The organism is Bacillus sp. LM 4-2, assembly GCF_000978495.1.
Classification (GTDB): domain Bacteria; phylum Bacillota; class Bacilli; order Bacillales; family Bacillaceae; genus Bacillus; species Bacillus subtilis.
This window is the reverse complement of the sequence record NZ_CP011101.1, coordinates 2,077,792-2,534,157: the sequence shown is the minus strand read 5'-3', so window position 1 is coordinate 2,534,157 and position 456,366 is coordinate 2,077,792. Positions and strand designations below refer to the sequence as shown.

Below are 456,366 nucleotides of genomic sequence, written 5' to 3'. Positions count from 1 at the left end.
AGCTCAGGAATTTAATTAAACAGTTTGATGAATTAGCCCATTCGGAAGACGAACGACGCCTTAAATTGGAGCATATGCGCTTAAATATCAACAAGAAAAAAATAGAGATCGAAGAACTTACAGAAGAAGATAAACCTTTTGAGATCACCATTGTAAACAAAGGTGATGACAGTGATTAAACAGGTAAATCCACATTTTAAAGAATTTCTCTTTGACTGGAATCAAAAGTTTCAGTTTCTTGTGGGTGGTTATGGATCATCCAAAAGCTATCATGTGGCGCTCAAGATTGTTCTGAAATTGCTCAGAGAAAAGCGTACTGCACTTGTTATCAGAGAAGTGTACGACACACATAGGGACTCAACATTTTCACTTTTTGATGAACTTGTAAGTGATCTAAAATTAGATCATATCGTTAGATGTGTATCTTCTCCGATGCAGATTCGATTTTCAAATGGCAGCAGAATCATCTTTAAAGGGATGGATAAGCCAGCCAAACTGAAATCAATCAATAATATTTCCCTCATTTGGATTGAGGAATGCTCTGAAGTAAAATATGAGGGGTTCAAGGAGCTTCTTGGACGTCTTCGTCACCCGACATTGCCGCTTCACATGATACTTTCAACAAATCCAGTTGGAGAGGACAATTGGACTTTTAAGCATTTCTTCAAGGATGATAGGGAGAAGCGCTTTGTACTGGATGATAAGGAACTTTATGAAAAGCGGATAATCGTTAGCAACGACACCTATTATCATCACTCAACGGCAGATGATAATCTTTTCCTGCCAGAAAGCTATGTCCAGCAACTTGAAGAATTGAAGGAATACGATCCAGACCTTTACCGAATTGCGCGGAAAGGTCATTTTGGCGTGAATGGAATTCGGGTTCTGCCGCAGTTTGAAGAGCGACCGCATGAAGAGGTTATGACTGCAATCTCTAATATTAACCGCCCGCTTAAACGGGTTGGCATGGACTTTGGTTTTGTGGAATCGTATAACGCCGTCGTTAGGGTTGCTGTGGATCATGAAAAGAAATATCTCTATATCTACTGGGAGTATTACAAAAATGGATTAACGGATGATAAGACAGCCGAAGAACTTAAGGAATTTGCAGAGACTAAGGAATTAATCAAGGCGGATTCAGCAGAGCCAAAGACAATCCGTTATTTTCAGCAACACGGTTTCAATATGGTGGGTGCCCGTAAATATCAAGGATCACGCCTTCAGTATACAAAGAAAATCAAGCGGTTCAGGAAGATCATTTGCTCTGATCGTTGCGAGAACACGATTTATGAGCTTAAGCCGCTTGCTTATGCTACCGATAAGCTGGGGAACATCATAGAAGACGAGTTCACCATAGACCCGCATACACTGTCAGCTATCTGGTACGCTCTCGATGATTATGAGGTAACCGATTTGAAAGAAGAATCAAAAGGAAGACCGCAAAGATCAAGACCAGGAAGGAGGTAAAGCATGTCAAAAAAATCTGTTAAAGCACGAGTGATCAAAGCCTCTCCACCTACTGAATCAACGAAACAAATTTATGAAGATGAATTTGCTGACAGCTATGACAGCAATATTTTGCCTCCTCCGTATAACCTAAAGGAATTAAAAATGATTGCTGAGTATTCAACAATCTTACAGCAATGTGTTGATGCCTACAGGACAAATATTGTGGGCTTTGGATTTGATTTCGAGTATTCTTTTGATGTGAATTCGCCAGATGTGACAAATGAAGAAAAAACAGAAGCTGAAAGTGAATGGACAAAGCTTGAAGAGTTCGTTAAATATCTTCACTTTGATGAGTCAGCTGAGACTTTACTCGGATTTGTTATTGAAGATAGAGAAAAGACGGGCAATGGCTTTATTGAGGTCATTCGAAACGGTGAAAATAAGCCAGCCGGCATTGAATACATGGACGTTCAAAATGTACGAGTTTGCAAACTGTCTGAACCAATCGAAGTTGATTTTACGTACTTCGAACAAGGACAAATGAAATCAATCAAAAGAGAGAAACGATTCCGAAAGTATGTTCAGATGATTGACGGCCGTATGGTTTATTTTAAAGAATATGGTGATCCTCGCACTTTAAATTTAGAGACAGGTCAATATGATGAACAGACCCCATTGGAGAAACGAGCAAATGAAGTGGTCCATTTCAAAATAGGAAGCGGTATTTATGGGAAACCGCGATGGATTGGCCATATTGTTAATTTGTATGGTGCTCGTAAAGCTGAAGAGCTGAACTTTATGTACTTCAAACAAGGAAGACATATTCCCGCTGCCATCACAATAGAAAATGGAATGTTGTCTGAGGACTCATACACACAATTGCAGGATTACATGAATGGGCTTGAAGGAGTGGAGAACGCTCATAAGTTTCTATTACTTGAAGCAGAAGGGATAGCGAAGGGGAAAAACATTCATGGTGATGAAGAGATTGCACCAGTGAAAGTTGATATTAAGTCACTTGCTGAAATCCTTCAAGAAGATGCTTTGTTTCTTGAATATGACCAAAAGAACCGAGATAAAATTAGATCGGCTTTTCGTTTGCCCCCACTTTATACAGGTGAAGCTCAAGATTACAACAGAGCGACAGCTGACACAGCAAGAAAGATTACTGAGGAACAAGTATTTCAGCCTGAACGAAAATTAATCACAGGTAAACTGAATGCTTTATTTCTAAATGATCTTGAAATTCATAAAGTCCGACTCCAACTAAAAGGGCCAGACTTTAGAGATCCTTTAGAAATTGCTAAGGTTCTAACACCGTTTATAACAGCAGGTGCAGTTTCTCCGAATGATTTACGCGATTTGGCTGGACGGGTACTTGGTAAGACGCTTGAAGAATGGCCAGAAGAAGAATACAACAGGCCGCTTGGTAAAACTAACGAGTCGTCCGTTTCCGATCCTTTGGCTGCACTGTTTAAATCTAAGAACGGTACTCCTAATATGATCGGGTTATTAAAAGATATGCGGGATGTTCTGGAGGATTTGAAGAGATGAACAAAACGGATAAGCTATTGGAGAGTTTAAATGTCTTTATTCAAAAAGCCGAGGAAAATCAGTATAAGCAATTGGGGGAGATGGTACCTGACTTTCCTGGCAAATCTAATATCCCCAAATATGTGGAGGAATATGAAAAAGGCATTGCCAGATTGCTCAGACGCCAGCATAAGAAGTTTTTAGATGGTCTCAAAGGTTTTGTAAGCAAAGACTCAGAAGAGACGTTAAAAGCCCTTCTAGTGTTTTTTACTCAGAACCTATTCGCGGAGGATGACTTCGAGGAAGAATTTCAGGAACTGACTGAGGGATTCCTGCAACAGACTATTGAAGAAATGGCTGAAGTAATCATGGATTCAATAGATCCAGAGGTGCCTTTTAAAGTCTTATCCAATCGTACGATTAATTGGATTAAGGATTGGTCAAAGAAGCTGGCTGAGATCATGAAGTTAAACACACATGAAGTGGTGGAGGACGTGCTAACTAATGCTATCGAGAACGGTTCATCAATCCAGGACATTGAGTTGACTCTCAAAGACATGCCACAATTTGATAGGGAGCGGGCGCGTACCACAGCCATCACAGAAGTGCTTGCCGCTTCCTCTGCCGCGCAGCATGAATCATATGCACAATCGCCGGCAGTAAAGAAAAAGAAATGGCGGCACAGCGGAGGGAAGAAGAACAATCCTCGTGAAAATCACATTGATCTTGACGGTACAGTCATTGGAGTAGATGAAGAATTTCAGATACCGGGCAGTAGCGAAACCTGCATGTTTCCGAGGGATCCTAAACTATCAACAAGGGAGCGGGTTAACTGCCATTGTGTTCTATCGCCTGTGGTAGATAGTAAGATTTTAGGCTTATCACCCGAAGAAAAAGAAGAGATTCAAAGAGAAGTCTTAGCAAACATGGAATAAAATAGTATAATGTCCTCATTACATATTAGGTGGGGAAAATATGAATTGGATGGAGTTTATCTCTTCAATAGTCAAATCAATCATTTGGCCGGTAGCAATAATTATCTTGGTTTTTAAATTAAAACAACCGGTTTCAAATTTGATCAGTACCTTGGCGAAAATTAAATATAAGGATTGGGAATTTGAATTCACTATTGACCAAAAATTAGATAAGATTAGTTTCCAATTGAATAAAGAGAATCAATATGGAACTGATGATCAAAATCTAAAAGATTCATTAAATTTAGAAAGTAATTCTGAAATCACTGAGGAAACACATTCCCATTATAATGAGAAGACAAGCATTAAAGGGGATAATGACTTACTACTAAAAATGGAAATGATTCGTTTATATGGAGCAGTGAAAAATCTTTATGAAAAAGTATCAGAAAAAGATGATGCGGCAGATAAATCTCAAGGTATAGGCATGTTATACATGGTTGATTATTTGAAACGCCATAAAATTCTTAATGATTCATTTGCGGAAAGCTTACTTGATATAATGAATATAGTTCATGACTTAGAGAAAAGTCATATTTCACAAAGCTACATTATGAATAAATTTTTCTGGAATGTAGATAAGAGTGTAAAAAGGTTAATGGAGATAACAAGCAATTATGTTGCTGAGAATACAGCTGGTGAGACTTCTAATTAGAAGTCTTTTCTTATTTTAAGGAGGTGAATAACATGCCAAGAGAATTGGTGAACGCAAAAATCACACATGTTTCTTATGTGGATAAGGCTGCTAATCAAAAGCAGTTCTTTATTGTGAAATCAGAAAAACAACCTGATTTTCAAAAGGAAGTCAGAATCCTTGCGAAAGAGGCAGACGAGCAAAAACTTGTTTACGGTATCGTGTATGAACCTGATACAGTGGACGCCCACGGAGATTTCATGACAGCTGCAGAAATCGAAAAGGCCGCTCATGGATTCCTGAAAGATGCTCGTCAAATCGACAAGCAACATGACTTTCAGGGTGGTGTTGGTGAGGTGGTTGAGTCCTATGTCGCACCGGCAGACTTTGAAATGAATGGGGAAACCATTAAAAAGGGATCATGGGTCCTTGTCACAAAGGCTTCTGAGGAAGTATGGGAGCAAATCAAAAAAGGCGAAATTACCGGTTATTCAATGGCAGGAACTGCTGAGACGATTGAAAAACAAGAAAAGCCCGTTTCTCAAGAGAAAACAGATGAGAAAGGGCTATTTAATTTGCTCAAAAACTTTTTTGTTGGAAAACAACAGCAATCATATGAAGAGCCAGTTGCAAAGGCGGGCAGAAAATTTTCCGCTTCAAACCTGCAAGAAATTAAGAATGCTCATGCTGCCCTTGGTAATTTACTGAGTCAGGTAGAAACAAAAGAGGGGGAAGAAGAAATGACTTCGGAGGAAGTAACTAAATCCATTCAAGAAGCATTAGAGCCAATTAAGAAGCGGCTCGAGACATTAGAAAAAGAGGAAGAGCTTAATAAGAAAGATAAAGAAAAAGAAGAAGAGACTGAAAAAGAGGGCGAGAAGTTGAAAAAGGCAATTTCAGAAGCTGTTCAACCGCTCGCTGATCGTATTGAAGCAATCGAAAAAAGTCGCGGAACATCTAAGCAAACTGAAGAATCGGGTTCCGAACAAGTTCAAAAATCAATCTGGTCAGGGTTGTTTTAATGGATAAGGAGGATACGAATGAGAAATCAAGAGGTTATTAATAAAGCAGAAATGACGCTTTCTACTTTAGAGAGCGGCGGGATTATGAATCCTACTCAGGCTTCAACTTTTATTCGAATGGTACAAGATACGCCAACCATTTTAAGAGATGCGCGAGTTATTCAAATGGACCATGACACACAGAAAATCGAGAAGATCGGTTTTGGTCAGCGTATTTTAAGGGCAGCCCAAGAGGGAGTTGCGCTAACTAAAGATCAAAAGTCAGTTCCATCAACTAGCACAGTTAACTTAAGCACAAAAGAAGTAATTGCTGAAGTTAACATTACCTATGACACACTTGAAAACAACATCGAAAAAGATGGCCTTCAGAATACAATCATGCAAATGATAGCTGAGCGTGCTGCGGTTGATATTGAAGAGTTGCTTGTAAATGGGGATACATCTTCCTCCGACTCATATCTTGCACAATTAGATGGCATCAGAAAACAAGCTACATCTCATATTGTCGATGCTGCAGGTGAGGAACTGACACGTCAAACATTTAAACGAGGATACAAAGCTGTACCTCCTAAATATTTGCGAATTCCGCAGGAGTTCCGTTTCTATACATCGCCTGGTATTGAGGTCGAATGGAAAGATCGTGTAGCTGATCGTCAAACAAATTTAGGGGATGCAGCTGTTCAAGGTGGCCTTTCATCTGCTTTTGGTGTTCCAATCAAAGGTATTGCAAATTTACAGCCTTATACGATTGGAGAGGGAGATACTGCAGCCGATGTTTCTGATATCATCCTAACTCATCCGAAGAATATTATTCTCGGATTCTCTCGTAACATTCGGATTGAAGTAGATAAGGACATCCGTCGCCGTATGTTTATCATTGTTTTGACAGCGAAATTGGATAGTGTTTTTGAAGAAGAGGACGCCGTAGCCAAGATCGTGAAAGTGAAGGAGTAGGTGGTCTGGTGTGTTTACTGCAAAGCTTATTAAAGGCAAAACATACAATGTGATGGGAATAACCTTTCGAGCAGGTGTCAGTCAAACAGTACCGAAAAAGCTCTATGAGTATTTAAATGAAAATCCATATTTTATACTAACCCAAGAGCTTAATAATCAAAAGGATGATCCGATAAATTATACTGAATCGGAATTGAAAGGTATGAATAAAGCAGAGCATGAATCCATTATTTCTAATCTTGGTCGCAATCCGTCTGACTTCAAAAACGCAGATGAAAGAATTGCCTACATCCTTAAGCAAATAGATAACAAAGGGGAGTGACCTATGCTGTTAATCACTCCCGATGAATTAAAGAGTTATTCAGTTTTTGAGTCTGTAAAGACCAGACCTGACGAGTTGTTAAAACAGGATATCCTTGAGGCAACTGCCGATATCATTCTTAAAGTTGGACATGATTTTTCAGATGCAGAGTATATCCCTTTGCCTGAAACGGTTCGACTGGCTCTATTAAAGTTGTCTCAGTTTTATGCTCTTATAAATGGCGACGAGTCAATTATTAAAGGATATACAACTGAAAAAATTGGTGACTATTCTTATACTCTAGGGGATGGCAGTTCTCTTCAAAAACCTGATGTGTATGCATTAATAAAAGATTATGTGAAACCGGCTGACCCTGATTTAGAAGGGATTGAAGCGAAAGTGCGGATGAGATCAATATGAGTTATCAATCCTTATTGACTCACAGATGTGACATTTACCATCTGCAGGAGAAAAAAGAAAATAGAAAGCAAAAATTCGGGGTGCCGGTTGAAGATGTTCAACCGGTTTTTTCGTACCCTGATGAGCCGGACATAGAAAATCAGCCGTGTTATTTTACAGAGAAGAGTCAGTCCATTATCCAACAGGAGTCAAATGTATCTATTTATCAATCTTTCCTTGTGCATTTCCCTGCTACTGCTGATATTCGAGTAAATGACAGGGCGGTTTGGGATGGTACTGCTTATAAATTACAGAAGCCCCGCAAAATCAGGAATCATCATTGGGAAGTGACGGCAGTACGGGAGGTTGAATACTTATGAAAATTCGGGGTCTCGATCAGTTCATACAATCATTAGACCGGGCTTCTCGTGGGGGACTGAAGAGGAAATATGAGCAGTGGCTTGAATCAATGGGTTTTGAGTTCTTAGATATCATCCAAGATGAGATCATTAGGACGAAGACCGTGGACACTCGCCGCTTGCTCAATTCCTTTCAGAAAGGTGACCAGGATAATATCTTTTCAATGACAGAAGGCAGCTTAAAGTTGGATGTTGGAACAAATCTGGATTACGCCTCATACGTCAATGACGGGCACTTTACTATCGATCCGTCTAAAAATCAGGATAGACGATGGGTTCCAGGTCGGTGGAAAGGCGACCGTTTCGAATATGACCCTGCTGAAAAAAATTCCGGCATGCTGCTGAAGTTCCGATGGGTAGACGGTTCGGGGTTTTGGGATAACGCCATGGCCATTTTTCAGTTGATGTTTGAGAGAAGCCTTGAGCGGAAGCTGCAGCAATGGATTTATGAAGAATTTTAAGGCGGTGCTGCCATGAATCAAGAAGTAGGTTCAATTATGGGCTATCTATACAAACTGTATCCTGTTCAAGTGTATGAAGAAGAAATACCGCAGGACTTTGCTGTTCCGTCTCTTTACTTTCCACCGGCTTCCACGGTCGATGGGGTGGACACAGTATCCACGTTTCAGAAAGCATATGTTTTAAACGTAAAACTCTTTCACGAAAACGTACAGAAGGCTCATAACGAAGCGGAACGAATTGCGGATACACTTAGAAGCAGAAGAGGCATAATTCCGCTTATACAAGAATCTGGCGAGGATACTGGGGATTTTATTCGCCTATCTCGAATAGAAACGCGGGTATCAGACGATTATGCGACCATTGTCTTAAACTGGACGAGCCGCTATTGGTATGAGCGGGAAGATCAGCGTTCAATAGATGGTTTTAAATTTAAAAGTGGGGTGAAATGATGGCCACTAAAAAAGAGAAAGCAGAAAATGCTTTTTATATTAAGGATTTGCGAGAGCACAGTCGAGAGCTCTTTGGGGTAAAACCCGAGGTGTTTGACGGTGCTCTTTTTCATGTTCATAAAATGAGTATTACAAAATCGGAAGCGAAGAAGTTGATTTCTCAGTTTCTTCAAAAGGAGGTCAAATAGATGAACGGCGGAACTTTCACACCTGGCAAGGAAAAAGAGCGTGCCGGTATTTACTTTAACTTCAAAACGACCGCGGAGAACCGTGTTTCTGCCGGAGAACGTGGAACAGTGGCGCTGCCGATAGCGTCCAGCTGGGGTGAGGTTAAGAAATTCATTTCTATCTCTTCAATCGAGGACTTGAATAAAAAAGTGGGGTTGAACATTGATGATCCTTCGCTGTTGCTTTTACGTGAGGCGATGAAGAAGGCGAATACAGTCTTGCTTTATCGCCTAACGGAAGGTCTTCGTGCTTCAGCAGACATTAGCGAAGGTGTAAAGGCTACTGCTCTTTATGGCGGCACTAAAGGTAATGACATCATTATTAGTATTACGGAGAACGTTATTGACTCTTCGAAAGTTGATGTCACTACCTACCTTGATCAATCTGAAGTGGATAAACAAACAGTGTCTAAAGCTGAAGAACTTAAACCGAATAAATATGTCACGTTTACGGGGAAAGGAGATTTAACAGTTACTATTCCGTTAACCGGTACGGCCCCTGAAGATGTTAGCGGTGCTCTCCCTGCAACTTCCGGAATCCGCTTGTCAGGCGGAACAGACAAAACACCGACAAATGCCGATTATACAGCTTTCTTGGAAGCGGCTGAAACGGAATACTTTGACACAATCGCTTTACCTGTAGAGGATAACGAGCAATTAAAAGCAACGTTTGTTGCGTTTATCAAACGGCTGAGAGACAACCAAGGGCAAAAGGTTCAAGGTGTTCTTTCAAATTACAAGGGAGACCATGAGGGTATTATCAATGTAACAGGTGGTGTCCTACTTGAGGATGGAACGGAGATCACTCCTGAAAAAGCTACAGCTTGGGTTGCCGGTGCAAGTGCGGGGGCTACATTTAATCAATCACTTACATTTGTAGAATACGAGGGAGCTGTAGATGTCCTTAACCGAATTGACAACGACGAAATCGTTGAACGATTGTCAAATGGGGAATTCTTGTTTACTTATGATTCTCGTGATAAATCAGTATCGGTTGAAAAGGACATTAATTCACTCACAAGCCTAACAGCAGAGAAAAATAAGATGTTCCAGAAAAACAAAATTGTCCGTGTACTTGATGCAATCAATAATGACCTGACATCACAATTGAAAGCATTGATCAAGTCTCGAAAAGCGAGCGGCAGTGATGTTCCCGCTACAAATGACGGACTGCAGTTTGTAAAAACGCTAATTACTCAATACTTGAGTGTTCTTCAAGATAACGAGGGCATTACTGATTTTGATTCAGAGAATGACATTACAATTGCTCTGAATAATGATCGTGACGGCTTCCTGATTGATCTTGCAGTTCAACCGGTGGATGCAGCTGAAAAATTCTACTTTAATGTTGAGGTGAAATAGGAATGGCATTAAAAGCGCAAAACACCATTTCAGGTAAAGAGGGCAGGTTGTTTCTTGATGGAGAAGAAATGGCCCATATCAAAACGTTTGAAGCCAATGTAGAGAAAAACAAATCCGAGGTCAATATCATGGGTCGTCGGATGACGGGGCACAAAACGACCGGAGCAAATGGAACGGGAACAGCCACTTTTTATAAAGTGACTTCTCAATTTGTTCTTATTATGATGGACTATGTGAAAAAGGGAAGTGATCCTTATTTCACCTTACAAGCTGTTCTAGATGACGCCTCTTCAGGTCGTGGGACTGAACGAGTCACCTTGTACGATGTGAACTTTGATTCTGCGAAAATCGCTGGGCTTGATGTTGATTCTGAAGCATTGGAAGAAGAAGTGCCGTTTACCTTTGAGGATTTTGATGTGCCTGAACAGTTAAAATCCACATTCTAATCACTTTCACGAAAAATCGCCGACTTTAACGAAGATATTTACGAAAAAATGTGGTAAGATTACTTTAGAAGTAATTCAACCGTACCAAATGGAAACATGTATTTCTTTCAAAAGAAATGCATAAAATAAAAGAGACCCGGTTGCCGCCGGGTCAGTATAAATGTTGGCCCATCAAGAGGGCTGGCTTAACAACTTCATGAAAGTATTTAGGATAGACTTTACCCTTTTACTTTGCCGAGCTCAAGGGGTGGGTCTATTTCTTCTTTATATAAGTCAACAGGGCAATTATAAATGACCCGAAAGCAAGCATAAGCATTAATGCTTGAAATGTTGACACGTGCATCACCCCCTTTCATGAGGGAGTGAGCCAGACCGCCCTTGAGATGTTGAAAGCCAATATTCATTTATACTAAACCATATTGTACCATAACACTTTCATAATCCGAGGGTTTTTAATAAAAGAAAAAGGGTTAAGGCTTCTATGATCAGGTCATTTTGAACTCATAGATAAAAAAAGTAACAAATAAAAGATACAAATAATTATATAATCAATATATATTCATGTTATAATGGTGCCAAGCAAAAGTATTGCAACTACTGGCGTAAGCTTATAGTTGGTACCACATTACCACATTACCACTTGTTAATGTGTGTTACTTTCATGAGAAATGCTAAAATATAAAAGCCAGAGTGTGGCAGCACTCTAGCTTTTAAAAAAGAAACTACCCTTTAATAGGAGGGTCCTCGTGTAGACACTTTTCCTTTACAGTAATGTAAATAGGATGAGTGTCTTTTTTTCTAAGCATGAATAATAATGTTAAAAGAGATATTACCCATGTCATAATCCCGCCTATTAAATTGGCAAAGCCGATCATGACCATTAGAGATTCATAGGTCGACATAATTTCACCTCCTTTCATATTCGGAGGATAAGCTAAGGTAGCTTCAAGAATCTATTATACATGAATTATATGGAAAGCACATTCAAAAAGTATGAATGTGCTTTTTTTCTTGTCCAAAACTAAAAAGTAAAAGGAGCTAATAAACATGAGTGAAAAACAAAATGAAAAAGTTTACGATCTTTCATTCTTTATGCCAGGACAAACAATTGAAGCGGAAGAAGTAAAAGTACCGATTTCTAAACGATTTGTAGACAAAGAGGGCAATGTTGTTCCATTCATTTTCAAAGCGATCACGACTGAACGAATTGACGAACTTGAGAAAGAGAATACGACTTACAAGAATGTAAAAGGCCGCGGCCGTGTGAAGGAATTGGACAGCCAACGCTTTTATGCTCGTATTGCGGTTGAAACGACTGTTTACCCGAACTTTAAAGCTAAGGAACTACGTGAGGCTTACAAAACAGAAGATCCAGTGGAAGTCGCCAAACGTGTTCTTTCAGTCGGCGGTGAGTATGCGAACTGGCTAAACAAAGCAATTGAAATCAATGGATTTGATGATGATCTCGAAGACCTTGAAGAAGCGGCAAAAAACTAGTAAAGGACGGGGACAAAGAGGCTGTATATCTTTATTACGCGATGCATGAACTCAAATACGCCCCGTCAGAATTAAGAGAACTATATGAGGCTCCGAAAGAATTCAAGGCGCTCTTATATGGGTTAATCGGTTATAAGCTTGAGCTGTTAGAAAAAGAAGCGAAGAAGGGAGGTAATTAACTATGGCTAAACTAACAGCCACGTTTGAATTACATGATAAGATTTCCCGCAAGCTTCGAATGATACAAGGCAATGCTGAAAGACTTAAGAGGGCCGCTAATGGCCCTCTTATTTTTGATGCTGAAGATCGGACTGAGAAAGTTATGCGGAGAATTGACCGATCAGCCAACCGTTTGACCGGTCGGGCTCGATCGCTTGAAGTGGATTTAGATGATCGAGCTTCGAATGGCTTACATTCTATACGTCAGCAAGCTGAGGATCTTACCGAGGGCAGCCATGAGGTGACAGTTTCCGTAAATGATCAAGCTACACCACGTTTTCGTTTGATCCGTGGAGGTCTCTCTGATTTGAATCGCTCGCACGCTGAGCCAACTGTTTCAGTTCGTGATCATGCTTCAAACCAATTAGATGAGATCCGTCGTCATGTGTCCGATGTAGACGGCGAACATGCTGAGCCAACTGTTTCTATTAAGGATAGAGCTTCAGCGGCTCTGGATGCAATTGAAGCGAAAATAGACAGCTTGAAGGATGCTACCATTACTCTGGCAGTTGCAGGCGGTTTTTCTGCAGGTTCAATTATGGGTTCTGGTAAGAGTACAATGTCTCAGGATGCTTACGTGTCAGCAACTTCAAACGTTAATAAGAAAGATGTTGCAAGAATGACGGATCAGATCTATTTCAACAATAAAGCGGGCAGTTCTCGGGAAGAAGTCAGTTTATCTCTAAGAAACTTATCGCAACAGACAGGGGCGTCTAAAAAAGCTCTTGCTGAATTGACTGAGTCGTCAAGTAAGATTGCCCAGCTTATGAATGCTGATCAAGCTGAGGTAGATCGTGCTTTCAGTTCAATGTATAACAACTTGAAATTGTCTGGAAAACAAAGCGGAGACTTAATTGCTTATGTATATCGGAATGCCGGTGACCAAGCTGACGATTTATTGGATACGATGAATGAATACAGTTCCACCTTTAAAGACTTGAAGCTCACAGGCGGCCAGATTGCAAACGCCATGATAAAAGGAACAAAGGGTGGCGCCAGAAACTTCGATAACCTAGCCGATAGTATGCGTGAGTTTAACATCCGCCGAACCGAAATGTCTGATAGCCAAGTGGACGCATTTAAAACGCTGTTCGGAGCCAAGGAAACTAAGAAAATGTTCAAGGGCTTCAAAGATGGTTCAATAAGCGGAGAGGAAAGTTTATTTAGGGTGGCAAAAGCACTTTCTAAAGTGAAAGACAAAACAAAGCGGGCTGCTATTGCGACTGAGCTTATTGGAACACAATATGAAGACCTCAAGCAACCGATTTTAGATATGGCTGAGGGTATTGGTACAAGTGCCAAAACAAGCGGTGAATTAGAACGAAGCTTTACGAAACTTCGGGATAATAATCCGATGACACCGGTTAATGATGCCATGAGAGATTTTGAAAGCATATCTAAGGATATGGGAACTTCTCTGCTAACTGGATTAGGGCCAGCCTTTGATAAAATCAGCTCGTTCATTAACAGTAAAGAAGGTCAGGAAAAGCTTAAAGAGATCAAAAAAGATATTGCTGATCTTGGTAAGGAGATAGGTGATAAGTTAAACGTAGCCATTGAGTGGAGCGTCAACCATTGGGAAGATTTAAAAACAGCGATTAAAGTTGTGATCCCTTCTTTAATTGGGTTGATTGGTTATTTGAAAATACTACGTCCGCTGTTAAAAGGCATAGGTACTGTCGGAAGTGATGCAGCAGGCGTAATCCGAAAGCTAATTCCCAAACGTACTCCTGAAGCTGGCGCTAATACGCGAAGTGAAAGGAGGAACAGAAACAGTAATCGTAATGCCAGCACAAGGAGCAGAGAATCCAAAACTGCCACAAGTCCAACGAGTTTACCTCGAAGCGGCAGCTTAACATGTTGCTGTTGTAGCGATGGAGGTAAAAATGATCGCATTCGTAGAAGACGAGGGAAAAGAGTTTTAGGACGACGGGGTAATCTAAACCGAATGAACCCTTCTGACAGTTCAATTGTTGTGTCATCTGAACGGTTGGAGAGAAGGCGTTCCGGTAGAACTGTAGGTACTAATCCAACCGGAGGATCAAGACCAGCAATAACCACTACGAGATCGGAGCTATACTCAGCTGGTAGAGCTGCAGGCGGTACATCGAAGTTCGGGAAAGTCTTAAGTCCTCTGAAAAGTGTTGGCAAGTTTGCAAAAGGAGTCCCTCTATTAGGAACAGCGTTAGCGGCAACCGATTTAATTGGGATGAATAAAGATAATGTTGGTGAAAAGATTGGATCAGCTGGCGGTGGTCTTGCTGGAGCGGCTACAGGAGCAGCTATTGGCAGTGTTATTCCAGGAGTGGGAACAGCCATTGGTGGAATAGTTGGTGGTATAGCAGGCACCATGGGTGGTTCAAGTTTAGGTAAAGCGTTTGATGGTTCAGAAGTAAAGAAGAAACTAAACAGTACATTATTTGATCAAAAATGGTGGTCTGAAAAATGGTCCGGCATTAAGAGTAATGCGAAGACTTCTCTCAATGGGTTAAGTGATACATGGTCTCATGTAAAAGAAAAGGTGAAGTCTACTTTATTTAATAGTGAATGGTGGTCTGAGAAGTGGTCTGGTGTTAAAAGCTGGGCACAAGACAAATGGAATAGTGCATCATCTGTTTGGGAGTCCGTAAAGCGAAAAATAAAATCCACTTTATTTAGTGAGAAGTGGTGGTCAGGAAAGTGGGAAGGCGTAAAAGGTTGGGCTCAAAGTAAATGGGACAGCGCGTCTTCTGTTTGGCAATCTGTTAAAGGAAAACTGAAATCCACTTTATTTAGCGAGAAGTGGTGGTCAGGAAAATGGGAAAGTGTAAAAAGCTGGTCCAAAAATAAATGGGACAATGCTAAATCAATATGGAAAAGTGTTAAGAGTTCCATCTCAGAAACCCTTTTTAGTAAGAAGTGGTGGTCTGAAAAGTGGCAAAGTGTAAAGGAATTGGGAAGCAGTATTTTGGGCGGAGTAAAAGAAGTCGGTGGGAAAGTAGCTTCAAGTGCGAAAAAAACTGCTGGTAAAGCGTGGGGATATGTGAAGAGTGGCGTAAATTATTTATTTGGTACGGGAAAAGAAAAGCCAAAGAAACATGCTACTGGTGGTTACATTACGAAGCCAACAATATCTTGGATTGGTGAAGCAGGTAAAGAGTTTGTTATTCCCGTTGAGAATAATAAAGGTCGCGGCAAAATGCTCCTTTCTCAAGCTGCTTCGAAATTAGGGATGAGTGTAGTTGATGATATAGCGTCTGCTTCATCTGCAGGAGGTGAACCAGCAACTTCCCCGCTAATCCGTAGAGCGGCGGTGACTGCTTCTGTATCTCCTATAATTGACACATCCAGTCTTGATGAACAAGCGACTTCATTTGGTCAACAGTTCACTAAAGGCTTTGATCAAGGAATTGGAGATAATGTTGTTTCTATGGAATCTTGGAAACAGAAAAACGTTGGACAGCCAATGAACAATTTAATCTCTTATTCTCCGAATTACGGAAAGCAAGTGGTCAATGGATATGCTAAAGGTCAGAACAGCACTTCGACCGGTACAGATGGCTTCTTGCAGACGAAGGTTAAAACGCCATTTCAGAACACTGTTAATAAATCTTCATCATGGGGAAGCGGAACGGTCAAAGGTTTTGCTTCTGGACAAAATAGTTCACAAACTGGTACTGATCAATACGTCAGCACTCATATTAACAAGCCGTTTATCCGATCTAAAGAATCATCAAACGGATGGGGAAGCAGTATGATCAGTAATTTTGTTTCAGGCATGACTTCTAAGGCAAGTGAAGTCCATGAGGCTGCCAAGGAACTGGCGAAAAAAGTTGAGAAGGCATTTCGTGAAGAGCTTGATATTCACTCACCTTCCCGTGTCATGATGAGTCTCGGTCGCTTTGCCTCTATAGGTATTGTAAAAGGTCTGGATTCTGTCGATGTGAAAAAGTTTGCTGAAAAACAAGCAGGCTCACTAGCTGCTGCTTATTCCGGAATGGGAGCAGTAAGCGGAAATGTGAAGCAATGGCTTATGGCTGCTATCATGGCTACAAAGACGCCGGTGAGCTGGCTCCCAGGGCTGATGACAATTGCTCAGCATGAGTCAGGCGGTAATCCGAAGGCAATCAACTTATGGGATAGTAATGCGAAAGCAGGACATCCATCTCAGGGGCTCATGCAGACAATCCCAAGTACCTTCAACGCACACAAATTGCCAGGCATGAATAACATTCTTAACCCGATTCACAACGCTGCTGCTGCGATTGGCTATATCAAAAGCAGATATGGATCAATTAATAATGTACCAGGCATTAGAAGCATGAGGCACGGAGGTCCATATGTTGGCTACGCTAACGGCGGACTTATTACCAAAGAGCAGATTGCACGTGTCGGTGAAGGAAACAAACGGGAATGGATCATTCCGGAGGAGCGAGGCATCCGTGGACGTTATTTATTAGCCCAAGCAGCTAAGGCACTCGGAATGGAAGTCACAGACCCATCTCAAAAAGGCCAAACTGAACTATCTTCCGGTCAAGTAACAGCAGCCACAACAGGCAGTCATCAAACAACTGTTACAGCATCAGGAGGTAAAGAGGTTATTATTCAATTTAATGGCGATCAGCATTTTCACAATGACCAAGATATGAACAGCCTTGTAGCTAAGATTAAGCAGGCTCTTGTCGATGAGCTTGAACAGGATATCAACATTGGAACGAAGGGAGTCGTTGCTTTTGACTAAATCCATATATGAATTCTGGATTTCACAAGGGAAGGATAAGCTACGGCTTCCTGTCCTTCCTGAACAAATTGATATTTCAAACACAATTCAAAATGAATCAGTAAAAGTGGCTAGTTTTGGGGAGATCACTTTTATTGATAAACCGGGAGCGAAAGAAATTTCGTTCTCTTCTTTTTTTCCAAAGAAACATAGCCCGCTTGCTGAGTATAAGGGATTTCCTTCTCCTGAAAATGCTATTGCAAAGATCGAGAAATGGGTGAAAGCTAAAAAGCCGGTTCAATTCTTAATTACTGGAACGAAAATTAATTTAACTTGCAGTATCGAGGTTTTTTCATATAGCGAGGGCCAAAAAGATATAGGTGATCGTGATTATGAAATAAAGCTGAAGGAATACAAAACTGCTTCGCCGCGGAAGATCAAGCAGAAGAAAAAGACGAAGAAGAAACGACCATCTAAATCAGCTCCTAAAACATACACCGTTAAGAAAGGCGATACACTGTGGGACCTTGCCGGTAAATTTTATGGAGACAGCACAAAGTGGCGCAAAATCTGGAACGTCAATAAAAAGGCTATGATCAAACGAAGTAAACGTAATATCAGGCAGCCAGGACACTGGATCTTTCCTGGGCAAAAATTAAAGATACCGCAGTAAGCAGGTGATGACATGATAGAACTTTTCGTCATTAAAGAAACGGAATGGCTTGAGCTGGTAACAGAAAGTGTTTCTCTTGAGGGACAACGGTATCAGGCTCCGCGATCAATCACAGCAAAGATCATAACGAAACAAGGAACCCATTCATATTACAGCGTATCAGAAGGAGATACGGTTCTGTTTAAGTGGAAAGGGAAAGAGCTGTTTCGAGGTATTGTGTTTTCTCGCAATCCGGAAGAACATGGGCTGACCTTTACGGCTTATGACATGCTGCAATATCTGGTTAAGAACAAAGATGTTTATGTGTTCTCCAATAAGCGTGCAGACGAGATTATTAAGCGCCTGGCAAGAGATTTTCAAATTCCAACGACATCCATTGCAAATACGGGTTACACCATTAAATCATTAGTGTTTAAAGATGATACGAGCCTTTATGACATGATTCTGAAAGCTTTGAAACAAACGAAAAGCCAAACCGGAAGGAATTATCAATTATATTCTGCGAAGGGGAAGCTTGGCCTTCGCGCTTGGCCTGATCCGTCAGAAGTATGGGTACTGGAAACGGGTGTGAACATTACTGGTTATCAATACAGCACTTCCATTAATGACACAGTCACAAGAGTAAAGCTGCGGCGTCAGAAAGACAATAAAACATACACGGCCACCGCAAGCGACAGCGCAGGCATAAACAAATACGGCGTCCTTCAGTATGTTGAAACAGTATCAGATAACATTAACCAAGCACAGTTGCAGCAGCGTGCGAAAGTTAAACAGGCACAGAAGAAAGGCGTCAAAAAAGAACTCAAAAGTATTCAAGCAATTGGGATTCCAGATCTTCAGAGTGGTTTGCCCGTCTATATTTCAATTCCGGAAGTCGGGGTTAAGAAAACATACTGGATTGAAACAGATAAACACGAATTTAAAGGATCGACACACACGATGACCATTGATGTGGTTGAGAAAAATTCTATCCCTGATGGTGTTTCCTCATGAGATTAAGTGAAGCAATCAAACATTTGGCTGTCGGTGCAGTTGATTCTGAGTCACCAGTGGATATTATGCCGGCTGAAGTGGTTTCCGTTTCTCCTGTTGAAATAAGGCTTAATGAAAATGACAAATTAATAATACCTGCTGATTTGATTATTGTTCCAAAGCGGCTGCGGCCCGGTGAAGAAGAAGCGTTGAATACTGGTGAGCGTGTGATGATTGTCTCCTTAAAAGGCGGGCAATCATTTTTTATTCTCGACAAAATATAGGAGGTGTTTGGAATGGCTTTGTCTCCGGAAATCGAGTTTGAGGATATAGAAGATGACAGCGAAGTCATAGAAACCTCGCAAACCTACAAAATAGATTTTGAAAATGGCCGTATCACAAATGAAATGATTACTGGCCTTGAAGCAATCAGGCAGTTTGTATATTTATCTCTTCATACTGAGCGATACGCCTATTCTGTTTTCAGCCATGACATTGGAAATGAGCTTCAAGACATCTTGGCGGATAATGAAACAACAGACGCATATAAGAAAATGGAGATTCCGCGGCTAATAGAGGAAGCGCTGATCTATGACGATCGTGTTTCCTCTGTATCAGATTTTGAAATAGAAAAACAAGGTGATTCGTTCCATGTTTCCTTTACAGTCGAAACGGACGAGGGAAAATTGGAGATCGAGGAGGTGCTTGGTGAAGATGTTTGAAGATCAAACTTTTGAAGAAATTATGGACCGGATGCTGAACAGAATTTCAGCGGACATTGATACAAGGGAAGGAAGCGTGATTTATAACGCGTTAGCTCCTGCAGCTGCAGAATTGGCCAAGTCTTATATTTGGCTCGATACGGTGCTGGAACTTGTCTTCTCGGACACAGCACAAGGAGAATTTTTAGATCGTCGGGCTACTGAAGCCGGCATCGAGCGAACGGCTGCCACGAAAGCAGTCCGGGCAGCGGAGTTTACTGAAGGAGTAACCATTCCAGTGGGTTCCCGCTTTTTTGTAGATAACCTGTATTTCCAATACACAGCTGACGGGACGTTGGAATGTGAAACAGCGGGGGAAGCGGGGAACGCAAATATTTCCGGCCAGAATCTATTGTCATTAGACACCATACCAGGACTCCAAAAAGCGATCGTGAAAGAGATTCTAATCCCTGGTCGAGAAGAGGAGGATGATGACAGTTTAAGAGCTAGATATTTTACCCGCGTGCGTCGGGAAGCTGTCAGTGCCAATAAAGCTCACTATAAACAATGGGCTGAAGAAGTAGACGGAGTAGGGAAGGTAAAGGTCTTTCCGCTTTGGAACGGGGACGGTACAGTCAAAATTGTCGTGACCAATGCTAACTTGGAACCTGCTTCCGATATTTTAATATCAAAGGTGAAAAACTATATTGATCCTGAACCCGGACAAGGTGAGGGACAAGCGCCAATAGGTGCCTTTGTCACAGTGGAGAGTGCGATATGGAAAGAGGTTGAGATTTCAGCCGAGGTATTTCCCGAGGTCAATAGCTCTATCGATCAGGTAAAGCAAGAAATTGAATCAGGTGTTTTAAATCTTTTTAAAAAGATTGCCTTTGAAGATAACGTCATCCGTTTATCGCAGATTAATAATATCGTCTACAATTCACCTTCAGTAAGTGATTACGCAGATATTAAAATCAACGGCGTGACCGAAAATTTGGTTCTGAGTGACGTGGAAATCCCTAAATTGGGGCAGGTGAACATCATTGAGCAAACTCGATGAAATGACTGCTTACCTGCCGCCGTTCCTTACCAAATTGAAAGAAATGGCGGAACTTCTTCAGGCAGAAGCTCCGGAATTTGAAAAGCAAAATAATAGCATCTTTGATCTGACAGATCAGTTGTTTGTTACTACGGCAACCTGGGGGCTTGAACGATGGGAAAAGATTTTGAACGTACCGCGGGAATCAGGTGACCCCGATGAGATCCGCCGATTGCGTCTAATCTCTAAAATGTCCAATATACCGCCGGCAACATATAAGGCCATTGAACAGGCATTGAACCGGTTCCTGAAAAATCCGTCTGCTCAGGTCAGGCTGCTTCAAGGACAGTACCGTTTTAATGTTGATATTGATATAGATGATATGCAGCATATGAGCGAGCTCATAGAAACATTGGAGAATATGAAGCCAGCTCATTTGGCATATACCTTGCGAGCTGCTGTGAATGAGCCACTCAAGATAAAAGATACTGTCATTTTGAATAACAGAAGGTATCGAAAAGCAAGTGAGCTAAAGGTAGGTTATTCCGTCACGCTCAATAATAACGAGGTGGTCCTTGCATGATTACGCAGGTTTATAGAGAGCGTACAGCTGCAGATTTGAAAAATAGGATATCGAAAGTGCTACTGAATGGGAGTGAAACAGAAATTGTGGAACTCACCATTCACGGTGCGGTTGTCACGGTACTTACTCAACGAGAGGAAGATATCAAACATATTAAGAGTGTGCAGATCCTTGATGAACAAAACAACGTAATTACGGAAAGAACAACAGATTTAGACGTCAGTAATAATAGAACGCTAGATTTTAGGATTACTTTCGAGGTGGTGTAGCAAATGGCTTATGATGCAAAAACAGATTGGCTCCCGGACGATCCGATTAATGAAGATGATGTGAACCGTTGGGAGAAAGGCATTCAAGATGCGCATAAAGATTTAGCTGTACATAAAAATGACATGAACAACCCTCACAATACAACAAAGGCGCAAATCGGGCTAGGGAACGTTGATAATGTACAGCAAGCTTCGAAAAAAGAATTTGAAGAGCATCGTAATGATTTACAACGGCACATTACACCAGTGGAACGGGAGAATTGGAATGCAAAAGAAACAATTGTCGGAGCTCAGGAAAAAGCGGATAAGGCTTTATCGGATGCAAAATATTACGTGGATACCAACTATAAAAATAACAATCTGACGTTAATTACTGGAGACAATGCTATTCAAGATGCAAGAACAGGAGGGGAAGAATATCCTTTAGGACTGACCTTAATGGACATTGGGCAGGGAAATACTACAGGCTACCCCTTGGGTTATGGCATTGTCAAAAATGAAAAATATAATAATTACCGTTTCACTCAATACTTTTACGGAACAGGGAATGAGTCTGGGACTTACTATGACAGTACAGGAGTTTGGATTAGACACTGGTGGAGTGGTTCAGGCTGGACAAAATGGGAGAAAATATCGGGTTTTGCTCATGCAAATGTGGGAACTACAGGCATTCAATACTTAAAAAAAGTTGACCATACTAAAATAGCTTTCAATAGAATAATCAAGGACAGTCACAATGCTTTTGACATTAAAAATAACAGGTTTATTGCACCGAATGATGGAATGTATTTGGTTGGTTCAGGAATTTATGTGATAAACTCTCCTTCTTATATTAACCTTCATTTAAAAGTTTATTTAAATGGAAAAAAATACAAAACGCTACATCATATTCGAGGGTATTATGAAAATAGAGATAATGAAATGTACCTTGGTTTAAATGGTAATGCAACTGTCCCAATGAACAAAGGTGATTACTTAGAAATCTGGTGTTATTGTAATTACGTAGGAAATGGTCAAAGGGGCGTGGACGATAAGGATGGATCGTTTAACTTTATTGACATACAGGAATTAGGCGGGAGAAATTATCCAAGATTTTAGGAGGTAACGATGAATATAGGTGAAGCTATTCTTTTTAAATACCCAACAGCTGATCCCACAAAGGATTTTATTGTCCAGAATAATGGTGACGGAACTCCCTCATATATAGCAGAGTGGAATATTAGGGCACCTATACCCACGGAAGCAGAGTTAAAAACTTGGTGGGAAGAGCTTCAGAGTACATCTGCATATGAACCACCAGTTCAAGTGGATCTACTTGCAAGAGAGTTGTCACAGGAAAAACTGGCTCGTAAACAGCTTGAAGAATTAAACCAAACTTTGGGAAGCGAGCTTTCAAAAATAAAGTTGCAACTGCTTACTCTACAAGGAGGGCAAGGTTCATGAATTATTGGGTGCTGGCTTTGCATTATAACTGGGCTTCTTCTGAAATGGTGAAAAAGGCAATCCATTATAAAGATTGCTCGACTGAGGATTTACAAAAAGGGGTAGAGAAAAAACTCATTACAGCTGAACAGTATAAAGAGATCACAGGAGAAGCCATTTAGGGCTTTTTTATTTTGCCTAAAAGGGGGTGGTGCCGTTGTAAAACCCATGCTCATCACTAAAGATCAACAATAGCAAGGAGGATTTTCTATGGCATCATATAGTTTTCAATTCCCAACAGATGCAACGGGTAAGCCAGGAGCGGCTAAACCGTACAGAGAAGGGAACCATGATTTTATAGTACCTGTGGCTACTATTTCAGGTAATGCGGAGCTGCTGACAAACGCAGTCTTAAAAGCGACCGAAGTGTACACGCAATATGGCCAAGATCGATTAGGTCAGATTTTAATTTCAAAAGTAAAAGGTCATGCTTATTCTGATCGTGAAGGTACCTTATTCATTGAAGAAAGTAACGATATGAATTCATGGACCACAGTCTCTTCGTTGGTTGTTAAAGCAAATACACTTGGCGAGACTGAATGGATTCATTTAACTAAACGCTATTTCCGTTTCAGATATGTAAATGGTAACCTACAACAATCTGAATTCTTACTTTACCAGTCATTGGGCGCAGGTGAAGAGGATATAACCATTAACCACACTGTTCCAATTACAGCAGTTGCTCCGTTCTCAGTCCAGTTAGATAAAAGCAGCTTAACTGATGATGGTCGTTTAAAAGTTCAGACTGAAGGCCTGAACCTTAGATCTTTGGACACTCAATCAAAAACGATGGATATTGTCTTTCACGATAAAACAGAAAACATAGGTGAGGGTAACCCATTCACCGTTGGATCATTCAAAACGTTGCTCATTGAGGTTTATGGGACGGCTGAGACAAGTGAATTGAAGTTCTGGGGTAAATCCTTATCGGGGACAAAAAGAGCCCTTAGAGGGCAGAAAGTGGATGACGGAACATTTGCCACTAGCACAAAAGGGAAATCAGAAGCTTGGTCTTTTAACATTACTGGTTTTAAAGAAATTGTTATGGAGCTTACAGCTTTAACAAATGGAAACTTTTCAGTTAGAGGGACGGCCGTCTCATAAGATCCGGCTGTCCTTTTTTATTTGCCTCGGAGGAGGTGATTAGAAATGGAGGAGACAAGTTTGTTTATCAATTTTGAAACATTAGATTTAGCAAGAGTATATTTATTTGGAGGGGTGAAGTACCTTGATTTACTTCTAGTACTTAGCATAATTGACGTTTTAACAGGAGTAATCAAGGCATGGAAATTCAAAAAACTGCGAAGCCGAAGCGCATGGTTTGGCTATGTCCGCAAGCTACTCAATTTCTTTGCGGTCATTTTAGCAAACGTGATTGATACAGTACTCAATTTGAACGGTGTCTTAACCTTTGGTACCGTTCTTTTTTATATCGCTAATGAAGGTTTGTCAATAACTGAAAACTTAGCACAGATCGGTGTTAAAATACCATCATCAATAACAGATCGATTACAAACAATTGAGAACGAAAAAGAACAGAGTAAGAATAACGCAGACAAAGCTGCTGGCTAAGCCAGTGGCTTTTTTTATTACACAGACAGAAGGAGAGAGGATATATGGCCATTAAAGTTGTAAAGAATTTAGTCTCTAAATCAAAGTATGGATTGAAATGTCCTAATCCAATGAAAGCTGAATATATCACTATTCATAACACTGCAAATGATGCTTCAGCAGCCAATGAGATTTCTTACATGAAGAATAACTCTAGCTCAACGAGTTTTCACTTTGCAGTAGACGATAAACAAGTCATTCAAGGGATTCCAACGAATCGTAACGCTTGGCACACAGGAGATGGAACAAACGGTACAGGGAATCGTAAGTCGATTGGTGTCGAAATTTGTTATAGCAAGTCAGGAGGGGCACGATATAAGGCAGCGGAAAAACTCGCTATTAAGTTTGTGGCGCAGCTACTGAAAGAACGCGGATGGGGTGTTGATCGTGTCCGTAAGCACCAAGACTGGAACGGCAAGTATTGCCCGCACCGCATTTTGTCAGAGGGTAGATGGAATCAAGTTGAGGCTGCCATTGAAAAAGAATTAAAGACGCTAGGAGGGAAAACAAGCACAAGTAAAACAAGTGCAGCTAAGAAGAATCCAACAAACTCAAGCAGCAAAAAAACGTCATATACGCTGCCTTCCGGTATTTTTAAAGTGATGAGCCCAATGATGAAAGGAGAAAAGGTAACACAAATTCAAAAAGCACTGGCTGCACTATACTTCTACCCGGATAAAGAAGCGAAAAACAACGGCATTGACGGCTATTATGGTCCGAAAACAGCAGATGCAATTAGACGATTCCAGTCTATGTACGGGCTTACTCAAGACGGTATTTACGGACCAAAAACGAAAGCGAAACTTGAAAAGTTGCTAAAGGTCTTCTAATCAGAAGACCTTTAATACTATAAACTTTTTATACTGTTTCAATTAAATCGTTGTAATACGTTTGCCACCTAACTAATGAAAGGGGGAGCCTCCTCTACACTCAATATTTTCATATTTTTTCTTACAAAATTTAAAATAAAAGTGATAAAATTTATGAGAGGAGGGAAATAAATGGAATTGCATCTAAGGAAAGAAGAAGTTATAGAAGGACAGGCTGAGTTTGTTAGATTTATTTCAGATGAATTTAACAAGCAATTACTTATAAAAACAATTGAAAACTGTATAAATGATAGGGATTGGCCAATGAGTTATTACAATTTGCGTAGTGATCAATTACCAAATCTTATTGGAGACAAAGCTGCTAAATACTTTTTTTGGGCAGTTTTTGGTGGATTCTATTCAAATCAATTTGATTTTGAATTTGAGGAAACTGAAGTTGTCTTAATGAATTATATAATTTTAAATTATTCAGCAAAATTTATAAGAGCAAAACAATATAATATTAATCCTTTAGGGTTTGATTCAATCCATTTTACATATGGCCCAGAAAACGATCGGGTTAATACATATATCAAGAGAAATGATGAAGAGCAATTTACCTTACGATTAAATCCTTGGGAATTCACATTTATGTTAAAGGACTCTATTGAGTACTTTTCCAACATGATTAATGACGATGTGCTTGATTATAAACCTTTTAAAGATTCTATACTTGAAAACGTGGAATTGATACAGGATTCGCTTACACAGTTAAAGAATAAAATAAAAAAAGAGGAATTATCTTAATGGTTAGTGCAAGAGTAGTTGATTTTCCAGATGGAATGACGGGAAAGGTAAGAGGAAGGAGTCCTCTTGTACGATCTAGCAACAAAACTACATTTGATGTCCATGAATCCACTAATATAAGAGAAGATGTCCAAGATATTAGAAGCGAGATAGCTCAAATTAAAGAAGCTATAGAAGCAAGTTTACAAACAGCAAGTAGTCAAAATGGAGGTGGAGATATAATGGAAAAAATACTTGAAAAGGTAAATGAAATTGACAAAAAGGTAGCTGTCATAGAGGAACGAACAAAAAAACTTGATAATCTGGCTACAAAAGATGAGATAAAAACTCTAATTTCAGAAGCAATTACCAATTCAGGAATGGCCACCAAGGAACATGTTGAACTAAAAATAGTTAGTTCGCGTAATGCAATTATTTTATGGACTATAGGGACAGTTATTGCTGCAACAGGCATATTAATAAAATTTTTATAAAGAAGAATACAGGGTATATTGCAATCCCCTCAAAAATGAGGGGATTTTGTTTACTTAAAAGATGTAATTATTTAGCCAAATATAAGTCATGAATAAATGTAAATGTTATTTAAGCAACGGATTCTCTTTTTATATCAAAAATATCAATCTGCTTTGATTCCAAGAGATCTTGTAAATGGTCTGGACCGTGTTGTTCAGCTACTTGTAACTCTCCTTCTGAAATAGGTAAAGCCATTAGCCAAGTAACATTTTTGTTGCTAAATTCAAGTAGCTCTAAATCTTCCTCCCACAGAAATGGGGGAACGAACATAACATGTTTCATGTCGGTTTCCTGATCATACATACTAATCACATCTTTAAAAATAACACCTGGTGCACAAGAGAAATTTGAGTTGATTATATTAAAGGCACAAGTTGATAAAACATTAGCATATATGTCTGAAGCTGACTCCATTGCAGCTACGATTTCTACCCGCAACGGAGTACCATTCACCTCATAATTAATAGAATGATCCGACAAACCTAGAGTTGAATATGACGTGATACCTTCCTGAGGCTGGTCACTAACCGATAAAATATCTATGCTGCTATTCTTGTTATCATCCCAATATTTCGTAACCTTCGGTTTCCCCCCAAAAGCTCCTAAAACTGTTCTAGCAATTACTTTATTTTCTTGTGTTACGCCCATTAGACAATCTCTCCTTAATCTCCAAAGTAATCATCCGTCATATCTTCCCCTTTATGACTCCTATTGGAGGAAGGTAATTCGGGTTGATAGTGGTCTGGATTATTATGTTCATCTAAAAATTGCTTTCGACTAATATTTCTTTCCATCGCACTTTGTTGATGTTTTCTAAATTCATAACCTGGTTTATGACCCATATCCCATGGTTCATCTTTTTTCATTACTTGTTTTGTTAACGGGTCTTTAACAGATCCGGTTGAATCCTTAGCATTTTCCCAAACCTTATCTCTAACGCCTTTACGGAAATAAGTTGGTCTTTTGTACGTTTTAGGAACTTTAGGTTTTTTGCTGGTGTTAGTCGATGCTTCGCTAACTCGAGAACTTGATTTTGCATTAAGCTTTTTGTTAATTCCGCGAGCTCCGAAAGGAACCAACATTGCCATTGCACCACTAAGGCTCTGTTCTTGCCTCTCTTTGGAGACTTTATTCCCGAACATATCGCGTCCTGTTATAGCTTCACTAAAACCATTTGCAGAAGCAAGTCCATAAAGTCCTTTGCTGGAGTTTTGAAGGGCATGGAATGTCTTAGGTGTTTTATATACATCGAGAGCTTTGTCTGCTCTATACAATGCTTTACTTGTTGAATAAACAGCTTTTCCACCTTTAGCTAATTTACCTGCCCATCCTACGATAGGGATGTATCCTGCCGCAGCCATTGCACCGGCAGCGACCCGTTGTCCAGCAGTTAGCTTTTCGCCGGTAACAGGATCAACCCCATCAGCGGCTCTTTTATAATCATAATATCCAGAGACCTCTCCTGTAAAATTACAAACAGCATCCCAAGACTTTTCATACCATGGTCTGTTCGCCAGTTCTTCTTGTTCTTTTGCAATTCTTCTTTGTTCCGCCTGTTGGTCCTTAAAAGAGATGTAGTCTGTTGATTGTTTCTTTACATCCTCAGTCATCTTGTGAATCTCACTGTCTCTATAAGCCTTCGCATTATAGTGAATAGGAGAGGCGCTTTTGCCTTTTGCTGTCGCATTCATTAAAGCTTGATAATCAGCTTGAATCATTTGTTCATTTGCTTCTGATAGTCCGTATTCTGATGTTAAGTTTTGGTCAACTTCATCCATTTTCTCAATGGCTTCTTTTCGTTTCTTTTCGGCAGACGAAAGTTCATTTTTAAAAGTTTCTGTCGAGAACAGATCCAAAGGCAGTATATCGTTGATATCATTTAATATATCTTTCATGGCTTTTTTCTGTTCAGACATAATGGATTTTGATTTGGTGTAGGCGTTAGCAAGCTCATGCGCTAAAAAGGTTTCTTCTATGTAGGCATCTGATAAGTTGGCATCTTCTAAAAAACCAGGAATACTCGTTAAGAAAGAAATTTTCATCTCAATTAAATCAATCCATTGGTCAGCAATGCCAGCTTGATCTTCATAAAATGATTTAATGTTATTAGCGCCTTTGCCTGAAAACTCGCTATCATCTAAATCTGCAACAGCTTTGAACGCTTTCTTTAATTTGACCATTTTACTTTTTAAATCTTTGTATTCCTGTGCTCGCTTTTCAGCCTCGGTGAGCAAGGTTTTGGCTTCAAATACTTTCATGATCATATCCTTTCATTTAATCGTCATAACAAAATATTACCATGGAAGAATGATGAAACTAACTGTTATGTGGATCAAATGGTGGAAATGAATCATTCGATCTGTGTCATTTTACCTATTTGTTAATCCTTTCAATGAAAGGGGACTTTCCAATTGTAACATCGCCATCATGAAAAAATTCGATAACGTAGCCAGATTCACTAAACATAAAAGTATCCGATCCAACGGCAGTTACATCATCAATTACGTTTAATGCATGCTCAAGACTGGTTTTTAATGCTGGCTGTTCTCCGTAACCCCAAAGAATAATAATGTTCCTATCTTTAAAATGGTGTTTAGCTAGCCAATCGTAAATCTCTTCCTCGTAATCTATAGATTGATGACAACAAACTTCTTCCCACTTGATTCGTCCCCAAGATGTAAGGGAAAACTGTTTGAAAGCAGTTCATAATATTTTGCCGTTAATTCTTCTGATAAGATTTCTTTGTTTTTCCCTAGAGCTTCTAAGCATTCATCAAATAAGTCCAAAATGTTCACCTCAAAAGCTTTAAGTATGATAGATTTTTTCAGTATTAGAAATAAGAAAAAGCCGTTATGAAACGGCTAAAGGGAATCAGAACTAATGTTGTTTATCGAATTAAACAAGGAATTCATGAGTAGGTGCGAGAGTTACATTCCGGGATGCTTCCTTCATTTCGCCATTATACATAGATCCGAAAAAGGCAAGTCCAATTAAAACGGCGGATAAACTGATAAACAATTTAGATTTCATACATGCATTCCCCTTTCGATATTTGCTTTTGAGCATATACCATCTTCTTGAAACAGATGATACTATCCTCTATTTTTCCATTATAATCGAAAAGGTTGCCTCCTAACAATGCCAGCTCTTCCAGATAAGGGTATCCTTTGCCGTTCTCTAAACGAGAAAAAATGTTGAGAAGTTTAGGTGTATCGCCATTTCTTATATAAAGAACGTCTAATGCTTCAAATAAGTTCATAAATAGTTCGTCTTTAAAATCTACAGCACTTCTGATTCCTTTGCGGAAGCAATCCATTGCTTGTTCTTTTTTGCCTTGTTTAAAATAAATCAACGCTAGGTCATGATAAGCTTGCGGAAGTACGTCAGAGTTAATTTTTCTGTATTGAACCAAGGCTTGTTCGATGTAACGAGCAGCCTTATTTAAGTTGTCCATTTTGTGATAGCAATTGCCGAGATTGAAAAACGCAGTGGCATAGATATGAGTATTTTTACTTTTAAGCAGCTCGGCACCTTTTAAAGCTTCTTGAAGGTGGGGGAGAGCTTTTTCATGATTTTCAAGGTCATCGTAGTTACCGGCAATGACAAAATGGCACTGAATACGACGAACAGAGTAAAGCTCGTGTTTCTTATAAATGTTGTATGAAAGCTCAGCGTAATGCATCGAAATGTGTGTCATTTTCATATGATAATAGACTTCAGACAGTTTAAAATAAAACTCAGCTTTTTCAATCTTGTCGGAGATTGTAGGAATTTTGCGTTCAGCTTTTTTGTAATATGTAATGGCTCTTGTGTATTCACCGTTTCTAAACTCATACATCCCGCGGAAGAAGTTATAATAATATGCCCGCATATTGTCTAATTTTTTCTTATGGCCCTCAATTTTATTTAAATATTCTGAAAGTTCCATTCGGTTTTCATCAGATGGCAGCGTGTATTCCAACATAATTTTATGGCGAAAGGCCATTAGTTGATAATAAATAAGCAAGTCTTGATCTTCTTCCATAACCTCTATATCACGTTCTATTTCAGCTTTTAACATTTCAGCATCAGTTACGTTGAATTTTTGAATATGCCTATGCCATTCATTAATCTTCATTCCCACTTCAGCTGATGTGATTGATATCAAGATATTCACCCTTCCCTTAACTCTACTAGTACTGTAAATATTAACAAGTTTTCGTTCGCAGAAAAAGGAAATAGGGCACCGCAATTTAAATTTTCGGTGAGACCGCAATAACTTTTTGCTTTAGAGAGTTATGAAATTCCCTCCTGGGAGTACCATGACTTGGCATCAAAAAACAGGGAATTTCGGTCATTCTTGTGATAGTTTAAAATTGAAAACATCCAGAAAGTCCAGCGTTAGTCGTTTTGAGGGCTGAGTGTGCATGTACAGCTAAACGCAGAACTGATTCTGGATTTTTCTTGATAAGAAAATTACTTACCTACCCACTAAAACTTAACCAATTAATTAATTAATATTCATTTGGATATATGAAAAAGTAATTAGACATTCACCGCCTTCTTGCTCCCGCAATACATTATGATAAATGCCTTTGGAGGTGGATTTTTTGACTGAGTTATATGCCAAAAGTGATCTTGAAAAAATTAAAGAAACGTTACCTGATTGGCAAATGAAGTCGTTTAACTACTTAACGGAAAAAATAGGCGATAAAGAAAATAAATTTCCTTGTATACCGGGAAGGGTAGCATTTTTAAGCGACCAGCTGCGGATTGCTTTTGTCGGTGATCCTAGGAATCCTAGAACTGCGAAGGAATTAGCGCCGTTGCTTACTCGGTATGGAACTATTTCACGAGAGACAGGAAAGTATGCATCATTAACTATAATATTTCATACACCAGAAGACTTGCTTAGTGATTACAAAATTGAGGATTACGAATCGTTGTTTTGGCAGTTTCTAAATTCATTGAGCATGGAAGATCCAGCTGATTGGCCAGATTATATACCAGAAAATCCAGAGCACTTTCAATGGGAATACTGTTTTAATGGAGAACCATATTTTGTTCTGTGTGCTACACCAGCTCACAGCAAAAGAAAAAGCAGAAGTTTTCCTTATTTTATGTTGACGTTTCAGCCTAGATGGGTTTTTGAGGATCTAAATGATACTACTGCATTTGGACGAAATATGAGTAAGCAAATTCGAAAAAGGCTTGAGGCATATGATGAAGTACCTATCCATCCGCATTTAGGATGGTATGGAAAAAAAGACAATCTGGAGTGGAAACAGTACTTCTTGCGAGATGATGAAAATCAAGTGTCACAATGCCCTTTTATGAAAATGAAGAACTTATTCAAAAAGAAAAGGTCTGATTAAATTGTTTAAAACCTTATGTGGAAGGATGGATTGAATGGCTTATATCTTCACATAAGGTTTTAATTGATGATAAATCTGTGTGCTCTGACTAAATACGTATTATCTCGAATTATTATCGATTCTACATATTCACAAAAATTATTTAATGTTTTTTTCTTGAAATTAGAAATTAGCGTTTATGATCTCCGTTGCTGTAGTAGCAAAGTAGCGATGGAGGAAATAATAAAAATGGAAAACCTCTATCTGGTTACACAAGCTTTTAGCGGGTTTTACAATTAATCAAAATAAATTGATTTATTTGCTTGCATTAATTTAAAAATCATGAGTATAATAAATACATCAAAAAAAATTGATTAAAGAAGGCGATATGAATGGATGAGACGAAATCAGAACTGCTACGGAAATATGAACAAAAATTTAAGGCTCTTGCTGATCAGAAACGATTAGAGATCATGTATGAACTTTGTCAAAGGGGAAAAACCTGTGTTTGTGATCTGACTGAGATTTTTGAGGTGACGCAATCTAAACTTTCTTATCATCTAAAAATTTTATTGGATGCCAACTTAATAACGAAAGAGACAAAGGGAACATGGAGTTATTATGATCTAAATGATGAGGAAGTAAATGGTTTATTATCAGAAGAGCTTTGTTGTGTATTTAGAAAAAAAGGTGAAGGAGATTGTTGCTAAAAAAAATTTAGGCATTAAATCAATTTTTTTTGATTAATAGATAAGAGGGGGAATTAAAATGAAATATGTTCATGTAGGGATTAACGTTGTCAACTTAGAGAATTCGATCAGTTTTTATGAAAAAGTTTTTGGAGTAAAGGCTGTAAAAGTAAAAACAGACTATGCAAAGTTTTTATTAGAGACTCCTGGACTGAACTTCACTTTAAATGTCGCAGATGAGGTGAAGGGAAATCAAGTGAATCATTTTGGATTCCAAGTAGATAGTTTGGAAGAAGTTTTGAAACACAAGGAAAGGCTTGAAAAAGAAGGGTTTTTTGCACGTGAGGAAATGGATACGACTTGTTGTTATGCAGTCCAAGATAAATTTTGGATTACTGATCCAGATGGAAACGAGTGGGAATTTTTCTATACCAAATCGAATAGCGAGATTCAAAAACAAGATTCTTCCTCTTGTTGTGTAGCACCACCAAGTGATAGTACAACGAACTCTTGCTGTTAGTAAAAAAGGTGAGGATAAAGTAATGAAACGTTTATCTTTTTTAGACCGTTATTTAACCATCTGGATTTTTCTTGCGATGGCATTGGGGATAGGATTAGGTTTTATATTTCCGAGTTTTGTTGGTAGATTAAACAAATTCCAAGTAGGAACTACATCTATCCCTTTAGCTATTGGATTAGTATTAATGATGTATCCACCACTAGCAAAGGTTCGATATGAAGAAATTGGACGGGTATTTAAAGATATTAAAGTGTTAATTTTATCTTTAGTGCAAAACTGGATCATCGGACCGACTCTCATGTTTATTTTGGCTATCATCTTTTTGCCAGATAAACCGGAGTATATGATTGGGCTTATTATGATTGGATTAGCTCGCTGTATTGCGATGGTTATTGTTTGGAATGACTTATCAAAAGGTGATACGGAATACGCGGCAGGATTAGTTGCCTTCAACTCAATTTTCCAAATGCTTTTTTTCTCAGTTTATGCTTACATTTTTGTAACAGTTATTCCGCAATGGTTAGGGATGGAAGGAGCAGTAGTGAATATTACGATGGCAGAAGTCGCAAAATCAGTATTCATTTACCTTGGAGTTCCTTTTATTGCAGGAATGGTGACACGTTATATTTTTGTAAAAGTGAAGGGCAAAGAATGGTATGAAAAAGTGTTCATTCCTAAGATTAGTCCAATTACGTTAATTGCTTTGCTATTTACAATTATCGTCATGTTTTCCTTAAAAGGTGATGTAATTGTTAGCTTGCCGTTAGATGTTGTCCGAGTTGCGATTCCATTATTGATTTACTTTGTTTTAATGTTCTTTGTTTCCTTCTTTTTAGGGAAGAAAATCGGGGCAAACTATGCTGTAACTACTACTTTAGCTTTTACAGCAGGAAGCAATAACTTTGAATTAGCGATTGCTGTAGCTGTTGGTGTATTTGGAATTCATTCGGGTGCAGCATTTGCCGCCGTAATTGGTCCGCTTGTAGAAGTGCCAGTCATGATAGCACTTGTTAAGGTTGCTTTATGGTTTCAACGAAAATACTTTGGAAGTCACTCGATGTAGAGGTGGAATATATGGAGAATAAAATCATTTACTTTTTATGTACAGGGAACTCTTGCCGGAGCCAAATGGCTGAAGGATGGGCTAAACAATATTTAGGTGATGAGTGGAAAGTGTATAGCGCGGGGATAGAAGCACATGGATTAAATCCGAATGCTGTTAAAGCGATGAAGGAAGTTGGTATAGATATCTCTAATCAAACGTCAGATATAATCGATTCTGATATTCTGAACAATGCTGATTTAGTTGTTACGCTTTGTGGAGATGCTGCTGATAAATGCCCGATGACGCCTCCACATGTAAAACGTGAGCATTGGGGTTTTGATGATCCGGCAAGAGCACAAGGGACAGAAGAAGAAAAATGGGCGTTTTTCCAAAGAGTTCGTGATGAAATAGGGAATAGGTTGAAGGAATTTGCTGAAACAGGGAAATAAATAAACTCTTTTGTTAAAGGATGCATATTTATATGTGTCCTTTTTTTATTAATGTCTAGCTATACGAACTTGACACCAGTGAAATGTCATTAACTATCTAACAATGAAAAACACTACTCCATTGTACTCTCAAATAATAATAAATCATTGAAAACTATAATAAGCGAATGTTGAGGCATAGAAAATAAAATCTTTTCTATTGAGGACCTAAAGGAGTGTAGAAAAGTCACAACAACTTTTTTTAAATTTTTTGCATATTCATTGAAACGTTTAATAACACTATAGTTTAATTTAAAATCTCCTCATTTGGACAAACAGCTGTTACATAGCATTACCCAAGGGGTGATGCATTTTATGAAAGTGATAATCATCGAGGGACCGCAAGCTGACAAATGCATTAACGATTGCTATCATTATTTAATAAAACTTTATAGGAAGGAGATTCAGGGTGATAGCAATATATGTAAGGGTATCGACCGAGGAACAAGCGATCAAGGGATCGAGCATCGACAGCCAAATCGAGGCCTGTATAAAGAAAGCAGGGACTAAAGATGTGCTGAAGTATGCAGATGAAGGATTTTCAGGAGAGCTTTTAGAACGTCCGGCTTTGAATCGCTTGAGGGAGGATGCAAGCAAGGGACTTATAAGTCAAGTCATTTGTTACGATCCTGACCGTCTTTCTCGGAAATTAATGAATCAGCTAATCATTGATGACGAATTGCGAAAGCGAAACATACCTTTGATTTTTGTAAATGGTGAATACGCCAATTCTCCAGAAGGTCAATTGTTTTTCGCAATGCGCGGGGCAATCTCAGAATTTGAAAAAGCCAAAATCAAAGAACGGACATCAAGCGGCCGACTTCAAAAAATGAAAAAAGGCATGATCATTAAAGATTCTAAACTATATGGCTATAAATTTGTTAAAGAGAAAAGAACTCTTGAGATATTAGAAGAGGAAGCAAAAATCATTCGGATGATTTTTAACTATTTCACCGATCATAAAAGCCCTTTTTTCGGCAGAGTAAATGGTATTGCTCTACATTTAACTCAGATGGGGGTTAAAACAAAAAAAGGCGCCAAAGTATGGCACAGGCAGGTTGTTCGGCAAATATTAATGAACTCTTCCTATAAGGGTGAACATAGACAGTATAAATATGATACAGAGGGTTCCTATGTTTCAAAGCAGGCAGGGAACAAATCTATAATTAAAATAAGGCCTGAAGAAGAACAAATCACTGTGACAATTCCAGCAATTGTTCCAGCTGAACAATGGGATTATGCTCAAGAACTCTTAGGTCAAAGTAAAAGAAAACACTTGAGTATCAGCCCTCACAATTACTTGTTATCGGGTTTGGTTAGATGCGGAAAATGCGGAAATACCATGACAGGGAAGAAAAGAAAATCACATGGTAAAGACTACTATGTATATACTTGCCGGAAAAATTATTCTGGCGCAAAGGACCGCGGCTGCGGAAAAGAAATGTCTGAGAATAAATTGAACCGGCATGTATGGGGTGAAATTTTTAAATTCATCACAAATCCTCAAAAGTATGTTTCTTTTAAAGAGGCTGAACAATCAAATCACCTGTCTGATGAATTAGAACTTATTGAAAAAGAGATAGAGAAAACAAAAAAAGGCCGCAAGCGTCTTTTAACGCTAATCAGCCTAAGCGATGACGATGATTTAGACATAGATGAAATCAAAGCACAAATTATTGAACTGCAAAAAAAGCAAAATCAGCTTACTGAAAAGTGTAACGAAATCCAGTCAAAAATGAAAGTCCTAGATGATACGAGCTCAAGTGAAAATGCTCTAAAAAGAGCCATCGACTATTTTCAATCAATCGGTGCAGATAACTTAACTCTTGAAGATAAAAAAACAATTGTTAACTTTATCGTGAAAGAAGTTACCATTGTGGATTCTGACACCATATATATTGAAACGTATTAAAGAGGGGTGTATGCACCCCCCTTTTGTAATTACAATCTCATTTTCAATACACCTCGCAGCATACGTCGCCAGCTTTGTCCCTTTACCAGCGGAATAGCTTTCAATTCCTTTTATCAGCCCGATCGTTCCGATGGAGATTAAGTCCTCTGCATCCTCACCTGTATTTTCAAATTTTTTCACAATATGGGCGACCAAGCGAAGATTATGCTCAATCAGCATGTTTCTGGCATGTTCATCCCCTTTAGCCATGAGCTCTAAGTATTTTTTTTCTTCGCTGCTTGAGAGCGGTTGTGGAAAGGCATTGTTTTTCACGTAAGATACTAAAAAGACAAGCTCTTTAACAACAAAGCCGAGCGCTGCGAAAACACCTGTCACCATCGTCACCTCCACAAAAGTATGTAGGCAAAAGCCTATATGTAAATGTATGTGACCGGGAGGCTGTCTGTGTCTGTACCGGGAAATTTCTCGCGGGGGAGTCCGGCTTTGGTAAGCAGCATACTAACTTCAAATGTTAAAAATATTCTTCATCAAGCGCCCATACATTGAAATGAACAAAGGTATGGGGGGATGGGAATGAAAAAATGGATGGCAGGCCTGTTTCTTGCTGCAGCAGTTCTTCTTTGTTTAATGGTTCCGCAACAGATCCAAGGCGCATCTTCGTATGACAAAGTGTTATATTTTCCGCTGTCTCGTTATCCGGAAACCGGCAGTCATATTAGGGATGCGATTGCAGAGGGACATCCAGATATTTGTACCATTGACAGAGATGGAGCAGACAAAAGGCGGGAGGAATCTTTAAAGGGAATCCCGACCAAGCCGGGCTATGACCGGGATGAGTGGCCGATGGCGGTCTGCGAGGAAGGCGGCGCAGGGGCTGATGTCCGATATGTGACGCCTTCTGATAATCGCGGCGCCGGCTCGTGGGTAGGGAATCAAATGAGCAGCTATCCTGACGGTACCAGAGTGCTGTTTATTGTGCAGTAGTAAAGAAGAGGCTCTTTCTTGAGCCTCTGTTGTTACAATCCTTCGCCGTGCTGAATTTTCGGGGGATAGGTTTCTGCTTTTCGCCAATATTGGCGTGTGCCTTCGTCCCGTACAACGATGCCCAGCTGTGCCAGTTCGAGACGGAATTCTTCAATATCGTCTTTTTCTTCGTCCTGCAGCGCTTTGTGACGAGCTTTTAATAAGGCATGGGCGCCTTGCGATAGGTCTGGTGCATCAGGAATCCATCGGCGAAATTGATCTTTAAACGGATCACCATCTGTTGCCCATTCGTAATGATGCTGTCTAAAGGCCTTCTCAACGTTTACTGGTTTTTCATCAATTTCTTCCCGTACCAATTCATATCCGGCTGTTCCCAGGAGGACAAGCCGTTTGTGATCCATAAATACAAGAGCGATGTCATCGGAATGAATTGTTTGCACTTTTTTTCCTTTGATGAATTCCACTGTGTGATCTGTAATTTTGACAGACAGCAGCATTGCAATAACAGAATGAGCGAACCAAATCCCCGCACACATACCGAGAAGAGCAGTGATAAATGAAGCTGTAGATCCCTGAAAAGAGGTAATGAGCCGAAGTGGTCCTTCAAGAGGGATCCAGGGGAGGGATAATGCCCATTTCGCAATCTGCGGAATAAAATACCCGATTGCAAAACCGATGATTGCAAGTGCAGCGTATAAAAAGAATACAGCGGTTTTCGTAACTCCGATAAGAGTATGAGATTGATTCTGCAACATGTCACCTTCTTTTTACTAAAAAAATCGAATACCTTCCCATATTTTAACTTAAACTGATGGTAAATCAAGGATAAAGTGATAATTATGGATATAAAGAGATTCAGTAATAGAACTGGCAGGCACAGTCAGTCATGAAAAATAAAATTTACATGCGCAGACGATGTAAGCCCCATTTGTTTTCTGCGTATCACAATACAATCCAAAGGGAACATAAAGAGTAAAGGCTTTTTAGACAATCAGGAGGAACAGATATGAAAATCGGATTAATCGGCTTAGGGAAAATGGGCATAAACTTAGGAAAGCAATTCATTGACCGCAATCATCAAGCGGTTGGATATGATGTAAATCAAGCGGCTGTTGATGAACTGAAAGCATACGGGGCTGAGGGGACAACGAATCTTAAAGAGTTCATTTCTTTATTAGACCCGCCGCGTATCCTATGGGTTATGGTACCGCATGGCATTGTCGATGCTGTTTTGCGTGATGTATCACCTTTATTAAGTAAAGGCGATATGATTATCGAAGCTGGAAACTCTCATTATAAAGAATCAATTCGCCGCTACAATCAAATGAAAGAAGCGGGTATCCATTATCTCGATGCCGGAACGTCGGGCGGAATGGAAGGCGCACGGCATGGAGCCTGTTTTATGGTGGGGGGCGATCATGAAGCATGGGAGATTGTGGAACCGCTTTTTCGTGATACTGCCGTCGAAAATGGTTATCTATACACTGGTGAAGCGGGAAGCGGACATTTTTTAAAAATGATCCATAATGGAATTGAGTATGGAATGATGGCCGCGATTGGTGAAGGATTCGAAGTGCTTGAAAACAGCCAATTTGATTTTGACTACGAGAAGGTTGCCAGAGTGTGGAATCATGGTTCTGTCATTCGTTCTTGGCTTATGGGACTGACTGAGCGAGCTTTCGCTAAGGATGCGAAACTGGATCAGATCAAGGGCATTATGCATTCCTCAGGTGAAGGAAAATGGACGGTGGAAACCGCGCTTGATCTGCAGACGGCAACGCCGGTCATCGCCATGTCACTAATGATGAGATACCGTTCTTTAACAGACGATACGTTTACAGGAAAGGTGGTCGCTGCGCTTCGAAATGAATTTGGAGGCCATGCGACAGAAAAAAAGTAAGGGGGCCAACAAGCCTCCTTATTTTTTTGGCACCTTCAGAAGATGAGGGAACTTTTTATAAATGACCAGCATGATGATCAGAATATATGCACCGTAAATGCTGATAGACAATAATTTATTGCTGGTGAAATTGGCACCTGCAATAGTGACAACAACAATATTGGGGATTTTCCCTATTAAAGACGCAAAGAAAAAAACATGCCAGCGAACCTGGCTCAGCCCGCAGATCACGTTCATTACAAGTGAAGGTATGACAGGTATCAGCCTTCCTAATAAAACAGCGGTAAAAGCGTTTTTGTTGAAGGAAGCCTCGTAGCTTTGTATGGCAGGATAGGCCTGAACTTTTTTTCTGGCCCAATCTCTAAAACTGTACCTGGCGAGAAAAAACAGCAATATTGTACCAAGCATTGAGCCGGTCAGTGTAATCCAAATTCCATTTGCAGTCCCGAACACTGCGCCATTTAAAGCAGCAACCAAAGCAAACGGCACTATTGGGAAAAAAACATCGGCAGCAATCAGCAGCATACTAAATAAAACGGAAAACATCCCTCCTGCTTTGATTGCATCAAGCCAAGCTTCTTTCTGAAAAAAACCAACTGAAATGATAGCAATAATCACAAGTATACCTATTACTTTTTTTAACATGTCTATGGTCACTCCCAACTTAGGTGATGTCAGGAGCTAAAACCTCCGTCATCTAAATTAGTATAACTGGTGCCATTTCAGCGGTTCAACTGAAAACCAGGTTGAGAACACAATTCTTTTTTACCTCATAAAAAAGGCTGTCCATCTCTCTGTTTTCTGCATTCTTATTAATAGGGAGGGATAGAAATGGTAACCATAAAAAAGGATTTTATACCGCTATCAAATGATAATCGTCCTGGCTATTCGATGACGCCTGCTTATATTACGGTGCATAATACAGCGAATACAGCAAAAGGCGCTGATGCGAAAATGCACGCCAATTTTGTGAAAAACCCGAGCACATCCGAAAGCTGGCATTTTACAGTTGACGATTCAGTCATTTATCAGCGTCTCCCGATAGATGAAAACGGCTGGCATGCGGGAGACGATACAAACGGGACAGGAAACCGCAAATCGATCGGGATTGAAATCTGCGAAAATGCTGACGGCGATTTTGAAAAAGCAACATCAAATGCCCAGTGGCTGATCAGAAAGCTGATGAAGGAAAACAATATTCCGTTACATCGTGTTGTTCCCCACAAAAAATGGTCCGGGAAAGAATGTCCGCGGAAACTCTTGGACCACTGGAACTCTTTTATAAACGGAATTTCTTCCTCGGATACACCTCCAAAAGAATCTTCACCATCATATCCTCTGCCGTCTGGGGTTATAAAGCTCACTTCGCCTTATCGAAAGGGCACAAACATTCTCCAGCTGCAAAAGGCTTTAGCTGCACTTCACTTTTACCCTGATAAGGGAGCCAAAAACAATGGCATAGATGGAGTTTACGGACCGAAAACAGCGAATGCCGTCAAGCGTTTTCAGCTCATGAACGGATTAACTGCAGACGGGATTTATGGGCCAAAAACAAAGGCCAAGCTTAAATCGAAGTTAAAGTAAATGCAGGATTTAACGGATAACCTGTTTCCGGTGCGGATTCAGGTTATTTTCTTTTCTTTGGTTTGTGTGTTTTTCAGATTGGAAAGAAGGGAATTTTAAAAAATCATCAGCTGCGCCGCAATGAAAGCAGAATGATATTCACTGAGGGGGACACGTTAACTATAGGAAAAAACAGTGATAGCGAAAAACTCTTCATTGAACGAAGAGAAACAGAGGTATAACATTAAGGTGAGGCTTTTGGGGGTGTAAAGATGAAACATTTTATCATCCTTTTCCTTCTGCTGTTCGTTACAGCAGGATGCGAGGGAAGGGGATACGAAGACGTTGTAGCATTTGGTGACAGCAATACGCGTGGCTCTAATTGGGATTATCGCGATTATCCAAAAGCACAGCAGTGGGTCAATATATTAAAAACAGCTGAGCGCGGTAACCTTGATATACTCAATGCCGGAATCGGCGGACAGACGACAGAGGATGCCCGTCTCCGATTTCAGACAGATGTGCTGGATCAAAAACCGAAGTATTTGTTTATTATGTTCGGCACCAATGACGCTGCCATACTGACTGAGGGGAAACCGAGAGTGTCGAAGCAGCGTTTTAGAGAAAATCTGGTTTATTTTATTGAAGAAAGCAGAAAACACGGGATCAAGCCAATCTTAATGACGTGTATCCCAATTATAGAAGGTAATGGGAAGCATCATTTGTTTTACTATTCCAGATATCAAGCAGCTGCTTTTGAACCAAAAGGCGGAGCAAGGAAATGGCACAACTCATATAACGATATTACAAGAGATGTGTCGAAGCGCCTGGATGTCCCTCTTGTAGATAACTGGAAGCATTTTATAGAAGCAGACGGCGGAAAAGCAACTGATGAAGCGCTTATCCAATCTGGTCTTATAGATCCTTCTGGAAATCATATGACACCTAAAGGGGCAAGGATCGTATATGAAGGAATACAAGATGGGCAGATCCTGCAGCGTTGAGCCGGACAACCGCCTAGTCCGATTTATTTCTCCTACATAGGCTGTTATAAAACCTTATTAAGGAGGCGCTTCACATGTATGGCGCAGGCAGAGCATATGGATACGCTTTTATTGTTGTTTTAGTTGTTGTTCTCCTGGTTGTGGGCGGCATATACTGGTTAGCATAATAACCGGCCCTTTAAAACACCTCTTTTTAGGGGTGTTTTTTGCTGAAAATAGTAGTAAAGCGCGCAGCCAAAGTGATATAATATCAGTCATCTGAGTAAAAAAAGGAAATACGCCCGGAAAAAATAGACAAATTCCTATTAAGAAGATACGGAAATAATATGTCCGAGCGATCTTCTTTTTATTTCGTTTTCAATTAACTCGATAAAGTCACGGTTTAAATTCATTTCGGTGGCTTTGAAATAAGATTCTATTAGTAATTCATCAGACAGTTTTCTCATGCTAGGAACCCAATTAATGGGAGAGGCACCTCCTTAAAAGTTGGAATCATTCATGATTTTAACGCATACAATGATAAGTTGCGTTCATCTGAGGTTGAAGTTATCTTTAATCTACCATGAAATGCATATAAGAACAATCGTTCTGTTATCCACACCAAAAAGTGGATAACTTGTGAGTATCGTGTTTATAATTTGTCTAAAGAGTGATGTAATAAGAGTGGATAGTGTGTGTAAATTTATCCACACCTGGTGAAGAAACCCAATTTTTGTCGAAATTTTTTTGCTCAGTTTTTCTTTAGGCGCAAGTTCGATTTTTTTCGACAATCATTTTGAAAGAAAGAAAAAGGGAAGGGTGCGGGTTTTGTTAAAAAAGTTTTTTTTACCTGACGAGTTTGTAAAAAATATTTTTCATATTACACCTGAGAAATTAAAGGAACGAAATGTAAAAGGGATTATTACTGACCTGGATAATACGCTTGTTGAATGGGACAGGCCGAACGCGACGCCGCGATTGATCGAGTGGTTTGAAGAAATGAAGGAACACGGCATTAAAGTGACAATTGTCTCTAATAATAACGAAAGAAGAGTGAAACTTTTCTCAGAACCGCTTGGAATCCCATTCATCTATAAAGCAAGAAAACCGATGGGTAAAGCCTTTAATAGAGCGGTGCGCAATATGGAGCTAAAAAAAGAGGACTGCGTTGTCATTGGAGACCAGCTGCTGACCGATGTACTCGGGGGAAACCGAAACGGCTACCATACGATTTTGGTCGTGCCAGTCGCTTCCTCTGACGGATTCATTACGCGCTTTAACCGCCAGGTCGAACGCAGAATACTGAGTGCTCTCAAACGAAAAGGGCACATTCAGTGGGAGGAGTAAGAAATGGAAAAGGTTGTTTGTATCGGGTGCGGAGTTACGATCCAAACCGAGGACAAAACAGGTTTGGGGTACGCGCCGCCTGCATCGCTTACGAAAGAAAATGTGATTTGCCAGCGTTGCTTCAGACTGAAAAACTATAATGAAATACAAGATGTCTCCTTAACTGATGATGATTTTTTGAACATTCTTCACGGTATTGGAGAAACGGACTCTCTTGTCGTAAAAATTGTTGATATTTTTGATTTTAACGGCAGCTGGATTAATGGGCTGCAGCGCTTGGTGGGGGGAAACCCTATCTTATTAGTTGGCAATAAAGCGGATATTTTGCCTAAGTCACTGAAAAGAGAGCGTCTGATCCAATGGATGAAGCGTGAAGCGAAAGAGCTTGGCTTAAAACCGGTTGACGTATTTTTGGTCAGTGCGGGACGCGGCCAGGGAATAAGAGAAGTAATTGACGCGATTGAGCATTACCGCAACGGAAAAGACGTCTATGTTGTTGGATGTACAAATGTAGGAAAGTCAACCTTTATTAACCGGATTATTAAAGAAGTGTCAGGTGAAGAAGATATTATTACAACATCCCAATTTCCTGGCACAACCCTTGATGCGATTGAAATCCCGCTGGATGACGGTTCATCGCTTTATGATACACCGGGAATTATCAACAACCATCAAATGGCGCATTATGTCAATAAAAAGGATCTGAAAATATTATCTCCTAAAAAGGAGCTGAAGCCTCGCACATTCCAGCTTAATGATCAGCAAACACTGTATTTTGGCGGACTTGCAAGGTTTGATTATGTGTCTGGGGAAAGATCTCCTTTTATTTGCTATATGCCGAATGAGCTGATGATTCATAGAACAAAACTTGAAAATGCAGACGCGCTTTATGAAAAGCATGCAGGGGAATTGCTCACACCTCCGGGTAAAGATGAAATGGATGAGTTTCCTGAATTGGTTGCCCATACGTTTACGATAAAAGACAAAAAGACAGATATCGTTTTCTCTGGGTTAGGCTGGGTTACTGTCCATGATGCCGATAAAAAGGTAACTGCATATGCGCCAAAAGGCGTTCATGTATTTGTTCGGCGTTCATTAATTTAAGAAAAGGGGAGAGGAGTATGAAAAAGCTGTACGGGGTTATCGGAAATCCTATTGGCCATTCTATGTCACCTGATATTCATAACGCATCATTGAAAGACCTCGGGCTTGACGGACATTATCATGCCTTCAAGGTAGAAGAGAATGATCTGGAGGATGCGGTAAAAGGAATAAGAGCTCTAGGCGTACAAGGAATCAATGTGACTGTTCCGCACAAGGTTTCCATTATGGATTATTTGGATCATATTGATGAGAGTGCAAAAGTGCTCGGTGCCGTAAACACGGTCAGAAGAGAGGGAGATAAGCTTGTCGGATACAATACCGATGGGGAAGGCTTCGTGAAGTCATTAATGAAGGTATTAGACAAGCCCATCTCTGAACTGTCATTCTTAATGATCGGCGCTGGCGGAGCGGCGAGAGCCATTTTTACAACAATTGTCCGAAATACCCCGAAAAAATTTGACATTTGCAACCGGACGTTAGAAAAAGCAAAGCGGCTTACAGAAGCTACTCCCTCGTTTCACAATAAAGAAGTATTAAGCATAAAAGAAGCAGAAGAACGTCTTGAGCAGTATGATGTTATCATCCATACAACGTCTGTGGGCATGTATCCGAACGTGGACGATGTGCCGCTTTCATTACAGCGTGCCGCGAGCAGTGCCGTCGTATGTGATATCGTGTATAATCCAATACAGACGGCCCTTTTAAAGGAAGCAAGCCAAAAAGGCTTGAAAACACTCGACGGTGTGGGCATGTTTGTTGAACAGGCAGCATTGTCTTTCCAATTGTGGACTGGACAAGAGCCTGATATTGAAAAAATGAGATCCATTGTAATAGGAAAATTAGGAGGAAAAGAATGTTAACAGGTAAACAAAAACGTTTTTTGCGTTCTAAAGCGCATCATTTAACGCCGATTTTTCAAGTAGGTAAAGGCGGAGTAAACGACAACATGATTAAACAAATTGCTGAGGCGCTTGAAGCGAGAGAGCTGATTAAAGTCAGCGTGCTTCAGAATTGCGAAGAGGATAAAAACGATGTAGCGGAAGCTCTTGTAAAAGGAAGCCGCTCTCAATTGGTGCAGACAATCGGCAATACGATTGTGTTATATAAGGAATCAAAGGAAAATAAACAAATCGAGCTTCCTTAAAGGTGGTTGAAATGAAGAAAATCGGAATTTTCGGAGGCACGTTTGACCCTCCGCATAATGGTCACCTCTTAATGGCGAATGAGGTGCTGTACCAGGCGGGGCTTGATGAAATTTGGTTTATGCCTAATCAAATTCCGCCGCATAAACAGAACGAAGACTATACCGACAGCTTTCATCGCGTGGAAATGCTAAAGCTTGCAATTCAATCTAATCCGTCCTTTAAGCTAGAGCTTGTTGAAATGGAAAGAGAAGGACCGTCATATACCTTTGATACCGTTTCTTTACTGAAGCAGCGTTATCCAAATGATCAGCTGTTCTTTATTATCGGCGCTGATATGATTGAATATTTGCCGAAATGGTATAAGCTGGACGAGCTGCTGAACCTCATTCAATTTATTGGAGTAAAGCGCCCCGGTTTTCATGTTGAAACCCCTTATCCGCTTCTCTTTGCAGACGTTCCGGAATTTGAGGTATCATCAACTATGATAAGGGAACGGTTTAAAAGCAAGAAGCCCACTGACTACTTAATCCCTGATAAAGTGAAGAAGTATGTAGAGGAGAATGGTTTATATGAATCGTGAGGAGGCACTTGCATGCGTGAAGCAGCAATTGACCGAACACCGATATATCCATACGGTTGGCGTGATGAACACGGCGATCGAACTTGCGGAGCGTTTTGGAGCCGATTCTAAAAAAGCGGAAACAGCGGCAATCTTTCATGATTACGCCAAATTCCGCCCGAAAGAAGAAATGAAACAAATTATTGCGCGAGAAAAAATGCCTGCGCATTTATTGGATCATAATCCGGAGCTCTGGCACGCTCCGGTCGGCGCTTATTTGGTCCAAAGAGAGGCAGGGGTTCAAGATGAAGACATTCTTGACGCCATTAGGTATCATACCTCAGGGCGCCCCGGCATGACACTTTTAGAAAAAGTCATTTACGTTGCCGATTACATTGAGCCAAATCGGGCATTTCCCGGTGTCGATGAGGTGCGTAAGCTTGCTGAGACAGATTTGAATCAAGCGCTGATTCAGTCCATTAAAAATACAATGGTTTTTCTTATGAAAAAAAATCAACCGGTTTTTCCAGACACATTTTTAACATATAACTGGCTTGTGTCTGGCAGCTGAACAGGAGGAATTTGTGAATGAACCAAAAGTCCATTTTAAAGATCGCAGCTGCGGCTTGCGACGATAAACGGGCAGAGGATATTTTAGCACTGGATATGGAAGGTATTTCTCTGGTTGCTGATTATTTTCTGATCTGCCACGGAAATTCAGATAAACAGGTACAGGCGATTGCCCGTGAAATCAAGGATCAGGCTGATGAAAACGGCATTCAAGTCAAAAAGATGGAAGGCTTTGATGAAGCAAGATGGGTTCTCGTTGATCTAGGCGATGTAATTGTCCATGTCTTCCACAAGGATGAAAGAAGCTACTACAACCTTGAAAAGCTGTGGGGAGACGCTCCACTCGCAGATCTTGATCTTGGAATGAATCAATGATTTATCAAGGCTTTGCAAGCGTGTATGACGAGTTAATGTCACACGCGCCTTACGATCAATGGACAAAATGGATTGAAGCATCTCTCCCGGAAAAAGGCCGTATTCTCGATCTGGCATGCGGCACGGGGGAAATCTCCATCCGGCTTGCCGAAAAAGGCTTCGAGGTTACAGGCATCGATCTCAGCGAAGAGATGCTTTCTTTCGCCCAGCAAAAGGTATCGAGTAGCCAGCCTATTTTATTTCTTCAGCAGGATATGAGAGAGATTACCGGCTTTGACGGTCAATTTGACGCTGTTGTGATATGCTGTGACTCATTAAATTATTTAAAAACAAAAAATGATGTGATCGAAACCTTTAAAAGTGTTTTTCGGGTATTAAAGCCTGAAGGCATTCTGCTGTTTGATGTTCATTCATCTTTTAAAATTGCGGAAGTCTTTCCGGATAGCACATTTGCTGACCAGGACGAAGATATCAGCTATATTTGGCAGAGCTTTGCCGGAAGTGACGAGCTTTCTGTCATTCATGATATGTCGTTTTTTGTGTGGAACGGAGAAGCGTATGATCGTTTTGATGAGACACACGAGCAAAGAACGTTCCCGGTGGAAGAATACGAAGAAATGCTTAAGAACTGCGGCTTTCAGCTCCATCGCGTGACAGCTGATTTTACGGATACCGAGCCATCAGCACAATCAGAACGCCTCTTTTTCAAGGCGCAGAAATCAAAAACCATCGTTTCCTAAAACGATGGTTTTTTAAAATGCTTTTTTATGCTTTTGCAGTACAGACGAACGTTTGACATACTCGTCTACACATGAAACTGCTTTTTCACTGCGGAAATATCCTCCTCGTACTTCATATGAGTATTTTGAAATACCCGGTGAAACATATCCTGCACACCGCTTTCCAGCGCTTTAATGCCTTCTCCTGTTACACCGCCTTTAACGCAAACCTTTTCCTGTAATGCAGGCAGGGTATACAATTCGGTTTCTAACAGTTTTCCCATTCCGACAAGCATTTCCTTACACATCAAAATCGCGTCCTGTTTAGACACTGATGTTTCCGAAACAGCTGCATCTATAAACCGCTGAATCAGATAGCTCATAAAAGCGGGGCCGCAGCTTACGATGTCTGATGCAACCCTGGTGATGTCACTTTCAATTTGCAGCGGATGAGAGATATGCTGCATCAGCTCATTGATTTTCGTTTTTGCAGATTCGCCGCAGCTTGTGCCGAAAGTGACGAGAGAAACACCTGCCAGCGCTCTGTTCGTAATACTTGGGATCACTCGAGCTACTTGACACGGCACATATTGTTCGAGCTGTTCGGTTTGAACGGGGCTTGTAATTGAGATGAGAATATGATCTTTTCTTAAATAAGGTAACGCTCTTGCCAGTAAAGGATATATATCAAGCGGCTTAACACAAATAAAAATCATCTCGTTTTCAGAAACGAGCTTTTCGAGACTTTCGGTAACGTTTATGCTGTTGTAGCGGTTTTTTATGTGCAACGCTTTTTCAATTGTGCGGTTTGTGATTGTCATGTTTGAGGGATCGGCTGCTTTTGATTCAATAAATGATTCGATAAGGATCGTACCCATATTTCCTGTGCCGATAAAGCCTATCTTCAATGGTTTCCCCTCCTTTGAGCTATTATCCTCTAAACCATATGTGTTATGAAAATAAAATATGACGAAAGCGGGGAACATGCACGATGAATTGGTTGAATCAGCATAAGAAAGCAATTATTTTAGCGGCTTCTGCGGCTGTTTTCACAGCGATTATGATCTTTCTGGCCACAGGGAAAAATAAAGAGCCGGTGAAGCAAGCTGTACCAACAGAGACAGAAAATACAGTGGTAAAGCAGGAAGCAAACAACGACGAGTCAAACGAAACAATTGTGATAGACATCAAAGGTGCTGTTCAGCATCCTGGCGTTTATGAAATGCGAACAGGGGACAGAGTATCTCAGGCAATTGAGAAAGCGGGCGGGACCAGTGAACAAGCAGACGAAGCGCAAGTAAATTTGGCGGAGATTCTGCAGGACGGGACAGTGGTGTACATCCCGAAAAAGGGAGAGGAAACAGCAGTGCAGCAAGGTGGCGGAGGGTCTGTCCAAAGCGATGGAGGGAAGGGAGCGCTGGTGAATATCAATACAGCAACCTTAGAGGAGTTACAAGGCATCTCAGGGGTGGGGCCATCCAAAGCTGAAGCTATTATTGCATACCGGGAAGAAAACGGGCGTTTCCAAACAATTGAAGATATCACTAAGGTTTCAGGAATAGGTGAAAAGTCATTTGAGAAAATAAAGTCTTCCATTACAGTAAAGTGATTTGACGGTCATGCATTATGATAGGTAAACTAAAGGTCAGGCAACACAACATTTGGAGGGAACAACGTGGAACGAATTTCATGGAATCAATACTTTATGGCTCAAAGCCATTTATTGGCGCTGCGCAGCACATGTCCGAGATTATCTGTCGGCGCTACTATAGTCAGAGACAAACGCATGATAGCAGGAGGCTACAATGGGTCAATCGCGGGCGGCGTACATTGTGCAGATGAAGGATGCTTAATGATAGATGATCATTGCGTAAGAACCATTCACGCTGAAATGAATGCGATTCTTCAATGCTCTAAGTTTGGGGTGCCGACTGATGGAGCCGAGATTTATGTGACGCATTATCCGTGCATTCAATGCTGCAAATCTATTATTCAAGCGGGTATCAAAACGGTTTATTATGCTGAGGATTACAAAACACATCCGTATGCGCAGGAATTATTTGAACAGGCGGGTGTAACAGTTGAACAGGTTGAACTCGATGAAATGATCGTTGATCTGAAAAACAGGGAAAAGCTTTCATTTGTAGCGGGTCTTATAGGGAAATTGGCTGATGCCGGTTTAGCGGAGGAAGAATTGAAAAAGATACATGAACAGGCGAATACACTTTTCACGAGCTACGTGTGATGAATGCGTAATTCGCGCTTATTATTGCCTATGGCGGCAGCTTCGGCAACGGCTGGAATTACTGCCGCCGCTTATTTCCCCGCTATTTTTCTTTTCATCCTCTTTCTCCTCATCATTTTAATCAAAACGAGGCACGCTTTTCTCATTATTGTTTGTTTCTTCTCTTTTATATTGTTTTTTGTACTGTATGCAGTCACAGATTCTCAGAATGTCTCTTCCTATCGGCAGGGAACCTATCAATTCAAGGCAGTGATTGACACTATTCCCAAAATTGACGGCGACCGTATGTCTATGATGGTTGAGACACCTGATAAGGAAAAATGGGCTGCTGCGTATCGCATTCAGTCTGCTGGTGAAAAAGAACAGCTGTTATACATAGAACCAGGAATGTCATGTGAGTTGACTGGTACATTGGAAGAACCGAATCACGCAACTGTGCCGGGTGCATTTGATTATAACGAGTATCTTTATCGGCAGCATATTCATTGGAACTACTCTGTCACGTCTATTCAAAACTGCAGCGAACCTGAAAATTTTAAGTACAAGGTGCTCAGCTTGAGAAAACATATCATATCATTCACAAACAGCCTTTTGCCTCCTGATTCGGCAGGGATTGTACAGGCACTTACAGTTGGTGACAGATTTTATGTGGAGGATGAAGTGCTTACCGCGTATCAAAAGCTTGGTGTTGTCCATCTCTTGGCAATATCAGGACTCCACGTGGGGATTTTGACAGCAGGTTTGTTTTATATCATGATTCGCCTTGGTATAACTAGAGAAAAGGCGTCAATTCTGTTGCTGTTATTTCTGCCGCTCTATGTGATGTTGACCGGCGCTGCTCCTTCAGTGCTACGCGCCGCTCTCATGTCGGGTGTTTACTTAGCTGGAAGCCTTGTCAAATGGCGTGTCCACTCTGCAACTGCAATTTGTCTTTCATACATCGTCCTTCTGCTCTTCAATCCTTATCATCTCTTTGAAGCCGGTTTTCAGCTATCGTTCGCCGTCAGTTTTTCTTTAATTCTATCCTCTTCTATTTTTCATCAGGTTAAAACCTCCTTGGGGCAGCTGACAATTGTATCACTCATCGCTCAGCTGGGCTCGCTTCCGATTCTCCTATATCATTTTCATCAGTTTTCTATCATCAGCGTACCGATGAATATGTTGATGGTACCATTTTATACCTTCTGTATTTTGCCGGGAGCTGTAGCAGGTGTTCTTCTATTAAGTCTTTCCGTTTCGTTTGGGAGATTGTTTTTCAGCTGGTTTGATTTATTGATAAGCTGGACCAATAGGCTAATCACAAACATTGCAGATGTTGAAGTGTTCACGATTATGATCGCACATCCTGCACCTGTTTTGCTTTTTTTATTCACGGTTGCGATCATCCTATTGCTTATGGCGATTGAAAAACGCTCCTTGTCGCAGTTGATGGTAACCGGAGGCATTTGCTGCACGGTGCTGTTTCTGCTCTTTATATATCCGTGTCTTAGTTCCGAAGGAGAAGTGGATATGATAGATATTGGACAGGGTGACAGCATGTTTGTAGGTGCTCCGCATCAGCGGGGTCGTGTCTTAATTGATACCGGCGGCACTTTGTCTTACTCGTCAGAGCCTTGGCGCGAAAAACAGCATTCGTTTTCACTGGGGGAAAAGGTGCTGATTCCGTTTTTAACTGCTAAGGGAATCAAACAGCTTGACGCTTTAATTCTGACGCACGCTGACCAAGATCATATCGGAGAGGCGGAGACTCTGCTGAAGCATCATAAAGTAAAGCGCCTCGTGATTCCGAAAGGGTTCGTTTCTGAACCTAAAGATGAGAAAGTGCTGCAGACAGCCAGAAAAGAGGGAGTGACAATTGAAGAGGTGAAGCGAGGCGATGTATTGCAAATAAAGGATTTGCAGTTCCATGTACTGTCACCTGAAACACCTGATCCGGCAAGCAAAAATAATTCCTCTCTCGTTCTGTGGATGGAGACGGGCGTTCTGAGCTGGATTTTGACGGGTGATCTGGAGAAAGAAGGGGAACAGGAGGTGATGGACGTGTTTCCAAATATTAAAGCAGATGTCTTAAAGGTGGGGCACCATGGGAGCAAAGGCTCTACCGGTGAAGAATTCATCCAACAGCTTCAGCCGAAAACGGCCATTATCTCAGCCGGGAAAAACAATCGGTACCATCATCCTCATCAAAAAGTTCTGCAACTATTACAGAGACATTCTATCCGCGTGCTGCGAACAGATCAAAACGGAACGATCCAATATAGATACAAAAACAGAGTTGGAACCTTTTCTGTCTATCCTCCATATGATACATCAGATATAACAGAGACGAACTAAAAAAGACTGCCGAGAAATCAGCAGCCCGGGCAGTCGCTGTTATGAACCAACTAGGTGAATAACCGTTGCCATGACAAACAAGAAGGCGAAAAATCCGAAGGACACAACAAAACCAACAGCTGAATCTACAGCATCATTTCGTTTGCTTTGAACGTTTTTTTCAAAATCATTCAACTTTATCCCTCCTGACTGACTTAAGTATAATGGAATTGTTTTGAAAAATCTAGAAGCTAAGGTAACGTTTTCTGTTCTGGTGATTATCGCCTTTTTACAAGCTGTCCCGGGGGCTTGCGAACAGGCGTTTAATATAAATGGGGAAGCAGCAGTCAGGCTTCCTCTTTACTATTTTGCAAACTCAATTTAGGATAGAGGGGGATGATGAAAGAGAGGAAGTCGTACAACAATGGTATTTGATGTGTGGAAAAGCCTAAAAAAAGGAGATGTCCATCCGGTTTATTGCTTATACGGAAAAGAGACATATCTGCTGCAAGAAACCGTCAGCAGGATCAGACAGACGGTCGTTGATCAGGAGACAAAGGATTTCAATCTATCCGTTTTTGATCTGGAAGAGGACCCGCTGGATCAAGCGATTGCAGATGCTGAAACGTTTCCGTTTATGGGAGAGCGGCGTCTTGTCATTGTGAAAAATCCATATTTTTTAACAGGTGAAAAGAAAAAAGAAAAAATTGAGCACAACGTCAGTGCGCTTGAATCATATATACAATCACCTGCGCCTTACACAGTCTTTGTCCTGCTTGCTCCGTATGAAAAGCTTGATGAGCGAAAAAAGCTGACGAAAGCGTTAAAGAAGCACGCGTTTATGATGGAGGCGAAGGAATTAAATGCAAAGGAAACGACAGACTTTACTGTCAACCTTGCAAAAACAGAGCAGAAAACAATCGGCACGGAAGCGGCGGAGCATTTGGTTCTGCTTGTGAACGGTCATCTGTCATCGATTTTTCAGGAGATTCAAAAGCTCTGCACGTTTATTGGAGATCGTGAAGAAATTACGCTGGATGATGTAAAAATGCTTGTTGCTAGAAGCCTTGAACAAAATATTTTTGAGCTGATCAATAAAATCGTCAACCGAAAACGAACAGAGAGTCTGCAAATTTTTTATGATTTGCTAAAACAAAATGAAGAACCGATCAAAATTATGGCGCTTATTTCGAATCAGTTCCGGCTGATTCTGCAGACGAAGTACTTCGCGGAACAGGGATACGGACAAAAACAAATCGCTTCTAATCTAAAAGTTCACCCATTTCGGGTAAAGCTGGCGATGGATCAAGCAAGGCTTTTTTCAGAGGAGGAGCTCCGTTTAATTATTGAACAGCTTGCCGTCATGGACTATGAGATGAAAACCGGGAAAAAGGACAAGCAGCTCCTGCTCGAACTGTTCCTTTTACAGCTGTTAAAAAGAAATGAAAAAAACGATCCCCATTATTGAGGATCGTTTTTATATTATGCAGAAAGTCCGTTCACTTTTTTCGCTAGTCTTGATTTGTATCGAGCTGCGGTATTTTTGTGTACAAGACCTGTTTTCACTGCTTTATCAATACGTTTAGCTGCTTCAGTAAGAGCAGTTTTCGCTTTGTCAGCTTCGTTGTTGGCAACAGAAGCTTCAACTTGTTTGATTGCAGTACGCATAGCAGATTTGATTGTCGCGTTATGAACGCGGCGTTCGTTGTTTGTTTTTGTACGTTTAATCGCTGATTTAATGTTTGGCATGTGTTTCACCTCCTAAGATACAACCTGTAGCACAGTGTCTTAAGGTTAAATCTTCTTCACAATAGAACAAATTGTATTCTATCAAACACACCTTTAGATTGCAATATAAATGTAAAGTATTTTTCATTGAAGGTTCTCTTTTTAGCATGATTCATTCAGCAAATGGCAACAATATAGGTACTTAATGTGAAGGAGGCCCCTGTATGAAAAAGAGTGAGCTGGATGTGAATCAGTATTTGATACGGACCGATTTGGCAGTGGAAACGAAGGAAGCAATGGCCAATCAGCAGGCTGTGCCGACAAAAGAAATTAAAGGCTTTATTGAAAAAGAGCGTGATCACGGCGGCATTAAAATCCGCACAGTTGATGTTACAAAGGAAGGCGCGGAGCTTTCGGGAAAAAAAGAAGGGCGCTATTTAACGCTTGAAGCACAGGGAATCAGGGAGAATGATTCGGAAATGCAGGAGAAGGTCTCTGCTGTCTTTGCGGAGGAATTCTCAGCTTTTCTTGAAAACCTTAATATCTCAAAAGATGCGAGCTGTTTGATCGTTGGGCTCGGCAACTGGAACGTGACACCTGATGCGCTTGGACCGATGGCAGTAGAAAATCTGTTGGTAACAAGGCACTTGTTTAAGCTTCAGCCGGAAAACGTACAGGAGGGTTACAGGCCTGTCAGTGCATTTGCACCGGGTGTAATGGGGATAACAGGAATCGAAACAAGTGACATTATTAAAGGTGTGATTGAGCAATCGAAGCCTGATTTTGTCATCGCCATTGATGCGTTGGCGGCGCGGGCGGTGGAAAGGGTCAACACAACCATTCAAATATCGGATACAGGCATTCACCCGGGATCTGGAGTGGGGAATAAACGAAAAGATTTAAGCAAAGACACGCTTGGTGTTCCGGTGATTGCTATCGGTGTTCCGACAGTAGTTGATGCCGTGACAATTGCCAGCGACACGGTGGACTACATATTAAAACATTTTGGCAGAGAAATGAAGGATAACAGGCCATCAAGATCGCTTGTTCCGGCAGGCATGACGTTTGGGAAAAAGAAAGTGCTCACTGAAGAAGATCTTCCCGATCAAAAGCAGCGCCAATCGTTCCTAGGGATTGTCGGAACCCTTCAAGAAGATGAAAAACGGCAGCTCATTCACGAGGTGCTTTCGCCTTTAGGACACAACTTAATGGTTACGCCGAAGGAAGTCGATTCATTTATCGACGATATGGCAAATGTTTTAGCGAACGGACTAAACACAGCGCTTCATGAAAAAGTGTCACAAGAAAACAAAGGCTCCTACAATCACTAAACAGTTCTACTTCCTCTAGCTTGTTCATAGAGTAATTACTAGACAAGCGCTGGAGGGATTCAATGAGAAATAAACGCAGAAACAGACAGATTGTTGTTGCGGTAAATGGAGGGAAAGCGATAAAAGCCATCTTTCTATTTATCGTAAGCCTTATCGTGATTTTTGTTCTATCCGGTGTGCTGACGTCTCTCCGGCCGGAACTTAGGCCGTCGTCTGACTCTTTTTATGGGATTGCTGAAGAATTGCCGGGTGACGTATTTGCACATTTGCTGCGGATGGAAAACCATTATTTCGCTTCTGACCTCTCTCAAACCGACAGCTCATTTCATCTTTCTCGTCTTTCTTTAAAGCTGGCGACGAGCATTAACCTCGAAGATCCGCGGAGCTTTCTCGGTCGGGAGCTGCCAGGGTTTGCACAATTTGATACCGAGATTTTGTTAGCTGGACAAGGAACCGATTATACGAATATGCCTGCGGAATCGCCGCCGCCGTCTAAGGTGATGGAGGAAGAAAGGGAAGCGAATTTGGCAGAGATTGAAAAACAGCAAACGCAATCAGATAATGCGCAAAAAGATCCGCCCAAACAAACAACAGGTGATAAAAAGGTCGTGTTTATCTATCACACGCACAATACGGAATCATATCTCCCTCTATTAAAAGGCGAGACCGATCCTGACATGGCGCGCCATTCTAAAGCCAACGTCACGCTTGTAGGAGATATGTTCGGACAAGCGCTTGAATCCCAGGGAATCGGAGCCACAGTGAATAAAACCGATATACAGTCAAAATTGAATAAAAAAGGCTTAAACTATGCCAGGTCCTATGATGAATCAAGGCCGGTCGTGCAAGACGCCCTTGCTTCAAACAAAAATCTGCAATATATCATTGACATCCACAGAGACTCACGGCGCAAAAAAGACACAACCGCAACGATTAAAGGGAAAAGCTATGCCAGGGTAGCCTTTGTCGTCGGGAAAAAAAGCAAAAACTTCGAAGAAAACTATAAAATTGCGAGTGAGCTTCATAAACTGATGGAGAAAAAATACCCCGGACTTAGCACAGGTGTCTTTTCCAAAGGCTCGCCAGGCGATAATGGTGTTTACAATCAGGATTTAACCGATAGAGCGCTTTTGCTCGAGTTTGGCGGAGTAGATAATAATCTCGAAGAGCTGCAGCGTGCGGCTAACGCGGCCGCGGACGTATTCAGCGAAATGTACTGGGATGCTGAAAAGGTCAACGCAGCGAGCGGGGAGACGAAAAAACAATAAGAAATAGGTGGTTGATTTGATTGCATACTTTGGAAAATGCTTACTGCTTGTCACGATCATGTTTTTAGGCGTTCTGTTCGGCATGCAGCAGGCAAACAACGGGATGCTGAGTATGAAAGGCTATCATGACCCTTCACTGAAGGGGGCGTTTACGCTCACCGACGGAAAAGATAATGAAAAAGAAGCCTCAATCCTAGGAGAAACAGTCACGGCAAAAGATTTAGAAGAAAAACAAAAAGAGCTGGAAAAGGTGGAGACATTCAATATGTTTTCAAAAGCCGGAAAAGCGCTTTCGGACACCGTAACCAATACTGCCCAGTCAATGTATGAATGGATACGGGATATGAATCAATAAGTACGTGAAAGAGAAAAGCAGCCCAGATATGATAGGGAACTTTTCTCTTTCTTGTTTTACATTGAATCTTTACAATCCTATTGATATAATCTAAGCTAGTGTATTTTGCGTTTAATAGTAGGAGTGATAGATTGTGACAGATAAAGAAAAGCGTTTAGAGAGGCAATCGAGAATACGGAATTTCTCTATCATTGCCCATATTGACCACGGAAAATCGACCTTAGCGGATCGTATTTTAGAAAAAACGTCGGCAATCACTCAACGAGAAATGAAAGAACAATTGCTCGATTCTATGGATCTTGAACGTGAGCGGGGCATAACCATTAAATTAAACTCTGTTCAGCTTAAATATAAAGCAAAAGACGGAGAAGAATATATCTTTCATCTAATCGATACGCCGGGACACGTCGACTTCACGTATGAAGTATCCCGAAGCCTTGCTGCCTGCGAGGGAGCGATTCTTGTCGTGGATGCAGCCCAGGGGATTGAAGCGCAGACGCTCGCCAATGTCTACTTAGCGCTTGACAACGATCTTGAAATCCTTCCGGTCATCAATAAAATCGACCTTCCGAGCGCCGAGCCCGAACGTGTGCGCCAAGAGGTAGAAGACGTTATCGGCCTTGACGCATCAGAAGCCGTGCTTGCTTCAGCAAAAGCCGGTATCGGGATTGAGGAGATTTTAGAACAAATCGTAGAAAAGGTGCCAGCTCCGACCGGAGATCCGGAGGCGCCGCTCAAAGCGCTGATCTTCGACTCGCTTTATGACGCCTACCGCGGTGTCGTGGCTTATATCAGAGTCGTTGAAGGAACGGTAAAGCCGGGACAAAAAATCAAAATGATGGCAACCGGCAAAGAATTCGAAGTAACAGAGGTGGGCGTGTTCACGCCGAAAGCAACTCCGACAAATGAACTGACGGTCGGTGATGTAGGCTTCCTGACTGCCTCAATCAAAAATGTCGGTGACACACGTGTCGGTGATACAATAACGAGCGCTGCCAATCCTGCAGAAGAAGCGCTGCCGGGATACCGCAAGCTAAACCCGATGGTGTACTGTGGTTTGTATCCGATTGATACAGCGAAGTATAATGATTTAAGGGAAGCTCTTGAAAAGCTTGAGCTGAATGATTCCTCCCTTCAATATGAAGCGGAAACTTCGCAAGCGCTTGGATTCGGGTTCCGCTGCGGATTTTTAGGCATGCTTCACATGGAGATCATTCAGGAGCGAATTGAGCGTGAGTTCAACATCGACCTGATTACGACAGCGCCAAGCGTTATCTATGACGTGTATATGACAGACGGCGAAAAGGTCGTTGTCGACAACCCGTCCAACATGCCGGATCCTCAAAAGATCGAAAGGGTTGAGGAGCCATACGTAAAAGCGACGATGATGGTGCCGAATGACTATGTCGGCGCTGTAATGGAGCTTTGCCAAGGAAAACGCGGCAATTTCATTGACATGCAGTATTTAGACGCAAACCGTGTCAGCATCATTTATGATATGCCACTAGCGGAAATCGTATATGAGTTTTTTGATCAGCTGAAATCAAGCACTAAAGGCTATGCGTCCTTTGATTATGAACTGATCGGCTACAAACCGTCCAAGCTTGTGAAAATGGACATTATGCTGAATGGTGAAAAAATCGATGCCCTTTCCTTTATCGTGCATCGTGATTACGCATATGAACGCGGAAAAGTGATCGTTGAAAAACTGAAAGAACTCATTCCGCGCCAGCAGTTTGAAGTTCCGGTACAAGCCGCAATCGGCCAGAAAATCGTGGCCCGCTCCACCATAAAAGCAATGCGTAAAAACGTATTGGCTAAATGTTACGGAGGGGACATCTCGCGTAAACGGAAACTTCTTGAAAAACAAAAAGAAGGAAAACGCCGTATGAAGCAGGTCGGCTCAGTTGAAGTGCCGCAAGAAGCATTTATGGCAGTTCTGAAAATGGACGACAGTCCGAAAAAACAATAGAAGCCGCCGCAGTCTTGTACTGCGGCTTCTTTCTGTAAAGAAGGTGAATCCGTTGAAATCAGCTTATATCCATATCCCATTTTGTGAGCATATTTGCCACTACTGCGATTTCAATAAATATTTTATTCAAAGTCAGCCAGTCGACGAGTATTTAAACGCACTCGAACAGGAAATGATAAATACAATAGCAAAAACTGGGCAGCCTGATCTCAAAACAATCTTTATCGGAGGAGGCACGCCGACCTCCCTGTCTGAGGAACAGCTCAAAAAGCTGATGGACATGATCAACCGCGTACTGAAGCCCTCAAGCGACTTATCGGAATTTGCGGTTGAAGCGAATCCGGACGACTTGTCCGCAGAGAAATTAAAAATATTAAAAGAAGCAGGCGTAAATCGCCTCAGCTTTGGTGTGCAAACGTTCGAAGACGATCTGTTAGAAAAAATCGGCCGAGTGCACAAGCAAAAAGATGTATTCACCTCTTTTGAAAGAGCGCGGGAAATCGGTTTTGAGAATATCAGTCTTGATCTCATGTTCGGGCTTCCGGGGCAAACCCTCAAGCATCTGGAACATTCTATAAACACTGCTTTATCATTGGATGCCGAGCATTATTCCGTTTACTCCCTTATTGTAGAACCGAAAACGGTATTTTATAATTTGATGCAAAAAGGGCGGCTTCATCTTCCGCCGCAGGAGCAGGAAGCTGAAATGTATGAAATGGTGATGAGCCAGATGGAAGCTCACGGCATCCATCAATATGAAATCAGCAACTTTGCTAAGGCAGGCATGGAATCTAAGCACAATCTAACGTATTGGAGCAACGAACAATATTTCGGTTTCGGAGCTGGCGCTCACGGATATATCGGCGGCACACGAACAGTGAACGTCGGACCTGTTAAGCATTACATTGACCTGATAGCTGAAAAGGGTTTTCCGTACAGAGATACACATGAAGTGACAACAGAAGAACAGATTGAGGAAGAAATGTTTTTAGGTTTGAGAAAAACAGCCGGTGTCAGCAAAAAACGATTCGCAGAAAAATACGGCCGTTCCCTGGATGGACTTTTCCCAAGCGTGTTAAAAGACCTCGCTGAAAAAGGGCTGATTCACAATTCGGAGTCTGCCGTTTATTTGACTCATCAAGGGAAATTATTAGGCAATGAAGTTTTTGGCGCTTTTTTGGGTGAGTTATAATTGACATTTTTCTTGTGGTTTGATACTTTTGTTATAGAATTAGCACTCGCTTATTGAGAGTGCTAACAGAGGTGATGATGATGTTAACAAATCGTCAGCTGCTGATCCTTCAGGTTATAATCAACGATTTTATTAAATCGGCACAGCCGGTGGGATCAAGAACTCTTTCGAAAAAAGATGAAATCACATTTAGCTCTGCAACAATAAGAAACGAGATGGCTGACTTGGAGGAATTGGGCTTTATTGAAAAAACCCATTCATCCTCAGGACGTGTTCCGTCAGAAAAAGGGTATCGGTACTATGTTGACCATTTGCTGTCACCCGTCAAACTGACGAAAAGCGACCTGGACCAAATCCACTCGATCTTCAAAGAGAAAATTTTCGAGCTGGAGAAGACAGTTCAAAAATCAGCGCAAATTTTGTCCGATCTGACGAATTACACATCCATCGTACTCGGGCCGAAGCTGAGTGAGAATTACCTTAAACAGATTCAAATCATTCCGATTCAGCCTGATATGGCGGTAGCGATTCTCGTTACCAATACGGGGCATGTGGAAAACAAAACGATTAACTTTCCGACCAAAATGGATCTGTCTGATATTGAAAAACTGGTAAATATACTGAACGACCGTTTAAGCGGCGTTCCAATGGATGAACTGAATGAGCGCATATTTAAAGAAGTTGTCATGTACCTAAGACAGCACATTAAAAACTATGACAATATACTCGACGCGCTTCGTTCAACCTTTCATTCCACAAATCACGTTGAAAAGTTGTTTTTTGGCGGGAAAATCAATATGCTGAACCAGCCTGAGTTCCATGATATCACCCGAGTTCGGTCGCTGCTTTCATTAATTGAGAAAGAACAGGATGTTTTAAAGCTGGTTCAATCCCCGCACACGGGAATTTCGATTAAAATCGGAAAAGAAAACGACTATGAAGAGATGGAAAATTGCAGTCTGATTACGGCTTCTTATTCCGTAGACCAGAAGCAGATCGGCTCAATTGCGATCATCGGCCCGACCCGCATGAATTATTCCAGGGTTGTCAGCCTGCTTCAGCATGTGACTTCGGACTTGTCAAAAGCATTAACAAGTCTGTATGATGAATAAGGGAATTTTGGCAAATTTTATCGAAGGGCAGCACCTGTCCTTCTCCTTACACTTTGAGGGAGGTGAACACAATGTCAGAAGAAAAACAAACCGTTGAACAAAACGAAACAGAAGAGCAAGAAATCATTGAAGAACAAGCTGCCGCTGATGAACAGCAGGAAGAAACAAATGAAAGCGAACTTCTTCAAAACCAAATTAACGAATTGCAAGGTTTGCTTGAGGAAAAAGAAAACAAACTTTTGCGTGTTCAAGCAGACTTTGAAAACTATAAACGACGCAGCCGTTTAGAGATGGAAGCGTCCCAAAAATACCGTTCTCAAAATATCGTGACTGATTTACTGCCGGCTCTTGACAGCTTTGAACGAGCGCTTCAGGTTGAAGCCGACAATGAACAGACGAAAAGTTTGCTCCAGGGAATGGAAATGGTCCACCGTCAGCTCGTAGAAGCCTTGAAAAAAGAAGGCGTCGAAGCCATCGAAGCTGTAGGGCAGGAATTTGATCCTAATCTGCACCAAGCTGTTATGCAGGCTGAAGACGAAAACTACGGCTCCAACATTGTTGTTGAGGAAATGCAAAAAGGCTATAAGCTGAAGGATCGCGTCATTCGCCCTTCCATGGTCAAAGTGAATCAATAATTACATAGCAGGAGGTTATTCAAGTGAGTAAAGTTATCGGAATCGACTTAGGAACAACAAACTCATGTGTGGCAGTGCTTGAAGGCGGCGAGCCTAAAGTTATCGCTAACGCTGAAGGAAACCGCACAACGCCATCAGTTGTTGCATTTAAAAACGGCGAACGTCAAGTAGGGGAAGTGGCTAAACGCCAATCTATTACAAACCCTAACACAATTATGTCTATCAAACGTCATATGGGTACTGATTATAAAGTTGAAATTGAAGGAAAGGATTACACTCCACAAGAAGTGTCTGCTATCATCCTTCAACACCTTAAATCATACGCTGAAAGCTATCTTGGCGAAACAGTATCAAAAGCAGTTATCACAGTTCCAGCATACTTTAACGATGCTGAGCGTCAAGCTACAAAAGACGCTGGTAAAATTGCCGGTCTTGAAGTAGAACGTATCATCAACGAGCCGACTGCAGCAGCGCTTGCATACGGACTTGATAAAACAGATGAAGATCAAACGATCCTAGTATACGACCTTGGCGGCGGTACATTCGACGTTTCCATCCTTGAGCTTGGCGACGGTGTATTCGAAGTTCGTTCAACTGCCGGCGACAACCGTCTGGGCGGGGACGATTTTGACCAAGTTATCATCGATCATCTTGTGTCTGAATTCAAAAAAGAAAACGGCATTGATTTGTCAAAAGACAAAATGGCGCTTCAGCGTTTGAAAGACGCAGCTGAAAAAGCGAAAAAAGATCTTTCCGGCGTATCTTCTACGCAAATTTCTTTACCGTTTATCACAGCTGGAGAAGCAGGACCGCTTCACCTTGAACTTACATTAACTCGCGCTAAATTCGAAGAGCTTTCTTCTCATTTAGTAGAGCGCACAATGGGTCCTGTCCGTCAAGCGCTTCAAGATGCAGGACTTTCTGCAAGCGAAATCGACAAAGTCATCCTTGTCGGCGGATCAACTCGTATCCCTGCCGTACAAGAAGCAATCAAAAAAGAAACTGGAAAAGAAGCGCATAAAGGCGTAAACCCGGATGAAGTTGTAGCGCTTGGTGCTGCGATTCAGGGCGGCGTTATCACAGGTGACGTAAAAGATGTTGTTCTTCTTGACGTTACACCGCTTTCTCTCGGTATCGAAACAATGGGCGGCGTGTTTACAAAACTGATCGACCGCAACACGACGATCCCAACAAGCAAATCTCAAGTGTTCTCAACTGCTGCTGATAACCAAACAGCTGTTGATATCCATGTTCTTCAAGGTGAGCGCCCAATGTCTGCCGACAACAAAACACTCGGCCGCTTCCAGCTTACTGATATCCCGCCAGCACCGCGCGGCGTGCCTCAAATCGAAGTTTCTTTCGATATTGACAAAAACGGTATCGTAAACGTAAGAGCAAAAGACTTAGGCACAGGAAAAGAACAAAACATTACAATTAAATCTTCTTCAGGTCTTTCTGATGAAGAGATCGAACGCATGGTAAAAGAAGCGGAAGAAAATGCTGACGCTGATGCGAAGAAAAAAGAAGAAATCGAAGTCCGCAACGAAGCAGATCAGCTTGTTTTCCAAACTGAGAAAACATTAAAAGATCTTGAAGGCAAAGTAGACGAAGAACAAGTGAAAAAAGCCAACGATGCCAAAGATGCTTTAAAAGCAGCGATTGAGAAAAACGAATTTGAAGAGATCAAAGCGAAAAAAGATGAGCTTCAAACAATCGTTCAAGAGCTTTCTATGAAGCTTTATGAAGAAGCTGCTAAAGCACAGCAAGCTCAAGGCGGAGCAAACGCTGAAGGCAAAGCGGATGACAACGTTGTCGACGCTGAATACGAAGAAGTAAACGACGACCAAAACAAAAAATAAGTTCTTTTTAGTATCAGCCCCGCTTCCGGAGCTGACCGAAAAGAACACATTTCATAATCTGATTCAATGATTAGAAAGTCAAAGTCAGGCATCTCTTGGCTTTGACTTTTTTTCTTGCCCGGGATAAAAGGAATTGAAAAATCATAATTCAAAATGATACAATCTAATTTATGTGAGAAATTCGGGAGAGTGAAGCGAGATGAGTAAGCGTGATTACTATGAAGTGCTGGGAGTAAGTAAGAGCGCTTCAAAGGATGAAATTAAAAAAGCTTATCGGAAGCTGTCAAAAAAATATCATCCTGATATTAACAAAGAAGCCGGATCAGATGAAAAATTTAAAGAGGTAAAAGAAGCATACGAAACGCTGTCAGATGACCAAAAACGTGCGCATTACGATCAATTTGGTCACACTGATCCTAACCAAGGCTTCGGCGGCGGAGGTTTTGGCGGCGGCGATTTCGGCGGTTTTGGTTTCGATGATATTTTCTCAAGTATATTCGGCGGAGGCACAAGACGAAGAGATCCCAACGCTCCGCGCCAGGGTGCTGATTTACAGTATACGATGACCCTGTCGTTTGAGGATGCGGCTTTCGGTAAAGAAACAACCATCGAAATTCCCCGCGAGGAAACGTGCGAAACATGTAAAGGCTCAGGTGCGAAACCTGGAACAAATCCAGAAACATGCTCCCACTGCGGAGGCTCCGGCCAGTTAAACGTGGAGCAAAATACACCGTTTGGAAAAGTCGTTAACAGACGGGTCTGCCACCACTGTGAAGGTACAGGCAAAATAATTAAAAACAAATGTGCGGACTGCGGCGGCAAAGGAAAAATCAAAAAACGCAAGAAAATCAATGTGACAATTCCAGCCGGTGTAGATGACGGGCAGCAGCTTCGTCTCTCGGGACAGGGTGAACCAGGAATAAACGGCGGCCCTGCTGGGGATTTATTTGTCGTGTTCCATGTACGCGCACACGAGTTCTTCGAGCGTGACGGCGATGATATTTACTGTGAAATGCCGTTAACGTTTGCTCAGGCTGCTCTTGGAGATGAGGTAGAAGTGCCGACGCTGCATGGAAAAGTGAAATTGAAAATTCCGGCCGGTACACAAACAGGAACGAAATTTAGATTAAGAGGCAAAGGCGTTCAAAATGTCAGAGGCTATGGACAGGGTGACCAGCATATCGTCGTCCGCGTCGTTACGCCGACAAATCTGACAGATAAACAAAAAGACATTATCCGCGAATTTGCCGAAGTCAGCGGAAACCTGCCTGACGAACAGGAAATGAGTTTCTTTGACAAGGTAAAACGCGCGTTTAAAGGCGATTAATTATTGGATGAGGAGTTGGTAGTTTTGAAATGGTCCGAATTAAGCATTCACACAACACATGAAGCGGTCGAACCTATCTCAAATATATTGCATGAAGCTGGTGCAAGTGGGGTTGTGATAGAGGACCCGCTTGATTTAATTAAAGAACGTGAGAATGTGTACGGGGAAATCTACCAGCTCGACCCCAATGATTACCCAGATGAGGGTGTCATTGTCAAAGCATATCTGTCGGTTAATAGTTTTCTGGGCGAAACTGTAGACGGCATCAAAGAAACGATTAATAATCTCCTTCTTTACAATATTGATTTGGGCAGAAACCACATCACTATTTCTGAAGTAAATGAAGAAGAGTGGGCGACTGCCTGGAAAAAGTATTATCATCCTGTGAAAATTTCTGAAAAGTTTACAATTGTGCCGACGTGGGAGGAATATACGCCGGTCCATACTGATGAACTGATTATTGAAATGGACCCGGGAATGGCTTTCGGCACAGGGACACATCCGACAACCGTACTCTGCATTCAGGCGCTTGAACGCTTTGTGCAAAAGGGTGATAAGGTGATTGATGTGGGCACTGGTTCGGGAATTTTAAGTATTGCGGCTGCAATGCTTGAGGCTGAATCGGTTCATGCCTACGATCTTGATCCCGTGGCTGTAGAAAGTGCACGCCTCAATCTCAAGCTGAACAAAGTCAGCGATATTGCTCAAGTGAAGCAAAACAATTTGTTAGACGGGATTGAAGGGGAACATGATGTGATTGTGGCCAATATTTTGGCTGAAGTCATTCTTCGCTTTACTTCACAAGCGTACAGCCTGTTAAAAGAAGGCGGCCACTTTATTACGTCAGGAATCATCGGTCATAAAAAACAAGAAGTAAAAGAAGCACTGGAACAAGCTGGCTTTACCATTGTAGAAATCCTTTCAATGGAAGATTGGGTCAGTATTATTGCGAAAAAATAACAGTTAGTAGGTGTCACAGCGTATGCAACGATATTTTATCGAGCTCACGAAGCAGCAAATAGAGGAAGCGCCGGCTTTTTCGATTACCGGCGAAGATGTTCATCATATTGTGAACGTGATGAGAATGAATGAGGGAGATCAGATTATCTGCTGCTCTCAAGACGGCTTCGAGGCAAAATGTGAACTTCAATCTGTTTCCAAAGATAAAGTGTCCTGCCTTGTGATAGAATGGACGAATGAAAACAGAGAGCTTCCGATAAAGGTCTATATTGCGAGCGGCCTTCCGAAAGGAGATAAGCTTGAATGGATTATCCAAAAGGGGACTGAGCTCGGAGCTCATGCCTTTATTCCTTTCCAAGCCGCGCGTTCTGTTGTCAAGCTGGATGACAAAAAGGCAAAGAAAAAGCGGGAAAGATGGACGAAAATTGCGAAGGAAGCGGCTGAACAATCGTACCGTAACGAAGTGCCGCGAGTGATGGATGTCCATTCTTTTCAGCAGCTTCTTCAAAGGATGCAGGATTTCGATAAATGTGTCGTTGCATACGAGGAGTCATCGAAGCAAGGGGAAATAAGCGCATTCAGCGCGATTGTAAGCAGCCTTCCGAAAGGATCATCTCTATTGATCGTATTTGGTCCCGAAGGCGGTTTAACAGAAGCGGAGGTTGAACGGCTCACAGAGCAAGACGGTGTGACGTGCGGCCTTGGACCGAGAATTTTAAGGACAGAAACCGCTCCGCTATACGCGTTGAGCGCGATTTCTTATCAAACAGAGTTATTAAGAGGTGATCAGTAATGGCAACTGTTGCTTTCCATACGCTTGGCTGTAAAGTCAACCATTATGAAACAGAAGCAATCTGGCAGCTTTTCAAAGAAGCGGGCTATGAAAGAAGAGACTTTGAACAAACAGCTGATGTATATGTCATTAATACATGTACGGTTACAAATACGGGAGATAAAAAAAGCCGCCAAGTGATCAGACGCGCCATTCGTCAAAATCCTGACGGTGTCATCTGTGTCACAGGCTGCTACGCGCAAACCTCACCTGCTGAGATTATGGCGATCCCCGGTGTCGACATTGTAGTCGGAACACAGGACCGTGAAAAAATGCTTGGCTACATTGACCAATACCGAGAAGAACGCCAGCCGATTAATGGCGTCAGCAACATCATGAAAGCAAGAGTCTATGAAGAGCTAGATGTGCCTGCTTTCACGGACCGCACAAGAGCGTCATTGAAAATACAGGAGGGCTGCAATAATTTCTGCACATTCTGTATCATTCCGTGGGCGCGCGGCCTGCTCCGCTCCCGCGACCCTGAAGAAGTCATTAAACAAGCGCAGCAGCTTGTCGATGCCGGATATAAGGAAATTGTTCTTACGGGTATTCATACAGGCGGCTACGGCGAAGATATGAAAGATTACAACTTCGCGAAGCTTTTGAGCGAATTAGACACCCGTGTGGAAGGCGTGAAACGGATCAGAATTTCTTCAATCGAAGCCAGCCAAATCACTGACGAAGTGATCGAGGTCTTAGACCGCTCAGATAAGATAGTGAATCATCTGCATATTCCTATCCAATCCGGATCAAACACAGTGCTTAAACGGATGAGACGCAAATATACAATGGAATTCTTTGCAGACCGTTTAAATAAATTGAAAAAAGCACTGCCAGGCTTAGCTGTTACTTCTGATGTCATCGTCGGGTTCCCTGGAGAAACAGAAGAAGAATTTATGGAAACCTATAACTTTATTAAAGAACATAAATTCTCTGAGCTGCATGTTTTCCCTTACAGTAAACGTACAGGAACACCAGCTGCACGAATGGAAGACCAAGTGGATGAAAACGTGAAAAACGAACGTGTGCACCGCCTGATTGCTCTTTCTGACCAGCTTGCAAAAGAATACGCTTCTCAGTATGAAAATGAAGTGCTTGAGATTATCCCTGAGGAAGCGTTTAAGGAAACAGAAGAAGAAAATATGTTTGTTGGTTACACAGACAATTATATGAAGGTTGTTTTCAAAGGTACGGAAGATATGATCGGCAAAATCGTAAAAGTCAAAATCCTAAAAGCAGGTTATCCTTACAACGAAGGACAGTTTGTCCGTGTGGTTGAGGATGAAATAACTGAACACATGCGTTTGTCTTCTTAACCTAAAAAATCGGTGCATTAAAATGTACCGGTTTTTTATTTAGCCGGGATAAGAAGGTGAATCAATCGGTAAAACAAGTTTGTTAGCGGAAGAAATAAAAGAGCTGTTACTACATTAAATAAAAGACTGAAATGAGCAATCCTTTGGGCGGGATCGGGTGATAACTGCTCTACAAAGCCGGTCGCTGCGGTCAGAAAAGGCAATACTAGAGCCACCCCTAGCACGTTAAATACCACATGCGCATACGCTGTCTGTTTCGCCGCATATCCCCCGGATACAGCAGCCATGACAGCTGTAATGCATGTCCCGATATTGGATCCGAGTACGACGCTCATCGCCTGTGTCAGTCCGATAATCCCTTCATTCATAAAACTCATCAAAATGCCGATACAGACAGAACTGGAGTGAATGATGGCAGTTAACACCATCCCGATGAGCAAAGCGGACCAGTTTGAATCGTTAACATGGTATAGAACGTCGGCTCCCGTTTTCAGCTTTGTCAGCGGCCCGGCAAGATGGCTGAATCCGCTGATGCAAAAGAAGATGATTCCCAGTCCAAGGAAGCTTGTTCCCAGCTGTTTCAAAGGATACCTGCCAGTCAGAAAAAACAATAAACCTCCTATTAAAAGAACCCAAATCAAAATATCCATTTTGATAGCAATAAATTCAGTTGTAAAAGTAGAGCCAACATTCGTCCCCAGAATCATCGGTATCGTCCGCTTAAAAGAAAGAACGCCCGCACTTACAAAGCCGATGACAATGACCATAAAAGCTGAACTGCTCTGAAGTATTCCCGTAAATACAATGCTGATAAGAAACGCTTTTAACGGATGGTCCGTAAATAAAAGCAAACGTTCTTCAATTTTTGAGTACGCCATAGAAATTAAGCCTTTTCGAAGCATGTTCATGCCTGCGAGAAAGAATAATATAAGAGCAGTAAAGCTAATCAGAATTAACATCCTATTCACCAACCCCTTTCTATCATTATATAGACAGGCAGTCGCACTCATGACGGAAAAGTGAACTCACTTAGTTGACCTGACTGATGGCTTATATTATAATGTCAAAGTACATGTTTATATGTGTAACTTAAAGGTAGTCGATTGGTGTATTCGGAGGGAGGGAAAGAGAATGTCAAAAACGGTCGTTAGAAAAAACGAATCGCTTGAAGATGCTCTTCGTCGCTTCAAACGCAGTGTATCAAAGACAGGTACTTTGCAAGAAGCAAGAAAGCGTGAATTTTATGAAAAACCTAGCGTAAAGCGCAAGAAAAAGTCTGAAGCTGCTAGAAAACGCAAATTCTAAAAGAGGGTGGATTTATGAGTCTTCTTGAGCGTCTCAACCAGGATATGAAGCTGTATATGAAAAACCGTGAGAAAGACAAACTGACTGTCGTTCGAATGGTTAAGGCTTCACTTCAAAATGAAGCAATTAAGCTTAAGAAAGACAGTTTGACCGAGGATGAGGAACTCACTGTCCTTTCTCGTGAACTTAAGCAACGTAAAGACTCCCTCCAGGAATTTTCAAACGCTAATCGTTTAGATTTAGTAGATAAAGTTCAAAAAGAGCTGGACATTTTAGAAGTTTATTTACCTGAGCAGCTGTCAGAAGAAGAGCTGCGTACAATCGTAAATGAAACCATCGCGGAGGTCGGTGCGAGCTCAAAAGCGGACATGGGCAAAGTGATGGGGGCAATTATGCCTAAAGTAAAAGGTAAAGCTGACGGAAGTTTAATTAATAAGCTTGTGAGCAGTCAACTGTCTTAAATGGCAAAGAAAAGGACATCTTTCTAAGAGAGATGTCTTTTTTTATACATAAAAAAATGAAACCTTTGATACATTTGTTACGTATGAAGAGAAGGCACTTATTATAAAAGGAAGGAGGGATACACCGCCCTTGCTTCAAATCAAAGGATTTCGTGCTGCTCTTTTGGGTATATTTTTACTTTCTTTATTAGGCGTACAGCTGAACGCAAAAGCAGAAAAACAAACTGTTTATGTGATCCCGGTTGAAAAAAATGTCGAACAGGGTCTCGCCTCGTTTTTGTCCCGTTCGTTACAAGACGCAAAGGATGCACATGCAGACCATATTGTTCTTGATATCAATACCCCAGGGGGATTGGTCAAATCTGCTATTGATATGGCCGATTTGATAACCGAAAGCGAGATCCCCGTAACTGCATATGTCAACAAACGCGCGTTGTCTGCTGGTGCATATATTGCACTTCAAGCAGATCACATTTATATGGCGCCTGGCGGAAAAATGGGAGCCGCCGCGATTGTTGATGGCCAAGGCAATGCCGCTGACCAAAAAGCTCAATCACTTTGGCTGGCAGAGATGGAAGATGCCGCAGTGAAAAATAACCGCGATCCAAAATATGCGCTCGCAATGGCTGACCCAGATATAGATGCCAAGGAAGTCGACGCGCCTAAGGGAGATCTGCTGACACTTAACGCAGACAAGGCGATTGAGGTAGGCTATTCAGAAGGCACTGCTGACAATTTGTCCACGCTCGTAAAGAAGCTTGGGTTCGAAAAGGCGCAGATTAGCTACGCAAAGGAGAGCTTTGCGGAAAAGACAGCAAGATGGCTGACGAATCCGGTCATTGTCCCTATTCTGCTGACAATCGCTTTTTTAGGTCTGACGGTGGAGCTTTTTTCCCCGGGTGTCGGCCTCCCTGGAACGGCTGGACTCATTGCGTTATTGCTGTTCTTTTACGGGCATCTTGCAGCCGGCCTTGCCGGGTATGAGACGGTTCTCCTCTTTATAGCAGGGGTGATTCTCATTCTGCTTGAGATTTTTCTTCCCGGAGGAATCATTGGATTACTGGGCTTGGGAGCGATTATTGCGAGCCTGTTTTTAGCCGCGGGGAGCTTCACTGTCATGGCGGTTTCTCTCTTGATCGCCTCAGCTGTTTCGATTACAGCGTTTATTTTACTGACAAGGGTGTTGGGAAAGCGTATGAAATTCTTTAAGAAATTGATATTAAATGATTCTACAAACACGGAGAGCGGCTACGTTTCAAATCAAACGCGCACGGACTTAATGGGAAAAGTGGGTATAACCTTTACACCGCTGCGCCCTTCCGGTACCGTCATTATTGATGATGAACGCCTTGACGTTGTATCGGAGGGATCGTTTACAGAAAAAGATAAAAAAGTAAAAGTGATAAAAGTAGAAGGCTCACGCATTGTCGTGAGAGAAATTTAAATAGAAACGAGGAGAAGTTATATGGATCCGTCAACACTTATGATTCTGGCAATTGTCGCAGTAGCGATCATTGTTTTGGCAGTATTTTTTACATTTGTGCCTGTAATGCTTTGGATTTCAGCTTTGGCAGCCGGAGTGAAAATCAGCATTTTCACTCTAGTTGGGATGAGGCTTCGCCGCGTCATTCCGAATCGGGTTGTTAACCCGCTGATTAAAGCGCATAAAGCGGGACTTAATGTTGGAACAAACCAGCTTGAAAGCCACTATCTGGCTGGAGGTAATGTTGACAGAGTCGTCAACGCGCTTATCGCCGCTCAGCGAGCTAACATTGAACTCACATTCGAGCGCTGTGCTGCCATTGATCTTGCAGGCCGGGACGTGTTGGAAGCTGTTCAAATGAGCGTTAATCCTAAGGTGATTGAAACACCGTTCATTGCAGGTGTCGCAATGGACGGGATTGAAGTGAAAGCGAAAGCGAGAATCACAGTAAGAGCGAATATCGAGCGCCTCGTTGGGGGAGCAGGGGAAGAAACCATTGTAGCTCGTGTAGGTGAGGGGATCGTTTCTACAATCGGTTCATCTGATAATCATAAAAAAGTGCTTGAAAACCCTGACATGATTTCTCAGACAGTCCTTGGAAAAGGATTGGACTCAGGAACTGCGTTTGAAATTCTCTCAATTGATATTGCAGATGTAGATATCGGCAAAAACATCGGGGCAATTTTACAAACCGATCAGGCCGAGGCTGATAAAAACATCGCGCAGGCAAAAGCGGAAGAACGACGTGCGATGGCTGTCGCTCAAGAACAGGAAATGCGTGCCCGCGTAGAAGAAATGCGCGCGAAAGTGGTAGAAGCCGAGGCGGAAGTGCCGCTTGCGATGGCAGAAGCTTTGCGTGAAGGGAATATTGGCGTCATGGATTACATGAATATCAAGAACATCGATGCTGACACAGAAATGCGTGATTCATTCGGCAAGCTGACGAAAGACCCTTCGGATGAAGACCGCAAATCATAATCTCTCTAAGAAGGGAGAATGCTGATGGAAGATTTACTGACCAATCCGCTTATTATTGCAGCGATCATCGGAATCATTTCTGCGATTTTCGGCAAAAAGAGCAAAGAAGAAAAGCAAAACAGCCAAAAAAGTAAAAAACCTCAACACGTGCAATCTGCTTCTCCTCAAAAGAAGCAGTCAAAAGAAGATGCCCCTGCACCTATCCCTAACCGTATGGAACAGGCAAGACGGGAAGCGGAAGAAAGACGCAGGGAAACAGCAAGAAACCTGAAAGGGCTGGAACGAGATCTTGCTGCTGCGAAACAAAAAACAGTATACACAAAACAAAAAATGCTTCAGGTGAATAAAGACACCGTCGTACAGGGGATCGTTCTAGGAGAGGTGTTCGGACCTCCACGGGCGAAAAAACCACACCGTACGATGCGCCCGGCCCGTAAAAATTAAAGTGTTAGAACCTCCTTTCAAATCATACATATGAGATGAAAGGGGGTTCTTTTTGTATGGGGCAAAGAAAGAATCGTATGAAAGCTTGGCTGACAAGAGCATTGGAAATTCCCCCGGACGTTATGATGGATCTGCCGAGGATTACAATGGTTGGCAGACTTCATATCTACATAGAAAACCACAGAGGCCTTTTGCTTTTCAGTGAGAATGAAGTGCGGCTGATGCTGAAGCAGGGCCAGTGCATCATATCTGGTAAAAATTTTGTCATCAAGGCGATTCTTCCGGAAGAGATACTTTTGGAGGGTACGATTGATGTCGTTCGATATGTTGAGTCATAAAGCCGAGGGGGAAATGTTGTGAAAAATAAATGGCTGTCTTTTTTTTCGGGTAAGGTCCAGCTTGAATTGACGGGAAGAGGGATTGAGCGGCTCCTTAATGAATGCACAAGACAGGGGATTCCGGTCTTTCATGTCAAAAAAAAGAAAGAAGCCGTATCGTTATATATACAGCTTCAGGATGTACATGCCTTTCGGCGGGTGAGAAGTAAATTTAAATGTAAAGCCCGATTTATCAATCGGAAGGGTTTTCCCTTCCTGTTGCTTAAATCAAAGCTGAATATAGGGTTTACGATCGGTTTTGCGATTTTTTTCATCCTTTTGTTTTTGCTGTCCAATATGGTGTGGAAAATTGATGTGACAGGCGCTAAGCCTGAAACAGAACATCAAATGAGGCAGCATCTTAATGAAATCGGCGTCAAAAAGGGCCGTCTGCAGTTTTTAATGATGTCGCCCGAAAAAATACAGAAATCATTAACCAATGGAATAGACAATATCACTTGGGTCGGAGTTGATCTGAAGGGGACGACCATTCACATGAAAGTTGTGGAGAAAAATGAGCCCGAAAAAGAAAAGTATGTTAGCCCGCGCAATATTGTCGCCAAAAAGAAAGCAACCATTACGAGAATGTTTGTGCAAAAAGGACAGCCCATGGCTGCCATACACGATCATGTTGAAAAGGGGCAGCTGCTTGTTTCGGGACTGATCGGCAGCGAAGACCATCAGCAGGAAGTCGCCTCAAAAGCAGAAATTTACGGAGAAACCTGGTATAGATCAGAAGTGACTGTCCCGCTTGAAACATTATTTAACGTCTATACGGGCAAAGTAAGGACAAAGCACAAGCTTTCTTTTGGCTCGTTGGCAATCCCGATCTGGGGGATGACGTTTAAAAAAGAGGAATTGAAGCATCCAAAAACAGAACAAGAAAAGCATTCGCTTCATTTTCTCGGGTTTAAGCTCCCTGTATCCTATGTCAAAGAGCAAACGAGAGAAAGTGAAGAGGCTTTGCGAAAATATACAAAAGAAGAAGCAGTTCAAGAAGGCATTAAATTGGGTAAACAGGATGTAGAGGATAAAATAGGCGAAAACGGCGAGGTGAAAAGTGAAAAAGTTTTGCACCAGACTGTTGAGAATGGTAAAGTAAAGTTGATTATTCTCTACCAAGTTATAGAAGATATCGTTCAAACCACACCTATTGTCAGGGAGACTGAAGAATGACAGAACATTTACTTGCGATGAATCAAAAACTGAAAAACCCGGACGAGGCGCTTTCACTCTTCGGGAACCAAGATTCTTTTTTGAAATTGATGGAGAAAGATCTGAATGTAAATATCATTACGCGCGGCGAGACGATTTATGTTTCAGGCGATGATGAATCGTTTCAGATTGCAGACAGGCTGCTGGGATCGCTCCTCGCTTTAATTCGCAAGGGGATAGAGATCTCTGAACGTGATGTGATTTACGCCATCAAAATGGCAAAGAAGAATGAACTTGAATACTTTGAAAGCATGTATGAAGAAGAAATTACAAAAAACGCAAAAGGCAAATCAATCCGTGTAAAAACAATGGGACAGCGGGAATACGTGGCCGCTATGAAGCGGAATGACCTTGTATTCGGCATTGGTCCGGCGGGAACCGGGAAAACGTACCTGGCTGTCGTAAAAGCAGTCCATGCTTTAAAAAACGGACATATCAAAAAAATCATTTTAACAAGACCTGCCGTGGAAGCCGGTGAAAGCCTCGGTTTTCTCCCAGGTGACCTAAAAGAAAAAGTAGATCCTTATTTGCGCCCGCTGTATGACGCTCTCCATGATGTGCTTGGGGCAGATCATACAGAACGTCTGATGGAAAGAGGCATCATTGAAATTGCTCCGCTCGCATATATGAGGGGACGGACGCTCGATGATGCTTATGTTATACTTGATGAAGCACAGAATACCACGCCTGCTCAAATGAAAATGTTTTTGACGAGACTGGGTTTTGGCTCTAAAATGATCATTACAGGTGACGTCAGCCAAATTGATCTGCCGAAAGGCGTCAAATCGGGACTTGCAGTAGCGAAGGAGATGCTGAAAGGAATAGACGGCATTTCTATGATTGAGCTAGACCAGACAGACGTGGTCAGACATCCGCTTGTTGCGAAAATTATTGAAGCATACGATAAGCAAAATTAATGCTGAATGACCCGATCGCGCGTTATCGGGTCATTTTTATGATTGCTTATGGGCTTGATGTTTCAAGAGGAGGTTCTTGTGTTGAAAAAGAAGGCTAAGACCAAAAGCAGCTCGAAAAAATGGAGCAGTTTTAAAAATGCCCGCTCCATGCATGTACTGCTGTATCTTCTGCTGGCTGCCATTATGTTTGCTTTGCTTTTTGTACATGTTAAGCCGGAAACACTTGATTTAGACCTGTTTTCAGTCAGCGACAAGACCATTTACGCTCCGGCAACCGTAGAAGATCAAAAAGCCACAGAGGAAAAAAAGCAAGCCGCTGAGGATGCGGTTGAAGATCAATATACATTAAAAAAAGAATATACAGACAATCGGATTGACCTTGTGTCATCAATATTCGACAGTATTAGTGAAGTGAAAAAATCATCAGAAGAAGGCAGTAAATCACCATCGGAAAAATCAATGGTCAAATCTGTAAAGGACAAATTGACATCAGATGTGAATGATTCTATATCGGAGGATTCCATCAAGACATTGCTGAAAGCAGACAGTGAAGACTTTTCTTTTGTCAGAGATACGGTCATTACCGCAGTAAATACGGTCATGAGCAGTGAAATCCCTTCGGATAAACTATCTGATGCAAAGGATAAGGTAGAAAAAGAGCTAAAGAGCAATTCTATTCCGTCTAAATACTTGGGAGCCGCGACAGAAATCGGGCGTTTTGCTATTATTCCGAATTACGTCTTCGATCCGAAAGCAACAGAGGCAAAACGGCAGGAAGCCTCAGATAATGTCCAGCAGGTTCAAATCAAACAGGGGCAAGTGCTCGTGGAAGAAAATGACCTCATTGATCGGGAAGTGTACAGGAAACTTGAGCTGACCGGGTTATTAAATAACTCAAATCTCTTTAAACCGATCAGCGGGCTATTGATTATGATCGGACTTTTCATTGCAACACTTGTATATTATTTTGAAAAACAGAAACAAAATCTGAAGTTTAAAAACCAATCCATTCTGTTATTCTCCATAATCACAACACTTTTGCTTGTGATCATGGAGGTTGTCAGTTTGTTTCAGAAGATGGAGTATAATAATATCGGCTATCTGGTCCCCATTGCGGCCGGCGCCATCTTAATCAAACTGCTGATGAATGAACGCATTGCCATTTTGGGAAGTATCATTCTTGCGATTTGCGGAAGTATGATGTTTAATCAGGGTGTGACAGGAACATTCAATTATGTCATAGGGATTTATTATTTGATCAGCGGCATTTCAGGTGTATTATTTTTAGGAAAACACAATGCAAGATCAAAGATTTTGCAGACCGGGCTTTTCGTGGCGTTTATTAATATGGTTGTCGTTCTATCCTTATTATTGATCCAGAACACTGCGCTGTCGGGTCTTGAAATCGGCACGTTAATGCTCATGGGGGTTGTGTCGGGGTTTGCTTCATCTGTATTGATCATCGGCCTGATGCCGTTTTTTGAGACGGGCTTTGGCATTTTATCCACCATGAGGCTGCTCGAGCTGTCTAATCCTAACCATCCGCTATTGCGCAAAATACTGACGGAAACACCAGGTACATATCATCACAGTGTAATGGTTGCCAATTTATCAGAGGCAGCCTGTGAAGCGGTTGGGGCTAATGGTTTGCTTGCAAGAGTCGGCGCATATTATCACGATCTCGGAAAAACAAAGCGCCCGCAATATTTTATTGAAAACCAAATGAATATTGACAATCCGCATGACAAGCTGTCACCTCAGTTGAGCAAAAATATTATTATCTCGCATACGACAGACGGTGCGAATATGCTGAGAAGCTATAAATTTCCGAAAGAGCTTGTCGACATTGCTGAGCAGCATCATGGAACTTCGCTTTTAAAGTTTTTTTACTATAAAGCGAAGGAAAAAGGCGACCAGATTACAGAGGAAGAGTTCCGTTATCCGGGACCGAAGCCGCAGTCAAAGGAAGCCGCAATTATATCAGTGGCCGACAGTGTTGAAGCGGCCGTCAGATCCATGCATAATCCAAATCCTGAACGAATTGAAAAGCTTGTCCGGGGTATTATATCCGATAAGCTTCAGGACGGACAGTTCAGTGAATGCGATTTGACATTTAAAGAGCTGGATACAATCGCAAAAACGCTCTGTGCAACATTAAAAGGAATTTTCCACTCCCGGATTGAATATCCGGAGGCTACTAAGAAGGTGAAATAGATGAGTTTACTGATTGATATCGTTGATGAAACAGGAAGCGTCTCAGAAGAGATGCTCAAAGAAGTAGAAAATCTGCTTCAATTTGCCGCTGAGCGTGAAGGCGTTCAGGATCAGGCTGAAGTTTCTGTCACGATTGTTTCCAATGATGACATACATCAGATTAACAAAGAATACCGGGGAAAGGATGCTCCGACAGATGTCATCTCATTTGCTCTTGAAGAAGAGGGGGAAGGCGAGATCGAAATCGTGGGCGCCGAAATGCCTCCGGTTTTAGGTGATATTATCATCAGTGCCGATCGCACAAGAGAGCAGGCAGAGGAGTATAATCATTCTTTTAAAAGAGAGCTCGGATTTCTAGCTGTACACGGATTTCTGCACCTTTTAGGATATGACCATATGACGAAAGAGGAAGAAGAGGAGATGTTTACTAAGCAAAAGGAATTGCTGGACGCTTATGGACTCAAAAGATCATAGAAATGAGCTGAAGCGATTCTTCAAAAGCTTCGTGCATGCAGGCCGGGGCATATGGGAAACAGCGCGGACGGAGCGGAATTTCCAATTTCATGCCGCAGCCGCCTGCGCTGTTCTCATTTGCGGCTTCCTTGTAGAGCTCAGCATGATTGAGTGGATGATTATATTCCTTTTGATAGGCGGTATGTTTTCGCTTGAGCTTTTAAATACAGCCATTGAACATACGGTTGATTTAATAACTGACAAACATCACCCTCTTGCTAAAGCGGCCAAGGACGCTGCCGCCGGGGCTGTTTGCGTTTTTGCCGTGATTTCGTGTATCATTGGTTTACTTATTTTTTTGCCAAAGCTGTAATGGCTGAAAATTCTTACATTTATTTTACATTTTTAGAAATGGGCGTGAAAAAAAGCGCGCGATTATGTAAAATATAAAGTGATAGCGGTACCATTATAGGTAAGAGAGGAATGTACACATGAACAGACAAGAATTAATAACAGAAGCTTTAAAAGCGCGTGATATGGCATATGCGCCGTATTCCAAATTCCAAGTAGGAGCCGCTCTTCTTACCAAGGATGGAAAAGTGTACAGAGGCTGCAACATTGAGAACGCGGCATACAGCATGTGCAATTGCGCCGAGCGTACCGCTTTATTTAAAGCTGTTTCTGAAGGGGAAACAGAGTTTCAGATGCTGGCCGTTGCGGCTGACACCCCTGGACCGGTATCTCCGTGCGGAGCCTGCCGCCAGGTGATTTCTGAGCTTTGCACAAAAGACGTTATTGTCGTACTAACTAATTTACAAGGACAAATAAAAGAAATGACTGTGGAAGAATTATTGCCAGGCGCATTTTCATCGGAGGATTTACATGACGAACGAAAGCTTTAAATCAGGATTTGTATCCATTATTGGAAGACCAAACGTAGGAAAATCTACATTTTTGAACAGAGTCATTGGACAAAAAATCGCGATCATGAGCGATAAGCCCCAAACGACGAGAAACAAGGTGCAAGGAGTACTGACGACAGGCACATCACAAACCATTTTTATTGACACACCAGGGATTCATAAACCTAAGCATAAGCTTGGGGACTTTATGATGAAAGTGGCGCAAAATACATTAAAAGAAGTCGATTTGATCTTGTTTATGATCAATGCTGAGGAAGGCTACGGGAAGGGCGACGAATTCATCATTGAGAAATTGCAGACGATGTCTACGCCTGTATTCTTAATCGTAAACAAAATTGATAAAATTCATCCCGACCAATTGCTTCTGCTAATTGACGAATACCGCAAACGTTATCCTTTTAAGGAAATTGTTCCGATTTCTGCTTTAGAAGGAAATAACATCGAAACCTTGCTCGCTCAGATTGAAGCGTATTTGCCGGAAGGGCCGCAATTCTATCCGAGTGACCAGGTAACTGACCACCCTGAGCGATTTATCATTTCTGAATTAATCAGGGAAAAGGTGCTGCATTTGACGAGAGAAGAAATCCCGCACAGCATTGCGGTGGCCATCGAATCCATCAAAGGGCAGGACAACGGTTCTGTGCACGTAGCGGCAACGATTGTGGTCGAGCGGGATTCTCAGAAAGGCATCGTGATCGGTAAAAAAGGAAGCCTTCTAAAAGAGGTTGGAAAAAGAGCGAGAGCGGATATTGAAGCACTATTGGGCTCCCGTGTCTACCTTGAATTGTGGGTGAAAGTGCAGAAGGACTGGCGTAATAAAATGTCCCAGCTTCGCGATTTTGGCTTTAAAGAGGACGAATATTAATCTCTTCCCGTGTGTGTCATTATCTCACAGGAACAGGGATACATTAGCAAATTTTGTTTAACATGAAATGGAGGACATCTGGTCAAGATAAAGGTAAGAATTTGGAGTTTAGGTAAGCTAGTTTAACTACAGAAAGGTGGGTTTCTTGTGTTGAATTTTACCTGGAACGTATTTTCTCAAACAGGAAATGTTGATACGTATCTTCTTTTTAAAGAACTGGAAAAAGAGAACATGGAAAGACCCGAAGAACTAGAAGATGAGCTAGCCCGATTTGATTATCCAATTTTATAAACCTCTTGGCCGCTCCTGCTTGAGGAAGGTGCGGAAATGCTGACAAAATGTGAAGGGATCGTTCTTCGCACAAATGATTACGGAGAGACGAATAAAATCGTAACATTACTGACAAGAGAACACGGAAAAATAGGTGTTATGGCACGAGGCGCCAAAAAACCGAACAGCCGTTTATCAGCAGTCAGCCAGCCCTTTTTGTATGGTTCTTTCTTAATGCAAAAAACATCGGGCCTCGGAACGCTTCAGCAGGGGGAAATGATCCTCAGCATGAGAGGCATCAGGGAAGACTTGTTTTTAACAGCATATGCTGCCTATGTTGCTGAGTTAGTCGACAGAGGCACAGAAGAAAAAAAGCCAAATCCTTATTTATTTGAATTCATATTAGAATCATTAAAACAGTTGAATGAAGGAACAGATCCGGATGTTATCACCTTCATTGTTCAAATGAAGATGCTCGGTGTCATGGGCCTGTATCCTGAGCTGAATCATTGTGTACATTGTAAAAGCCAAGACGGAACCTTTCATTTCTCTGTTCGTGATAATGGTTTTATATGCCACCGCTGTTTTGAAAAAGATCCTTACAGGATACCGATTAAACCGCAAACGGCAAGGCTGTTAAGGCTCTTTTACTATTTTGATCTGTCGAGACTCGGCAATGTGTCCTTAAAAGAGGAAACAAAAGCTGAATTAAAGCAAGTGATTGATTTATATTACGAAGAATATTCGGGATTGTATTTAAAATCAAAGCGCTTTTTAGATCAAATGGAAAGCATGAAACATCTTATGGGTGAAAACAAAAGTTGACATTTGGTCCATCTTTTTATATGATCATTTATTATAAAATATGTTGCAGTGAGAGAAAGAAGTACTTGCGTTTACCTCATGAAAGCGACCTTAGGGCGGTGTAAGCTAAGGATGAGCACGCAACGAAAGGCATTCTTGAGCAATTTTAAAAAAGAGGCTGGGATTTTGTTCTCAGCAACTAGGGTGGAACCGCGGGAGAACTCTCGTCCCTATGTTTGCGGCTGGCAAGCATAGAGACGGGAGTTTTTTGGTTGCTGCCGCAGTCAACTTATGAAAGAAAAGTGGAGGTGCTTGAAATGAATATTCAAGACATGATTCTAACCTTGCAAAAGCATTGGTCCAGTCAGGGCTGTGTGCTTATGCAGGCTTACGATGTAGAAAAAGGAGCCGGCACGATGAGCCCGTATACATTTTTGCGCAGTATCGGTCCTGAGCCGTGGAAAGTGGCTTATGTAGAGCCTTCCAGACGTCCGGCAGACGGCCGCTACGGGGAGAACCCGAACAGACTGTATCAGCATCATCAGTTCCAGGTCATTATTAAACCGTCACCTGATAACATTCAAGAGCTGTATTTGGATTCCTTGCGTGCTCTTGGAATTGATCCGCTTGAGCACGATATTCGCTTTGTTGAAGACAACTGGGAGAATCCGTCTTTAGGCTGCGCGGGTCTAGGCTGGGAAGTTTGGCTTGACGGAATGGAAATAACACAATTTACGTATTTCCAGCAGGTCGGGGGATTAGAGTGTAAACCCGTTTCTGTAGAGATTACGTATGGAATTGAGCGTCTCGCGTCTTATATCCAGGATAAAGAAAACGTGTTTGACTTGGAATGGACGTCAGGGTTTACAGTAAAAGATTTATTCATGATGGCTGAATATGAGCATTCTGTTTATACGTTTGAAACATCAGACGTCGATATGCTGTTCCAATTGTTCAGCACATATGAAAAAGAAGCGATCAAGCAAATGGACAACGGACTTGTTCATCCAGCATATGACTATGTGCTGAAATGCTCGCACACTTTCAACCTGCTTGATGCCAAAGGTGCGATCTCTGTTACCGAGCGGACGGGCTATATCGCAAGAGTGCGGAATTTAGCTAGAAAAGTAGCAAAAACCTACTATGAGGAACGAGAAAAACTAGGGTTCCCAATGCTTAAAGGGGAGGGTTCTTCTCATGAGTAAACAGGATTTACTTTTAGAGATCGGATTAGAGGAAATGCCGGCGCGCTTTTTGAATGAAAGCATGGTTCAGCTTGGCGACAAGCTGACAGGCTGGCTTAAAGAAAAAAATATTACTCACGGTGAAGTGAAACTCTTCAATACACCGAGACGTCTTGCTGTGTTCGTTAAGGATGTCGCAGAAAAGCAGGATGATATAAAAGAAGAAGCAAAAGGGCCTGCGAAAAAAATTGCCCTTGATGCGGACGGGAACTGGACAAAAGCGGCAATCGGCTTTTCAAAAGGCCAAGGCGCAAATGTGGAAGACCTGTACATCAAAGAAGTAAAAGGCATAGAGTATGTATTCGTGCAAAAATTCCAAGCCGGCCAAGAAACGAAGTCGCTTCTGCCAGAATTGAGCGGTTTAATTACAAGCTTGCATTTCCCGAAAAACATGCGCTGGGGAAATGAAGATTTGCGTTATATCCGACCGATCAAATGGATTGTCGCATTATTTGGACAGGATGTCATTCCATTTTCGATCACAAACGTTGAGTCTGGACGGACAACACAGGGACACCGTTTCCTCGGACATGAAGTGTCAATTGAATCACCTTCAGCTTATGAAGAGCAGCTCAAAGGACAGCATGTTATTGCTGATCCTAGCGTCCGAAAGCAAATGATTCAATCTCAGCTGGAAACAATGGCTGCTGAAAACAATTGGAGCATTCCAGTTGACGAAGACCTTCTTGATGAAGTGAATCATTTAGTAGAATACCCGACAGCTCTTTACGGTTCATTTGAATCCGAGTTTCTGTCAATTCCTGAAGAAGTGCTTGTCACGACAATGAAAGAGCATCAGCGCTACTTCCCTGTCAAAGACAAAAACGGTGACCTGCTGCCTCACTTTATCACAGTCCGAAACGGCAACAGCCACGCGATTGAAAATGTGGCCCGAGGCAATGAAAAAGTGCTGCGCGCACGTTTATCTGATGCTTCATTCTTCTACAAAGAAGATCAGAAACTAAACATTGATGCAAATGTGAAGAAGCTTGAAAATATCGTTTTCCATGAAGAGCTTGGTTCTCTTGCTGATAAGGTTAGGAGAGTCACATCAATCGCAGAGAAACTTGCCGTTCGTCTTCAGGCTGATGAAGATACATTAAAACATGTGAAGCGGGCTGCTGAAATTTCTAAATTCGACCTTGTGACGCATATGATATATGAATTCCCTGAACTTCAAGGAATTATGGGCGAAAAGTATGCGAGAATGCTTGGCGAAGATGAAGCTGTGGCTGCGGCAGTTAATGAACATTATATGCCTAGATCAGCGGGCGGAGAAACGCCTTCTACTTTCACCGGAGCTGTTGTAGCAATGGCGGATAAGCTTGACACAATCGCTTCATTCTTCTCTATCGGCGTAATTCCGACCGGTTCCCAGGACCCTTACGGACTGCGCCGCCAAGCAAGCGGTATTGTTGCGATTCTTCTTGACCGCAACTGGGGAATTTCATTTGAAGAGCTGCTTACTTTCGTTCAAACCGATAAAGAAAATGAACTGCTGGATTTCTTCACTCAGCGCTTGAAATATGTCTTGAATGCTGAACAAATCAGACATGATGTCATTGACGCCGTGCTGGAAAGCTCTGAGCTTGAGCCGTACTCTGCGCTGCATAAAGCACAAGTACTGGAGCAAAAGCTTGGTGCACCTGGCTTTAAGGAAACAGCCGAAGCGTTAGGCCGAGTGATCTCTATCAGCAAAAAAGGAGTCCGCGGAGACATTCAGCCTGATCTGTTTGAAAATGAATACGAAGCAAAACTGTTTGATGCCTACCAAACAGCGAAGCAAAATCTGCAGGAAAACTTCAGCAAAAAAGATTATGAGGCGGCGCTTGCTTCACTTGCAGCCTTAAAAGAACCGATCGATGCTTACTTCGATCATACAATGGTTATAGCGGATAATGAGTCATTAAAGGCAAATCGTTTAGCGCAAATGGTAAGCTTGGCGGATGAGATCAAGTCCTTTGCGAATATGAATGCCCTTATTGTAAAATAAAGAGAGAAAAGGCGGTTGCTGTGTGATCGGTAATCGTCTTTTCCCCATTTATAAGTTTTTTGTTTGATTACAAGATATTTACGTTATAATATGGATTGTTATTTCTTTACATAGCTATGAAGTGAAAAGGTGGTGAGTACGATCGAACTAAATAAACGGCAAGAACATATTTTGCAGATTGTAAAAGAAAACGGGCCGATTACAGGGGAGCATATTGCAGAAAAGCTGAACCTAACCAGGGCGACATTGCGCCCGGATTTAGCCATACTCACCATGTCAGGATTCCTCGAGGCGCGCCCGAGAGTCGGTTATTTCTATACGGGAAAAACCGGCACACAGCTTTTGGCGGATAAACTCAAAAAGCTTCAGGTGAAAGACTTTCAATCTATCCCCGTAGTGATTCACGAAAACGTTTCTGTGTACGATGCGATTTGCACCATGTTTTTAGAAGATGTAGGTACTCTGTTTGTGGTGGACCGCGATGCTGTTTTAGTCGGGGTGCTTTCACGAAAAGACTTGCTCAGAGCGAGCATTGGCCAGCAGGAGCTTACATCGGTCCCTGTTCACATCATCATGACAAGGATGCCGAACATTACGGTGTGCAGACGCGAGGATTATGTGATGGACATTGCAAAGCACTTAATAGAAAAACAAATTGATGCACTGCCTGTCATCAAAGACACCGATAAAGGCTTTGAAGTGATCGGCAGAGTGACAAAAACAAATATGACCAAAATACTTGTCAGTTTATCTGAAAATGAAATCCTATAAGATTGCAAACTAACGGGGGGATAATATGAATAACCGCATCATCTATGTTGTATCGGATTCCGTCGGTGAAACGGCTGAATTGGTAGTAAAAGCAGCACTCAGCCAATTTAACGGATCGGCGGATGATACTCATGTAAGAAGAATTCCTTATGTTGAAGATATAGGCACTATCAATGAAGTGATTTCACTTGCAAAGGCAGACGGCGGCATTATCTGTTTTACACTCGTGGTGCCGGAAATCAGAGAATATTTGATAGCCGAAGCGGAAAAAGCAAATGTTTTATATTATGATATTATCGGCCCGTTGATTGATAAAATGGAAACAGCCTACGGTTTAACAGCGAAATACGAACCGGGGCGGGTGCGCCAGCTTGATGAAGATTATTTCAAAAAAGTGGAGGCCATCGAGTTTGCAGTTAAATACGATGATGGACGTGATCCAAGAGGGATTTTAAAAGCTGATATCGTTTTGATCGGCGTGTCAAGAACGTCTAAAACACCGCTGTCTCAATATCTCGCACACAAGCGCCTGAAGGTTGCCAATGTACCGATTGTACCTGAGGTTGATCCACCGGAAGAACTTTTTAACGTTGATCCGAAAAAATGCATCGGTTTAAAGATTAGCCCTGATAAACTGAATCATATCAGAAAAGAACGTTTAAAATCACTCGGGCTTAATGATAAAGCGATTTATGCAAATATCAACAGAATCAAAGAGGAACTCGAGTATTTCGAAAAGATTGTGGATCGGATCGGCTGCCAGGTTGTTGATGTTTCAAATAAAGCGGTTGAGGAAACAGCAAATATTATCCATCATCTCAAAACAAAAAACATATAACTCAGGACGCTCTATCCTGGGTTTTTGGCTGTGCCAAAAGGGAATAATGAAAAACAATAGCATCTTTGTGAAGTTTGTATTATAATAAAAAATTGTGATAAAATGATTAATTTTAGGTTTAAGGATCGTGTGATACGAATAAACTATTATGGGTAAGATGTCAAGAATTTCTCCCGGAAATTTTTCGACAAATTCATATACATCCACAATAATAAAGGATGTGCGATTTTGCTTGCTTTTATGCAGGAGTTTAATGGAGGGATGGAGAATTACTCTTCTTAATGAACAAGAAAAGACGATTTTTGTCGATGCTGATGCTTGTCCGGTAAAAGATGAAATTTTACAAACAGCATCCGAGTATGAAGTTCAAGTTCTTTTTGTCGCTTCATTTGAACATTATCAGCTTTCCAGAAGCAATGAAGAAAAATGGAAGTATGTTGATCCTCATAAAGAAGCTGCTGATTTATATATCGCAAATCACGTGAAACCGGGAGATATTGTTGTGACGCAGGACATCGGATTAGCATCTCTGCTGTTGAACAGAAATGTCTCTGTTATGTCGGAAAGAGGTCGTCTTTACAAGGAAGACACGATTGATTTTGCCCTAGAGGGCCGTCATTTTTCCGGCAAACAAAGAAGAAAAGGCGTATATGCCAAAGGGCCTAAAAAATTGAATAAAGAAGATCGAGAACGATTTATTACACTGCTGCAAAAAATCCTGTCGAACGATGAAGGGATTTTGCACTAAAGCATCGAATAATGTACGACGGAGTGTTATAAGATGGGAAATCGGATACCAGATGAAATTGTGGATCAGGTGCAAAAGTCGGCAGATATCGTTGAAGTCATAGGTGATTATGTTCAATTAAAGAAGCAAGGCCGAAACTACTTTGGACTCTGTCCTTTTCATGGAGAAAGCACACCTTCGTTTTCCGTATCGCCCGACAAACAGATTTTTCATTGCTTTGGCTGCGGAGCGGGCGGCAATGTTTTCTCTTTTTTAAGGCAGATGGAAGGCTATTCTTTTGCCGAGTCGGTTTCTCACCTTGCTGACAAATACCAAATTGATTTTCCAGATGATATAACAGTCCATTCCGGAGCCCGGCCAGAGTCTTCTGGAGAACAAAAAATGGCTGAGGCACATGAGCTCCTGAAGAAATTTTACCATCATTTGTTAATGAATACAAAAGAAGGTCAAGAGGCACTGGATTATCTGCTTTCTAGGGGCTTTACGAAAGAGCTGATTGATGAATTTCAGATTGGCTATGCTCTTGATTCTTGGGACTTTATTACGAAATTCCTTGTAAAGAGGGGATTTAGTGAGGCACAAATGGAAAAAGCGGGTCTCCTGATCAGACGCGAAGACGGAAGCGGATATTTCGACCGCTTCAGAAACCGTGTCATGTTTCCGATCCATGATCATCACGGGGCTGTTGTTGCTTTCTCAGGCAGGGCTCTTGGCAGCCAGCAGCCTAAGTATATGAACAGTCCTGAAACCCCGCTCTTTCATAAAAGTAAACTGCTTTACAATTTTTATAAGGCCCGCCTTCATATCAGAAAGCAGGAAAGAGCAGTCTTATTTGAAGGGTTTGCTGATGTCATATCGGCCGTAAGCTCGGGTGTAAAAGAAAGCATAGCCACGATGGGAACGTCTCTTACAGATGATCATGTCAAGATCCTGAGAAGAAACGTCGAAGAAATCATTCTTTGCTATGACTCTGATAAAGCCGGTTATGAAGCCACCTTAAAAGCTTCGGAGCTTCTGCAAAAAAAAGGCTGCAAAGTCAGAGTTGCAATGATTCCTGACGGATTGGACCCTGATGATTACATCAAAAAATTCGGCGGGGAAAAATTTAAAAACGACATTATTGATGCCAGTGTCACCGTAATGGCGTTCAAAATGCAATATTTCCGAAAAGGAAAGAACCTGTCCGATGAAGGCGACCGACTAGCTTACATTAAAGACGTACTGAAAGAAATCAGCACGCTTTCAGGGTCTCTAGAGCAGGAAGTCTATGTAAAGCAGCTTGCTTCAGAGTTTTCGCTTTCACAGGAGTCTTTAACTGAGCAGCTGTCTGTTTTCAGCAAGCAAAACAAACCTGCTGACAATAGTGGTGAAACAAAAACGCGGCGAGCGCATCTGACGACAAAAGCAAGGCAAAAACGTTTGCGTCCGGCGTATGAAAATGCAGAAAGGCTGTTACTCGCTCACATGCTTCGAGATCGGAGCGTCATCAAAAAAGTGATTGACCGGGTAGGGTTTCAATTTAATATTGATGAGCACCGGGCATTAGCCGCCTATCTTTATGCTTTTTATGAAGAGGGAGCCGAGCTGACGCCTCAGCATCTGATGGCCAGGGTGACGGATGATCATATAAGTCAGCTCTTGTCTGATATATTAATGCTTCAGGTTAATCAAGAGCTTAGCGAAGCCGAGTTATCAGATTATGTAAAAAAAGTGTTGAATCAAAGAAATTGGTCAATGATAAAAGAAAAAGAGGCGGAAAGAGCCGAAGCCGAAAGGCAAAAAGATTTTTTAAGAGCTGCTTCTCTGGCTCAAGAAATCGTTACATTGAACCGATCTTTAAAATAACTGGAGAACTGATGAGGAGCATTTATTGGCAATGATTCCTTGCGGAGGAGCAAATAGATCGCTTAACCTCATCATGAATTGTCATTTCATTATTCGCACATTGTTAAAGGCAGTTCACATAGAAAACGCCTGAATGGACCGAATAAGAATTATACCGCTTATAGAATTCGTTGCAAGCTTTGGAAGGAGGGATCCATAATGGCTGATAAACAAACCCACGAGACAGAATTAACATTCGACCAAGTAAAAGAGCAATTAACAGAGTCTGGTAAAAAACGTGGCGTTTTGACATATGAAGAAATTGCTGAGCGTATGTCCAGCTTTGAAATTGAATCAGACCAAATGGATGAGTATTATGAATTTTTAGGTGAACAAGGTGTTGAATTAATTAGTGAGAATGAAGAAACAGAAGATCCTAATATTCAGCAGCTTGCCAAAGCCGAAGAAGAATTTGACCTTAATGACCTAAGTGTACCGCCTGGCGTTAAAATCAATGACCCAGTTCGTATGTATTTAAAGGAAATCGGTCGGGTTAACCTTCTTTCTGCAAAAGAAGAAATCGCCTACGCTCAAAAGATTGAAGAAGGTGACGAAGAATCTAAACGCAGATTGGCTGAAGCGAACCTGCGGCTTGTTGTCAGTATCGCAAAACGGTATGTCGGACGCGGTATGCTGTTCCTTGATCTGATCCAGGAAGGAAACATGGGCCTGATGAAAGCCGTTGAAAAATTTGATTATCGCAAAGGTTATAAATTCAGTACGTATGCTACGTGGTGGATCAGACAGGCGATTACACGCGCCATTGCCGATCAGGCGAGAACGATCCGGATTCCCGTTCATATGGTTGAAACCATTAATAAATTAATCCGTGTGCAGCGTCAATTACTGCAAGACTTAGGCAGAGAACCAACACCTGAAGAAATTGCGGAAGATATGGATTTAACGCCTGAAAAAGTACGCGAAATCTTAAAGATTGCTCAAGAGCCGGTATCTCTGGAAACACCGATCGGTGAAGAGGATGACTCGCACCTTGGTGATTTCATTGAAGACCAAGAAGCAACTTCACCTTCTGACCACGCCGCATACGAGCTATTGAAAGAGCAGCTGGAAGATGTGCTTGATACGTTAACTGATCGTGAAGAAAATGTATTGCGTCTTCGATTCGGTCTTGATGACGGCCGTACAAGAACATTAGAAGAGGTCGGCAAAGTATTTGGAGTAACGAGAGAGCGTATTCGACAAATCGAAGCCAAAGCGTTGCGGAAACTAAGACATCCTAGCAGAAGTAAACGTTTGAAAGATTTCCTTGAATAAGATGGAACGGGTCTTGAAGATCCGTTCTTCTTTTTTTTAAAAAGATATATGGATAATATGCCTTTATTTTACTGAAAAATGATGTCATTTGCAAATGAACATTGTGGTGAAAAATTTCAAAATCTAATTCCATATTTTCTATTGTAAGCGTATACAATACATTATACAATAGAATAAAAAGGATATTAGAGATTTAGGCATGTTTCAATTCAATTTTGTATAAAGTGTGAATAAAAAACTTTTGTATAGCAATCCATTTACTTTTTGTAAAAATAAGTTAGAATTAGAAGTGTTTACATAGGGGGAAGGATCAAAAAGGGGGAAGGGAAATGAAATGGAACCCGCTTATTCCATTTTTGCTGATCGCTGTTTTAGGAATTGGTCTAACTTTCTTTTTATCAGTAAAAGGACTTGATGACTCTCGGGAGATTGCAAGCGGAGGAGAAAGCAAATCTGCTGAAAAGAAAGATGCAAACGCTTCACCAGAAGAAATTTACAAGGCAAACTGCATCGCATGCCACGGTGAAAATTATGAAGGTGTTTCGGGTCCGAGCTTAAAAGGTGTAGGGGATAAGAAAGATGTCGCTGAAATTAAAACAAAGATCGAAAAAGGCGGTAATGGAATGCCTTCCGGTCTTGTTCCGGCCGATAAGCTGGATGATATGGCAGAGTGGGTGTCAAAAATTAAATAAAAGAACTATTTTTCTCTTTATACATTCACAGGCCGCCGAGATGTTCTCGACAGCCTTTTATTTTTGACTGCCGCGTGCAGACCCGCATCAAAAGAAATAATTTCAAAATCATTTGCTTCAGCTTGGATTCCGGGCTGATTTTTTATATGATAGTAAAGGAAAAAATGATTGAGAAAAGTTGTGATGACAAGTGAACGAATTAAAATTATCTAAACGATTGCAAACAGTAGCGGAGTACATACCGAATGGAGCGGTGATGGCCGATATCGGCTCTGACCACGCCTACCTTCCTTGTTTTGCGGTGCTGAATCATAAAGCCAGCGGGGCGATTGCCGGAGAAATAACAGACGGCCCATTTTTGTCTGCAAAGCGGCAGGTTGAAAAATCAGGCTTAAACTCGCACATTTCTGTAAGGCAGGGAGACGGACTGGAAGTGATTAAAAAAGGTGAAGCTGATGCCTTTACGATTGCCGGAATGGGCGGGGCTTTGATCGCTCACATTTTAGAAGCGGGCAAAGACAAATTAACGGGGAAGGAACGGCTCATTTTACAGCCGAATATTCATGCTGTTCATATCAGGGAGTGGCTTTATAAAGAAGGATATGCGCTGATAGATGAGGTAATCCTTGAAGAGGACGGAAAGTGCTATGAGGTGCTGGTGGCAGAAGCGGGAGACAGGGATGCGGCTTATGACGGTATTTCTTTATCAGCCGGGATGCTCGTCGGCCCTTTCTTGGCAAAAGAAAAAAATGCTGTCTTTTTGAAAAAGTGGACACAAGAGCTTCAGCACACTCAAAGCATTTATGAACAGATCAGCCAAGCGGCGGATACAGAGCAAAACAAACAAAAATTAAAGGAGCTCGCCGATCGAATGGAGCTGTTAAAGGAGGTAATCGATCATGGCTAAAAGTGTAAATGGGCAGCAGATCATCCAGCTGTTTGAACAATTTTCCCCGAAAGCCTATGCGGTTGAAGGAGATAAAATCGGCCTGCAAATCGGCACTTTAAACAAACCAATTAAAAATGTGATGGTTACACTTGATGTGTTAGAGAGCGTTATCGATGAAGCGATTGAAAAAGAGGTTGACTTGATTATTGCACACCATCCTCCTATTTTCCGGCCGCTAAAGCATATTTCAACAGATCAGCCTGCCGGAAGGTTAATTGAAAAGTGTTTGAAGCATGATATTGCTGTTTATGCAGCTCATACAAATTTAGACGTTGCGGTCGGCGGTGTGAATGATTTGCTTGCTGAAGCATTAGAGCTGAGTGAGACGGAAGTGCTGGTACCTACTTATACGGATCCTCTGAAAAAGCTGGCAGTATACGTGCCGAAGGAATATGAAGAGCAGGTCAGAGCCGCGCTCGGAAATGCGGGGGCTGGCCATATCGGTGAATACAGCCATTGCGCGTTTTCATCTGAAGGAATCGGCAGCTTTAAGCCATTGGACGGAGCTAAGCCTTTTATCGGTGAAGTGGGAGAGCTTGAGCTTGTTCATGAAGTAAGGCTTGAGACTGTATTTCCTAAAAGCGTCGAAAAGGCTGTTATCAATGCAATGATAAAAAGCCATCCATATGAAGAAGTTGCTTACGATATCTATCCTGTTGAACAGACTCCTGCCGAAAAAGGACTCGGCCGTGTCGGAACCCTTAAAAATGAGATGACGCTCAAGGAATTCGCTTTATTTGTGAAAGACAAGCTTGACGTCAATGGTGTCAGAATGGTGGGGGATGCTGACAGCATGGTGAAAAAGGTAGCTGTTCTTGGGGGAGATGGAAACAAGTATATTCATCATGCAAAACGAAAGGGAGCCGATGTTTACGTCACAGGGGATTTATACTTCCATGTGGCCCATGATGCGATGATGCTTGGCCTAAATGTGGTTGATCCGGGCCATTACGCGGAAAAAATCATGAAAGAAGGCGTCACGAGAAAACTGACATCAATGTGTAACGATAAAAAGTTTGACGTGAATATCTTTGTTTCTGAAACAGATACAAATCCATTTACATTTCTATAAAAAAACTGAGGCTTTTACAGCCTCAGTTTTTTGCTTTTACTTTTGGAAGTATTTTTTTGAGCGGTATATTATGTTCAGTTGTCCAAGTTGATGGATCTTCGTGATCAAACTGCTCTAAAAAGCGAATGACTTCTTTTGTGATCGGCGTCGGTGTTGAAGCTCCCGCTGTAACTGCAACGGTATTAACGCCTTTCAGCCATTCGAGCTTCAATTCGCTTAAGTCGCCGATCCGGTATGCTTTTGTCCCGGCTATTTCCTCTGACACTTGAGCAAGCCTATTTGAATTGTTGCTTTTCGGGTCTCCGACAACAATTGTTAAGTCCGCTTTTTTTGCCTGCTCTGATACAGCTTCCTGCCGTACTTGAGTAGCGAGGCAAATCTCTTGGTGATATTCGACATGAGGATATTTTTCTTTGACAAGCTCCATAATGTCGTGAACATCCCATTGAGACATTGTTGTTTGATTCGTCACGATTAACTTCTCGGCTTGGATATCAAGGTTCTTTACATCTTCTTCTGTTTCAACTAAGTGAACGATCTCCGGCGCTACGCCAACGGCTCCCTCAGGCTCTGGATGCCCTTTTTTGCCGATATAGATCACGTGATATCCTTTTTCTTTCATCTCTAAGATTAGATTATGAGTTTTCGTCACATCCGGACATGTAGCATCAATTGCGACTAACCCTTTTTCTTCTGCGATTCTTCTGACTTCGGGAGAAACACCGTGCGCAGTGAAAATGACAGTTCCTTTGTCAACCTGCTTTAAGATGTCCAGACGGTTAGAGCCGTCCAATGTAAAAATCCCTTCCTCTTCAAACGCATCAGTGACGTGTTTATTATGAACAATCATCCCGAGTATATAGATGGGTCTTGGCAAGCTTTTATCTAGTGACGCATTTTTGGCAATGACCATAGCATCAACAACACCATAGCAATAGCCGCGCGGTGAAATTTTAATTACGTCCATTTTCGGTTGTCCTCCAATACTGAAGTGAGTAAAGGCAATATAAAAAGCCGTAATCAAACGGCTCTATTCTTGCATTCTTCTGATCTCATTATAGCCAATCTCACTTCAGATATCAAAGAATGTTAAATATATAATCTCGGTTTTGAACTGCCTGATGTTCTTTTCGGAGCAGGAGAGGCAGCTTCCTTTTTCTTCGGGGCAGATGTTTTTGATTCTTGTTCTTTATTGTCAGTTGTTTTAGATTTCTTTGGGAGAGAAGAACTTTTTGGTTTTGATTTTTTGTTCCCATCTGAGGTTTTTGTTTCAGTCTCTTTTTCTTTTTCTGATGATTCTTCTGAAACGGATTGTTTTTCACTTTCCTCATTGGTCTCTGTCTCAGTATCATCACTTTTACTTAATTGGCTGTACAGCTTCATCATTGCTGGCAGATTGCGGACTAATGGGCCGTACTGCTGGATCATAGGGGTGACTTGCTGCGCCATGCCGAGTACTTTTTGCACATTTCCAAGCATACTGGATAATGATGCAGGATTGGCGATATTTTGAATGCCTTGCAGGCCAGCACCTCCGCTCGCTGCGGCACCTGCTCCTGGAACTCCGGCGCTGCCAGCGCCTCCTCCGCCGGGTAGGAATCTTGACAGCATTCCTTTTAAGCCTCCGCCTGCACCTGCACCATTTCTCGCTCCGGCATTTGCCTGAGGAAGAAATTGTCCGGCTTGCTGAAAACCTTGCTGCTGTGCTCCAAATGAAGGTCCTCGCATATTAGGCGGTCTTCTGCCCATCATTCGCTGATTTGGCATGGGGCGGGGCGGTCCGGGCTGTGGGTAATTTCTCATTGGCTGCTGCGGTGAAAACATACTTGTACCTCCTTTCAGCTCTCTCTGCTATTAGAATATGCATGGGCTGCGGTATTTGCTTTACATAACTGAATAAAACAAACGCCTTGCAAACGTGGTGTTTTTAAGCAAAATCGGGTATAATGTGATGATGGACACATAATGTGCCGCTTTAAGGAGCTGGGAAAAATGAAAGAAACGAAATTTGAACTTTATGAATTGAAACCATTTATTATAGATGCAGTACATCGCCTTGGTTTTTACGAACCGACTGATATCCAGAAAAGGCTGATTCCTGCAGTGTTAAAAAAAGAAAGCGTCATCGGCCAGTCTCAGACGGGTACTGGAAAGACTCACGCTTATTTACTGCCTTTATTAAACAAAATCGATCCTGCTAAGGATGTCGTTCAGGTAGTCATTACGGCTCCGACAAGAGAGCTAGCCAACCAGATATATCAGGAAGCGCTTAAAATCACGCAGGGTGAGGAAGGCAGTCAGATTCGCTCGAAATGTTTTATCGGAGGCACTGATAAACAAAAATCAATTGATAAATTGAAAATACAGCCGCATCTTGTTGTCGGTACACCCGGACGGATTGCTGACTTAATCAAAGAACAGGCGTTAAGTGTTCATAAAGCGGAATCTCTTGTTATTGATGAAGCGGATTTAATGCTGGACATGGGATTCCTTGCAGATGTAGATTACATCGGTTCCCGCATGCCTGAAAATCTGCAAATGCTTGTGTTCTCAGCGACCATACCGGAAAAGCTGAAACCATTTTTGAAGAAATACATGGAAAATCCGAAATACGCCCATGTGGAGCCAAAACAGGTGACTGCTGCGAAAATCGAGCATATCCTCATTCCTTCGAAACATCGTGACAAGGACAAGCTCCTTTTTGACATCATGTCGCATCTGAATCCATACCTGGGGATTGTGTTTGCCAACACGAAAAATACGGCTGACCATATTGCCCAGTATCTGACTGGCAAAGGCATGAAAATTGGCTTGCTGCACGGCGGATTAACACCACGTGAGCGGAAAAAAGTCATGAAGCAGATCAATGATTTGGAATTCACATATGTCATTGCAACTGACCTTGCCGCAAGAGGTATTGATATTAAAGGTGTCAGCCATGTTATCAACTATGAGCTGCCGGATGATCTCGATTTCTATGTTCACCGTGTGGGCAGAACGGCTCGTGCCGGCTCATCAGGACAAGCGATGACCATTTATGAGCTTACTGATGAGGATGCATTAGTAAGACTTGAAAAAATGGGCATCGAATTTGATTACTTAGAGCTTGACAAGGGCGAATGGAAAAAAGGCGATGACCGTCAGCGCCGCAAAAAGCGTAAAAAAACGCCGAATGAAGCGGATGAAATTGCTCATCGTCTCGTGAAAAAGCCGAAGAAGGTTAAGCCTGGGTATAAAAAGAAAATGAGCTATGAGATGGAGAAAATCAAGAAAAAACAGAGAAGAAACCAATCTAAGAAAAGAAAGTAGGGGAACCTGTTGTTGAGAATAGGCTCACACGTCTCTATGAGCGGAAAACATATGCTTCTGGCTGCAAGCCAGGAAGCAGTCTCTTATGGGGCGAATACGTTTATGATCTATACAGGCGCACCGCAAAATACGCGCCGAAAGAAAATTGAAGACTTAAATATAGAAGCAGGCCGGGCACATATGCAAGAAAATGGCATTGACGAGATTGTCGTACACGCGCCTTATATTATTAATATTGGCAACACGACAAATCCGTCCACTTTTGAGCTGGGTGTTGATTTTCTTCGTTCAGAAATTGAACGGACAGCGGCCATCGGAGCGAGGCAAATTGTCCTTCATCCTGGCGCTCACGTAGGGGCAGGAGCTGAAGCCGGCATCAAAAAAATTATTGAAGGCTTAAATGAAGTGATTGATCCGAATCAAAATGTCCAGATTGCATTAGAAACAATGGCTGGAAAAGGATCAGAATGCGGCAGAAGCTTTGAGGAGCTTGCGCAGATTATCGAAGGCGTTACACACAATGAGCAGCTGTCAGTGTGCTTTGACACGTGCCATACACATGATGCCGGGTATAACATTGTCGAAGACTTTGACGGAGTGCTAAATGAGTTCGATAAAATCATTGGCATTGACCGTATTAAAGTGCTTCATATCAATGACAGCAAAAATGTCAAAGGTGCGAGAAAAGACCGCCATGAAAATATTGGCTTTGGTGAAATAGGTTTTGACGCACTGCAATATGTTGTTCACCATGAGCAGTTAAAAGACATTCCAAAAATTCTTGAAACACCATACGTCGGTGAAGATAAAAAGAACAAAAAACCGCCATACCGTTTTGAGATTGAAATGCTGAAAGAAAAACAATTTGATGATACATTGCTCGAAAAGATTTTACAGCAATAAAAAATGGGGGATAACACCCCCATTTTTTAGCTTGTAAATTGTTTGAATAGTTCATTAACTGTTTGAGCTGTTTCTTTCGATGTAATCATCTCTACTTGTTTCAGCAGCCGCATTCGTTCACTCTCATTAAAGATGTTTACATTTTTCCCGTACAACAGGTTCGCAACTTCAACGGCCTGCGATCTTGTTAAGCTGATTCCGTATTGTTTTGAGTACTTCAGCAAATCATCAGCAGTAGCCTGATTAAGCCGCTGCAAAATAATTCTTTGAAATAAAATCATCGGTCATTCCACCTCCAGACTTAATGTATGGGCAAATCAGTAAAATGTGTCAGTGATTAATGGTAAAATAGATTTATAATGTATTTAAAATAGTTATTGCAGGAAAGGAGATTTTATGACCCCAACAAAACAACATAAGAAAGAAACATTTACCCATTTTATTTTCAGGGTCTTTATGATTCTGGTAGGAGCTGCATCTGCGGCTGTAAGTATTGAATTATTTTTAATCCCCAATGATTTTATTGATGGCGGGATTATTGGTGTATCACTTATTTTAGACCACCTCTTTATGTCAAACCCCTTTCTGAATTTCGCTTTTTTCGTTGTCATATTAAATATTCCTTTTATGATCTTCGGATATAAATATATCGGTAAGACCTTTCTAGTCTCTACGTTTATAGGGATTGTCGGGCTTGCCGTTATTGAATCCTCACTTCACCATGTAGAAGCCATTACAACCCAGCCTATTTTGGCTACTGTGTTCGGAGGTCTTTTACTCGGCTTTGGCGTCGGGCTTGTTATTCGAAACGGAGGTTCAATGGATGGTACAGAAATTCTCGGTATTTTGCTGACCAAAAAACTCCCGTTTTCAGTAGGTGAGTTCGTTATGTTCATCAATGTGTTCATTTTCATTTGGGCAGTTTTTGTGTTCGGTCCTGAGCAAGCGATGTACTCATTCATGACTTATTATATTGCGATGAAAACGATTGATGCCGTGATCCAAGGGCTTGATGAAACAAAAGCTGTCATTATTGTGTCTGAGCAGTATGATGAGATTTCCGACGCGATTTTGCACCGTCTTGGTCGGGGCACAACGAAGCTGAAGGGGAAAGGCGGGTATACGGACGAAGAAAAAGACGTAATTTACGCGGTTGTCACAAGGCTGGAAGTGACAAAGCTCAAATCGATCGTGTTTGAAGTTGATCAAAATGCATTCATAACAATTATGAATACTCATGAAACGAGAGGCGGAAAATTCAAAAACGCAATCCACTAGGCTTTCATTTACTTTTATTCATTTTATGGGTATAATTTTATCTGCAGTAAAGAAAATGGCTTGCTGGACAGACAGCTGCCATTTTCTTTTTCATACATGTAATACGTTCTTAAGCAAAGCGAAAAGGGGGACCCTTCATGAACGTACAAGAAGCGCTGAACCTACTAAAAGAAAACGGATATAAATATACAAACAAACGGGAGGATATGCTGCAGCTTTTTGCTGATTCAGACAGATATCTTACCGCTAAAAACGTACTGTCTGCACTGAATGATGATTATCCAGGCTTAAGCTTTGATACAATCTACAGAAATCTTTCTTTATATGAAGAACTTGGGATTTTGGAAACAACTGAGCTGTCCGGTGAAAAGCTCTTCCGATTTAAGTGTTCATTCACCCATCACCACCATCATTTTATTTGTCTTGCCTGCGGCAAAACAAAGGAAATTGAATCATGTCCGATGGACAAGCTTTGTGATGATTTGGATGGCTATCAGGTCAGCGGGCATAAATTTGAGATTTATGGCACATGCCCTGATTGTACAGCGGAAAACCAAGAAAACACTACTGCGTAAAATGCGTATATATGAAAAAGGGGCCCGGTTTGGGCTCCTTTTTCAGTTATTGACACGTATTAAGTGATGCTTATTGTTGTTCATCCATTGAACGGCTTCTAGCCAGTTGTTTACTCTGATGATGTTTGAATCAATCGGAAGCTGATTATAAGGGGAATTGAACAAAATCACCGGTATCCCGGCTTCTTTCGCAATCATCATGGCGTTACCGTGATGATCCTCAAAAAACAGGTCGATGTTATGATTCTTGACCGCTTCAACTTTGTGATGACCGCCAACGAGTTCGATGTGGTCATAATGAATGTTTTGTCTGTCAAACCATTCATAGGTAATATCAGTTAAATGAGTCCGTCTCGCTGTAATATAAATAAGCTTGTGCTCCTCTTTGAGAAGATCAAGTGACTGTTTCGCATGCTGTGCAAGCAATGCTTCCTTATATATGATCGCTTCATTTTGATTCATCCAATCCCAAAATTCTTCCTGGGTAATGTTTAACAGCTTTGTTAAATCATAATCCGTCATATCGTTTAATGAAATGGAAAGATTAAACGAACGGTTCAAATAAGGGACGAATGTATCCTGAGCCGTGATTGTGCCGTCAATATCTATTCCTAAGCGTAACATGCCCACACTCCTTCAGTTTCATCCCTACAAGTGTAACATAAACAATTGACATTAACAGAAAAGTTTAGCAAACATGAATCAGGCAAAATGGATCAAACTATAAAAGCTCCTTTAATAAAACAGAAGGGGGAATTGAAGGTGGCAAACGATTACGAAAAGCGTGATAACAACAGTTACTATGTTGATCATGGATCTGAAGGGACAAATATTACCCGCGACAATGACGGTTTTTTTGAGGAAACAGCTGCTGAAATCGCAGAGCCTTATCGTGCTGCTGACCGCAGCAATGACCAAGACAATGATCGCAGCGGCGGCAATGTCAATGAAGGACGGGGAATAGGATATATCGCTTTAGCCTTGTCCATCATTTCATTGTTTGTACTGCCTGTTTTATTGGGAGCTGCTGGTATTATTGTCGGCTATATCGCAAGAAGAAGAGGTGCACAAGGCCTTGGAGCCTGGGCAATGGGTATCGGTGTCGTTTCATTAGTGCTTGGAATATTTATTATTCCATTTTTCTAACACAAAAAAGCTTGACGGGTTCCCGTCAAGCTTTTTGTGTTTCTTCTTTTAATTTTGCTTTTTCAGCTTCAAGTTTTGCGTAGTGTTCCTCAGCAAGAATGTCAATTTCTTTTTTGAGTTCTTCTACCATCGTTTCCTCTGGAACCTTACGGACAATTTTCCCTTTCCGGAACAGCAGCCCTTCACCGCGTGCGCCGGCGATTCCGATATCAGCTTCTCTCGCTTCACCAGGTCCGTTTACAGCGCAGCCGAGAACAGCAACTTTAATCGGCGCTTTTATCTTAGAAATATACTCTTCCACTTCATTGGCAATGCTGATTAGATCAATCTCAATACGGCCGCAAGTCGGACATGAGATGAGCGTGGCAGCATTGGAGGCTAAGCCGAAAGATTTCAGAAGCTCCCTTGCTACTTTTACCTCTTCTACAGGGTCTGCGCTTAGTGAAATGCGCATGGTGTTCCCGATGCCTTTGCTTAAAATGGCGCCGAGTCCTGCTGCGCTCTTTACTGTGCCGGCAAACAGCGTTCCTGACTCGGTGATCCCGAGGTGAAGCGGGTAGTCAAACGCTTTCGCCGCTTTTTCATAAGCCTCGATTGCAAGGTTCACGTCAGAGGCCTTCATGCTGACAATAATATCGTGAAAATCAAGATCCTCAAGAATTTTAATGTGATGAAGTGCGCTTTCTACCATTCCATCGGCAGTCGGATAACCGTATTTTTCTAAAATGCGTTTTTCCAATGAACCGGCGTTTACTCCGATTCTGATCGGAATGCCTTTGTCTTTGGCTGCTTTAACAACCGCTTCAACTTTTTCGCGCCGGCCGATGTTGCCGGGGTTGATTCGGATTTTATCTGCGCCGCCTTCAATGGCTTTCAACGCAAGTTTATAATCGAAATGTATGTCAACAACGAGAGGAATGGAAATGCGCTTTTTAATATCCGCAATGGCGTTTGCTGCCCGTTCATCAGGACATGCTACCCGAACGATTTGGCATCCGGCTTCAGCCAAACGGTTAATTTCCGCAACCGTTGCTTCTACATCATGTGTTTTTGTTGTTGTCATGCTTTGGATGACAACTTCATTGTTGCCGCCTATTGTTAAAGGTCCCACTTTGACGGGACGCGTTTTTGTACGATGTGTGATTTCACTCACTTGCAATCGCTCCTTAATTGTAGTTGCCGCTTCTAGATATAACAATTCTAGTATGGTTTATGTGAATTTATTTTACAAATTACATTGTAACAGTGTCTTCGCCGAACTGACAAGAAATTAACGTTAAATTAAGGGTAGACCGGGAATTTATACGCTGTTCCCGCTTGAATGGCATTGGCTTTCACATTTGGATTCAGTGCTTCAAAATCCTTTACAATGTCATCCGGAGAACCTGCTGATCCGACTATCGACATAACCGTATCACCCGGCTTTACCTTCACCGTTTTATAAGCCGGTTCTTGTACAGCCGTTTTTGCTGATGCTTCATAGACAGGGAGGTCCTGAATGGGTATGGTTCCAATTTTAAGGTCATAAAAAAGAATAAAAAGTATAAAAACAATGCTGCATACTAAGGTGAGACGCTTCATCGCTTTTCCTCCCGCATACGAAATTTTATACCATAGTATGCTTGTCCATTTCGATTCATGACAAAAGAAAAGAGACTGCGAATGCAGCCTCGGTTTATACAGCAGCTTTTTTGGACGGAATCTCTTTTAAAACGAGAAACAGGATGACAAAATTGACAAACCAGTTCAGCAAAAATTCACTTGGTACGGTTGCTTCTAATGCCCGCATGATTGTAAAGAATACAGTTGAAAGGGTGATGGAATAAGCAGAAAGCTTCCAGAGCTGATGATAGGATAAATGTTTTTTCTGCGAATTCTTAATGATTAACCCGATAAGCGCTAAAAACGATACTTCAATAAATTTTCCCGCTGCTGTTACGAGAAAAATAAGAGCTGAGAGAACAGTTACAATCATCGCTTTATTTTGGTTTAACCCTGCAATGACATCTTTTTTCTGTAACTCTGATGGCATCATTGAGTAAGACATTTCTTGGGCTTGTCCGTCAATGGCCAAAACAAATTTGTTCTGAAGGATGCCGATCGCGTTTTGCTTTGCTTCAATTTGTTCAGTGCCATAGGAGTCTGTCGGATCGAACACGATAACGAAACCATTTGCTTGAGATTCCGTGGCTTTTTTCTCATCCGTTTGAAGTTTGCCGTTTGAAATTGTGAAATCAGGGAAATCTTTGTTTAAAACAGTTTTAAAGCCGTTCATTGATTTTACGGTCCCTGTACTTACATAATAAGCGGTAGGGATTGCAAATAGGACAGAGAGCAAAAATACATAAAGAATCGCTTTTCCGATTCCTTGAAATCTTGTTTTTGCAATATCACGGGGAGAGTATGTACTTTTAATGAAAAGCTGAAACACATTCACTATCTTCACTTCCTAGCTAAACTAATATATGTTGCTTATTGTATCGTTGCATGCGTGTGAATACAAGGAAGACATGAAGAAGACAGAGTAAAATGGGAGGATGGAAGCTATGGATATGTTGTATTGGCTGTTGATTGCAGCGGTTTTTATCATTGCCTTTATCGGGCTGGTGTATCCTGTTATTCCGAGCGTAGTATTTATTGTTGCCGGATTTGTATTGTACGGATTTTTATTTTCATTCAGTCCGTATTCTTATATGTTCTGGCTTGTTGAGGCAGTTTTTGCCGCAGTATTATTCGCAGCAGATTACGTGTCGAATCTGCTTGGAGTAAAAAGGTTCGGAGGAAGCAAAGCTGCCATATGGGGAAGCACGATCGGTTTATTAATCGGGCCTTTTGTCATTCCGGTTGCAGGGATCATATTGGGGCCGTTTATCGGGGCTGTTTGCGCAGAACTTATCGTTCATCAGAAGGACTTAAAGTCAGCGTTTAAAATTGGCCTCGGCTCACTCATTGGTTTTTTAACAGGGGTTATTGCAAAGGGGATCATACAGCTTTTGATGATCGGATACTTTTTATGGACGGTCCTATAAGAAATGCTGGCGGCAGGTTTAATGGGGCAGATTATCGGTTAAAGTGAAATATGTCCGCTGAGATGAGCCAAATCGTGAGCTTTTTCATTGATTACAAAGCATTCTTTTGTTACATTGAATGAAGAAAGGCTCGCTGTGAAGCGGCATTTCAGTACATATATACTAAGGAGGAATTATCATGGCTTACGAACTTCCAGAATTACCTTATGCGTACGATGCTTTAGAACCGCATATCGACAAGGAAACTATGACTATTCACCATACGAAACACCACAACACATACGTGACAAATTTAAACAAAGCGGTTGAAGGAAACACTGCTCTTGCCAACAAATCAGTTGAAGAGCTTGTTGCAGATCTTGATTCTGTTCCTGAAAACATCCGCACTGCAGTCCGCAACAACGGCGGCGGACACGCGAACCACAAATTATTCTGGACACTTTTATCTCCAAACGGCGGAGGCGAACCGACTGGCGCGCTTGCTGAAGAGATCAACAGTGTATTTGGAAGCTTTGACAAATTCAAAGAGCAATTCGCAGCAGCAGCAGCTGGACGCTTCGGTTCTGGCTGGGCATGGCTTGTTGTGAACAACGGGAAACTTGAAATCACAAGCACGCCAAATCAAGATTCTCCGCTTTCAGAAGGCAAAACGCCTATCTTAGGTCTTGACGTTTGGGAGCATGCTTACTACCTTAACTATCAAAACCGCCGTCCTGATTACATTTCAGCTTTCTGGAATGTTGTAAACTGGGACGAAGTGGCTCGTCTATACAGCGAAGCAAAATAATGGCACAAACAAGGTCCTCATTATGGGACCTTGTTTTTTTATGTCTTCTTTTTACATATCTCGGTTTGAGTGAGACAGACTAAGGGATAGTAAAGGGGAGTCAGTAATGAGCAAACTAAAAAAAGTGATAGGCGATGTAGACGTAAACAAAGGGTTACTCTTTCTGCTGACCATTGGCGGGCTTTACTCGCTGGGAATTGCACTGTCCAATACATTTGTTAATGTGTATCTTTGGAAGCAGTCAGGGAAATTTATTGATTTGGCGATATATAATTTATCCATTGTGACAATGCAGCCGATAACCTTTTATTTGGCTGGACGGTTAGCCAAAAAAATAGACAGGGTATTCATTTTAAGGTTCGGCGTCATTTTTTTAGCTGCCTTTTATTTAAGTGTGCTTTTAGCCGGAGAAACGGCGGCCAGCCGTCTCGTGCTAATCGGCGCGGTGCTCGGAGTTGGCTATGGCTTTTATTGGCTAGCGTTTAACGTGCTGACCTTTGAAATAACAGAGCCGGATACACGAGACTTTTTCAACGGGTTTATGGGCATTCTGTCTTCCTCTGCAGGAATGATCGGTCCGATTGTAGCCGGATTCGTGATCTCAAGGCTTGAAAATAATACGGGTTATACAGTGATTTTCAGTCTCTCCCTCAGTTTATTTGCCCTGGCTGTCGTGATGAGCTTTTTCTTAAAACGGAGAGAATCAAAGGGCCGTTTTATGCTGAGCAAAGTATTTGGAGAGCGCCATAGCAATATGAATTGGCGGAGAATCACGAATGCGCATTTTTTTCAGGGTTTGAGAGAAGGGATTTTTGTCTTTTTAATCAGTGTGTTTGTATTTATTGAGACAAACAGCGAACTTGCTCTCGGTACATTCGGTCTTGTCAATTCAGCTGTTTCCTTCTTTGCCTACTACTTTGCATCCAGGCTGATTAAGAAAAAGGCGAGAAAAAAATCGATTTTGCTGGGCGGACTTATTTTGTATGGCGCGCTGTTTTTGATTCTGTTCCATATGAGCTTTTCGACATTATTAACGTATGGCGTTTTTATTGCCATCGGCTATCCTCTGTTGCTTGTGCCATATGTATCACTTACATATGATGTGATAGGGCGCGCGAGGCATGCCAGAAAAGCAAGAATTGAATATATCGTGCTTAGAGAAATGTTCTTGAACGCTGGCAGAATTGTTTCCATTTTGTGCTTTCTCCTGATTGTGGCCCTTCTGAAAGAGGATGTGGGAATTCCTTTGTCACTTGCGATATTGGGTATAGGACATCCTTTGATTTATTACTTTGTCAAGGATATCCGTTTTAAGGAGAAAGAAGGGGAAAATGAAACCATGGAAGAAGACGGCCAAAAACGGGTAACAGAACCGACCCTGTTAAAAGGCGAGAGATAATTTTTTTGCCAAAAAGGGGTTATCTGTAGAAAAAAGTCGAAAAAACCTTTAAAATGAAAACTGGCACTCTTACTTGAGTGTCTTTTCTTTCTGTAAATAGAAAAGGTGATGTTATGAGGAGAAATAAACCAAAAAAGCAAAATCATAAAGAGAAAAAGAAGTCGCTTCCGATCCGGCTGAATATTTTATTTTTAGCTGCCTTTGTTATATTTACCTGGATTATTGTGGAACTGGGCATCAAGCAGATCGTGCAAGGCGATGATTACAAAAACCAAGCGAATAAGCAGGAACAAAGTGAAGTCAGCTCAGCGGTACCACGCGGGAAAATTTATGATCGAAACTTTAATGCCATTGTGACAAATAAGGCTTTAAATGCAATCACATACACGAGATCTAAATCGACCACGCAAGAACAGCGCTTAAAGATCGCAAAAAAGCTGTCTGACATGATCAAAGTCGATACAAAAAAAGTAACAGAACGGGATAAAAAAGATTATTGGATTTTGACTAGACCGAAAGAAGCGAAAAAGCTCATTAGCTCTAAAGAAAGACAGCAGGTTGAAGACAAAAAAATATCCGATGACGATTTATACCAGCTTCAGCTAAAACAGATTACTGATAAGCAGTTGAATGAATTGACGGATAAAGATATGCAGATCCTCGCTATCAAAAGACAGATGGATTCGGGCTATGCATTGACCCCTCAATATATCAAAAACGAAGATGTATCAGCGAAGGAAATGGCAGTGGTAAGTGAACATTTAGACGAACTGCCAGGTGTTGATGTCACGTCCGATTGGGAACGTGAATATCCGTATAAAAACCTTCTTCGCTCAGTGCTCGGAAGTGTTTCCAGCTCTGATGAAGGATTGCCGTCCAACTTGCTTGAGCATTATCTGTCGCTTGGCTACAGCCGAAATGACAGGGTCGGAAAAAGTTATCTGGAATACCAATATGAAAGCCTTCTGCAGGGCCAAAAAGCCAAAGTCGAAAATATCACAGATTCAAACGGCAATGTCACGGGAACAAAAACGGTATCTGAAGGCAAAGCCGGTAAGGATCTCGTGCTTACGATTGACATTGATTTGCAAAAAGAAGTGGAAAAAATCATTGAGAAGAACCTCAAATCTGCTAAAGCAAGACCAAGCACGCAATTGTTAGACCGGGCATTCGTTGTTATGATGGACCCAAGAAACGGTGAAGTGCTTACAATGGCGGGCAAGCAGATTAAACAAGAAAATGGGAAATATAAAATTGATGATTACGCTTTAGGTACAATGACGTCATCTTACGCCATGGGTTCAGCAGTCAAAGGCGCAACAGTCTTGACAGGCCTTCAAACCGGAGCTATCAATCTGAATACTGTTTTTCAAGATGAACCTTTATATATTGGTCAGGATAAACGCGGTAAAAAGTCATGGACTAACTTAGGACCGGTCAATATTCAAAGAGCCTTAGAGCAGTCTTCTAACGTATTTATGTTTAAAACAGCGATCGCGCTCGGAAAAGGTGAATATAAACCGCACCAAGCTTTACCGATTGATACGACGGCCTTTGATACGTTCCGTAATTATTTCAGCCAATTTGGATTAGGTGTCAAAACTGGAATTGATCTTCCGAATGAAATGACAGGCTATAAAGGAACAGACAGATTGACGGGATTCTTGCTTGACTATGCAATCGGCCAATACGACACATATACACCGCTGGAACTGGCGCAATACGTATCAACGATTGCAAACGGCGGGTATCGCTTAAAACCTCAGCTTGTGAAAGAAGTCAGGGATCCTAATCCTGAAAAAGGAATCGGTGCTGTCGTACAATCCGTTCAGCCGGAAGTGCTGAATAAAATCGACATGAAGAGTGAATATATTAAAGAGGTTCAGGCCGGATTCAGACGGGTGATGACAAAAGGGACAGCTGCCAGCCAATTTGCTTCAGCGTCATATCAGCCTGCCGGTAAAACAGGAACAGCACAATCGTTCTATGATGGACCTGATAAATCAAAAACAGGAACATCGACTTATAATACGACACTTGTTGCCTATGCACCGGCTGATAATCCTGAGATTGCGATCTCTGTAGTAGTCCCTTGGGCTTATATTGATTACAGCGCTAAATATACCATTACAAACGAAATCGGCAGGGAAGTAATGGATAAATATTTTGAGCTGAAATCGAAGCAGGACAAAGAAGATACTCAGCAAAAGAATAAAGACAAAATTGAAGAAAATGCAGAAAACACAACGTCTTCTGATAACTAAAAAGAAACGCTCACATGATGTGGGCGTTTTTTTTATACAAAAAAACGCACTGATTTACAAAACCTTAACATTCGGTTCAAACCCTTTTTACATAGAACCTTTACTCTATACGTGTAGGACAAATTACACATTATACGCAGGGGGAATTCAGGAAATGAAAAAAAACAAATTGGTGCTTATGCTTCTGATGGCTGCTTTTATGATGATTGCAGCTGCATGCGGAAATGCAGGAGAAAGTAAAAAATCGAATAGCGATTCTGCAAAAGGAGAAGAAAAGGCATCAGGTTCTTTAACCATTTCTGGTTCATCGGCAATGCAGCCACTAGTACTTGCAGCCGCGGAAAAATTTATGGAAGAAAACCCTGATGCTGATATACAGGTACAAGCTGGCGGTTCTGGAACAGGGCTTTCTCAAGTCTCTGAAGGAGCTGTTCAGATCGGGAATTCAGACGTTTTTGCTGAAGAAAAAGAAGGCATCGATGCAAAAGCGCTTGTCGATCATCAAGTCGCTGTAGTTGGTATGGCAGCAGCTGTAAACCCTGATGCTGGTGTAAAGGATATTTCAAAAGATGAATTGAAAAAAATCTTCACTGGCAAAATCAAAAACTGGAAAGAGCTCGGCGGCAAAGACCAAAAGATTACACTTGTAAACCGCCCTGATTCTTCCGGCACACGTGCTACATTTGTGAAATATGCGCTTGACGGAGCGGAGCCTGCAGAAGGCATTACTGAAGATTCCTCCAACACGGTGAAAAAGATCATTGCTGATACTCCGGGAGCGATTGGATATCTTGCATTCTCATATTTAACAGATGACAAAGTAACTGCTCTATCTATTGACGGTGTTAAACCTGAAGCGAAAAATGTAGCAACTGGCGAGTATCCGATCTGGGCTTATCAGCATTCTTATACAAAAGGTGAAGCGACAGGTTTAGCTAAAGAATTTCTTGATTATCTAAAGAGTGAAGACATTCAAAAAAGCATTGTTACTGACCAAGGCTACATTCCGGTTACTGATATGAAAGTGACACGCGATGCCAAAGGGAAGCAAAGCTGATCTTAATAAAAAGAGGAGTGCGGGGACAACCGTTTCTCCTCTTAACACATTCATAGGAGTGTAAAACAATGATAAACAATAGAGAAAATATGTCTGTGAGCGAGCGTTTAATCAGCTCAAGGCAAAATCGGCAATTGGATGAAGTTCGGGGAAGAATGATTGTGACAGCATGTGCGCTGATTATGATTGCGGCATCTGTTGCAATCACCATTTTCCTCGGCGTGAAGGGGCTGCAATCTTTTCTTGTAAATGGTGTAAGCCCAATTGAATTCTTAACGAGCTTAAATTGGAATCCTACAGATAGTGATCCGAAATACGGAGTGCTGCCATTTATTTTTGGCTCATTTGCAGTAACGATTCTTTCTGCTCTAATCGCTGCGCCGCTTGGCATTGCAGGTGCGATTTTTATGACAGAGATTGCCCCGAATTGGGGAAAGAAAGTGCTGCAGCCGGTGATTGAGCTTTTAGTCGGTATTCCATCTGTTGTTTATGGATTCATAGGTCTTACAGTATTGGTGCCGTTTATCGCCCAGTTCAAATCGAGCGGAACAGGGCACAGTTTATTGGCGGGAACGATTGTCCTTTCCGTTATGATTCTGCCGACGATCACATCGATTTCTGCTGATGCAATGGCTTCTCTTCCGAAGAGTTTACGAGAGGGTTCTTACGCGCTTGGTGCGACAAGATGGCAGACGATCAGAAAAGTACTTGTGCCTGCAGCTTTTCCAACATTGATGACAGCTGTTGTGTTAGGCATGGCACGGGCGTTCGGTGAAGCTTTGGCTGTTCAGATGGTCATTGGAAATACAAGAGTATTGCCGGAAAGCCTGTTTGACACTGCGGGAACGCTGACAACGATCATCACGCTGAATATGGGCCACACCACATACGGAAGTGTTGAAAACAATACGCTGTGGTCAATGGGGCTTGTGCTTCTGGTGATGTCATTCTTGTTCATCCTGCTTATTCGCTACTTGTCATCTAGGAGGAAAGTGTAATGAACCGCAAAATAACAGATAAACTGGCGACCGGAATGTTTGGTTTGTGTGCAGCCATTATCGCTGCCATTTTAGTAGGTTTGTTTTCCTATATTATTATAAACGGTGTTTCTCAGCTCAGTTTTCAATTTATTACAACAAAATCGAGCGCCATTGCAGCTGGAGGAGGCATACGAGATCAGCTGTTTAACTCCTTTTATATTTTGTTTATTACAATGCTGATTACAATCCCGCTCGGTGTGGGCGGCGGAGTCTTCATGGCTGAATACGCGCCTAATAACAAAGTAACTGACTTCATCAGAACATGTATAGAGGTGCTTTCATCTCTTCCGTCTATTGTCATTGGGATGTTTGGATTATTGATGTTTGTCAACTTAACAGGCTGGGGATATACGATCATAGGCGGGGCGCTTGCGTTAACTGTTTTTAACCTTCCTGTCATGGTGCGTGTGACAGAAGACGCGATCCGTTCAGTCCCTAAAGATCTGAAGGAAGCCTCTCTCGCTTTAGGTGTATCACGCTGGCATACCGTAAAAACAGTTTTAATTCCAAGTGCGATTCCTTCTATCATCACAGGAGCAATTTTAGCGTCAGGAAGGGTGTTCGGGGAAGCGGCCGCATTATTATTTACGGCAGGCCTGACAACACCGCGTCTTAATTTTACGGAGTGGAACCCGTTTTCGGAAACATCACCGCTTAATATTTTCAGGCCCGCTGAAACACTTGCGGTCCACATTTGGAACGTCAATACACAAGGAATGATTCCGGATGCTGAAGCGATTGCCAACGGTGGTTCTGCCGTGCTGGTGATTTCTGTTCTTGTGTTTAATCTCGCGGCGAGATGGCTTGGCACGATGATCTACAAAAAGCTTACGGCAAATTAGAACGGAAAGAGGCGAAAAACATGTCTGAACAAATGGTAAAAGAAAAACCTGAGCGAGCTGTTATTGTTCCGAAGCAGAATCACGTGCTTGAGGTCAAAGATCTGTCTATTTTTTACGGAAATAAACAAGCCGTTCATCATGTAAACATGGATATTGAAAAAAATGCGGTGACTGCTTTAATTGGGCCGTCGGGATGCGGAAAATCTACTTTTTTGAGAAATATTAACCGAATGAACGATTTAATTCCATCTGCAAGAGCGGAAGGTGAAATCCTTTATGAAGGATTAAATATATTGGGCGGCAATATTAACGTTGTCAGCTTGAGAAGAGAAATCGGAATGGTTTTTCAAAAACCAAATCCATTTCCGAAATCGATCTATGCGAATATCACACATGCATTGAAATATGCCGGAGAGCGGAATAAAGCTGTTTTAGATGAAATTGTGGAAGAAAGTTTAACAAAAGCGGCCCTCTGGGATGAGGTGAAGGATCGTTTACATTCATCCGCACTCTCGTTATCCGGCGGCCAGCAGCAGCGTTTATGCATCGCGAGAACACTTGCGATGAAGCCGGCTGTTCTTCTGCTTGATGAACCAGCTTCAGCGCTTGATCCGATTTCAAATGCGAAAATAGAGGAATTAATTACAGGATTGAAAAGAGAATACTCAATTATTATTGTCACGCACAATATGCAGCAGGCTCTGCGGGTTTCTGACCGGACGGCATTCTTTTTAAACGGCGAGCTTGTAGAATACGGACAGACCGAACAGATTTTCACGAGTCCGAAAAAGCAAAAGACAGAGGATTATATTAACGGGAAATTCGGATAGGAGGGCGGCAATGAGTATTGCTACCGAAGCTGTAATGAAACAGGAAGTCTATCAAGTCAATGGAATGAACTTATGGTATGGACAGCATCATGCTTTAAAAAATATCAATTTGAGCATTTATGAAAATGAGGTTACGGCGATTATCGGTCCATCCGGATGCGGGAAATCGACCTTTATCAAGACATTGAATTTAATGATTCAAATGACGCCAAATGTAAAGCTTGCAGGTGAGCTGAACTATAATGGCAGCAATATTTTAAAGGATAAAGTGGACATCGTGGATTTACGGAAAAATATCGGCATGGTATTCCAAAAAGGGAATCCGTTTCCGCAATCTATTTTTGATAATGTGGCTTACGGACCGAGAGTCCACGGCACCAAAAATAAGAAGAAGCTTCAGGAAATTGTGGAAAAGTCATTAAAAGACGTGGCGTTATGGGATGAGGTGAAGGATCGATTGCATACGTCCGCTCTTTCGCTGTCAGGGGGCCAGCAGCAGCGTCTTTGCATCGCCAGAGCACTTGCGACCAATCCTGATATTTTGCTGATGGATGAACCGACATCTGCACTAGATCCAATCTCAACGAGAAAAATTGAAGAACTCATTCTAGAGCTGAAAAATAAATATACAATTGTCATTGTCACGCATAACATGCAGCAGGCAGCAAGGGTTTCTGATCAAACCGCCTTTTTCTACATGGGCGAGCTTGTTGAATGCGACAATACGAATAAAATGTTCTCTAACCCGAAGGACCAAAGAACGCTCGATTACATTTCAGGAAAGTTTGGATGAAAAAAACAGGCTGAGTCAGCCTGTTTTTTTATCGTGTTAACGTTTTTACGATCTTTTTGAAACTCATGTCTGATTTTACTTTAAACTCGCCGGCACGAATTTCTTTGTGATAGCCGGCATCAATGACATAGTCATTAAAGTCTTGAGCCGAAGAGATAATGCCCTCTTTTTCAAGAATAGCAGATACATCCGCAGTGCTCATGCCATCTTTAATTTTGAGCTTGTACGTTTTGACTTTGTCTGTTTTCGTGTCTGAGCTGCTGTCATCGGTCAACGATTTCTCTTTTGAATCAAGAAGTTTTTGATATTCATCACGGTTCACAGAAACCATTTTTTTAGAATCAAGGTAATTGTTCACGTCTTGTTCAGTTACTGTTTTATTATCTTTTACAGCAGCGGCCTGATCTTCGTCAGTCAGATAAAAAACAGCTGCAAGAACGGCTGTCGCTAAAATGATGCCGCCAGCAAATGCCTGAATGCCCCGTTTTGTCATACGAGCACCTTCTCATTATCTTTGATAATCGTATTCACGTCTTCCACTGATACATGCTCAGCTTTAGCAATCGCTTCAGCTGACATACCGTTATTATATTTAGAAAGTATTTGTTTAGCGATTTTTTGATTGATGTCGCTCTGCTTTGATTTGCGAATGACAAGGTTTGTTTCCAGTAATTCTTCCTCAAGCACTGTCATTTTCTTTTTGAGCTTGTAAATTTCCTGCATCGCAGAAAGCTGCAGTGTTTCGAGCTCCTGTTCTACATCTTTCATCGGGTCTCTTTGAGAATATGAGAATGCAATTAGCGCTATACTGACGATAAACAACGCAATAATAGCAATTTCCACGTTTCATCACCTTCTATTCTTTTTTTATCCTTCTTTTTTATACCATAAAACCAATAGTTTCTAAAGGAATTCGCGAAAAAAACGAGATTTTGTCGAGAAATCTTTCTTTGCTTCTTCTTTATGTAATGGTTTAATAGGAACACGAAGTGAACGATTGGAAAGGAGAATGTTAGGAGTCCATGGATAAACACCCATTTCCCTATAATATACGACATAAGCTTTCCTTTTTTAGGGACACATTCGACATAATCATTCAAAACGCTCACACCTTGACCGTAAGCTGGGAAATCTCGGAAGAAACAATGCGGCTGGCTGAAGCGGTCCTTTTCGAAAAAACGCAGGATATGATAAAAGAATTGCGCATTGTCATCAAAAGAAAAGACATTGAAGCTGTCAGGACAAAACGCACAACGTATGATAAAGGAGAATGGACGATTAGACAGGCGGCTGGTGATGCTGTATATCGGGCTGAATACAGAATTGTGAATTCAATGAATGTCTCTCTCAAGCTTGCCGGTACAGACGACATCTATCTTGATGAAAATGGGATTCGTCATATAAACAGTTTTCAGATTGAAGAAGCGCACACCAGGTGGGAGGCGCAATTTTCTGCATACACCTGTTATGGGAGAGGGGAAAAAGAACGGTGAACATTCTCATGCTTTCACCCGAACATCCCGATGAGCCGAAAAGCGGGCTCGGTGTCCATTTAAACCGCCTCATTTCCTATTTAAACCCTCATATCAACATTACGGTTTGTACTCCGAGCGGGCAGCTGTTTTCGTATGCGAAGTTTGAAGATTACATAGCTGATGCTAACTTTACAATGGTTCGCCATGTGTTATCACACAATAAACGCTTTGATCTGATTCATGCCCATGATGACACAACTGCCCCTGCCGCCCAGTATTTGAAACAACGGCTTGGCCTTCCGCTTGCTGCGACAATCCACGGTCTTGAAAGCGAAAGGAAGAAGGTGTGCCGAGAAGCCCCACACCCATACAGGCTCATGACCGAACGGCTCCTTATAGAATCCGCTGATGCATTGATCGTATTAAGCACATTTATGAAGCGGTCTCTTGATAAGGCGGCACATAAGAAAATAACCGCTATCCCGAGTCCTGCATCTATGGAGAAAGAGAAGGGGAAAATCCCGAGAAGCATGAATAGAAGATTCCTCTTTTCATATGGAAGGTTTGTTCCGGAAAAAGGATTATCGCAGCTGTTAAAGGTGTTTGCCATCTTGAAGCAGCGTCAGCCTGACCTCTATCTAGTGCTGGCTGGGGAGGGGCCGTCTCTGTCCTGCTATGAGAAATTGGCTGCGGCATATAACCTGAAGGATCGCGTCATGTTTCTGCCGTTTCTAAATAGGAAAGATATCAGAACGTTACTGTCTCACTGTGAAATGGCTGTTTTCCCTAGTTCTTATGAACCGTTTGGGCTTGCCGCGCAAGAAAGCATGGAACAAGGTGTGCTGACTGTCGTTTCTCGGTCAGGTGGTTTTTGTGATTATGCGGTTCATGACAAAACGGCAATCATCGCTGATTTTACGCTCGTACAGGAAGCGGCTGATCTGCTGGACAGTTTTTTAAAAGACCGGGAAAAAGCCCGCCGGATAAAAGAAGCTGGCAGACAACAAGTGTTCAAGCTCCACCACCCCCGACTCATTATGTCATCATATTTGCAGCTTTATGAGCGTATCTTCAATAATTCAGCAATTCATTGAAAAACAGCCTAGCATTCCGTCCATTATAGTGGTATTATATATAAGTCTGAATAAGTAAATGATTTTAGTTTGGAGGGAAAATAATGCGCGTTAATATTACTTTGGCTTGCACTGAATGTGGTGAGCGTAACTATATTTCTAAAAAGAACAAACGCAACAATCCAGACCGCGTTGAATTTAAAAAATATTGCCCACGTGATAAAAAATCTACGTTACACCGTGAAACAAAATAACAGCTTTGCTGTTTGAGGTGTAAGAAAAAAGCCAGAGCTTTGAAAAAGGTTCTGGCTTTTTTTCTATTCCGAGGGGGATGAGAGATGAAATCACAATTAAGAAAAAAGACGCTGGAGGCACTGTCTGCTTTATCAAATGAAGATCTGCTTCAAAAAACGGAACGTATGTATAAGTACTTGTTTTCTCTGCCGGAGTGGCAAAATGCCGGCACCATTGCGGTCACCATCTCCAGAGGATTAGAGATACCGACGCGTCCTGTCATTGAGCAGGCTTGGGAAGAAGGGAAACAAGTTTGCATCCCAAAATGCCATCCGGACACGAAGAAAATGCAATTTCGGACATATAAGACCGATGATCAGCTCGAAACCGTTTACGCCGGACTGCTCGAGCCGGTAATTGAAAAAACAAAAGAAGTAAACCCATCACAAATTGACTTGATGATCGTTCCAGGTGTTTGTTTTGATGTTAACGGGTTTAGGGTCGGCTTTGGAGGCGGCTATTATGATCGCTATTTAAGTGAATATGAAGGGGAGACAGTCTCTTTGCTTTTGGAGTGCCAGCTGTTTGCGCACGTACCCCGTTTGCCGCATGACATCCCGGTACATAAGCTGATAACAGAGGATCGGATTATTTCTTGTTTTTCATAACTTTCCTGTCCCTTATTCGAGAATAAATAAGGCAGAATAACAAACCCTATTGGCAGGAGGGATATCATGAAAAAACTTTTGATATATGCCATTTTCGCGGTTTCTGCCGTCATGTTTTATCAAAATCGCTACCGTCTTATGAATACTGTACTCAGCCAGCCAGGAATCAGGCGGTCTTTTATCCATTTGTTTTTAAGAATTCCATTTATCCGCAATAAGTTTATACAGCAAGCTTTCTAAAATCCCGTGAAAAACGGGATTTTTTGCTTTCAGTAGGCGTTTCGGAGCGCCAGCTGTTATAATGAAAAAAAACTATTGGAGCGGTAAACATGTTTTTGCTGGAGTATACATATTGGAAAATTGCGGCGCACCTGGTGAATAGCGGGTATGGCGTCATACAAGCCGGTGAGTCAGATGAAATATGGCTGGAAGCGCCGGACAAGTCCTCTCATGATCTAGTTCGTCTTTATAAGCACGATCTTGATTTCCGTCAAGAAATGGTTAGAGACATCGAAGAGCAGGCCGAACGAGTAGAACGAGTCAGACATCAATTGGGCAGACGAAGGATGAAGCTGCTGAATGTGTTTTTTTCAACGGAAGCCCCTGTTGATGACTGGGAAGAGAGTGCAAAAAAAACTTTTGAGAAGGGAACTGTGTCAGTTGAGCCGGCGATCGTTAGAGGAACGATGCTTCGAGATGATCTTCAAGCGGTTTTTCCATCATTTCGTACAGAAGATTCTTCAGAGGAACACGCTTCGTTTGAAAACGCGCAAATGGCGCGAGAACGCTTCCTTTCGCTAGTGCTGAAACAAGAAGAACAGAGAAAAACTGAAGCGGCGGTTTTTCAAAACGGAAAACCGACTTTTACATATTTATTTATTGCGCTTCAGATCCTGATGTTTTTCTTGCTCGAAATAAACGGAGGCAGCACTAATACGGAGACGCTGGTCGCTTTTGGAGCAAAAGAAAACAGCCTGATTGCACAAGGAGAATGGTGGCGGCTTCTGACACCGATCGTGCTTCACATCGGCATAGCGCATTTAGCTTTTAATACGCTGGCTTTATGGTCGGTTGGTACAGCGGTTGAGCGGATGTATGGATCGGGGAGATTTTTGCTGATTTATCTGGCTGCTGGCATTACGGGTTCGATTGCGAGTTTTGTGTTCAGCCCGTATCCTTCGGCAGGCGCATCAGGAGCCATATTCGGATGCTTAGGCGCATTACTGTATGTTGCTTTGTCTAATCGAAAAATGTTTTTAAGAACCATAGGAACCAATATTATTGTCATTATTATCATCAATCTGGGCTTTGGTTTTGCTGTTTCGAATATTGATAATTCAGGACATATCGGCGGCTTGATTGGCGGCTTTTTCGCTGCAGCGGCATTGGGGTTGCCCAAAGCCAGAGCCTTTGGAAAAAGATTGTTGTCAGCGGTTTTGCTGATTGCTTTGGCTGGCGGATTTTTATATTACGGATTGCATTCGCCTTCACACCAGGAGTCAGCGCTGATTCAGCAGGCAAGCGAGCTGTATCAGGAAGGAAAGTATGAAGAAGTAACAGAATTGCTGAACGGAGAAGCAGCGCAAAAAGATGCCTCTGCCGATCTTTTGAAAATTCTTGCTGTATCTGATATTAAAATCGGCGAATATGATCAGGCGGTTTTCCATTTGGAACGAGCAGTGAAAAAAGAACCTAAAGACCATGCCTCATATTACTATTTAGCCTTATTGTATGCGGAAAAAAATGAGCTTGCACAAGCAGAAAAGGCCATCAGGCTGGCTTTAAAATTGGAGCCGAAGGAGCAGCGCTACAAGGAGCTGCAGCAACAAATTGAAAACAATAAAGAATCATAAAGGTGGAATACGGAAAGGAGGCTGGCTTTTTTGTCAGCGTTTTCTTCTTGACTGACCGCTTCCTTATGAATACGCTTATGATAGTTAAGTTCAAGAAATGGTGAGGAAAATGAATACATTTTATGATGTGCAGCAGCTGTTAAAAACGTTTGGCCACATTGTTTATTTTGGAGACAGAGAGCTTGAAATTGAGTTTATGCTGGATGAATTAAAGGAATTATACATGAACCACATGATTGAAAAGGAGCAATGGGCCAGAGCGGCAGCTGTCCTTCGAAAAGAATTGGAACAAACAAAAAACGGAAGAGATTTCTATAAAGGCTAAGGTGATAAAAATGGACGAGATATGGTTTGCGGGCATTGACCTGGGAGGAACGACGATTAAACTCGCTTTTATTAATCAATATGGCGAAATTCAGCACAAGTGGGAAGTTCCGACTGATAAAACCGGCGACACGATTACTGTCACAATTGCAAAAACTATCGACAGCAAGCTGGATGAGCTGCAAAAACCGAAGCACATCATCAAATACATCGGAATGGGTGCACCAGGCCCTGTAGATATGGCGGCAGGAGTGGTTTATGAAACAGTAAATCTAGGGTGGAAAAATTATGCTTTGAAAAACCATCTGGAGACAGAAACCGGCATCCCAGCTGTTATAGAAAATGACGCGAATATTGCTGCGCTCGGGGAAATGTGGAAGGGAGCGGGTGATGGCGCAAAAGACGTCATTCTCGTGACGCTTGGCACAGGAGTTGGCGGCGGCATCATTGCAAATGGTGAAATTGTACATGGCATAAATGGCGCCGGCGGAGAAATCGGCCATATTTGCAGCATCCCTGAAGGCGGAGCGCCCTGCAACTGCGGCAAAACGGGCTGTATCGAAACAATTGCGTCAGCAACCGGAATTGTAAGAATTGCAAAAGAAAAAATAGCAAATGCTAAAAAGACGACACGTTTAAAAGCAACCGAACAATTGTCAGCGCGGGATGTGTTTGAAGCGGCGGGTGAAAATGATGAAATTGCCCTTGAGGTGGTTGATTATGTAGCCAAGCACCTTGGTTTGGTGCTCGGAAATTTGGCAAGCTCGCTTAATCCATCCAAAATCGTTCTTGGCGGCGGCGTATCGAGAGCCGGAGAACTGCTGAGATCAAAAGTCGAGAAAACATTCCGCAAATGCGCGTTTCCGCGGGCAGCCCAAGCTGCTGATATTTCAATCGCAGCACTTGGAAATGATGCCGGCGTTATCGGAGGCGCTTGGATCGCTAAAAATGAATGGCTGAAACATCAAAATTGTTAAAATTGTGTAAATGAAATTGATTTTTTGTTGTGCTCAGGTTAAGATTTAATTTGATGTGTTAATGAGAATGTTGGGAATAGACTGATTTTTTTGAGCGTGCTGCATAGGAGGTTGAAATGCGAAAAACGTTTTTTTCGAAGATTTCATTTATGCTGATTGCCATTTTATTGATGTGGCTGAAAACGTATGCTGTTTACAAAACCAGTTTTCATATTAAAATCGACAATCTAACACAGGAATTTATTCTGTTTATCAACCCATTGAGTTTTTTGTTGCTTATTTTTGGCCTCAGCCTGTTTTTAAAAGGCAAAAACAGAAATCGCTACATTATCGCGATGAGCTGTCTTGTCACGTTTGTATTGCTGGCAAATATGGTTTTTTACCGTTTTTACAATGATTTCTTAACAATCCCTGTTCTTTTTCAAACGAGCAATATGGGTGATCTCGGAAGCAGCATCGGAACACTTCTTGAGCCGACAGACCTCCTATTAGCTGTAGATATTGCGGTTTTAATATGGCTTCACATCCGGCAAAAAGCTTTTCAATCGGACATTCCCTCATCGAAAAATGAACGGGCGGCTTATTTTTTGTTCGTTGCTTCTGTTTATTTCTTCAACCTGGGCTTGTCTGAGGCGGAAAGACCTCAGCTATTGACACGCTCATTTGACAGAGAAATGCTTGTTAAAAACATTAGCCTGTTTAATTTTCATATTTACGATGGCGTTCTTCAGTCAAAGCAATCCGCACAGAGAGCGTTGGCAGACAGCAACAGCCTGACGGAGATTGAAAACTACGTAACCGCTAATGCGAAGGATGCCAACAAACGCTTATTCGGCGCTGCAAAAGGAAGGAACGTCATTCTCGTATCCTTAGAGTCGACGCAAAGCTTCGTGATTAATGAAAAATTGAATGGAGAAGAAATCACGCCTTTTCTGAATGACTTTATAAAACAGAGCTACAACTTTAATAATGTTTACCACCAAACAGGCCAAGGGAAAACCTCGGATTCTGAATTTATCGTGGACAATTCACTGTATCCGCTTGGACGAGGTGCCGTATTTTTTACGAATGCGGGCAATCAATATATGGCCGCTCCTGAAATTTTGAAAAACAGCGGATACTATTCAGCGGTGCTCCACGCTAATAATAAGAGCTTTTGGAATCGTGATTTAATGTACGACTCATTTGGATATGATTCGTTTTTTGATATTAACTCGTATGATGTAACTGACGAAAATTCAGTCGGCTGGGGACTTAAGGATAAAGAATTTTTTGAGCAGTCTTCAGAGCTGATGAAAAATCTGCCTCAGCCGTTTTACTCGAGGCTGATTACACTGACGAACCACTTCCCGTTTGATCTTGATGAAGAGGATCAACTGATTGATGAATATGATTCAAGCAGCCAGACGCTAAATAAATATTTTCCGACAGTGCGTTATCAGGATGAGGCGCTGAAACGGTTTATCGAAAAGCTGAAGGAAGACGGATTATACGACAACTCTGTTATTGTATTATATGGTGACCATTATGGTATATCAGAAAACCATAATGAAGCGATGGGGCAGTTTTTAGGAAAAGAAATAACCCCATTTGAAGAGGTACAGCTCCAAAAAGTGCCGCTGGTCATTCATATTCCGGGTATTACTGATAAAAAGCCGCAAACCATTGAAACAGTAGGCGGGCAGATTGATATCAGGCCGACGCTGATGAATCTTTTAGGGATTGATACGAAAGATCAAATTCAATTCGGCAACGATCTGCTTTCAGACGAAAAACTGGACTTCACGGTGCTCCGGGACGGGAGCTTTATCACAGATCAGGTTGTTTATACAGACGGTGCGTGTTATGACAAAGAGACGGGAAAACCGTTAGAAGAGACAAAACAATGTGAAGCATTTGCTGATAAAGCAAAACAGGAGCTATCACTTTCTGATGAAATCATTTATGGGGATTTGTTGCGATTTTATGACCAGAAAAGGCTGGACAATTCGTCAAAGCGGAAAGAAAAACAAATGCTTGATCAGGCATCATAATCACAATGTCTCCCGCATCGAAGTGAGCGGGAGGCTTTCTTTTTTTAAATACGCTGTCATATAGTAACAAAAAAGGGGGATGATGATGGCGTTTATTACGGTGAAACCTGAGATCAAGAACAATTTGGCCAATGTGGCGAAAGAACTGAAGATAGACGAGGAATTGCTTAAAAGTGCAAATCGCTCCGCACAAAAACATCAATTGTATTGCCCTGGTTATGTGATAGAGGAGCATAGCGGCAAAGAGCTTCAAACCATTCAGGACATAAAGCGCTTTTTACAGCCTCGGCAGCTGAAACTTTCAGATAGCTGGATTGAGCAAGAGAAAATCTATGATGATTCAGCTGTTGAAAAGGAAATAAAGAAGATTATTGATGTTTTTCCGTTTGTCTCATGCCGGGAAATTGGCCGTTCTGTACTCGGCAGGCCTATCTGGGAGCTGAAGGCTGGTGGGGAGCATGCCGTAAAAAAGGTCCATATGAACGCGTCATTTCATGCGAATGAGTGGATTACAACGTCTGTCCTGCTAAAATGGTTTAAGGAATACTGTATGTCATTATGCTGCAATTCGCCTTTCTTTGGCTTTTCTCCCATAAAGCTGTTTAACAGCACATCCTTATCCCTCGTTCCTCTTGTCAATCCGGATGGCGTTGATCTTGTTTTAAACGGATCAGAAGTCATGGGAGCCAGAAGAGATGAACTCGAAAGGCTAAATGAACATCGTCCAAATTTTAATGAATGGAAGGCGAATATAAACGGGGTTGATTTAAATAAACAATTTCCATCATTATGGGAAATTGAAAAATACCGAAAACCGACAGCACCCAGCTACCGCGATTTTCCGGGAATCTCTCCGCTTACGGAGCCGGAATCTATTGCGATGTACCGGCTGATCACGGAGAATCCGCCTGACAGACTGCTGGCTCTTCATACTCAAGGAGAAGAAATTTATTGGGGCTATAAAGGCCTTGAGCCTGAGGAATCTGCTGCCGTCATAAAGGAGTTTGAGGAGTTAAGCGGGAACATTTATAAGGGAGTAAGGGATATAGACAGCTATGCTGGATTTCGTGATTGGTTTATTCACCATTATTTTAAGGAAGGGTATACGGTGGAACTTGGAAAAGGCCAAAATCCTTTGCCGTTTCAGCAGTTTTCACACATATATAACGCCACAAGCGGTATCTTGTGGAGGGCGTTATTTTTTCATGAGTAACTGAAACTTTTTCTTTTTTCTGCCGAAGCAAATATGAGAGAATAAAGATGATCGGAGGGGAATGCTGATGAGATCAGTTTGTTTTATTCTGCTGGCGGTATTGCTGTTTAGTTTATCGGCATGCGAACCATCTCATCAGCAGCAAAAACAGGCATCGGCGGCAAAAGATGAGAAAAAAGACATCATACCGCTTTCCGCGGAAAAAGCGGATGGGGCGGAAGGCTGGCTGAATAACAGCACAATATTATATACTGCGTCTAATCCGACGAAAACAGAGCTTTTTGCGTACCGCATCTTTACAGGCAAAGCGAAAAAGCTCTATCAAACGGATGGTCAAATCGTTGATGTTCAAATCAATGCGAGGGAGCAGATGATTCTGCTGCAAATCACACATAGCCAAAAGACGGCAGTGGTTTTGCTTAATGCAGAAGGAGAGACGCTTTACGAAAAAGATTACGAAACGTATGAGCTTGAAGCTGCTTGGAATCAGTATGATCCTTATCAAATGATGGTGACGGAATTCAATGAAAACTGGGATTTCCATACATATCAGGTGAATGCTAAAAAAGACGAATCTTTCTTAAGCCCAGTACAGGTTCCGTTCATTCATTGGACATCCAAAAATACATTTGATTATGTAAAAGAGGGTAGAGACGATAAAACAGGGCCTTTATATACGTTCGATACAGCTTCTAAGACGGAACAGAAGCTTGAGGATAACGTTCTATTCTTCGATTCTTTCCATCAAATGAGTTTTACTGTCAAATCAGCTTCCGGAGGAAAAGGGACGTATCAGTTTAAAACGCCGCAATCAACATCACCTGTTACAGCGAAATGGCCGCTCCAAGCGAAATATACAAGTTTGGCTCCAATGGAGTATGACTATGATGAAGCAGGAGGCCTGTTTTATACATTCAAACAAAGCGGCGATGCATATAAGCTCGCAGCAATCAATGTAGCATCGGGAGAGACAAAAGATCTTGTGTCTCTGCGGGAAATGGAGCCGATTCAAATATCTCCGAACGGGAAATATGCGTTATACGGCTTTCATTTTGAGCAAATTATTTTATTGAAATCACATGAAACGAAGCAACTCATCATTGATCAAAAGGAGATGGAATAACGATGGCTATCGCAGATGTAACCATTATCCCAATCGGTACGGAAACACCCAGTGTCAGTGCTTACGTAGCCGATGTGCAAAAGATATTAGAAGGATATCAAGCAGAAGGGAAAATCAAATATCAGCTGACACCGATGAATACGCTGATCGAGGGAGAACTCAGTGACCTTTTTGCAGTTATTCAGGCAATTCACGAAGCGCCATTTCAAAAAGGATTGCACAGAGTGGCAACGAATATCCGTATCGATGACAGGCGTGACAAAAAAACGACGCTTGAGAGCAAAATAGAAAGTGTCAATAAACATTTACAGCCATAAAAATAAACCTGTATCCGATCGGATACAGGTTTTAATGTGCGGTTGGATACCCGCTGTTTATTACGGTCATCACGGTAAACCATCCAAAGACAAATAAGGTGGCACCGGCTAATAAAAACCCGAGTATATTTTTATTTCTAACAGAACGCAAGACTCCCCATAAAGCGAAAAGAGCGACAAGGCCGAAAATCACGACAAGTAACATAACACAGCCCCCTTTACATTGAAAAACCTGCAATTCTTTCCAGTTTTATTCTACCTGTTTTTTATAGGTTTGTCGATAGCGTTTTCATTGCGATTGTTTGAATCTTTTTTCAAAAACCCTCATAATAAGAGCATAAAAAAGAAAGAGGTGATAATAGTGAAATGGAGACGAATGCCAGTAGGGCCGATTCAAGCGAACGCATATTTTCTCATCAGTGATGATCAATGTCTGATTTTTGATCCGGGCGGCGAGGGACATAAAATCAATCAATACATAAAAGAAAAAGGGCTGACGCCTTTAGCCATTTTGCTTACACATGCCCATTTTGACCATATTGGGGCGCTTGATGAAGTGAGAGAAAAATGGGATATCCCTGTTTACCTGCATCAAAATGAAAAAAATTGGCTTGCGGACGCTTCTTTAAACGGCTCCGGCATGCTGCGAGGGATAGAAGTCACAGCTAAGCCTGCAGATCATCTAATTGAAGGCGACGGTGAGTTGAATATCGGGCCGTTTCATTTGGAAACATTATTTACGCCGGGACATTCACCAGGCAGTGTGTCTTACTACGTGAAAGATGCAGACTTGGTCATTTCCGGAGATGTCTTGTTCCAAGGCGGTATAGGACGTACGGATTTAATAGGCGGCAATCAAGAGACGCTGCTGACGTCCATTCATGAAAAACTGCTTACGCTTCCGGAACACACGCTGGTGTTAAGCGGCCATGGACCTGAAACAAACGTACTGACTGAGCAGGACCAAAATCCGTTTTTAAATGGGTTTTCATTGTAAAAAAAGAGACAAACCGATAAGGTTTGTCTCTTTCTGCATTTAATGGCCTCCGCCGCCGGGCACCATAATAAAAATTGAGTAATATGTAAAGCCGGCGAAGAAAATCGTTAAATAAGCGCCAAAAATATAAATATACATGCGTTCGGTTAAGTTCAAATACGATAGAAACACAAATAAGATCGTCTGTCCAAAAAATAAAAGGGAAGCATCTTTCATATCACCTAAATAAAACATGACTGCAAAAATTCCCGTCCAAAATCCTAACACCCGGAACATGCGATTCATTTTTATCCCCTCCCGAGAGTCCCTCTGACTGTTATTATAATGGATCACACCTAGAAATGTAAACATTTTCATTATTAATATACAAATGGAATTTGTCCCTTTGATTGTGTTTTCTATTGTATGAATGTTTTTAAAAAAATAATCCGAAAAAAGTTCTGTAAATGGTTTAAATGAAAAATGATCCGGGTAGTTATTCTACAAAGAGATGGTTAACTGAGGAGGAAAAAACGAATGGAACAACAATTAACTTTTTACTCATATCCAAGCTGCACGTCATGCCGAAAAACAAAACATTGGCTTAAAGCACATCAAATTGAATTTAACGAACGGCACTTATTCAGAGAAACCCCGACAAGAGAAGAATTAAAGTACATTTTATCGTTAACGACAGAAGGAATTGATGAAATTTTGGCGACAAGAAGCCAGACTTTCAAAAATTTAAATTTAAACATTGAAGAAATGACGGTAAATGAGGTGCTGGAACTTTTAATCGAGAAGCCGAAGCTTTTGCGACGCCCGATTCTAGTAGACAACAAAAAGCTGGTGATTGGTTATAACCCGGGAGAACTGTTGAAGTTATCGAAGAAGAAAACGGTTCATCAATCTGCATGATGAAAAACCGAAGATCCGCTGATTTATTCGAATCAGCTTGTCTTCGGTTTTTCACCTGTTCAGAAACTGGGCTAGCTGGATTCGAACCAACGATCACGGAGTCAAAGTCCATTGCCTTACCGCTTGGCTATAGCCCATTGAATCTAAACATAGTATGTGTAAAGGCAGACGCGTTATACATATATAGCGTACATTTTTCAAAAACAGGAGGTAGCTCATTAAGATGATAGCTCTTGATCAGCACTTAACAGAGCACAAAGAAGATATCACACAACAATGGCTGGAAGTTTGTACATCAACAGGCAGCTGGCTGTATTCAGCGAAAGATCAGCAAAAACTAGAACAAAAGTTAAAAGACCAGCATGAATTATTGGTGACCATCGTAGCAAAATCCCTTAGAAAAGAAGACGTAGAGGATGAGCTCAACCGGTGGTCTCTTCAATGCGCCAGAGACCGTGCCGTTCATGAAGTGACGGTTACACAAAGTGTCGGCCAGTTTAACACTTTCAGGCACATCATGTTTGAATGGATTCATAAATTCAGCGAAGCTTCTTCTCAAGACATCAGCATTCAGGAATTTTATGAGTGGAGCCGGATCTTGAATCAAAACATTGATGAGATCATCGAAGTGTTTACGGGAGAATATCACCAGGTGACCATGATACAATTAAACGCGCAAAAAGAAATGATTAATGAATTGAGTGCGCCGATTATGCCGATTACTGATGGAATTGGGATTCTTCCGCTTGTCGGTGAAATTGATACGCACAGAGCGAGGACGATTTTGGAGTCTGTGCTGGAGCAGTGCTCAGCGTTAAAGCTCTCGTATTTATTTTTAGATATTTCGGGCGTTCCTATCGTTGATACCATGGTAGCCTATCAAATTTTTAAAGTGATTGACAGCACCAAATTGCTCGGCATTGAGACGATTATTTCAGGAATCAGGCCGGAAATTGCCCAAACTGTCGTGAAGCTGGGTCTGGATTTTTCGAATGTGAAAACCGAGCAAAGTCTTGCTAAAGCCCTGGCCAATAAAGGGTTTAAAATAAAAGAGTGTTGATGCCTTTGCCATGTTTATCTTGAAAGATAGCAGCTGAATAGCCTTTCACGGGCTATTCAGCTTTTTTAACTTCTATAAATAAAATGTGATGGCTGTTGATGTCTTTTACCTTAAAAGAGTAGCCATCATATTCTATGGTACTTTCAGGCTCAGCGTCTATGTTTTGTGTCAAAAACCAGCCGCCCAAGGTGTCTACTTCTGCGTCCGATAAATCGGTTCCAAGCAGGCTGTTAACATCGCTGATTAATAATTTTGCATTTAACAAGTAATGATCCTTTCCAAGTTCGCGGATATGAGGCACTTCATCCGCATCAAATTCATCACGGATTTCTCCTACAATTTCCTCGATAATATCCTCGACAGTGACCAAACCGGACGTCCCGCCATATTCATCTATGAGGATCGCCATATGAGTGCGTTCCTTTTGCATTTTCAGCAATAGTTTATAAATAGGAATCGTCTCAATGACATGGATAACGGGCTGTACGAAAGGTTCAATTTGATGCTTCTTGATTGAAAAATCTTTCGTCAGCATGGAAAACAGCACTTCTTTCATATTAATCACGCCAATAACGTTATCTTTATCCTCTCTTACAACTGGGTACCGTGTATATTTTGTTTGCTTGACTGTTTCCTGAAGATTTGAAATGGAGTCTTCATCTAGTGACAAACTGACCATTTCATTTCGCGGCACCATAATTTCCTTTGCCATTCGTTTATCAAAGGTGAAGATATTATTCATGTACTTTAATTCACTTTTTCTAATCTCGCCGCTTTTATAGCTTTCAGCCAATAGGACCCGAAGTTCTTCCTCTGTATATGCCAGCTCGTGCTCTGATGCCGGCTTCAGTCCAAACACTCCTGTAATCAATCGGGCAGAGTGGTTCAACAGCCAAATGAATGGAAACATGATCTTATAAAACCAAATAAGCGGTTTAGCGAACAACAAGGTAATGCTTTCTGCTTTTTGAATGGCGAAACTCTTTGGAGCCAGCTCCCCGATAACGACATTTAAATACGTAACCGCTAAAAATGCGATGACGAGTGAAAGCAGGTGGGTAAGCGATTCATTTAAGCCTGCTTTATGAAAAAGCGGTCGAAGCAGAGTTTGCACAGTCGGTTCCCCAAGCCATCCCAGTCCTAAGGCTGCGACTGTGATGCCCAGCTGACAGGCTGATAAATATTCATCAAGGTGAGTGATGACATGCTTTGCCGCTTTAGCACCTTTCTTTCCTTTTGCGACAAGCTGATCAATTTTGGATCGCCGCACTTTTACGATTGAAAATTCTACGGCAACAAAAAATCCTGTTAACAAAATGAGAATAGCGACTGCTAGTAAATTGACAAATTCCAAAACAACTGCCTTCTCCAAGGAAGGCATGCACCTCCCTTTTCCGATGTCTTTCTACATTCCATACCACCTGAAAATGCTCATAAAACATGTGTTGAAGCGGCAGACTGGTTTAGTGACGCGGTTATTGGGCAATTAAAGAATAAAGAACAAAAGTTTGGAGGAGCTTGACATGAAGGCACATACGGGAAAGGATTGGTTTTGGTACCAAATGGGGCCTCAAGAAAGAAGTAAGGCAAGGGATCTAATCCATTTTTCTCACTGGCCTCAGTGTGAAAAGTGGTTTGAAAATAACCATCACGTTAATTTTTTACGAGTAGATACAACTGAAACGGAAAATGAAGCGGTATTTGGGTCGATTGTTTATGATCAGGGGCTTGGTGAAGAAAAAGATCATACTGTTTTTCACTTTTATATCACCAGACAATATTTTTTTACAATCAACTTTGATTTTTCGATTTTGAGAGAGATTAAAGGAAAAGAAGTTGTTCGGCAAATGGAAAGAGCGGACAATGCGATAGAGGGGTTTTTAATTCTTCTCGGCGAACTAATGAATGCGTATTTAATCGGTGTTGATGAATTTGAAGTAAAGCTGAGAAAGCTCAGATGGCAAATTAAAGACGACAATAGCAAAAGCATTTTAAACCGCGTCCATCTCCTGCGCCATGAACTGATGATTTGGAAAAATTTGATATTAAGCGCTAAAAAAATTGAAATGGCGTTGAAAGAAACCTTTTTACCTCAAAATGAAGGGAAAAAGGATTATCAGCGGACACAACTGAAGATTGACAGGGGATTTACATACATCAGCGAATTTGAAGGGGAGCTTAACAATCTGCTGCATTCAGAGGAAGTCATTACCTCACATAGGGGGAATGAAATTGTAAAAGCGCTGACCATTTTCACGACGCTTTTTACGCCGATTACAGCTCTGGGTGCCTTATGGGGGATGAACTTTTCAGTGATGCCGGAACTGAATTGGAAATACGGATATCTCTTTTCCCTCTTATTGATTGTCACATCTACAGTTCTGATCTATCTCTATTTGAGGAAAAAAGGCTGGACGGGAGATATGCTGCAGGAGCGGAAGAAGAAAAAGAAACCTCGAAAAAGGCGGACTCTATAGGATGTTTCATATTTTGTACAGCGTGCCCCGTTTTTTCACCAGTCATATCAGGGTGACCGGATACGATGTCAAGGCGCTTATGGCAGAGCATCAAATCCGCCGTTTACCGATTCTTGAATATGGCCAAATTGCCGGTATTGTTGCATTAGGCGACCTTTCCGTTGAGAAAGATACTGGTCAAAAAGCGAAAACAGCATAATGAAAATGGAATCTAGCAGGCATGGTGACCATGTCTGCTTTTTTATTTATAGGGAAAATTATAATGACAGGGGTACATTCAGTTGAAAGTCTTTTTCTTGCCAGAAAGAAGGGATTTTTCAGCATATAACGTCTCACAAAATCACGTTTTCCCTGTTTGATTACCGCTCCTTCTTTTTCTACAATACGCATTGAAAGGAGAGGGAATCAAATTGGATTCAATAGAAAAGGTAAGCAAAAACTTGATTGAAGAAGCATATCTAACAAAGGCTTCTGATATTCACATTGTGCCGAGGGAGCGGGACGCTATCATTCATTTTCGGGTCGATCATGCCTTGCTGAAAAAAAGGGACATGAAAAAAGAAGAGTGCGTAAGGCTGATTTCACATTTTAAATTTCTTTCAGCAATGGATATAGGTGAAAGGCGAAAGCCGCAAAACGGTTCGCTTACGTTAAAGCTGAAAGAGGGAAATGTTCATTTAAGAATGTCAACGCTGCCCACAATTAATGAAGAAAGCCTCGTGATCAGAGTGATGCCCCAATACAATATCCCTTCGATTGATAAATTGTCGCTATTTCCGAAGACAGGAGCCACATTACTCTCGTTTTTAAAACATTCCCATGGCATGCTCATTTTTACCGGGCCAACTGGTTCAGGGAAGACTACCACACTATACTCTCTCGTTCAATATGCAAAAAAACACTTTAATCGAAATATTGTCACATTAGAGGACCCTGTTGAAACAAGGGACGAAGATGTTCTTCAGGTTCAGGTGAATGAAAAAGCCGGTGTAACTTATTCCGCAGGTCTGAAAGCAATTTTGCGCCATGACCCCGATATGATTATTTTAGGTGAGATCAGAGACGCGGAAACAGCTGAAATTGCGGTGCGGGCAGCGATGACGGGACATCTGGTACTAACGAGCCTTCATACGAGAGACGCAAAGGGCGCAATTTACAGACTGCTTGAATTCGGTATCAATATGAATGAAATTGAACAGACTGTCATTGCAATAGCGGCTCAGCGCTTGGTTGATTTGGCTTGCCCGTTTTGTGAAAACGGATGTTCATCAGTGTATTGTCGCCAGTCACGAAATACCAGGAGAGCTAGCGTTTATGAGCTTCTTTACGGGAAAAATCTTCAGCAATGTATCCAGGAGGCAAAAGGAAATCATGCAAATTACCAATATCAAACGCTTCGTCAAATTATCAGGAAAGGAATTGCGCTCGGCTATTTAACGACAAACAACTATGACCGGTGGGTTTATCATGAAAAAGATTAGAAAAGTCTGGTCGTTAAAGGATCAAGCCAGGTTATTAAAGAGGCTCGGTGAAATGACTGCGGGCGGATATACGCTTCTGGATGGATTACGCCTGATGGAACTTCAGATGAATAAGAGGCAGGCGGCTGACTTGACTGGTTCGGTCACTTGTTTGAGGGAAGGGGCTCCGTTTTATCAAGTACTAAAGAGTTTGTCATTTCATAAGGAAGCCGTAGGTATTTGTTATTTTGCTGAAACACATGGTGAACTGCCTGCTTCCATGATCCAGAGCGGAGAGCTGCTGGAACGAAAAATTGCACAGGCAGACCAGCTGAAAAGAGTGCTGCGCTATCCGCTTTTCCTCATCTTTACGGTCGCTGTCATGTTTTATATGTTACAGTCCATCATCATTCCTCAGTTTTCCGGTATCTATCAATCGATGAATATGGAAACCTCACGTTCAACCGATATGCTTTTTGCTTTTTTTCAGCATATTGATCTTGTGATCATTTTGCTTGTTCTTTTTACAGCAGGTATCGGGATTTATTATTGGCTTGTGTTTAAGAAAAAATCACCTGCCCGGCAAATGCTGATTTGTATCAGGATTCCTTTGGTTGGAAAGCTTGTAAAGCTGTTTAACAGCTACTTTTTTTCTTTGCAGCTAAGCAGCCTTTTAAAATCAGGCCTCTCAATTTATGACAGCCTTAATGCATTTAAACATCAAACGTTTCTCCCTTTCTACCGCTGCGAGGCTGAACAATTGATTGAACGGCTAAAAGCCGGTGAGTCAATTGAATCCGCTATTTGTGGAAGCCCTTTTTATGAAACTGATTTATCAAAAGTCATATCTCACGGCCAGCTGAGCGGCCGATTGGATCGGGAGCTTTTCACATACAGCCAATTCATATTACAGCGCCTGGAACACAAAGCGCAAAAATGGACAGGCATCCTTCAGCCAATGATTTATGGATTTGTTGCAGCGATGATCTTACTTGTGTATTTATCTATGCTTGTGCCTATGTATCAGATGATGAATCAAATGTGAAAGGAAGAGGCTGATGAATGAGAAAGGATTTACACTTGTTGAAATGTTAATCGTGCTCTTTATTATTTCGATCTTGCTTTTAATTACGATACCGAACGTCACGAAACATAATCAAACCATTCAAAAAAAGGGCTGTGAAGGCCTACAAAACATGGTTAAGGCACAAATGACTGCCTTTGAGCTTGATCATGAAGGACAAACTCCGAGCCTTGCCGATTTACAGTCAGAGGGCTATGTGAAAAAGGATGCTGTCTGTCCAAATGGTAAGCACATTATCATCACCGGCGGAGAAGTTAAGGTTGAACATTAAATTAAACGAGGAGAAGGGGTTTACCCTTTTAGAAAGTTTGCTTGTGTTAAGCCTTGCCTCTATCCTCCTGATTGCCGTCTTCACCACACTTCCTCCTGCTTATGACAATACAGCTGTCCGACAGGCAGCAAGGCAGCTGAAAAATGATATGATGCTCACACAGCAGACTGCTATTTCCCGTCAACAAAGAACAAAAATTCTCTTTCATAAAAAAGAATATCAATTAGTCATTGGTGATACGGTTATTGAACGTCCGTATGCAACGGGACTTTCTATAGAACTGCTGACATTAAAAGACCGTTTGGAATTTAATGAGAAAGGGCACCCGAATGCAGGCGGAAAAATACGAGTAAAAGGTCATGCCGTTTATGACATAACAGTTTATCTAGGGAGCGGGAGAGTCAATGTGGAGAGAAAATAAAGGTTTTTCTACAATAGAAACAATGTCTGCGCTAAGCCTGTGGCTGTTTGTGCTGCTGACAGTCGTCCCCTTGTGGGACAAGCTAATAGCTGATGAAAAAATGGCGGAATCACGAGAAATCGGCTATCAGATGATGAATGAGAGCATTAGCAAATATGTCATGAGTGGTGAAGGAGCCGCGTCAAAAACAATTACAAAGAACAATCATATCTATGCAATGAAGTGGGAGGAGGAGGGCGAATATCAAAACGTATGTATCAAAGCCACAGCTTATAAAGAGAAATCATATTGCCTCAGCATCCTGCAGACAGAATGGCTACACGCTTCTTAACGTATTATTTTCGCTCTCAGTCTTTTTGCTCATATCAGGATCGTTAGCTGCGATTTTCCATCTGTTTTTGTCTCGACAGCAGGAACATGACGGTTTCACACAGCAAGAATGGATGATTTCGATAGAACAGATGATGAATGAATGCAAGGAGTCACAGGCAGTTAAGACAGCCGAGCATGGGAGCGTGTTAATCTGCACCAATCTTTCCGGACAAGACATCCGTTTTGACATTTATCAATCAATGATAAGAAAAAGAGTGGATGGTAAAGGGCATGTTCCGATTTTAGATCATATTACTGCCATGAAAGCTGATATTGAAAATGGTGTTGTTTTGCTGAAAATTGAGAGTGAGGACCAAAAAGTGTATCAAACTGCTTTTCCAGTCTATTCGTATTTAGGAGGGGGGTGAATGTATCGTACAAGAGGGTTTATTTATCCAGCTGTTCTTTTTGTGTCAGCGCTTGTGCTGTTAATCGTGAACTTTGCTGCTGCTCAATATATTTCACGCTGCATGTTTGAAAAGGAAACAAAAGAGTTATACATAGGAGAGAATTTGCTTCAAAATGGGGTGCTTCTTTCGATTCGGCATGTTCTAGAGGAACGGAAAGGCCAGGAGGGTACGCAGCAATTTCCATATGGACGGGTTTCTTATTACATTCATGATACATCGATAAAAGAACAAAAAGAAATCAACTTAAGAGTGTCAACGGAGTCGGGAACAGAAAGAACTGCACAGATCGTATTTGATCAAAAACAGAAAAAACTGCTGAGATGGACAGAATAAAACAGTGTAAAGGGTATAAAAAAAGTCATGTGAGACAACACTTCATAATAATTGAATGATGAGGTGATCACGTGAAAACGAATGATTATGTTAAATATATGACGCAGCAATTTGTCAAATATATAGATACTCCGAGAGATGAGCGAAAAGAACGAAAAGAGGTGCGGAAAGAAACAAAAACGCCTGTTTCCCAGCAGTTGTTCGGTATTTTACCCTATGGCTTCAGACTTTGGCTGAAACGGAAAAAATAACCGCAAATAAACGAATAAGGTCCTTCAAAAAATGTAGGACCTTATTGATATTCTTCTAATATGGCGATTTTATTGACCTTTTGGCTATAAGGATCAAATGAAATCGTCACAAAAACGCCGAATTCTTTTGACCCTTCCCTCAGAGTTAAATGGTATTGCTTCACTGCTTCATCTTTTCTTTTACGGTCCCATACTTTTTGTTTGAACAGTACCTGTGCAAGCGGGTACCTTTTTTTTGCTTCTTTTACAGCAATCTCTTCCCATTTGGACATGTGGCGGGCGGTTACAAGCGGTGTTTCTTCTGCGTGAGCGGCTGTGGTGCCAAAGACGAGAAGAGATAGACAAATCACACATTGTTTGATCATCATGCTGTCACCCTTTCTTTGTTTATTATTACCAAATAATAATGGGATATGCATTTAAATTCTCACATAACAATCCCAAAAATTTCAAAAAAATTGAAAAAATGAGCAATACTGAGCAAGACTTTGTAATATGATGAAAACATTCTTTTAAACGAACGAAATGAGCGATTTCGGTGTTTTTAAATCTATAAATCGTTGATTATACTCTATTTGTGAAGTTCTTTAAAGAGAACGATTGTCATATCAAGTTACAGTGTTTTACAGGAGGTAAGATATGTTTCGATTGTTTCACAATCAGCAAAAGGCGAAGACGAAACTGAAAGTTCTGCTTATCTTTCAGCTTTCAGTCATTTTCAGTCTGACTGCCGCAATATGCTTACAATTTTCCGATGATACAAGCGCTGCTTTTCATGATATTGAAACATTTGATGTCTCACTTCAAACGTGTAAAGACTTTCAGCATACAGATAAAAACTGCCATTATGATAAACGCTGGGATCAAAGTGATTTGCACATATCAGATCAAACGGATACGAAAGGCACTGTATGCTCACCTTTCGCCTTATTTGCTGTGCTCGAAAATACAGGTGAGAAACTTAAGAAATCAAAGTGGAAGTGGGAGCTTCATAAGCTTGAAAATGCCCGCAAACCGTTAAAGGATGGGAACGTGATCGAAAAAGGATTTGTCACCAATCAAATTGGCGATTCACTTTATAAAATTGAGACGAAGAAAAAAATGAAACCCGGCATTTATGCATTTAAAGTATATAAACCGGCAGGCTACCCGGCAAACGGCAGTACATTTGAGTGGTCGGAGCCTATGACGCTTGCAAAATGCGATGAAAAACCGACAGTCCCTAAAAAAGAAACAAAGTCGGACGTCAAAAAGGAGAATGAAACAACACAAAAGGATATACAGGAAAAAACAATGAAAGAAGAAACATCTCAAGAAGCTGTAACCAAAGAAAATGAAACTCAATCAGACCAGAAGGAAAGCGGGGAAGAGGATGAAAAAAGCAATGAAGCTGATCAGTAATATTTTATACGTGATCATCTTTACTCTTATTATTGTGCTGACACTTGTCGTGATTTCAACACGTTCATCCGGGGGAGAGCCGGCGGTGTTTGGGTATACGCTGAAATCAGTTCTGTCAGGTTCGATGGAGCCGGAGTTCAATACAGGTTCCTTAATATTGGTAAAAGAAATCGCTGATGTGAAAGAGCTTCAAAAAGGTGACGTTATTACATTTATGCAGGATGCAAATACGGCTGTCACCCACAGAATTGTTGACATAACAAAGCAAGGAGACCATTTGTTATTTAAAACAAAAGGTGATAATAATGCAGCAGCTGATTCAGCGCCTGTATCGGACGAAAATGTTCGCGCACAATACACAGGTTTTCAGCTTCCATATGCAGGCTATATGCTTCATTTTGCCAGCCAGCCGATTGGAACGGCTGTATTATTGATTGTTCCCGGCGTGATGCTGTTAGTGTACGCTTTTGTGACGATCAGCAGCGCCATTAGAGAAATTGAAAGAAAGACAAAAGCCTTGGAAACAGATACAAAGGACAGCACCATGTCTACTTAACTTCAGTTGTAAACCTGGCAACAGGTTTCGATATAAAATCATTCAATAAAAGGGGAGTTTACCATGGGTATGAAAAAGAAATTGAGTTTAGGAGTTGCTTCTGCAGCACTAGGATTAGCTTTAGTTGGAGGAGGAACATGGGCAGCATTTAACGACATTAAATCAAAGGATGCTACTTTTGCATCAGGTACGCTTGATTTATCTGCTAAAGAGAATTCAGCGAGTGTGAACTTATCAAATCTAAAGCCGGGAGATAAGTTGACAAAGGATTTCCAATTTGAAAATAACGGATCACTTGCGATCAAAGAAGTTTTAATGGCGCTTAATTATGGAGATTTTAAAGCAAACGGCGGCAGCAATACATCTCCAGAAGATTTCCTCAGCCAGTTTGAAGTGACATTGTTGACAGTTGGAAAAGAGGGCGGCAATGGTTACCCGAAAAACATTATTTTAGATGATGCGAACCTTAAAGACTTGTATTTGATGTCTGCTAAAAATGATGCAGCGGCTGCTGAAAAAATCAAAAAACAAATAGACCCTAAATTCTTACATGCAAGCGGTAAAGTCAATGTAGCAACAATTGACGGTAAAACCGCTCCTGAATATGATGGTGTTCCAAAAACACCAACTGACTTCGATCAGGTTCAAATGGAAATCCAATTCAAAGATGATAAAACAAAAGATGAAAACGGGCTTATGGTTCAAAATAAATATCAAGGCAACTCCATTAAGCTTCAATTCTCGTTCGAAGCTACACAGTGGAACGGCTTGACAATCAAAAAGGACCATACTGATAAAGACGGTTATGTGAAAGAAAATGAAAAAGCGCACAGCGAGGATAAAAATTAATAACAGCAATAAAAAGAGACGGCCCAGTATTCATATACTGGGCCGTCTCGATGGTTATTGACAAAAGAGGAGTTAGTGCCTCTGCTCAGGCACTACTCCTCTTTTTGGGATTTTCTCCATTTTTGATAATCTAAAAATTCACGAAATTGTTTTTTCGATACCCCGGATGTCATCGCATCGCGAACCAATTTCTCCCATTCACTATCTAATTGACCATCGTATTCGGTTTCATGTTTCTCATCGAGCAAAGTATGAACCGAGACGTCCAGAACAGCGGAGACTTTTTCGAGAAATTGAATGGAGGGGTTCGTTTGTAGATTTCGTTCTATTGAGCTTAAATAAGACTTCGCTACCCCAGCTTTTTCAGCTAGTTCTGATAGTGAGTAGCCTTTTTCTTTACGGTATTGTTTAATACGCTGGCCAATCAATGTCATCACCTTCCTTGTGATATTATAGCACATTCAGAAAGGATTTACGGTATGACTTCTGGCTGCCGGACCAGGATGAGCAGACTTTTTGTTTAAAAGTAAATATTTTCGTATTTCTTCCGGGCTGATATTTGCCTCTTTGGCTTCCACCATTAATTCAACCCATTCTTGATCCAATTCAAAGTGCTCTTGTTTTGCATTCTTCATGCAGTTTCTCCTCCTAAAATACTTGTTTATGTATTTCAGCCAGTCCGGCCATGACTTATTGTATGCTTCATTAGTCTCTGGAAGTCATTTGCCATTAAATCACCAGAATTTTTTTCCAATATACCTTTATTATAATCGTATTTTCTCAAAAAAAACGAGAATGATGTCGAATAGTAAAAAAGTTAGCTTGAAATATTATTTTGCAGATAAAACAATCCGCCATTTTCAATTTCAACTGATATCTTTGGTTGATACAAGGTTTTCAGCGCCTGTTTTTCTAGATGGTATTCTTCTGGTTTTTCTTCTATATGCTCGTAAAACTTATCAAGCAATGTCATATCATTCTTCCACCTGTTAACCGCCTGTTCCGCCCAGTCGGACGGCTCCTGCATAGCGGATTTGGAAATATAGTTTTCCATACGCTTAAGTCCGCTTTCTGGTTTGATCATAGGTGAAATGGTGAAGCAATAGTCACATATTTGAGACGTCAGTGAAAACTGGGTCAGCTTGCTTTGAAAATCTTCAATTATCGTTCCAGAGACTAGGTGAAGACCTAGTGACAATAACTTATCCTTTTTCATGTCGGACTGGTATGAAATCGTGACATTTATACCAAGCCAAGGCTGAAGTGGGACTTTAGCTCCGGCTGATTCAATTTTCTCATACATTCTGGTAAATCTCCCATTTTGTTTAACAGCTTTAAATATTTGAAAAAGACGCGGGGCCCCAAAATATATAAATTCACCATCTAGGTCTTTTGGCGCATTTTCTTTATCTGTAATAAAAGTGATTTTCATTGGATTCGGATCACCGCCTGTCTTCTCGCGCCAATGCCAGTAGAAAGGGCGGTTCATGATTTGTTTGTCCATTTCAACTGTAAGCTGCACTGTCATATAGCCTAAGCCTTGATCGACGATTTGGCAGCTGTTTGCTTGAAAAAAACGCAGCAGAAAATCGTGAACCTCTTGCTGTCTCACTAATAAAACCTCCTTACAGGCTAAGATCCTCTTTTTTCAGCAGGCTGCTGTTTTTTATAAGACAAAAATGAGGTTAAGTTATCCATTTTTATTTTCATTTCTTCTTCTGTTGCTGAGTGATACAAAATGTCATGCAGATGCTCTTCAAAATTGTTCACTTGAATTTTCGTTAAAATATCATCAAGTTCACCGACCACTTTTTCAAACAAATGAATTTTTTCATATAAAAGCTTTAGAATATGCTCTTCCACCGTATGTTTTGTCGCCATGTTATAAATATGCACGTCACGCTCCTGCCCGAGTCTGTGAATTCTTCCGATTCTTTGCTCAAGCCGCATCGGATTCCATGGCAGGTCATAGTTGATCATGTGATTGCAAAATTGCAGGTTAATTCCCTCACCGCCTGCTTCAGTTGCAATAAGGACTTGGATTTTTCCGCGGAAAAGATCCTTCATCCAGTCTTTTTTTCCACGTTTAAATCCGCCTCTAAACGGCACAGAACTGATGCCGTTTTGCTGAAGAAACCACTGCAAATAAATCTGGGTTGCCCGGTATTCTGTAAAAATGATGACCTTATCGTCAATCTTTTTGATTAAATCAACGACTTGAAGCGCTTTAGAATTTTGTGTCACTTGATTGATGCGATCTATTAAAACTGAAATCGTATCCTCATCAATGGCAGGTGCTTGTTTCTCTTTTTGATCAAGCATCTTTTTCAGCGTCATATACACCGCTTCTCTGCTCGAACAGCATTCTCTTTGCAAGGTCATAATCGAGAACATGCTGGCTGGTTTATTGATACTTTCCTTCAAGCGAGAAATTTCATCATAAAGCGCCTGCTCTGATGGAGAAAATTGAATCGGCACTGTTTCAACATGGCGCTGTTTCCAATTCAGCCCTGTATCATGCCGCCTGTTACGGATCATGACTTTATTCACAAGATCTTTTAAATGTTCATGCGCTTCTAAACTGGATTTCTTCTTGGCGAACTCCTCCTGAAAGTGATTCTGACTGCCTAAATGGCCGGGTTTTAATAAGGACACCAAATTGAAAATCTCTTCGATACGGTTCTGGATTGGCGTCGCGGTAAGAAGCAGGCAATATTTTTTTACGAGATTCCGGACAAATTCATAGTTCTTCGTTTTGCTATTTTTCAGTTTGTGTGCCTCATCAATAATGACAAGATCATATGGGATAGACAGAACGATTTCTCGATGGGGCGAGCGCTTCGCGGTGTCTATTGATGAGACGACAATATCGCATTGCTCCCACACATAGCTTTTCTTTTGTTCAACAGCCGGAATCAAAAATTTTTCCTGAAGCTCTTTGACCCACTGTGACACAAGGGAAGCGGGCACAAGGATCAAAATTTTTTTTGCTAATCCGCGAATCATATATTCTTTTAGAATCAGTCCAGCTTCAACCGTTTTTCCGAGACCAACCTCATCTGCTAAAATCGCTTTCCCGTTCATTTTTTCAACCACTTTTTGCGCCACTTCAAGCTGGTGGGGGAGCGGCGTAAAGGAAGGCAGATATAAAGGAGCCCGTAAGCCTTCAAAATCTGGAATTGCTAATGTTTTCTGGATTTCTGCAGAGAGCTTGTACAGTTCCCAGTTTGCCCAAGGGCCATCGTTTTTCAGTCTTTCAGCAAATTCTTCAGGCCATTTTGCATCGTAGATCATTTCTGTATTCATTGCTTTGAAACCGCCTTTCTTATTCTTCGATTCTTAAGATGAATAATATAAGAAAAATCTGCCCAAATTGCTGTTGCCCAGCATATAGTGATGATGGTAGGATATGAGTATGTATTTGATGTAAGATATTGCTATAGTATGTCCATAACAGCATGAAAATATGAGCGAATGACAGCAAGGGGAGAGACCTGACCGAAAACCTCGGGATACAGGCGCCGAAGGAGCAAACTGCGGAGTGAATCTCTCAGGCAAAAGAACTCTTGCTCGACGCAACTCTGGAGAGTGTTTGTGCGGATGCGCAAACCACCAAAGGGGACGTCTTTGCGTATGCAAAGTAAACTTTCAGGTGCCAGGACAGAGAACCTTCATTTTACATGAGGTGTTTCTCTGTCCTTTTTTGTATGTTTTTTAGCTGCGCCGTTGATAAAGGGGAGGAATTAGATGCTGAACAGAACGCCGTTATTTGACCTGTATAAGGAATATGGAGGAAAAACGATTGATTTCGGAGGCTGGGAGCTTCCTGTTCAATTTTCTTCTATAAAAAAAGAACACGAGGCTGTCCGAACTGCAGCCGGTTTGTTTGATGTATCTCATATGGGAGAAGTCGAAGTGTCAGGAAACGACAGTCTGTCTTTTTTGCAAAGATTGATGACAAATGATGTTTCCGCATTAACGCCAGGCCGTGCTCAATATACAGCGATGTGTTACCCGGATGGCGGAACCGTCGATGATTTGCTTATCTATCAAAAAGGAGAGAACCGCTATCTGCTTGTCATTAATGCTTCTAATATAGATAAAGACTTGGCTTGGATGAAAGAACATGCAGCAGGTGATGTACAGATTGACAATCAGTCAGACCAAATCGCGCTCTTGGCTGTACAGGGACCGAAAGCAGAAGCGGTCTTGAAAAATCTGACAGATGCGGATGTGTCTGCATTAAAGCCGTTTGCGTTTATTGATGAAGCCGATATCAGCGGCCGCAAAGCACTTATTTCACGCACTGGCTATACGGGAGAAGACGGGTATGAAATTTACTGCCGCAGTGATGATGCTATGCATATTTGGGAAAAAATCATCGATGCAGGGGATGCATACGGATTGATTCCATGCGGTCTCGGTGCACGTGATACACTCCGGTTTGAAGCGAAGCTCCCGCTCTACGGTCAGGAGCTGACCCGGGATATTACACCGATTGAAGCAGGTATAGGCTTTGCTGTAAAGCACAAAAAGGAGTCTGACTTTTTTGGTAAGTCAGTATTGAGTGAACAAAAAGAAAACGGAGCGAAGCGCAAACTTGTCGGTCTCGAAATGATTGAAAAAGGGATACCGCGGCACGGATATGAGGTTTTCCAAAATGGCAAGTCTGTCGGAAAGGTGACAACCGGCACGCAGTCACCGACATTAGGAAAAAACGTCGGCCTTGCCTTAATTGATTCGGAAACGAGTGAGATCGGGACTGTTGTAGATGTAGAGATACGCAAAAAATTAGTGAAAGCAAAGGTTGTCAAAACACCATTTTATAAACGCTAATATTTTTTCTTGGAGAGAGGAGACAACACATGAAGCACCGTTATTTGCCCGCAACAGAAAAGGATAAACAGGAGATGCTTGCTACTATCGGCGTAAGCAGCATCGATGATTTATTTGCTGATATACCGGAAAACGTCAAATATAAAAAAGAGCATCAAATCAAAAAAGCGAAATCAGAGACAGAATTAACAAGAGAACTGACAAAGCTGGCCTCTAAAAATCGTGATACCGTACAATACGCTTCTTTCTTAGGAGCGGGTGTATATGACCACTATCAGCCTGTCATTGTGGATCATGTCATTTCGCGCTCTGAGTTTTATACCGCATATACGCCTTATCAGCCAGAGATTTCACAAGGAGAGCTCCAGGCTATTTTTGAATTCCAAACGATGATCTGTGAACTGACAGGCATGGATATCGCCAACTCCTCGATGTATGACGGCGGAACAGCCTTGGCAGAAGCAGCAATGCTTGCTTCAGGCCACACGAAAAAGAAAAAAATTGTTGTGTCAAAAACCGTGCATCCTGAATCGCGAGAGGTGCTGAAAACTTACGCAAAAGGTCAGTATATTGATGTTGTTGAAGTACCCGCTGCGGATGGCGTTACGGATCTTGATGCATTGCGCCAAACCGTTTGCGAGAACACAGCCGCAGTGATCGTTCAGTACCCGAATTTTTTCGGCAGGATCGAGCCGCTAAAGGATATTGAGCCTATCGCTCATCAAGGGAAATCCATGTTTATTGTTTCAGCCAACCCGCTGGCGCTAGGTCTTCTCACTCCGCCGGGCAAGTTTCAGTCTGATATCGTCGTCGGTGATGCGCAGCCTTTCGGCATTCCTTCAGCATACGGCGGCCCGCATTGCGGCTTTTTTGCCGTTACTAAAAAATTAATGAGAAAGGTGCCGGGCCGTCTCGTCGGACAAACGGAAGACGAAAACGGAAAAAGAGGCTTTGTGCTTACCCTGCAAGCCAGGGAGCAGCATATCCGCCGGGATAAAGCAACATCAAATATATGCTCGAACCAAGCTTTAAATGCGCTGGCAGCATCAGTGGCCATGACTGCTCTCGGAAAAAACGGCGTAAAAGATATAGCCCGCCAAAATCTCTTAAAAGCCAACTATGCAAAGCAAGAAGCAAAAAAAGCAGGCCTTACTGTTATGTTTGACGGGCCGATGTTTAATGAATTTGTCATCAAACTGGATGAGCCGGTGAGAGCTGTGAACAAGCGTTTGCTGGCAAAAGGCATGATTGGCGGATATGATCTTGGGTTGACGTATCCAGAGCTGGACTGCCATATGCTGATTGCTGTAACAGAGCTGAGAACAAAAGAAGAAATTGACGCACTCATTCAGGAATTGGGGGATCGCCATGAGTAATCAGGACCAGGCACTTATTTTTGAACTTTCAAGAGAAGGCCGAATCGGCTATAGTCTGCCGGAGCTCGATGTACCGGAAATCGAATTGGGGGACCTCTTGTCAGACACCTATATTCGTGACGAAGACGCAGCGCTGCCGGAGGTTTCAGAGCTGGACATCATGCGCCATTATACAGCGCTGTCCAAACGCAATCACGGGGTGGATTCCGGTTTTTATCCTCTCGGTTCTTGCACGATGAAATATAATCCGAAAATCAATGAAAAAATCGCACGTATTCCTGGTTTTGCTGCGATTCATCCTCTTCAGGATGAAGACACGGTGCAAGGCGCATTAGAGCTTTTATATGATTTAAGCAAACACCTTGAAGAAATAACGGGAATGGATGAGGTTACGCTTCAGCCTGCTGCCGGAGCGCACGGCGAATGGACGGGGCTGATGATGATCCGTGCCTATCATGAAGCTCGCGGGGATTTCAAGCGGACGAAGGTCATTGTCCCTGATTCCGCGCATGGGACGAATCCTGCATCAGCAACAGTAGCAGGCTTTGAAACCGTTACGGTGAAATCGAATGAAAAAGGGCTTGTTGATTTAGAGGATTTAAAAAGAGCAGTGAATGAAGAAACTGCAGCTCTTATGCTGACGAATCCGAACACGCTCGGCTTGTTTGAGGAGCAGATTACAGAGATGGCGGAAATTGTACACCAAGCGGGGGGGAAACTGTATTATGACGGCGCTAATTTAAATGCCGTTTTAAGCAAGGCGAGACCTGGTGATATGGGATTTGACGTGGTGCACCTCAACCTGCATAAAACATTCACAGGCCCTCATGGCGGCGGAGGCCCCGGCTCAGGCCCTGTCGGCGTAAAACAAGATCTGATTCCTTATTTGCCAAAGCCAGTTTTAGTCAAAAAAGAAGGGCGCTTTACGTTTGATTATGACCGCCCTCATGCGATCGGCCGTGTGAAGCCGTATTACGGCAACTTTGGCATTAATGTGAGAGCGTATACGTATATTCGCTCCATGGGGCCTGACGGATTAAAGGCTGTTACTGAGAACGCAGTGTTAAACGCCAATTATATGATGAGAAAACTCGCGCCTTATTACGATCTTCCGTTTGACCGCCATTGCAAGCATGAATTTGTATTATCAGGGAAGCGGCAGAAAAAGCTGGGAGTGCGTACGCTTGATATTGCAAAACGGCTCCTTGATTTCGGCTATCATCCGCCGACGATTTATTTCCCGCTTAATGTTGAAGAATGCATCATGATCGAGCCGACAGAGACCGAATCAAAGGAAACACTGGACGCGTTTATTGATGCTATGATTCAAATCGCAAAAGAAGCGGAGGAGAATCCGGAGCTTGTTCAGGAGGCCCCGCATACAACGATTGTAAAAAGAATGGATGAAACAAAAGCGGCGAGACACCCAGTGCTCAGATACGAGGCGGAAGAAAGATAAATAAAAACAGCTGTCTACCAGACAGCTGTTTGCTTTATTTCTTCGCTTTAATCTTTCCGCCCCATTTTTTAAAGCCGCCTTTTAGGTTGTAAATCTCAGTGCAGCCGTTTTTGCGCAGGGTTTGTGCCGCGCGTCCGCTGCGGACACTGTTTTGGCAGTACAGGTAAACAGGCTTGTCCGTACGGATCTCATTTTTTCTCTGTTTCAGCTGGGAAAGCGGGATGTTGCGGGCGCCTAAAATATGTCCGCCCTCAAACTCATTTGGCTCACGAACATCAATAAGCTGCGCTTTGCGGTAACCCGCGCGGAATTCTTCTTCGGTAAGTGTTTTCATAATTCGCTGCTGATAGACATATGAAGCAATCATATAGATGATAAATGCAGCAAAAATAATCAAAACGATCATATTAGACAATGTGATTCTACTCCTTTAGCATATAAAATCAAAACCCTGCTTCATAAAACAAGGTCATAGAGCCGTTTTCGACAAATACTATTATAGTAAAGCACAGCGTGATTGTCATCTATAATGGAACTAAAATATTTTTCATTTTCCCGACAGTTTGATAAACTGATTCTATTAAAACGGTAAGGAAGGTCTTAAAATGCAAAAAGAAACTTGGCGGTTTATAGACTCAGGCAATGCAAGTCCTGCATTCAATATGGCGCTTGATGAAGCGCTTTTATATTGGCACAGCGAAAAGAAAATCCCCCCGGTTATCCGTTTTTACGGCTGGAATCCGGCGACACTTTCTGTAGGGTATTTTCAAAATATTAAAAAGGAAATCAATTTTGAAGCAGTACATAAATATAATCTCGGATTCGTCAGACGCCCGACCGGCGGGAGAGGTGTGCTGCACGATCAGGAACTGACATACAGCGTAATTGTTTCGGAAGAGCACCCCGAGATGCCGGCGACTGTTACTGAGGCTTACCGGGTTATTTCAGAAGGCATACTTCAAGGCTTTAGAAATCTCGGTCTGGACGCTTACTTTGCCATCCCGAGAACTGAAAAAGAAAAAGAAAGCTTAAAAAATCCGCGGTCATCTGTTTGTTTTGACGCGCCTTCGTGGTATGAACTAGTGGTTGAGGGGCGCAAGGTGGCGGGAAGCGCGCAAACGAGACAAAAAGGTGTGATTCTTCAGCATGGCTCCATTCTTCTTGATTTAGATGAGGACAAGCTGTTCGATCTGTTCTTATATCCAAGTGAAAGAGTAAGAGAGCGGATGCAGCGCAATTTCAAAAATAAAGCGGTTGCCATTAATGAACTCATCGAAAAGCGGGTGACGATGGATGAGGCTCGTAAAGCCTTTAAAGAAGGATTTGAAACAGGTCTTAACATTCATTTGGAGCCATATGAACTTTCTCAGGAAGAGCTTGATTTTGTTCATCACTTGGCTGAAACAAAGTACGCTTCAGATGAATGGAATTATAAGCGGTAAACAGGGCTTTTGACCCGCGGAGCATCCTTGTTTTTTCAAGTTCATTAGTGTAAACTTGTAATGGTTTATAAAGTTAAGGTGCTTTTTGGGAGGGTTTCGATGACAACACCAAGTATGGAAGATTATATTGAACAGATTTATATGCTGATTGAAGAAAAAGGATATGCACGAGTTTCCGATATCGCGGAAGCATTGGCAGTCCATCCCTCCTCTGTAACAAAAATGGTTCAAAAACTAGATAAAGACGAATATTTAATTTATGAAAAATATCGCGGTCTCGTGTTAACGTCTAAAGGGAAAAAAATAGGCAAACGGCTGGTATACAGACATGAATTGCTTGAGCAGTTTTTAAGAATCATTGGTGTTGATGAAGAGAAAATATATAACGATGTCGAAGGAATCGAACATCATTTAAGCTGGAACAGTATTGATCGCATCGGGGATCTTGTTCAATATTTTGAAGAAGATGATGCCCGTAAAAAAGATCTGAAATCAATCCAAAAGAAAACAGAACATCATAATCAGTAAAAAGGCGGTCTCGAAGGAGGCCGTCTTTTTTGATACGCTGACGCCACCCGTCATTCGTTGGTCTATTTCTTCGCGTGTTTTCTTAAAATGGTAATAAACGATCGGATGGAGGGGGAGGGAATGAGATGTATATTGACGGTGTGTTTTCCGGCGGAGGAGTAAAAGGCATTGCGCTCGCAGGCGCTTATGAAGTGCTTGAGGAAAAAGGCTTCCGCTTTAAAAGAGTTGCGGGTACAAGCGCCGGCGCCATTATTGCCGCTTTCATTGCGTCAGGTTACACCAGTAAGGAAATCCACGCTTTAATTGAAGAAGTGGACGGAGAGAAATTGCTGGATCAGAGGTACTCATTTCTCCCCTTAAAGATGCTCCAGTGGGTGTCCATCTACTGGCGTCTTGGCTTATACAAAGGCGATACGATAGAAAAATGGATTGCTGATCTGTTAAGAGCGAAAGGCATAAGGGTTTTCGGCGATTTGCAGAAAGGGTCTCTGCGCCTTATTGCTTCTGATCTGACAAACGGCACCATGATTGTTTTGCCGGACGATTTGGCCCGTTACGGGTTAAATCCAGATATGTTCCCGGTTGCCAGAGCGGTCAGAATGAGCTGCAGCATTCCGTATTTCTTTGAACCGATAAAATTAAAAACGGACACAGGCACCGCCACGGTTGTCGACGGAGGCGTGTTAAGCAATTTTCCAATCTGGCTGTTTTCAAAGGAAAGAAAGCGCCCTGTGATCGGTGTCACGCTTGCGCCGCGTGAAAGAGAGCGTCCGAAAAAAAATATCCGCAACGCTTTTGAACTGTTCGGCGCCCTGTTTGAAACGATGAAGGATGCTCATGACGCAAGGCACATTGCGTCACGCTATGAACAAAATATCATTTTTCTCCCTGTTGATGACGTAATGGCCACTGATTTTCATTTAACACAACAAAAAAAACTAGCCCTGATTGAGCTAGGTAAAAGACGGACAGAGCTGTTTTTAAAGCAGTGGACCTATTAAAAAAGCGCTCTGTTTTTCTTTTTATTTTTTTTCCCTTCTATAACAGTCAGCTGAGTCTGGCTTTTTTTCTTGAGAATCATCGGCTTAGGCTTGCTGGCGCTCGGAACGCTTCGCAGGTGGCTGACACGTCCCTTATGTCCGGCGCGGTGTTTTGCTTTTTGTTCTTTCATCCGGCGCCGTGATTGTTTCGCCGCTTTTTTGAAGGCTGCTCCTTCGCTGCCCGCATTTCGATTCATTACATATTTCACAATAAAATAAATAATGATACCTGCCACGATGACGGTTACCGCCATTTTTGCCATTTCTCCGGGATTGGTTACCAGCACATAGAGGAAACCGAACGCTCCCAGCGCAATTAATACAGCAATAATAGGTTGTACACGATGATTCATAACTGTCCACCTCCGAAAGTAATAGCAGGGCAACGGATTTTAGATGACGTTGTGAGAAGGCTTCCGATTTTGCTCAGACAATGCTTCGAGTCTGAGAAGTTCGTTAAAGCTTTCGATGGCAACTTCAACCTGTTCATCCTTAGGTTCCTTTGTGGTTAACAGCTGAAGCCAAAGTCCCGGGTACCCAAGTAATTTCAGACCGGGAATGTCACGCACTTTGTTTGTCAGCTGCAGAACTTCAAAGGATATACCAAGCACGACCGGTATCAGTGCGACACGATCTATAACACGCAGCCAAAGCGGATCTGTCGGAACGAGTAAATAAACAAACATGCCGACAATAATCGTAAATAAAATAAAGCTTGATCCGCAGCGGTAATGAAGCCGAGATTGGTTTTGGACATTCTCCACAGTAATTGGCAAATTCTGTTCATAACAGTTTATGACTTTATGTTCGGCTCCATGATATTGAAACACTCTTTTAATAAGCGGTGTCATGGACAAAAAATAGATGTAACCGAGCAGCAAAATCAACTTAAACAGGCTTTCAATCGCGATTTGCGCTGTGTTCGAGGAAAAAATCGGCCTTGTCAGTTCCGCTAAGAAAACTGGAACCAATGTAAATACGAATTTACTGAACAAAAATGATAGGACGCCTATAACTGCGAGGCTGAGATACATAGACAGCCCAGAGGATTTTTTTTCTTCCTGCTCAAGTGTCTCGTCTTCAGATGGATCGAGCCCGTAACGTTCGCTTGAAAAATTCAAATGCTTTGTGCCGTTTGCACTCGCTTCGATAATGGCCGCGATCCCCCGTAAAAACGGTATCTTTTTCACGATGTTCAGTTTCGGGTTGTGTTTGCGTGGAAGCTTAAAAAAGTCAATGCTTCCATCCGTTCTTCTGATGGCTGTAACGTAATGATGCTTTCCGCCAAACATAACGCCTTCCACAACAGCCTGCCCGCCGTAAGCGGGCGGAACTTTATGTTTTGACATATTATCAACCTGCCTATTTCTTTAGGATTGCTAACCATTTCCTTTCACTCTATTGTACAGGAAACAGCGCTAAACCTCTAGATTGACAGGCTGAAAAAATTGCCATAGCCTTGCTTTTTCTACATGCATTATACCCGTTATTTTCAAATTTTACTCGCAGCTGCCAAAAAGTGTGAGCTTTTTTATTGACATTTCATTTTTTGGGCACACTTTAACTGGAGGTGCCATGATGACAAGCGAAAAAGATACAGAACAAAATGAAGAATTGAATGAGAAGCAAAAGCCGCCTGTTTCAATGGCCGGCAGGGTGGCGGCAACAGGTTTTTGCGGAGGCGTACTTTGGAGTTTCGTTGCTTATATCGCATATTTGTTTCATTTTTCCGAAATCAGCCCGAATATGATATTGCAGCCGTTTGTACTCGGAGAGTGGAAAAAACATGGGCTGGGAACGGTAATCAGCATCATTTTGATTGGAGTAATTTCAATTGGCGCAGCATTTCTTTATTTTCTTCTATTGAAACGTTTAAAAACAATGTGGCCGGGTATTTTATACGGCTTGGTGCTTTGGCTGCTCGTGTTTTTTGTTTTTAATCCGATTTTTCCAGATGTGCGCACGGTGACCGAACTGACATCAGATACAATTATTACGACCATTTGCATTTATTTGCTTTACGGGCTGTTTGTCGGGTATTCTATTTCATTTGAATACAATGAGCTGAATTCGGAAAAGCTTGCACGTGCGCTGGGAATGCATAGAGAATAGTGTATAATCCTTTTCCAGTATGATAAAATGTTCACGAGAAGTGAACATTTTTTACATGAGAAACCCTCGCGAAAAGGAGAGATTGTGTGCCTCATTTTTTGATTTTGAACGGACCGAATGTTAACCGGCTTGGGAGTCGTGAGCCTGAAGTATTCGGCCGCCAGACACTGACCGATATTGAAACAGATCTTTTTCAGTTTGCTGAAGCCTTACATATCCAGCTCACTTTCTTCCAGTCTAATCACGAAGGTGATTTGATAGATGCGATACATGAGGCTGAGGAGCAATACAGCGGGATTGTTCTGAACCCCGGCGCCCTGAGTCATTACAGCTATGCGATCAGGGATGCTGTTTCAAGCATCAGTCTTCCTGTGGTAGAGGTGCATTTATCAAACTTATACGCCAGGGAAGAATTCAGGCATCAGTCGGTTATCGCTCCTGTTGCGAAAGGGCAGATTGTCGGTCTTGGAGCTGAAGGCTACAAGCTTGCTGTTCGCTACTTATTAAGCCAGCAAGGGGGAGAATCAAGATGAAGCTAGAGAAATTAAGAAACCTGTTTGGACAGCTGGGAATTGACGGCATGCTGATTACAAGCAACACTAATGTACGCTATATGACAGGGTTTACAGGTTCGGCGGGTTTGGCTGTTATATCGGGTGACAAAGCAGCGTTTATTACGGATTTTCGTTATACTGAGCAGGCGAAGGTTCAGGTAAAGGGTTTTGAGATCATTGAACATGGCGGCAGCTTGATTCAGACCACTGCCGACACTGTTGAATCGTTTGGCATCAAGCGTCTCGGCTTTGAACAGAACAGCATGACATATGGCGCTTACGCTTCATACAGCGCCGTTATCAGTGATGCCGAATTAGTGCCTGTGGCTGAATCCGTGGAAAAGTTGCGCTTGATTAAGTCTAGTGAAGAGATTAAGATATTAGAGGAAGCTGCGAAGATTGCAGATGATGCCTTCAGACATATCTTGACGTTTATGAAACCCGGCATTTCTGAAATCGCTGTTGCCAATGAGCTGGAGTTTTATATGAGAAGCCAGGGAGCAGACAGCTCTTCTTTTGATATGATTGTCGCCTCAGGCCTTCGTTCAAGCCTTCCGCACGGTGTGGCCAGTGACAAACTGATTGAAAGCGGAGACCTTGTTACGCTTGATTTTGGCGCTTATTATAAAGGATATTGTTCTGATATTACCCGGACGGTCGCTGTAGGTCAGCCCAGTGATCAATTGAAGGAGATCTATCAGGTTGTATTTGATGCTCAGGCGCTTGGCGTCGCACATATTAAGCCGGGAATGACAGGAAAAGAGGCTGACGCCCTCACAAGGGATCATATTGCTGCAAAAGGCTACGGTGACTATTTCGGCCATTCAACCGGGCACGGGCTCGGCATGGAAGTTCATGAATCGCCGGGATTATCCGTCAGATCTTCAGCTATCCTTGAACCGGGTATGGTGGTCACAGTGGAGCCGGGCATTTACATACCAGAAACAGGCGGTGTCCGCATTGAAGATGACATCGTGATTACAGAAAACGGCAACCGGACAATCACCCATTCCCCAAAAGAACTTATTATTTTGTGATTGGAATATAGGAGGACATTAAACATGATTTCAGTTAACGATTTCCGTACAGGATTAACAATTGAAGTAGATGGCGGCATTTGGCGCGTCGTTGACTTCCAGCACGTAAAACCTGGAAAAGGTGCGGCATTTGTCCGCTCTAAACTCCGCAACCTTCGCACTGGCGCCATTCAGGAAAAAACATTCCGCGCTGGTGAAAAAGTAGCGAAAGCGCAAATCGAAACCAAAACAATGCAATATCTATATGCAAACGGAGATCAGCACGTATTTATGGATACTTCTTCTTATGAGCAGCTTGAACTGAGCGCAACTCAAATCGAAGAAGAATTAAAATACCTGCTAGAAAACATGTCTGTGCATATCATGATGTACCAGGATGAAACACTTGGTATCGAACTTCCAAACACAGTTGAGCTGAAAGTTGTTGAAACTGAACCTGGTATTAAAGGTGATACAGCGTCAGGCGGTACAAAACCTGCGAAAACTGAAACCGGGCTTGTTGTAAACGTGCCGTTCTTTGTGAATGAAGGCGACACACTTGTTGTCAATACATCAGACGGTTCTTACGTTTCAAGAGCATAGAAAGAAAAAAAGAAGTCTGTTCCCAAATGGGAGCAGGCTTTTTTTTGTGCCCAAAAACAGAATCTTTCTTTTATACGAAAATGACAAGACTACTTCAGCAAGCTAGAGCATATCATATAAAAAAATGGGAGGTTGGGAGAGTGCTATGAAATTTTTACTTGGAAATATCAATTCTACTGTTTTAACAATGGCAGGATTACGAGTTTTATCCTCTATGATTGAGCTGACGGCAGCAATTGTCATGCTTGTGACCAACGATGTCCGGAAGGCGGTTGTGGTTAACAGCATTCTCGCTATTGTCGGTCCGTTGATTTTTATCATTACGATGACTGTCGGAATCTACCAAATTGCCGGGCAGCTTTCGTATGCAAAGCTGATTCTGATTTTTACGGGTGTTGTTTTGATTTTGGCGGGTGTTCATAAATAAAGAGAGGCTTGTCATAAAGTCTGCCTCACATCATACATTTTAAAGAAGCCAATCGGTAGAAAGGAGGAGGCTCTGTTGAATGAAATCGCTGAGGTTCTCCCCGAATCCATGAAAAACGCCCTTTCTGAAATACCGGAACAACAATGGCTGGAAATCGAAGAAGTCAGAATTCGGATCAACCGCCCTGTTGAATTGATTCGAAGAGGACAACCTGTTTATTTGTCCTATGCGGGCACGGCAGAGGATGCCCATCTGATCCTGAGCCGGCTTAGCAACTATAGTATGTATACTCTTGAAGAAGAGCTGAAGAAAGGGTATGTCACGATCAGAGGCGGCCACAGAGTCGGACTGGCGGGCAGAGTCATTACGGAAAACGGAGGTGTGAAAGGCCTCCGTGACATCGCATCTTTTAATATACGAATTGCCCGGCAAAAGCTGGGGATTGCGGAGCCGCTGCTTCCATACTTATATCAAGACAGCTGGCTGAATACGCTGATTATCGGACCGCCCCAAACCGGCAAAACAACACTTCTCCGGGACCTTGCGAGGCTCTCAAGCACCGGCAAAAAACCCATGCTGCCCGTTAAGACAGGAATCGTCGATGAACGGTCAGAAATTGCCGGATGTCTTCGCGGCATTCCGCAACATCAATTTGGTCAGAGAATTGACGTGTTAGACGCCTGTCCAAAAGCTGAAGGGCTGATGATGATGATTCGATCCATGAGCCCTGAGGTGATGATTGTCGATGAAATCGGGCGTATGGAAGATACAGATGCACTTCTGGAGGCACTGCATGCAGGTGTTTCAGTAATTGTATCGGCGCATGGCTGGAGCATATCCGACCTGATGAAGCGGCCTTCATTGAAGCGTTTGTGGGAAGAAAGAGCCTTTGACCGCTATTTGGAATTATCAAGAGCAAAAGGGCCGGGCACAGTGAGCCAAATTTATGACAAAGACGGAAATGTGCTGTCTAGGACGACGGGCGTGAAAACATGCTGAAGCTGCTGGGCGCTGTATTTATTGTGGTAGCGACAACATGGACAGGTTTTGAGATGGCGAAGATTTATACAGAACGGCCGCGGCAAATCCGCCAGCTGCGTGCGGCGCTTCAATCCCTCGAGGCTGAAATCATGTACGGCCATACACCGCTTCATACTGCTTCACAGCAGATTGCCAAACAGCTCGCACAGCCTGTTTCAGCTCTTTTTTCCGCATTCAGTGATCAGCTGGACAAGGGAAGTGATTCCGCGAAAACGGCGTGGGAGCAAAGCTTAAAGAAGGTATGGGATACCCTGTCTTTGAAAAAAAGCGAATACGAAGTGCTGAAGCAGTTTGGCGAGACGCTCGGGATTCATGATCGAATCTCTCAGCAAAAGCACATCAAGCTGGCGCTGACACATTTGGAAGCCTCTGAAGCGGATGCTGAGCAGGCGCAAGCGAAAAATGAAAAGATGATAAAAAGTTTGGGCTTTTTAGCGGGCTTGTTACTCATTCTTCTATTGATGTAAACGTGAGGGGAGCAAAAATAAAATGGGAGTAGACGTGAATGTCATATTTCAAATTGCCGGAGTGGGAATCGTGGTCGCTTTTTTACACACGATATTGGATCAGATGGGCAAGAAAGAATACGCTCAGTGGGTGACGCTGTTAGGTTTTATCTATATTTTATTTATGGTCGCCACGATTGTAGATGACCTATTTAAAAAGATAAAAGCTGTGTTTTTATTCCAAGGATAGGGGGGCTTGCAGATTGACATTGTTCAAATTGTAGGTTTAGGGCTGATCGCCACCTTCCTTTCTTTAATTGTAAAAGAACAAAAGCCGACTTTTGCGTTTTTAATCGTCGTTTTTGCCGGATGTGCCATTTTTCTTTATTTGGTAGACCAAATTTACGACATTATTCGAATGATAGAAAAAATTGCGATTAATGCAAATGTCAACATGGTCTATGTTGAAACCATTTTAAAGATTATCGGAATCGCCTATATTGCTGAATTCGGGGCACAGCTCACAAAAGATGCCGGTCAAGGAGCCATCGCCTCGAAAATAGAATTGGCGGGGAAAATTTTAATACTCGTAATGGCTGTGCCTATTTTAACCGTCATTATCGAAACGATTCTCGGACTTATACCTTCTATGTCATAACCGAAAGGAGGCGGTAGATTGAAGCGCTTTCAATGGGTTTTGCTTTTGGCCGTGCTGATCATAGCAGGCCGTGCAGAAATTGTACAAGCAGCTGGTAATGCAGAACAAACGGAAGACCATGCTGAAACAGCTGAGCAATTAGCGGAAAGGACAGCAGCCTCGCTTGAAACAGATAAGATCGGGGAATTTTGGAATGACATTATGACAGAATACGGCGGACTGCTGCCGGAAAGCCAAAAAGGCAGCTTAATGGAGTTTATCAATGGCGATAAATCATTCTCACCGCAAGAATGGCTGAAAGCTCTCTTTTCTTATTTGTTTCATGAAGTGCTTGCCAACGGAAAGCTGCTGGGCACATTGATTTTGCTCACGATTTTTTGCGTCATTCTGCAGCTTCTGCAAAATGCTTTTCAGCAAAGCACCGTCAGTAAGGTCGCTTACTCAATTGTGTACATGGTGCTGATTATCCTTGCGCTTAATAGCTTTCATGTGGCAATTAACTATGCAACTGAGGCGATTCAAACGATGACCAGCTTTATCCTTGCGCTCATTCCGCTCCTCTTGGCGCTTTTGGCTTCCTCAGGCGGAGCTGTATCTGCTGCCTTCTTTCATCCTGTTATCCTCTTCCTGATGAACACGAGCGGTCTCTTGATTCAGAATATCGTCATGCCGCTGATTTTTTTATCAGCGATTCTGAGCATTGTCAGCACGATGACTGAACAATACAAAGTAACGCAGCTGGCTAACCTGCTCAGAAATATCGCCATCGGAGCACTGGCTGTTTTTCTTACCATCTTTCTCGGCGTCATCTCTGTTCAGGGAGCCTCAGCTGCAGTGACAGACGGCATTACGCTCAGGACGGCTAAATTTATAACCGGAAATTTTATTCCTGTGCTTGGCCGAATGTTTACAGACGCAACAGATACAGTAATCAGCGCCTCTTTACTGCTGAAAAATACGGTAGGGATTCTCGGTGTCGCTATTTTGATCTGTATCGCGGCATTTCCGGCAATCAAAGTGCTTTCCCTCGCTTTTATTTATAAGCTGGCAGCCGCGATTCTTCAGCCACTAGGAGGAGGGCCCGTCATCACCTGCCTCGACGTCATCAGCAAAAGCGTCATTTATATTTTTGCAGCTCTGGCCATTGTGTCTCTCATGTTTTTTTTAAGCCTTACTGTCATAATCACAGCCGGAAACCTCACGATGATGATGAAATGAAGGAGGCAGGCGAATGAGTTTTTTAACGGAATGGCTTACCACCATCGTGTTGTTTATCCTATTTGCAATTGTGATTGATATGCTGCTGCCGAGCTCCAGCATGCAAAAGTACGCAAAAATGGTAGTCAGCCTGCTCTTGATTGTCGTCATGCTTACGCCGATTTTTAAACTTTTCAAGACAGACCCCGAAATCATCTTTGAATATCTCACAAAAAACGGGCAGTCAGAGTCTGCCGACATAAAAAATCAAATCAATTCAAAAAAAATAGAAATACAAGCTTCCCAGCGCGCATATATTCTAGAAGAAATGGCTGTCCAACTAAAAAAGAAAGCGGAGGAGAGATTCAGTCATGATGAATATAAAGTAGGCCGCATCAAACTCACGGCAGGAGAAAAGGTAGATTCAGAAGAGGATATTAAAACAATCAGCGTGTATATGGCCCCGTCTTCTGAAAAAACGGTCCAAACGGTCGCGCCGGTCCACATTGATACAGATCATGCATACGTAACGAAAGAAGCAGCCGAACAAAAAGAAGCCAAACAGATAAAAACGCAGCTCGCGGACATTTGGGAAATCGGAAGTGAGAAAATTACGGTTCATATGGAAGGCGGGGAGAGTGTCGGCAATGAATAAAAACGGATTATGGAATGTATTGAAAAAGCAGTTTCTTCCGGGACAAACGAAGGACGGCGAAAAGCCGAAGCTGACCAAATATCATTACTTTCTATTCGTTTTTGTTCTCGGAGTTTCCTTTATGCTTGTCAGCCAGCTGTTTTCTTCACCTGAGAAAACAGAAAACGCCAAAACGATAACGGCCGTATCATCACAACATTCCGCAGACAGCAAAGAGAAAACAGCTGAAGTGTTTAAAGCCTCAAAATCTGATAAACCTAAAGACTCGATCGATGACTATGAAAAAGAATACGAAAATCAGCTGAAAGAAATTCTTGAAACAATCATTGGTGTGGACGATGTCTCGGTTGTCGTGAATGTAGATGCAACGTCGCTGAAAGTATACGAAAAAAACAAATCAAACAAAAATACAACCACTGAAGAAACTGACAAAGAAGGCGGAACAAGAAGCGTTACAGACCAAACATCGGAGGAAGAAATCGTCATGATCAAAAACGGCGATAAAGAAACACCTGTCGTCGTCCAAACGAAAAAACCTGATATACGCGGTGTACTCGTTGTTGCTCAAGGAGTGGACAACGTTCAAATAAAACAAACCATTATCGAAGCGGTGACACGGGTCCTGGATGTTCCAAGCCACCGGGTTGCGGTTGCCCCTAAAAAAATAAAGGAGGATTCATAAATGCTTAAAAAACAAACCGTTTGGCTATTAACAATGCTTAGTCTTGTCGTGGTGTTAAGCGTCTACTATATCATGTCGCCGGAAAGCAAAAACGCCGTGCAGATGCAAAGTGAAAAAAGCGCGTCTGACAGCGGAGAGGTCGCAACTGAAAAAGCGCCTGCCAAGCAAGACACGAAGGAAAAAAGCGGTACAGAAACTGAAAAAGGAAAAGAAGATGGAACAAAGGGAACGAAAGATTCATCAGCAGACAAGGAAACATCCGCTGAAGCCAGTGAAAAAGGAACTGTTGTTACGGAAACAGCCGATGATGATCTGTTTACAACGTACCGTCTTGATTTAGAAGATGCCAGAAGCAAAGAAAGAGAAGAGCTGAATGCCATTGTGTCAAGCGATGATGCAACAGCCAAGGAGAAAAGCGAAGCATACGATAAAATGACGGCTCTCAGTGAAGTGGAAGGAACAGAAAAACAGCTTGAAACGCTGATTAAAACACAAGGTTACGAGGATGCGCTCGTTAATGCTGAAGGAGATAAAATCAATATTACAGTCAAATCAGACAAACACTCCAAATCGAAGGCGACAGCCATTATAGACCTTGTGGCAAAAGAAATCAAAACAATGAAAGATGTCGCTGTCACATTTGAACCATCCAAGTAAGAAAGAGGAAAAAGAAGCCCGCTAAACAAGCGGGCTTTTTGCATTGCTGTCATATTAGAGTTGAATTCAAAAGTCCGCTCCTGTAAGATGAACATAGTATGTACTTTTAGTAGTAACCTATAAAAAAGAAATTTCATACATAGGAGTGCGATTGAATGTTAAATATCAAAGAAATCCACGAGCTGATTAAAGCAATTGACGAGTCTACAATTGACGAATTCGTATATGAAAATGAAGGTGTATCCTTAAAACTGAAAAAACATGAAGCAGGTACGGTTCAAGTCATGCAGCAGGCACCGGCAGCACCTGTACAAGCACAGGCTCCGCAGGCAGTTCAGCCGCAAGCGCAGCAAGCAGCGGCACCTGCCCAAGAAGCACCAAAGCAAGATGAGAATCTGCATAAAATCACTTCACCAATGGTAGGAACATTTTATGCTTCTTCATCACCGGAAGCTGGCCCGTATGTAACAGCCGGTTCAAAAGTAAATGAAAACACAGTTGTCTGCATTGTAGAAGCGATGAAGCTTTTCAACGAAATCGAAGCAGAAGTGAAAGGCGAAATCGTTGAAGTATTAGTAGAAAACGGCCAGCTGGTCGAATACGGACAACCTCTATTTCTTGTAAAAGCGGAGTAAGGAGACTTAACATGATTAAAAAGCTATTGATCGCCAACAGAGGAGAAATTGCTGTCAGAATCATCAGAGCCTGCAGAGAGCTCGGAATTGAGACTGTCGCTGTTTATTCAGAAGCTGATAAAGATGCCCTTCATGTTCAAATGGCCGATGAAGCTTTTTGTATCGGACCGAAAGCATCAAAAGACAGCTATTTAAACGTTACAAATATTGTGAGTGTTGCAAAGCTGACTGGCACGGACGCCATTCATCCGGGATACGGATTTTTAGCTGAAAATGCTGATTTCGCTGAATTATGTGAAGAAGTGAATGTCACGTTTGTCGGCCCGAGCGCTGACGCCATTTCAAAAATGGGAACAAAAGACGTTGCGCGGGAAACGATGAAACAGGCCGGCGTGCCAATCGTACCGGGTTCACAGGGAATTATAGAAAATGTGGAAGAAGCGGTTTCGCTTGCTAATGAAATTGGGTATCCTGTAATTATAAAAGCCACCGCAGGCGGAGGCGGAAAAGGAATTAGGGTTGCCCGCACTGAAGAGGATCTGATTAATGGCATTAAGATTACACAGCAGGAAGCGGCAACTGCATTCGGAAATCCAGGTGTATACATCGAAAAATACATAGAAGATTTTCGCCACGTTGAGATCCAAGTGCTTGCTGATAACTACGGAAATACGATCCATTTGGGCGAACGCGACTGCTCGATCCAAAGACGCCTGCAAAAGCTTTTGGAAGAATCACCATCTCCTGCCCTTGATTCAGAAATCAGGGAGCAGATGGGAGATGCAGCGGTAAAGGCTGCAAAAGCGGTTGGCTATACAGGTGCTGGAACAGTTGAATTTATCTATGACTACAATGAACAGCGCTATTACTTCATGGAAATGAACACGAGAATTCAGGTAGAGCACCCAGTCACAGAAATGGTGACGGGAACTGACCTGATCAAGGAACAAATCAAAGTGGCATCAGGAATGGAACTGAGCCTCAAGCAAGAAGATGTTGAATTTGAAGGCTGGGCCATCGAATGCCGAATCAACGCAGAAAACCCAAGTAAAAATTTCATGCCGTCACCTGGTGAAATTAAAATGTACCTGCCTCCTGGCGGTCTTGGTGTCCGTGTCGATTCAGCTGCGTACCCTGGCTATTCCATCCCACCGTACTATGACAGCATGATTGCAAAGGTCATCACATACGGAAAAACGAGGGATGAAGCGATTGCCCGCATGAAGCGCGCATTGAGCGAATTCGTCATCGAAGGCATTGAGACAACAATCCCTTTCCATTTAAAACTGCTTGAACACGAAACATTTGTGAGCGGAGAGTTTAATACGAAATTTTTAGAAACATATGATGTAATGGGCTCATAATTTTTACGGAGGTGAATTGAATGAAAGACAACAGCTTGCTTAAAATGGATCACGAAGATACGCATTTGGGTAAGGTTGAGATTGCACCGGAGGTCATTGAGGTCATTGCCGGAATTGCAGCATCAGAAGTTGATGGGGTTGCCGAAATGCGCGGAAACTTTGCGACAGGCGTCGTTGAGCGCTTTGGCAAAGTGAATCATGGCAAAGGTGTCAAAGTCGACCTGGCGGATGACGGAATTACGATCGATGTATACTGTGTCGTTACATTTGGCGTTTCGATTCCGAAAGTTGCAGCATCCGTTCAGGAAAACATTCGTCAAACCTTATTAAATATGACGTCTCTTTCGATTAACGAGATCAATATTCACATCGTCGGCATTCAATTTGACACAAAAGCCCAAGAAGTCCAAATCGACGAAGAAATGTAAATGGCTTAACACGAAACCAAGGGGAGGGCGGCCCTTTGGTTTTTTTACACGTTACCCTTTATTTCAAAGCATGAAGAAAGCCGGCTTACATAGCCGAGTTTCTTCATGAACGTGAAATCCGAATAATCATATTAAGGTGTGTGAAAATATTCGGTAATAGGGTAAAAAAACCTTGATTTCAATATGCGGATACGAAAAAAATATGTTATGATCTCTTTGTGGCTTAACGACAAGCGGATAAAGAGGATCAAAGGAGAAAGAAAATGAAAAGAAGAACAGCAAGAGAAAAAGCTTTGCAGGCACTATTTCAAATTGATGTCAGCGATATTGCAGTGAATGAAGCCATAGAACACGCACTGGATGAAGAAAAAACAGATCCTTTCTTTGAACAGCTTGTACACGGGGTATTGGAACACCAAGACCAGCTGGATGAAATGATCTCCAAGCATCTGGTGAATTGGAAGCTCGATCGGATTGCCAATGTTGACCGTGCGATTTTGCGCCTGGCAGCATATGAAATGGCATATGCCGAAGACATTCCGGTGAATGTCTCCATGAACGAAGCGATTGAGCTGGCAAAACGGTTTGGTGATGACAAAGCGACAAAGTTTGTAAACGGGGTTCTTTCTAACATTAAATCTGATATTGAACAATCATAGGAGGAAAGAAAATGACTGCAACAATCATCGACGGAAAAGAAACGGCTAGAGAAAAACGCGAACAATTGGCAAAAGAGGTAGAAGAGCTTAAAAAGCAAGGCGTCACTCCCGGACTGGCGGTTATTTTGATTGGAGATGATCCTGCTTCTCACTCTTACGTGCGAGGAAAGAAAAAAGCGGCAGAAACAATGGGAATGAATTTCAAGCTCGATCAATTTGACAGCAGCCTCACAGAAGCTGAACTGCTTTCCATTATTGATCAATATAACCAAGACCCTGAGTTTCATGGCATTCTCGTTCAGCTTCCGCTCCCAGACCATATTTCTGAAAAAGCGGTGATCGAACGTATCTCCCCTGATAAAGATGTAGACGGTTTTCATCCGTTAAACGTAGGGAAAATGCTGCTTGGCGAAGATACGTTTCTTCCTTGCACGCCTCATGGAATTGTTGAGCTTTTGAAGAAAATCAATATTGACCTTTCCGGTAAAGAGGTTGTTGTAGTCGGCCGAAGCAACATTGTCGGCAAACCTGTCGGCCAGCTTTTATTAAATGAAAACGCGACGGTTACTTACTGTCATTCAAGAACAGAAAATATTACTGAACATACGAAAAAAGCGGACATCCTGGTGGTGGCAGTCGGCAGAGCCAACTTCATCAGTGCAGACCAGATCAAAGAGGGCGCTGTTGTCATTGACGTCGGCGTTAACCGTCTGGAAAACGGAAAGCTTTGCGGAGACGTTGAATTTGAAGGGGCAAAGGAAAAAGCGTCCTTCATCACGCCGGTTCCGGGCGGAGTAGGTCCGATGACCATCACGATGCTTGCGCATAATACTGTTAAATCTGCGAAACGTACGTTATCATAGATAATTGGAGATATTCACAGGCGAAATGTTTACCCGCCTTGAATATGAGCACGATACCCGCTTCTTCAGGCTCCTAAAGCCAGGGCGGGTTTTCTTTAGTTATGGTGCAGGAATGCTTAGGAGAGGAGTTTTTAGACATGGGTGAAGCAGCGTATGTTACCGTCTCAGCGCTGACAAAGTATATAAAACGAAAATTCGATGTAGATCCTCACCTTGAAAATATTTGGATTAAAGGCGAATTGTCGAATGTAAAGATACACACACGAGGGCATATTTATTTCACTTTAAAAGACGAAAACGCAAGAATGCAGTCGGTGATGTTCGCGAGACAAAGCGAGCGTCTGCCTTTTAAACCTGAAAACGGAATGAAAGTGCTGGTCAGAGGCGGAATTTCCGTATATGAACCGAGCGGAAACTATCAATTATATGCCAAAGAAATGCAGCCTGACGGGGTTGGAGCGCTTTATTTAGCGTACGAAGAATTAAAAAAGAAGCTTGCCGGAGAAGGTTTATTTGACGACCGCTACAAAAAACAAATCCCCGCATTTCCAGCCACAATCGGGGTTGTGACATCTCCAACGGGTGCCGCTGTCAGAGACGTTATTACAACTCTAAAAAGAAGATATCCCCTTGTAAAAGTCATTGTTCTTCCAGCGCTCGTACAAGGTGAAAATGCGAGCAGATCCATCGTTACGCGCATTGAAGAGGCAAATGAAAAAGAGATTTGCGACGTATTAATTGTCGGGAGAGGCGGCGGTTCGATAGAAGAACTGTGGGCATTCAATGAAGAAATTGTAGCACGCGCCATCTTTGCTTCCAATATTCCGATTATATCGGCAGTCGGACATGAGACGGATTTTACGATCAGTGATTTTGTCGCCGATATCAGAGCCGCGACGCCGACAGGAGCAGCTGAGATTGCTGTGCCTCATACCACTGATTTAATCGAACGGGCAAAAACAGCGGAAGTCAGAATGACAAGAGCAATGCAGCAGCACCTCGGCCAGAAAAAAGAACGGATTCAAACGCTGCAATCGTCCTATGCCTTTCGTTTTCCAAAGCGTTTGTATGCGCAAAAAGAGCAGCAGTTTGACCTCGCGTACCAGCAGTTTCAAGCACAGCTGACCGCTCTTTTAGATCGGAAAAGCAGACAGCTGGAGCGTGAAACGTACAGATTAGAGGCACTGCATCCTCATGAACAGCTGAAACAAGCGAGAACACGATACCAGGAACAAACAAATCAGCTGAGAAAAAATATGAATATCCAAATGAAGCAGCTGCATTCCCAATTTCAAACCGTTCTTGGCAAGCTGAATGCACTAAGTCCTCTTCAAGTGATGGAAAGAGGATACAGCTTGGCTTATAAAGAAGATAAACTCATTAAAAGTGTCAGTCAAATAGAAGAGCAGGACCGGCTTGAAGTCAAGCTGAAGGATGGCGTGCTGACCTGTGAAGTATTAGAAAAGAGAGGGGAAGAAAAATGACAGACGTGAAAAAAAATGAAAACATGACATTTGAAGAAGCGATGAAAGGGCTTGAGAGCATTGTATCAAAGCTTGAAGAGGGAGATGTGCCTCTAGAGCAAGCCATTAACTATTTCCAAGAAGGCATGGCTCTGTCAAAAATGTGCCATGAAAAGCTGCAAAAAGTCGAAAAGCAAATGGACTTCATTTTAAAAGAAGACGGCGAACTGGCACCTTTCAGTGTTCAGGAGGAAGACGAAGGTGACAAATAAATTAACGAGCTTTCTGGCGGACCGGAAAAAAACAATTGAAAATCAGCTTTCTGTCTATACAGAAAAGCTTGATATGCCGGACTCATTAAAGAAATCTATGCTATATTCTCTACAGGCCGGCGGAAAGCGGTTGCGGCCTCTGATTGTACTGGCTGTTTTAAATGCATATGGAAAAAGCGAAAAAGACGGCATTCCGGTGGGCTGTGCTGTCGAAATGATTCACACGTATTCGTTAATTCATGATGATCTTCCATGCATGGATGATGACGATTTGCGCCGCGGGAAGCCGACAAACCATAAAGTGTTTGGTGAAGCGACGGCAGTATTAGCGGGTGACGGGCTGCTCACAGAAAGCTTTAAGCTGATTACCTCCCACGTGTCAGACGAGGTGTCAGCAGAAAAGCGCCTGCGGCTTGTGAATGAACTGATTTCAGCGGCAGGCACCGAAGGCATGGTCGGTGGGCAAGTAGCTGATATGGAAGCGGAAAACCGACAAGTCACGCTTGAAGAGCTCGAATCCATTCATGAACGGAAAACTGCCAAGCTCCTTGGCTTTTGTGTAATCGCCGGTGCTATTTTGGCTGATGCGCCTGAGGAAGACATTGAAACACTGCGTACCTTCAGCAGCCACATTGGAATCGGATTTCAAATCAGAGACGATATTTTAGATTTAGAAGGCAGTGAAGAGAAAATCGGCAAACGTGTCGGCTCGGATACCACAAATGACAAATCGACATACCCGTCGCTTCTTTCATTGGAAGGGGCCAAACATAAATTGGATGTTCATATAAAAGAGGCGAAGCGATTGATCGGCGGACTCTCTCTTCAAAAAGACCTTTTATATGAGCTTTGTGATTTAATTGCGGCAAGAGATCACTAAAACGATCCTAATTTGAAGCGGCTGCACGAGGTATGGTAAAATGTAAGCAGTTTATATGAAAAATGAAAAGGAAAAGCGCGTTTGTCTTTTTTTATGTCTGAGATTATTGTCAGCTCGGCATGCAAAAGACATGTATCATTGCAGAAATTCATGCTGAAAGTGAGTTGATCCGCTTTGGATCTTTTATCAATACAGGACCCGTCGTTTTTAAAAAACATGTCCATTGATGAATTAGAGAAATTAAGTGATGAAATCCGTCAGTTTTTAATTACAAGTTTATCCGCTTCCGGCGGCCACATCGGCCCAAACTTAGGTGTCGTAGAGCTTACTGTTGCCCTGCATAAGGAATTTAACAGCCCGAAAGACAAATTTTTATGGGATGTAGGCCATCAGTCGTATGTCCATAAGCTGCTGACAGGACGCGGAAAAGAATTTGCGACGCTTCGCCAGTACAAAGGGCTTTGCGGATTTCCAAAGCGGAGTGAAAGCGAGCACGATGTTTGGGAAACCGGGCACAGCTCGACTTCTCTGTCAGGCGCGATGGGAATGGCAGCTGCCCGTGATATTAAAGGAACGGATGAATATATTATTCCGATCATTGGTGACGGCGCGCTGACCGGCGGTATGGCGCTCGAAGCCCTTAACCACATCGGCGACGAGAAAAAAGACATGATTGTCATCCTTAATGATAATGAAATGAGTATTGCGCCAAACGTCGGTGCCATTCACTCTATGCTCGGACGGCTCCGCACTGCGGGGAAATACCAGTGGGTCAAAGATGAGCTTGAATACTTATTTAAAAAGATTCCGGCAGTTGGGGGCAAGCTTGCCGCCACGGCGGAACGGGTCAAAGACAGCCTGAAATACATGCTCGTCTCCGGAATGTTTTTCGAGGAGCTCGGTTTTACGTATTTGGGCCCAGTGGACGGACATTCTTATCATGAGCTGATTGAGAATCTTCAATACGCCAAAAAAACGAAAGGCCCTGTTCTTCTGCACGTCATTACGAAAAAAGGGAAGGGGTACAAACCGGCTGAGACCGATACGATTGGGACATGGCATGGTACCGGACCATATAAAATTAATACCGGTGACTTTGTAAAGCCGAAAGCCGCAGCTCCTTCGTGGAGCGGTCTTGTCAGCGGAACTGTGCAGCGAATGGCGCGCGAGGACGGACGCATTGTAGCCATTACGCCGGCTATGCCTGTCGGTTCAAAGCTTGAAGGCTTCGCAAAGGAATTCCCTGACCGGATGTTCGACGTAGGAATCGCAGAACAGCATGCCGCAACAATGGCTGCAGCTATGGCAATGCAGGGTATGAAGCCGTTTTTGGCGATTTACTCAACCTTCCTGCAAAGGGCATATGACCAAGTTGTTCATGACATCTGCCGCCAAAACGCTAATGTGTTTATTGGAATTGACCGTGCTGGACTCGTTGGCGCTGATGGAGAGACACATCAAGGCGTGTTTGATATTGCGTTTATGCGCCACATTCCAAACATGGTCTTAATGATGCCGAAAGACGAAAATGAAGGCCAGCACATGGTTCATACAGCACTTAGCTATGACGAAGGCCCGATAGCAATGCGTTTTCCGCGCGGAAACGGACTCGGCGTAAAAATGGATGAACAGTTGAAAACGATTCCGATCGGTACGTGGGAGGTGCTGCGTCCAGGGAACGATGCTGTCATCTTAACATTCGGCACAACAATCGAAATGGCGATTGAAGCAGCCGAAGAGCTGCAGAAAGAAGGCCTTTCCGTGCGCGTTGTGAATGCGCGTTTTATTAAGCCGATTGATGAAAAGATGATGAAGAGTATCCTAAAAGAAGGCTTGCCAATTTTAACAATTGAAGAAGCGGTCTTAGAAGGCGGTTTCGGAAGCTCGATTTTAGAATTCGCTCATGATCAAGGTGAATATCATACTCCGATTGACAGAATGGGTATACCTGATCGGTTTATTGAACACGGAAGTGTAACAGCGCTTCTTGAGGAAATTGGACTGACAAAACAGCAGGTGGCAAATCGTATTAGATTACTGATGCCACCAAAGACACACAAAGGAATTGGATCATGACGTCAAAGAAAGAACGATTAGATGTATTATTAGTGGAAAGAGGGCTGGCGGAAACGCGTGAAAAAGCCAAAAGAGCCATTATGGCGGGGATCGTCTATTCAAACGAAAACCGCTTGGACAAGCCTGGAGAAAAAATTGACCGCGACCTTCCGTTAACTGTCAAAGGAAACCCGCTGAGGTATGTGAGCAGGGGCGGCTTAAAGCTCGAAAAAGCGTTGAAGGAATTTCCCGTCTCTGTCAAAGATAAAATTATGATTGATATTGGCTCCTCCACCGGCGGTTTTACGGACTGCGCTTTGCAAAATGGAGCTAAACAGTCATACGCTGTGGATGTAGGCTATAATCAGCTTGCATGGAAGCTTAGACAGGATGAACGGGTCGTCGTGATGGAACGGACGAACTTTCGTTATGCAACACCGGCAGACTTTACAAAGGGCATGCCGGAGTTTGCCACAATTGATGTGTCCTTTATTTCACTGCGGCTCATCCTGCCTGTCCTAAGGACTTTGCTCGTACCGGGCAGCGACTGCATGGCTTTAGTTAAGCCTCAGTTTGAAGCGGGACGGGAATCCGTCGGCAAAAAAGGGATTGTTAGAGATCCTAAAGTGCATGCTGATGTGCTCAAGCGAATGATCAGTTTTTCTGCCGCTGAAGGCTATATCTGTAAAGGCTTGTCATTTTCTCCAATCACGGGAGGAGACGGAAATATTGAGTTTCTCCTTCATTTGCATTGGCCGGGAGAGGGACAGGAAGGCCAGGAACTGCCGGAAGAAGAGATCATGCGCGTTGTAGAAGAAGCACATAAGACGTTAAAAGAAAAAAAAGCAGATGTACCGGAATAATAGGGCGCTATTATTCCTTTTTTCTGCATTCATGTACAATGTGCAGAGAATCATATAACATAAAAGAACAGATAAGCTTGGAAATAGAGGTGCTTACATGAACAAAGGCCAGAGGCATATTAAAATCAGAGAGATCATTACAAGCAATGAAATCGAAACGCAGGATGAATTGGTCGACATGCTAAAGCAGGATGGATACAAAGTAACGCAGGCCACGGTATCACGGGATATTAAAGAACTTCACCTTGTAAAAGTGCCTACAAATAATGGTTCTTACAAATACAGTCTTCCGGCGGACCAGCGTTTCAATCCGCTGTCAAAGCTAAAGCGGGCATTGATGGACGCATTTGTGAAAATAGACTCAGCAAGCCATATGATTGTGCTGAAAACGATGCCGGGCAATGCCCAGGCAATCGGGGCGCTGATGGACAATTTGGACTGGGATGAAATGATGGGGACCATTTGCGGAGATGATACGATTTTAATTATTTGCCGGACTCCTGAAGATACAGAAGGCGTAAAAAACAGGCTCCTTGAACTGCTGTAACAGAAAATCTAACAAAGATAAGAGGTGTAATGCTGTTTGTTAGCTGAACTATCGATTAAAAACTTTGCCATTATTGAGGAACTGACGGTTTCTTTTGAACGCGGGCTTACGGTTTTAACAGGAGAAACCGGAGCCGGCAAATCCATCATCATAGATGCCATTTCTCTTTTAGTCGGAGGCCGCGGATCATCTGAATTTGTTAGATATGGGGAAGCAAAAGCCGAACTTGAAGGGCTGTTTCTGTTGGAGAGCGGCCATCCTGTTTTAGGCGTATGCGCTGAGCAGGGAATCGACGTTTCAGACGAAATGATCGTCATGAGAAGGGATATCAGCACGAGCGGGAAAAGCGTTTGCCGTGTCAATGGCAAGCTTGTCACGATTGCTTCACTAAGAGAGATCGGCAGGCTTTTATTAGATATTCACGGGCAGCACGATAACCAGCTGTTAATGGAAGACGAAAATCATCTCCAGCTTTTGGACAAGTTTGCCGGGGCCGAAGTGGAAAGCGCGCTCAAAACGTATCAGGAAGGGTACCAGCGGTATGTGAAGCTGCTCAAAAAGCTTAAGCAGCTTTCTGAAAGCGAACAGGAAATGGCCCATCGTCTTGATCTTATTCAATTTCAGCTCGAAGAAATCGAATCGGCAAAGCTTGAGCTTAACGAAGATGAACAGCTCCAAGAAGAGCGCCAGCAAATTTCAAACTTTGAGAAGATATATGAGTCGCTGCAAAATGCATATAACGCGCTTCGCAGTGAGCAGGGCGGATTGGACTGGGTTGGAATGGCATCAGCGCAGCTTGAAGATATATCTGATATAAACGAACCGCTGAAAAAAATGTCTGAAAGTGTTTCGAACTCCTACTATTTGCTTGAGGATGCCACATTTCAGATGAGAAATATGCTGGATGAGCTTGAATTTGATCCGGAACGCCTGAACTATATTGAGACGCGACTTAATGAAATCAAACAGCTGAAACGAAAATACGGTGCCACTGTTGAAGACATTTTGGAATATGCTTCTAAAATTGAAGAAGAGATTGACCAAATTGAAAACAGGGACAGCCACCTTCAAAGCTTGAAAAAGGAGCTTGACTCCGTCGGCAAAGATGTCGCAGTGGAAGCGGCAAATGTGTCACAAATCCGAAAAACATGGGCGAAAAAGCTGGCTGATGAGATTCATCGGGAATTAAAAAGCCTGTACATGGAAAAATCAACTTTTGATACGGAATTTAAGGTCAGAACAGCGTCACGCAATGAAGAGGCGCCGCTTGTAAACGGCCAGCCCGTTCAGCTGACTGAACAAGGGATTGACCTGGTGAAGTTTTTAATTTCAACCAATACAGGCGAGCCGCTGAAATCCCTTTCGAAAGTCGCTTCAGGTGGAGAGCTGTCACGGGTGATGCTTGCCATAAAAAGCATTTTTTCCTCACAACAGGATGTGACATCGATCATTTTTGACGAGGTTGATACCGGTGTAAGCGGCAGGGTCGCACAGGCAATCGCTGAGAAGATCCATAAGGTGTCAATAGGTTCACAAGTGCTGTGCATTACACACCTGCCTCAGGTGGCTGCCATGGCCGATACGCATCTTTATATTGCGAAGGAGTTAAAAGACGGTAGAACGACGACACGTGTCAAGCCGCTGTCTAAGCAGGAAAAGGTAGCGGAAATCGGGCGCATGATTGCAGGTGTCGAGGTAACCGATTTAACGAAACGCCATGCGAAAGAACTTTTAAAACAAGCGGATCAAGTCAAAACAACTGGGTAAGCTGCGCGAGAAGCGCAGCTTATTTTTTTCGTGCACATCCATTCGTTCATCAGTATATCCAATGTTTTTCTTCATATGACAGTTATAAATAAGCCGTCAGAAGGCAAAATTAAATGATGTAGCAGCAAGTCATAAAGAAGGTGTGGGATAGGAGCGAGGAGAGTGAAGTAGTGAATGCCCGATAACATCAGAAAAGCAGTAGGTTTAATTCTCCTTGTTTCGTTATTAAGTGTAGGTTTATGCAAACCGCTAAAAGAATATTTACTGATTCCAACGCAAATGAGAGTATTTGAAACCCAAACACAAGCGATTGAAACGAGTTTATCGGTAAACGCTCAGACATCAGAATCCTCAGAAGCGTTTACAGTAAAGAAAGATCCGCATGAAATCAAGGTGACGGGCAAAAAATCAGGTGAGTCAGAATTGGTATATGATCTTGCCGGATTTCCAATTAAAAAAACAAAAGTGCATGTTCTTCCTGATTTAAAAGTTATACCTGGCGGACAATCAATCGGTGTAAAACTTCATTCCGTCGGTGTTCTTGTCGTCGGATTTCATCAAATCAATACAAGTGAAGGCAAAAAATCTCCGGGAGAAACGGCAGGAATTGAGGCGGGCGACATCATTATTGAGATGAATGGACAGAAAATTGAAAAAATGAATGATGTAGCCCCATTTATTCAAAAGGCTGGGAAAACTGGTGAATCTTTAGACTTACTGATCAAACGTGATAAACAGAAAATCAAAACGAAGCTGATCCCAGAAAAGGATGAAGGAGAAGGCAAATACAGAATCGGGTTATATATCAGAGATTCTGCTGCCGGCATAGGCACTATGACCTTTTATGAACCGAAAACAAAAAAATACGGAGCACTTGGCCACGTGATTTCCGATATGGACACAAAGAAACCAATTGTAGTGGAGAATGGAGAAATCGTTAAATCCACTGTAACATCAATTGAAAAAGGGACAGGCGGTAATCCGGGAGAAAAACTGGCGCGATTTTCCTCAGAACGCAAAACGATCGGGGATATTAACAGAAACAGCCCGTTTGGGATTTTCGGCACACTGCATCAGCCGATTCAAAACAACATATCAGATCAAGCATTGCCGGTTGCGTTTTCTACCGAAGTCAAAAAAGGGCCGGCTGAAATTTTAACGGTTATTGATGATGACAAAGTAGAAAAATTCGATATTGAAATCGTCAGCACAACGCCGCAAAAATTCCCTGCGACAAAAGGAATGGTGTTGAAAATTACCGATCCAAGACTGTTGAAAGAAACAGGAGGCATCGTACAGGGGATGAGCGGAAGCCCGATCATTCAAAATGGAAAAGTGATCGGTGCTGTCACCCATGTATTTGTAAATGACCCGACAAGCGGCTACGGTGTTCATATTGAATGGATGCTGTCAGAAGCAGGAATCGATATTTATGGAAAAGAAAAAGCAAGCTGACTGCCGGAGTTTCCGGCAGTTTTTTTATTTTGATCCCTCTTCACTTCTCAGAATACATACGGTAAAATATACAAAAGAAGATTTTTCGACAAATTCACGTTTCCTTGTTTGTCAAATTTCATTTTTAGTCGAAAAACAGAGAAAAACATAGAATAACAAAGATATGCCACTAATATTGGTGATTATGATTTTTTTAGAGGGTATATAGCGGTTTTGTCGAATGTAAACATGTAGCAAGGGTGAATCCTGTTAACTACATTTGGGGAGGAAGAAACGTGGAGAAAATTAAAGTTTGTGTTGCTGATGATAATCGAGAGCTGGTAAGCCTGTTAAGTGAATATATAGAAGGACAGGAAGACATGGAAGTGATCGGCGTTGCTTATAACGGACAGGAATGCCTGTCGCTGTTTAAAGAAAAAGATCCCGATGTGCTCGTATTAGATATTATTATGCCGCATCTAGACGGACTTGCGGTTTTAGAGAGGCTGAGGGAATCAGATCTGAAAAAACAGCCGAATGTCATTATGCTGACAGCCTTTGGGCAGGAAGATGTCACGAAAAAGGCCGTCGATTTAGGCGCGTCCTACTTTATTCTCAAACCGTTTGATATGGAAAACCTTGTCGGCCATATCCGCCAGGTCAGCGGAAATGCCAGCAGTGTGACGCATCGTGCGCCATCATCGCAAAGCAGTATTATACGCAGCAGCCAGCCTGAACCAAAGAAGAAAAATCTCGACGCGAGCATCACAAGCATTATCCATGAAATCGGCGTCCCAGCCCATATTAAAGGCTATCTCTATCTGCGCGAAGCAATCTCAATGGTATACAATGACATCGAATTGCTCGGCAGCATTACAAAAGTCCTCTATCCGGACATCGCCAAAAAATTTAACACAACCGCAAGCCGTGTAGAAAGAGCGATCCGCCATGCAATTGAAGTGGCATGGAGCAGAGGAAACATTGATTCCATTTCCTCGTTGTTTGGTTATACTGTCAGCATGACAAAAGCTAAACCTACCAACAGTGAATTCATTGCAATGGTTGCGGATAAGCTGAGGTTAGAGCATAAGGCTTCTTAAACATGAGCTTATTAAGTGGTCATTAAATCAAACGTCTTTTATTTATTAGTTTGCGCTGATAAATAGGAGGCGTTTTGTTTTGGGGACATTTGTAGTATGGGAGAAGAATATTAAGTATCCGCATATAGTAAAGGATAGGTTTGAAAAGTAAGGAAAGCAAATGGCGGTATTACCTGCACTCTTGGTCCATTCATACATCTTATAGGATCACGAAGCATGATCGACCCTAGATGTGTCCGTTATAAAATGAAACCTTTCTCCTGCAAAATCGTAAGTAAGGCGTATTCATGTAAAAAGGAGACGTACGAATGAAAAAGAAAAAAGCAAGAAAGCGTGAGGGGTTTTTCCTGGATTTTCTTTTCGAAGTTGGTGGGGAGCTCTTTCTTTTGCTGTTTAGATGTGTACACAAACTATTTATATAAAGGGAAAAAAGACTGCCGAATCGTTTCGGCAGTCTTTGCACATTAATCTTTATAAGGCACCCAGCCTTGTGTGTTCACAATTGCTTGCCATAGCGGTTCAGGCAAATGATATTTTTCTTTATCTGTGCCTTTGATCACTGTTTCGATTTGCTTTTCACGGCCTTCTTTTACTTTTACCGTCCAGTTAGGGTCAACTAGAATTTCGCGTCCCATAGCGACCAGTGGAATACCGTTTTCGATGACGGCAAGCGCGTCATCAGCGGAATGGATGGAACCGACGGCGATCAGCGGCACTTTGTTTCCGACACGTTCATTCAATAAGTCCATGCGTGTGCGAGTCGGATCTGCACCGCGGCGCGCTTTTGAGTTCACGTCCATCAGTGAGATATGAAGATAATCCAATTCTTTATCCCCTAAAGCATCAACAAGCGTATAAGTTTCAGTCATTGTCAATCCCGGTGTCTCAGGTTCTTCCGGAGACAGGCGGTAGCCGACTAAGAATGCACCCTTCGCATGTTCTGAAGCGGCTTTTTTCACTTCATCGACAATAGCGAGCGGGAAGGCTAATCGTTTTTCATCGCTTCCTCCCCAGCGATCCGTGCGCTGGTTGGTTTTCGGAGAATAAAACTGCTGAATTAAGTAGCCGTTTGCACCGTGAATTTCGACACCGTCAAAGCCGGCTTCAATGGCGCGTCTTGTCGCTTCTCCAAACGCCTTCACAATGTTTTCCACTTCTTCTTCTGTTAATGCGCGAGCAATTTGTTTGCCGTTATCAAACACGTCACTTGGCCCCACAACATCCTGTTGAGGAACGAGCTCAGACGGGCACTCAATACCGCCGTGATGAATTTGTACAACAGCTTTAGCGCCTTGTGCCTGAATGGCTTGTGCTAACTTTTTTAAACCTGGAATGTTGGAATCGTCATGGATGGCCGGCTGCCCGGGGAATGCTTTTCCGTCCGGTGTAACATTTGCGCAGGCTGTAATCACCATTCCCATCTCTTTTGAACGGGGGATGATGTAGTCGAGCTCCGCTTCAGATATTGTACCGTCTTCATTAGAAGCGTAATGAGTCATCGGTGCTACTGCGATCCGGTTGTTGATTGTAACGCCGCTTTTAAACGTAAATGGTTCAAAAAGTGGCTTATACTTAGGATTCATTTGATCATCTTCTTTCGTTTGGATTCGCACATATTCTAGCCTATATGTAAAAATTAATGCAATTGATCTGCTTTACCGACTGAATATCTTGAGTGCAGAGTGATGTTTTGGCCGCTCTTTTTCGGGGCCTTTGTAGCCGCCACTGATTTGGTGGCCGATGGAGCATGTGATGACAGCTGCCGCCAGCAGCAGAACGAATTTTTTCATGGCTTTAACTTCTTTCAATAAAGTAAATATCCTTTAAAAGGTTACGCTTGGCTGACCCACCCGTCAAACGATTTGCTCACCCTATTCTCAAATTTTTTAAAATGAATAAAAAGTTGCTTCTTTCCGCTAATTTTTTCTAATTGGCGCCTCAATTAGAGCCATCCTCATAGACAAATCTGCTCGTTATCTTTCTAACAACAGGAAATGATCGGGTCGTATAGCCCTTTTGAAAATCATGGAACTTGCTCGCCTGCATTCGCGTTGTCTTTACAAATTCTCCATTCTGGTCAAAGATAAAAGCCAAACATCAGGAAGAGGTGGTCATGTGAAACAAACGGTTCTTTTGCTGTTTACTGCGCTCTTTCTTTCGGGGTGCAGTGTTGCAAGTGCGGATGACTCAGTGCCGAGGTTTACCGAAGAGGGAAAATACATTGGCTCGGCTGATCCTCATACGATTGCGGTTTCTCTTAATGGAGAAGAAACCATGATACAAGTTCCGAAGGATAAACGTGATGAATGTGAATCACTGCCAGATCAGACACATGTCCTGGTGAAATATACAAAGAAGGATAATGGAACTTTACAGCTGGAAGATATTCAGCTGCGAAAGAACTCGTGACCGGAGGGAGTAAGTTGAGAATGTTATGGAGGAGCTTGGCGCTGTGCGGATTGGCTTTGACGCTCGCGCCTTGTGCACAGGCAGCAGAGCCGATAGAAGGGAAAACAGTGTATATTGATGCCGGACACGGCGGTGAAGACAGTGGAGCGGTCGGAAACGGGCTCTTTGAAAAGGATATTAATTTGGCTGTCTCAGAGCATGTGACAGACAAACTAAAAGAGGAGGGAGCCAATCCTGTTGCATCCCGGTCTGACGATCATTTTCTGACCTTGGAGGAAAGAGTGGCTAAGGCAAGTGCCAATCAGGCTGACCTTTTTGTCAGCATTCATGTGAATTCAGGGGTTGCTTCAGCTTCAGGAACAGAAACGTATTTTCAATCTGATTATGAAGGGGAGAACAGCCGGCGTCTGGCATCCGATATTCAGTCACAGCTCGTTTCTTCCTTACAAACGAGAGACAGGGGCGTGAAAGAATCAGACTTTTACGTCATTACATATTCACAAATGCCAAGTGTGTTGGCGGAGCTTGGGTTTATCACGAACAGCTCTGACGCGGACAAGCTGGGAAGTGAAGAATACCAGCAAAAGGCCGCAGATGCGATTGTCAATGGCATTGATTCTTATTATGATCAGTAGATTGATACAGCCTTAATCCTAGAGTGGAGCCGACAAAATAAGTATAATGGAGAAAACTTTAGGGTTTGAGGTGAAACGATGACAAAGATTTTTGCCCACCGGGGGGCATCAGGTCAATTTCCCGAAAATACAATGCTTGCATTTGAAAAAGGAATTGAAGCCGGAGCGGATGGGATAGAGCTTGATGTACAGCTGACGAAAGACGGACGCATTGTTGTAATTCATGATGAAAGACTTAATCGCACGACATCACTTAAAGGATTCGTGAAGGATACAGCCTATGATGAGGTAAAGACTGCGAATGCGGCCGCTGGTCACGATCAAGCGTACAGCGATATAAAAGTGCCGCTGCTAGAAGATGTGCTCTCGTGGGCGGTAAAAAAGGATTTTCTCATCAACATTGAATTAAAAAACAGCGTGATCCGCTATGAGGGAATGGAAGAAAAAGTGCTGGAGGCAGTGAAGCGATTTAATGTAGAGGACAGAGTCATCCTATCCACGTTTAATCATGACAGCTTGGCGCTGTGCGCCCGGCTTGCACCGCATATCGAACGGGCAGTATTAACTTCAGATGTGCTTTATCAGGCAGATCGATATATCGCGTCTATTCCGGCTTCCGGCTATCACCCGAAGATAAACAGCCCAGGGGTCACAGATGAAGTACTGAAGAAAATGAGGAACGGTTTGATTAAGGTAAGGCCGTATACAGTCAATCGTCCGGAAGATATGAAGCGTCTCATTGAAGCGGGAGCAGACGGCATGTTTACCGACTTTCCAGAAAAGGCTTCGGCATTGCTGAAAAATGAATAGTTGTTAGAAGGAGGCTGTTTGACGCAGCCTTCTTTTTTCATTCATTCATGCCCGTTTCAAAGCATACATTCATAGAAGACAACTAGAAATTGTAAGCGCTGTCTATCTTCTGAATGAGGTGAAACCATGAGGAAAACAGTCATTGTAAGTGCTGCAAGAACTCCATTTGGCAAATTCGGCGGAGTTTTGAAAGAGGTGAAAGCTGCTGAGCTTGGGGGCATTGTGATGAAGGAGGCGCTGCAACAGGCTGGAGTCTCTGGAGATGATGTAGAAGGAAACGTCATGGGCATGGTTGTCCAGGCCGGCTCAGGGCAGATACCTTCCCGTCAAGCTGCCCGTCTGGCGGGAATGCCTTGGAGTGTGCCGTCAGAAACACTGAATAAAGTCTGTGCTTCCGGCCTTCGCGCTGTCACTTTATGTGATCAAATGATTCGGGCGCAGGATGCGGACATACTTGTTGCGGGGGGGATGGAAAGCATGAGCAATATTCCGTATGCCGTTCCCGCCGGGCGCTGGGGAGCACGGATGGGGGACGGCGAGCTTAGGGACTTAATGGTGTATGACGGATTAACGTGCGCATTTGACGAGGTGCACATGGCTGTTCACGGAAATACAGCTGCCAAGGAATATGCAATCTCACGAAGAGAGCAGGACGAATGGGCGTTGAGAAGTCATGCAAGGGCAGCTAAGGCCGCCGATGAAGGGAAGTTTCAGGATGAAATTGTTCCCGTCAACTGGATCGGTCGAAAAGGAAAACCAAACGTTGTTGATAAAGATGAAGCGATTCGCCGTGACACAAGTCTGGATCAGCTCGCGAAACTTGCTCCGATTTATGCAAGTGACGGTTCTATCACAGCCGGCAATGCTCCTGGAGTCAATGACGGAGCCGGCGCGTTCGTGCTGATGTCTGAGGAAAAAGCTGCTGAGCTTGGCAAACGGCCTCTGGCTACAATTCTTGGTTTTTCAACTACGGGAATGCCAGCGCACGAGCTGGCGGCAGCGCCGGGGTTTGCCATTAACAAGCTCCTGAAAAAGAACGGTTTAACTGTCCAAGATATTGACTTGTTTGAAGTAAATGAAGCTTTTGCTTCAGTTGTTTTGACATGTGAAAAAATCGTAGGTTTCGATCTTGAAAAAGTAAATGTAAATGGCGGTGCGATCGCGCTCGGACACCCGATCGGCGCGAGCGGTGCGAGAATTCTCATGACGCTTGTTTATGAATTAAAGCGACGAGGAGGGGGTCTGGGCGTTGCCGCTATTTGCAGCGGGGCAGCACAGGGAGACGCCGTCTTAGTGCAGGTTCATTAAAACATGATGAAAAAGGGGATTTGAATGGAAATCAAACAAATCATGGTAGCTGGCGCAGGTCAGATGGGAAGCGGAATTGCTCAAACAGCTGCCGACGCAGGCTTTTATGTGCGGATGTATGATGTGAATCCAGAGGCCGCGGAGGCAGGATTGAAACGGCTGAAGAAACAGCTGGCCCGTGATGCTGAGAAAGGAAAAAGGACCGAGACGGAAGTGAAGAGCGTAATCAGCCGCATTTCGATTTCTCAAACGCTTGAGGAGGCAGAGCATGCGGACATTGTGATTGAGGCTATCGCAGAAAACATGGCGGCAAAAACTGAGATGTTTAAAACACTTGATCGCATTTGCCCGCCTCATACGATTTTGGCCAGCAATACATCTTCCTTGCCTATTACAGAAATCGCTGCTGTAACAAACCGGCCTCAACGGGTTATTGGCATGCATTTTATGAATCCCGTCCCTGTAATGAAGCTGGTTGAAGTGATTCGCGGCTTGGCTACATCAGAAGAAACGGCCTTAGATGTTATGGCATTAGCGGAAAAGATGGGGAAAACAGCGGTAGAAGTCAATGATTTTCCTGGGTTTGTTTCCAACCGTGTGCTTCTTCCAATGATTAATGAAGCCATCTATTGCGTGTATGAGGGAGTGGCGAAGCCGGAGGCAATAGATGAAGTGATGAAGCTGGGCATGAATCATCCGATGGGTCCGCTTGCATTAGCGGATTTTATCGGACTGGATACGTGTTTATCAATTATGGAAGTCCTTCACTCAGGCCTTGGCGATTCCAAATACCGTCCTTGCCCGCTGCTCCGCAAGTATGTCAAAGCAGGCTGGCTTGGCAAAAAGAGCGGACGCGGTTTTTATGACTATGAGGAGAAGACTTCCTGAAGTCTATTCCATCCGGGGGTGGCCGAGTTGCATGTAACCCAAGAGCAAGTCATGATGCGAAAAATGGTGCGTGATTTTGCACGAAAAGAAATTGCTCCCGCTGCGGAAATCATGGAGAAAACGGACGAATTTCCCTTTCAGCTGATCAAAAAAATGGGTAAACACGGACTGATGGGAATACCGGTGCCGGAACAATACGGCGGTGCTGGAGCGGACGTTGTTTCTTATATTTTGGCAATTCATGAGATTTCTAGAATCAGCGCGGCTGTCGGCGTGATTCTCTCCGTTCATACCTCAGTCGGCACGAATCCGATTCTGTATTTCGGCAACGAAGAACAGAAGATGAAATATATACCAAATCTCGCGTCAGGAGACCATTTGGGCGCATTTGCACTAACGGAGCCTCACTCGGGGTCGGATGCCGGGAGCCTCCGCACAACAGCAATCAAAAAGAACGGCAAATACCTATTAAACGGATCGAAAATATTCATAACGAATGGCGGAGCAGCTGATATCTATATCACATTTGCTTTAACAGCTCCAGATCAAGGCAGGCACGGGATTTCGGCTTTTATTGTTGAAAAAAACACACCCGGTTTTACCGTTGGAAAAAAAGAAAGAAAGCTGGGGCTTTATGGCTCCAATACTACGGAACTGATTTTTGATAATGCAGAAGTGCCTGAAGCCAATTTGCTTGGCAAAGAGGGGGATGGCTTTCACATTGCCATGGCGAATTTAAATGTCGGCCGGATCGGCATTGCGGCACAGGCCCTCGGAATTGCAGAGGCGGCTCTTGAGCATGCCGTTGATTATGCGAAGCAGCGAGTGCAATTTGGAAGGCCGATTGCAGCCAATCAAGGCATATCATTTAAGCTGGCTGATATGGCGACTAGAGCTGAGGCGGCAAGACATCTTGTCTACCACGCTGCAGACCTTCATAACCGCGGCCTAAACTGTGGAAAAGAAGCGTCTATGGCTAAACTATTTGCTTCCGATGCAGCCGTAAAGGCGGCGTTAGACGCCGTTCAAATTTATGGGGGATATGGCTATATGAAGGATTATCCAGTTGAGCGCCTGCTTCGCGATGCAAAGGTGACGCAAATTTATGAAGGGACGAACGAGATTCAAAGACTGATTATTTCCAAGTATTTGCTTGGCGGAACCTGATAGACAAAAAACGCAAAAACGGAGGTTGAGGATATGGAGGAGAAACAGCATTATTCTCCAGGGTTGGACGGTGTGATTGCGGCAGAAACTCATATTTCTTATCTTGACACCCAGTCCAGCCAGATTTTGATACGGGGCTATGATTTAATAGAACTTTCTGAAACAAAAAGCTATCTGGAGCTTGTCCATTTATTGCTGGAGGGCAGGCTGCCAGAAGAAAGTGAAATGGAAACGCTGGAACGTAAAATAAACAGTGCCTCAAGCCTGCCTGCTGATCATCTCCGTCTGCTTGAGCTGCTCCCTAAGGACACTCATCCAATGGATAGTCTGCGTACCGGCCTGTCGGCACTTGCTGGCTATGATCGGCAAATTGATGATCGGTCTCCTTCCGCAAACAAAGAACGCGCCTATCAGCTTCTTGGGAAAATGCCTGCCCTCACTGCTGCCAGCTACAGGATCATTAATAAGAAAGAACCGATTCTTCCGCTTCAAACCCTATCCTACAGTGCGAATTTTCTCTACATGATGACAGGGAAATTGCCGTCTTCATTGGAAGAACAGATTTTTGACCGGTCGCTCGTCCTGTACAGTGAGCATGAGATGCCGAATTCAACCTTTGCGGCCAGGGTCATTGCATCTACACATTCAGATCTTTATGGGGCTTTGACTGGGGCTGTCGCTTCCCTGAAAGGGAATCTTCACGGAGGAGCAAACGAAGCTGTGATGTATTTGCTTTTGGAGGCAAAAACGACATCTGATTTTGAGCAGCTTTTGCAAACAAAACTGAAAAGAAAAGAAAAAATCATGGGCTTCGGCCACCGGGTGTATATGAAAAAAATGGACCCGAGAGCACTCATGATGAAAGAGGCGCTGCAGCAATTATGCGATAAAGCCGGTGACCATCGTTTATATGAGATGTGCGAAGCGGGTGAGCGGCTGATGGAGAAGGAAAAAGGGCTTTACCCGAATTTGGATTACTATGCTGCCCCAGTGTATTGGATGCTCGGCATACCGATTCCTTTATATACGCCGATCTTTTTCAGCGCGAGAACATCCGGTTTATGCGCCCATGTGATCGAACAGTATGCCAATAATCGGCTCTTCCGTCCCCGTGTCAGTTACATGGGCCCGCAATATCAAACAAAACCATGAAAGGAACTGGTAGAATGCCGAAAACGGATCGTGTTATCGAAGAAATCACAGACTATGTGCTTGAGAAAGAGATTACTAGTGCCGAAGCGTATACAACAGCGGGGCATGTATTGCTGGATACCCTGGGCTGCGGGATCTTGGCGCTACGGTATCCGGAATGCACAAAGCTGCTTGGCCCGATTGTTCCAGGAACGACTGTGCCGAATGGAAGCAAAGTGCCGGGAACGTCATATGTTCTCGATCCTGTGAGGGCAGCGTTTAATATCGGCTGCATGATTCGCTGGCTCGATTACAACGATACGTGGCTGGCGGCGGAGTGGGGGCATCCATCCGATAACTTGGGAGGAATCCTTGCCGCTGCTGATTATGTATCAAGAGTGAGGCTGTCTGAAGGAAAAGAGCCGTTAACAGTACGCGACGTACTTGAGATGATGATCAAAGCACACGAGATCCAAGGTGTGCTGGCGTTAGAAAACAGCTTAAATCGAGTTGGCCTTGACCATGTGCTGTTTGTCAAAGTTGCGACAACTGCTGTTGCAGCAAAGCTTTTGGGCGGCGGAAGAGAAGAAATCAAAAATGCACTTTCGAATGCATGGATTGACAATGCAGCATTGAGGACTTATCGCCATTCACCGAATACAGGCTCGCGTAAATCATGGGCGGCAGGAGATGCAACGAGCAGAGGTGTTCATTTGGCGCTGGTGTCGTTAAAAGGGGAAATGGGTTATCCGACAGCCCTGAGTGCACCGGGTTGGGGGTTCCAAGACGTTTTATTCAATAAGAAAGAGATCAAGCTTGCCCGTCCGCTTGACGCTTATGTCATGGAAAATGTGTTATTTAAAGTGTCTTATCCTGCGGAATTTCACGCCCAGACAGCGGCGGAGTGCGGCGTCATTCTTCACCCGCAGGTAAAGAACCGGATTGACGAGATTGACCGAGTTGTCATCAGAACGCATGAATCCGCTATCCGAATCATTGATAAAAAAGGCCCGCTCCACAATCCGGCAGACCGTGATCACTGCCTCCAATACATTACAGCAATCGGTTTGCTTTTTGGTGATATCACGGCACAGCATTATGAAGCTGAAACAGCGAGTGATCCGAGGATAGATAAACTTCGTGATAAAATGGAAGTGACTGAAAATAAAACATATACCGAGGATTATTTGAAACCTGATAAACGTTCCATCTCAAATGCCGTTCAGGTTCATTTTAAAGACGGAACGAGCACGGAAATGGTGGAATGTGAGTTTCCCCTCGGCCATCGTTTTCGAAGAGAGGAAGCAGTGCCGAAACTGCTGGAAAAGTTTTCTGACAATCTCAAAACCCATTTTCCTGATAAACAGCACAAACACATTTATGAGCGCTGTACCAGCTATGAGACATTACAAACGATGCGCGTAAATGAATTCGTAGACATGTTCTGCATGTAAAAGGGGGATTTGTTTCATGTCGTGGATCGTCAATAAGCAATCGTCACAAGAGGAGCTTGCCGGGCGTTTCCGCAAGCTGATGTCAGCACCGGACATTCTTCAAATTCCCGGCGCCCATGACGGGATGGCCGCTTTGCTTGCGAAAGAAGCCGGTTTTTCTGCTATTTATTTGTCCGGTGCTGCCTATACAGCCAGCAGGGGGCTGCCTGATTTAGGGATCATCACATCGACAGAGATAGCTGAACGGGCCAAAGATCTTGTGCGTGCAGCTGATCTGCCTCTGCTTGTGGATATCGATACGGGATTTGGCGGTGTCTTAAATGCCGCCCGAACAGCCCGGGAGATGCTTGAAGCCAGGGTAGCAGCCGTTCAAATAGAAGACCAGCAGCTTCCAAAAAAATGCGGACATTTAAATGGCAAGCAGCTAGTTCCGATCAAGGAAATGGCACAAAAAATAAAAGCCATTAAACAAACGGCACCCTCCCTTATTGTTGTTGCCCGTACTGATGCCAGGGCGCAGGAAGGGCTTGATGCCGCAATAAAACGTTCAGAGGCTTACATTGAGGCGGGGGCGGACGCAATTTTCCCGGAAGCGCTACAGGCGGAGAATGAATTCCGCCAGTTTGCTGAGCGTATCTCCGTTCCGCTCCTTGCGAATATGACTGAATTTGGGAAAACGCCGTATTATCGTGCCAATGAATTCGAAGATATGGGGTTTCACATGGTGATATATCCTGTCACTTCGCTTCGAGCGGCGGCAAAAGCTTATGAGCGGATGTTTGGTTTGATGAAGGAACACGGCTCACAAAAAGAAGGACTTCAAGATATGCAGACACGAAAAGAACTGTACGATACGATTTCTTATTATGACTATGAAGCGTTAGACAAAACGATTGCCAAGACCGTTTTGCCTGACGAATAATGCAACAAAAAAAGCCGGAGCATTCTCCGGCTTTTTTTCAGCTATCGTTTTCTGAATCGCGGGCTGACTTGATTGCGTTTTCTGTCTCTGTATAAAATGAACCCGGCCAGCACATAGAGGCCGATCGCAAAAAAGATGAATCCTGACAACCCTTGGAGCCAAAGAGCTGAAAATGGCTTGATTGTATGGCCGAAAAGTGTATCTCTCATCAGTTTAATGCCTAAAGCAGAAATAGCCCCGGGGATGACTAATATTAAAAGCGCAAGAAGTCGGCTCATCTTCAGAAAACCCCTTTATCTTTTCATTTCCTTTATTGTCCAGCGGAAAAAATATTTTGTCAAGAGAAGAAAACGTGGTAACATAGGGTTGTGCAAATTATTGCAACGGAATAAATAGGTGTGCAAATTTTTTCATACAAAGGGGTATCGGGATGCAAAAGGTACTGATAGTAGGTGCCGGCAAAAGGGGAACGGCGTTATTACATATTCTGATTAAAACAGCCATCATAGATATTATTGCCGTAGTTGACAAAGACCCCGAGGCGCCGGGATTGAAAGAAGCAGAACAGTATGGGATTGCCGTATCATCTGATTGGAAACCTTACATACAACAAAAACCGGATATCGTCATTCATACCACCGGCGATCAAGCCGTGTTTGACGAGCTCCTTCAAAGAAAGCATGAAGATACCATTGTCATGCCGGGAAAAATGGCATACATCGTTTTTCAGCTGATGGAAGAAAAGCAGCACCTGATTCAAATGCTAAAAGAGCAAACCTATAAATATGACAGAATTTTTAATTCCACCCATGATGGAATGATTTTTATTGATATCAATGAAGAAATCATTCTCTTTAACCATATGGCCGAAAAAATGGTCGGAAAAAAACGTGAGGAAGTCATTGGGCGCCCAATAAAAGAAGTGATTCCGAGCACGAAGATGCCGCGGATTTTAAAAACAAGAGTGCCTGAATACAACCAGAAGCAACTGTTAGGCGATCATTTGCAAATTGTGACCACAAGACTGCCGATTATTGATGAAGGCGGACGTCTGCTCGGGGCTCTTTGTGTGTTTAAAGATATCACTGATGCGGTCGAGCTGGCAGAGGAAGTGACCAACTTAAAGCAGGTCCGTACGATGCTGGAGGCAATTATTCAATCCTCCGATGAGGCGATTTCTGTCGTTGATGAAAACGGCATCGGCCTGCTAATCAATAAAGCGTATACGAAAATGACGGGGCTTTCTGAAAAAGAAGTCATCGGCAAGCCTGCAAACACTGATATTTCCGAAGGCGAAAGCATGCATTTAAAGGTGCTTGAAACAAGACGTCCTGTCCGCGGTGTCAGAATGAAGGTCGGCCCGAATGAAAAAGAGGTCATCGTTAATGTAGCACCGGTGATTGTGGACGGGATTTTGAAAGGCAGCGTCGGCGTGATTCACGATGTTTCCGAAATTAAAATGCTGACAGCGGAGCTTAATCGCGCCAGACAAATTATTCGCACGCTTGAAGCGAAATACACGTTTGACGACATTATCGGCAAAAGCGAGCAAATGCTGGTTGCGCTTGAGCAGGCGAAGCTCGGTGCGAAAACACCGGCAACCATCTTGCTGCGCGGGGAATCAGGAACAGGAAAAGAACTGTTCGCCCATGCCATCCATAACGAAAGTGACCGGAAATACAATAAATTTATTCGCGTGAATTGTGCAGCCCTTTCTGAAAACCTGCTCGAATCAGAATTGTTCGGCTATGAGGATGGTGCGTTTTCAGGAGCGAAGCGCGGCGGTAAAAAGGGTTTATTTGAGGAAGCAAATAACGGCAGTATTTTCTTAGATGAAATTGGTGAGCTGACACAAAATATGCAGGCCAAATTGCTGCGCGTCCTTCAAGAAAAGGAAATCGTCAGAGTGGGCGGCACGAAAGCGATCCCTGTCAACGTCAGAGTGATCGCGGCGACAAATGTAAATATTGAAAAGGCGATGGCGGACGGAACATTCCGGGAAGACCTGTATTACCGGATCAATCGCTATCCGATCTCCATCCCGCCTTTGCGGCAGCGGTTGGAGGACATTGAAGCATTGAGCGTCAGACTTATCCAAAAGATTAACCGGGATTACGGCAGGAATGTAAAAGGGCTCTCACAACAAGCCTTGCGCGCCTTATCTGCCTACCATTGGCCTGGGAATGTCCGGGAGCTTGAAAATGTCCTTGGACGAGCCATGATTTTTCTGAATCCGCATATGGAATGGATTGAAAAAGATCACTTGCCTGTATTCGAACTTGAGCAAAAAGAAAATGACACAGATCAGGGAACAGGTTTTGATTTTCCGGATATTGAAGGCGAAAAGCTGTCTGTCGCAGTAGAAAAATTTGAAGCACATTTGATCCAGCAAACGCTCGAAAAGCATCATTTTAACCGGACAAAAACAGCAAAAGCTCTCGGTGTCAGCATTCGGAACTTATATTACAAAATGGATAAATATGGCCTTGCAAATGAAGGCATGCAATAATTTGCAGAATAAACGCAAACATCTGCACGAATGTTTCAATATACCTGGTATGACAGCACCCTTAAGAGCTGGCATGGAACTTGCATAATAAAAGGCGGAGTCGAAACAAGAAAGGTGGTAACAGATGAAGCTGAAAGATTTAATCGGCAAAGCGTCGATACACAAAAATAAGACCATTGCGGTTGCTCATGCTGAGGATGAGGAAGTGATCCGGGCTGTAAAGCTGGCAGCCGAGCACCTATCTGCCCGTTTCTTGTTAACGGGCGACAGCACAAAACTGAACGAGCTGACATCATCCATGCAAGGGCATCAAGTGGAAATCGTCCATGCCGATACTCCTGAGGAATCGGCGAAATTAGCGGTTCGTGCTGTGCATCATAAAACAGCGGACGTTTTAATGAAAGGCAATGTGCCGACTTCTGTTTTGCTTAAAGCGGTATTGAACAGACAGGAGGGGCTTCGGTCAGCAAGTGTCCTTTCTCACGTGGCTGTATTCGATATACCGGATTTTGACCGGCTGATGTTTGTGACAGATTCGGCAATGAATATTGCTCCTTCGCTGGAAGAGCTCCGGCAGATTTTGCAAAATGCCGTTCATGTGGCCCATGCAGTGGGGAACAATATGCCAAAAGCAGCTGCCCTTGCAGCGGTCGAAACGGTGAACCCTAAAATGGAAGCGACCATGAATGCAGCTGCTCTAGCTCAAATGTACAAAAGGGGCCAGATCAAAGGCTGCATTGTTGATGGACCGCTTGCTTTGGATAACGCAGTTTCACAAATTGCCGCGGCTCAGAAAAAAATTTCGGGAGACGTAGCGGGCAACGCAGATATCCTTCTCGTCCCAACAATTGAGGCCGGCAATATTTTATATAAATCACTGATTTATTTTGCCAAGGCCAGCGTGGCGGCTGTCATTACAGGAGCCAAAGCACCGATTGCTTTAACAAGCAGAGCGGACTCTGCTGAAAATAAACTGTATTCCATTGCGCTGGCAATATGCGCATCTGAAGAATACACACATTAGGAGGAACGAACATGGAACTTTTTAAATATATGGAGAAATACGATTACGAACAATTGGTATTCTGCCAGGATGAACAATCTGGATTAAAAGCGATTATCGCCATTCATGATACAACGCTTGGTCCGGCGCTTGGCGGAACGAGAATGTGGACATATGAAAATGAAGAAGCGGCAATTGAAGATGCGCTCAGATTGGCTAGAGGCATGACCTATAAGAACGCGGCGGCAGGCTTAAACCTTGGCGGCGGAAAAACAGTCATTATCGGCGATCCGCGCAAAGACAAAAATGAGGAAATGTTCCGCGCGTTTGGCCGCTATATTCAAGGGCTGAACGGCAGATACATCACGGCTGAAGATGTGGGCACAACGGTCGAGGATATGGATATCATTCATGATGAAACAGACTACGTTACAGGGATTTCTCCTGCTTTCGGTTCTTCTGGAAATCCGTCCCCAGTCACAGCATACGGGGTGTACAGAGGAATGAAGGCAGCAGCTAAAGCTGCTTTCGGAACCGACTCTCTTGAAGGAAAAACCATTGCTGTACAGGGTGTTGGGAACGTAGCCTATAACCTTTGCCGCCACCTGCATGAAGAAGGAGCAAACTTAATCGTTACGGATATCAACAAACAATCTGTACAGCGTGCAGTTGAAGATTTTGGCGCCCGTGCGGTAGATCCTGATGACATTTATTCACAAGACTGCGATATTTATGCGCCGTGTGCCCTTGGTGCGACTATTAACGACCACACCATTAAACAGCTGAAGGCGAAAGTGATCGCAGGTGCGGCTAACAACCAATTAAAAGAGACACGCCATGGTGATCAAATTCACGAAATGGGCATTGTTTATGCACCGGATTACGTGATTAACGCGGGCGGTGTCATCAACGTGGCAGATGAGCTTTACGGCTATAATGCAGAACGTGCATTGAAAAAAGTCGAAGGCATTTACGGCAATATCGAGCGTGTACTAGAGATTTCTCAGCGTGACGGCATTCCTGCATATTTAGCGGCTGACCGCTTGGCAGAGGAACGGATTGAACGCATGCGCCGCTCAAGAAGCCAGTTTTTGCAAAACGGCCACAGTGTATTAAGCAGACGTTAAGAAATTGATCTGGAGGTTATGAAAGTGCTACATGACGAAAAACGCATTCTCACAATTAATCCAGGCTCAACTTCAACGAAAATCGGTGTTTTTCATAACGAAAGAAGCATTTTTGAAAAAACATTGAGACACAACATAGAAGAGCTGCAGCGATTTGACCGAATTATTGATCAGTATGAATTTCGTAAAAACCATATTCTCGAAACGCTTCATGAACAGGGAATCAATATCTCAAAGTTTGATGCAGTCTGCGCAAGAGGCGGCCTTCTCCGGCCAATTGAAGGCGGGACCTACGTAGTGAATGATGAAATGATTGAGGATTTGAAAAGCGGTTACGCCGGTCAGCATGCTTCTAATCTCGGGGGCATTATCGCGCGGGAAATCGCAGACGGCCTGAATATCCCTTCGTATATCGTCGACCCTGTTGTCGTAGACGAAATGTCAGTGCTTGCGAAAGTTTCAGGCATGCCTGAAATTGAACGAAAAAGCATTTTTCACGCATTAAATCAAAAAGCTGTCGCTCGTAAAGCGGCAGCCTCCCTTGGCAAACGATATGAGAACATGAAAATGATTATTACCCATATGGGCGGAGGTATTACAATTGGCGTCCATGACCGCGGGCGAGTGGTAGATGTCAATAACGGCCTGCACGGCGAGGGACCATTCAGTCCTGAACGAGCAGGAACAGTGCCTGCGGGAGATCTTGTTGATCTATGTTTTTCAGGGGAATATACAAAAGAAGAAATCATGAAAAAGCTTGTTGGCACCGGCGGACTTTTAGGCTATCTCGGTACAAATGATGCAGTAAAAGTGGAACAGATGATTCAGGGTGGCGATGAAAAAGCCCGCTTCATTTATGATGCCATGGCATATCAGGTAGCAAAGGAAATCGGGGCAGCCAGCGCGGCGTTAAAAGGCGAAGTTGAAGCGATTGTGCTGACGGGAGGCCTTGCGTACGGCAAAAGCTTTGTTTCTGCTATCAGATCATACATAGATTGGATTTCAGACGTTTTAGTCTATCCGGGTGAAAATGAACTGCAGTCTCTTGCCCAAGGGGCGCTCAGAGTATTGCAGGGCGAAGAGCAATCCAAACAATATCGTATTGAATAGACAGACAGGAGTGAGTCACCATGGCAACTGAGTATGACGTAGTCATTCTGGGCGGCGGTACCGGCGGTTATGTTGCGGCCATCAGAGCCGCTCAGCTCGGCTTAAAAACAGCCGTTGTGGAAAAAGAAAAACTCGGAGGAACATGTCTGCATAAAGGCTGTATCCCGAGTAAAGCGCTGCTTAGAAGTGCAGAGGTATACCGGACAGCTCGTGAAGCCGATCAATTCGGGGTGGAAACGGCTGGCGTGTCCCTCAACTTTGAAAAAGTGCAGCAGCGTAAGCAAGCCGTTGTTGATAAGCTTGCAGCGGGTGTAAATCATTTAATGAAAAAAGGAAAAATTGACGTGTACACCGGATATGGACGTATCCTTGGACCGTCAATCTTCTCTCCGCTGCCGGGAACAATTTCGGTTGAGAGGGGAAACGGCGAAGAAAATGACATGCTGATCCCGAAACAAGTGATCATTGCAACAGGATCAAGACCGAGAATGCTTCCGGGCCTTGAAGCGGACGGTAAGTCTGTACTGACTTCAGATGAGGCGCTCCAAATGGAGGAGCTGCCACAATCAATCATCATTGTCGGCGGAGGGGTTATCGGTATCGAATGGGCGTCTATGCTTCATGATTTTGGTGTGAAGGTAACGGTTATTGAATACGCGGATCGCATATTGCCGACTGAAGATCTAGAGATTTCAAAAGAAATGGAAAGTCTTCTTAAGAAAAAAGGCATCCAGTTCATAACAGGGGCAAAAGTGCTGCCTGACACAATGACAAAAACATCAGACGATATCAGCATACAAGCGGAAAAAGACGGAGAAACCGTTACCTATTCTGCTGAGAAAATGCTTGTTTCCATCGGCAGGCAGGCAAATATCGAAGGCATCGGCCTAGAGAACACCGATATTGTTACTGAAAATGGCATGATTTCAGTCAATGAAAGCTGCCAAACGAAGGAATCTCATATTTATGCAATCGGAGACGTAATCGGTGGCCTGCAGTTAGCTCACGTTGCTTCACATGAGGGAATTATTGCTGTTGAGCATTTTGCAGGTCTCAATCCGCATCCGCTTGATCCGACGCTTGTGCCGAAGTGCATTTACTCAAGCCCTGAAGCTGCCAGTGTCGGCTTTACAGAAGACGAAGCAAAGGCGAACGGGCATAATGTCAAAATCGGCAAGTTCCCATTTATGGCGATTGGAAAAGCGCTTGTATACGGTGAAAGCGACGGTTTTGTCAAAATCGTGGCGGACCGAGATACAGATGATATTCTCGGCGTTCATATGATCGGCCCGCATGTCACCGACATGATTTCTGAAGCGGGTCTTGCCAAAGTGCTGGACGCAACGCCGTGGGAGGTCGGGCAAACGATTCACCCGCATCCAACGCTTTCTGAAGCAATTGGAGAAGCAGCGCTTGCCGCAGATGGCAAAGCCATTCATTTTTAAAAGCATAAAGGAGGGGCTTGAATGAGTACAAACCGACATCAAGCACTAGGGCTGACTGATCAGGAAGCCGTTGATATGTATAGAACCATGCTGTTAGCAAGAAAAATCGATGAAAGAATGTGGCTGTTAAACCGTTCTGGCAAAATTCCATTTGTAATCTCTTGTCAAGGACAGGAAGCAGCACAGGTAGGAGCGGCTTTCGCACTTGACCGTGAAATGGATTATGTATTGCCGTACTACAGAGACATGGGTGTCGTGCTCGCGTTTGGCATGACAGCAAAGGACTTAATGATGTCCGGGTTTGCAAAAGCAGCAGATCCGAACTCAGGAGGCCGCCAGATGCCGGGACATTTCGGACAAAAGAAAAACCGCATTGTGACGGGATCATCTCCGGTTACAACGCAAGTGCCGCACGCAGTCGGTATTGCGCTTGCGGGACGTATGGAGAAAAAGGATATCGCAGCCTTTGTTACATTTGGGGAAGGGTCTTCAAACCAAGGCGATTTCCATGAAGGGGCGAACTTTGCCGCTGTCCATAAGCTGCCGGTTATTTTCATGTGTGAAAACAACAAATACGCAATCTCAGTGCCTTACGATAAGCAAGTCGCATGTGAGAACATTTCCGATCGTGCCATAGGCTATGGGATGCCTGGCGTAACTGTGAATGGAAATGATCCGCTTGAAGTTTATCAAGCGGTCAAAGAAGCACGCGAAAGGGCACGCAGAGGAGAAGGCCCAACATTAATTGAAACGATTTCTTACCGCCTTACACCACATTCCAGTGATGACGATGACAGCAGCTACAGAGGTCGTGAAGAAGTAGAGGAAGCGAAAAAAAGTGATCCCCTGCTTACTTATCAAGCTTACTTAAAGGAAACAGGCCTGCTGTCCGATGAGATAGAACAAACCATGCTGGATGAAATTATGGCAATCGTAAATGAAGCGACGGATGAAGCGGAGAACGCCCCATATGCAGCTCCTGAGTCAGCGCTTGATTATGTGTATGCGAAGTAGGGAGGAAGAACAAATGTCAGTAATGTCATATATTGATGCAATCAATTTGGCGATGAAAGAAGAAATGGAACGAGATTCTCGCGTTTTCGTCCTTGGGGAAGATGTAGGAAGAAAAGGCGGTGTGTTTAAAGCAACAGCCGGACTCTATGAACAATTTGGGGAAGAGCGCGTTATGGATACGCCGCTTGCTGAATCTGCGATCGCAGGAGTCGGTATCGGAGCGGCAATGTACGGAATGAGACCGATTGCTGAGATGCAGTTTGCTGATTTCATTATGCCGGCAGTCAACCAAATTATTTCTGAAGCGGCTAAAATCCGCTACCGCAGCAACAATGACTGGAGCTGTCCGATTGTCGTCAGAGCGCCATACGGCGGAGGCGTGCACGGAGCCCTGTATCATTCTCAATCAGTCGAAGCAATTTTCGCCAACCAGCCAGGACTGAAAATTGTCATGCCATCAACGCCATATGACGCGAAAGGGCTCTTAAAAGCCGCAGTTCGTGATGAAGACCCAGTGCTGTTTTTTGAGCACAAGCGGGCATACCGTCTGATAAAGGGAGAGGTTCCGGCTGATGATTATGTCCTGCCAATTGGCAAGGCTGACGTAAAAAGGGAAGGTGACGACATCACAGTGATCACATACGGTCTGTGTGTCCACTTCGCCTTACAAGCTGCAGAACGTCTCGAAAAAGATGGCATTTCAGCGCATGTGGTGGATTTAAGAACAGTTTACCCGCTTGATAAAGAAGCCATCATCGAAGCTGCGTCCAAAACTGGAAAGGTTCTTTTGGTCACAGAAGATACAAAAGAAGGCAGCATCATGAGCGAAGTAGCCGCAATTATATCCGAGCATTGTCTGTTCGACTTAGACGCGCCAATCAAACGGCTTGCAGGTCCTGATATTCCGGCTATGCCTTATGCGCCGACAATGGAAAAATACTTTATGGTCAACCCTGATAAAGTGGAAGCGGCGATGAGAGAATTAGCGGAGTTTTAAAGACGTAAGGGAGGATAAAATCATGGCAATTGAACAAATGACGATGCCGCAGCTTGGAGAAAGCGTAACAGAGGGGACGATCAGCAAATGGCTTGTCGTCCCCGGTGATAAAGTGAACAAATACGATCCAATCGCGGAAGTCATGACAGATAAGGTAAATGCAGAGGTTCCGTCTTCTTTTACTGGTACGATAACAGAGCTTGTGGGAGAAGAAGGCCAAACCTTGCAAGTCGGAGAAGTGATTTGCAAAATTGAAACAGAAGGCGCGAATCCGGCTGAACAAAAACAAGAACAGCCAGTTGCTTCAAAAGCCGCTGAGACGCCTGCTGCAAAAAGTGCCGAAGCAGCTGATCAGCCCAATAAAAAGCGCTACTCGCCAGCTGTACTCCGTTTGGCCGGAGAGCACGGCATTGACCTCGATCAAGTAACAGGAACAGGTGCTGGCGGGCGCATCACACGAAAAGATATTCAGCGCTTAATTGAAACAGGCGGCGTACAAGAACAGAAGGCTGAGGAGCCGAAAACAGCAGCTCCTGCACCGAAGTCTGCCTCAAAACCTGAGCCAAAAGAAGAGACGTCATATCCTGCGTCTGCAGCCGGTGATAAAGAAATCCCTGTCACAGGTGTAAGAAAAGCAATTGCTTCCAATATGAAGCGAAGCAAAACAGAAATTCCGCATGCTTGGACGATGATGGAAGTCGACGTCACAAATATGGTTGCATATCGCAACAGTATAAAAGATTCCTTTAAGAAGACAGAGGGCTTTAATTTAACGTTCTTCGCCTTTTTTGTAAAAGCGGTCGCTCAGGCGTTAAAAGAATTCCCGCAAATGAATAGCATGTGGGCGGGGGACAAAATTATTCAGAAAAAGGATATCAATATTTCAATTGCAGTTGCCACAGAGGATTCTTTATTTGTTCCGGTGATTAAAAACGCTGATGAAAAAACAATTAAAGGCATTGCGAAAGACATTACCGGCCTAGCTAAAAAAGTAAGAGACGGAAAACTCACTGCAGATGACATGCAGGGAGGCACGTTTACCGTCAACAACACAGGTTCGTTCGGGTCTGTTCAGTCGATGGGTATTATCAACTACCCTCAGGCTGCGATTCTTCAAGTAGAATCCATCGTCAAACGCCCGGTTGTCATGGACAATGGCATGATTGCTGTCAGAGACATGGTTAATCTGTGCCTGTCATTAGATCACAGAGTGCTTGACGGTCTCGTGTGCGGACGATTCCTCGGACGAGTGAAACAAATTTTAGAATCGATTGACGAGAAGACATCTGTTTACTAAATAAGAAAAAAGAGCATTTTTTGAAGTTTTGTTTCAAAAAATGCTCTTTTTCTATGCTTTATTATTCAGCGATCCGTATTTTCATTTCGACTCGATATTCTTCTTGTTTTTTCGGGGAGTAATGAATCGGTATGATTAACTCGTATACATCACTGACAACTGTTAATTGGCGGTCCGCGATATATTTGATAAGCTTCTGTAAGTTGAGAAAATAATGTTCAGGCGAAAAATTATACGCGATACACGCATACCTCCCTTTAGGGATTGTTGTGATTTCCATATCCGACGTAATTGATGAAATCTGTTTATTCGTCAATACAGGCGTGAAAATATGACGGTAAGTCATTTCATCAATGCTGGTGTAGGGCTGAAAAGAGAAAGTAGCGCCGTAGCTATTGTTCGTAAATCCATCTGCTGACTCGATAAATTTTTTTAATTTGCTGTAGGAGGCGTTGAGCACGTTTTCAGGCCCGATTCCTTCTGCCTCTGTCTGAATGATCCGTATTTCTTCTTCATCTAAAACAAACACCTCACCGAGCGCGGGATATTCCATCTGCCGTTTCATCCGCTTTTTCACCAATGAAATGGTTTGCTCCAGTGCTGATAAAAAGTCTAATTTCTCCCTGATTTGCCTCTCCTGCTCTGTGTAAAAAGCAAACAGTTCTTCCATCTCTAAGTCCTGTGCTTTTTTCATTTCCTCTAAAGGTGTGCCGATATATTTCAATGATTTGATCAAATCCAGATGAATGAGCTGAGCATCTGTATAATAGCGGTAGCTGGTATCCGGGTCGACGTAGGCTGGTTTAAATAAATCAATTTTATCGTAATAACGGAGCGCTTTAATCGACACGTTTGCCAGTTTTGAAACTTCCCCAATTGAGTAATATGATTCCTTCATGCCATCACTCCTTCTGTCATCAGTATAAAGAAGAAGCGCATTCTTTGCAGTACACAAAGAATACGCTTCTTATCACGTGCTGGCTTTAAGATGTGCAGGCGCTTTCCAAGCAATGGTCAGTGCAATCCCTATGGCTAAGGTGACCGTTGCAAAGTAGAAAGGATAGTTTACATCAATATCGAACAGCATTCCGCCGATAATAGGCCCGAATACATTGCCGATACTTGTAAACATTGAATTCATACCGCCGGCAAACCCCTGTTCATTTCCCGCAATCTTTGACAGGTAAGTCGTTACCGCAGGCCGCATGAGATCAAATCCGACAAATACGGTGACTGTCACCAACAGAATCGCAACATATGAATGTACTGTTGTCAGCAAGAATACCAGACTCGTCGAGAGAATTAAGCTGTACCGAATTAAATGGATTTCGCCAAACCATCTTGTGAAGCGGTCGAATAAGACGACTTGCGTAATGGCGCCAACAATCGCTCCTCCTGTAATCATAATGGCAATGTCGCTGGCCGTAAATCCGAATTTATGATCCACAAATAATGCAAATAAAGATTCAAATGATGCTAAACCAAAAGACGAAATTAAGATAATGAGAAAAGCTATGAAATACATGGGGGCAAAAATTCGTTTAAAGCCTGTCTTCTGCCCTTTTATTTCCTGATTTTCAGGGTTTCGTTCCGGCTCGCGCAGCGTGAGGATTGATAAAATGGCTGCTAACAGTGCAAAAGCTGCCGCAAAGAAAAAAGGCAGCCGGGAATGGACTTCTGCTAAAAATCCCCCGATGCCGGGGCCGATAATAAATCCTGTTGAAATAGCCGCTGACATATAACCGAGCGCTTTCGGCCTCGTTTTAATGGTCGTGATATCTGCAATAAAAGCCATGACCCCGGGCATAATGAAGGCTGCGCTGATACCGCCCAGCATACGGGAGATAAATAACATCTCAACTGTTTTTCCAATGCCGAACAAAAACTCCGACACACTAAAGAACAACAGGCCGATTACGATCATGATCTTGCGCCCGAAGCGATCAACCCATCGTCCGGCTATTGGTGAGACAATGAGCTGTGTAATAGCGAAGCAGGCAACCATATAGCCGACCGCGGTCCCCGATAAATGCAATTCATTCATAATGGTCGGCGTTACTGGAATCACAAGCCCGATCCCCAAAAAAGCAATAAATAAATTGGTTAATAATATAGTTAAGGTAATATTTTTCTTCTCCATATGACTTCCCCTTTTTCAAGTGTGTATCCCTTATACTGTAAGACCTCCTCCTAGGGGAGAGTCAACGGATTTGCAAAATCTTTCTAAAGCCTTATGACAGTTATTCATTTGCGGGAACAAGCATGTCGATATGCTGAGGCAGGACCTGAATGACTGCGGGTGTATATGTATAAACTTCTCCATCCATATCCGCCTTTTTGGCAGTGTCTGTTTCAATCTCGATACGGGAAGCCTGGACATAGGACAGCTCTCCGGTAAAACGATCAATTGAGCCCTGTTCCATGCTCATCAGCTCCCTCAGCGCGGTGAGGTTGGTATTGCGGCATATGAGAACATCAAGTAAGCCGTCTTCAATACTGGCATCGGGCAGAGGAATTCGATTCGTTCCAATGTATTGGCCATTCATCACAAGCAGCATAACGGCTTCTTCTTTAATTTCTTCTCCATCAATTTTCAATGTCATCGGAAACGACGCAGCGGATGAGACGGTTCGCAAGGCACTTGTAAAATAGCTGATTTTTCCCAATAATGCTTTTTCCGTTTCGTTGATTTGATTCGACGTTTCTGCAATTAAGCCGATCCCCCAGAAATTCAAAAAATAACGGTCATTCATCTGACATACGTCTACGCTGGTTTTTTTTCCTGACATAAGTGCTTCCGCGGCCTTTGCAAGATTTTGAGGGATGCCAAGCACTCTTGAAAAGTCATTGCACGTGCCGCCGGGCAAAATTCCGACCGCGGGTTTTCTTTCTAGAGCGCTGATAGCATTTATGCATTGATGGATCGTACCGTCGCCGCCGAGAATGAAGACGGTGTCGACAGAATCATCAATGGATCGGCAAAAATGATACGCATCATCCTTTTTCTTTGTCTGTTTAATAATTACCTCATCTAAATGGTGAGATAAAACCGGCACCACAGCACCAAGTGCTTTTTCTATATTTTTGTTGCCGGCATTTCCGTTATGAATCAGTAACGCTTTCCTGTGGCTCATATACAACTGCTCCTTTATTTTACTTCTAGTTATATAATCCCCTTTTTCTGTAAGCAGTAAACGAAGAGCAAAAAAAGTGCACGGCGAAGCAAAGTCATTTGCCGATATGGACGTTTCCTTGCTATCATAAGAACAGATGATGAAAAAGGAGAGGTCTTCATTGAACATGGACTTTAATTTATTTATGAATGATATTGTCCGCCAAGCGAGACAAGAAATAACAGCTGCCGGATACACCGAGCTTAAAACAGCCGAAGAGGTGGATGAGGCACTTACGAAAAAAGGAACGACGCTCGTCATGGTAAACTCTGTTTGCGGATGCGCCGGAGGAATTGCAAGACCGGCAGCCTACCATTCCGTTCACTATGATAAAAGACCTGATCAGCTCGTCACCGTTTTTGCCGGACAGGATAAAGAAGCGACAGCGCGTGCGCGTGACTATTTTGAAGGTTATCCGCCATCTTCTCCGTCCTTTGCGATTTTGAAAGACGGAAAGATCATGAAAATGGTAGAGCGCCATGAAATTGAAGGCCATGAGCCGATGGCCGTAGTGGCAAAGCTGCAGGAAGCCTTTGAAGAATATTGTGAAGAAGTATAAGACGAACAACCCGGATGCTCAAAGCAGCCCGGGTTTTTTTGTGCATAAATTTCCAAGGATATATGAATAAATATTAAGGGATTATTCAATCGGATTGTACAGCGATTTAATTTTTATCTAGTAATATCAGAAGAGATCACTGGAAAGATAAGCTTGAAGATAATTTTTAAAAATAGTATTGCATAAAAATAAGAAACTGTTTAAAATACAAATTAACGAATAAATATTCAAATACACCAAAAGTAATGAATACGGGGGAAATGGATCATGAAAAAATGGCTCTTATTACTTGTAGCTGCCTGCATTACCTTTGCATTATCTGCTTGCGGCTCAAGCAATTCAGGTTCAGAAGGCGGCAAGAAAAAATTAATTATGGGTACTTCGGCGGATTACAAACCGTTTGAATATAAAGAAGGCGATAATATTGTCGGCTTTGATGTAGAGTTGGCAAAAGCTCTGGCGAAGAAGGCAGGTTATGAAATTGAAGTGCAGGATATGGACTTCAACAGCTTAATTACAGCGCTTAAATCAAAACAGGTGGATCTCGTTTTGTCAGGAATGACACCAACGCCTGAGCGTAAAAAACAAGTTGATTTTTCCGATGTGTATTACACAGCGAACCATATGATTGTCAGCAAAAAAGACAGCGGCATTCAATCTTTGAAAGACCTGAAAGGAAAAACAGTTGGCGTTCAGCTTGGCTCTATTCAGGAAGAGAAGGGGAAAGAGCTTTCTCCAGAATATGGTTTTAAAACAGAAGACCGCAACAGAATTTCTGATTTGGTGCAGGAAATCAAATCTGACCGCTTCGATGCCGCGATTATTGAAGACATTGTTGCAGAAGGGTATTTCAAATCAAATGATGACCTGCAAGGCTTTGTGATTCCTGATGCGAAAGCGGAAGAAGCCGGTTCAGCAATTGCTTTCAGAAAGGACAGTGAACTGACAGACAAATTCAATAAAGCGCTCAAGGAAATGGAAGATAACGGAGAGCTTGAGAAATTGAAGAAAAAATGGTTCACTGGCGAGAAGTAAAAAAGCGGCTCAACTTTTTCGTTGAGCCTTTTTATTGAATAGGAAACTTTTTTCCTGTAAGAAAAGGAGACAAAGGCTATGAATTTGGATTTTTCAGCAACGATCCCCCAAATTCCTTTTATATTAGAAGGTTTGGCAATTACATTAAAAATTGTTGTTGTATCTGCTATTATCGGACTTATACTCGGTATTGTGCTAAGCTTATGCAAGATCAGCACATTCCGCCCGTTTATCTGGATCGCTGATTTTTATACATCAGTGTTCCGAGGCACGCCTTTAGTGCTGCAGCTTATGATTGTCTATTTTGGCCTTCCTCAGCTGCTCGGATTTCAAATTGACCAGTTTTGGGCTGCGGTTGTCGCATTGTCTTTGAATTCCGCCGCTTATGTATCGGAAATTATCAGAGCCGGAATCAATGCCATTGATAAAGGGCAAAAAGAAGCTGCTGTTGCACTCGGTGTCCCGTATGGAAAAATGATGAAGGATCTGCTGCTGCCGCAGGCCTTCAAAAATATATCACCTGCAATTGTGAATGAATTAATTACGTTAACAAAAGAATCGGCGATCGTTACCGTCATCGGGCTTGGTGATGTCATGAGACGCGCATATCAAGCTGGCGCCGCCACTTACAATTACCTTGAGCCGCTCATTATCGCGGGATTGATTTATTATGTGCTTGTCCTGATTTTAACGTTTATCGGCAAGGCTGTAGAAAGGAAGCTGAAATCCAATGATTAAGGTTGAAAAGCTGTCAAAATCATTTGGGAAACACGAAGTATTAAAAAACATTTCAACAACAATCGCTGAGGGTGAGGTTGTTGCCGTGATCGGTCCTTCAGGCTCAGGCAAATCAACGTTCTTACGCTGTTTAAACCTGTTGGAAAAGCCTAACGGCGGAACCATTACAATAAAAGACACAGAGATTACGAAGCCAAAAACCAACACATTAAAGGTCCGGGAAAACATCGGGATGGTTTTTCAGCATTTTCATCTCTTTCCGCACAAAACGGTTCTCGAAAACATCATGTACGCGCCTGTCAATGTGAAAAAAGAAACAAAACAGGCTGCACAGGAGAAAGCTGAGGACCTGCTCCGCAAAGTCGGTTTGTTTGAAAAGCGAAATGACTATCCAAACCGTTTGTCTGGCGGACAAAAACAGCGTGTCGCGATTGCCAGGGCTCTTGCGATGAATCCGGACATCATGCTGTTTGACGAGCCGACCTCCGCCCTTGATCCAGAGATGGTTAAAGAAGTGCTACAGGTGATGAAAGAGCTGGTCGAAACCGGCATGACCATGGTGATTGTCACACATGAAATGGGCTTCGCAAAAGAAGTGGCAGACCGTGTGCTGTTTATGGACCAAGGAATGATTGTCGAAGACGGCAATCCGAAGGAATTTTTTATGTCGCCAAAATCCAAAAGAGCGCAGGACTTTTTAGAGAAAATATTATAGAATATAAAAAAGAAGAAGGCTGGCCGCCTCTTCTTTTTTATTGAAGAAACAAATAGAAATGGAGTCCGACATGTTTAAAATTGGTTACCGCACAATAAAGACCGCGCTTGGAACAGCTTTGGCTATTTATATAAGCCAGTTATTGCATTTGCAAAACTTCGCATCAGCAGGAATCATCACCATTTTGTGTATACAAATCACACAAAAACGGTCGCTTCAGGCCTCATGGGCCCGCTTTGCGGCATGCTGTCTGGCAATTGTTTTTTCTTATCTCTTTTTCGAGCTTATTGGCTACCACCCGTTTGTGATCGGAGCGCTTCTTTTGATATTCATTCCGATAACGGTTCTGTTAAAAATTAACGAGGGTATCGTCACCAGTTCTGTTATTATCCTTCATTTATACATGTCCGGCGGCATTACGCCTACTTTCATCTGGAATGAAGTTCAGCTGATTACGGTCGGCATCGGCGTCGCTCTATTGATGAACTTGTATATGCCGAGTCTTGATCGGAAGCTGATTGCTTACCGTAAAAAGATAGAGGATAACTTTGCTGTCATTTTTGCAGAAATCGAACGGTATTTGTTAACTGGTGAGCAAGATTGGTCTGGAAAAGAAATTCCGGAAACGCACCAGCTTATTACGGAGGCTAAAAACCTGGCATATCGAGATGTGCAAAACCACATTTTACGTTACGAAAATCTGCATTATCATTATTTTAAAATGAGAGAAAAGCAATTTGAAATTATTGAACGCCTTCTCCCTAAAGTGACATCGATCTCCATCACGGTAGATCAGGGAAAAATGATCGCTGAATTTATTCATGATTTGCGGGAGGCGATACACCCTGGGAATACAGCGTATAAATTTCTGAAAAGACTTGCTGACATGAGAAAAGAATTTGAGGAGATGCCACTTCCTGCGACTAGAGAGGAATTTGAAGCGAGGGCCGCTCTCTTCCATCTTCTCGGCGAAATGGAACAATATTTAGTGATTAAAAGTTATTTTAAAGGAATAAAAGCGCAAAAATCACTCGGATGATTCGCATGAGCTCTTCCTTCATTGGTCAACCTAATGAAAAAGGAGGAGCTTATGCGTTTTTTCTTATGTTCGATTTTCATGATGATTTCACCGATTTGGCCGCTCGGCGAAAATCCGCTGCCAGGTGATCCGTATGTTATTGTCAACAAGCGAACAAATGAACTTGCTGTTATTCTCGACAACAAAGTAGAAGGCGTGTATAGTGTGGCGACTGGAAAAACAGATGATTTGACGCCTGAAGGAGAGTTTTCGGTAACGGTAAAAGCGGAAAATCCTTACTACAGAAAGAAAAATATTGAAGGGGGATCTCCTGATAACCCGCTTGGGGCCAGATGGATCGGATTTGACGCGAAAGGAACGGACGGGCGGATTTATGGAATTCATGGGACAAACCGAGAGGAATCAGTAGGAAAATTTGTATCTAACGGCTGTATACGTATGCATAACGATGAGGTTGTTCATTTGTTTCAAACGATACCAGTAGGAACGAGAGTGCTGATCACGGACGACAACCGCTCTTTTGAGGAGATTGCCATCGAGCATAAAGCTCTGATAAAAAAGCAGGATATTCCCATTGAATAAGGCGCCTGCTTTTTTATCGTTATAGAAACATGACGATTCCTGAGAGTACAGTTGAAAGAATAAAAACTCCCAAAATCACGATCAAAACGCTTTTCATCAGTTTTTGAGACATGATTTTCACTCCTTAAACAATCTGTCTATATTTTAGCGTGTTTTGAATGGGCGGACAAGCGATATCTATTAGCGAAAGCAGGGATGAAAATGAACAGGCTTGACCATATCGGGATAGCCGTTTTTTCGATAAAAGATGCAAGAAGCTTTTATGAAAATGTATTGGGGCTTGCATTTCTTCATCAAGAAACGGTTGAAGAGCAGAAGGTGAATGTTGCTTTTTTTCAAGCTGGTAGCGTCAAACTTGAGCTGATAGAGCCGTTGACAGCTGACAGCCCCGTCCGTTTATTTTTGGAGAAGAAAGGGCAGGGACTGCATCATATTGCGTTTTTGTGCAACGGCCTATCTGAACAGCTTCAAGCATTGTCTGACCGGCATGTTCAATTGATTGACAGGTTTCCAAGACAGGGGGCGAACGGGAAAAAGATCGCGTTTATTTCCCCTCGGGAAACAAACGGTGTTCTTGTAGAGCTTTGTGAACCGAAAGGAGATCAACAGAATGAACATGAATGAGCACATGGATCATTTATACACGAAACGCAAGCAGGCAGAAGAAGGCGGAGGACGGGAAAAGCTGGCTCAGCAGCGGCAAAAGGGCAAGCTCACTGCTCGGGAAAGGATCATATTTCTTCTAGATCAGGACAGCTTTATCGAATTACACCCCTTCATGGAAAGTCAAGTGTTAACAAGAGAACAGCGCATGTTAGGGGATGGGGTCGTGACAGGGTACGGCACAATTGACGGCCGCTCAGTTTATGTATTTGCGCAAGACTTCACAGTGTTCGGAGGGGCGCTTGGCGAAACCCATGCCAGGAAAATCTGCGCTTTGATGGATCTGGCAGCAAAAAATAAGGCGCCGATTATCGGGCTGAATGACTCAGGTGGTGCGAGAATTCAAGAGGGTGTGGTATCATTAGATGGATACGGTCACATATTTTACCGAAACGTCTTATATTCCGGAGTCATTCCGCAAATATCGGTTATTTTAGGGCCGTGCGCTGGAGGCGCTGTATATTCTCCGGCACTCACAGATTTTATATTTATGGCTGAACAGACCGGCCGGATGTTTATTACCGGCCCGAAGGTGATTGAAAAAGTGACAGGGGAACAGGTTGATGCGGGGAGCTTAGGCGGAGCGGGGATACATAATGCCGTCAGCGGAAACGCCCACTTTTCCGGGCATACGGAGAAGGAGGTTCTGACAGGGGTGAGAAAACTGCTGTCTTATTTGCCGCTGAATGGCCGGACAACAGAGCCAAAGCCAGAGAAAGAGGCGTCCAGACCGTTATTAAACCATCTTGTCCCTGCTGATACGACAAAGCCTTATGATGTTCGGAAGGTAATCAGGGAGCTGGCTGACCCGCAGTCTTTTTTTGAGATTCAGCCATTTTTTGCGAAGAACATTGTCATTGGGTTTGCAAGGCTGGGTGAAAAAGCAATCGGCATCGTGGCGAGCCAGCCGAAGCATCTGGCGGGAAGCCTGACGATTGACGCTGCTGATAAAGCAGCAAGGTTCATCCGTTTTTGTGACGCATTTGATATCCCGCTATTGACTGTCGAAGATGTCCCGGGGTTTCTGCCGGGTATTCAGCAAGAGCACAATGGAATCATCAGGCATGGAGCAAAATTATTGTTTGCTTATGCTGAAGCGACTGTCCCAAAAGTCACACTCATCATTAGAAAAGCGTACGGCGGCGCCTATGTGGCCATGAACAGCAAAGCGATCGGAGCGGACCTTGTGTTTGCATGGCCGAATGCTGAAATCGCAGTGATGGGTCCAGAAGGTGCGGCATCGATTTTGTATGAAAAGGAAATCAAAGCTTCAGCTGACCCGCAAAAGACGAAACGCGAAAAAACTGCTGAATACAAAAAGCAAAACGCCGGCCCATACAAAGCGGCCGCTTGTGGAATGGTCGATGACATCATTTTGCCGGAAGAATCAAGGGGAAAACTGATTCAAGCTTTTCATATGCTTGCACATAAGACAGAAGAGAGACCGAAAAAAAAGCACGGTAACATACCGCTTTAATATGGAGGGACTTACAAATGGTGAATGAAAAACGCCTGCTGGAAGAATTTTTAGAGCTTGTCCAAATTGACTCAGAAACAAAGCACGAAGCTGAAATCTGCAAAGTGCTGAAACGAAAATTTTCTGATTTAGGTGTGGACGTTAAAGAAGACGATACAATGGATATCACGGGCCACGGAGCCGGTAACCTGATTTGCACGCTAAAAGGGACAAAACAAACAGATACGATCTATTTTACATCTCATATGGACACAGTTGTACCCGGAAACGGCGTAAAACCAGTTGTAGAGAACGGTTACGTCAAAACTGACGGCACGACGATTTTAGGCGCTGATGATAAAGCGGGATTGGCTGCAATGTTTGAGGCGATTAAGGTGCTGAAAGAAGAAAACATTGAACACGGCACGATTGAATTCATCATCACAGTAGGGGAAGAATCGGGTCTGATCGGAGCGAAGGCGCTTGACCGTTCTATGATCACTGCATCCTACGGCTATGCTCTTGATTCAGACGGAAAAGTCGGAAATATCATTGTGGCCGCGCCGACACAGGCGAAGGTAAGAGCGGCAATTTTCGGGAAAACCGCTCACGCCGGGGTTGAACCTGAAAAAGGCATTTCAGCGATTACAATCGCTAGCAAAGCCATTTCAAAAATGCCATTGGGCCGTATCGATGAAGAAACAACAGCTAATATCGGCCGGTTTGAAGGCGGCACACAAACAAACATTGTGTGCGACGAAGTTCATATTCTTGCTGAAGCGCGCTCTTTAGTTCCTGAGAAAATGGAAGCTCAGGTTCAAAAAATGAAAGCTGCTTTTGAAGAGGCAGCTGCTGATATGGGCGGACGCGCAGAAGTCGAAATTGAGGTTATGTATCCGGGCTTTAAATATCAAGACGGCGACCAAGTTGTTGAAATCGCGAAAAAAGCGGCTGCTAAAATCGGACGTCCAAGCGAGCTGCAAACGAGCGGCGGCGGAAGCGACGCGAACGTAATCGCTGGTCATGGCATCCCGACGGTCAATCTTGCTGTCGGTTATGAGCAAATCCATACAAAAAATGAAAAAATGCCGATCGAAGAGCTCGTTAAAACGGCAGAAATGGTTGTTGCCATTATTGAAGAGGCGGCAAAATAAAAAAAGAAAACCCGAGTGCGATTTCCCGCATCAGGTTTTTTTAGCTCCATTTCCTAAGCGGCCAAAATAACACATCCTGTTTTTTAGCATAATGAAGCAAGGGGTCTGACTCTGGCAATGTAATGCCGTGAGCATCAGTCACCGTATTGACTGAAATTTCCGCTTCGGCGTTTTGCAGCAGCCATGGATGATGATGGATGTCTTCGTAATAGAGTTTGTTTTGATTGGTAGTATAGAGTCTATACCGTTCTGTCAGCCAGTAATCGAGCGAATCCTTTTCTGCTGTAAAAGGCGCTGAAATGGGCCGGTATGCGGCGTGGAATGCTGCTTCTTTGTCATTTTTCCGCTTGCTGACATAGTCAATGGCATCACCGTTTTTTTCGGACTTCATATCCGCGTAAAAATAAGGCAGATGAAAGAATGTGCGAGCGCCAAGGACCGCCAGACGATGATCGGCATCTAAGCTAAAAAAATAAATGCCGGGCTTGCCTTTATACGTGACATAGGTGCGGAGGTTAAGCTCAGGAAATGCACGCGCACCGGGAATGACAGGAAGATAACGCGCCCTCAGGTTCGTGAGCATAAAGGGAAGCATGCTGATCCAAGCTTGCCCGTTATATGTATCTAATTCTAAAACGGACGGTACCAAAGCGCGAAGGATAGAAACATCAACAGGCCAGTGAGCAAATAAGACATCATTCCAGGTTTGTCTCATGATCCAGATTCCATCAGGTACAGAAATATTTTTTTGCTGAAAGCGTTCCGTCAACGTATATGCTCCTTTCGGTTGGAGGTGAGTAAAGGTATTCCCGATTTCCTTCTTTTTAAACGATACGGCTATTTTTTAGGATGGCCATTTCTGCTTCAGCCATGATAAACAAGACTGTTTGGCGCGGTATGCTTTGCAAGTAACAAAAAACAACCCCGGCTTTTCGCACGGGGTTGCTTTTTTATTTCACCGACTCAGTAAGAGCGGCTGTTTTTTTACTTTTATGATGCGTCATCTGAAGGACGATGTTTTGCACTGTCAAAAACAGTCCGCTTGTAAACCAGTACAGCGGAAGGGCTGCCGGCACATTAAGCGAGAAAATCGTCATCATCACAGGGAAGATGAACACCATCAATTTTGCGGATTGCTGCGCTGCAGGGTTTTGCGGGACAGCGGAATATTTCGCGCTCAGTTTTTGAGCGATATAGGCTTGGACAAAATACATAATCCCTGCACTAAGGGACATGAGAATATCAGATTGCCCTAAACTGAACCATAGAAACGAGTGTGACGCAATTTCAGGTGTTGAGCGAATCGCGTAATAAAGCCCAATCATAATCGGAGACTGAATCAGCATTGGAAGACAGCCCATCGCAAGCGGGTTGATATTATGCTCCTGATACAGCTTCATCATTTCCATTTGCAGCTCTTTTTGCTTTTCCGGGTCCTTCGTCTTTTTCAACTTAACCTGGATACTGTCAACCTGAGGTTTAATAACGGCCATTTTCTCTTGGAAGATGCGCTGTTTTTTGAACTGATTGACAAACAAAGGCAATACAACTATACGCACAATAATGGTTACGAGGATAATAGAGAGTCCGTATTCTCCGTGAAACAGCCCGGCAACACCCTTAAGCAGAGCGGAAAACGGTTCGATTAAATAATCGTGGAAAAAACCTACGTTGCTGAGGCCTCCCACCTGATTAGTCGCTGCAAATGCAGCATTGCCCGAGCATAATACGATCAAAAAGATACCCATAGCCAAAAGTTTTTGATATGTTTTTAACAATTTTGTTCTCCTCCTTTTTATAAATGCGGTTTATAAAAGAAGAGAACCGGCGTCTTCCTCATCGTTCACAGGCGAATTCATGCGGAAGACTTTACGTATCCAAGTTGTAATGCGATGATATATAATAATAAGAAAGTCTGTTCGGTTAATGTGAAAGACCGTCTGATGTTCATCTGTTCGTTTTGATTTCCATTGCTCGCCCGCACGGCACTCCCGTAAGAGAAATGCAATCCCGATTGCCGTTAGAGCAGGAAGAATAATTGTGAAAAAATCGACTAAGAATAAAACGTCATTTATCGATTCCACAAACATTGTCATCACATCCATTCAATAGCTTCATTTTACTATATGTACAAGCTGTTGTCTAATGACCGAAAAGGAGATTTGTTTATGCCGGGAAAGAGCCGAATTATTTTCCATATTGATATGAATAGCTTTTATGCGTCGGTTGAAATGGCATATGATCCGGCTCTCCGGGGAAAGCCGGTCGCAGTTGCCGGAAACGTAAAGGAGCGAAAGGGCATTGTGGTAACATGCAGCTACGAAGCAAGAGCGCGCGGCGTCAAAACAACGATGCCGGTTTGGCAAGCGAAGCGCCATTGTCCTGAGCTCATCGTTCTTCCGCCGAACTTTGACCGCTATAGAAACTCTTCACGAGCGATGTTTACCATTCTTCGTGAATATACTGACCTGGTGGAGCCTGTCTCCATCGACGAAGGCTATATGGACATGACCGATACACCATACAGCAGCCGCGCTCTAGAGACGGCAAAAGAAATCCAAAGCAGGCTGCAAAAAGAGCTGCTGCTCCCGTCAAGCATAGGGATTGCGCCGAATAAATTTCTCGCTAAGATGGCGTCTGATATGAAAAAACCGCTTGGAATTACGATCTTAAGAAAGAGGCAAGTGCCTGATATCCTGTGGCCGCTTCCTGTTGGAGAGATGCACGGAGTCGGCAAAAAGACAGCGGAAAAACTGAAGGGACTCGGCATCCATACAATCGGAGAGCTAGCTGCAGCTGATGAACACTCGCTGAAGCGCCTGCTTGGCATCAACGGTCCGCGCCTTAAAAATAAAGCAAATGGCATTCACCATGCGCCGGTTGACCCGGAGCGCATTTACGAATTTAAAAGCGTCGGCAACTCATCGACACTTTCCCATGATTCCAGTGATGAAGAAGAGCTGTTAGGCGTCTTTAGAAAGCTTGCCGCTTCTGTGAGTGACCGTTTACAGCGCAAGGAAGTCATGGCTTCGAAGCTTTTTATTATGATTAGATATGCGGATTGGAAAACCATCACAAGAAGCACTACGCTGAGAAACCCGATTGATCAAAAAAATGACATTTTGAAAGAAGCGGAGCACCTCTTTTTTAAACATTGGAATAAAAATCCTGTCAGGCTGCTTGGCATTACCGGAACGGATTTAGTAGAAAAAGAGCAGGCCTATAAACAGCTCGATTTGTTCAGCTTTAATGAAGATGCGAAGGATGAGCCCATTCAGCAGATGATGGAAAAGTTGAATAAAAAGTACGGTACCAAACTGATCAGAAAAGGGGCAACGTTAAAAAAAGAGGAGAGCAAAACAAAGGGAACAAGCTTTAATAAAGATTTTTTTCAAGATGAAAAGAAAAGCTGAATCGCTTGAAAAAAAGGGTGAATGTATGGTAATTTCTTTATTATAAATATCATTTTATTTTAATTTAAATTTTAAAATGATTAAACGTTTGCAGAAGGGACGTTAGAATATGTCAAAACAACAAATCGGCGTTATCGGACTTGCGGTCATGGGTAAAAATCTGGCTTTAAATATCGAAAGCCGGGGATTTTCTGTTTCTGTTTACAACAGATCAAGCAGTAAAACTGAGGAGTTTTTACAGGAGGCAAAAGGAAAAAATGTTGTTGGCACTTACAGCATTGAAGAATTTGTCCAATCCTTGGAAACACCGCGCAAAATCTTATTAATGGTTAAAGCGGGAACTGCAACAGATGCGACAATTCAATCTCTTCTTCCTCATCTAGAGAAGGATGATATTTTAATTGACGGCGGTAATACATACTATAAAGATACACAGCGCCGTAACAAAGAACTCGCTGAAAGCGGCATTCATTTTATCGGAACAGGCGTTTCCGGCGGAGAAGAAGGGGCGCTTAAAGGACCTTCTATCATGCCTGGCGGACAAAAAGAAGCACATGAGCTTGTAAAACCGATTCTTGAAGCCATTTCTGCAAAAGTTGACGGAGAACCTTGTACGACATATATCGGTCCGGACGGCGCCGGCCATTACGTAAAAATGGTGCACAACGGAATTGAATACGGAGATATGCAGCTGATCTCTGAATCATATTTCATTCTGAAACAGGTGCTGGGCCTTTCTGCTGATGAGCTTCATGAAGTTTTCGCTGAATGGAATAAAGGTGAGCTTGATAGCTACCTGATTGAGATTACGGCTGACATCTTCACAAAAAAAGACGAAGAGACAGGCAAACCGCTTGTTGATGTGATTCTTGATAAAGCAGGCCAAAAAGGAACAGGAAAATGGACAAGCCAAAGCGCACTTGACTTAGGCGTTCCGCTTCCGATTATTACTGAATCTGTATTCGCACGCTTTATCTCAGCTATGAAGGAAGAGCGTGTAAAAGCGAGCGGACTTCTTTCAGGACCAGAAGTGAAGCCTGTTACAGAAAATAAAGAAGAGCTGATTGAAGCGGTCAGAAAAGCGTTGTTCATGAGTAAAATCTGTTCATACGCGCAAGGATTTGCCCAAATGAAAGCTGCTTCTGAAGAATACAACTGGGATCTGAAATATGGTGAAATCGCTATGATCTTCCGCGGTGGTTGCATCATTCGCGCGGCATTCCTTCAGAAGATCAAAGAAGCTTACGATCGCGAGCCTGAGCTTGACAACCTGCTTCTTGACAGCTATTTCAAGAATATTGTAGAAAGCTATCAAGGAGCGCTACGCCAAGTGATTTCACTTGCAGTTGCCCAAGGTGTGCCGGTGCCATCATTCTCAAGCGCATTAGCCTACTATGACAGCTACCGCACAGCCGTACTGCCTGCAAACTTAATCCAAGCACAGCGCGACTACTTTGGCGCTCATACTTATGAGCGTACTGACAAAGAAGGCATCTTCCATACTGAATGGATGAAGTAATCAATAGAAACCCCCAAAGCTATAGAGCTTCGGGGGTTTTGTTATTAATGAGAGTGCTATACCTCTGTGACAGCTGCAAAAAAGCCGAAAATGCTTGTAAACATTTTCGGCTTTTTTCTTCTTATTATATATTCCACCAGTGTAAGCCGTCTTTCGCCAAAAGATCATCAGATACTTTCGGTCCCATTGAGCCTGATTCGTAGTTAGGAGATAAGGTTTTGTTTGCTGCCCATGTTTCAGAAATAGAGTCGACAAAGCTCCAAGAAAGGGCAACTTCATCCCAGTGTGCAAAGTTTGTTGCATCGCCAAGAAGACAGTCGTGAATTAGTTTTTCATATGCTTCAGGGGTGTTCAACTCGTCATTGCAATTGCTGCAATAATCGAGTTTGATTGGCTGTGCGTGTGCTGCTCCGCCAAGCTTTTTAGCATTTAAGTAAAGCGTAATGCCTTCGTCAGGCTGAATATGAATGACAAGCAAGTTCGGATTCATGTTGTTTTCATTACCGTAGTACAGGTTCATCGGAATGTCCTTAAATTGAACGACAATTTTTGTGGACTTTTCTTTCATTCGTTTTCCGGTTCTGATGTAGAATGGAACACCAGCCCATCTGAAGTTGTCGATCAGGAGCTTGCCGGCAACAAAGGTTTCTGTATTGGAGTCAGGAGCGACATTATCTTCATCTGTATAAGCAGGAACCGGTACACCGTCAATTTCACCAGCTTGATATTGTCCGCGCACAAAGTATTCATCCACTTCGTCTTTTGCAATAGGACGCAGTGCTCTCAGCACCTTCACTTTTTCGCTGCGGATTTCTTCTGTGTTCAATTTGATAGGCGGCTCCATTGCAAGAAGGGCAACCATCTGCATAATATGGTTTTGCACCATGTCGCGAAGGGCGCCTGATTTTTCGTAATATCTTGCGCGGTCTTCAACGCCTAGTGATTCGCTAGATGTGATTTGAATGTTTGAAATGTAGCGGTTTGTCCAAAGCGGTTCGAAAATCGCATTGGCAAATCGAATCACTTCAATGTTCTGAACCATTTGTTTGCCTAGATAATGGTCGATTCTGTAAATTTGATCTTCCGTAAATGCTTCGCGGATTTCTTTATTCAATGCCTGTGCGCTTGGCAGATCATGGCCGAACGGTTTTTCGATGACAAGGCGGGACCAGCCGGTTGTAGCTGTTACACCCTCTGATTTTAATGTTTTTGCAATCGTTCCGAAGAATTCAGGAGCCATTGCCAAGTAGAACATTCTGTTGTTAGGAATTTGATATGTATCTTCCAGCTGGTTAAGCAATACGTTTAGCTCTTGATAAGAACCAGGGTTTGTCACGTCAAACGGGTGATAGTAAAAATGAGACGTGAAATCATCTATATGCTTATCTGCAGATGAGGAAATGGATGTTTTAACAGTTTGGCGAAGATCCTCATTAGACCAAGGTCTTCTTCCAACTCCTACCACTGCAAACTCTTCTCCGATTTGTCCGTTTTGATATAAACGGTGAATAGACGGATACAATTTTCGTTTTGCTAAATCTCCAGTTGCACCGAATATGACAATTACTGCTTTTGGTTGTTGGTTTGTTTTCACTAAAAGTACCTCACTTTATTCGAAGCTTTATTTTAGTACACCCCGTATATTTCCTTCATTTTAAATCTAAAATTCAACGAAAGCAAACATTTAAGCCCTTTTTTAAGCAGAATGCTGAAAAAATGTTTCTAGCACGAAAGGATTGTTCTTTTCAGAGGCAAGATTCACATTTTCCGCTTGATCCTGTATTCTTGTAGGTATCTGGTTCTAGTAGGAGGAAGGAAACGTGGAATTACTTTTTTTAGGGACGGGAGCCGGCATCCCCGCCAAGGCGAGAAATGTAACGTCGGTGGCATTAAAATTGCTTGAAGAAAGGCGTTCGGTATGGCTTTTTGACTGCGGGGAAGCCACACAGCATCAAATTTTACATACAACGATTAAACCTCGTAAAATAGAGAAAATCTTTATTACACACATGCACGGCGATCATGTATACGGACTTCCGGGGCTTCTGGGGAGCCGTTCCTTTCAAGGCGGAGAGGACGAGCTGACAGTGTACGGACCTAAAGGGATCAAGGCGTTTATTGAAACAAGCCTTGCCGTCACGAAAACCCATTTGACATATCCGCTTGCGATCCAGGAAATTGAAGAAGGAATCGTGTTTGAGGACGATCAGTTTATTGTCACAGCGGTATCTGTTATTCATGGAGTGGAAGCCTTCGGGTACCGTGTGCAGGAAAAAGACGTACCGGGTTCCTTGAAGGCTGACGTATTAAAAGAAATGAACATCCCGCCCGGACCTGTATATCAGAAAATCAAAAAAGGCGAAACGGTAACGCTTGAAGACGGACGAATCATCAATGGGAATGATTTTCTGGAGCCTCCTAAAAAGGGAAGATCTGTTGTGTTCTCCGGTGATACGAGAGTAAGTGACAAACTAAAAGAGCTTGCGAGGGATTGTGATGTGCTTGTTCATGAAGCAACCTTTGCTAAGGAAGACCGTAAACTTGCTTATGATTATTATCACAGTACAACGGAACAAGCGGCTGTAACAGCGAAAGAAGCAAGAGCGAAGCAGCTCATTTTAACCCATATCAGCGCAAGATATCAGGGAGATGCTTCTTTGGAGCTTCAAAAAGAAGCGGTTGACGTTTTCCCCAATAGCGTGGCGGCATATGATTTCTTAGAGGTAAACGTCCCGCGAGGCTGAAGGCGGAGCTCTTATTTGACAATTTGTGATGACGTTGTATAATAAAACGTAATCATTACGTTTTATAAGGAGATGTTAATTATGAGAGTAAATGTTACTTTAGCTTTGCACTGAAACGGGAGACCGAAATTACATCACAACAAAAAATAAACGCACCAATCCAGACCGTTTGGAGCTGAAAAAATATTCACCGCGTTTAAAGAAATATACCCTTCACCGTGAAACAAAATAATATAAAAGACCGGGAATCCCTTACGGCCCGGTCTTTTTTTACGTTAATTGACTGCCTGGTAAAGAGGAGCGGCCTGCTGGCACGCTGCGCACCATACGTCATAAATAGCCAAGTGAACGATATGAGGTTCATCATGATGGATGTTGTGGGAGCTGTTTTTAGCTTGAATCCAGCCGCTTTGGTTAGATAGAGACAATATGCTGCTGTGCAAGTTTTGCCACTCCTGTTCAGCAGCGAATTTCTCAGTCCGTTCTCCTGATGACAACACAAGAAGAGGCATGTTTCCTAAGTGGACTTGCCGCTTTTTGAGCTCCTGCAGACTTTTTGAAAACTCTGCATGTGTGCCCTCAAGCATCATCTTTCTCGTATGTGATTTGTGCATTTCTTCGGGTATAAAGGTAAAGCTGGCGCAATCGCCTAAAGCTGGGTCAAGAAGGACCATGCCGATAATATCATGCTTGTTTTTGCAGGCCCATAAACCGGTGATGACAGCTCCGTATGAGTGTGAAACAGCCAAATAAGGAGGTTTTACATCAGCTGCTTTAAGCAAACTCTCCAATTCTTTCACTTGTTGATCAGCTGTTCGTTTAGCTCTGCTTTGCCCGCTTTTTCCTATGCCTGCCCGATCATATGTGAAAATGCCAAATTCATCATCAATGTCCGCCATTAATGGTTTCCACGTCTCAGAAGAAGTACCATAGCCGGCCTCAAAGACAATCGTTACACCGCTTGATCCTTTCCGGTGCTGTGTATGAAACGCACATCCGTCAATTGTATATGTCTTTTCCATCCAAGCTGATTTCATTGGAGTCATCTCCTCTAATTGGTTCTACTAGGGAGACGGAGAACCTTAGCCGATCGTTTCTCTAAAAATAAAAAAAGAGATATCCTCTACAGGATATCTCTTATGGGCATTACCAGCCTCTTTCGTATTGAACAGGGGCCGGAATCTCTGTATTGAGCTGTTTCGCAGCAGTTCTTGCAAAAAATGGATCCCGCAAAAGCTCTCTGCCGATAAAGATGAGGTCGGCACGTCCGTTTTGCAGAATTTCTTCAGCCATTGAACCGTCTGTAATCATGCCGACGGCACCAGTAGCCATGTCCGCCTGTTCACGGATTTTCTCAGCGAAGCTGACCTGATAGCCAGGGAATACGTTAATGTCTGCGTGAACAAGGGCGCCTGAGCTGCAGTCAATTAAGTCAACACCCTGCTCCTTCATCCATTTTGCAAAACCGATGTGATCGGCAATGTCTAAGCCTTTATCAGTGTAGTCAGAAGCAGATACACGGACAAATAAAGGACCGTCCCATACTTGTTTGACTTCATCAATGATCTCTCTCAAGAAACGATAGCGGTTTTCAGGTGAGCCGCCATATTCATCTGTTCGATGGTTGGAAAGCGGAGACAAAAATTCATGAATTAAATATCCGTGCGCCGCATGAATTTCAATCACATCAAAGCCGGCTTCTTTTGCGCGGGCAGCCGCTTGCTTGAACTCCTGGACCGTTTCTTTTACTTTTTCTGCTGACATTTCTACAGGTGTTGCTGATTGTTCGTCAAACGCAATCGCCGATGGAGCGAAGATATCTCCTTCAAGCTCAGCTTTACGTCCGGCATGGGCAAGCTGAATGCCGATTTTTGAACCTTGTTCTTTGACCTGCTCAGTCAGTTTTGCAAAGCCTTCAATATGCTCGTCGCTCCAAATGCCTAAGTCTTGGTCAGTGATTCGTCCTTGAGGGTTAACCGCTGACGCCTCTACAATAATCAGTCCGACCTGGCCGATTGCGCGCGATATGTAATGTGCCATGTGGAACGGTGTTAATTTTCCGTCCTTTTCATGAGAAGAATACATGCACATTGGCGACATGACAATGCGGTTTTTTAACGTCATATCTTTAATTGTAATAGGTGTAAATAATTTTCTGGCCATTTCTTTCGCCTCCCGTAAGGTTTTTAGAGATTGATTATATCAAGTCATTTCTTTCCCGTCATATAAACTGCTCAAATGAACCGCTTTTGTCAAACATTTCTGTATAATAGACGAGAAATCAGTTTATTTTTCAGTATAGAAGCATTTTTATTCATAGGAGGGGCGGAATCAATGAATTGGCAGACGAAGGACGAATTGCTGGCACTTTTAACTTCTCTTGTGCAATACGAAAGCATCACCGGTTCAAAGGGCGAGGTAGCGCTTGCAGAGTATCTTTATTTTATTTTGAAGGACAAGCCCTATTTTCAAAAGCACCCTGATGATGTAACACTTCATCCGATGGACGATGGCAGATCTTTTCTTACGGCTCTAGTCAAAAAGAAGAATGTCAAAAAGACAGTGCTTCTGCTGAGTCATTTTGATGTCGTTGACATAGAAGATTACGGCGAATTTAAACATATGGCTTGCAAGCCTGCTGAGCTTTTGAGCTCCTTTTTAGAGAAAAAAGAGCTGCTCCCGGAACGTGTGAGAAGAGATGCCGAAAGCGGAGACTGGCTGTTCGGAAGAGGGACGATGGATATGAAAGCGGGGCTTTGTATTCAACTGTCGATGCTGGAGAGGGCAATGAACGGGCATTTTGAGGGCAATCTGCTGTTGATAACGGTTCCGGACGAGGAAGTGAATTCAAGAGGCATGATTGAAGCGGTTCCTGCATTGAAGGAGATGGAGAAAAAGCATGATATCACATTAACCGCTTGCCTGAATGCCGAACCGATGTTTGAAAAATTTCCCGGCGATCAGCAGCAATATTTTTATACAGGAAGCATTGGCAAGGTGCTTGCGGGTTTTTTCTGCAAGGGGATTGAGACACATGTTGGAGAGCCGTTTTCAGGCCTAAACGCAAATTTAATGGTATCTGAGATTAACCGTTTGCTTGAACTGAATGCTGATTATTGCGAAAAGGTTGATGGCGAGGTCACTCCGCCGCCGGTAAACTTAATGCAAAAGGACTTGAAAGAGGCATATTCAGTCCAGACACCGCATACAGCCGTCACATTATTTAATGTGCTGTCAATGAAACGCTCAGCTAGTGAGCTGCATCAGATGCTGCTTAAAACAGCAGAACAGGCGGCGGAGGAAATCATGTCGAACGTTCGGAAGAAAACACAGGATTTTCAACAATTTGAGCCATTTCAGCCGATTGAGCGGGACGTCACTGTTTTGACATTTGATGAGCTGGTCTCGCGTGCAAAAAAGCGTGCGGGGATCTCGGAAACAGAGCGGGCTCTAAATTATGCCTTTGCTAACAGGGGCGAGCTTGGAGATAGGGATTTTTCGACGAAAATTGTTTCTGAGCTTGCTTCACTTTGTAAGGAGGATGCGCCGCTCATCGTTCTGTTTTATAGTCCGCCGCTTTATCCAGCTGTTTCTTCAAAGGATGATCAATTGATCAGAAATACAGCAGAACAGTTAAAGCATTATGCGGCTGAGCGATACGGCATTGCATTACAGGAGGTTCAGTACTTCCCCGGACTTTCCGACTTGAGTTATCTTCAGCTGGAAAAGCAGGAGGTTGATGCATACACAAGCAATATGCCGCTCTTTAACAGAGGATATTCATTGCCAAGCGGTAAAAATCAGGCTTTATATGTCCCGGTTTTAAATGTCGGTCCGGCTGGTAAAGACCCGCATAAATGGACGGAAAGATTGTATATGCCTTATTCCTTTGAAGTGCTTCCCGATTTGCTTTCATTTACGATCTCCGCGCTATTAAAGCAATCAGAATCTGCCGGCCAGCTGCTGCGGGAAAAATAAAAAACAGAAGGCACTGTGCCTTCTGTTTTTGTCTTACATCTAAGAATGTCTCTCTAAGGCGGCGCCGGCAAACTGTTCTTTGATTTCTGCGCTCCGTTTAGCTGTTTCTTCAATACAGTGAATAATTGCTTCTTCAAAGCGGGAGTCCTGTAAAGCGCGAAGACCTGCCTCTGTAGTGCCCCCAGGACTGGTGATTTCTTTACGCAGCTTTTCCGGCTGTTTGCCGCTTTGAAGGAGCATATCTGTTGCCCCTGCCATTGTCTGCAAAATGAGTGCTTTTGCCGTTTCTTTATCTAATCCTACTTTTTGTGCCGCTTTTTCCATCGCCTCAATATAACGATACACATAGGCCGGGCCGCTGCCTGCGATTGCAGTGACAGCGTCAAGATGCCGCTCCTCAACCAGTGTTGCATCACCGATTGTTTCCAATAGAGCTTTTGCGGCAATAATATCATTCTTGCTTGCTTCCGTGCTTACGGAAAATCCGGTTGCTGATTTTCTGATTGCCGCTGATGTATTAGGCATGACGCGAATGACTGCGAGCTTTCTGCCAAAATAATGCTGAATGGTTTCGATGGTAAGGCCTGCAAGTACTGAAATGACAAGCTGGTCCTTGATATACGGCCGGATGCTGTCGATGCTTTCCGCCGCGTCTTTCGGTTTGAAAGCGAGGATAATGATATTGGTGTGAGTGAAAAACTCATTTTTATCTCTGCATGGACGCACGCCGTACGTTTCCTTTAATTCAATCAGACGCTCGTCATTTGAGCGATTTGTAATATAGATATGTTCTGGTTTTGTGATGCCGCTTTGCAAAATGCCGTTGATCATTGCTTCTGCCATTGACCCGGCGCCGACAAATCCTATCTTTTTCATTGATATCCTCCTTCTATCAGAACAACAAAAAAACCTTTTCATCACGTAAAGGACGAAAAGGTTCGCGGTACCACCCTCATTAGCACAAATTGTGCTCAGCTCAAATCCCGTAACGCGGGAAACGTTTAGGTTTTCCTAACCGCGACTTGAGGGCAGGTTCTACAAACAAGCGGGCCGCAACACCTTTCAGCCGGGGGTATCGCTCTCTTAGGCCATTGCCTTGTATACTATTCCTCGTCATAGCGTTCCAATGGTTCTCGTTTTAGTTTGTTGTTCATTATGCAATGGCGGACAAGCTAATGTCAATAGCTTTTTCAAAAAGGTTTGTTCTCATTCTGCAATAATGACACAAGACCGAGAAAAAGCTAAAATATGAATAATGAATGAAGACAAGGAGCGAAAGGATGACAACTGAAGATGTAATTGCGATCCGCGTCCCGACGCCGTTTGCTGTCGGCGATGTTATCGTTTACCTCGTAAAAGGTGAAGCACTGACACTTATCGATGCCGGGCCGAATACAAAAGAGGCTGCCAGAGCCCTACAAGAGCAGCTTGCCGCTGTAAATGTGAAAATGTCAGATATCGAGCAGGTTGTACTGACTCACCATCATGCTGATCATGCAGGCTTGCTTGATGTCTTTTCAGATGAAATCGAAGTGATTGGGCATACATTCAACGAACCTTATATCAGCCGAAATCAAGCCTTTATGGATTGGCAAAAACGTTTTTTTCAAAAGCTGCTGCCTGAATTAGGCGTTCCATTTGATACGGGGAAGGCGGAAAAGCTGATTCGATCAGCGTACGCATTTTCCTGTACGAGATCTCTGACAAAATCAATCAGAGAAGGTATGGGCATAGATGGGCTTGAGGGCTGGTCTGTGTTGGAGATGCCTGGACATGCTGAATCGCATATCGTTCTGTTCCATGAAAAAAGCGGAAGGATGCTTGGCGGCGATCTACTGCTGGCAAACAGCTCGTCTAATCCGATTTTGGAAGCGCCGAAAGCGGGAGACGTTAGGTCAAAGCCTTTAGTGGATTATCAGCGGTCATTGCGAAGGCTGTCTCAACTTGATCCAACAATCGTATTTCCTGGTCACGGCGAGCCTATCACCAGTGTACAAGCGCTGATTGAGAAGCGTTTTGACAAGCAGAGGAACAGGACGGAGGATGTTCGTCGCATGCTGGATGAAAAGCCGATGACCGCTTTTCAGGTCTGTCAGCAGCTTTTTCCTGCTGTATATGAAAAGGAATTGTTTTTAACGATGTCAGAAACGGCAGGTCACCTTGATGTGTTAGAGGCTGAAGAAGCCATTACGTCATATTGGGAAGGAAATACCGCATACTTTAAAACAATGAAGAGGTGAAATGGGTGAAACATATAGCGGGAAAAAGGATTTGGATAACCGGCGCTTCAGGAGGGCTTGGTGAAAGAATCGCATACTTATGCGCAGCTGAAGGAGCCCATGTCCTGCTGTCGGCTAGACGCGAGGATCGTTTGATAGAAATCAAAAGGAAAATAACCGAGGAATGGAGCGGACAGTGTGAGATTTTTCCTCTGGATGTCGGCCGCCTAGAGGATATCGCCCGGGTCCGCGATCAGATCGGCTCGGTTGATGTACTGATTAACAATGCGGGCTTCGGTATATTTGAAACGGTTTTAGACTCTACATTGGATGACATGAAAGCGATGTTTGATGTGAATGTCTTCGGCCTGATCGCCTGTACAAAAGCGGTGCTTCCGCAAATGCTTGAGCAAAAAAAGGGCCATATCATCAATATCGCCTCTCAAGCGGGGAAAATCGCAACACCGAAGTCTAGCCTTTATTCCGCGACCAAACATGCCGTGTTAGGTTACTCAAACGCTTTGCGGATGGAGCTTTCGGGAACCGGCATTTATGTGACAACAGTCAACCCGGGCCCGATTCAGACGGACTTTTTTTCCATTGCTGATAAAGGCGGGGACTACGCCAAAAATGTCGGCCGCTGGATGCTTGATCCTGATGACGTGGCAGCTCAAATTACAGCTGCAATTTTTACGAAAAAGCGGGAGATCAATCTTCCGCGTTTAATGAATGCCGGCACTAAGCTGTATCAGCTGTTTCCAGCTCTTGTAGAAAAGCTGGCAGGACGCGCGCTCATGAAAAAATAATGATGGAACTGCCTGTGGTGGAGTGGCTTGTTTCTCACGAGGCAGTTTTTGATAGTGGAAGGGAGAGATTGTTGAATGTCAGTTCATTCAGAAGTCCTTCATGCTCTGCTTAAAGATCCGTTTATTCAGAAACTGATTGATGCAGAGCCTGTATTCTGGGCAAATTCAGGCAAGAAAGAGGGGCCAATACCCCGTGCAGATGAGTGGGCAACCGAGATAGCGGAAGCGGAAAAAAGAATGCGGCGGTTTGCACCTTACATTGCCGAGGTGTTTCCTGAGACGAAAGGCGCTAAAGGAATCATCGAGTCTCCGCTTTTTGAGGTGCAGCATATGAAGGGAAAGCTGGAAGCGGCATATCAGCAGCCATTTCCCGGAAGATGGCTTTTAAAGTGCGACCATGAGCTTCCGATTTCAGGATCGATTAAAGCGAGGGGCGGGATTTATGAAGTGTTAAAGCATGCTGAAAATCTCGCGCTTCAAGAAGGGATGCTTCAGGAAACCGATGATTACCGCATCTTACAGGAAGAGCGGTTTGCCGGGTTTTTCTCCCGCTATTCGATTGCTGTCGGTTCGACAGGAAACCTGGGTTTAAGCATCGGCATCATCGGCGCGGCACTCGGCTTTCGCGTGACAGTGCATATGTCCGCCGATGCTAAGCAGTGGAAAAAGGATCTCCTCCGCCAAAAGGGAGTCACTGTTATGGAGTACGAAACAGATTACAGCGAAGCGGTGAACGAGGGGAGACGGCAGGCGGAACAAGATCCATTCTGTTATTTTATTGATGATGAACATTCTCGTCAGCTGTTCTTAGGATATGCTGTTGCCGCAAGCCGATTAAAAACACAGCTTGACTGTATGAATATAAAGCCAAGTCTTGAGACGCCCTTGTTTGTGTATCTGCCGTGCGGAGTCGGCGGAGGACCGGGCGGTGTAGCATTTGGGCTGAAGCTTTTATACGGAGATCATGTTCATGTGTTTTTCGCAGAACCAACTCATTCACCTTGTATGCTGTTAGGGCTTTATTCAGGACTTCACGAGAAGATCTCCGTCCAGGATATCGGCCTGGATAATCAGACGGCTGCTGACGGACTTGCCGTAGGGAGGCCGTCAGGATTTGTCGGCAAGCTGATTGAACCGCTTCTGAGCGGCTGTTATACGGTAGAGGACAATACGCTTTATACTTTGCTTCATATGCTGGCTGTATCTGAAGATAAATATTTAGAGCCCTCTGCTCTTGCCGGCATGTTCGGGCCGGTTCAGCTTTTTTCGACAGAAGAGGGAAGGCGCTATGCTCAGAAATATAAGGTGGAACATGCCGTACATGTCGTCTGGGGAACGGGAGGAAGCATGGTTCCAAAAGATGAAATGGCTGCGTATAACCGAATCGGTGCTGATTTGCTAAAAAAACGAAATGAAAAATAAGCAGACAGTGAAAAGGTTTTCCGTTACAATCTTTGTAAGGGTTTTAACCTACAGAGAGTCAGGTGTAAACAGTGAAAAATAAAGAACTTAACCTACATACTTTATATACACAGCACAATCGGGAGTCTTGGTCTGGTTTTGGGGGGCATTTGTCGATTGCTGTATCTGAAGAAGAGGCAAAAGCTGTGGAAGGATTGAATGATTATCTATCTGTTGAAGAAGTGGAGACGATCTATATTCCGCTTGTTCGCTTGCTTCATTTACATGTCAAGTCTGCGGCTGAACGCAATAAGCATGTCAATGTTTTTTTGAAGCACCCACATTCAGCCAAAATTCCGTTTATTATCGGCATTGCCGGCAGTGTCGCAGTCGGAAAAAGCACGACGGCGCGGATCTTGCAGAAGCTGCTTTCGCGTTTGCCTGACCGTCCAAAAGTGAGCCTTATCACGACAGATGGTTTTTTATTTCCTACTGCCGAGCTGAAAAAGAAAAATATGATGTCTAGAAAAGGGTTTCCTGAAAGCTATGATGTAAAGGCGCTGCTCGAATTTTTGAATGACTTAAAATCAGGAAAGGACAGCGTAAAGGCCCCGGTGTATTCCCATCTAACCTATGACCGCGAGGAAGGTGTGTTCGAGGTTGTAGAACAGGCGGATATTGTGATTATTGAAGGCATTAATGTTCTTCAGTCGCCCACCTTGGAGGATGACCGGGAAAACCCGCGTATTTTTGTTTCCGATTTCTTTGATTTTTCGATTTATGTGGATGCGGAGGAAAGCCGGATTTTCACTTGGTATTTAGAGCGTTTTCGCCTGCTTCGGGAAACTGCTTTTCAAAATCCTGATTCATATTTTCATAAATTTAAAGACTTGTCTGATCAGGAGGCTGACGAGATGGCAGCCTCGATTTGGGAGAGTGTCAACCGGCCGAATTTATATGAAAATATTTTGCCGACTAAATTCAGGTCAGATCTCATTTTGCGTAAGGGAGACGGGCATAAGGTCGAGGAAGTGCTGGTAAGGAGGGTATGAAATTGTGCATCATATTGAACTGTATGTCTCTGATTTGGAGGCGTCTAGGCGGTTTTGGGGCTGGTTCTTAAAAGAACTTGGCTATAAAGAGTATCAAAAATGGAGCTCAGGCATCAGCTGGAAGAAAGATCGTTTTTACCTAGTGATTGTGCAGGCGAAAGAGCCATTTCTAGAGCCGGAATACCATAGATGCCGAGTCGGTCTGAACCATCTCGCATTTCATGCTGAATCCAAGCTTCAAGTCGATCAGATGACTGAAAAATTGACGGCAAAAGGTTATCGTGTGTTGTACCGAGACAGGCATCCTTTTGCCGGAGGAGACGGGCATTATGCAGTCTATTGTGAGGATCCGGACCGGATTAAGGTAGAGCTCGTTGCCCCAAGCTGTTAATCGTGATCTTCGGACAGGCTGTTCAGCTTTTTCTCAATGCGATCCAGCTGCGCTTTTCGGTTTTTCGCATACTTGAAGCCTGTAACAGCCGCAAAGACGACAGCGGCAAATATAATAAATACAAACAGCTGAAACATCACATCACCTATATTCATGTTCTTCACCTCATGTTTGCGGGAGAGTTTCATTCTCTTCCGTTTTTTATTTAAAGCGGCTTTTCCAGACGGGAACGGTGTTTTGTGGTCTCTGTTTTCATTTGCCGATAGGCGAACGCTAAAAATGGCAGGCCGAGCAGGGTAATGCCGCTCAGGACAGAAAAAATATAAATCGGCCGGCCAGCGCCAAACAGGTCTATACATATCCCCCCGACCCAAGGGCCGATGACGTTTCCGAGCTGTGAAAAACCGATTGCCCCGAAATAAGTGCCTTTTAATCCTGGTTTTGCAATCTGGTCTACATACAAATCCATCATAGAGAATAAAAGCACTTCGCCGATTGTAAATGTGATGACAATCATCACAATTGAAGGAACACCGTGTGATACGGTAAAAATGGCCATGCTGATACTAACCATCACATTACCGAGCATAAGAGAACAAAGCGGCGAAAAACGTTTTGCAAAATGGACAATGGGAAATTGCGTCGCCAACACAACGATTGCGTTTAATGTCAGCATCAGCCCATACAGCTTCGTTCCATTGTCGATCAAGGGGTTCTGCGCCATATACTGAGGGAATGTGGAACTGAATTGTGAGTAGCCGAAGGTGCATAGCGTAATGCCGACCAAAGCAATGGTAAAAAGATAATCCTTTTGCGTGACCATAAACGCTTCCCGCACGCTCATATTTCGGGACTGGGCTGGTGCTGATAAGGATGGATGTTTTTTAAATTGGAGGGCAAGCACAATTCCGTATAGTCCGTAAATGACTGCAGGCACCAAAAAGGGCGTAGTCGATTGCGATGAGCCGAAATATAGGCCAAGCACAGGTCCGAAGACAACGCCGATATTAATAGCCGCATAGCGTAAATTAAAAACTAGCAGTCTCGTTTTTTCTTCTGTCATATCAGACAGCAAGGCCTTTGAAGCGGGCTCAAACAGTGATTTGCAAAGACCGTTTAATGCGTTAACTACAAAAAACACCCAGAGATGAGATGCCGCCGCAAAGCCTGCAAATACCAGCATCCATCCGAAAATTGATACAAGCATCATGTTTTTTCTGCCGAATTTATCTGAGATATATCCGCCGTAAAAGCTTGCGAGGATGCCGACTGATGAGCTCGCGGCGATGACCAGCCCTGCATAGGAAGCTGATGCGCCTTGGACGGCTGTCAAATAAATCGCTAAAAAAGGAATGCTCATCGATGTTGCCATTCTGCCGAAAATGGTTCCGATTATAATTGTCCAGCTGATCGGGTGGATATCTTTCCATTTCTTCATGAATTATATTCTCTCCTGTATGTATGATCTTTCTCTATCATATATGAAAAAATTTCCTTCTCCAATAGATCGTTCAAAATATTTCGTTATTGACATGTAGTATGCCTGATTGTATGGATGGCAATATACTTTGCGTTGAGGATGCGTGTGGCTGACGGAGTTTACATCTTGAAAGAAGGAAAATGACGGGATGTCCGATTTCAGTGAGGGTGTGTTTGAAACATTAAAAGAGTTTAAGCCGCCAGGACGTGGATCATATCGGCAGTGAAACCGGCTATGAGATCAAGATGTACGCTGAAAACCGGCATGGGCCTCATGACAGAACAAGAGAGCACATCTCTTCGAAAAAGTGTATACGCGTGATCATGGACAGCTTATTCCGTTTTGCGCGAGTTCTGAGGGGGAATTTTACGCCAGGCCATATGAATCTATGGAGCGTGAGAAAATCCTGCTTTTTCTGTAAGCCTGAGACTGTTTATTTGTTTCAGGCGGTGTTTTCAAAGGGAAGCCGCATCAGCGGCTGAAAGACTGACAGTCATGCGTTTAAGAGAACAGGCCTTGGTTTGTGACATAGTCATAAATGATATCTTCTATATGCGCATGCAAATCCTCATCTGGTTCTTCATTCCGTCTCTCTTGTAGAGCCGCTTTCAGGCTTTGTTTTTCATACGGGCTTAACGGATCTATAGCAACGTTTCTGCCGTATTGCCGCAATGCCTGTCCCAGCATTTTTTCGACAAATTTCTCCATCATGACTCTCCTATCCTTATGCTTCGCTTTTATTCTACTAAATGTTTTTCTTCTCTCAAACCCTTGGATCATATTTTCTGTCAGACAAGAATCATTTACCAGTATAAAACGAACATACTTTCGCATATAATGAAAAGCGAACATAAGTTCTTTTTAGAGGTGTGTATGATGAAAGAAAAAGTGATTTTTCTCGTTGACATGCAATCGTTTTATGCATCTGTAGAGAAAGCGGAAAATCCACATTTGAAAAATAGGCCCGTCATTGTTTCGGGTGACCCTGAAAAAAGGGGCGGAGTCGTATTGGCTGCCTGCCCGCTGGCGAAACAAAAGGGTGTGGTGAATGCTTCACGGCTGTGGGAGGCGCAGGAAAAGTGTCCTGAGGCTGTTGTGCTCCGGCCGCGTATGCAGCGGTATATTGATGTATCACTGCAAATTACGGCCATTCTAGAGGAGTATACAGACCTTGTGGAGCCGTATTCTATCGATGAACAGTTCATGGACATTACAGGCAGCCAGAAGCTGTTTGGGACGCCGATGGAGATCGCGAAAAGCATTCAGGGCAGAATCATGCGGGAGATCGGCGTTTATGCACGGGTCGGAATCGGCCCTAACAAAGCGCTGGCCAAAATTGCGTGTGACAATTTTGCCAAAAAGAATAAGAACGGTATTTTTACCTTAACGAAAGAAAATATGAAAACCGAAATGTGGCCGCTCCCGGTGGGCAGCATGTTTGGCGTCGGGAGCCGCATGAAGCATCATTTAAATCGAATGGGCATCAGCACGATCGGCGGGCTCGCGGCTTTTCCGCTCGATCTTTTAAAAAAGAAATGGGGCATTAACGGCCACGTGCTGTGGATGACGGCAAACGGAATCGACTATTCCCCTGTGTCAACTTCGTCTCTGGACGGGCAAAAGGCGATAGGCCATGGAATGACTCTCCCGAGAGACTACGAACACTTTGACAAAGAAATCAAGGTCGTATTGCTTGAGCTGAGTGAAGAGGTGTGCAGGCGAAGCCGAAACGCCGGGGTCATGGGGCAGACAGTGTCAGTGAGCTGCCGGGGTGCTGATTTTGATTGGCCGACGGGCTTCAACCGGCAAGTGAAGCTGGCAGAGCCGACTAATTCTACGCAGGATGTATATGAGGCTGTACGACGGCTGTTTCTTACATTTTGGGACGGGAAACCCGTCCGCCGCCTCGGTGTCAATCTGTCTCAGCTCTCATCTGATGACATATGGCAGCTCAATTTATTTCAGGATTATGCAAAGAAAATGAGCCTAGGCTATGTGATGGATGGCATTAAAAATCGATTCGGCGATACAGCAATCATCAGGGCGGCGTCACTGACAGCGGCAGGCCAGGCATTTGAACGTGCGGCTAAAATAGGGGGGCATTATAAATGAACGACCATTTAAAAAGGGGCAACCTGCTGTGGGAAGGGAGCAGGATGTTTCTGCCGGAACATAAGCAAAGCCTGCTGGAGAGAAAGCGGCTTAAACAAAAGCTGCAGAAGCCGATCCTTGATCCCGATAAGCTGGAAGAGATGAATCAAACGCTTTGCGCCGCGATGGAGTTCGCTCAGGGTATCACTGTGAGCTGCTTTCAGGACGGTGAAATTGTCCGCTGCACCGGGAAAATCTGCCGGTATGAAGAGTTTGAAAAAGCAGTATGGATAAAAGGAGACGAGGATCAGCTTTATAAGCTGAAACTTGATCAAGTGCTTGATATTGTACTGTAAAGTCTCTCCTCCTGCTTGGGGGAGAAATAGGCTAAAATGATCAAACATTGTTCCCTCGGCAGTCTGGAAACGTATGATACAGGAAAGAAGGCATTTACAATTCCAGCCAGGCAAAATATAATTTTTATATTGTGAGAAAAAGAGCTGACATTCGTTTTGCCAGACGGAGGGAGATCAAATCGTAATGGATATTCGAACAATCACGTCTTCAGATTATGAAATGGTAACGTCTGTACTGAATGAATGGTGGGGCGGCAGACAGCTGAAAGAAAAATTGCCGAGACTATTTTTTGAGCATTTTCAGGACACAAGCTTTATTACATCCGAACATAACAGCATGACGGGATTTTTAATCGGATTTCAATCGCAATCCGATCCTGAAACGGCGTACATTCATTTTTCCGGTGTGCATCCGGATTTCAGAAAAATGCAAATTGGGAAACAATTGTATGATGTATTTATCGAAACAGTAAAACAAAGAGGCTGCACCCGGGTAAAGTGCGTCACTTCACCTGTGAATAAGGTATCAATCGCATATCACACAAAATTGGGGTTTGATATTGAAAAGGGTACCAAGACGGTAAATGGCATCTCAGTGTTTGCAAACTATGATGGTCCGGGCCAAGACAGGGTACTGTTTGTCAAAAACATATGAGGGGGAAATATGATGGATTTTTTATCAAAAACACCTGAGCCTCCTTACTATGCAGTCATTTTTTCTTCTGTCAAAAGCGAAAATGACACAGGATATGGAGAAACAGCGGAGTGGATGGTATCACTTGCGGCGGATCAGCCTGGATTTTTAGGCGTGGAAAGCGTACGTGAAGCGGATGGAAGGGGCATCACAGTTTCCTATTGGGACAGTATGGACGCAATTAACCATTGGAAGCATCACACTGAACATCAAGCGGCAAAAGAAAAAGGAAAAAGCCTTTGGTACGAGTCGTATGCAGTCCGCGTCGCAAAAGTCGACAGACAGCGGCTGTTTCAGGAGAACACGAATGATTGAATTTCTCCAGCATAAGGAAGCCACTATAGCGCGTGAGATTTTAGCCATACAGATCCCCGCCTACATAAAGGAAACAGAGATTATCGGTTTTGACGGTATTCCCGCTTTACAAGAGAAGGTGAAGGATATTCAAGCATCCCATGAACGGTTTGCGGGATATCGGAAAAACGGCAAGCTGATCGGTGTCATTTCATATGAGAAAAACATGCATTATCTCACCATTTGCAGGCTTGTTGTGCATCCTGACGGTTTCAGAAAAGGAATTGGACGAGCGCTTCTGCAATTTGTCATTGATCATAATGAAGACGCTGAGAAAATCGAAGTAGTCACAGCCGAGAACAATACCCCGGCTGTGTCACTCTATACACAGGCCGGATTCCAAAAGGCAGAAACCGTCAAAGCAGCGCAGGGTCTATTGCTGACGGTCTTTCATTTGTATCCGAAAAGAAAAGTTGAGGTCATTCTCTACAACGAAAAATGGGCAGAATGTTTCGATGAAGAAAAAGAACGGCTGAAACTTGTGTTCGGGCCGGAGATTATCGCTGTTCATCACATCGGAAGCACATCAATACCGAACATGGCAGCGAAGCCAATCATTGATATGTTAATTGAAGTCAGAAGCATTGAAGCCGTGAGCCAATTTGATGAACAAATGAAGGCTAACGGCTATACACCAAAAGGTGAAAACGGCATAGCGGGCAGGCGTTATTTCCAAAAGGGCGGAAATAAACGCACTCATCATGTCCATATGTACGAACAGGGAAACCCTGCTATTGAAAGGCATCTGTTATTCAGAGATTATCTCAGAGCTCATCCAAACATAGCGAAAGAATACGCCGTTCTCAAAAAACGGCTGGCGGCCCAGCATCCTGACAGCATCAATCAGTACATACAAGGGAAAGATGAGTGGATCAAGACTGCAGAAGAAAATGCGAAGCGGTGGAAAAAAGGCAGAAACAATGCGAATGGCAGTGTTGTATGCTACAATAGCGAAAATGATGAAAACGGGGGTTTCACCTTATGAACATACATGTGACAGATGCAGCAAAACAGGCACTGCAGCAGGCGTTTGACGCCAACCCGGGAAAAAAAGCCCAGCTTCGTTACGATGCAGAAGGATGCGGCTGCGCTGTAAGCGGTGTCCCGACAATCTGGCTGGCAGAAGAATTAACGGGACAGTGCGAGCAGCTGGAAACGAACGGCATTCCGCTGTATATCCAATCGTCGCAAAAAGTGTTTTTTGACGATCAAATGACGATCGATTACAATGAAAAAGCCAAAACATTGGCGCTGAAAAGCCCGGCTGAAATGCTCAGCCCCAGAATGAGCATATTAGTAAAGTAGGAGACGCGAAACGTGGAACAAAAGCTGAAGGCAATGAAGAACACAGCACAAAATAAAACGTGGGTATCCTTCCTGAATCAAAACCATCCCTATACCTTGCTTCACTGGTCAATCGGAGGAGCAGAGTCCATCAAGAAAGATGTCTGGCTATTGCAGGATGAAATGACCTTCGAGACGCAGGAGTTTACAACGATAGATCTTGCGATTGAATGGATCAGAGAAAATATGGATGGCATTACCGACGTTCTGTAACATAAAAAAGCGAAAGAGCCGAAGAGGCCTTTCGCTTTTTTATTCTGTTGAATCATTCATGTTGTCTAAAAACTCCTGCACTGTTTTTCGGTACGTATGCCGATTTTTGGTATATGACATGGCGTGTTCACCGTTCTCGGCAATGTACAGCGCTTTCGGACCGCGTTTCTTTTCATAAAGCCGCTCGGTTGAAGAAACAGGAATGTAGTCATCATCCTTACTGTGAATAAAGAGGACCGGCTTTTCAATTTTATCAATGACAGCAAGCGGAGATACTTCACGTGCGCGATAGCCTCCCCTCAGCTTCAAAAAGAAGTCGGCGATAGGAAGCAGGGGCCAAGACGGGAGCCTGTATTCCGCTCTCAGCCGATAGGCAAGCTGTTCATCAAAACATGCGAACGGACAATCGGCAATATAAAAATCAGCGCCATCGCTGCAGTGTGCACCAGCATAAAGCAGGGCGGTCACGGCCCCCATCGACTCACCATGAATTCCGATCAATCCGCGATGATTTGTTTTGTTTTTGAGCAAGCTGACAACCTTATTGAGATCATCCTTTTCGTAAAACCCGTAGCTGGTCGTCTTTCCGCCGCTTTGGCCATGCCGGCGATGGTCATAAATGAGCACATTCCAGCCGAGATCTAGAAATAAATGCATATACTTAAGAGAATTCAGTACATTCATCGTCACCCCGTGGCAGATGATGATGGTATTTGGTGTGTCATGCGGTGCGACATGGTATCCTTTTATGTCGTACCCGTAAGCGGAGGGTATCACAAAAGCGGTTTTCTCCATTTGTTCAAATGATTCAAACACATCATGTCCGTTGTCTGTCTCTCTTTTGATAATGTCTTCATCCGTTTTTTTCTTGATGAATAGAATCATATGTGAAAAAACAATTCCGATTGCGATGACAGCTGTTACGAGCGCGCCAATGGCCAAAAGGATTTTCTTCAAAAGTCACAGCACCTTTCAACGAAATATATAGGCAATTCGTGTTTAAGATCATTATACCTAAACACTGCTACGCTGAGAAAGTGATCAGAAGAGAGTCTGCTTGTTCAGTTTATATGCTCCGTGATAAACTGGCTTCAAAACAAAACATGGGGGAAGTCTGCATGAAAAAACAAAAATCCATTGACAAACACCAGCTAAAAGACGGCCTTCAATCCGATATCAAAGCAAAGCTTATGGAGATGAAGAGCCAATTGAAGGAAGAGGATGAAAAGAGGCAGAAAAGAGAAAAAGCAGAACAGATTAGAAAGAAAAAAGAGATCGAAAAAAATAAGAGCTTTGAAGAACTCCTAAATGAAAGCCAAATGGATTGGCATCAATATAAATAAACCAGCACCCGTACAGGTGCTGGTTTTTCTGCTATGAGCGATGAGCTTTGTAAATGTCTTGTTTCGTATGAGATTGGAGCGCTTTGATTTCCTCTTCGGTTAAACGCCGTGCATTTGCTGCCTGAATATTTTCCCGTAACTGCTCAATCTTACTGGCGCCTGTAATCACTGAAGCGACAGCCGGCTGTGCTAGCAGATACTGCAGCGACTTTTCTGTCATGGAAAGATCGGGAGCCACTTCCTCCATTGCCTTACGGGCATTTGTCAGTTCCTCGAATGAATAGGACAAGTACCCGTTTTGTTTCATACTTTCTGAAGCTTGATCAAGCGGTTTTTCAGTTAAGAGCCCTTTGGCAACAGGACCTCTGGCGACTACGCTGATTTGATGTTCCTCTAAAAGCGGGAGCCATTCCTCAGGGCGTCTGTCAAACAGGCTGAATTGCATCATAATGCTGACGATGTTTGATTTTTTTACATATTCTTTAATCACATTCGGGCGGATGGAAGAAATGCCGTAGTAGCGGATGACACCTTCTTGTTTTAATTCCTCAAACGCTTCAATCGTTTCATCAATGTTGTCCTCTATCGTGCCGCCGTGGAGCTGATAAAGGTCGATATAATCTGTTTTCAGACGTGTAAGGCTCTTTTTTACCGCCTCTTTTATGTAAGCTTTTGAAGGGTCCCAATACCAGCCCTCGCTTCCGTCATCCCAACGGTTTCCCGCTTTTGTTGCCAGAATAATATCATGGCGTCTGTTTTGGATCGCATCACCGACAATTTCTTCATTGCGTCCCCGGTCATACAAATCCGCTGTGTCCAAATAGTTGATGCCAAGCTCGATCGCTTCATCCAGAATGGACAATGCTTTGTTTTTTTCAGTTCCAAGAGACATACAGCCGAGTCCGACTTCGCTAATGTCTAAATCAGATGTACCCAATTTGCGCTTTCTCATGTGCACACTCCTTTTTTAGGCTTTGTATTGACCGTAATATAAAGGAGCTAAAGTTTCAACTTTTATGGCTTTGAGATCCAATCTTTCACATATTGAAATGTGCGTCCATACTCTTTTAACTTCGCTCGAATTTCCCATGCTTTTCCGACTAAGACAACACCTTTTGGCATGCGGTGCACTTTCACGAAGAAGCCCCCTTTTGCTCTAGTATGATAAAATGTATGGGGCATCATATAGAGACAGAACGGGAGATGAAGAAATGAAATCATTAGAAGAAAAAACAATTGCCAAAGAACAGATTTTTTCGGGTAAAGTCATTGATCTTTATGTCGAGGATGTAGAGCTGCCAAACGGCAAAGCCAGTAAACGTGAAATTGTGAAACACCCTGGAGCTGTAGCGGTACTAGCCGTCACAGATGAAGGGAAAATCATCATGGTCAAACAATTCCGTAAGCCGCTTGAGCGGACGATCGTTGAAATTCCGGCCGGTAAGCTTGAAAAAGGTGAGGAGCCGGAGTATACGGCACTTCGGGAACTTGAAGAGGAAACCGGTTATACAGCAAAAAAACTGACAAAAATAACTGCGTTTTATACATCACCCGGATTTGCAGATGAAATCGTTCACGTTTTTCTTGCTGAGGAGCTTTCTGTGCTTGAAGAAAAACGGGAGCTTGATGAGGACGAGTTTGTTGAAGTGATGGAGGTGACGCTTGAAGATGCGCTAAAGCTGGTTGAATCGCGTGAAGTATATGATGCTAAAACAGCCTACGCGATTCAGTATCTTCAGCTGAAAGAAGCGCTCCAAGCACAAAAATGAAAAAGATTTACGCGGATTTGCACATTCATATCGGCCGGACCTTTACAGGAAGGGCTGTCAAAATAACAGGCGCCAAAACATTAACGCTGGACAGAATTTTGGTTGAAGCCAGTGAACATAAAGGAATTGAACTCCTCGGCATTATCGACTGTCATTCTCCGGAAGTCATTCTAGAGCTTGAGGAAGGCATTTCATCTGGAAAATATCGCGAGCTTGACGGGGGAGGAATCCGTTATCGCAGCACGACTCTTTTATTGGGGAGCGAGCTGGAGATTTATGATGAAGCCTGCAGCGGACCGATCCATGTGCTCGTATTTATGCCGACGCTGGCTGATATGAAACAGTTTTCAAACTGGCTGTCAGCCCGGCTGAAAAATATTCATTTAAGCTCGCAGCGGATTTATGAAACGGGCTTAAACCTGCAAAAAAAAGTGCAGGATATGGGCGGCCTGTTTATCCCCGCCCATATCTTTACGCCGCATAAAAGCTTATATGGAAAAGGGGTTAAATCAAGCTTAACTGAGGTTTTTGATCCATCTATGATAGACGCGGTGGAGCTTGGATTAAGCTGTGATACAGACATGGCATCACACGTATCGCAATTGAATCCGTATCCTTTTTTAACAAATTCTGATGCGCATTCGTTGGGGAAAATCGGCAGAGAATATAATGAATTATATGTGCAGTCAGCTGATTTTACTGAATTTGCTCTTGCATTAAAGGGACAAGATGACAGGAAAATTATCGCAAATTATGGCTTGGACCCGTTATTGGGGAAATATTATCAGACGGCTTGCGAAGCGTGCGGAGAGCCTGCTGTAAGCGGGGAAACAGCGTGCGCGAATTGCGGAAAAGCCAGATTTACCAAGGGAGTCAGCGATAGATTGCGTGAATTGAGTGATCAGCTTGAAGTTCGCGTCCCGCGTCCGCGATATGTACATCAGATCCCGCTGCAATTTGTTCCGGGTGTAGGCCCGAAAACGCTGGACAAACTAAAAAAAGCCTTCGGAACAGAAATGGCTGTTCTTCATGAGGCTGCAGAAGAAGATTTGGCTCGCGTTGTCCCGCCGAAAACCGCGGCGCTTATCGTAAAAGCGAGATCCGGAAAACTGGAATTGAAAGCCGGAGGAGGAGGAACCTACGGTAAAATTAAACCGTGAGCTAAAGATTAACTCAGTTCCTCCTGTACTTTTCTTTTTGTGCGTATAAAGGTAATCAGCTGGATGATTTCATCTTCACTCAGCGGCTGGCCATCAACAGAAATGGTAAAGTCGAGGCTGCTCCACGTGGCCAATTCTATGGCCTGAGGAGCAGTCTGCTTTTGTTTCTCGCGGCCTAAAAGTTCATCGCAGGTTGTGTCAAAGAGGTCAGCCAGCATGGCAAGCGCTTCAAGTGAAGGCCGTCGGTAGCCTGACTCGTAGCCGGCATATGTGCTTTTTGCGATACCGAGAAGGTCAGCTGTATATTGAAGCGACCAATTTTTCTTTTTTCTCAATTCAGTTAAACGATCTAGATTCATGAACTTCCGCTCCTTTTTCACCTTGAGCTGATTATATCATATAGGTATTAGGAAGTGTACGCGAATTGAATAATAATGTCTTGCGTATTTTATTTTCCGTGTCTATAATTGCATTAAAAGTATGCGAAAAGCGAATACCTTCTCGCAACCCATCTTTAGATACAGTGAAGAGGTGCATGGTATGAAAAAATTATTGATGTTGACAACTGGGGGAACGATTGCTTCAGTTGAAGGGGAAAATGGGCTGGCTCCCGGAGTCAAGGCTGATGAATTATTAAGTTACGTATCAAAACTTGATAACGATTACACAATGGAAACTCAGTCGCTTATGAATATAGACAGCACCAATATGCAGCCTGAATACTGGGTGGAAATAGCAGAAGCCGTTAAGGAAAATTATGATGCCTATGACGGGTTTGTTATTACTCACGGTACAGATACAATGGCCTATACATCTGCCGCACTATCGTATATGCTGCAGCATGCCAAAAAGCCGATTGTCATCACCGGCTCGCAGATTCCGATCACGTTCCAAAAAACCGATGCCAAAAAAAATATTACAGATGCCATTCGATTTGCCTGTGAAGGCGTGGGCGGCGTTTATGTTGTGTTTGACGGCAGAGTCATTCAGGGAACGCGTGCGATCAAATTAAGAACGAAAAGCTACGACGCATTTGAAAGCATCAATTACCCATATATCGCTTTTATCAATGAAGACGGGATCGAATACAACAAACAAGTAACGGAACCTGAGAACGACACCTTCACAGTTGACACTTCACTATGCACAGATGTATGTCTGCTGAAGCTGCATCCAGGCTTAAAGCCCGAAATGTTTGATGCCCTGAAAAGCATGTACAAAGGAATTGTCATTGAGAGTTATGGCAGCGGAGGGGTGCCGTTTGAAGGCAGAGACATTTTGTCAAAAGTGAATGAGCTGATCGAAAGCGGCATTGTCGTGGTCATTACGACTCAATGTCTTGAAGAAGGCGAAGACATGAGCATTTACGAAGTTGGCCGCAGAGTCAACCAAGACTTAATTATCCGATCAAGAAATATGAACACAGAAGCAATTGTGCCAAAATTGATGTGGGCACTAGGTCAGTCTTCGGATCTTCCTGTCGTCAAGAGAATTATGGAAACGCCGATAGCTGATGACGTTGTCCTGTAAAATGTAAAAACGATAACCAGCAAAGAGAAAGAAGGTTAAAGATTATGTTAAACGGCCAAAAAGAATATCGCGTGGAAAAAGACTTCCTTGGGGAAAAACAAATTGAAGCAGATGTTTATTACGGAATTCAGACGCTCCGTGCTTCTGAAAATTTCCCGATCACAGGATACAAAATCCATGAGGAAATGATTAACGCACTGGCGATTGTGAAAAAAGCTGCGGCTCTTGCCAACATGGACGTGAAACGGCTGTATGAAGGAATTGGCCAAGCTATCGTACAAGCCGCTGACGAGATTCTCGAAGGCAAGTGGCACGATCAGTTTATCGTCGATCCGATTCAGGGCGGTGCCGGAACTTCTATGAACATGAACGCGAATGAGGTTATCGGAAACCGGGCGCTTGAAATCATGGGACATAAAAAGGGAGATTACATTCATTTAAGTCCAAACACACATGTGAACATGTCACAGTCTACGAACGATGTGTTTCCGACTGCTATTCATATTTCCACATTGAAGCTCTTAGAAAAACTGCTGAAAACAATGGAAGATATGCATAGCGTTTTTAAGCAAAAAGCACAGGAGTTTGACTCTGTTATTAAAATGGGCCGGACACACCTTCAAGATGCGGTTCCGATCCGTCTTGGCCAGGAATTCGAAGCTTATAGCCGTGTTCTCGAGCGTGATATCAAACGAATCAAGCAATCGCGCCAGCACCTATATGAAGTCAACATGGGCGCAACTGCTGTTGGTACAGGGCTGAACGCTGATCCTGAATATATCAAACAGGTAGTAAAGCACCTTGCTGATATTAGCGGGCTTCCTCTTGTCGGCGCTGACCATCTTGTTGATGCGACACAAAATACAGATGCCTATACAGAGGTATCAGCTTCATTAAAAGTCTGCATGATGAACATGTCGAAGATCGCAAACGACCTGCGCTTAATGGCGTCGGGACCGCGCGCCGGACTTGCGGAAATTTCTCTGCCTGCACGTCAGCCGGGTTCATCTATTATGCCGGGGAAAGTCAATCCGGTTATGGCGGAGCTGATCAACCAAATTGCGTTCCAGGTTATCGGAAACGACAATACAATCTGCCTTGCTTCAGAAGCCGGCCAGCTTGAGTTGAACGTCATGGAGCCCGTGCTTGTCTTTAATTTGCTTCAATCCATCAGCATCATGAACAACGGCTTCCGTTCGTTCACTGACAACTGCTTAAAGGGCATTGAAGCCAACGAAAAGCGGTTGAAGCAATACGTAGAAAAAAGCGCAGGCGTGATCACAGCTGTCAATCCGCATCTTGGATATGAAGCGGCTGCCAGAATTGCCCGGGAAGCGATTATGACAGGCCAATCAGTCCGTGACCTTTGCCTGCAGCATGATGTGCTGACTGAAGAAGAATTGGATATTATTTTAAACCCATATGAGATGACCAAACCAGGTATCGCAGGGAAAGAACTATTAGAAAAATAAAATTTGTATAAAATACAGCTTATTCATCTCCGAATAGTCGGATGAATAAGCTGTTTACAACATAGGGATGAGGAAGTATAGTATACGTGTTGCATTATATATTGAAAGCGTTTTAGCTTTTACATGAAGGGGGACTTCTTTTGAAGGATGTAAGATTGCCAACACTATTTGAAATTATTATTGTACTAGGAGTATTTTTAGCACTTGTTCTATCGTTTACAGTCTTTCTCGACTTGCCGATACAGCTGGCGCTTTTTGTTTCATGGTTTATTGCAATGCTTTTAGGTATAAGACTCGGTTATTCTTATAAAGATTTACAAAATGCGATTGTACATGGGATATCAAATGGCCTTGAAGCCGTACTGATTCTCGTTTCAGTTGGGGCGCTCATCGGAACATGGATTGCCGGAGGCGTTGTGCCGACTTTGATTTATTACGGACTGGAATTTATTCACCCAAGTATCTTTTTACTGGCAACGTTAATTATTTGTTCCATTATGTCTGTGGCAACAGGAACGTCATGGGGAACAGTCGGAACTGCCGGCATTGCCATGATCGCAATTGGAGAGGGTTTAGGCATTCCGCTTCCTCTAGTAGCGGGAGCTATTCTTTCAGGTGCTTATTTTGGGGACAAGCTGTCTCCGCTGTCTGACAGTACAGTTCTAGCTTCTTCACTATCAAAAGTCGATGTATTGGCTCACGTGAGAGCAATGCTTTATTTATCAATACCTGCTTATGTCATTACAGCTATACTCTTTACAGTTGTTGGATTTATGTACGGCGGGAAAAATATTGATCTTGATAAAGTTGAATTCTTAAAATCATCTTTGCAAAACACGTTTGACATTCATATTTGGATGCTGATCCCGGCAGTTCTCGTCATAGTCTTATTGGCGATGAAAAAGCCATCTATGCCGGTTATCGTAATTGGCGCTTTACTCGGTGCAATCTGGGCTGTTGTTTTCCAAGAAATGGATATTGCCCATGCGATTGCAACTGCGTACAACGGCTTCTCTATTAAAACTGATGTTGAATTTTTGAACGGCTTGTTAAACCGCGGTGGAATTGTCGGTATGCTTGATTCTCTCGTCGTCATCATCTTTGGCCTTGGTTTTGGCGGTCTGCTTGAGAAACTCGGCGTGTTAAAAGTCATTGTTTCAACGTTTGAAAAGAAATTAACTTCAGCCGGCAATGTCACATTGTCTACACTGATCGTAGCGTTTTTAGCAAACATCTTCGGCTGTGCGATGTATGTATCTCTTATTTTGACTCCGAAAATTATGGAAGACAGCTATGATCGCTTACATCTGGACAGAAGAGTGTTATCACGTAACTCAGAGGTCGGGGGAACATTGACTTCGGGGATGGTTCCTTGGTCTGATAATGGGATTTACATGGCTGGTATTTTAGGTGTTTCTACCTTCTCTTATCTGCCGTTTATGTGGCTCAGTTTTGTAGCAATAGGTCTTGCAATTATCTATGGTTATACAGGAAAATTTATATGGTATACGAAAAACAATACAGTTAAAGCCGAAAAACTAGGCTAATAGGGGAGGATCACTGAATGATAGCGAAACACATGATTCGGACACTGATGATCGAAACGCCTTCGGTTCCCGGAAATCTTGGAAGAGTGGCTACGGCCATCGGCCTTCTGGGCGGGGATATTGGTGAAGTGGAGACGGTAAAAGTCGGACCCAATTACACAATGCGGAATATTACCGTTCAAGTGGAGAATGAAGAACAGCTTCAGGAAGTGATCGCGGCTGTACAGGCCCTCGGAGAAGGGATCAGGCTTCACACCGTATCTGATGAAGTCCTGTCCGCACATGAAGGCGGAAAAATCCAAATGAAAAGCAAAATGCCGATCCGTTCACTGGCAGAGCTGGGACGTGTCTACACACCAGGTGTTGCGGACGTGTGCCGACTGATCGAAAAAGAACCTGAAAAAGCTTCTATTTATACAACGATCAGCAATTCTGTTGCAATTGTAACGGATGGAACCGCAATTTTAGGCCTTGGGAATATCGGCTCTGTGGCTGGCATGCCTGTCATGGAAGGAAAGGCTGCTTTATTTGATCAGCTGGCGGGTATTAGCGGCATTCCGATACTGCTTGATACGAGTGATCCTGAAGAAATCATCAAAACAGTAAAACATATTTCTCCGGGCTTTAGCGGCATCCTTCTTGAGGATATCGGTTCGCCGCATTGTTTTGAAATCGAGGATCGCCTAAAAGAGGAGCTGAACATTCCTGTTATGCACGATGACCAGCATGGTACAGCTGTAGTGACGCTGGCAGCTGCCATTTCGGCATGCAGGAGTGCGGGAGTTGACCTGAAGGAAGCGAAAGTGGGGCAAATCGGCCTTGGCGCAGCAGGCGTGGCCATCTGCCGGATGTTCATGGCTTATGGTGTGAATGCTGTGTACGGAACAGACAAATCAGAGTCAGCAATGAACCGTCTCGAACAATACGGCGGACAGGCAGTTTCCAGTATTGAGGAGCTCATGGAAACATGTGATATTGTCATTGCTACAACGGGCGTTCCGGGTTTAATAAAACCGGCATTTGTACGTTCTGGTCAAGTAATTTTGGCTTTATCGAATCCGAAGCCGGAAATTGAACCGGAGGCCGCGCTGCAGGCTGGCGCCGCATATGCAGCTGACGGGCGTTCTGTTAATAATGTACTCGGTTTTCCGGGGATTTTTAGAGGAGCGCTTAACGCAAAAAGCACGGAGATTAATCATGATATGCTTGTCGCAGCAGCAGAGGCCATCGCAGCTTGCACTAAACAAGGTGATGTTGTCCCTCAGCCGCTTGATTCAAAAGTCCATCATGCGGTAGCAGCAGCTGTCGAGCATGCAGCTCTTACAGCAGTGAAATAAATGTAGCTAAACAGCACCTGTCGTACTAGGTGCTGTTTTTTTCTTATCTGTGTTCAATTTTGTTATCATTACTATGAAAATAAAAAAGGGAGTGATCACATGGCAAAAAGCCAAGCGAAAAAGAAGCGGGAGCATCGATTGAGAAACGGCGGACGTGACGTCTTATTATCAAGAGGCAGCGCACCATCTTTTAGCACACATGAAAGAATGACAAAAAGCAAAAAAGAGATTTTGAATAAACGGAAGCATAAGAATCCTTATGATCATACAGCAGTTGATGATAAGGATTTTTTTGTGCCCCAAAAAGCCGCCTAGCATTCGTCTCTATCGTTTCTTTTTGAAAAAGGGCATGTTTTTCCGTTTCTTTCATACAATCTATTAAATCAAATCACTAGAACGGGCGGGAGGAAACGGTATGCGAAAAATCTCTTATAAGGACATGTTTCTCAGGCATGTCAAAGATCATCTCTCTCTTTATATATTTGTGTCAGTGCTGTTTTTCATGGGTGTCATCTTTGGCGCGATTATTGTCAACAGTATGACCATCAGCCAGAAAGAAGATTTATACTACTACTTAAGTCAATTTTTTGGACAGCTTTCGGATGGAAAACAGGCAAGTTCAGCTGATATGTTTGGGCAAAGTATCTTTCATAATGCAAAGTATTTAGGCCTGATGTGGATACTCGGAATTTCCGTCATTGGGATGCCGATTATTTTCATCATGATCTTTCTGAAAGGGATCGTCGTCGGCTTTACTGTCGGGTTCCTAGTCAATCAGATGGGAGTAAGCGGGTTTTTCCTATCATTTGTCTCCGTTTTGCCGCAAAATGTGCTGCTGATTCCGGCTTATCTCATTATGGGCACATGTGCAATTGCGTTTTCTTTAAAGTTAATCAGACAGCTGTTCGTGAAACGAAGCCTGCATGACGCGCCGATTCAATGGTTCGGGCGGTATGCCTTTGTGCTGCTGGTCATTCTGTTTTTAGCGCTGATCTCATCTCTCTTTGAAGCATACTTATCTCCTGTTTTAATGGAAAAGCTTACATCTAGACTTTTTTAAAATCATTATTAAAAGAAAACCATTTTATTTATCAGTTTATAATAATTATAGTTGGAACTCTGCGCGTATTTTGTTATAATGAGTCATGGAATGCGGCGTAGGAGGGAAAGACATGGAAAACCGTATTGATCGAATTAAGAAACAACTGCACTCATCCAGCTATAAACTTACGCCACAGCGTGAAGCGACAGTAAGAGTGCTGCTTGAAAACGAAGAAGACCATTTAAGCGCAGAAGATGTATACCTCCTCGTAAAAGAGAAGTCTCCTGAGATCGGTCTCGCTACAGTATACCGTACGCTTGAATTATTAACTGAATTAAAAGTCGTAGATAAAATTAACTTTGGAGACGGTGTGTCCCGTTACGACCTTCGGAAAGAGGGCGCAGCTCACTTTCATCACCACTTGGTGTGTATGGAGTGCGGAGCCGTTGATGAAATTGAAGAAGATTTGCTTGAAGACGTGGAAGAAATCATTGAACGTGATTGGAAATTTAAGATTAAAGATCATAGATTGACGTTTCACGGCATTTGCCACCGCTGTAACGGAAAAGAAACTGAATAGACGGTGCCGAGCGCGAACCTTTTCTCATAGGGAAAGGGTTTTTTGCTGTTTCTATGTATAAAACCTTTCTGATTTGGCATATGGTTTATATAACTGGAACCATAGGGAAAGGATCGATTAGGACATGGGAAGATTCCTGAAAACAGCTGTCGATGCATTGAAAGTTTTCATCCTGTTTACCGGTTTTACCGCTTTGTTCTATTATGCTATGATATGGGTGAATCAAGAGTATGAAAACTATCATCGGTATGATAAACCGGAAGGCTCCGCTGTAAAAGTTGTTGAAATGGATCAGGATGAAAAAGGCGGATGGTTCGACCGGTTGATCTTTTTTTACCAAAACGGGGAGTAGATCAAGAGTGAAAGATCAAATAAAGGATTTCATCCACTACGTTATGGTAGAGAGAGGGCTCTCTCAAAATACGATCGTATCCTATGAACGTGACTTGAAAAGCTATTCTCTCTACTTAACAGAAACCCTTCATGTTACAGATTGGAATCACGTTACCCGCATACATATTATCCAATACTTAAAGCATTTGAAGGACTCGGGGAAATCCGGCAAGACATCGGCGCGGCATTTGGCATCCATTCGCTCTTTTCATCAATTTCTGCTCAGGGAAAAAGTAACGGATAAGGACCCTTCCGTTCATATCGAAACACAAAAGACGGAACGGGCGCTTCCGAAGGTGCTCGCGCTCAATGAAGTCGAGCGGTTATTGGACACGCCTAAGCTGACGAGCCCTTTCGGATATCGGGATAAAGCAATGCTGGAGCTGCTTTATGCGACAGGCATACGAGTCAGTGAAATGATTGAATTGAAAACGGCTGATGTTCATTTATCTATGGGGTTTATCCGATGCTTCGGCAAAGGAAGAAAAGAACGGATTGTGCCAATCGGTGAAGCCGCTGCTTCCGCCATTGAGGAATATATGACAAAAGCCAGGGGAAAACTGTTAAAAAATAATGTATCTGACGCCCTCTTTTTAAATCATCACGGCAAACAGATCAGCCGCCAGGGATTTTGGAAGAACCTGAAAAAAATCGCATTGGAAGCCGGCATTAAGAAAGAGCTGACTCCGCATACACTCAGGCATTCCTTTGCGACGCATCTGCTTGAGAACGGGGCAGATTTAAGAGCGGTGCAGGAAATGCTCGGTCATGCGGATATATCCACGACGCAAATTTATACGCATGTGACGAAAACAAGGCTGAAGGATGTGTACAAGCAGTTTCATCCGCGAGCATAGCCGCAGGTGGCTGCGGCTTTTTTGTTTAGAGCGACAGAAAATATTGAAGTTTCTCATTATTTCCAAATACATTGTCAACGGGAATGAAAACGGTTTATACTTGAGTTGTCAGACCTCTTAGCGATACAATAGACGTATAGAAAAAAAGGAGGCTTTCAAGATGCCTGCATACAAATATAATCGTGTGTTTTTAATTGTGATGGACTCAGTCGGAATCGGCGAAGCGCCGGATGCCGCTGACTTTAATGACGAAGGCGCTCATACGCTCGGTCATATTGCCGAGCATATGAACGGATTACATATGCCGAATATGGCAAAGCTCGGCCTTGGTCTTATCGAAGATATCAAAGGTGTAGAAAAAACAGAACATCCGCTTGCCTATTATGGAAAAATGCAAGAAGCGTCAAACGGCAAAGATACGATGACCGGCCATTGGGAGATTATGGGTTTATACATTGATAAACCGTTTAAAGTGTTCCCGGAAGGCTTTCCTGATGAATTGCTTCAAGAGCTGGAAAAGAGATCTGGCCGCAAAATTATTGGAAACAAGCCGGCTTCCGGCACAGCGATTTTGGATGAGCTTGGCCAGGAGCACATGGAGACAGGGGCTTTAATTGTTTACACGTCTGCTGACTCTGTTCTGCAAATTGCCGCTCACGAAGAGGTTGTGCCGCTTGAGGAGCTGTATCGCATTTGCGAAACGGCGAGAGAGCTAACGCTTGATCCGAAATATATGGTTGGCCGCATTATTGCACGGCCGTTCGTCGGAGAGCCGGGTCAATTCAAACGGACGCCAAACCGCCATGATTATGCGCTGAAGCCGTTTGATCGCACTGTCATGAATGAATTGAAAGACAGCGGCTTAGATGTGATTTCAATCGGAAAAATCTCTGATATTTACGACGGAGAAGGCATTACTTCTTCACGCAGAACGGTTTCTAATATGGACGGAATGGACAAGGTGATCGATACGCTGGGAGAAGACTTTACGGGTCTGAGCTTTGCGAACCTTGTTGATTTTGACGCGTTATTCGGACACCGCCGTGACCCTGAAGGCTACGGACGCGCGCTTGAAGAATTTGATGCGCGGCTTCCGGAAGTGTTTGAAAAAATGAGAGAAGACGATCTGTTAATTATTACAGCCGACCACGGCAATGATCCGATTCATCATGGGACTGACCATACACGCGAGTATGTGCCGATTCTCGCTTACAGCAAAAAACATAAGAAAGCGCAAATGCTGCCGCTTGCAGATACATTTGCTGATATCGGTGCAACGATCGCTGATAATTTCCAAACGAATAAACCGAAATACGGGAAAAGCTTTTTATCTTTATTACAATAGGGGGACTGTTTCTTGAAGGACAGAATTGAACGCGCAGCCGCTTTTATTAAACAAAACCTGCCGGAATCTCCGAAGATCGGCCTTATTTTAGGCTCAGGTCTTGGCATTTTGGCGGACGAAATTGAAAATCCGGTCAAGCTGAAATATGAAGATATACCTGAATTCCCGGTATCTACTGTTGAAGGGCATGCCGGACAGCTTGTGCTTGGCACTCTTGAAGGAGTTTCCGTCATTGCAATGCAGGGCCGCTTTCATTTTTATGAAGGCTACTCAATGGAGAAAGTCACATTCCCTGTACGCGTGATGAAAGCGCTCGGTGTGGAAGCGTTGATCGTGACAAATGCCGCAGGCGGTGTCAACACTGAATTCCGTGCGGGAGACTTAATGATTATTACCGATCATATCAACTTTATGGGAACAAACCCGTTAATCGGGCCAAACGAAGCAGATTTCGGCGCCAGATTTCCAGATATGTCTTCAGCCTATGACAAAGATCTGTCCAGCCTGGCTGAAAAGATTGCGAAAGACCTTAATATCCCAATTCAAAAAGGCGTGTACACTGCAGTGACAGGACCTTCTTACGAAACACCGGCAGAAGTCCGGTTCTTAAGAACGATGGGCTCTGATGCAGTCGGCATGTCTACTGTTCCGGAAGTCATTGTAGCGAATCATGCGGGAATGCGGGTTCTTGGCATTTCCTGCATCTCTAACGCGGCAGCCGGAATTCTGGATCAGCCTTTAAGTCACGATGAAGTTATGGAAGTGACCGAAAAAGTAAAAGCTGGATTCTTAAAGTTTGTTAAAGCGATCGTCGCTCAGTACGAATAAAAATGAATCAATGCAGGACCAAAAGACAGCTGTGTCTGATATCACACAGCTGTCTTTTTTTATGCCCAAAATTCGAAACATTTTCCATCAGTGGCGTATAAAACCATCCCGCTTGGAAAAAATAAAAAGGATTATGAAATGGAGGGCTTTTGAGATGAAACGTCTTTTATCCACTTTGTTGATTGGTATAATGCTGCTTACATTTGCACCGTCTGCATTTGCAAAACAAGACGGAAAACGTACATCGGAGCTTGCTCATGAAGCGAAGTCTGCGGTGCTGATAGAACGTGACACAGGAAAAGTGCTTTACAACAAGAACAGCAATGAGAGACTGGCGCCTGCAAGCATGACGAAAATTATGACGATGCTTTTGATTATGGAAGCTTTAGATAAAGGCAAAATCAAAATGAGTGATAAGGTCCGTACAAGCGAGCATGCGGCGTCAATGGGCGGCTCACAGATCTTCCTTGAGCCCGGCGAAGAAATGACTGTCAAAGAAATGCTGAAAGGCATCGCAATCGCTTCGGGAAATGACGCTTCCGTCGCCATGGCTGAATTTATTTCCGGCTCGGAAGAAGAATTTGTGAAGAAAATGAACAAAAAAGCAAAAGAGCTGGGATTGAAAAATACATCCTTCAAAAACCCGACCGGATTGACCGAGGAAGGACATTACAGCTCTGCTTATGACATGGCAATCATGGCTAAGGAATTATTGAAATACGAATCAATTACGAAGTTTACCGGCACGTATGAAGATTACCTTCGTGAAAATACAGATAAAAAGTTTTGGCTTGTGAATACAAATCGCCTTATCAAATTTTATCCTGGTGTAGACGGCGTAAAAACAGGCTATACAGGCGAAGCGAAATATTGTCTGACTGCTTCGGCAAAAAAAGGAAACATGCGGGCCATAGCGGTTGTATTCGGAGCGAGCACGCCTAAAGAAAGAAACGCGCAAGTGACAAAAATGCTTGACTTCGCCTTTAGCCAATATGAAACGCATCCTTTATATAAACGAAATCAAACAGTAGCAAAAGTAAAGGTCAAAAAAGGGAAACAAAAATTTATCGAACTCACTACATCTGAGCCGATTTCAATATTGACGAAAAAAGGCGAGGATATGAACGATGTGAAAAAAGAAATCAAGATGAAGGACAATATTAGTGCTCCGATTCAAAAAGGCCAAGAGCTTGGCACTCTTGTTCTGAAAAAGGATGGAGAAGTACTCGCTGAAAGTCCTGTTGCTGCAAAAGAAGATATGAAGAAAGCCGGGTTTATCACATTCTTAAAGCGGACGATGGGAGACTGGACAAAATTTAAGTAATTATGCCGAATGACCACTAGTTTTGTCACGGTGAAGGAATTCATTCCGTCGAAATCGAAACACTCATTATCCGATCATATCAAGGAGGAATGAGCATGAGCCTTGGAATTGACATGAATGTCAAAGAATCTGTGCTTTGTATTCGATTAACAGGCGAACTCGATCACCATACGGCTGAAACCCTGAAGCAAAAAGTGACTCAATCATTGGAGAAGGATGATATTCGCCATATCGTGCTGAACTTGGAGGACCTTTCCTTTATGGACAGCTCGGGGCTTGGCGTTATTTTAGGAAGATACAAGCAAATTAAGCAAATTGGCGGAGAAATGGTTGTTTGCGCTATCTCTCCTGCGGTGAAGCGATTGTTTGATATGTCGGGTCTGTTTAAAATTATCCGATTTGAACAATCTGAACAGCAGGCACTCCTGACACTGGGGGTGGCATCATGAAAAATGAAATGCACCTTGAGTTTTCTGCCCTCAGTCAGAATGAATCGTTCGCCCGTGTGACAGTTGCTTCATTTATAGCTCAGCTGGACCCGACAATGGATGAACTGACTGAAATCAAAACAGTCGTGTCAGAGGCTGTCACGAATGCGATTATCCATGGATATGAAGAGAACTGTGAAGGGAAAGTTTACATTTCAGTGACGCTGGAAGATCATGTCGTATATATGACTATTCGTGATGAAGGCTTAGGCATTACAGATCTTGAAGAAGCCCGTCAGCCTCTATTTACGACTAAGCCTGAGCTTGAGCGCTCTGGAATGGGCTTTACCATTATGGAAAATTTCATGGATGATGTCAGTATCGATTCATCGCCTGAAATGGGAACAACGATTCGCTTAACAAAGCACTTATCAAAAAGCAAAGCGCTTTGTAATTAAGGAGATTTGTTATGGATGTGGAGGTTAAGAAAAACGGCAAAAACGCTCAGCTGAAGGATCATGAAGTAAAGGAATTAATCAAACAAAGCCAAAATGGCGACCAGCAGGCAAGAGACCTCCTCATAGAAAAAAACATGCGTCTTGTTTGGTCTGTCGTACAGCGGTTTTTAAACAGAGGATATGAGCCTGACGATCTCTTCCAGATCGGCTGCATCGGGCTGTTAAAATCTGTTGACAAATTTGATTTAACCTATGATGTGCGTTTTTCAACGTATGCAGTGCCGATGATTATCGGAGAAATCCAACGATTTATCCGTGATGACGGAACCGTAAAGGTATCACGGTCATTAAAAGAGCTTGGAAACAAAATCCGGCGCGCGAAGGATGAGCTTTCGAAAACACTGGGCAGAGTGCCGACGGTGCAGGAGATCGCTGACCATTTGGAGATTGAAGCTGAGGATGTTGTACTGGCCCAAGAGGCGGTAAGGGCTCCATCTTCGATTCACGAAACCGTTTATGAAAATGACGGAGATCCGATTACCCTGCTTGATCAAATCGCTGACAACTCAGAAGAAAAATGGTTTGACAAAATTGCGCTGAAAGAAGCGATCAGCGATTTGGAGGAAAGGGAAAAACTAATCGTCTATCTCAGATATTATAAAGACCAGACACAGTCCGAGGTGGCTGAGCGGCTCGGGATCTCTCAGGTGCAGGTTTCCAGGCTTGAAAAGAAAATATTAAAACAGATCAAGGTTCAAATGGATCATACGGATGGCTAGTCTGCAGTGCAGGCTAGCTTTTTTGTGCAAAAGCGTGGTAATTTATGGTCTTTTCGAGCGGATGAATGAGAACAAAATCGAACCACATACTACATATATAACCACCGAAAGATGGTGATCAATGATGGAACGACGAATATTTATCCGGCTTCGCCACCGAGTGCTGGCACATCCAGGGGATATTATTACCGTTGGAGATGCCGCGCAAATAGAAGGGCAGCTTCAGCTGAAAAAGAAACTTTCGGCTATGCCGCTTTATCAGGTGAGCGAAAAAGATAAAAATATCGTAATTCTGGATATCATACAAGTCCTCAGAGCCATTCATTTACAAGACCCGACAATTGATGTTCAAACCGTAGGCGGAGCAGAAACCATTGTTGAAATTCAGTATCGAAAGCGAAATTTATCAACGGTTCTATTTATCGGTGTCTGGCTGCTTCTGTTTATTGGATCGTGTCTTGCCATCATGAACTTTCATGAGGATGTAAGCATGAGAGATGTTCATATCGCACTATATGAAATCATAACCGGAGAGAGGAATGACTATCCATATTTGCTTCAAATCCCATACAGCATCGGTTTGGGACTGGGGATGATCGTGTTTTTTAACCACATATTTAAAAAGCGCCTAAATGAAGAGCCCAGCCCGCTGGAGGTTGAGATGTTTAACTATCAGCTTGATCTCGATCAATATGTGGCCATGCATGAGAATCAAGAAACCATAAAGGATCTGCATGATCGTTAGTGTATTGTTCATTATTTTTGTCGGGCTCGGCGGAGGCATAACGGTGGGGGCGGGTTTCGTTGCTTTTTTAACCGTAATGGGAATCATTCCGCGGCTGATGCAGCTCACCAAAACAATGAGATTTGTTCAGGCTTATGAAGCGGCTGTTATTCTTGGCGCGGTTTGCGGGGGATGGGAGACGCTTCATATGAATCATCTTTATCTAACAAAATGGATAGCTGTGCCGGTCGGGCTTCTGGCAGGTTTGTTCGTCGGGATGCTAGCGGCTGCTCTTACAGAGGTTTTAAATGTCCTGCCGATTTTGGCGAAACGAATCGGGCTCAGAAGTAAAATCATTATTCTGTTAATGGCCATCGTGATTGGGAAAATCGCGGGATCTTTATTTCACTGGCTGTACTTTATTGACCATTCATAAGGAGGTTTCAAGATGACAAACATAAAAGAAAATTACAAATCAAAAGTGAAAACATATCAGCCTAAGCCGCCTTACGTCTGGAACTGTGTAAAAGCCTTTTTAGTGGGCGGACTGATTTGTGCAATCGGGCAAGGTCTGCAAAATTTTTATATCCATTTTTTTGATTTCAATGAAAAAACTGCGGGGAATCCAACAGCTGCAACGCTGATATTAATTTCTGCCCTGCTTACAGGGTTTGGAATCTATGACAGAATCGGACAATTCGCAGGCGCAGGTTCAGCCGTACCTGTCACGGGTTTTGCCAACAGTATGGCAAGTGCGGCTCTTGAATATAAAAGCGAAGGATTAGTGCTTGGAGTAGCGACAAATATGTTTAAACTGGCAGGAAATGTTATTGTTTTCGGAGTTGTAGCTGCATACATCGTTGGAATGATTCGGTTTGCTTTTGAGAAACTGATGTCATAGGAGGAGAAGAAAATGAAATTAACAGGAAAGCAAACCTGGGTATTTGAACATCCCATATTTGTCAACTCAGCGGGAACGGCAGCAGGACCAAAGGAAAAAGACGGACCGCTTGGCTCTTTATTTGATAAAACCTATGACGAAATGCATTGTAATCAAAAAAGCTGGGAAATGGCGGAACGGCAGCTGATGGAAGACGCTGTTAATGTTGCACTTCAAAAAAACAATCTGACAAAAGATGATATTGACCTATTGCTGGCAGGCGACTTGCTGAACCAAAACGTGACGGCTAACTATGTGGCAAGACACTTGAAAATCCCATTTCTTTGTATGTTTGGCGCCTGTTCAACATCAATGGAAACAGTGGCTGTCGCATCAGCCTTAGTTGATGGCGGGTTTGCCAAAAGGGCACTCGCTGCCACTAGCAGTCACAATGCAACTGCGGAAAGACAGTTTCGCTATCCGACAGAATACGGAGGGCAAAAACCGGACACTGCTACCTCCACTGTAACCGGAAGCGGTGCAGTTGTCATCAGTCAGACACCGGGTGATATCCAAATCACAAGTGCGACTGTCGGAAAGGTTTCTGATTTAGGAATTACAGATCCTTTTGATATGGGATCGGCTATGGCTCCGGCTGCAGCTGATACGATTAAGCAGCACTTTAAAGATCTCAACCGGACAGCGGATGATTATGATCTAATCCTGACAGGTGACCTGTCAGGCGTCGGTTCTCCAATCGTAAAAGACATCTTAAAAGAAGATGGATATCCAGTCGGCACAAAGCATGATGATTGCGGGCTTCTGATTTACACTCCGGATCAGCAGGTCTTTGCCGGGGGGAGTGGCTGTGCTTGTTCAGCGGTTGTCACCTACTCTCATATTTTTAAGCAGCTGAGAGAAGGAAAATTAAACCGTGTATTTGTCGTGGCGACCGGGGCGCTGTTAAGCCCGACGATGATCCAGCAAAAAGAAACCATTCCGACTATCGCCCACGGGGTTGTATTTGAGCGTGCAGGAGGTGCATCTTAACATGGACTACCTTTTGGCTTTTGTATGCGGCGGGGCCATTTGTATCGTCGGCCAGCTGCTCTTGGATATTTTTAAATTGACGCCAGCTCATGTCATGACATCATTTGTTGTAATCGGTGCAATATTAGATGGTTTCGGCATTTACGATAAATTTATTGAATTTGCCGGAGGAGGCGCCACCGTTCCGATCGTCAGCTTCGGTCACAGTCTTCTGCACGGTGCTATGCATCAGGCGCATATACACGGATTTATCGGAATCGGCATGGGGATTTTTGAGCTGACCTCGGCCGGTATCTCAGCCGCTATTCTTTTCGCCTTTATCGTAGCTGTTATTTTCAAACCGAAAGGATAATGCCGACATGACGACAAAACGCAAGGTCATACTGGTAACAGACGGGGATGTTTATGCCGCTAAAACAATTGAATACGCCGCAAGCAAAGTGGGAGGTCGATGTATTTCACAATCAAAAGGGAATCCTTCCACCCGCAGCGGCGCCGAGCTTGTCAAGCTGATTGCCTCAGCACCGTATGATCCTGTATTTGTCATGTTTGACGACTCCGGCCTTCAAGGAGAGGGTCCGGGAGAAGCCGCTCTAACCTATGTCGCAACCCATCCGTCTATTGAAGTGCTCGGTGTGATTGCGGTCGCGTCAAAAACACATCAGGCTGAATGGACCAGGGTCGATGTAAGCATTGACCGCAATGGAGAAATAACTGAATACGGCGTCGATAAAGTCGGGGAAAGGGAATTTGATGACCACAGAATGAGTGGAGATACAGTCTACTGCCTTGATAAACTTGATCTCCCGCTTATTGTCGGTATCGGGGATATCGGCAAAATGGGCAGAAAAGACGATATCTCAAAAGGGTCGCCAATCACCATGAAAGCGGTCGAGTTTATTTTAGAAAGGAGCGGGTATCATGCCGGACCACAAGGAAGAGAAAATTCGGGTTTATCGGAATCCAGCTAAAAATGAAGAGTATTTCAAAAATCGTGTTGGGATGGGGACGAGCTATGATGTAGGTGTTCGCAAGCTCACGATTTTAGATAAAGAGATCCAGCTTTACTATCTAAATGGATTATGCGATACAGCCTATATTATTCATTTAATGAGAGAGCTTGTTGCCATTAACAATCGGAAAGAAGACCCTGATGAGCTGGTCGACATCGTCGAAAACAGGCTGCTTAACGCCCAGGTCGAAAAAGTAAAAACCTTGGATGAAACCACCGACCAAGTGCTGTCCGGGCTCGTCGCTGTCATTGTTGAAGGTGCAGGCTTCGCATTTATAATTGACGTCAGAAGCTATCCGGGCAGAAACCCGGAAGAACCTGATACGGAAAAGGTGGTCAGGGGAGCCAGAGACGGATTTGTTGAAAATATCGTCGTCAATACGGCCCTTCTCAGAAGGCGGATCAGAGACGAGCGCCTTCGAGTCAAGATGACTAAAGTTGGTGAGCGGTCAAAGACGGATTTAAGCATTTGTTATATAGAAGATATAGCTGATCCGGATCTGGTTGAGATCGTAGAAAAAGAAATTGCATCCATTGATGTCGATGGATTAACAATGGCAGACAAAACTGTCGAGGAATTCATTGTTAATCAAAGCTATAATCCTTTTCCGCTCGTGCGCTATACAGAAAGACCGGATGTGGCCGCAAATCATGTTCTAGAAGGCCATGTTATCATTATAGTGGACACATCGCCGAGTGTGATCATTACCCCGACGACTTTATTTCACCATGTGCAGCATGCTGAAGAATATAGGCAGGCGCCTTCAGTCGGGACCTTTTTAAGATGGGTAAGATTTTTCGGTATTCTTGCTTCTACTTTATTTCTTCCGATCTGGTTTCTCTTTGTGCTTCAGCCTGATCTGCTCCCGGACAACATGAAATTTATCGGTTTAAATAAAGATACGCATATCCCGATCATCCTGCAGATATTTTTAGCTGACTTAGGAATCGAGTTTCTCAGAATGGCTGCCATTCACACCCCGACGGCTTTATCGACAGCAATGGGTTTAATTGCCGCTGTTCTGATCGGGCAGATTGCGATTGAGGTCGGCCTTTTTTCTCCTGAGGTGATTCTGTACGTCTCACTTGCGGCGATTGGAACCTTTACGACGCCTAGTTATGAATTAAGCTTGGCAAACAAAATGAGCCGTCTTGTCCTCATGATACTCGTTGCCTTATTTCATATAAAAGGGCTCGTCATCGGATTTACAGTGCTAATTATTGCTATGGCAAGCATCAAATCCCTTCAGACACCGTACTTATGGCCGCTGATTCCCTTTAACGGAAAGGCGCTGTGGCAGGTTCTTGTCCGCACAGCGAAACCTGGCGCAAAAGTAAGACCCAGTATCGTTCACCCCAAAAATCGCTTAAGACAGCCTACCAATTCATAATCGCATTGAAACTGACTGAAGAGTATGATAATGTATGTCTTAATTATGAAGGGACAGTCCATAAAACTGTCCTTTCATCCATAAGCGGAGAAAGAGGGAATGACATTGTTCTTACACGGCACAAGCAGACAAAATCAACATGGTCATTTAGAAATCGGAGGTGTGGATGCTCTCTATTTAGCGGAGAAATATGGTACACCTCTTTACGTATATGATGTGGCTTTAATACGTGAGCGTGCTAAAAGCTTTAAACAGGCGTTTATTTCTGCAGGGCTGAAAGCACAGGTGGCATATGCGAGCAAAGCATTCTCATCAGTCGCAATGATTCAGCTCGCTGAGGAAGAGGGACTTTCTTTAGATGTCGTATCCGGAGGAGAGCTATATACGGCTGTTGCGGCAGGCTTTCCGGCAGAACGCATCCACTTTCATGGAAACAATAAGAGCAGGGAAGAACTGCGCATGGCGCTTGAGCACCGCATCGGCTGCATTGTGGTGGATAATTTCTATGAAATTGCGCTTCTTGAAGACCTATGTAAAGAAACGGGTCACTCCATCGATGTTCTTCTTCGGATCACGCCCGGAGTAGAAGCGCATACGCATGACTACATTACAACGGGCCAGGAAGATTCAAAGTTTGGTTTCGATCTTCATAACGGACAAACTGAACGGGCCATTGAACAAGTATTACAATCGGAACACATTCAGCTGCTGGGTGTCCATTGCCATATCGGCTCGCAAATCTTTGATACGGCCGGTTTTGTGTTAGCAGCGGAAAAAATCTTCAAAAAACTAGACGAATGGAGAGATTCATATTCATTTGTATCCAAGGTGCTGAATCTTGGAGGAGGTTTCGGCATTCGTTATACGGAAGACGATGAACCGCTTCACGCCACTGAATACGTTGAAAAAATTATCGAAGCTGTGAAAGAAAATGCTTCCCGTTACGGTTTTGACATCCCGGAAATTTGGATCGAACCGGGCCGTTCTCTCGTGGGAGACGCAGGCACAACTCTTTATACGGTTGGCTCTCAAAAAGAAGTGCCGGGTGTCCGCCAATATGTGGCTGTAGACGGAGGCATGAACGACAATATTCGTCCTGCGCTTTACCAAGCTAAATATGAAGCTGCGGCAGCCAACAGGATCGGAGAAGCGCATGACAAAACGGTATCAATTGCCGGAAAGTGCTGTGAAAGCGGAGATATGCTGATTTGGGATATTGACCTGCCGGAAGTAAAAGAAGGCGATCTTCTTGCCGTTTTTTGTACAGGCGCTTATGGATACAGCATGGCCAACAATTATAACCGTATTCCGAGACCCGCCGTTGTATTTGTCGAAAACGGTGAGGCTCATTTAGTCGTGAAGCGAGAAACATACGAGGATATTGTAAAACTTGATCTGCCATTTAAAACGGGTGTAAAGCAATAAAAGAAAGCGCCGATTTTTCGGCGCTTTTCTTATTTGAATATAGATACAATCGCATTCCAGATAGATACGAAGAAATCAATGACTTTCTGGATGAAGTTTTTGCCTTCATCTGATTCTATGAATTTCGTAATCTTATCTTTCGCTTTATCTAGCTGGTCACTGACCTGTCCCCAGTCAATGTCAGCGTTTTTCATCTTATTGAATAGGGAGACAAGCTGGTTCTTTTGGCTGTCAGTAAGTGTGACGTTTAAATCAGAAGCTGCGTCATCCACTTGTTTTTCGATGTCAGCTTTATTATCAGGCACCCCGTTTTTAGCAAACTCTTCTTTGATTTTTGCAATCAGGGCTGCCGCATTTTCGTTACCGATTTTGTCTCCAAGCTCTGATGTCGTGACAAGCTCTTGGTTGGCGACCTGCTTAACATCCTCCGAGATCGCTTCGTCTGAAGAAACTTCATACGCCTTAATCAATCCAGTTAAAGCCGCAGTCCCGGATACTTCAAACGGTGCTGTAACATACACCTTCGCATCTTTAACACCGGCTGTCATCAGTGCATTCAGGTACATTTCATCCGTGATGCCGCTGATATTATGGGTCTCAACATTCAATCCGGAGCCTTTTTTGGCAATGGTGATTGAGGATGAAGAAATCGCTCTCGATCCGATTTGCGCGTTCGATATATATTTTCCTAAATATTCATGTTCTTCCTTATTGGTCACGGTTACCGTTGTGGCATTATCAGGGACATTCATTTCATCAAGCACTTTTTGTTTGTCGGATTCTGACAAATCAGCACCCAGTGTTACAATGACATCTCCAACTGCGGCATCCGCGAGACTGACCTTCGGAACCGTCAGCAGCAAAACGGCCGCTGCCAGCATTCCAATCCAAATTTTCTTCAAAGCAGTTTGACCTCCTTCAATTTCACAAGCAGCTGGATAGTGCTGCTTTGTGAGGACCTGAATCATGAAAAATACAGTTCCGTTAGGTTAGACGGAGATAAAGAGATTCAGGTTTCATTTTTATTTTTTAGTAAAGCCGGGAGATTCGTTTTCCCCCGAAAGGTGTGGTATAATAGCCGCGACAAGGAGAGACAGGCCATAACCTATCATACATAATCTCCTTTGAAAATTAAAATAAAGAAAGTAGGCATACAATTGAAAACAGGTTACTTTTTATTAGAAGACGGGAACAAAATTGAATTTGAACTTTATCCTGAAGCTGCACCTGGAACTGTCGCAAACTTTGAAAAGCTTGCGAACGAAGGCTTTTATGACGGGCTTACATTCCACCGAGTGATTCCTGGCTTCGTCAGCCAAGGCGGCTGCCCGCACGGAACTGGTACTGGCGGTCCGGGATACACAATCAAATGTGAAACAGAAGGCAATCCGCATACACATGAGGCGGGCGCACTTTCTATGGCACATGCCGGAAAAGACACTGGCGGCAGCCAATTTTTCATCGTTCATGAGCCACAGCCTCATTTGAACGGTGTTCACACTGTATTCGGTAAAGTAACAAGCGGATTAGAATTCGCGAAAAACATGTCTAACGGCGATGTAATGAAAGAAGTTCGCGTAGAAGGCTAATTGGCAGGCAAAAGGCTTCCTCATATAGAGGGAGCTTTTTTATTTGTAACTAATTGAATAGTTTACTAAATAGTATTGTTGATATGTGTTTTTGATTTTAGGGTGAGTATTTTAAGCTAGAGGAGGAAGTAAAGTGAATAAATGAAATATACGAAATTGTAGAGAAGATCAATTATCTGAATAATAAAGAGCAATTGGAATTGCTCGATTTAATGATGGGATTCTTTCAACAAACAGTACTGGATAAAGAAAGTTTGGATTCGGCTAGGGTAATTCAGATGTTTAATACGTTGCTAAAGGAAATTAATCGTGAGTATACTCCTGAAGAAGTTGAAAAAATGTATTTGCTAAGAGATATGTTGGGTTTGAAACAAGCATTGATAAATAGTATTAAAACTGTGTAAAGGGGGCGTACAATGGTTTTTATTGCTCAGTAATATAAAAGAACTCAATAGAGCATACAGCGCTCAGATTGCAATAAAATTATGTATTTTATTTAAATTAAATGAATTAGAAATAGGGGAGGAATTTGACTGAATAATATTGAGCCAAGATCGAGCTTATCACACGAGAACTCATCCTATTTATTATAACAGAATTGGAAAAGATTAAATCTCTCTATTAATTCCGTATTAATATTCTTTAAGTTTAGGGAAAGAGAATACTGCACTGAAAAAACAGCTGAGAAATTTTCCATTTTTTAAAATATAATGAAATAATTGTTGTTAATGAAAGCGTTTTCGTGTTATTTTATATGTGAAACAAATAATAAGATAGGGAGTGATTCTTTGAAAAAGATCAAGTCATTGTTTCTTATGTTCTTGGTCATTGCTATGTTTATTGGCATATTGCCAGACATTAAAGCCAAAGCCGATAGTGAGGATGTATTGGATACTTCTTCACCAGTATTAAGTGATATTGAGGGGAAGGAAGAGCTTGAAATTAACGGAGAAAAGTACACGTATACTTACGACTTCACTGATCCTGCAGTGAATAGAGTTAATGTTACTGATGAAAGTGGTGTTGAGATAAAATTTGAATATGACACTAAGACGAATACACTATATAAAAACAATGAGCTTGATTTTAATCTTGTCAAGGAAGAAGACGGAATTATATCACCTTCAGATGCATCCACTATGAAAATTCCACCGGGCGGGAAATACATGGGTAAATACAACTATAAGTACAACTTGAAAGGCGTTTCAGTTGGTGTAGCTACAGCAGCCATAGCTGCAGTCTCAAAAGCACCTTATAACGTCATACTGAGTATTGTATCATTTTTAGCAGGTACGCAAACAACTGCATATTATACGGTATTCCAGTATCGTTATGCTTTTAAGTGCAATGCTTATCCTTATGCTAATAGAACAAAGTTCTATGAAGATTCTTCAAGGAAAAAAGTTCTAAGAACAGCTGACAGTGCTAAGTTCTTTGGAAGTAGACCAACTCCGGCAAGTTGTCAACCATAAAAACGAGGTGAGAAAATATGCAACAAGAAAAAACAACAGCTATTAATAGGGTTATAAAAAGATATATCCTTTTGTTCCTTGTTTTATGTGCATGTTATTTTGTTTACATGGGGGTACTCGGTAATAAATTTACTTTGATCCCATTGATTATTTTCATTGTCGGTTCTGTAATTGGCGAGCTCATAAGAATAGCGAGGATAAAAAGATAAAAGGGGGAAACGCCCCCTTTTTTATATGATACTGTTTAAATAAAAGAAGAATTTTATTTAGAGAGAAAATTGAAACAAAAAAGACTCCCGTTTAGCGAATCAGTTTTAATCAAGCTTTTTAATATAACGGGTATAAACCCATCCGCTTTGATCCTCACCAGCTTCATTGCGAAAGAGAACCTTACTCCAATTCTTTTTCTTTTCTTCAACAAAGACAATTGATGACTTGTCTAATACGTACGCTACATTTGAATTTGTTTTAGGACGTGTTCTAACTACTAATGTATCTTTTATAACCATTCTGTAATTGGTTTTAAGTTCTTTATTCATTGGAATGTCTTTTAAAACGTTTTTAGCTTCCGATACTGTTTCTGGTTTTTTTTCAATGAATTCATCTATTATATATTTTGAAGTTAATGCCTGGTTAATAGGAGAGATTAAATCAGTGTAAATGAGGTTCGCCAGTAATAATAAAGCCGTTGAGTGTTTAGAAATAAAGTAAAGAACAGTGTTCCATAAACGATTCAATCCCTCGAAGTAATTTTGTCTAGTTATCTCATCATTATTGGTTAAAGCTATAACTGTTTCTTCAACGTAATCAGAAATTTCGTCGATCTCACTTATGATTTTAGAAGAGATTTCCTCATTTGTAACATATAAGCTTGAATTTAGAATAGCTTGGTCTTTGAATACTGTTCTAAGTTGCTGCATGTATGTTGCTATCTGAACTCTATTAGAACCTAAGTCATGCATTAAACTATTTCTTAACTGTTGAGTATATTTTTCTTTAAAGTTCGTGGGTCTTAAAGCCGTCCTCATCTGATTCAAGGCAGATTCAACCCCTGATGATTTTAAGATATCTGAAGTGTGCATTTTAGGTAGGAGGTTTATTCTGTTTAAAGCAAATTGTTTCTTATAAGATTTAATTAGCTCTAATTGTGATTCGGAAACTGCTTTCATGGCATCTTGCATAGGACGAGTGTTGATATTAATTTGAGATTGTAAAGATGATGTAGTCAATAAAGATTGCCCCTTTGTTTTTTATTATAATTTTACCACAAAGTGGACTTTAATAGACGAAAAGACATATCCAATAAGGATACGCCTGTTTAGTTTACATGCCTATATGCTTCCCAGATATACTTGACGTTTAATTTATTCCCTCTTTGATCGCTGTCTGATCCTGTTATAAACCCAAGTTCGTTTATACTTCCGTATGTAGTAGAGTTTCCCCCAACCAGGGATAATCCCATTTCATTTACACATTACGTATGGCCTCCATTGTCATTATCAATTAATAACATGGAATCGCCTATAGATAATGGGTAAACCTTTACAAGAGTTGGAGTGAAAGGCAGCAATATTTGTTTACTAATTGTTCCATCGCCTACATACGTTCCTTTAGCCATCTGAGGAACATCAGAGGATAACGCATATTCCGAGTGTAGTTTACCACCAAGAAACTCAGCGTTTCCATCTATAGAACCTGTAATGATTCCCTTGTCATTACGTACTGGTACTGGCGGTCCGGGATACACAATCAAATGTGAAACAGAAGGCAACCCGCATACACATGAGGCGGGCGCACTTTCTATGGCACATGCCGGAAAAGACACTGGCGGCAGCCAATTTTTCATCGTTCATGAGCCACAGCCTCATTTGAACGGTGTTCACACTGTATTCGGTAAAGTAACAAGCGGATTAGAATTCGCGAAAAACATGTCTAATGGCGATGTCATGAAAGAAGTTCGCGTAGAAGGCTAATCGGCAGGCAAAAGGCTTCCTCTTAGAGAGGAAGCTTTTTTTATTGGCCAAAAATGTTCAATAAAAAACCGCCGAGTGCTGATGGCGGTTGGTAAACCGGGTTTTTAAGGAAGGAGATTTCTCAATCCCCAAATAAATACATTAAAAAGTTTTGGTGACGTTCTGATCAGTAAATTGATGATTAATCATTTTAGCCTTGCTTACAAAGTTATTTTCAAAGACAATTCCTGTGTTTAAACCTCCGGAGCCAAACACAGATTTGGACAAAGTTAAAGGCCTGATCATAAAAGCGCCGCCTACGTTAATTACACTGTTCCCGGAAACGTTGTTTATATTAATAGGATAATCAATCATACTATCAAGTCTCCTTTCATATCATTCTATTTTTTATATGTATTAGTGCTAGAGTTGATTAGCGTAAACTTATCGGCAAAAATATTTAGGAGATGCCTGTTTTTATTGATTTATAAAAATGCTCGAAAAAAGCGCCTCCTTTATAGCTTCCGGAAGCCCAGCTACCTGTCTATTCTTTTAACTACTCTGAATGCGGCAGCTGCTTTTCTGGCGAATGTAATAGGATCATCCTGTGCTGACTCAAAGTGCATATACATTGCACACAGCTCACTAAATAACCAGTGGTTATGCAATGCAGTAATCGTCATACGCCGCATCCTAGTTCGGAGAGCAAAGAATTTACCTCTTTATGTACGAAACTAAGTGAAATACTTTATCATTGCGAACCTCAAACGGGAAAAATGGGGAATGGCCAAGGAATGAGGTAGGCAAACAAACACCTGACTCGGTGGCAGAACGAACTGCCCAAAATTTTGGCAAACTCCCTGCGTATTTTTTGTTTCTTCCCATTTCATGCTGTTGCTCCTCCTTGTCAAAAAAGAATGTATGAGTGACGAGTATAGGAGAGAAGATCCCGCCATAGACAATGTTGTTGGACGACTGAAGGTGAAATTGTGCTGATTATACAAAAAGTGGATTGGGAATGATAAAAGAACAAAAAAGTTTAAGGAGAATCACATGCAAGTTTTGACGGGGTTGCTCGAACAGTACGGATATGCCGTCTTGTTTATTGTCTTGATGTTAGAGCTTCTAGCTTTACTTGGACCGGGAGAGTTTGCCGGTGTTCTCGTGTTTCAAGAAAAGTTAAACTGGGTGCTAAGCATGTTAGCGGCCGGATTGGGGAGCTGTGCGGGAGTAAGCATGTCGTATTGGATCGGGTATAGACTGGGCCCAGCTGCAATTCAGAAAGCTTTTGCGTCGAGAGGTGTTCTGTTAGCCGTTATTGTTCTAACTTTTTTTTGGACGGTATTCAAAGGGCAAGACCGGAAAATCGAACTCTCTTTCTCCTCTCTTTCTCCTAGTCGTTGGTGCGAGAGCTTTATGAAGAGGGAATTAGACGGCTCTTTCATTCCCTTCATCCTATTCACGCTCCTTTGGAAAGTCATGTATTATATCCATTCCCGAGCGAACAGACTTTAACGGCATTTGTCATTTTTGGTTTTTGTGCTTATCTTTTTGTTCGTCATTCTCACAAGACGCGTCTGCAAACTGTTGCATTTTTTTGTTTATTATCGTTTTATTCCTCATCGGGCTGAGTCGTGTGTACTTTAATGAGCAGTATCCGAGTGATGTTGCTGCGGGTTACGCCTTCGGCGGTGTTTGGCTGAGTTTGAATGTTTTGGTCATGGAGCTTTTCCGTTTCTCCAGAAGATTTACCAAGCTGAGAAACGAACCCAATTAGTATGTAATCAAAATTAAGTAAACTTTAAAGTAGTACGGGTCATTGGGATTGATATTTTGTAGTAAAATAAATCAAACAAACGTGATGTAATGAAAAGGAGATCGCGATATGAACAACAAAGGCTGTATAAAATGCGGCAGTACTGAAGCCGGACAAAAAGAAATAGCTACAACCGGCACGGGATTATCAAAGCTGTTTGACGTGCAGCATAACCGATTTCTAGTGGTTTACTGTAAGAACTGCGGATATTCAGAGTTTTATAATAAAGAGTCTTCAACTGCCGGGAATATATTGGATTTATTTTTTGGAGGCTGATCCATGTTTTCGAGCTTCAATGATTTTAAACATATTATGAAAGCAAAAAACGGAGTGCGGTTATCACCTGTGAAATAGGTTGCCGCAAACATTCCAGTAACCTTCATGACGTGAATTGTTTTGTCAAGTGCCATGGGTATCATGGACTGGGAGATCAATGGAATGCAGTAAATGAACAAACTGTTCGTAACCTCATGCCTTATATACGATTTAAAGATTTTGCATATGAGAACTCTCTTTCTTCTGAGTCCATCGCTTCTGAATTATGCGATTCATTTCCTTCAATATTTGCAGGCTTAGTTAGGCATGATGTGGGTAGAAGATGAAGATTAACAGTTTGTAAAATCACTTCAATGGTCCTAATGGGATTTTTTTTCGATTCGTGATAACATAAATTGAAGACCGTTGTTTATTGGAGGAAATCAGTTGAAATCAGAAAATGTTTCGAAGAAAAAAACAATATTAGAATGGGCAAAAGCAATTGTGATTGCTGTCGTTCTTGCTTTGCTCATTCGCAACTTTATTTTTGCGCCGTATGTCGTTGATGGTGACTCTATGTATCCTACACTTCACAACCGTGAAAGGGTCTTTGTCAATATGACAGTCAAATACATCGGCGAGTTTGATAGAGGAGACATCGTCGTGTTAAACGGAGATGATGTTCACTATGTCAAACGTATTATCGGCCTTCCCGGCGATACGGTTGAGATGAAAAATGACCAGCTCTATATCAACGGGAAAAAGGTGGACGAACCTTATTTGGCGGCTAATAAAAAGAGAGCGAAACAGGACGGTTTTGACCATTTGACCGATGATTTCGGCCCGGTTAAAGTGCCTGATAACAAGTATTTTGTGATGGGCGACAACCGTCGGAATTCAATGGACAGCCGTAACGGTCTTGGCCTCTTCACGAAAAAACAAATTGCGGGTACGTCAAAGTTTGTTTTCTACCCGTTTAACGAAATGCGCAAAACAAATTAGGATCAAGCAGTTTCCCATTGGGGCTGCTTTTTTTATATCTTTTTTACGGTCATCCCCTAAAAACAGAACATAAATTCGTATATCTATAGAAAAGAAATTTTTGCAGAAATGTGAAACATATTCCCGTTATGCATCGTTATATTAATAATTTACGAGAATTTACGGTTTTTTATTCATGAAAAAAAGGAATAACTCATATGAATGAATAGATTCATATTGGCTGGAGGTTTAGAAATGGGAAGAATAAAAACCAAGATTACCATTCTGTTAGTGCTTTTGCTTTTACTTGCAGGCGGTTATATGTACATAAATGATGTTGAGCTGAAGGATGTTCCGACAGCAATTGGACAAACCTTGTCCTCGGAAGAAGAGGAATACACCATCCAGGAATATAAAGTGACGAAAATTGACGGCTCAGAGTATCATGGAGTAGCAGAAAACGGAACGAAAATCATCTTCAACGGAAAAAAATTAAATCAGGATTTATCTGATATAAAAGAAGGTGACAAGATTAAGGCATACTTCAGCAAATCAAAGCGGATCGACGGATTAATCAAGGTTGCAAAAGTGAATGATTAACAAAACATCACCTTTCGGATCGAAGGGTGATGTTTTGTTTTTCTCAAATTGTAAGTTTATTTCATTGCGTACTTTAAAAAGGATCGCTATAATAGCCAATAAGGACAAATGAATAAAGATTGTATCCTTCGGGGCAGGGTGGAAATCCCGACCGGCGGTAGTAAAGCACATTTGCTTTAGAGCCCGTGACCCGTGTGCATAAGCACGCGGTGGATTCAGTTTAAGCTGAAGCCGACAGTGAAAGTCTGGATGGGAGAAGGATGATGAACCGCTATGCAAAATGTTTAAAAATGCATAGTGTTATTTCCTATTGCGTAAAATACCTAAAGCCCCGAATTTTTTATAAATTCGGGGCTTTTTTGACGGTAAATAACAAAAGAGGGGAGGGAACCAAATGGAAGAGTATTATATGAAGCTGGCCTTAGATCTTGCGAAGCAGGGCGAAGGACAGACCGAATCCAATCCGCTCGTCGGCGCTGTTGTCGTAAAGGACGGACAAATTGTCGGAATGGGCGCCCATTTAAAATATGGTGAAGCTCATGCAGAAGTTCATGCCATCCATATGGCTCGAGCACATGCGGAGGGTGCCGACATATACGTTACACTCGAACCGTGCAGCCATTACGGAAAAACACCGCCATGTGCAGAATTGATTATCAACTCTGGCATCAAAAGAGTGTTCGTGGCGATGAGAGATCCTAATCCGCTTGTGGCTGGAAGAGGGATCAGCATGATCAAAGAAGCCGGCATTGAGGTAAGGGAAGGCATCCTGGCAGACCAGGCGGAGAGGCTGAATGAAAAATTTCTGCACTTTATGAGGACAGGCCTTCCGTACGTCACGCTAAAAGCGGCTGCCAGCCTTGACGGCAAGATAGCTACCAGCACGGGTGACAGCAAATGGATCACGTCAGAGGCTGCAAGACAGGATGCTCAGCAATACAGGAAAACACACCAAAGCATCCTAGTCGGAGTTGGCACAGTGAAAGCCGACAATCCGAGCTTAACCTGCAGACTGCCGAATGTAACAAAACAGCCGGTTCGGGTCATACTTGATACCGTACTCTCGATTCCTGAGGACGCTAAAGTGATTTGTGATCAAATAGCGCCGACATGGATTTTTACGACGGCACGCGCAGACGAGGAAAAGAAAAAACGGCTTTCAGCTTTCGGAGTGAACATATTTACACTTGAAACCGAGCGCATTCAAATTCCCGATGTTTTGAAGATCCTAGCGGAAGAAGGCATCATGTCGGTGTATGTGGAAGGCGGTTCAGCTGTTCACGGAAGCTTTGTCAAAGAAGGCTGTTTTCAAGAAATCATCTTCTATTTTGCCCCTAAACTAATCGGAGGAACGCATGCTCCCAGCTTAATCTCCGGTGAAGGTTTTCAATCAATGAAAGATGTCCCCTTATTACAATTCACTGATATAACCCAAATCGGCCGTGATATCAAACTGACGGCAAAACCGACAAAGGAATAGGATGGTGACCATGTTTACAGGAATTATCGAAGAAACAGGCACAATCGAATCCATGAAAAAAGCAGGGCATGCAATGGCCTTAACTATTAAATGCTCAAAGATTTTAGAGGATGTTCATCTTGGCGACAGCATTGCAGTGAACGGCATTTGTCTGACTGTCACTGATTTTACAAAAAATCAATTCACAGTGGATGTTATGCCTGAAACAGTCAAAGCTACGTCACTGAATGATTTAACAAAAGGAAGCAAAGTAAATCTGGAAAGAGCGATGGCGGCAAACGGCCGTTTCGGAGGCCATTTCGTCTCAGGCCATGTCGACGGAACTGCGGAAATCACACGAATTGAAGAGAAAAGCAACGCAGTTTACTATGATTTAAAAATGGACCCGTCATTAACAAAAACATTGGTTTTAAAGGGATCAATTACTGTGGATGGCGTGAGCTTAACCATATTCGGCCTGACAGAAGACACAGTGACGATCTCCTTAATACCGCATACGATCAGCGAAACGATTTTTTCAGAAAAAACGATCGGCTCTAAAGTGAATATCGAATGCGATATGATCGGAAAATATATGTATCGATTTTTGCATAAAGCCAATGAAAATAAGACCCAACAAACCATTACAAAAGCCTTCTTAAGCGAAAACGGCTTTTAGAGAGGAAGATTTGCATGTTTCATCCGATAGAAGAAGCACTGGACGCTTTAAAAAAAGGCGAAGTCATCATCGTTGTAGATGATGAAGACAGAGAAAATGAAGGAGACTTTGTGGCTCTTGCCGAGCATGCAACGCCGGAAGTCATTAACTTTATGGCGACACATGGGAGAGGACTGATCTGCACGCCGCTCAGTGAGGAAATCGCAGACAGGCTTGATCTTCACCCTATGGTTGAGCATAATACAGATTCTCACCACACTGCATTTACCGTAAGCATAGACCATCGTGAAACGAAGACAGGTATCAGCGCTCAAGAAAGATCTTTTACCGTTCAAGCATTGCTGGACAGCAAATCCGTGCCATCTGATTTTCAGCGTCCGGGGCACATTTTTCCGCTGATTGCGAAAAAAGGAGGTGTCCTGAAAAGAGCGGGCCATACAGAAGCTGCTGTTGATCTTGCTGAAGCTTGCGGATCTCCAGGAGCCGGCGTCATTTGTGAAATTATGAATGAAGACGGAACGATGGCGAGAGTGCCTGAGCTCATTGAAATTGCGAAAAAGCATCAATTAAAAATGATCACCATTAAGGATTTGATTCAATACCGTTACAATCTGACAACACTTGTCGAGCGTGAAGTTGACATTACGCTGCCTACTGATTTTGGGACATTTAAGGTTTATGGATACACAAATGAGGTAGATGGAAAAGAGCATGTCGCATTTGTGATGGGAGAGGTGCCGTTCGGAGAAGAACCGGTATTGGTCCGGGTGCATTCAGAATGTCTCACAGGTGACGTGTTTGGGTCTCATCGCTGTGACTGCGGACCGCAGCTGCACGCCGCGCTGAACCAAATTGCCGCAGAAGGCCGTGGAGTGCTTCTGTACTTGCGCCAAGAAGGACGAGGCATCGGTTTAATCAATAAATTAAAAGCTTATAAGCTTCAGGAACAAGGTTATGACACCGTAGAAGCCAATGAGGCGCTTGGATTCTTGCCGGATCTTCGCAACTATGGCATCGGAGCACAAATTTTACGCGACCTCGGTGTCCGGAATATGAAGCTTTTGACGAATAATCCGCGAAAAATCGCAGGCCTTGAAGGCTACGGACTCAGTATTTCAGAAAGAGTGCCGCTTCAAATGGAGGCGAAAGAACACAATAAAAAATATTTGCAAACCAAAATGAACAAGCTAGGTCATTTACTTCATTTCTAATCACAAATATCACAAAAAAGGATGGGAATCATATGAATATCATACAAGGAAATTTAGTTGGTACAGGTCTTAAAATCGGAATCGTAGTAGGAAGATTTAATGATTTTATTACGAGCAAGCTGCTGAGCGGAGCAGAAGATGCGCTGCTCAGACATGGCGTAGACACAAATGACATTGATGTGGCTTGGGTTCCAGGCGCATTTGAAATACCGTTTGCTGCGAAAAAAATGGCGGAAACAAAAAAATATGATGCTATTATCACATTGGGCACTGTCATCAGAGGCGCGACGACACATTACGATTATGTCTGCAATGAAGCTGCAAAAGGCATCGCGCAAGCAGCAAACACTACTGGTGTACCTGTCATCTTTGGAATTGTAACAACTGAAAACATCGAACAGGCTATCGAGCGTGCCGGCACAAAAGCGGGCAACAAAGGTGTAGATTGTGCTGTTTCTGCCATTGAAATGGCAAATTTAAACCGCTCATTTGAATAATTTGCTGAAAACAGTTTAAAAATATGGCGAAAATGATATAATGTGAGAAAACGGATCACCTATTCGTATCCGTTAATAGCAGACTGGACATTTTGGATATAGAGGGGTTTTTATGTTAATTCGTTATAAAAAATCGTTTGAAAAGATTGCGATGGGGCTTCTTTCGTTTATGCCGAATGAAAAAGACCTTAAGCAGCTTCAGCAGACAATTAAGGACTACGAAACGGATACAGACCGCCAGCTCTTTCTTTGGAAAGAGGACGAGGATATCGTCGGAGCAATCGGAGTCGAAAAAAAGGATTCTGAGGTTGAGATCCGGCATATCAGTGTGAATCCTTCTCATCGCCATCAAGGAATCGGAAAACAGATGATGGATGCTTTAAAGCATTTATTCAAAACGCAAGTACTGGTTCCAAATGAATTAACGCAGAGCTTTTTCGAACGTTGTCAAGGTCAGCAGGATCAAGACATTTCATACAATAATTAAGCAGAGGCTGTGATCAGCCTCTGCTTTTTTTTCTGCGTTCTATTTCTTTTTCACGTTCACGGATGACGTCAGTCCGATCCCGCAAACGGTGTTTGTCGATAAGAAATATGTTGCTGAGTGCACTGGGCTGCCCCCATGTATACTTTTTTTTCCTGCATTCGATCCTGCATGCTTCCTCCAGTTTCTCATCTTTGATTGGCAGCATAATGCTTTTATAGGCAGAGCCCGTTTCGATTTGTTCGTAAACCGATTGCATAAGTTCGAGCAAACGGCCATGATCAAGCCCTAAGTCTTCGACTGCCCGGTGTTCTGCTTGAAGAATCCGGATGCTGTTCGCCATCAGTCTTTTTGCCCCGGCTGTATTCTGCCTTCTGTGATGATATAAAGCAACTGCAAGCTGAATAAAGCCGACCCAATAGCGTTTTCGTTTCTTTGGCGGATCTTCCTTCCAATATTCTTCTAATATTTCATGGCATTCAAAATAATCCCGTGTCGCGTGAAACTCAACGAGATAATCTATATAAGCTTTCGGATACAAGGTGTTTCCTCCTTTAATGTGCTTTTAGTGTACCATAGAAGGGATAAAAGGAAAAAAGAACGCTCGGCCTCTATTGCTTCTTAGAAAGGAAAACCAGAAGCTAAGGCTTTTTCTCCCGCTTCAGCGCTCCGAGCAAACACCTCTCGTGTTTTGAATATTCTGTACAAACTTGTTCAAAACAGGAAATGAAATAGTATTGGACGAGAGCTTTTTGGTGGCTTATACTATAGGGTAGCCAGTTTTTCCGGCAATGAGAGTGATACTTGAAAATGGTGAGATGATGGAAGAATATCAAGTGAAAATTGATACGTTTGAGGGCCCATTGGACCTGCTGCTTCATTTAATCAATCGTCTTGAAATTGACATATATGATATACCTGTGGCGAAGATCACTGAACAATATTTATTATATGTACATACGATGCGTGTGCTTGAGCTCGATATGGCCAGCGAGTATTTGGTTATGGCTGCCACGCTGCTCAGCATTAAAAGCAGAATGCTGCTCCCGAAGCAAGAGGAGGAGCTTTTTGAAGATGAATTACTTGAAGAAGAAGATCCGCGGGAGGAACTGATTGAAAAGCTGATTGAGTATCGAAAATATAAAGATGCGGCGAAGGATTTAAAAGAACGGGAAGAAGAAAGACAAAAATCGTTCACGAAACCGCCGAGTGATTTGAGTGAATATGCAAAAGAAGTAAAACAGTCTGAGCAAAAGCTCTCTGTCACGGTCTATGATATGATCGGAGCTTTTCAAAAAGTGCTGAAACGCAAAAAAATAAACAGGCCGATGGAAACAACAATTACAAGACAGGACATACCAATCGAAGCCAGAATGAACGAAATCGTGCACAGCTTGAAATCTAAAGGAACGAGAATCAACTTTATGGACCTGTTTCCATATGAGCAAAAAGAACATTTAGTAGTGACCTTTCTAGCTGTTCTTGAGCTGATGAAAAATCAGCTGGTCCTCATTGAACAGGAGCACAATTTTTCAGATATTTACATTACGGGGAGTGAATCCATTCATGGGGCTTGATATCGTGAATTGGAAAGCTATTGTGGAAGCCCTTCTTTATGCGGCAGGCGATGAAGGGCTTACAAAAAAGCAGCTGTTAACAGTGCTTGAAATCGAAGAGCCTGAACTGAACACGATCATGGCGGATGTGGCGGACGAATACCGCGGAGATACACGAGGGATTGAACTTATTGAGTATGCAGATACGTACATGCTCTCTACCAAAAAAGACTTTGCGCCTTACTTGAAAAAACTGATTGAAGTGCCGTCAAAGGGCCTTTCTCAAGCATCTTTAGAAGTACTGGCCATTGTTTCATACAAACAGCCAATTACGAGAGCAGAAATTGAAGAAATCAGAGGAGTAAAATCAGAGCGGATTTTACACAGTCTTGTCGCGAAGGCGCTATTGTGTGAAGTAGGGCGTGCCGATGGTCCGGGGCGGGCCATTTTATACGGTACTACGCCGACTTTTCTTGAACAATTCGGTCTGAAAACGCTGGACGAGCTTCCGCCGCTGCCTGAAAATGCGGAAGAAGACGTTCTTCAAGAAGAAGCAGATTTATTTTTTGAAAACTTTAACCAAACCTTCGAAGATATAAAATAGAAGTTTAATGAATCGCGCTTTTTCATCATCATAAGATATAAGGAAGAAGCTATCATGAAAGAAGCAAAATGTGAGAGACAAAGACATGAGGGGAAGATACCAAACGAAATGGGACATTCGATTGTGCGAGCGCAGACTCAAAAAACAGGCGAATTCTTATCAATGGTTGTCAATACCGTGAACGATTACCTAAATCAAACGACGCTTGAGTCCTTACAGGCTGAATTGCCTATTGAAAAAGGATACTGCTGTGATGTGCTGAGCACTCTGAGAAGAATGGCAGTATTTTGTGAAGGAGGCGCAGAAGCGTGCCGTCGTCTCCTGATGCAGGAGCCTTTTCAGGAAGCCAGAGCGGAAAAAACACTTTATAATGTGTATCACCAATGCATTGAAGAGTTCTTTATGCCGAAAAAAGACACGTGGTGTGAAAATAGCCGGGCGTCTTATACTGGGGTCAGCGCAATTGAGTTTTATCATGCTGTTCCTGCGTCGCTTGAGCAATTATTATTGCCGTTGAGCGCGGCCTTTCTGAAGATGAGGGAAGAGCTGGCTCATTACGAAGCGTCCGGATCAAGCATGGCGCCAATCAGATAACGTTTACTCTCCCTTTTTCAGGGAGAGTTTTTTTATGTTTGCTTCCAGAAATATAATTGTTATTCATAACTGATGGACATGCGCATAAACTTGTACAAACCACCACAAGGACGTGAGCAAACATGCGCATTTTCAAAAAGGCAGTATTCGTGATCATGATTTCTTTTCTTATTGCAACTGTAAATGTGAATACAGCACATGCTGCTATAGATGTCAGTGCAAAAAGCGCGATCATTATTGACGGTGCGTCAGGCAGAGTGTTATATGCCAAGGACGAGCATCAAAAAAGGCGGATCGCGAGCATCACAAAAATTATGACCGCCGTCCTCGCCATCGAATCCGGCAAAATGGATCAAACAGTGACGGTTTCGGCAAATGCTGTCAGAACAGAAGGCTCCGCCATTTATTTAACAGAAGGTCAAAAAGTGAAGCTGAAAGATCTTGTGTATGGCCTGATGCTAAGATCAGGAAACGATGCCGCTGTCGCGATTGCTGAGCATGTCGGTGGGAGCCTCGATGGGTTTGTTTATATGATGAATCAAAAAGCCGAGCAGCTTGGTATGAAAAACACCCGTTTTCAAAACCCGCACGGATTGGACGACCATGAAAATCATTATTCAACAGCCTATGACATGGCCATTTTAACTAAGTATGCTATGAAGCTGAAAGACTATCAAAAGATTTCAGGCACAAAAATATACAAAGCGGAAACGATGGAAAGCGTATGGAAAAACAAAAATAAACTGCTGACCATGCTATATCCGTACAGCACAGGAGGAAAAACAGGCTATACAAAACTTGCAAAACGGACACTGGTCTCTACGGCTTCAAAGGACGGCATTGACCTGATAGCCGTCACCATTAATGACCCTAATGATTGGGATGACCATATGAAGATGTTTAACTATGTGTTTGAGCATTATCAAACCTATTTAATTGCAAAAAAAGGGGATATTCCAAAGCTGAAAGGAACATTTTATGAATCGAAGGCTTTTATCAAACGCGATATCACCTATTTGCTGACTGAAGAGGAAAAAGAAGATGTAAAAATTAATACCACACTGCTCAAGCCGAAAAAAGCATGGGAAAAAGATGCCTCGAAAATCCCTGACATCGTAGGGCACATGGAAATCATGTTCAACGATGCAACCATCGCAAAAGTGCCGATCTATTATGAAAATGAGCGGCATCAAAAACCGAAGAAACAATTTTTTGAAACGTTTAAATCAATCTTTCTGAATGCGGCAGGCGGAGCAAAATGGTCAATATAATTTGGGTCAGTTTAACCGTGATCGGACTCGTTTTTGCGATGTGCAACGGAACTCTGCAAGATGTAAATGAAGCCGTGTTTAAGGGTGCGAAAGAAGCGATTACGATTTCATTTGGATTGATGAGCGTGCTTGTTTTCTGGCTTGGCTTAATGAAAATCGCCGAGCAGTCAGGGCTTTTGGATATTTTCAGCCGGATGTGCAGGCCTTTTATATCTAAACTGTTCCCTGATATACCGCCGGATCACCCGGCGATGGGCTATATTTTATCTAATCTTATGGCGAATTTCTTCGGCCTCGGAAATGCAGCAACTCCGCTTGGCATTAAAGCAATGGAACAAATGAAAAAGCTGAATGGAAACCGATCGGAAGCAAGCCGGTCGATGATTACTTTTTTAGCTGTTAATACGTCCTGCATCACACTCATCCCGACAACGGTGATCGCTGTCCGAATGGCTTATTCCTCTAAAACGCCGACAGATATCGTCGGGCCAAGCATTTTGGCAACGCTTATTTCCGGAATCGGTGCCATTATCATTGATCGGTATTTTTATTACCGCCGCAAAAAGAAGGGAAGGTGAGCGGATGGAAATCATCAACTGGCTGTCTTTAGCCATGATTCCAATCATTATTGCCGGAATTCTTCTTTATGGAACGATCAAAAAGGTTCCGACATATGAATCGTTTGTCGAAGGCGGAAAAGAGGGGATAGAAATCGCCTTTTCCATTATCCCCTATTTAGTCGGAATGCTTGTCGCTATAACTGTTTTCAGATCATCAGGCGCGCTTGATTTTATAATGGATCTTTTAAAACCGGCTTTCTCCGCTATCGGCATCCCTGCTGAAGTAGTGCCGCTTGCTCTGATCCGCCCGATCTCCGGTACGGCCGCACTCGGAATGACGACCGATTTAATTGCAGTATATGGGCCCGATTCCTTTATCGGCAGGCTGGCTTCCGTCATGCAGGGATCTACAGATACAACGCTTTACGTACTGACTGTGTATTTCGGAGCAGTCGGCATTAAAAAAATGGGTGATGCATTAAAGGTGGGACTTCTTGCAGATTTAATCGGCGTAGTTGCATCTATCATCATCGTTACGTTATTATTTGGGAGCGCCTGAAAACGGCGTTTTTTTTAGATTTGGCATAGGAATTTGAAAAAGCTTGTTTGTTAAGGTTGAAAAAAGTAAGATAATACTTGAGGTGAAAGACATGGAAAGACTGCAAAAAGTGATTGCTCATGCCGGAGTTGCGTCGCGCAGAAAGGCAGAAGAGCTGATTAAAGAAGGAAAAGTAAAGGTGAATGGCAAAGTAGTAACAGAGCTAGGTGTTAAGGTCACCGGTTCTGATCAGATTGAGGTAAACGGGTTAAAGGTTGAACGCGAAGAGCCGGTTTACTTTCTCTTATATAAACCAAGAGGCGTTATTTCCGCAGCGCAAGATGATAAAGGACGCAAAGTGGTGACGGACTTTTTTAAAAATATTCCGCAGCGCATTTATCCGATTGGGCGTCTGGACTATGATACGAGCGGTCTTTTGCTTTTAACCAATGACGGCGAATTCGCCAATAAGCTAATGCATCCTAAGTATGAAATAGACAAAACATACGTGGCGAAGGTGAAAGGAATCCCGCCTAAAGAGCTGCTCAGAAAGCTGGAGCGCGGAATTAGGCTGGAGGAAGGCAAAACAGCGCCTGCTAAAGCGAAGCTGCTGTCTTTGGATAAGAAAAAGCAGACAAGCATTATTCAGCTGACGATCCATGAGGGACGCAACAGACAGGTGCGCCGCATGTTTGAAGCTATCGGACATGAGGTAATCAAGCTGAAGCGTGAGGAATACGCGTTTTTAAACCTGCGAGGCCTGCACACGGGCGATGCCAGAGAGCTTACGCCTCACGAAGTAAAAAGGCTCAGAGCACTGGCGGATCACGGTAAAAACGCTTTCTAAATTTCACATAACCTTCAAAAAGTAAGAAATGTGAAATGAACGTGCAATGATATAATTGAATGGATCTGCAATAGGGGGAAGGGGGCAGTGGACAATGAAGAAAAAAAGGCGTTTATTCATTCGGACCGGCATCCTTCTCGTTTTAATCTGCGCACTCGGCTATACCATTTACAACGCTGTATTTGCCGGCAAAGAGAGTATATCCGAAGGGTCCGACGCACCGAATTTTGTCCTAGAGGATACGAATGGGAAACGTATCGAGCTCAGTGACTTAAAAGGGAAAGGTGTTTTTTTGAATTTCTGGGGTACATGGTGTGAACCGTGCAAAAAAGAGTTTCCTTATATGGCAAACCAATATAAGCATTTTAAAAGCCAAGGTGTTGAAATTGTTGCTGTAAATGTTGGGGAGTCAAAGATAGCAGTACATAATTTTATGAAATCCTACGGAGTCAATTTCCCGGTTGTTCTGGATACAGATCGCCAAGTGCTTGATGCCTATGACGTATCTCCGCTTCCGACAACCTTTTTGATCAATCCGGAAGGAAAAGTTGTCAAGGTGGTGACCGGCACTATGACAGAAAGCATGATACACGATTATATGAATCTCATAAAACCCGGAGAGACTTCGGGATGAAGCAAGTCAAATGTGAATGCGGACATATAAACCCGGTCGGAACCGTTTTATGCGAATCGTGCGGAAGAGCTCTTCAGGAAACTCAACCTCCGCTCGCTGATATGAGATATGACGGAAGCGCAAGACGTTCGCAAACCTATAACAAAACGATCATCGACAAAATTTGGAATTTCTTTTCCTCGGTTAAGGTGGGAATATGGCTTATCGTCATAACCCTTGCCGCATCAGCGTTCGGCACCATTTTTCCCCAGGAAGCCTATCTGCCTCCGGGCGCACAGGCTGATACTTATTACAAGGAGCAGTACGGCACGTTTGGCCAGCTTTATTATTTGCTCGGGTTTCATCATTTATATGGTTCTTGGTGGTATTTGCTGCTCATTGCCTCGATCGGCATTTCACTCGTGATTTGCAGCCTTGATCGGGTCATTCCGTTGTACAGAGCGTTAAAAAACCAAGGCGTCAGAAGGAGCCCGGCTTTTTTAAGAAGGCAGCGCTTGTTCAGTGAAACAGTTACTGTACTGAACGGGGAATCGAAAGAAAAGATAGTTGCTCTATTAAAGAAAAAACATTATAGAATCAGAGAAAAAGAGGGCAGCATTCTTGCTGAAAAAGGACGCTTTTCCCGCTGGGGCCCGTATGTCAACCATATTGGATTGATCATCTTTCTGATTGGTGCGATGCTGAGATTTGTGCCTGGCATGTACGTCGATGAGACGCTTTGGGTCAGAGAAGGCGAAACCGCAGCAATTCCGGGTACAGACGGAAAATATTATTTGAAAAACAATCAATTCAGCGTAGAGACCTATAACAGCAAAACAGAAAAAAAGGTATTTGCAGATGCCATTGACAGAGTCGGGGACGGTAGAGTGGCAAAGAACTTTCAAACCGATGCCGTACTCTACAAGAGAGAAGGAAAAATTGTTTATGGCGAGAAGCCGAAGCTGAAAAAAGTAACAGAAGAAGACATCCGTGTCAATCAGCCGCTGCGTTTTGATTCTTTTTCCGTTTACCAGGTGGATTACAAAGAGAATCAGCTTGACCAAATGGTGTTCCAGCTGATTGATAAAAAAACAAAAAAATCCTTTGGGAGCCTGAAGATCAACCTTCTGGATCCAGATTCGGTCTATGATCTTGGCAACGGTTACAAAGTGGAAATCGCCAGCTACCTGCCAGACTTCTATTTTAATCAGGACGGAGAGCCGAGCACAAAAACAAAGATCCCTAACAATCCGGCTTTTGTCTTTAATATCATAACGCCGGACAAACCGAAAGGCGAAAAGAGCTTTGTCGCCATCCAAGAAACCATCGAAGGATCAGGCAATAATAAATACAAGCTGAAATTTGACCATGTCGAAACGAAAAACATTACTGGACTTACAGTCAGAAAGGACCTGACACTCTGGGTGCTTGCTGTCGGCGGAGCCATTTTTATGATCGGTGTTATTCAAGGTATGTACTGGCAGCATCGAAGAATTTGGCTGCACTCACAGGACGGTGCAGTTATGGTAGCAGGGCATACCAATAAAAACTGGTTTGGCCTGAAGAAGGATTTAGCATTTATATTGGCTGATTCCGGACTGACTGAACCGGCGGACCAAAAAGAATTAATCAAAACACAGAAATAGGCGAAAAGGGAGTGATGTCATGGCAGAGCTGAGCGGAAATTTTCTTTATGCGGCCTTTCTTGTGTATTTAATCGCTGTCCCAATTTTCGGCGGGGCCATACGTGGGAATAAAAATAAAAAGGGCAGGCCAAACCGATGGGCCAACATTGGAATCACCCTTTCTATTGTCGGTTTTCTCTGCCACCTTGGATATTTCATCACAAGGTGGGCTGCCAGCGGCCATGCGCCGGTCAGCAATATGTTTGAATTCACCACCGCTTTTGGCATGATGCTTGTTTTGGCGTTTATCATTCTTTATTTTCTCTATAGATTGCCTTCATTAGGCTTGTTTACGCTGTCAATTGCTTTATTGCTGATTGCCTACGCCAGCATGTTTCCGACAGATATCTCGCCTTTAATTCCTTCGCTCCAAAGCAACTGGCTGTATATTCACGTAACAACGGCCGCGCTTGGGCAAGCTATACTTGCCATCAGCTTTGTCGCTGGTGTCATCTTTCTTTTGAAGCATGTAGACCAGACAAAACCAAGCAAAAAGACCTTCTGGCTTGAAGCGATTATGTTTATCCTGGTCACAACCGTCGCCTTTATTGCAATCACATCAGCATTTCGTCTTGCAGGCTATGAAGCGGAGTTTAACTGGGTGGACAAAAGTAAAGAAAAAAGCGTGATGGTGTACGAAATGCCCGCGCTTGTCGGTCCGCATCAGGGAGAGCTTTTGACCGAAGGAAGAATGGAACCGCTTGTTGATCTTCCCGCGCTTTTCTCAGGCAGAAAAGTGAACACTGTCATTTGGTCATTTGGAGCAGGTCTTGTGTTGTATGGGGCTCTCCGTCTGATCATCAGAAAAAGAATCAGCGCTCTATTACATCCGCTGGTGAAAAACGTCAATCTTGATCTGGTGGATGAGGTTGGGTACAGGGCCGTATCAATCGGATTTCCGATCTTTACACTCGGCGCGCTGATCTTTGCAATGATTTGGGCTCAGCTCGCGTGGACCAGATTTTGGGGCTGGGACCCTAAGGAAGTATGGGCGCTCATCACATTTTTGTTCTATGCCGCTTACTTGCATTTAAGACTGTCAAGAGGCTGGCACGGTGAGAAGTCAGCATGGCTGGCCGTAATCGGTTTTGCTATTATTATGTTTAATTTAATATTCGTAAATCTTGTGCTTGCCGGACTTCATTCTTATGCATAGTCCTTTGAAAGCGACACAGTTCTCAAACTTTCTCACGATTTGATAAAATGAAAGTAACAGAAGGAAAGCAGGGGGAAAACATGGACCAAACGAACGAAACAAAAATATTAGTAGTTGATGACGAAGCCAGAATTCGCCGCCTTTTAAGAATGTATCTTGAACGTGAAAATTATGCTATAGATGAAGCTGAAAATGGTGATGAAGCCATTGCCAAAGGGCTTGAAGCCAATTATGACTTAATTTTGCTTGATCTGATGATGCCGGGGACTGATGGAATTGAAGTGTGCCGGCAAATTCGTGAAAAAAAAGCGACACCCATTATTATGCTGACCGCAAAAGGAGAAGAAGCAAACCGGGTGCAGGGCTTTGAAGCGGGAACAGATGATTATATTGTTAAGCCGTTCAGCCCGAGAGAAGTCGTGCTGCGTGTAAAGGCCCTTTTGAGAAGAGCATCCCAAACCTCTTATTTCAATGCCAATACACCGACGAAAAATGTGCTCGTGTTTTCACATCTGTCAATAGACCATGATGCTCACCGCGTAACAGCTGATGGAACAGAAGTGAGCCTGACGCCAAAAGAGTATGAGCTTCTATATTTCTTAGCGAAAACGCCTGACAAGGTGTATGATCGGGAAAAGCTTCTGAAAGAAGTGTGGCAATATGAGTTTTTTGGTGATTTACGGACAGTGGACACTCACGTCAAACGCTTGAGAGAGAAGCTGAACAAGGTATCTCCGGAAGCTGCGAAAAAAATTGTCACAGTATGGGGTGTAGGTTATAAATTTGAGGTCGGCGCTGAATGAAATTTTGGAAAAGCGTAGTAGGCAAGCTGTGGTTTACGATCCTTTCACTCGTCTTGATCGTATTGTTCATATTAACGGTTCTTTTGCTGGAGTTTATTGAAAACTACCATGTGGAAGAAGCTGAGAATGATTTAACACAGCTTGCGAATAAAGTTGCTGTCATCCTAGAAAATCACGAGGACCAGGCACTGGCAAGGTCAATCACTTGGGAGCTCGCTGATAACTTAACAAGCATTGCCATCATCCAGGATGAGAAGAACCACTGGTATTCTCCGAATGATAAAAATCGCCTGTCGTCTATAACGGTTGAGCAAATACAGCATGACAAAGACTTAAATAAAGCTCTCCAAGACCATAAAAAAGTAAGCAAACGGACGGGGCTGAGCGATACAGACACGGATAATGAACGCCTGATTGTAGGTGTCCCGTATGAAAAAGACGGAAAGAAAGGCATGGTCTTTTTATCCCAGTCTTTGCTTGCCGTTAAAGATACAACAAAACATACGACCCGCTATATTTTTCTTGCCGCTGGAATTGCGATTGTGCTGACCACATTTTTCGCATTCTTTTTATCAAGCAGGGTCACGTACCCTCTCCGAAAAATGAGAGAAGGCGCGCAGGATTTGGCGAAGGGCAAGTTCGATACAAAAATCCCGATTTTAACTCAGGATGAAATCGGTGAACTGGCGACCGCTTTTAATCAAATGGGCCGGCAGCTTAACTTTCATATCAATGCGCTCAATCAAGAAAAAGAGCAGCTTTCTAACATTTTGAGCAGTATGGCTGACGGGGTTATTACCATTAATATTGACGGTACGATTCTTGTGACCAACCCGCCGGCTGAACGTTTTCTTCAGGCTTGGTATTATGAACAGAACATGAATATCAAAGAAGGCGACAACCTTCCGCCTGAAGCAAAAGAGCTGTTTCAAAACGCTGTCAGCACTGAAAAAGAACAAATGATTGAGATGACGCTGCAAGGCAGATCATGGGTGCTTTTGATGTCGCCGCTTTATGCGGAATCGCACGTAAGAGGAGCGGTTGCCGTACTGCGTGACATGACAGAAGAACGCCGCCTTGATAAGCTGCGGGAGGACTTTATCGCAAATGTCAGTCATGAGCTGAGAACACCGATCTCCATGCTTCAGGGATACAGTGAAGCAATTGTTGATGACATTGCAAGCTCTGAAGAAGACCGGAAAGAAATTGCCCAAATCATTTATGACGAATCACTCCGAATGGGCCGTTTAGTTAATGATTTGCTTGATTTAGCCCGAATGGAATCAGGCCATACAGGCTTACATTATGAAAAAATCAATGTGAATGAGTTTTTAGAAAAGATCATTCGGAAGTTTTCCGGTGTTGCGAAAGAAAAAAATATTGCTTTAGATCATGACATTTCTCTCACAGAAGAGGAATTTATGTTTGATGAAGACAAGATGGAGCAGGTATTTACCAATTTGATTGATAACGCGCTGCGGCATACTTCAGCCGGCGGCAGTGTCTCCATTTCAGTCCATTCTGTGAAGGATGGATTGAAAATTGATATCAAAGACTCCGGGTCTGGCATACCGGAAGAAGATCTGCCATTTATCTTTGAGCGGTTTTATAAGGCAGATAAAGCGCGGACAAGGGGCAGAGCAGGAACCGGGTTAGGGCTGGCTATCGTTAAAAATATCGTGGAAGCCCACAACGGATCAATCACTGTGCACAGCCGAATAGATAAAGGAACAACATTTACTTTTTATATTCCGACAAAACGGTAAAATCGAGTCTGAATTTGCCGAAGAATCTTGTTCCATAAGAAACACCCGCTGACTGAGCGGGTGTTTTTTTAATAGCCAACATTAATAAAATTTAAGGATATGTTAATATAAATTCCCTTCCAAATTCCAGTTACTCGTAATATAGTTGTAATGTAACTTTTCAAGCTATTCATACGACAAAAAAGTGAACGGAGGGGTTTCAAATGGAAGAAACCTTTCAATTATTATATGATACATATCATCAAGATTTGTACCAATTTTTATTTTATATGGTAAAGGATAAAAACCAGACAGAAGACCTTCTTCAAGAGGTTTATATCCGGGTATTAAATTCTTATCATACGTTTGAAGGAAGAAGCAGTGAAAAAACATGGCTTTTGTCTATCGCACGCCATGTTGCGATAGACTGGTTCCGTAAACAGCAAACAATCAGACAGCGTATACTCGGTACATTTGACTGGGATACACAGGATGTCAGGGATCAGCAATTGCTGCCGGACGAACTTGCGGTTCAACATGAAAATGTCCGGGAAATTTATGCTGCGCTTGATCAATGTACAATCGATCAAAGAGCTGTGATTATCTTGCGGTTTATTCAGGGATATTCAATACAGGAAACAGCCAAGGCTCTGCGCTTCTCGGAAAGCAAAGTAAAAACGACCCAACACAGAGGGCTCAAAGTACTTCGGAAACATATGGAGCTTTTGAGGGAGGAGCTAATGGATGATGAAGTCAGAATGGAACGAAGAACAGATAAAGGAGTTGTTAAGTCAACTTCCGGCAGTTAAAGACCATCGTTCGCCTCAGGATATTTACAAGCGGCTGACGATGGCAAAGCGTAAAAATAAGCCCGCTGTCAAGTGGATTGGCCCCGCGTGTGCCGCTGCAATTGCGGTTTATATCGCCTTCATTATTTCTCCTCATTTCTTTGATCAGGCACAGCCTCAACAAAAAGAAGCGTCCCAAGAGAACGCAGTAACGAAAACTGAGACAGAAGACAGCCCAAAAGCTGCATCATCCCTGGATCATACATCGTTTGTTGTACCTGAAAAGGAACAAGACAATTACATCACTGTAGCAGTTGCTGATGCCGATACATCCGCAATCATACCCGTCAGCATCCAAAAAACAAATGCAGACCAAACGATCCAGGATATGCTGTTTGAAAGTAGTGAATTGGGCATCCTTGATCATGCCATTACAATTCCATCCTTCATAGATGAAGTAGAAATAAAAGAAAAACCAAAGCAGAAGGAATTAAGTATACGAGTCCATCAGCCAGCTACGGCATTTTCTGTAAAAGATGATACACTGTTAAAAAAATTGCTTAAAGAATCCTTAAAATGGAGTCCTTATGAAAAAGTCAAATTTTTATCGGATCAAAATGAGAGTGGGGTTCGGATTGGCTCATATGGCACTTTTACGGAAATTTCGATTCCCAAACAGTCAAAACGATCCTACTACTTGTACCAAAATAAACAAGGACAAGACTTTCTCGTTCCGTCAAATCATTCTTTTGATACAGTAAAAGAAGCGATTAAGGAAATGGAATCGAGCAGTCAAAAAGATACAACACCGCTTATTCAAGCGGGTACTGTCCAATCTGTAACGAAGAAACAGAAGCACTTATATATCCGTTTCTCAAAGGACTCAGAAGTTGAGGATTCTATTGCCAGTATTTTAATGATTGAGGGACTTCTTTTAACCGCAAAAGAGTTTGGCTTCACAGAAGTGACCTTTACCGAAACCAGAACAAACAAAATCGGCAAATATGACGTATCAGATGCAATTCCGGTACCGGCTGCTCCAAATCCGATTTTCTTAAACTAAAATGGGCCCTTTGAGGCTCTTTTTTAGTTGCTATTCATATAATAGAAATTTTCAAAAAAAAGTTGTACGTGTATAATAAAACAAGGTAACGATTGAAAGGATTTGAGATGAGTGAACGTGTTAACAATTAAAGGAGTTTCCATTGGGGAAGGAATGCCGAAAATCATCGTTCCGCTGATGGGAAAGACGGAAAAACAAATTCTGAATGAAGCAGAGGCAGTAAAATTACTGAATCCGGACATTGTTGAATGGAGAGTCGACGTATTTGAAAAAGCGAATGACAGAGAAGCGGTCACAAAGCTCATTTCTAAGCTTCGTAAATCTTTAGAAGACAAGCTATTTCTATTTACATTCAGAACCCACAAAGAGGGCGGGAGCATGGAGATGGACGAAAGCTCCTATCTTGCTTTGCTGGAATCGGCAATCCAAACAAAAGACATCGATCTGATAGACATCGAATTATTTTCAGGAGATGCAAATGTAAAGGCGTTAGTATCGCTGGCGGAAAAAAACAACGTCTATGTGGTGATGTCAAATCACGACTTTGAAAAAACACCTGTAAAAGATGAAATTCTTTCCAGACTTCGAAAAATGCAGGACTTAGGCGCGCATATTCCAAAAATGGCTGTTATGCCGAATGATACTGGAGATCTCCTAACACTGCTTGATGCGACGTATACAATGAAAACAAAATATGCAGACCGCCCCATTATTACAATGTCAATGGCTGCAACAGGGCTCATCAGTAGGCTGAGCGGTGAGGTTTTTGGATCGGCTTGTACTTTTGGAGCTGGAGAAGAGGCGTCCGCACCAGGTCAAATACCTGTTTCTGAGCTAAGGAGTGTCTTAGATATTTTGCATAAAAACACACGGGGATAGAAATAAAAAAACTCAAGCTATATAGATAGCTTGAGTTTTTTTGATTATGGCAGATCAATGAGTTTCACAGACACAATATCAGGGACATTTGTTAGTTCTTTCACAATTTTATCTTCCAGATGTCTGTCAAAGGAAAGCATCATGATGGCTTCTCCGCCTTTTTCCTTACGGCCAACCTGCATAGTTGCAATGTTAATATCGTTATCTCCGAGAATACGTCCTACTCGGCCGATGACACCTGTTGTATCTTGATGCTGGATATACACCAAGTGACCTGTCGGATAAAAATCAATATTAAATCCATTGATCTCGACAATTCGTTCTCCGAAATGAGGAATATACGTAGCCGTTACAGTAAAGGTGCTGCGGTCTCCTGTCACTTTTACGCTGATGCAGTTATCGTATCCAGATTCAGAAGAGGAAATTTTTTCACTGAAGCTGATGCCGCGTTCTTTTGCGACACCCCCGGCATTGACCTCATTAACAGTAGAGTCAACGCGCGGTTTTAAAAAGCCTGACAGAAGGGCTTTTGTAATGAACGATGTTTCAAGTTTAGCAATTGTGCCTTCATATTGAATGGCAACATCCTGTACTGGTTCTTTCATGCACTGTGATACAAGGCTGCCAATTTTTCCTGCAATTTGATGGTAGGGCTTAATTTTAGCAAATTCATCTTTTGTCATGGCAGGCAGGTTGATAGCTGACATGACAGGCAGGCCTTTTGCGAACTGCAGAACTTCTTCTGACACTTGGGCGGCGACATTGAGCTGTGCTTCTTTCGTTGATGCTCCCAAGTGAGGAGTGGCAATGACTAATGGATGATCAACAAGTTTGTTGTCAACTGGCGGTTCAACTTCGAAAACGTCAAGCGCTGCTCCCGCAACATGCCCGTTTTCCAAAGCTTCGAGAAGTGCTGCTTCATCGATAATTCCGCCTCGCGCACAGTTAATTAAGCGAACGCCTTTTTTCGTTTTTGCAATCGTTTCTTTATTCAATAAGCCTTTTGTTTCTTTTGTTAAAGGCGTGTGAACGGTAATGATATCCGCACTTTCAAGCACTTCTTCAAATGTACGGCTGTTTACGCCGATTTTTTTCGCTCTTTCTTCCGTTAAGAAAGGATCAAAAACGTGCACAGTCATACCGAACGCTCTCGCACGCTGTGCAATTTCACTTCCGATTCGGCCTAATCCTACAATACCAAGCGTTTTTCCATAAAGCTCTAAACCGACATAAGCTGTGCGGTTCCACTCTCTGGATTTCACTGAGATATTAGCCTGCGGAATGTGTCTCATTAAAGAAGAGATCATTGCAAATGTATGCTCAGCTGTCGAAATGGTGTTGCCGTTCGGAGCATTGATCACGATTACCCCGTGTTTCGTAGCCTCATCAATATCGATATTATCGACACCGACACCGGCTCTTCCGACAATTTTTAAAGAAGTCATTTTGTTGAAAAGGTCTTCTGTTACTTTTGTCGCGCTTCGCACCAAAAGAGCATCAAAAGTATGTAATTCATCTTCTGCATCTGCTACGTTTTTTTGAACGATTTCAATAAAGTCTGATTCAATAAGTGGCTGTAAACCGTCGTTGCTCATTTTGTCTGAGACCAATACTCGAAACATCGTTAGATTTCCTCCTAAATTGACAAACTAAATATCTGATAATTTAACATATTCTCAAAAGAGTGTCAACGTGTATTGACGCAGTAAAGGATAAAAGTAAAGCCTAATAAATCAATGATCTGACAGCTTGCAGGTAATATATTTAATTTGAAGCAATTCTCTATACAGCCAACCAGTTATCGTTTATAATGTAATTAAATTTCATATGATCAATCTTCGGGGCAGGGTGAAATTCCCTACCGGCGGTGATGAGCCAATGGCTCTAAGCCCGCGAGCTGTCTTTACAGCAGGATTCGGTGAGATTCCGGAGCCGACAGTACAGTCTGGATGGGAGAAGATGGAGGTTCATAAGCGTTTTGAAATTGAATTTTTCAAACGTTTCTTTGCCTAGCCTAATTTTCGAAACCCCGCTTTTATATATGAAGCGGTTTTTTTATTGGCTGGAAAAGAACCTTTCCGTTTTCGAGTAAGATGTGATCGAAAAGGAGAGAATGAAGTGAAAGTAAAAAAATTAGTTGTGGTCAGCATGCTGAGCAGCATTGCATTTGTTTTGATGCTGTTAAATTTCCCGTTTCCGGGTCTTCCGGATTATTTAAAAATCGATTTTAGCGACGTTCCCGCAATTATTGCCATTCTGATTTACGGACCTTTGGCGGGTATTGCCGTAGAAGCGATAAAAAATGTTCTTCAGTATATCATTCAGGGAAGCATGGCCGGAGTTCCTGTAGGGCAAGTTGCGAATTTTATTGCAGGAACACTCTTTATATTACCGACTGCTTTCTTATTTAAAAAACTCAACTCAGCAAAGGGCTTGGCTGTCAGCCTGCTTTTGGGAACTGCAGCGATGACCATTTTAATGAGTATTTTAAATTATGTTCTGATTCTTCCGGCATACACGTGGTTTTTACATTCACCGGCATTATCCGACAGCGCGCTAAAAACAGCAGTCGTCGCAGGTATCCTGCCGTTTAACATGATAAAAGGTATTGTAATTACGGTTGTATTCTCACTAATTTTTATCAAGCTTAAGCCATGGATTGAGCAGCAGCGAAGTGCACATATCCATTAAATAAAAAAGCTCCCGTTCGGGAGCTTTTTTTAGTTACTTCTATTCAAATTTAAGCGGGTCGCCTTCAAATGGCTCATCCGCCACTTTGATGGAATCAGTAGGGCATCCTTCAAATGCGTCAATCATATCTTCTTCCAGTACCTCAGGAACTTCGACAACACCTTTGTTTTCATCAAGCGTTACGAACGCGATGCCTTCATCATCGTAATCGTAAATGTCTGGTGCAGCAGCTCCGCAAGCGCCGCATGCAATACATGTATCTTTGTCTACGATTGTGTACTTTGCCATGAATAAAACCTCCCAGATTGTTCTTGGTGGAACAAATGGATCAATCTTTATATTTAATCAATTTAACACCTATTCCTCTTACTTATTGTAATGATGTTGCTGCCACATTTCAACAGAAAAATGATTGAGAATGCTTATCACATAAGGGGTTATCTACATAACATCCCCCTTAATGATGACTTTAAACGTCGATTTCTGTTTGAAATCTGTTAAAATAAAAAGAGCAAATCAACGATTTTTGTCAGGAAGAATGTAGGTGGATAGGTTGTCATTAAATTACTTCGATATTATGGTTCTCGATTGTCTTTGCAAAATAAACGGGGAACGGTCGGGAAGCGCTGTTTTTCACCTATTCAAAGGCAAGAGATCGTCACAGACCATTCAAGATGCCGGCTTATTTCAGACTGCAAAATACTTTGGAATGGCGGCAAAATGTTCGAGAAGCGATATTTCTGCGTCGCTTGACAAGCTTGAAAAGCATTCATATCTCGCGCCAATGTCTGAATCAGATACATACAAAGTGACAGCCAGCGGCGCAGCAGTTTTGAGACATGCCCTTAGCGAGCGGCCTTGGCCCGTTCATTGTCACGGCGCTCATTATCAGCAGGCTGCCGGCGTGCTTTGGAAAAGGCTTTCGCTGCTTGTGCAGGTCCTATCCCATAAACAGCAAGGGAGCAGGCAGTATATCCCTGTCACAAAGGATCATAAGACACTTCACTGGGTAAAGAAATACCTGTCCCGGCATACGGATCATATAGAGATGGCAAAAAGCCTTTTTGCCATGCTTGAGGCGCATTTGAAAAAGATTGAAAACAAAGCAGCGCAAATTTTTGTCTACTCCTTAACCTCGCACCATCGGATCGGTTATACGAGCAGGCAGCTTGCTGATACGCTGAAAGAAGACGAATGGTATGTCTATATCATGTTTTGGGCTTCGGTACATTATTTTATTCATTCTCTTCCGGAGTGTGAAGATGCTTTGTTAAAGGATCTCCTTTCTGATGTGCACTTAGATAATGCCCTGACAGAGTCGACGAGGAAAACATGGCAGATGGTCAAACAAGGGTTTCCGATACAGCGAATTGCTGAAATCAGAAAGCTGAAAACAGCGACGATTGAAGACCACATTGTCGAGATTTCTCTCCATGAGCCTGCGTTTATGATTAATGACTATGTATCAGCAGAAGACCAGCTTCAAATCGCAGAGTTTGCCAAACGGATGCGGACGAATAAAATCAAACAAATTCGCGACGGGCTGGAACAGCGGTTCAGCTACTTTCAAATCAGACTGGCATTGACAAAGCAGGTGCAGCAATATGACTAAATTACAGCAAACGTTATATCAGTTTTTTGGTTTTACTTCCTTTAAAAAAGGGCAGCAGGACATTATTGAAAGCATACTCAGCGGGAAGGATACCATTGCAATGCTCCCGACTGGGGGAGGGAAATCGCTTTGCTACCAGCTGCCTGGTTATATGCTTGATGGCATGGTATTAATCGTTTCTCCACTGCTTTCTTTAATGGAGGATCAGGTGCAGCAGCTCAAAGCCCGGGGGGAAAAGCGTGCTGCAGCTTTGAACAGCATGCTTAACAGGCAGGAAAGACAATTTGTTTTAGAACATATTCATCGATATAAATTTTTGTACTTGTCTCCTGAAGCTTTACAGTCTCCATATGTATTGGAAAAATTGAAAAGCGTTCCGATTAGCCTATTTGTTATTGACGAAGCGCATTGTATTTCTGAATGGGGACACGACTTCAGGCCTGATTATTCAAAGCTCGGACAGCTGAGAAAAAAACTTGGACACCCACCCGTTCTGGCATTGACCGCCACGGCTACAAAGGAAACGCTGCAAGATGTCATGAACCTGCTGGAGCTGCAGCATGCTGTACGCCATCTCAACTCAGTCAACCGCCCAAACATCGCACTGAGGGTTGAAAATGCGGCGGATACTGCCGAAAAAATAGATAGGGTCATTCAGCTGGTTGAAAACCTGCAAGGTCCGGGAATTGTTTATTGTCCAACACGGAAATGGGCTAAGGAATTAGCGGGTGAAATTAAAAGCAAAACGAGCAGCAGAGCCGACTTTTACCATGGCGGTTTGGAGTCAGGGGACAGGATTTTAATTCAGCAGCAGTTTATTCATAACCAGCTTGATGTGATATGTTGTACGAATGCGTTTGGAATGGGTGTCGATAAACCTGATATCAGATATGTGATTCATTTTCATCTCCCGCAGACGGCAGAAGCTTTTATGCAGGAAATCGGCAGAGCGGGACGCGACGGAAAGCCGAGTGTCAGCATTTTGCTGCGGGCGCCAGGGGATTTTGAATTGCAGGAACAAATTATCCAGATGGAGAGTGTCACAGCTGAAGAAATCGCCGACGTAATCCGTGTGCTAGAGAAGACGGAGGAGCGGGATGAGAGAAGGCTGCGTGACGTATTACTTCAGTATGGCGTCGGAGAGACACAGGCCCGTATGATGATTCATCTCTTTATGCAGGGAAAAACATCAGTTGAACTGATGAAGAAAGAAATTTCATATCGCATGGAGCTGAAGCTGGAAAAAATGCACCGTGTATCATTTTTGCTTCAGCGTGACGGCTGTTTAAGGCAGGCACTGTTAACCTACTTTGATGAATCATACGAGCCTGATGACGGAAACCTCCCGTGCTGTTCACATTGCGGTTTTGATTTATCCTTGTATGAACAAAAAGGGGAACGGAGTAAAATGGCGCCATTAGACAGCTGGAGTTCGGAATTGCACCGGATATTCAGCTTGCAGACTGTAGGTGAGCTGAACTGAAACAGCAAAAAGATTATATTCAGCATATGACTGACCATGATATGCTGAAGCAGTTATATTTGACGCAGCTACTCATCATCTTTGCCGCTGCTGCAGCAGGACTGTTCTTTTTTGAGGATGTACGGGACGTATTAAAGCTCTGGGACATTCGCGATATGCGAATCATCTGGTATGGTGTTTCTATAGCTGTTATTGTTATTTTAGCCGATATGGCAGTAATGAAATGGTTTCCGTCTCATTTATATGATGACGGCGGAATCAATAAAAAAATATTCAGTAAGAGGTCAATCCCTCATATTATATTTTTAACGCTTCTGATTGCTTTCGCGGAAGAAATGTTATTCAGAGGAGTGCTGCAGACTCATATCGGTTTATGGACGGCCAGCCTTATATTTGCCGCTCTGCACTTTCGGTATTTGTCAAAATGGCTGTTATTTATTATGGTGACAGCAATCAGCTTTTTGCTCGGTCTGATGTATGAATGGACCGGCAACTTATTTGTTCCGATGACGGCGCATTTTATCATTGATGCCGTGTTTGCCTGTCAGATTCGTTTTGAACATGTGAGGAGGGATAAACATGACGAACATGTCGAGAGTAGAGAGAAGAAAAGCCCAGAATCTTTATGAAGATCAAAACGCCGCATTGGCGGACGATTATGTCGATGATGGAGAAAGCCTTCCGACAAGACAATCTGTAAAAAATCAAAGAGAACAGAAAAAAAAGCAAGGCAAAACAAAAACGCCATTATTCACAGTACTCGCAGTAATATTTGTATTTGTGCCGGTTATCGTTTTAGTCACCTTATTTTATCTAAAGAGCCACCCGGATAATCATGACGATTATGAAGATGTTTTTATTGACAGCAGCCAAAGCAAATATGAGGTTGTCCCGAAATCAGAGGATAAAAACGATACCGCAGACACTAAAGAAACCGCACTGCAGAAGGAGTCAAAAAAAGAGCCAGAAGATTCCAAGCCAAAAGAGCAAACAGCTGCTGATAAGAAACAGACTGCTGTAGCGGAAAAAGAAGACTCGCCAAATAAGGAGGAAGCAACCGCCGCGGCTGCTTCCTCTTCCCAATCAACAGTACAACAGCAAGAACAGCCAGCTGAGCCAGTTCAAAATGTGCCGAATCGCGTTGTCAAGCACACCGTCCAAAAGAAAGAAACGCTATACCGCATTTCCATGAAGTATTATAAAAGCCGGACAGGAGAAGAAAAAATTCGAGCATATAATCATCTGAATGGAAATGATGTTTACACCGGACAAGTTTTGGACATCCCTTTAATGGATGAATAGGGTATTATTTTTATTTTACGTTCATATATTGTAGCAATGAAAATGGACAAGGTGTGAAGCGTATGGAATCCTTATGGAATCAGCTGGATCAGTTTACAGACGCGCCGACCAAACAGATGCTCCAAGCGCTGGTAAAACGAAAACAAAAATTCGAAAATTATGCAGCACAATGCCGCAGATGGCGATGGGCTTCACTTATCTGCCTAGGCTTATTATGTGTTATGATCATGATCAAAAGCCCGGAGCCTCAGCTTATACTTCAAGAAATACTTAGCCATACCTTTTATTTATTTTGGATGCTGGCAACCGCTTTTGCCTACTGCACTTCATATTATTTCAAGAAAAAGGAAGAAAAATCCGAGACTGATTTCCATAAACTGAGATGTGAAATTATTCAGAAAAGCACTGATCTCTGGCCGCAGCCCGATAAATGGAAGGCGAGAGAGTCTGTTTTTCATATGATGAAGCACAAATATGACATTAATCTATATTTTGAAAGTAAATAAAATGGGGCGTTTTCTCAAACGATAGAAACGTCTTTTTTTATTGTCCGTCTTATTGATAAGTTCTAAAAAGAATGGAGAGTTTTTTATGAAGCTATCAGTGAAAATTGCCGGTGTACTAACTGTTGCGGCAGCGGCAATGACGGCAAAAATGTATGCAACAGCAAAAGGCAATCATTTGAAGACACATACGTTTCCTTTATCAAAGATGAAGGGCAAGCCGCCTCTGACAATCTTTTTTATTTCAGACATTCACAAACGTCTCATCGATCAAGACCTTTTAGAAAAAGCGCGAAGCCATGCCCCCCACTTGGTTATAATCGGCGGTGATTTAGCTGAGGGCGGGGTGCCCAGTGCGAGAATCGAGGAAAACATCAAAAGGCTCGTACAATTCGGGGTCCCTATCGTGTTTGTGTGGGGGAATAATGATTATGAAGTCAGGCAGCATAAGCTGTATTCCATATTTAAAGCGCACGGCGTCATCACTCTGAGAAATGAGTCAGTCCCGTTTTCATACAATGGGCATACGATTGCGATTGCGGGGGTTGATGATATCAGGATGGAGATGGATCATTATGAGGAAGCCATCAAAGAACTTGATGAAAGCCAGCTGAATATTCTGGTTTGCCATAATCCGGAGATTCATGAACAAATCAATGAAGATGACGGTATTGATGTGATACTCAGCGGACATACCCATGGAGGCCAGATCAGGTTTGGAAAATTCGGTCCTTATGAACTGGGGAAAACAGGTATTGTTAAAAACGCGGCATATCTGATCAGCAACGGCTACGGCACGACAAAAGTGCCTCTTCGTTTAGGTGCTGAGCCTGAAACACACATTGTGACTCTTTGCGGGCCAGAATAACTTCTAAAAAGCAAAAATCCATATGGCAATAAAAACTGCATTGTGCTTGTCTTACTAGTGAACTCAGTGTAAACTGATAACAATTAAGAACCTATGACTCATCATCTCATATAATGTGTTATATGATTTGTGTGCAAGTAGAGGCAGGAGGGAACGTTATGCGGCTTGAGCGTCTGAATTATAATAAGATCAAAATCTTTTTAACCCTCGATGATTTGACAGACCGGGGATTGACAAAAGAAGACCTCTGGAAGGACTCATTTAAAGTCCACCAGTTATTTAAAGATATGATGAATGAAGCAAATACAGAGCTCGGCTTTGAAGCGAATGGACCGATTGCAGTGGAAGTGTATTCTCTCCAAGCACAAGGGATGGTCGTGATTGTAACAAAGAACCAAGACGCCGATTCAGAAGACGATGAGTATGATGATGATTACATCGAAATGCAAGTCAAGCTTGATGAAAGCGCGGACATCATATATCAATTCCATTCCTTTGAAGATATCATTCAGCTTTCAGAAAGCTTACAGCGAATCGGTATCACAGGGGGAACTGTCTACCACTATGACGGGCAGTACTTTTTAAGCCTTGAAGATCTAGGGTCACATACGGCTGAAGGGGTTGTGGCGGTTCTGGCTGAATACGGCAATCCGACAACTTTAACGATTTATCGCCTGCAAGAGTATGGTAAGCTCATTATGGACGGTAATGCCGTAGAGACGATACAAACTCATTTTTCATAAGAATGCAACGGAAAACTGCTGATTTCAGCAGTTTTTTTTCGTTAAAAAACATGGAAAAACATAACGTTTATTCTATGCACAGATCATATGAAGGTGTATACTATTCTCTGAAAGGGAGCATGTGAGAAACAGAAGATTCTAGGAGGTTAACTCAAATGGCAGCCGATCGAAACACCGGTCATACAGAAGAGGACAAACTTGATGTATTAAAATCAACCCAAACCGTAATACATAAGGCTCTGGAAAAATTGGGATATCCCGAAGAGGTATACGAATTGTTAAAAGAGCCGATGAGATTATTAACGGTAAAAATACCTGTTCGTATGGACGACGGTTCAGTAAAGATTTTCACAGGATATCGTGCGCAGCACAATGACTCTGTCGGTCCAACGAAAGGCGGGATACGTTTTCACCCGAACGTAACAGAAAAAGAGGTGAAGGCGCTTTCAATTTGGATGAGTTTAAAATGCGGCATAATTGATCTTCCATATGGCGGTGGTAAAGGCGGAATTGTTTGTGATCCAAGGGATATGTCGTTTAGAGAGCTTGAGCGTCTGAGCAGAGGGTATGTCAGAGCGATCAGCCAAATTGTCGGCCCGACAAAAGACGTGCCGGCACCGGATGTATTTACAAACTCACAAATCATGGCTTGGATGATGGATGAGTATTCAAGAATTGATGAATTTAATTCGCCTGGATTTATTACAGGCAAACCGCTTGTGCTTGGCGGATCTCACGGGAGAGAATCTGCGACAGCAAAAGGTGTTACCATCTGTATTAAAGAAGCGGCTAAGAAGAGAGGCATCGATATTAAAGGTGCGCGTGTCGTTGTCCAAGGCTTCGGAAACGCGGGAAGCTATTTGGCAAAATTTATGCATGATGCGGGGGCAAAAGTTGTCGGCATCTCAGATGCGTATGGCGGACTTTATGATCCGGAAGGCCTTGATATCGATTATTTACTTGACCGACGCGACAGCTTCGGTACCGTAACAAAGCTTTTCAACGATACCATTACCAACCAAGAGCTGCTGGAGCTGGATTGTGATATTCTCGTTCCTGCTGCGATTGAAAATCAAATTACAGAAGAAAATGCCCATAATATCCGGGCTAAAATTGTCGTTGAAGCAGCGAATGGGCCAACAACGCTTGAAGGAACAAAGATTCTTTCAGACCGGGACATTCTGCTTGTACCAGACGTGCTGGCAAGTGCCGGTGGCGTAACAGTTTCTTATTTTGAATGGGTTCAGAATAACCAAGGCTTCTACTGGAGTGAAGAAGAGGTAGAAGAAAAATTAGAAAAAATGATGGTCAAATCATTTAACAATATTTATGAAATGGCTAACAACCGAAGAATTGACATGAGGCTCGCTGCATATATGGTCGGCGTTCGCAAAATGGCTGAAGCTTCGCGTTTTAGAGGCTGGATATAAGTTGATGATTTGCATAAAAATAAAAAATCTCCTATGATAAAATAGGAGATTTTTTTATTCGGAAATAGAAAATATGAAGTGAAATGCCAATCGCAGGAGTTGACAGAAATGATTCAAGAAAAAGCAATTATTATAGGCGGAGGACCTTGTGGACTATCTGCTGCCATTCACCTAAAACAAATTGGCATTGATGCCCTCGTCATTGAAAAAGGCAATGTCGTTAACAGTATTTACAATTATCCGACGCATCAAACCTTTTTCAGCTCAAGTGAAAAGCTCGAAATCGGAGATGTCGCATTTATTACAGAGAACAGGAAGCCTGTCAGAATCCAGGCTTTATCGTATTACCGTGAAGTCGTTAAACGGAAAAACATCCGTGTTAATGCGTTTGAAATGGTGCATAAAGTGACGAAAACGCAAAAAAACACATTCGTTATTGAGACGTCAAAAGAGACCTACACGACGCCATATTGTATCATCGCCACAGGCTATTATGATCATCCAAACTATATGAATGTACCCGGTGAGAATTTGCCGAAAGTATTTCATTATTTTAAAGAAGGCCACCCGTATTTTGATAAAGATGTTGTTGTCATCGGCGGGAAAAATTCAAGCGTGGATGCTGCCCTTGAACTCGTGAAATCTGGGGCGCGTGTCACAGTTTTATATAGGGGCAATGAGTATTCTCCAAGCATTAAGCCGTGGATTCTGCCGGAATTTGAAGCCCTCGTCAGAAACGGTACAATCCGTATGGAATTTGGCGCTTGTGTCGAAAAAATCACCGAGGATGAAGTTGTGTTTCGCTCCGGAGAGAAAGAACTCATTACCATTAAAAATGATTTTGTATTTGCCATGACAGGCTATCATCCTGATCATCAATTTCTTGAAAAAATTGGTGTTGAAATTGATAAAGAAACAGGGCGTCCATATTTCAACGAAGAAACGATGGAAACGAACGTTGAAGGTGTCTTTATTGCCGGGGTTATTGCTGCGGGAAACAATGCAAATGAAATATTTATTGAAAACGGCAGATTTCACGGGGGGCATATCGCAGCGGAAATCGCCAAAAGAGAAAACCATTAAAGATAAGGAGCATATGATGCATTCGTATGCTCTTTTTGTTTTTTTAAGTGCAGACAGATGTAAAATTTTAAACAACATGGTAGGATAGACGTAGGAATATAAAGGAAAGAGGTTGCCTGATGTTTGCAATCATCTCTGCAGGAATTGCCCCCGGCATCGCGTTATTAAGTTATTTTTATTTAAAAGATCAGTATGATAATGAACCTGTACATATGGTGCTACGGTCGTTTTTTCTCGGGGTTGTTCTTGTATTTCCCATCATGTTTATCCAGTATGTACTTGAAAAAGAGAATGTAGGAGGCGGAAGCTTTTTCGTTTCTTTTTTATCTTCGGGGTTTTTGGAGGAATCATTAAAATGGTTTATACTGATGATCAGTGTCTACCCGCACGCCCACTTTGATGAGCATTATGACGGGATTGTGTACGGTGCAAGTGTATCACTCGGTTTTGCAACCCTCGAAAATATTCTTTATTTAATTGGCCACGGCGTGGAGCATGCGTTTGTCAGGGCGCTGCTGCCTGTTTCATGCCATGCCTTGATTGGCGTTATAATGGGATTTTACCTTGGAAAAGCCCGTTTTTCCGCTGATAAGGCGCGTGTAAAGTGGCTTACTCTTTCTTTAGTTGTCCCATCCCTTTTGCATGGATCATATGATTTTATCCTAACAGCGCTTAGCAATTGGATTTATTATATGCTTCCATTTATGGTATTTTTATGGTGGTTTGGTTTGCGTAAAGCGAAAAAAGCCCGTTCCGTTAATATGATGCAAGTATAGAAGCCGCACAGCAACCGTGCGGCTTTTTTGTGTGCAGTTTTTATGTTCTGAGGGATAACAAGGAAAGAGTGTATAAAAATAACCTCGTTACAGAAAATACGATTACACTTAAAAATTTGCAGTAGGAGGCTTGAAAAGATGAAGTCCAAAGGATCGATTATGGCATGTCTCATCCTTTTTTCCTTTACAATAACGGCGTTTATTAATACTGAAACGATCTCTGCCTTTTCGAATCAGGTCATTCAAAGAGGGGCAACCGGGGATGATGTGGTCGAGCTTCAGGCGCGTCTTCAATACAACGGATACTATAACGGAAAAATTGACGGGGTTTATGGATGGGGGACGTACTGGGCAGTTCGAAATTTTCAGGATCAATTCGGGTTAAAAGAGGTTGACGGCCTTGTAGGAGCTAAAACAAAGCAAACCTTAATATGTAAATCAAAATACTATCGTGAATATGTCATGGAACAGCTCAATAAAGGGAATACATTCACGCATTACGGAAAAATTCCGCTAAAGTATCAGACGAAACCATCAAAAGCAGCAACACAAAAGGCAAGACAACAAGCAGAAGCACGGCAGAAACAGCCTGCGGAAAAAACAACGCAGCAGCCTAAAGCGAATGCGAATAAACAGCAAAACAATACACCAGCAAAAGCAAGAAAACAGGATGCGGTAGCAGCGAACATGCCTGGTGGATTTTCCAACAACGATATCAGGCTGCTTGCTCAAGCGGTTTATGGCGAAGCCCGGGGCGAGCCGTACGAGGGGCAGGTTGCTATTGCAGCAGTCATTTTAAACCGTTTGAACAGCCCGTTATTTCCAAATTCAGTAGCGGGGGTTATTTTTGAGCCGCTTGCCTTCACAGCAGTAGCCGACGGACAAATTTACATGCAGCCGAATGAAACGGCACGAGAAGCAGTGCTGGATGCCATCAATGGCTGGGACCCATCAGAGGAAGCACTTTACTACTTTAATCCGGATACGGCTACAAGTCCGTGGATTTGGGGGCGTCCGCAGATTAAAAGAATCGGTAAACACATTTTCTGTGAGTAGCAGATATGAGAAAGCATAAAAAGAGGTGTGATAAATGATCAGAGGAATTTTAATCGCCGTGCTTGGTATTGCAATAGTCGGTACAGGCTACTGGGGATACAAAGAACACCAGGAAAAAGACGCAGTTCTTCTTCATGCTGAAAATAACTATCAGCGGGCGTTTCATGAGCTTACCTATCAGATGGATCAACTTCATGATAAAATCGGAACAACACTTGCCATGAACAGCCAAAAATCACTGTCGCCTGCATTGATCGATGTGTGGAGGATTACATCAGAAGCTCATAACAGTGTCAGTCAGCTGCCGCTTACATTAATGCCGTTTAATAAAACTGAAGAGCTATTATCAAAGATCGGCGATTTCAGCTATAAAACGTCAGTCAGAGATTTGGACCAAAAGCCGCTTGATAAAAACGAGTATACATCACTAAATAAGCTATATCAGCAGTCCGAAGATATACAAAACGAATTGCGTCATGTTCAGCACCTTGTCATGAGCAAAAACCTTCGCTGGATGGACGTAGAAATGGCCTTGGCTTCTGACGAAAAACAAAGTGATAATACGATTATCAACAGCTTTAAAACAGTCGAAAAAAATGTTGGTGCATTCTCCACTGGCACTGATCTTGGTCCGAGTTTTACCAGCACGAAAAAAGAAGAGAAAGGCTTCAGCCATCTGAAGGGAAAACAAATTTCTGAACAGGAAGCAAAACAAATTGCTGAGCGCTTTGCCCCAGATGACAATTATTCAATTAAAGTGGTAAAGAGCGGAAAAAAAACAAATCGCGATGTATATAGCATCAGCATGAAAGATCCAGACCATAAAGCAGTGATTTATATGGATATTACGAAGAAGGGCGGGCATCCGGTATACTTGATCCAAAACAGAGAAGTGAAAGATCAGAAAATCAGTTTAAATGACGGATCGAACCGAGCGCTTGCATTTTTAAAGAAAAACGGATTTGAAACAGATGATTTGGAAATTGATGAAAGTGCGCAATATGATAAAATCGGTGTATTTTCATATGTTCCTGTTGAAAATAAAGTCCGGATGTACCCGGAGGCAATTCGTATGAAAGTGGCCTTGGATGACGGTGAGGTTGTCGGCTTTTCAGCAAGAGACTTCCTCACATCTCACAGAAAAAGAACCATACCTAAGCCTGCAATTACTGAAGCAGAGGCAAAGTCTAAATTAAATAAAAATGTACAAGTGAGAGAAACAAGGCTCGCTTTGATTACAAATGAACTAGGTCAAGAAGTGTTATGTTACGAAATGCTTGGAACAATTGAAAATGACACATTCAGAATGTATATCAATGCCAAAGACGGATCGGAAGAAAAGGTTGAAAAACTAAAAAATGCAGAACCTATATATAAAGACCTATAAAAAACAGGAGGAAAGGACTAAATGTCTTTTCCTTTTTTTCATTACGTGCTTTAATAAAAACGTGAGTATATTGAATGCGAAAGAGTGAAGTCAATGATAGAGATTGGAGAAACTGTACTTTTAGAATATATAGAAGAAAATGAATTGAAAAAGGCAAAAAGCAAGGCGGTCAGCATCGAAAACAATGAACTTTTGATCGCGTATCCTGTTGATGTATTTACAGGGCGAACTGTGATTTTACATAACGATATGGAAGTAACGGTAGAGTTTGTGGGAAAAGACGAAGTTCCTTATCGCTTTATAAGCCGTATAAAAGGTAAAGTGAAGGACAAACTTCAAATGATCTGTCTTGAAGTGCCTCCACGTGAAAAAATGAAAAGAATCCAGCGCCGCCAATATGTAAGAACTGATGCGGTATTAGATGTGCAAATTCAGCCGGGAAATAAAGAAGAGATCCGCACACTATCTTATAACATCAGTGCAGGCGGCATCGCCGTGGTTTTAGCTGATGGCCTTTCTTTTCAATCGGGGGAATCATTGCGCCTGATCATCCGTCTTCCTGAAGAGGAGCACACACGTCAAATAGAAACAGAAGCAGTTGTCAGACGAATCTTTAATGACCCCAAGTCAGAAAAACGAAAAATGACTTTAGAGTATTCAGAAATTGCAGCAGGTGACCAGCAGGCTTTGCTTCAATACTGCATCCGGCGCCAGTTAAATAAGAGAAGAAAGGCCCGAATGGAATAAACATCGGCAAACACTTCCATACTATTTGTAATGGAGGTGCTCCAATGAAAACATTTGAACGGCTGCTGATTAAATTATTGTTCATTCAGGCCATCATTTTACTTGGTGTCCAATTTCTTTTTCACTATCAGCATATTGAACCATACGTATCAAAAGTGATTCAATATGAAGGGGTGGATAAAATGGAGGAAAACAATAGGATTGAAACCTTCAAACATTAATTATTCATCAATTTTTCACCCTTTTTCATAAAGTTCGTGATACAATCCATAGAGGAGAAAAGAGCAAGGAGAGGAATTATGGAAAAGAAATTATCGATTGCAATCGACGGCCCGGCAGCTGCGGGGAAAAGCACCGTTGCCAAAATTGTGGCTGAGAAAAAATCGTACATATATATTGATACAGGAGCGATGTATCGGGCGATTACGTACGCGGCTTTACAGGAAAACGTTGATCTGACAGATGAAGAAAAACTGGCTGAGCTGCTAAAGCGGACAGACATTGAGCTGATTACAACAAAAGATGGACAAAAAGTGCTTGTAAACGGCACCGATGTAACTGAGGCGATCAGAACAGATGAAGTCAGCAACCAAGTTTCAATTGCGGCCAAGCACAGAAGTGTCAGAGAAGAAATGGTGAAACGCCAGCAGCAGCTTGGGGAAAAAGGCGGCGTCGTCATGGATGGTCGTGACATCGGGACGCATGTGCTGCCAAATGCAGAAGTAAAAATCTTTCTTTTGGCATCTGTTGAAGAGAGAGCGAAACGCCGTTATGAAGAAAATGTGAAAAAAGGCTTTGATGTCAACTTCGAAACATTAATTGAGGAAATTGCAAGAAGAGACAAGCTTGATTCAGAGCGCGAAGTATCTCCGCTGCGTAAAGCAGAAGACGCTCTTGAAATCGACACGACATCGCTTTCCATTCAAGAGGTAGCTGATAAAATCCTCGAGGCTGTGGAGCAAAAGTCCCGCTGAGGATGGCAAATGCCACTTTTTTTGAATTTTTCAACGAAGATAGAATGTTATTGCTTGACAAACCTGTCCTTTTATTAGAAGTTAATACTAATAAAACTTTTTATTGATCATTCAAAAAACTTTTTTGGATGATTCTTTAATACATATTCGGCTAAAAGCGGGCATGTTATATGTTCAGCTTTCAAACCGTTTTAATTAAGCTGTGTAGGTTTGGACCAAGGAGGTTATTCAAATGACAGAGGAAATGAATCAAATTGATGTTCAAGTGCCAGAGGTTGGAGATGTAGTTAAAGGGATTGTGACAAAGGTAGAAGACAAACATGTAGATGTAGAAATTATCAATGTCAAACAATCCGGTATTATTCCAATCAGTGAATTATCAAGTCTTCATGTAGAGAAAGCATCGGATGTTGTTAAAGTAGACGACGAGCTTGACCTGAAAGTAACAAAAGTGGAAGACGATGCTTTGATTTTATCTAAACGTGCTGTTGATGCAGACCGCGCTTGGGAAGACCTTGAGAAAAAATTTGAAACAAAAGAAGTGTTTGAAGCTGAAGTGAAAGATGTCGTGAAAGGCGGCCTTGTCGTTGATATCGGCGTTCGCGGTTTTATTCCGGCATCACTTGTTGAAGCACATTTCGTTGAAGACTTCACTGACTATAAAGGAAAAACACTGTCACTGCTCGTTGTAGAGCTTGACCGTGATAAAAACCGCGTGATCCTTTCACACCGTGCTGTTGTTGAAAGTGAACAAGCGAATAAAAAACAAGAACTTCTTCAGTCTCTTGAAGTTGGAAGTGTACTTGATGGCAAAGTACAGCGCCTGACTGACTTTGGCGCATTTGTTGATATCGGCGGCATCGACGGACTTGTACACATTTCACAGCTTTCCCACTCTCATGTAGAGAAGCCGTCTGACGTTGTTGAAGAGGGACAAGAAGTAAAAGTGAAAGTGTTATCGGTTGACCGTGATAATGAACGTATTTCTTTATCGATCAAAGATACACTGCCTGGACCTTGGAGCCAAATCGGCGAAAAAGTGAAGCCTGGCGATGTGCTTGAAGGAACTGTACAGCGTCTTGTAAGCTTCGGTGCCTTTGTTGAAATCCTTCCAGGTGTTGAAGGTCTCGTTCATATTTCTCAAATTTCCAATAAACACATCGGCACGCCGCATGAAGTCCTTGAAGAAGGACAGACTGTAAAAGTGAAGGTTCTTGATGTGAATGAAAATGAGGAGCGCATTTCATTAAGCATGCGTGAACTTGAAGAAACGCCTAAAGCTGATCAGGAAGATTACCGTCAATATCAAGCGAAGGAAGAAACAAGCACTGGCTTCCAGCTTGGAGATCTGATCGGAGATAAGCTGAATAAACTAAAATAATTGGTGATAAACGTGACTCGAGCAGAACGAAAAAGACAACACATCAATCATGCCTTGTCCACCGGCCAGAAGCGGGAAACAGGTCTTGATGATATTACGTTTGTTCACGTCAGTCTGCCCGATCTTGCATTAGAACAAGTAGATATTTCCACAAAAATCGGCGAACTTTCAAGCAGTTCGCCGATTTTTATCAATGCAATGACTGGCGGCGGCGGAAAACTTACATATGAGATTAATAAATCGCTTGCGCGAGCGGCTTCTCAGGCTGGAATTCCCCTTGCTGTGGGATCGCAAATGTCAGCATTAAAAGATCCATCAGAGCGTCTTTCCTATGAAATTGTTCGAAAGGAAAACCCAAACGGGCTGATTTTTGCCAACCTGGGAAGCGAGGCAACGGCTGCTCAGGCAAAGGAAGCCGTTGAGATGATTGGAGCAAACGCACTGCAGATCCACCTCAATGTGATTCAGGAAATTGTGATGCCTGAAGGAGACAGAAGCTTTAGCGGCGCACTGGAACGTATTGAACAAATTTGCAGTCATGTCAGTGTACCGGTCATTGTGAAAGAAGTCGGATTCGGTATGAGCAAAGCATCAGCAGGGAAGCTGTATGAAGCTGGTGCTGCAGCTGTTGACATTGGCGGTTACGGGGGAACAAATTTCTCGAAAATCGAAAATCTCCGAAGACAGCGGCAAATCTCCTTTTTTAATTCGTGGGGCATTTCGACAGCTGCAAGTTTGGCGGAAATCCGCTCTGAGTTTCCTGCAAGCACCATGATCGCCTCTGGCGGTCTGCAAGATGCGCTTGACGTGGCAAAGGCAATTGCGCTGGGGGCCTCTTGCACCGGAATGGCAGGGCATTTTTTAAAAGCGCTGACTGACAGCGGTGAGGAAGGACTGCTTGAGGAGATTCAGCTGATCCTTGAGGAATTAAAGTTGATTATGACCGTGCTGGGTGCCAGAACAATTGCCGATTTACAAAAGGCGCCCCTTGTGATCAAAGGTGAAACCCATCATTGGCTCACAGAGAGAGGGGTCAATACATCAAGCTATAGTGTGCGATAAATGATAAAAGCCCAAAACCATATGTGGTTTGGGCTTTTTGTATTATGATTTTCGCTTTTTGAATCTTCCGTTTTGTTCAAGGCTTGTCGCTCCGTCATAGTGAATGGACTGGTCGCGGTCTGATTCGACTCTGCCTGAAGCTTTGAGTTTTTTCTCTTGTCTGTCTTTTCCCATGATCATACTCCTTAATGTGAGATCGATTGTTTAAAAAATGTGCTTGAACTCCATACTGGGAATATGGAGGAAGTAAAATGGAACAATTTTATTACTATTGGTCAATGTGGTTTCTGTGGGTTCTGACAACATTTATTTTTGAAAAGACGAAAAGACGAATTGCCGTCTCTGTCTTTATTTTAACTAATATTATTCTAAGCATACATGACATCGCTTTATATTTTTCCCTGAATGCTGCATATTTGATGTTTTTCGTTTGCGGATGTGTCTATGCCGGGTATTTGGGAATGTATCGTTTTCGTTACATCATGGTCTATCTGACGCTTGTTGCCGCGTATGCGTTTGTTTATCTTTTTGCATTATATGACCCGGTTTGGTTCATCATAAAACCTGAGTGGGCTGCTGTTATATTAATAGTGCTTTTAACAGCTTCTGTTGAAAGGAATTTTGAGAAGCAGCTTGTCTTATTTGTCCTAGGGATGTGCCAAGGCGAACTGGTGTATTCATTTGTGATCCAGAAGTTGGCCGGGGCTATGGCTGTCGGCGGCTTTCAATGGCTGAATGCGTGTTCTGCGGGGATGATATTGCTGTTTGGCATATCTAAATACGAACACCTCGCAAGCCAGATTGGTCAGAAAAGCAAAAGATCAAACAAAGGAGCTACCAAAATGTCATGAGTGATTACATCTATCCGATTATTGCTGGGGTCATTGCCGGAATTGCGACAAGGCTTTATATGCTGAAAACGGATTACCGCCAGTATCCGACCTATGTTCATGGGAAAGTGATTCACATCGCACTGGGGTTGATAGCGGCTGGTTTAGGTGCAATTATTATGCCGGCGCTTTTGCAGGAGGAATTTACGGCCATCACATTTTTAACATTGGCAGCGACGCAATTTAGAGATGTCCGAAACATGGAGCGGAACACATTGACGCAAATGGATTCGTATGAACTTGTCTCAAGGGGTAGCACATATATTGAGGGGATTGCCATTGCGTTTGAAAGCAGAAATTATATTGTGATCTTTACAGCGCTTTTGACAACCTCTGCGTATGTGTTTTTATCCATCTGGGCTGCAGTCATAGCGGCTGTCGTTTGTTTTTTACTGGCCATGAAATTTATGTCGGGCAGTGTGTTGAAGGATATTGTAGACATCGAGTACATAAAGCCGCGCTTTGACGGTCCGGGACTGTTTGTTGATAATATTTATATGATGAATATCGGGCTTCCAGAGAAACAGGAACTGATTTTAAAGCATGGCATGGGCTTTATTTTAACGCCGAAAAACTTTAATTCAGCAGCGACGATAGCAAATTTAGGGCAGCGTCAGGCCATTTTATTTGATGTTTCCAATGTGCTCGGGGTTTATCGGGATTCAGGAGAACCATCTTTGACACCAATTGCAAAACGGGATTTAAATGATGGGAGAGTGGCAGTATTTGTTCTTCCGCAAATTCACCATCCCGAAACGGCTGTTCAAATTATTAGCAATGTTCCAACCCTGGAAAATGCGATTAGAATGCCGACTGAATTTATCAAGAATCAGGATAAGGTGATAGGATGAGTGAATCTCTTACGAAAGTGATTTTGTCTGTAATCACGACAAATCCAAACAGGGTTGCAGGGGGAGCACCTGTCTTTTTTTGCAATGACCAAAAGGAGATGGAGCTTTTCGCTAAAAATCTTGAGGCGATCCTTGATGGAATAGCTCACAGAATCGGAGATGACGTGTATTTGATCGTGAAACATTTTTAAGAATAGTTGTGATCCCAGTAAAAACTGATATAATAAATGAGTTAAGCCCTTCCTCTGAAGGGTTTCTTTTCATAAAAGTGAATGAAATGATTTTAATAACCGGTTGAAAATTTATGTAAAAATGAAAGCGGCTGGATTGAAAGGAAGGGTACTATGGGTAAACCTGTCGTAGCCATTGTCGGGAGACCAAATGTAGGAAAATCCACAATCTTTAACCGGATTGCGGGAGAAAGAATTTCAATAGTAGAAGATACCCCTGGCGTGACAAGGGATCGGATATACAGCTCGGCTGAATGGCTGAATTATGATTTTAATTTGATTGATACGGGCGGTATTGATATCGGTGATGAGCCGTTCTTAGCGCAGATTCGCCAGCAGGCTGAAATCGCCATAGATGAAGCGGACGTGATTATTTTTATGGTGAACGGCCGTGAAGGCGTGACAGCTGCTGATGAAGAAGTGGCGAAAATTTTGTACCGCACAAAAAAGCCTGTTGTTTTAGCTGTTAATAAACTGGATAACACAGAAATGAGAGCGAATATTTATGATTTTTATTCGCTAGGCTTTGGCGAGCCGTATCCAATTTCGGGAACACACGGACTCGGACTGGGTGATTTACTGGATGCCGTTGCAGAGCATTTTAAAAACATTCCAGAAACGAAATACAATGAGGAAGTTGTTCAATTCTGTCTGATCGGACGTCCGAATGTCGGAAAGTCTTCACTTGTGAACGCAATGCTCGGCGAAGAACGCGTTATTGTCAGCAACGTGGCTGGAACGACAAGAGATGCTGTTGATACGTCATTTACTTACAACCAGCAGGAGTTTGTCATTGTCGATACTGCAGGTATGCGAAAAAAAGGGAAAGTCTATGAAACGACTGAGAAGTATAGTGTACTGCGGGCGCTAAAAGCGATTGACCGCTCAGAAGTCGTGGCGGTTGTGCTGGATGGCGAAGAAGGCATTATTGAACAGGACAAGCGTATCGCCGGTTATGCACACGAAGCGGGCAAGGCCGTCGTCATCGTCGTAAACAAATGGGATGCTGTTGACAAAGATGAGAGCACGATGAAAGAATTTGAAGAAAATATTCGCGATCATTTTCAATTTCTGGATTATGCGCCAATCCTATTTATGTCTGCCTTAACGAAAAAACGGATCCATACTCTGATGCCTGCGATTATCAAAGCTAGTGAAAATCATTCACTTCGAGTTCAAACAAACGTCTTAAATGATGTCATCATGGACGCTGTGGCAATGAATCCGACACCGACTCATAACGGTTCTCGTTTGAAAATTTACTATGCGACTCAAGTGTCGGTAAAGCCGCCAAGCTTCGTTGTGTTTGTAAACGATCCGGAACTGATGCATTTTTCATACGAACGGTTTTTAGAAAACCGAATCAGAGACGCGTTCGGTTTTGAGGGGACACCAATCAAAATATTTGCAAGAGCTAGAAAATAAAAAGGTGTGAATCAAACATGAAAAAAGTCACAATGCTTGGAGCGGGGAGTTGGGGAACAGCACTGGCTTTAGTTCTAACTGATAATGGAAATGAAGTGTGTGTGTGGGCTCACCGTGCAGATTTAATTCATCAAATTAATGAGTTGCATGAAAACAAAGATTATTTGCCGAATGTTAAGCTGTCTACATCCATTAAAGGAACAACAGATATGAAAGAGGCTGTTTCAGACGCAGATGTCATTATCGTTGCGGTCCCGACAAAAGCAATTCGGGAAGTGCTGAGACAGGCTGTCCCTTTTATAACGAAAAAGGCAGTCTTTGTTCATGTCAGCAAGGGTATTGAGCCAGATTCACTTCTGCGCATTTCTGAAATTATGGAAATTGAGCTCCCGAGTGATGTCAGAAAAGATATCGTTGTCCTTTCCGGCCCGAGTCATGCGGAAGAAGTAGGGCTGCGGCACCCCACAACTGTTACTGCATCTTCAAAGAGCATGAGGGCAGCAGAAGAGGTGCAGGATCTATTTATTAATCACAATTTTCGGGTGTACACAAATCCTGACATTATCGGAGTTGAAATCGGAGGGGCTTTAAAAAATATTATTGCCCTTGCTGCAGGAATTACAGATGGTTTAGGGTACGGCGACAATGCCAAAGCTGCTTTGATTACACGCGGACTTGCCGAAATCGCGAGACTCGGAACGAAAATGGGCGGAAATCCCTTGACGTTCTCTGGATTGACAGGAGTAGGCGATCTGATTGTGACGTGCACAAGTGTTCATTCCAGAAACTGGCGTGCGGGCAATTTGCTCGGAAAAGGGTACAAGCTTGAAGATGTTCTTGAAGAGATGGGAATGGTAGTCGAAGGCGTCCGCACGACGAAAGCGGCTTACCAACTTTCGAAGAAATATGATGTTAAAATGCCGATTACAGAAGCTCTCCATCAGGTCCTATTCAACGGACAAAAAGTGGAAACCGCTGTTGAATCTTTAATGGCGAGAGGGAAAACCCACGAGATGGAGGATTTGGTAAATACGTTTGAAAATCAAGTGAAGTAAAAGTGTCAATCGTATGATGAAACGCATATCTTAATTGAACGAAAGCCCGAAAAACAGAAGAACACCCAAGTCTTGGGATCTCCTGAAACATTTTGCCGATTTAGGCAATAGAGGATGCATCTGTATGCCAAGTCGCATACTATAGCATCGAAGTCCAAGAGAGTGTTTCTTAAACGTGCAGGTGAATATAGTCAAGTTGACTGAAGCGAAGGTCCCCCTCTTTGCTTCAGTTTTTTTTGTTCTATCAAAGGATGGAAAATCTGGTTGATCTTTTCCGGCGCTGTATATTAAAATATAATATAACGCTTACATCATACATATCGGGGAGGCGCACGTCATTGAATCTGGCATTGATGAAAATGTGGTTTGCTCTAGGGTCCATGGGTCTGATGTTTTTGGCTGTAGCTTCCATCTATTTAAGCCGCTTTAAGTGCCAAAACCGTTTTTTGAAGATTGCGATTTCATCATTCGCATACATGTGTATGCTCATATCCGGAATTATTGTGTTTGTCGTGGTTTTTAGCGGCCCTGTCAATGAATAAAGCTGTAAAAGGAAGTGCTGTATGGGTAAACTGAAGTGCGCAATCATTTTTGCGGCAGTCGTGTTTTTATCCGGATGTTTATATCCAAATGAACGGAAAAGCAGTGTGCATGCCATTCCTTATCAAGACCAGCTAAAGCAGATTCAATCTGCTGTTGATGAATTTCAAAAGGCAAATGGAGGGCTGCTTCCTATTCAAACCAAAGATATGTCGACACCGCTATATCAAAAATATCCGATAGACTTTAACCGGTTAGCGCCAAGATACATAGCTGAACCTCCAAGTACGGCATTTGAAAGCGGGGGAGACTATCAATACGTGCTTGTTGACGTAGAGAACGATCCGACTGTTAAATTAATTGATCTAAAGATGGCAGAAAAAATTCGCGATGTGAAATTGCGCATCCAAATGTATCGTCAGGAGCATCAATATCCGCCTTACAAGGATGTGCTATCTCGTGATTTATTTACACTCGATGAGAAGAAGCTTGGGGGTGGCAGCTCTCTTACAGTGACAAGCCCAATCTCAGGGAATTCCTTGCCGCTTATGATTGACGGAGACGGAGAAATATATGCCGATTACCGGACTGAGCTGGCTTCTTGCCTCAAAAAAAGCAAGAAAACCTTTAAACCCGGGACTGAAATCCAGGATATGATTTGGCAGGAAACCCCCTTTGTCCCCGCGTTTTCTGTAAAATATACGGTAAATGACAAACAGGAACCTGTTTTTTTAGAAAATGATATGAAAAAGGAATGAACCTTTCTCCCTTGCATACAAATAGGGAGAAAGGTTTTTTTATACTTTAATAGATTGAGGATGAGAAATTTTCTAAAGATGTCATATTCAAATAGGACAACGTCATACACATATAGTGTCCTGTGTTTGATTGAAAGAGCTTAATAAAATTGAAAAGGATAGGAAGTCCGGGAGGGGATCACTTGGAAAAGGTCGATATTTTCAAGGATATCGCTGAACGAACAGGAGGCGATATATACTTAGGAGTCGTAGGTGCTGTCCGTACAGGAAAATCCACGTTCATTAAAAAATTTATGGAGCTTGTGGTGCTCCCGAATATCAGTAACGAAGCAGACCGGGCCCGAGCGCAGGATGAACTGCCGCAGAGCGCAGCCGGCAAAACCATTATGACTACAGAGCCTAAATTTGTTCCGAATCAGGCGATGTCTGTTCATGTGTCAGACGGACTCGATGTGAATATAAGATTAGTAGATTGTGTAGGTTACACAGTGCCCGGCGCTAAAGGATATGAAGATGAAAACGGGCCGCGGATGATCAATACGCCTTGGTACGAAGAACCGATCCCATTTCATGAGGCTGCTGAAATCGGCACTCGAAAAGTCATTCAAGAACACTCGACCATCGGAGTTGTCATTACGACAGACGGCACCATTGGAGATATCGCCAGAAGTGACTATATAGAGGCTGAAGAAAGAGTCATTGAAGAGCTGAAAGAGGTTGGCAAACCTTTTATTATGGTCATCAACTCAGTCAGGCCGTATCACCCGGAAACGGAAGCCATGCGCCAGGATTTAAGCGAAAAATATGATATCCCGGTATTGGCAATGAGTGTAGAGAGCATGCGGGAATCAGATGTGCTGAGTGTGCTCAGAGAGGCCCTCTACGAGTTTCCGGTGCTAGAAGTGAATGTCAATCTCCCAAGCTGGGTAATGGTGCTGAAAGAAAACCATTGGCTGCGTGAAAGCTATCAGGAGTCCGTGAAGGAAACGGTTAAGGATATTAAACGGCTCCGGGACGTAGACAGGGTTGTCGGCCAATTCAGCGAGTTTGAATTCATTGAAAGTGCCGGATTAGCCGGAATTGAGCTGGGGCAAGGGGTGGCAGAAATTGATTTGTACGCGCCGGATCATCTATATGATCAAATCTTAAAAGAAGTTGTGGGCGTCGAAATCAGAGGAAGAGACCATCTGCTTGAGCTCATGCAAGACTTCGCCCATGCGAAAACAGAATATGATCAAGTGTCTGATGCCTTAAAAATGGTCAAACAGACGGGATACGGCATTGCAGCGCCTGCTTTAGCTGATATGAGTCTCGATGAGCCGGAAATTATAAGGCAGGGCTCGCGATTCGGTGTGAGGCTGAAAGCTGTCGCTCCGTCGATCCATATGATCAAAGTCGATGTCGAAAGCGAATTCGCCCCGATTATCGGAACGGAAAAACAAAGTGAAGAGCTTGTACGCTATTTAATGCAGGACTTTGAGGATGATCCGCTTTCCATCTGGAATTCCGATATCTTCGGAAGGTCGCTGAGCTCAATTGTGAGAGAAGGGATTCAGGCAAAGCTGTCATTGATGCCTGAAAACGCACGGTATAAATTAAAAGAAACATTAGAAAGAATCATAAACGAAGGCTCTGGCGGCTTAATCGCCATCATCCTGTAATACCGGTAGACCTCTTTATAGAATGGGAGGTCTTTTTTCTTTGCTCTTAATAATGGAAAAGGATCAAGGAATAGGATGAAAAAAGGAAAAAAAGGAATATTCGTTCGGTAAATCACCTTAAATCCTTGACGAGCAAGGGATTGACGCTTTAAAATGCTTGATATGGCTTTTTATATGTGTTACTCTACATACAGAAATTCTTCACTTTGTTGGACAAACATTCCTCAGAGTGCAGTTTTTCTTAAAAAGCCGTTTAATTGTCTTTCTCTTACTTGCTCTCATTTTTTTCTGAGACAGGTTTAGAATCAGACTGAACTGTGAAGAAATGATAATAAACGAACTGAATGTATCCTTTTGGGAGGAGGTGAAAGGCATGAACAAAACAGAACTTATCAATGCGGTTGCAGAAGCAAGCGAATTGTCTAAAAAAGACGCTACAAAAGCAGTTGACTCTGTTTTTGATACGATCTTAGATGCACTTAAAAACGGTGATAAAATCCAACTGATCGGTTTTGGTAACTTCGAGGTGCGTGAACGTTCTGCACGTAAAGGACGCAATCCTCAAACAGGTGAAGAAATCGAAATTCCAGCAAGCAAAGTACCTGCTTTCAAACCAGGTAAAGCGCTTAAAGACGCAGTTGCCGGAAAATAATTGTGAATATAGATCGTGTATGCATCTAGCTTACATACACTTTATTTCTTCACAGAAAAGCCCCTTTCTAAGGGGCTTTTCATATTTCAAGAGCATGGGCTTCCTGACAGGGCATTCACTTTGCTTTTAGCGGGGCATATGTGCTAGAATCGAAATTAAATGTATTCATTGGTGGAGGACATAGAACATGAAAGAAGTTAATAAAGAGCAAATCGAACAAGCTGTTCGTCAAATTTTAGAAGCGATCGGAGAAGACCCGAATAGAGAAGGGCTTCTTGATACTCCGAAAAGAGTCGCAAAGATGTATGCCGAAGTATTCTCCGGCTTGAATGAAGATCCAAAAGAACATTTCCAGACTATCTTCGGTGAAAACCATGAGGAGCTTGTTCTTGTAAAAGATATAGCGTTTCATTCTATGTGTGAGCATCACCTTGTTCCCTTTTATGGAAAAGCACATGTTGCATATATCCCGCGAGGCGGAAAGGTCACAGGACTCAGCAAACTGGCACGTGCCGTTGAAGCCGTTGCAAAGCGCCCGCAGCTTCAGGAACGCATCACTTCTACAATTGCAGAAAGCATCGTAGAAACGCTTGATCCGCATGGCGTAATGGTAGTGGTTGAAGCGGAACACATGTGCATGACGATGCGCGGTGTAAGAAAACCGGGTGCGAAAACTGTGACTTCAGCAGTCAGAGGCGTTTTTAAAGATGATGCCGCTGCCCGTGCAGAAGTATTGGAACATATTAAACGCCAGGACTAATAAAGATAGAGGGTGCTATAAATGAACCAAAAGCATTCAAGTGATTTTGTCGTCATTAAAGCCGTTGAGGACGGAGTGAATGTGATCGGCCTGACAAGAGGAACAGACACAAAGTTTCACCATTCCGAAAAACTCGACAAGGGAGAAGTGATCATCGCTCAGTTTACAGAGCATACTTCTGCCATTAAAGTCAGAGGAGAGGCACTGATTCAAACCGCGTACGGAGAAATGAAAAGCGAAAAAAAATAAGCTGGCTGTCCCCGCTGTTAAAAGCAAATGCTCGCAAACAGCGGGAGGATACAGCCAATTTCTTTTTTTTATGCTATAATGATACCTGCGTAAGCGAATGAAAAGATAAAACTCATACATAGATTAAGAAATAAATGTGAATTTGGGGACAAGGGTGATATTTTTGCAAGACATCTACGGAACTTTAGCCAATCTGAACACGAAATTAAAACAAAAGCTGTCTCATCCTTATTTAGCGAAGCATATTTCTGCGCCGAAAATTGATGAGGATAAGCTTCTTCTTTTTCATGCTTTATTTGAAGAAGCCGACATAAAAAACAACGACAGAGAAAATTATATTGTAACAGCGATGCTTGTACAAAGCGCCCTTGATACCCATGATGAAGTGACGACAGCTAGAGTCATAAAACGAGACGAAAACAAAAACCGCCAATTGACTGTTCTCGCGGGCGATTATTTCAGCGGGCTGTACTACTCTTTACTATCTGAAATGAAGGATATCTACATGATTCGGACGCTTGCTACAGCCATTAAAGAAATCAACGAACATAAAATTCGTCTGTATGACCGTTCTTTCAAGGACGAAAACGATTTTTTCGAAAGTGTCGGCATCGTTGAATCAGCTTTATTCCATCGTGTGGCGGAACACTTCAACCTCCCGCGCTGGAAAAAGCTGTCGAGTGATTTTTTTGTATTTAAGCGGCTTATGAACGGAAATGATGCATTTCTGGATGTGATCGGCAGTTTTATACAGCTGGGAAAAACAAAAGAAGAGATATTAGAAGATTGTTTTAAAAAAGCGAAAAACAGCATTGAGTCACTTCTGCCTCTAAATTCACCTATTCAGAACATTTTAATAAACCGTCTGAAGACAATCAGCCAAGATCAAACCTATCATCAGAAAGTGGAAGAAGGGTAAACCATTATGCAGGACTCAAAAGAACAGCGCGTACACGGAGTATTTGAAAAAATATATAAAAATTATGACCAAATGAACTCTGTCATCAGTTTTCAGCAGCATAAAAAATGGCGCGACAAAACGATGCGCATCATGAATGTAAAGGAAGGCGCAAAAGCACTTGATGTCTGCTGCGGAACGGCTGACTGGACGATCGCTCTTGCAAAAGCGGCAGGCAAAAGCGGCGAGATCAAGGGCTTGGATTTCAGTGAAAATATGCTGAGTGTCGGCGAGCAGAAAGTAAAAGACGGCGGATTCAGCCAAATTGAACTGCTGCACGGAAATGCGATGGAGCTTCCTTTTGATGATGATACATTTGATTATGTCACCATTGGCTTCGGACTCCGCAATGTCCCTGATTACTTGACTGTACTGAAAGAGATGAGACGTGTAGTGAAGCCGGGCGGGCAGGTGGTATGTCTGGAAACGTCCCAGCCGGAAATGTTCGGATTCAGACAGGCTTACTTTATGTACTTTAAGTATATTATGCCGTTTTTCGGGAAACTGTTTGCGAAGAGCTATAAAGAATATTCTTGGCTTCAAGAATCAGCCAGAGATTTCCCTGGAATGAAGGAACTGGCAGGCCTGTTTGAAGAGGCGGGCCTGAAAAATGTTAAATATCATTCGTTTACTGGCGGAGTCGCTGCCACGCATATCGGATGGAAATGAAAACACAGATGTTTGGGTGAATGATATGAAATTTAAAATGGCCTACTCTTTTTTAAATGACGATATTGATGTAATCGAAAGAGAACTTGAACAAACCGTACGTTCCGATTACCCGCTTTTAAGCGAGGCAGGTCTTCACCTGCTGCAGGCCGGAGGGAAACGTATTCGGCCTGTTTTCGTGCTGCTTTCTGGCATGTTTGGCGATTATGATATTAATAAGATTAAATATGTCGCCGTCACTCTGGAAATGATTCACATGGCATCTTTGGTTCATGATGATGTCATTGATGATGCAGAGCTTCGCCGAGGAAAACCGACAATCAAAGCAAAGTGGGACAATCGTATTGCGATGTACACAGGCGATTATATGCTTGCGGGATCTCTTGAAATGATGACGAGAATTAACGAACCGAAAGCCCATAGGATTTTGTCACAGACGATCGTTGAAGTTTGTCTAGGGGAAATTGAGCAGATCAAAGACAAATACAACATGGAACAAAATCTCAGAACGTATCTCCGCCGTATCAAAAGAAAAACAGCTCTCTTGATCGCGGTCAGCTGCCAGCTTGGTGCCATTGCGTCTGGAGCTGATGAGAAGATTCATAAGGCATTGTACTGGTTTGGGTATTACGTCGGCATGTCTTATCAGATTATTGATGATATTCTTGATTTTACTTCAACTGAGGAAGAGCTGGGTAAACCCGTAGGAGGAGATTTGCTTCAAGGAAACGTCACATTGCCAGTGCTGTATGCCCTGAAAAATCCTGCATTAAAAAACCAGCTTAAATTGATTAACAGTGAGACAACGCAGGAACAGCTTGAACCAATCATTGAAGAAATCAAAAAAACAGATGCAATTGAAGCATCTATGGCAGTAAGCGAAATGTATCTGCAGAAAGCTTTTCAGAAATTAAACACGCTTCCTCGAGGGCGCGCACGCTCGTCTCTTGCAGCCATCGCAAAATATATCGGTAAAAGAAAATTTTAATTTTTGTAGATATTAAGAAATTTCTCCGCCCCGGATTGATTAATTATCAGAAAGATGTTACGATTTCGGTGTGCAGTGTGAAAGCCTATACATACATAATGATGGGGTGGAGAATATGATGGAAAAGACTTTTATCATGGTGAAACCAGACGGTGTCCAACGTCAGCTCATTGGGGACATTTTATCTAGATTCGAACGTAAGGGCTTACAATTAGCTGGCGCCAAGTTAATGAGAGTGACTGAACAAATGGCTGAGAAACACTACGCCGAACATCAAGGTAAGCCTTTCTTCGGAGAGCTCGTTGAGTTTATTACTTCAGGACCTGTATTCGCAATGGTGTGGGAAGGCGAAAATGTCATTGAAGTGACGAGACAGCTGATCGGGAAAACAAACCCTAAAGAAGCTTTACCTGGTACGATTCGTGGGGATTATGGCATGTTTGTCGGAAAAAACATCATCCACGGCTCTGATTCTCTCGAAAGTGCAGAACGCGAGATTAACATTTTCTTTAAGAATGAAGAATTAGTATCATATCAGCAGCTTATGGCAGGCTGGATCTATTAATCATTGTGAAAATAAGCAACAGAGCCGGCAACATATAACGCCGCCGGTTTTTGTTCTGTTTTGTAAAGGTTTACATTAAAGTGAATAAAGGGTTGAATGGCAGTGTGCATCAGACCTCTGCCTTTCCCAACGATCTAAAATCAGCTGAAAAGCTGATTTTTTTATTGAAACAATACAATTTCCTGATAAAACAAGCTATACTAGGACAAAAAGACAGCGAGACTGGGAGAGTAGAGATGGATACATACAGCGTATTTACAACGAAATGGAAACAATTAACCGGAGTCGATTTAACACTATATAAAGAAGCACAAATGAAGAGAAGGCTAACGTCACTTTATGAGAAAAAGGGGTTCCAAAGCTTTAAGGACTTTGCTGCGGCATTGGAAAAGGATCAAGCTCTCTTAAATGAAACATTGGACAGAATGACGATCAATGTTTCAGAATTTTATCGTAATTATAAAAGATGGGAAGTTCTTGAGACTGCAATTCTGCCGTTAATCAAGACCTCTAGGCCTTTAAAAATTTGGAGTGCCGCCTGCTCAACGGGGGAGGAGCCATACACGCTTGCCATGCTTTTGGACCAGCAAAAAGGTCTTCCGGGCTATCAGATTTTAGCGACGGATATTGATGAAAAAGCATTGGAAAAAGCGAAAAAAGGCGTTTATCAGGAGCGGTCTTTACAGGAAGTGCCGCTATCTGTGAAAGATCGTTATTTTACGCAAAACGCAAATAGAAGTTATGAAGTGAAAACGGAAATCAAAAAGAATATTACATTCAAAAAGCACAATTTGCTGGCGGATCGTTATGAACAAGACTTTGACTTAATCGTGTGCCGCAATGTATTTATTTATTTTACAGAAAGCGCGAAGGAAGAGCTGTATTTAAAAATGGCACATAGCTTGAAGAAGAATGGAGTTCTTTTTGTCGGCAGCACCGAGCAAATCTTCAATCCCGAGAAATTTGGCCTAGTCCCAGCCGATACATTCTTTTATCAAAAAAGATAGACTGACTTTTTGCTGAAAAATATGTTATAGTAGTCTTACTTAAAAGCGTTAATGCGATGAAGGGAGAAGAAGTCATGAGATATTTAACAGCCGGAGAATCACACGGCCCCCAACTGACAACCATTATTGAGGGTGTACCTGCCGGGCTTTACATAACGGAGGAAGATATCAATTTTGAGCTTGCCAGACGCCAAAAAGGACACGGCCGCGGCCGCCGCATGCAGATCGAAAAAGACCAGGCCAAAATTATGAGCGGGGTGCGCCATGCACGTACACTCGGTTCGCCAATTGCTCTCGTAGTTGAAAATAACGATTGGAAGCATTGGACAAAAATCATGGGCGCCGCTCCGATTACAGAAGATGAAGAAAAGGAAATGAAGCGCCAGATTTCCAGACCGAGACCTGGGCACGCTGACTTAAACGGTGCAATTAAATATAATCATCGTGATATGAGAAATGTGCTTGAGCGTTCTTCAGCAAGGGAAACAACTGTCAGAGTGGCGGCAGGGGCTGTAGCTAAAAAGATTCTTTCTGAGCTTGGCATTAAGGTGGCGGGCCACGTGTTGCAAATTGGCGCTGTTAAAGCTGAAAAAACAGAGTATACGTCAATTGAAGACTTGCAGCGTGTAACGGAAGAGTCTCCTGTCAGATGCTACGATGAAGAGGCAGGCAAAAAAATGATGGCTGCCATTGATGAAGCAAAGGCAAACGGAGATTCCATCGGCGGAATAGTAGAAGTCATTGTCGAGGGAATGCCGGTAGGCGTGGGCAGCTATGTCCATTATGACCGCAAGCTGGATAGCAAGCTTGCTGCCGCTGTTCTGTCAATTAACGCATTTAAAGGTGTGGAATTCGGCATCGGATTTGAGGCAGCAGGGCGAAATGGAAGCGAAGTCCATGACGAGATCATTTGGGACGAGGAAAAAGGATACACCCGTGCTACTAACAGACTTGGCGGACTGGAAGGCGGCATGACGACAGGGATGCCGATTGTTGTCCGCGGAGTCATGAAGCCGATTCCGACTTTGTATAAACCGCTGAAAAGTGTCGATATTGAAACGAAAGAACCGTTTTCTGCCAGCATTGAACGTTCAGACAGCTGTGCTGTTCCTGCGGCAAGTGTAGTCGCTGAAGCGGCTGTCGCTTGGGAAATTGCGAACGCAGTCGTTGAACAATTCGGATTAGATCAAATTGACCGCATTAGAGAAAATGTGGAGAATATGAGAAAACTGTCGAGGGAATTTTAATGAAGACACTGCATGTTCAAACTGCTTCCTCGTCATATCCTGTTTTTATCGGACAAGGTATCAGAAAAAAGGCTTGCGAACTATTAACCTCTTTAAACAGGCCTTTAACAAGGATTATGTTTGTCACGGATGAAGAAGTGGACCGCCTGTATGGTGATGAAATGCTCCATTTGCTGCAAGAAAAATGGCCTGTGAAAAAAGTGACGGTACCGAGTGGAGAGCAGGCAAAATCCATGGACATGTACACAAAATTGCAGAGTGAAGCGATTCGTTTTCATATGGATCGCTCCTCATGCATCATCGCATTCGGTGGCGGTGTTGTAGGGGATCTTGCCGGTTTTGTGGCTGCCACTTTTATGCGCGGCATTGATTTCATCCAAATGCCTACGACGCTCTTGGCGCATGACAGCGCAGTCGGAGGAAAAGTAGCCGTGAACCATCCGCTTGGAAAAAATCTAATCGGTGCGTTTTATCAGCCGAAAGCCGTGCTCTATGATACAGATTTCCTGCGTTCTCTGCCTGAAAAAGAGCTTAGGTCCGGAATGGCAGAAGTGATTAAACACGCTTTTATCTATGACAGAGCGTTTCTGGAGGAGCTGCTGAATATCCACTCACTGCGTGATATCACTAATGATCAGCTGAATGACATGATTTTTAAAGGCATTTCAATTAAAGCGTCTGTCGTTCAGCAGGATGAAAAAGAAGAGGGGATAAGAGCTTACTTAAACTTTGGGCATACGCTCGGCCATGCCGTTGAGGCGGAATATGGATATGGGCAGATCACTCACGGTGATGCCGTAGCCCTCGGAATGCAGTTTGCTTTATATATAAGCGAAAAGACTGTAGGCTGTGAAATGGACAGAAAACGTTTGGTCAGCTGGCTAAAAAGCCTGGGTTATCCAAGTCAAATCAGAAAAGAGACGGAAACTTCGGTTCTCTTGAACCGTATGATGAATGATAAGAAAACCCGTGGCGGGAAGATTCAGTTTATTGTGCTCAACGAATTAGGGAAAGTTGCTGATCATACATTTTCCAGAAATGAACTTGAGAGCTGGCTGAACAAATGGCGATTGGAGGAGACATCATGATGATTCGCGGAATTCGCGGAGCAACTACAGTTGAACGGGATACTGAAGAAGAAATTTTACAAAAAACTAAACAGCTGTTAGAGAAAATCATAGAAGAAAATCATACAAAACCGGAAGATGTTGTTCAAATGCTTCTGTCGGCTACACCTGATTTGCACGCTGTTTTCCCGGCAAAAGCTGTTCGCGAGCTTTCAGGATGGCAGTATGTACCGGTAACATGTATGCAGGAAATGGACGTAACAGGCGGTCTGAAAAAGTGCATAAGAGTCATGATGACGGTCCAGACAGATGTCCCTCAGGATCAGATCAGACATGTATATTTAGAAAAAGCTGTCGTATTGAGGCCCGATTTATCATTGACAAAAAATACTGAATTGTAATACGATAAGAACAGCTTAGAAATACACAAGAGTGTGTATAAAGCAATTAGAATGAGTTGAGTTAGAGAATAGGGTAGCAGAGAATGAGTTTAGTTGAGCTGAGACATTATGTTTATTCTACCCAAAAGAAGTCTTTCTTTTGGGTTTATTTGTTATATAGTATTTTATCCTCTCATGCCATCTTCTCATTCTCCTTGCCATAAGGAGTGAGAGCAATGAATTTCCAATCAAACATTTCCGCATTTTTAGAGGACAGCTTGTCCCACCACACGATACCGATTGTGGAGACCTTCACAGTCGATACACTGACACCCATTCAAATGATAGAGAAGCTTGACAGGGAGATTACGTATCTTCTTGAAAGCAAGGACGATACATCCACTTGGTCCAGATATTCGTTTATCGGCCTGAATCCATTTCTCACAATTAAAGAAGAGCAGGGCCGTTTTTCGGCCGCTGATCAGGACAGCAAATCTCTTTACACAGGAAATGAACTAAAAGAAGTGCTGAACTGGATGAATACCACATACAAAATCAAAACACCTGAGCTTGGCATTCCTTTTGTCGGCGGAGCTGTCGGGTACTTAAGCTATGATATGATCCCGCTGATTGAGCCTTCTGTTCCTTCGCATACCAAAGAAACAGACATGGAAAAGTGTATGCTGTTTGTTTGCCGGACATTAATTGCGTATGATCATGAAACCAAAAACGTCCACTTTATCCAATATGCAAGGCTCACTGGAGAGGAAACAAAAAACGAAAAAATGGATGTATTCCATCAAAATCATCTGGAGCTTCAAAATCTCATTGAAAAAATGATGGACCAAAAAAACATAAAAGAGCTGTTTCTTTCTGCTGATTCATACAAGACACCCAGCTTTGAGACAGTATCTTCTAATTATGAAAAATCGGCTTTTATGGCTGATGTAGAAAAAATCAAAAGCTATATAAAAGCAGGCGATATCTTCCAGGGTGTTTTATCACAAAAATTTGAGGTGCCGATAAAAGCAGATGCTTTTGAGTTATACCGAGTGCTTAGGATCGTCAATCCTTCGCCGTATATGTATTATATGAAACTGCTAGACAGAGAAATAGTCGGCAGCTCTCCGGAACGGTTAATACACGTTCAAGACGGGCACTTAGAAATCCATCCGATTGCCGGTACGAGAAAACGCGGTGCAGACAAAGCTGAAGATGAGAGACTGAAGGTTGAGCTCATGAAGGATGAAAAAGAAAAAGCGGAGCATTACATGCTCGTTGATCTTGCCCGAAACGATATCGGCAGAGTAGCAGAGTATGGTTCTGTTTCTGTGCCGGAGTTCACAAAAATTGTTTCCTTTTCACATGTCATGCACATTATCTCGGTGGTTACAGGCCGATTGAAAAAAGGGGTTCATCCTGTCGATGCACTGATGTCTGCTTTCCCGGCGGGGACTTTAACAGGCGCACCCAAAATCCGTGCCATGCAGCTTTTGCAAGAACTCGAGCCAACACCGAGAGAGACATACGGAGGGTGTATTGCCTACATTGGGTTTGACGGGAATATCGACTCTTGTATTACGATTCGCACGATGAGTGTAAAGAACGGTGTTGCATCGATACAGGCAGGTGCTGGCATTGTTGCTGATTCTGTTCCGGAAGCCGAATACGAAGAAAGCTGTAATAAAGCCGGTGCGCTGCTGAAAACGATTCATATTGCAGAAGACATGTTTCATAGCAAGGAGGATAAAGCTGATGAACAGATTTCTACAATTGTGCGTTGACGGAAAAACCCTTACTGCCGGTGAGGCTGAAACGCTGATGAATATGATGATGGCAGCGGAAATGACTCCTTCTGAAATGGGGGGGATATTGTCAATTCTTGCTCATCGGGGGGAGACGCCAGAAGAGCTTGCGGGTTTTGTGAAGGCAATGCGGGCACACGCTCTTACAGTCGATGGACTTCCTGATATTGTTGATACATGCGGAACAGGGGGAGACGGTATTTCCACTTTTAATATCTCAACGGCCTCGGCAATTGTTGCCTCGGCAGCTGGTGCGAAAATCGCTAAGCATGGCAATCGCTCTGTCTCTTCTAAAAGCGGAAGCGCTGATGTTTTAGAGGAGCTAGAGGTTTCTATTCAAACCACTCCCGAAAAGGTCAAAAGCAGCATTGAAACAAACAACATGGGATTTCTTTTTGCGCCGCTTTACCATTCGTCTATGAAACATGTAGCAGGTACTAGAAAAGAGCTAGGTTTCAGAACGGTATTTAATCTGCTTGGGCCGCTCAGCAATCCTTTACAGGCGAAGCGTCAGGTGATTGGGGTCTATTCTGTTGAAAAAGCTGGACTGATGGCAAGCGCACTGGAGACGTTTCAGCCGAAGCACGTTATGTTTGTATCAAGCCGTGACGGTTTAGATGAGCTTTCAATTACAGCACCGACCGACGTGATTGAATTAAAGGACGGAGAGCGCTGGGAGTATACCGTTTCACCCGAAGATTTCGGTTTCACAAATGGCAGACTTGAAGATTTACAGGTGCAGTCTCCGAAAGAGAGCGCTTATCTCATTCAGAATATTTTTGAAAATAAAAGCAGCAGTTCCGCTTTATCTATTACGGCTTTTAATGCGGGTGCTGCGATTTACACGGCGGGAATTACCGCCTCACTGAAGGAAGGAACGGAGCTGGCGTTAGAGACGATTACAAGCGGAGGCGCTGCCGCGCAGCTTGAACGACTAAAGCAGAAAGAGGAAGAGATCTATGCTTGAAAAAATCATCAAACAAAAGAAAGAAGAAGTGAAAACACTGGTTCTGCCGGTAGAGCAGCCTTTCGAGAAACGTTCATTTAAGGAGGCGCTGGCAAGCCCGAATCGGTTTATCGGGTTGATTGCCGAAGTGAAGAAAGCATCGCCGTCAAAAGGGCTTATTAAAGAGGATTTTGTACCTGTGCAGATTGCAAAAGACTATGAGGCTGCGAAGGCAGATGCGATTTCCGTTTTAACAGACACCCCGTTTTTTCAAGGGGAAAACAGCTATTTATCAGACGTAAAGCGTGCTGTTTCGATTCCTGTACTTAGAAAAGATTTTATTATTGATTCTCTTCAAGTAGAGGAATCAAGAAGAATCGGAGCGGATGCCATATTGTTAATCGGCGAGGTGCTTGATCCCTTACACCTTCATGAATTATATCTTGAAGCAGGTGAAAAGGGGATGGACGTGTTAGTGGAGGTTCATGATGCATCAACGCTAGAACAAATATTGAAAGTGTTCACACCCGACATTCTCGGCGTAAATAATCGAAACCTAAAAACGTTTGAAACATCTGTAAAGCAGACAGAACAAATCGCATCTCTCGTTCCGAAAGAATCCTTGCTTGTCAGCGAAAGCGGAATCGGTTCTTTAGAACATTTAACATTTGTCAATGAACATGGGGCGCGAGCTGTACTTATCGGTGAATCATTGATGAGACAAACTTCTCAGCGTAAAGCAATCCATGCTTTGTTTAGGGAGTGAGGTTGTGAAGAAACCGGCATTAAAATATTGCGGTATTCGGTCACTAAAGGATTTGCAGCTTGCGGCGGAATCACAGGCTGATTACCTAGGATTTATTTTTGCTGAAAGCAAACGAAAAGTATCTCCGGAAGATGTGAAAAAATGGCTGAACCAAGTTCGTGTCGAAAAACAGGTTGCAGGTGTTTTTGTTAATGAATCAATAGAGACGATGTCACGTATTGCCAAGAGCTTGAAGCTCGACGTCATTCAGCTTCACGGTGATGAAAAACCGGCGGATGCTGCTGCTCTTCGCAAGCTGACAGGCTGTGAAATATGGAAGGCGCTTCACCATCAAGATAACACAACTCAAGAAATAGCCCGCTTTAAAGATAATGTTGACGGCTTTGTGATTGATTCATCTGTAAAAGGGTCTAGAGGCGGAACTGGTGTTGCATTTTCTTGGGAATGTGTGCCGGAATATCAGCAGGCGGCTATTGGTAAACGCTGCTTTATCGCTGGCGGCGTGAATCCGGATAGCATCACACGCCTATTGAAATGGCAGCCAGAAGGAATTGACCTTGCCAGCGGAATTGAAAAAAACGGACAAAAAGATCAGAATCTGATGAGGCTTTTAGAAGAAAGGATGAACCGATATGTATCCATATCCGAATGAAATAGGCAGATACGGTGATTTTGGCGGAAAGTTTGTTCCGGAAACACTCATGCAGCCGTTAGATGAAATACAAACAGCATTTAAACAAATCAAGGATGATCCCGCTTTTCGTGAAGAGTATTATAAGCTGTTAAAGGACTATTCCGGACGCCCGACTGCATTAACATACGCTGATCGAGTCACTGAATACTTAGGCGGCGCGAAAATCTATTTGAAACGAGAAGATTTAAACCATACAGGTTCTCATAAAATCAATAATGCGCTAGGTCAAGCGCTGCTTGCTAAAAAAATGGGCAAAACGAAAATCATTGCTGAAACCGGTGCCGGCCAGCATGGTGTTGCCGCTGCAACAGTTGCAGCCAAATTCGGCTTTTCCTGTACTGTGTTTATGGGTGAAGAGGATGTTGCCCGCCAGTCTCTGAACGTTTTCCGCATGAAGCTTCTTGGAGCGGAGGTAGTGCCTGTAACAAGCGGAAACGGAACATTGAAGGATGCCACAAATGAGGCGATCCGGTACTGGGTTCAGCATTGTGAGGATCACTTTTATATGATTGGATCAGTTGTCGGCCCGCATCCTTATCCGCAAGTGGTCCGTGAATTTCAAAAAATGATCGGAGAGGAAGCGAAGGATCAGTTGAAACGTATTGAAGGCACTATGCCTGATAAAGTAGTGGCATGTGTAGGCGGAGGAAGCAATGCGATGGGTATGTTTCAGGCATTTTTAAATGAAGATGTTGAACTGATCGGCGCTGAAGCAGCAGGAAAAGGAATTGATACACCTCTTCATGCCGCCACTATTTCGAAAGGAACCGTAGGGGTTATTCACGGTTCATTGACTTATCTCATTCAGGATGAGTTCGGGCAAATTATTGAGCCCTACTCTATTTCAGCCGGTCTCGACTATCCTGGAATCGGTCCGGAGCATGCATATTTGCATAAAAGCGGCCGTGTCACTTATGACAGTATAACCGATGAAGAAGCGGTGGATGCATTAAAGCTTTTGTCAGAAAAAGAGGGGATTTTGCCGGCAATCGAATCTGCCCATGCGTTAGCGAAAGCATTCAAACTCGCCAAAGGAATGGATCGCGGTCAACTCATTCTCGTCTGTTTATCAGGCCGGGGAGACAAGGATGTCAACACATTAATGAATGTATTGGAAGAAGAGGTGAAAGCCCATGTTTAAATTGGATCTTCAACCATCAGAAAAATTGTTTATCCCGTTTATTACGGCGGGCGATCCAGTTCCTGAGGTTTCGATTGAACTGGCGAAGTCACTCCAAAAAGCAGGCGCCACAGCATTGGAGCTTGGTGTTGCATACTCTGACCCGCTTGCAGACGGTCCGGTGATCCAGCGGGGTTCAAAGCGGGCGCTTGATCAAGGAATGAATATCGTAAAGGCAATCGAATTAGGCGGAGAAATGAAAAAAAACGGAGTGAATATTCCGATTATCCTCTTTACGTATTATAATCCTGTGTTACAATTGAACAAAGAATACTTTTTCGCTTTACTGCGGGAAAATCATATTGACGGTCTGCTTGTTCCGGATCTGCCATTAGAAGAAAGCAACAGCCTTCAAGAGGAATGTAAAAGCCATGAGGTGACGTATATTTCTTTAGTTGCGCCGACAAGCGAAAGCCGTTTGAAAACCATTATTGAACAAGCCGAGGGGTTCGTCTACTGTGTATCTTCTCTGGGTGTGACCGGTGTCCGCAATGAGTTCAATTCATCCGTGTACCCGTTCATTCGTACTGTGAAGAATCTCAGCACTGTTCCGGTTGCTGTAGGGTTCGGTATATCAAACCGTGAACAGGTCATAAAGATGAATGAAATTAGTGACGGTGTCGTAGTGGGAAGTGCGCTCGTCAGAAAAATAGAAGAATTAAAGGACCGGCTCATCAGCGCTGAAACGAGAAATCAGGCGCTGCAGGAGTTTGAGGATTATGCAATGGCGTTTAGCGGCTTGTACAGTTTAAAATGAGGTGACTGATTTGCGTATCAAAGAACATTTAAAACAGCTGAAGCCTTATCAGCCTGGAAAGCCGATTGAAGCAGTGAAATCAGAATATGGCTTGGATAAAGTTGTGAAGCTTGCTTCAAACGAGAATCCTTACGGCTGTTCAGAGGCTGCAAAAGAGGCGCTTCATCATGAGATTCAACAGCTAGCCCTTTACCCGGACGGGTATAGCGCCGCTTTGCGGACAAGGCTCAGTAAGCACCTCAATGTCAGCGAAACATCACTTATTTTCGGCAACGGTTCTGATGAAATCATACAGATCATCTGCCGGGCATTTTTAAACGATAAAACAAACACGGTTACTGCTGCCCCCACTTTTCCGCAATATAAACATAATGCGGTTATTGAAGGTGCTGAAGTACGTGAAATTGCACTTCGTCCCGACGGCTCACATGATTTAGACGCCATGTTAGAAGCCATCGACGAACAGACACAAGTCGTTTGGATATGCAGCCCGAATAATCCGACTGGCACTTATACATCTGAAGGAGAATTACTCGCATTTCTGGAGCGCGTTCCTTCTCGTGTCCTTGTCGTTCTTGACGAAGCATATTATGAATATGTAACAGCAGAGGATTACCCGGAAACCGTGCCGCTCTTAAGCAAGTATTCCAATTTGATGATTTTGCGCACATTTTCAAAGGCATACGGTCTGGCAGCGCTCAGAGTCGGATACGGAATTGCTGACGAGAACCTGATTCGCCAGATTGAGCCGGCGAGAGAGCCGTTTAATACCAGCCGTCTGGGCCAGGCTGCGGCGATTGCAGCACTTGATGATCAAGCGTTTATTGCTTCCTGTGTCGAGCAAAATAATGCAGGCCTTCAGCAGTATTATGATTTTGCGAAAACTCATGGTTTAAAGTGCTACCCTTCACAGACAAATTTTGTGTTAATTGACTTTAAACGTCCTGCTGATGAACTGTTTCAGGCTCTGCTGGAAAAAGGCTATATCGTCCGGTCAGGAAACGCATTAGGTTTCCCGACATCACTCCGGATTACGATCGGAACAAAAGAGCAAAATGAAGAAATACTTGCCATTTTAGCTGAAATTTTATAAGAGGTGATCAAATATCACCTCTTTAGTCTATAAACCAGGTGATGACGTATGAATCAAATGAAAGATACAATATTGCTCGCCGGTCTCGGATTGATAGGCGGTTCGATTGCCCTAGCCATCAAAAAAAATCATCCCGGCAAACGGATTATCGGAATCGACATCTCTGATGAACAGGCGGTAGCGGCATTAAAATTAGGCGTGATAGACGATCGTGCTGATTCGTTTATTAGCGGTGTGAAAGAGGCAGCTACAGTAATCATTGCGACACCTGTTGAACAAACACTGGTTATGCTTGAAGAGCTGGCTCATTCAGGAATTGAACATGAGCTTTTGATTACGGATGTAGGAAGCACAAAGCAAAAAGTGGTTGATTACGCTGATCAAGTGCTGCCTAGCCGCTATCAATTTGTCGGAGGGCATCCGATGGCGGGTTCACATAAATCAGGAGTGGCCGCTGCGAAGGAGTTCCTGTTTGAAAATGCATTTTATATTTTAACGCCAGGCCAGAAAACGGACAAACAAGCTGTGGAACAGTTAAAAAACCTGCTGAAGGGGACGAATGCCCATTTTGTGGAAATGTCGCCAGAGGAGCATGATGGCGTTACAAGCGTAATCAGTCATTTTCCGCATATTGTAGCAGCTAGCCTTGTTCACCAAACCCATCATTCGGAAAACCTGTATCCGCTTGTTAAGCGTTTTGCTGCCGGCGGGTTCAGAGATATTACAAGGATTGCATCAAGCAGCCCGGCAATGTGGCGGGATATTTTATTACATAATAAAGATAAAATCTTAGACCGTTTTGATGAGTGGATTCGTGAAATTGACAAGATCCGTACATATGTAGAACAAGAAGATGCGGAAAATCTATTTCGTTATTTTAAAACAGCCAAGGATTATCGCGACGGGCTGCCGCTTCGGCAGAAGGGAGCGATACCTGCATTTTATGATTTATATGTGGATGTACCCGATCATCCGGGTGTAATATCCGAGATAACAGCGATCTTAGCTGCGGAGCGCATCAGTATCACGAATATCCGCATTATCGAAACACGAGAGGATATTAACGGGATTTTAAGGATCAGTTTTCAGTCTGATGACGACCGCAAAAGGGCAGAACAATGCATTGAAGCCCGGGCGGAATATGAAACTTTTTATGCTGATTGAGGTGGAAAAAATGAAACGAGATAAGGTGCAGACCTTACATGGAGAAATACATATTCCCGGTGATAAATCCATTTCTCACCGCTCTGTTATGTTTGGCGCGCTAGCGGCAGGCACAACAACAGTTAAAAACTTTCTGCCGGGAGCAGATTGTCTGAGCACGATCGATTGCTTTAGAAAAATGGGTGTTCACATTGAGCAAAGCAGCAGCGATGTCGTGATTCACGGAAAAGGAATCGATGCCCTGAAAGAGCCAGAAAGCCTTTTAGATGTCGGAAATTCAGGTACAACGATTCGCCTGATGCTCGGAATATTGGCGGGCCGTCCTTTTTACAGCGCGGTAGCCGGAGATGAGAGCATTGCGAAACGCCCAATGAAGCGTGTGACTGAGCCTTTGAAAAAAATGGGGGCTAAAATCGACGGCAGAGCCGGCGGAGAGTTTACACCGCTGTCAGTGAGCGGCGCTTCATTAAAAGGAATTGATTATGTATCACCTGTTGCAAGCGCGCAAATTAAATCTGCTGTTTTGCTGGCCGGATTACAGGCTGAGGGCACAACAACTGTAACAGAGCCCCATAAATCTCGGGACCACACTGAGCGGATGCTTTCTGCTTTTGGCGTTAAGCTTTCTGAAGATCAAACGAGTGTTTCCATTGCTGGTGGCCAGAAACTGACAGCTGCTGATATTTTTGTTCCTGGAGACATTTCTTCAGCCGCGTTTTTCCTTGCTGCTGGCGCGATGGTTCCAAACAGCAGAATTGTATTGAAAAACGTAGGTTTAAATCCGACTCGGACAGGTATTATTGACGTCCTTCAAAACATGGGGGCAAAACTTGAAATCAAACCATCTGCTGATAGCGGTGCAGAGCCTTATGGAGATTTGATTATAGAAACGTCATCTCTAAAAGCAGTTGAAATCGGAGGAGATATCATTCCGCGTTTAATTGATGAGATCCCTATCATCGCGCTTCTTGCGACTCAGGCGGAAGGAACCACCGTTATTAAGGACGCGGCAGAGCTAAAAGTGAAAGAAACAAACCGTATTGATACTGTTGTTTCTGAGCTTCGCAAGCTGGGTGCTGAAATTGAACCGACAGCAGATGGAATGAAGGTTTATGGCAAACAAACGTTGAAAGGCGGCGCTGCAGTGTCCAGCCACGGAGATCATCGAATCGGAATGATGCTTGGTATTGCTTCCTGTATAACGGAGGAGCCGATTGAAATCGAGCACACGGATGCCATTCACGTTTCTTATCCAACCTTCTTCGAGCATTTAAATAAGCTTTCGAAAAAATCCTGAAGTTTTACTTCAGGATTTTTTATGCAGATCATAATTCGAGGCGAAAAAACATAGCTTGTCTTATAGAGGGGATAGAAAAACGAAAAGGGGGGATGTGCTTTACTTACAAGCCGGCAGGTCAAAGAGCTGCTTTACTGTACAGAGGGCGATCTTCCTTTTTTCATTTTCTATCTCAAGATCTTTTGGTAAACTAATAAGACTCAATAATTCCCTTCCGTACAGAAGCATCTTATTTGCCGGGGGCATTCGTCTGAATTATGATAAGATTAACCCGAACAAATAAAGCTTTTTTGTATGGTTGATGTTGTATAGGAAAAGAAAGGACCGGTCCGATTTGAATACATTGATTCAAGAAGCCATAAAATTAGTTGAAGCAGGTGAAACAGAAAAAGGCCTCAACACGCTCTCGAAGGCTGAAAAACAGCTGCATGATGAAGATAAAGCCATTGCAGCCCAGCTTTATTACGAGTGGGGCGATGTAGAAAAAGCAATTTCACTGATTAGTGATCTACATGATTTATATCCAAATGAAACAGAACTGACGAATTTCTACGCTGAACTTTTAATAGATATTGACGAAGAAGAAAAAGCCCTCGCTGTGCTGGAGACTATTCCGGAAACAGATCCATCATATCCGGAAAGTTTGCTGCTTATGGCGGATCTTTATCAGATGCAGGGGTTATTCGAAGTCAGTGAACAAAAGCTTTTACAGGCAAAGTCCATTCTGGACAATGAACCTGTTATTGATTTTGCACTGGGAGAACTTTACTTTGCTCAGGGAGCCTATGCAAAAGCGGTTCAATATTTTAAAACAACGGCTGAGGAGCAGAGTGAGATCGGAGGCGTTAATGTCCATCAAAGACTGGCAGAATCGTTAAGTGCCTCAGGTGAATTTGAGGATGCCATTCCATGGTACGAGAAAGCTGTCGATGAGAATCCTGATCCTAATACGATTTTCGGCTATGGTTTTACAGCCTTACAGGCGGGGCTTGTGAAAACAGCTATTAAGCAGCTGTCTGATTTAAAGGAGCTTGATCCATCTTATACTTCACTTTATATGCCGCTCTCGAAAAGCTATGAAGCTGAAGGAATGTATGAAGAGGCATTAAAAACGGCAAAAGAGGGGATCAGATATGATGAATATAACAAAGAACTTTTCCTTTATGCCGCCAAAATGGCCTTAAAAATCGGGAAGTCAGAAGAGGGGAAAAAGCTGCTTCAGGAGGCGCTTGCGCTTGATCCGGGCTTTGTCGAGGCGCTTCATACACTTCTAGCCGTGTATCACAAAGAAGAGGATTATGATCAGATCATTGATCTTATTCAAGAGGTTCGAAGCTACGGTGAAGAAGATCCCAAATACAATTGGTATCTTGCAAGCGCATATACTGAATTAGAGCAATACGAGGAAGCAAAACAATCCTTTGAGGCTGCCTATCTTCATTACCGGGAGGATAGAGATTTCTTATATGAATACGCAAGCTTCCTATTAGAAGAAGGCCTTCAAAAAGAAGCGCTGCCGCTTTTGAAAAAGGTTCTTGAAATGGACGGAGCCAATGAAGAACTTGAAGAAACGATTTTGCGAATCGAGGATGAATTTTCTAGATAAGCAGGAATATTAACCATTCATGTGGAACATATAAGTATATAGATTATACCAACGATAGAGGAGGGAATTACATGCAGACCCCTGTTTCTGTCAATGAGAAAAAAGATTTTATCCGTTGGTTTTTAAACCATTATCAGTTAAAGCGCCGAGAGTGCGTTTGGATCTTGAACTACTTAATGAGCCATGATTCTCTCATGGAGAAGGTTCATTTTGTGGAGCAGGCTGAATTTTGCCCGAGAGGCATTATAATGTCAACACATTGTGTTGAAGAAGTTCCGTTCCGGTTCTATAAAGAGAATGTCATGACTACCGACGCGGAAAAATCTTTTCATGATATTAGATTAAATAAACAGCAGGATTTGTTTATCCAGCTTAATTTCCGTTCGGCTTACAGCTCACCTGAATATGCGGCGGTGCTGGAGTCCAACCCGCATATTCCGAAAGATCTTTTTGAGAATAAAAAAGATCAGGGATTGGCGGAACAGATTTTAGAGCACGCTATTTCCACATTCCAAAGAGAAAAATTATTAAAAGACATTGACGACGCGTTAGATCGTCATGATAAAGAGGCATTTGAACAATTATCGCGCCAATTAAATCAGCTCACATAATATGACCAGCCTTGCAGTGAATTGCAAGGCTTGTTGCCGTAAAGGGGGAGAACGATGAGGTGGAGAATCACTGATGCCAAGGACTATTTACAAGCTAAGGATTACATTGATACCGCTGTCATACCATTAATTAACATAAGGGTTAATAACCATTTTAAAATGGCGGCGGAGAAAGGCGAGTTTACGCAGCTTCTCTCAGAAGAACTTGAAAGGCAGTTAAAGGGACGGGTATATTTACTTCCGCCTTATACATATGTTGATAGAAATGAAATAACCGTTCAAGGGCTTAAGGATTTGCGGGAAGAGCTGATAACGGAATTTCCGCATGTTGTCCTGCTCACATCTGACGAAAGTTGGAGAGCTGAGGATGCGTTAGGCAAAATGATTGTTACACCGTCTGTTCCATTAGAGCATTTAAATGACTCTTTAAAAAGAAAAATATTGGATGAACGCACTGCTGAAATTTTGAACGTTTTGTTACAGTTATGGAGCACTTTATAAAAACACTTACATTTCCTTATAAACAATATTTTGGCTATATTGACCTTGCTGAGAGATTCATATATTATGAGGGTGTCTAGAGTTATTGCAATATTTCCTATTTTAGTCAGTTTGCAGGGGTGACTTAGAGGGGGGAGAAGAGATGGGCGGAAAACATGATATATCCAGACGTCAATTTTTGAATTATACGCTCACAGGCGTAGGAGGTTTTATGGCGGCTAGTATGCTCATGCCTATGGTTCGCTTCGCACTCGACCCGGTATTAAAATCGACAGGGAAGCAGGATATGGTTCAGGTTGTCAGCGTTGATGAGTTGACAAAAGAGCCGCAGCGCTTTGATTTTAAAATTAATCAAGTCGATGCCTGGTATGAGTCAGAAGAGTCAAGATCAGCCTGGGTCTTCAAAAACGGGGATGAAATTGTAGCACTTTCGCCAATTTGTAAGCATTTAGGGTGTACGGTGAACTGGAATAGTGATCCTAAAAACCCGAATAAATTCTTTTGTCCATGCCATTACGGACTCTATGAAAAGGACGGCACCAATGTCCCTGGCACGCCGCCGCTTGCGCCTCTTGATCATTATGAGCAAGAAGTAAAAGACGGCTTCCTGTATCTTGGAAAAGCAAAGCCTAAGGGGGAAGGGTGACATGCTGAACAAAATTTATGACTGGGTAGACGAGCGGCTTGATATTACACCGATGTGGAGGGATATTGCCGATCACGAAGTACCGGAACATGTGAATCCCGCCCATCATTTCTCTGCGTTTGTGTATTGCTTTGGGGGACTGACGTTTTTTGTAACCGTTATCCAAGTATTATCTGGAATGTTTTTAACGATGTATTATGTGCCTGATATCAAAAATGCCTGGGAATCGGTATATTATTTGCAAAATGAAGTGGCATTCGGCCAGATTGTCAGGGGGATGCACCACTGGGGTGCGAGCCTGGTCATTGTGATGATGTTTTTACATACGCTGAGGGTCTTTTTCCAAGGCGCGTATAAAAAACCGCGCGAGCTGAACTGGATTGTCGGTGTGCTGATCTTTTTTGTTATGCTCGGTCTTGGCTTTACAGGCTACTTGCTTCCTTGGGATATGAAGGCTCTGTTTGCAACAAAAGTCGGGCTGCAGATCGCCGAAGCCACGCCTTTGATCGGAACGCAAGTTAAAACGCTCCTTGCAGGGCATCCGGATATTGTAGGCGCCCAAACGCTGACTAGGTTTTTTGCGATCCATGTATTTTTTCTTCCTGCCGCATTGTTCGGGCTGATGGCTGCACATTTTATTATGATCCGGAAGCAGGGGATTTCAGGACCGCTTTAAACTCTTGATCTGCGAATAAAAGGGAGGGGATGACATGCACCGGGGCAAAGGGATGAAATTTGTAGGCGACTCAAGGATACCGGCTGAAAAAAAGCCGAATATACCGAAGGATTATTCGGAGTATCCCGGTAAAACAGAGGCTTTCTGGCCAAATTTCTTGTTAAAGGAATGGATGGTTGGAGCTGTCTTTCTCATTGGTTTTCTCGTTTTGACGATTGTGCATCAGCCGCCTTTGGAGCGGATGGCGGACCCGACTGATACTGGTTATATTCCGCTGCCGGATTGGTATTTTCTTTTCTTATACCAGCTGTTGAAGTATGAATACGCTGCCGGAAGCTTTACAGTGGTCGGCGCCATGATTATGCCAGGTCTCGCTTTTGGGGCCCTGCTTTTGGCTCCATTCCTAGACAGAGGGACAGAAAGAAGGCCGTGGAAGCGTCCGGTCGCTGTCGGTATGATGCTTCTGGCCATTTCCGCTGCTGTATTTTTGACGTGGCAGTCAGTTGCTACTCATGACTGGGCCAAGGCAGAAGAACAGGGGAAAATCACAAAAGAAGCCGACATTGACACCAATGCAGAAGGATATAAGGTCTTTAAGGAACAGGGCTGTATTTCTTGCCATGGGGATAACCTTCAGGGAGGAGCGGCTGGGCCTTCATTGGTTGACAGCGGGCTGAAACCGGAAGAAATCAAAAAAATCGCTGTAGAAGGGAAAGGCAAAATGCCGGCGGGTGTGTTCAAAGGAAATGATAAGCAGCTCGAAGAACTTGCAAAATTTATTTCTGAAACAACCGCAAAATAACGTATTGTGAATTGTCAAATGGAAGGATATACTTTTAATATCAAAAGCTGACCCGGCGTCAGCTTTTTTATATGGACATATTATTTTTACAGACTGAGAGTTGATTCGATGTGAAATGGTTTCAATATGTATTAGGGCAGCGGCCGATGCTTATTCTTGTCTTAGCCATTAATTTTCTGGGAACGGTTTACGGCTACTATTGGTACTTGCCGCAGCTTTTGGAGACACCGGCCCGTTTCCTGATTTTTGTTCCGGACAGTCCGACAGCAACGTTTTTCTTTCTGTTTGTGCTGCTTGCCTTTCTCATGAAACGGAATGCTCCGCTTTTAGAGGCGCTTGCGCTAGTTACCCTCGTAAAGTATGGCCTATGGGCGGTGGCTATGAATTTTCTTGTGCTTGCAGTAACTGGTGACTTGCCGTGGGAGGGCTACATGCTAATTGCTTCGCATTTTGCAATGGCAGTTCAAGGCGTATTATACAGTCCGTATTTTCGTTTTTCATTTTGGCATCTTGCAATTGCTGCAGTCTGGACACTGCATAACGATGTCATTGACTACTTGTTTGATATGATGCCGCAATACTCTATGCTTTCTGATTATATGACTGAAATAGGATACGGAACATTTTGGCTAAGCATCTTTTCAATCACGCTTGCTTACTTTCTTGTGGTCTCAAAAAAACAAACGAAGCTTGAGCTGATGTAAAGACAATGTTGGTCTATCCTTGTCCCTTTCTTCATATTCTGTAAGGAGAGAGAGTGGGAGGGACCTGCATGAAACGAAAGCTGACGATCTGTTTGTTGATTGCACTTATTTTTTATAATGGAAATGCCAAGGCTGCAGAGCGGGGAAGCCTCGAGGAATTGAATGATTTATCCGATACAGTCTTTCAAATGACCCGACAGGCGAAATATGAAGAGGCGCTTCAAGTCTTGGAGTATTTTGAAAAAACATTAAAATCCGCTGAGAAAAAACAGCAAGACCCCATGCTAACGGGAGCCCAAATTCGTCAAATCACATTGGGCTATAATGATATGGTTCGGAGTTTAAAGCAAGCTGATACATCAGACACACAAAAACTCAGAGCAGCCGCGCAGTTCAGAATGCTGATGGATGCGGTTGACAATCGGTCTGACCCGCTTTGGGGCTCACTGGAAAAACCGATTATGGAAGCTTTTACTGAGCTGAAGCGAGATGTCCAGAAGAATGGAAGCACAAGCTTTCATGAAAAATGGAATGAATTTATCAGTTTATATGACTTGATTTACCCCAGTCTTACAATCGATGTATCAGAGGATCAGCTTGAAACAGTCGGAAAACATATAGATGTTATTGAGCAAGAGGAATTTCAGCAAATGACAGAGAGCACGAAGCTTGAACGGCTTTCCCTTCTTCAGCATGACCTGAAAAATGTGTTTGACAGGGTGGAGGAGGATGATGCCGATCCGTCTTTACTCTGGGTGATGATTACAACCGGCAGTATCATCATTACTGCTCTTACCTATGTCGGTTACAGAAAGTACAAGGCGGAAAAAAACAAGCTGAAAAAAAGGGACTACCCTAAATAAGGGTGAGGGGCGGCGGTCAGCCGCCTTTTTTCTATTACATGTCAGCGCGGAAGCGGATTTTTATTTTCATCAAGCGTAAATCCTTCTCCGAGCACATCGTGAACATCGCTTACCGCTACAAAGGCATGGGGATCAATGGAGTTAATCACGCTTTTCAGCATCACCAATTCGTTTTTCGGCACCACACAATAAAGTACATCTATATCCTCTTTTGTGTAGGAGCCTTGTCCTTTCAAAATGGTGACGCCCCGTTCCATTTCTTCAAGAATCTTTTTCTGAATCAGGTCGTTTTTCGAAGAGATGATCTTAGCGCCTTTAGCAGCGTATCCGCCTTCCTGAATAAAATCGATTAATCTTGCAGCTACAAATACAGCTACCAGCGTATACATCGCTTCTTTATAGGAGAGATAAGTAAGCAAAGACAAAATGATGACGCAGGCATCGAAAGCAAACATCGTTCTGCCCATCGGGATCCCAAAATACTTATTCACTAAACGTGCGATGATATCAACACCGCCTGTCGTACCGCCGAACTTAAAAATAATTCCCAATCCGGCTCCGATGAATACGCCGGCAAATAAAGCGGCGAGCGCTAAGTCGTGCTGAAGGGGCATATGGATTTCATATCGCTGAAAGATGCTGAGGAACAAAGACAAGGCTACAGTGCCTACAAGGGTATAAACAAACATTGTCCTGCCGAGCAAACGCCAGCCAATAAAAAAAATCGGAATGTTCAACACCAGGTTCGAGATAGAGGGGCTGATGTGGAAAAGGGCATAAAGCAAAAGTGTAATACCTGTAAAACCGCCCTCAGCCAGATTGTTCTGCATATTGAAATGAACCAAGCCAAATGAAAAAATTGCCGCTCCGATTAAAATAAAAAATATGTTTTTTAATCTAATTTCTCCAAGCATCACACAAAACCCCTTTTCCTTCCATTAGATAGCGTTTATATTATAGTGGATGAAAAAGAAAACAGCAAACGTGCTTAAACATTTGTCAAACGTATCTGAATTAGCTAACATGTAAGAGGATGATAGGAGGTTTCGTTCAGTGAGTGATAAAACAATGAAAGACATACAGGCTGAAGTAGACCGTTACATAGGCCAATTTAAAGAAGGATATTTTAGCCCGCTGGCCATGATGGCGAGGCTGACTGAAGAACTGGGCGAGCTTGCCAGAGAAGTGAATCACCGTTATGGAGAAAAACCAAAAAAAGCGACTGAAGATGATAAAAGCATGGAAGAGGAAATAGGCGATGTGCTATTTGTATTGGTTTGTTTAGCCAACTCTCTTGATATCTCTTTAGAGGAAGCTCACGACCGAGTCATGCATAAATTTAATACAAGAGATAAAGATCGCTGGACCAGAAAAGAAGAAGGAAAGTAGAGGAGATCAAGATGTCAAACGAAACAATTAAAGTAGTCATTGCGGGACCGCGTGGAAGAATGGGGCAGGAAGCTGTTAAATTGGCAGAACGAACACCTCATTTTGACCTTGTCGGGGCCATAGACCATACATACGATCAGCAAAAATTATCTGATGTGATGCCTGTTGAGTCAGATGCTTTCATTTATACAGATATCCATGCCTGTTTTACAGAAACACAACCGGATGTCTTGATTGATTTAACAACGCCCGAAATCGGAAAAGTACATACAAAAATTGCATTAGAGCACGGAGTCCGTCCAGTTGTCGGAACAACCGGTTTCTCAGAAGCTGATTTAAAAGAGCTCACGTCTTTAACAGAAGAAAAAGGGATCGGAGCCATCATCGCGCCAAATTTTGCGCTCGGTGCGATACTGATGATGAAATTTTCAAAAATGGCTGCCAACTATTTTGAGGATGTTGAGATTATTGAGCTTCATCATGACCAGAAGCTTGACGCACCAAGCGGAACTGCGCTTAAAACAGCGGAAATGATTTCAGAAGTCCGTAAAGAAAAGCAGCAAGGACATCCGGATGAAAAAGAAATTCTCCCAGGAGCAAGAGGAGCGGAGCAAAACGGTATTCGCTTGCACAGCGTCCGTCTTCCGGGACTGATCGCGCATCAGGAGGTCATGTTCGGCATGGATGGCCAAACGCTTCAGATACGCCATGATTCTTATAACCGTGCTTCTTTCATGTCAGGCGTTAAACTGTCAGTCGAACAAGTCATGAAGATTGATCAGCTTGTGTACGGTTTAGAAAATATCATTGATTAGACGGGGGGATAAACAATGAAAATTGCTTTGATCGCGCATGACAAGAAAAAACAGGACATGGTTCAATTTACGACTGCCTATCGGGATATTTTAAAGAATCATGATTTATACGCAACCGGAACCACAGGGTTGAAAATTCAAGAGGCGACAGGTCTTCAAATTGAACGTTTTCAATCCGGCCCTTTAGGGGGAGACCAGCAAATCGGTGCATTGATCGCTGCCAATGCACTCGATCTTGTCATTTTTTTGCGCGACCCGCTGACCGCGCAGCCGCATGAACCGGATGTCTCGGCATTAATCCGGTTATGTGATGTGTATTCCATTCCGCTCGCCACAAATATGGGTACTGCGGAAATTCTTGTCCGCACACTTGATGAAGGTGTTTTCGAATTCCGTGACCTTCTTCGGGGAGAAGAGCCGAATGTATAATGCTGACGTTCTTGCTTTTGGCGCCCACAGTGATGATGTCGAGATCGGAATGGGCGGCACAATAGCGAAGTTTGTCAAACAGGGAAAAAAAGTAATGATATGCGACTTGACAGAAGCGGAACTCTCTTCTAACGGTACGGTCAGTTTACGTAAAGAAGAAGCAGCTGAAGCAGCCCGCATATTAGGCGCAGATAAAAGAATTCAGCTGACGCTTCCAGACCGCGGCCTAATAATGAGTGATCAGGCAATTCGGTCGATTGTCACTGTCATCAGAACCTGCCGCCCAAAAGCGGTTTTTATGCCGTATAAAAAGGATCGCCATCCGGATCACGGCAATGCGGCTGCACTGGTGGAAGAAGCGATCTTTTCCGCCGGAATCCATAAATATAAAGATGAAAAAAGCCTTCCGGCGCATAAAGTCAGCAAGGTTTACTATTATATGATAAATGGTTTTCATCAGCCGGATTTTGTCATTGATATCTCGGATACAATAGAGGCAAAGAAACAAAGCCTCAACGCCTACAAAAGCCAGTTTATCCCGTCAAAGGATTCAGTTTCTACTCCTCTGACGAATGGTTATATCGAGATCGTTGAAGCGAGAGAAAAGCTTTACGGTAAAGAAGCGGGCGTGGAGTATGCCGAAGGTTTCTTTTCCAAACGGATGCTGATGCTTGATCATGATGTGCTTGGGGGCGAACAATGAGAAAACTAAAAATAGGAATCACATGCTATCCGAGCGTTGGAGGCTCAGGTATCATTGCGACAGAACTGGGGAAGCAGCTTGCTGAAAAGGGACATGAAATCCATTTCATCACATCAAGCATTCCGTTTAGACTGAATACATATCATCCCAATATTCATTTTCATGAAGTTGAGGTTAACCAATATGCTGTTTTTAAGTATCCTCCGTATGATTTGACATTGGCAAGCAAAATCGCTGAGGTGGCGGAACGGGAGAATTTAGACATTATCCATGCTCACTATGCTCTCCCGCATGCCGTTTGCGCCTATCTTGCAAAACAAATGCTGAAACGCAATATCGGCATTGTTACCACTTTGCATGGCACGGATATCACGGTGTTAGGTTATGATCCGTCTCTAAAAGATCTGATCCGTTTTGCTATTGAGTCATCAGACAGGGTGACGGCCGTCTCCTCAGCGCTTGCGGCTGAAACATACGATTTAATTAAACCGGAGAAAAAAATTGAAACGATTTATAACTTTATAGACGAGCGCGTGTATCTGAAGAAAAACACAGCGGCAATTAAAGAGAAACATGGAATTTTACCAGATGAAAAAGTCGTCATCCATGTGTCCAACTTCAGAAAAGTTAAACGCGTGCAGGATGTCATCAGTGTGTTCCGCAATATCGCTGGCAAAACGAAAGCGAAGCTGCTTTTAGTCGGAGACGGTCCGGAGAAATCGACAGCCTGCGAGCTTATCAGAAAATATGGCTTGGAAGACCAAGTCTTAATGCTTGGAAATCAAGACCGTGTTGAAGAGCTTTATTCTATTAGCGATTTGAAGCTGCTGCTATCTGAAAAAGAAAGCTTTGGCCTTGTCCTGCTTGAAGCGATGGCTTGCGGAGTGCCTTGTATCGGAACAAATATTGGCGGTATCCCTGAGGTTATAAAAAACAATGTGAGCGGATTTTTGGTGGATGTCGGTGATGTTACTGCCGCAACAGCCCGCGCGATGAGCATTTTAGAAGATGAACAGCTAAGCAATCGTTTTACAAAGGCGGCAATAGAGATGCTTGAAAATGAATTTTCTTCCAAAAAAATTGTCAGCCAGTATGAACAGATTTATGCCGATTTAGCAGAACCGGAGTGATCACATGGAAAAAGTTTTTATCAAAGCACTTCCCGTGCTCCGCATCTTAATCGAAGCAGGCCATCAGGCTTATTTTGTCGGAGGCGCAGTTCGTGACAGCTATATGAAACGAACGATCGGAGATGTCGATATCGCGACAGATGCGGCACCTGATCAAGTAGAACGGCTGTTTCAGCGGACTGTTGATGTAGGCAAAGAGCACGGGACCATTATTGTGCTCTGGGAGGATGAAACCTATGAAGTCACGACATTCCGGACTGAATCTGATTATGTTGATTTCAGAAGACCGTCAGAAGTGCAATTTATCTCATCATTAGAAGAGGATCTAAAACGCAGAGATTTAACGATCAATGCGATGGCCATGACAGCGGATGGGAAGGTGCTTGATTATTTTGGCGGCAAGAAAGATATTGATCAGAAAGTGATTCGAACCGTTGGAAAGCCTGAGGATAGATTTCAAGAGGATGCGCTTCGTATGCTGAGAGCCGTACGCTTTATGAGCCAGCTTGGCTTTACGCTTTCACCGGAAACAGAAGAAGCCATTGCGAAAGAAAAATCACTCCTCTCCCATGTTTCAGTCGAACGAAAAACTATAGAGTTCGAGAAATTGCTGCAGGGAAGAGCTTCTCGCCAGGCGCTTCAAACACTCATTCAAACGAGATTGTATGAAGAGCTTCCTGGTATTTATCATAAACGAGAAAACCTGATTTCAACGAGTGAGTTTCCATTCTTCTCTTTAACATCCCGTGAGGAACTTTGGGCTGCTCTTTTAATTAACCTTGACATAGTCTTGAAAGACGCGCCCCTTTTCCTGAAAGCCTGGAAGCTCCCGGGAAAAGTGATCAAGGAAGCCATTCACATTGCTGATACGTTTGGCCAGAGCCTTGACGTAATGACAATGTACAGAGCTGGGGAAAAAGCACTGCTCTCTGCGGCCAAAATATCGCAGCTTCGGCAAAACGAAAAACTGGATGAAAAGAAACTGAAGGACATTCAGTACGCTTATCAAAACCTGCCGATCAAAAGCCTTAAGGATCTTGATATCACGGGTAAGGACTTGCTTGCGCTTCGAAACCGGCCGGCTGGAAAATGGGTGTCGGAAGAATTACAGCGGATCGAGCAGGCTGTTGTGACAGGGAAGCTCTCCAATCAAAAGAAACACATAGAGGAGTGGCTGAAGACATGCGGTCAACATTAAGAAAAGACCTTATTGAATTATTTTCTCAGGCCGGCAATGAATTTATTTCCGGCCAAAAAATCAGTGATGCTCTCGGCTGTTCAAGAACTGCTGTGTGGAAGCATATTGAAGAGCTTCGGAAAGAGGGTTATGAAGTAGAAGCCGTTAGAAGAAAAGGATATCGGCTCATCAAAAAACCCGGAAAACTCAGTGAAAGCGAAATTCGTTTTGGATTAAAAACGGAAGTGATGGGCCAGCATCTTATTTACCATGACGTTCTTTCAAGCACGCAAAAAACGGCTCATGAGCTCGCGAATAATAACGCACCGGAAGGCACCCTTGTGGTGGCTGACAAACAAACAGCCGGAAGGGGCCGAATGTCTAGGGTATGGCATTCTCAAGAAGGAAACGGTGTTTGGATGAGCCTGATTTTGCGGCCTGACATTCCGCTCCAAAAAACACCGCAGCTGACTCTGCTTGCTGCAGTAGCTGTTGTGCAGGGAATAGAAGAGGCAGCAGGCATCCAAACGGATATTAAATGGCCAAATGATATTTTGATTAACGGAAAAAAAACAGTCGGTATCCTAACGGAAATGCAGGCTGAAGAAGACCGCGTACGTTCAGTGATCATTGGGATCGGCATTAACGTTAACCAGCAGCCTAATGATTTTCCAGATGAATTGAAGGACATCGCGACAAGCCTCAGCCAAGCTGCTGGGGAAAAAATTGATCGGGCCGGCGTCATCCAGCATATTTTACTATGCTTTGAGAAACGGTACCGGGATTATATGACGCACGGATTTACGCCGATTAAGCTTTTATGGGAAAGCTATGCGCTCGGTATTGGCACTAATATGAGAGCCAGAACGTTAAACGGAACCTTTTACGGTAAGGCGTTAGGTATAGATGATGAAGGCGTTCTGCTTTTAGAAACGAACGAAGGCATTAAAAAAATCTATTCTGCCGATATCGAATTGGGCTAATGTGTTGGTACAAGCCCGTTGATTTTGGTATACTTCCATTGGGCAGTATCGCCTGCGAACTGCACCTATTATTAAAATAGATAGACATTGCAGCAGTCTGCCTTGATCCAAAAAAGGACTGGGACAGAGGGATGAAACTCGCCGAACTTTAGAAAGTGAAGAATCCTTCTCGTTGTAACGGAAGGTTTTTTGGCTTGCAGAAGAAAACGGCAGATCATCTCCTCTAAACATGAGGAGGAGAAAACATGAAAACAAAACTGGATTTTCTAAAAATGAAGGAGTCTGAAGAACCGATTGTCATGCTGACCGCTTATGATTATCCGGCAGCTAAACTTGCTGAACAAGCGGGAGTTGACATGATTTTAGTCGGTGATTCACTTGGAATGGTCGTCCTCGGCCTTGATTCAACTGTCGGTGTGACAGTTGCGGACATGATCCATCATACAAAAGCCGTTAAAAGGGGTGCGCCGAATACCTTTATTGTGACAGATATGCCGTTTATGTCTTATCACCTGTCTAAGGAAGATACGCTGAAAAATGCAGCGGCTATCGTTCAGGAAAGCGGAGCTGACGCACTGAAGCTTGAGGGCGGAGAAGGCGTGTTTGAATCCATTCGCGCATTAACGCTTGGAGGCATTCCAGTAGTCAGTCACTTAGGTTTGACACCGCAGTCAGTCGGCGTACTGGGCGGCTATAAAGTACAGGGCAAAGACGAACAAAGCGCCAAAAAATTAATAGAAGACAGTATAAAATGCGAAGAAGCAGGAGCTATGATGCTTGTGCTGGAATGTGTGCCGGCAGAACTCACAGCCAAAATTGCCGAGACGCTAAGCATACCGGTCATTGGAATCGGGGCTGGTGTGAAAGCAGACGGACAAGTTCTCGTTTATCATGATATTATCGGCCACGGTGTTGAGAGAACACCTAAATTTGTAAAGCAATATACGCGCATTGATGAAACCATCGAAACAGCAATCAGCGGATATGTTCAGGATGTAAGACATCGTGCTTTCCCTGAACAAAAGCATTCCTTTCAAATGAACCAGACAGTGCTGGACGGCTTGTACGGGGGAAAATAAGATGAGACAGATTACTGATATTTCACAGCTGAAAGAAGCCATAAAACAATACCATTCAGAGGGCAAGTCAATCGGATTTGTTCCGACGATGGGGTTTCTGCATGAGGGGCATCTAACCTTAGCAGACAAAGCAAGACAAGAAAACGACGCCATTATTATGAGTATTTTTGTGAATCCTGCACAATTCGGCCCTAATGAAGATTTTGAAGCATATCCGCGCGATATTGAGCGGGATGCAGCTCTTGCAGAAAACGCCGGAGTCGATATTTTATTTACGCCAGATGCTCATGATATGTATCCCGGTGAAAAGAATGTCACGATTCATGTAGAAAGACGCACAGACGTGTTATGCGGGCGCTCAAGAGAAGGACATTTTGACGGGGTCGCGATCGTACTGACGAAGCTTTTCAATCTAGTCAAGCCGACTCGTGCCTATTTCGGTTTAAAAGATGCGCAGCAGGTAGCTGTTGTTGATGGGTTAATCAGTGACTTCTTCATGGATATTGAATTGGTTCCTGTCGATACGGTCAGAGAGGAAGACGGCTTAGCCAAAAGCTCTCGCAATGTATACTTAACAGCTGAGGAAAGAAAAGAAGCGCCTAAGCTGTATCGGGCCCTTCAAACAAGTGCGGAACTGATCCAAGCCGGTGAAAGAGATCCTGAAGCGGTGATAAAAGCTGCAAAAGAAATCATTGAAACGACTAGCGGAACCATAGACTATGTAGAGCTTTATTCCTATCCGGAACTCGAGCCTGTGAATGAAATTGCTGGAAAGATGATTCTCGCTGTTGCAGTTGCTTTTTCAAAAGCGCGTTTAATAGATAATATCATTATTGATATTCGAGAAATGGAGAGAATATAATATGTATCGAACAATGATGAGCGGCAAACTTCACAGGGCAACTGTTACGGAAGCAAACCTGAACTATGTGGGAAGCATTACAATTGATGAAGATCTCATTGATGCTGTGGGAATGCTTCCTAATGAAAAAGTACAAATTGTGAATAATAATAATGGAGCACGTCTTGAAACGTATATTATTCCTGGTAAACGGGGAAGCGGTGTCATATGCTTAAACGGTGCAGCCGCACGCCTTGTGCAGGAAGGAGATAAGGTCATTATTATTTCTTACAAAATGATGTCTGATCAAGAAGCGGCAAGCCACGAGCCGAAAGTGGCTGTTCTGAATGATCAAAACAAAATTGAACAAATGCTGGGAAACGAACCAGCCCGTACAATTTTGTAGAAGAAAAGCCCCCTTTATCGGGGGTTTTCTTTTAAGATTTTGAGAGTAAAACGGTTTTGCCGCTCCATTTCCGTACAAAACGTGTTACACTTTTGTCGTATGCAAGAATTGAGGTGTCCATTTTAATGAATAAGCAACGGTTCGTTGTTATAGATGTAGAGACAACAGGGAATTCGCCGAAGAAAGGCGATAAAATCATACAAATCGCAGCGGTTGTAATCGAAAATGGACAAATTACTGAGCGGTTTTCAAAATACATTAATCCAAATAAATCAATCCCTGCTTTTATTGAGCAGCTTACTGGAATCTCTAATCAAATGGTCGAGAATGAACAGCCATTTGAAGCAGTTGCTGAAGAAGTATTCCAATTGCTTGACGGCGCTTATTTTGTCGCCCACAATATCCATTTTGACCTTGGATTTGTCAAGTATGAGTTACATAAGGCGGGCTTTCAGCTCCCAGATTGTGAAGTGCTTGATACTGTCGAGCTCTCACGCATTGTTTTTCCGGGATTTGAAGGGTATAAGCTGACGGAATTAAGCGAGGAGCTTCAGCTGCGGCATGATCAGCCGCACCGGGCTGACAGCGATGCTGAAGTGACAGGGCTTATTTTTTTGGAAATCCTTGAAAAGCTGCGGCAGCTTCCTTATCCGACATTAAAGCAGTTAAGAAGGCTTTCGCAGCATTTCATCAGTGATCTGACGCATTTGTTGGATATGTTCATTAATGAAAACAGACATACCGAGATACCGGGCTATACGCGCTTTTCTTCGTTTTCTGTCAGAGAACCTGAAGCTATCGATGTTCGTATAAATGAGGACGAGAACTTCTCATTTGAGATCGAAAGCTGGGAAGCGGGAAATGAAAAAGCGCTGTCAGAGTTAATGCCTGGGTATGAAAAAAGAGACGGCCAAATGATGATGATGAGAGAGGTGGCTGATGCGTTTGCCAATCGTGAGCATGCGCTGATTGAAGCTCCTCCAGGCATCGGAAAAACGATTGGCTATCTGATTCCGGCTGCGCTTTTTGCCAAGAAATCAAAAAAGCCGGTCATAATCAGCACGTATTCGACGCTTTTACAGCAGCAGATTCTCACAAAGGATTTGCCGATTGTCCAAGATCTGTTTCCATTTCCGGTAACAGCGGCGATTTTAAAAGGGCAATCGCATTATTTATGCCTGTATAAATTTGAGCAGGTGCTTCATGAAGAAGATGATAATTATGATGCCGTACTGACAAAGGCACAGCTTCTCGTTTGGCTGACAGAGACAAATACAGGAGATGTAGCGGAACTGAATTTGCCTTCAGGCGGAAAATTGCTGTGGGACAGATTGGCTTATGACGATGACTCCTATAAAAGAAGTCGCAGTGAGCATGTGATCGGTTTTTACGAGCGGGCCAAACAGATTGCTATGCGTTCCGATTTGGTGATCACCAATCATTCTCTTTTGCTGACCGATGAAGGCAGCCAGAAAAAAAGGCTTCCCGAAAGCGGCACATTTATTATTGATGAAGCACACCATTTTGAACGTGCGGCAAGCGAACATTTAGGGAAAAGAGCCACGTACATAGAATTGCATACGAAATTGAGCAGAATCGGCACTCTGAAGGAGCAGGGACTTCTAAAAAAGATGAGACAGCTATTCCAGCGAAACAGCCTGCCGGTTGATTCATTTTTCGAATTGGAAGAGTGGCTTCAGCACGTTCAAGCAGAAAGTGATGCTTTCTTCAGCTCTGTACATTCTTTTGTCAAACGAAGAAAACCTAAAGAAGACTTAAACCGTCTAGTGTTTAAGGTGAACAAAGAAAGCCAGGATAAAAGCTGGTCGATCTTAACAGATGGTGCGGAGAGGCTTTGTTCCATGCTGACACATTTGCAGCAGCTTTTTGAGGCGCAGTCATCCCTGATGGAAAAACATTTGAAGGGTATGAAGAGCAAAACCGTCTTTTTAGCCGATGAATACCAAAGAAGCATGAAAGGCTTGCAGCATTACTGTCAGACGTTGCAGAAGCTCTTCTTTGGGTCTGATGACGATGAAGCGGTTTGGATTGAAATAGATGCAAAGGGTGCGAAAAATGCAGTGGCCATTTACGCACAGCCTCTTGAACCTGGTGAACTTCTGGCTGATCAGTTTTTCGCGCGCAAAAATAGTGTGGTGCTGACATCTGCAACTCTTACAGTCGAAGGTTCTTTTCAATTTATGATTGAACGACTGGGACTGAGTGACTTTTTCCCGCGGACAATGAGAATTGAGTCACCCTTTTCTTACGATGAGCGTATGCAGGTGATGATTCCAAAAGAAATGAAATCAATTCAGGATACAGGGCAACCTGAATTTATACAGGATACAGCCCGTTATATCGAACTGATGGCAAAGGAAAAACAGCCTAAAATCCTTGTGCTGTTTACATCCCATGATATGCTGAAAAAGGTTCACCAGGAGCTTAAGCATAACATGAGTGCTTCCGGCATTCAGCTCTTGGCACAAGGGATTACAGGCGGAAGTCCCGGCAAGCTGATGAAGACTTTTAAAACATCCAATCAGGCGATCCTGCTCGGAACAAATCATTTTTGGGAAGGCGTTGATTTCCCTGGTGATGAGCTGACGACAGTAATGATCGTGAGGCTCCCATTCCGGTCCCCTGATCACCCGCTTCATGCTGCAAAATGTGAGCTTGCCCGCAAAAAAGGAAAGAATCCGTTTCAAACAGTGTCATTACCGGAAGCTGTGCTGACCTTCAGGCAAGGAATCGGACGCTTGCTGCGTTCTGCGGGAGACAAGGGAACGATTATTATATTGGACAGACGGATTAAAACCGCTGGTTACGGCCGGCTGTTTCTTGATGCCTTGCCGACAACCTCAGTATCCGAAATGACTGACAGCGAGCTTGAAGCTTATGTTGCAGGGAGAAAAGAATAAAAGCCGCATAAAGCGGCTTTTGCGGTGTGGGAGTAGGATGGTGTTTTATTTAAAAGCGGATTTCCCGCTCTGTGATACTAGTATGGCGTGTCCTGAAATGGAGTATGACTAACAATATTTGTTCAAACTGGAGGATGAAAAAATGGAAAGTAAAATCGAAATTCTTTCAACAATTAATGTAGAGCATTCTGATGATCTGTATAAAATTGTGGACACATTGAATCGTACACTGAAAAGAGAAAATCTGATGTTCGGCCTTGCGCTGGATGAAGAAAACAAAAACCAAGCCGTTTTTACCATTTATCGTACGTAGGTGAGAAGATGAGAAAAAAAGCATTAATATTTACCGTCATTTTTGGTATTATTTTTTTAGCAGTACTTCTTGTCTCGGCAAGCATTTATAAATCAGCCATGGCACAAAAGGAAGAGGGGCACGAAGCAGCAGCTGCTGAAGCTAAAAAAGAAACCGATCTCGCCGATGTTGATCAAGTCGAAACATTTGTCGGAAAAGAAAAATATTATGTTGTAAAGGGAACGGATAAAAAAGGCACTGCATTATATGTCTGGGTTCCTGCTGATAAAAAAGCAAAAATTCTCTCAAAAGAAGCGAAAGAGGGAATCTCTGAAGACAAAGCGGCGAAAATCATAAAGGATGAAGGGCTGGTTTCAAAGCAAAAAGAGGTTCATCTGGCAAGAGAAGGAAACGTCCTGCTTTGGGAAGTGACGTACTTAGACAAAGAAGGGCAATACAGTTTAAGTTATGTGGACTTTACAACTGGAAAGATTCTCAAAAATATCACGCCTTAAGACGAATTAGGGGGAGTTCAAGTTGAAACTGGCAAAAAGAGTATCCGCATTAACACCATCAACCACACTGGCAATCACAGCGAAAGCGAAAGAACTGAAAGCCGCAGGCCATGATGTCATCGGCTTAGGAGCAGGCGAACCTGACTTCAATACACCGCAGCATATTATTGATGCCGCTGTGCGTTCGATGAACGAGGGCCATACGAAATACACGCCTTCCGGTGGTTTGGCTGAACTGAAAAACAGCATTGCAGAGAAATTTAAACGCGACCAGAATATTGAATACAAACCGTCTCAAATTATTGTCTGCACTGGTGCCAAACATGCTCTGTATACCCTTTTCCAAGTGATTTTGGATGAAGAAGATGAAGTTATTATTCCAACGCCTTACTGGGTAAGCTACCCGGAGCAGGTGAAACTCGCTGGCGGAAAGCCTGTTTATGTAGAAGGGCTTGAGGAAAATCACTTCAAAATTTCGCCTGAGCAGCTGAAAAATGCAATTACGGAAAAAACAAAAGCAATCGTTATTAACTCTCCAAGCAACCCGACTGGTGTCATGTATACGGAAGAAGAACTATCTGCACTCGGTGAAGTGTGCCTTGAACATGATATCTTGATTGTGTCAGATGAAATTTATGAAAAACTTACATACGGCGGAAAGAAACATGTTTCCATTGCACAGCTGTCAGACAGACTGAAAGAGCAAACGGTCATTATAAACGGCGTATCGAAGTCCCACAGCATGACAGGCTGGAGAATCGGTTATGCGGCAGGCTCTGAAGACATTATTAAAGCGATGACGAACCTTGCAAGCCACAGCACGTCAAACCCGACATCAATCGCACAATACGGAGCGATTGCTGCTTATAACGGGCCTTCTGAGCCATTGGAAGAAATGAGAGAAGCATTTGAACATAGATTAAATACGATCTATGCAAAGCTCATAGAAATCCCAGGGTTCAGCTGTGTGAAGCCGGAAGGTGCTTTTTACTTGTTCCCAAATGCAAAAGAGGCAGCTCAATCTTGCGGTTTCAAAGATGTAGATGAATTTGTTAAAGCGCTTCTCGAGGAGGAAAAAGTTGCGATTGTTCCAGGATCCGGATTTGGCTCTCCTGAGAATGTCCGTCTTTCTTATGCAACATCGTTAGATCTTCTTGAAGAAGCCATTGAAAGAATCAAGCGTTTTGTAGAAAAACATAGCTAACAGATCAAAAAGCGGCTGACAGAAAAGCCGCTTTTTATCTGCATTGACCCGGTTAGTTAAGAGCGGGTATAATAAAGTGATGATAAAAGAGTTCGCGGGGCAATGAGCTTCCGAATGTCTTTCTTGTTTTGGAGGGAAATATGTTGAAAACAACAATCAACCAAGTGTACAAGCACGTAGGTGAGGAAGTAACGATCGGAGCTTGGGTCGCTAATAAGCGTTCAAGCGGGAAAATTGCGTTTTTACAGCTTCGGGACGGTACCGGTTTTATTCAGGGTGTCGTAGTAAAAGCGGAAGTGGAAGAAAGCATTTTCCAAACAGCTAAATCAGTGACGCAGGAAACGTCGCTCTATATAAAAGGGATTGTCAAAGAGGACGAGCGTTCTCCGCTTGGATATGAACTTGCTGTGACAGATATTGAAGTCATTCACGAAGCGACCGATTATCCAATTACACCAAAAGAACACGGAACGGAATTTTTGATGGATCACAGACATTTATGGCTGCGTTCAAAGCGCCAGCATGCGATCATGAAAATCCGTAATGAAATCATTCGCGCGACTTACGAATTCTTTAATAACGAAGGCTTCGTAAAAGTGGATCCGCCGATTTTGACTGGAAGCGCACCTGAAGGAACAACAGAACTCTTTGCGACAAAGTACTTTGATGAAGATGCATATCTGTCTCAAAGCGGACAGCTCTACATGGAAGCTGCGGCAATGGCTTTAGGAAAAGTATTCTCTTTCGGACCGACATTCAGAGCGGAAAAGTCTAAAACAAAGCGTCACTTAATCGAATTCTGGATGATCGAACCGGAAATGGCGTTTGTAGAATTTGAAGAAAACCTTCAAGTACAGGAAAATTACGTTTCTTTCATCGTGCAATCAGTTCTTAAAAATTGCAAAATTGAACTAAACACATTGGGAAGAGACACGTCAAAACTTGAGCAAATCAAAGCCCCGTTCCCAAGAATTACGTATGATGAAGCGATTGAATTTCTGAAAGAAAAAGGCTTTGACGATATCGAGTGGGGAGATGATTTCGGAGCGCCTCATGAAACAGCGATTGCTGAACATTATGACAAACCGGTATTCATCACTCGCTATCCGACGTCCTTAAAACCGTTCTATATGCAGCCGGCTTCTGACCGTGAGGACGTTGTGCTTTGCGCTGACTTGATTGCGCCGGAAGGCTATGGAGAAATCATCGGCGGGTCTGAACGGATTCACGATATGGAACTTTTGGAATCGCGTCTTAAAGAACATGGACTGGATTCTGACGCTTATAAATGGTATGCTGAACTTAGAAAATATGGATCAGTTCCTCATTCCGGCTTCGGCCTTGGATTAGAGCGGACAGTAGCTTGGATCAGCGGAGCGCCTCACGTTCGTGAAACGATTCCGTTCCCAAGACTGTTAAACCGTCTGTATCCGTAATACATTCAAATGAAACAAAAAAGAGTCTCCTGCAAGGGAGACTTTTTACAGTAAAGGGGCAATCACAATCCTTTACAGTAAGAGGTGTGACGATGAAAAAACAGCAATTTATTGATATGCAGGAGCAGGGAACATCAACCATCCCCAATCTTCTGCTCACGCATTATAAACAGCTTGGGCTTAATGAAACAGAACTTATTCTGCTGTTAAAAATTAAAATGCATTTAGAAAAAGGATCATATTTTCCTACACCGAATCAGCTGCAGGAAGGTATGTCAATTTCTGTTGAAGAATGCACAAACAGATTGCGGATGTTTATTCAAAAAGGCTTTCTGTTTATTGAAGAATGCGAGGATCAAAACGGCATCAAATTTGAGAAATATTCTCTTCAGCCTTTATGGGGGAAACTGTACGAGTATATTCAGCTTGCACAGAATCAAACAAAGGAAAGAAAAGCAGAAGGGGAACAAAAAAGCCTTTATACCATTTTTGAGGAAGAGTTCGCAAGGCCGTTATCGCCTTTGGAGTGTGAAACGCTGGCGATCTGGCAGGACCAGGATCAGCATGACGCACAACTGATCAAACACGCGTTAAAAGAGGCTGTACTATCAGGAAAACTCAGTTTCCGCTACATTGACCGGATTTTGTTTGAATGGAAGAAAAACGGGCTTAAAACTGTGGAGCAGGCGAAAATACACAGCCAAAAATTCCGGCGTGTACAAGCAAAGCAAAATGAACCGCAAAAAGAGTATAAAAGGCAGGTTCCTTTTTACAATTGGCTTGAACAATAAAGTGAAAAGGTGACAATCGTGTTAAATCTAAAACAAATTGAATTCTGTTTAGACAAGATAGGTGACATGTTTCCTCATGCGGAGTGTGAACTGGTTCATTCCAATCCTTTTGAATTAGTGGTGGCTGTTGCTTTATCTGCGCAATGTACAGATGCACTTGTAAACAGAGTGACCAAAACATTATTCCAAAAATATAAACGGCCGGAAGACTATTTGGCTGTTCCGCTGGAAGAGCTTCAGCAGGATATTAAATCAATCGGTTTATATCGTAATAAAGCGAAAAATATTCAAAAGCTGAGTAAAATGATTATTGAAGATTACGGCGGAGAAGTGCCGAGAGACCGCGATGAGCTTGTCAAACTGCCAGGGGTCGGGAGAAAGACTGCAAACGTAGTGGTATCCGTTGCGTTTGGCGTGCCGGCCATTGCCGTAGATACCCATGTGGAGAGAGTCAGCAAACGATTGGGCATTTGCCGGTGGAAGGACTCGGTTCTGGAAGTTGAAAAGACGCTGATGCGCAAGGTTCCCAAAGAAGACTGGTCCGTTACGCATCACCGGCTTATTTTCTTCGGCAGATATCACTGTAAAGCCCAATCTCCGCGCTGTGCGGAGTGTCCGCTGCTTTCTTTGTGCAGAGAAGGGCAGAAGAGGGATAAAAAAGGACTGGTGAAACGATGACGCAAGCAAAAGAAGTGTTGGCTTCCTATGAGCAATACTTGCGCAGTCTTGGCCAGAAGAGTTCCTCGGATATGAAGAAAACCTTGCAGACCAATCCCGTGTATTTTGATTTCTGCACGGAATTACAAGGCGATTTGCCATGGGAGGACAGCGGGAAATACGTTCCGCTTTTATTTGAAGTGTGGGATGACATCAAAGCATCACTTCTCCCAGTCTTTCAAACACGAAAATCGAGATGTGACCAAAACGAAATGTTAAAGGGCATTGTGTGTTTGCTGGCTTCGTTACATTGGACAGCAGGTGAGCCGGTGAAATCGCTCGATTGGCAAGAACTGAGGGAGAAATCATATCCCGCAAAGCCGATTAATTGGGCTGAACGAGTGGAATTTATTCTTCTTAAGCCGACCCAATACCATTGCTTTATTCAGCTTGATGAGCTGTTTACAGAAATGAAAAAGCATTTTTACAAATATCATGCGATGAATCGATAAAACCTCCTGTTAAAACGGGAGGTTTTTTATTGTGTACCAAAAAAGCCATCACCCCAAAGGTGACGGCTTTTTTGTTTAATTTGTTTTTTCAATGGATGATGAGTTTGTTTGTGTTTTATTAGATGTGTCTGTTTTATTTTTATTCGTGTCAGAACCTGTTGAATCATTCTTACCAGAGTTCGAATCATCATCCGACGTATCCTGGTTGTTACTGTTGTCGTTTGATTGGTCTTGGTTATTGTTGTCGGACGGATTGGTGTTCGTATTGTCTTGTTTTTTGTCTTGATCGTTTGTTGAATCATCTGTCTGATCTTGATCCGTCTGACCGTCATCTTTTTGAGAATCATCAGTTTGTGTATCATCCTGATTCTTCTCATCATCTTGTTTTTCATCATCCGTTTGTTGCTGGTCTTTTTTATCTTCATCGTCTTCAGCTTTTGGCACCTCATAGGATGTGGAAGCTGTACTTTTGCCATCATCACTGACGGCTGTTACTTCGAATTTGTACACAGATCCTGGCTGCACACCCGATATGACTGCCTCTTTTGCAGAGCTGTTTTGAATTTCCGAGTAGCTGCCGCCGTCAACAGATTGCTTTACAGCAAAGGTCGCATCTCCGTCGTAATTCCAGCTTAACGTTAAAGATTGATTGTCTTTATCGTATTTCACGTTTAAACCAGACAGTTTAGCTGTTTCCTCTTTTTCTTCTTTCTCATATGTTTTAGAAACAGTAGAAGGAGCTGTGCCTTTAACAAAGTACTCTGTGAGCTTCTTATCGCTTGGCGTATTTGGCCCTGCCAGTTTTGCAGGGTTTGAGCCTTTTTCTACAGAGGCTTCCACTACGCTGTCAGGCTTCTCAAATGATCCGCTTCCGTCATCGACATCGGCGATGAGCTGGGCGAAGATGCGCTTTGCAACTTTTTGTTCTTCAGTTGAAAGAGATTTCTTTCCAGCCTCGTTTTCTCCCATACCCGTCCAGACGGCAGCTGTATATTGTGGTGTGTAGCCAACGAACCAAGAATCTCGGGCGCCACCGCTAGCGATATTGTACCTTTTGACTTCATTATCATCAAAGTTAGTCGTTCCTGTTTTTCCTGCAACTTCTACACCAGGTACTTGTGCAAGCTGTCCAGTACCTGTCTTAACAGCTGTTTTCAGCATATCTGTAATCATAAACGCAGTATAATCACTCATGGCTGATTTTGATTTTGGTGTTAAGTCAAGCTTCGTGCCATCGTTAAATTCGATAGATTTTACAAAATGCGGTTCATTATACGTTCCGTTATTTCCAAACGCGCTGTATGCACCTGCCATTGTCAGAGGAGAAACACCATCGTTCCCACCGAAACCGCCAATAGAATAGGCCTCTGTTACATTTTCTTTTGTTAAACCAAGGCCAAGTCCATTTGCAAAGTCTACAGCAGTATCTTTACCGACTGCCTGGAATGCTTTTAAAGCAGGTATATTTCTTGATTGGGCCAGAGCGTAACGCATTGAGATAGGCCCTAGATATTTGCGGTCCCAATCACGAATCGGTTTTCCGTTAGAATACGTATAAGCTGAGTCATCAATTTGTTCGTATGTGGACCATTTCTTATTTTCAATAACTGGTCCGTAGTCCAAAATCGGTTTTATGGTCGAACCAGGCTGTGCCTTAGTTTGAGTAGCATAGTTAAAGCCTCCGACAGGCTGATTGCGTCCCGCACCAATCGCTCGGACTTCTCCGTTTTTGGTATCGAGAAGCGTCACACCGCCCTGCATGCCTTCAGTAAATCCGACGGTGTCTCCGTCCATTAATTCATCTAGTTTATCTTGTGCTTTTGTATCTAATGTCGTATAGATCTTTAATCCGTCAGCAGATGGATCGACATCAGATTTTTCATCAATTTCCTTCATAACCTCTTCAACAAATGCGCTGTATTTGTTTGTACTTGCTTTTTCATATTCCTTCTGTGACACGACGCCTTCGTCTTTCACTGCCACTTTTTTCGCTTTGTTATATTGAGAATCAGAAATAAATCCTTGCTTTTTCATCAGACTGAGTACGATGTTGCGTCGTTTTTCCGCTTTATCCGGGTTTTTGACCGGGTTGTACGCTGTTGGGCTCTGCGGCATTCCTGCAAGCGTCGCAGCCTGTTCGACAGTCAATTTGCTTAAATCTGTAACGCCGAAAAATTCTTCCGCCGCTTTTCCGATTCCGTATGCTCTAGGAGAAAAATAAATCCGGTTTAAATACATTTCTAAAATTTCATCTTTAGAGTAATTGCGCTCCAGCTGAATCGAAAGCCATACTTCCTGGACCTTCCGTTTCAACGTCTTCTGATGTGAAAGAAGGGAGTTTTTGACGACCTGCTGGGTGATCGTACTTCCGCCTTCAGCCCCGAAGCCGTCTTTAAAGTTGGCAACTAAAGCACCGCCGATACGGACAGGGTCAATCCCGTGGTGCTCATAAAAACGAGCGTCTTCTGTCGCGATAAAGGCTTCTTTTACAACATCGGGAATTTCATCTATCGAGACGTAGGTCCGTTTTTCGGCGCCGACTTCGGCGATCTCTTTTCCATTTTTATCATAAATCGTTGATGAATAAGGCGTCTTCAATTTGCTTTCATCAAGGGACGGCGCATCAGAAACCATGACGGCAAATGTAACAGCACCGCCGACTACGCCTAAAACAAACAGAATGAGTAAAGTGAAAAGGGTCTTTTTAAACAATCCGCCCTTTTTTCGTTTCTTGCCTTTTTTCGGTGAAGGACTCGACTTGCTGTTCGCTTTTCGTCGAGCTTCACGGCTGTTAAATTGATCTGACATAACATCTCAACCTTTCGTTAATCAACCTTTCGCACCAGATGATGGCGAAAAATAAAGCTGTTCAATAATACTAATATAATCAATTCTGGGTGCGTATCCAAGAGAAATCGGATAAGCTGTTTCTTCCAACTCATCTTTTCGAATTGATTTTCTGCCGTTTTTTTCTTTTCTGTCCCAGAAATAAAACAGCTTATCGGCTTCCAAAAAATAAACCTGGTCGAAAGCGGATATAATAACAAAACAAATACCGTCTTGAGCCTTTACCTGCTTCATATGCTCGATTTGATGGTCATGAAAATTCTGCAGGGGGAAAGAGGTCTTGTTTTTCGTTTCTTTCGCCTCAAAATCAATATACCGCCCTTTGTAAATCCCATTGTAGTCTGTTGTCGATGATTGTTTAAAGTAAGCTTCTTTAATCACTGCGGCACTTCTTTTTGGATAATGGACATTTACAATTTGAACAGGTGTCGGCTTTTTGTGTATAACGGCAATTTGGTTTGTCAGATAATACTTATTCGTTTCGTTTAAGTCATCTTCGAGGGTCATTCCGCGATTACTGTAAGACGGGGCCCTTTTCTGACTGTTTTGGGATGAAACCGAATGTTTCGGCTGAAATGTTTTTCCATTAGGATACCGAATCACTTTCTCATCCTCCTTATTAAACTAATCATGACGGAAGTGAATGAACGTGCAAGAACAACAGACCATTAGAAAGCTTCTGAGCCGGATTGAGCGGCAGACAAAAATAAAAAACGCGGATAACATTTCAAGAACAAATGCTTATAAAGCATTTTACGACCGTCACCCGGAAATCAAATGGTCGCTTTTGGCTTCTTTCGTTTCTCGTAATGCCGGCTGGTCAATGACTGACTTAAAAGGCAGTCTGTTTCAGCTTGGACTCCGTGAGAGACAGCAAAAATGGTTCTTTTTAGCCTATGAAAGAGCGAACTGGCTTATTTTTTCGGATGCCTATCCGCAGCTTCTTTTATACCACTGGTCAAAAAGAGTCGGGAAACCGCTGTTTCATCTTCTGCATGTGTTTGGCGTCTCACAATTTATGTCGGAAGAATGGACCCGTTTTTGGCATGAGCGAAATACGGAGCGGCTAATGTATGCCCTCATTATAAATGAACAAAACACTATCCAAACACCTATTATACAAAATCCTTCGTTTAAAAAGAATGTTTTTGACACGATTCCTTTTTATTTAAGTGACTGGTTTCATTTTAACACCGTTATTTTTCCTTCCTCAAATGGGTTTCTTTATGGCATTTCAGTGAAACGCTTTTCAAAGGCGGAGGAAAGGATAAGGCTGGGGAAGCAGCTGTCTCAATTGCTGTTCAATCCAGAATTGTTCTCCTCTTTTTATCACTTTTTGCACACAGTGCCGCACTCAGGTTCCCGTTTTGATATGGAAAAGATGATCGGGATTACAAAAAGAACATCTCCTATGCTAAGGACATGCTACCCTGAGTTAATCCACTCATTAGACGGAACGAAAACAGATTGGTTTCATGGAAAGATAAAGAAAACGTTCTTTAGGCGCGAGGAATTGCCGAAGCAGATTGAATTGACAGACTGGTATTTACATAAAAAGCGCCAGCTTCATGCGCTTTTTGCGGTGGAGCAGTGGCTGAAAAAATAAAGAAGCAAGGAAATTCCTTGCTTCTTACGTAGAAGGGCGGTTCGGGCCGCCTAATTTTTTATCTAAAGAATCGATTGCCTTTGATTCAGTCTTTTTTTGCTGGCCGGCTTTTTTCGGTCTTGTTTTCATACGGCACCTCCTCACAAGTATCGTTTGCATTAACGAGGAGGATCATACAATTTTTGCGGGTGTTTTTGTCGAAAACTTCAGCTTTTCGTGGAATACCTGTTTGTTTGGCGATTTGCTTCTAGTTTTGTCATGAGGAAGGAAAGAGCCTTGAGAGCAAAGAATGTTAACCGGGAGAGACAAGGAAAGGGAGGTACACGAATGTCCGGTTATGTATGCAAGACAGATATTCTCCGTATGCTTTCTGATATAGAAGATGAATTAACGCGAGCTGAGCAAAGCCTGAATCATTCTGTAAATGCATTAGAGGCTGAGATGCGGGAAACGGAAAACGATCGCCTGAGTGTGCTGGAAGAAGAAATTATAGATCTTCATATTTGTATAAATGAGCTGTATCAATCGCCTGAACACAGGTATGCGTTTGAGAAGGTATACCGCATCGGCTGAAATTGCGAGTGAAATTTGGTACGATAGGCATTGAGGTGAAAGATATTGCTATCACAAACTTTGCTGGAAATGACCGAGCAAATGATTGAAGTTGCTGAAAAAGGCGCTGATCGGTATCAGGAAGGAAAAAACAGTAATCATTCTTATGATTTTTTTGAGACGATAAAGCCTGCAGTTGAAGAGAATGATGAACTGGCTGCTCGCTGGGCAGAGGGTGCTCTTGAATTGATAAAAGTCCGCCGGCCAAAATATGTGCATAAAGAGCAAATTGAGGCCGTAAAGGATAATTTCCTGGAATTGGTCCTTCAATCTTATGTTCATCATATTCATAAAAAACGATTCAAGGACATCACTGAGTCAGTCCTTTATACATTGCACGCAGTAAAGGATGAAATTGCAAGAGAAGACAGCCGGTAAAAGGCTGTCTTCTTTTCGTTTTTATAGGGGGCCGGACGTTAATTCATCTCATATGCCGGGCTTTCTGCTCCATTTGCTTCGAGAACCTTCATACTGTTACGAAACTCAGTTATGCTGAGATGTCCTTGAATATAGAGGAACTTGGCAAAGTCCATCAGTTTATTCATACAGTCTGTTTCATATTTCTTCATTTCTGCAAAACGTTTGCTTAAGTATGATACGTTCATTATGGTGCATCCCCTCTCATCTGTATTGAAAATATGGTACCATAATGATTCGACTTTTTTCTGTTTTTAAAAAATTTAAACTTTCGACACAATTTGACAAATGCTAATCATCACTTGTGACACAAACAATAGAAGTCATTCATACATATATAGAAGAGAAATATGTTGTGTTTAGGGGGGAATCGCAATGAACAGGAGCTCTCGAAGCTATCCTCGACAAATGGGCTATTATTATCCTCAGCAAATGCAAGGATATTATCAGCAGGCTGCACCCGGTTATTTAGAGCAACAACTGCCTCAGCAGCATTATGGACAGCAGGGTTATTATCAGCCCTATGCTCCGATCCAGCCTATGCCTATGCAGCCGCCTGTATTTTCTAACCCTTATCCTATCCCAAGGCCTAATCAACAGCAGCCTTCGCAATTTCAAAGCATTATGTCGCAGTTCAAAAAAGCCAATGGGCAATTTGATTTTAATAAAATGATGGATACGACAGGTCAAGTAATGAGTGCAATGAATCAGGTCGGATCTTTAATAAAGGGATTTACCAGCTTTTTTAAATGATAAAAGCATGAATGAATCGTTCATTCATGCTTATTTTTTGGAAAGAAAAGTGTCATTGTCTGCTCGTTCCAAGACGTTTCCATATCTTCTTGGCGAACTTCATAAGGCAGCTGAACCGTTCTTGTCATGCTTGTAAAGGTAGCCTCATTTTGGTGTTTCTGTTTTTCTTGGAGTGTTACATGGAGATACCTCGATTTAACATCAACGACGATCTCGCCATCTCGAAACGTCGCCGGAATGGTAATATCGATATACAGCCCAGTATCTTTTTCTCTGACATGTATGGTCGTCTGCACATCCTTTAAACTCGAGTTGATTAGGTTCTGAAATCCGTTTATAAGGTTGCCGAACGCTGAGGATTGGAAAAGAGTGTCGATTGCCTCCGTTATGATTTCTTCTTTCTTTTGCAGTTCGTTCTTTTTGTCATCATGGAATTCCAATATCGCCACCGCCTTTTTTAACCAGATTATGCGTCTATGCCAGATGTTGTTATAAATTGAAGCAAAATTGAAAGTGTGGTTAAATAGTGGTGAATGAAGGGATAACGGTTGAAGTGAATGAGAAGGGAGAAAATACATTGCTGAAAAAATTATTCGGAATGGGCAAAATTCAGGAAAAGGTGACAGAAGAGGTTATTTATTCTCCGGCAGACGGTACAGTAATGGACCTGTCAGATGTGCCGGACCCTGTTTTTTCACAGAAAATGATGGGAGAAGGAATAGCGGTGGAACCTTCTAGCGGTGAAATCGTTTCTCCCGCTGAAGGTGAAGTCATTCAGATTTTCCACACCAAACACGCCGTTGGCATTCGGACTCGCTCGGGAATTGAGCTGTTAATTCATGTCGGGCTGGAGACAGTCAATATGAACGGAGAAGGATTTACTGCCCACATTAAAGAAGGGGATAAAGTGAAGGTCGGTGACCCGCTGATTACATGTGATTTGGAATTAATAAAAGAAAAAGCGAGCAGCACAGTCATCCCAATCGTTATAATGAATGGTGAGGCTGTAGGATCAATGGTATCGGCAGGCGAAAAGGCTGCTCGTAAAGGCGAATCAAAGCTCCTTACAATAAAAGCGAAATAAGCAGGGCGTATGCCTTGCTTTTTTTATTCAACTGTATAAAATTTGCACCTAGCCATGCAAACAAATATTCGGTAAACTGTACTTGACAAAGAGGTGTAAAGAATGAAAAAGAAATCACTGACTGAACTCATTTCTGATTTAAAAGGAAATGAAAACGTTGTGAATTGGCATGAAATTGAGCCTCGGGAAGCAAAAACAAGGCCTATGCCCGAAAGTATAGACGAGAGAATCAAAGCGGCCCTTTCGAAAAGGGGCATTGATGAACTATATACTCACCAATATTCCGCTTTTCAATATGTGCAAAAAGGAGAAAGCATCGTTACCGTAACGCCAACAGCATCAGGAAAAACGTTATGCTACAACCTCCCAGTCCTGCAGTCCATCGCCCAAGATGAAACAAACCGGGCGTTATATTTATTTCCGACTAAAGCGCTGGCACAAGACCAAAAGAGCGAGCTAAATGAAATTATTGATGAAATGGGCATTGATATTAAAAGCTTTACATATGACGGGGATACGTCTCCGGCAATCAGACAAAAGGTGAGAAAAGCAGGTCATATTGTCATTACAAACCCCGATATGCTGCATTCTGCCATTCTACCGCATCATACGAAATGGGTCAGTTTGTTTGAAAACCTTAAGTATATCGTCATCGATGAGCTTCATACGTATCGAGGTGTGTTCGGCAGCCATGTGGCAAATGTGATCCGGCGGCTAAAGCGGATCTGCTGGTTTTATGGAAGTGATCCGGTTTTTATTTGTACTTCCGCAACAATTGCCAACCCAAAGGAATTGGGAGAGCAGCTGACAGGCAAACCGATGCGGCTGGTCGATGACAATGGCGCACCGAGCGGACGCAAGCATTTTGTGTTTTACAATCCGCCAATTGTGAACAAACCGCTGAATATTAGAAGGAGCGCAACCGCAGAAGTGAATGAACTGGCGAAAGAGTTCCTTAAAAACAAAGTGCAGACCATTGTTTTTGCCAGAAGCAGAGTTCGGGTGGAAATTATTTTAAGCCATATTCAGGAGCTTGTGAAAAAAGAGATTGGAACAAAATCAATCAGAGGCTATCGGGGAGGCTATCTGCCGAAAGAGCGAAGAGAAATCGAAAAAGGCCTGAGAGAAGGCGACATTTTAGGAGTGGTCAGTACGAATGCCTTAGAGCTTGGTGTTGATATCGGACAGCTGCAAGTGTGTGTAATGACGGGGTATCCCGGAAGTGTTGCAAGTGCTTGGCAGCAGGCGGGACGAGCCGGCAGAAGACACGGTGAATCTTTGATTATCATGGTAGCCAATTCAACACCGATTGACCAATATATTGTGCGGCATCCTGAATATTTCTTTAATCGTTCGCCTGAATCTGCAAGAATCAATCCGGAGAATTTGATTATTTTAGTAGACCACTTAAAGTGTGCGGCTTATGAGCTTCCTTTTAGAGCTGATGAAGAATTTGGACCCATGGAAGTCAGTGATATTCTTGAGTATCTTGAGGAAGAGGCTGTTCTTCACCGCAACGGCGAACGGTACCATTGGGCAAGTGAGTCGTTTCCTGCTTCAAACATCAGTTTGCGTTCCGCCTCCCAGGAAAATGTCGTTATAGTTGATCAGTCGGATATTGCAAATGTAAGGATTATCGGTGAAATGGACCGTTTTAGTGCGATGACGCTTTTGCATGATGAAGCGATTTATTTGCATGAAGGCGTTCAGTATCAAGTTGAGAAGCTCGATTGGGACCATAAAAAGGCGTATGTCAGAAAAGTCGATGTCGAATATTATACGGATGCAAACCTGGCAGTTCAGCTGAAGGTATTAGAAATCGATAAAACGAAAGAAAAAAGCCGTACGTCATTGCACTACGGAGACGTCACTGTCAATGCCCTGCCGACCATTTTTAAAAAAATAAAAATGACCACTTTTGAAAATATTGGGTCTGGACCTATTCATTTGCCGGAAGAAGAACTGCATACAAGTGCAGCTTGGCTCGAAATCAAAACAGCGGATGAAGACATCGGGGAAAAGACACTGGAACAGCTGCTTCTTGGCATCTCGAATGTGCTGCAGCATATTGTCCCTGTGTATATCATGTGTGATCGAAATGATGTTCATGTTGTTTCTCAAATTAAAGCAGCCCATACCGGATTGCCAACCATATTTTTATATGATCATTATCCGGGCGGTATCGGTTTGGCGGAGGAAGTCTTTAAACGTTTTTCAGACATTAATGAAGCGGCGAAACAACTGATTACACATTGTCCTTGTCATGACGGCTGTCCGTCTTGTATAGGTACGGAAATAGAAGGGATAAAAGCAAAGGAAAGAATTTTGCAGCTGTTGGATCAAATGTCGTAAGGAGGGAGGCCGGATATGTCATTAAAAGGGAAACTCCAACGGATGAAAAAGCACATGGCGCTCGACGAAGGAGAACAAAAAATAGAAGCAGGCAAACAAGAAAACCACTTTGATGACATCCCGTTTTTAGAAGAGTGGGAGGCTTTTGGCATGAAGCCTTTCATCTTCGAAGATGAATATTGCCTCATCAGAGAAGTAGAATATCCGCTTTCTCACCGCCATGGGTTATACAGCTTTTCTGAGCTTGAAGAAGTGATCACACTGTGGAATCAAAGCGGCCTGTCGCATACATTGTCAGCAAAAGGGTATAACAAAAACAACCTCTTTTTCTTTGATACAGAAACAACCGGTCTTGGGGGTGGAGCTGGGAATACCATTTTTTTGCTTGGGCATGCGAGAGTTTATGAAGACCGAGTGACAGTCAAACAGCATCTTTTGCCCAAACCGGGGAACGAAGTCGCCTTGTACCAAAGCTTTTTAAGCGAGGTTGACATTACATCACTTGTGACCTACAACGGCAAAGCCTTTGATTGGCCGCAGGTGAAAACAAGACACACCTTGATCCGTGACAGACTTCCGAAGCTTCCGGAATTTGGCCACTTTGATCTTTTGCATGGAGCTAGACGCCTGTGGAAACACAAAATGGACCGCGTATCTCTTGGCACGGTTGAAAAAGAGGAGCTCGGCATCCGCAGACTAGAAGACACACCGGGCTACTTGGCGCCAATGCTTTACTTTCATTTTATCAAGGCGCAAGAGCCGGATCTTTTAAAAGGTGTCCTGCATCATAATGAAATGGATGTGTTATCACTCATTTCATTGTACATCCATATGTCTAAAAAAATCCTTTCAGAATCACATGCGCCAAAAGAACACAGTGAAGCCTATGCTATGGCGAAATGGTTTATGGCTCATAAGGAAACGGACCAAGCGATCAAGCAGTTGGAAAGGCTTTTAGAAAAATCGTTTGAGGATCAGGACAGTGCACGGCTGGATTTATCGCTCCTGTACAAAAAACAAAACCGCTTGGAAGAAGCAGTGCCGCTTTGGGAAAAGCTGTCCCGCTCGCAAAACCAGAAGTGCAGATACGCTGCTGTAATAGAGCTCGCGAAATATTTTGAGCATAAGAAAAAAGAATTCGGAAAAGCATTGCAAGTAGCAGAGCAATTGCTTAGCGATACGGCATGCTTATCAGAGAAAGAAACTGAAAAACTGCATGTGAGAATTGCCCGGCTGAAGAGGAAATATTCCTCTTAAATATTCCCCGGGAAAGCGCAAAAGACGACTTGTTTCGCCATGAATTTTTTTTGCTGAATTCACATTGATTTTGTTGTAGAATAGCGGCGAATCCTGTAAAATGACGTTAGTTATTTTTAAAGGGAGAGTTGGTATGTATAAGGGTGTTTTTTACTTGTTCTTTGTTGTGGTATTTTTGATTGCTTTTGTGTTTTCAAACTTTAAAGACAGCTTAATTGCACACTTTTAAAATAGGTCTTTGCATCAGAACATGTACCCCTTATTTTTCATAGCTTAGTATTGTAATAAAGTTTATGGAAAGGGGATTTTATCATGCATCACTGCAGACCGCATATGATGGCGCCAATTGTCCATCCTACTCATTGCTGTGAACACCATACGTTTTCGAAGACTATCGTGCCGCACATTCACCCACAGCATACAACAAACGTAAACCACCAGCATTTTCAGCACGTTCACTACTTTCCACACACTTTCTCAAATGTTGACCCGGCTACGCATCAGCATTTTCAAGCAGGAAAACCTTGCTGCGACTACTAGTATGGAAAACGTGCAGCTTGATGGTGTAAACAATGCAGCACAACAAATGGGGCCCACGGGAGCCCCATTTTTTAAAGCAGGTGAAATGATGAAAGTATTGGCAATAACGGGCTATAAACCGTTTGAACTGGGGATATTTAAGCAGGATGACAAGGCGCTGTATTACATAAAAAAAGCCATTAAGAACCGGCTGATTGCTTTTTTGGATGAAGGATTAGAATGGATTTTAATTTCGGGCCAGCTTGGAGTTGAGCTGTGGGCGGCAGAAGTTGCATATGATTTGCAGGAGGAATACCCTGACTTAAAGGTAGCTGTCATCACACCATTTTACGAGCAGGAAAAGAACTGGAAAGAACCGAATAAGGAACAGTATGAAGCAGTTCTGGCTCAGGCAGACTATGAAGCAAGCCTGACTCACCGTCCTTATGAAAGCCCGCTTCAATTCAAACAAAAAAATCAGTTCTTCATTGATAAGTCCGACGGGCTTCTGCTTTTATATGACCCGGAAAAGGAAGGCTCCCCTAAGTATATGCTTGGGACAGCGGAAAAAAGGCGCGAACAGGATAGCTATCCCATCTACTTTATTACAATGGATGACTTGAGAGTGACAGTGGAGGAAGACAGCTACTAACAATGAGAGAGAAATTTGACAACCGTACAGATTTCTGAAAAAATATATGTGATGATTCACGATACGAGGTGAAAAAGATGCTTGCTGATAAAGTAAAGCTTTCTGCGAAAGAAATTTTGGAAAAAGAATTTAAAACAGGCGTTAGAGGCTACAAGCAAGAAGACGTTGACAAATTTTTAGATATGATTATTAAGGATTATGAAACCTTCCATCAAGAAATTGAAGAACTGCAGCAGGAAAATCTGCAGCTGAAAAAACAGCTTGAAGAAGCCAGCAAAAAACAGCCTGTGCAATCTAACACAACAAACTTTGATATTTTAAAACGGCTGTCTAACTTAGAAAAACACGTTTTTGGCAGCAAGCTTTATGATTGATCATGCTTGAAAAAAATGGCGCTTGTAAATTGTAATCAGTTGTTATATAATAATTCATGTTCTTAACGTTCGGGTAATCGCTGCAGATCTTGAATCTGTAGAGGAAAGTCCATGCTCGCACGGTGCTGAGATGCCCGTAGTGTTCGTGCCTAGCGAAGTCATAAGCTAGGGCAGCCTTTAGAGGCTGACGGCAGGAAAAAAGCCTACGTCCTTCGGATATGGCTGAGTATCCTTGAAAGTGCCACAGTGACGAAGTCTCACTAGAAATGGTGAGAGTGGAACGCGGTAAACCCCTCGAGCGAGAAACCCAAATTTTGGTAGGGGAACCTTCTTAACGGAATTCAACGGAGAGAAGGACAGAATGCTTTCTGTAGATAGATGATTGCCGCCTGAGTACGAGGTGATGAGCCGTTTGCAGTACGACGGAACAAAACATGGCTTACAGAACGTTAGACCACTTACATTTAAAATGATGAAAACAAGCTCTCCCGTATAAGGAGAGCTTTTATCTTGAAAAGAGAAAAGTTTTAAAAGACAGGGTGATACGATGAAGAAGTATACACTAATTGCAACGGCGCCGATGGGCATTGAAGCTGTTGTCGCAAAGGAAGTACGAGATTTAGGATACGAATGCAAGGTTGATAACGGGAAAGTTATTTTTGAAGGTGATGCACTTGCCATCTGCCGTGCGAACCTTTGGCTTAGAACAGCCGACCGCATAAAGGTTCAGGTTGCTTCTTTTAAAGCGAAAACATTTGATGAACTGTTTGAAAAAACGAAAGCGATTAACTGGCGCTCATTTATACCTGAAAACGGGAAATTCCCTGTCATCGGAAAATCGGTAAAGTCAACACTTGCAAGCGTTCCCGACTGTCAGCGGATCGTCAAAAAAGCAATTGTCGAAAAGCTCAAGCTGCAGTCCGGCAAAGCCAATGATTGGATTGAAGAAACAGGTGCCGAGTATAAAGTCGAAATTTCTTTATTGAAAGATCAGGCTTTGATTACACTGGACTCATCAGGGACAGGCCTTCACAAACGAGGATACCGTGTCGATCAGGGCGGTGCGCCGATTAAAGAAACACTTGCTGCCGCTTTGGTGCAATTAACCAATTGGACGCCAGACCGCCCGTTTGTTGATCCTTTCTGCGGCTCCGGAACAATCGCGATAGAAGCGGCGCTAATCGGCCAAAACATCGCCCCGGGATTCAATCGCGATTTTGTTTCAGAGGATTGGGAATGGATCGGTAAAGATCTGTGGAACAAAGCGCGGCTTGAAGTCGAAGAAAAGGCAAATTATGATCAGCCGCTTACAATTTTCGCAAGCGACATAGACCACCGCATGGTTGAAATCGCAAAAGAAAATGCAGAGGAAGCAGGATTGGGAGATCTAATCCAGTTCAAACAGATGCAGGTCAAAGACTTTACCACAAATCTGGAGTTTGGCGTAATTGTCGGCAACCCGCCATATGGAGAGCGTCTCGGCGAGAAAAAAGCCGTTGAACAGATGTACAAAGAAATGGGGCAGGCGTTCGAGCCGCTTGATACTTGGTCTGTGTATATGCTGACATCAAATGAAAACTTTGAGGAAGCATATGGCAGAAAAGCAACGAAGAAACGAAAACTCTTTAACGGGTTTATTAAAACGGATTATTATCAATACTGGTCAAAAGTAAGACCGCAGCGCAAGAAAACAGAAAACGCATAAAAAGAAGACGCTCTGCATGCGTCTTCTTTCATCTTTCAGCCCTATTCTATCGTTACCAACGGTGTGCTTTCGCATTACTTCTCAATATAATGTTGGTTTGGGACATTTCAGTGTGACCGTTTACTTGAGACTTAGAACGTTTAGGCCGCGTCCAATTGTGATGAAACAGTTCAGAATGCTGATCTAATCGGTTTCTATAACTCATGTCAACATCACTCCCTGATAGAATATTGTTGATAAGACGGATAATCCGGAGACGGAATATCAAGTGTAGTTTGTGCATGTTTCGGTGATAACATGCGGTAAAGCATGTATATAAAATGAAAAGTTCGCATACAATGATGATTATTTCCATCAGAGGTGATCTCATGCTGAACAGCGAACATTTTAATCTTATTCAAAGGGCGCTTGACGCAACAGCAAACGAGCTGAAGGAGCTCGGGACTGATTCGTCTCCGTCTGTGATTTCGCATGCGCAAACTGATTTAGAAAAAGCGGTAGAACATATTTATTCAACAGACCATCCTTTTTTATCGTCACATGTGATCAATCGTAAGTAAACTGCAAAAAACTTGGCATTGCCAAGTTTTTTTATTGTATTCATCAGCGGAAAATGATATTATTGGTGGTCTGAATGTCGAATAGTTGGGGGTTGGAACTAGGTGACAACATCACGTTTGCCTTTTTCTTTAACGAAAACAAAGAATTTTTATGAAGAATTGAACAATTGGATTGGTGACGTGTTTTACGATATCCTTCCCGAAAAAGGGTTTGATCTTCGGGACGAGCAAGTATTTATGGCTTTTCAGCTGGAGCGGGCCTTTAAAGAGAAAAAAGTCATGTTCGCCGAAGCTGGAGTGGGAACGGGGAAAACGCTGGTTTATCTTCTTTTTGCAATCAGCTATGCAAGGTATGTCGGCAAACCTGCCATCATCGCTTGTGCAGATGAAACATTAATTGAACAGCTGGTGAAAAAAGAGGGCGATATTTCTAAGCTGGCTGAGCATCTTGATCTGAAAATTGATACAAGGCTGTCAAAATCACATGAGCAATATTTATGCTTGAAGAAGCTTGAAAAAACAATGCAGCGTTCTGATGATGATAAATGGCTGGATCTTTATGAGTCGTTACCGTCATTTGTCCACGAGTCACAGGCGATGCAGCGCTTTTATCCGTATGGCGACCGTAAGCAGTACGCAAATCTATCGAATGAAGAGTGGTCTGACGTAAGCTACGACTCGTTTCAGGACTGTCTGACTTGTGATATGAGACACAGATGCGGTCTGACACTTTCCAGAGATTACTACCGCAAGTCAACGGACTTAATCATTTGTTCCCATGATTTTTATATGGAGCATGTGTGGACGGAAGAATCACGCAAACGAGAGGGCCAGCTGCCGCTCTTGCCTGATCATAGTGCAGTTGTATTTGATGAGGGGCATTTGTTAGAGTTTGCTGCGCAAAAAGCGCTAACCTATAGAGTGAAGCAGTCTACTCTTGAATTGTTTTTAGAACGATTGCTGCAAAATGACATCAGAGAAGAGTTTGCAGAATTGATTGAAGATGCGCTTCTCGCAAACGACGAATTTTTCTATGTTCTTTCTGAAGAATCAAAGGAAGTAGCCGGTTCACACCGTTTAGAAATAAAAAATGACCAGCGTGTCAAAAAGGCGGCGGACGAGCTTTGCCGTTTACTTGATAAAATCGGTGAGGCACTTGTATTTGAGTCTGAAATGTATACGATTGATCAATACGAACTGTCAGTAGTGGAAGAATATGTTGAACAAATGGCGTATTCATTATCTCTATATCAAAAGGATGCGATCAGCTGGCTGGAGAAAAAGGAAGCAGAATCAACTTTTGTCGTGATGCCGAGAACGGTAGCAGAAGTACTTGGCGAAAAAGTGTTTTCTAAGAAAATTCCTTATATCTTTTCTTCTGCTACGCTGTCAGAAGGCGGTTCGTTTGATTATATTGCCGACAGTCTTGGGATTCATGATTATTTGTCATTAACTGTTGATTCCCCTTATGATTATGACGAGCAAATGAGTATTAATCTATACGCAAAAACAGATATGGACGCTGAACAAAAAACGGCTGAAACGATTGAAACAATCAAACGATACAAAGGAAGAACGCTGGTGCTTTTCCCTTCTTTTGAAGAATTAAACGAGTTTAAAGAGCTGTCGGCGGCATGGGAGCTGCCGTATCCAATTTTCTTCGAAGGTGATGAGGAAATCAGCAGCTTAGTAGAGAAATTCCAAGAGGAAGAAGAAACAGTACTTTGTTCAGTTCACTTATGGGAAGGACTCGACATTCCCGGTGACGCATTGAAGAATGTTACCATTTGGTCATTACCGTTCCCGCCACACGATCCTGTATTTACAGCGAAGCGCAACGGAGCGAAAAAAGATCCGTTCGAAGAAGTTGATCTGCCATATATGTTGTTACGTGTACGGCAGGGCATCGGGCGCCTGATTCGCTCGAATCAAGACAGCGGCTCGATTCACATTTACGCTGGCGGAGAAAATGAACGCATCATTGATGAGGTCAAAAAGGTCTTGCCTGTTGAACCGCACATGATGTAATGGAAAAAAGCTGACGATCGTTCGTCAGCTTTTTTATTTGTCAGCGGGATAGCCAGCCGCCATCAACTGCTAAAATATGTCCATTTACATAATCTGAAGCACGTGATGCCAAAAAGACTGCAGTCCCCCCGATATCATCCGCTTGGCCCCAGCGGCCGGCAGGAATTCTCTTTAAAATGTCCTCATTTCGCTTTTCGTCATCCCGAATAGGCTTTGTATTCGCAGTAGAAATATAGCCTGGGGCGATTGCGTTGACCTGAATACCTGACGCTGCCCACTCATTTGCAAATGATTTTGTCAAACCGGCAACAGCGTGTTTGCTCGCGGTGTAAGCCGGAACGAGGATGCCGCCTTGAAAAGACAGGAGAGAGGCAATATTAATAATCTTTCCATGACCTCTTTTCAGCATGTGCCTGCCAGCAAGCTGTGTCAGAATAAACAGGCTGTTTAGATTGACATTCAGTACGTGCTGCCAGTTCTCTTCTGAAAAATCTTCCGCTTTTTCCCGATGAATAATGCCGGCATTATTGACAAGGATGTGGATCTGCCTGTTTTCAAACAGCTCAGCTGCAGAATCCTTTATCGCTTCCGGCTTGCTCATGTCCAATGTAAAAGATGTAAATATCCGGCCTTCCTGTTCCACAAGCTGCTGTGTTTCAGACAGGCTGCTTTTATGTGATGTGCCGATAATATCAGCGCCAGCACCGGCTAGGGCTTTGGCAATTCCTTGACCGATCCCTGTTCCAGGGCCTGTCACCAGCGCTGTTTTTCCTTCTAATGAAAAGGCGTCATGTAGATAACCCATCTTATTTCAGCCCATCCATCGGAACGAGATCCATGTCCGTAAATGTGTAATTTTCTCCAGCCATCGCCCACACAAAGCTATAGTTTGATGTTCCTGCGCCAGAATGAATAGACCAGGCGGGAGAAAGGACAGCCTGGTCATTTCCAACAACAAGATGGCGTGTTTCGTCCGGCTGGCCCATGAAATGAAATACCTTTGAATCCTTTTCAAGATCCAGATAAAGATAAGCCTCCATCCGACGGTCATGAACGTGTGCTGGCATGGTATTCCAGTTGTTGTTTTGATCTAACATCGTTATTCCCATCATCAACTGACAGCTTTTAATGCCATCCTGATGAATGACTTTGTACAGACTTCTGACATTAGACGCTGCATCATCACCAAGGCGGTCCGGTGTCAGTTCAGCTAGGGCGGCTTTTTGTGTCGGATAGCTTTTGTGGGCGCAAGCGGAGACGAAGTAAAACTTCGCTTTTTCACCGTTCAGGCTTGAAAATGATACATCCTGATTACCCATTCCGATATAGAGAAAATCCTTTGTTTGAAGCACATATTCATCATCGCCGACTCTAACGGCACCAGGCTGGCCGACATTAATAATCCCGATTTCACGCCGTTCCAAAAAGAAGTCTGTTTTTAGAAAATCACCTGCATCAAGCTTCAGTTCACTTTGCCCTGGAGCCGCTCCGCCGATGACAACCCGGTCTTCATGTGAGTAATACATCGTAAGTTTGTTTTCTGTAAATAAAGAATCCATTAAGAAATGACTGCGAAGCTCCTCTGTTGTAAAGCGTTTTACTTGTTCAGGATGTACAGAATAACGATTTTCCATTATATTTCCCCCTTGGTTAGGATTTCAGCATCACTTGAATGAAAATATTTTGGTAACGGTTTCAAAGAAAATTTTAGGATAAATAGTGAAAAGAGTCAACGAAAAAATAATGAATTGACACATTATTAAAAAAACTCTTCCCAAATTTTAAAATTATGGTATTCTTTTGTTGTAACGGTTTTGAAATCGGTTTCAAATATAAGAGATACAGGAGCACTTGAATGAAAAAGAAAACAACAGGCCATACAACCATCAAAGATGTAGCTGAATGTGCAGGAGTTTCGAAATCGACAGTTTCCCGCTATATTAACGGAAAAATTGACGCGATTTCTCCTGAAAAAGTGAAAAACATTAAAAAGGCAATTGCAGAATTGAATTATCGGCCGAGTAAAATGGCGCAAGGTTTGAAAATAAAAAAAAGCAAGTTAATCGGATTTGTTGTAGCTGACATTACAAATCCTTTTTCGGTCGCTGCTTTCAGGGGAGTCGAAGAGGTTTGTGATCAATATGGATACAGCATTATGGTGTGCAACACAGATAACAGTCCTGAAAAAGAGCGGGAAATGCTCTTAAAGCTAGAAGCCCATTCGGTTGAGGGCTTGATTTTAAACGCAACAGGGGAAAACAAGGATGTACTCCGCGCTTTTGCTGAACAGCAAATTCCAACAATCTTAATTGACCGGAAACTGCCGGATCTGAAACTGGATACCGTAACGACTGACAACAGATGGATCACAAAAGAGATTCTTCAGAAGGTGTACAGCAAAGGGTATACTGATGTCGCGCTGTTTACCGAACCGATTTCCTCTATCAGCCCTCGTGCAGAAAGAGCAGCTGTGTATCAGGAAATGGCTTCGGTTCAAAATGTGAACGGGCTTGTCAGATTGCATGAAATTGACGTAAAAGACAAGGAGCAGCTTAAGGCGGCGCTTTGTTCTTTTCACAAGGAAATGCCGGAGCAAAAAAAAGCGATTCTGGCTTTGAATGGCTTGATTATGCTGAAAATCATCAGCTGTATGGAAGAGCTTGGCCTGCGCATCCCTCAAGATATAGGGATTGCAGGATTCGATGATACGGAATGGTATAAACTGATCGGTCCAGGTATTACAACGATCGCCCAGCCGTCACATGATATGGGCAGGACGGCGATGGAACGTGTATTAAAAAGGATTGAAGGTGACAAAGGAGCGCCTCAAACCATTGAATTAGAGGCAAAAGTCATCATGAGAAAGTCACTTTAATCCTAGGTGCCCTCAACTAAGAGGAGGTTGGGAAGAGATGAAGCTTGATGCGGTGACATTCGGGGAATCAATGGCCATGTTTTATGCAAATGAGTATGGAGGCCTTCATGAAGTATCCACTTTTTCTAAAGGGCTTGCCGGAGCAGAAAGCAATGTCGCCTGCGGCCTTGCCAGACTCGGATTTCGAATGGGATGGATGAGCAAGGTCGGCAATGATCAGCTCGGAACGTTTGTTTTACAAGAGCTTAAAAAAGAGGGAGTGGATGTGTCCCGCGTGATCCGCTCGCAGGACGAAAATCCCACCGGGCTGCTGCTGAAGTCAAAAGTGAAAGAAGGCGACCCGCAAGTTACCTACTATAGGAAAAACTCAGCTGCAAGCACATTAACTTCAGCTGAATATCCGAGAGATTATTTTCAATGCGCAGGCCATTTGCATGTGACAGGCATTCCGCCTGCCTTGTCAGCCGAGATGAAAGACTTCACGTATCATGTCATGAACGACATGAGAAACGCAGGGAAGACCATTTCATTCGACCCTAATGTAAGACCTTCGCTTTGGCCTGATCAAGCAACAATGGTACATACAATCAATGATCTGGCTGGGCTTGCAGACTGGTTTTTCCCGGGTATCGCAGAGGGAGAGCTATTGACCGGAGAAAAAACACCTGAAGGCATTGCCGACTATTATTTGAAAAAAGGTGCCAGCTTTGTTGCTATTAAACTTGGAAAAGAAGGCGCTTACTTTAAAACGGGGACAAGTGAAGGATTTCTAGAAGGCTGCCGGGTCGACCGGGTGGTTGATACGGTCGGCGCCGGAGACGGATTTGCAGTCGGTGTAATCAGCGGTATCCTAGACGGTTTGTCGTACAAGGATGCGGTGCAAAGGGGAAATGCGATTGGCGCTTTGCAAGTGCAGGCACCGGGGGATATGGACGGTTTGCCGACCAGGGAGAAATTAGCTTCTTTTTTATCTGCTCAAAGAACGGTTCACCAAAAGAAAGGGGATTATTAATATGGAGTCCAAAGTCGTTGAAAACCGTCTGAAAGAAGCAAAGCTGATTGCAGTCATTCGTTCAAAGGATAAGCAGGAGGCCTGTCAGCAGATTGAGAGTTTATTAGATAAAGGGATTCGTGCAGTTGAAGTGACGTATACGACCCCCGGGGCATCAGATATTATCGAATCCTTCCGTAATAGGGAAGATATTTTAATTGGCGCGGGCACGGTCATCACCGCGCAGCAAGCTGGGGAAGCTGCTGAGGCTGGCGCGCAGTTTATTGTCAGTCCGGGTTTTTCAGCTGATCTTGCTGAACATCTATCTTTTGTAAAGACACATTATATCCCCGGCGTCTTGACTCCGAGCGAAATTATGGAAGCGCTGACATTCGGTTTTACGACATTAAAGCTGTTCCCAAGCGGTGTGTTTGGCATCCCGTTTATGAAAAATTTAGCGGGTCCTTTCCCGCAGGTGACCTTTATTCCGACAGGCGGGATACATCCGTCTGAAGTGCCGGATTGGCTTAGAGCCGGAGCTGGCGCCGTCGGAGTCGGCAGCCAGCTGGGCAGCTGTTCAAAAGAGGATTTGCAGGCTGTTTTCCAAGTGTAAGTGGAATTGTTTTTTCATAACCGGAGGATGGGAGAATCCACAATATGAAAATCAAGGCGACAATTGAACGGGTACCTGGCGGAATGATGATTATTCCGCTATTTCTTGGAGCGGCGCTCAACACGTTTGCGCCTGGAACAGCGGAGTTCTTTGGAGGGTTTACGGGTGCTTTGATTACCGGAACGCTGCCGATACTGGGTGTTTTTATCTTTTGCGTAGGAGCAACGATTGATTTTCGTTCTTCAGGCTATATCGCAAGAAAAGGAATCACGTTATTATTGGGAAAGGTCGGATTTGCGGCACTGCTCGGCGTGATCGCAGCGCAATTTATACCTGACGAAGGTATACAATCCGGCTTTTTTGCAGGCCTTTCTGTTTTAGCAATTGTCGCGGTAATGAATGAAACGAACGGCGGACTGTATTTGGCGCTCATGAATCACATGGGAAGAAAAGAGGATGCGGGCGCTTTCGCCTTTATCAGTACAGAATCTGGTCCTTTTATGACCATGGTGACGTTTGGTGTGACGGGACTTGCCGCATTCCCATGGGAAACGCTGGCAGCGACAGTCATCCCGTTTTTACTTGGATGTATACTTGGAAATCTGGATCATGATCTCAGAGACTTATTCAGCAAGGTTGTGCCGGCGATCATTCCATTTTTCGCCTTTTCGCTCGGCAATACCTTGAATTTTGGAATGCTGATCCAATCAGGGCTGCTCGGCATTTTTATCGGAGTTTCTGTCGTCATTTTATCGGGCAGTTCCTTGTTTTTACTTGATCGTTTTATTGCGCGGGGAGATGGTGTCGCGGGAGTGGCCGCTTCTTCTACGGCAGGGGCGGCTGTAGCCGTGCCATATGCATTAGCGGAAGCGAATGCCTCATTTGCGCCAGTTGCTGAGTCGGCAACTGCAATTATCGCGACAAGCGTTATTGTCACCTCGCTCTTAACCCCGCTGGCAACAGTGTGGGTAGATAAAAAAATCAAGCAGAAAAAGCGGAGAACACCTCCGCCAAAAAATCAAATGACGATCAACTGAATAAAAAGGCTGCCACAAAACATACCGGCAGCCTTTTATACAAACAATTTGACTTTCATACCCCCTTCCATTAGCCTGTAATGGAACGGCTAGAATAGGGAGGGAATGGATATGGAGATACATACATATGAAAAAGAATTTTTTGATCTTTTAAAAAGAATCTCACATTACAGCGAAGCAGTTGCGTTAATGCACTGGGACTCCAGAACAGGCGCGCCGAAAAACGGCTCAGAGGATCGTGCCGAAAGTATCGGCCAGCTTTCAACAGATATATTCAATATCCAAACATCAGATCGAATGAAGGAGCTTATCGATGTCCTGTATGAACGATTTGATGACTTGTCGGAAGATACGAAAAAAGCAGTGGAACTGGCGAAAAAAGAGTATGAAGAGAATAAGAAAATCCCTGAGGCTGAATACAAAGAATACGTGATTCTGTGTTCAAAGGCAGAAACAGCGTGGGAGGAAGCGAAAGGAAAATCTGATTTCAGCTTGTTTTCTCCTTATTTAGAACAGCTGATTGAATTCAATAAACGTTTTATTACGTATTGGGGATATCAAGAGCATCCTTATGATGCATTGCTTGATTTGTTTGAGCCCGGCGTCACGGTAAAGGTGCTTGATCAGTTGTTTGCTGAGCTGAAGGAAGCGATTATCCCTCTTGTTAAACAGGTGACAGCTTCCGGAAATAAACCAGATACAAGCTTTCTTACAAAAGCGTTCCCGAAAGAAAAGCAAAAAGAGCTCAGTCTGTATTTTTTACAGGAGCTTGGCTACGATTTTGATGGCGGAAGACTTGATGAAACCGTTCATCCGTTTGCAACTACGCTGAATCGGGGAGACGTTCGGGTCACGACGAGATATGATGAAAAAGATTTCCGGACGGCGATCTTTGGCACCATTCATGAGTGCGGGCACGCGATTTACGAGCAAAATATTGATGAAGCACTCAGTGGTACGAATTTGTCAGACGGCGCATCAATGGGAATTCATGAATCGCAATCATTATTTTACGAGAATTTTATCGGCCGCAACAAGCATTTTTGGACACCGTACTATCAGAAGATTCAAGAAGCATCACCTGAACAGTTCAAGGACATCTCCCTGGATGATTTTGTCCGGGCAATCAATGAATCAAAACCTTCATTTATCAGGGTCGAAGCGGATGAATTAACGTATCCTCTTCATATCATCATCCGTTATGAAATTGAAAAAGCGATTTTCAGCAATGAAGTGTCTGTGGAAGATCTGCCGTCGCTTTGGAATCAAAAATACCAGGATTATTTAGGGATTACACCGCAGACCGACGCAGAGGGGATTTTACAGGACGTCCATTGGGCAGGTGGTGATTTCGGCTACTTCCCATCCTATGCGCTCGGCTACATGTATGCGGCTCAGCTGAAACAAAAAATGCTTGAGGATCTCCCTGAATTTGACGCTCTCTTGGAAAGAGGAGAGTTCCATCCGATAAAGCAATGGCTGACGGAAAAGGTGCACATTCACGGAAAACGGAAAAAGCCGTTAGACATTATTAAAGATGCAACAGGAGAAGAGCTGAATGTTCGCTATTTAATTGATTATTTATCAAACAAATATTCAAATCTCTATCTGTCATAATCAAAAGCCTGGCGGCGCGGTCGTCAGGCTCTTTTATATCGTATACCCTTGAAATACGAATGATATCTAAAAAAACAAAAATAAAGTTCGGGAATTTTTATTTTCAACCTATGCAAGAGATTAGAATCTTGATATAATTTATTACAATATAATAGGAACACTCATATAATCGCGTGGATATGGCACGCAAGTTTCTACCGGGCACCGTAAATGTCCGACTATGGGTGAGCAATGGAACCGCACGTGTACGGTTTTTTGTGATATCAGCATTGCTTGCTCTTTATTTGAGCGGGCAATGCTTTTTTTATTCTCATAACGGAGGTAAGACAGGATGGAAGCACTGAAACGGAAAATAGAGGAAGAAGGCGTCGTATTATCTGATCAGGTATTGAAAGTGGATTCTTTTTTGAATCACCAAATTGATCCGCTGCTTATGCAGAGAGTTGGTGACGAATTTGCGTCCAGGTTTGCAAAAGACGGTATTACCAAAATTGTGACAATCGAATCATCAGGTATCGCCCCCGCTGTAATGACGGGCTTGAAGCTGGGTGTGCCAGTTGTCTTCGCGAGAAAGCATAAATCGTTAACACTCACCGACAATTTGCTGACAGCGTCTGTTTATTCCTTTACGAAGCAAACAGAAAGCCAAATCGCAGTGTCTGGGACCCACTTGTCGGATCAGGATCATGTGCTGATTATCGATGATTTTTTGGCAAATGGACAGGCAGCGCACGGGCTTGTGTCGATTGTGAAGCAAGCGGGAGCTTCTATCGCGGGAATTGGCATTGTTATTGAAAAGTCATTTCAGCCGGGAAGAGAAGAACTTGTAAAACTGGGCTACCGAGTGGAATCTTTGGCAAGAATTCAGTCTTTAGAAGAAGGAAAAGTGTCCTTCGTACAGGAGGTTCATTCATGAGAAATGGATTCGGCAAAACGCTGTCTTTAGGGATTCAGCATGTTCTCGCCATGTATGCCGGCGCCATTGTCGTTCCTCTGATTGTCGGAAAAGCAATGGGACTGACTGTCGAGCAGCTGACTTACCTAGTATCGATTGATATTTTTATGTGCGGTGTGGCTACACTTCTGCAAGTGTGGAGCAACCGATTTTTTGGGATCGGGCTTCCGGTAGTGCTTGGCTGTACCTTTACAGCTGTATCGCCGATGATAGCGATTGGATCTGAATATGGGGTTTCAACTGTTTACGGCAGCATTATCGCTTCAGGCATTCTTGTCATTCTTATTTCATTTTTCTTTGGAAAGCTCGTATCGTTTTTTCCGCCGGTCGTGACAGGCTCTGTTGTTACGATTATCGGTATTACACTGATGCCGGTTGCCATGAATAACATGGCCGGCGGAGAAGGAAGTGCAGATTTCGGAGATCTCTCCAATCTTGCTCTTGCTTTTACCGTGTTGAGTATCATTGTGCTACTATACCGTTTTACAAAAGGCTTTATCAAGTCCGTCTCGATTTTGATCGGTATTTTGATTGGCACCTTCATCGCATATTTTATGGGAAAAGTTCAATTTGATAATGTTTCGGACGCGGCAGTTGTTCAAATGATTCAGCCATTTTACTTCGGAGCGCCGTCTTTTCACGCAGCGCCTATCATTACGATGTCCATCGTTGCAATTGTCAGCCTTGTGGAGTCAACTGGTGTTTACTTTGCTTTAGGTGACCTGACAAACCGCCGTTTGACAGAGAAAGATCTGTCTAAAGGCTATCGAGCTGAAGGACTGGCTGTGCTTCTGGGCGGTATTTTTAATGCTTTTCCTTACACGGCATTCTCTCAAAATGTCGGGCTTGTTCAGCTCACAGGGATCAAAAAAAATGCCGTCATTGTGGTCACAGGTGTGATCCTAATGGCATTTGGGCTGTTTCCAAAGATCGCTGCTTTCACGACCATTATTCCATCCGCTGTTTTGGGCGGTGCAATGGTGGCGATGTTTGGAATGGTGATCGCTTACGGAATTAAAATGCTCAGCCGCATTGATTTTGCGAAACAGGAAAATCTGCTGATTGTTGCCTGCTCAGTGGGTTTGGGGCTTGGTGTGACCGTTGTGCCGGATATTTTCAAACAGCTTCCGAGTGCCTTAACGCTGCTTACAACGAATGGCATTGTGGCGGGCAGCTTCACTGCAGTCGTCTTAAATATTGTATATAACGTTTTTTCTAAAGCCAAAAAAACAGAACAAGAAGCTGACCTCGCTGAACAAAAAACAGCAGTCTAACTCCGCCGCGGCGGAGTTTTTTTGCATATAAAAAAGATTGTTGCGGCACAATGTATGCAAAGAGGTGATCGCATGGCGTTTATTTTATCCATTGGAACAAGTCTTCCTGCGTATAATGTAAACCAAGAGAAAGCGGCCGAATTCGCCCGCTATATGTTTCAGCATTCTTTTAAGGATATTGACCGGCTGTTATCCTCCTTTAAAAACGGGCAAATCCATTCGAGACAGTTTGTTAAGCCGATTGAATGGTATAAAGAGGGGCACAGCTTTGAAGAAAAAAATCAAATATACATAGAAGAAACACTTAAACACAGCAGAGCGGCTGTTCGTGAGTGCCTCTCTCATCCGGAATTTTTTCAAGAAGCCATTCCTTATGAGAAAGTGGAAGCTGTTTTTTTCGTCTCCAGTACAGGTCTTTCCACACCGAGTATCGAGGCGCGGCTTATGAATGAACTTCCGTTTTCTCCATATACGAAGCGGATTCCGATTTGGGGGCTTGGCTGTGCAGGAGGAGCCAGCGGACTTGCGCGTGCAGCCGAATACTGCAAAGCGTATCCTGAGGCTTTTGTGCTTGTCATTGCTGCCGAGCTGTGCAGCCTGACATTCCAGCCGGAAGATAAAACGAAAAGCAATCTGATCGGCACCTCGCTTTTTGGTGACGGCATTGCCGCAGCTTTATTATGCGGAGAGAAGGCGGACCGCAGGATGTCAAAGCTGCAACTTGCGCCGAAGATAATGGACGCCCAATCTGTTTTGATGAAACAATCAGAAGATGTCATGGGCTGGGACTTTACCGATCAAGGATTCAAAGTCATTTTCTCACGAGACATTCCGACTTTGGTGGAAAAATGGCTCAAAACAAATGTACAGATTTTTTTGGACAAACATAAGCTGTCATTCCATGATATCAGTGTTTTTTTGGCGCATCCAGGCGGAAAAAAAGTGATCGATGCATACATCAAAAGTCTCGGGCTGTCGTCAGAAAAGCTTTCATCTGCGCAAAGCATTTTGCAAAAGCACGGAAATATGTCTTCAGCTACAATCTTGTATGTGATCAAAGACCATCTGCAGAACGGACATAAAAAGGAAGCTGAACGAGGACTGATTGGCGCATTAGGGCCGGGTTTCTCATCAGAATTGCTGTTATTCAGCTGGGAAAAGGGGGCCTGACTCATGTTTTGGTTGTTGATCGCCATTCTCATTGTTCAAAGAGCAGCAGAAATGGCAGTGGCCAGGCAAAACGAACAAAAGGTAAAGCAGCAAGGAGCAATTGAATTTGGCGAGAGCCACTATCCATATATCATTACGATGCATATCCTTTTTTTCCTGTCCTTAATTGCCGAAGTGCTGCTGATGAATAAACAGCCGTCCAGCTGGTGGCTCGGTATCGCTGCAGTTATTTTAAGCGTACAGATCGTACGGTATTGGGCGCTTTGTTCCTTAGGGGCATATTGGAATACGAAAATCCTTGTTGTTCCAGGTGTAGAGCTTGTAAATAAAGGTCCATATAAATGGATGAAACATCCAAACTATGCCGTTGTTATACTCGAAATTTTGCTGATTCCGCTGCTTTATCAAGCATACGTCACCATGTGTCTGTTTTCCATTTTCAATGCCGTGTTGTTAAGCATCAGAATTCGCGCAGAAGACAAAGCATTACAGGAATACAGCGTAAAATAGCGATTGAAAATCATTCTCAACCATGTTAAAATGAATTTGAAAAAGATTCTCAATCAGGATGGTGAAGCAAATGACAATGCTGTTTTTGCTTGGAGCGGTTTGTACATATAGTGTATTAATTGGTTTTGTATTAAAAGGAATCTCTAATAAATCTGTTTGATGAATCTGGAACTTGTAAAAGTTGCAGATTTTCTTTTATAGAAGCTGCCGTAATGGCGGCTTTTTTCTATTCTCCTAAAGAAATTTGGTTTATTCTTGTGTAAAATGAAAAGGGAATGAATTCAGATCTTTCGAAAAAGGTTCACAATTGAAACGGCACAAAGGGGTTCAGACTTATGACAGATCAAAACAGAAAAGAGCTTTTGCATAAAACTGGGGAAATTTATAAGCAATTTATTGAGAATCAAGATGAACAAAGGGCTGCTAAACTGGCTGCGGTCATGAAAAAAGCGGCTGATGAAGAGGTTTATATCGCGTTTACCGGGCATTATTCAGCGGGAAAATCGTCACTGCTGAACTGCCTGTTAATGGAGAATATTTTGCCGACAAGCCCGATTCCGACAAGCGCTAACCTTGTTGTGATCAGAAACGGGGAAAAGCGAGTTCGGCTTCATACAACAGACGGAGCGTGTGCTGAGCTGGAAGGGGCTTACCAGAAAGACAAGGTGCAGCAATATTGTAAAGACGGGGAACAGATTGAAAGCGTCGAAATTTTTGACAGGTATACTGAGATCGATTCCGGGGTTGCGTATATTGATACTCCAGGGATAGATTCAACAGATGATGCTCATTTTCTATCGGCTGCTTCTATTCTTCACCAAGCGGATGCGCTGTTTTACGTCGTTCACTATAATCACGTGCACTCTGAAGAAAATGTAAAGTTTCTCAGATCAATAAAAGAAAGCATTCCGAATGTGTATTTTATCGTCAATCAAATTGACCGCCATGATGAGACGGAGACGAAATTTGGAGACTATCAAGCGCAGGTAGAGGAGATGCTTTGCAATGAAGGGATTTCAAGGGAAGCGCTCTATTTTACATCAGTAACAGAACCGGATCACCCGTTCAATCAGATGGGGGCCCTGAGAGAAGAGTTAAGAAGAATAGAACAGCAATCAAAAAGCAATATGCAGGCTTTAACGGAACAAAAAGTCCGTAATCTGCTAAAGGAACATACGGAAATGCTGAAGAAAGACGAAACAGGCGCTCCGAGTTTCGCTGAACAGCTTAATATCCAAATTGGACTGGTCCAATCGCTGCGTGATCAATTGAATGAGGCCGAAAAACAAACGACTGAGGCAGAGACGAGGATGCAGGAAGAAATCAATCGTATTTTAAAAAACGCAAACCTGACGCCTTTTGAAATGCGTGAATTGGCGGCTGCATTTTTAGAATCACAAGAGCCTTCTTTTAAAACCGGCTTTTTCTTTTCTAAAGCGAAAACTGCACAGGAAAGAGATAAAAGGCGGAATGCTTTTTTCTCTGATGTGGCAAAACGAACAGAGGCCGAAGCGGATTGGCATATGATAGACATGCTTCATAAACTCGCCAAGGCATTTGATGTCTATACCGCTGAAAGTGAAAAGCTGATTCAGGCCTATCGCACAACGCTTGATATAAGCATCATTGAACGCGCGGTCAAGCATGGTGCAGCCTTTTCCTCTGAATATGTATTGCAATATACAAAAGACTTGGCAGAGCTCATCCGGAAAGAGGCGAAAAGAGAAGCCGCAGACATCATAAAGGTGCTCTCCGCTATGGTGAAAGAGCGTGTTTCCAAAGATGTGCAAACAATTAACGACCGGCTCGTCCAAGAATCAGAAAAACTTGTCTTTCTTCAAGAACAGGCGCGTTTAGAGAATAATACCCGAGAGAAAACCGATCGCCTGTGGGCCATTTGGGAAGAAGAGTCCGCATGCCCAATGCATATAGACACAGAATGGTTTAAATCGAAGAAAACAAGAGTGGCGGCTCCAGAGCAGAAACAAGGCCGAAGCCAGCTGACGGCGCAGCCGATGCCGAAATCAGAAATCAAAATGGAACAAGAAATGCCGCTTCAAGACCAAATCAAACGCTTTTACACTTTGTCTGACCTTTTAGGCGAATGCAGCATGTTGTTAAAGCAAACTTCAGCGTTTCGTGAAAGGGTGAAAAGGCTTGAGGAACGGAAATTTACACTCGCTCTTTTTGGAGGCTTCAGCTCGGGGAAATCATCATTTGCCAATGCGCTTGTCGGCGAAAGAGTGCTGCCATCCTCACCAACGCCAACCACAGCGACAATTAACAAGATCACAAAGCCAATCAATGGCAACTTAAACAAAACAGCGGATGTAGTGTTTAAGACAGAGGATGACATAACGGCTGAAATTTTGCAGCTCACCGGAATACCAAAGGAACCGGCAGGCCGTTCCTTCACAGAGAAGTGGGAAAAGGCAGTCAAAAAAAACAGGCTGCAGGAAGAACACGTGAAATTGATCAGCAATTTCCTGCTTGCATACGAGAAGTATCAGCAGTATATACAGGAACAGAAGAAATTAACGATTCCGCTATCTGAATTAAAGCCGTATGTAGCAGAGGAAACAACGGCCTGTGCTGTAAAAGAGGTAACGGTCTACTATACATGCCCGCTCACTGAAAAAGGGATTACGATCGTTGATACACCCGGCGCGAGCAGCATGAATAAACGGCATACAGAACTGGCATTCCAATATATCAAAGATGCCGATGCATTTTTTTATATGACTTATTATCAACACTCTTTTTCAAAAGGAGACCGTTCATTTTTGCGAAAGCTTGGACTTGTGAAAGAATCGCTCAGCATGGATAAAATGTTTTTTATTATTAATGCTGCAGACCTTGCAAAAGATAAAACAGAGCTCGAAACAGTGACCGATTATGTCAGCGCAGAGCTTGTAAAAGAAGGGGTTTATGAGCCGCAGCTCTTTACCGTATCAAGTAAGGAGGAACTGGTGGGAAAACCGGAGTCATTTTATAATCAGTTCTCGAAAGTAAGAAAACACTTAGACCGGTTTATCGAAGTGGATGTAAAAAAAGCGTCAGCAGCGCAGCTCAGTTCGGAGGCAGACAAACTATGCGAAACTGTTTTTCAGCTTCACCAATCCCAGCATCAGTCCCGAGAAGAGACGGAAGCGCAGAAACAGCGCCTTATGCTGTCATTTGAGCGGACAGCGGCCGATATCGAGAAACGGCGGAACTCAGAAACCATCATTGAAAAAGTAAAAAAAGATACAAGAGAGCAGCTATATCACATTACACAGCGATTATCATATTTTGCAAATGATTTATTAAAATCGGCATTTCATCCCGGACTGCAAAACGGGGATTGGAAAAAGAACGTCAGTAAGGCGATGACAACAGCCTTACATGAATATCAATTTGAATATATTCAGGAAATCAAAACGCTTGATGTTCGCATGAGCGGTTTCATCGAACGGCATATCAATGAAGAATGGCTGGATCAATTTCAAAAAACATTAAACGAGGACGGTTATTTTTCCGTTTATGCGGGTGATCAGCATTCGAACGGCATACAGTTGAAGGAAGTTGAACCGGAAATAGAAGAACGTGCTTTTGAGCAGGAACTAAAAGAGGTCAAATCACCGAAACAGTTTTTTGAGCAGAAAGGAAAATCGGCCTTTATCGGAGCTGTACGGATGAAACTTACGAAAATCACAGAGGCATGGATAAAAAATGAAGAAGAAAGCCTGATCTCTCATTACACAGCTCACCTCAGACGCTTACAGGAAGATATGGGTGAAAAAGCAATCGCGCAAATAACGGATCAAAAAGAGACATATTTAAGAGGATATGCGGAAGGGGAACATGCGAAAGAGATTGAAATAGCGTACCAGGCGTGCATCTCCTGGAAAAATTCAGACAATACAATAAAAATGTAAAATTCAGTTGGCTTGTATTTCAAGTCATGATAGACTAAATAGAAAAAAGCGAGATGAACGATTAATGTCAGAGGTACATAAAGCAATTTCAGCACATTCATCAAAACAGCACGAGCATATCAAAGCATTTATGCGTCTTGAAAATATGCGTGAATTGGCGATTGAAGAAGCTGTTGCTAAATGCAAAAACGGTGAACCTTATACTACAGATGCAATTAATGAAATTACCGAGCAAATGAATCAGCTCGCTAAAAAAGGCATCGTCCCGACAAGACGGCTTGTATCAAAAGAAATGGTCAGAGAATACGTAAGCCGCATGTAAGCTGGATGATCCTGTCGCGAGTGAACCTCCTGCCGGAAGCATATACTATATGCATCCGACGTAAGGGGGGATTCATGTTGGGCAGAACAAAGCTCGGAAACAGAAATGCACAGGCGAATAACAATGCCAAAAAGAAAAACGGATTTCAAACCCATTTTGACTCTTACGCAGGACGCGAAGCTGAAAAGCTGATCGCCAGCAACAAAAGACACAACGATTGATAAATATCCAAACAGTATCTCTAATTAAAGAGATACTGTTTTTTATTTTTGGGCTGCTTTATGATAAAATAGAAGGAATGAAAGAAAAGGGAGTTATTTGATGAATAATAATAAACTATTGCTGGTTGACGGCATGGCTCTTTTATTCCGGGCCTTTTTTGCCACGGCCGTACATCGCAACTTTATGATAAATGACAGCGGGGTGCCGACGAACGGCGTCAACGGCTTTTTAAAGCATTTGATTACAGCTGTGGAAACATTCCAGCCGACACACGTCGTCTGCTGCTGGGACATGGGGAGCAAAACGTACCGAAATGACTTGTTCCAAGATTATAAGGCCAACCGCAGCGCGCCGCCTGTGGAGCTGATTCCGCAGTTTGATTTGGCAAAGGAAGCAGCCGCAGAGCTTGGAATCATGAATATTGGCTTTGCCGGCTATGAAGCGGATGACTGTATCGGTACTCTTGCCGATTTATTTGCGAATGAAGCGGACATTACGGTCGTAACAGGGGACAGAGATTTACTTCAGCTGTTAACGGATAAAGTAAGCGTTGCTTTGCTTCAAAAAGGAATCGGAAATTATAAAGTCTATACAAAAGAGACTTTTTATGAAGAAACAGGCGTAATGCCGAAGGCTTTGATTGATATTAAAGCGCTTATGGGTGATTCCAGTGATAACTATCCCGGAGTCAAAGGCATTGGAGAAAAAACAGCCTACAAATTGATTCGTGAATACGAAACGATTGACCGTTTATTGGAAAATCTTTCTCTTCTTCCAAAAGGACAGCAGGGAAAAATTCAGCAAGGTTTAAGCGATTTGGAGATGTCGAGGAAGCTTGCGGAAATCCATTGCTCAGTGCCGCTGGCCTGCACACTGAAAGACGCTTTATTTACTTTGCAAATGGAGCAGGCGGCTGACATGCTTCGCCGCCACCAAATTAAAGGAATTGAGCGTATGCTTGAAAAGCTGAACGCTAGAGAGATCGTTTAGATCCTCTCTAGCGTTTTGTATTGCTTTTTTTTGCTCTCTCCTCAAGCTCTGTTTTAGGGTCATTATGTGTATTGCCTTCCAGGTCGCCTTGCGGAGTAACACCGCCGGTCAGCCGGCCTTTATCTTTCTTTTTCATGTTAGTTCACCTCGCCATTAGGATGAACCAATGATCAAGATTTAATTCTTTTCATTCAGCCGAATCGCTTCTTTTGCCAGAAGATCGGCTTTTTGGTTTTGCTTGCCCGGTATCCATTTGATGAAAAAAAGAGGGAATGCCGCTTTTAATCGGATGATCTCTTCTACAAACGGTTGAAACGTTATATTTTTAACCATTTCAAGCTCAGTGGCGCGTTCCACAATATCTGAATCGGTTCGAAAGGAAACTGATTGATACCCGCGCGTTGCACATAGCTTCATCCCTTCAATTAATGCAAGAAATTCCGCTTCTTGGTTTGTATGCACTCCGATTGGAATAGAGAAAGATTCTGCTTTTCCCTCATGTTTGATAAAAATGCCGATACCGGAAGGCCCTGGATTACCGGCGCTTGCGCCGTCTACATATATTTCTGTAGGCATTATGAACTCCTTTCATCATTAGGTATCATTTTTTTGGCTGCATAGGCATAAGGCAATGAAATTAAAGATACCGCAAACTTAATCAAATATGTAGAAATAAAAATATGAAGCCACACGCCTGCCGGATAAATGCCGAGAAAGGCGACTGCAGTGAATATGAATGTATCAAACAACTGGCTGACTGCTGTACTGCCGCCGTTTCTGAGCCATAAAAGCCGATCAGAAGGAAATATCCTTCTAATTGCCGAATATACATAAACATCCAGCGTTTGGCTGAAGATAAAGGCAAGCAGACTTCCTAACGCAACTCGCGGAAGGAATCCGAAGATCGTTTCCAGCGCTGTTTGTGATATGTCGCTGGAAGCCGGTTCGAAAAGCAGCACGCCCTGCATGACAAATGTCAGCGTCAGGAGCGTTGAGAATCCGAGCCATACCGCTTTTCTGGCTTCAGCTGGCCCGTATTTTTCATTCAGCACATCTGTCGCAAAAAAGATTGTGCCATACATCACATTCCCAAGTGTCGCTGTTAAGCCAAACAGTTCGACTGTTTTGACGACTTGGAGGTTGGCGCAGACTGTCGCAAAACCGATCCAAACAAACAGCCCCATTTTGCCAAATCCTTTATAAAATAAAAGAACAATGATAAAATGAATGATCGCAAAAAAGATCCAAAACGAATTATTAAACAAGATGAAAAAGCTTCCTTTCCGGGGTAAGATTGGTTTGATTATAGCATAAGCCCGACAACTAATGAATGGTAAGGTGATTGTAATGAAGCTCAGACCGCATTTGAAAATAGAAGCAAAAGGAACAGGATCCGTCTCATTTTTTAGCGAAGACTGGCTGACAGCACAGCAGGCACGTATGCTCGCCAGAGAACTTGGACGTTTTCCATACATGAAAGAGCTAGAGTTCGAAGACGAGAAAGGCGGCAGCTGGACGCTGAAGGAATTGGAAAAGCTGACAGAGGAGCTTGCTCAAGAGCCTGATGACATTACTGTTTATTTTGACGGCAGTTTCGATAAGGAGAGCGAACTGGCCGGTCTCGGGATCGTCATCTATTATTCATTGGGAGGAATCCGTCATCGCTTGAGAAAAAATAAAAGCTTCCGGCTGAAAACCAATAATGAAGCTGAATACGCAGCGCTTTATGAAGCAATAAGAGAAGTAAGAGAGCTGGGGGCAAGCAGAAATTCAATTACAATCAAAGGGGACTCGCTTGTTGTGCTGAATCAGCTTGACGGCAGCTGGCCTTGTTATGATCCATCTCATAATGAATGGCTTGACAAAATAGAAGCACTCCTTGAATCGCTGAAGCTTACTCCAACCTACGAAACAATACAACGAAAAGACAATCAGGAAGCTGACGGCCTCGCTAAAAAAATTCTATCCCATCAATTCGTAGAAAGCCACACGAAATTAGACCGTAACGGAGATGACGATATTGGATAAGAAAATGATCTTTAAAGAACTGACAGAACTGCACGATGAATATTGCAAGGACTGTTTTATTAAGAAGCAGTTTCGCAAAGAATTTGGCAAAACTTATGCGCATTCATTTTGTATCAATAAATGTACGGTTGGTGAAAAGTTGAAACAATACGGAGATGTCTTAACCAATCACTAAAAATAAAAACCGCAGAAGCTGCGGTTTTTATTCTTTGAATTCATCCAGCTGATGCTCGCTGTCATCTAGCAGCTGCTGTTGCTGCTTTACAAATTCAGGATCATCGAGAGCTGCCAGCTCTTCAGATTGTGACAGTTCTCTAGCATCCTCAATGGCTTGGTATGCAGAGTCGACTAATGTTTTGCTTTGGCCTCTCGTCGCAGCTCCTGTTGTTTTCTGCGCTGTTTCCACCGCTAGTTCCAGCCGCCGCTTATCCGTAAAGCCAGTCTGATCCTCATTATGAAATTCTGAAGTCACAAAAAACACCTCCGCCATTATTTTGCAGAGTTTTTTTGAAATTTATGTACCAAAATAGAAAAGAAAATAAAAATAAGCCGATATAACTATTGAACCAGAATAAATAGGACTGTTTTACTATTTGAGGTATCTTGATAGAGAAGGGGAACGCAGCTATGGATGATAAAGACTTGAAGTTGATCCTTCACAAAACATTTATAGAAATATACAGTGATTTAGAAGAACTGGCGGATATCGCGAAAAAAGGAAAACCGTCAATGGAAAAGTATGTTGAAGAGATTGAACAGAGGTGTAAACAAAACATTTTGGCGATTGAAATCCAGATGAAAATCAAATAGGAGAGGCGAATGCCTCTCCTCTATTTGTCATCTCATCATCATGTATTGAGTTTAGAGTTTTACAACATTAGAAGCTTGAGGTCCACGATTACCTTCGACAATTTCAAAAGAAACTTCTTGTCCTTCTTCTAATGATTTGTATCCATCTCCTTCGATAGCTGTGAAGTGAACAAATACATCGTCTCCGCCTTCAACTTCAATGAAGCCGAATCCTTTTTCGTTGTTGAACCATTTTACTTTACCGTTTTGCATATTGCTTAATTCCTCCTAGTACTGTAGCACTCATGTGCTAAAAAAAATTTTGTCATCATCTAACTTTGATTCATTGTTAAATGATGGTTCAACTATACACCATCTGGGAGCACCCGTCAAGTTTCGAAACGGCTTATTTTTCAAAAGAAGGGTAAGTTTCATAAAAAAATGTAACCGCTTTTATTAATGGCTGAATATAAATAAAAAGAGCACACGATTTTCGTATGCTCTCAAGTACGCCATTACGATAGCGCTTTGGCTTTTTGTTTGGCAGTCATCATTTCTGATTCCTTCAGGATATCCTCTAAAATCACTTCAGAGGAGTTTGCTAAATGAAGGTCCTTAATGTTTTTCTTCATGCGATGCAAGGTATCTTCATCTGCAAGAAGGGAAGTGACTGACTCGAGAATCTCTTCATGACGGTTCACAACGATGGCAGCTCCGCGGTCTTCAAAGAAGTTTGCATTTTCTTTTTCCTGGCCAGGCACGGGTTTGTACAGAATGACAGGCACTCCAATGGCTGTGGCTTCTGTCAAAGTAATGCCGCCGGGCTTGGTAATCATGCAATCTGTGATTCGGAATAGCTCATCAATGCGCTCCACATAGCCCAGAACTTTTAATTTGTCACCATTTTCCGCCTCAAGCGCACTCAAAGATTCTTTTAAAGCCGTATTTTTCCCGCACACGACAACTACTTGCACTTGGTCATCCTTGACAAGGTTTTCGCACAGCTCTTTTACGTTCTTTAATACACCGTGAGCACCTGCCATGATCAGAAGCACTTTTTTGTTTGGTGAAAGATTGTACTTTTTATATATCGGGCCAACCGGCATGGATTCTTCAAATTGCGGCCTGATTGGAATTCCTGTGATTTTTACATTGCTTGGATGAGTGCCGATCTCCAGCAGTTTTTCCTTCACGTAATCTGTCGCCACATAATATTTATCCACGTTTTCGTGAACCCAAATTTTATGAAGACAAAAATCAGTCATAACGTTGAAGGTAGGAATGACTCTTCCAGTTCGGCGTCTGTATTCCGGCACGACGATCATCGGAAATGTATTAATAATAATATCGGGCTGATGTTCATCGACAAGTTCGCCCAATCTTTTATTACCCATTTTAAAGTAAATATTGAATTTACGTTTATTATAGATTTTGTCAACTCCGTAATAAAACAAACGATAAAACTGTTTCCCGATTGAGAAGCTTTTTAAATAAAGGTATTGAGTTACCTCTGAAACAATCGGATTTGACTCTTGGTACAAATTAGAAACTGTTACATGCTGAAAGCCGAGCCGTACACATTGTTCATAAAGTGTTTTGGCTACCTGCACATGTCCATTTCCGTAATTTGCAGTCAAAATTAATACTCTTTTATTGGTATTCAAGTAAATTCACCTCAATGTAATCAACAACAAGCAAGCTTCATGCATCGTAAGGAGTTATTGTCTATACATAAACATAACACAAATACATAATCGAATTATTAATGCAGTGAAAAAGTTAAGCTAATTTTAAATGATTTGGATTCCAGTATTTTAAATTTTTGTTATACGCAGACTGAATCAGATGTATTTTATCATATTTTTTGCTCAGCGTATCACTAAAAAAAGAAAAATTAGTCCCATTCATAAGGAGTTTCTTGGTAAACGTAATAATTCAGCCAATTCATAAACAATAATGTGGCATGCGCTTTCCAGCGATTCACTGGCTCGTTGCTGCCTTTTGCAAAATAATGTTTAGGCTCCTCGACAGTAGAAAGGTTTCGTTCCAAATCTCTTTCATACTCTTGAAGAAGCGTATTTGTATCATATTCAGGGTGCCCTGTCAAAAAGACTTGTTTTTCGTCTTTAGACACAATTAAGCACACCCCGGCTTCCTTTGATGCGGTAAGAATGTTTAACTCGGGCACTGCTTGAAGCTGTTCCATATTTATATCTGTATGCCGGGAATGCGGCACGTAGTATAGCTCGTCAAAACCTCTTACCAATCTTTCGTGTTTTGAAAGAACGGTATGTTCGAACACACCGAAGATTTTTTTCGGCATTTGAATTTTTTCCACACCGTAATGGTAGTACAAACCTGCTTGAGCACCCCAGCAAATATGCAAGGTTGAAGTGACATTTGTTTTGCTCCACTCCATGATTTCCTTGAGCTCTTCCCAATATGAAACCTCTTCAAACGCCAAATGCTCGATCGGCGCACCGGTGATAATCATGCCGTCAAACCTCTTGTGACGGATATTGGAAAAAGTCGTGTAAAATTCGTCAAGGTGTTCTCTCGCAGTATTTTTCGGCGTGTGTGTGCTTGGGATTAAAAATGTGAAATGAACCTGTAAAGGCGAATTTCCAAGCAATCTGAGAAGCTGAGTCTCTGTTTGGATTTTTTTCGGCATCAAATTTAATATAATAATTTTTTGCGGCCGGATATCCTGATGAAATGCTCTGCTTTCATCCATTACAAATATATGTTCACTTTCAAGCACCTGTTTTGCCGGCAGGTGTGTTGGTATATTAATAGGCAACGTGCCACCTCCATTATTTCCCCGTTTAATTTTCTTCATTATAGGAATTTTCACGCCAATTTTCAATCTATCTATACGTGTTGAGGGGGAAACAACAGAAAACTCTTTAAATAAAACGCACTGACACGCCTTTTGGTTTCACAGTAAAATGATTTTCCATGATGTCAGAGGGAATTGTAATGTTTTATAGAATGATAAGATAAAAAACGAGCCATATGAATTGATAATGAACGGACGCTTATATCGTTAGGTTTCTTATGAGTTCTTAATTGATGTTTACATTTTGAATTGCGATTTAAAAAAGGTAAAATAATCAGCACCAGAGACATAGGAGGGACTTACATGTCTATTTATCATATGAAGGTACGTACAATCACAGGGAAAGACATGACACTTCAGCCATTCGCAGGAAAGGTACTGATGATCGTGAATACAGCAAGTAAGTGCGGTTTTACTCCCCAATTAAAGCAGCTGCAAGAATTATATGATACATATCAGCAGGAGGGGCTGGAGATCTTAGGGTTCCCCTGCAATCAATTCATGAACCAAGAGCCTGGTGAAGAGGCTGACATACAGGAATTTTGTAAAACAAATTACGGTGTTACATTTCCTATGTTTTCAAAAGTGGATGTAAACGGGAAAAACGCCCACCCGCTGTTTATGTATTTGACAGAACATGCGAAAGGGATGCTGGGAACTAAGGCGATCAAGTGGAATTTCACGAAATTTATAGTGGATAGAAATGGAGAAATCGTTGGCCGTTATTCACCAAATACAAATCCGAAAGAGCTGGAAGACACTATCGTGAAGCTATTAGAGCAATAAAAAGAGGGTGTTTTTGTGAAGGAATTGAAGCAGGCAGAGCAAATCAGGACATGGGTTCAATCTATCCTGACTGACGAAAGCTCTGGGCATGACTGGCATCATGTATCAAGAGTAGCAGATCTTGCAGCTTATATTGGAGAAAAGGAAAAAGCGGATTTGTTCATTGTTGAAATGGCGGCTTTGGTTCATGATTTAATTGATGTGAAGCTGCCTGACACGGTCAGGCTTTCTGTGAACGAAGTATATGATCAGCTCGTTTTTTTCGGAGTAGGAAAAGAGAATGCTGACAGGGTGATTCATATTATAACAAGGATGTCCTTTCGAGACAGGGAAAAGCTGGCGAAGGAGCCGCTCTCAATTGAGGGAAAAGCCGTACAGGATGCTGACAGACTTGATGCGATTGGTGGTGTCGGCATTGCGAGAGCTTTCATGTTTGCGGGCGCAAACGGGCATGGCCTTTATGGAGATGAGCAAAGCGCCTACGCTCATTTTTTTCATAAGCTGCTGCGGCTGAAAGATATGATGAATACAGACACTGCACGGGAACTGGCAGAAGAAAGACACAATTTTATGCTTCAGTTTGTCCGCCAATTAGAAAAAGACATACCCGGGATTGATGCCGAAACGTCGTAATAGAAGGCTTGGAGCGACTATGATAGAATAAGTCACAGATATGCTATAGGAGGACGATCATGAAGATAAAATCAATTGAACCTACACCAAGCCCGAATACAATGAAAGTCATCTTAACGGAAGAGCTTCCGGCGGGCAAAAGCAATAACTATAAACCTGAGCAAGCAGAAGGCGCACCGCCTGTTATAGCGGAAATTCTTAAAATAGATGGAGTTAAAGGGGTATATCACGTCGCAGATTTTCTTGCTGTTGAACGGAATGCAAGATACGACTGGAAAGACATTTTACCGCAAGTCCGCACTGCATTTGGGATGGAAAGTGCTGAAAGCGGAGAAGAAAATCGTTCTGATCAAGAATCTTTTGGAGAGGTAAAAGTTTTTGTGCAGATGTTCAGCGGCATTCCTATGCAAGTTAAATTAACCGATGGAGAGCGGGAAGAACGCTTCGGCTTACCTGAACGCTTTCAGCAGGCGATCTTAAAACTTAGATCTGAAGCTTCTAATGTTGTGTTTGAGCGGGCTTGGAAAGAACAAGGTGTCAGATTCGGTGACTTTGATGAAATCGGCCATGATGTGACAGAAGAGCTTCAGGCGGCATACAGTGATGAACGGCTGAAACGACTGACTGAAGCAGCCGCTCAAGGAAAGGGCGAAGCAAAACAAGCTGTACAGCGCAAAGCGTATAAAGTAACGCTTGATATGCTGGATGATGAGGACTGGAAAAAGCGTTATGCACACTTGGAACAGATGGATCCGAAAGAAGAGGATATCCCGGTTTTACAGAAGGCATTGGATGATCCAAAGGTGTCCATCAGAAGACAGGCTGTTGTGTACTTAGGAATGATTGAAACACCTGATGTTCTTCCTCTATTGTATAAAGCACTTGAGGACAAAGCTGTATCAGTCAGAAGAACGGCCGGAGACTGCCTGTCTGATATCGGCGATCCTCAAGCCATTCCTGCTATGATCAAGTCATTAAGCGACTCCAGCAAGCTTGTTCGCTGGCGTGCGGCCATGTTCCTGTACGAAGTCGGCGATGAAAGTGCAATTGAAGCTTTGCGCGCTGCCGAAGATGACCCCGAATTTGAGGTCAGCCTTCAAGTCAAAATGGCGCTTGAACGTATTGAGCATGGAGAAGAAGCAAAAGGTTCTGTTTGGAAACAAATGACGGAAAGCAGAAAAAAAGGCGAATAGAAATAAAAAAGGTGCAGATCATGCACCTTTTTTATGTGAATTCACTTTTTATAAAAATTATTTCGAATATTGTTGAAAAATATCCGAAAACTATTTATAGTAAGTAACAATATTAATAGTTGGAGGGTTCAAATCGAAAGAAAGCTATATAAATATAAAAACACGAAAGAACAAAACAAGGTGAGGGCGGCCTGAATTTATCTTATTTGCAAAAACAGCCCATAAATAAACTGAAAATTTTCAAAATAAAATCCAATCAAACAATTGAAAGAATTTAGGAGGATCACCATGGCAGAATTACGCAGTAATATGATCACACAAGGAATCGATAGAGCTCCGCACCGCAGTTTGCTTCGTGCAGCAGGAGTAAAAGAAGAGGATTTCGGCAAGCCGTTTATTGCGGTGTGTAATTCATACATTGATATCGTTCCCGGTCATGTTCACTTGCAGGAGTTTGGGAAAATCGTAAAAGAAGCAATCAGAGAAGCAGGGGGCGTGCCGTTTGAATTTAATACCATTGGGGTAGATGATGGCATCGCAATGGGGCATATCGGTATGAGATATTCGCTGCCAAGCCGTGAAATTATCGCAGACTCTGTGGAAACGGTTGTATCCGCACACTGGTTTGACGGAATGGTCTGTATTCCGAACTGCGACAAAATCACACCGGGAATGCTTATGGCGGCAATGCGCATCAACATTCCGACGATTTTTGTCAGCGGCGGACCGATGGCGGCAGGAAGAACAAGTGACGGGCGAAAAATCTCCCTTTCCTCAGTATTCGAAGGGGTAGGCGCCTACCAAGCAGGGAAAATCAACGAAAACGAGCTTCAAGAACTAGAGCAGTTCGGATGCCCAACGTGCGGGTCTTGCTCAGGCATGTTTACGGCGAACTCAATGAACTGTCTGTCAGAAGCACTTGGTCTTGCTTTGCCGGGTAATGGAACCATTCTGGCGACATCTCCGGAACGCAAAGAGTTTGTGAGAAAATCGGCTGCGCAATTAATGGAAACGATTCGCAAAGATATCAAACCGCGTGATATTGTTACAGTAAAAGCGATTGATAACGCGTTTGCACTCGATATGGCGCTCGGAGGTTCTACAAATACCGTTCTTCATACCCTTGCCCTTGCAAACGAAGCCGGCGTTGAATACTCTTTAGAACGCATTAACGAAGTCGCTGAGCGCGTGCCGCACTTGGCCAAGCTGGCGCCTGCATCGGATGTGTTTATTGAAGATCTTCATGAAGCGGGCGGCGTGTCAGCGGCTCTGAATGAGCTTTCCAAGAAAGAAGGAGCGCTTCATTTAGACGCGCTGACTGTTACAGGAAAAACTCTTGGAGAAACCATTGCCGGACATGAAGTAAAGGATTATGACGTCATTCACCCGCTGGATCAACCATTCACTGAAAAGGGAGGCCTTGCTGTTTTATTCGGTAATCTAGCTCCGGACGGCGCTATCATTAAAACAGGCGGCGTACAGAATGGGATTACAAGACACGAAGGGCCGGCTGTCGTATTCGATTCTCAGGACGAGGCGCTTGACGGCATTATCAACCGAAAAGTAAAAGAAGGCGACGTTGTCATCATCAGATACGAAGGGCCAAAAGGCGGACCTGGCATGCCGGAAATGCTGGCGCCAACATCCCAAATCGTTGGAATGGGACTCGGGCCAAAAGTGGCATTGATTACGGACGGACGTTTTTCCGGAGCCTCCCGTGGCCTCTCAATCGGCCACGTATCACCTGAGGCCGCTGAGGGCGGGCCGCTTGCCTTTGTTGAAAACGGAGACCATATTATCGTTGATATTGAAAAACGCATCTTGGATGTACAAGTGCCAGAAGAAGAGTGGGAAAAACGAAAAGCGAACTGGAAAGGTTTTGAACCGAAAGTGAAAACCGGCTACCTGGCACGTTATTCTAAACTTGTGACAAGTGCCAACACCGGCGGTATTATGAAAATCTAGATAGCTGGGGACACTTTCTTTTATTTTAAGGCGTGAACATTTGAAATCCGGCCCTCTCTATAGTATCCTTTACTTCAGATGAAGGATACTAGAGGGGGCTTTTTTTATGTCAATGGCTTATGAAGAATACATGCGCCAGCTTGTCGTACCGATGCGCCGCGAGCTGACTGGAGCAGGTTTTGAAGAGTTAACAACAGCGGAAGAAGTAGAAAACTTTATGGAAAAGGCAGAGGGCACAACTCTTGTAGTCGTTAACTCTGTATGCGGCTGCGCGGCAGGCCTTGCGCGTCCTGCGGCTACACAGGCAGTCCTCCAGAATGACAAAACACCTGACAATACGGTGACTGTATTTGCTGGCCAAGATAAAGAAGCTACTGCGAAAATGCGTGAGTATTTTACTGGCCAGGAGCCTTCTTCACCATCAATGGCTCTTTTGAAAGGCAAAGAAGTCGTACATTTTATTCCGCGTCATGAAATTGAAGGACACGATATGGAAGAAATCATGAAAAATCTGACTGCTGCCTTCGATGCGCACTGCTAAATGCCCGTTCTCCGGGCATTTTCTTTTTGGGAGTACAGAAGATGATAACAACAAGCTATAGACCGTCTGAACACACCATAAAAACCGCAAAGCAGCTTTCTAAAGAGCTAAATATGCCATACTGCGGCCGGAATAAACAAACGGTTGAACACCTGCTGAAGTCAGCTGAACGCGATTTGCTTGTGGTCGGCAAAGAGCGGTTTGAGCTGTATACGAAACAAGGTGCCAAATTCTTTTTTCATCCGAATACAGCGATGTTTAGAGCCAAACGCTTCTTACAGGGAGAGCAAGAGCCTATGCTTCGGGCTGCCGGCTTATCTGAAGGGGATACGTTTTTAGATTGCACACTCGGGCTGGGGTCAGATGCCATTATCGCAAGTATGGCAGTAGGCGAAACGGGTTCTGTTGTTGGGATTGAAAAAAACCATCTTGTGTCTGTTTTAGTGAGGACGGGGCTGCATTCATGGGAAACGGGTATAGAAGAGCTTCAAGCTGCGATGAGAAGAATCCAGGTGAAGAATGGTGATTGCTTTGAACACATCAAGCAGCTTCCTGACAACTCTGTTGATGTGGTTTATTTCGATCCAATGTTTCATGAACCTGTAGAAACCTCTGACGGCATCGCGCCTTTACGTGATTTGGCAGAGGATTCAGTTTTGCACGAAGGATGTATCAATGAAGCGGTACGAGTCGCCAGAAAAAGCGTTGTGCTAAAAGACCACTGGAAAAGCCCGCGGTTTGAACAGTTTGGTTTTAACGTCATGAAAAGAAAAACAGCACTGTTCCATTATGGCGTCATTCAAACAAGCCCGTGATTCATATCACGGGCTTTCTTGTTAATCGGTGACCTCCATGACGACAAAGTATAATAATGTTAAGAGTGAAACTGTGGCAAACAGAGCGTCAATCATGCGGAAAGCCTCCTTTCATGAAATATTGTAAGCGTTTTTACACAAAGTGCATAGCAACGAATCTCCTAATTTGCATATCAGTTTCATATAGTACATGACTTGCATGTTTTGGATGTGCTAAAATAAGAGAAACATGACAATAAAATAGAGAGGAATAAGCAGTCATGAAATTGTGGATGAGAAAGACCCTTGTGGTTTTATTTACCATTGTAACGTTCGGGCTCGTATCTCCTCCGGCTGCCCTTATGGCGGACAAGCCTTCCGGACAGCCGAGCAGCCTTGAGCAGAATGATTACACCGCTTTTTATGATGAGCATGACCTGTACGATGATGAGTCGGATGACAGGCGAGATCCTGAACTGCTTTTTCAATCGTATAAGGAACAGCTCCTTGACAGCGCTGAGGATCAGTCCTTTTTAAAATTCGGCAGCAGAATCGCTCCTGTCATTGAGGATGACTATCGGAAAGAGATCCTGCCAAAAATCGAAAATGTGATTAGTGATTATTTAGCGACATTGCAAGATGATGAGGCGTACCAAGATGTTGTGATCTCAAGCATGCCTTCAGCGGGCAAAACGGAAAAAATTTTCAACGTTTACAATCGGACAACTGGAGAAGATCTTCTCAGATTCCATGTGCGAAGAGACCACCCGCCTCATGACGGCTACTGGTTTAATTTTCATTATCATACAGCAGAAGATGGATTTCAATCACATCATGAGCTTGGGAGCATTTACTGGGACCGCAACACGCCTCCCAACTGGATGAGTGCCTAAAGGAGATGCCATTAGACATGAAAAAGTACACAATGAATGAAATGGTCGATATAACAAAGGATATGCTGAACAAACGGGGCGTTATGATAGAAGATATTGCACGGATTGTTCAAAAACTTCAGGAAAAATACAATCCAAATCTGCCGCTCAGTGTTTGCATGGAGAATGTAGAAAAAGTCCTGAACAAACGTGAAATTATTCATGCTGTTTTGACAGGCCTTGCACTCGATCAGCTTGCAGAACAGAAGCTTCTCCCCGAGCCGCTGCAGCACCTTGTTGAAACGGATGAACCGCTTTACGGCATAGATGAAATTATCCCGCTTTCAATCGTTAATGTGTACGGGTCGATCGGTTTGACCAATTTCGGTTATTTGGATAAAGAGAAGATTGGAATTATTAAGGAACTTGATGAAAGTCCAGACGGTATTCACACCTTTTTGGATGATATTGTGGCAGCTCTTGCTGCAGCAGCGGCGAGCAGAATTGCACATACGCATCAGGATCTGCAAGATGAAGAAAAAGAACAGGATGAAAAGCCTGTCGTCAGCTGACTATAAAAAAATCATTTCTGGGTTCAGAAATGATTTTTTATTGTGTTACACTACTAGAAGACTACTTTTAAAGGATGAAAAAAATGAAACAGTATAAGGATTTATGCAGACATGTTTTAGAGCATGGTGAGAAAAAGGGAGACCGGACTGGGACCGGAACAATCAGCACTTTCGGATATCAAATGAGATTTAATTTACGGGAAGGCTTTCCGATGCTCACCACTAAAAAACTCCACTTTAAATCAATTGCGCATGAACTGCTGTGGTTCTTAAAAGGAGATACGAATGTACGCTATCTGCAGGAAAACGGAGTGCGAATCTGGAATGAGTGGGCTGATGAAAACGGTGAACTTGGACCTGTATATGGCTCCCAATGGCGTTCTTGGCGGGGAGCTGATGGAGAAACCATTGATCAAATTTCCCGTCTTATTGAAGATATTAAGACAAATCCGAACTCCAGACGCTTAATCGTCAGCGCCTGGAATGTTGGTGAAATTGATAAAATGGCGTTGCCGCCGTGCCATTGCCTGTTCCAATTCTATGTGTCTGACGGCAAGCTGTCCTGTCAGTTGTATCAGCGCTCTGCCGATGTTTTCTTAGGTGTGCCGTTTAATATTACATCTTATGCCCTGCTAACCATGATGATTGCTCATGTGACTGGGCTTGAATCGGGCGAGTTCATCCATACATTTGGTGATGTTCATATCTATCAAAATCATATTGAACAAGTCAATTTGCAGCTTGAAAGAGATGTTAGACCGCTTCCGCAGCTTCGTTTCGCCAGAAAGGTTGATTCTATTTTTAACTTTGCATTTGAGGACTTTATCATCGAGGATTATGATCCGCATCCTCATATAAAAGGGGCGGTCAGCGTATGATTTCATTCATCTTTGCGATGGATACCAACAGGCTTATCGGCAAAGACAATGATTTGCCGTGGCATTTGCCCAATGATCTTGCATACTTTAAGAAAGTAACATCGGGCCATTCAATCATTATGGGCCGGAAAACATTTGAATCGATCGGACGTCCGCTTCCAAATCGGAAAAATATTGTCGTTACCTCAGCGCCGGCTTCAGAATTTCCGGGATGCACGGTTGTCGGTTCATTAAAGGATGTACTGGACATTTGTTCAGGCCCTGAAGAATGCTTTGTGATCGGAGGGGCTCAGCTCTATACGGACCTTTTCCCTTATGCGGACAGACTGTATATGACGAAAATTCATCACGAGTTTGAGGGTGACCGTCACTTCCCTGAATTTGATGAATCCAATTGGAAGCTGGTTTCTTCTGAGCAGGGGACCAAAGACGAAAAAAACCCGTATGATTACGAATTTCTAATATATGAAAAAAAGAATTCTTCTAAAGCGGGAGGATTTTAATTGGTTCGCTACAGCCTTCTAGTGGTTTATATTGTGTATATGCTGTTAAAAAATATGAAACAATTATTTAATCAAACAATGCTCGATCCCCGTCTGTCATACAAAAAACAGATGACTCTTGTGTACGAACAGCCAAAGGCGTTTTTGGAAGGCTGTATCGGCATCTCCGGTTCAGTTGTGACGATCCATCAGCCAGAGCCAATACCACACGGTCCTGTTTTGTATGTGCATCCCCGTTTGCGTTTGGCTGAACTGGCCTTAATTGCTGGATATATTGAGGAACCGGCCGGCTTTATCGCCAACCCAAAAGTGTTCCGCTTGCCTTTTATCGGGCAATGGCTGGATCGGATGGATGTGATTTCAGACGGGGATTCAGAAAAGGTATATGAAGATGTGACAAAACAGCTGGAAAAGGGACAAAGCCTGATTCTTTCACTAGATGGTTCTATTGATCCTGTAGAACTTGCGGCCCGCTATCATCTTCCGTTGGTGATGGTGGAAACGAAAGGAACAGATAACATGCAAAAGGGCTCGTTTTTTAAACGCTTAAAACCGGCAGACATTGAATTGTCCTTTTCAAAAGCTTATATACCTGCCAATGAAAAACAATTACGTGCATAAAAAAAGCGCAGTCGTGAAGACTGCGCTTTTCTGTTACTGTTACGAAAGGAACGGCACCTTTACACAATAGAAGAGCACGCAGAAAAACATAGCAGCGCTCCCGCCCAATACAAAGCTGTGCCAAATGGCGTGGTGGAAGGGGATCTTTTTCCAAATGTAAAAGATGGTTCCGACAGAGTATAAAATGCCGCCGAGAAAAAGGAGGCTGAATCCCGCTCCGCTCAGTGAAGCATATAAAGGTTTAACTGCAATAATCATCAGCCACCCCATGACTAAATACACGAAGGTTGACAATAGGATAAACCGTTTCACAAAGAAAATTTTAAAAACGATTCCGCCTAGGGCAAGTGACCATACGATAACCAACAGGGTAAAGCCGAGTGTGCCTTTCAGCGGCCCAAGCAAAAAAGGCGTGTAGGTTCCGGCGATGAGTACGTAAATCGCGCTATGATCAATAATCTCCAAAATGTCCTTCGTTTTTTTATGTGTGATGCTGTGAAGCAGGGTGGAGCTCAAATATAACAGCAGCATAGAGACACCGAATATTGTAAAGCTGACAATGTCCCATGCAGACCCGTAATTAGCCGCAAATATGATTAGAAACACTAATGCTGGGATGGATAAGAGGACACCGATGCCGTGTGTAATCGCATTGGCGATCTCTTCTTTGATTGTAAACAAGTGCATTCTCCTTTCGATCGCTAGATCATTTGATTTTTTAACGTCTCTATAAAGCTCAAGCCCTCAAAGGTAATTTTTGTGCCTGCGCGTCCGCGGCTTTTGGTGACATAATCTTTTTTCTCCAAATAGTCGAGACGGCTTCTGACCTGCTGAGGAGTTAACGAGGTTTGGTTATTTTTGCTGTGTTCAGAAATGATCCGTCTGCTAGCAGGTTCTCCTTTTTCGTTCAATACTTTTATTGTTTCCAAAATAAACAAAAACTCAGCTTTTTCCATTAAAGTCAGCAGCTTCGCTTTTTTCTTCGACGTTTTTCCGTCTATCGCGCCTCTAATATATGGCGGCAGGTCATATGGCTGAATCGTACTCCCGCTTGATACTGCCACCATATAATCTGCAGCGTTTTTTAATTCCCTGACATTGCCTTCAAATGCATGCTTCTCAAGCACCTGAAAAACGGAGGGATCGATTAACAATTGCTGACCGGAATTTGAGAGAAAATGCTGTGTCAAAAGCGGTATATCGCTTTTTCGTTCCGATAATTCGGGCAGTGTAAGCGTTAAAATGTTCAGTCTGTAGAATAAGTCTTGCCTGAAGGTATGTTCTACGGATCGGTCTGCAGAAGCACAGATCATTCGCGGTTTCTCCGTGTCTGAATCAAGCGCTTTTAACAGTTGAGCTTGTACAGAAGCAGGCATGCGCCATACATCATCAAGAAAAAGGGTTCCTCGTACCGCTTTTTGAAAAACACCTGTGTTTCCGCTAGGGCCAAAAAGCTCATGAATAAGGGTTTCTTCCGAATGGGTGCTGCAATTGACGCTTATAAACGGTTCATTGCTTCTCGAAGATTCCAAGTGTATGGCATGTGCGAAGTGATTTTTGCCTGTTCCGATTTTTCCTGTTATTAAGACAGGAAGCTCCGATAACGAGAACTGCTTGGCGATTCGCTTCGCTTCCAGGAAAGTTTGATGTTCTCCGATTAGATGTTGAAATGTATTGAGTTTTGGTGCACTATTCATCAATTGGCTCCTTTTGGTTCTAATTGGTTTCATTATATCATGCCTTTTGGTTGAAAACACCCTTTATTTTACGATTATCTTTTTTCTTGGCTCTGCAGGATAATGGTTGAACAGAAGTTACCACAAGATGTGGTGGACATAGTCTGTATTTTTTTAATTATTAAATAAAAATAATTGTCTTATTTTTTGAATATTCATGTTATAATGGCATATTAAATAGGGATTTAAAACAAGAAAGGAATCTGTACATGAAACCGTTGCTTAAAGAAAACTCTCTCATCCAAGTGAAAGACATTTTGAAGGCTCACCAAAACGTAAAGGACGTTGTCATTCACACACCTTTGCAGAGGAATGACAGACTTTCTGAGAGATATGAATGCAATATCTATTTAAAACGCGAAGACTTGCAAGTTGTCAGATCTTTTAAGCTCAGAGGGGCTTATCATAAAATGAAACAGCTTTCCAGCGAGCAGACAGAGAACGGAGTTGTGTGTGCAAGTGCCGGAAACCACGCTCAAGGTGTGGCATTTTCGTGTAAACATCTTGGCATTCACGGGAAAATTTTTATGCCGTCTACTACACCGAGACAAAAAGTATCTCAAGTTGAACTATTCGGAAAAGGATTTATCGATATTATTTTGACAGGCGATACGTTTGACGACGCGTATAAAAGCGCTGCTGAATGCTGTGAGGCGGAATCTCGGACGTTTATCCATCCGTTCGATGATCCGGATGTGATGGCCGGACAGGGAACGCTCGCAGTCGAGATTTTAAACGACATTGATACAGAACCGCATTTTCTTTTTGCAAGTGTCGGAGGCGGCGGCCTTCTCTCTGGGGTAGGTACATATTTGAAAAACGTGTCTCCTGATACAAAGGTAATTGCTGTTGAGCCGGCGGGAGCGGCATCCTACTTTGAATCAAACAAAGCTGGGCATGTCGTCACACTTGATAAAATTGACAAGTTTGTAGATGGTGCGGCTGTTAAAAAAATTGGCGAGGAAACCTTCCGGACGCTGGAAACTGTCGTTGATGACATTCTCCTTGTGCCTGAAGGAAAAGTATGTACATCCATTCTTGAATTATATAACGAATGTGCGGTTGTTGCTGAACCGGCTGGAGCTCTTTCTGTCGCAGCGCTTGATTTGTACAAGGATGAAATTAAAGGGAAAAACGTGGTGTGTGTGGTAAGCGGGGGCAATAACGATATCGGAAGAATGCAGGAAATGAAGGAGCGTTCCTTGATTTTTGAAGGTCTTCAGCATTATTTTATCGTCAACTTTCCGCAAAGAGCGGGGGCGCTCCGCGAATTTCTTGACGAAGTCCTCGGGCCGAATGATGACATTACAAGATTTGAATATACGAAGAAAAATAATAAAAGCAATGGACCTGCTCTTGTCGGCATCGAGCTGCAGAACAAAGCCGATTATGGGCCGCTGATTGAACGGATGAACAAAAAACCGTTTCATTATGTAGAGGTGAACAAGGATGAGGACTTGTTCCATTTGCTGATCTAATTTTTTTACACAACCGCGCAAAATGACAGACAGCCCGGCTGGCATCATATATAATAGAAGAAAAACAAAAAAGAGGATTGATAGCTTGTTACTCAAAAGCCTAGAGTTCAAACGCGGTGACGGGATTCAGGTGAAAGTGACAGAAATACCTGTATTAAAGGAAGATGAGCACTATTTCTTTATGTTACATCACCATTTGCAATTCTACTTAAAAGAAGTGTTTTCATCAAACAGCAGGGCAAAAGTGTATTCTTTCCGACATTATATGAAGCGCCGGATGAAGTGGGCAGATTATCAGGCTGTATTTCATCAAGAGATGTTAAAGCACAACGCGTAACATGCCGTTTTTTACCTGTATGTCCTCCTTTGTAATCGTTAATGGGAGGCATGCAGGATTTTTTTTGCTCAGTATCGAATACAAACATGGGACAGTAAGGACGGTTTTAGAAAGCGTTTTTATGCTGGCTGGAAAGGGTGGATGTCATGAAGGTTATCAAGGGGTTAACGGCTGGGCTGATTTTTCTGTTTTTGTGTGCATGCGGAGGACAGCAGATTAAAGATCCGCTCAATTACGAGGTGGAGCCTTTTACATTTCAAAACCAAGACGGCAAGAACGTTTCTTTAGAGAGTTTAAAAGGAGAAGTATGGCTGGCGGATTTTATTTTTACCAATTGTGAAACTATATGTCCGCCAATGACCGCTCATATGACCGATCTGCAAAAAAAACTGAAAGCCGAAAATATAGATGTCCGCATCATATCATTTAGTGTTGACCCAGAAAACGATAAGCCGAAACAGCTGAAGAAATTTGCCGCAAATTATCCATTATCTTTTGATAACTGGGATTTTCTCACGGGATACAGCCAGAGTGAGATTGAGGAGTTCGCACTTAAGAGCTTTAAAGCGATCGTAAAGAAGCCGGAGGGAGAGGACCAAGTGATTCATCAATCTTCTTTTTATTTGGTAGGTCCGGACGGTAAGGTGCTGAAAGATTACAATGGAGTGGAGAATACACCGTACAATGATATCATTTCCGATGTGAAGTCAGCCAGTACACTCAAGTAAGCTAAGAGCCTAGGCATTTGCAAATCTTCTAAAACATGATACACTTTCCACTAGTAGAATGGGAAGGAGCAACAAGATTGAAGCTGCGCATTTTTTCAATCATGGCCAGTTTGATTTTGCTTCTTACTGCGTGTACGAGCATACGTACATCATCTGAGGGAAAACAAAAAGCCCATGAAACGAAAACAAAAGAACACATTGTCATAGCGGCTGTCGGAGATTCGCTGACAGAAGGAGTCGGAGATCCCGACGGAAAAGGATATGTCGGCAAGGTGGCGGATTCTATCCGGTCAGATAAACAAGTCAAAACGGTCGACGTGAAAAATTATGCCGTAAAAGGGAACCGTTCGGATGATTTATTAGAAAAACTAAAAGATAAAAAGGTTCAAAAAGGCATAAAGGACGCAGATTATGTCTTTTTTACAATTGGCGGTAATGATTTGATGAAAATCCTTCGCCAAAACTTTCTGCAATTAACCGTTGAACCGTTTCAGGAAGCGGAAAAACCGTACGAAAAGCGCTTTGAAAAAATCATTTCTGAAATTCGCGAGCTGAATGATCACGCTGAGCTGATTTATGTCAGCATGTACAATCCGTTTACGTTTACATTATCAGAACTAAATGAAATAAATGGTGTCGTCACGGATTGGAACCATATTGCTGAAAAAGAGCTGAAAAAAGATAAACATGCAAAAATCGTTCATATCGAAGATTTGTTCAATCAAAAAAGTGACAGCAGCCGAATTTCTGAGGAAGATGATTTTCATCCTAATGGTACGGGTTATTCTCTTATCGCAAAGCGCGTCTATCAAGCCATTAAAAAAGAAGGATTACCGAAAGAGTAGGGTGACAGCATGAATAAGTGGAAGCGACTGTTTTTTATATTGCTTGCAATCAATTTTATCCTCGCCGCCGGGTTTGTGGCACTTGTTTTGCTCCCGGGGGAACAGGCTCAGGTGAAGGATTCATCTGAGAGCGAGTATGGATTTCAAGTGACAAGCACAAAAGAATCATTAGCTGCGTTTGTTAACTCATATTTAAACGACAAAGCATCAAATAAGCTTGATTATAAAGTAGAGATTGATGATGATGTTCATGTCGCAGGGAAAATCAAGGCATTTTCCACGTCTATTGATGCGTTTATCGCTTTTGAGCCGACCGTGAAAAAAAACGGTGATGTAGAGCTGAATGTCACGAAATTTTCGTTAGGGAAATTGAGTATACCAATTAGCTTTGTGTTAAATTATATGGACAGCTTTTATGAATTGCCGTCATTTGTCCATGTTCACCCCGGAGATAAAAGCATTGAAGTGCGTTTGTCAGAAATGCCTTTAACGAATGGAATGTATGTCAAAGCGGATAAGATAAATTTAGAAAAAGATGAAATTGAGTTTTCCTATTACCATCCTAAACAATAGAGGTGACTGAAAATGAAAAGGATTTACCAGTATTTCAGTTTATTATCCTTTACATTTTCCCTGTACTTCGGCTGGCTTGCTTATCATCATCTGGCTGCTGAAGACATGGATCAAATGTATTTGAATGTTTCCTATTGTGCCTTGTTCCTAAGTGTGATGGTGTTTACATTCGGTATGCGAGACCGAAAAAAAACCGATAAGTCATGAAAAAAGAGACATGAAACAACGTCTCTTTTTTCGTGCGGTCCGAAGAAAATTTGAGAACACAAGGAGAAAAGATGAAAGCATACGATTTTACACAGGGGAACGTGCTGAAACAGCTTGTACTGTTTTCAATGCCTATTATGCTCGGAAACGCATTGCAGGTTTCCTTTCAATTTATAGACAGCTTGTGGATCGGCAATTTACTGGGGGCAAAGGCCCTTGGGGCAGCCGCGGTATCAAGCACGATTGTTTTGACCGTGCTGTCTTTTATTTTGGGCCTTAACAATGCGACGTTAACCATTTTATCTCAGCAAAAAGGAAAAGATGATGTAAAAGGAATGGCGTCGTATATTAACGCTTTTGTTGTTTTATTAACAGGCCTAAGCATCGGATTCGGCGCGGCCGGTTTTTTTCTCTCAGAGCTTTTGCTGCGTCTTCTAAAAACACCGGAGTCAATGATACCGCTTGCTGAGACGTATTTACAGATTCAATTTATCGGCATTTTATTTTTGTTTGGTTATAACTTTATCAGTACTGTGCTTCGTGCGCTGGGCGACAGCAAGACACCTCTCCGGTTTATTGCGTTTGCTGTTGTACTGAATACAGTGCTTGCGCCGCTCTTTATTTCTGTGTTCCGCATGGGAATAGCGGGAGCGGCTTATTCAACGATTTTGTCACAGGGAATTGCGTTTCTATATGGGTTGTTTTATGTCGTCAAACACAAGCTTGTGCCATTCTCAATTCCGAGAATGCCCAAGTGGGAAGAGTCCGCGCTGATTTTGAAACTCGGGATTCCGGCAGGTCTGCAGATGATGGTGATTACAGGCGGTATGATGGCGATTATGAGTGTTGTTAACTCATACGGTGATCACGTGGTATCAGGCTTTGGCGCGGTGCAGCGGCTTGATAGCATCATCACGCTTCCAGCAATGGCTGCAGGTACGGCCGTCAACAGTATGGCAGGGCAAAATATTGGAATCGGAAACGAAAAAAGAGTGGGAACAATTGCAAGGCTAGGTGTGATGGCTGTTATTTCCTGCATGCTGGTGATTGCGGTTATGATTTGGGTATTTGGTAAATATCTCATAAGGTTATTTATCAGTGAGCCTGATGCGGTCGCATTTGGTGAACAATATTTGAAGTGGATCGCGTTTTTCTACCCTTTTATTGGGATTAATTTTGTGCTGAACGGAATCGTTAGGGCCGCGGGAGCGATGCTGCAGGTTCTGGTATTAAATTTGATCTCGTTTTGGGTGTTGAGATATCCTTTCACAGCTCTATTTTCAGCTTGGCTTGGACAAAAAGGAATCGGGCTTGGAATCGGAATGAGTTTTTTATTTAGCAGCTGCGCGGCATTTTTGTATTATAGATATGGCCGCTGGAAAGCAATGAAGCTGTTTACTGAAAAATAAGTGAAGCACTGCGAAAAGCACATACCTATATATCGGTATGTGCTTTTTTTCACCGTTTTTTATCAAGTTTGCTGAAGAGCTCGATTAACGTGGCAAGTTCAGCATCAGTGTAGCAGTCAAAGCGTTTAAAGAAATATTCCGTTTTTTTCTCGTTAAAGTGCTGAAGGACTTTTTCGCCCGCTTCAGTGATATGAATGCGGATGATGCGTCTGTCTTCCTTCGATCTGATTCTCGTAATCCATTCCTTTTCTACCAGCGCATCGGTCACAGCCGTAATGTGGCTTGCCGATACCTCTAAAATAGGCGCAAATTCAGTGACTTTTTTAGGCCCTTGTTCACTGAGGATCCGAAGAATGGTGAATTCATTCCGCGACAGCTCTTTATCTAAAATTTCATTGATTTCATTACGTATTTGTTTAAAGACTTTACGGAGTAAAGTTTCCATATCGTACATCATCTGTGTTCTTACTTTCAAATTTGTGAACCTCCATTACATAAGCATATTGCTTAAAACCTATAGATTTTATTGAAAAGCAGAATCATTTTCATTCTATTTTTACATGCTATAATATAATAATACCACGTATTAACAAAGGAGGCACCAGTATGTCTGAAAAAAAAGAAATCGCCACATTTGCAGGAGGCTGTTTTTGGTGTATGGTTAAACCTTTTGACGAACAGCCGGGAATTGAAAAAGTGGTGTCCGGGTATACAGGCGGCCATACTGAAAACCCTACGTATGAAGAGGTGTGCAGTGAAACGACGGGACATCGTGAAGCCGTTCAAATCACGTTTAATCCTGATGTATTCCCTTATGAAAAACTGCTTGAATTATTTTGGCAGCAAATCGATCCGACAGATGCCGGAGGGCAATTTGCTGATCGCGGCAGTTCCTATCGCGCAGCCATTTTTTATCATAATGATAAACAAAAGGAGCTTGCGGAAGCTTCCAAGCAACGTCTGGCGGAAAGCGGCATCTTTAAAGATCCGATTGTAACGGACATTTTAAAAGCTGAACCTTTCTATGAAGCGGAAGGCTACCATCAGCATTTTTATAAAAAGAATCCAGCACATTATCAGCGCTACCGGACAGGTTCCGGACGAGCGGGATTTATCAGCGAGCATTGGGGGGCTAAATAAATGGCGTACAATAAAGAAGAAAAAATAAAGTCATTAAATCGCATGCAATATGAAGTAACGCAAAATAACGGCACGGAGCCGCCATTTCAAAATGAATATTGGGATCATAAGGAAGAAGGGTTGTATGTAGACATTGTGTCAGGCAAGCCATTGTTTACATCCAAGGATAAATTTGATTCCCACTGCGGCTGGCCAAGCTTTACAAAGCCGATTGAAGAAGAAGAAGTTGAAGAAAAACTGGACACGAGCCACGGCATGATTCGCACAGAAGTAAGAAGCCGAACTGCTGATTCTCATCTTGGCCACGTATTTAATGACGGACCTGGTCCAAACGGACTTCGTTACTGCATAAATTCAGCAGCGCTGCGGTTTGTTCCGAAGCATAAGCTAAAAGAAGAAGGATACGAAAGCTATCTGCATCTCTTTAATAAATAAACTGTTAAAAACAGGCCTGCCTAATGGATAGACAGGCTTGTTTTTATGCCTTTTTCTCTTGATGCAATTCTTCAATAATCTGTGCAATTCTTTCTTTCGTAATGAGCGGGGCTTGATCTGATTGATACCCAGGCAGATTGACTTTGCGAAAGTCAGGATGTTTTTCCGGCTCTGGAAGGATTGCATAAAGGTTGCCCCATTCATACAGTGATTCAATTTCATGTGGAGATGTTAATTCTTCGTGAAGCTTTTCACCTGGACGCTTGCCCACTTCTACAGCAGCCGGCCGCGGGAGCCCGTGCTGCGCTGCATATTCTTCAAATCCATGAATCAGTTCTTCAAGTTTCAGTGATTCCATTTTGAAAATAAAGGTTTCTCCGCCTTTTGTAATAGCAGCCGATTGTAATGTCAATGTAGCTGCATCGTCTATTGACATGAAAAATCTGGTCATGTTTTTGTCTGTGATGGTCAGGGGTTCACCCTCCATCATCTGTTCAAATAATATGGGGATGACCGAACCTCTGGAACCGAGAACATTTCCAAAGCGGACCGAACAAAACAAGGTTCCTTTGTTTTGGACGTGGCGGTTTGCTTGATGAAACAGCTTTTCAGATAACAGTTTGGTGGCACCCATTGTGTTCACAGGAGATACAGCTTTATCTGTACTGATATTAATGACATGCTGCACTCGGTGTGAAAGGGCAGCTTCCACCACATTTTGTCCGCCGATGAGATTGGTCTGGATCGCTTCAAATGGATGGTCCTCACATGTCGGAACCTGTTTCAGCGCAGCCGCGTGAAAGACGATATCGACGCCTTTCATCACCTGATTCACCCTTCTGTGATCGCGTACATCTCCAAGTACAAATAATAGCCGCTTATCCTCCGCATACTTTTGGCTCATGACATACTGTTTACTGTCGTCTTTGCTGAATACAATCACCTGTTTAGGTGTAAGCATCAAAAGGCGTTTGACAATTTGACTCCCGATTGAACCCGTTCCGCCAGTGACTAAAACTGTTTTGTTATGGAAAAATGGTTTTAGTTCTGCTGTTTGCTGTTTAGGCATGGCTTATCCTCCAACTCTCGTTTCTCTACCATGCATCATATGTTCAACTTTGTAATCGAATTAATGAAAGCAACCAATAAAACAAAATTTAGGGGAATGATCATGTCACAAAGTGTTCTTTTTTAATAGAAAATGGAAAAACGGACGTAACTAGGGAAAAACACAACTAAATAAACAATGTACTAAATATTCAACATATTTTTATTTCGCTCCGCAAAAGGAAATCTGGCAAAGTCATCTCACGTACCTCTTTGGGGAATAAGTTGTTTATGAGTCAGAAACCCTATAAAAAAAGGTTCATTTTCCTCACGGTAATCACCTGTATATATTTTACAATAGTAGTGTTAGTAATAAAAGAGGAGGGTACCAAATGAAGGTTTCAAAAACAATGCTGCTAAGCACTGCCGCGGGTTTATTGCTTAGCCTGACAGCAACCTCGGTGTCGGCTCATTATGTGAATGAGGAACATCATTTCAAAGTGACTGCACACACGGAGACAGATCCGGTCGCATCTGGGGATGACGCAGCAGATGACCCGGCCATTTGGGTTCATGAAAAACACCCGGAAAAAAGCAAGTTGATTACAACAAATAAGAAGTCAGGGCTCGTTGTGTATGATTTAGACGGAAAACAGCTTCATTCTTATGAGTTTGGCAAGCTCAATAATGTCGATCTGCGCTATGATTTTCCATTGAACGGCGAAAAAATTGATATTGCTGCCGCATCCAACCGGTCCGAAGGAAAAAATACAATTGAAGTATATGCAATAGACGGGGATAAAGGAAAATTGAAAAGCATTACAGATCCGAACCATCCTATCTCCACCAATATTTCTGAGGTTTATGGATTCAGCTTGTATCACAGCCAGAAAACAGGAGCATTTTACGCATTAGTGACAGGCAAACAAGGGGAATTTGAGCAGTATGAAATTGTTGATGGTGGAAAGGGTTATGTAACAGGGAAAAAGGTGCGTGAATTTAAGTTGAATTCTCAGACCGAAGGCCTTGTTGCGGATGATGAGTATGGGAACCTATACATAGCAGAGGAAGATGAAGCCATCTGGAAATTTAACGCTGAGCCCGGCGGAGGGTCAAAGGGGCAGGTTGTTGACCGTGCGACAGGAGATCATTTGACAGCTGATATTGAAGGACTGACAATCTATTATGCACCAAATGGCAAAGGATATCTCATGGCTTCAAGTCAAGGAAATAACAGCTATGCAATGTATGAACGGCAGGGGAAAAATCGCTATGTAGCCAACTTTGAGATTACAGATGGCGAGAAAATAGACGGTACTAGTGACACGGATGGTATTGATGTTCTCGGTTTCGGACTTGGCCCAAAATATCCATACGGGATTTTTGTGGCGCAGGATGGCGAAAATATCGATAACGGACAAGCCGTCAATCAAAATTTCAAAATTGTATCGTGGGAACAAATTGCACAGCATCTCGGCGAAATGCCTGATCTTCATAAACAGGTAAATCCGAGGAAGCTGAAAGACCGTTCTGACGGCTAGAATAGAAAGCAGCTTGTGCAGCTGCTTTTTTCTATGAATAAAAAAATCGTTCATAGCAATGAACGATTTTTCATGAGAGCGCCAGATGAATCGCTTTTAGTTTTGCAGGAAGCTCATCAAACGTAAATGCGGGTACGATCTCTTTATAATTGGCTGCTGCAGCTTTTTGCCGTTCTTCAGGGTGGTTGATATAGAAAGCGGCTTTTTCCTTAAAGTCGTTCATGCCGTGATAAGAAATAAAGGATGAAAAAGGATGCGCCGCGGGTAAATCTGTTAATTGAAATGCTTCGCATGCAGCGATATCAAACGTTCGGTTATTAAAACTGGCATTTTTGATGCGCATAGTATTTTGGTTGAAAGCAAAATGATAGGGACGATGCGCATTAATTACGATGTCTGCCCCATTATAATAATGAACGGCCTGTTCGGGTGGAACCCATGTGCTGACGACATCAATATGCGGCTGTTTGAGCACTTTTTTAGGCAGATATTTTCCCCATTCCTTGCCGATTACCCGAACCGTGAATGGCAGATGGACCGCTTCTTTCATAAGCTGAACCCGATTAGGGTAAGGATAGCCGATGATTAACAGATTTGAATGATAGGAATGTTCGGTGTCCATTTTTTTAAACAGCCGATGGTTAACTGGTATCGGAACATAATAGACGTTCTGGTAGCCGAGCTCTTGATAGTAGAGAGCTGCATTTTGTTCTATCGTTAATATGGCGTCAGCAAGCTTAATTACCTGAAGGCTGATATCCGTATAAAATGGGTCTTCGGTCAGCCAAACATACACGGGGATATCCTTACCCTTTAACCAGGTCAGCCAGTCGTGAGGAACGCGGTCTCCAACCATCATAAGTGTGAAATCCGGCTGAAACGCTTCGATCTTCATCAAAGATTCTGCTTCAGGTTTATCTGCAATCATATACTCTGTATGAGTGTTCTGAAAACATTCTTCAGCCCAGCGATCAAAATAACTGTATATTCCTCCGTATCCCGACTGGATATACAAGACTTTCATCGGATGTTATGAAAAGAACGTAACGCTTTCTACTTTGTCTACATCAATTAATGTTGTAGCTTGGCCTGCCGGAGTGACGGAGCTTTCCTGTGTTACAAATACGATCCCGTGAACCTGATCGAAAGCAACGAAAACAACCGGTCCGATCATGTCACCTGAATCAGTCACAATGCTGATTGTAGTGCCTGGTGTAATTCTGGCAAAAATCCATCTTGCCGGAAGAGAAGGGTCTAAAATAGATTCTGCCGTAACCGTTTCACTTTCATCTACTTTTTGATCGATGGCAGCATCAAGCAAGGCTTTAAGATTACTATCCATATTTTCTCCTCCTTCTGTTGCAGTTGGAAATAAAGGGCTTAAAACGGCTTTAATTAAATCCTTTTTTAACTGTGCATTTTCAGAGCTCATTACACACACCTCCTATTCGATAGTGAACTCACGTTATTCATATTCTTCCGGCTGTTATTTGGTATGAGTCGAACGCCGTACCTGATCTATTTTTCATCTATTTAAGGAAAATGCTGATTTTTTAATGGAGTGGACATAGCCTATACCATAAATCGAAGTCGCACATATTGTGAAACAGAGATAAGGATAAGGGAGAGGGATGATTTGGATTTAGAGAAACAAGTGGATCGAGAAGAAAACCAAGATGATCTGCATTTTATTTTGCTTTTGCTGATTCTGCTTATACGTCAATCGTCTTCTGAAGGAAATCCATCTGACCTCAGACGCCAGCTTGTTTTTGCAAAAGAGCTGGGCGTACCGGTTTCAAAAGTCAATTTGATCAACGGAGATACACTTCAAAATGTCATCGTAAAAGAAGTTCTGACTGATTTGGTTATTTTCCAAAACCCGTTAAATAACACGAGATCTCATGTTTCACTCTCAAGTGTTGTAAGCTGGGGTGCTTTTTAAATGATGACAGAGGCTCTGCTTGCTGCGGAGCCGTTTTTATGTTTGACGGCGGGAGGCGGTATAGATGGGAGAGAAAGTGTCTATTATTTTAACAAGTTACAACAAACCCGATTATTTGCAAAAAGCGATCGAAAGCGTGATACAGCAAACACATGATCTTTGGGAGCTATTTATCATGGATGATCATTCGAATGCAGAAACAACTGCGGTGATTCACAAGTATCTTCATGACCGGCGCATTCAATATCATAACAGTTTCGTGCATCCTGCAGATCGATTAAAAACAGCCCGTTATGCCACATTAATTAACAGTGCGCTCCCATTTGCAGACGGCGATTACATTTCCTATCTTACTGACGACACTGTTTACCATCCTGAGCGGCTGAGCCGTATGGTGCAAGAGTTTTCACATAAGCCTGAAGCGCAGGCGGTCTATTCAAAACAAAAAGTTGTACATGTAAACGAAAGGGGAGAGGAAATCTCACATTTCTACAGAAATGCCAATGCAGTGCTTGATCAGGCCGCTTTTCAAGTTGATCATTGCTCAGTTATGCATCGCCGTTCGTTACTTAATCTCATCCATCATAAATTTGGAGGCTACTGGGATGATGATATGAAGCATTGGAATCATGGCGACGCAATTTTTTGGGCGAGACTCAACAACTTTACCCCATTTCTGCCGATAAATGAAGTATTAGACACAACCTATAAAACCCCAGATTCATTTCAAAATGCATATCGGTTTCTGCCCGCCGATTTGATTGACGGCTCTTTTGTAAAAGGTTCAGATCAAAATGTGTATTTTTTTGATCAGGGTGTAAGGCATCCTGTTGGAGAAAAGTGGGGTTTTTTGTATCTAAATCGGACTGTCGCTGTTCCAGACCCATATTTATTCCAATATAGGATTGGCAAAATTTTAAACATTCCGAATTATATTTTAGTAAAGGAAGCTGACCATCCTGCAATATTTTATATCGAAGCCGGAAAAAAAAGGCGAATTGTGGACCAGTATGCGTTTCAATTTTATCAATTTCAAAGAAAAGACATAGTGACAATTGGAAAAGAAGAGATGGAGACGCTTCCGGAAGGGCCGCCGATTACGTGGAAACGATCTGAATTGATCAAAAATCCGCCTGGCCGACGTCTGTTTTTCATCGAACGCGAGCCGTTTTTGTTTCTAAACGGCGTCTTTCACCCGATTAGTGAACAAGTAACAAGGAAGTTTTTTTTACATCAGAAGCCAATCTCCGCTTCTTTCCGAAATATTCAGCAATTTCCAATTGGAAAGCCGTTTTATCCGGTGTACGATGAGATTATAAAGAAATTGAATATTGCAACAGAGTAAAGGTATAGGTCATAAAAAGGAGACGTTCATGACAGGACATTATTCAAAAACGGAACATCAATATATATTGTTAACGTCTGAATCGGCATCGTTTGATCATTACAGCGTATACAGAGATCCGCAGCTTCCGCAAATTTTTTCTCATAACTTTGTTCAGCTCCATGATACGTTTCCATTGGAGCGGTTACTTAACTTTTTACCCTCCGTACCAAAGCTGCTTGATGCGAATTATCTCCATTTAAAAGCGTCGCCGCAGCATGTTTTTCCGCTCGGTTTGAAGCAGTCACTTGTAAAAAGCGGTTTTGTCGTCGAGGATGAGCTACTATATGACATGAAGCTTAGTGACTGGAAGGGGCAGATGGGACATCCTTTAACCGCATGGGGGACGGCAAAAAGTCTTAGCGACGGATCTTCTATTATGAAAATTTACGATTCCATTTATATTGGAGAAGCAATCGCTGAACAAAAATTAAAAAGAAAATATCCTTTCTATGAAGCAGATATAATCATTCTTGTTGTTTGTTACAGCGACCAGGCACAGAAAGTTCCCATTGGGTGCGGCGAGCTGTTTATCGATCATCAAGAGAAAACGGCTAAAATCGAAGAAGTGGCAATTTTAGATCAGTTTCAAAGGCAGGGCTACGGCAGTATCTTAGTGAAAGAAATGCTGTCCATCGCCAAATCACTAGGAATGGAAGCAGCCTACTTAGTGGCTGCAAGCACTGACGGTGCAACTCAGTTTTACGAAAAGCTGACGTTTAAAAAATATGAGCGGGTGCATACTGTATTTCATTATTTCCTTACATGAAATAGGCGTTTGCACAAACCATTTGGGACTTGGCCCGCATAAAATGCCGTATATCGTGATAAGAAAGGATGAAAACAGCATGTATGGATACTCTGGGTACGGTTACGGATTTGGCTGCGGGACAAATACATTTGTGTTAATTGTTGTCTTGTTCATTTTATTAATTATTGTTGGAGCCGCTTTTATTTGCTAGATGCTGAAATTTCAAAAGAGCCTTCCTTATTAGGAAGGCTCTTTTTATGTGAAAAAGTTTTTGCGGGGAACGTCATGCCGCCATTTGGACACTCATACAATATGGTAAAAGGGGTTTTGAGGTGGGAGCATGAGCAGTTATTTGATTAAGCCAGAGCTTAGCTCGGCCTATCCGGTTGTCAGTTATGCGAAGGGTTCATATGTTTATGATCAGACCGGAAAAAAATATCTCGACGGCTCGTCAGGTGCGGTGACATGTAATATCGGCCACGGAGTTCGTGATGTGACTGAGAAGCTGAAAGAACAGCTTGATCAGGTGTCTTTTGCTTACCGCTCACAGTTTACGAGTGAGCCCGCCGAGCAATTAGCCGCTCTCTTGGCACAGGAGCTGCCCGGAGATGTGAATTGGTCTTTTTTTGTCAACAGCGGATCAGAAGCGATAGAAACAGCTATGAAAATCGCCATTCAGTATTGGCAGGAAAAAAAGCAAACACAAAAATCCATCTTTTTGTCTCGATGGAGCAGTTACCACGGAATAACTTTGGGAGCGCTTTCATTGTCTGGTTTTTATGAAAGGAGATACCGGTTCACCCATCTCATTGAGCGGTATCCAGCTATCTCAGCTCCACATATTTATCGGCTGAATCACGAGACGGAAGAAGACTTTGTTCAGACTGCAGCTGATGAACTGGACACCATGATTAAAAGAATCGGAAGCCAATTCATCGCCGGCTTTGTGGCTGAGCCTATTATTGGTGCTGCAGGAGCAGCGATTACTCCGCCTCCGGGATATTATGAGAGATTAAGTGAGGTATGCCGCACACACGATGTGCTTTTTATTGCAGATGAAGTGATGACGGGGCTTGGGAGAACAGGAAGGATGCTCGCGACAGAGCATTGGGATACCGTACCTGATATTGCTGTACTGGGGAAGGGACTCGGTGCGGGGTATGCACCTATTGCTGCTGCCGTCGTATCTGATTCTATTATTGAAACCATAAAACAAGGGTCAGGTGTGATTATGAGCGGTCACACATATAGTGCACATCCCTATTCAGCCAAAGCTGCTCTTGAAGTTTTGCGATATGTGTTAAAGCACGGCTTGATCAAACAATCAGAAAAAAAGGGCGCTGTGCTGAAGAAGAAGCTTGATGAGGCGGCATCTCAAAGCGGCATTATAGGTGAGGTGCGCGGAAAAGGACTGCTATTAGGCATTGAATTTGTGGCAGACCAAAAAACGAAGAAAGTGTTTCCGCCAGAGCAGGCGATAACCCAGCTTATTGTCAGCGAGGCGAAAAAACGCGGGCTGATTGTTTATCCTTCCAAAGCTGGAATAGACAGTGGAGAAGGAGATGCTGTCATTATTGCTCCTCCTTTTACTATTTCAGACGGTGAAATGGAAGAGCTTATCTCTATTTTTTCAGAAACAGTTGCAGCGGTCGAAAAAAACTTAAAAAAGGATTGACATTAAATGGCGCCATTTCAAAAAGCAATCAGCATTGACACAGCAATTGCAGATGTTCGGGATGGATCGGTTCTGATGTTTGGCGGTTTTGGGGGAGTCGGGTCGCCTCCTTCATTGATTGAAGCGATATTGGACAGCGGTGTAACGGATTTGACTGTGATTTGCAATGACGCCGGTTTCCCGGATATCGGAATCGGCCCGCTTATTGTTAATCAACGGGTCAAAACCCTGATCGCCTCGCATATCGGTTCCAATCCAGTAGCCGGAAAACAGATGACAGAGGGGACGTTAGAGGTTCAATTTTCACCTCAGGGAACGCTTGCGGAACGGATTCGCGCCGGCGGAGCGGGGCTTGGCGGTATTTTAACCGACGTGGGCATTGATAATCAAATGGTTTGCGAAAAAAAGGACATCGTAACAGTGGCGGGAAAACGATACTTGATTGAAGAGGCGCTGACTGCTGATTTTGCTTTCATCAATGCTTACATTGCAGATGAATTCGGCAATCTAACGTATGACAAAACCGCGCGCAATATGAACCCGCTTATGGCAATGGCCGCCAGGAGAACCTTTGCCGAAGCTGAGCGTATCGTTCCGATGGGGGAGATTTCTGAAGAAATGATTGTCACACCGGGGGTTTTTGTTGAGGGGGTTGTACGAAGCGAGGGAGTGAAGTGGAAATGGGCTTGGGAGTAGCAGAAAGAGAACAGATTGCAAAACGCGCTGCTACTGAAATTAAGCAGGGCATGATTGTGAATCTCGGTATCGGTATCCCTTCCTTGGTACCGAACTTTTTGAAGCCTGACATGCAGGTCATGTTTCAAGCGGAAAACGGTGTCCTTGGCATTGGAGAAAGTCCCGAAAAGGGAGAAGAGGATGCGCATTTATGCAACGCCGCGGGATATCCTGTCCGCGCTGTAAAAGGGGCTTCTTATTTTGATACAACCATGTCTTTTGCGATGATCAGAAAAGGCAAAATTGACATTACGATTTTAGGCGCCCTGCAGGTGAGCCAATCAGGAGATTTGGCAAATTGGCTTGTTCCGGGAAAAAAGGTGCCTGGTATGGGCGGGGCGATGGAGCTTGCCCAAAAAGCGAAAAAAGTGGTTGTCGTCATGAGTCATACAGATCAAAAGGGAAGGCCTAAATTAACAGAAAGATGTACGCTGCCATTAACTGCTGCAGGCTGTGTAGATTTGATTATTACCGAAAAAGCGGTTCTTGAGGTCGATAGCCATCACTTCATTTTAAAAGAGCTGATGAATGGCTCGACAATCGATGAGGTGACGAGGCTGACAGAAGCTGAAATCAAAATAGATATGCCTTTTTCTTAAGAGGGGGAATGAGGATGCAAGACATTGAAAGAAAAGTAATCGAGTGGCTTGATCAGCATTCGGCCAAAGCCATTCGTCTTCTCAAAAGGCTGATTGGGGAAAAAAGCACATTGGGGTCAGAGTTTAACGCCCAAGCTGTTGTGCTTGAAAAGCTGCGGCAATTTCATATGGACATTGATGTATGGGAGCCAAGCATAAAGCAATTAAAACAGCATCCCTACTTTAAATCTAACCGATCCGATTTTCATGAGAGCCCGAATATCGTGGCTAAAAAAACGGGAGCCGGCGGAGGCAGGTCCCTGATTTTGAACGGCCATATCGATGTTGTGCCTGAAGGAAGCGTAAAGGATTGGAAGTATGAACCGTATCAAGCTGTCGAAGAAAACGGTAAAATATACGGCCGCGGCTCAACGGATATGAAGGGAGGCAATACAGCCCTTCTTTTTGCTTTAGAAGCCCTGCACGCCTGCGATGTCAAACTGAAGGGAGATGTATTGTTTCAGAGTGTTGTAGATGAAGAGTGCGGCGGCGCCGGTACACTTTCCGCCATCATGAGAGGCTATCGTGCTGACGGGGCGCTGATTCCTGAACCGACGAATATGAAACTATTTATTAAGCAGCAGGGTTCGATGTGGTTTCGGATCACTGTGAAGGGATTATCCGCACATGGGGGCACACGCTATGAAGGGGTAAGCGCGATTGAAAAAAGCATGCACGTTATCACAGCGATACAAGAGCTGGAGAAAGTCCGCAATGCGAGAATTTCAGATCCGCTGTATGACAATATCCCAATACCGGTACCGGTGAATATCGGCACCATCTCAGGCGGTGCCTGGCCATCTTCAGTTGCAGACCGTGTCGTCATAGAAGGGAGATGCGGAATTGCTCCCCATGAGAAACCAGAAGCTGTAAAACTTGAATTGGAAAACTGGCTGAAGGATTTAGAATACCATGACGAATGGTTTAAACGCCATCCCGTACAAGTCGAATGGTTTGGCGCTCAATGGCTGCCGAATGATTTACCTGATGATCACCCTTTAATTTCTGTGCTGCAATCAGCCTATCAAAAAATGAAACAGACAGAGCCGATTATTGAGGCTTCCCCGTGGGGAACGGATGGAGGGCTTTTGTACCATGCAGGAGATACACCAGTGATCGTTTTCGGGCCGGGGGAAACAAAAACGGCTCATCAGGCCAATGAATACATTGAGGTTGAAGCCATGATAGAATCTGCTAAAATTATTGCACTTTTTGTCATGGATTGGTGCGGCCTTCATACAGATGGGGAGGATGCGGATGCTCAAGTCAATAAAGAGTAGCGGTGTCACAGCAGTTTTGGACCATGACGGCTTTAATAAACGAATCAGAGTGGTTCGTTATGACGGAGCCATTGAGAAGGCCCTGCCGGATATCGTGGCAGCGGCAAAAGAAGAGAATGCAGAAAAAATCATTGTCTATGCGAAGCAGCATGATGAGCCGATCCTTGCCAAACAATTATTTGCGCCGGAGGGCTATCTAAAGGGCTATTATCTCGGCCATTCGGCTTGTGTCATGGTACGTTACCTTTCAGAAAGCCGGAGACAAACAGATTCTTATACAGAGGAACAGGAGATCATCGAAGCCATATATCGCACAGCGCCCCGTCTTCGCAACGACAGTACACCCGTTTTTACGATGAGAAAAGCAGAAACAAACGACATGTACCAGCTATCGATGCTGTATAAAAAAGTATTCCGCACGTACCCAACCCCGGTATTTGACCCCGCTTATATTGAAAAGACGATGAATGCAAATACGGTGTATTATATCATGCTTGATCATGACCGCCTGATCAGCGCAGCAAGCGCAGAAATCAATCCAGAGCTTGGGCATGCAGAAATAACCGATTGCGCTGTGCTGCCGGAATATCGCGGCCATTCGTTAACAAGCTTTTTAATCGAGGCGTTAGAAAAAGAAATGGCTGGAGAGGATATCGTTCATGTGTTTTCTCTCGCCCGTGCTTCGTCTTTTGGGATGAATGCTGTGTTGTACCATTCAGGTTATCAGTATGGCGGAAGGCTGATCAATAATTGCTTTATAGCCGAAGGCCTTGAAAACATGAATATTTGGTGCAAGCAACTGTAAGTCAAAATATGCGCGAGGAGGAGTTCGTTTGAAAAACAAATGGTATAAACCGAAACGGCATTGGAAGGAGATCGAGTTATGGAAGGACGTTCCGGAAGAGAAATGGAACGATTGGCTTTGGCAGCTGACACACACTGTAAGAACGTTAGATGATTTAAAGAAAGTCATTAATCTGACCGAGGATGAAGAGGAAGGCGTCAGAATTTCTACCAAAACGATCCCCTTAAATATTACACCTTACTATGCTTCTTTAATGGACCCCGACAATCCGAGATGCCCGGTACGCATGCAGTCTGTGCCGCTTTCTGAAGAAATGCACAAAACAAAATACGATCTGGAAGACCCGCTTCATGAGGATGAAGATTCACCGGTACCCGGTCTGACACACCGCTATCCCGACCGTGTGCTGTTTCTTGTCACGAATCAATGTTCCATGTACTGCCGCTACTGCACAAGAAGGCGCTTTTCCGGACAAATCGGAATGGGCGTCCCTAAAAAACAGCTTGATGCTGCAATTGCTTATATCCGGGAAACACCCGAAATCCGCGATTGTTTAATTTCAGGCGGTGATGGGCTGCTCATCAACGACCAAATTTTAGAATATATTTTAAAAGAGCTGCGCAGCATTCCGCATCTGGAAGTCATCAGAATCGGAACAAGAGCGCCCGTTGTCTTTCCGCAGCGCATTACCGATCATCTGTGCGAGATATTGAAAAAATATCATCCGGTCTGGCTGAACACCCATTTTAACACAAGCATCGAAATGACAGAAGAATCCGTTGAGGCATGTGAAAAGCTGGTGAACGCGGGAGTGCCGGTCGGAAATCAGGCTGTCGTATTAGCAGGTATTAATGATTCGGTTCCAATTATGAAAAAGCTCATGCATGACTTGGTAAAAATCAGAGTCCGTCCTTATTATATTTACCAATGTGATCTGTCAGAAGGAATCGGGCATTTCAGAGCTCCTGTTTCCAAAGGTTTAGAGATCATTGAAGGGCTGAGAGGTCATACCTCAGGCTATGCGGTTCCTACCTTTGTCGTTGACGCACCAGGCGGAGGAGGTAAAATCGCCCTGCAGCCAAACTATGTCCTGTCACAAAGTCCTGACAAAGTGATCTTAAGAAATTTTGAAGGTGTGATTACGTCATATCCGGAACCAGAGAATTATATCCCCAATCAGGCAGACGCCTATTTTGAGTCCGTTTTCCCTGAAACCGCTGACAAAAAGGAGCCGATCGGGCTGAGTGCCATTTTTGCTGACAAAGAAGTTTCGTTTACACCTGAAAATGTAGACAGAATCAAAAGGAGAGAGGCATACATCGCAAATCCGGAGCATGAAACATTAAAAGATCGGCGTGAGAAAAGAGATCAGCTCAAAGAAAAGAAATTTTTGGCGCAGCAGAAAAAACAGAAAGAGACTGAATGCGGAGGGGATTCTTCATGAAAACATGCGAATGGTGCGGCGAGCTCGAAGCGGTGCCCGGCAGGAACACGGTGTACTGGGAGCTCCCTGATGGAACGAGGGCTATAGAACTGACAGACACCCCTGCCATGGTATGTTCTTCCTGCGGTATGACCTATCAAGAGGAAAACACGGTTAAAGAGATTGAGGATCAGCTGCTTTTAATTCAAACAAAAAAACTGCCTGAAAGCCTGACATATCAGCAGCTCATGGAGACAGAAAGAATTTTGAAACGCAACTATTTTGACTTCTCCTGAGTCATGTTTCAGTATTCTTTTGTTGTAATTTTACACTTGAACTGTATAATAGAACAACAAAAGACAGACACCAGGAGGGGAAACCCATGAAATCCTTTTATCACTATTTATTGAAATACAGGCACCCTAAGCCGAAGGACAGCATCAGTGAATTTGCCAATCAGGCGTATGAGGATCACAGCTTTCCAAAAACATCTACCGATTATCATGAAATCAGTTCATATTTGGAGCTGAATGCTGATTACCTTCACACGATGGCGACGTTTGATGAAGCTTGGGATCAATACGAGTCTGAAGTGCACGGCAGATAATAGCTGTTTCATCCGCAGATCACTGCGGATTTTTTTATGTCCCCCATACTATAATTGGATATTTCCTTTGGTTTTCATGCCCATGCGAATTGGCTTCACCCGGCATACGATAGCGTATGAGAAATGTTGCGGCGAGGGGGAGACACCATGAAGCAAAATAAACCGAAATTCCAAGTAGGGGATATCGTAGTCGTCATTATGTATGGAACAGTCGGCACCATCACAAAAGTGCACCAAATTGATAAACACTATCTTTATGAAGTCAATCATAACGAAGTTTTATACTTTGAATCATCTATTCAGCTTTATAAAGATTATGAGGGTGTCATTGTCGACATGGAGAAGCTTGATATTGAGTATGAATTCCTTATTGGGGACGTTGTTTATGTAAAAGATTATGGAAAAGAACTCTTTCGCATTATCGGCCATAGAACAGAAATTTGGAGATATTTAGAAGATGGCTGGGAAGATATCATTTATGAACTGACCCGTTTAAAGGATGGAGAGTGGCTTGAAACGGAGGAAGAGGATCTCACGCTGGTGCTTAGAAAATATGAAATGGACCAGTTTGTGCATCAGCTGTTGTTTGTCCATTATGTCGGAGAAACTGGCCATGAGATCGGCGAAGATATCGCATCGTCTGCTCTTCTTCAGTTTGAAGGCGATGATGAAGATCAAGATACCCTTCACATCCTTGCTGTGTCAATTGTTGATGAGCTTCTGGATATTTATAATGACTACAAAATACTGTACGAAATGTTTCAGGATGAAGAATATAAAGACATGATGATGTTTGTTTTGGAAAGTTTAAAAGAGCATTTCAGTTAGTTTGTGAACATACGGATCAAGACATATAAAAAATATGGCAGACAGCCCCAAATCATCACACGCGTCATTCCTTTGAGCGTTTTTTCCATTATGATATCAAATCTTTCTCCGTCCAGTGCTTCCATCATTTTAGCAATCATAGCGTCAGCCTCCCATGGCTCGTTTTTTATTCAATATATGACTGAAAGAATTGTTTAGAACACCGGGTATAATTCAGCCTGTTTTTTCATAAAACATAAAAAAGGAGGCGGTACGGAGATGAAAGAAATAGATCTTGTGATTGATACGGAAGAAATCGCTGAATTTTTTTACAGAGAGCTTGCAAGACGGGGCTACATACCGAGTGAGGATGAGCTGTTTGAAATCGCTGATATTACCTTTGATTATTTGATAGAAAAATGTATGATAGATGAAGAGCTGGATGAAGGTGAGTGAGGCTTAAAACCGGAGCGGTCAGCTCCGGTTTTATTATTCGTGTTCTATGACTTCTGTGAAAATTGAGGTGGTTAAATTGTACAAGCCCGTTAGTTTGTTTCTTTTCTTTCTCATTCTAGCTGCGGCCATTCATACAAATGCTGTTCAATCTGCAGATGAAGCAATAAGCAAGGCAGCTGTTTTGATCCGTCAGCCATGGCTTAATGAAGTCATGACGGGGATCACGCATCTTGGTGCTTCTTCTTTTCTGCTCCCTCTAATTGTCATCATTGGAGCAGGCATGTTTTTCTACAGAAAAACATGGGACGGCCTGTTGATGCTCTTAGTATTCGGCACAGATCGGCTGTTAAACAAAGTCTTAAAAGAATGGATCGAAAGAGTGAGGCCTGATTTTGCACCGCTGGTTCATGAATCATCCTTCAGTTTTCCGAGCGGCCATTCCATGAATGCTGCTTGTGTCTATCCTGCTATTGCTTACTTTTTAGTGAAACACCTCCCGTTTTTGTCCAAGCATAAAAAAATGGTATATATCATAGCCGGTGTAATTGCTGTTTTAGTCGGCATAAGCAGAGTGTATCTGGGGGTTCATTTTGTGACGGATGTGTTAGGCGGCTTTAGCCTCGGCTTGCTTCTGTTTTTCCTAGTAAAAGGTTTTGACGAAAAGATTAAGCGGTTTCGACAAAAATAGAGAGAGGAAAACACAGCAAAAACGCCAATATGTTAAAGAAATAAGAGGGAGGGGATCTTGATGATGTTATCCGTGTTTAAAAAGAAGTCTTGTTCCTATGACGTGACAATATTTCAGACACCCCGGTTTGGCGAAAAAAAGGGCTACAGAGCCGTCTATCGAACTGAACTGAACGGGAGCGATCATCAAGACGTGCTGAAAAGAGCATTCTCTTTGTTTAATGTATTCGACACTGTTCCGAGTGATTATGATGCAAGATTCATGGCCACAGGGGACGTGATCCTGATTGACGAGGGCAGAAAAGGGAAAACATATTATCAACTGCTTCCCGCCGGCTGGAGGAAAATCAATCGTCTGATTGTACAAACGACATAATGAAAAGAAAACTGCGGAAACCCGCAGTTTTCTGCAGTTTTAAGGCTTGCGTTTGGCAGCAGAATATTCTTTCCCGTGTGCTTCTTCAGCTGCAATGATATCTTTTTCAGGTATATGATTGTTCTTTTTTTGGCCGGTGATCCGGTTACGATGTTTTTTACCCATGTCCTACCCCTCCTTCCTGCGGTTAGGTTTTCAAATTAACACCCCGATTATCCGTTTTTCTGAGGAAGTGCCTAACAGATCCTCGAACATTTCTTTTTTCGACATATTCCTTTATAATCAATGCTGAAGTTTGTTTCATCATGACATTCGTTGTAAAATGGACGGGCTGGATGATAATTTAGATTTACAGGAGGATATGAGATGAGTGTACATATAGGTGCTGAAAAAGGACAAATTGCGGATACTGTGCTTTTGCCGGGAGATCCTCTCAGAGCAAAATTTATTGCAGAAACGTATCTTGAAAATGTAGAATGCTACAATGAAGTCAGAGGCATGTATGGATTTACGGGTACATATAAAGGTAAAAAAATCTCAGTACAAGGCACGGGAATGGGCGTTCCGTCTATTTCAATTTATGTGAATGAATTAATTCAAAGCTACGATGTGCAAAATCTAATAAGAGTCGGTTCCTGCGGCGCTATTCGTAAAGATGTCAAAGTGCGAGACGTCATTTTGGCGATGACCTCCTCAACTGATTCACAAATGAACAGAGTTGCTTTCGGAAGCGTTGATTTTGCGCCTTGCGCAGATTTCGAGCTTTTAAAAAATGCCTATGATGTCGCAAAGGATAAAGGTGTGCCGGTGACTGTAGGAAGCGTATTTACAGCTGACCAGTTCTACAATGACGATTCGCAAATTGAAAAACTTGCAAAATACGGTGTGCTTGGCGTTGAAATGGAAACAACTGCATTGTATACATTAGCAGCGAAGCACGGAAGAAAAGCCCTGTCAATTCTCACCGTGAGTGATCACGTATTAACAGGAGAAGAAACGACAGCGGAAGAGCGTCAAACGACATTTCATGATATGATAGAAGTGGCTTTACATTCCGTATCACAATAAAATATATCAAGAGGCGTGCTGGGTGCCGGCAGCCTCTTCTTTATGAATGCGGAAACGATTGATAAAAGGAAGGTAATGTAATATGAAAAAGTCCGGTAAATGGTTCTCACTGGCTGCCGCTCTGAGTGTAACGGCAATAGTCGGAGCCGGCTGCAGCATGTCGAACGGAGATGCTCAAAAGGATACGAAAAGCACAGCAGAAACAAAGCAAACAGAACAAAAAACAGCTGACAGCAAAAAATCAAACACTCAAAACAGTGAGTTTTCATTGGAAAGCCAGTATTTCAATGATATTAAAAAAGTCGATGGTCTGGAAACCATTCAAAATCCAGAAAATATACTCGCGCTTGTCAATAAACAATATGCACTGCCCGGAAACTATGAACCTAGCGATCTTGTCATACCAGATGTAGAGTTTTCTTTTGAAGAAAAGATTCAAAAACGTTACATCAGAAAAGAAGCGGCCGACGCATTAAAAACAATGTTCGATGCTGCCAAAAAGGAAGGCTATGAACTGGCAGCTGTCTCAGGGTACCGTTCGTATGACAGACAGAAAGTCATTTTTGACAATGAAGTAAGCCTAAAAGGGGAAAAGAAGGCAAAGGAAGCGGTTGCTTACCCGGGTGAAAGCGAGCACCAAACAGGCCTCGCGATGGACATTTCGAGCCGGAGCAATGGCTTTGAGCTAAATGAAGCGTTCGGAAGCACGGCAGACGGGAAATGGGTGCAGGACAATGCTTATAAATATGGCTTTATCATTCGCTATCCGAAAAATAAAGAAGATATCACGAAATATGAATATGAGCCATGGCATCTGCGCTATGTAGGCAAAAAAGCCGCAAAGGTCATCCAAGATAATGATTTAACGCTTGAAGAGTACTTTGAAAAAGTGAAGAAAATTTAAAATGAAAAGCCCGCTTACACTAGATAAGCGGGCTTCATTGTGTCTGGTGAATCTAGCATTTGTTCTATGCTTACCAGAAGAATAAACCAGCAAGAGCGACCCCTGTAATTAAACCGAGGGAAATACCGTAAGCTGCTCCGTATCCCCAATAACCGCCCCAATATCCGTAACCGAAACCTCTTGGCCCTCCGCCGGTCGGAGCTATAAAAACTCTGTCTCTTGTTACACGGGTAATTCTGCCGACGTGAACTCTCCCGCCTCTCTCTGTAATTCTGACGACTTTACCTTGATGGTTTTTGCAAAGATGATAATATCTCTCCAATATTGTTCCCCTCCTATCCTGACTTTCTATCAGCATATGATAGATAGGAAAAAAAGGTTGGACGAAAACAGGGGGCGATACGCCGTTTTACTTGTACGCGATAAAAATACAATGACCCATGTACTCACTATATAACTGCATGAGCTGATAATGTGTTTGAAGCGTATCGTAATAGATGGGATCAATCGTTTGCGATAAATCCATTTCTGTGGTTGGTTCAAATTCCATGTCTTCCGGAAGAAGTGTCATCGCTTCTGTTTTTTGAAAGCCATAGGATCTTAGGAGTTTATGCCATTCGCTTTCTTCATGTAAGCAAGTAAATCCGTAAAAATCCATCATTTGCTTCTTTTCTGCAGGGGGCATCGGTTTTTTTAAAGCAGCTTCGATACCAATCAGCATCCCGCCGGGTTTTAAAACTCTTGAAATTTCTTGAAGAGAGGATGTCAGGCGTGAAAAACTGAGGACCGATTCTGACAGGACGCAGGAAAAGGACTCAGAAGAAAACGGGAGATGTTCCAGCTCCGCCTGATATGCAGGGATGGCAAGCCCTTCATTCGCAAATCTTTTTTTCGCTTTCTCAAGCATAATAGGATCTTTATCAACGACTGTTACAGGATACAGCAAATGTCCTAAATAAGCCGCCGTTTGCCCTGTTCCGCATCCGGCATCAAGAATCGGCTGATCCGGGGAGGGCGCAGCCTTTTGCAAGACCGCTTTTGAAAAAGCCAGCCCGCCTGGGTGCGCCCCTGCGACACCGAATAAGGACAGCATTTCTAAATATCGGCTCAATATCGAATCCTCCTTTTTCCTTATCATATGTCGTATAAAGACATAGGTTTATGAAAAGCAAAAGAAGGGCGTTTCTCTTTCATTTCTGCTCCGAGTTGACGAATAAGAATTCGTCCATGATAATAATGTAAGAAGAAAAAGGTGGTGTTTAATTGAAACGGCAATTAAAACTGTTTTTTATTGTGCTGATCACTGCAGTTGTCGCTTCGGCGCTTACTTTATTTATTACGGGCAATTCCAGTATCCTGGGCCAAAAATCAGCAAGCACAGGAGACAGCAAGTTCGACAAATTAAATAAAGCGTATGAGCAAATCAAAAGTGATTATTACCAAAAAACAGATGATGACAAATTAGTAGACGGAGCAATTAAAGGAATGATTCAATCACTGGATGATCCGTATTCTACATATATGGATCAAGAGCAAGCGAAATCATTCGACGAGACGATTTCAGCATCTTTTGAAGGAATCGGAGCCCAAGTAGAGGAGAAAGACGGAGAAATCCTTATTGTATCCCCAATTAAAGGTTCACCTGCTGAAAAAGCCGGTATCAAACCGAGGGACCAAATCATTAAGGTAAATGGAAAAAGCGTAAAAGGCATGAATGTAAATGAAGCCGTCGCTTTAATCCGAGGCAAAAAGGGCACAAAGGTGAAGCTTGAACTGAACAGAGCGGGAGTGGGGAATATCGATCTTTCCATTAAGCGTGATACCATTCCTGTAGAGACTGTCTATTCAGAGATGAAAGACAACAACATCGGAGAAATTCAAATCACTTCTTTCTCTGAAACAACAGCTAAAGAGCTGACAGATGCGATTGACAGTTTAGAGAAAAAAGGCGCCAAAGGCTATATTTTAGACTTGAGAGGCAACCCGGGCGGCTTAATGGAACAGGCGATTACGATGAGCAACCTGTTCATTGATAAAGGGAAAAACATCATGCAGGTTGAATACAAAAACGGTTCAAAAGAAGTCATGAAGGCCGAAAAAGAACGGAAAGTGACCAAGCCGACCGTCGTTTTAGTAAATGACGGTACAGCAAGCGCAGCCGAAATTATGGCCGCTGCCCTTCATGAATCGTCAAACGTACCGTTAATCGGCGAGACGACATTCGGCAAAGGTACAGTACAAACGGCAAAAGAATATGATGATGGCTCTACTGTCAAACTGACAGTTGCCAAATGGCTGACTGCTGACGGCGAATGGATTCACAAAAAAGGCATCAAGCCTCAAGTGAAAGCTGAGCTGCCTGATTACGCGAAGCTGCCGTATTTGGACGCAGATAAAACGTACAAATCAGGTGATACAGGCACAAACGTTAAAGTGGCTCAGAAAATGCTCAAAGCACTTGGTTACAAGGTAAAGGTTAACAGTACGTATGACCAGGATTTTGTATCTGTCGTCAAACAGTTCCAGAAAAAAGAGGAGCTGAAAGAAACAGGCATACTGACTGGCGATACAACAACGAAATTAATGATAGAACTTCAAAAGAAGCTGTCTGATAATGATACGCAAATGGAAAAGGCAATTGAAACACTGAAAAAAGAAATGTAAAAAAACCATACGCGGCTGCCGCGTATGGTTTTTTTATGCGCCCTTTTGATTTGGATTAGCGTCTTGTTTTTTGCCAAATAAACCTTCAATGACAGGATTGGATCCCGCGTTTTTAACGAACAGCGGATTCAGGATAACCACAGTGATCATGTTGGCGGCCAATCCCCAGAATCCTTCATAAATGCCATGTGCGGATTGAGTGATATACACAATAAACGTAACCGCAAGGCCGGCTAATAATCCGATAACCGTTGCTTCTTTCGTTTGGTTTTTCCAGAACAGGCTGACAGCGATCGCAGGGAAGATTTGCACCATACCGGATACACCTAATAGCTGAAGTGTCACTAAGGCAGTCGGAAACAGCATTCCAAACAGAAGCGCAAGACCGATGACAACAAAGACCATTGAACGTGTGACGAGTGTCAGCTTGTTTTGCGACACATTCGGATGAATCAAATCCCGGTATAGGTTGTTGGCGAATAAATTCGATGCGCCGATTGCCATAATGGAACAAGGTATTAATGAAGCAAGAGCGATAGTGGCATATGCAAAGCCTTGTGCCACGCCGCCGTAAGATGTTTGAATCAAATGCAGCAGCGCCAGCCTTGGATTTGTATCTTCCGGCAGGACAAGAAAGGCGATAAAGCCAAGAAAAATAACCAATATTAACACAATATTGTAAAGCGGCAAAAACATGCTGTTTTTTCTTACTGCATCAGCGCTTTTCGCCGTGAAAACACCTGTAGCGGCATGCGCCCACATAAAAAGTGCCAGAGCGGAAACAATAGATGCTGTGATAAACCAAGGGATGCCTTTTGGCCCTTCTGCAGGTATCGTCAGCATTTGCGGCGCTTCCTTCACTAACGTGTCAATCATCGGTGTCCAGCCGTTAAAATGAATGAGAGGGAGGGACACCACCATAAACAGCATAATGACCCATACTAAAATGTCCTTAATGATGGCTGTATATGTGGGCCCTTTAATCCCGCTGAAGAATGTGTAAAGAGCAACAAGAATAAATGAAATGATCACAACGAATTTTACGTTAATATATCCAGTGCCGGCAACCTGAAGCGTGTCTTGAATGCCGCTCAGCTGAAGGCATATGTACGGAATAAGCATGAGTACCCCGACGATGGCAACGAGGCTTGCCAAAAGCTTACTGTTAAAACGTTCCCGGGCATAATCCGCGAGTGTTGTTAATTTATGAATTTTCGCAACTTTCCAAAGTTTCGGCAAGAAGAAGTAGGCGATAAAGTAGGCCAACACAGAATAAGGAATGGCGAAAAATGCAACACTTCCGCCTGTAAAAGCAGTACTGGTCAACCCTAAGAAAGTATAGGCCGTATAAAGGTCAGCGCCTACTAAAAACCAGACGAGAAGACCGCCGAAGCGTCTGCCGCCGACAGACCATTCTTCCACAGAAGTGCGTGAGGATTTGTCTCTTCCGGCGAGAAAGCCGATACAGACAACGGTTAAAACAATAATAGCAGTAATGAGAAGTGCAGTCAGATTCCCTTGCATTATTCAAGTCCTCCATCTTTTTTTTGCATCTGATAAATGCCAAACGAGCATAACGGCGTAACAATAATCCACAGCAGCAGCCAAAAGTGGAAAAACGGCAGGCCGAACATAATCGGTTCTATTCGATTCACAAGCGGCAAAAGCGTGAGCTGAACGAATGGCAAAAGAATGAGAATAACAATAAGTGCTTTTTTAACCATTTACTTTCCTCCTGAAACATGATAATGCTCACTATAATAGCAGTTGTAAGAAAAGATCACAAGATAATTATTAGAAAAAAATGATTTTTTCAATTATTTAATCAAAACACATGGTTTGCATCCTTTTCAATAAAGGTTTAAAATAATAAATATCTTGAAACCGAGATAAATAGGAGTGAGAAAATGAAAACAGAAGGATTGCACCATGTCACAGCATTCGCCAGAGATCCGCAAGAAAACTTGCGATTTTATACAGAAGTGCTTGGGCTCAGGCTTGTTAAAAAAACAGTAAACTTTGATGATCCCGGAACGTATCATTTTTACTTTGGGAATCAAAACGGAGATCCCGGTACAATAATGACCTTTTTTCCGTTCCAAGGAAGCGGACAGGGAACGGTAGGAAAAGGCCAAGCGGGCCGGGTGTACTTTTCAGTTCCCTCAGGCTCCCTGTCTTTTTGGAAGGAGCGTCTTGAGAAAAGCGGGCTGAGCCTAGAGGAAAAAACGTTGTTTGGTGAAAAAGGTCTTATTTTTGATGATACAGAAGACCTTCCGCTGGCGATCATGGAGGATGCGAAAAGCGGCAAAAGCGAGTGGACGCCTGACGGGATCACAACAAATGAAGCAATTACGGGAATGAAAGGTGTGCTGCTATATTCCTACGACCCGCAGGCGACCATACAATTGTTAACGGAAAGCTTTGGATACACCAAAGTGGCCGAAGAAGACCAGATTGTCAGACTGGCAACCTCAGCGGCCGTCGGCGGTGTCATTGATGTCCATTTACACCCTGAAAAAAGAGGAGTCGGAGGATATGGTACGGTACACCATGTAGCGTTTCGGACAAAGAAAAACGAACAGGCGAAATGGCTGCCGATTATTGCTGAAAACCATCTGCCTTCGTCAGAAATTCTCGACAGGGAATACTTTACATCAGTTTATTTCAGGGAGAAAGGCGGTATCTTATTTGAAATTGCCACAGATGAACCAGGCTTTATGACAGATGAAACGTTTTCTGAGCTAGGGACTTCCTTAAAACTGCCTGAATGGCTGGAGAAACATAGACAACAAATTACAGACGTTTTACCTGAACTTTAAAAGGGGGAATTTATAATGAAGCATATTTATGAAAAAGGAACATCTGACAACGTACTTTTGCTGTTGCATGGCACGGGCGGTAATGAACACGATCTGCTTTCATTGGGGCGGTTTATAGACCCTAATGCTCATTTGCTTGGTGTCAGAGGATCGGTGCTTGAAAATGGAATGCCGCGATTTTTCAAACGTCTGAGTGAAGGAGTTTTTGATGAAAAAGATCTTGTGGTGCGGACAAGAGAATTGAAAGATTTTATCGACGAGGCTGCAGAAACGCATCAGTTTGATCGCGGCAAAGTGATTGCAGTCGGATATTCAAATGGCGCAAACATTGCGGCAAGCCTGCTTTTTCATTATAAAGATGTGTTAAAAGGGGCTATTCTGCATCATCCAATGGTTCCGATTCGGGGTGTCGAGCTGCCTGATATGGCGGGGCTCCCTGTTTTTATCGGTGCCGGGAAATACGACCCTCTCTGCACGAAGGAAGAATCAGAAGAGCTTTACCGCTATTTGCGTGACAGCGGGGCATCAGCCTCCGTTTTCTGGCAGGACGGGGGCCATCAGCTGACTCAGCATGAAGCTGAACAGGCTCGTGAATGGTACAAAGAGGCGATTGTATAAAAAAACCTTAGTCCGGATTTCGGACTAAGGTTTTTCATATCCTTACAGCCAAGTTGATACTTTTGAAAGCGGCAGACGGTTGCTTTGATGCGCAGGCTTCACTGCTTTGCCGATTGAAATAAGCATAACCGGAACATAGCGCTCACTGATATCAAATTGCTTTTGGAACTGCTCTTTGTTAAATCCGCCGATTGCGCAAGTGTCATAACCTTTTGCTTTTGCGGCAATCATAAGCTGCATAGCAGCTAAAGAAGCATTTAAGAAAGCGGAATCACGTGCGAATTGCTCGCTTTGGTAAGCACCGTTGATTTGGCCGAGCAATGTTTGTTTGATTTCATCCGTAATATAGCCTTGGCTTGCTAATTCAGCATAAACTTCTTCACCGTTTTCATTTGCCTTTAAATCGCCTAAAATGGCAACAACAGCAGAAGACTCAACGATTTGTTTTTGATTATACGCTACAGGAAGAAGCTCCGCTTTTGATTCATCGCTGTGGAATACTGTAAAATGCCAATGCTGAAGGTTCCAAGCAGAAGGCGCTTTAGTGGCAAGGTCTAATAGCTCAGTCAGCTCCTCCTTAGAGATCGGGGCATTTGTATCATATTCCTTTACAGATGCACGTGCTTTTAAAACATCCAGAGTATTCGTCATAGTGTTTCCTCCTTCGGATAAACGTGGTATGATAATAGAAAAGTTAGAAGCTTACTAAATGTAACTTGAAAGATTATTGTAATGGATCATTGAATACATGTCAATCAATAGATGAAGGGATGAAGACTTGTGGGAAATACGATGTGCCCTAAAATGGAATCCGCATTCTCATTGCTGGGAAAACGATGGAACGGTCTGATCATCCATGTGCTAATGGATGGGCCGAAACGGTTTAAAGAGATAACGGAAACAATACCGATGATCAGCCAAAAAATGTTGGCAGAGCGCTTGAAGGAGCTTGAACAAAACGAGATTGTCGAACGGCAGGTTCTCCCTGAAACGCCGGTCAAAGTCATCTACACGCTGACTGAAAAAGGAACAGCGCTTCAAGCTGTATTTCAAGAGATGCAGGCATGGGCCGATCAATTTTGCGAGCCTGGTGACACAGTGTGTGAAGAAGAGAAATAAGGAAAGCGGCGTCTGAAAAAGAGCCTTTGTTTCCATGGTGAGTCATGTAAGTACGGTTCACACCCGTTTACATGACTTTTTATATTTGTCAGACTGATATTTCCGGATTGGCAAAAGTGTCATGTGCATATGAAGGGGATATATAAAATAGGAAATGATCAATAAGCTATAACATCCAACCTATTGTAAATGGGGATTATGATGTATCTTATTATGCAAATCAACAAAATTTTATATTTTCGGCCAAAACCCAGTCAGCTTCCAATTGGCATTTAAACCGGATATAAAAGGAAATCCAGGTTTTTCGTATTGCTGGATGCTTCTATACTGATGACTTCCGCATTTATGAAAAAAGAGAGAGCTTCTTTGGAGCTCTCTCTTTTTTTTTGTGGGGAGACGAAATCTTATAGTTTTCCATTCAAAAATTGCGCCTCACCGAGACCGAAACTCCAGTCTGCGTCACCATTCTCAGTAATAGATACCATGAGGTCTTCAGGGGAAATTCCGCATTTTTCTTCTAGCCTTTCAGCAAGCAGAGCATACAATTTTTCCTTTTGGCTTTCGGTTCTTGCTTTGCTTGTCATGCTAATGATGACCATATCCTTGGTTCTCTGAAACCCTAATCCCGTATCCTGGATTATAAGCTCGTTTGCGGGATGCTGATGGACAATTTGATAACGGTCTCTTTCCGGAACACCAAACGCTTCAACCATCGCTTGGTGAGCAGTATCTAATAACAATTGCAGCGATTTTTCGTCACGGCCTTCAATTACATCAAAACGCAATAATGGCATGTGTACTCCTCCTCTTGTGAAGTTGTTATCCGTCTGTTCTCATATTGTCTCGTTTGCTTTCAGACAATGGAGAGATATAATGATTTGCAGTCAACTTTAAAAAACATAACATATAACCAAAAGTTAATCAATATATAACTAATGAATCATAGGTTAGGCGGTAGATAATCGAGACAAGCTCATAAAAACGATTGACAGTCATTGATTAGGAGATTAGTATGAACATATTAGTTGATCAAAAGATAACAATCATATAACCAAGACGTTGTTATTTATAAATGAAAGCGTTTTCTATTCATCTAGGCATGAAAAGCGCCGAAACAATGTCGCGAGAATCATATAAAACACTTTTGGAGGGGTTTCCATGCCGATTTTAATTGTAGCTGTCGGAGTGCTGATTCTGTTATTTCTCATTATTAAAGTAAAATTAAATACCTTTGTCTCACTGATTGTCGTTTCATTTTTAGTAGCCATCGGACTTGGAATGGATATCAATAAAATTGTTCTTTCAATTGAGACTGGAATTGGCGGGCAGCTGGGGCATTTAGCTTTAGTGTTTGGACTTGGCGCGATGCTTGGGAGGCTTGTCTCTGATGCTGGGGGCGGCTACCGGATTGCCATTACGCTGATTGACAAATTCGGGAGGAAACGAATACAGGCGGCGGTTGTAGTTGCCTCTTTTATCATCGGTATTGCGCTGTTTTTTGAAGTGGGTCTTGTTCTGTTGATACCGATTGTTTACGCGATTGCTAAAGAATTAAAAATGCCTTTTCTGTATCTGGGAATCCCGATGGCCGCCGCCTTAAATGTTACTCACGGATTTTTGCCCCCGCATCCTGCTCCAACTGCTATCTCAGTTGCATACGGTGCTCATATTGGCCAGGTGCTGCTTTTTGGAATCATCATCGCTGTTCCGACAACTGTGATTGCCGGGCCTTTATTTAATAAATTTGCGATGAAACGTTTTCCTGGTGCGTATCAAAAGCATGGAAACTTATCGGGGTTAGGACCAAGGAAAGAATTTCAGCTGGATGAAACACCGGGCTTTGCGATCAGTGCTGTCACGTCTTTATTCCCGGTTATCTTTATGGCAATGGCAACAGTTTTTTCTTTATTATTGAATGAACATTCAAAAGGAAAAGACATTATAGAATTTATCGGCACTCCGGGAACGGCAATGCTCATTTCGCTGTTGCTTGCACTCTATACGATGGGATATGCCCGTAAAATATCTATGCAGGAAATCAGCAGATCTATTTCAGAATCAATTTCGCAAATTGCGATGATGCTGCTCATCATAGGAGGGGGAGGAGCGTTTAAACAGGTGCTGATTGACGGCGGGGTCGGCGATTATGTCGCTGATTTTTTCCGCCAAACAAACATGTCGCCGCTATTCGTTGCATGGACCATCGCCGCGGTTCTGCGTCTGTGTCTAGGCTCTGCTACCGTGGCTGCGCTTACCACAGCGGGAATGGCAGCTCCGCTTATGGAGGCTGGCAGTGTAAACCCCGCGTTAATGGTGCTTGCAACAGGAGCCGGCAGTGTCATTGCGTGTCATGTAAATGATGCAGGATTTTGGATGGTAAAGGAATTTTTCGGCTTGAGCATGAAAGAAACATTTCAAACCTGGACGCTGCTTACAACAGTTCTTTCGGTTACAGGGCTCGGCTGTGTGTTATTGGCAGGGCTTGTGATGTAACAATCATAGACAGTCCGTAGCCCAATCGTTTTTCTTCCTTACTGAATACTTTACGTATAGGCAGACATAAAGGAGGAAAAAATCATGTACCCTCATCATTCGTATTTACGCGGAATCCCAGGTCCAGCCGGATATCCGGCGCGTAGTCCTTTTTTGTTTGGCGCTCCTCTAGTCGGCGGTTTATTAGGCGGTTTTCTCGGGAGTGCGCTGTTTAACTATTCTCGTCCCTATGCCTATCCTCCTGGCCCTTATGGATACGGAGGCGGACCGTACGGTTTTGGTGCCGGCGTGCCATACGGGGGATATCCCGGCTTCTATTAATAAAAACGGCCTGCATCGATTGCAGGCCGTTTTTTATCGGATGATTTCTACCTCGGACATATTGTAGTCTTGCTGTTTTTGAAACATGACTTCCAGAAGGCCATCCTTATAGACGGCTTTTGTTCCTTTGCGTTTGACTAAACAAGGAAGATTTACTTTTTTCGGATGATCTGCTCTTGGGAAGTTTTCCAACCATAATTCGTGAGATGTGTGTTTGATTCTCACTTGTTCCAGCCATTCTTCGCTGATTGGCACCTTTACAAACACATGGTCTGCAGTTTCGAATATATCAATATCAGGTTTGACATCAGGTTTTGCATCAGGTTTGGCGGGCTGTTCTTTTTGGGGGAGAGGATCGCGGAAAGGAAATTGAGCCGCATAATCACTGCCGAACACACTTTCCATCACACGATTGACATACGTTTCAACTTCTTTCGGATCAGCTTTTTTTAATGCTTCTTTAGAAAATTGATTGTGGAAAGGAAAGTACTTGTTCCACTCAAACATTGTCTTCACATCCTTTCTTCACGGACAAAATAGTATATGCCCGCCAGATCTTTCACGTGATATAATATAAGATGCTCTAAAGAAAGGCAGGGATATAAATGCAATATTCAGAAACAAAAAAAGGCGTTATTTACACAGCCGTTTCCTTTATCATGTGGGGCCTGTTTCCGCTCTATTGGAAGCTTCTCGAACAGCTGCCGGCTCTTGATATTTTGGCTCATCGTATTATATGGTCTTTTGTTTTTATGTGTATCGTACTTTTTTTCTTGCGGCAATGGAAATTAGGATGGCAGGAACTGTGCTCTTTGAAAAAGAACGGAGGGATCCTCTCTTTATTTCTTGCTTCTATCCTGATTTCGATCAACTGGTTTGTATACATATGGGCTGTCAACCATGGCTTTTTGCTTGAGGCTAGTCTTGGCTATTACATTAATCCGCTTGTATCAGTGCTCCTTGGGATTTTATTTTTAAAGGAAAAACTGAATCGCCTGCAATTAGTGGCCGTTTCGATTGCGGCAGCCGGTGTCATCATCTCGGCGTTCCAATACGGCTCCATTCCTTATGTTGCGCTTCTGCTTGCATTCAGCTTTGGGCTGTACGGGTTAAGCAAAAAAAGAACAAGCCTGCCGAGCGCCATCGGCTTAACGCTGGAAACATTCATGATTATGCCCATTGCATTGGGGTATTTGCTGTTCAGCGGACATATTCAGCCAGCGGGTGCAGAAAGCGGAGGGACGTGGCTGCTTCTCTTTTTGGCCGGTGTGTTTACGGCTTTGCCGCTCTTATTGTTTGCGGAAGGAGCGAAACGGCTGCCACTGTATCAAGTCGGTATCTTACAATATATTGCGCCGACCATTACCCTTCTGATCGGGCTGTTTGTTTACCATGAGCCATTTTCAAGCTCGAAGGCTTTTACATTCAGCTGTATATGGGCTGCGCTGATCTTGTTTACGTTTTCACAAGTGAAGTGGAAACGGGCGTCAAAAAGCCATTGAGGCCTTTGGCTTTTCAGCTGATGCATATATTATGTATAATCATTTCATGTATGTAAGACATAAAGGAGCAAGACGATGGACAATGATAAAGAGATAGTGAAAGCCTATGCTTCACTTTGGAATAACCGATCTCTCGCACATGATGACGCAGAAGCGGTAGCAGAGGCGATTGATCTTGAGCTCTTGGATAAACGAACACATCCAAGACTCCGAAAACCGATGCTGGAAAAATATTTTGCCGCGATTCAGCGCGTTGTGAATTCACAGCTCGAACCGGCTGTGAAATATCAGCTGGTCAAATTACATACAGAACGTGCAGAGTATTTAAAAGAAGAAAGAGGGGAGCAATCATGAAAGCGATCATAAAAGAAGATGTGCAAGCATCTTTAGAACGATATGCGGACCGCCCTGTATATATCCATTTAGAAACCACCACAGGTTCTTATTCAGCGCACTTAAATGAAAAGAACATGACGGTTGTTGCGTATATTCGCAATGCAAAAGTTACTTATCATCAGGCAAAAATCAAAGGCAACGGGCCTTACCGCGTTGGCTTGAAAACAGAAGAAGGCTGGATTTATGCTGAAGGCTTGACTGAATACACGGTAGATGAAGAAAACCGTTTATTAATGGCGGGACACCTGCCGGGCGGTAAACTGGCTATTTCTCTGCAAATCAGCGAAAAACCGTTCACAGTTTAAAGAAAAGGGTGAATAATAATGAAAGAACATGTACTAGTAATCCTGCCTCACCCTGATGATGAATCATATGGAGTGGCAGGCCTCATTGCCTTAAACAGAAAAAAAGACATTCCCGTTACGTATGCCTGCGCCACTTTAGGTGAAATGGGCAGAAATATGGGCGATCCATTTTTCGCGAATCGGGAAACGTTGCCGCTGCTAAGAAAACAAGAGCTCATCAATGCTTGCAAAGAAATGGATATCAATGACCTTCGTATGCTTGGACTCCGTGACAAAACGCTCGAATTTGAAGACGATGAGTATTTAGCTGATATCATGGAAGAGATCATAGATGATGTAAAACCAAGTTTAATTGTCACATTTTATCCCGGACACGGTGTGCACCCTGACCATGATGCATGCGGGGAAGCGGTTATCCGTGCATTATATCGCAAAAAGAAAGAAGACCGTCCGCGTACAATCTGCATGGCCATTACCCGCAACAGAGAAGAGGTTCTCGGCGAAGCTGATGTCGTGCTTGATATCAAAGAAGTAGCTGATATTAAAATGAATGCGTTAAGAGCTCACCGCACACAAACAGAAGGCATGCTCAGAGAGCTTGAAGAGAAATTGAAAAATAATGAACCTGTTATGGCAACATGGTTTGAAGAAGAAATATATTGGACGTATCAATGGAATGATTAATCAAAAAGGTATAAGGCCTTAAGCCTTATACCTTTTTTAATTTTAAGTCCGATGCAATTGCTGAAGCGAGAGTGGATCTCAAGGAAATACCTTCGAAAGACAAACCTAGCTGAACCGCTGTTTGCGCGATTTCCGGACGGATTCCAGACAAAGTTGAAGAAACACCGATTAAACGAAGCGCCTCAATCAGACTGAACAGCTGATGGGCAACCATCGTATCAATCACAGCTACTCCTGACAAATCAATATACAGTTGTGTCACCTTTTTTTTCGCACATTGATGCAGTGTGTTTTCCATAATCAGCTTGGCGCGGACTGTATCAATATCTCCGATTAAAGGCAGCAGTCCGACGCTGTGAAACAGCACGATGACCGGAGCGCTCAATTCAGTAATCATATCTTTTTGGGCCTGAAGCTGAAGGCTTGTGTTTTTGTACATTTCTTCTATAAAAATATGAATCACAAGATCAAACGCTTTTATAAGGGCGTGATACAGGTCTTCGGCTTCTTCGCTTTTCACAGTATTCTGATTGAGATGGACAAATTCTTTCACATAGGAAACATATAAATCTCTCACTCTGACAAACTCCCGAATAATATAGTGGATAGGAGTTTTTAAATGCTCTTGATCCTGTGTGACTTCAAAGGCCCATTCTTTCAGTATAGGCAAGTATACGTCCTCATCATCTATAAAAATACGGTTTATTTTATAGTTAAAGGCAAGATTCTGGCTCTTTAAATTGTGAATGACAACAGGATCTGTTGAGGCATAAATGGAATTGGGATCAGTCTCCTCGATTGTTTCATACCACGTTGAACTGATGGTTTCCGCATGCTGGGAAAGATACTCGAATAATTTTTTGTTTTTTGCCATGATTGATCACCTCTTTTAAAAGTGTTGTTTTTGCGAATAACGTTTTTGCAGTTTTGCCAGCCTGAAAAACAGCCCAACTGCTCCGGCGGCGAGTCCTGCTATTAATCCAATCCAATAGCCGAATGCACCGAGGCTTGTAAACGTACCGACCATATAACCGACCGGAAGGCCAATGACCCAGTAAGAGACAAAAGCGGCCGCAAGCGTATAGTTCACATCTTTGTACCCTCTGAGTGCTCCCTGGATCGGTGCGGCAACAGCATCGGAAAGCTGAAAAAATAGCGCATAAATTAAAAAGTGCTGTGTCAGCCGGAGCACATCGGGGTCAGAAGTGTACATGCCCGCAATTTGCTCTCTGAATAAAAGGATACAGGCGGCAGTGAACAAAGAAAAGCCGATCGCCATCATGATGCCGATTAAGCTATATGAGCGTGCATCCTTAAAACGGGCTGCACCCGCTTCAAACCCGACAACAATTGTTAGAGCCATGGACACGCTGAGCGGCAGCATATATAAAAGAGACGCAAAATTCATGGCTGCCTGGTGGGACGCGATGGTCACTGTATGAAAATGGCTCATGAGAAGCGTGACAGCTGCGAAAATGCTCGTTTCAAAAAACACGGCGAACCCAATAGGCAGCCCGATTTTGAGCAAATTTTTGCATGCTTTCCAAGAGAACTTATACAAGGTAAGGAAAATCCCGTATTCAGAAAACGGTGCGTTTTTATGAATAATGAAAAAACTGATGATGCAGATACACCAATAAGTTAAAGCGGATGCCAGCCCCGCGCCGACACCCCCAAGTGCCGGCATTCCGAACTTCCCGAAGATAAATACATAATTCAATACAAAATTTATTGGAAGAGAACTGAGTGTAATCATCATGGTGACTCTCGTTTTTCCTAATGAGTCGATGAATGATCTTAACACGGTGTAAACAAATAAAGGGAAAATTCCCAGTGATAAAAAGCCTAAAAAGTGTTTAGCAATCTGATGCACGTGAATATCAAGGTTCAATCGGCCAAGAATAAGGTCAACTGCAGCATATCCAATCACTAAAACGGCGATGCTAAGAAGCGCGGCCACGTATACAGCCTGTAAAACAGTAAAGGGAATCTTCTGTTTTTTCTCTGCGCCTAATAACTGAGCGACAATCGGGGTGACCGCCATTAATATACCTGCAAGTCCTGTGTAAACAGGGGTCCAAAGGCTTGAGCCAATCGCGACACCCGCTAAATCAGCGGGGCTGACTTTCCCTGACATCACCGTATCTAGAAAAGTCATTAGAGAAAGCCCCGCTTGGGTAATGAATATCGGTATTAAAATGTGCAAGAGCTGTTTGATTTTTTCCCGGGCGTTTTGAGTTTCTTTCATACATTGATCTCCGTTTCTTTTTCATAACGAGAGAAATTATAACATTTTATGTATAAAAAGCAATGAACGCCGGGCCTATTCTTTTTTTGTTGGTTTCGTTTTTCTAAACATTTGGGCATAAATAAAAGAAAGCGAAATCACGCCTAAAAAGGTGCAAATATACTGAATGATTCTTTCGATTTCCATTCTTTACATCCCTCCTTTACCAATAGAATGTGCATCAATAAGATAAGCATTCGTGAAAAGTTGGAAATTTGAACAGGAGATGAAGATTATGCGCTATGAGCAGATATCAGAAAATGCGTTCAAGGAGAAAATACAGGTGTACCTAGAGCAAATATTAGGTGATGCATCTCTAATCTTGAAAACGCTTCACGAAAAAGACCAGTGTCTCCTTTGTGAATTAGATGAATTAGGGCACATTTTTCAGGACATGCAGGGGATTGCATCCTCCTTTTATTTGCAATCATACATTGAGGAATTTACGCCGGCATTTATTGAGCTGGCCAAGGCGATTAAAGCCTTATCGGAACATAAGCATGGAGCTTTAATTGTGATTGAAAGAGCAGACCCGGTTGAACATTTTATTCAAAAAGGCACCTCCCTACACGCCGAGATCAGCTCTTCATTAATTGAAAGCATCTTTTTTCCCGGAAACCCTCTTCATGACGGCGCTTTATTAGTGAGGGAAAACAAACTCGTGTCAGCAGCCAATGTGCTCCCGCTGACGACGAAGGAAGTGGATATCCATTTGGGAACCCGGCACCGGGCGGCTCTCGGTATGTCGGGCTATACGGATGCACTGGTGCTCGTGGTTTCAGAGGAAACAGGGAAGATGTCGTTTGCCAAAGACGGTGTATTATATCCGTTAATTTCACCAAGAACGTAAAAATAATAAAAAGGGCCTGATTAAGAATCCTATCATGAGACAAAATGACTGAATTCGTATCTTTATTAAAGCATTCGCTTCTAGCTGAATGCTTTTTGTCTTGAAGACAGGGAATATAAACTGGTAGAAAAGTTATATGTGATGAATATTAATCAAGTGAAATACTTTACCTGTTTATGTATTTATAGTACCGTATAAAATATTATATAAATTTTCAAAGGAAGGGTGCTGCCGCATGGCAAATGTATTAATGATCGGTTTCCCCGGTGAAGGGCATATTAATCCCTCTATCGGTGTGATGAAGGAGCTGAAATCCCGGGGAGAAAACATTACGTACTACGCAGTGAAGGAATATAAAGAAAAAATCACAGCTCTTGATATTGAGTTTCGTGAGTATCATGATTTCAGAGGAGATTACTTCGGGAAAAACGCAACCGGCGATGAAGAAAGAGATTTCACAGAAATGCTCTGCGCTTTTTTGAAAGCCTGTAAGGATATCGCGACTCATATTTATGAGGAAGTCAAACATGAATCGTATGATTATGTCATATATGATCACCATCTTCTCGCGGGTAAAGTCATTGCCAACATGCTGAAGCTGCCAAGATTTTCATTGTGTACAACCTTTGCGATGAATGAGGAATTTGCGAAGGAAATGATGGGAGCTTACATGAAAGGATCACTAGAAGATTCGCCTCATTATGAATCATACCAGCAGCTTGCAGAAACGTTAAATGCTGATTTTCAAGCAGAGATCAAGAAGCCATTTGATGTTTTTTTAGCTGATGGTGACTTGACAATCGTCTTTACATCAAGGGGATTTCAGCCACTGGCTGAGCAATTTGGCGAGCGATATGTATTTGTCGGTCCTTCCATTACAGAAAGAGCCGGAAACAATGATTTCCCATTTGATCAGATTGACAATGAAAACGTGCTGTTTATTTCAATGGGAACCATTTTTAATAATCAAAAGCAGTTTTTTAATCAATGCCTTGAAGTTTGTAAGGACTTTGACGGTAAAGTTGTGCTTTCTATCGGCAAGCATATTAAAACAAGTGAGTTAAACGACATTCCGGAGAATTTCATTGTACGCCCGTATGTCCCTCAGCTTGAGATCTTGAAAAGAGCCAGCTTATTTGTGACACACGGCGGAATGAACAGCACAAGTGAAGGTTTGTATTTTGAAACCCCGCTCGTTGTCATTCCGATGGGAGGCGACCAATTTGTTGTCGCAGATCAGGTGGAAAAAGTCGGCGCAGGAAAAGTGTTAAAAAAAGAAGAATTATCTGAAAGCCTTCTGAAAGAGACGATACAAGATGTAATGAATAATCGTTCGTATGCTGAAAAGGCAAAAGAAATTGGACAATCACTGAAAGCGGCAGGCGGCTCTAAAAAAGCGGCCGATAGCATTCTTGAAGCTGTAAAACAAAAAACTCAATCAGCAAACGCATAGTGTAAAAGCCTGTTCTTATCGAAAGAACAGGCTTTTTGCCATTTCATAAGAGGGATTTGACACGCCGATAGAGAATTGATTAGAAAAATAGACAAGAAAGGAGGAGAAACTGCTTCGTTCATCAATAGAAAACCATCATTTTTACCCTCGCTTAAATAGTTCCTTAGACTTTCGAAAAACATATCGTGCTTATGTAAAATGTTAGATGTTTATTTGAAGGTTTAAAGGTCGAACGATGCTGAAAATGCTGCGCCAAATGTTTGAAAAGGGTTTAACTTGCTGAAAAATTGACGATAAAACAGTTGTGTGCCATTTTTGGAAACAAAATACTAGCTGTTTTTGCAAAAAAACAGTTTAGGAGGTTGAATGAATGAAAAAGAAGATTGTAGCCGGCTTGGCTGTTTCTGCAGTTGTTGGGTCGTCGATGGCCGCAGCACCCGCGGAAGCAAAAACGATAAAAGTAAAAAGCGGTGACTCTCTTTGGAAACTTTCCCGCCAGTATGATACGACAATATCAGCTCTGAAATCCGAAAACAAATTGAAATCAACGGTGCTTTATGTCGGACAAAGTCTTAAGGTTCCTGAAAGCAGCAAAAAAAGCACGACATCCCCATCTAATTCAAGCAAAACATCAACATACACAGTTGCATATGGTGATTCCCTATGGATGATTGCTAAAAATCATAAAATGAGTGTTTCTGAGCTTAAAAGCTTAAACAGCCTGAGCAGTGACCTGATTCGTCCGGGGCAAAAGCTTAAGATCAAAGGGACAAGCAGTTCAAGCGGATCAAATGGATCAAAGAAAAACAGCGGTTCCAATTCTTTAGGTTCTTCAAAAAGTACATATACGGTCAAGCTTGGTGACTCACTGTGGAAAATCGCAAACAGCTTAAATATGACTGTAGCTGAATTAAAAACCTTAAATGGCTTAACATCAGATACACTTTACCCTAAACAGGTGCTCAAAATAAAAGGAAGCAGCTCACCGAAGAGCGGAAACAGCGGTTCAAAAAAGCCGTCAAACTCCAATCCCTCAAAAACAACGACGTACAAGGTAAAAGCAGGCGATTCGCTGTGGAAAATTGCAAATCGGCTCGGAGTCACTGTCCAAAGCATCCGTGATAAGAATAATTTATCATCTGATGTGCTGCAAATCGGGCAGGTTCTGACTATTTCGGGAGCATCAAAATCTAATCCTTCAAATCCGACAAAGCCAACAAAGCCAAAAGATAACTCAGGGTCAAACATTCAAATAGGCTCGAAGATTGACAGAATGATAACGGAAGCGAAAAAATATGTCGGAGTGCCTTACCGATGGGGCGGAAACACGCCTGCCGGTTTTGATTGCAGCGGCTTCATTTATTACCTTATTAATAATGTATCATCTATATCAAGATTGAGTACGGCAGGATATTGGAATGTCATGCAGAAGGTCAGCCAGCCGTCAGTCGGAGACTTTGTCTTCTTTACCACTTATAAATCCGGCCCATCTCACATGGGGATTTATCTAGGCGGCGGTGACTTTATTCATGCAAGCTCATCGGGCGTCGACATTTCCAATCTCAGCAATTCTTATTGGAAACAGCGGTACTTGGGCGCAAGAAGTTATTTTTAAAAATGAGTATGACAAAAAGCCTTTTATAGGCTTTTTTGTTTATACCAGACAATGATTGACCACACTGTTAGAAAAAACAAGGGGGAGACAGTATGCACCGTCTCTTGCTGTTGATGATGCTGACGGCACTGGGAGTTGCCGGATGCGGACAAAAAAAACCTCCAGACCCTCCTAACCGGGTGCCGGAAAAAAAAGTGGTTGAAACGTCAGCGTTTGGTCATCATGTCCAGCTGGTCAATCGTGAAGGGAGAGCAGTCGGTTTTATAGAGATCAAAGAATCAGACGATGAAGGCCTCGATATTCATATTTCCGCAAACAGCCTGCGTCCAGGTGCTTCTCTCGGTTTTCATATTTATGAGAAAGGTTCTTGTGTCAGGCCGGATTTTGAATCAGCGGGCGGTCCCTTTAATCCGCTGAACAAAGAACACGGCTTCAATAATCCGATGGGGCATCACGCCGGAGATCTGCCGAACCTTGAAGTCGGTGCTGATGGAAAGGTAGATGTCATAATGAATGCGCCTGACACTTCACTGAAAAAAGGAAGTAAACTAAATATTCTCGATGAGGACGGAAGTGCATTTATTATTCATGAACAAGCGGACGATTATCTGACAAACCCAAGCGGCAATTCCGGTGCGCGTATTGTCTGCGGAGCCCTATTGGGAAATAACGAGAAGCAGTAATATCATCCAAGCCCTTTTGTATTGAGCATACAGGGGCTTTTTTAGTATACTCGTTAATGGAATATGAATAGGAAAGGGAATCTGTCTATGACAACTCAACTACAGCACTTAACATTGCCGGAAGATATACAACAAAAGCTTTTATCATATAAAGAGCAGCCTATTTCCCCAGAGTTTCAATCGCTTATAGGAACATCAGGCTATGAGGCGGAGGATGAAGCCATTTTATTTGACGCCATTATTGCATTAGCCATGGGGAAAAATGTCCTGCTGAAAGGGCCTACAGGTTCAGGAAAAACAAAGCTGGCAGAAACATTGTCCAGCTATTTTCATAAACCGATGCACAGCGTCAACTGTTCAGTCGACTTGGACGCTGAGGCATTGGTCGGTTATAAAACGATTGAAAATCAATCTGGCCAGGCAACAATCGAGTTTGTTTCAGGACCTGTTACAAAGGCAATGAAGGAAGGCCATTTTCTTTATATAGATGAAATCAATATGGCGAAGCCGGAAACACTGCCTATTTTAAACGGTGTATTAGATTACAGAAAAATGATGACAAATCCGTTTACAGGCGAGGTCATTCGGGCTAAAGGCGGTTTCGGAGTCATTGCAGCCATCAATGAAGGCTATGTCGGAACTGTTCCTCTGAATGAAGCGTTGAAAAACCGTTTTGTCATCATTGATGTGCCTTATATTAAAGGCGAGCTGCTGAAACAAGTTCTCATGTCTCAGTCAGCCCTGAAAGATGAGAAAATGATTGACAGATTTATCACGCTTTCCTCTGACTTGATCGTTCAGGCCAATAACGGACAGGTGTCTGAAGAAGCGGCATCCATCAGAGCTTTAATCGATACATGTGATTTAGCTGCTTATATTCCGCCGCGTCGTGCCATTGAGCGGGGAATTGTAGAAAAGCTTGATGATGATCGGGAAAAAGCGGCCGTTCGAAATATTGCAGAAACTCTGTTTGAATGAGGAGGCTGCGATGAAATTTATCAAATTTAACGACAGCACAATTGATTCATTTTTATTTATGATGCTGACTGATTTGGCCAAAACACTCACCAAGAGTGAAGCGGTAGAAGTGGAGTACGGCGTTCAGTCCTATTACAATCCATTTGAAAAGAAAATCTATATGAGCCACTTTTGGAAAGACAGGGCAGCTGAGGACATGGAAGCGGGTCTGAAAAGCGACGTCTACCTGCGTTCAATCGGAACAAGATATAGCTCGCTGCATGAGTTTGCGAACTTTTTGAATGATATCCATCGCCATCTTACGTTTAAAAGTTTTGCCAAGCAGCTCTTTATGCTGCTTGAAGACATTAGGATCGAAGAATGCATCAAACGTGAGCGCCCGGGTACGAAACATGTATTTGCGAAGCGAAAAGACATGTACAGAAAACATTTCTCAACCCAGCTGACCTTAAATTTGGAACGAAGCATTTTTACCGATGCGCTCTTTTGCGCGATCTATGTCAAGCTCACAGCGGAATCGCCGCTTGAGACCCTTCCGTCCATGCGTGAAGATATCGATTTGATGCGCCCGTTTATTGAGCAGCAGCTCTTGCGTGTGTATGAAGCAGATTCGACACGGCAGGTTCTGAAAATTGTTGAGGACCTCATGGATGGGCTTGAAGAGGTGCTCGATAAAGACATGTTGAACACCTACTTCTTCTTGCCTGAGCTTGACTACGCAAAAGCTGCAGAACAGCCGTTATTTGAAGAGGAGAAAAAAGCGCCGAAGCTGAGTGATGACATCACGCTTCCAAAAAAATCAGACGGTGATGAGGATATCCATGAAGAAGAAATGCCGACATGGCACCGGGAAACAGAAGCACCGTCTAAAAGCTTCCTTCAATTTGATATTGAACACGGCGCAAAATCAGATTTAGGAAAAGATGCTTCAAGGGAAGGCGACGATGGAGATCAGGCCCTTGGCTCTGTTCAAGGATCAGCCAGACAAACGAAACGGAAAGACTATTCCAAGCTGGAAGCGCTGGAGTCCCAAAAAGACCAGCCGAACGGAGCGGGTACGGCTGACGGCAAAGAAAATAAATATGCATTTCCAATTTATAAAGAACCGCAGCCGGCAACCAGTGAAGAAGAGCTTTCTTATAAACAGCAGGCAAAAACGATTGAATCGTATCAAAAGCGTTTGAAACAAATGATTCAAAAAACACTTGAACATAAAAAAACATTGCCGAGAACAGATCTTCATGCCGGGAGACTGAACAATAAGCTTCTTCGTTACTTCACTGAGCGAAATCCGCGCCTGTTCTACAAAAAGCAAGAACCGTCTTCAGAAATTGACGCAGTTTTTACATTGCTGGTCGATTGTTCCGCCAGCATGTTCGACAAAATGGACGAAACAAAACGAGGAATCGTGCTGTTTCACGAAGCGCTGAAATCGGTAGCGGTTCCGCATCAGATTGTCGGTTTCTGGGAGGACACAAATGATGCAACCGAAACAAGCCAGCCAAACTATTTCAATACGGTTATTCCCTTCCAATCATCATTAAGACAAGATTCTGGACCGGCCATTATGCAGCTTGAGCCAGAAGAAGATAACCGTGACGGGTACGCAATTAGGCAGATGACGAAAAAAATGCTGCATCGCAGCGAGGCGCAAAAGTTCTTAATTGTTTTCTCAGATGGAGAGCCGGCCGCATTTGGCTACGAACAAAATGGGATCGTCGATACAAGTGAGGCGGTTATCGAAGCCCGAAAAAGAGGAATAGAAGTGATAAATGTTTTTCTCTCCAACTCAGAAATAGAAGAATCGCAAATGAAGACGATCCAGGATATGTACGGAAAATTCAGTATATTTGTCCCGGATGTTGATCAGCTACCGGATGTTTTGTATCCGCTGCTGAAAAAACTGCTTCATAAAAGCATAGGATAGCCCTTAATCCTATGCTTTTTGGCGTTTGTTTTTTCGAATGATTAAATTTTTTGTTTTTTATAAAGGTTTTTTACTATTTTGTGAACAATCAAGGTAGAATCAAATTGCAAACAGTGGTAAAATATCGTTGGAAGCGTTTTTATTACATAATTTTGGACACAGCGTTCGAAAGTTATTTCAAGATAGTGAATCAATCACTTGATTATTTAAGTTGGGGGTAATATTCAAATGTTTCAAAATAGTATGAAACAACGAATGAATTGGGAAGATTTTTACGGTCCGAACCTCGGCTATGCGCTGGAGCTTTACGATCAGTATACCCAGGATCCGAACAGCATTGACCCGGATTTGAAGGAAATGTTCGACGAGCTCGGTGCTCCGCCAAGCGATATAAAAGAGGCCTCGGGAACAAAAGAAAAGGGACGTGTTACAGCCGATCTGATTCAAAAGATCGCATCCGCAGTCAGACTTGCAGAAGATATCCGAACCTATGGCCATTTGAACGCTTCCGTCAATCCGCTCAGAAAGGATGAGAAAAAGAGCGAACTTTTTCCATTATCCGATTACGGGCTAACAGAAGAGGAAATAAAAGCAATACCTGCGTCTGTCATCTGCAAAGACGCTCCTAAAAACATTACGAACGGTTTAGAAGCCATTCAGTATTTACGAAATACGTATAAAAGAACCATCTCTTTTGAATTTGACCATGTGCATGACTTCAAAGAGCGCGAGTGGCTGACAAGAAAGATTGAATCTGGCGAGCTGTTCCAGAAGAACTCAGCTGAAAAGCTGTCGGCTGTGCTGGAAAGACTGACAGAAGTAGAGGGATTTGAGCAGTTTTTACACCGCACATTCGTCGGGCAGAAGCGCTTTTCCATTGAGGGTCTGGACGCTCTTGTTCCAGTGCTTGATGACATTATTGCACAATCTGTCAAATCAGGCACGACAAGTGTCAACATCGGGATGGCGCACAGGGGACGCCTGAATGTCTTGGCACATGTGCTCGGCAAACCGTATGAAATCATCTTCTCTGAATTCCAGCATGCGCCGAATAAAGATCTTGTCCCGTCTGAGGGATCAATTGGGATCAGCTACGGATGGACAGGGGATGTCAAATACCATTTGGGGGCGAATCGGGAGCTTCAAGACGCTGAAACAAAATCAGCGCGCATTACGTTAGCGAACAACCCGAGCCACTTGGAATTTATCAATCCGATTGTTGAAGGCAGCACAAGAGCAGCACAGGAAACGCGAACACAAAGCGGGTACCCGGTACAAGATGAAACAAAATCGCTTGCCATTTTAATCCATGGAGACGCTGCATTCCCTGGGGAAGGAATTGTAGCTGAAACATTGAATTTAAGCTCTTTAAAAGGGTATCAAGTAGGCGGTGCGATTCATATTATCGCCAATAACATGATCGGATTCACAACAGAAAGCGCTGAATCCAGATCGACAAAATATGCCAGCGACCTGGCCAAGGGTTATGAAATTCCGATTGTTCACGTGAATGCGGACGATCCTGAAGCTTGTCTTTCAGCTGTTAAGTTTGCGGTCGAATACCGAAAAACATTCAACAAGGATTTTCTGATTGATTTGATCGGGTACAGACGCTATGGACACAACGAAATGGATGAACCGTCAACCACTCAGCCAATGCTGTATGATGCTGTCAGAAAGCATCCGACCGTCAAACAAATTTTCGCTGAAAAGCTGGTAAAAGAAGGCGTGCTTACCGAGGAAGTCGTTCAAAACATCGAAAAATCGGTAACGAAGCGCATTGAGGATGCATATCAGAAAGTTCCGTCTAAAAAGGAACACACTGCCTGTGAAATTGAACTTCCAGAGCCTGTATCAAACGGTTTCCCAGATGTGGACACTTCGATTGATTTTGATGTGCTCCGCAAGCTGAATGGCGAATTGATCAACTGGCCGGAGTCATTTAATGTTTTCGGCAAGCTAAAACGCATTTTAGAAAGACGCGCCAAGGCGTTCGATGATGATAGAAAAGTGGAATGGTCTTTGGCAGAATCACTCGCGTTTGCTTCAATTTTGAAAGACGGAACACCGATTCGTTTAACAGGACAGGATTCCGAGCGCGGAACGTTCGCCCAAAGAAACCTTGTGCTTCATGACAGTGAGACGGGCAAAGAATTTGTGCCGCTTCATCACTTATCTGACTGCAGCACATCATTTGCTGTTCATAACAGCCCGCTGTCTGAAGGATCGGTTCTCGGTTTTGAATACGGCTATAACGTGCATTCACCGGAAACGCTTGTTTTGTGGGAAGCACAGTACGGAGATTTTGCCAACGCAGCTCAAGTGTATTTTGACCAATTTATTTCTGCCGGACGCGCGAAATGGGGCCAAAAATCCGGATTAGTCATGCTGCTTCCGCACGGTTACGAGGGACAGGGGCCTGAGCACTCAAGCGGAAGAATCGAGCGATTCCTGCAGCTTGCAGCGGAAAATAACTGGACGGTTGCCAACCTGACAAGCGCAGCACAGTATTTCCATATTTTAAGAAGACAGGCTAAAATGCTGCTTCGTGAAGAAATCAGACCGCTCGTCATTATGACGCCGAAGAGCCTTCTTCGCAACCCAAATACGGTGTCGGAAGTGCAGGAGCTCAGCGAAAGCCGCTTCCAGCCTGTTTATGAACAGTCGGGACTTTCTCATGACTATGAAAAAGTAACCAGACTTGTATTATCCAGCGGTAAAGTGTCTATAGACATTAGCGATCATTTTAATAAGTTAGAAGACGGTAAAGAGTGGGTTCACATTGCGAGAATCGAACAGCTGTATCCATTCCCGGCAAAAGGAGTCAAAGAATTATTTGCAAAACTTCCGAACCTGAAAGAAATCGTTTGGGTGCAGGAAGAGCCGCAGAACATGGGGGCTTGGGGTTATATCAGCCCGTATTTGACAGAGATTGCACCAGAGGGAGTAAGCGTTCAATATATTGGACGCAGAAGACGATCCAGCCCTGCAGAGGGAGATCCGACAGTTCATAAAAAAGAACAGGAACGTATTGTATCTGATAGCTTGACTCGCAAAAACTAAGGGGGAAATGAAAAAATGGCGGAAATTAAGGTACCTGAATTAGCAGAATCAATCTCAGAAGGAACAATAGCCCAATGGTTAAAGCAGCCTGGTGACTATGTAGAACAGGGTGAATATCTGCTTGAACTAGAAACGGATAAAGTGAATGTTGAATTGACAGCAGAAGAATCGGGTGTACTTCAAGAGGTATTGAAAGATTCGGGTGATACCGTCCAGGTCGGAGAAATTATCGGTACGATTTCAGAAGGCGCGGGTGAAAGTTCTGCCCCTGCTCCTACAGAGAAAGCAGAAAGCAAGGAAAGCGTAAAAGAAGAGAAACAGGCTGAACCAGCTGCACAAGAGGTGAGCGAGGAAGCACAATCTGAAGCAAAATCAAGAACGATCGCTTCTCCGTCGGCCCGTAAGCTGGCGAGAGAAAAAGGAATTGACCTGTCTCAAGTTCCAACTGGAGATCCGCTTGGAAGAGTGCGCAAGCAGGATGTCGAAGCGTACGAAAAACCGGCATCAAAACCGGCTCCTCAGCAAAAGCAGCAGCCTCAGGCTCCAAAAGCACAGCAAAGCTTTGATAAACCTGTCGAAGTGCAAAAAATGTCACGCCGCAGACAAACGATTGCAAAACGCCTTGTAGAGGTGCAGCAAACATCGGCGATGCTGACTACATTTAATGAAGTGGACATGACGGCTGTTATGAATCTCAGAAAACGCCGCAAAGATCAATTCTTTGAGCAAAACGAAGTGAAGCTCGGCTTTATGTCTTTCTTCACGAAAGCGGTCGTGGCTGCATTGAAAAAATATCCGCTGTTGAATGCGGAAATTCAGGGCGATGAGTTGATCGTTAAGAAATTCTATGATATCGGAATCGCTGTTGCTGCTGATGAAGGTCTTGTCGTTCCGGTTGTGCGGGATGCGGATCGCCTGACATTTGCAGGAATCGAAAAAGAGATCGGCGAGCTTGCGAAAAAAGCAAGAAACAATAAATTAACCCTTAGCGAGCTTCAGGGAGGCTCCTTCACGATTACAAACGGAGGGACTTTCGGTTCATTGATGTCAACTCCAATTTTAAACAGCCCGCAAGTCGGTATACTGGGCATGCATAAGATTCAGCTGCGCCCTGTAGCCATTGATGAAGAGCGTTTCGAAAACCGTCCGATGATGTATATCGCTTTATCTTATGATCACCGAATTGTAGACGGTAAAGAAGCGGTTGGTTTCCTCGTGACAATCAAAAAATTACTGGAAGATCCTGAACAGCTTTTATTAGAAGGATAATAAAAAAGGGTACATCACGATAAAGTGATGTACCTTTTTTGATGCATATTTAAAGTGATAGATTGGTGCTTTTGGATCCAGCTTGTTTCTTTTTCACTTTTTTTGACCAATATGTTGCAAGCATAGAACCTGAAAGGTTATGCCACACACTGAATATTGCGCTTGGTACGGCAGATAGCGGTGAGAAATGAGCCGTGGCAAGTGCAGCCCCAAGTCCGGAGTTTTGCATGCCGACTTCGATTGCGATCGCTTTTTGAGACGGGTAATCCATTTTTAAAAGCTTTGCACAAAGAAACCCAAGTAAATAACCGATACCGTTATGCAGGATAACAACTGAAAAAATGAGCAACCCCGATTGAAGCAGATTTTCCCGATTGCCGCTGACGACAGCTGAGACAATCGCAACGATGCCAATGACAGAAACAAGCGGAAGGGCATGTACGGCTTTTGCCACTTGTTTTCTGAAAAACATTTTGACAATCAGACCTGCAATGATCGGAAATAAAACCGCCTGTAAGATTGAGATAAACAAAGACCCCGGCGAGACAGGAAGCCATTCTTTGGCAAACAGCATAATCAACAACGGTGTTACAACAGGTGCCAATAAGGTAGAAATGGTTGTAACCGCAACAGAAAGGGCAGTATTTCCTTTTGCTAAGAATGTCATAACATTAGATGCAGTTCCCCCGGGACAGCAGCCGACAAGAATAACACCAACTGCGATTTCAGCTGGAAGATGCAGCCCAAATGCGAGGCCGAAAGCAACGAGCGGCATGATCGTATACTGAGCTATTACTCCAATAATAACTTGCCAAGGCTTTCTGACCAGCTCTTTGAAATCATCGGCTTGCAGTGTAAGGCCCATCCCAAACATGATAATGCCAAGAAAAATCGTAATATAAGAACTGATCCACGTAAATAAAGATGGGAAAGAAAATCCCAGCACTGCAAAAACAATGACCCATATGCCAAAGGTTTGTCCTGCAAAATGACTTATTTTTCTAATGATGTCCATAAAAACACTCCTAACACACTTATCAAGAACTTCAGCAGAAATTCTTACAAATTTCATAACATTCTCTTATTATAAATAATTTTCTGAATAATTCAATATTAGTTTTTGGCAGATGTCTATAGATATATGATGTAAACTAATCAAAATGTTCTTGACTATATAGGAAGATATTCTTACAATGAACCTTTATAATGGTTAGATCAAATAGGAGTGATACGGTGAAGGAATCAAATCAATGGTCTTCGAAGCTCGGCTTTATTTTAGCCGCGGCAGGATCAGCTATCGGGCTTGGTGCGATATGGAAATTCCCATATGTTGCCGGAACCAGCGGCGGAGGCGCATTTTTACTTATTTTTATTTTATTTACGGTTTTAATCGGACTGCCTTTATTGTTAGGTGAATTCATCATAGGCAGAAGAACACAGAAAGATGCCGTTCAGTCCTATAAAACACTTGCTCCAGGAACGAAGTGGCATTGGATCGGTTATTTAGGCATGGTGACGTGCTTTATTCTTCTATCTTTCTACAGTGTCGTAGGCGGATGGATTTTAATTTATATTATAAAAGGCTTCACTGGCGGTTTATCGCAAACATCTGGTTTTGATACGATATTTGCAAGTACCATTTCAAATCCTTATTTGGCTGTAGGAGGCCAGCTGCTCTTTATGGTGGTAACAATTTTAGTTGTTGCAAAAGGGGTAAGCAGCGGAATTGAAAAAGCAAGCCAAGTATTAATGCCAGCGCTTTTTCTATTATTCATCATTTTAATGGTGCGTTCGGTTACACTTGATGGCGCGATGGAAGGAATTAAATTTTTCCTGATGCCTGATTTAACTGCAATTGATGCCAATACCATTTTATATGCAATGGGACAATCCTTTTTCTTATTAAGTGTCGGTGTATCTGTCATGGTAACGTATAGCGCTTATTTAGAGAAACAGGAAAATCTGGTACAGTCCGCTGTATCTGTAACTGTTATGAACATGCTTGTTGCTGTAATGGCCGGAATTGCGATTTTTCCAGCTGTCTTTTCATTCGGCCTCAAACCAGACCAAGGCCCGGTTCTGTTATTTAACGTGCTGCCGACTGTGTTTAATCAAATGCCGTTCGGAATTATCTTTTTATTAGCATTTTTACTTCTATTTTTATTTGCTGCATTGACATCTGCTTTTTCAATGCTGGAAATTTTGGTCGCAGTACTTTCGAAAGGCGATGTCAATAAGAGAAAACGATTCGCTTGGTTAGGCGGAATTGCTATTTTTATTGTCGGTGTGCCGTCTGCATTATCATACGGTGTCTTAAGTGACGTCACTATATTTCATCTGTCTATTTTTGATGCGGCCGACTATCTTGTGAGCAATATTTTAATGCCGTTAGGTGCGTTACTGATTTCGATTTTTGTCCCGCTTAAAATACCGAAACAGGATTTGTTTGACGAGCTGAAAAGCGGTTCCAATCTCAAACGAAAGTGGTTTGCGGTTTGGCTGCTGCTCATTCGATATCTATCTCCTGTTGCCATCATCATCGTGTTTTTGCATGTGGTAGGGATTTTTTAAAACACGGAGCCCCCGGGGAAAGGGGGCTTTTTTTAATAGAGCTTCCAAACGACTTCTTTTGCCTGCTCAAAACGTTTTTCAGCCTCGCGCCAATCCACGACATTCCACCAGTGATCGACATAGCTGGCCCGGTCATTTTTGTATTGCAAATAGTAGGCATGCTCCCATACGTCAAGCGGTAAAAGGGGGATTACATCCCATTGGCTTAAGAGCTGGTGTTTTTCTGCCGTTAAAATCTCCAGCCGTCCTGATCGAGGTGCCCAGACCAGAATGGCCCAGCCGACGCCTTCCACTTTTTTAGCGGCTTGGGTAAAATGTTCTTTAAAAGCGGAATAGCTTCCAAATGAAAGGTCTATCATTTGGAACAATGCCCCTGTAGGACGCCGTTTTCCGTTTGGATGCATAGAAAACCAAAAAATACTATGCAAATAATGGCCTGCTCCATGGAACGCAAGCTCTCTTTCCCAATGAGTGATTAAGTCATAATTCTTTGTCGCTCTCGCTTTTTTAAGCTCTGATTCTGCTTTGTTCAGGCCATCGACATAGCTTTGATGATGTTTTGTATGATGAAGGACCATAATATCGCGTGAAATATAAGGTTCTAAGGCGGAGTATTTGTAGGGAAGCTTTGGCAGCACGTGTTTCCCTATAGGGACATAAGCGCGTCTTTCACTTGTATCATCTGATTCTGTTATATCCCGATAAAGGGCAGCGGCCTGTTTATACCAATCTTCTTCTGTTGTTTGGTCATCTTCCAGAGCCTCAATCATCTTGTCGATTTGATCTTCAAACTGGTCAAGCTGACCTCGCTTTTGAATCTGATCTTTCAGGGCTTCACACCAATTGAACATCTCCGCTTGATAAGATTCACGTTTCATTTGCTGTCTCCTTTTCAATAGAATCTAAATACTTCCCGACAGCCAGCAAAGAGAATACATATGGATAACTGTGATAGCGAATATAAAATTGCTTCGGCAATCCGATCCCTGCTGGATACGCGAGGCTATCGAAGCTATGCGAATTGCTGTCGGTAAGGTATTGCATGCCTTTCACAACTGACGGGTGTTCGGAATTTTCATATGTGAGCAAAGCGTCTAAAGCCCAGGCCGTTTGTACAATGGTTCCTCTATGAAGCGGTACATATGTTTTGATTTCGGCGCTTTTGCAGGATTCTCCCCAGCTTCCGTCATTATTTTGTATGGATTTGAGCCAACGCAGAGCCTTTTGTATACCGAGATGCTTTCGGTCAACCCCGCATGCATGCATACCAGTAAGAGCAGCCCAAGTGCCGTAAATGTAGCAAACACCCCATCTGCCGTACCAAGACCCATTTTGTTCCTGATGTTCGAAAAGCCACTTCACTGCGCGTTGAATATGTTGATGTTTTTCTGTGAAGCCAACTTTCTCGCCTAAAAAGTGCAGTACACGTCCGGTGAGGTCGGCGGTTGAAGGGTCAACTGCAGCGTCCTCGGCGGATTCAAGCGGCAGAAGGCGGATCAGTGGATGGTTCACATTTTTTTCGAAAGCAGAAAATCCGCCGTCATTGTTTTGCATCGATAAAAGCCAAGATACCCCCCGCTCCCATGCTGCAGGAGAATGATTGCGGGGAATCGCCTTTAAAACGGCTGTAGTGTCGTCACAGTCAGGGTTATTTGTATTAATGTTTGAAAACCCCCAGCCGCCAGGAACTGAATTTGGATTTTTGACAGACCAATCTGCTATTTTGGTATGCTGGCGTTCTAGCAAAAAGTCGGCTGCTTTTGTAACAGAGCCATCCGTTTCGGTCACACCATTTTTTTGAAGGGCATAGCTTATTAAAGCTGTATCCCAAACAGTTGAAGTAGAGTTTTCCAGATAAGGAATCCCGTTGCATTTAGTCACCAGTGATTTAATGCCGGTAATCGCCCTCCTGATAATAGGAGAATAGCGTGACACACCAAGTGACAGAAGGCTGTAAACCATATATATGGTTGCGCTCGCATAGCTGTATAATGTTCCATCTTTTTCAATCCGGTCCAGCATATACGTTTTAGCTGTCTGTAGGCCCAGCTGCTGAAAAGCAAATGGTGCATGAAAAACGCGTTTCCAATGTAACAAAATAGACGTGAGATCTCTTTCTTCGAAAGCATCAGACCGAAGCCAAGTGAAAGGATTTTTTGTCATGTGCGGATCGAGATGGTGAAGAGATGAAATATTGCGGTTAATAAGGACAAATCGCTGATTGAGTGTTACAGCCATAGGAGCAAAATGAATACGGGCATATGAGCTGAACTGATAGAAATGAATCGGCAATGTTGGGGGGAGCGCCATGAGTGATAATGGTAAATACAAAGCAGGCCAAGGATAAAGCCCGTTCGCGGCAAGCATCCATTTTGTCATAAAATGAACATGTCTCAAACCGCCATGTGAGATGATAAATTGTTCAGCTTTCTTCATGTGCGGCTCAGTTCTGTGAAAACATCCTGAAGCCAGCATCCCGACATATCCTTGGACGGTAGCCGTTAGATTTCCGCGCGTTTCATCGGGATAGTTGATAAATGTGCCGTCTGGCTGCTGTTTTGCATGAATGCCGGCTGCAAGGGATGATATCAGTTCTTTTTCATTTTCGCCTTCATCTAGTGAGGTAAGGAGCAAAATAAAAAAGGAATTTGTCATGATTGGTCCTTCAAAGCAAAATGTCCATGAACCATCAGCATTTTGCCTGTCTCTTAACTCGGTAATGGTTTTCTTTTGAAAACGCCTCACTTTCTCCTGAAGTGTGCCCATCACGCTCAACTCCTTCAGAAGCATATATATTCAGCGTCTTTTACTGCCATTACAGAAAGAAAAAAACTGCTGGCAGGCAGCAGTTTTTTAAACATACATGTTAGTCTTCAAGGTTTACCCATACACTTTTGACTTCTGTGTAATTATCCAAGGCATATGATCCCATTTCTCGTCCGAGTCCTGACTGTTTATAACCGCCAAATGGAGACGCCGCGTCAAACACATTATAGCAGTTGACCCAAACGGTTCCGGCTTGAAGTCGGTCCGCGATATAGTGAGCCTGCTTGACGTTCTCTGTCCATAGTCCGGCTGCAAGCCCATATTCTGAATGGTTTGCCCGTTCAATAACTTCATCGACTGTTTCGTACGGAATTGCAGTCAGCACGGGTCCGAAAATTTCTTCTTTTGCGATGGTCATTTCGTCTTCAACATTCGCAAACACAGTCGGTGCGACAAAATATCCTGCTTCAAAAGGACAGCTTCCGCCGGTCACTGCTTTTGCTCCTTCATCTTTTCCTTTTTGAATATAGGAAAGAACGCGCTCATGCTGTTCCTTGCTTACGAGAGGCCCGATTTGAGTATCTTTATGAAGTCCCGCTCCTTGGCGGAGTGACTCAGCATAGGATGCCATTTCATCAACAACTTCATCATATTGGTCTTTATGAATGAAGACACGTGAGCCCGCACA

528 protein-coding genes, 1 tRNA gene, 1 other RNA gene, 6 pseudogenes, 4 riboswitches and 1 other annotated feature (2 of these 541 cut by a window edge) are annotated in these 456,366 nt (G+C 42.9%); of the genes and pseudogenes, 430 read left to right on the top strand and 106 right to left on the bottom strand.

The window, feature by feature from the left end; all coding sequences use genetic code 11:
* The 15 genes in view from terS to bslm_RS12560 are tightly spaced (at most 40 nt apart) and all read left to right on the top strand, a layout consistent with a single transcriptional unit that may run on beyond the window.
* Positions 1–179: the 3' end of a phage terminase small subunit gene (terS, locus tag bslm_RS12630; RefSeq protein ID WP_003229916.1), read on the top strand. It extends 541 nt beyond the left edge of the window; only the last 179 of its 720 coding nucleotides appear in the window; its start codon lies beyond the left edge, outside the window; it ends in the stop codon at positions 177–179.
* Positions 172–1,467, top strand: a complete 1,296-nt coding sequence (locus bslm_RS12625; protein WP_003229917.1) for a PBSX family phage terminase large subunit — start codon at positions 172–174, stop codon at positions 1,465–1,467. The genes terS and bslm_RS12625 overlap by 8 nt, the downstream gene beginning before the upstream one ends.
* A gap of 3 nt (positions 1,468–1,470) precedes the next feature.
* Positions 1,471–3,003, top strand: a complete 1,533-nt coding sequence (locus bslm_RS12620; RefSeq protein WP_004398894.1) for a phage portal protein — start codon at positions 1,471–1,473, stop codon at positions 3,001–3,003.
* Entirely contained in the window at positions 3,000–3,917 is a 918-nt protein-coding gene (locus bslm_RS12615) for a phage head morphogenesis protein (protein ID WP_004398748.1), read from the top strand. Before bslm_RS12620 ends, bslm_RS12615 begins: the two co-directional genes overlap by 4 nt.
* 40 nt (positions 3,918–3,957) lie before the next feature.
* On the top strand, positions 3,958–4,611 hold the full coding sequence (locus bslm_RS12610; RefSeq protein ID WP_003229920.1) for a hypothetical protein: 654 nt from the start codon (positions 3,958–3,960) through the stop codon (positions 4,609–4,611).
* Positions 4,612–4,643: 32 nt separating this feature from the next.
* A complete protein-coding gene (locus bslm_RS12605) occupies positions 4,644–5,612 on the top strand; it encodes an XkdF-like putative serine protease domain-containing protein (RefSeq protein ID WP_003229921.1) in 969 nt (322 codons plus the stop codon).
* Between the two features lie 18 nt (positions 5,613–5,630).
* Positions 5,631–6,566, top strand: coding sequence for a phage major capsid protein (locus tag bslm_RS12600; RefSeq protein WP_003229922.1), 936 nt, complete (start codon positions 5,631–5,633; stop codon positions 6,564–6,566).
* A gap of 10 nt (positions 6,567–6,576) precedes the next feature.
* Positions 6,577–6,888: a YqbF domain-containing protein gene (locus tag bslm_RS12595; protein ID WP_003229923.1), complete on the top strand. Its 312-nt coding sequence runs from the start codon at positions 6,577–6,579 to the stop codon at positions 6,886–6,888.
* Positions 6,889–6,891: 3 nt separating this feature from the next.
* Complete coding sequence (gene yqbG, locus bslm_RS12590; RefSeq protein ID WP_004398566.1) at positions 6,892–7,287, top strand: protein YqbG; 396 nt, start codon at positions 6,892–6,894, stop codon at positions 7,285–7,287.
* Positions 7,284–7,646 carry a YqbH/XkdH family protein gene (locus tag bslm_RS12585; RefSeq protein WP_003229925.1) on the top strand — a complete coding sequence of 121 codons (363 nt, stop codon included), beginning with the start codon at positions 7,284–7,286 and terminating at the stop codon, positions 7,644–7,646. Before yqbG ends, bslm_RS12585 begins: the two co-directional genes overlap by 4 nt.
* Positions 7,643–8,146 carry an HK97 gp10 family phage protein gene (locus bslm_RS12580; protein ID WP_003246050.1) on the top strand — a complete coding sequence of 168 codons (504 nt, stop codon included), beginning with the start codon at positions 7,643–7,645 and terminating at the stop codon, positions 8,144–8,146. Before bslm_RS12585 ends, bslm_RS12580 begins: the two co-directional genes overlap by 4 nt.
* 12 nt (positions 8,147–8,158) lie before the next feature.
* Positions 8,159–8,596, top strand: a complete 438-nt coding sequence (locus bslm_RS12575; protein ID WP_003229927.1) for a phage tail terminator family protein — start codon at positions 8,159–8,161, stop codon at positions 8,594–8,596.
* On the top strand, positions 8,593–8,784 hold the full coding sequence (locus tag bslm_RS12570; RefSeq protein ID WP_010886574.1) for a YqzN/YkzM domain-containing protein: 192 nt from the start codon (positions 8,593–8,595) through the stop codon (positions 8,782–8,784). Before bslm_RS12575 ends, bslm_RS12570 begins: the two co-directional genes overlap by 4 nt.
* Positions 8,785–10,185, top strand: coding sequence for a phage tail sheath family protein (locus tag bslm_RS12565; protein ID WP_003229929.1), 1,401 nt, complete (start codon positions 8,785–8,787; stop codon positions 10,183–10,185).
* Between the two features lie 2 nt (positions 10,186–10,187).
* Positions 10,188–10,631 (top strand): phage tail tube protein, encoded by a 444-nt coding sequence (locus tag bslm_RS12560; RefSeq protein WP_003229930.1) that lies wholly within the window; start codon positions 10,188–10,190, stop codon positions 10,629–10,631.
* 253 nt (positions 10,632–10,884) lie between these two features.
* Here bslm_RS12560 and bsrH read toward each other — a convergent pair whose 3' ends face one another.
* Positions 10,885–10,974: a type I toxin-antitoxin system toxin BsrH gene (bsrH, locus tag bslm_RS21365; RefSeq protein WP_075058862.1), complete on the bottom strand. Its 90-nt coding sequence runs from the start codon at positions 10,972–10,974 to the stop codon at positions 10,885–10,887.
* 379 nt (positions 10,975–11,353) lie between these two features.
* Positions 11,354–11,533, bottom strand: coding sequence for a type I toxin-antitoxin system toxin TxpA (txpA, locus tag bslm_RS12555; RefSeq protein ID WP_004398662.1), 180 nt, complete (start codon positions 11,531–11,533; stop codon positions 11,354–11,356).
* Positions 11,534–11,678: 145 nt separating this feature from the next.
* On the opposite strand from txpA, the gene bslm_RS12550 reads away from it, so the two are divergent.
* The 18 genes from bslm_RS12550 to bslm_RS20260 all read left to right on the top strand — a co-directional run bounded on the left by bslm_RS12550 (position 11,679) and on the right by bslm_RS20260 (position 26,465).
* Positions 11,679–12,128, top strand: a complete 450-nt coding sequence (locus bslm_RS12550; RefSeq protein ID WP_032722171.1) for a phage tail assembly chaperone — start codon at positions 11,679–11,681, stop codon at positions 12,126–12,128.
* Positions 12,129–12,169: 41 nt separating this feature from the next.
* On the top strand, positions 12,170–12,307 hold the full coding sequence (locus bslm_RS20855; protein WP_021480099.1) for a hypothetical protein: 138 nt from the start codon (positions 12,170–12,172) through the stop codon (positions 12,305–12,307).
* A 2-nt stretch (positions 12,308–12,309) separates the two neighbouring features.
* Positions 12,310–17,067, top strand: coding sequence for a phage tail tape measure protein (locus bslm_RS12545; protein WP_043940167.1), 4,758 nt, complete (start codon positions 12,310–12,312; stop codon positions 17,065–17,067).
* A complete protein-coding gene (locus bslm_RS12540) occupies positions 17,060–17,719 on the top strand; it encodes a LysM peptidoglycan-binding domain-containing protein (RefSeq protein ID WP_032722169.1) in 660 nt (219 codons plus the stop codon). Before bslm_RS12545 ends, bslm_RS12540 begins: the two co-directional genes overlap by 8 nt.
* Positions 17,720–17,731: 12 nt before the next feature.
* Positions 17,732–18,712 (top strand): XkdQ/YqbQ family protein, encoded by a 981-nt coding sequence (locus tag bslm_RS12535; protein ID WP_032722168.1) that lies wholly within the window; start codon positions 17,732–17,734, stop codon positions 18,710–18,712.
* Positions 18,709–18,975: a DUF2577 family protein gene (locus bslm_RS12530; RefSeq protein ID WP_032722167.1), complete on the top strand. Its 267-nt coding sequence runs from the start codon at positions 18,709–18,711 to the stop codon at positions 18,973–18,975. Before bslm_RS12535 ends, bslm_RS12530 begins: the two co-directional genes overlap by 4 nt.
* 12 nt (positions 18,976–18,987) lie before the next feature.
* Positions 18,988–19,413 carry a DUF2634 domain-containing protein gene (locus tag bslm_RS12525; RefSeq protein ID WP_032722166.1) on the top strand — a complete coding sequence of 142 codons (426 nt, stop codon included), beginning with the start codon at positions 18,988–18,990 and terminating at the stop codon, positions 19,411–19,413.
* Positions 19,406–20,452 (top strand): baseplate J/gp47 family protein, encoded by a 1,047-nt coding sequence (locus bslm_RS12520; protein ID WP_032722165.1) that lies wholly within the window; start codon positions 19,406–19,408, stop codon positions 20,450–20,452. The genes bslm_RS12525 and bslm_RS12520 overlap by 8 nt, the downstream gene beginning before the upstream one ends.
* Positions 20,436–21,014, top strand: coding sequence for a YmfQ family protein (locus tag bslm_RS12515; protein ID WP_032722164.1), 579 nt, complete (start codon positions 20,436–20,438; stop codon positions 21,012–21,014). Before bslm_RS12520 ends, bslm_RS12515 begins: the two co-directional genes overlap by 17 nt.
* Positions 21,011–21,283: a hypothetical protein gene (locus bslm_RS12510; RefSeq protein WP_032722163.1), complete on the top strand. Its 273-nt coding sequence runs from the start codon at positions 21,011–21,013 to the stop codon at positions 21,281–21,283. Before bslm_RS12515 ends, bslm_RS12510 begins: the two co-directional genes overlap by 4 nt.
* A 3-nt stretch (positions 21,284–21,286) precedes the next feature.
* Positions 21,287–22,381, top strand: a complete 1,095-nt coding sequence (locus bslm_RS12505) for a hypothetical protein (protein WP_046160617.1) — start codon at positions 21,287–21,289, stop codon at positions 22,379–22,381.
* Between the two features lie 9 nt (positions 22,382–22,390).
* A complete protein-coding gene (locus bslm_RS12500; protein ID WP_009967793.1) occupies positions 22,391–22,726 on the top strand; it encodes an XkdW family protein in 336 nt (111 codons plus the stop codon).
* Positions 22,723–22,887: an XkdX family protein gene (locus bslm_RS12495; RefSeq protein WP_041850053.1), complete on the top strand. Its 165-nt coding sequence runs from the start codon at positions 22,723–22,725 to the stop codon at positions 22,885–22,887. The genes bslm_RS12500 and bslm_RS12495 overlap by 4 nt, the downstream gene beginning before the upstream one ends.
* Positions 22,888–22,975: 88 nt before the next feature.
* Positions 22,976–23,869: a phage-like element PBSX protein XepA gene (gene xepA, locus bslm_RS12490; protein ID WP_046160616.1), complete on the top strand. Its 894-nt coding sequence runs from the start codon at positions 22,976–22,978 to the stop codon at positions 23,867–23,869.
* Between the two features lie 45 nt (positions 23,870–23,914).
* Positions 23,915–24,337 carry a phage holin family protein gene (locus bslm_RS12485; RefSeq protein WP_003246208.1) on the top strand — a complete coding sequence of 141 codons (423 nt, stop codon included), beginning with the start codon at positions 23,915–23,917 and terminating at the stop codon, positions 24,335–24,337.
* A gap of 44 nt (positions 24,338–24,381) precedes the next feature.
* Positions 24,382–25,206, top strand: coding sequence for a peptidoglycan recognition protein family protein (locus tag bslm_RS12480; protein ID WP_046160615.1), 825 nt, complete (start codon positions 24,382–24,384; stop codon positions 25,204–25,206).
* Positions 25,207–25,377: 171 nt separating this feature from the next.
* Complete coding sequence (locus bslm_RS12475) at positions 25,378–25,992, top strand: hypothetical protein (protein WP_046160614.1); 615 nt, start codon at positions 25,378–25,380, stop codon at positions 25,990–25,992.
* The gene (locus tag bslm_RS20260) at positions 25,992–26,465 is read left to right on the top strand and encodes a hypothetical protein (protein WP_052720007.1); all 474 of its coding nucleotides are present in this window, start codon (positions 25,992–25,994) and stop codon (positions 26,463–26,465) included. Before bslm_RS12475 ends, bslm_RS20260 begins: the two co-directional genes overlap by 1 nt.
* Before the next feature lie 109 nt (positions 26,466–26,574).
* Here bslm_RS20260 and yqcF read toward each other — a convergent pair whose 3' ends face one another.
* The 6 genes from yqcF to rapE all read right to left on the bottom strand — a co-directional run bounded on the left by yqcF (position 26,575) and on the right by rapE (position 30,652).
* Positions 26,575–27,153, bottom strand: coding sequence for a type VII secretion system immunity protein YqcF (gene yqcF, locus bslm_RS12465; protein ID WP_046160613.1), 579 nt, complete (start codon positions 27,151–27,153; stop codon positions 26,575–26,577).
* 14 nt (positions 27,154–27,167) lie between these two features.
* A complete protein-coding gene (yqcG, locus tag bslm_RS12460; RefSeq protein ID WP_004399034.1) occupies positions 27,168–28,763 on the bottom strand; it encodes an LXG family T7SS effector endonuclease toxin YqcG in 1,596 nt (531 codons plus the stop codon).
* A gap of 115 nt (positions 28,764–28,878) precedes the next feature.
* Entirely contained in the window at positions 28,879–29,169 is a 291-nt protein-coding gene (locus bslm_RS21870) for a CDI toxin immunity protein (protein WP_418910793.1), read from the bottom strand.
* A complete protein-coding gene (locus bslm_RS20850; RefSeq protein ID WP_003245945.1) occupies positions 29,133–29,291 on the bottom strand; it encodes a CDI toxin immunity protein in 159 nt (52 codons plus the stop codon). Before bslm_RS20850 ends, bslm_RS21870 begins: the two co-directional genes overlap by 37 nt.
* 109 nt (positions 29,292–29,400) lie before the next feature.
* Positions 29,401–29,535: a phosphatase RapE inhibitor PhrE gene (gene phrE, locus bslm_RS12455; protein WP_004398770.1), complete on the bottom strand. Its 135-nt coding sequence runs from the start codon at positions 29,533–29,535 to the stop codon at positions 29,401–29,403.
* Positions 29,525–30,652, bottom strand: a complete 1,128-nt coding sequence (gene rapE / locus bslm_RS12450) for a response regulator aspartate phosphatase RapE (RefSeq protein WP_004398842.1) — start codon at positions 30,650–30,652, stop codon at positions 29,525–29,527. The genes phrE and rapE overlap by 11 nt, the downstream gene beginning before the upstream one ends.
* Positions 30,653–31,094: 442 nt before the next feature.
* On the opposite strand from rapE, the gene bslm_RS12445 reads away from it, so the two are divergent.
* The 7 genes and pseudogenes from bslm_RS12445 to spoIVCA all read left to right on the top strand — a co-directional run bounded on the left by bslm_RS12445 (position 31,095) and on the right by spoIVCA (position 36,492).
* Positions 31,095–31,859, top strand: a complete 765-nt coding sequence (locus bslm_RS12445) for a YqcI/YcgG family protein (protein WP_017696291.1) — start codon at positions 31,095–31,097, stop codon at positions 31,857–31,859.
* Between the two features lie 371 nt (positions 31,860–32,230).
* Positions 32,231–32,548, top strand: coding sequence for an arsenical resistance operon transcriptional regulator ArsR (gene arsR / locus bslm_RS12440; protein WP_029318103.1), 318 nt, complete (start codon positions 32,231–32,233; stop codon positions 32,546–32,548).
* Between the two features lie 58 nt (positions 32,549–32,606).
* Positions 32,607–33,047 carry an ArsI/CadI family heavy metal resistance metalloenzyme gene (locus bslm_RS12435; protein WP_032722151.1) on the top strand — a complete coding sequence of 147 codons (441 nt, stop codon included), beginning with the start codon at positions 32,607–32,609 and terminating at the stop codon, positions 33,045–33,047.
* A gap of 22 nt (positions 33,048–33,069) precedes the next feature.
* Complete coding sequence (gene acr3, locus bslm_RS12430) at positions 33,070–34,110, top strand: arsenite efflux transporter Acr3 (RefSeq protein ID WP_032722149.1); 1,041 nt, start codon at positions 33,070–33,072, stop codon at positions 34,108–34,110.
* Between the two features lie 11 nt (positions 34,111–34,121).
* Positions 34,122–34,541, top strand: a complete 420-nt coding sequence (locus bslm_RS12425) for a thioredoxin-dependent arsenate reductase (RefSeq protein ID WP_004398596.1) — start codon at positions 34,122–34,124, stop codon at positions 34,539–34,541.
* 354 nt (positions 34,542–34,895) lie between these two features.
* Positions 34,896–35,074, top strand: a pseudogene (locus tag bslm_RS21680) (hypothetical protein).
* Positions 35,032–36,492 carry a site-specific DNA recombinase SpoIVCA gene (gene spoIVCA / locus bslm_RS12420; RefSeq protein ID WP_223257626.1) on the top strand — a complete coding sequence of 487 codons (1,461 nt, stop codon included), beginning with the start codon at positions 35,032–35,034 and terminating at the stop codon, positions 36,490–36,492. Before bslm_RS21680 ends, spoIVCA begins: the two are co-directional and overlap by 43 nt.
* Before the next feature lie 27 nt (positions 36,493–36,519).
* On the opposite strand, the pseudogene bslm_RS12415 reads toward spoIVCA, so the two are convergent.
* Positions 36,520–36,870: pseudogene (locus bslm_RS12415) on the bottom strand (sigma-70 family RNA polymerase sigma factor); the annotation flags it as partial.
* Positions 36,871–37,065: 195 nt separating this feature from the next.
* Here bslm_RS12415 and nucB point away from each other — a divergent pair.
* Positions 37,066–37,476 carry a sporulation-specific Dnase NucB gene (nucB, locus tag bslm_RS12410; protein WP_009967785.1) on the top strand — a complete coding sequence of 137 codons (411 nt, stop codon included), beginning with the start codon at positions 37,066–37,068 and terminating at the stop codon, positions 37,474–37,476.
* 32 nt (positions 37,477–37,508) lie between these two features.
* On the opposite strand, the gene bslm_RS12405 is transcribed toward nucB, so the two are convergent.
* The gene (locus tag bslm_RS12405; RefSeq protein ID WP_046381199.1) at positions 37,509–38,231 is read right to left on the bottom strand and encodes a YqeB family protein; all 723 of its coding nucleotides are present in this window, start codon (positions 38,229–38,231) and stop codon (positions 37,509–37,511) included.
* 251 nt (positions 38,232–38,482) lie between these two features.
* Here bslm_RS12405 and gnd point away from each other — a divergent pair, with 251 nt between their 5' ends.
* Entirely contained in the window at positions 38,483–39,376 is an 894-nt protein-coding gene (gnd, locus tag bslm_RS12400) for a phosphogluconate dehydrogenase (NAD(+)-dependent, decarboxylating) (protein WP_015714298.1), read from the top strand.
* A gap of 18 nt (positions 39,377–39,394) precedes the next feature.
* Here gnd and bslm_RS12395 read toward each other — a convergent pair whose 3' ends face one another.
* Positions 39,395–40,021 carry a TVP38/TMEM64 family protein gene (locus tag bslm_RS12395; protein ID WP_046381198.1) on the bottom strand — a complete coding sequence of 209 codons (627 nt, stop codon included), beginning with the start codon at positions 40,019–40,021 and terminating at the stop codon, positions 39,395–39,397.
* Positions 40,022–40,207: 186 nt separating this feature from the next.
* Here bslm_RS12395 and cwlH point away from each other — a divergent pair, with 186 nt between their 5' ends.
* The gene (gene cwlH, locus bslm_RS12390) at positions 40,208–40,960 is read left to right on the top strand and encodes an N-acetylmuramoyl-L-alanine amidase CwlH (protein WP_046381197.1); all 753 of its coding nucleotides are present in this window, start codon (positions 40,208–40,210) and stop codon (positions 40,958–40,960) included.
* Positions 40,961–41,211: 251 nt separating this feature from the next.
* A complete protein-coding gene (locus bslm_RS12385; protein WP_003229964.1) occupies positions 41,212–41,943 on the top strand; it encodes an SGNH/GDSL hydrolase family protein in 732 nt (243 codons plus the stop codon).
* 305 nt (positions 41,944–42,248) lie between these two features.
* Here bslm_RS12385 and sda read toward each other — a convergent pair whose 3' ends face one another.
* Entirely contained in the window at positions 42,249–42,389 is a 141-nt protein-coding gene (gene sda, locus bslm_RS12380) for a sporulation histidine kinase inhibitor Sda (RefSeq protein ID WP_003226124.1), read from the bottom strand.
* 361 nt (positions 42,390–42,750) lie between these two features.
* Between sda and bslm_RS12375 the strand changes: the two genes are divergently transcribed.
* Genes bslm_RS12375 through bslm_RS12340 form a run of 8 tightly spaced genes read left to right on the top strand, consistent with a single transcriptional unit; the run spans position 42,751 to position 47,762 of the window.
* Positions 42,751–43,269: a YqeG family HAD IIIA-type phosphatase gene (locus bslm_RS12375; protein WP_003226126.1), complete on the top strand. Its 519-nt coding sequence runs from the start codon at positions 42,751–42,753 to the stop codon at positions 43,267–43,269.
* Positions 43,270–43,272: 3 nt separating this feature from the next.
* On the top strand, positions 43,273–44,373 hold the full coding sequence (yqeH, locus tag bslm_RS12370; protein WP_003229966.1) for a ribosome biogenesis GTPase YqeH: 1,101 nt from the start codon (positions 43,273–43,275) through the stop codon (positions 44,371–44,373).
* A gap of 17 nt (positions 44,374–44,390) precedes the next feature.
* Positions 44,391–45,233, top strand: coding sequence for a shikimate dehydrogenase (aroE, locus tag bslm_RS12365; RefSeq protein ID WP_041351695.1), 843 nt, complete (start codon positions 44,391–44,393; stop codon positions 45,231–45,233).
* Entirely contained in the window at positions 45,227–45,517 is a 291-nt protein-coding gene (gene yhbY, locus bslm_RS12360) for a ribosome assembly RNA-binding protein YhbY (protein ID WP_003226133.1), read from the top strand. Before aroE ends, yhbY begins: the two co-directional genes overlap by 7 nt.
* 11 nt (positions 45,518–45,528) lie before the next feature.
* Complete coding sequence (locus bslm_RS12355) at positions 45,529–46,098, top strand: nicotinate-nucleotide adenylyltransferase (RefSeq protein WP_004398676.1); 570 nt, start codon at positions 45,529–45,531, stop codon at positions 46,096–46,098.
* A complete protein-coding gene (gene yqeK / locus bslm_RS12350) occupies positions 46,088–46,648 on the top strand; it encodes a bis(5'-nucleosyl)-tetraphosphatase (symmetrical) YqeK (RefSeq protein WP_014480316.1) in 561 nt (186 codons plus the stop codon). The genes bslm_RS12355 and yqeK overlap by 11 nt, the downstream gene beginning before the upstream one ends.
* 17 nt (positions 46,649–46,665) lie before the next feature.
* On the top strand, positions 46,666–47,022 hold the full coding sequence (gene rsfS / locus bslm_RS12345; RefSeq protein ID WP_014480315.1) for a ribosome silencing factor: 357 nt from the start codon (positions 46,666–46,668) through the stop codon (positions 47,020–47,022).
* Positions 47,019–47,762 carry a class I SAM-dependent DNA methyltransferase gene (locus bslm_RS12340; RefSeq protein ID WP_003229973.1) on the top strand — a complete coding sequence of 248 codons (744 nt, stop codon included), beginning with the start codon at positions 47,019–47,021 and terminating at the stop codon, positions 47,760–47,762. Before rsfS ends, bslm_RS12340 begins: the two co-directional genes overlap by 4 nt.
* Before the next feature lie 65 nt (positions 47,763–47,827).
* Here the strand turns inward: bslm_RS12340 and comER are convergent, their stop codons facing one another.
* Complete coding sequence (gene comER, locus bslm_RS12335) at positions 47,828–48,649, bottom strand: late competence protein ComER (protein WP_014480313.1); 822 nt, start codon at positions 48,647–48,649, stop codon at positions 47,828–47,830.
* Positions 48,650–48,732: 83 nt separating this feature from the next.
* Between comER and comEA the strand changes: the two genes are divergently transcribed.
* The 3 genes from comEA (at position 48,733) to bslm_RS12320 (ending at position 52,320) form a co-directional block, all read left to right on the top strand.
* Positions 48,733–49,350, top strand: coding sequence for a competence protein ComEA (gene comEA, locus bslm_RS12330; protein ID WP_004398514.1), 618 nt, complete (start codon positions 48,733–48,735; stop codon positions 49,348–49,350).
* A 66-nt stretch (positions 49,351–49,416) separates the two neighbouring features.
* Positions 49,417–49,986 (top strand): ComE operon protein 2, encoded by a 570-nt coding sequence (locus tag bslm_RS12325; protein ID WP_046381196.1) that lies wholly within the window; start codon positions 49,417–49,419, stop codon positions 49,984–49,986.
* 3 nt (positions 49,987–49,989) lie between these two features.
* Complete coding sequence (locus bslm_RS12320; protein ID WP_046381195.1) at positions 49,990–52,320, top strand: DNA internalization-related competence protein ComEC/Rec2; 2,331 nt, start codon at positions 49,990–49,992, stop codon at positions 52,318–52,320.
* A gap of 39 nt (positions 52,321–52,359) precedes the next feature.
* Here bslm_RS12320 and bslm_RS20840 read toward each other — a convergent pair whose 3' ends face one another.
* Complete coding sequence (locus bslm_RS20840; RefSeq protein ID WP_003229983.1) at positions 52,360–52,494, bottom strand: YqzM family protein; 135 nt, start codon at positions 52,492–52,494, stop codon at positions 52,360–52,362.
* 40 nt (positions 52,495–52,534) lie between these two features.
* Here bslm_RS20840 and bslm_RS21360 point away from each other — a divergent pair, with 40 nt between their 5' ends.
* Together bslm_RS21360 and holA are read left to right on the top strand one after the other, a co-directional pair.
* A complete protein-coding gene (locus tag bslm_RS21360; RefSeq protein WP_003229985.1) occupies positions 52,535–52,684 on the top strand; it encodes a hypothetical protein in 150 nt (49 codons plus the stop codon).
* 39 nt (positions 52,685–52,723) lie between these two features.
* The gene (gene holA, locus bslm_RS12310) at positions 52,724–53,767 is read left to right on the top strand and encodes a DNA polymerase III subunit delta (RefSeq protein WP_014480310.1); all 1,044 of its coding nucleotides are present in this window, start codon (positions 52,724–52,726) and stop codon (positions 53,765–53,767) included.
* 14 nt (positions 53,768–53,781) lie between these two features.
* Here holA and rpsT read toward each other — a convergent pair whose 3' ends face one another.
* Positions 53,782–54,048, bottom strand: coding sequence for a 30S ribosomal protein S20 (rpsT, locus tag bslm_RS12305; RefSeq protein WP_003229989.1), 267 nt, complete (start codon positions 54,046–54,048; stop codon positions 53,782–53,784).
* A 203-nt stretch (positions 54,049–54,251) separates the two neighbouring features.
* On the opposite strand from rpsT, the gene gpr reads away from it, so the two are divergent.
* The 12 genes from gpr (at position 54,252) to mtaB (ending at position 68,186) form a co-directional block, all read left to right on the top strand.
* Complete coding sequence (gpr, locus tag bslm_RS12300) at positions 54,252–55,358, top strand: GPR endopeptidase (protein WP_014480309.1); 1,107 nt, start codon at positions 54,252–54,254, stop codon at positions 55,356–55,358.
* Between the two features lie 62 nt (positions 55,359–55,420).
* Positions 55,421–56,626 (top strand): spore autolysin SpoIIP, encoded by a 1,206-nt coding sequence (gene spoIIP, locus bslm_RS12295; RefSeq protein WP_046381194.1) that lies wholly within the window; start codon positions 55,421–55,423, stop codon positions 56,624–56,626.
* Between the two features lie 16 nt (positions 56,627–56,642).
* Complete coding sequence (locus bslm_RS12290; RefSeq protein ID WP_014477382.1) at positions 56,643–56,981, top strand: YqxA family protein; 339 nt, start codon at positions 56,643–56,645, stop codon at positions 56,979–56,981.
* A 133-nt stretch (positions 56,982–57,114) separates the two neighbouring features.
* Positions 57,115–58,953: a translation elongation factor 4 gene (gene lepA, locus bslm_RS12285; protein ID WP_003229999.1), complete on the top strand. Its 1,839-nt coding sequence runs from the start codon at positions 57,115–57,117 to the stop codon at positions 58,951–58,953.
* 52 nt (positions 58,954–59,005) lie between these two features.
* On the top strand, positions 59,006–60,145 hold the full coding sequence (hemW, locus tag bslm_RS12280; RefSeq protein ID WP_015714284.1) for a radical SAM family heme chaperone HemW: 1,140 nt from the start codon (positions 59,006–59,008) through the stop codon (positions 60,143–60,145).
* A gap of 80 nt (positions 60,146–60,225) precedes the next feature.
* Positions 60,226–61,257 (top strand): heat-inducible transcriptional repressor HrcA, encoded by a 1,032-nt coding sequence (hrcA, locus tag bslm_RS12275; RefSeq protein ID WP_003246126.1) that lies wholly within the window; start codon positions 60,226–60,228, stop codon positions 61,255–61,257.
* Positions 61,258–61,328: 71 nt separating this feature from the next.
* Positions 61,329–61,892 carry a nucleotide exchange factor GrpE gene (gene grpE / locus bslm_RS12270; RefSeq protein ID WP_003230005.1) on the top strand — a complete coding sequence of 188 codons (564 nt, stop codon included), beginning with the start codon at positions 61,329–61,331 and terminating at the stop codon, positions 61,890–61,892.
* 23 nt (positions 61,893–61,915) lie between these two features.
* Positions 61,916–63,751 (top strand): molecular chaperone DnaK, encoded by a 1,836-nt coding sequence (dnaK, locus tag bslm_RS12265; RefSeq protein ID WP_004398786.1) that lies wholly within the window; start codon positions 61,916–61,918, stop codon positions 63,749–63,751.
* A 199-nt stretch (positions 63,752–63,950) separates the two neighbouring features.
* Positions 63,951–65,078, top strand: coding sequence for a molecular chaperone DnaJ (dnaJ, locus tag bslm_RS12260; protein WP_003230010.1), 1,128 nt, complete (start codon positions 63,951–63,953; stop codon positions 65,076–65,078).
* A gap of 24 nt (positions 65,079–65,102) precedes the next feature.
* The gene (gene prmA / locus bslm_RS12255; protein ID WP_032722135.1) at positions 65,103–66,038 is read left to right on the top strand and encodes a 50S ribosomal protein L11 methyltransferase; all 936 of its coding nucleotides are present in this window, start codon (positions 65,103–65,105) and stop codon (positions 66,036–66,038) included.
* Positions 66,039–66,060: 22 nt separating this feature from the next.
* Positions 66,061–66,831, top strand: a complete 771-nt coding sequence (locus tag bslm_RS12250; RefSeq protein WP_015384126.1) for a 16S rRNA (uracil(1498)-N(3))-methyltransferase — start codon at positions 66,061–66,063, stop codon at positions 66,829–66,831.
* On the top strand, positions 66,831–68,186 hold the full coding sequence (gene mtaB, locus bslm_RS12245) for a tRNA (N(6)-L-threonylcarbamoyladenosine(37)-C(2))-methylthiotransferase MtaB (RefSeq protein ID WP_003230017.1): 1,356 nt from the start codon (positions 66,831–66,833) through the stop codon (positions 68,184–68,186). Before bslm_RS12250 ends, mtaB begins: the two co-directional genes overlap by 1 nt.
* A 35-nt stretch (positions 68,187–68,221) precedes the next feature.
* On the opposite strand, the gene bslm_RS12240 is transcribed toward mtaB, so the two are convergent.
* Positions 68,222–69,145, bottom strand: a complete 924-nt coding sequence (locus tag bslm_RS12240) for a Na/Pi symporter (RefSeq protein ID WP_015714282.1) — start codon at positions 69,143–69,145, stop codon at positions 68,222–68,224.
* Between the two features lie 172 nt (positions 69,146–69,317).
* On the opposite strand from bslm_RS12240, the gene rpsU reads away from it, so the two are divergent.
* The 25 genes from rpsU to bslm_RS12120 all read left to right on the top strand — a co-directional run bounded on the left by rpsU (position 69,318) and on the right by bslm_RS12120 (position 92,361).
* Complete coding sequence (rpsU, locus tag bslm_RS12235; protein WP_003152957.1) at positions 69,318–69,491, top strand: 30S ribosomal protein S21; 174 nt, start codon at positions 69,318–69,320, stop codon at positions 69,489–69,491.
* A 14-nt stretch (positions 69,492–69,505) separates the two neighbouring features.
* The gene (locus bslm_RS12230; RefSeq protein ID WP_003230022.1) at positions 69,506–69,952 is read left to right on the top strand and encodes a GatB/YqeY domain-containing protein; all 447 of its coding nucleotides are present in this window, start codon (positions 69,506–69,508) and stop codon (positions 69,950–69,952) included.
* 130 nt (positions 69,953–70,082) lie between these two features.
* A complete protein-coding gene (locus tag bslm_RS12225; protein ID WP_046381193.1) occupies positions 70,083–71,396 on the top strand; it encodes an NfeD family protein in 1,314 nt (437 codons plus the stop codon).
* Between the two features lie 21 nt (positions 71,397–71,417).
* Complete coding sequence (gene floA / locus bslm_RS12220; protein WP_003230026.1) at positions 71,418–72,413, top strand: flotillin-like protein FloA; 996 nt, start codon at positions 71,418–71,420, stop codon at positions 72,411–72,413.
* Between the two features lie 24 nt (positions 72,414–72,437).
* A complete protein-coding gene (locus tag bslm_RS12215; protein WP_015714280.1) occupies positions 72,438–72,857 on the top strand; it encodes a hypothetical protein in 420 nt (139 codons plus the stop codon).
* Between the two features lie 56 nt (positions 72,858–72,913).
* Entirely contained in the window at positions 72,914–73,195 is a 282-nt protein-coding gene (gene yqfC / locus bslm_RS12210) for a sporulation protein YqfC (RefSeq protein ID WP_003226191.1), read from the top strand.
* An 18-nt stretch (positions 73,196–73,213) separates the two neighbouring features.
* Complete coding sequence (yqfD, locus tag bslm_RS12205; protein WP_003230033.1) at positions 73,214–74,410, top strand: sporulation protein YqfD; 1,197 nt, start codon at positions 73,214–73,216, stop codon at positions 74,408–74,410.
* On the top strand, positions 74,407–75,366 hold the full coding sequence (locus bslm_RS12200) for a PhoH family protein (RefSeq protein WP_014477373.1): 960 nt from the start codon (positions 74,407–74,409) through the stop codon (positions 75,364–75,366). Before yqfD ends, bslm_RS12200 begins: the two co-directional genes overlap by 4 nt.
* Positions 75,367–75,444: 78 nt before the next feature.
* Positions 75,445–77,580 (top strand): cyclic-di-AMP phosphodiesterase PgpH, encoded by a 2,136-nt coding sequence (gene pgpH / locus bslm_RS12195; RefSeq protein ID WP_010886570.1) that lies wholly within the window; start codon positions 75,445–75,447, stop codon positions 77,578–77,580.
* Positions 77,581–78,054 carry an rRNA maturation RNase YbeY gene (gene ybeY / locus bslm_RS12190; protein ID WP_003230039.1) on the top strand — a complete coding sequence of 158 codons (474 nt, stop codon included), beginning with the start codon at positions 77,581–77,583 and terminating at the stop codon, positions 78,052–78,054.
* Positions 78,035–78,406, top strand: coding sequence for a diacylglycerol kinase family protein (locus bslm_RS12185; RefSeq protein WP_015384119.1), 372 nt, complete (start codon positions 78,035–78,037; stop codon positions 78,404–78,406). Before ybeY ends, bslm_RS12185 begins: the two co-directional genes overlap by 20 nt.
* Before the next feature lie 118 nt (positions 78,407–78,524).
* On the top strand, positions 78,525–78,935 hold the full coding sequence (locus bslm_RS12180) for a cytidine deaminase (RefSeq protein WP_032722130.1): 411 nt from the start codon (positions 78,525–78,527) through the stop codon (positions 78,933–78,935).
* Positions 78,916–79,821, top strand: coding sequence for a GTPase Era (era, locus tag bslm_RS12175; protein ID WP_003230051.1), 906 nt, complete (start codon positions 78,916–78,918; stop codon positions 79,819–79,821). The genes bslm_RS12180 and era overlap by 20 nt, the downstream gene beginning before the upstream one ends.
* A gap of 147 nt (positions 79,822–79,968) precedes the next feature.
* Positions 79,969–80,112 carry a YqzL family protein gene (locus bslm_RS20835; RefSeq protein ID WP_003230053.1) on the top strand — a complete coding sequence of 48 codons (144 nt, stop codon included), beginning with the start codon at positions 79,969–79,971 and terminating at the stop codon, positions 80,110–80,112.
* A 36-nt stretch (positions 80,113–80,148) separates the two neighbouring features.
* The gene (gene recO, locus bslm_RS12170; protein WP_003230055.1) at positions 80,149–80,916 is read left to right on the top strand and encodes a DNA repair protein RecO; all 768 of its coding nucleotides are present in this window, start codon (positions 80,149–80,151) and stop codon (positions 80,914–80,916) included.
* A gap of 39 nt (positions 80,917–80,955) precedes the next feature.
* Positions 80,956–81,130 (top strand) — a binding site (T-box leader).
* Positions 81,131–81,212: 82 nt separating this feature from the next.
* Positions 81,213–82,100, top strand: coding sequence for a glycine--tRNA ligase subunit alpha (gene glyQ / locus bslm_RS12165; protein WP_003226213.1), 888 nt, complete (start codon positions 81,213–81,215; stop codon positions 82,098–82,100).
* Positions 82,093–84,132 carry a glycine--tRNA ligase subunit beta gene (glyS, locus tag bslm_RS12160; RefSeq protein WP_003230059.1) on the top strand — a complete coding sequence of 680 codons (2,040 nt, stop codon included), beginning with the start codon at positions 82,093–82,095 and terminating at the stop codon, positions 84,130–84,132. Before glyQ ends, glyS begins: the two co-directional genes overlap by 8 nt.
* A gap of 132 nt (positions 84,133–84,264) precedes the next feature.
* Positions 84,265–84,903 (top strand): transcriptional regulator CcpN, encoded by a 639-nt coding sequence (gene ccpN / locus bslm_RS12155; RefSeq protein ID WP_003237058.1) that lies wholly within the window; start codon positions 84,265–84,267, stop codon positions 84,901–84,903.
* Between the two features lie 25 nt (positions 84,904–84,928).
* Positions 84,929–85,741: a pyruvate, water dikinase regulatory protein gene (locus bslm_RS12150; RefSeq protein ID WP_003230064.1), complete on the top strand. Its 813-nt coding sequence runs from the start codon at positions 84,929–84,931 to the stop codon at positions 85,739–85,741.
* A 253-nt stretch (positions 85,742–85,994) separates the two neighbouring features.
* Positions 85,995–86,489, top strand: coding sequence for a YaiI/YqxD family protein (locus tag bslm_RS12145; protein WP_003230065.1), 495 nt, complete (start codon positions 85,995–85,997; stop codon positions 86,487–86,489).
* A gap of 33 nt (positions 86,490–86,522) precedes the next feature.
* Entirely contained in the window at positions 86,523–88,334 is a 1,812-nt protein-coding gene (gene dnaG, locus bslm_RS12140; protein ID WP_046381192.1) for a DNA primase, read from the top strand.
* 198 nt (positions 88,335–88,532) lie between these two features.
* On the top strand, positions 88,533–89,648 hold the full coding sequence (gene rpoD, locus bslm_RS12135; protein ID WP_003226225.1) for an RNA polymerase sigma factor RpoD: 1,116 nt from the start codon (positions 88,533–88,535) through the stop codon (positions 89,646–89,648).
* Between the two features lie 329 nt (positions 89,649–89,977).
* On the top strand, positions 89,978–90,340 hold the full coding sequence (cccA, locus tag bslm_RS12130; RefSeq protein WP_003230068.1) for a cytochrome c550: 363 nt from the start codon (positions 89,978–89,980) through the stop codon (positions 90,338–90,340).
* Positions 90,341–90,596: 256 nt separating this feature from the next.
* Positions 90,597–91,247: a tRNA (adenine(22)-N(1))-methyltransferase TrmK gene (gene trmK / locus bslm_RS12125; protein ID WP_046381191.1), complete on the top strand. Its 651-nt coding sequence runs from the start codon at positions 90,597–90,599 to the stop codon at positions 91,245–91,247.
* Positions 91,240–92,361 carry a Nif3-like dinuclear metal center hexameric protein gene (locus bslm_RS12120; protein WP_046381190.1) on the top strand — a complete coding sequence of 374 codons (1,122 nt, stop codon included), beginning with the start codon at positions 91,240–91,242 and terminating at the stop codon, positions 92,359–92,361. The genes trmK and bslm_RS12120 overlap by 8 nt, the downstream gene beginning before the upstream one ends.
* Before the next feature lie 22 nt (positions 92,362–92,383).
* Here the strand turns inward: bslm_RS12120 and bslm_RS12115 are convergent, their stop codons facing one another.
* Both bslm_RS12115 and vrrA read right to left on the bottom strand, forming a co-directional pair.
* Positions 92,384–93,328 carry a 4-hydroxy-3-methylbut-2-enyl diphosphate reductase gene (locus tag bslm_RS12115; protein ID WP_014477361.1) on the bottom strand — a complete coding sequence of 315 codons (945 nt, stop codon included), beginning with the start codon at positions 93,326–93,328 and terminating at the stop codon, positions 92,384–92,386.
* A 122-nt stretch (positions 93,329–93,450) separates the two neighbouring features.
* Positions 93,451–94,185, bottom strand: a complete 735-nt coding sequence (gene vrrA / locus bslm_RS12110; protein ID WP_046381189.1) for a VrrA/YqfQ family protein — start codon at positions 94,183–94,185, stop codon at positions 93,451–93,453.
* 168 nt (positions 94,186–94,353) lie between these two features.
* Between vrrA and cshB the strand changes: the two genes are divergently transcribed.
* Positions 94,354–95,670, top strand: a complete 1,317-nt coding sequence (gene cshB / locus bslm_RS12105; protein WP_046381188.1) for a DEAD-box ATP-dependent RNA helicase CshB — start codon at positions 94,354–94,356, stop codon at positions 95,668–95,670.
* Positions 95,671–95,679: 9 nt separating this feature from the next.
* Positions 95,680–96,573 carry a deoxyribonuclease IV gene (locus bslm_RS12100; protein ID WP_046381187.1) on the top strand — a complete coding sequence of 298 codons (894 nt, stop codon included), beginning with the start codon at positions 95,680–95,682 and terminating at the stop codon, positions 96,571–96,573.
* A 26-nt stretch (positions 96,574–96,599) separates the two neighbouring features.
* On the opposite strand, the gene bslm_RS12095 is transcribed toward bslm_RS12100, so the two are convergent.
* Positions 96,600–96,854 (bottom strand): DUF2624 domain-containing protein, encoded by a 255-nt coding sequence (locus bslm_RS12095; RefSeq protein ID WP_046381186.1) that lies wholly within the window; start codon positions 96,852–96,854, stop codon positions 96,600–96,602.
* A 115-nt stretch (positions 96,855–96,969) separates the two neighbouring features.
* Between bslm_RS12095 and bslm_RS12090 the strand changes: the two genes are divergently transcribed.
* Together bslm_RS12090 and zur are read left to right on the top strand one after the other, a co-directional pair.
* Positions 96,970–97,851, top strand: a complete 882-nt coding sequence (locus bslm_RS12090) for a YitT family protein (RefSeq protein WP_003230077.1) — start codon at positions 96,970–96,972, stop codon at positions 97,849–97,851.
* A 137-nt stretch (positions 97,852–97,988) separates the two neighbouring features.
* Positions 97,989–98,426, top strand: coding sequence for a zinc uptake transcriptional repressor Zur (gene zur / locus bslm_RS12085; protein WP_004398578.1), 438 nt, complete (start codon positions 97,989–97,991; stop codon positions 98,424–98,426).
* A 42-nt stretch (positions 98,427–98,468) separates the two neighbouring features.
* On the opposite strand, the gene bslm_RS12080 is transcribed toward zur, so the two are convergent.
* Positions 98,469–99,050: a nucleotidase gene (locus tag bslm_RS12080; protein WP_003246215.1), complete on the bottom strand. Its 582-nt coding sequence runs from the start codon at positions 99,048–99,050 to the stop codon at positions 98,469–98,471.
* A 132-nt stretch (positions 99,051–99,182) separates the two neighbouring features.
* On the opposite strand from bslm_RS12080, the gene bslm_RS12075 reads away from it, so the two are divergent.
* Positions 99,183–99,572 (top strand): DUF308 domain-containing protein, encoded by a 390-nt coding sequence (locus tag bslm_RS12075; protein WP_010886568.1) that lies wholly within the window; start codon positions 99,183–99,185, stop codon positions 99,570–99,572.
* Positions 99,573–99,597: 25 nt separating this feature from the next.
* Here bslm_RS12075 and ispG read toward each other — a convergent pair whose 3' ends face one another.
* From ispG to bslm_RS12060, 3 genes are all read right to left on the bottom strand, one after another.
* Complete coding sequence (gene ispG / locus bslm_RS12070) at positions 99,598–100,731, bottom strand: flavodoxin-dependent (E)-4-hydroxy-3-methylbut-2-enyl-diphosphate synthase (protein WP_010886567.1); 1,134 nt, start codon at positions 100,729–100,731, stop codon at positions 99,598–99,600.
* Between the two features lie 122 nt (positions 100,732–100,853).
* Positions 100,854–101,153, bottom strand: a complete 300-nt coding sequence (locus tag bslm_RS12065) for a LysM peptidoglycan-binding domain-containing protein (RefSeq protein ID WP_003230087.1) — start codon at positions 101,151–101,153, stop codon at positions 100,854–100,856.
* Positions 101,154–101,247: 94 nt separating this feature from the next.
* A complete protein-coding gene (locus bslm_RS12060) occupies positions 101,248–102,009 on the bottom strand; it encodes a DUF1189 domain-containing protein (protein WP_015384107.1) in 762 nt (253 codons plus the stop codon).
* Between the two features lie 109 nt (positions 102,010–102,118).
* Here bslm_RS12060 and bslm_RS12055 point away from each other — a divergent pair, with 109 nt between their 5' ends.
* The 9 genes from bslm_RS12055 to pstB (bslm_RS12015) all read left to right on the top strand — a co-directional run bounded on the left by bslm_RS12055 (position 102,119) and on the right by pstB (bslm_RS12015) (position 111,613).
* Positions 102,119–102,601, top strand: coding sequence for a DUF456 domain-containing protein (locus tag bslm_RS12055; protein ID WP_004398518.1), 483 nt, complete (start codon positions 102,119–102,121; stop codon positions 102,599–102,601).
* Between the two features lie 178 nt (positions 102,602–102,779).
* Positions 102,780–103,388, top strand: a complete 609-nt coding sequence (gene sodA / locus bslm_RS12050) for a superoxide dismutase SodA (protein WP_004398583.1) — start codon at positions 102,780–102,782, stop codon at positions 103,386–103,388.
* 106 nt (positions 103,389–103,494) lie between these two features.
* Positions 103,495–104,787 carry an MFS transporter gene (locus bslm_RS12045; RefSeq protein ID WP_003230095.1) on the top strand — a complete coding sequence of 431 codons (1,293 nt, stop codon included), beginning with the start codon at positions 103,495–103,497 and terminating at the stop codon, positions 104,785–104,787.
* Between the two features lie 113 nt (positions 104,788–104,900).
* Complete coding sequence (gene pbpA / locus bslm_RS12040) at positions 104,901–107,051, top strand: penicillin-binding protein 2A (RefSeq protein ID WP_046381185.1); 2,151 nt, start codon at positions 104,901–104,903, stop codon at positions 107,049–107,051.
* A 154-nt stretch (positions 107,052–107,205) separates the two neighbouring features.
* Positions 107,206–108,108, top strand: a complete 903-nt coding sequence (locus tag bslm_RS12035; RefSeq protein WP_015714269.1) for a phosphate ABC transporter substrate-binding protein — start codon at positions 107,206–107,208, stop codon at positions 108,106–108,108.
* 68 nt (positions 108,109–108,176) lie between these two features.
* Entirely contained in the window at positions 108,177–109,106 is a 930-nt protein-coding gene (gene pstC / locus bslm_RS12030) for a phosphate ABC transporter permease subunit PstC (RefSeq protein WP_014477352.1), read from the top strand.
* Positions 109,106–109,990: a phosphate ABC transporter permease PstA gene (gene pstA, locus bslm_RS12025; protein WP_003230103.1), complete on the top strand. Its 885-nt coding sequence runs from the start codon at positions 109,106–109,108 to the stop codon at positions 109,988–109,990. The genes pstC and pstA overlap by 1 nt, the downstream gene beginning before the upstream one ends.
* 20 nt (positions 109,991–110,010) lie before the next feature.
* Positions 110,011–110,820 carry a phosphate ABC transporter ATP-binding protein PstB gene (pstB, locus tag bslm_RS12020; RefSeq protein WP_015384102.1) on the top strand — a complete coding sequence of 270 codons (810 nt, stop codon included), beginning with the start codon at positions 110,011–110,013 and terminating at the stop codon, positions 110,818–110,820.
* A gap of 10 nt (positions 110,821–110,830) precedes the next feature.
* A complete protein-coding gene (pstB, locus tag bslm_RS12015; RefSeq protein ID WP_014480273.1) occupies positions 110,831–111,613 on the top strand; it encodes a phosphate ABC transporter ATP-binding protein PstB in 783 nt (260 codons plus the stop codon).
* Positions 111,614–111,641: 28 nt separating this feature from the next.
* On the opposite strand, the gene bslm_RS12010 is transcribed toward pstB (bslm_RS12015), so the two are convergent.
* Both bslm_RS12010 and bslm_RS12005 read right to left on the bottom strand, forming a co-directional pair.
* Positions 111,642–112,106, bottom strand: coding sequence for an endolytic transglycosylase MltG (locus bslm_RS12010; protein WP_014480272.1), 465 nt, complete (start codon positions 112,104–112,106; stop codon positions 111,642–111,644).
* Entirely contained in the window at positions 112,103–112,456 is a 354-nt protein-coding gene (locus bslm_RS12005; RefSeq protein ID WP_014477348.1) for a hypothetical protein, read from the bottom strand. The genes bslm_RS12010 and bslm_RS12005 overlap by 4 nt, the downstream gene beginning before the upstream one ends.
* 179 nt (positions 112,457–112,635) lie before the next feature.
* On the opposite strand from bslm_RS12005, the gene bslm_RS12000 reads away from it, so the two are divergent.
* From bslm_RS12000 to bslm_RS11955, 12 genes are all read left to right on the top strand, one after another.
* The gene (locus bslm_RS12000) at positions 112,636–113,106 is read left to right on the top strand and encodes a hypothetical protein (protein WP_009967744.1); all 471 of its coding nucleotides are present in this window, start codon (positions 112,636–112,638) and stop codon (positions 113,104–113,106) included.
* Positions 113,103–114,182, top strand: a complete 1,080-nt coding sequence (locus bslm_RS11995; protein WP_029726711.1) for a glycosyltransferase family 4 protein — start codon at positions 113,103–113,105, stop codon at positions 114,180–114,182. The genes bslm_RS12000 and bslm_RS11995 overlap by 4 nt, the downstream gene beginning before the upstream one ends.
* A gap of 83 nt (positions 114,183–114,265) precedes the next feature.
* Positions 114,266–114,415 (top strand): 50S ribosomal protein L33, encoded by a 150-nt coding sequence (rpmG, locus tag bslm_RS20825; protein WP_003153056.1) that lies wholly within the window; start codon positions 114,266–114,268, stop codon positions 114,413–114,415.
* Between the two features lie 84 nt (positions 114,416–114,499).
* Entirely contained in the window at positions 114,500–115,063 is a 564-nt protein-coding gene (locus tag bslm_RS11990; protein ID WP_046381184.1) for a 5-formyltetrahydrofolate cyclo-ligase, read from the top strand.
* A gap of 66 nt (positions 115,064–115,129) precedes the next feature.
* Positions 115,130–115,303: a hypothetical protein gene (locus bslm_RS20820; RefSeq protein ID WP_003230126.1), complete on the top strand. Its 174-nt coding sequence runs from the start codon at positions 115,130–115,132 to the stop codon at positions 115,301–115,303.
* 89 nt (positions 115,304–115,392) lie between these two features.
* Entirely contained in the window at positions 115,393–116,916 is a 1,524-nt protein-coding gene (yqgP, locus tag bslm_RS11985) for a rhomboid protease YqgP (protein ID WP_046381183.1), read from the top strand.
* Between the two features lie 109 nt (positions 116,917–117,025).
* Positions 117,026–117,241: a YqgQ family protein gene (locus bslm_RS11980; protein WP_004399107.1), complete on the top strand. Its 216-nt coding sequence runs from the start codon at positions 117,026–117,028 to the stop codon at positions 117,239–117,241.
* Positions 117,242–117,251: 10 nt separating this feature from the next.
* Positions 117,252–118,217, top strand: a complete 966-nt coding sequence (glcK, locus tag bslm_RS11975; RefSeq protein ID WP_003230132.1) for a glucose kinase GlcK — start codon at positions 117,252–117,254, stop codon at positions 118,215–118,217.
* 116 nt (positions 118,218–118,333) lie between these two features.
* Positions 118,334–120,250, top strand: a complete 1,917-nt coding sequence (locus tag bslm_RS11970) for an LTA synthase family protein (RefSeq protein ID WP_046381182.1) — start codon at positions 118,334–118,336, stop codon at positions 120,248–120,250.
* An 82-nt stretch (positions 120,251–120,332) separates the two neighbouring features.
* Positions 120,333–121,463, top strand: coding sequence for a M14 family metallopeptidase (locus bslm_RS11965; protein ID WP_010886566.1), 1,131 nt, complete (start codon positions 120,333–120,335; stop codon positions 121,461–121,463).
* A gap of 67 nt (positions 121,464–121,530) precedes the next feature.
* Positions 121,531–122,586 carry a YqgU-like beta propeller domain-containing protein gene (locus bslm_RS11960; RefSeq protein ID WP_004399100.1) on the top strand — a complete coding sequence of 352 codons (1,056 nt, stop codon included), beginning with the start codon at positions 121,531–121,533 and terminating at the stop codon, positions 122,584–122,586.
* A gap of 2 nt (positions 122,587–122,588) precedes the next feature.
* A complete protein-coding gene (locus bslm_RS11955; protein WP_003230139.1) occupies positions 122,589–122,903 on the top strand; it encodes an MTH1187 family thiamine-binding protein in 315 nt (104 codons plus the stop codon).
* A gap of 31 nt (positions 122,904–122,934) precedes the next feature.
* On the opposite strand, the gene bslm_RS20815 is transcribed toward bslm_RS11955, so the two are convergent.
* The gene (locus tag bslm_RS20815) at positions 122,935–123,108 is read right to left on the bottom strand and encodes a DUF2759 domain-containing protein (protein ID WP_003230141.1); all 174 of its coding nucleotides are present in this window, start codon (positions 123,106–123,108) and stop codon (positions 122,935–122,937) included.
* Positions 123,109–123,264: 156 nt separating this feature from the next.
* Here bslm_RS20815 and bslm_RS11945 point away from each other — a divergent pair, with 156 nt between their 5' ends.
* Positions 123,265–123,900, top strand: a complete 636-nt coding sequence (locus tag bslm_RS11945; RefSeq protein ID WP_046381181.1) for an MBL fold metallo-hydrolase — start codon at positions 123,265–123,267, stop codon at positions 123,898–123,900.
* 39 nt (positions 123,901–123,939) lie between these two features.
* On the opposite strand, the gene bslm_RS11940 is transcribed toward bslm_RS11945, so the two are convergent.
* Complete coding sequence (locus bslm_RS11940) at positions 123,940–124,185, bottom strand: DUF2626 domain-containing protein (RefSeq protein ID WP_003226300.1); 246 nt, start codon at positions 124,183–124,185, stop codon at positions 123,940–123,942.
* A 231-nt stretch (positions 124,186–124,416) separates the two neighbouring features.
* On the opposite strand from bslm_RS11940, the gene mgsR reads away from it, so the two are divergent.
* The gene (gene mgsR / locus bslm_RS11935; RefSeq protein WP_003230147.1) at positions 124,417–124,797 is read left to right on the top strand and encodes a transcriptional regulator MgsR; all 381 of its coding nucleotides are present in this window, start codon (positions 124,417–124,419) and stop codon (positions 124,795–124,797) included.
* Positions 124,798–124,863: 66 nt separating this feature from the next.
* Here mgsR and bslm_RS11930 read toward each other — a convergent pair.
* A tRNA-Gln gene (locus bslm_RS11930) sits at positions 124,864–124,934 on the bottom strand.
* Positions 124,935–125,020: 86 nt separating this feature from the next.
* On the opposite strand from bslm_RS11930, the gene rsbRD reads away from it, so the two are divergent.
* Positions 125,021–125,857 carry an RsbT co-antagonist protein RsbRD gene (gene rsbRD / locus bslm_RS11925; RefSeq protein WP_046381180.1) on the top strand — a complete coding sequence of 279 codons (837 nt, stop codon included), beginning with the start codon at positions 125,021–125,023 and terminating at the stop codon, positions 125,855–125,857.
* A gap of 52 nt (positions 125,858–125,909) precedes the next feature.
* Here rsbRD and bslm_RS11920 read toward each other — a convergent pair whose 3' ends face one another.
* On the bottom strand, positions 125,910–127,238 hold the full coding sequence (locus bslm_RS11920; RefSeq protein WP_003230150.1) for a hemolysin family protein: 1,329 nt from the start codon (positions 127,236–127,238) through the stop codon (positions 125,910–125,912).
* Positions 127,239–127,380: 142 nt separating this feature from the next.
* Here bslm_RS11920 and corA point away from each other — a divergent pair, with 142 nt between their 5' ends.
* The 10 genes from corA (at position 127,381) to bslm_RS11870 (ending at position 132,936) form a co-directional block, all read left to right on the top strand.
* Positions 127,381–128,334: a magnesium transporter CorA gene (gene corA, locus bslm_RS11915; RefSeq protein WP_004399136.1), complete on the top strand. Its 954-nt coding sequence runs from the start codon at positions 127,381–127,383 to the stop codon at positions 128,332–128,334.
* A gap of 1 nt (position 128,335) precedes the next feature.
* On the top strand, positions 128,336–128,533 hold the full coding sequence (locus tag bslm_RS11910; RefSeq protein ID WP_014480259.1) for a CBS domain-containing protein: 198 nt from the start codon (positions 128,336–128,338) through the stop codon (positions 128,531–128,533).
* Between the two features lie 211 nt (positions 128,534–128,744).
* Entirely contained in the window at positions 128,745–129,815 is a 1,071-nt protein-coding gene (comGA, locus tag bslm_RS11905) for a competence protein ComGA (protein ID WP_004399124.1), read from the top strand.
* Positions 129,802–130,839 carry a comG operon protein ComGB gene (gene comGB / locus bslm_RS11900; RefSeq protein ID WP_029317912.1) on the top strand — a complete coding sequence of 346 codons (1,038 nt, stop codon included), beginning with the start codon at positions 129,802–129,804 and terminating at the stop codon, positions 130,837–130,839. Before comGA ends, comGB begins: the two co-directional genes overlap by 14 nt.
* A 13-nt stretch (positions 130,840–130,852) precedes the next feature.
* On the top strand, positions 130,853–131,149 hold the full coding sequence (gene comGC, locus bslm_RS11895; protein WP_014477332.1) for a comG operon protein ComGC: 297 nt from the start codon (positions 130,853–130,855) through the stop codon (positions 131,147–131,149).
* On the top strand, positions 131,139–131,570 hold the full coding sequence (gene comGD / locus bslm_RS11890; RefSeq protein ID WP_046381179.1) for a comG operon protein ComGD: 432 nt from the start codon (positions 131,139–131,141) through the stop codon (positions 131,568–131,570). Before comGC ends, comGD begins: the two co-directional genes overlap by 11 nt.
* A complete protein-coding gene (gene comGE / locus bslm_RS11885) occupies positions 131,554–131,901 on the top strand; it encodes a ComG operon protein 5 (protein ID WP_046381178.1) in 348 nt (115 codons plus the stop codon). The genes comGD and comGE overlap by 17 nt, the downstream gene beginning before the upstream one ends.
* Before the next feature lie 25 nt (positions 131,902–131,926).
* Positions 131,927–132,310, top strand: a complete 384-nt coding sequence (comGF, locus tag bslm_RS11880; RefSeq protein WP_046160582.1) for a competence type IV pilus minor pilin ComGF — start codon at positions 131,927–131,929, stop codon at positions 132,308–132,310.
* Positions 132,311–132,685, top strand: coding sequence for a competence type IV pilus minor pilin ComGG (gene comGG, locus bslm_RS11875; protein WP_014480253.1), 375 nt, complete (start codon positions 132,311–132,313; stop codon positions 132,683–132,685).
* Between the two features lie 71 nt (positions 132,686–132,756).
* Positions 132,757–132,936, top strand: a complete 180-nt coding sequence (locus tag bslm_RS11870) for a YqzE family protein (RefSeq protein WP_029726723.1) — start codon at positions 132,757–132,759, stop codon at positions 132,934–132,936.
* A gap of 41 nt (positions 132,937–132,977) precedes the next feature.
* Here bslm_RS11870 and bslm_RS11865 read toward each other — a convergent pair whose 3' ends face one another.
* On the bottom strand, positions 132,978–133,304 hold the full coding sequence (locus bslm_RS11865; RefSeq protein WP_003246051.1) for a YqzG/YhdC family protein: 327 nt from the start codon (positions 133,302–133,304) through the stop codon (positions 132,978–132,980).
* A 271-nt stretch (positions 133,305–133,575) separates the two neighbouring features.
* Between bslm_RS11865 and tapA the strand changes: the two genes are divergently transcribed.
* The 3 genes from tapA (at position 133,576) to tasA (ending at position 135,742) form a co-directional block, all read left to right on the top strand.
* Positions 133,576–134,337 (top strand): amyloid fiber anchoring/assembly protein TapA, encoded by a 762-nt coding sequence (gene tapA / locus bslm_RS11860; protein WP_003230180.1) that lies wholly within the window; start codon positions 133,576–133,578, stop codon positions 134,335–134,337.
* Entirely contained in the window at positions 134,321–134,893 is a 573-nt protein-coding gene (gene sipW, locus bslm_RS11855) for a signal peptidase I SipW (protein WP_003230181.1), read from the top strand. Before tapA ends, sipW begins: the two co-directional genes overlap by 17 nt.
* A gap of 63 nt (positions 134,894–134,956) precedes the next feature.
* Positions 134,957–135,742: a biofilm matrix protein TasA gene (gene tasA / locus bslm_RS11850; protein ID WP_014664586.1), complete on the top strand. Its 786-nt coding sequence runs from the start codon at positions 134,957–134,959 to the stop codon at positions 135,740–135,742.
* A 92-nt stretch (positions 135,743–135,834) separates the two neighbouring features.
* On the opposite strand, the gene sinR is transcribed toward tasA, so the two are convergent.
* The 4 genes from sinR to bslm_RS11830 form a co-directional block, all read right to left on the bottom strand.
* Positions 135,835–136,170 carry a transcriptional regulator SinR gene (sinR, locus tag bslm_RS11845; RefSeq protein WP_003226345.1) on the bottom strand — a complete coding sequence of 112 codons (336 nt, stop codon included), beginning with the start codon at positions 136,168–136,170 and terminating at the stop codon, positions 135,835–135,837.
* 33 nt (positions 136,171–136,203) lie between these two features.
* Positions 136,204–136,377 (bottom strand): anti-repressor SinI, encoded by a 174-nt coding sequence (gene sinI, locus bslm_RS11840; RefSeq protein ID WP_003230187.1) that lies wholly within the window; start codon positions 136,375–136,377, stop codon positions 136,204–136,206.
* 182 nt (positions 136,378–136,559) lie between these two features.
* Positions 136,560–137,354 (bottom strand): YqhG family protein, encoded by a 795-nt coding sequence (locus bslm_RS11835; RefSeq protein ID WP_003230200.1) that lies wholly within the window; start codon positions 137,352–137,354, stop codon positions 136,560–136,562.
* Between the two features lie 20 nt (positions 137,355–137,374).
* Positions 137,375–139,048, bottom strand: a complete 1,674-nt coding sequence (locus bslm_RS11830; RefSeq protein ID WP_003230203.1) for a DEAD/DEAH box helicase — start codon at positions 139,046–139,048, stop codon at positions 137,375–137,377.
* A gap of 168 nt (positions 139,049–139,216) precedes the next feature.
* Positions 139,217–139,318, top strand: a riboswitch (glycine riboswitch).
* A gap of 171 nt (positions 139,319–139,489) precedes the next feature.
* Between bslm_RS11830 and gcvT the strand changes: the two genes are divergently transcribed.
* The 3 genes from gcvT to gcvPB are packed head-to-tail and all read left to right on the top strand — an operon-like array spanning position 139,490 to position 143,413.
* The gene (gene gcvT, locus bslm_RS11825; RefSeq protein WP_003230205.1) at positions 139,490–140,578 is read left to right on the top strand and encodes a glycine cleavage system aminomethyltransferase GcvT; all 1,089 of its coding nucleotides are present in this window, start codon (positions 139,490–139,492) and stop codon (positions 140,576–140,578) included.
* Positions 140,579–140,607: 29 nt separating this feature from the next.
* Complete coding sequence (gcvPA, locus tag bslm_RS11820; protein WP_003230207.1) at positions 140,608–141,954, top strand: aminomethyl-transferring glycine dehydrogenase subunit GcvPA; 1,347 nt, start codon at positions 140,608–140,610, stop codon at positions 141,952–141,954.
* Positions 141,947–143,413, top strand: coding sequence for an aminomethyl-transferring glycine dehydrogenase subunit GcvPB (gene gcvPB / locus bslm_RS11815; RefSeq protein ID WP_003230209.1), 1,467 nt, complete (start codon positions 141,947–141,949; stop codon positions 143,411–143,413). The genes gcvPA and gcvPB overlap by 8 nt, the downstream gene beginning before the upstream one ends.
* Positions 143,414–143,447: 34 nt before the next feature.
* Here gcvPB and bslm_RS11810 read toward each other — a convergent pair whose 3' ends face one another.
* The gene (locus tag bslm_RS11810) at positions 143,448–143,828 is read right to left on the bottom strand and encodes a rhodanese-like domain-containing protein (RefSeq protein WP_004398485.1); all 381 of its coding nucleotides are present in this window, start codon (positions 143,826–143,828) and stop codon (positions 143,448–143,450) included.
* Positions 143,829–144,018: 190 nt separating this feature from the next.
* Between bslm_RS11810 and lipM the strand changes: the two genes are divergently transcribed.
* From lipM to bslm_RS11795, 3 genes are all read left to right on the top strand, one after another.
* The gene (gene lipM / locus bslm_RS11805) at positions 144,019–144,855 is read left to right on the top strand and encodes an octanoyltransferase LipM (RefSeq protein ID WP_004398586.1); all 837 of its coding nucleotides are present in this window, start codon (positions 144,019–144,021) and stop codon (positions 144,853–144,855) included.
* 99 nt (positions 144,856–144,954) lie between these two features.
* On the top strand, positions 144,955–145,383 hold the full coding sequence (mntR, locus tag bslm_RS11800; protein ID WP_003236923.1) for a transcriptional regulator MntR: 429 nt from the start codon (positions 144,955–144,957) through the stop codon (positions 145,381–145,383).
* Between the two features lie 125 nt (positions 145,384–145,508).
* Positions 145,509–146,384, top strand: a complete 876-nt coding sequence (locus tag bslm_RS11795) for a patatin-like phospholipase family protein (RefSeq protein WP_003230220.1) — start codon at positions 145,509–145,511, stop codon at positions 146,382–146,384.
* On the opposite strand, the gene bslm_RS11790 is transcribed toward bslm_RS11795, so the two are convergent.
* Together bslm_RS11790 and bslm_RS11785 are read right to left on the bottom strand one after the other, a co-directional pair.
* Complete coding sequence (locus tag bslm_RS11790; RefSeq protein WP_003226367.1) at positions 146,381–146,776, bottom strand: SA1362 family protein; 396 nt, start codon at positions 146,774–146,776, stop codon at positions 146,381–146,383. The genes bslm_RS11795 and bslm_RS11790 overlap by 4 nt on opposite strands.
* A gap of 39 nt (positions 146,777–146,815) precedes the next feature.
* Complete coding sequence (locus bslm_RS11785) at positions 146,816–147,772, bottom strand: DUF1385 domain-containing protein (protein WP_046381177.1); 957 nt, start codon at positions 147,770–147,772, stop codon at positions 146,816–146,818.
* Positions 147,773–147,998: 226 nt separating this feature from the next.
* Between bslm_RS11785 and bslm_RS11780 the strand changes: the two genes are divergently transcribed.
* The 27 genes from bslm_RS11780 (at position 147,999) to spo0A (ending at position 170,801) form a co-directional block, all read left to right on the top strand.
* Positions 147,999–148,535 (top strand): YqhR family membrane protein, encoded by a 537-nt coding sequence (locus tag bslm_RS11780; RefSeq protein ID WP_003230222.1) that lies wholly within the window; start codon positions 147,999–148,001, stop codon positions 148,533–148,535.
* 86 nt (positions 148,536–148,621) lie between these two features.
* Positions 148,622–149,068, top strand: coding sequence for a type II 3-dehydroquinate dehydratase (aroQ, locus tag bslm_RS11775; protein WP_003230223.1), 447 nt, complete (start codon positions 148,622–148,624; stop codon positions 149,066–149,068).
* Positions 149,065–150,126 carry an aminopeptidase PapA gene (papA, locus tag bslm_RS11770; RefSeq protein WP_046381176.1) on the top strand — a complete coding sequence of 354 codons (1,062 nt, stop codon included), beginning with the start codon at positions 149,065–149,067 and terminating at the stop codon, positions 150,124–150,126. The genes aroQ and papA overlap by 4 nt, the downstream gene beginning before the upstream one ends.
* Positions 150,127–150,150: 24 nt before the next feature.
* Entirely contained in the window at positions 150,151–150,708 is a 558-nt protein-coding gene (gene efp, locus bslm_RS11765; protein ID WP_003226377.1) for an elongation factor P, read from the top strand.
* A gap of 145 nt (positions 150,709–150,853) precedes the next feature.
* Positions 150,854–151,135, top strand: coding sequence for a YqhV family protein (locus bslm_RS11760; protein WP_004398639.1), 282 nt, complete (start codon positions 150,854–150,856; stop codon positions 151,133–151,135).
* 75 nt (positions 151,136–151,210) lie between these two features.
* Positions 151,211–152,134: a stage III sporulation protein AA gene (spoIIIAA, locus tag bslm_RS11755; protein WP_043857806.1), complete on the top strand. Its 924-nt coding sequence runs from the start codon at positions 151,211–151,213 to the stop codon at positions 152,132–152,134.
* Positions 152,128–152,643 carry a stage III sporulation protein SpoIIIAB gene (spoIIIAB, locus tag bslm_RS11750; protein WP_014477309.1) on the top strand — a complete coding sequence of 172 codons (516 nt, stop codon included), beginning with the start codon at positions 152,128–152,130 and terminating at the stop codon, positions 152,641–152,643. Before spoIIIAA ends, spoIIIAB begins: the two co-directional genes overlap by 7 nt.
* A gap of 22 nt (positions 152,644–152,665) precedes the next feature.
* The gene (gene spoIIIAC / locus bslm_RS11745; RefSeq protein WP_003153142.1) at positions 152,666–152,872 is read left to right on the top strand and encodes a stage III sporulation protein AC; all 207 of its coding nucleotides are present in this window, start codon (positions 152,666–152,668) and stop codon (positions 152,870–152,872) included.
* 6 nt (positions 152,873–152,878) lie between these two features.
* Positions 152,879–153,280 (top strand): stage III sporulation protein AD, encoded by a 402-nt coding sequence (gene spoIIIAD, locus bslm_RS11740; protein ID WP_003230228.1) that lies wholly within the window; start codon positions 152,879–152,881, stop codon positions 153,278–153,280.
* 18 nt (positions 153,281–153,298) lie between these two features.
* Positions 153,299–154,498, top strand: a complete 1,200-nt coding sequence (gene spoIIIAE, locus bslm_RS11735; RefSeq protein ID WP_003230230.1) for a stage III sporulation protein AE — start codon at positions 153,299–153,301, stop codon at positions 154,496–154,498.
* Positions 154,499–154,511: 13 nt separating this feature from the next.
* Positions 154,512–155,132 carry a stage III sporulation protein AF gene (spoIIIAF, locus tag bslm_RS11730; protein WP_015251730.1) on the top strand — a complete coding sequence of 207 codons (621 nt, stop codon included), beginning with the start codon at positions 154,512–154,514 and terminating at the stop codon, positions 155,130–155,132.
* Entirely contained in the window at positions 155,125–155,814 is a 690-nt protein-coding gene (spoIIIAG, locus tag bslm_RS11725) for a stage III sporulation protein AG (protein WP_014477307.1), read from the top strand. Before spoIIIAF ends, spoIIIAG begins: the two co-directional genes overlap by 8 nt.
* Complete coding sequence (gene spoIIIAH / locus bslm_RS11720) at positions 155,815–156,471, top strand: stage III sporulation ratchet engulfment protein SpoIIIAH (RefSeq protein ID WP_003230250.1); 657 nt, start codon at positions 155,815–155,817, stop codon at positions 156,469–156,471.
* A 155-nt stretch (positions 156,472–156,626) separates the two neighbouring features.
* Positions 156,627–157,106 (top strand): acetyl-CoA carboxylase biotin carboxyl carrier protein, encoded by a 480-nt coding sequence (gene accB, locus bslm_RS11715; protein WP_003230252.1) that lies wholly within the window; start codon positions 156,627–156,629, stop codon positions 157,104–157,106.
* A gap of 11 nt (positions 157,107–157,117) precedes the next feature.
* Positions 157,118–158,470, top strand: coding sequence for an acetyl-CoA carboxylase biotin carboxylase subunit (gene accC / locus bslm_RS11710; protein WP_046381175.1), 1,353 nt, complete (start codon positions 157,118–157,120; stop codon positions 158,468–158,470).
* A gap of 20 nt (positions 158,471–158,490) precedes the next feature.
* Positions 158,491–158,898 (top strand): fatty acid biosynthesis protein YqhY, encoded by a 408-nt coding sequence (gene yqhY / locus bslm_RS11705; RefSeq protein ID WP_003230254.1) that lies wholly within the window; start codon positions 158,491–158,493, stop codon positions 158,896–158,898.
* Positions 158,899–159,161: 263 nt separating this feature from the next.
* Complete coding sequence (nusB, locus tag bslm_RS11700; RefSeq protein ID WP_003230256.1) at positions 159,162–159,557, top strand: transcription antitermination factor NusB; 396 nt, start codon at positions 159,162–159,164, stop codon at positions 159,555–159,557.
* 11 nt (positions 159,558–159,568) lie between these two features.
* Positions 159,569–160,420 (top strand): bifunctional methylenetetrahydrofolate dehydrogenase/methenyltetrahydrofolate cyclohydrolase FolD, encoded by an 852-nt coding sequence (folD, locus tag bslm_RS11695; RefSeq protein WP_014480234.1) that lies wholly within the window; start codon positions 159,569–159,571, stop codon positions 160,418–160,420.
* Positions 160,421–160,557: 137 nt separating this feature from the next.
* Positions 160,558–161,904 carry an exodeoxyribonuclease VII large subunit gene (gene xseA / locus bslm_RS11690; RefSeq protein WP_033881196.1) on the top strand — a complete coding sequence of 449 codons (1,347 nt, stop codon included), beginning with the start codon at positions 160,558–160,560 and terminating at the stop codon, positions 161,902–161,904.
* A complete protein-coding gene (locus bslm_RS11685; protein WP_003226409.1) occupies positions 161,901–162,155 on the top strand; it encodes an exodeoxyribonuclease VII small subunit in 255 nt (84 codons plus the stop codon). The genes xseA and bslm_RS11685 overlap by 4 nt, the downstream gene beginning before the upstream one ends.
* The gene (locus bslm_RS11680; RefSeq protein ID WP_003230262.1) at positions 162,145–163,035 is read left to right on the top strand and encodes a polyprenyl synthetase family protein; all 891 of its coding nucleotides are present in this window, start codon (positions 162,145–162,147) and stop codon (positions 163,033–163,035) included. Before bslm_RS11685 ends, bslm_RS11680 begins: the two co-directional genes overlap by 11 nt.
* 174 nt (positions 163,036–163,209) lie before the next feature.
* The gene (dxs, locus tag bslm_RS11675) at positions 163,210–165,111 is read left to right on the top strand and encodes a 1-deoxy-D-xylulose-5-phosphate synthase (RefSeq protein WP_003245985.1); all 1,902 of its coding nucleotides are present in this window, start codon (positions 163,210–163,212) and stop codon (positions 165,109–165,111) included.
* Positions 165,108–165,953: a TlyA family RNA methyltransferase gene (locus bslm_RS11670; protein ID WP_003230264.1), complete on the top strand. Its 846-nt coding sequence runs from the start codon at positions 165,108–165,110 to the stop codon at positions 165,951–165,953. Before dxs ends, bslm_RS11670 begins: the two co-directional genes overlap by 4 nt.
* Before the next feature lie 97 nt (positions 165,954–166,050).
* Positions 166,051–166,500, top strand: a complete 450-nt coding sequence (gene argR / locus bslm_RS11665; RefSeq protein ID WP_003230265.1) for an arginine repressor ArgR — start codon at positions 166,051–166,053, stop codon at positions 166,498–166,500.
* A 36-nt stretch (positions 166,501–166,536) separates the two neighbouring features.
* Positions 166,537–168,267 carry a DNA repair protein RecN gene (recN, locus tag bslm_RS11660; RefSeq protein WP_003230267.1) on the top strand — a complete coding sequence of 577 codons (1,731 nt, stop codon included), beginning with the start codon at positions 166,537–166,539 and terminating at the stop codon, positions 168,265–168,267.
* A gap of 174 nt (positions 168,268–168,441) precedes the next feature.
* Positions 168,442–169,722 (top strand): SpoIVB peptidase, encoded by a 1,281-nt coding sequence (spoIVB, locus tag bslm_RS11655; protein WP_004398697.1) that lies wholly within the window; start codon positions 168,442–168,444, stop codon positions 169,720–169,722.
* Positions 169,723–169,997: 275 nt separating this feature from the next.
* On the top strand, positions 169,998–170,801 hold the full coding sequence (spo0A, locus tag bslm_RS11650; RefSeq protein WP_003226427.1) for a sporulation transcription factor Spo0A: 804 nt from the start codon (positions 169,998–170,000) through the stop codon (positions 170,799–170,801).
* A gap of 464 nt (positions 170,802–171,265) precedes the next feature.
* Here the strand turns inward: spo0A and bslm_RS11645 are convergent, their stop codons facing one another.
* Together bslm_RS11645 and bslm_RS21355 are read right to left on the bottom strand one after the other, a co-directional pair.
* Entirely contained in the window at positions 171,266–172,384 is a 1,119-nt protein-coding gene (locus bslm_RS11645) for an NADH-dependent flavin oxidoreductase (protein WP_004398691.1), read from the bottom strand.
* 72 nt (positions 172,385–172,456) lie between these two features.
* Positions 172,457–172,609 carry a hypothetical protein gene (locus tag bslm_RS21355; RefSeq protein ID WP_003230276.1) on the bottom strand — a complete coding sequence of 51 codons (153 nt, stop codon included), beginning with the start codon at positions 172,607–172,609 and terminating at the stop codon, positions 172,457–172,459.
* Between the two features lie 307 nt (positions 172,610–172,916).
* Between bslm_RS21355 and bslm_RS11640 the strand changes: the two genes are divergently transcribed.
* The 9 genes from bslm_RS11640 (at position 172,917) to prpB (ending at position 181,525) form a co-directional block, all read left to right on the top strand.
* On the top strand, positions 172,917–173,210 hold the full coding sequence (locus tag bslm_RS11640; RefSeq protein WP_003230284.1) for a lipoprotein: 294 nt from the start codon (positions 172,917–172,919) through the stop codon (positions 173,208–173,210).
* 14 nt (positions 173,211–173,224) lie between these two features.
* On the top strand, positions 173,225–173,845 hold the full coding sequence (locus tag bslm_RS11635) for an N-acetylmuramoyl-L-alanine amidase family protein (protein ID WP_010886565.1): 621 nt from the start codon (positions 173,225–173,227) through the stop codon (positions 173,843–173,845).
* A 78-nt stretch (positions 173,846–173,923) separates the two neighbouring features.
* Positions 173,924–174,655 (top strand): glycerophosphodiester phosphodiesterase, encoded by a 732-nt coding sequence (locus bslm_RS11630; RefSeq protein ID WP_003230288.1) that lies wholly within the window; start codon positions 173,924–173,926, stop codon positions 174,653–174,655.
* Between the two features lie 126 nt (positions 174,656–174,781).
* Positions 174,782–175,963 carry an acetyl-CoA C-acetyltransferase gene (locus tag bslm_RS11625; RefSeq protein ID WP_003230291.1) on the top strand — a complete coding sequence of 394 codons (1,182 nt, stop codon included), beginning with the start codon at positions 174,782–174,784 and terminating at the stop codon, positions 175,961–175,963.
* A 24-nt stretch (positions 175,964–175,987) separates the two neighbouring features.
* Positions 175,988–176,851 (top strand): 3-hydroxybutyryl-CoA dehydrogenase, encoded by an 864-nt coding sequence (locus bslm_RS11620; protein ID WP_014480222.1) that lies wholly within the window; start codon positions 175,988–175,990, stop codon positions 176,849–176,851.
* A gap of 27 nt (positions 176,852–176,878) precedes the next feature.
* The gene (locus tag bslm_RS11615) at positions 176,879–178,018 is read left to right on the top strand and encodes an acyl-CoA dehydrogenase (protein WP_046381174.1); all 1,140 of its coding nucleotides are present in this window, start codon (positions 176,879–176,881) and stop codon (positions 178,016–178,018) included.
* A 33-nt stretch (positions 178,019–178,051) separates the two neighbouring features.
* Positions 178,052–179,170, top strand: a complete 1,119-nt coding sequence (gene mmgD / locus bslm_RS11610) for a citrate synthase (protein WP_046381173.1) — start codon at positions 178,052–178,054, stop codon at positions 179,168–179,170.
* A gap of 14 nt (positions 179,171–179,184) precedes the next feature.
* Complete coding sequence (locus bslm_RS11605; protein ID WP_080481017.1) at positions 179,185–180,603, top strand: bifunctional 2-methylcitrate dehydratase/aconitate hydratase; 1,419 nt, start codon at positions 179,185–179,187, stop codon at positions 180,601–180,603.
* Positions 180,604–180,619: 16 nt separating this feature from the next.
* Complete coding sequence (gene prpB / locus bslm_RS11600) at positions 180,620–181,525, top strand: methylisocitrate lyase (protein ID WP_046381171.1); 906 nt, start codon at positions 180,620–180,622, stop codon at positions 181,523–181,525.
* A gap of 41 nt (positions 181,526–181,566) precedes the next feature.
* On the opposite strand, the gene bslm_RS11595 is transcribed toward prpB, so the two are convergent.
* A complete protein-coding gene (locus tag bslm_RS11595) occupies positions 181,567–181,803 on the bottom strand; it encodes a DUF2627 domain-containing protein (RefSeq protein WP_003230304.1) in 237 nt (78 codons plus the stop codon).
* Positions 181,804–181,955: 152 nt separating this feature from the next.
* Here bslm_RS11595 and bslm_RS11590 point away from each other — a divergent pair, with 152 nt between their 5' ends.
* From bslm_RS11590 to bfmBB, 8 genes are all read left to right on the top strand, one after another.
* Positions 181,956–184,034, top strand: a complete 2,079-nt coding sequence (locus bslm_RS11590; RefSeq protein WP_004398669.1) for a sigma-54 interaction domain-containing protein — start codon at positions 181,956–181,958, stop codon at positions 184,032–184,034.
* A 124-nt stretch (positions 184,035–184,158) separates the two neighbouring features.
* Complete coding sequence (yqiS, locus tag bslm_RS11585; protein ID WP_046160566.1) at positions 184,159–185,058, top strand: phosphate butyryltransferase; 900 nt, start codon at positions 184,159–184,161, stop codon at positions 185,056–185,058.
* An 11-nt stretch (positions 185,059–185,069) separates the two neighbouring features.
* Positions 185,070–186,164, top strand: a complete 1,095-nt coding sequence (gene bcd, locus bslm_RS11580) for a branched-chain amino acid dehydrogenase (RefSeq protein WP_046160565.1) — start codon at positions 185,070–185,072, stop codon at positions 186,162–186,164.
* Between the two features lie 18 nt (positions 186,165–186,182).
* Positions 186,183–187,274 carry a butyrate kinase gene (gene buk / locus bslm_RS11575; protein WP_003230311.1) on the top strand — a complete coding sequence of 364 codons (1,092 nt, stop codon included), beginning with the start codon at positions 186,183–186,185 and terminating at the stop codon, positions 187,272–187,274.
* 20 nt (positions 187,275–187,294) lie between these two features.
* A complete protein-coding gene (lpdA, locus tag bslm_RS21350; protein ID WP_046381170.1) occupies positions 187,295–188,719 on the top strand; it encodes a dihydrolipoyl dehydrogenase in 1,425 nt (474 codons plus the stop codon).
* 21 nt (positions 188,720–188,740) lie between these two features.
* Positions 188,741–189,733 (top strand): 3-methyl-2-oxobutanoate dehydrogenase subunit alpha, encoded by a 993-nt coding sequence (gene bfmBAA / locus bslm_RS21345; protein ID WP_004398565.1) that lies wholly within the window; start codon positions 188,741–188,743, stop codon positions 189,731–189,733.
* A 13-nt stretch (positions 189,734–189,746) separates the two neighbouring features.
* Positions 189,747–190,730, top strand: a complete 984-nt coding sequence (gene bfmBAB / locus bslm_RS11560; protein ID WP_004398638.1) for a 3-methyl-2-oxobutanoate dehydrogenase subunit beta — start codon at positions 189,747–189,749, stop codon at positions 190,728–190,730.
* A gap of 22 nt (positions 190,731–190,752) precedes the next feature.
* The gene (bfmBB, locus tag bslm_RS11555) at positions 190,753–192,027 is read left to right on the top strand and encodes a branched-chain alpha-keto dehydrogenase complex dihydrolipoyllysine-residue (2-methylpropanoyl)transferase (RefSeq protein ID WP_046381169.1); all 1,275 of its coding nucleotides are present in this window, start codon (positions 190,753–190,755) and stop codon (positions 192,025–192,027) included.
* A gap of 61 nt (positions 192,028–192,088) precedes the next feature.
* Here the strand turns inward: bfmBB and bmrR are convergent, their stop codons facing one another.
* The 3 genes from bmrR to bslm_RS11540 form a co-directional block, all read right to left on the bottom strand.
* Positions 192,089–192,925 carry a multidrug efflux transcriptional regulator BmrR gene (gene bmrR, locus bslm_RS11550; RefSeq protein WP_046381168.1) on the bottom strand — a complete coding sequence of 279 codons (837 nt, stop codon included), beginning with the start codon at positions 192,923–192,925 and terminating at the stop codon, positions 192,089–192,091.
* A 72-nt stretch (positions 192,926–192,997) separates the two neighbouring features.
* Positions 192,998–194,167, bottom strand: coding sequence for a multidrug efflux MFS transporter Bmr (bmr, locus tag bslm_RS11545; RefSeq protein WP_046381167.1), 1,170 nt, complete (start codon positions 194,165–194,167; stop codon positions 192,998–193,000).
* Positions 194,168–194,267: 100 nt separating this feature from the next.
* Positions 194,268–195,161, bottom strand: coding sequence for a diacylglycerol kinase family lipid kinase (locus bslm_RS11540; protein WP_046381166.1), 894 nt, complete (start codon positions 195,159–195,161; stop codon positions 194,268–194,270).
* Positions 195,162–195,321: 160 nt separating this feature from the next.
* On the opposite strand from bslm_RS11540, the gene brxB reads away from it, so the two are divergent.
* From brxB to bslm_RS11510, 6 genes are all read left to right on the top strand, one after another.
* Positions 195,322–195,759, top strand: coding sequence for a bacilliredoxin BrxB (brxB, locus tag bslm_RS11535; protein WP_003226477.1), 438 nt, complete (start codon positions 195,322–195,324; stop codon positions 195,757–195,759).
* 267 nt (positions 195,760–196,026) lie between these two features.
* On the top strand, positions 196,027–196,794 hold the full coding sequence (gene artP / locus bslm_RS11530) for an arginine ABC transporter substrate-binding protein ArtP (protein WP_003230337.1): 768 nt from the start codon (positions 196,027–196,029) through the stop codon (positions 196,792–196,794).
* Between the two features lie 78 nt (positions 196,795–196,872).
* Positions 196,873–197,532 carry an arginine ABC transporter permease ArtQ gene (gene artQ, locus bslm_RS11525; protein ID WP_003230340.1) on the top strand — a complete coding sequence of 220 codons (660 nt, stop codon included), beginning with the start codon at positions 196,873–196,875 and terminating at the stop codon, positions 197,530–197,532.
* Positions 197,525–198,247, top strand: a complete 723-nt coding sequence (gene artR / locus bslm_RS11520; RefSeq protein ID WP_003230342.1) for an arginine ABC transporter ATP-binding protein ArtM — start codon at positions 197,525–197,527, stop codon at positions 198,245–198,247. The genes artQ and artR overlap by 8 nt, the downstream gene beginning before the upstream one ends.
* 70 nt (positions 198,248–198,317) lie before the next feature.
* Entirely contained in the window at positions 198,318–199,286 is a 969-nt protein-coding gene (locus bslm_RS11515; protein WP_029317941.1) for an aromatic acid exporter family protein, read from the top strand.
* Between the two features lie 51 nt (positions 199,287–199,337).
* On the top strand, positions 199,338–199,868 hold the full coding sequence (locus tag bslm_RS11510) for a L,D-transpeptidase (RefSeq protein ID WP_004398604.1): 531 nt from the start codon (positions 199,338–199,340) through the stop codon (positions 199,866–199,868).
* A gap of 19 nt (positions 199,869–199,887) precedes the next feature.
* Here the strand turns inward: bslm_RS11510 and prli42 are convergent, their stop codons facing one another.
* Positions 199,888–199,980, bottom strand: a complete 93-nt coding sequence (gene prli42 / locus bslm_RS21525; RefSeq protein ID WP_003226489.1) for a stressosome-associated protein Prli42 — start codon at positions 199,978–199,980, stop codon at positions 199,888–199,890.
* Positions 199,981–200,069: 89 nt separating this feature from the next.
* Here prli42 and mce point away from each other — a divergent pair, with 89 nt between their 5' ends.
* The 3 genes from mce to bslm_RS11495 are packed head-to-tail and all read left to right on the top strand — an operon-like array spanning position 200,070 to position 203,141.
* Complete coding sequence (gene mce, locus bslm_RS11505) at positions 200,070–200,492, top strand: methylmalonyl-CoA epimerase (RefSeq protein ID WP_014480205.1); 423 nt, start codon at positions 200,070–200,072, stop codon at positions 200,490–200,492.
* Positions 200,485–202,008 (top strand): acyl-CoA carboxylase subunit beta, encoded by a 1,524-nt coding sequence (locus tag bslm_RS11500; RefSeq protein WP_080010575.1) that lies wholly within the window; start codon positions 200,485–200,487, stop codon positions 202,006–202,008. The genes mce and bslm_RS11500 overlap by 8 nt, the downstream gene beginning before the upstream one ends.
* A 17-nt stretch (positions 202,009–202,025) precedes the next feature.
* The gene (locus bslm_RS11495) at positions 202,026–203,141 is read left to right on the top strand and encodes a tripeptidase T (RefSeq protein WP_003230352.1); all 1,116 of its coding nucleotides are present in this window, start codon (positions 202,026–202,028) and stop codon (positions 203,139–203,141) included.
* 40 nt (positions 203,142–203,181) lie between these two features.
* On the opposite strand, the gene bslm_RS11490 is transcribed toward bslm_RS11495, so the two are convergent.
* The 3 genes from bslm_RS11490 to mifM form a co-directional block, all read right to left on the bottom strand.
* Entirely contained in the window at positions 203,182–203,910 is a 729-nt protein-coding gene (locus tag bslm_RS11490; RefSeq protein WP_003230354.1) for a YqjF family protein, read from the bottom strand.
* A gap of 181 nt (positions 203,911–204,091) precedes the next feature.
* Positions 204,092–204,919 carry a membrane protein insertase YidC gene (locus bslm_RS11485; protein ID WP_003230359.1) on the bottom strand — a complete coding sequence of 276 codons (828 nt, stop codon included), beginning with the start codon at positions 204,917–204,919 and terminating at the stop codon, positions 204,092–204,094.
* Positions 204,920–204,949: 30 nt separating this feature from the next.
* Positions 204,950–205,237 (bottom strand): membrane protein insertion/folding monitor MifM, encoded by a 288-nt coding sequence (gene mifM, locus bslm_RS11480; RefSeq protein WP_010886563.1) that lies wholly within the window; start codon positions 205,235–205,237, stop codon positions 204,950–204,952.
* A 72-nt stretch (positions 205,238–205,309) separates the two neighbouring features.
* On the opposite strand from mifM, the gene bslm_RS11475 reads away from it, so the two are divergent.
* Together bslm_RS11475 and gndA are read left to right on the top strand one after the other, a co-directional pair.
* Positions 205,310–206,554 (top strand): DNA polymerase IV, encoded by a 1,245-nt coding sequence (locus bslm_RS11475; RefSeq protein WP_015251756.1) that lies wholly within the window; start codon positions 205,310–205,312, stop codon positions 206,552–206,554.
* A 109-nt stretch (positions 206,555–206,663) separates the two neighbouring features.
* Entirely contained in the window at positions 206,664–208,073 is a 1,410-nt protein-coding gene (gndA, locus tag bslm_RS11470) for an NADP-dependent phosphogluconate dehydrogenase (protein WP_003230365.1), read from the top strand.
* Between the two features lie 124 nt (positions 208,074–208,197).
* On the opposite strand, the gene zwf is transcribed toward gndA, so the two are convergent.
* A complete protein-coding gene (gene zwf, locus bslm_RS11465) occupies positions 208,198–209,667 on the bottom strand; it encodes a glucose-6-phosphate dehydrogenase (protein WP_014480196.1) in 1,470 nt (489 codons plus the stop codon).
* Positions 209,668–209,893: 226 nt separating this feature from the next.
* Between zwf and rnz the strand changes: the two genes are divergently transcribed.
* Complete coding sequence (rnz, locus tag bslm_RS11460; RefSeq protein ID WP_004398681.1) at positions 209,894–210,817, top strand: ribonuclease Z; 924 nt, start codon at positions 209,894–209,896, stop codon at positions 210,815–210,817.
* An 81-nt stretch (positions 210,818–210,898) separates the two neighbouring features.
* A pseudogene (gene rpmG, locus bslm_RS20805) lies at positions 210,899–211,049 on the top strand (50S ribosomal protein L33).
* Between the two features lie 43 nt (positions 211,050–211,092).
* Here the strand turns inward: rpmG (bslm_RS20805) and bslm_RS11455 are convergent.
* Positions 211,093–211,854 carry an alpha/beta fold hydrolase gene (locus tag bslm_RS11455; protein ID WP_003230373.1) on the bottom strand — a complete coding sequence of 254 codons (762 nt, stop codon included), beginning with the start codon at positions 211,852–211,854 and terminating at the stop codon, positions 211,093–211,095.
* A 109-nt stretch (positions 211,855–211,963) separates the two neighbouring features.
* Positions 211,964–212,980: an NADPH dehydrogenase NamA gene (namA, locus tag bslm_RS11450; protein ID WP_003230377.1), complete on the bottom strand. Its 1,017-nt coding sequence runs from the start codon at positions 212,978–212,980 to the stop codon at positions 211,964–211,966.
* A gap of 171 nt (positions 212,981–213,151) precedes the next feature.
* Here namA and bslm_RS11445 point away from each other — a divergent pair, with 171 nt between their 5' ends.
* Positions 213,152–214,795 (top strand): M20/M25/M40 family metallo-hydrolase, encoded by a 1,644-nt coding sequence (locus bslm_RS11445; protein ID WP_046381165.1) that lies wholly within the window; start codon positions 213,152–213,154, stop codon positions 214,793–214,795.
* Between the two features lie 39 nt (positions 214,796–214,834).
* On the opposite strand, the gene proC is transcribed toward bslm_RS11445, so the two are convergent.
* Positions 214,835–215,671: a pyrroline-5-carboxylate reductase gene (proC, locus tag bslm_RS11440; protein ID WP_029317946.1), complete on the bottom strand. Its 837-nt coding sequence runs from the start codon at positions 215,669–215,671 to the stop codon at positions 214,835–214,837.
* A gap of 404 nt (positions 215,672–216,075) precedes the next feature.
* On the opposite strand from proC, the gene bslm_RS11435 reads away from it, so the two are divergent.
* From bslm_RS11435 to bslm_RS11415, 5 genes are all read left to right on the top strand, one after another.
* Positions 216,076–217,035, top strand: coding sequence for an MBL fold metallo-hydrolase (locus bslm_RS11435; protein ID WP_038429269.1), 960 nt, complete (start codon positions 216,076–216,078; stop codon positions 217,033–217,035).
* Between the two features lie 5 nt (positions 217,036–217,040).
* Positions 217,041–217,820: an SDR family oxidoreductase gene (locus bslm_RS11430; RefSeq protein WP_015483409.1), complete on the top strand. Its 780-nt coding sequence runs from the start codon at positions 217,041–217,043 to the stop codon at positions 217,818–217,820.
* Between the two features lie 75 nt (positions 217,821–217,895).
* The gene (gene dsdA / locus bslm_RS11425; protein WP_038429268.1) at positions 217,896–219,242 is read left to right on the top strand and encodes a D-serine ammonia-lyase; all 1,347 of its coding nucleotides are present in this window, start codon (positions 217,896–217,898) and stop codon (positions 219,240–219,242) included.
* A 71-nt stretch (positions 219,243–219,313) separates the two neighbouring features.
* Positions 219,314–220,273, top strand: coding sequence for a type I pantothenate kinase (gene coaA / locus bslm_RS11420; RefSeq protein ID WP_003245966.1), 960 nt, complete (start codon positions 219,314–219,316; stop codon positions 220,271–220,273).
* Between the two features lie 4 nt (positions 220,274–220,277).
* Complete coding sequence (locus tag bslm_RS11415) at positions 220,278–220,664, top strand: VOC family protein (RefSeq protein WP_080287617.1); 387 nt, start codon at positions 220,278–220,280, stop codon at positions 220,662–220,664.
* On the opposite strand, the gene bslm_RS21560 is transcribed toward bslm_RS11415, so the two are convergent.
* From bslm_RS21560 to bslm_RS11405, 3 genes are all read right to left on the bottom strand, one after another.
* A complete protein-coding gene (locus bslm_RS21560; protein ID WP_004398585.1) occupies positions 220,661–220,819 on the bottom strand; it encodes a hypothetical protein in 159 nt (52 codons plus the stop codon). The genes bslm_RS11415 and bslm_RS21560 overlap by 4 nt on opposite strands.
* Positions 220,820–220,869: 50 nt before the next feature.
* Positions 220,870–222,102, bottom strand: a complete 1,233-nt coding sequence (locus bslm_RS11410) for an MDR family MFS transporter (RefSeq protein ID WP_038429267.1) — start codon at positions 222,100–222,102, stop codon at positions 220,870–220,872.
* 543 nt (positions 222,103–222,645) lie between these two features.
* Positions 222,646–222,852, bottom strand: coding sequence for a YqzH family protein (locus bslm_RS11405; RefSeq protein WP_004398642.1), 207 nt, complete (start codon positions 222,850–222,852; stop codon positions 222,646–222,648).
* Positions 222,853–223,017: 165 nt separating this feature from the next.
* On the opposite strand from bslm_RS11405, the gene bslm_RS11400 reads away from it, so the two are divergent.
* From bslm_RS11400 to bslm_RS11370, 7 genes are all read left to right on the top strand, one after another.
* Positions 223,018–224,256, top strand: coding sequence for a DNA polymerase IV (locus bslm_RS11400; RefSeq protein ID WP_010886562.1), 1,239 nt, complete (start codon positions 223,018–223,020; stop codon positions 224,254–224,256).
* Positions 224,253–224,591, top strand: coding sequence for a YolD-like family protein (locus bslm_RS11395; protein ID WP_046381164.1), 339 nt, complete (start codon positions 224,253–224,255; stop codon positions 224,589–224,591). The genes bslm_RS11400 and bslm_RS11395 overlap by 4 nt, the downstream gene beginning before the upstream one ends.
* Positions 224,592–224,775: 184 nt before the next feature.
* Positions 224,776–225,246 (top strand): GNAT family N-acetyltransferase, encoded by a 471-nt coding sequence (locus bslm_RS11390; RefSeq protein ID WP_004398668.1) that lies wholly within the window; start codon positions 224,776–224,778, stop codon positions 225,244–225,246.
* Positions 225,247–225,255: 9 nt separating this feature from the next.
* A complete protein-coding gene (locus bslm_RS11385; RefSeq protein WP_032729078.1) occupies positions 225,256–225,600 on the top strand; it encodes an antibiotic biosynthesis monooxygenase family protein in 345 nt (114 codons plus the stop codon).
* On the top strand, positions 225,593–226,624 hold the full coding sequence (locus bslm_RS11380; RefSeq protein WP_046381163.1) for a GNAT family N-acetyltransferase: 1,032 nt from the start codon (positions 225,593–225,595) through the stop codon (positions 226,622–226,624). Before bslm_RS11385 ends, bslm_RS11380 begins: the two co-directional genes overlap by 8 nt.
* Positions 226,621–226,944, top strand: a complete 324-nt coding sequence (locus bslm_RS11375; protein ID WP_003226552.1) for an iron-sulfur cluster biosynthesis family protein — start codon at positions 226,621–226,623, stop codon at positions 226,942–226,944. Before bslm_RS11380 ends, bslm_RS11375 begins: the two co-directional genes overlap by 4 nt.
* Before the next feature lie 12 nt (positions 226,945–226,956).
* Entirely contained in the window at positions 226,957–227,196 is a 240-nt protein-coding gene (locus bslm_RS11370; RefSeq protein ID WP_003230411.1) for a YqkC family protein, read from the top strand.
* A 39-nt stretch (positions 227,197–227,235) separates the two neighbouring features.
* On the opposite strand, the gene bslm_RS11365 is transcribed toward bslm_RS11370, so the two are convergent.
* The gene (locus bslm_RS11365) at positions 227,236–228,153 is read right to left on the bottom strand and encodes an alpha/beta hydrolase (RefSeq protein WP_004398519.1); all 918 of its coding nucleotides are present in this window, start codon (positions 228,151–228,153) and stop codon (positions 227,236–227,238) included.
* 161 nt (positions 228,154–228,314) lie between these two features.
* Between bslm_RS11365 and bslm_RS11360 the strand changes: the two genes are divergently transcribed.
* Positions 228,315–228,539: a YqkE family protein gene (locus bslm_RS11360; protein ID WP_010886561.1), complete on the top strand. Its 225-nt coding sequence runs from the start codon at positions 228,315–228,317 to the stop codon at positions 228,537–228,539.
* A 31-nt stretch (positions 228,540–228,570) separates the two neighbouring features.
* Here the strand turns inward: bslm_RS11360 and bslm_RS11355 are convergent, their stop codons facing one another.
* The gene (locus bslm_RS11355; RefSeq protein WP_004398525.1) at positions 228,571–229,491 is read right to left on the bottom strand and encodes an aldo/keto reductase; all 921 of its coding nucleotides are present in this window, start codon (positions 229,489–229,491) and stop codon (positions 228,571–228,573) included.
* 62 nt (positions 229,492–229,553) lie between these two features.
* Positions 229,554–229,676 carry a Z-ring formation inhibitor MciZ gene (gene mciZ, locus bslm_RS11350; RefSeq protein ID WP_003230420.1) on the bottom strand — a complete coding sequence of 41 codons (123 nt, stop codon included), beginning with the start codon at positions 229,674–229,676 and terminating at the stop codon, positions 229,554–229,556.
* A gap of 74 nt (positions 229,677–229,750) precedes the next feature.
* Between mciZ and nudF the strand changes: the two genes are divergently transcribed.
* Both nudF and bslm_RS11340 read left to right on the top strand, forming a co-directional pair.
* Entirely contained in the window at positions 229,751–230,308 is a 558-nt protein-coding gene (nudF, locus tag bslm_RS11345) for an ADP-ribose pyrophosphatase (RefSeq protein ID WP_004398600.1), read from the top strand.
* Entirely contained in the window at positions 230,305–231,468 is a 1,164-nt protein-coding gene (locus tag bslm_RS11340) for a TIGR00375 family protein (RefSeq protein WP_003246128.1), read from the top strand. Before nudF ends, bslm_RS11340 begins: the two co-directional genes overlap by 4 nt.
* Before the next feature lie 8 nt (positions 231,469–231,476).
* Here bslm_RS11340 and ansR read toward each other — a convergent pair whose 3' ends face one another.
* Positions 231,477–231,827, bottom strand: coding sequence for an HTH-type transcriptional regulator AnsR (gene ansR / locus bslm_RS11335; protein ID WP_004399024.1), 351 nt, complete (start codon positions 231,825–231,827; stop codon positions 231,477–231,479).
* Between the two features lie 181 nt (positions 231,828–232,008).
* Between ansR and ansA the strand changes: the two genes are divergently transcribed.
* The 23 genes from ansA (at position 232,009) to lysA (ending at position 251,870) form a co-directional block, all read left to right on the top strand.
* Positions 232,009–232,998, top strand: coding sequence for an asparaginase (gene ansA, locus bslm_RS11330; protein WP_004399032.1), 990 nt, complete (start codon positions 232,009–232,011; stop codon positions 232,996–232,998).
* A gap of 44 nt (positions 232,999–233,042) precedes the next feature.
* Positions 233,043–234,470 (top strand): aspartate ammonia-lyase, encoded by a 1,428-nt coding sequence (gene aspA / locus bslm_RS11325; RefSeq protein ID WP_014477246.1) that lies wholly within the window; start codon positions 233,043–233,045, stop codon positions 234,468–234,470.
* A gap of 140 nt (positions 234,471–234,610) precedes the next feature.
* Positions 234,611–236,017, top strand: a complete 1,407-nt coding sequence (gene mleN, locus bslm_RS11320) for a malate-H+/Na+-lactate antiporter MleN (RefSeq protein ID WP_046381162.1) — start codon at positions 234,611–234,613, stop codon at positions 236,015–236,017.
* A gap of 17 nt (positions 236,018–236,034) precedes the next feature.
* A complete protein-coding gene (locus bslm_RS11315) occupies positions 236,035–237,354 on the top strand; it encodes an NAD-dependent malic enzyme (RefSeq protein ID WP_004398731.1) in 1,320 nt (439 codons plus the stop codon).
* A gap of 99 nt (positions 237,355–237,453) precedes the next feature.
* On the top strand, positions 237,454–237,669 hold the full coding sequence (locus bslm_RS11310; protein WP_046381161.1) for a hypothetical protein: 216 nt from the start codon (positions 237,454–237,456) through the stop codon (positions 237,667–237,669).
* Between the two features lie 100 nt (positions 237,670–237,769).
* On the top strand, positions 237,770–238,414 hold the full coding sequence (gene spoIIM, locus bslm_RS11305; RefSeq protein WP_004398593.1) for a stage II sporulation protein M: 645 nt from the start codon (positions 237,770–237,772) through the stop codon (positions 238,412–238,414).
* Between the two features lie 112 nt (positions 238,415–238,526).
* Positions 238,527–238,976 (top strand): ferric iron uptake transcriptional regulator, encoded by a 450-nt coding sequence (fur, locus tag bslm_RS11300; RefSeq protein WP_003223972.1) that lies wholly within the window; start codon positions 238,527–238,529, stop codon positions 238,974–238,976.
* A gap of 124 nt (positions 238,977–239,100) precedes the next feature.
* On the top strand, positions 239,101–239,328 hold the full coding sequence (locus bslm_RS11295) for a YqzK family protein (protein ID WP_003230440.1): 228 nt from the start codon (positions 239,101–239,103) through the stop codon (positions 239,326–239,328).
* A 7-nt stretch (positions 239,329–239,335) separates the two neighbouring features.
* The gene (gene xerD, locus bslm_RS11290) at positions 239,336–240,226 is read left to right on the top strand and encodes a site-specific tyrosine recombinase XerD (RefSeq protein ID WP_004398985.1); all 891 of its coding nucleotides are present in this window, start codon (positions 239,336–239,338) and stop codon (positions 240,224–240,226) included.
* Between the two features lie 160 nt (positions 240,227–240,386).
* Positions 240,387–241,571 carry a phosphopentomutase gene (deoB, locus tag bslm_RS11285; RefSeq protein WP_015251776.1) on the top strand — a complete coding sequence of 395 codons (1,185 nt, stop codon included), beginning with the start codon at positions 240,387–240,389 and terminating at the stop codon, positions 241,569–241,571.
* 12 nt (positions 241,572–241,583) lie between these two features.
* A complete protein-coding gene (locus tag bslm_RS11280; protein ID WP_017695927.1) occupies positions 241,584–242,399 on the top strand; it encodes a purine nucleoside phosphorylase I, inosine and guanosine-specific in 816 nt (271 codons plus the stop codon).
* 154 nt (positions 242,400–242,553) lie between these two features.
* Positions 242,554–243,723, top strand: coding sequence for a D-alanyl-D-alanine carboxypeptidase DacF (gene dacF / locus bslm_RS11275; protein ID WP_004398637.1), 1,170 nt, complete (start codon positions 242,554–242,556; stop codon positions 243,721–243,723).
* A 95-nt stretch (positions 243,724–243,818) separates the two neighbouring features.
* Complete coding sequence (gene spoIIAA / locus bslm_RS11270; protein WP_004398633.1) at positions 243,819–244,172, top strand: anti-sigma F factor antagonist; 354 nt, start codon at positions 243,819–243,821, stop codon at positions 244,170–244,172.
* Complete coding sequence (gene spoIIAB / locus bslm_RS11265) at positions 244,169–244,609, top strand: anti-sigma F factor (RefSeq protein ID WP_003230452.1); 441 nt, start codon at positions 244,169–244,171, stop codon at positions 244,607–244,609. Before spoIIAA ends, spoIIAB begins: the two co-directional genes overlap by 4 nt.
* A gap of 11 nt (positions 244,610–244,620) precedes the next feature.
* Positions 244,621–245,388, top strand: coding sequence for an RNA polymerase sporulation sigma factor SigF (sigF, locus tag bslm_RS11260; RefSeq protein ID WP_003230458.1), 768 nt, complete (start codon positions 244,621–244,623; stop codon positions 245,386–245,388).
* A gap of 124 nt (positions 245,389–245,512) precedes the next feature.
* A complete protein-coding gene (gene spoVAA, locus bslm_RS11255) occupies positions 245,513–246,133 on the top strand; it encodes a stage V sporulation protein SpoVAA (RefSeq protein ID WP_003246053.1) in 621 nt (206 codons plus the stop codon).
* Entirely contained in the window at positions 246,123–246,548 is a 426-nt protein-coding gene (gene spoVAB, locus bslm_RS11250; RefSeq protein WP_003230463.1) for a stage V sporulation protein SpoVAB, read from the top strand. Before spoVAA ends, spoVAB begins: the two co-directional genes overlap by 11 nt.
* Positions 246,549–246,560: 12 nt before the next feature.
* On the top strand, positions 246,561–247,013 hold the full coding sequence (gene spoVAC, locus bslm_RS11245) for a stage V sporulation protein AC (protein ID WP_003223947.1): 453 nt from the start codon (positions 246,561–246,563) through the stop codon (positions 247,011–247,013).
* 12 nt (positions 247,014–247,025) lie between these two features.
* Entirely contained in the window at positions 247,026–248,042 is a 1,017-nt protein-coding gene (spoVAD, locus tag bslm_RS11240) for a stage V sporulation protein AD (protein ID WP_003230465.1), read from the top strand.
* 1 nt (position 248,043) lies between these two features.
* Complete coding sequence (gene spoVAE, locus bslm_RS11235; RefSeq protein WP_003230467.1) at positions 248,044–248,394, top strand: stage V sporulation protein AE; 351 nt, start codon at positions 248,044–248,046, stop codon at positions 248,392–248,394.
* A 7-nt stretch (positions 248,395–248,401) separates the two neighbouring features.
* Entirely contained in the window at positions 248,402–249,013 is a 612-nt protein-coding gene (gene spoVAEA / locus bslm_RS11230) for a stage V sporulation protein SpoVABEA (protein WP_003230469.1), read from the top strand.
* Complete coding sequence (spoVAF, locus tag bslm_RS11225; RefSeq protein ID WP_003230471.1) at positions 248,964–250,445, top strand: spore germination protein SpoVAF; 1,482 nt, start codon at positions 248,964–248,966, stop codon at positions 250,443–250,445. The genes spoVAEA and spoVAF overlap by 50 nt, the downstream gene beginning before the upstream one ends.
* A 105-nt stretch (positions 250,446–250,550) precedes the next feature.
* On the top strand, positions 250,551–251,870 hold the full coding sequence (gene lysA / locus bslm_RS11220; RefSeq protein ID WP_004398851.1) for a diaminopimelate decarboxylase: 1,320 nt from the start codon (positions 250,551–250,553) through the stop codon (positions 251,868–251,870).
* A gap of 29 nt (positions 251,871–251,899) precedes the next feature.
* On the opposite strand, the gene bslm_RS11215 is transcribed toward lysA, so the two are convergent.
* Positions 251,900–252,772 (bottom strand): DUF1002 domain-containing protein, encoded by an 873-nt coding sequence (locus bslm_RS11215; protein WP_014480169.1) that lies wholly within the window; start codon positions 252,770–252,772, stop codon positions 251,900–251,902.
* 255 nt (positions 252,773–253,027) lie between these two features.
* Between bslm_RS11215 and bslm_RS11205 the strand changes: the two genes are divergently transcribed.
* The 3 genes from bslm_RS11205 (at position 253,028) to bslm_RS11195 (ending at position 254,931) form a co-directional block, all read left to right on the top strand.
* Complete coding sequence (locus bslm_RS11205) at positions 253,028–253,459, top strand: peptidylprolyl isomerase (protein WP_003223931.1); 432 nt, start codon at positions 253,028–253,030, stop codon at positions 253,457–253,459.
* A gap of 200 nt (positions 253,460–253,659) precedes the next feature.
* Positions 253,660–253,863, top strand: a complete 204-nt coding sequence (locus bslm_RS11200) for a hypothetical protein (protein ID WP_046381160.1) — start codon at positions 253,660–253,662, stop codon at positions 253,861–253,863.
* 384 nt (positions 253,864–254,247) lie between these two features.
* Positions 254,248–254,931 (top strand): hypothetical protein, encoded by a 684-nt coding sequence (locus tag bslm_RS11195; protein ID WP_015714201.1) that lies wholly within the window; start codon positions 254,248–254,250, stop codon positions 254,929–254,931.
* Positions 254,932–255,245: 314 nt separating this feature from the next.
* Here the strand turns inward: bslm_RS11195 and bslm_RS21675 are convergent, their stop codons facing one another.
* Positions 255,246–256,160, bottom strand: a complete 915-nt coding sequence (locus bslm_RS21675; RefSeq protein ID WP_238985317.1) for an SH3 domain-containing protein — start codon at positions 256,158–256,160, stop codon at positions 255,246–255,248.
* A gap of 89 nt (positions 256,161–256,249) precedes the next feature.
* A pseudogene (locus bslm_RS21865) lies at positions 256,250–256,549 on the bottom strand (DUF7361 domain-containing protein).
* 103 nt (positions 256,550–256,652) lie between these two features.
* On the opposite strand from bslm_RS21865, the pseudogene bslm_RS11180 reads away from it, so the two are divergent.
* Positions 256,653–256,904 (top strand): annotated as a pseudogene (locus tag bslm_RS11180) (peptidyl-prolyl cis-trans isomerase); the annotation flags it as partial.
* A gap of 141 nt (positions 256,905–257,045) precedes the next feature.
* Here bslm_RS11180 and bslm_RS11175 read toward each other — a convergent pair.
* Both bslm_RS11175 and bslm_RS21670 read right to left on the bottom strand, forming a co-directional pair.
* Positions 257,046–257,258, bottom strand: coding sequence for a spore germination protein (locus bslm_RS11175; RefSeq protein ID WP_003230479.1), 213 nt, complete (start codon positions 257,256–257,258; stop codon positions 257,046–257,048).
* A 161-nt stretch (positions 257,259–257,419) separates the two neighbouring features.
* Positions 257,420–257,515 carry a hypothetical protein gene (locus tag bslm_RS21670; protein ID WP_234398217.1) on the bottom strand — a complete coding sequence of 32 codons (96 nt, stop codon included), beginning with the start codon at positions 257,513–257,515 and terminating at the stop codon, positions 257,420–257,422.
* A 421-nt stretch (positions 257,516–257,936) separates the two neighbouring features.
* On the opposite strand from bslm_RS21670, the pseudogene bslm_RS11165 reads away from it, so the two are divergent.
* The 3 genes and pseudogenes from bslm_RS11165 (at position 257,937) to bslm_RS11155 (ending at position 258,975) form a co-directional block, all read left to right on the top strand.
* Positions 257,937–258,142: pseudogene (locus bslm_RS11165) on the top strand (hypothetical protein).
* A 278-nt stretch (positions 258,143–258,420) separates the two neighbouring features.
* Positions 258,421–258,660 (top strand): phosphatase PAP2 family protein, encoded by a 240-nt coding sequence (locus bslm_RS20785; RefSeq protein WP_080481019.1) that lies wholly within the window; start codon positions 258,421–258,423, stop codon positions 258,658–258,660.
* Positions 258,661–258,768: 108 nt separating this feature from the next.
* Positions 258,769–258,975 carry a zinc ribbon domain-containing protein gene (locus bslm_RS11155; RefSeq protein ID WP_003223929.1) on the top strand — a complete coding sequence of 69 codons (207 nt, stop codon included), beginning with the start codon at positions 258,769–258,771 and terminating at the stop codon, positions 258,973–258,975.
* Here the strand turns inward: bslm_RS11155 and bslm_RS20780 are convergent.
* Positions 258,918–259,154: a hypothetical protein gene (locus bslm_RS20780; protein ID WP_074794831.1), complete on the bottom strand. Its 237-nt coding sequence runs from the start codon at positions 259,152–259,154 to the stop codon at positions 258,918–258,920. The two genes, bslm_RS11155 and bslm_RS20780, sit on opposite strands and share 58 nt — an antisense overlap.
* A gap of 247 nt (positions 259,155–259,401) precedes the next feature.
* Here bslm_RS20780 and sipS point away from each other — a divergent pair, with 247 nt between their 5' ends.
* The 7 genes from sipS to ribT all read left to right on the top strand — a co-directional run bounded on the left by sipS (position 259,402) and on the right by ribT (position 264,868).
* Positions 259,402–259,956, top strand: coding sequence for a signal peptidase I sipS (sipS, locus tag bslm_RS11150; protein WP_015483398.1), 555 nt, complete (start codon positions 259,402–259,404; stop codon positions 259,954–259,956).
* A gap of 234 nt (positions 259,957–260,190) precedes the next feature.
* Positions 260,191–260,535, top strand: coding sequence for a hypothetical protein (locus bslm_RS11145; RefSeq protein ID WP_003230488.1), 345 nt, complete (start codon positions 260,191–260,193; stop codon positions 260,533–260,535).
* A 120-nt stretch (positions 260,536–260,655) separates the two neighbouring features.
* Positions 260,656–260,800, top strand: a riboswitch (FMN riboswitch).
* Between the two features lie 129 nt (positions 260,801–260,929).
* Positions 260,930–262,015: a bifunctional diaminohydroxyphosphoribosylaminopyrimidine deaminase/5-amino-6-(5-phosphoribosylamino)uracil reductase RibD gene (gene ribD, locus bslm_RS11140; RefSeq protein WP_046381159.1), complete on the top strand. Its 1,086-nt coding sequence runs from the start codon at positions 260,930–260,932 to the stop codon at positions 262,013–262,015.
* Positions 262,016–262,025: 10 nt separating this feature from the next.
* Entirely contained in the window at positions 262,026–262,673 is a 648-nt protein-coding gene (gene ribE / locus bslm_RS11135) for a riboflavin synthase subunit alpha (protein WP_004398505.1), read from the top strand.
* 14 nt (positions 262,674–262,687) lie between these two features.
* Positions 262,688–263,884 carry a bifunctional 3,4-dihydroxy-2-butanone-4-phosphate synthase/GTP cyclohydrolase II gene (locus tag bslm_RS11130; protein ID WP_003230496.1) on the top strand — a complete coding sequence of 399 codons (1,197 nt, stop codon included), beginning with the start codon at positions 262,688–262,690 and terminating at the stop codon, positions 263,882–263,884.
* Positions 263,885–263,916: 32 nt separating this feature from the next.
* Positions 263,917–264,381, top strand: a complete 465-nt coding sequence (ribH, locus tag bslm_RS11125) for a 6,7-dimethyl-8-ribityllumazine synthase (RefSeq protein ID WP_003223915.1) — start codon at positions 263,917–263,919, stop codon at positions 264,379–264,381.
* A gap of 112 nt (positions 264,382–264,493) precedes the next feature.
* Entirely contained in the window at positions 264,494–264,868 is a 375-nt protein-coding gene (ribT, locus tag bslm_RS11120; protein ID WP_003223910.1) for a GNAT family N-acetyltransferase RibT, read from the top strand.
* Between the two features lie 13 nt (positions 264,869–264,881).
* On the opposite strand, the gene bslm_RS11115 is transcribed toward ribT, so the two are convergent.
* Positions 264,882–265,406, bottom strand: coding sequence for a DUF309 domain-containing protein (locus tag bslm_RS11115; RefSeq protein WP_046381158.1), 525 nt, complete (start codon positions 265,404–265,406; stop codon positions 264,882–264,884).
* Between the two features lie 280 nt (positions 265,407–265,686).
* Between bslm_RS11115 and scpA the strand changes: the two genes are divergently transcribed.
* The 15 genes from scpA to aroD all read left to right on the top strand — a co-directional run bounded on the left by scpA (position 265,687) and on the right by aroD (position 279,567).
* Complete coding sequence (gene scpA, locus bslm_RS11110) at positions 265,687–266,442, top strand: segregation/condensation protein A (RefSeq protein WP_046381501.1); 756 nt, start codon at positions 265,687–265,689, stop codon at positions 266,440–266,442.
* On the top strand, positions 266,432–267,025 hold the full coding sequence (gene scpB, locus bslm_RS11105) for an SMC-Scp complex subunit ScpB (protein WP_003223904.1): 594 nt from the start codon (positions 266,432–266,434) through the stop codon (positions 267,023–267,025). The genes scpA and scpB overlap by 11 nt, the downstream gene beginning before the upstream one ends.
* Before the next feature lie 54 nt (positions 267,026–267,079).
* Positions 267,080–267,619: a YpuI family protein gene (locus bslm_RS11100; protein WP_014477219.1), complete on the top strand. Its 540-nt coding sequence runs from the start codon at positions 267,080–267,082 to the stop codon at positions 267,617–267,619.
* Positions 267,620–267,741: 122 nt separating this feature from the next.
* On the top strand, positions 267,742–268,890 hold the full coding sequence (dacB, locus tag bslm_RS11095; RefSeq protein ID WP_014480157.1) for a D-alanyl-D-alanine carboxypeptidase DacB: 1,149 nt from the start codon (positions 267,742–267,744) through the stop codon (positions 268,888–268,890).
* Entirely contained in the window at positions 268,878–269,468 is a 591-nt protein-coding gene (gene spmA, locus bslm_RS11090) for a spore maturation protein SpmA (RefSeq protein ID WP_004398980.1), read from the top strand. Before dacB ends, spmA begins: the two co-directional genes overlap by 13 nt.
* Positions 269,469–269,472: 4 nt before the next feature.
* On the top strand, positions 269,473–270,009 hold the full coding sequence (spmB, locus tag bslm_RS11085; RefSeq protein ID WP_003230509.1) for a spore maturation protein SpmB: 537 nt from the start codon (positions 269,473–269,475) through the stop codon (positions 270,007–270,009).
* A 91-nt stretch (positions 270,010–270,100) separates the two neighbouring features.
* Positions 270,101–270,835 carry a 23S rRNA pseudouridine(2605) synthase RluB gene (gene rluB / locus bslm_RS11080; protein ID WP_004398815.1) on the top strand — a complete coding sequence of 245 codons (735 nt, stop codon included), beginning with the start codon at positions 270,101–270,103 and terminating at the stop codon, positions 270,833–270,835.
* A gap of 94 nt (positions 270,836–270,929) precedes the next feature.
* On the top strand, positions 270,930–271,469 hold the full coding sequence (resA, locus tag bslm_RS11075; RefSeq protein WP_003230513.1) for a thiol-disulfide oxidoreductase ResA: 540 nt from the start codon (positions 270,930–270,932) through the stop codon (positions 271,467–271,469).
* On the top strand, positions 271,466–273,094 hold the full coding sequence (gene resB / locus bslm_RS11070) for a cytochrome c biogenesis protein ResB (protein ID WP_014477216.1): 1,629 nt from the start codon (positions 271,466–271,468) through the stop codon (positions 273,092–273,094). The genes resA and resB overlap by 4 nt, the downstream gene beginning before the upstream one ends.
* Before the next feature lie 19 nt (positions 273,095–273,113).
* Positions 273,114–274,289, top strand: a complete 1,176-nt coding sequence (gene resC / locus bslm_RS11065; RefSeq protein ID WP_046381157.1) for a cytochrome c biogenesis protein ResC — start codon at positions 273,114–273,116, stop codon at positions 274,287–274,289.
* A gap of 80 nt (positions 274,290–274,369) precedes the next feature.
* A complete protein-coding gene (gene resD / locus bslm_RS11060; protein WP_003246107.1) occupies positions 274,370–275,092 on the top strand; it encodes a DNA-binding response regulator ResD in 723 nt (240 codons plus the stop codon).
* Positions 275,089–276,858, top strand: a complete 1,770-nt coding sequence (resE, locus tag bslm_RS11055; RefSeq protein ID WP_046381156.1) for a sensor histidine kinase ResE — start codon at positions 275,089–275,091, stop codon at positions 276,856–276,858. Before resD ends, resE begins: the two co-directional genes overlap by 4 nt.
* Before the next feature lie 203 nt (positions 276,859–277,061).
* Positions 277,062–277,646, top strand: a complete 585-nt coding sequence (gene sigX / locus bslm_RS11050) for an RNA polymerase sigma factor SigX (RefSeq protein ID WP_003230521.1) — start codon at positions 277,062–277,064, stop codon at positions 277,644–277,646.
* A complete protein-coding gene (gene rsiX / locus bslm_RS11045; protein WP_046381155.1) occupies positions 277,582–278,688 on the top strand; it encodes an anti-sigma-X factor RsiX in 1,107 nt (368 codons plus the stop codon). The genes sigX and rsiX overlap by 65 nt, the downstream gene beginning before the upstream one ends.
* 111 nt (positions 278,689–278,799) lie before the next feature.
* Positions 278,800–279,567: a type I 3-dehydroquinate dehydratase gene (gene aroD / locus bslm_RS11040; RefSeq protein WP_046381154.1), complete on the top strand. Its 768-nt coding sequence runs from the start codon at positions 278,800–278,802 to the stop codon at positions 279,565–279,567.
* A 44-nt stretch (positions 279,568–279,611) separates the two neighbouring features.
* Here the strand turns inward: aroD and serA are convergent, their stop codons facing one another.
* Entirely contained in the window at positions 279,612–281,189 is a 1,578-nt protein-coding gene (gene serA / locus bslm_RS11035; protein WP_046381153.1) for a phosphoglycerate dehydrogenase, read from the bottom strand.
* Positions 281,190–281,397: 208 nt separating this feature from the next.
* Positions 281,398–281,532: riboswitch (FMN riboswitch) on the top strand.
* 153 nt (positions 281,533–281,685) lie between these two features.
* Here serA and fmnP point away from each other — a divergent pair.
* Positions 281,686–282,258 carry a riboflavin transporter FmnP gene (gene fmnP / locus bslm_RS11030; protein ID WP_004399159.1) on the top strand — a complete coding sequence of 191 codons (573 nt, stop codon included), beginning with the start codon at positions 281,686–281,688 and terminating at the stop codon, positions 282,256–282,258.
* Positions 282,259–282,297: 39 nt separating this feature from the next.
* On the opposite strand, the gene bslm_RS11025 is transcribed toward fmnP, so the two are convergent.
* On the bottom strand, positions 282,298–282,546 hold the full coding sequence (locus bslm_RS11025; protein ID WP_003225461.1) for a ferredoxin: 249 nt from the start codon (positions 282,544–282,546) through the stop codon (positions 282,298–282,300).
* Positions 282,547–282,811: 265 nt separating this feature from the next.
* Between bslm_RS11025 and bslm_RS11020 the strand changes: the two genes are divergently transcribed.
* From bslm_RS11020 to fni, 17 genes are all read left to right on the top strand, one after another.
* Positions 282,812–283,870, top strand: coding sequence for a YpbB family protein (locus bslm_RS11020; RefSeq protein WP_004398594.1), 1,059 nt, complete (start codon positions 282,812–282,814; stop codon positions 283,868–283,870).
* Complete coding sequence (locus tag bslm_RS11015; RefSeq protein ID WP_003230528.1) at positions 283,863–285,353, top strand: RecQ family ATP-dependent DNA helicase; 1,491 nt, start codon at positions 283,863–283,865, stop codon at positions 285,351–285,353. Before bslm_RS11020 ends, bslm_RS11015 begins: the two co-directional genes overlap by 8 nt.
* Positions 285,354–285,379: 26 nt before the next feature.
* Positions 285,380–285,982: a CPBP family intramembrane glutamic endopeptidase gene (locus bslm_RS11010; protein ID WP_003230529.1), complete on the top strand. Its 603-nt coding sequence runs from the start codon at positions 285,380–285,382 to the stop codon at positions 285,980–285,982.
* The gene (locus bslm_RS11005) at positions 285,933–286,655 is read left to right on the top strand and encodes a LysM peptidoglycan-binding domain-containing protein (RefSeq protein WP_004398603.1); all 723 of its coding nucleotides are present in this window, start codon (positions 285,933–285,935) and stop codon (positions 286,653–286,655) included. Before bslm_RS11010 ends, bslm_RS11005 begins: the two co-directional genes overlap by 50 nt.
* Positions 286,656–286,717: 62 nt before the next feature.
* Entirely contained in the window at positions 286,718–287,161 is a 444-nt protein-coding gene (locus bslm_RS11000) for a YpbF family protein (protein ID WP_003230531.1), read from the top strand.
* Positions 287,162–287,246: 85 nt separating this feature from the next.
* A complete protein-coding gene (locus bslm_RS10995; RefSeq protein ID WP_046381152.1) occupies positions 287,247–288,026 on the top strand; it encodes a metallophosphoesterase in 780 nt (259 codons plus the stop codon).
* Positions 288,027–288,184: 158 nt separating this feature from the next.
* The gene (locus bslm_RS10990; RefSeq protein WP_003230533.1) at positions 288,185–288,769 is read left to right on the top strand and encodes a genetic competence negative regulator; all 585 of its coding nucleotides are present in this window, start codon (positions 288,185–288,187) and stop codon (positions 288,767–288,769) included.
* A 155-nt stretch (positions 288,770–288,924) separates the two neighbouring features.
* Positions 288,925–290,199: an NAD-specific glutamate dehydrogenase gene (gene gudB / locus bslm_RS10985; protein WP_003230536.1), complete on the top strand. Its 1,275-nt coding sequence runs from the start codon at positions 288,925–288,927 to the stop codon at positions 290,197–290,199.
* A gap of 108 nt (positions 290,200–290,307) precedes the next feature.
* Entirely contained in the window at positions 290,308–291,282 is a 975-nt protein-coding gene (locus tag bslm_RS10980; protein ID WP_038429215.1) for a YpdA family putative bacillithiol disulfide reductase, read from the top strand.
* A gap of 119 nt (positions 291,283–291,401) precedes the next feature.
* Positions 291,402–292,058: a glutamic-type intramembrane protease PrsW gene (prsW, locus tag bslm_RS10975; RefSeq protein ID WP_003230542.1), complete on the top strand. Its 657-nt coding sequence runs from the start codon at positions 291,402–291,404 to the stop codon at positions 292,056–292,058.
* A 138-nt stretch (positions 292,059–292,196) separates the two neighbouring features.
* Positions 292,197–293,114 (top strand): spore cortex-lytic enzyme, encoded by a 918-nt coding sequence (gene sleB / locus bslm_RS10970; RefSeq protein ID WP_038429214.1) that lies wholly within the window; start codon positions 292,197–292,199, stop codon positions 293,112–293,114.
* A 34-nt stretch (positions 293,115–293,148) separates the two neighbouring features.
* A complete protein-coding gene (ypeB, locus tag bslm_RS10965; protein ID WP_029726759.1) occupies positions 293,149–294,501 on the top strand; it encodes a germination protein YpeB in 1,353 nt (450 codons plus the stop codon).
* Between the two features lie 93 nt (positions 294,502–294,594).
* Positions 294,595–295,248 (top strand): cyclic di-GMP receptor DgrA, encoded by a 654-nt coding sequence (dgrA, locus tag bslm_RS10960; RefSeq protein WP_038429213.1) that lies wholly within the window; start codon positions 294,595–294,597, stop codon positions 295,246–295,248.
* Between the two features lie 44 nt (positions 295,249–295,292).
* Positions 295,293–295,469 (top strand): YpfB family protein, encoded by a 177-nt coding sequence (locus bslm_RS20775; protein ID WP_003230553.1) that lies wholly within the window; start codon positions 295,293–295,295, stop codon positions 295,467–295,469.
* A 78-nt stretch (positions 295,470–295,547) separates the two neighbouring features.
* Positions 295,548–296,222 carry a (d)CMP kinase gene (cmk, locus tag bslm_RS10955; RefSeq protein ID WP_024572170.1) on the top strand — a complete coding sequence of 225 codons (675 nt, stop codon included), beginning with the start codon at positions 295,548–295,550 and terminating at the stop codon, positions 296,220–296,222.
* Between the two features lie 232 nt (positions 296,223–296,454).
* Positions 296,455–297,603, top strand: coding sequence for a 30S ribosomal protein S1 (gene rpsA / locus bslm_RS10950; RefSeq protein WP_014477197.1), 1,149 nt, complete (start codon positions 296,455–296,457; stop codon positions 297,601–297,603).
* Positions 297,604–297,615: 12 nt separating this feature from the next.
* Positions 297,616–298,665, top strand: coding sequence for a type 2 isopentenyl-diphosphate Delta-isomerase (gene fni / locus bslm_RS10945; protein WP_038430019.1), 1,050 nt, complete (start codon positions 297,616–297,618; stop codon positions 298,663–298,665).
* Positions 298,666–298,707: 42 nt separating this feature from the next.
* On the opposite strand, the gene bslm_RS20770 is transcribed toward fni, so the two are convergent.
* On the bottom strand, positions 298,708–298,839 hold the full coding sequence (locus tag bslm_RS20770) for a YpzI family protein (protein ID WP_003225499.1): 132 nt from the start codon (positions 298,837–298,839) through the stop codon (positions 298,708–298,710).
* Between the two features lie 77 nt (positions 298,840–298,916).
* Between bslm_RS20770 and bslm_RS10940 the strand changes: the two genes are divergently transcribed.
* From bslm_RS10940 to ypjB, 36 genes are all read left to right on the top strand, one after another.
* Positions 298,917–299,516 carry a YphA family membrane protein gene (locus tag bslm_RS10940; protein ID WP_003230560.1) on the top strand — a complete coding sequence of 200 codons (600 nt, stop codon included), beginning with the start codon at positions 298,917–298,919 and terminating at the stop codon, positions 299,514–299,516.
* The gene (locus tag bslm_RS10935; RefSeq protein WP_003230562.1) at positions 299,513–300,406 is read left to right on the top strand and encodes a YIEGIA family protein; all 894 of its coding nucleotides are present in this window, start codon (positions 299,513–299,515) and stop codon (positions 300,404–300,406) included. The genes bslm_RS10940 and bslm_RS10935 overlap by 4 nt, the downstream gene beginning before the upstream one ends.
* Positions 300,403–300,597: a capping complex subunit for YIEGIA gene (locus bslm_RS10930; protein WP_014480135.1), complete on the top strand. Its 195-nt coding sequence runs from the start codon at positions 300,403–300,405 to the stop codon at positions 300,595–300,597. Before bslm_RS10935 ends, bslm_RS10930 begins: the two co-directional genes overlap by 4 nt.
* A gap of 153 nt (positions 300,598–300,750) precedes the next feature.
* Complete coding sequence (gene der / locus bslm_RS10925) at positions 300,751–302,061, top strand: ribosome biogenesis GTPase Der (RefSeq protein WP_029726763.1); 1,311 nt, start codon at positions 300,751–300,753, stop codon at positions 302,059–302,061.
* A gap of 17 nt (positions 302,062–302,078) precedes the next feature.
* Positions 302,079–303,116, top strand: coding sequence for an NAD(P)H-dependent glycerol-3-phosphate dehydrogenase (locus bslm_RS10920; RefSeq protein WP_003230566.1), 1,038 nt, complete (start codon positions 302,079–302,081; stop codon positions 303,114–303,116).
* A gap of 338 nt (positions 303,117–303,454) precedes the next feature.
* On the top strand, positions 303,455–303,658 hold the full coding sequence (locus tag bslm_RS10915; RefSeq protein WP_004399143.1) for a DUF2768 domain-containing protein: 204 nt from the start codon (positions 303,455–303,457) through the stop codon (positions 303,656–303,658).
* A 21-nt stretch (positions 303,659–303,679) separates the two neighbouring features.
* Positions 303,680–304,414, top strand: coding sequence for a hypothetical protein (locus tag bslm_RS10910; protein WP_038429211.1), 735 nt, complete (start codon positions 303,680–303,682; stop codon positions 304,412–304,414).
* A 182-nt stretch (positions 304,415–304,596) separates the two neighbouring features.
* Positions 304,597–306,075, top strand: coding sequence for a stage IV sporulation protein A (spoIVA, locus tag bslm_RS10905; protein ID WP_003230572.1), 1,479 nt, complete (start codon positions 304,597–304,599; stop codon positions 306,073–306,075).
* Positions 306,076–306,448: 373 nt separating this feature from the next.
* A complete protein-coding gene (gene hbs / locus bslm_RS10900; RefSeq protein ID WP_003153447.1) occupies positions 306,449–306,727 on the top strand; it encodes a non-specific DNA-binding protein Hbs in 279 nt (92 codons plus the stop codon).
* Positions 306,728–306,914: 187 nt separating this feature from the next.
* Complete coding sequence (folE, locus tag bslm_RS10895) at positions 306,915–307,487, top strand: GTP cyclohydrolase I FolE (protein WP_003225516.1); 573 nt, start codon at positions 306,915–306,917, stop codon at positions 307,485–307,487.
* Positions 307,488–307,508: 21 nt separating this feature from the next.
* Positions 307,509–307,736 carry a trp RNA-binding attenuation protein MtrB gene (mtrB, locus tag bslm_RS10890; RefSeq protein WP_003230576.1) on the top strand — a complete coding sequence of 76 codons (228 nt, stop codon included), beginning with the start codon at positions 307,509–307,511 and terminating at the stop codon, positions 307,734–307,736.
* A 163-nt stretch (positions 307,737–307,899) separates the two neighbouring features.
* On the top strand, positions 307,900–308,655 hold the full coding sequence (gene hepS / locus bslm_RS10885) for a heptaprenyl diphosphate synthase component 1 (protein WP_004398550.1): 756 nt from the start codon (positions 307,900–307,902) through the stop codon (positions 308,653–308,655).
* A gap of 6 nt (positions 308,656–308,661) precedes the next feature.
* Positions 308,662–309,363: a demethylmenaquinone methyltransferase gene (gene menG, locus bslm_RS10880; RefSeq protein WP_003230580.1), complete on the top strand. Its 702-nt coding sequence runs from the start codon at positions 308,662–308,664 to the stop codon at positions 309,361–309,363.
* Between the two features lie 25 nt (positions 309,364–309,388).
* Positions 309,389–310,351, top strand: a complete 963-nt coding sequence (gene hepT / locus bslm_RS10875; RefSeq protein WP_003246013.1) for a heptaprenyl diphosphate synthase component II — start codon at positions 309,389–309,391, stop codon at positions 310,349–310,351.
* 115 nt (positions 310,352–310,466) lie between these two features.
* A complete protein-coding gene (gene ndk / locus bslm_RS10870) occupies positions 310,467–310,916 on the top strand; it encodes a nucleoside-diphosphate kinase (protein WP_010886554.1) in 450 nt (149 codons plus the stop codon).
* 236 nt (positions 310,917–311,152) lie between these two features.
* Positions 311,153–311,923, top strand: a complete 771-nt coding sequence (cheR, locus tag bslm_RS10865) for a protein-glutamate O-methyltransferase CheR (RefSeq protein ID WP_003230589.1) — start codon at positions 311,153–311,155, stop codon at positions 311,921–311,923.
* A gap of 74 nt (positions 311,924–311,997) precedes the next feature.
* Positions 311,998–313,170, top strand: coding sequence for a chorismate synthase (gene aroC, locus bslm_RS10860; RefSeq protein WP_004398727.1), 1,173 nt, complete (start codon positions 311,998–312,000; stop codon positions 313,168–313,170).
* Positions 313,170–314,258, top strand: coding sequence for a 3-dehydroquinate synthase (gene aroB / locus bslm_RS10855; RefSeq protein ID WP_003230592.1), 1,089 nt, complete (start codon positions 313,170–313,172; stop codon positions 314,256–314,258). The genes aroC and aroB overlap by 1 nt, the downstream gene beginning before the upstream one ends.
* A complete protein-coding gene (aroH, locus tag bslm_RS10850) occupies positions 314,255–314,638 on the top strand; it encodes a chorismate mutase (RefSeq protein WP_004398675.1) in 384 nt (127 codons plus the stop codon). The genes aroB and aroH overlap by 4 nt, the downstream gene beginning before the upstream one ends.
* A 215-nt stretch (positions 314,639–314,853) precedes the next feature.
* Positions 314,854–316,401, top strand: a complete 1,548-nt coding sequence (trpE, locus tag bslm_RS10845) for an anthranilate synthase component I (RefSeq protein ID WP_003246124.1) — start codon at positions 314,854–314,856, stop codon at positions 316,399–316,401.
* Complete coding sequence (gene trpD, locus bslm_RS10840) at positions 316,373–317,389, top strand: anthranilate phosphoribosyltransferase (RefSeq protein WP_046381151.1); 1,017 nt, start codon at positions 316,373–316,375, stop codon at positions 317,387–317,389. Before trpE ends, trpD begins: the two co-directional genes overlap by 29 nt.
* Positions 317,382–318,134 carry an indole-3-glycerol phosphate synthase TrpC gene (gene trpC / locus bslm_RS10835; RefSeq protein ID WP_003230601.1) on the top strand — a complete coding sequence of 251 codons (753 nt, stop codon included), beginning with the start codon at positions 317,382–317,384 and terminating at the stop codon, positions 318,132–318,134. The genes trpD and trpC overlap by 8 nt, the downstream gene beginning before the upstream one ends.
* 4 nt (positions 318,135–318,138) lie before the next feature.
* Entirely contained in the window at positions 318,139–318,786 is a 648-nt protein-coding gene (locus bslm_RS10830; protein ID WP_004398742.1) for a phosphoribosylanthranilate isomerase, read from the top strand.
* A complete protein-coding gene (gene trpB, locus bslm_RS10825; protein ID WP_003230605.1) occupies positions 318,767–319,969 on the top strand; it encodes a tryptophan synthase subunit beta in 1,203 nt (400 codons plus the stop codon). The genes bslm_RS10830 and trpB overlap by 20 nt, the downstream gene beginning before the upstream one ends.
* Complete coding sequence (trpA, locus tag bslm_RS10820) at positions 319,962–320,765, top strand: tryptophan synthase subunit alpha (protein WP_046381150.1); 804 nt, start codon at positions 319,962–319,964, stop codon at positions 320,763–320,765. The genes trpB and trpA overlap by 8 nt, the downstream gene beginning before the upstream one ends.
* Before the next feature lie 10 nt (positions 320,766–320,775).
* Positions 320,776–321,858, top strand: coding sequence for a histidinol-phosphate transaminase (gene hisC / locus bslm_RS10815; RefSeq protein WP_004399129.1), 1,083 nt, complete (start codon positions 320,776–320,778; stop codon positions 321,856–321,858).
* Between the two features lie 48 nt (positions 321,859–321,906).
* Positions 321,907–323,022, top strand: coding sequence for a prephenate dehydrogenase (locus bslm_RS10810; RefSeq protein WP_003230615.1), 1,116 nt, complete (start codon positions 321,907–321,909; stop codon positions 323,020–323,022).
* Between the two features lie 10 nt (positions 323,023–323,032).
* Positions 323,033–324,319 carry a 3-phosphoshikimate 1-carboxyvinyltransferase gene (gene aroA / locus bslm_RS10805; protein WP_003246068.1) on the top strand — a complete coding sequence of 429 codons (1,287 nt, stop codon included), beginning with the start codon at positions 323,033–323,035 and terminating at the stop codon, positions 324,317–324,319.
* A gap of 334 nt (positions 324,320–324,653) precedes the next feature.
* Positions 324,654–325,925 (top strand): tetratricopeptide repeat protein, encoded by a 1,272-nt coding sequence (locus bslm_RS10800; RefSeq protein WP_021481536.1) that lies wholly within the window; start codon positions 324,654–324,656, stop codon positions 325,923–325,925.
* A 71-nt stretch (positions 325,926–325,996) separates the two neighbouring features.
* A complete protein-coding gene (locus bslm_RS10795) occupies positions 325,997–326,536 on the top strand; it encodes a ReoY family proteolytic degradation factor (RefSeq protein ID WP_003225551.1) in 540 nt (179 codons plus the stop codon).
* Between the two features lie 54 nt (positions 326,537–326,590).
* Positions 326,591–327,037, top strand: a complete 447-nt coding sequence (locus tag bslm_RS10790; RefSeq protein ID WP_046381149.1) for a YpiF family protein — start codon at positions 326,591–326,593, stop codon at positions 327,035–327,037.
* A 142-nt stretch (positions 327,038–327,179) separates the two neighbouring features.
* Positions 327,180–327,683 carry a Rieske (2Fe-2S) protein gene (locus tag bslm_RS10785; protein WP_003230627.1) on the top strand — a complete coding sequence of 168 codons (504 nt, stop codon included), beginning with the start codon at positions 327,180–327,182 and terminating at the stop codon, positions 327,681–327,683.
* A gap of 1 nt (position 327,684) precedes the next feature.
* Positions 327,685–328,359, top strand: a complete 675-nt coding sequence (gene qcrB, locus bslm_RS10780; RefSeq protein WP_003225560.1) for a menaquinol-cytochrome c reductase cytochrome b subunit — start codon at positions 327,685–327,687, stop codon at positions 328,357–328,359.
* A 34-nt stretch (positions 328,360–328,393) separates the two neighbouring features.
* On the top strand, positions 328,394–329,161 hold the full coding sequence (locus bslm_RS10775) for a menaquinol-cytochrome c reductase cytochrome b/c subunit (RefSeq protein WP_004398051.1): 768 nt from the start codon (positions 328,394–328,396) through the stop codon (positions 329,159–329,161).
* A 110-nt stretch (positions 329,162–329,271) separates the two neighbouring features.
* On the top strand, positions 329,272–329,865 hold the full coding sequence (locus bslm_RS10770) for a lipoprotein heptaprenylglyceryl N-acetyltransferase LhaT (protein ID WP_046381148.1): 594 nt from the start codon (positions 329,272–329,274) through the stop codon (positions 329,863–329,865).
* 68 nt (positions 329,866–329,933) lie between these two features.
* Positions 329,934–330,728, top strand: coding sequence for a sporulation protein YpjB (gene ypjB / locus bslm_RS10765; RefSeq protein WP_015251822.1), 795 nt, complete (start codon positions 329,934–329,936; stop codon positions 330,726–330,728).
* Between the two features lie 41 nt (positions 330,729–330,769).
* Here ypjB and bslm_RS10760 read toward each other — a convergent pair whose 3' ends face one another.
* Complete coding sequence (locus bslm_RS10760) at positions 330,770–331,642, bottom strand: YitT family protein (RefSeq protein WP_046381147.1); 873 nt, start codon at positions 331,640–331,642, stop codon at positions 330,770–330,772.
* 139 nt (positions 331,643–331,781) lie between these two features.
* Between bslm_RS10760 and bslm_RS10755 the strand changes: the two genes are divergently transcribed.
* The 18 genes from bslm_RS10755 (at position 331,782) to bslm_RS10675 (ending at position 348,008) form a co-directional block, all read left to right on the top strand.
* Positions 331,782–332,117, top strand: coding sequence for a nucleotide pyrophosphohydrolase (locus tag bslm_RS10755; RefSeq protein WP_004398996.1), 336 nt, complete (start codon positions 331,782–331,784; stop codon positions 332,115–332,117).
* A gap of 11 nt (positions 332,118–332,128) precedes the next feature.
* A complete protein-coding gene (dapB, locus tag bslm_RS10750) occupies positions 332,129–332,932 on the top strand; it encodes a 4-hydroxy-tetrahydrodipicolinate reductase (RefSeq protein WP_003230638.1) in 804 nt (267 codons plus the stop codon).
* A gap of 15 nt (positions 332,933–332,947) precedes the next feature.
* Positions 332,948–333,361, top strand: a complete 414-nt coding sequence (mgsA, locus tag bslm_RS10745; RefSeq protein WP_014477171.1) for a methylglyoxal synthase — start codon at positions 332,948–332,950, stop codon at positions 333,359–333,361.
* Positions 333,354–334,064, top strand: a complete 711-nt coding sequence (bshB1, locus tag bslm_RS10740; RefSeq protein WP_014480112.1) for a bacillithiol biosynthesis deacetylase BshB1 — start codon at positions 333,354–333,356, stop codon at positions 334,062–334,064. The genes mgsA and bshB1 overlap by 8 nt, the downstream gene beginning before the upstream one ends.
* Positions 334,061–335,194 carry an N-acetyl-alpha-D-glucosaminyl L-malate synthase BshA gene (gene bshA, locus bslm_RS10735; RefSeq protein WP_046381146.1) on the top strand — a complete coding sequence of 378 codons (1,134 nt, stop codon included), beginning with the start codon at positions 334,061–334,063 and terminating at the stop codon, positions 335,192–335,194. The genes bshB1 and bshA overlap by 4 nt, the downstream gene beginning before the upstream one ends.
* A 4-nt stretch (positions 335,195–335,198) precedes the next feature.
* On the top strand, positions 335,199–336,392 hold the full coding sequence (locus bslm_RS10730) for a CCA tRNA nucleotidyltransferase (protein ID WP_046381145.1): 1,194 nt from the start codon (positions 335,199–335,201) through the stop codon (positions 336,390–336,392).
* The gene (locus bslm_RS10725) at positions 336,377–337,354 is read left to right on the top strand and encodes a bifunctional biotin--[acetyl-CoA-carboxylase] synthetase/biotin operon repressor (protein ID WP_003230650.1); all 978 of its coding nucleotides are present in this window, start codon (positions 336,377–336,379) and stop codon (positions 337,352–337,354) included. Before bslm_RS10730 ends, bslm_RS10725 begins: the two co-directional genes overlap by 16 nt.
* Before the next feature lie 245 nt (positions 337,355–337,599).
* A complete protein-coding gene (gene panB / locus bslm_RS10720; RefSeq protein ID WP_003230652.1) occupies positions 337,600–338,433 on the top strand; it encodes a 3-methyl-2-oxobutanoate hydroxymethyltransferase in 834 nt (277 codons plus the stop codon).
* A 1-nt stretch (position 338,434) separates the two neighbouring features.
* Positions 338,435–339,295 (top strand): pantoate--beta-alanine ligase, encoded by an 861-nt coding sequence (gene panC / locus bslm_RS10715; RefSeq protein ID WP_046381144.1) that lies wholly within the window; start codon positions 338,435–338,437, stop codon positions 339,293–339,295.
* 1 nt (position 339,296) lies between these two features.
* Positions 339,297–339,680, top strand: a complete 384-nt coding sequence (gene panD / locus bslm_RS10710; RefSeq protein WP_003225586.1) for an aspartate 1-decarboxylase — start codon at positions 339,297–339,299, stop codon at positions 339,678–339,680.
* 125 nt (positions 339,681–339,805) lie between these two features.
* Positions 339,806–342,601, top strand: coding sequence for an ATP-dependent DNA helicase DinG (gene dinG / locus bslm_RS10705; RefSeq protein WP_046381143.1), 2,796 nt, complete (start codon positions 339,806–339,808; stop codon positions 342,599–342,601).
* Positions 342,602–342,743: 142 nt separating this feature from the next.
* Entirely contained in the window at positions 342,744–342,914 is a 171-nt protein-coding gene (locus tag bslm_RS20765; protein ID WP_015251828.1) for a YpmA family protein, read from the top strand.
* 8 nt (positions 342,915–342,922) lie between these two features.
* Entirely contained in the window at positions 342,923–343,408 is a 486-nt protein-coding gene (tseB, locus tag bslm_RS10700; RefSeq protein WP_046381142.1) for a cell wall elongation/penicillin-binding protein regulator TseB, read from the top strand.
* A gap of 22 nt (positions 343,409–343,430) precedes the next feature.
* Positions 343,431–344,612, top strand: coding sequence for an aspartate transaminase AspB (aspB, locus tag bslm_RS10695; protein WP_004398489.1), 1,182 nt, complete (start codon positions 343,431–343,433; stop codon positions 344,610–344,612).
* Between the two features lie 143 nt (positions 344,613–344,755).
* Positions 344,756–346,048 (top strand): asparagine--tRNA ligase, encoded by a 1,293-nt coding sequence (gene asnS, locus bslm_RS10690; RefSeq protein WP_004398777.1) that lies wholly within the window; start codon positions 344,756–344,758, stop codon positions 346,046–346,048.
* A 92-nt stretch (positions 346,049–346,140) separates the two neighbouring features.
* Entirely contained in the window at positions 346,141–346,839 is a 699-nt protein-coding gene (gene dnaD / locus bslm_RS10685) for a DNA replication protein DnaD (RefSeq protein ID WP_029726781.1), read from the top strand.
* An 18-nt stretch (positions 346,840–346,857) separates the two neighbouring features.
* Positions 346,858–347,517 carry an endonuclease III gene (gene nth, locus bslm_RS10680; protein WP_009967580.1) on the top strand — a complete coding sequence of 220 codons (660 nt, stop codon included), beginning with the start codon at positions 346,858–346,860 and terminating at the stop codon, positions 347,515–347,517.
* Positions 347,514–348,008 (top strand): YpoC family protein, encoded by a 495-nt coding sequence (locus bslm_RS10675; protein WP_029726783.1) that lies wholly within the window; start codon positions 347,514–347,516, stop codon positions 348,006–348,008. Before nth ends, bslm_RS10675 begins: the two co-directional genes overlap by 4 nt.
* A 75-nt stretch (positions 348,009–348,083) precedes the next feature.
* Here the strand turns inward: bslm_RS10675 and bslm_RS10670 are convergent, their stop codons facing one another.
* Together bslm_RS10670 and recU are read right to left on the bottom strand one after the other, a co-directional pair.
* Positions 348,084–350,816 (bottom strand): PBP1A family penicillin-binding protein, encoded by a 2,733-nt coding sequence (locus tag bslm_RS10670; protein ID WP_046381141.1) that lies wholly within the window; start codon positions 350,814–350,816, stop codon positions 348,084–348,086.
* Between the two features lie 21 nt (positions 350,817–350,837).
* A complete protein-coding gene (gene recU / locus bslm_RS10665; protein WP_004399067.1) occupies positions 350,838–351,458 on the bottom strand; it encodes a Holliday junction resolvase RecU in 621 nt (206 codons plus the stop codon).
* A 40-nt stretch (positions 351,459–351,498) separates the two neighbouring features.
* Between recU and bslm_RS10660 the strand changes: the two genes are divergently transcribed.
* Positions 351,499–352,461 carry a DUF2515 domain-containing protein gene (locus tag bslm_RS10660; protein WP_046381140.1) on the top strand — a complete coding sequence of 321 codons (963 nt, stop codon included), beginning with the start codon at positions 351,499–351,501 and terminating at the stop codon, positions 352,459–352,461.
* A 24-nt stretch (positions 352,462–352,485) separates the two neighbouring features.
* On the opposite strand, the gene sspM is transcribed toward bslm_RS10660, so the two are convergent.
* Positions 352,486–352,590 (bottom strand): acid-soluble spore protein SspM, encoded by a 105-nt coding sequence (gene sspM, locus bslm_RS10655; RefSeq protein WP_003225606.1) that lies wholly within the window; start codon positions 352,588–352,590, stop codon positions 352,486–352,488.
* 198 nt (positions 352,591–352,788) lie between these two features.
* Between sspM and bslm_RS10650 the strand changes: the two genes are divergently transcribed.
* Complete coding sequence (locus tag bslm_RS10650) at positions 352,789–353,034, top strand: YppD family protein (protein ID WP_004398488.1); 246 nt, start codon at positions 352,789–352,791, stop codon at positions 353,032–353,034.
* Between the two features lie 45 nt (positions 353,035–353,079).
* Positions 353,080–353,451, top strand: coding sequence for a YppE family protein (locus tag bslm_RS10645; protein WP_003246080.1), 372 nt, complete (start codon positions 353,080–353,082; stop codon positions 353,449–353,451).
* A 38-nt stretch (positions 353,452–353,489) separates the two neighbouring features.
* Here the strand turns inward: bslm_RS10645 and bslm_RS10640 are convergent, their stop codons facing one another.
* Positions 353,490–353,678, bottom strand: coding sequence for a YppF family protein (locus tag bslm_RS10640; RefSeq protein ID WP_003230690.1), 189 nt, complete (start codon positions 353,676–353,678; stop codon positions 353,490–353,492).
* A gap of 187 nt (positions 353,679–353,865) precedes the next feature.
* Between bslm_RS10640 and bslm_RS10635 the strand changes: the two genes are divergently transcribed.
* Complete coding sequence (locus tag bslm_RS10635) at positions 353,866–354,243, top strand: YppG family protein (RefSeq protein WP_046381139.1); 378 nt, start codon at positions 353,866–353,868, stop codon at positions 354,241–354,243.
* A 20-nt stretch (positions 354,244–354,263) separates the two neighbouring features.
* Here bslm_RS10635 and bslm_RS10630 read toward each other — a convergent pair whose 3' ends face one another.
* Positions 354,264–354,683 (bottom strand): Hsp20/alpha crystallin family protein, encoded by a 420-nt coding sequence (locus bslm_RS10630; RefSeq protein WP_014477158.1) that lies wholly within the window; start codon positions 354,681–354,683, stop codon positions 354,264–354,266.
* Between the two features lie 137 nt (positions 354,684–354,820).
* On the opposite strand from bslm_RS10630, the gene bslm_RS10625 reads away from it, so the two are divergent.
* From bslm_RS10625 to bslm_RS10600, 9 genes are all read left to right on the top strand, one after another.
* Positions 354,821–355,327: a PTS sugar transporter subunit IIA gene (locus tag bslm_RS10625; RefSeq protein WP_038428153.1), complete on the top strand. Its 507-nt coding sequence runs from the start codon at positions 354,821–354,823 to the stop codon at positions 355,325–355,327.
* A gap of 102 nt (positions 355,328–355,429) precedes the next feature.
* Positions 355,430–357,679 (top strand): ATP-dependent helicase MrfA, encoded by a 2,250-nt coding sequence (gene mrfA / locus bslm_RS10620; RefSeq protein ID WP_046381138.1) that lies wholly within the window; start codon positions 355,430–355,432, stop codon positions 357,677–357,679.
* Positions 357,680–357,694: 15 nt separating this feature from the next.
* Positions 357,695–358,936, top strand: a complete 1,242-nt coding sequence (gene mrfB / locus bslm_RS10615) for a metal-dependent exonucleaseMrfB (protein WP_046381137.1) — start codon at positions 357,695–357,697, stop codon at positions 358,934–358,936.
* 100 nt (positions 358,937–359,036) lie between these two features.
* The gene (locus bslm_RS21340; RefSeq protein ID WP_003230707.1) at positions 359,037–359,165 is read left to right on the top strand and encodes a hypothetical protein; all 129 of its coding nucleotides are present in this window, start codon (positions 359,037–359,039) and stop codon (positions 359,163–359,165) included.
* 83 nt (positions 359,166–359,248) lie between these two features.
* On the top strand, positions 359,249–359,476 hold the full coding sequence (gene cotD / locus bslm_RS20760; protein ID WP_010886551.1) for a spore coat protein CotD: 228 nt from the start codon (positions 359,249–359,251) through the stop codon (positions 359,474–359,476).
* A gap of 88 nt (positions 359,477–359,564) precedes the next feature.
* On the top strand, positions 359,565–360,107 hold the full coding sequence (locus bslm_RS10610) for an SLOG family protein (RefSeq protein ID WP_029726791.1): 543 nt from the start codon (positions 359,565–359,567) through the stop codon (positions 360,105–360,107).
* 77 nt (positions 360,108–360,184) lie between these two features.
* The gene (gpsB, locus tag bslm_RS10605; RefSeq protein WP_003225629.1) at positions 360,185–360,481 is read left to right on the top strand and encodes a cell division regulator GpsB; all 297 of its coding nucleotides are present in this window, start codon (positions 360,185–360,187) and stop codon (positions 360,479–360,481) included.
* 65 nt (positions 360,482–360,546) lie between these two features.
* Positions 360,547–360,928, top strand: an RNA gene (gene rnpB / locus bslm_RS20755) — RNase P RNA component class B.
* A 100-nt stretch (positions 360,929–361,028) separates the two neighbouring features.
* The gene (locus bslm_RS10600; RefSeq protein ID WP_046381136.1) at positions 361,029–362,186 is read left to right on the top strand and encodes a THUMP domain-containing class I SAM-dependent RNA methyltransferase; all 1,158 of its coding nucleotides are present in this window, start codon (positions 361,029–361,031) and stop codon (positions 362,184–362,186) included.
* Between the two features lie 52 nt (positions 362,187–362,238).
* Here the strand turns inward: bslm_RS10600 and bslm_RS20750 are convergent, their stop codons facing one another.
* Positions 362,239–362,391, bottom strand: coding sequence for a YpzG family protein (locus bslm_RS20750; protein WP_010327933.1), 153 nt, complete (start codon positions 362,389–362,391; stop codon positions 362,239–362,241).
* Positions 362,392–362,554: 163 nt separating this feature from the next.
* On the opposite strand from bslm_RS20750, the gene bslm_RS10595 reads away from it, so the two are divergent.
* Positions 362,555–362,746 carry a hypothetical protein gene (locus tag bslm_RS10595; RefSeq protein ID WP_003246090.1) on the top strand — a complete coding sequence of 64 codons (192 nt, stop codon included), beginning with the start codon at positions 362,555–362,557 and terminating at the stop codon, positions 362,744–362,746.
* 102 nt (positions 362,747–362,848) lie between these two features.
* Positions 362,849–364,774, top strand: coding sequence for an ATP-dependent DNA helicase (locus tag bslm_RS10590; protein ID WP_046381135.1), 1,926 nt, complete (start codon positions 362,849–362,851; stop codon positions 364,772–364,774).
* A gap of 40 nt (positions 364,775–364,814) precedes the next feature.
* Here the strand turns inward: bslm_RS10590 and kduD are convergent, their stop codons facing one another.
* On the bottom strand, positions 364,815–365,579 hold the full coding sequence (gene kduD / locus bslm_RS10585; protein ID WP_029726792.1) for a 2-dehydro-3-deoxy-D-gluconate 5-dehydrogenase KduD: 765 nt from the start codon (positions 365,577–365,579) through the stop codon (positions 364,815–364,817).
* Between the two features lies 1 nt (position 365,580).
* Complete coding sequence (kduI, locus tag bslm_RS10580) at positions 365,581–366,408, bottom strand: 5-dehydro-4-deoxy-D-glucuronate isomerase (RefSeq protein WP_046381134.1); 828 nt, start codon at positions 366,406–366,408, stop codon at positions 365,581–365,583.
* Positions 366,409–366,629: 221 nt separating this feature from the next.
* Between kduI and kdgR the strand changes: the two genes are divergently transcribed.
* The 14 genes from kdgR to exnP all read left to right on the top strand — a co-directional run bounded on the left by kdgR (position 366,630) and on the right by exnP (position 381,267).
* The gene (gene kdgR / locus bslm_RS10575) at positions 366,630–367,649 is read left to right on the top strand and encodes a pectin utilization transcriptional regulator KdgR (RefSeq protein WP_033884793.1); all 1,020 of its coding nucleotides are present in this window, start codon (positions 366,630–366,632) and stop codon (positions 367,647–367,649) included.
* A gap of 37 nt (positions 367,650–367,686) precedes the next feature.
* On the top strand, positions 367,687–368,661 hold the full coding sequence (gene kdgK, locus bslm_RS10570) for a 2-dehydro-3-deoxygluconokinase (protein WP_046381133.1): 975 nt from the start codon (positions 367,687–367,689) through the stop codon (positions 368,659–368,661).
* A gap of 1 nt (position 368,662) precedes the next feature.
* On the top strand, positions 368,663–369,253 hold the full coding sequence (gene eda / locus bslm_RS10565; RefSeq protein ID WP_015383933.1) for a bifunctional 4-hydroxy-2-oxoglutarate aldolase/2-dehydro-3-deoxy-phosphogluconate aldolase: 591 nt from the start codon (positions 368,663–368,665) through the stop codon (positions 369,251–369,253).
* Between the two features lie 44 nt (positions 369,254–369,297).
* Positions 369,298–370,290: a 2-keto-3-deoxygluconate transporter gene (gene kdgT, locus bslm_RS10560; RefSeq protein ID WP_014477146.1), complete on the top strand. Its 993-nt coding sequence runs from the start codon at positions 369,298–369,300 to the stop codon at positions 370,288–370,290.
* A gap of 111 nt (positions 370,291–370,401) precedes the next feature.
* The gene (gene ypwA / locus bslm_RS10555; RefSeq protein ID WP_029726796.1) at positions 370,402–371,907 is read left to right on the top strand and encodes a carboxypeptidase; all 1,506 of its coding nucleotides are present in this window, start codon (positions 370,402–370,404) and stop codon (positions 371,905–371,907) included.
* A 141-nt stretch (positions 371,908–372,048) separates the two neighbouring features.
* A riboswitch (purine riboswitch) is annotated at positions 372,049–372,148 on the top strand.
* 90 nt (positions 372,149–372,238) lie between these two features.
* Entirely contained in the window at positions 372,239–372,823 is a 585-nt protein-coding gene (xpt, locus tag bslm_RS10550; RefSeq protein ID WP_046381132.1) for a xanthine phosphoribosyltransferase, read from the top strand.
* Complete coding sequence (gene pbuX / locus bslm_RS10545) at positions 372,820–374,136, top strand: xanthine permease PbuX (protein WP_029726797.1); 1,317 nt, start codon at positions 372,820–372,822, stop codon at positions 374,134–374,136. The genes xpt and pbuX overlap by 4 nt, the downstream gene beginning before the upstream one ends.
* Positions 374,137–374,208: 72 nt before the next feature.
* On the top strand, positions 374,209–375,306 hold the full coding sequence (bpsA, locus tag bslm_RS10540; protein WP_046381131.1) for a type III polyketide synthase BpsA: 1,098 nt from the start codon (positions 374,209–374,211) through the stop codon (positions 375,304–375,306).
* A 3-nt stretch (positions 375,307–375,309) separates the two neighbouring features.
* Positions 375,310–375,816: an alkylpyrone methyltransferase gene (bpsB, locus tag bslm_RS10535; protein ID WP_046381130.1), complete on the top strand. Its 507-nt coding sequence runs from the start codon at positions 375,310–375,312 to the stop codon at positions 375,814–375,816.
* A gap of 70 nt (positions 375,817–375,886) precedes the next feature.
* Positions 375,887–375,976 (top strand): Fur-regulated basic protein FbpC, encoded by a 90-nt coding sequence (fbpC, locus tag bslm_RS20745; protein ID WP_100069434.1) that lies wholly within the window; start codon positions 375,887–375,889, stop codon positions 375,974–375,976.
* Between the two features lie 175 nt (positions 375,977–376,151).
* Positions 376,152–379,733: a dynamin GTPase gene (dynA, locus tag bslm_RS10530; RefSeq protein WP_046381129.1), complete on the top strand. Its 3,582-nt coding sequence runs from the start codon at positions 376,152–376,154 to the stop codon at positions 379,731–379,733.
* A gap of 64 nt (positions 379,734–379,797) precedes the next feature.
* Positions 379,798–380,055 carry a YpbS family protein gene (locus tag bslm_RS10525; RefSeq protein ID WP_038429198.1) on the top strand — a complete coding sequence of 86 codons (258 nt, stop codon included), beginning with the start codon at positions 379,798–379,800 and terminating at the stop codon, positions 380,053–380,055.
* A gap of 74 nt (positions 380,056–380,129) precedes the next feature.
* Positions 380,130–380,276: a hypothetical protein gene (locus tag bslm_RS20740; RefSeq protein ID WP_003230761.1), complete on the top strand. Its 147-nt coding sequence runs from the start codon at positions 380,130–380,132 to the stop codon at positions 380,274–380,276.
* Between the two features lie 100 nt (positions 380,277–380,376).
* Positions 380,377–381,267 carry a 5'-3' exonuclease ExnP gene (gene exnP / locus bslm_RS10520; protein ID WP_003230763.1) on the top strand — a complete coding sequence of 297 codons (891 nt, stop codon included), beginning with the start codon at positions 380,377–380,379 and terminating at the stop codon, positions 381,265–381,267.
* A 7-nt stretch (positions 381,268–381,274) separates the two neighbouring features.
* Here exnP and sspL read toward each other — a convergent pair whose 3' ends face one another.
* From sspL to bslm_RS10505, 3 genes are read right to left on the bottom strand one after another with little or no spacing between them, the layout of a single operon-like run.
* A complete protein-coding gene (sspL, locus tag bslm_RS10515; RefSeq protein WP_003218255.1) occupies positions 381,275–381,403 on the bottom strand; it encodes a small, acid-soluble spore protein L in 129 nt (42 codons plus the stop codon).
* Between the two features lie 41 nt (positions 381,404–381,444).
* Complete coding sequence (locus bslm_RS10510) at positions 381,445–381,843, bottom strand: reverse transcriptase-like protein (protein WP_003230765.1); 399 nt, start codon at positions 381,841–381,843, stop codon at positions 381,445–381,447.
* Positions 381,843–382,532: a queuosine precursor transporter gene (locus bslm_RS10505; protein ID WP_038429197.1), complete on the bottom strand. Its 690-nt coding sequence runs from the start codon at positions 382,530–382,532 to the stop codon at positions 381,843–381,845. Before bslm_RS10505 ends, bslm_RS10510 begins: the two co-directional genes overlap by 1 nt.
* A gap of 82 nt (positions 382,533–382,614) precedes the next feature.
* Here bslm_RS10505 and bslm_RS10500 point away from each other — a divergent pair, with 82 nt between their 5' ends.
* Both bslm_RS10500 and bslm_RS10495 read left to right on the top strand, forming a co-directional pair.
* Positions 382,615–383,295 (top strand): ribonuclease H family protein, encoded by a 681-nt coding sequence (locus bslm_RS10500; RefSeq protein ID WP_021481511.1) that lies wholly within the window; start codon positions 382,615–382,617, stop codon positions 383,293–383,295.
* On the top strand, positions 383,288–383,470 hold the full coding sequence (locus bslm_RS10495; RefSeq protein ID WP_004399003.1) for a zinc-finger domain-containing protein: 183 nt from the start codon (positions 383,288–383,290) through the stop codon (positions 383,468–383,470). The genes bslm_RS10500 and bslm_RS10495 overlap by 8 nt, the downstream gene beginning before the upstream one ends.
* Positions 383,471–383,497: 27 nt before the next feature.
* Here bslm_RS10495 and bslm_RS10490 read toward each other — a convergent pair whose 3' ends face one another.
* Positions 383,498–383,767: a DUF2564 family protein gene (locus tag bslm_RS10490; protein ID WP_015251856.1), complete on the bottom strand. Its 270-nt coding sequence runs from the start codon at positions 383,765–383,767 to the stop codon at positions 383,498–383,500.
* A gap of 155 nt (positions 383,768–383,922) precedes the next feature.
* On the opposite strand from bslm_RS10490, the gene degR reads away from it, so the two are divergent.
* On the top strand, positions 383,923–384,105 hold the full coding sequence (gene degR, locus bslm_RS10485) for a transcriptional regulator DegR (RefSeq protein ID WP_003230774.1): 183 nt from the start codon (positions 383,923–383,925) through the stop codon (positions 384,103–384,105).
* A gap of 51 nt (positions 384,106–384,156) precedes the next feature.
* Here the strand turns inward: degR and cspD are convergent, their stop codons facing one another.
* The 4 genes from cspD to metA form a co-directional block, all read right to left on the bottom strand.
* On the bottom strand, positions 384,157–384,357 hold the full coding sequence (gene cspD, locus bslm_RS10480; RefSeq protein WP_003230776.1) for a cold-shock protein CspD: 201 nt from the start codon (positions 384,355–384,357) through the stop codon (positions 384,157–384,159).
* Between the two features lie 30 nt (positions 384,358–384,387).
* A complete protein-coding gene (locus bslm_RS21335; RefSeq protein WP_125121253.1) occupies positions 384,388–384,519 on the bottom strand; it encodes a hypothetical protein in 132 nt (43 codons plus the stop codon).
* 80 nt (positions 384,520–384,599) lie between these two features.
* The gene (locus tag bslm_RS10475; protein WP_015483359.1) at positions 384,600–385,748 is read right to left on the bottom strand and encodes a diglucosyl diacylglycerol synthase; all 1,149 of its coding nucleotides are present in this window, start codon (positions 385,746–385,748) and stop codon (positions 384,600–384,602) included.
* A gap of 230 nt (positions 385,749–385,978) precedes the next feature.
* A complete protein-coding gene (gene metA / locus bslm_RS10470; protein ID WP_015714134.1) occupies positions 385,979–386,884 on the bottom strand; it encodes a homoserine O-acetyltransferase MetA in 906 nt (301 codons plus the stop codon).
* A gap of 342 nt (positions 386,885–387,226) precedes the next feature.
* Here metA and bslm_RS10465 point away from each other — a divergent pair, with 342 nt between their 5' ends.
* The 11 genes from bslm_RS10465 (at position 387,227) to bslm_RS10415 (ending at position 396,281) form a co-directional block, all read left to right on the top strand.
* Positions 387,227–387,709, top strand: coding sequence for a glutathione peroxidase (locus bslm_RS10465; protein WP_046381128.1), 483 nt, complete (start codon positions 387,227–387,229; stop codon positions 387,707–387,709).
* A gap of 15 nt (positions 387,710–387,724) precedes the next feature.
* The gene (hdhQ, locus tag bslm_RS10460; protein ID WP_046381127.1) at positions 387,725–388,342 is read left to right on the top strand and encodes an Mn(2+)-dependent (deoxy)ribonucleoside pyrophosphohydrolase; all 618 of its coding nucleotides are present in this window, start codon (positions 387,725–387,727) and stop codon (positions 388,340–388,342) included.
* 59 nt (positions 388,343–388,401) lie between these two features.
* On the top strand, positions 388,402–389,535 hold the full coding sequence (locus tag bslm_RS10455) for a conserved virulence factor C family protein (RefSeq protein ID WP_032722021.1): 1,134 nt from the start codon (positions 388,402–388,404) through the stop codon (positions 389,533–389,535).
* A gap of 288 nt (positions 389,536–389,823) precedes the next feature.
* Positions 389,824–391,500 (top strand): dihydroxy-acid dehydratase, encoded by a 1,677-nt coding sequence (gene ilvD, locus bslm_RS10450; RefSeq protein WP_009967560.1) that lies wholly within the window; start codon positions 389,824–389,826, stop codon positions 391,498–391,500.
* Between the two features lie 106 nt (positions 391,501–391,606).
* Positions 391,607–392,041, top strand: coding sequence for a bacilliredoxin BrxA (gene brxA / locus bslm_RS10445; protein ID WP_003230794.1), 435 nt, complete (start codon positions 391,607–391,609; stop codon positions 392,039–392,041).
* A gap of 41 nt (positions 392,042–392,082) precedes the next feature.
* Complete coding sequence (locus tag bslm_RS10440; RefSeq protein WP_042976327.1) at positions 392,083–392,856, top strand: class I SAM-dependent methyltransferase; 774 nt, start codon at positions 392,083–392,085, stop codon at positions 392,854–392,856.
* 260 nt (positions 392,857–393,116) lie between these two features.
* A complete protein-coding gene (locus tag bslm_RS10435; protein ID WP_009967559.1) occupies positions 393,117–393,728 on the top strand; it encodes a YpjP family protein in 612 nt (203 codons plus the stop codon).
* A 17-nt stretch (positions 393,729–393,745) separates the two neighbouring features.
* Entirely contained in the window at positions 393,746–394,279 is a 534-nt protein-coding gene (locus bslm_RS10430; protein WP_003230797.1) for a phosphatidylglycerophosphatase A family protein, read from the top strand.
* An 83-nt stretch (positions 394,280–394,362) separates the two neighbouring features.
* Positions 394,363–395,157, top strand: a complete 795-nt coding sequence (locus tag bslm_RS10425; protein WP_046381126.1) for a thymidylate synthase — start codon at positions 394,363–394,365, stop codon at positions 395,155–395,157.
* Positions 395,154–395,660: a dihydrofolate reductase DfrA gene (dfrA, locus tag bslm_RS10420; protein WP_046381125.1), complete on the top strand. Its 507-nt coding sequence runs from the start codon at positions 395,154–395,156 to the stop codon at positions 395,658–395,660. Before bslm_RS10425 ends, dfrA begins: the two co-directional genes overlap by 4 nt.
* Positions 395,661–396,281, top strand: coding sequence for a hypothetical protein (locus tag bslm_RS10415; protein ID WP_015251864.1), 621 nt, complete (start codon positions 395,661–395,663; stop codon positions 396,279–396,281). It abuts the gene before it with no gap.
* 39 nt (positions 396,282–396,320) lie between these two features.
* Here bslm_RS10415 and trhA read toward each other — a convergent pair whose 3' ends face one another.
* Both trhA and bslm_RS10405 read right to left on the bottom strand, forming a co-directional pair.
* Entirely contained in the window at positions 396,321–396,962 is a 642-nt protein-coding gene (gene trhA, locus bslm_RS10410; protein WP_004398522.1) for a PAQR family membrane homeostasis protein TrhA, read from the bottom strand.
* Between the two features lie 20 nt (positions 396,963–396,982).
* Positions 396,983–397,978, bottom strand: coding sequence for a sigma 54-interacting transcriptional regulator (locus bslm_RS10405; protein ID WP_046381124.1), 996 nt, complete (start codon positions 397,976–397,978; stop codon positions 396,983–396,985).
* Between the two features lie 248 nt (positions 397,979–398,226).
* On the opposite strand from bslm_RS10405, the gene ilvA reads away from it, so the two are divergent.
* The 7 genes from ilvA (at position 398,227) to bslm_RS10370 (ending at position 403,594) form a co-directional block, all read left to right on the top strand.
* Positions 398,227–399,495, top strand: coding sequence for a threonine ammonia-lyase IlvA (gene ilvA / locus bslm_RS10400; protein WP_014480067.1), 1,269 nt, complete (start codon positions 398,227–398,229; stop codon positions 399,493–399,495).
* 85 nt (positions 399,496–399,580) lie between these two features.
* On the top strand, positions 399,581–399,832 hold the full coding sequence (locus tag bslm_RS10395) for a YpmP family protein (protein ID WP_046381123.1): 252 nt from the start codon (positions 399,581–399,583) through the stop codon (positions 399,830–399,832).
* A 146-nt stretch (positions 399,833–399,978) separates the two neighbouring features.
* Entirely contained in the window at positions 399,979–400,560 is a 582-nt protein-coding gene (gene scuA, locus bslm_RS10390; protein WP_046381122.1) for a cytochrome c oxidase assembly accessory protein ScuA, read from the top strand.
* 77 nt (positions 400,561–400,637) lie between these two features.
* Entirely contained in the window at positions 400,638–401,405 is a 768-nt protein-coding gene (locus tag bslm_RS10385; protein ID WP_003245956.1) for an SGNH/GDSL hydrolase family protein, read from the top strand.
* Between the two features lie 9 nt (positions 401,406–401,414).
* Positions 401,415–401,978: a YpmS family protein gene (locus bslm_RS10380; RefSeq protein ID WP_015251867.1), complete on the top strand. Its 564-nt coding sequence runs from the start codon at positions 401,415–401,417 to the stop codon at positions 401,976–401,978.
* Positions 401,979–401,990: 12 nt separating this feature from the next.
* Positions 401,991–402,185, top strand: a complete 195-nt coding sequence (gene ypmT, locus bslm_RS10375; RefSeq protein WP_003230808.1) for a protein YpmT — start codon at positions 401,991–401,993, stop codon at positions 402,183–402,185.
* A gap of 71 nt (positions 402,186–402,256) precedes the next feature.
* A complete protein-coding gene (locus tag bslm_RS10370) occupies positions 402,257–403,594 on the top strand; it encodes an MATE family efflux transporter (protein WP_038828636.1) in 1,338 nt (445 codons plus the stop codon).
* A 49-nt stretch (positions 403,595–403,643) separates the two neighbouring features.
* Here the strand turns inward: bslm_RS10370 and bslm_RS10365 are convergent, their stop codons facing one another.
* Positions 403,644–404,069 carry a MarR family transcriptional regulator gene (locus tag bslm_RS10365; protein ID WP_004398634.1) on the bottom strand — a complete coding sequence of 142 codons (426 nt, stop codon included), beginning with the start codon at positions 404,067–404,069 and terminating at the stop codon, positions 403,644–403,646.
* Between the two features lie 131 nt (positions 404,070–404,200).
* On the opposite strand from bslm_RS10365, the gene msrA reads away from it, so the two are divergent.
* Both msrA and msrB read left to right on the top strand, forming a co-directional pair.
* Positions 404,201–404,734, top strand: a complete 534-nt coding sequence (msrA, locus tag bslm_RS10360; RefSeq protein WP_014477117.1) for a peptide-methionine (S)-S-oxide reductase MsrA — start codon at positions 404,201–404,203, stop codon at positions 404,732–404,734.
* Positions 404,735–405,169 (top strand): peptide-methionine (R)-S-oxide reductase MsrB, encoded by a 435-nt coding sequence (msrB, locus tag bslm_RS10355; RefSeq protein WP_014480061.1) that lies wholly within the window; start codon positions 404,735–404,737, stop codon positions 405,167–405,169.
* Between the two features lie 43 nt (positions 405,170–405,212).
* Here msrB and bslm_RS10350 read toward each other — a convergent pair whose 3' ends face one another.
* Entirely contained in the window at positions 405,213–406,238 is a 1,026-nt protein-coding gene (locus bslm_RS10350) for an SDR family NAD(P)-dependent oxidoreductase (RefSeq protein ID WP_046381121.1), read from the bottom strand.
* 370 nt (positions 406,239–406,608) lie between these two features.
* Here bslm_RS10350 and bslm_RS10345 point away from each other — a divergent pair, with 370 nt between their 5' ends.
* The gene (locus bslm_RS10345; protein ID WP_015251871.1) at positions 406,609–407,757 is read left to right on the top strand and encodes a phytase; all 1,149 of its coding nucleotides are present in this window, start codon (positions 406,609–406,611) and stop codon (positions 407,755–407,757) included.
* Positions 407,758–407,827: 70 nt separating this feature from the next.
* Here bslm_RS10345 and cgeB read toward each other — a convergent pair whose 3' ends face one another.
* Both cgeB and cgeA read right to left on the bottom strand, forming a co-directional pair.
* Positions 407,828–408,781, bottom strand: coding sequence for a spore maturation protein CgeB (gene cgeB / locus bslm_RS10340; RefSeq protein ID WP_046381120.1), 954 nt, complete (start codon positions 408,779–408,781; stop codon positions 407,828–407,830).
* A 6-nt stretch (positions 408,782–408,787) separates the two neighbouring features.
* Positions 408,788–409,189 carry a spore crust protein CgeA gene (cgeA, locus tag bslm_RS10335; RefSeq protein WP_003230824.1) on the bottom strand — a complete coding sequence of 134 codons (402 nt, stop codon included), beginning with the start codon at positions 409,187–409,189 and terminating at the stop codon, positions 408,788–408,790.
* 204 nt (positions 409,190–409,393) lie between these two features.
* Between cgeA and cgeC the strand changes: the two genes are divergently transcribed.
* The 14 genes from cgeC to bslm_RS10270 all read left to right on the top strand — a co-directional run bounded on the left by cgeC (position 409,394) and on the right by bslm_RS10270 (position 419,825).
* Positions 409,394–409,699 carry a spore maturation protein CgeC gene (gene cgeC / locus bslm_RS10330; protein ID WP_003230826.1) on the top strand — a complete coding sequence of 102 codons (306 nt, stop codon included), beginning with the start codon at positions 409,394–409,396 and terminating at the stop codon, positions 409,697–409,699.
* 64 nt (positions 409,700–409,763) lie between these two features.
* Complete coding sequence (cgeD, locus tag bslm_RS10325; RefSeq protein WP_003230828.1) at positions 409,764–411,044, top strand: spore maturation glycosyltransferase CgeD; 1,281 nt, start codon at positions 409,764–409,766, stop codon at positions 411,042–411,044.
* A 28-nt stretch (positions 411,045–411,072) separates the two neighbouring features.
* The gene (gene cgeE, locus bslm_RS10320) at positions 411,073–411,852 is read left to right on the top strand and encodes a spore maturation N-acetyltransferase CgeE (RefSeq protein ID WP_046381119.1); all 780 of its coding nucleotides are present in this window, start codon (positions 411,073–411,075) and stop codon (positions 411,850–411,852) included.
* Positions 411,853–411,895: 43 nt separating this feature from the next.
* Complete coding sequence (locus tag bslm_RS21665; protein WP_015251877.1) at positions 411,896–412,045, top strand: YjcZ family sporulation protein; 150 nt, start codon at positions 411,896–411,898, stop codon at positions 412,043–412,045.
* Positions 412,039–412,194: a hypothetical protein gene (locus tag bslm_RS21325; RefSeq protein ID WP_003230835.1), complete on the top strand. Its 156-nt coding sequence runs from the start codon at positions 412,039–412,041 to the stop codon at positions 412,192–412,194. Before bslm_RS21665 ends, bslm_RS21325 begins: the two co-directional genes overlap by 7 nt.
* Positions 412,175–413,509, top strand: coding sequence for an aspartate aminotransferase family protein (locus bslm_RS10310; protein WP_003230836.1), 1,335 nt, complete (start codon positions 412,175–412,177; stop codon positions 413,507–413,509). Before bslm_RS21325 ends, bslm_RS10310 begins: the two co-directional genes overlap by 20 nt.
* A 6-nt stretch (positions 413,510–413,515) precedes the next feature.
* Positions 413,516–414,205, top strand: a complete 690-nt coding sequence (locus bslm_RS10305; protein ID WP_003230839.1) for a CoA transferase subunit A — start codon at positions 413,516–413,518, stop codon at positions 414,203–414,205.
* On the top strand, positions 414,190–414,843 hold the full coding sequence (locus tag bslm_RS10300; RefSeq protein WP_004399417.1) for a 3-oxoacid CoA-transferase subunit B: 654 nt from the start codon (positions 414,190–414,192) through the stop codon (positions 414,841–414,843). Before bslm_RS10305 ends, bslm_RS10300 begins: the two co-directional genes overlap by 16 nt.
* 8 nt (positions 414,844–414,851) lie before the next feature.
* Entirely contained in the window at positions 414,852–416,162 is a 1,311-nt protein-coding gene (locus tag bslm_RS10295) for a peptidase (protein ID WP_010886532.1), read from the top strand.
* Positions 416,140–416,967, top strand: a complete 828-nt coding sequence (gene ablB, locus bslm_RS10290) for a putative beta-lysine N-acetyltransferase (RefSeq protein WP_004399564.1) — start codon at positions 416,140–416,142, stop codon at positions 416,965–416,967. Before bslm_RS10295 ends, ablB begins: the two co-directional genes overlap by 23 nt.
* A gap of 28 nt (positions 416,968–416,995) precedes the next feature.
* Complete coding sequence (kamA, locus tag bslm_RS10285; RefSeq protein WP_004399420.1) at positions 416,996–418,411, top strand: lysine 2,3-aminomutase; 1,416 nt, start codon at positions 416,996–416,998, stop codon at positions 418,409–418,411.
* Positions 418,408–418,686, top strand: a complete 279-nt coding sequence (locus bslm_RS10280; RefSeq protein ID WP_004399539.1) for a YokU family protein — start codon at positions 418,408–418,410, stop codon at positions 418,684–418,686. Before kamA ends, bslm_RS10280 begins: the two co-directional genes overlap by 4 nt.
* A gap of 86 nt (positions 418,687–418,772) precedes the next feature.
* A complete protein-coding gene (locus bslm_RS10275) occupies positions 418,773–418,997 on the top strand; it encodes a YozE family protein (protein ID WP_003231160.1) in 225 nt (74 codons plus the stop codon).
* 147 nt (positions 418,998–419,144) lie between these two features.
* A complete protein-coding gene (locus bslm_RS10270; RefSeq protein ID WP_014477102.1) occupies positions 419,145–419,825 on the top strand; it encodes a hypothetical protein in 681 nt (226 codons plus the stop codon).
* On the opposite strand, the gene bslm_RS20725 is transcribed toward bslm_RS10270, so the two are convergent.
* On the bottom strand, positions 419,822–419,965 hold the full coding sequence (locus tag bslm_RS20725) for a hypothetical protein (protein ID WP_003231164.1): 144 nt from the start codon (positions 419,963–419,965) through the stop codon (positions 419,822–419,824). The two genes, bslm_RS10270 and bslm_RS20725, sit on opposite strands and share 4 nt — an antisense overlap.
* Positions 419,966–420,083: 118 nt before the next feature.
* Here bslm_RS20725 and bslm_RS20720 point away from each other — a divergent pair, with 118 nt between their 5' ends.
* From bslm_RS20720 to yodL, 3 genes are all read left to right on the top strand, one after another.
* Positions 420,084–420,260 (top strand): YozD family protein, encoded by a 177-nt coding sequence (locus tag bslm_RS20720; protein ID WP_038429171.1) that lies wholly within the window; start codon positions 420,084–420,086, stop codon positions 420,258–420,260.
* Positions 420,261–420,336: 76 nt separating this feature from the next.
* A complete protein-coding gene (gene pgpB / locus bslm_RS10260; RefSeq protein ID WP_038429169.1) occupies positions 420,337–420,948 on the top strand; it encodes a phosphatidylglycerophosphatase PgpB in 612 nt (203 codons plus the stop codon).
* 60 nt (positions 420,949–421,008) lie between these two features.
* Positions 421,009–421,323: a shape determination protein YodL gene (yodL, locus tag bslm_RS10255; protein ID WP_004399431.1), complete on the top strand. Its 315-nt coding sequence runs from the start codon at positions 421,009–421,011 to the stop codon at positions 421,321–421,323.
* Positions 421,324–421,362: 39 nt separating this feature from the next.
* Here the strand turns inward: yodL and bslm_RS20715 are convergent, their stop codons facing one another.
* Positions 421,363–421,488, bottom strand: a complete 126-nt coding sequence (locus bslm_RS20715) for a hypothetical protein (RefSeq protein WP_003231174.1) — start codon at positions 421,486–421,488, stop codon at positions 421,363–421,365.
* A gap of 201 nt (positions 421,489–421,689) precedes the next feature.
* On the opposite strand from bslm_RS20715, the gene deoD reads away from it, so the two are divergent.
* Together deoD and ldcB are read left to right on the top strand one after the other, a co-directional pair.
* Positions 421,690–422,391 (top strand): purine-nucleoside phosphorylase, encoded by a 702-nt coding sequence (deoD, locus tag bslm_RS10250; protein ID WP_038429167.1) that lies wholly within the window; start codon positions 421,690–421,692, stop codon positions 422,389–422,391.
* Positions 422,392–422,473: 82 nt separating this feature from the next.
* Positions 422,474–423,295 carry an LD-carboxypeptidase LdcB gene (gene ldcB / locus bslm_RS10245; RefSeq protein WP_038429165.1) on the top strand — a complete coding sequence of 274 codons (822 nt, stop codon included), beginning with the start codon at positions 422,474–422,476 and terminating at the stop codon, positions 423,293–423,295.
* 70 nt (positions 423,296–423,365) lie between these two features.
* On the opposite strand, the gene bslm_RS10240 is transcribed toward ldcB, so the two are convergent.
* Positions 423,366–423,617, bottom strand: a complete 252-nt coding sequence (locus bslm_RS10240; RefSeq protein ID WP_014477099.1) for a hypothetical protein — start codon at positions 423,615–423,617, stop codon at positions 423,366–423,368.
* Positions 423,618–423,704: 87 nt separating this feature from the next.
* Positions 423,705–424,406 carry a class I SAM-dependent methyltransferase gene (locus bslm_RS10235; RefSeq protein WP_015714112.1) on the bottom strand — a complete coding sequence of 234 codons (702 nt, stop codon included), beginning with the start codon at positions 424,404–424,406 and terminating at the stop codon, positions 423,705–423,707.
* 152 nt (positions 424,407–424,558) lie between these two features.
* Here bslm_RS10235 and ctpA point away from each other — a divergent pair, with 152 nt between their 5' ends.
* The gene (gene ctpA / locus bslm_RS10230; RefSeq protein WP_038429163.1) at positions 424,559–425,959 is read left to right on the top strand and encodes a carboxy-terminal processing protease CtpA; all 1,401 of its coding nucleotides are present in this window, start codon (positions 424,559–424,561) and stop codon (positions 425,957–425,959) included.
* Between the two features lie 33 nt (positions 425,960–425,992).
* Here the strand turns inward: ctpA and bslm_RS10225 are convergent, their stop codons facing one another.
* On the bottom strand, positions 425,993–427,483 hold the full coding sequence (locus tag bslm_RS10225; RefSeq protein ID WP_038429161.1) for a sodium:solute symporter family protein: 1,491 nt from the start codon (positions 427,481–427,483) through the stop codon (positions 425,993–425,995).
* Entirely contained in the window at positions 427,483–427,683 is a 201-nt protein-coding gene (locus tag bslm_RS10220) for a DUF3311 domain-containing protein (RefSeq protein WP_038429159.1), read from the bottom strand. The genes bslm_RS10225 and bslm_RS10220 overlap by 1 nt, the downstream gene beginning before the upstream one ends.
* A 183-nt stretch (positions 427,684–427,866) precedes the next feature.
* Between bslm_RS10220 and bslm_RS10215 the strand changes: the two genes are divergently transcribed.
* Together bslm_RS10215 and bslm_RS10210 are read left to right on the top strand one after the other, a co-directional pair.
* Positions 427,867–428,778 carry a ring-cleaving dioxygenase gene (locus bslm_RS10215; protein ID WP_038429158.1) on the top strand — a complete coding sequence of 304 codons (912 nt, stop codon included), beginning with the start codon at positions 427,867–427,869 and terminating at the stop codon, positions 428,776–428,778.
* Between the two features lie 15 nt (positions 428,779–428,793).
* Positions 428,794–429,396 (top strand): alpha/beta hydrolase, encoded by a 603-nt coding sequence (locus tag bslm_RS10210; RefSeq protein WP_038429155.1) that lies wholly within the window; start codon positions 428,794–428,796, stop codon positions 429,394–429,396.
* 42 nt (positions 429,397–429,438) lie between these two features.
* Here the strand turns inward: bslm_RS10210 and bslm_RS10205 are convergent, their stop codons facing one another.
* On the bottom strand, positions 429,439–430,047 hold the full coding sequence (locus tag bslm_RS10205) for a nitroreductase family protein (RefSeq protein WP_003231196.1): 609 nt from the start codon (positions 430,045–430,047) through the stop codon (positions 429,439–429,441).
* 129 nt (positions 430,048–430,176) lie between these two features.
* Between bslm_RS10205 and yodB the strand changes: the two genes are divergently transcribed.
* Positions 430,177–430,515 carry a transcriptional regulator YodB gene (gene yodB / locus bslm_RS10200; protein ID WP_004399427.1) on the top strand — a complete coding sequence of 113 codons (339 nt, stop codon included), beginning with the start codon at positions 430,177–430,179 and terminating at the stop codon, positions 430,513–430,515.
* A gap of 404 nt (positions 430,516–430,919) precedes the next feature.
* On the opposite strand, the gene bslm_RS10195 is transcribed toward yodB, so the two are convergent.
* The gene (locus tag bslm_RS10195; protein ID WP_021481482.1) at positions 430,920–431,309 is read right to left on the bottom strand and encodes a tautomerase family protein; all 390 of its coding nucleotides are present in this window, start codon (positions 431,307–431,309) and stop codon (positions 430,920–430,922) included.
* A 364-nt stretch (positions 431,310–431,673) separates the two neighbouring features.
* Here bslm_RS10195 and bslm_RS10190 point away from each other — a divergent pair, with 364 nt between their 5' ends.
* Together bslm_RS10190 and bslm_RS10185 are read left to right on the top strand one after the other, a co-directional pair.
* Positions 431,674–433,008, top strand: coding sequence for a gluconate:H+ symporter (locus bslm_RS10190; RefSeq protein WP_038429153.1), 1,335 nt, complete (start codon positions 431,674–431,676; stop codon positions 433,006–433,008).
* Positions 433,009–433,092: 84 nt separating this feature from the next.
* Positions 433,093–433,329 (top strand): hypothetical protein, encoded by a 237-nt coding sequence (locus tag bslm_RS10185; RefSeq protein WP_004399366.1) that lies wholly within the window; start codon positions 433,093–433,095, stop codon positions 433,327–433,329.
* Between the two features lie 33 nt (positions 433,330–433,362).
* On the opposite strand, the gene gerT is transcribed toward bslm_RS10185, so the two are convergent.
* Entirely contained in the window at positions 433,363–433,836 is a 474-nt protein-coding gene (gene gerT, locus bslm_RS10180; RefSeq protein ID WP_015383878.1) for an Hsp20/alpha crystallin family protein, read from the bottom strand.
* Between the two features lie 98 nt (positions 433,837–433,934).
* Here gerT and rarD point away from each other — a divergent pair, with 98 nt between their 5' ends.
* The 4 genes from rarD (at position 433,935) to bshB2 (ending at position 436,216) form a co-directional block, all read left to right on the top strand.
* The gene (gene rarD, locus bslm_RS10175; protein ID WP_038429150.1) at positions 433,935–434,831 is read left to right on the top strand and encodes an EamA family transporter RarD; all 897 of its coding nucleotides are present in this window, start codon (positions 433,935–433,937) and stop codon (positions 434,829–434,831) included.
* 75 nt (positions 434,832–434,906) lie between these two features.
* Entirely contained in the window at positions 434,907–435,185 is a 279-nt protein-coding gene (locus bslm_RS10170; RefSeq protein ID WP_038429148.1) for a hypothetical protein, read from the top strand.
* Positions 435,182–435,532 carry a YojF family protein gene (locus tag bslm_RS10165; protein WP_003231213.1) on the top strand — a complete coding sequence of 117 codons (351 nt, stop codon included), beginning with the start codon at positions 435,182–435,184 and terminating at the stop codon, positions 435,530–435,532. Before bslm_RS10170 ends, bslm_RS10165 begins: the two co-directional genes overlap by 4 nt.
* 18 nt (positions 435,533–435,550) lie before the next feature.
* Positions 435,551–436,216 carry a bacillithiol biosynthesis deacetylase BshB2 gene (bshB2, locus tag bslm_RS10160; protein ID WP_003231215.1) on the top strand — a complete coding sequence of 222 codons (666 nt, stop codon included), beginning with the start codon at positions 435,551–435,553 and terminating at the stop codon, positions 436,214–436,216.
* Positions 436,217–436,241: 25 nt separating this feature from the next.
* Here bshB2 and rsbRC read toward each other — a convergent pair whose 3' ends face one another.
* Positions 436,242–437,090 carry an RsbT co-antagonist RsbRC gene (rsbRC, locus tag bslm_RS10155; protein ID WP_003231216.1) on the bottom strand — a complete coding sequence of 283 codons (849 nt, stop codon included), beginning with the start codon at positions 437,088–437,090 and terminating at the stop codon, positions 436,242–436,244.
* Positions 437,091–437,105: 15 nt separating this feature from the next.
* Positions 437,106–438,464, bottom strand: a complete 1,359-nt coding sequence (locus bslm_RS10150) for an MATE family efflux transporter (protein WP_038429146.1) — start codon at positions 438,462–438,464, stop codon at positions 437,106–437,108.
* Between the two features lie 265 nt (positions 438,465–438,729).
* Here bslm_RS10150 and cdaS point away from each other — a divergent pair, with 265 nt between their 5' ends.
* The 8 genes from cdaS to odhB all read left to right on the top strand — a co-directional run bounded on the left by cdaS (position 438,730) and on the right by odhB (position 450,341).
* Complete coding sequence (gene cdaS, locus bslm_RS10145; protein ID WP_082098093.1) at positions 438,730–439,353, top strand: cyclic di-AMP synthase CdaS; 624 nt, start codon at positions 438,730–438,732, stop codon at positions 439,351–439,353.
* A 235-nt stretch (positions 439,354–439,588) separates the two neighbouring features.
* Positions 439,589–440,806, top strand: a complete 1,218-nt coding sequence (locus bslm_RS10140) for a macrolide family glycosyltransferase (RefSeq protein ID WP_003231222.1) — start codon at positions 439,589–439,591, stop codon at positions 440,804–440,806.
* 370 nt (positions 440,807–441,176) lie between these two features.
* Entirely contained in the window at positions 441,177–442,421 is a 1,245-nt protein-coding gene (cwlS, locus tag bslm_RS10135; protein ID WP_046381118.1) for a D-gamma-glutamyl-meso-diaminopimelic acid endopeptidase CwlS, read from the top strand.
* A 92-nt stretch (positions 442,422–442,513) separates the two neighbouring features.
* Complete coding sequence (locus tag bslm_RS10130) at positions 442,514–443,104, top strand: superoxide dismutase family protein (protein ID WP_038429140.1); 591 nt, start codon at positions 442,514–442,516, stop codon at positions 443,102–443,104.
* A gap of 63 nt (positions 443,105–443,167) precedes the next feature.
* The gene (locus bslm_RS10125; RefSeq protein WP_082098080.1) at positions 443,168–444,082 is read left to right on the top strand and encodes an AAA family ATPase; all 915 of its coding nucleotides are present in this window, start codon (positions 443,168–443,170) and stop codon (positions 444,080–444,082) included.
* A 10-nt stretch (positions 444,083–444,092) separates the two neighbouring features.
* Entirely contained in the window at positions 444,093–446,009 is a 1,917-nt protein-coding gene (locus bslm_RS10120) for a nitric oxide reductase activation protein NorD (protein ID WP_038429136.1), read from the top strand.
* A gap of 228 nt (positions 446,010–446,237) precedes the next feature.
* The gene (sucA, locus tag bslm_RS10115; RefSeq protein WP_038429134.1) at positions 446,238–449,072 is read left to right on the top strand and encodes a 2-oxoglutarate dehydrogenase E1 component; all 2,835 of its coding nucleotides are present in this window, start codon (positions 446,238–446,240) and stop codon (positions 449,070–449,072) included.
* Positions 449,073–449,087: 15 nt separating this feature from the next.
* Positions 449,088–450,341 carry a 2-oxoglutarate dehydrogenase complex dihydrolipoyllysine-residue succinyltransferase gene (gene odhB / locus bslm_RS10110; protein ID WP_003231234.1) on the top strand — a complete coding sequence of 418 codons (1,254 nt, stop codon included), beginning with the start codon at positions 449,088–449,090 and terminating at the stop codon, positions 450,339–450,341.
* Between the two features lie 49 nt (positions 450,342–450,390).
* On the opposite strand, the gene bslm_RS10105 is transcribed toward odhB, so the two are convergent.
* Positions 450,391–451,356 (bottom strand): bile acid:sodium symporter family protein, encoded by a 966-nt coding sequence (locus bslm_RS10105; RefSeq protein ID WP_019712212.1) that lies wholly within the window; start codon positions 451,354–451,356, stop codon positions 450,391–450,393.
* A 218-nt stretch (positions 451,357–451,574) separates the two neighbouring features.
* Between bslm_RS10105 and bslm_RS10100 the strand changes: the two genes are divergently transcribed.
* On the top strand, positions 451,575–452,912 hold the full coding sequence (locus tag bslm_RS10100) for a sodium-dependent transporter (protein ID WP_019712211.1): 1,338 nt from the start codon (positions 451,575–451,577) through the stop codon (positions 452,910–452,912).
* 32 nt (positions 452,913–452,944) lie between these two features.
* Here bslm_RS10100 and bslm_RS10095 read toward each other — a convergent pair whose 3' ends face one another.
* The 3 genes from bslm_RS10095 to dhaS form a co-directional block, all read right to left on the bottom strand.
* Positions 452,945–453,790 (bottom strand): superoxide dismutase, encoded by an 846-nt coding sequence (locus bslm_RS10095; RefSeq protein WP_019712210.1) that lies wholly within the window; start codon positions 453,788–453,790, stop codon positions 452,945–452,947.
* A complete protein-coding gene (sqhC, locus tag bslm_RS10090) occupies positions 453,780–455,678 on the bottom strand; it encodes a sporulenol synthase (protein ID WP_019712209.1) in 1,899 nt (632 codons plus the stop codon). The genes bslm_RS10095 and sqhC overlap by 11 nt, the downstream gene beginning before the upstream one ends.
* 100 nt (positions 455,679–455,778) lie before the next feature.
* A protein-coding gene (gene dhaS, locus bslm_RS10085; RefSeq protein ID WP_004399332.1) for an aldehyde dehydrogenase DhaS crosses the window boundary here: on the bottom strand, positions 455,779–456,366 show its 3' portion. Its footprint extends 900 nt past the window's final position; only the last 588 of its 1,488 coding nucleotides appear in the window; the start codon falls outside the window, past its right edge; it ends in the stop codon at positions 455,779–455,781.

Coding starts and splice junctions, on each gene's coding strand:
- bslm_RS12620 (WP_004398894.1), top strand. CDS start 1,471: ATGTCAAAAAAATCTGTTAAAGCACGAGTGATCAAAGCCTCTCCACCT.
- bslm_RS12615 (WP_004398748.1), top strand. CDS start 3,000: ATGAACAAAACGGATAAGCTATTGGAGAGTTTAAATGTCTTTATTCAA.
- bslm_RS12610 (WP_003229920.1), top strand. CDS start 3,958: ATGAATTGGATGGAGTTTATCTCTTCAATAGTCAAATCAATCATTTGG.
- bslm_RS12605 (WP_003229921.1), top strand. CDS start 4,644: ATGCCAAGAGAATTGGTGAACGCAAAAATCACACATGTTTCTTATGTG.
- bslm_RS12600 (WP_003229922.1), top strand. CDS start 5,631: ATGAGAAATCAAGAGGTTATTAATAAAGCAGAAATGACGCTTTCTACT.
- yqbG (WP_004398566.1), top strand. CDS start 6,892: ATGCTGTTAATCACTCCCGATGAATTAAAGAGTTATTCAGTTTTTGAG.
- bslm_RS12585 (WP_003229925.1), top strand. CDS start 7,284: ATGAGTTATCAATCCTTATTGACTCACAGATGTGACATTTACCATCTG.
- bslm_RS12580 (WP_003246050.1), top strand. CDS start 7,643: ATGAAAATTCGGGGTCTCGATCAGTTCATACAATCATTAGACCGGGCT.
- bslm_RS12575 (WP_003229927.1), top strand. CDS start 8,159: ATGAATCAAGAAGTAGGTTCAATTATGGGCTATCTATACAAACTGTAT.
- bslm_RS12570 (WP_010886574.1), top strand. CDS start 8,593: ATGATGGCCACTAAAAAAGAGAAAGCAGAAAATGCTTTTTATATTAAG.
- bslm_RS12565 (WP_003229929.1), top strand. CDS start 8,785: ATGAACGGCGGAACTTTCACACCTGGCAAGGAAAAAGAGCGTGCCGGT.
- bslm_RS12560 (WP_003229930.1), top strand. CDS start 10,188: ATGGCATTAAAAGCGCAAAACACCATTTCAGGTAAAGAGGGCAGGTTG.
- bsrH (WP_075058862.1), bottom strand. CDS start 10,974: ATGCACGTGTCAACATTTCAAGCATTAATGCTTATGCTTGCTTTCGGG.
- txpA (WP_004398662.1), bottom strand. CDS start 11,533: ATGTCGACCTATGAATCTCTAATGGTCATGATCGGCTTTGCCAATTTA.
- bslm_RS12550 (WP_032722171.1), top strand. CDS start 11,679: ATGAGTGAAAAACAAAATGAAAAAGTTTACGATCTTTCATTCTTTATG.
- bslm_RS20855 (WP_021480099.1), top strand. CDS start 12,170: ATGCATGAACTCAAATACGCCCCGTCAGAATTAAGAGAACTATATGAG.
- bslm_RS12545 (WP_043940167.1), top strand. CDS start 12,310: ATGGCTAAACTAACAGCCACGTTTGAATTACATGATAAGATTTCCCGC.
- bslm_RS12535 (WP_032722168.1), top strand. CDS start 17,732: ATGATAGAACTTTTCGTCATTAAAGAAACGGAATGGCTTGAGCTGGTA.
- bslm_RS12530 (WP_032722167.1), top strand. CDS start 18,709: ATGAGATTAAGTGAAGCAATCAAACATTTGGCTGTCGGTGCAGTTGAT.
- bslm_RS12525 (WP_032722166.1), top strand. CDS start 18,988: ATGGCTTTGTCTCCGGAAATCGAGTTTGAGGATATAGAAGATGACAGC.
- bslm_RS12520 (WP_032722165.1), top strand. CDS start 19,406: ATGTTTGAAGATCAAACTTTTGAAGAAATTATGGACCGGATGCTGAAC.
- bslm_RS12510 (WP_032722163.1), top strand. CDS start 21,011: ATGATTACGCAGGTTTATAGAGAGCGTACAGCTGCAGATTTGAAAAAT.
- bslm_RS12505 (WP_046160617.1), top strand. CDS start 21,287: ATGGCTTATGATGCAAAAACAGATTGGCTCCCGGACGATCCGATTAAT.
- bslm_RS12500 (WP_009967793.1), top strand. CDS start 22,391: ATGAATATAGGTGAAGCTATTCTTTTTAAATACCCAACAGCTGATCCC.
- bslm_RS12495 (WP_041850053.1), top strand. CDS start 22,723: ATGAATTATTGGGTGCTGGCTTTGCATTATAACTGGGCTTCTTCTGAA.
- xepA (WP_046160616.1), top strand. CDS start 22,976: ATGGCATCATATAGTTTTCAATTCCCAACAGATGCAACGGGTAAGCCA.
- bslm_RS12485 (WP_003246208.1), top strand. CDS start 23,915: ATGGAGGAGACAAGTTTGTTTATCAATTTTGAAACATTAGATTTAGCA.
- bslm_RS12480 (WP_046160615.1), top strand. CDS start 24,382: ATGGCCATTAAAGTTGTAAAGAATTTAGTCTCTAAATCAAAGTATGGA.
- bslm_RS12475 (WP_046160614.1), top strand. CDS start 25,378: ATGGAATTGCATCTAAGGAAAGAAGAAGTTATAGAAGGACAGGCTGAG.
- bslm_RS20260 (WP_052720007.1), top strand. CDS start 25,992: ATGGTTAGTGCAAGAGTAGTTGATTTTCCAGATGGAATGACGGGAAAG.
- yqcF (WP_046160613.1), bottom strand. CDS start 27,153: ATGGGCGTAACACAAGAAAATAAAGTAATTGCTAGAACAGTTTTAGGA.
- yqcG (WP_004399034.1), bottom strand. CDS start 28,763: ATGAAAGTATTTGAAGCCAAAACCTTGCTCACCGAGGCTGAAAAGCGA.
- phrE (WP_004398770.1), bottom strand. CDS start 29,535: ATGAAATCTAAATTGTTTATCAGTTTATCCGCCGTTTTAATTGGACTT.
- arsR (WP_029318103.1), top strand. CDS start 32,231: ATGGATGAGACGAAATCAGAACTGCTACGGAAATATGAACAAAAATTT.
- bslm_RS12435 (WP_032722151.1), top strand. CDS start 32,607: ATGAAATATGTTCATGTAGGGATTAACGTTGTCAACTTAGAGAATTCG.
- acr3 (WP_032722149.1), top strand. CDS start 33,070: ATGAAACGTTTATCTTTTTTAGACCGTTATTTAACCATCTGGATTTTT.
- bslm_RS12425 (WP_004398596.1), top strand. CDS start 34,122: ATGGAGAATAAAATCATTTACTTTTTATGTACAGGGAACTCTTGCCGG.
- nucB (WP_009967785.1), top strand. CDS start 37,066: ATGAAAAAATGGATGGCAGGCCTGTTTCTTGCTGCAGCAGTTCTTCTT.
- bslm_RS12405 (WP_046381199.1), bottom strand. CDS start 38,231: ATGTTGCAGAATCAATCTCATACTCTTATCGGAGTTACGAAAACCGCT.
- gnd (WP_015714298.1), top strand. CDS start 38,483: ATGAAAATCGGATTAATCGGCTTAGGGAAAATGGGCATAAACTTAGGA.
- bslm_RS12395 (WP_046381198.1), bottom strand. CDS start 40,021: ATGTTAAAAAAAGTAATAGGTATACTTGTGATTATTGCTATCATTTCA.
- cwlH (WP_046381197.1), top strand. CDS start 40,208: ATGGTAACCATAAAAAAGGATTTTATACCGCTATCAAATGATAATCGT.
- bslm_RS12385 (WP_003229964.1), top strand. CDS start 41,212: ATGAAACATTTTATCATCCTTTTCCTTCTGCTGTTCGTTACAGCAGGA.
- sda (WP_003226124.1), bottom strand. CDS start 42,389: ATGAGAAAACTGTCTGATGAATTACTAATAGAATCTTATTTCAAAGCC.
- yqeH (WP_003229966.1), top strand. CDS start 43,273: ATGGAAAAGGTTGTTTGTATCGGGTGCGGAGTTACGATCCAAACCGAG.
- aroE (WP_041351695.1), top strand. CDS start 44,391: ATGAAAAAGCTGTACGGGGTTATCGGAAATCCTATTGGCCATTCTATG.
- yhbY (WP_003226133.1), top strand. CDS start 45,227: ATGTTAACAGGTAAACAAAAACGTTTTTTGCGTTCTAAAGCGCATCAT.
- bslm_RS12355 (WP_004398676.1), top strand. CDS start 45,529: ATGAAGAAAATCGGAATTTTCGGAGGCACGTTTGACCCTCCGCATAAT.
- yqeK (WP_014480316.1), top strand. CDS start 46,088: ATGAATCGTGAGGAGGCACTTGCATGCGTGAAGCAGCAATTGACCGAA.
- rsfS (WP_014480315.1), top strand. CDS start 46,666: ATGAACCAAAAGTCCATTTTAAAGATCGCAGCTGCGGCTTGCGACGAT.
- bslm_RS12340 (WP_003229973.1), top strand. CDS start 47,019: ATGATTTATCAAGGCTTTGCAAGCGTGTATGACGAGTTAATGTCACAC.
- comEA (WP_004398514.1), top strand. CDS start 48,733: ATGAATTGGTTGAATCAGCATAAGAAAGCAATTATTTTAGCGGCTTCT.
- bslm_RS12320 (WP_046381195.1), top strand. CDS start 49,990: ATGCGTAATTCGCGCTTATTATTGCCTATGGCGGCAGCTTCGGCAACG.
- holA (WP_014480310.1), top strand. CDS start 52,724: ATGGTATTTGATGTGTGGAAAAGCCTAAAAAAAGGAGATGTCCATCCG.
- rpsT (WP_003229989.1), bottom strand. CDS start 54,048: ATGCCAAACATTAAATCAGCGATTAAACGTACAAAAACAAACAACGAA.
- gpr (WP_014480309.1), top strand. CDS start 54,252: ATGAAAAAGAGTGAGCTGGATGTGAATCAGTATTTGATACGGACCGAT.
- spoIIP (WP_046381194.1), top strand. CDS start 55,421: ATGAGAAATAAACGCAGAAACAGACAGATTGTTGTTGCGGTAAATGGA.
- hrcA (WP_003246126.1), top strand. CDS start 60,226: ATGTTAACAAATCGTCAGCTGCTGATCCTTCAGGTTATAATCAACGAT.
- grpE (WP_003230005.1), top strand. CDS start 61,329: ATGTCAGAAGAAAAACAAACCGTTGAACAAAACGAAACAGAAGAGCAA.
- dnaJ (WP_003230010.1), top strand. CDS start 63,951: ATGAGTAAGCGTGATTACTATGAAGTGCTGGGAGTAAGTAAGAGCGCT.
- bslm_RS12250 (WP_015384126.1), top strand. CDS start 66,061: ATGCAACGATATTTTATCGAGCTCACGAAGCAGCAAATAGAGGAAGCG.
- mtaB (WP_003230017.1), top strand. CDS start 66,831: ATGGCAACTGTTGCTTTCCATACGCTTGGCTGTAAAGTCAACCATTAT.
- bslm_RS12240 (WP_015714282.1), bottom strand. CDS start 69,145: ATGTTAATTCTGATTAGCTTTACTGCTCTTATATTATTCTTTCTCGCA.
- rpsU (WP_003152957.1), top strand. CDS start 69,318: ATGTCAAAAACGGTCGTTAGAAAAAACGAATCGCTTGAAGATGCTCTT.
- bslm_RS12230 (WP_003230022.1), top strand. CDS start 69,506: ATGAGTCTTCTTGAGCGTCTCAACCAGGATATGAAGCTGTATATGAAA.
- floA (WP_003230026.1), top strand. CDS start 71,418: ATGGATCCGTCAACACTTATGATTCTGGCAATTGTCGCAGTAGCGATC.
- bslm_RS12215 (WP_015714280.1), top strand. CDS start 72,438: ATGGAAGATTTACTGACCAATCCGCTTATTATTGCAGCGATCATCGGA.
- yqfC (WP_003226191.1), top strand. CDS start 72,914: ATGGGGCAAAGAAAGAATCGTATGAAAGCTTGGCTGACAAGAGCATTG.
- bslm_RS12200 (WP_014477373.1), top strand. CDS start 74,407: ATGACAGAACATTTACTTGCGATGAATCAAAAACTGAAAAACCCGGAC.
- ybeY (WP_003230039.1), top strand. CDS start 77,581: ATGAGTTTACTGATTGATATCGTTGATGAAACAGGAAGCGTCTCAGAA.
- bslm_RS12185 (WP_015384119.1), top strand. CDS start 78,035: ATGGACTCAAAAGATCATAGAAATGAGCTGAAGCGATTCTTCAAAAGC.
- bslm_RS12180 (WP_032722130.1), top strand. CDS start 78,525: ATGAACAGACAAGAATTAATAACAGAAGCTTTAAAAGCGCGTGATATG.
- era (WP_003230051.1), top strand. CDS start 78,916: ATGACGAACGAAAGCTTTAAATCAGGATTTGTATCCATTATTGGAAGA.
- recO (WP_003230055.1), top strand. CDS start 80,149: ATGCTGACAAAATGTGAAGGGATCGTTCTTCGCACAAATGATTACGGA.
- glyQ (WP_003226213.1), top strand. CDS start 81,213: ATGAATATTCAAGACATGATTCTAACCTTGCAAAAGCATTGGTCCAGT.
- glyS (WP_003230059.1), top strand. CDS start 82,093: ATGAGTAAACAGGATTTACTTTTAGAGATCGGATTAGAGGAAATGCCG.
- bslm_RS12150 (WP_003230064.1), top strand. CDS start 84,929: ATGAATAACCGCATCATCTATGTTGTATCGGATTCCGTCGGTGAAACG.
- bslm_RS12145 (WP_003230065.1), top strand. CDS start 85,995: ATGGAGGGATGGAGAATTACTCTTCTTAATGAACAAGAAAAGACGATT.
- dnaG (WP_046381192.1), top strand. CDS start 86,523: ATGGGAAATCGGATACCAGATGAAATTGTGGATCAGGTGCAAAAGTCG.
- rpoD (WP_003226225.1), top strand. CDS start 88,533: ATGGCTGATAAACAAACCCACGAGACAGAATTAACATTCGACCAAGTA.
- cccA (WP_003230068.1), top strand. CDS start 89,978: ATGAAATGGAACCCGCTTATTCCATTTTTGCTGATCGCTGTTTTAGGA.
- trmK (WP_046381191.1), top strand. CDS start 90,597: ATGGCCGATATCGGCTCTGACCACGCCTACCTTCCTTGTTTTGCGGTG.
- bslm_RS12120 (WP_046381190.1), top strand. CDS start 91,240: ATGGCTAAAAGTGTAAATGGGCAGCAGATCATCCAGCTGTTTGAACAA.
- bslm_RS12115 (WP_014477361.1), bottom strand. CDS start 93,328: ATGGACGTAATTAAAATTTCACCGCGCGGCTATTGCTATGGTGTTGTT.
- vrrA (WP_046381189.1), bottom strand. CDS start 94,185: ATGTTTTCACCGCAGCAGCCAATGAGAAATTACCCACAGCCCGGACCG.
- cshB (WP_046381188.1), top strand. CDS start 94,354: ATGAAAGAAACGAAATTTGAACTTTATGAATTGAAACCATTTATTATA.
- bslm_RS12095 (WP_046381186.1), bottom strand. CDS start 96,854: ATGATTTTATTTCAAAGAATTATTTTGCAGCGGCTTAATCAGGCTACT.
- bslm_RS12090 (WP_003230077.1), top strand. CDS start 96,970: ATGACCCCAACAAAACAACATAAGAAAGAAACATTTACCCATTTTATT.
- zur (WP_004398578.1), top strand. CDS start 97,989: ATGAACGTACAAGAAGCGCTGAACCTACTAAAAGAAAACGGATATAAA.
- bslm_RS12080 (WP_003246215.1), bottom strand. CDS start 99,050: ATGTTACGCTTAGGAATAGATATTGACGGCACAATCACGGCTCAGGAT.
- bslm_RS12065 (WP_003230087.1), bottom strand. CDS start 101,153: ATGAAGCGTCTCACCTTAGTATGCAGCATTGTTTTTATACTTTTTATT.
- bslm_RS12055 (WP_004398518.1), top strand. CDS start 102,119: ATGGATATGTTGTATTGGCTGTTGATTGCAGCGGTTTTTATCATTGCC.
- sodA (WP_004398583.1), top strand. CDS start 102,780: ATGGCTTACGAACTTCCAGAATTACCTTATGCGTACGATGCTTTAGAA.
- bslm_RS12045 (WP_003230095.1), top strand. CDS start 103,495: ATGAGCAAACTAAAAAAAGTGATAGGCGATGTAGACGTAAACAAAGGG.
- pbpA (WP_046381185.1), top strand. CDS start 104,901: ATGAGGAGAAATAAACCAAAAAAGCAAAATCATAAAGAGAAAAAGAAG.
- bslm_RS12035 (WP_015714269.1), top strand. CDS start 107,206: ATGAAAAAAAACAAATTGGTGCTTATGCTTCTGATGGCTGCTTTTATG.
- pstC (WP_014477352.1), top strand. CDS start 108,177: ATGATAAACAATAGAGAAAATATGTCTGTGAGCGAGCGTTTAATCAGC.
- pstA (WP_003230103.1), top strand. CDS start 109,106: ATGAACCGCAAAATAACAGATAAACTGGCGACCGGAATGTTTGGTTTG.
- pstB (WP_015384102.1), top strand. CDS start 110,011: ATGTCTGAACAAATGGTAAAAGAAAAACCTGAGCGAGCTGTTATTGTT.
- pstB (WP_014480273.1), top strand. CDS start 110,831: ATGAGTATTGCTACCGAAGCTGTAATGAAACAGGAAGTCTATCAAGTC.
- bslm_RS12010 (WP_014480272.1), bottom strand. CDS start 112,106: ATGACAAAACGGGGCATTCAGGCATTTGCTGGCGGCATCATTTTAGCG.
- bslm_RS12000 (WP_009967744.1), top strand. CDS start 112,636: ATGGATAAACACCCATTTCCCTATAATATACGACATAAGCTTTCCTTT.
- rpmG (WP_003153056.1), top strand. CDS start 114,266: ATGCGCGTTAATATTACTTTGGCTTGCACTGAATGTGGTGAGCGTAAC.
- bslm_RS11990 (WP_046381184.1), top strand. CDS start 114,500: ATGAAATCACAATTAAGAAAAAAGACGCTGGAGGCACTGTCTGCTTTA.
- bslm_RS20820 (WP_003230126.1), top strand. CDS start 115,130: ATGAAAAAACTTTTGATATATGCCATTTTCGCGGTTTCTGCCGTCATG.
- yqgP (WP_046381183.1), top strand. CDS start 115,393: ATGTTTTTGCTGGAGTATACATATTGGAAAATTGCGGCGCACCTGGTG.
- bslm_RS11980 (WP_004399107.1), top strand. CDS start 117,026: ATGAATACATTTTATGATGTGCAGCAGCTGTTAAAAACGTTTGGCCAC.
- glcK (WP_003230132.1), top strand. CDS start 117,252: ATGGACGAGATATGGTTTGCGGGCATTGACCTGGGAGGAACGACGATT.
- bslm_RS11970 (WP_046381182.1), top strand. CDS start 118,334: ATGCGAAAAACGTTTTTTTCGAAGATTTCATTTATGCTGATTGCCATT.
- bslm_RS11965 (WP_010886566.1), top strand. CDS start 120,333: ATGATGGCGTTTATTACGGTGAAACCTGAGATCAAGAACAATTTGGCC.
- bslm_RS11960 (WP_004399100.1), top strand. CDS start 121,531: ATGAGATCAGTTTGTTTTATTCTGCTGGCGGTATTGCTGTTTAGTTTA.
- bslm_RS11955 (WP_003230139.1), top strand. CDS start 122,589: ATGGCTATCGCAGATGTAACCATTATCCCAATCGGTACGGAAACACCC.
- bslm_RS20815 (WP_003230141.1), bottom strand. CDS start 123,108: ATGTTACTTGTCGTGATTTTCGGCCTTGTCGCTCTTTTCGCTTTATGG.
- bslm_RS11940 (WP_003226300.1), bottom strand. CDS start 124,185: ATGAATCGCATGTTCCGGGTGTTAGGATTTTGGACGGGAATTTTTGCA.
- mgsR (WP_003230147.1), top strand. CDS start 124,417: ATGGAACAACAATTAACTTTTTACTCATATCCAAGCTGCACGTCATGC.
- rsbRD (WP_046381180.1), top strand. CDS start 125,021: ATGATAGCTCTTGATCAGCACTTAACAGAGCACAAAGAAGATATCACA.
- bslm_RS11920 (WP_003230150.1), bottom strand. CDS start 127,238: ATGCCTTCCTTGGAGAAGGCAGTTGTTTTGGAATTTGTCAATTTACTA.
- corA (WP_004399136.1), top strand. CDS start 127,381: ATGAAGGCACATACGGGAAAGGATTGGTTTTGGTACCAAATGGGGCCT.
- bslm_RS11910 (WP_014480259.1), top strand. CDS start 128,336: ATGTTTCATATTTTGTACAGCGTGCCCCGTTTTTTCACCAGTCATATC.
- comGB (WP_029317912.1), top strand. CDS start 129,802: ATGAAAAAGATTAGAAAAGTCTGGTCGTTAAAGGATCAAGCCAGGTTA.
- comGC (WP_014477332.1), top strand. CDS start 130,853: ATGAATGAGAAAGGATTTACACTTGTTGAAATGTTAATCGTGCTCTTT.
- comGE (WP_046381178.1), top strand. CDS start 131,554: ATGTGGAGAGAAAATAAAGGTTTTTCTACAATAGAAACAATGTCTGCG.
- comGG (WP_014480253.1), top strand. CDS start 132,311: ATGTATCGTACAAGAGGGTTTATTTATCCAGCTGTTCTTTTTGTGTCA.
- bslm_RS11865 (WP_003246051.1), bottom strand. CDS start 133,304: ATGATGATCAAACAATGTGTGATTTGTCTATCTCTTCTCGTCTTTGGC.
- tapA (WP_003230180.1), top strand. CDS start 133,576: ATGTTTCGATTGTTTCACAATCAGCAAAAGGCGAAGACGAAACTGAAA.
- sipW (WP_003230181.1), top strand. CDS start 134,321: ATGAAGCTGATCAGTAATATTTTATACGTGATCATCTTTACTCTTATT.
- tasA (WP_014664586.1), top strand. CDS start 134,957: ATGGGTATGAAAAAGAAATTGAGTTTAGGAGTTGCTTCTGCAGCACTA.
- sinI (WP_003230187.1), bottom strand. CDS start 136,377: ATGAAGAATGCAAAACAAGAGCACTTTGAATTGGATCAAGAATGGGTT.
- bslm_RS11830 (WP_003230203.1), bottom strand. CDS start 139,048: ATGAATACAGAAATGATCTACGATGCAAAATGGCCTGAAGAATTTGCT.
- gcvT (WP_003230205.1), top strand. CDS start 139,490: ATGCTGAACAGAACGCCGTTATTTGACCTGTATAAGGAATATGGAGGA.
- gcvPA (WP_003230207.1), top strand. CDS start 140,608: ATGAAGCACCGTTATTTGCCCGCAACAGAAAAGGATAAACAGGAGATG.
- gcvPB (WP_003230209.1), top strand. CDS start 141,947: ATGAGTAATCAGGACCAGGCACTTATTTTTGAACTTTCAAGAGAAGGC.
- lipM (WP_004398586.1), top strand. CDS start 144,019: ATGCAAAAAGAAACTTGGCGGTTTATAGACTCAGGCAATGCAAGTCCT.
- mntR (WP_003236923.1), top strand. CDS start 144,955: ATGACAACACCAAGTATGGAAGATTATATTGAACAGATTTATATGCTG.
- bslm_RS11795 (WP_003230220.1), top strand. CDS start 145,509: ATGTATATTGACGGTGTGTTTTCCGGCGGAGGAGTAAAAGGCATTGCG.
- bslm_RS11790 (WP_003226367.1), bottom strand. CDS start 146,776: ATGAATCATCGTGTACAACCTATTATTGCTGTATTAATTGCGCTGGGA.
- bslm_RS11785 (WP_046381177.1), bottom strand. CDS start 147,772: ATGTCAAAACATAAAGTTCCGCCCGCTTACGGCGGGCAGGCTGTTGTG.
- bslm_RS11780 (WP_003230222.1), top strand. CDS start 147,999: ATGATGACAAGCGAAAAAGATACAGAACAAAATGAAGAATTGAATGAG.
- papA (WP_046381176.1), top strand. CDS start 149,065: ATGAAGCTAGAGAAATTAAGAAACCTGTTTGGACAGCTGGGAATTGAC.
- efp (WP_003226377.1), top strand. CDS start 150,151: ATGATTTCAGTTAACGATTTCCGTACAGGATTAACAATTGAAGTAGAT.
- bslm_RS11760 (WP_004398639.1), top strand. CDS start 150,854: ATGAAATTTTTACTTGGAAATATCAATTCTACTGTTTTAACAATGGCA.
- spoIIIAB (WP_014477309.1), top strand. CDS start 152,128: ATGCTGAAGCTGCTGGGCGCTGTATTTATTGTGGTAGCGACAACATGG.
- spoIIIAC (WP_003153142.1), top strand. CDS start 152,666: ATGGGAGTAGACGTGAATGTCATATTTCAAATTGCCGGAGTGGGAATC.
- spoIIIAF (WP_015251730.1), top strand. CDS start 154,512: ATGAGTTTTTTAACGGAATGGCTTACCACCATCGTGTTGTTTATCCTA.
- spoIIIAG (WP_014477307.1), top strand. CDS start 155,125: ATGAATAAAAACGGATTATGGAATGTATTGAAAAAGCAGTTTCTTCCG.
- spoIIIAH (WP_003230250.1), top strand. CDS start 155,815: ATGCTTAAAAAACAAACCGTTTGGCTATTAACAATGCTTAGTCTTGTC.
- accB (WP_003230252.1), top strand. CDS start 156,627: ATGTTAAATATCAAAGAAATCCACGAGCTGATTAAAGCAATTGACGAG.
- accC (WP_046381175.1), top strand. CDS start 157,118: ATGATTAAAAAGCTATTGATCGCCAACAGAGGAGAAATTGCTGTCAGA.
- yqhY (WP_003230254.1), top strand. CDS start 158,491: ATGAAAGACAACAGCTTGCTTAAAATGGATCACGAAGATACGCATTTG.
- nusB (WP_003230256.1), top strand. CDS start 159,162: ATGAAAAGAAGAACAGCAAGAGAAAAAGCTTTGCAGGCACTATTTCAA.
- folD (WP_014480234.1), top strand. CDS start 159,569: ATGACTGCAACAATCATCGACGGAAAAGAAACGGCTAGAGAAAAACGC.
- xseA (WP_033881196.1), top strand. CDS start 160,558: ATGGGTGAAGCAGCGTATGTTACCGTCTCAGCGCTGACAAAGTATATA.
- bslm_RS11685 (WP_003226409.1), top strand. CDS start 161,901: ATGACAGACGTGAAAAAAAATGAAAACATGACATTTGAAGAAGCGATG.
- bslm_RS11670 (WP_003230264.1), top strand. CDS start 165,108: ATGACGTCAAAGAAAGAACGATTAGATGTATTATTAGTGGAAAGAGGG.
- argR (WP_003230265.1), top strand. CDS start 166,051: ATGAACAAAGGCCAGAGGCATATTAAAATCAGAGAGATCATTACAAGC.
- spoIVB (WP_004398697.1), top strand. CDS start 168,442: ATGCCCGATAACATCAGAAAAGCAGTAGGTTTAATTCTCCTTGTTTCG.
- bslm_RS11645 (WP_004398691.1), bottom strand. CDS start 172,384: ATGAATCCTAAGTATAAGCCACTTTTTGAACCATTTACGTTTAAAAGC.
- bslm_RS11630 (WP_003230288.1), top strand. CDS start 173,924: ATGACAAAGATTTTTGCCCACCGGGGGGCATCAGGTCAATTTCCCGAA.
- bslm_RS11625 (WP_003230291.1), top strand. CDS start 174,782: ATGAGGAAAACAGTCATTGTAAGTGCTGCAAGAACTCCATTTGGCAAA.
- bslm_RS11620 (WP_014480222.1), top strand. CDS start 175,988: ATGGAAATCAAACAAATCATGGTAGCTGGCGCAGGTCAGATGGGAAGC.
- mmgD (WP_046381173.1), top strand. CDS start 178,052: ATGGAGGAGAAACAGCATTATTCTCCAGGGTTGGACGGTGTGATTGCG.
- bslm_RS11605 (WP_080481017.1), top strand. CDS start 179,185: ATGCCGAAAACGGATCGTGTTATCGAAGAAATCACAGACTATGTGCTT.
- prpB (WP_046381171.1), top strand. CDS start 180,620: ATGTCGTGGATCGTCAATAAGCAATCGTCACAAGAGGAGCTTGCCGGG.
- bslm_RS11595 (WP_003230304.1), bottom strand. CDS start 181,803: ATGAGCCGACTTCTTGCGCTTTTAATATTAGTCATCCCCGGGGCTATT.
- bslm_RS11590 (WP_004398669.1), top strand. CDS start 181,956: ATGCAAAAGGTACTGATAGTAGGTGCCGGCAAAAGGGGAACGGCGTTA.
- yqiS (WP_046160566.1), top strand. CDS start 184,159: ATGAAGCTGAAAGATTTAATCGGCAAAGCGTCGATACACAAAAATAAG.
- bcd (WP_046160565.1), top strand. CDS start 185,070: ATGGAACTTTTTAAATATATGGAGAAATACGATTACGAACAATTGGTA.
- buk (WP_003230311.1), top strand. CDS start 186,183: ATGAAAGTGCTACATGACGAAAAACGCATTCTCACAATTAATCCAGGC.
- lpdA (WP_046381170.1), top strand. CDS start 187,295: ATGGCAACTGAGTATGACGTAGTCATTCTGGGCGGCGGTACCGGCGGT.
- bfmBAA (WP_004398565.1), top strand. CDS start 188,741: ATGAGTACAAACCGACATCAAGCACTAGGGCTGACTGATCAGGAAGCC.
- bfmBAB (WP_004398638.1), top strand. CDS start 189,747: ATGTCAGTAATGTCATATATTGATGCAATCAATTTGGCGATGAAAGAA.
- bfmBB (WP_046381169.1), top strand. CDS start 190,753: ATGGCAATTGAACAAATGACGATGCCGCAGCTTGGAGAAAGCGTAACA.
- bmrR (WP_046381168.1), bottom strand. CDS start 192,925: ATGAAGGAATCATATTACTCAATTGGGGAAGTTTCAAAACTGGCAAAC.
- bmr (WP_046381167.1), bottom strand. CDS start 194,167: ATGGAGAAGAAAAATATTACCTTAACTATATTATTAACCAATTTATTT.
- bslm_RS11540 (WP_046381166.1), bottom strand. CDS start 195,161: ATGAGCCACAGGAAAGCGTTACTGATTCATAACGGAAATGCCGGCAAC.
- artP (WP_003230337.1), top strand. CDS start 196,027: ATGAAAAAATGGCTCTTATTACTTGTAGCTGCCTGCATTACCTTTGCA.
- artQ (WP_003230340.1), top strand. CDS start 196,873: ATGAATTTGGATTTTTCAGCAACGATCCCCCAAATTCCTTTTATATTA.
- artR (WP_003230342.1), top strand. CDS start 197,525: ATGATTAAGGTTGAAAAGCTGTCAAAATCATTTGGGAAACACGAAGTA.
- bslm_RS11515 (WP_029317941.1), top strand. CDS start 198,318: ATGTTTAAAATTGGTTACCGCACAATAAAGACCGCGCTTGGAACAGCT.
- bslm_RS11510 (WP_004398604.1), top strand. CDS start 199,338: ATGCGTTTTTTCTTATGTTCGATTTTCATGATGATTTCACCGATTTGG.
- prli42 (WP_003226489.1), bottom strand. CDS start 199,980: ATGTCTCAAAAACTGATGAAAAGCGTTTTGATCGTGATTTTGGGAGTT.
- mce (WP_014480205.1), top strand. CDS start 200,070: ATGAACAGGCTTGACCATATCGGGATAGCCGTTTTTTCGATAAAAGAT.
- bslm_RS11500 (WP_080010575.1), top strand. CDS start 200,485: ATGAATGAGCACATGGATCATTTATACACGAAACGCAAGCAGGCAGAA.
- bslm_RS11495 (WP_003230352.1), top strand. CDS start 202,026: ATGGTGAATGAAAAACGCCTGCTGGAAGAATTTTTAGAGCTTGTCCAA.
- mifM (WP_010886563.1), bottom strand. CDS start 205,237: ATGACAATGTTTGTGGAATCGATAAATGACGTTTTATTCTTAGTCGAT.
- bslm_RS11475 (WP_015251756.1), top strand. CDS start 205,310: ATGCCGGGAAAGAGCCGAATTATTTTCCATATTGATATGAATAGCTTT.
- gndA (WP_003230365.1), top strand. CDS start 206,664: ATGTCAAAACAACAAATCGGCGTTATCGGACTTGCGGTCATGGGTAAA.
- bslm_RS11455 (WP_003230373.1), bottom strand. CDS start 211,854: ATGAAATCAGCTTGGATGGAAAAGACATATACAATTGACGGATGTGCG.
- namA (WP_003230377.1), bottom strand. CDS start 212,980: ATGGCCAGAAAATTATTTACACCTATTACAATTAAAGATATGACGTTA.
- bslm_RS11445 (WP_046381165.1), top strand. CDS start 213,152: ATGAATTGGCAGACGAAGGACGAATTGCTGGCACTTTTAACTTCTCTT.
- proC (WP_029317946.1), bottom strand. CDS start 215,671: ATGAAAAAGATAGGATTTGTCGGCGCCGGGTCAATGGCAGAAGCAATG.
- bslm_RS11435 (WP_038429269.1), top strand. CDS start 216,076: ATGACAACTGAAGATGTAATTGCGATCCGCGTCCCGACGCCGTTTGCT.
- dsdA (WP_038429268.1), top strand. CDS start 217,896: ATGTCAGTTCATTCAGAAGTCCTTCATGCTCTGCTTAAAGATCCGTTT.
- bslm_RS21560 (WP_004398585.1), bottom strand. CDS start 220,819: ATGAATATAGGTGATGTGATGTTTCAGCTGTTTGTATTTATTATATTT.
- bslm_RS11410 (WP_038429267.1), bottom strand. CDS start 222,102: ATGAAGAAATGGAAAGATATCCACCCGATCAGCTGGACAATTATAATC.
- bslm_RS11405 (WP_004398642.1), bottom strand. CDS start 222,852: ATGGAGAAATTTGTCGAAAAAATGCTGGGACAGGCATTGCGGCAATAC.
- bslm_RS11400 (WP_010886562.1), top strand. CDS start 223,018: ATGATGAAAGAAAAAGTGATTTTTCTCGTTGACATGCAATCGTTTTAT.
- bslm_RS11395 (WP_046381164.1), top strand. CDS start 224,253: ATGAACGACCATTTAAAAAGGGGCAACCTGCTGTGGGAAGGGAGCAGG.
- bslm_RS11390 (WP_004398668.1), top strand. CDS start 224,776: ATGGATATTCGAACAATCACGTCTTCAGATTATGAAATGGTAACGTCT.
- bslm_RS11385 (WP_032729078.1), top strand. CDS start 225,256: ATGATGGATTTTTTATCAAAAACACCTGAGCCTCCTTACTATGCAGTC.
- bslm_RS11380 (WP_046381163.1), top strand. CDS start 225,593: ATGATTGAATTTCTCCAGCATAAGGAAGCCACTATAGCGCGTGAGATT.
- bslm_RS11375 (WP_003226552.1), top strand. CDS start 226,621: ATGAACATACATGTGACAGATGCAGCAAAACAGGCACTGCAGCAGGCG.
- bslm_RS11360 (WP_010886561.1), top strand. CDS start 228,315: ATGAAAAAACAAAAATCCATTGACAAACACCAGCTAAAAGACGGCCTT.
- bslm_RS11355 (WP_004398525.1), bottom strand. CDS start 229,491: ATGAGAAAGCGCAAATTGGGTACATCTGATTTAGACATTAGCGAAGTC.
- nudF (WP_004398600.1), top strand. CDS start 229,751: ATGAAATCATTAGAAGAAAAAACAATTGCCAAAGAACAGATTTTTTCG.
- bslm_RS11340 (WP_003246128.1), top strand. CDS start 230,305: ATGAAAAAGATTTACGCGGATTTGCACATTCATATCGGCCGGACCTTT.
- ansR (WP_004399024.1), bottom strand. CDS start 231,827: ATGAATCTAGATCGTTTAACTGAATTGAGAAAAAAGAAAAATTGGTCG.
- ansA (WP_004399032.1), top strand. CDS start 232,009: ATGAAAAAATTATTGATGTTGACAACTGGGGGAACGATTGCTTCAGTT.
- aspA (WP_014477246.1), top strand. CDS start 233,043: ATGTTAAACGGCCAAAAAGAATATCGCGTGGAAAAAGACTTCCTTGGG.
- bslm_RS11315 (WP_004398731.1), top strand. CDS start 236,035: ATGATAGCGAAACACATGATTCGGACACTGATGATCGAAACGCCTTCG.
- bslm_RS11310 (WP_046381161.1), top strand. CDS start 237,454: ATGGCAAAAAGCCAAGCGAAAAAGAAGCGGGAGCATCGATTGAGAAAC.
- spoIIM (WP_004398593.1), top strand. CDS start 237,770: ATGCGAAAAATCTCTTATAAGGACATGTTTCTCAGGCATGTCAAAGAT.
- fur (WP_003223972.1), top strand. CDS start 238,527: ATGGAAAACCGTATTGATCGAATTAAGAAACAACTGCACTCATCCAGC.
- bslm_RS11295 (WP_003230440.1), top strand. CDS start 239,101: ATGGGAAGATTCCTGAAAACAGCTGTCGATGCATTGAAAGTTTTCATC.
- deoB (WP_015251776.1), top strand. CDS start 240,387: ATGCCTGCATACAAATATAATCGTGTGTTTTTAATTGTGATGGACTCA.
- dacF (WP_004398637.1), top strand. CDS start 242,554: ATGAAACGTCTTTTATCCACTTTGTTGATTGGTATAATGCTGCTTACA.
- spoIIAA (WP_004398633.1), top strand. CDS start 243,819: ATGAGCCTTGGAATTGACATGAATGTCAAAGAATCTGTGCTTTGTATT.
- spoIIAB (WP_003230452.1), top strand. CDS start 244,169: ATGAAAAATGAAATGCACCTTGAGTTTTCTGCCCTCAGTCAGAATGAA.
- sigF (WP_003230458.1), top strand. CDS start 244,621: ATGGATGTGGAGGTTAAGAAAAACGGCAAAAACGCTCAGCTGAAGGAT.
- spoVAA (WP_003246053.1), top strand. CDS start 245,513: ATGGAACGACGAATATTTATCCGGCTTCGCCACCGAGTGCTGGCACAT.
- spoVAB (WP_003230463.1), top strand. CDS start 246,123: ATGATCGTTAGTGTATTGTTCATTATTTTTGTCGGGCTCGGCGGAGGC.
- spoVAC (WP_003223947.1), top strand. CDS start 246,561: ATGACAAACATAAAAGAAAATTACAAATCAAAAGTGAAAACATATCAG.
- spoVAD (WP_003230465.1), top strand. CDS start 247,026: ATGAAATTAACAGGAAAGCAAACCTGGGTATTTGAACATCCCATATTT.
- spoVAE (WP_003230467.1), top strand. CDS start 248,044: ATGGACTACCTTTTGGCTTTTGTATGCGGCGGGGCCATTTGTATCGTC.
- spoVAEA (WP_003230469.1), top strand. CDS start 248,402: ATGACGACAAAACGCAAGGTCATACTGGTAACAGACGGGGATGTTTAT.
- spoVAF (WP_003230471.1), top strand. CDS start 248,964: ATGCCGGACCACAAGGAAGAGAAAATTCGGGTTTATCGGAATCCAGCT.
- bslm_RS11175 (WP_003230479.1), bottom strand. CDS start 257,258: ATGATTGATTATCCTATTAATATAAACAACGTTTCCGGGAACAGTGTA.
- bslm_RS21670 (WP_234398217.1), bottom strand. CDS start 257,515: ATGTATATGCACTTTGAGTCAGCACAGGATGATCCTATTACATTCGCC.
- bslm_RS11155 (WP_003223929.1), top strand. CDS start 258,769: ATGAACAACAAAGGCTGTATAAAATGCGGCAGTACTGAAGCCGGACAA.
- bslm_RS11145 (WP_003230488.1), top strand. CDS start 260,191: ATGGGAAGAATAAAAACCAAGATTACCATTCTGTTAGTGCTTTTGCTT.
- ribD (WP_046381159.1), top strand. CDS start 260,930: ATGGAAGAGTATTATATGAAGCTGGCCTTAGATCTTGCGAAGCAGGGC.
- ribE (WP_004398505.1), top strand. CDS start 262,026: ATGTTTACAGGAATTATCGAAGAAACAGGCACAATCGAATCCATGAAA.
- bslm_RS11130 (WP_003230496.1), top strand. CDS start 262,688: ATGTTTCATCCGATAGAAGAAGCACTGGACGCTTTAAAAAAAGGCGAA.
- ribH (WP_003223915.1), top strand. CDS start 263,917: ATGAATATCATACAAGGAAATTTAGTTGGTACAGGTCTTAAAATCGGA.
- ribT (WP_003223910.1), top strand. CDS start 264,494: ATGTTAATTCGTTATAAAAAATCGTTTGAAAAGATTGCGATGGGGCTT.
- scpA (WP_046381501.1), top strand. CDS start 265,687: ATGGAAGAATATCAAGTGAAAATTGATACGTTTGAGGGCCCATTGGAC.
- scpB (WP_003223904.1), top strand. CDS start 266,432: ATGGGGCTTGATATCGTGAATTGGAAAGCTATTGTGGAAGCCCTTCTT.
- bslm_RS11100 (WP_014477219.1), top strand. CDS start 267,080: ATGAAAGAAGCAAAATGTGAGAGACAAAGACATGAGGGGAAGATACCA.
- dacB (WP_014480157.1), top strand. CDS start 267,742: ATGCGCATTTTCAAAAAGGCAGTATTCGTGATCATGATTTCTTTTCTT.
- spmA (WP_004398980.1), top strand. CDS start 268,878: ATGGTCAATATAATTTGGGTCAGTTTAACCGTGATCGGACTCGTTTTT.
- spmB (WP_003230509.1), top strand. CDS start 269,473: ATGGAAATCATCAACTGGCTGTCTTTAGCCATGATTCCAATCATTATT.
- rluB (WP_004398815.1), top strand. CDS start 270,101: ATGGAAAGACTGCAAAAAGTGATTGCTCATGCCGGAGTTGCGTCGCGC.
- resA (WP_003230513.1), top strand. CDS start 270,930: ATGAAGAAAAAAAGGCGTTTATTCATTCGGACCGGCATCCTTCTCGTT.
- resB (WP_014477216.1), top strand. CDS start 271,466: ATGAAGCAAGTCAAATGTGAATGCGGACATATAAACCCGGTCGGAACC.
- resC (WP_046381157.1), top strand. CDS start 273,114: ATGGCAGAGCTGAGCGGAAATTTTCTTTATGCGGCCTTTCTTGTGTAT.
- resD (WP_003246107.1), top strand. CDS start 274,370: ATGGACCAAACGAACGAAACAAAAATATTAGTAGTTGATGACGAAGCC.
- resE (WP_046381156.1), top strand. CDS start 275,089: ATGAAATTTTGGAAAAGCGTAGTAGGCAAGCTGTGGTTTACGATCCTT.
- sigX (WP_003230521.1), top strand. CDS start 277,062: ATGGAAGAAACCTTTCAATTATTATATGATACATATCATCAAGATTTG.
- rsiX (WP_046381155.1), top strand. CDS start 277,582: ATGATGAAGTCAGAATGGAACGAAGAACAGATAAAGGAGTTGTTAAGT.
- serA (WP_046381153.1), bottom strand. CDS start 281,189: ATGTTTCGAGTATTGGTCTCAGACAAAATGAGCAACGACGGTTTACAG.
- bslm_RS11025 (WP_003225461.1), bottom strand. CDS start 282,546: ATGGCAAAGTACACAATCGTAGACAAAGATACATGTATTGCATGCGGC.
- bslm_RS11015 (WP_003230528.1), top strand. CDS start 283,863: ATGACTAAATTACAGCAAACGTTATATCAGTTTTTTGGTTTTACTTCC.
- bslm_RS11010 (WP_003230529.1), top strand. CDS start 285,380: ATGACTGACCATGATATGCTGAAGCAGTTATATTTGACGCAGCTACTC.
- bslm_RS11005 (WP_004398603.1), top strand. CDS start 285,933: ATGACGAACATGTCGAGAGTAGAGAGAAGAAAAGCCCAGAATCTTTAT.
- bslm_RS11000 (WP_003230531.1), top strand. CDS start 286,718: ATGGAATCCTTATGGAATCAGCTGGATCAGTTTACAGACGCGCCGACC.
- bslm_RS10995 (WP_046381152.1), top strand. CDS start 287,247: ATGAAGCTATCAGTGAAAATTGCCGGTGTACTAACTGTTGCGGCAGCG.
- bslm_RS10990 (WP_003230533.1), top strand. CDS start 288,185: ATGCGGCTTGAGCGTCTGAATTATAATAAGATCAAAATCTTTTTAACC.
- gudB (WP_003230536.1), top strand. CDS start 288,925: ATGGCAGCCGATCGAAACACCGGTCATACAGAAGAGGACAAACTTGAT.
- bslm_RS10980 (WP_038429215.1), top strand. CDS start 290,308: ATGATTCAAGAAAAAGCAATTATTATAGGCGGAGGACCTTGTGGACTA.
- prsW (WP_003230542.1), top strand. CDS start 291,402: ATGTTTGCAATCATCTCTGCAGGAATTGCCCCCGGCATCGCGTTATTA.
- sleB (WP_038429214.1), top strand. CDS start 292,197: ATGAAGTCCAAAGGATCGATTATGGCATGTCTCATCCTTTTTTCCTTT.
- ypeB (WP_029726759.1), top strand. CDS start 293,149: ATGATCAGAGGAATTTTAATCGCCGTGCTTGGTATTGCAATAGTCGGT.
- dgrA (WP_038429213.1), top strand. CDS start 294,595: ATGATAGAGATTGGAGAAACTGTACTTTTAGAATATATAGAAGAAAAT.
- bslm_RS20775 (WP_003230553.1), top strand. CDS start 295,293: ATGAAAACATTTGAACGGCTGCTGATTAAATTATTGTTCATTCAGGCC.
- cmk (WP_024572170.1), top strand. CDS start 295,548: ATGGAAAAGAAATTATCGATTGCAATCGACGGCCCGGCAGCTGCGGGG.
- rpsA (WP_014477197.1), top strand. CDS start 296,455: ATGACAGAGGAAATGAATCAAATTGATGTTCAAGTGCCAGAGGTTGGA.
- bslm_RS20770 (WP_003225499.1), bottom strand. CDS start 298,839: ATGGGAAAAGACAGACAAGAGAAAAAACTCAAAGCTTCAGGCAGAGTC.
- bslm_RS10940 (WP_003230560.1), top strand. CDS start 298,917: ATGGAACAATTTTATTACTATTGGTCAATGTGGTTTCTGTGGGTTCTG.
- bslm_RS10935 (WP_003230562.1), top strand. CDS start 299,513: ATGAGTGATTACATCTATCCGATTATTGCTGGGGTCATTGCCGGAATT.
- bslm_RS10930 (WP_014480135.1), top strand. CDS start 300,403: ATGAGTGAATCTCTTACGAAAGTGATTTTGTCTGTAATCACGACAAAT.
- der (WP_029726763.1), top strand. CDS start 300,751: ATGGGTAAACCTGTCGTAGCCATTGTCGGGAGACCAAATGTAGGAAAA.
- bslm_RS10920 (WP_003230566.1), top strand. CDS start 302,079: ATGAAAAAAGTCACAATGCTTGGAGCGGGGAGTTGGGGAACAGCACTG.
- bslm_RS10910 (WP_038429211.1), top strand. CDS start 303,680: ATGGGTAAACTGAAGTGCGCAATCATTTTTGCGGCAGTCGTGTTTTTA.
- hbs (WP_003153447.1), top strand. CDS start 306,449: ATGAACAAAACAGAACTTATCAATGCGGTTGCAGAAGCAAGCGAATTG.
- folE (WP_003225516.1), top strand. CDS start 306,915: ATGAAAGAAGTTAATAAAGAGCAAATCGAACAAGCTGTTCGTCAAATT.
- mtrB (WP_003230576.1), top strand. CDS start 307,509: ATGAACCAAAAGCATTCAAGTGATTTTGTCGTCATTAAAGCCGTTGAG.
- menG (WP_003230580.1), top strand. CDS start 308,662: ATGCAGGACTCAAAAGAACAGCGCGTACACGGAGTATTTGAAAAAATA.
- hepT (WP_003246013.1), top strand. CDS start 309,389: ATGAAATTTAAAATGGCCTACTCTTTTTTAAATGACGATATTGATGTA.
- ndk (WP_010886554.1), top strand. CDS start 310,467: ATGATGGAAAAGACTTTTATCATGGTGAAACCAGACGGTGTCCAACGT.
- cheR (WP_003230589.1), top strand. CDS start 311,153: ATGGATACATACAGCGTATTTACAACGAAATGGAAACAATTAACCGGA.
- aroC (WP_004398727.1), top strand. CDS start 311,998: ATGAGATATTTAACAGCCGGAGAATCACACGGCCCCCAACTGACAACC.
- aroB (WP_003230592.1), top strand. CDS start 313,170: ATGAAGACACTGCATGTTCAAACTGCTTCCTCGTCATATCCTGTTTTT.
- aroH (WP_004398675.1), top strand. CDS start 314,255: ATGATGATTCGCGGAATTCGCGGAGCAACTACAGTTGAACGGGATACT.
- trpE (WP_003246124.1), top strand. CDS start 314,854: ATGAATTTCCAATCAAACATTTCCGCATTTTTAGAGGACAGCTTGTCC.
- trpD (WP_046381151.1), top strand. CDS start 316,373: ATGAACAGATTTCTACAATTGTGCGTTGACGGAAAAACCCTTACTGCC.
- trpC (WP_003230601.1), top strand. CDS start 317,382: ATGCTTGAAAAAATCATCAAACAAAAGAAAGAAGAAGTGAAAACACTG.
- trpB (WP_003230605.1), top strand. CDS start 318,767: ATGTATCCATATCCGAATGAAATAGGCAGATACGGTGATTTTGGCGGA.
- trpA (WP_046381150.1), top strand. CDS start 319,962: ATGTTTAAATTGGATCTTCAACCATCAGAAAAATTGTTTATCCCGTTT.
- bslm_RS10810 (WP_003230615.1), top strand. CDS start 321,907: ATGAATCAAATGAAAGATACAATATTGCTCGCCGGTCTCGGATTGATA.
- aroA (WP_003246068.1), top strand. CDS start 323,033: ATGAAACGAGATAAGGTGCAGACCTTACATGGAGAAATACATATTCCC.
- bslm_RS10795 (WP_003225551.1), top strand. CDS start 325,997: ATGCAGACCCCTGTTTCTGTCAATGAGAAAAAAGATTTTATCCGTTGG.
- bslm_RS10790 (WP_046381149.1), top strand. CDS start 326,591: ATGAGGTGGAGAATCACTGATGCCAAGGACTATTTACAAGCTAAGGAT.
- bslm_RS10785 (WP_003230627.1), top strand. CDS start 327,180: ATGGGCGGAAAACATGATATATCCAGACGTCAATTTTTGAATTATACG.
- qcrB (WP_003225560.1), top strand. CDS start 327,685: ATGCTGAACAAAATTTATGACTGGGTAGACGAGCGGCTTGATATTACA.
- bslm_RS10775 (WP_004398051.1), top strand. CDS start 328,394: ATGCACCGGGGCAAAGGGATGAAATTTGTAGGCGACTCAAGGATACCG.
- ypjB (WP_015251822.1), top strand. CDS start 329,934: ATGAAACGAAAGCTGACGATCTGTTTGTTGATTGCACTTATTTTTTAT.
- bslm_RS10760 (WP_046381147.1), bottom strand. CDS start 331,642: ATGCTTGGAGAAATTAGATTAAAAAACATATTTTTTATTTTAATCGGA.
- dapB (WP_003230638.1), top strand. CDS start 332,129: ATGTCAAACGAAACAATTAAAGTAGTCATTGCGGGACCGCGTGGAAGA.
- mgsA (WP_014477171.1), top strand. CDS start 332,948: ATGAAAATTGCTTTGATCGCGCATGACAAGAAAAAACAGGACATGGTT.
- bshB1 (WP_014480112.1), top strand. CDS start 333,354: ATGTATAATGCTGACGTTCTTGCTTTTGGCGCCCACAGTGATGATGTC.
- bshA (WP_046381146.1), top strand. CDS start 334,061: ATGAGAAAACTAAAAATAGGAATCACATGCTATCCGAGCGTTGGAGGC.
- bslm_RS10730 (WP_046381145.1), top strand. CDS start 335,199: ATGGAAAAAGTTTTTATCAAAGCACTTCCCGTGCTCCGCATCTTAATC.
- bslm_RS10725 (WP_003230650.1), top strand. CDS start 336,377: ATGCGGTCAACATTAAGAAAAGACCTTATTGAATTATTTTCTCAGGCC.
- panB (WP_003230652.1), top strand. CDS start 337,600: ATGAAAACAAAACTGGATTTTCTAAAAATGAAGGAGTCTGAAGAACCG.
- panC (WP_046381144.1), top strand. CDS start 338,435: ATGAGACAGATTACTGATATTTCACAGCTGAAAGAAGCCATAAAACAA.
- panD (WP_003225586.1), top strand. CDS start 339,297: ATGTATCGAACAATGATGAGCGGCAAACTTCACAGGGCAACTGTTACG.
- dinG (WP_046381143.1), top strand. CDS start 339,806: ATGAATAAGCAACGGTTCGTTGTTATAGATGTAGAGACAACAGGGAAT.
- bslm_RS20765 (WP_015251828.1), top strand. CDS start 342,744: ATGGAAAGTAAAATCGAAATTCTTTCAACAATTAATGTAGAGCATTCT.
- tseB (WP_046381142.1), top strand. CDS start 342,923: ATGAGAAAAAAAGCATTAATATTTACCGTCATTTTTGGTATTATTTTT.
- dnaD (WP_029726781.1), top strand. CDS start 346,141: ATGAAAAAACAGCAATTTATTGATATGCAGGAGCAGGGAACATCAACC.
- bslm_RS10675 (WP_029726783.1), top strand. CDS start 347,514: ATGACGCAAGCAAAAGAAGTGTTGGCTTCCTATGAGCAATACTTGCGC.
- bslm_RS10670 (WP_046381141.1), bottom strand. CDS start 350,816: ATGTCAGATCAATTTAACAGCCGTGAAGCTCGACGAAAAGCGAACAGC.
- bslm_RS10660 (WP_046381140.1), top strand. CDS start 351,499: ATGAACGTGCAAGAACAACAGACCATTAGAAAGCTTCTGAGCCGGATT.
- sspM (WP_003225606.1), bottom strand. CDS start 352,590: ATGAAAACAAGACCGAAAAAAGCCGGCCAGCAAAAAAAGACTGAATCA.
- bslm_RS10650 (WP_004398488.1), top strand. CDS start 352,789: ATGTCCGGTTATGTATGCAAGACAGATATTCTCCGTATGCTTTCTGAT.
- bslm_RS10640 (WP_003230690.1), bottom strand. CDS start 353,678: ATGAACGTATCATACTTAAGCAAACGTTTTGCAGAAATGAAGAAATAT.
- bslm_RS10635 (WP_046381139.1), top strand. CDS start 353,866: ATGAACAGGAGCTCTCGAAGCTATCCTCGACAAATGGGCTATTATTAT.
- mrfA (WP_046381138.1), top strand. CDS start 355,430: ATGAAAAAGAAATCACTGACTGAACTCATTTCTGATTTAAAAGGAAAT.
- mrfB (WP_046381137.1), top strand. CDS start 357,695: ATGTCATTAAAAGGGAAACTCCAACGGATGAAAAAGCACATGGCGCTC.
- bslm_RS21340 (WP_003230707.1), top strand. CDS start 359,037: ATGACGTTAGTTATTTTTAAAGGGAGAGTTGGTATGTATAAGGGTGTT.
- cotD (WP_010886551.1), top strand. CDS start 359,249: ATGCATCACTGCAGACCGCATATGATGGCGCCAATTGTCCATCCTACT.
- bslm_RS10610 (WP_029726791.1), top strand. CDS start 359,565: ATGAAAGTATTGGCAATAACGGGCTATAAACCGTTTGAACTGGGGATA.
- gpsB (WP_003225629.1), top strand. CDS start 360,185: ATGCTTGCTGATAAAGTAAAGCTTTCTGCGAAAGAAATTTTGGAAAAA.
- bslm_RS10600 (WP_046381136.1), top strand. CDS start 361,029: ATGAAGAAGTATACACTAATTGCAACGGCGCCGATGGGCATTGAAGCT.
- bslm_RS20750 (WP_010327933.1), bottom strand. CDS start 362,391: ATGAGTTATAGAAACCGATTAGATCAGCATTCTGAACTGTTTCATCAC.
- bslm_RS10595 (WP_003246090.1), top strand. CDS start 362,555: ATGCTGAACAGCGAACATTTTAATCTTATTCAAAGGGCGCTTGACGCA.
- kduD (WP_029726792.1), bottom strand. CDS start 365,579: ATGGGTTATCTACATGACGCCTTTTCATTAGAAGGAAAAACAGCGCTG.
- kduI (WP_046381134.1), bottom strand. CDS start 366,408: ATGGAAAATCGTTATTCTGTACATCCTGAACAAGTAAAACGCTTTACA.
- kdgR (WP_033884793.1), top strand. CDS start 366,630: ATGAAAAAGAAAACAACAGGCCATACAACCATCAAAGATGTAGCTGAA.
- kdgK (WP_046381133.1), top strand. CDS start 367,687: ATGAAGCTTGATGCGGTGACATTCGGGGAATCAATGGCCATGTTTTAT.
- eda (WP_015383933.1), top strand. CDS start 368,663: ATGGAGTCCAAAGTCGTTGAAAACCGTCTGAAAGAAGCAAAGCTGATT.
- kdgT (WP_014477146.1), top strand. CDS start 369,298: ATGAAAATCAAGGCGACAATTGAACGGGTACCTGGCGGAATGATGATT.
- ypwA (WP_029726796.1), top strand. CDS start 370,402: ATGGAGATACATACATATGAAAAAGAATTTTTTGATCTTTTAAAAAGA.
- xpt (WP_046381132.1), top strand. CDS start 372,239: ATGGAAGCACTGAAACGGAAAATAGAGGAAGAAGGCGTCGTATTATCT.
- pbuX (WP_029726797.1), top strand. CDS start 372,820: ATGAGAAATGGATTCGGCAAAACGCTGTCTTTAGGGATTCAGCATGTT.
- bpsA (WP_046381131.1), top strand. CDS start 374,209: ATGGCGTTTATTTTATCCATTGGAACAAGTCTTCCTGCGTATAATGTA.
- bpsB (WP_046381130.1), top strand. CDS start 375,310: ATGTTTTGGTTGTTGATCGCCATTCTCATTGTTCAAAGAGCAGCAGAA.
- fbpC (WP_100069434.1), top strand. CDS start 375,887: ATGACAATGCTGTTTTTGCTTGGAGCGGTTTGTACATATAGTGTATTA.
- dynA (WP_046381129.1), top strand. CDS start 376,152: ATGACAGATCAAAACAGAAAAGAGCTTTTGCATAAAACTGGGGAAATT.
- bslm_RS10525 (WP_038429198.1), top strand. CDS start 379,798: ATGTCAGAGGTACATAAAGCAATTTCAGCACATTCATCAAAACAGCAC.
- bslm_RS20740 (WP_003230761.1), top strand. CDS start 380,130: ATGTTGGGCAGAACAAAGCTCGGAAACAGAAATGCACAGGCGAATAAC.
- exnP (WP_003230763.1), top strand. CDS start 380,377: ATGAATAATAATAAACTATTGCTGGTTGACGGCATGGCTCTTTTATTC.
- sspL (WP_003218255.1), bottom strand. CDS start 381,403: ATGAAAAAGAAAGATAAAGGCCGGCTGACCGGCGGTGTTACTCCGCAA.
- bslm_RS10510 (WP_003230765.1), bottom strand. CDS start 381,843: ATGCCTACAGAAATATATGTAGACGGCGCAAGCGCCGGTAATCCAGGG.
- bslm_RS10500 (WP_021481511.1), top strand. CDS start 382,615: ATGAAGCTCAGACCGCATTTGAAAATAGAAGCAAAAGGAACAGGATCC.
- degR (WP_003230774.1), top strand. CDS start 383,923: ATGGATGATAAAGACTTGAAGTTGATCCTTCACAAAACATTTATAGAA.
- cspD (WP_003230776.1), bottom strand. CDS start 384,357: ATGCAAAACGGTAAAGTAAAATGGTTCAACAACGAAAAAGGATTCGGC.
- bslm_RS21335 (WP_125121253.1), bottom strand. CDS start 384,519: ATGAAACTTACCCTTCTTTTGAAAAATAAGCCGTTTCGAAACTTGACG.
- bslm_RS10465 (WP_046381128.1), top strand. CDS start 387,227: ATGTCTATTTATCATATGAAGGTACGTACAATCACAGGGAAAGACATG.
- bslm_RS10455 (WP_032722021.1), top strand. CDS start 388,402: ATGAAGATAAAATCAATTGAACCTACACCAAGCCCGAATACAATGAAA.
- ilvD (WP_009967560.1), top strand. CDS start 389,824: ATGGCAGAATTACGCAGTAATATGATCACACAAGGAATCGATAGAGCT.
- brxA (WP_003230794.1), top strand. CDS start 391,607: ATGTCAATGGCTTATGAAGAATACATGCGCCAGCTTGTCGTACCGATG.
- bslm_RS10440 (WP_042976327.1), top strand. CDS start 392,083: ATGATAACAACAAGCTATAGACCGTCTGAACACACCATAAAAACCGCA.
- bslm_RS10435 (WP_009967559.1), top strand. CDS start 393,117: ATGAAATTGTGGATGAGAAAGACCCTTGTGGTTTTATTTACCATTGTA.
- bslm_RS10430 (WP_003230797.1), top strand. CDS start 393,746: ATGAAAAAGTACACAATGAATGAAATGGTCGATATAACAAAGGATATG.
- bslm_RS10425 (WP_046381126.1), top strand. CDS start 394,363: ATGAAACAGTATAAGGATTTATGCAGACATGTTTTAGAGCATGGTGAG.
- dfrA (WP_046381125.1), top strand. CDS start 395,154: ATGATTTCATTCATCTTTGCGATGGATACCAACAGGCTTATCGGCAAA.
- bslm_RS10405 (WP_046381124.1), bottom strand. CDS start 397,978: ATGAATAGTGCACCAAAACTCAATACATTTCAACATCTAATCGGAGAA.
- ilvA (WP_014480067.1), top strand. CDS start 398,227: ATGAAACCGTTGCTTAAAGAAAACTCTCTCATCCAAGTGAAAGACATT.
- scuA (WP_046381122.1), top strand. CDS start 399,979: ATGAAGGTTATCAAGGGGTTAACGGCTGGGCTGATTTTTCTGTTTTTG.
- bslm_RS10380 (WP_015251867.1), top strand. CDS start 401,415: ATGAATAAGTGGAAGCGACTGTTTTTTATATTGCTTGCAATCAATTTT.
- ypmT (WP_003230808.1), top strand. CDS start 401,991: ATGAAAAGGATTTACCAGTATTTCAGTTTATTATCCTTTACATTTTCC.
- bslm_RS10370 (WP_038828636.1), top strand. CDS start 402,257: ATGAAAGCATACGATTTTACACAGGGGAACGTGCTGAAACAGCTTGTA.
- msrA (WP_014477117.1), top strand. CDS start 404,201: ATGTCTGAAAAAAAAGAAATCGCCACATTTGCAGGAGGCTGTTTTTGG.
- msrB (WP_014480061.1), top strand. CDS start 404,735: ATGGCGTACAATAAAGAAGAAAAAATAAAGTCATTAAATCGCATGCAA.
- bslm_RS10350 (WP_046381121.1), bottom strand. CDS start 406,238: ATGCCTAAACAGCAAACAGCAGAACTAAAACCATTTTTCCATAACAAA.
- bslm_RS10345 (WP_015251871.1), top strand. CDS start 406,609: ATGAAGGTTTCAAAAACAATGCTGCTAAGCACTGCCGCGGGTTTATTG.
- cgeB (WP_046381120.1), bottom strand. CDS start 408,781: ATGAAAGTCTTGTATATCCAGTCGGGATACGGAGGAATATACAGTTAT.
- cgeA (WP_003230824.1), bottom strand. CDS start 409,189: ATGAGCTCTGAAAATGCACAGTTAAAAAAGGATTTAATTAAAGCCGTT.
- cgeD (WP_003230828.1), top strand. CDS start 409,764: ATGGGAGAGAAAGTGTCTATTATTTTAACAAGTTACAACAAACCCGAT.
- cgeE (WP_046381119.1), top strand. CDS start 411,073: ATGACAGGACATTATTCAAAAACGGAACATCAATATATATTGTTAACG.
- bslm_RS21665 (WP_015251877.1), top strand. CDS start 411,896: ATGCCGTATATCGTGATAAGAAAGGATGAAAACAGCATGTATGGATAC.
- bslm_RS10310 (WP_003230836.1), top strand. CDS start 412,175: ATGAGCAGTTATTTGATTAAGCCAGAGCTTAGCTCGGCCTATCCGGTT.
- bslm_RS10305 (WP_003230839.1), top strand. CDS start 413,516: ATGGCGCCATTTCAAAAAGCAATCAGCATTGACACAGCAATTGCAGAT.
- bslm_RS10300 (WP_004399417.1), top strand. CDS start 414,190: ATGGGCTTGGGAGTAGCAGAAAGAGAACAGATTGCAAAACGCGCTGCT.
- bslm_RS10295 (WP_010886532.1), top strand. CDS start 414,852: ATGAGGATGCAAGACATTGAAAGAAAAGTAATCGAGTGGCTTGATCAG.
- ablB (WP_004399564.1), top strand. CDS start 416,140: ATGCTCAAGTCAATAAAGAGTAGCGGTGTCACAGCAGTTTTGGACCAT.
- bslm_RS10280 (WP_004399539.1), top strand. CDS start 418,408: ATGAAAACATGCGAATGGTGCGGCGAGCTCGAAGCGGTGCCCGGCAGG.
- bslm_RS10275 (WP_003231160.1), top strand. CDS start 418,773: ATGAAATCCTTTTATCACTATTTATTGAAATACAGGCACCCTAAGCCG.
- bslm_RS10270 (WP_014477102.1), top strand. CDS start 419,145: ATGAAGCAAAATAAACCGAAATTCCAAGTAGGGGATATCGTAGTCGTC.
- bslm_RS20725 (WP_003231164.1), bottom strand. CDS start 419,965: ATGATTGCTAAAATGATGGAAGCACTGGACGGAGAAAGATTTGATATC.
- bslm_RS20720 (WP_038429171.1), top strand. CDS start 420,084: ATGAAAGAAATAGATCTTGTGATTGATACGGAAGAAATCGCTGAATTT.
- yodL (WP_004399431.1), top strand. CDS start 421,009: ATGATGTTATCCGTGTTTAAAAAGAAGTCTTGTTCCTATGACGTGACA.
- bslm_RS20715 (WP_003231174.1), bottom strand. CDS start 421,488: ATGGGTAAAAAACATCGTAACCGGATCACCGGCCAAAAAAAGAACAAT.
- deoD (WP_038429167.1), top strand. CDS start 421,690: ATGAGTGTACATATAGGTGCTGAAAAAGGACAAATTGCGGATACTGTG.
- ldcB (WP_038429165.1), top strand. CDS start 422,474: ATGAAAAAGTCCGGTAAATGGTTCTCACTGGCTGCCGCTCTGAGTGTA.
- bslm_RS10225 (WP_038429161.1), bottom strand. CDS start 427,483: ATGCAAGGGAATCTGACTGCACTTCTCATTACTGCTATTATTGTTTTA.
- bslm_RS10220 (WP_038429159.1), bottom strand. CDS start 427,683: ATGGTTAAAAAAGCACTTATTGTTATTCTCATTCTTTTGCCATTCGTT.
- bslm_RS10215 (WP_038429158.1), top strand. CDS start 427,867: ATGAAAACAGAAGGATTGCACCATGTCACAGCATTCGCCAGAGATCCG.
- bslm_RS10210 (WP_038429155.1), top strand. CDS start 428,794: ATGAAGCATATTTATGAAAAAGGAACATCTGACAACGTACTTTTGCTG.
- bslm_RS10205 (WP_003231196.1), bottom strand. CDS start 430,047: ATGACGAATACTCTGGATGTTTTAAAAGCACGTGCATCTGTAAAGGAA.
- bslm_RS10195 (WP_021481482.1), bottom strand. CDS start 431,309: ATGCCATTATTGCGTTTTGATGTAATTGAAGGCCGTGACGAAAAATCG.
- bslm_RS10190 (WP_038429153.1), top strand. CDS start 431,674: ATGCCGATTTTAATTGTAGCTGTCGGAGTGCTGATTCTGTTATTTCTC.
- bslm_RS10185 (WP_004399366.1), top strand. CDS start 433,093: ATGTACCCTCATCATTCGTATTTACGCGGAATCCCAGGTCCAGCCGGA.
- gerT (WP_015383878.1), bottom strand. CDS start 433,836: ATGTTTGAGTGGAACAAGTACTTTCCTTTCCACAATCAATTTTCTAAA.
- rarD (WP_038429150.1), top strand. CDS start 433,935: ATGCAATATTCAGAAACAAAAAAAGGCGTTATTTACACAGCCGTTTCC.
- bslm_RS10170 (WP_038429148.1), top strand. CDS start 434,907: ATGGACAATGATAAAGAGATAGTGAAAGCCTATGCTTCACTTTGGAAT.
- bslm_RS10165 (WP_003231213.1), top strand. CDS start 435,182: ATGAAAGCGATCATAAAAGAAGATGTGCAAGCATCTTTAGAACGATAT.
- bshB2 (WP_003231215.1), top strand. CDS start 435,551: ATGAAAGAACATGTACTAGTAATCCTGCCTCACCCTGATGATGAATCA.
- rsbRC (WP_003231216.1), bottom strand. CDS start 437,090: ATGGCAAAAAACAAAAAATTATTCGAGTATCTTTCCCAGCATGCGGAA.
- bslm_RS10150 (WP_038429146.1), bottom strand. CDS start 438,464: ATGAAAGAAACTCAAAACGCCCGGGAAAAAATCAAACAGCTCTTGCAC.
- cdaS (WP_082098093.1), top strand. CDS start 438,730: ATGAAGATTATGCGCTATGAGCAGATATCAGAAAATGCGTTCAAGGAG.
- bslm_RS10140 (WP_003231222.1), top strand. CDS start 439,589: ATGGCAAATGTATTAATGATCGGTTTCCCCGGTGAAGGGCATATTAAT.
- cwlS (WP_046381118.1), top strand. CDS start 441,177: ATGAAAAAGAAGATTGTAGCCGGCTTGGCTGTTTCTGCAGTTGTTGGG.
- bslm_RS10130 (WP_038429140.1), top strand. CDS start 442,514: ATGCACCGTCTCTTGCTGTTGATGATGCTGACGGCACTGGGAGTTGCC.
- bslm_RS10125 (WP_082098080.1), top strand. CDS start 443,168: ATGAATAGGAAAGGGAATCTGTCTATGACAACTCAACTACAGCACTTA.
- bslm_RS10120 (WP_038429136.1), top strand. CDS start 444,093: ATGAAATTTATCAAATTTAACGACAGCACAATTGATTCATTTTTATTT.
- sucA (WP_038429134.1), top strand. CDS start 446,238: ATGTTTCAAAATAGTATGAAACAACGAATGAATTGGGAAGATTTTTAC.
- odhB (WP_003231234.1), top strand. CDS start 449,088: ATGGCGGAAATTAAGGTACCTGAATTAGCAGAATCAATCTCAGAAGGA.
- bslm_RS10105 (WP_019712212.1), bottom strand. CDS start 451,356: ATGGACATCATTAGAAAAATAAGTCATTTTGCAGGACAAACCTTTGGC.
- bslm_RS10095 (WP_019712210.1), bottom strand. CDS start 453,790: ATGAAACGTGAATCTTATCAAGCGGAGATGTTCAATTGGTGTGAAGCC.
- sqhC (WP_019712209.1), bottom strand. CDS start 455,678: ATGGGCACACTTCAGGAGAAAGTGAGGCGTTTTCAAAAGAAAACCATT.